General features: G+C 65.5%; 343 protein-coding genes, 3 tRNA genes, 13 pseudogenes and 1 riboswitch (1 of these 360 cut by a window edge). Of the genes and pseudogenes, 162 read left to right on the top strand and 197 right to left on the bottom strand.

Features of this window, described 5'->3' with window-relative positions; genetic code table 11:
* Together QE379_RS14290 and QE379_RS14295 are read right to left on the bottom strand one after the other, a co-directional pair.
* Positions 1–1,126, bottom strand: partial view of an autotransporter assembly complex family protein gene (locus tag QE379_RS14290; protein WP_307001459.1) — the 5' portion only. The gene continues 884 nt to the left of window position 1, outside the view; only the first 1,126 of its 2,010 coding nucleotides appear in the window; it begins with the start codon at positions 1,124–1,126; its stop codon lies beyond the left edge, outside the window.
* Between the two features lie 288 nt (positions 1,127–1,414).
* On the bottom strand, positions 1,415–1,645 hold the full coding sequence (locus QE379_RS14295; protein ID WP_267435717.1) for a hypothetical protein: 231 nt from the start codon (positions 1,643–1,645) through the stop codon (positions 1,415–1,417).
* Between the two features lie 152 nt (positions 1,646–1,797).
* On the opposite strand from QE379_RS14295, the gene QE379_RS14300 reads away from it, so the two are divergent.
* Positions 1,798–1,983, top strand: a complete 186-nt coding sequence (locus QE379_RS14300; RefSeq protein ID WP_307001461.1) for a hypothetical protein — start codon at positions 1,798–1,800, stop codon at positions 1,981–1,983.
* 60 nt (positions 1,984–2,043) lie between these two features.
* On the opposite strand, the gene QE379_RS14305 is transcribed toward QE379_RS14300, so the two are convergent.
* Positions 2,044–2,661 carry a LexA family transcriptional regulator gene (locus QE379_RS14305; protein WP_307001463.1) on the bottom strand — a complete coding sequence of 206 codons (618 nt, stop codon included), beginning with the start codon at positions 2,659–2,661 and terminating at the stop codon, positions 2,044–2,046.
* 95 nt (positions 2,662–2,756) lie between these two features.
* Between QE379_RS14305 and QE379_RS14310 the strand changes: the two genes are divergently transcribed.
* The 12 genes from QE379_RS14310 to QE379_RS14365 all read left to right on the top strand — a co-directional run bounded on the left by QE379_RS14310 (position 2,757) and on the right by QE379_RS14365 (position 15,140).
* On the top strand, positions 2,757–2,933 hold the full coding sequence (locus QE379_RS14310) for a hypothetical protein (RefSeq protein ID WP_307001466.1): 177 nt from the start codon (positions 2,757–2,759) through the stop codon (positions 2,931–2,933).
* Positions 2,930–3,298 carry a hypothetical protein gene (locus QE379_RS14315; protein ID WP_307001467.1) on the top strand — a complete coding sequence of 123 codons (369 nt, stop codon included), beginning with the start codon at positions 2,930–2,932 and terminating at the stop codon, positions 3,296–3,298. The genes QE379_RS14310 and QE379_RS14315 overlap by 4 nt, the downstream gene beginning before the upstream one ends.
* An 86-nt stretch (positions 3,299–3,384) precedes the next feature.
* Entirely contained in the window at positions 3,385–5,514 is a 2,130-nt protein-coding gene (locus QE379_RS14320; RefSeq protein ID WP_307001470.1) for a TonB-dependent receptor, read from the top strand.
* 98 nt (positions 5,515–5,612) lie between these two features.
* Complete coding sequence (locus QE379_RS14325) at positions 5,613–6,155, top strand: YbjN domain-containing protein (protein ID WP_307001472.1); 543 nt, start codon at positions 5,613–5,615, stop codon at positions 6,153–6,155.
* A gap of 65 nt (positions 6,156–6,220) precedes the next feature.
* Positions 6,221–7,405: an acyl-CoA dehydrogenase gene (locus QE379_RS14330; protein ID WP_307001474.1), complete on the top strand. Its 1,185-nt coding sequence runs from the start codon at positions 6,221–6,223 to the stop codon at positions 7,403–7,405.
* Positions 7,406–7,547: 142 nt separating this feature from the next.
* A complete protein-coding gene (locus QE379_RS14335; protein ID WP_307001475.1) occupies positions 7,548–8,672 on the top strand; it encodes a CaiB/BaiF CoA-transferase family protein in 1,125 nt (374 codons plus the stop codon).
* A 36-nt stretch (positions 8,673–8,708) separates the two neighbouring features.
* A complete protein-coding gene (locus tag QE379_RS14340) occupies positions 8,709–9,266 on the top strand; it encodes a (2Fe-2S)-binding protein (protein WP_307001476.1) in 558 nt (185 codons plus the stop codon).
* Positions 9,267–9,389: 123 nt separating this feature from the next.
* Positions 9,390–10,322: an RcnB family protein gene (locus QE379_RS14345; protein ID WP_307001477.1), complete on the top strand. Its 933-nt coding sequence runs from the start codon at positions 9,390–9,392 to the stop codon at positions 10,320–10,322.
* Positions 10,323–10,394: 72 nt separating this feature from the next.
* Positions 10,395–11,081, top strand: coding sequence for a 2OG-Fe(II) oxygenase (locus QE379_RS14350; RefSeq protein WP_307001478.1), 687 nt, complete (start codon positions 10,395–10,397; stop codon positions 11,079–11,081).
* A 93-nt stretch (positions 11,082–11,174) separates the two neighbouring features.
* A complete protein-coding gene (gene recJ, locus QE379_RS14355; RefSeq protein WP_307001479.1) occupies positions 11,175–12,929 on the top strand; it encodes a single-stranded-DNA-specific exonuclease RecJ in 1,755 nt (584 codons plus the stop codon).
* Positions 12,930–12,998: 69 nt separating this feature from the next.
* Positions 12,999–13,073 (top strand) — tRNA-Glu (locus QE379_RS14360).
* 87 nt (positions 13,074–13,160) lie between these two features.
* Positions 13,161–15,140, top strand: a complete 1,980-nt coding sequence (locus tag QE379_RS14365; RefSeq protein WP_307001481.1) for a DUF6538 domain-containing protein — start codon at positions 13,161–13,163, stop codon at positions 15,138–15,140.
* Between the two features lie 47 nt (positions 15,141–15,187).
* On the opposite strand, the gene QE379_RS14370 is transcribed toward QE379_RS14365, so the two are convergent.
* On the bottom strand, positions 15,188–16,072 hold the full coding sequence (locus QE379_RS14370) for a LysR family transcriptional regulator (protein WP_307001483.1): 885 nt from the start codon (positions 16,070–16,072) through the stop codon (positions 15,188–15,190).
* Positions 16,073–16,177: 105 nt separating this feature from the next.
* Between QE379_RS14370 and QE379_RS14375 the strand changes: the two genes are divergently transcribed.
* Both QE379_RS14375 and QE379_RS14380 read left to right on the top strand, forming a co-directional pair.
* Positions 16,178–16,516: a hypothetical protein gene (locus QE379_RS14375; RefSeq protein ID WP_307001486.1), complete on the top strand. Its 339-nt coding sequence runs from the start codon at positions 16,178–16,180 to the stop codon at positions 16,514–16,516.
* Positions 16,513–17,673 (top strand): MFS transporter, encoded by a 1,161-nt coding sequence (locus tag QE379_RS14380; protein WP_307001488.1) that lies wholly within the window; start codon positions 16,513–16,515, stop codon positions 17,671–17,673. The genes QE379_RS14375 and QE379_RS14380 overlap by 4 nt, the downstream gene beginning before the upstream one ends.
* Here the strand turns inward: QE379_RS14380 and QE379_RS14385 are convergent.
* Entirely contained in the window at positions 17,654–18,574 is a 921-nt protein-coding gene (locus tag QE379_RS14385) for a LysR substrate-binding domain-containing protein (RefSeq protein ID WP_307001491.1), read from the bottom strand. The genes QE379_RS14380 and QE379_RS14385 overlap by 20 nt on opposite strands.
* 100 nt (positions 18,575–18,674) lie before the next feature.
* On the opposite strand from QE379_RS14385, the gene QE379_RS14390 reads away from it, so the two are divergent.
* Complete coding sequence (locus tag QE379_RS14390) at positions 18,675–19,667, top strand: aldo/keto reductase (RefSeq protein WP_307001493.1); 993 nt, start codon at positions 18,675–18,677, stop codon at positions 19,665–19,667.
* A 237-nt stretch (positions 19,668–19,904) separates the two neighbouring features.
* Positions 19,905–21,860 (top strand): PIN-like domain-containing protein, encoded by a 1,956-nt coding sequence (locus QE379_RS14395; protein WP_307001495.1) that lies wholly within the window; start codon positions 19,905–19,907, stop codon positions 21,858–21,860.
* 123 nt (positions 21,861–21,983) lie between these two features.
* On the opposite strand, the gene QE379_RS14400 is transcribed toward QE379_RS14395, so the two are convergent.
* Positions 21,984–23,384, bottom strand: a complete 1,401-nt coding sequence (locus QE379_RS14400) for a hypothetical protein (RefSeq protein WP_307001497.1) — start codon at positions 23,382–23,384, stop codon at positions 21,984–21,986.
* A 292-nt stretch (positions 23,385–23,676) separates the two neighbouring features.
* Positions 23,677–23,991, bottom strand: coding sequence for a hypothetical protein (locus QE379_RS14405; RefSeq protein ID WP_307001499.1), 315 nt, complete (start codon positions 23,989–23,991; stop codon positions 23,677–23,679).
* A 67-nt stretch (positions 23,992–24,058) separates the two neighbouring features.
* On the opposite strand from QE379_RS14405, the gene QE379_RS14410 reads away from it, so the two are divergent.
* Entirely contained in the window at positions 24,059–26,677 is a 2,619-nt protein-coding gene (locus QE379_RS14410; protein ID WP_307001501.1) for a MobA/MobL family protein, read from the top strand.
* A 172-nt stretch (positions 26,678–26,849) separates the two neighbouring features.
* Here QE379_RS14410 and QE379_RS14415 read toward each other — a convergent pair whose 3' ends face one another.
* From QE379_RS14415 to QE379_RS14425, 3 genes are all read right to left on the bottom strand, one after another.
* On the bottom strand, positions 26,850–27,410 hold the full coding sequence (locus QE379_RS14415; protein WP_307001502.1) for an alpha-ketoglutarate-dependent dioxygenase AlkB: 561 nt from the start codon (positions 27,408–27,410) through the stop codon (positions 26,850–26,852).
* Complete coding sequence (dinB, locus tag QE379_RS14420) at positions 27,410–28,486, bottom strand: DNA polymerase IV (RefSeq protein WP_307001503.1); 1,077 nt, start codon at positions 28,484–28,486, stop codon at positions 27,410–27,412. Before dinB ends, QE379_RS14415 begins: the two co-directional genes overlap by 1 nt.
* Positions 28,487–28,616: 130 nt before the next feature.
* Positions 28,617–29,921, bottom strand: a complete 1,305-nt coding sequence (locus QE379_RS14425) for an IS701 family transposase (protein WP_307001505.1) — start codon at positions 29,919–29,921, stop codon at positions 28,617–28,619.
* Between the two features lie 122 nt (positions 29,922–30,043).
* Between QE379_RS14425 and QE379_RS14430 the strand changes: the two genes are divergently transcribed.
* Positions 30,044–30,874, top strand: a complete 831-nt coding sequence (locus QE379_RS14430; protein WP_307001507.1) for an aldo/keto reductase — start codon at positions 30,044–30,046, stop codon at positions 30,872–30,874.
* Here the strand turns inward: QE379_RS14430 and QE379_RS14435 are convergent.
* Genes QE379_RS14435 through QE379_RS14450 form a run of 4 tightly spaced genes read right to left on the bottom strand, consistent with a single transcriptional unit; the run spans position 30,871 to position 32,853 of the window.
* Complete coding sequence (locus QE379_RS14435) at positions 30,871–31,251, bottom strand: MBL fold metallo-hydrolase (RefSeq protein WP_307001510.1); 381 nt, start codon at positions 31,249–31,251, stop codon at positions 30,871–30,873. The genes QE379_RS14430 and QE379_RS14435 overlap by 4 nt on opposite strands.
* Positions 31,160–31,852 (bottom strand): MBL fold metallo-hydrolase, encoded by a 693-nt coding sequence (locus QE379_RS14440; protein WP_307001512.1) that lies wholly within the window; start codon positions 31,850–31,852, stop codon positions 31,160–31,162. The genes QE379_RS14435 and QE379_RS14440 overlap by 92 nt, the downstream gene beginning before the upstream one ends.
* A gap of 2 nt (positions 31,853–31,854) precedes the next feature.
* Positions 31,855–32,481: an SOS response-associated peptidase family protein gene (locus tag QE379_RS14445; protein WP_307001514.1), complete on the bottom strand. Its 627-nt coding sequence runs from the start codon at positions 32,479–32,481 to the stop codon at positions 31,855–31,857.
* 12 nt (positions 32,482–32,493) lie between these two features.
* Positions 32,494–32,853 carry a hypothetical protein gene (locus QE379_RS14450; protein ID WP_307001516.1) on the bottom strand — a complete coding sequence of 120 codons (360 nt, stop codon included), beginning with the start codon at positions 32,851–32,853 and terminating at the stop codon, positions 32,494–32,496.
* A gap of 96 nt (positions 32,854–32,949) precedes the next feature.
* Here QE379_RS14450 and QE379_RS14455 point away from each other — a divergent pair, with 96 nt between their 5' ends.
* Genes QE379_RS14455 through QE379_RS14470 form a run of 4 tightly spaced genes read left to right on the top strand, consistent with a single transcriptional unit; the run spans position 32,950 to position 38,949 of the window.
* The gene (locus tag QE379_RS14455; protein WP_307001517.1) at positions 32,950–33,711 is read left to right on the top strand and encodes an ImuA family protein; all 762 of its coding nucleotides are present in this window, start codon (positions 32,950–32,952) and stop codon (positions 33,709–33,711) included.
* A complete protein-coding gene (locus QE379_RS14460; RefSeq protein ID WP_307001519.1) occupies positions 33,629–35,410 on the top strand; it encodes a DNA polymerase Y family protein in 1,782 nt (593 codons plus the stop codon). The genes QE379_RS14455 and QE379_RS14460 overlap by 83 nt, the downstream gene beginning before the upstream one ends.
* Positions 35,410–38,685, top strand: a complete 3,276-nt coding sequence (locus QE379_RS14465) for an error-prone DNA polymerase (RefSeq protein WP_307001521.1) — start codon at positions 35,410–35,412, stop codon at positions 38,683–38,685. Before QE379_RS14460 ends, QE379_RS14465 begins: the two co-directional genes overlap by 1 nt.
* Positions 38,686–38,691: 6 nt before the next feature.
* Positions 38,692–38,949 carry a hypothetical protein gene (locus QE379_RS14470; RefSeq protein ID WP_307001523.1) on the top strand — a complete coding sequence of 86 codons (258 nt, stop codon included), beginning with the start codon at positions 38,692–38,694 and terminating at the stop codon, positions 38,947–38,949.
* Positions 38,950–39,069: 120 nt separating this feature from the next.
* Here QE379_RS14470 and QE379_RS14475 read toward each other — a convergent pair whose 3' ends face one another.
* The 3 genes from QE379_RS14475 to QE379_RS14485 are packed head-to-tail and all read right to left on the bottom strand — an operon-like array spanning position 39,070 to position 42,292.
* Positions 39,070–39,465 carry a DUF4878 domain-containing protein gene (locus tag QE379_RS14475; RefSeq protein WP_307001525.1) on the bottom strand — a complete coding sequence of 132 codons (396 nt, stop codon included), beginning with the start codon at positions 39,463–39,465 and terminating at the stop codon, positions 39,070–39,072.
* On the bottom strand, positions 39,465–40,205 hold the full coding sequence (locus tag QE379_RS14480) for a hypothetical protein (RefSeq protein ID WP_307001528.1): 741 nt from the start codon (positions 40,203–40,205) through the stop codon (positions 39,465–39,467). The genes QE379_RS14475 and QE379_RS14480 overlap by 1 nt, the downstream gene beginning before the upstream one ends.
* 29 nt (positions 40,206–40,234) lie before the next feature.
* Positions 40,235–42,292: a S8 family serine peptidase gene (locus QE379_RS14485; protein WP_307001530.1), complete on the bottom strand. Its 2,058-nt coding sequence runs from the start codon at positions 42,290–42,292 to the stop codon at positions 40,235–40,237.
* A 930-nt stretch (positions 42,293–43,222) separates the two neighbouring features.
* On the opposite strand from QE379_RS14485, the gene QE379_RS14490 reads away from it, so the two are divergent.
* Genes QE379_RS14490 through QE379_RS14505 form a run of 4 tightly spaced genes read left to right on the top strand, consistent with a single transcriptional unit; the run spans position 43,223 to position 46,049 of the window.
* Positions 43,223–43,849 carry a hypothetical protein gene (locus QE379_RS14490; protein WP_307001532.1) on the top strand — a complete coding sequence of 209 codons (627 nt, stop codon included), beginning with the start codon at positions 43,223–43,225 and terminating at the stop codon, positions 43,847–43,849.
* A gap of 40 nt (positions 43,850–43,889) precedes the next feature.
* Positions 43,890–44,543 carry a hypothetical protein gene (locus QE379_RS14495; RefSeq protein ID WP_307001534.1) on the top strand — a complete coding sequence of 218 codons (654 nt, stop codon included), beginning with the start codon at positions 43,890–43,892 and terminating at the stop codon, positions 44,541–44,543.
* 50 nt (positions 44,544–44,593) lie between these two features.
* On the top strand, positions 44,594–45,457 hold the full coding sequence (locus QE379_RS14500) for a hypothetical protein (RefSeq protein ID WP_307001536.1): 864 nt from the start codon (positions 44,594–44,596) through the stop codon (positions 45,455–45,457).
* Between the two features lie 52 nt (positions 45,458–45,509).
* Complete coding sequence (locus QE379_RS14505; protein ID WP_307001539.1) at positions 45,510–46,049, top strand: hypothetical protein; 540 nt, start codon at positions 45,510–45,512, stop codon at positions 46,047–46,049.
* A gap of 189 nt (positions 46,050–46,238) precedes the next feature.
* On the opposite strand, the pseudogene QE379_RS14510 reads toward QE379_RS14505, so the two are convergent.
* The 19 genes and pseudogenes from QE379_RS14510 to QE379_RS14600 all read right to left on the bottom strand — a co-directional run.
* Positions 46,239–46,490 (bottom strand): annotated as a pseudogene (locus tag QE379_RS14510) (IS481 family transposase); the annotation flags it as partial.
* A 151-nt stretch (positions 46,491–46,641) separates the two neighbouring features.
* The gene (locus QE379_RS14515; protein WP_307001541.1) at positions 46,642–47,364 is read right to left on the bottom strand and encodes a DUF6796 family protein; all 723 of its coding nucleotides are present in this window, start codon (positions 47,362–47,364) and stop codon (positions 46,642–46,644) included.
* A 9-nt stretch (positions 47,365–47,373) separates the two neighbouring features.
* A complete protein-coding gene (locus QE379_RS14520) occupies positions 47,374–48,984 on the bottom strand; it encodes a PepSY domain-containing protein (protein WP_307001542.1) in 1,611 nt (536 codons plus the stop codon).
* Positions 48,985–48,990: 6 nt separating this feature from the next.
* On the bottom strand, positions 48,991–49,287 hold the full coding sequence (locus QE379_RS14525; RefSeq protein ID WP_307001544.1) for a hypothetical protein: 297 nt from the start codon (positions 49,285–49,287) through the stop codon (positions 48,991–48,993).
* Positions 49,284–49,559 (bottom strand): hypothetical protein, encoded by a 276-nt coding sequence (locus QE379_RS14530; RefSeq protein ID WP_307001546.1) that lies wholly within the window; start codon positions 49,557–49,559, stop codon positions 49,284–49,286. The genes QE379_RS14525 and QE379_RS14530 overlap by 4 nt, the downstream gene beginning before the upstream one ends.
* A complete protein-coding gene (locus QE379_RS14535) occupies positions 49,556–50,374 on the bottom strand; it encodes an alpha/beta hydrolase (protein WP_307003240.1) in 819 nt (272 codons plus the stop codon). Before QE379_RS14535 ends, QE379_RS14530 begins: the two co-directional genes overlap by 4 nt.
* A gap of 2 nt (positions 50,375–50,376) precedes the next feature.
* Complete coding sequence (locus QE379_RS14540; protein ID WP_307001548.1) at positions 50,377–52,515, bottom strand: TonB-dependent siderophore receptor; 2,139 nt, start codon at positions 52,513–52,515, stop codon at positions 50,377–50,379.
* Positions 52,516–53,145: 630 nt separating this feature from the next.
* Complete coding sequence (locus QE379_RS14545; RefSeq protein ID WP_307001550.1) at positions 53,146–54,930, bottom strand: ATP-dependent helicase; 1,785 nt, start codon at positions 54,928–54,930, stop codon at positions 53,146–53,148.
* Complete coding sequence (locus tag QE379_RS14550) at positions 54,923–56,761, bottom strand: ATP-dependent endonuclease (protein WP_307001552.1); 1,839 nt, start codon at positions 56,759–56,761, stop codon at positions 54,923–54,925. The genes QE379_RS14545 and QE379_RS14550 overlap by 8 nt, the downstream gene beginning before the upstream one ends.
* Before the next feature lie 89 nt (positions 56,762–56,850).
* Positions 56,851–57,483 (bottom strand): hypothetical protein, encoded by a 633-nt coding sequence (locus tag QE379_RS14555; RefSeq protein WP_307001554.1) that lies wholly within the window; start codon positions 57,481–57,483, stop codon positions 56,851–56,853.
* Positions 57,458–58,432 (bottom strand): ImmA/IrrE family metallo-endopeptidase, encoded by a 975-nt coding sequence (locus tag QE379_RS14560; protein WP_307001556.1) that lies wholly within the window; start codon positions 58,430–58,432, stop codon positions 57,458–57,460. The genes QE379_RS14555 and QE379_RS14560 overlap by 26 nt, the downstream gene beginning before the upstream one ends.
* Positions 58,401–58,640, bottom strand: coding sequence for a helix-turn-helix transcriptional regulator (locus tag QE379_RS14565; RefSeq protein ID WP_307001558.1), 240 nt, complete (start codon positions 58,638–58,640; stop codon positions 58,401–58,403). The genes QE379_RS14560 and QE379_RS14565 overlap by 32 nt, the downstream gene beginning before the upstream one ends.
* Positions 58,628–60,019, bottom strand: coding sequence for a 7-cyano-7-deazaguanine synthase (locus QE379_RS14570; RefSeq protein WP_307001559.1), 1,392 nt, complete (start codon positions 60,017–60,019; stop codon positions 58,628–58,630). Before QE379_RS14570 ends, QE379_RS14565 begins: the two co-directional genes overlap by 13 nt.
* Complete coding sequence (locus QE379_RS14575) at positions 60,016–60,585, bottom strand: hypothetical protein (protein ID WP_307001560.1); 570 nt, start codon at positions 60,583–60,585, stop codon at positions 60,016–60,018. Before QE379_RS14575 ends, QE379_RS14570 begins: the two co-directional genes overlap by 4 nt.
* An 844-nt stretch (positions 60,586–61,429) precedes the next feature.
* Positions 61,430–62,287, bottom strand: a complete 858-nt coding sequence (locus QE379_RS14580) for a hypothetical protein (protein ID WP_307001562.1) — start codon at positions 62,285–62,287, stop codon at positions 61,430–61,432.
* Positions 62,284–62,610: a co-chaperone YbbN gene (locus tag QE379_RS14585; protein ID WP_307001564.1), complete on the bottom strand. Its 327-nt coding sequence runs from the start codon at positions 62,608–62,610 to the stop codon at positions 62,284–62,286. Before QE379_RS14585 ends, QE379_RS14580 begins: the two co-directional genes overlap by 4 nt.
* Before the next feature lie 39 nt (positions 62,611–62,649).
* Positions 62,650–64,452: an ABC transporter ATP-binding protein/permease gene (locus QE379_RS14590; protein ID WP_307001566.1), complete on the bottom strand. Its 1,803-nt coding sequence runs from the start codon at positions 64,450–64,452 to the stop codon at positions 62,650–62,652.
* A 17-nt stretch (positions 64,453–64,469) separates the two neighbouring features.
* On the bottom strand, positions 64,470–66,767 hold the full coding sequence (locus QE379_RS14595; protein ID WP_307001567.1) for a TonB-dependent siderophore receptor: 2,298 nt from the start codon (positions 66,765–66,767) through the stop codon (positions 64,470–64,472).
* A 71-nt stretch (positions 66,768–66,838) separates the two neighbouring features.
* Positions 66,839–69,496, bottom strand: coding sequence for a pitrilysin family protein (locus QE379_RS14600; RefSeq protein ID WP_307001569.1), 2,658 nt, complete (start codon positions 69,494–69,496; stop codon positions 66,839–66,841).
* A 230-nt stretch (positions 69,497–69,726) separates the two neighbouring features.
* On the opposite strand from QE379_RS14600, the gene QE379_RS14605 reads away from it, so the two are divergent.
* The 3 genes from QE379_RS14605 (at position 69,727) to QE379_RS14615 (ending at position 73,964) form a co-directional block, all read left to right on the top strand.
* Positions 69,727–71,121, top strand: a complete 1,395-nt coding sequence (locus QE379_RS14605; RefSeq protein ID WP_307001571.1) for a PLP-dependent aminotransferase family protein — start codon at positions 69,727–69,729, stop codon at positions 71,119–71,121.
* A gap of 824 nt (positions 71,122–71,945) precedes the next feature.
* Positions 71,946–73,466 carry a DUF6538 domain-containing protein gene (locus QE379_RS14610; RefSeq protein WP_373461796.1) on the top strand — a complete coding sequence of 507 codons (1,521 nt, stop codon included), beginning with the start codon at positions 71,946–71,948 and terminating at the stop codon, positions 73,464–73,466.
* A 156-nt stretch (positions 73,467–73,622) separates the two neighbouring features.
* Entirely contained in the window at positions 73,623–73,964 is a 342-nt protein-coding gene (locus QE379_RS14615) for a hypothetical protein (RefSeq protein ID WP_307001576.1), read from the top strand.
* Here the strand turns inward: QE379_RS14615 and QE379_RS14620 are convergent.
* From QE379_RS14620 to QE379_RS14690, 15 genes are all read right to left on the bottom strand, one after another.
* Positions 73,942–75,246: an IS701 family transposase gene (locus QE379_RS14620; RefSeq protein WP_307000416.1), complete on the bottom strand. Its 1,305-nt coding sequence runs from the start codon at positions 75,244–75,246 to the stop codon at positions 73,942–73,944. The genes QE379_RS14615 and QE379_RS14620 overlap by 23 nt on opposite strands.
* A 448-nt stretch (positions 75,247–75,694) precedes the next feature.
* A complete protein-coding gene (locus QE379_RS14625; protein ID WP_307001579.1) occupies positions 75,695–76,690 on the bottom strand; it encodes an IS5 family transposase in 996 nt (331 codons plus the stop codon).
* 66 nt (positions 76,691–76,756) lie between these two features.
* Complete coding sequence (locus tag QE379_RS14630) at positions 76,757–77,527, bottom strand: SDR family NAD(P)-dependent oxidoreductase (protein WP_307001581.1); 771 nt, start codon at positions 77,525–77,527, stop codon at positions 76,757–76,759.
* A complete protein-coding gene (locus tag QE379_RS14635) occupies positions 77,524–77,877 on the bottom strand; it encodes a GFA family protein (RefSeq protein ID WP_307001583.1) in 354 nt (117 codons plus the stop codon). Before QE379_RS14635 ends, QE379_RS14630 begins: the two co-directional genes overlap by 4 nt.
* An 80-nt stretch (positions 77,878–77,957) precedes the next feature.
* Entirely contained in the window at positions 77,958–79,079 is a 1,122-nt protein-coding gene (locus tag QE379_RS14640; protein WP_307001585.1) for a CaiB/BaiF CoA-transferase family protein, read from the bottom strand.
* Positions 79,079–79,393: a 2Fe-2S iron-sulfur cluster-binding protein gene (locus QE379_RS14645; protein ID WP_307001587.1), complete on the bottom strand. Its 315-nt coding sequence runs from the start codon at positions 79,391–79,393 to the stop codon at positions 79,079–79,081. Before QE379_RS14645 ends, QE379_RS14640 begins: the two co-directional genes overlap by 1 nt.
* A complete protein-coding gene (locus QE379_RS14650; RefSeq protein ID WP_307001589.1) occupies positions 79,393–80,382 on the bottom strand; it encodes a nitronate monooxygenase family protein in 990 nt (329 codons plus the stop codon). Before QE379_RS14650 ends, QE379_RS14645 begins: the two co-directional genes overlap by 1 nt.
* Positions 80,382–81,542, bottom strand: a complete 1,161-nt coding sequence (locus QE379_RS14655) for an acetyl-CoA C-acetyltransferase (RefSeq protein WP_307001591.1) — start codon at positions 81,540–81,542, stop codon at positions 80,382–80,384. Before QE379_RS14655 ends, QE379_RS14650 begins: the two co-directional genes overlap by 1 nt.
* A gap of 1 nt (position 81,543) precedes the next feature.
* The gene (locus tag QE379_RS14660; protein WP_307001593.1) at positions 81,544–82,326 is read right to left on the bottom strand and encodes an enoyl-CoA hydratase/isomerase family protein; all 783 of its coding nucleotides are present in this window, start codon (positions 82,324–82,326) and stop codon (positions 81,544–81,546) included.
* Positions 82,323–83,393, bottom strand: a complete 1,071-nt coding sequence (locus tag QE379_RS14665; RefSeq protein WP_307001595.1) for a phosphotransferase family protein — start codon at positions 83,391–83,393, stop codon at positions 82,323–82,325. Before QE379_RS14665 ends, QE379_RS14660 begins: the two co-directional genes overlap by 4 nt.
* 2 nt (positions 83,394–83,395) lie before the next feature.
* A complete protein-coding gene (locus QE379_RS14670; RefSeq protein WP_307001596.1) occupies positions 83,396–84,172 on the bottom strand; it encodes an enoyl-CoA hydratase-related protein in 777 nt (258 codons plus the stop codon).
* The gene (locus tag QE379_RS14675; protein WP_307001599.1) at positions 84,169–85,347 is read right to left on the bottom strand and encodes an acyl-CoA dehydrogenase family protein; all 1,179 of its coding nucleotides are present in this window, start codon (positions 85,345–85,347) and stop codon (positions 84,169–84,171) included. Before QE379_RS14675 ends, QE379_RS14670 begins: the two co-directional genes overlap by 4 nt.
* Positions 85,344–86,105 (bottom strand): SDR family NAD(P)-dependent oxidoreductase, encoded by a 762-nt coding sequence (locus tag QE379_RS14680; protein ID WP_307001600.1) that lies wholly within the window; start codon positions 86,103–86,105, stop codon positions 85,344–85,346. The genes QE379_RS14675 and QE379_RS14680 overlap by 4 nt, the downstream gene beginning before the upstream one ends.
* A 19-nt stretch (positions 86,106–86,124) precedes the next feature.
* Entirely contained in the window at positions 86,125–87,309 is a 1,185-nt protein-coding gene (locus tag QE379_RS14685; RefSeq protein WP_307003242.1) for an acetyl-CoA C-acyltransferase, read from the bottom strand.
* On the bottom strand, positions 87,299–88,441 hold the full coding sequence (locus tag QE379_RS14690; RefSeq protein WP_307001601.1) for an acyl-CoA dehydrogenase family protein: 1,143 nt from the start codon (positions 88,439–88,441) through the stop codon (positions 87,299–87,301). Before QE379_RS14690 ends, QE379_RS14685 begins: the two co-directional genes overlap by 11 nt.
* 174 nt (positions 88,442–88,615) lie before the next feature.
* Between QE379_RS14690 and QE379_RS14695 the strand changes: the two genes are divergently transcribed.
* A complete protein-coding gene (locus QE379_RS14695; RefSeq protein ID WP_307001603.1) occupies positions 88,616–90,139 on the top strand; it encodes an acyl-CoA synthetase in 1,524 nt (507 codons plus the stop codon).
* Here the strand turns inward: QE379_RS14695 and QE379_RS14700 are convergent.
* The 5 genes from QE379_RS14700 to QE379_RS14720 are packed head-to-tail and all read right to left on the bottom strand — an operon-like array spanning position 90,131 to position 96,862.
* Entirely contained in the window at positions 90,131–91,363 is a 1,233-nt protein-coding gene (locus tag QE379_RS14700) for an NAD(P)/FAD-dependent oxidoreductase (RefSeq protein ID WP_307001605.1), read from the bottom strand. The genes QE379_RS14695 and QE379_RS14700 overlap by 9 nt on opposite strands.
* Positions 91,360–92,466: an NAD(P)-dependent alcohol dehydrogenase gene (locus QE379_RS14705; RefSeq protein ID WP_307001607.1), complete on the bottom strand. Its 1,107-nt coding sequence runs from the start codon at positions 92,464–92,466 to the stop codon at positions 91,360–91,362. The genes QE379_RS14700 and QE379_RS14705 overlap by 4 nt, the downstream gene beginning before the upstream one ends.
* A gap of 9 nt (positions 92,467–92,475) precedes the next feature.
* On the bottom strand, positions 92,476–93,336 hold the full coding sequence (locus QE379_RS14710; protein WP_307001609.1) for a helix-turn-helix domain-containing protein: 861 nt from the start codon (positions 93,334–93,336) through the stop codon (positions 92,476–92,478).
* Between the two features lie 12 nt (positions 93,337–93,348).
* The gene (locus tag QE379_RS14715) at positions 93,349–94,578 is read right to left on the bottom strand and encodes a cytochrome P450 (protein WP_307001610.1); all 1,230 of its coding nucleotides are present in this window, start codon (positions 94,576–94,578) and stop codon (positions 93,349–93,351) included.
* Position 94,579: 1 nt separating this feature from the next.
* A complete protein-coding gene (locus QE379_RS14720) occupies positions 94,580–96,862 on the bottom strand; it encodes a TonB-dependent receptor (RefSeq protein ID WP_307001613.1) in 2,283 nt (760 codons plus the stop codon).
* Between the two features lie 208 nt (positions 96,863–97,070).
* Here QE379_RS14720 and QE379_RS14725 point away from each other — a divergent pair, with 208 nt between their 5' ends.
* From QE379_RS14725 to QE379_RS14755, 7 genes are all read left to right on the top strand, one after another.
* On the top strand, positions 97,071–98,486 hold the full coding sequence (locus QE379_RS14725; protein WP_307001615.1) for an aldehyde dehydrogenase family protein: 1,416 nt from the start codon (positions 97,071–97,073) through the stop codon (positions 98,484–98,486).
* A 2-nt stretch (positions 98,487–98,488) separates the two neighbouring features.
* On the top strand, positions 98,489–100,015 hold the full coding sequence (locus QE379_RS14730; protein ID WP_307003244.1) for an acyl-CoA carboxylase subunit beta: 1,527 nt from the start codon (positions 98,489–98,491) through the stop codon (positions 100,013–100,015).
* A 247-nt stretch (positions 100,016–100,262) separates the two neighbouring features.
* Complete coding sequence (gene mce / locus QE379_RS14735; protein WP_307001616.1) at positions 100,263–100,679, top strand: methylmalonyl-CoA epimerase; 417 nt, start codon at positions 100,263–100,265, stop codon at positions 100,677–100,679.
* A gap of 125 nt (positions 100,680–100,804) precedes the next feature.
* Positions 100,805–103,015, top strand: coding sequence for a methylmalonyl-CoA mutase (scpA, locus tag QE379_RS14740; protein ID WP_307001618.1), 2,211 nt, complete (start codon positions 100,805–100,807; stop codon positions 103,013–103,015).
* Positions 103,015–104,010: a biotin synthase BioB gene (bioB, locus tag QE379_RS14745; protein ID WP_307001620.1), complete on the top strand. Its 996-nt coding sequence runs from the start codon at positions 103,015–103,017 to the stop codon at positions 104,008–104,010. Before scpA ends, bioB begins: the two co-directional genes overlap by 1 nt.
* Positions 104,011–104,103: 93 nt before the next feature.
* Positions 104,104–106,101, top strand: a complete 1,998-nt coding sequence (locus QE379_RS14750) for an acetyl/propionyl/methylcrotonyl-CoA carboxylase subunit alpha (protein WP_307001622.1) — start codon at positions 104,104–104,106, stop codon at positions 106,099–106,101.
* An 880-nt stretch (positions 106,102–106,981) separates the two neighbouring features.
* The gene (locus QE379_RS14755; RefSeq protein ID WP_373461862.1) at positions 106,982–107,209 is read left to right on the top strand and encodes a LysR substrate-binding domain-containing protein; all 228 of its coding nucleotides are present in this window, start codon (positions 106,982–106,984) and stop codon (positions 107,207–107,209) included.
* Between the two features lie 77 nt (positions 107,210–107,286).
* Here QE379_RS14755 and QE379_RS14760 read toward each other — a convergent pair.
* Positions 107,287–108,452 (bottom strand): IS3 family transposase gene (locus QE379_RS14760; RefSeq protein WP_373461797.1). Its coding sequence is split into 2 segments (ribosomal slippage): positions 107,287–108,191 and positions 108,191–108,452, totalling 1,167 coding nucleotides; the frame shifts between segments, so codons are not numbered across the junction.
* Between the two features lie 879 nt (positions 108,453–109,331).
* On the opposite strand from QE379_RS14760, the pseudogene QE379_RS14770 reads away from it, so the two are divergent.
* Positions 109,332–110,086: pseudogene (locus QE379_RS14770) on the top strand (IS3 family transposase); the annotation flags it as partial.
* Here the strand turns inward: QE379_RS14770 and QE379_RS14775 are convergent.
* Positions 110,086–110,553 (bottom strand): annotated as a pseudogene (locus QE379_RS14775) (tyrosine-type recombinase/integrase); the annotation flags it as partial. The pseudogenes QE379_RS14770 and QE379_RS14775 overlap by 1 nt on opposite strands.
* Positions 110,554–111,076: 523 nt before the next feature.
* Here QE379_RS14775 and QE379_RS14780 point away from each other — a divergent pair.
* Genes QE379_RS14780 through prfH form a run of 3 tightly spaced genes read left to right on the top strand, consistent with a single transcriptional unit; the run spans position 111,077 to position 113,276 of the window.
* Complete coding sequence (locus QE379_RS14780) at positions 111,077–111,568, top strand: hypothetical protein (protein ID WP_307001625.1); 492 nt, start codon at positions 111,077–111,079, stop codon at positions 111,566–111,568.
* On the top strand, positions 111,565–112,662 hold the full coding sequence (locus tag QE379_RS14785; protein ID WP_307001627.1) for an RNA ligase RtcB family protein: 1,098 nt from the start codon (positions 111,565–111,567) through the stop codon (positions 112,660–112,662). The genes QE379_RS14780 and QE379_RS14785 overlap by 4 nt, the downstream gene beginning before the upstream one ends.
* Complete coding sequence (prfH, locus tag QE379_RS14790) at positions 112,659–113,276, top strand: peptide chain release factor H (protein ID WP_307001629.1); 618 nt, start codon at positions 112,659–112,661, stop codon at positions 113,274–113,276. Before QE379_RS14785 ends, prfH begins: the two co-directional genes overlap by 4 nt.
* Here the strand turns inward: prfH and QE379_RS14795 are convergent.
* The 4 genes from QE379_RS14795 to QE379_RS14810 all read right to left on the bottom strand — a co-directional run bounded on the left by QE379_RS14795 (position 113,273) and on the right by QE379_RS14810 (position 117,514).
* Positions 113,273–113,515: a hypothetical protein gene (locus QE379_RS14795; RefSeq protein WP_307001631.1), complete on the bottom strand. Its 243-nt coding sequence runs from the start codon at positions 113,513–113,515 to the stop codon at positions 113,273–113,275. The two genes, prfH and QE379_RS14795, sit on opposite strands and share 4 nt — an antisense overlap.
* A gap of 27 nt (positions 113,516–113,542) precedes the next feature.
* On the bottom strand, positions 113,543–114,901 hold the full coding sequence (locus tag QE379_RS14800; protein WP_307001633.1) for a voltage-gated chloride channel family protein: 1,359 nt from the start codon (positions 114,899–114,901) through the stop codon (positions 113,543–113,545).
* A 23-nt stretch (positions 114,902–114,924) separates the two neighbouring features.
* A riboswitch (Fluoride riboswitch) is annotated at positions 114,925–115,001 on the bottom strand.
* A gap of 157 nt (positions 115,002–115,158) precedes the next feature.
* Positions 115,159–116,553 carry a YncE family protein gene (locus tag QE379_RS14805; RefSeq protein WP_307001636.1) on the bottom strand — a complete coding sequence of 465 codons (1,395 nt, stop codon included), beginning with the start codon at positions 116,551–116,553 and terminating at the stop codon, positions 115,159–115,161.
* A complete protein-coding gene (locus QE379_RS14810; RefSeq protein WP_307001638.1) occupies positions 116,501–117,514 on the bottom strand; it encodes an IS110 family transposase in 1,014 nt (337 codons plus the stop codon). Before QE379_RS14810 ends, QE379_RS14805 begins: the two co-directional genes overlap by 53 nt.
* A 262-nt stretch (positions 117,515–117,776) precedes the next feature.
* On the opposite strand from QE379_RS14810, the gene QE379_RS14815 reads away from it, so the two are divergent.
* Positions 117,777–119,963: a S8 family serine peptidase gene (locus QE379_RS14815; protein ID WP_307001640.1), complete on the top strand. Its 2,187-nt coding sequence runs from the start codon at positions 117,777–117,779 to the stop codon at positions 119,961–119,963.
* A 20-nt stretch (positions 119,964–119,983) separates the two neighbouring features.
* On the top strand, positions 119,984–120,655 hold the full coding sequence (locus QE379_RS14820) for a hypothetical protein (protein ID WP_307001641.1): 672 nt from the start codon (positions 119,984–119,986) through the stop codon (positions 120,653–120,655).
* Between the two features lie 38 nt (positions 120,656–120,693).
* Here QE379_RS14820 and QE379_RS14825 read toward each other — a convergent pair whose 3' ends face one another.
* From QE379_RS14825 to QE379_RS14850, 6 genes are all read right to left on the bottom strand, one after another.
* Entirely contained in the window at positions 120,694–121,329 is a 636-nt protein-coding gene (locus QE379_RS14825; RefSeq protein ID WP_307001642.1) for a hypothetical protein, read from the bottom strand.
* Between the two features lie 135 nt (positions 121,330–121,464).
* Positions 121,465–122,460, bottom strand: a complete 996-nt coding sequence (locus tag QE379_RS14830; RefSeq protein WP_307001645.1) for a hypothetical protein — start codon at positions 122,458–122,460, stop codon at positions 121,465–121,467.
* 21 nt (positions 122,461–122,481) lie between these two features.
* Positions 122,482–122,628 carry a hypothetical protein gene (locus QE379_RS14835; RefSeq protein WP_307001647.1) on the bottom strand — a complete coding sequence of 49 codons (147 nt, stop codon included), beginning with the start codon at positions 122,626–122,628 and terminating at the stop codon, positions 122,482–122,484.
* Entirely contained in the window at positions 122,618–123,421 is an 804-nt protein-coding gene (locus tag QE379_RS14840) for a hypothetical protein (protein ID WP_307001649.1), read from the bottom strand. Before QE379_RS14840 ends, QE379_RS14835 begins: the two co-directional genes overlap by 11 nt.
* A 262-nt stretch (positions 123,422–123,683) precedes the next feature.
* A complete protein-coding gene (locus QE379_RS14845) occupies positions 123,684–124,385 on the bottom strand; it encodes an OmpW family protein (RefSeq protein WP_307001651.1) in 702 nt (233 codons plus the stop codon).
* Positions 124,386–124,890: 505 nt separating this feature from the next.
* Positions 124,891–125,850: a quinone oxidoreductase gene (locus QE379_RS14850; protein WP_307001654.1), complete on the bottom strand. Its 960-nt coding sequence runs from the start codon at positions 125,848–125,850 to the stop codon at positions 124,891–124,893.
* Between the two features lie 104 nt (positions 125,851–125,954).
* Between QE379_RS14850 and QE379_RS14855 the strand changes: the two genes are divergently transcribed.
* Entirely contained in the window at positions 125,955–126,869 is a 915-nt protein-coding gene (locus QE379_RS14855; RefSeq protein ID WP_307001656.1) for a LysR family transcriptional regulator, read from the top strand.
* Between the two features lie 95 nt (positions 126,870–126,964).
* Here QE379_RS14855 and QE379_RS14860 read toward each other — a convergent pair whose 3' ends face one another.
* The 7 genes from QE379_RS14860 to QE379_RS14890 all read right to left on the bottom strand — a co-directional run bounded on the left by QE379_RS14860 (position 126,965) and on the right by QE379_RS14890 (position 149,461).
* Entirely contained in the window at positions 126,965–127,486 is a 522-nt protein-coding gene (locus QE379_RS14860; RefSeq protein WP_307001657.1) for a hypothetical protein, read from the bottom strand.
* Positions 127,487–127,564: 78 nt separating this feature from the next.
* Positions 127,565–128,320, bottom strand: coding sequence for a SapC family protein (locus QE379_RS14865; RefSeq protein ID WP_307001660.1), 756 nt, complete (start codon positions 128,318–128,320; stop codon positions 127,565–127,567).
* A 45-nt stretch (positions 128,321–128,365) separates the two neighbouring features.
* The gene (locus tag QE379_RS14870; RefSeq protein WP_307001661.1) at positions 128,366–129,112 is read right to left on the bottom strand and encodes a SapC family protein; all 747 of its coding nucleotides are present in this window, start codon (positions 129,110–129,112) and stop codon (positions 128,366–128,368) included.
* Positions 129,113–129,135: 23 nt separating this feature from the next.
* The gene (locus tag QE379_RS14875; protein ID WP_307001664.1) at positions 129,136–130,254 is read right to left on the bottom strand and encodes an invasion associated locus B family protein; all 1,119 of its coding nucleotides are present in this window, start codon (positions 130,252–130,254) and stop codon (positions 129,136–129,138) included.
* A 34-nt stretch (positions 130,255–130,288) separates the two neighbouring features.
* Positions 130,289–146,287 (bottom strand): YDG domain-containing protein, encoded by a 15,999-nt coding sequence (locus QE379_RS14880; RefSeq protein ID WP_307001666.1) that lies wholly within the window; start codon positions 146,285–146,287, stop codon positions 130,289–130,291.
* 66 nt (positions 146,288–146,353) lie between these two features.
* A complete protein-coding gene (locus QE379_RS14885) occupies positions 146,354–148,123 on the bottom strand; it encodes a ShlB/FhaC/HecB family hemolysin secretion/activation protein (protein WP_307001669.1) in 1,770 nt (589 codons plus the stop codon).
* Between the two features lie 138 nt (positions 148,124–148,261).
* Positions 148,262–149,461, bottom strand: a complete 1,200-nt coding sequence (locus QE379_RS14890; RefSeq protein ID WP_307001671.1) for an EAL domain-containing protein — start codon at positions 149,459–149,461, stop codon at positions 148,262–148,264.
* A gap of 241 nt (positions 149,462–149,702) precedes the next feature.
* Between QE379_RS14890 and QE379_RS14895 the strand changes: the two genes are divergently transcribed.
* Positions 149,703–151,121, top strand: a complete 1,419-nt coding sequence (locus tag QE379_RS14895) for a site-specific integrase (RefSeq protein WP_307001674.1) — start codon at positions 149,703–149,705, stop codon at positions 151,119–151,121.
* Between the two features lie 392 nt (positions 151,122–151,513).
* Here QE379_RS14895 and QE379_RS14900 read toward each other — a convergent pair.
* Together QE379_RS14900 and QE379_RS14905 are read right to left on the bottom strand one after the other, a co-directional pair.
* Positions 151,514–152,381 (bottom strand): annotated as a pseudogene (locus QE379_RS14900) (IS3 family transposase); the annotation flags it as partial.
* Between the two features lie 177 nt (positions 152,382–152,558).
* Entirely contained in the window at positions 152,559–153,662 is a 1,104-nt protein-coding gene (locus QE379_RS14905; RefSeq protein WP_307001675.1) for a GTP-binding protein, read from the bottom strand.
* A gap of 116 nt (positions 153,663–153,778) precedes the next feature.
* On the opposite strand from QE379_RS14905, the gene QE379_RS14910 reads away from it, so the two are divergent.
* From QE379_RS14910 to QE379_RS14935, 7 genes and pseudogenes are all read left to right on the top strand, one after another.
* Positions 153,779–155,014, top strand: a complete 1,236-nt coding sequence (locus QE379_RS14910; protein ID WP_307001677.1) for a GTP-binding protein — start codon at positions 153,779–153,781, stop codon at positions 155,012–155,014.
* Between the two features lie 93 nt (positions 155,015–155,107).
* The gene (locus QE379_RS14915; RefSeq protein ID WP_307003245.1) at positions 155,108–157,162 is read left to right on the top strand and encodes a M3 family metallopeptidase; all 2,055 of its coding nucleotides are present in this window, start codon (positions 155,108–155,110) and stop codon (positions 157,160–157,162) included.
* Complete coding sequence (locus tag QE379_RS14920; RefSeq protein ID WP_307001679.1) at positions 157,159–157,383, top strand: hypothetical protein; 225 nt, start codon at positions 157,159–157,161, stop codon at positions 157,381–157,383. Before QE379_RS14915 ends, QE379_RS14920 begins: the two co-directional genes overlap by 4 nt.
* 264 nt (positions 157,384–157,647) lie before the next feature.
* Complete coding sequence (locus QE379_RS14925) at positions 157,648–159,495, top strand: TonB-dependent receptor (RefSeq protein WP_307001681.1); 1,848 nt, start codon at positions 157,648–157,650, stop codon at positions 159,493–159,495.
* 100 nt (positions 159,496–159,595) lie between these two features.
* Positions 159,596–160,213 carry a superoxide dismutase gene (locus QE379_RS14930; RefSeq protein ID WP_307001682.1) on the top strand — a complete coding sequence of 206 codons (618 nt, stop codon included), beginning with the start codon at positions 159,596–159,598 and terminating at the stop codon, positions 160,211–160,213.
* Between the two features lie 58 nt (positions 160,214–160,271).
* Positions 160,272–160,564 (top strand): annotated as a pseudogene (locus tag QE379_RS19625) (transposase); the annotation flags it as partial.
* 50 nt (positions 160,565–160,614) lie between these two features.
* Positions 160,615–160,890: pseudogene (locus QE379_RS14935) on the top strand (efflux RND transporter permease subunit); the annotation flags it as partial.
* A 12-nt stretch (positions 160,891–160,902) separates the two neighbouring features.
* On the opposite strand, the pseudogene QE379_RS19630 reads toward QE379_RS14935, so the two are convergent.
* Positions 160,903–161,130: pseudogene (locus tag QE379_RS19630) on the bottom strand (efflux RND transporter permease subunit); the annotation flags it as partial.
* A gap of 124 nt (positions 161,131–161,254) precedes the next feature.
* Between QE379_RS19630 and QE379_RS14945 the strand changes: the two are divergent.
* The 5 genes from QE379_RS14945 (at position 161,255) to QE379_RS14965 (ending at position 167,395) form a co-directional block, all read left to right on the top strand.
* A complete protein-coding gene (locus tag QE379_RS14945) occupies positions 161,255–161,794 on the top strand; it encodes an RNA polymerase sigma factor (protein WP_307001684.1) in 540 nt (179 codons plus the stop codon).
* Positions 161,778–162,725 carry a FecR family protein gene (locus QE379_RS14950; protein ID WP_307001686.1) on the top strand — a complete coding sequence of 316 codons (948 nt, stop codon included), beginning with the start codon at positions 161,778–161,780 and terminating at the stop codon, positions 162,723–162,725. The genes QE379_RS14945 and QE379_RS14950 overlap by 17 nt, the downstream gene beginning before the upstream one ends.
* Positions 162,726–162,801: 76 nt before the next feature.
* Complete coding sequence (locus tag QE379_RS14955) at positions 162,802–165,474, top strand: TonB-dependent receptor (RefSeq protein ID WP_307001688.1); 2,673 nt, start codon at positions 162,802–162,804, stop codon at positions 165,472–165,474.
* Between the two features lie 23 nt (positions 165,475–165,497).
* Positions 165,498–165,764, top strand: a complete 267-nt coding sequence (locus QE379_RS14960) for a hypothetical protein (RefSeq protein WP_307001690.1) — start codon at positions 165,498–165,500, stop codon at positions 165,762–165,764.
* An 11-nt stretch (positions 165,765–165,775) separates the two neighbouring features.
* Positions 165,776–167,395 carry an FAD-dependent oxidoreductase gene (locus tag QE379_RS14965; RefSeq protein ID WP_307001692.1) on the top strand — a complete coding sequence of 540 codons (1,620 nt, stop codon included), beginning with the start codon at positions 165,776–165,778 and terminating at the stop codon, positions 167,393–167,395.
* 104 nt (positions 167,396–167,499) lie between these two features.
* On the opposite strand, the gene QE379_RS14970 is transcribed toward QE379_RS14965, so the two are convergent.
* The 11 genes from QE379_RS14970 to QE379_RS15020 all read right to left on the bottom strand — a co-directional run bounded on the left by QE379_RS14970 (position 167,500) and on the right by QE379_RS15020 (position 206,330).
* The gene (locus tag QE379_RS14970; protein WP_307001693.1) at positions 167,500–168,954 is read right to left on the bottom strand and encodes a glycoside hydrolase family 32 protein; all 1,455 of its coding nucleotides are present in this window, start codon (positions 168,952–168,954) and stop codon (positions 167,500–167,502) included.
* A gap of 298 nt (positions 168,955–169,252) precedes the next feature.
* Positions 169,253–170,971, bottom strand: a complete 1,719-nt coding sequence (locus QE379_RS14975) for a TonB-dependent receptor (protein ID WP_307003247.1) — start codon at positions 170,969–170,971, stop codon at positions 169,253–169,255.
* Positions 170,859–172,058 carry a TonB-dependent receptor plug domain-containing protein gene (locus tag QE379_RS14980; protein ID WP_307001695.1) on the bottom strand — a complete coding sequence of 400 codons (1,200 nt, stop codon included), beginning with the start codon at positions 172,056–172,058 and terminating at the stop codon, positions 170,859–170,861. The genes QE379_RS14975 and QE379_RS14980 overlap by 113 nt, the downstream gene beginning before the upstream one ends.
* Positions 172,059–172,163: 105 nt before the next feature.
* A complete protein-coding gene (locus QE379_RS14985; protein WP_307001698.1) occupies positions 172,164–173,663 on the bottom strand; it encodes a glycoside hydrolase family 32 protein in 1,500 nt (499 codons plus the stop codon).
* Positions 173,660–175,033: a sugar porter family MFS transporter gene (locus tag QE379_RS14990; RefSeq protein ID WP_307001700.1), complete on the bottom strand. Its 1,374-nt coding sequence runs from the start codon at positions 175,031–175,033 to the stop codon at positions 173,660–173,662. The genes QE379_RS14985 and QE379_RS14990 overlap by 4 nt, the downstream gene beginning before the upstream one ends.
* Positions 175,026–175,988, bottom strand: coding sequence for an ROK family protein (locus QE379_RS14995; protein ID WP_307001703.1), 963 nt, complete (start codon positions 175,986–175,988; stop codon positions 175,026–175,028). Before QE379_RS14995 ends, QE379_RS14990 begins: the two co-directional genes overlap by 8 nt.
* A 212-nt stretch (positions 175,989–176,200) precedes the next feature.
* Positions 176,201–177,316: an ROK family transcriptional regulator gene (locus tag QE379_RS15000; RefSeq protein ID WP_307001705.1), complete on the bottom strand. Its 1,116-nt coding sequence runs from the start codon at positions 177,314–177,316 to the stop codon at positions 176,201–176,203.
* 477 nt (positions 177,317–177,793) lie between these two features.
* Positions 177,794–178,165, bottom strand: a complete 372-nt coding sequence (locus QE379_RS15005) for a winged helix-turn-helix domain-containing protein (protein WP_307001708.1) — start codon at positions 178,163–178,165, stop codon at positions 177,794–177,796.
* Between the two features lie 275 nt (positions 178,166–178,440).
* Positions 178,441–203,706, bottom strand: a complete 25,266-nt coding sequence (locus QE379_RS15010; protein ID WP_307001711.1) for a YDG domain-containing protein — start codon at positions 203,704–203,706, stop codon at positions 178,441–178,443.
* Positions 203,707–204,049: 343 nt separating this feature from the next.
* A complete protein-coding gene (locus QE379_RS15015) occupies positions 204,050–204,817 on the bottom strand; it encodes a SapC family protein (protein WP_307001712.1) in 768 nt (255 codons plus the stop codon).
* A 37-nt stretch (positions 204,818–204,854) separates the two neighbouring features.
* Positions 204,855–206,330 carry a ShlB/FhaC/HecB family hemolysin secretion/activation protein gene (locus QE379_RS15020; protein WP_307001714.1) on the bottom strand — a complete coding sequence of 492 codons (1,476 nt, stop codon included), beginning with the start codon at positions 206,328–206,330 and terminating at the stop codon, positions 204,855–204,857.
* A gap of 1,408 nt (positions 206,331–207,738) precedes the next feature.
* On the opposite strand from QE379_RS15020, the pseudogene QE379_RS19635 reads away from it, so the two are divergent.
* Together QE379_RS19635 and QE379_RS15025 are read left to right on the top strand one after the other, a co-directional pair.
* Positions 207,739–207,936 (top strand): annotated as a pseudogene (locus tag QE379_RS19635) (response regulator); the annotation flags it as partial.
* A gap of 52 nt (positions 207,937–207,988) precedes the next feature.
* The gene (locus QE379_RS15025; protein WP_307001716.1) at positions 207,989–208,489 is read left to right on the top strand and encodes a response regulator transcription factor; all 501 of its coding nucleotides are present in this window, start codon (positions 207,989–207,991) and stop codon (positions 208,487–208,489) included.
* Positions 208,490–208,497: 8 nt separating this feature from the next.
* Here QE379_RS15025 and QE379_RS15030 read toward each other — a convergent pair whose 3' ends face one another.
* Positions 208,498–208,932 carry a response regulator gene (locus QE379_RS15030; RefSeq protein WP_307001718.1) on the bottom strand — a complete coding sequence of 145 codons (435 nt, stop codon included), beginning with the start codon at positions 208,930–208,932 and terminating at the stop codon, positions 208,498–208,500.
* 130 nt (positions 208,933–209,062) lie between these two features.
* Here QE379_RS15030 and QE379_RS15035 point away from each other — a divergent pair, with 130 nt between their 5' ends.
* A complete protein-coding gene (locus QE379_RS15035) occupies positions 209,063–209,269 on the top strand; it encodes a hypothetical protein (protein ID WP_307001719.1) in 207 nt (68 codons plus the stop codon).
* 3 nt (positions 209,270–209,272) lie between these two features.
* Here QE379_RS15035 and QE379_RS15040 read toward each other — a convergent pair whose 3' ends face one another.
* Positions 209,273–210,379: a sensor histidine kinase KdpD gene (locus QE379_RS15040; protein WP_307001721.1), complete on the bottom strand. Its 1,107-nt coding sequence runs from the start codon at positions 210,377–210,379 to the stop codon at positions 209,273–209,275.
* A gap of 860 nt (positions 210,380–211,239) precedes the next feature.
* Between QE379_RS15040 and QE379_RS15045 the strand changes: the two genes are divergently transcribed.
* The 3 genes from QE379_RS15045 (at position 211,240) to QE379_RS15055 (ending at position 216,311) form a co-directional block, all read left to right on the top strand.
* Positions 211,240–212,835, top strand: coding sequence for a flavin monoamine oxidase family protein (locus QE379_RS15045; protein ID WP_307001723.1), 1,596 nt, complete (start codon positions 211,240–211,242; stop codon positions 212,833–212,835).
* A gap of 312 nt (positions 212,836–213,147) precedes the next feature.
* A complete protein-coding gene (locus QE379_RS15050; protein ID WP_307001725.1) occupies positions 213,148–215,739 on the top strand; it encodes a TonB-dependent siderophore receptor in 2,592 nt (863 codons plus the stop codon).
* Positions 215,740–215,798: 59 nt separating this feature from the next.
* Positions 215,799–216,311, top strand: a complete 513-nt coding sequence (locus QE379_RS15055; protein WP_307001727.1) for a RidA family protein — start codon at positions 215,799–215,801, stop codon at positions 216,309–216,311.
* Positions 216,312–216,412: 101 nt separating this feature from the next.
* Here the strand turns inward: QE379_RS15055 and QE379_RS15060 are convergent, their stop codons facing one another.
* Positions 216,413–216,751 carry a helix-turn-helix domain-containing protein gene (locus QE379_RS15060; RefSeq protein ID WP_307001729.1) on the bottom strand — a complete coding sequence of 113 codons (339 nt, stop codon included), beginning with the start codon at positions 216,749–216,751 and terminating at the stop codon, positions 216,413–216,415.
* Positions 216,752–216,891: 140 nt separating this feature from the next.
* On the opposite strand from QE379_RS15060, the gene QE379_RS15065 reads away from it, so the two are divergent.
* From QE379_RS15065 to QE379_RS15095, 7 genes are all read left to right on the top strand, one after another.
* Positions 216,892–217,509, top strand: a complete 618-nt coding sequence (locus QE379_RS15065; protein WP_307001731.1) for an FMN-dependent NADH-azoreductase — start codon at positions 216,892–216,894, stop codon at positions 217,507–217,509.
* A 159-nt stretch (positions 217,510–217,668) separates the two neighbouring features.
* Positions 217,669–218,541, top strand: a complete 873-nt coding sequence (locus tag QE379_RS15070) for a LysR family transcriptional regulator (protein WP_307001733.1) — start codon at positions 217,669–217,671, stop codon at positions 218,539–218,541.
* A 107-nt stretch (positions 218,542–218,648) separates the two neighbouring features.
* Positions 218,649–220,634, top strand: coding sequence for a TonB-dependent receptor domain-containing protein (locus QE379_RS15075; protein WP_307001734.1), 1,986 nt, complete (start codon positions 218,649–218,651; stop codon positions 220,632–220,634).
* Between the two features lie 90 nt (positions 220,635–220,724).
* Complete coding sequence (locus tag QE379_RS15080; RefSeq protein WP_307001736.1) at positions 220,725–221,381, top strand: PepSY-associated TM helix domain-containing protein; 657 nt, start codon at positions 220,725–220,727, stop codon at positions 221,379–221,381.
* Positions 221,382–221,394: 13 nt separating this feature from the next.
* Complete coding sequence (locus QE379_RS15085) at positions 221,395–221,874, top strand: DUF2271 domain-containing protein (RefSeq protein WP_307001738.1); 480 nt, start codon at positions 221,395–221,397, stop codon at positions 221,872–221,874.
* A gap of 14 nt (positions 221,875–221,888) precedes the next feature.
* Positions 221,889–222,755: a DUF4198 domain-containing protein gene (locus QE379_RS15090; RefSeq protein ID WP_307001740.1), complete on the top strand. Its 867-nt coding sequence runs from the start codon at positions 221,889–221,891 to the stop codon at positions 222,753–222,755.
* On the top strand, positions 222,755–223,744 hold the full coding sequence (locus QE379_RS15095; protein ID WP_307001743.1) for an FAD:protein FMN transferase: 990 nt from the start codon (positions 222,755–222,757) through the stop codon (positions 223,742–223,744). The genes QE379_RS15090 and QE379_RS15095 overlap by 1 nt, the downstream gene beginning before the upstream one ends.
* A 30-nt stretch (positions 223,745–223,774) precedes the next feature.
* Here QE379_RS15095 and QE379_RS15100 read toward each other — a convergent pair whose 3' ends face one another.
* The 5 genes from QE379_RS15100 to QE379_RS15120 all read right to left on the bottom strand — a co-directional run bounded on the left by QE379_RS15100 (position 223,775) and on the right by QE379_RS15120 (position 229,035).
* Positions 223,775–224,557: a TadE/TadG family type IV pilus assembly protein gene (locus QE379_RS15100; RefSeq protein WP_373461799.1), complete on the bottom strand. Its 783-nt coding sequence runs from the start codon at positions 224,555–224,557 to the stop codon at positions 223,775–223,777.
* Complete coding sequence (locus QE379_RS15105) at positions 224,548–225,129, bottom strand: TadE/TadG family type IV pilus assembly protein (protein ID WP_307001747.1); 582 nt, start codon at positions 225,127–225,129, stop codon at positions 224,548–224,550. The genes QE379_RS15100 and QE379_RS15105 overlap by 10 nt, the downstream gene beginning before the upstream one ends.
* Before the next feature lie 11 nt (positions 225,130–225,140).
* Complete coding sequence (locus QE379_RS15110) at positions 225,141–226,829, bottom strand: pilus assembly protein (protein WP_307001749.1); 1,689 nt, start codon at positions 226,827–226,829, stop codon at positions 225,141–225,143.
* 127 nt (positions 226,830–226,956) lie between these two features.
* A complete protein-coding gene (locus tag QE379_RS15115; protein ID WP_307001752.1) occupies positions 226,957–227,985 on the bottom strand; it encodes a zinc-binding dehydrogenase in 1,029 nt (342 codons plus the stop codon).
* Positions 227,986–228,006: 21 nt separating this feature from the next.
* Positions 228,007–229,035: a patatin-like phospholipase family protein gene (locus QE379_RS15120; protein ID WP_307001754.1), complete on the bottom strand. Its 1,029-nt coding sequence runs from the start codon at positions 229,033–229,035 to the stop codon at positions 228,007–228,009.
* A 188-nt stretch (positions 229,036–229,223) separates the two neighbouring features.
* Here QE379_RS15120 and QE379_RS15125 point away from each other — a divergent pair, with 188 nt between their 5' ends.
* The 8 genes from QE379_RS15125 (at position 229,224) to QE379_RS15160 (ending at position 238,856) form a co-directional block, all read left to right on the top strand.
* Positions 229,224–230,702, top strand: coding sequence for an MFS transporter (locus QE379_RS15125; protein WP_307001757.1), 1,479 nt, complete (start codon positions 229,224–229,226; stop codon positions 230,700–230,702).
* A gap of 99 nt (positions 230,703–230,801) precedes the next feature.
* The gene (locus tag QE379_RS15130) at positions 230,802–233,024 is read left to right on the top strand and encodes a hypothetical protein (RefSeq protein WP_307001759.1); all 2,223 of its coding nucleotides are present in this window, start codon (positions 230,802–230,804) and stop codon (positions 233,022–233,024) included.
* A 9-nt stretch (positions 233,025–233,033) separates the two neighbouring features.
* Positions 233,034–233,771, top strand: coding sequence for an SDR family oxidoreductase (locus QE379_RS15135; RefSeq protein ID WP_307001762.1), 738 nt, complete (start codon positions 233,034–233,036; stop codon positions 233,769–233,771).
* A 172-nt stretch (positions 233,772–233,943) separates the two neighbouring features.
* Positions 233,944–234,225 (top strand): hypothetical protein, encoded by a 282-nt coding sequence (locus QE379_RS15140; RefSeq protein WP_307001764.1) that lies wholly within the window; start codon positions 233,944–233,946, stop codon positions 234,223–234,225.
* A 6-nt stretch (positions 234,226–234,231) separates the two neighbouring features.
* Positions 234,232–235,002: a glycoside hydrolase family 43 protein gene (locus QE379_RS15145; RefSeq protein ID WP_307001766.1), complete on the top strand. Its 771-nt coding sequence runs from the start codon at positions 234,232–234,234 to the stop codon at positions 235,000–235,002.
* A gap of 284 nt (positions 235,003–235,286) precedes the next feature.
* Complete coding sequence (locus tag QE379_RS15150) at positions 235,287–235,535, top strand: hypothetical protein (RefSeq protein WP_307001768.1); 249 nt, start codon at positions 235,287–235,289, stop codon at positions 235,533–235,535.
* On the top strand, positions 235,507–237,171 hold the full coding sequence (locus QE379_RS15155) for a glycoside hydrolase family 97 protein (protein WP_307001769.1): 1,665 nt from the start codon (positions 235,507–235,509) through the stop codon (positions 237,169–237,171). Before QE379_RS15150 ends, QE379_RS15155 begins: the two co-directional genes overlap by 29 nt.
* Before the next feature lie 38 nt (positions 237,172–237,209).
* The gene (locus QE379_RS15160; RefSeq protein ID WP_307001771.1) at positions 237,210–238,856 is read left to right on the top strand and encodes a glycoside hydrolase 43 family protein; all 1,647 of its coding nucleotides are present in this window, start codon (positions 237,210–237,212) and stop codon (positions 238,854–238,856) included.
* A gap of 193 nt (positions 238,857–239,049) precedes the next feature.
* Here QE379_RS15160 and QE379_RS15165 read toward each other — a convergent pair whose 3' ends face one another.
* The 5 genes from QE379_RS15165 to QE379_RS15185 form a co-directional block, all read right to left on the bottom strand.
* Positions 239,050–240,732: an alpha-L-fucosidase gene (locus QE379_RS15165; RefSeq protein WP_307001773.1), complete on the bottom strand. Its 1,683-nt coding sequence runs from the start codon at positions 240,730–240,732 to the stop codon at positions 239,050–239,052.
* Between the two features lie 197 nt (positions 240,733–240,929).
* A complete protein-coding gene (locus QE379_RS15170; RefSeq protein WP_307001775.1) occupies positions 240,930–242,411 on the bottom strand; it encodes an MFS transporter in 1,482 nt (493 codons plus the stop codon).
* A gap of 61 nt (positions 242,412–242,472) precedes the next feature.
* Complete coding sequence (locus QE379_RS15175) at positions 242,473–243,969, bottom strand: porin (RefSeq protein ID WP_307001777.1); 1,497 nt, start codon at positions 243,967–243,969, stop codon at positions 242,473–242,475.
* Between the two features lie 59 nt (positions 243,970–244,028).
* Complete coding sequence (locus tag QE379_RS15180) at positions 244,029–245,354, bottom strand: MFS transporter (RefSeq protein ID WP_307001779.1); 1,326 nt, start codon at positions 245,352–245,354, stop codon at positions 244,029–244,031.
* Complete coding sequence (locus QE379_RS15185; RefSeq protein ID WP_307001780.1) at positions 245,351–246,142, bottom strand: substrate-binding domain-containing protein; 792 nt, start codon at positions 246,140–246,142, stop codon at positions 245,351–245,353. The genes QE379_RS15180 and QE379_RS15185 overlap by 4 nt, the downstream gene beginning before the upstream one ends.
* 227 nt (positions 246,143–246,369) lie before the next feature.
* Between QE379_RS15185 and QE379_RS15190 the strand changes: the two genes are divergently transcribed.
* A complete protein-coding gene (locus QE379_RS15190) occupies positions 246,370–247,602 on the top strand; it encodes a cation:dicarboxylate symporter family transporter (RefSeq protein ID WP_307001781.1) in 1,233 nt (410 codons plus the stop codon).
* On the opposite strand, the gene QE379_RS15195 is transcribed toward QE379_RS15190, so the two are convergent.
* A complete protein-coding gene (locus QE379_RS15195) occupies positions 247,573–248,475 on the bottom strand; it encodes a LysR family transcriptional regulator (protein WP_307001783.1) in 903 nt (300 codons plus the stop codon). The genes QE379_RS15190 and QE379_RS15195 overlap by 30 nt on opposite strands.
* A 115-nt stretch (positions 248,476–248,590) precedes the next feature.
* On the opposite strand from QE379_RS15195, the gene QE379_RS15200 reads away from it, so the two are divergent.
* The 6 genes from QE379_RS15200 (at position 248,591) to map (ending at position 254,749) form a co-directional block, all read left to right on the top strand.
* The gene (locus QE379_RS15200) at positions 248,591–249,628 is read left to right on the top strand and encodes an alpha/beta fold hydrolase (RefSeq protein ID WP_307001785.1); all 1,038 of its coding nucleotides are present in this window, start codon (positions 248,591–248,593) and stop codon (positions 249,626–249,628) included.
* A 184-nt stretch (positions 249,629–249,812) separates the two neighbouring features.
* A complete protein-coding gene (gene nhaA, locus QE379_RS15205; RefSeq protein WP_307001786.1) occupies positions 249,813–250,949 on the top strand; it encodes a Na+/H+ antiporter NhaA in 1,137 nt (378 codons plus the stop codon).
* 63 nt (positions 250,950–251,012) lie between these two features.
* A complete protein-coding gene (locus tag QE379_RS15210; protein ID WP_307003249.1) occupies positions 251,013–253,121 on the top strand; it encodes a S9 family peptidase in 2,109 nt (702 codons plus the stop codon).
* Positions 253,122–253,374: 253 nt separating this feature from the next.
* The gene (locus QE379_RS15215; protein ID WP_307001789.1) at positions 253,375–253,740 is read left to right on the top strand and encodes a YbaN family protein; all 366 of its coding nucleotides are present in this window, start codon (positions 253,375–253,377) and stop codon (positions 253,738–253,740) included.
* A 39-nt stretch (positions 253,741–253,779) separates the two neighbouring features.
* Entirely contained in the window at positions 253,780–253,986 is a 207-nt protein-coding gene (locus QE379_RS15220; protein ID WP_267435763.1) for a ParD-like family protein, read from the top strand.
* Position 253,987: 1 nt separating this feature from the next.
* Complete coding sequence (map, locus tag QE379_RS15225) at positions 253,988–254,749, top strand: type I methionyl aminopeptidase (RefSeq protein WP_307003251.1); 762 nt, start codon at positions 253,988–253,990, stop codon at positions 254,747–254,749.
* Positions 254,750–254,847: 98 nt separating this feature from the next.
* On the opposite strand, the gene QE379_RS15230 is transcribed toward map, so the two are convergent.
* The 7 genes and pseudogenes from QE379_RS15230 to QE379_RS15260 form a co-directional block, all read right to left on the bottom strand.
* Positions 254,848–255,531 (bottom strand): response regulator transcription factor, encoded by a 684-nt coding sequence (locus QE379_RS15230; protein WP_307001792.1) that lies wholly within the window; start codon positions 255,529–255,531, stop codon positions 254,848–254,850.
* Positions 255,531–258,197, bottom strand: coding sequence for a sensor histidine kinase KdpD (locus tag QE379_RS15235; protein ID WP_307001794.1), 2,667 nt, complete (start codon positions 258,195–258,197; stop codon positions 255,531–255,533). The genes QE379_RS15230 and QE379_RS15235 overlap by 1 nt, the downstream gene beginning before the upstream one ends.
* A complete protein-coding gene (kdpC, locus tag QE379_RS15240) occupies positions 258,194–258,766 on the bottom strand; it encodes a potassium-transporting ATPase subunit KdpC (protein ID WP_307001796.1) in 573 nt (190 codons plus the stop codon). Before kdpC ends, QE379_RS15235 begins: the two co-directional genes overlap by 4 nt.
* A 12-nt stretch (positions 258,767–258,778) precedes the next feature.
* The gene (gene kdpB, locus QE379_RS15245; protein WP_307001798.1) at positions 258,779–260,815 is read right to left on the bottom strand and encodes a potassium-transporting ATPase subunit KdpB; all 2,037 of its coding nucleotides are present in this window, start codon (positions 260,813–260,815) and stop codon (positions 258,779–258,781) included.
* Positions 260,816–260,830: 15 nt separating this feature from the next.
* A complete protein-coding gene (kdpA, locus tag QE379_RS15250; protein ID WP_307001799.1) occupies positions 260,831–262,534 on the bottom strand; it encodes a potassium-transporting ATPase subunit KdpA in 1,704 nt (567 codons plus the stop codon).
* Positions 262,535–262,546: 12 nt separating this feature from the next.
* Complete coding sequence (gene kdpF / locus QE379_RS15255) at positions 262,547–262,636, bottom strand: K(+)-transporting ATPase subunit F (protein ID WP_037531783.1); 90 nt, start codon at positions 262,634–262,636, stop codon at positions 262,547–262,549.
* Between the two features lie 109 nt (positions 262,637–262,745).
* Positions 262,746–263,601, bottom strand: a pseudogene (locus tag QE379_RS15260) (TorF family putative porin).
* Positions 263,602–263,910: 309 nt separating this feature from the next.
* Here QE379_RS15260 and QE379_RS15265 point away from each other — a divergent pair.
* The 3 genes from QE379_RS15265 to QE379_RS15275 all read left to right on the top strand — a co-directional run bounded on the left by QE379_RS15265 (position 263,911) and on the right by QE379_RS15275 (position 269,085).
* Positions 263,911–265,971 (top strand): phosphocholine-specific phospholipase C, encoded by a 2,061-nt coding sequence (locus QE379_RS15265; RefSeq protein ID WP_307001801.1) that lies wholly within the window; start codon positions 263,911–263,913, stop codon positions 265,969–265,971.
* 80 nt (positions 265,972–266,051) lie between these two features.
* Positions 266,052–268,403 (top strand): TIM-barrel domain-containing protein, encoded by a 2,352-nt coding sequence (locus QE379_RS15270; protein ID WP_307001803.1) that lies wholly within the window; start codon positions 266,052–266,054, stop codon positions 268,401–268,403.
* Between the two features lie 97 nt (positions 268,404–268,500).
* Positions 268,501–269,085, top strand: a complete 585-nt coding sequence (locus QE379_RS15275; protein WP_307001804.1) for a hypothetical protein — start codon at positions 268,501–268,503, stop codon at positions 269,083–269,085.
* A 258-nt stretch (positions 269,086–269,343) separates the two neighbouring features.
* Here the strand turns inward: QE379_RS15275 and QE379_RS15280 are convergent, their stop codons facing one another.
* Entirely contained in the window at positions 269,344–272,862 is a 3,519-nt protein-coding gene (locus tag QE379_RS15280; RefSeq protein WP_307001807.1) for a TonB-dependent receptor, read from the bottom strand.
* A 311-nt stretch (positions 272,863–273,173) separates the two neighbouring features.
* On the opposite strand from QE379_RS15280, the gene QE379_RS15285 reads away from it, so the two are divergent.
* The 5 genes and pseudogenes from QE379_RS15285 to QE379_RS15305 all read left to right on the top strand — a co-directional run bounded on the left by QE379_RS15285 (position 273,174) and on the right by QE379_RS15305 (position 281,045).
* A complete protein-coding gene (locus QE379_RS15285; RefSeq protein WP_307001808.1) occupies positions 273,174–274,685 on the top strand; it encodes a tryptophan halogenase family protein in 1,512 nt (503 codons plus the stop codon).
* Positions 274,682–276,157, top strand: a complete 1,476-nt coding sequence (locus tag QE379_RS15290) for a tryptophan halogenase family protein (RefSeq protein ID WP_307001810.1) — start codon at positions 274,682–274,684, stop codon at positions 276,155–276,157. The genes QE379_RS15285 and QE379_RS15290 overlap by 4 nt, the downstream gene beginning before the upstream one ends.
* Positions 276,154–277,768, top strand: a pseudogene (locus tag QE379_RS15295) (tryptophan halogenase family protein). The gene QE379_RS15290 and the pseudogene QE379_RS15295 overlap by 4 nt, the downstream one beginning before the upstream one ends.
* Positions 277,765–279,564, top strand: coding sequence for a glycoside hydrolase family 9 protein (locus tag QE379_RS15300; RefSeq protein WP_307001812.1), 1,800 nt, complete (start codon positions 277,765–277,767; stop codon positions 279,562–279,564). Before QE379_RS15295 ends, QE379_RS15300 begins: the two are co-directional and overlap by 4 nt.
* A 35-nt stretch (positions 279,565–279,599) precedes the next feature.
* Positions 279,600–281,045, top strand: a complete 1,446-nt coding sequence (locus QE379_RS15305) for a GH1 family beta-glucosidase (RefSeq protein ID WP_307001814.1) — start codon at positions 279,600–279,602, stop codon at positions 281,043–281,045.
* Between the two features lie 75 nt (positions 281,046–281,120).
* On the opposite strand, the gene QE379_RS15310 is transcribed toward QE379_RS15305, so the two are convergent.
* The 3 genes from QE379_RS15310 to QE379_RS15320 all read right to left on the bottom strand — a co-directional run bounded on the left by QE379_RS15310 (position 281,121) and on the right by QE379_RS15320 (position 286,381).
* Positions 281,121–284,030: a TonB-dependent receptor gene (locus QE379_RS15310; protein WP_307001816.1), complete on the bottom strand. Its 2,910-nt coding sequence runs from the start codon at positions 284,028–284,030 to the stop codon at positions 281,121–281,123.
* Positions 284,031–284,327: 297 nt separating this feature from the next.
* On the bottom strand, positions 284,328–285,368 hold the full coding sequence (locus tag QE379_RS15315) for a glycoside hydrolase family 43 protein (RefSeq protein ID WP_307001818.1): 1,041 nt from the start codon (positions 285,366–285,368) through the stop codon (positions 284,328–284,330).
* Positions 285,365–286,381 carry an arabinan endo-1,5-alpha-L-arabinosidase gene (locus QE379_RS15320; protein WP_307001820.1) on the bottom strand — a complete coding sequence of 339 codons (1,017 nt, stop codon included), beginning with the start codon at positions 286,379–286,381 and terminating at the stop codon, positions 285,365–285,367. The genes QE379_RS15315 and QE379_RS15320 overlap by 4 nt, the downstream gene beginning before the upstream one ends.
* A 201-nt stretch (positions 286,382–286,582) precedes the next feature.
* On the opposite strand from QE379_RS15320, the gene QE379_RS15325 reads away from it, so the two are divergent.
* The 7 genes from QE379_RS15325 to cobA all read left to right on the top strand — a co-directional run bounded on the left by QE379_RS15325 (position 286,583) and on the right by cobA (position 296,287).
* Positions 286,583–287,164, top strand: coding sequence for an ANTAR domain-containing response regulator (locus tag QE379_RS15325; RefSeq protein ID WP_307001823.1), 582 nt, complete (start codon positions 286,583–286,585; stop codon positions 287,162–287,164).
* Positions 287,161–288,372, top strand: a complete 1,212-nt coding sequence (locus tag QE379_RS15330) for a CmpA/NrtA family ABC transporter substrate-binding protein (RefSeq protein WP_307001824.1) — start codon at positions 287,161–287,163, stop codon at positions 288,370–288,372. Before QE379_RS15325 ends, QE379_RS15330 begins: the two co-directional genes overlap by 4 nt.
* Before the next feature lie 275 nt (positions 288,373–288,647).
* Positions 288,648–289,904, top strand: a complete 1,257-nt coding sequence (locus QE379_RS15335) for a NarK/NasA family nitrate transporter (RefSeq protein ID WP_307001825.1) — start codon at positions 288,648–288,650, stop codon at positions 289,902–289,904.
* Positions 289,905–289,932: 28 nt separating this feature from the next.
* Positions 289,933–292,428: a nitrite reductase large subunit NirB gene (nirB, locus tag QE379_RS15340; RefSeq protein ID WP_307001826.1), complete on the top strand. Its 2,496-nt coding sequence runs from the start codon at positions 289,933–289,935 to the stop codon at positions 292,426–292,428.
* On the top strand, positions 292,425–292,763 hold the full coding sequence (nirD, locus tag QE379_RS15345) for a nitrite reductase small subunit NirD (protein ID WP_307001827.1): 339 nt from the start codon (positions 292,425–292,427) through the stop codon (positions 292,761–292,763). Before nirB ends, nirD begins: the two co-directional genes overlap by 4 nt.
* Positions 292,764–292,905: 142 nt before the next feature.
* On the top strand, positions 292,906–295,503 hold the full coding sequence (locus tag QE379_RS15350) for a nitrate reductase (protein ID WP_307001828.1): 2,598 nt from the start codon (positions 292,906–292,908) through the stop codon (positions 295,501–295,503).
* Positions 295,496–296,287, top strand: coding sequence for a uroporphyrinogen-III C-methyltransferase (gene cobA, locus QE379_RS15355; RefSeq protein ID WP_373461863.1), 792 nt, complete (start codon positions 295,496–295,498; stop codon positions 296,285–296,287). Before QE379_RS15350 ends, cobA begins: the two co-directional genes overlap by 8 nt.
* 153 nt (positions 296,288–296,440) lie before the next feature.
* Here the strand turns inward: cobA and QE379_RS15360 are convergent, their stop codons facing one another.
* The 6 genes from QE379_RS15360 to QE379_RS15385 form a co-directional block, all read right to left on the bottom strand.
* On the bottom strand, positions 296,441–321,748 hold the full coding sequence (locus tag QE379_RS15360; protein WP_307001832.1) for a YDG domain-containing protein: 25,308 nt from the start codon (positions 321,746–321,748) through the stop codon (positions 296,441–296,443).
* Between the two features lie 120 nt (positions 321,749–321,868).
* The gene (locus tag QE379_RS15365; RefSeq protein WP_307001834.1) at positions 321,869–322,636 is read right to left on the bottom strand and encodes a SapC family protein; all 768 of its coding nucleotides are present in this window, start codon (positions 322,634–322,636) and stop codon (positions 321,869–321,871) included.
* 22 nt (positions 322,637–322,658) lie between these two features.
* Positions 322,659–323,348 (bottom strand): ShlB/FhaC/HecB family hemolysin secretion/activation protein, encoded by a 690-nt coding sequence (locus QE379_RS19640; RefSeq protein ID WP_373461864.1) that lies wholly within the window; start codon positions 323,346–323,348, stop codon positions 322,659–322,661.
* Between the two features lie 1,047 nt (positions 323,349–324,395).
* On the bottom strand, positions 324,396–324,980 hold the full coding sequence (locus QE379_RS15375; protein WP_307001837.1) for an invasion associated locus B family protein: 585 nt from the start codon (positions 324,978–324,980) through the stop codon (positions 324,396–324,398).
* A 2,326-nt stretch (positions 324,981–327,306) separates the two neighbouring features.
* Positions 327,307–334,974 carry a YDG domain-containing protein gene (locus QE379_RS15380; RefSeq protein ID WP_307001840.1) on the bottom strand — a complete coding sequence of 2,556 codons (7,668 nt, stop codon included), beginning with the start codon at positions 334,972–334,974 and terminating at the stop codon, positions 327,307–327,309.
* A gap of 65 nt (positions 334,975–335,039) precedes the next feature.
* On the bottom strand, positions 335,040–336,719 hold the full coding sequence (locus tag QE379_RS15385; RefSeq protein WP_307001842.1) for a ShlB/FhaC/HecB family hemolysin secretion/activation protein: 1,680 nt from the start codon (positions 336,717–336,719) through the stop codon (positions 335,040–335,042).
* A gap of 1,211 nt (positions 336,720–337,930) precedes the next feature.
* Here QE379_RS15385 and QE379_RS15390 point away from each other — a divergent pair.
* Complete coding sequence (locus QE379_RS15390) at positions 337,931–338,191, top strand: hypothetical protein (RefSeq protein ID WP_307001844.1); 261 nt, start codon at positions 337,931–337,933, stop codon at positions 338,189–338,191.
* A 44-nt stretch (positions 338,192–338,235) separates the two neighbouring features.
* On the opposite strand, the gene QE379_RS15395 is transcribed toward QE379_RS15390, so the two are convergent.
* The 4 genes from QE379_RS15395 to QE379_RS15410 form a co-directional block, all read right to left on the bottom strand.
* Positions 338,236–338,421, bottom strand: coding sequence for a hypothetical protein (locus QE379_RS15395; RefSeq protein WP_307001845.1), 186 nt, complete (start codon positions 338,419–338,421; stop codon positions 338,236–338,238).
* 87 nt (positions 338,422–338,508) lie between these two features.
* Entirely contained in the window at positions 338,509–338,991 is a 483-nt protein-coding gene (locus QE379_RS15400; protein WP_307001847.1) for a DUF421 domain-containing protein, read from the bottom strand.
* Positions 338,991–339,527 (bottom strand): hypothetical protein, encoded by a 537-nt coding sequence (locus QE379_RS15405; protein WP_307001849.1) that lies wholly within the window; start codon positions 339,525–339,527, stop codon positions 338,991–338,993. Before QE379_RS15405 ends, QE379_RS15400 begins: the two co-directional genes overlap by 1 nt.
* Positions 339,524–340,192 carry a phosphatase PAP2 family protein gene (locus tag QE379_RS15410; RefSeq protein ID WP_307001851.1) on the bottom strand — a complete coding sequence of 223 codons (669 nt, stop codon included), beginning with the start codon at positions 340,190–340,192 and terminating at the stop codon, positions 339,524–339,526. Before QE379_RS15410 ends, QE379_RS15405 begins: the two co-directional genes overlap by 4 nt.
* Before the next feature lie 285 nt (positions 340,193–340,477).
* Here QE379_RS15410 and QE379_RS15415 point away from each other — a divergent pair, with 285 nt between their 5' ends.
* The 9 genes from QE379_RS15415 (at position 340,478) to QE379_RS15460 (ending at position 347,420) form a co-directional block, all read left to right on the top strand.
* A complete protein-coding gene (locus tag QE379_RS15415; protein WP_307001852.1) occupies positions 340,478–341,707 on the top strand; it encodes a site-specific integrase in 1,230 nt (409 codons plus the stop codon).
* A complete protein-coding gene (locus tag QE379_RS15420; RefSeq protein WP_307001854.1) occupies positions 341,704–342,339 on the top strand; it encodes a hypothetical protein in 636 nt (211 codons plus the stop codon). Before QE379_RS15415 ends, QE379_RS15420 begins: the two co-directional genes overlap by 4 nt.
* A gap of 494 nt (positions 342,340–342,833) precedes the next feature.
* Positions 342,834–343,148 carry a hypothetical protein gene (locus QE379_RS15430; RefSeq protein ID WP_307001858.1) on the top strand — a complete coding sequence of 105 codons (315 nt, stop codon included), beginning with the start codon at positions 342,834–342,836 and terminating at the stop codon, positions 343,146–343,148.
* Entirely contained in the window at positions 343,145–343,366 is a 222-nt protein-coding gene (locus QE379_RS15435) for a hypothetical protein (RefSeq protein ID WP_307001860.1), read from the top strand. The genes QE379_RS15430 and QE379_RS15435 overlap by 4 nt, the downstream gene beginning before the upstream one ends.
* Positions 343,363–343,833: a hypothetical protein gene (locus QE379_RS15440; protein WP_307001861.1), complete on the top strand. Its 471-nt coding sequence runs from the start codon at positions 343,363–343,365 to the stop codon at positions 343,831–343,833. The genes QE379_RS15435 and QE379_RS15440 overlap by 4 nt, the downstream gene beginning before the upstream one ends.
* Entirely contained in the window at positions 343,830–344,816 is a 987-nt protein-coding gene (locus QE379_RS15445) for a CHC2 zinc finger domain-containing protein (RefSeq protein WP_307001863.1), read from the top strand. Before QE379_RS15440 ends, QE379_RS15445 begins: the two co-directional genes overlap by 4 nt.
* The gene (locus QE379_RS15450; RefSeq protein WP_307001865.1) at positions 344,813–346,351 is read left to right on the top strand and encodes a DUF3987 domain-containing protein; all 1,539 of its coding nucleotides are present in this window, start codon (positions 344,813–344,815) and stop codon (positions 346,349–346,351) included. Before QE379_RS15445 ends, QE379_RS15450 begins: the two co-directional genes overlap by 4 nt.
* Complete coding sequence (locus tag QE379_RS15455; RefSeq protein ID WP_307001867.1) at positions 346,332–346,775, top strand: hypothetical protein; 444 nt, start codon at positions 346,332–346,334, stop codon at positions 346,773–346,775. Before QE379_RS15450 ends, QE379_RS15455 begins: the two co-directional genes overlap by 20 nt.
* A 213-nt stretch (positions 346,776–346,988) precedes the next feature.
* Positions 346,989–347,420, top strand: a complete 432-nt coding sequence (locus QE379_RS15460) for a DUF5681 domain-containing protein (RefSeq protein WP_307001869.1) — start codon at positions 346,989–346,991, stop codon at positions 347,418–347,420.
* 154 nt (positions 347,421–347,574) lie between these two features.
* On the opposite strand, the gene QE379_RS15465 is transcribed toward QE379_RS15460, so the two are convergent.
* Positions 347,575–348,740 (bottom strand): IS3 family transposase gene (locus tag QE379_RS15465; protein WP_373461696.1). Its coding sequence is split into 2 segments (ribosomal slippage): positions 347,575–348,479 and positions 348,479–348,740, totalling 1,167 coding nucleotides; the frame shifts between segments, so codons are not numbered across the junction.
* A 78-nt stretch (positions 348,741–348,818) separates the two neighbouring features.
* Between QE379_RS15465 and QE379_RS15470 the strand changes: the two genes are divergently transcribed.
* From QE379_RS15470 to QE379_RS15495, 6 genes are all read left to right on the top strand, one after another.
* Positions 348,819–349,082: a hypothetical protein gene (locus tag QE379_RS15470; RefSeq protein WP_307001871.1), complete on the top strand. Its 264-nt coding sequence runs from the start codon at positions 348,819–348,821 to the stop codon at positions 349,080–349,082.
* Positions 349,079–349,309, top strand: a complete 231-nt coding sequence (locus QE379_RS15475; protein WP_307001873.1) for a hypothetical protein — start codon at positions 349,079–349,081, stop codon at positions 349,307–349,309. Before QE379_RS15470 ends, QE379_RS15475 begins: the two co-directional genes overlap by 4 nt.
* A gap of 208 nt (positions 349,310–349,517) precedes the next feature.
* Positions 349,518–350,336: a hypothetical protein gene (locus QE379_RS15480; RefSeq protein ID WP_307001875.1), complete on the top strand. Its 819-nt coding sequence runs from the start codon at positions 349,518–349,520 to the stop codon at positions 350,334–350,336.
* The gene (locus QE379_RS15485) at positions 350,336–351,055 is read left to right on the top strand and encodes a hypothetical protein (protein ID WP_307001877.1); all 720 of its coding nucleotides are present in this window, start codon (positions 350,336–350,338) and stop codon (positions 351,053–351,055) included. Before QE379_RS15480 ends, QE379_RS15485 begins: the two co-directional genes overlap by 1 nt.
* Entirely contained in the window at positions 351,021–351,311 is a 291-nt protein-coding gene (locus QE379_RS15490; protein ID WP_281177329.1) for a D-Ala-D-Ala carboxypeptidase family metallohydrolase, read from the top strand. The genes QE379_RS15485 and QE379_RS15490 overlap by 35 nt, the downstream gene beginning before the upstream one ends.
* Entirely contained in the window at positions 351,311–354,367 is a 3,057-nt protein-coding gene (locus QE379_RS15495; protein ID WP_307001880.1) for a hypothetical protein, read from the top strand. The genes QE379_RS15490 and QE379_RS15495 overlap by 1 nt, the downstream gene beginning before the upstream one ends.
* A gap of 743 nt (positions 354,368–355,110) precedes the next feature.
* Here QE379_RS15495 and QE379_RS15500 read toward each other — a convergent pair.
* Together QE379_RS15500 and QE379_RS19645 are read right to left on the bottom strand one after the other, a co-directional pair.
* The gene (locus QE379_RS15500) at positions 355,111–355,770 is read right to left on the bottom strand and encodes a phosphatase PAP2 family protein (RefSeq protein ID WP_307001882.1); all 660 of its coding nucleotides are present in this window, start codon (positions 355,768–355,770) and stop codon (positions 355,111–355,113) included.
* Positions 355,771–355,836: 66 nt separating this feature from the next.
* The gene (locus tag QE379_RS19645) at positions 355,837–356,085 is read right to left on the bottom strand and encodes a helix-turn-helix domain-containing protein (protein WP_373461802.1); all 249 of its coding nucleotides are present in this window, start codon (positions 356,083–356,085) and stop codon (positions 355,837–355,839) included.
* Between the two features lie 198 nt (positions 356,086–356,283).
* On the opposite strand from QE379_RS19645, the gene QE379_RS15505 reads away from it, so the two are divergent.
* Genes QE379_RS15505 through QE379_RS15530 form a run of 6 tightly spaced genes read left to right on the top strand, consistent with a single transcriptional unit; the run spans position 356,284 to position 358,976 of the window.
* Positions 356,284–356,532 (top strand): hypothetical protein, encoded by a 249-nt coding sequence (locus QE379_RS15505; protein ID WP_307001884.1) that lies wholly within the window; start codon positions 356,284–356,286, stop codon positions 356,530–356,532.
* Positions 356,533–356,535: 3 nt separating this feature from the next.
* Entirely contained in the window at positions 356,536–357,162 is a 627-nt protein-coding gene (locus tag QE379_RS15510; RefSeq protein ID WP_307001886.1) for a hypothetical protein, read from the top strand.
* 1 nt (position 357,163) lies between these two features.
* Entirely contained in the window at positions 357,164–357,901 is a 738-nt protein-coding gene (locus tag QE379_RS15515; RefSeq protein WP_307001888.1) for a hypothetical protein, read from the top strand.
* Position 357,902: 1 nt separating this feature from the next.
* The gene (locus tag QE379_RS15520) at positions 357,903–358,130 is read left to right on the top strand and encodes a hypothetical protein (protein WP_307001890.1); all 228 of its coding nucleotides are present in this window, start codon (positions 357,903–357,905) and stop codon (positions 358,128–358,130) included.
* Positions 358,127–358,396 carry a hypothetical protein gene (locus QE379_RS15525; RefSeq protein WP_294271809.1) on the top strand — a complete coding sequence of 90 codons (270 nt, stop codon included), beginning with the start codon at positions 358,127–358,129 and terminating at the stop codon, positions 358,394–358,396. Before QE379_RS15520 ends, QE379_RS15525 begins: the two co-directional genes overlap by 4 nt.
* A gap of 31 nt (positions 358,397–358,427) precedes the next feature.
* The gene (locus QE379_RS15530; protein ID WP_307001892.1) at positions 358,428–358,976 is read left to right on the top strand and encodes a hypothetical protein; all 549 of its coding nucleotides are present in this window, start codon (positions 358,428–358,430) and stop codon (positions 358,974–358,976) included.
* Between the two features lie 393 nt (positions 358,977–359,369).
* Here the strand turns inward: QE379_RS15530 and QE379_RS15535 are convergent, their stop codons facing one another.
* Positions 359,370–359,942, bottom strand: coding sequence for a Panacea domain-containing protein (locus tag QE379_RS15535; RefSeq protein WP_307001894.1), 573 nt, complete (start codon positions 359,940–359,942; stop codon positions 359,370–359,372).
* A 195-nt stretch (positions 359,943–360,137) separates the two neighbouring features.
* Here QE379_RS15535 and QE379_RS15540 point away from each other — a divergent pair, with 195 nt between their 5' ends.
* Genes QE379_RS15540 through QE379_RS15550 form a run of 3 tightly spaced genes read left to right on the top strand, consistent with a single transcriptional unit; the run spans position 360,138 to position 362,037 of the window.
* Positions 360,138–360,341: a hypothetical protein gene (locus QE379_RS15540; RefSeq protein ID WP_373461803.1), complete on the top strand. Its 204-nt coding sequence runs from the start codon at positions 360,138–360,140 to the stop codon at positions 360,339–360,341.
* A complete protein-coding gene (locus QE379_RS15545) occupies positions 360,338–360,772 on the top strand; it encodes a LexA family transcriptional regulator (RefSeq protein WP_307001895.1) in 435 nt (144 codons plus the stop codon). The genes QE379_RS15540 and QE379_RS15545 overlap by 4 nt, the downstream gene beginning before the upstream one ends.
* On the top strand, positions 360,769–362,037 hold the full coding sequence (locus QE379_RS15550) for a Y-family DNA polymerase (protein ID WP_307001897.1): 1,269 nt from the start codon (positions 360,769–360,771) through the stop codon (positions 362,035–362,037). The genes QE379_RS15545 and QE379_RS15550 overlap by 4 nt, the downstream gene beginning before the upstream one ends.
* A 49-nt stretch (positions 362,038–362,086) precedes the next feature.
* On the opposite strand, the gene QE379_RS15555 is transcribed toward QE379_RS15550, so the two are convergent.
* From QE379_RS15555 to QE379_RS15600, 11 genes are all read right to left on the bottom strand, one after another.
* Positions 362,087–363,370, bottom strand: coding sequence for an SGNH/GDSL hydrolase family protein (locus tag QE379_RS15555; RefSeq protein WP_307001899.1), 1,284 nt, complete (start codon positions 363,368–363,370; stop codon positions 362,087–362,089).
* Positions 363,371–363,726: 356 nt separating this feature from the next.
* Positions 363,727–364,353: an SOS response-associated peptidase family protein gene (locus tag QE379_RS15560; protein WP_307001901.1), complete on the bottom strand. Its 627-nt coding sequence runs from the start codon at positions 364,351–364,353 to the stop codon at positions 363,727–363,729.
* Between the two features lie 51 nt (positions 364,354–364,404).
* Positions 364,405–364,659 carry a hypothetical protein gene (locus QE379_RS15565; protein ID WP_307001903.1) on the bottom strand — a complete coding sequence of 85 codons (255 nt, stop codon included), beginning with the start codon at positions 364,657–364,659 and terminating at the stop codon, positions 364,405–364,407.
* Positions 364,656–365,522, bottom strand: a complete 867-nt coding sequence (locus QE379_RS19650; RefSeq protein ID WP_373461804.1) for a DNA/RNA non-specific endonuclease — start codon at positions 365,520–365,522, stop codon at positions 364,656–364,658. Before QE379_RS19650 ends, QE379_RS15565 begins: the two co-directional genes overlap by 4 nt.
* Positions 365,504–365,794, bottom strand: a complete 291-nt coding sequence (locus QE379_RS15570) for a hypothetical protein (RefSeq protein ID WP_307001904.1) — start codon at positions 365,792–365,794, stop codon at positions 365,504–365,506. Before QE379_RS15570 ends, QE379_RS19650 begins: the two co-directional genes overlap by 19 nt.
* Positions 365,795–365,844: 50 nt before the next feature.
* Positions 365,845–366,438, bottom strand: coding sequence for a hypothetical protein (locus QE379_RS15575; RefSeq protein ID WP_307001906.1), 594 nt, complete (start codon positions 366,436–366,438; stop codon positions 365,845–365,847).
* A gap of 499 nt (positions 366,439–366,937) precedes the next feature.
* A complete protein-coding gene (locus tag QE379_RS15580; RefSeq protein WP_307001907.1) occupies positions 366,938–367,915 on the bottom strand; it encodes an endonuclease/exonuclease/phosphatase family protein in 978 nt (325 codons plus the stop codon).
* A gap of 7 nt (positions 367,916–367,922) precedes the next feature.
* On the bottom strand, positions 367,923–368,372 hold the full coding sequence (locus tag QE379_RS15585) for a hypothetical protein (RefSeq protein ID WP_307001909.1): 450 nt from the start codon (positions 368,370–368,372) through the stop codon (positions 367,923–367,925).
* A 28-nt stretch (positions 368,373–368,400) separates the two neighbouring features.
* The gene (locus QE379_RS15590) at positions 368,401–368,859 is read right to left on the bottom strand and encodes a hypothetical protein (RefSeq protein WP_307001910.1); all 459 of its coding nucleotides are present in this window, start codon (positions 368,857–368,859) and stop codon (positions 368,401–368,403) included.
* Positions 368,860–368,904: 45 nt separating this feature from the next.
* Positions 368,905–369,258 (bottom strand): hypothetical protein, encoded by a 354-nt coding sequence (locus QE379_RS15595; protein WP_307001911.1) that lies wholly within the window; start codon positions 369,256–369,258, stop codon positions 368,905–368,907.
* Between the two features lie 37 nt (positions 369,259–369,295).
* Positions 369,296–369,799, bottom strand: a complete 504-nt coding sequence (locus tag QE379_RS15600) for a helix-turn-helix transcriptional regulator (RefSeq protein WP_307001912.1) — start codon at positions 369,797–369,799, stop codon at positions 369,296–369,298.
* Between the two features lie 62 nt (positions 369,800–369,861).
* Here QE379_RS15600 and QE379_RS15605 point away from each other — a divergent pair, with 62 nt between their 5' ends.
* A complete protein-coding gene (locus tag QE379_RS15605) occupies positions 369,862–370,065 on the top strand; it encodes a hypothetical protein (protein ID WP_307001914.1) in 204 nt (67 codons plus the stop codon).
* 407 nt (positions 370,066–370,472) lie between these two features.
* On the opposite strand, the gene QE379_RS15610 is transcribed toward QE379_RS15605, so the two are convergent.
* From QE379_RS15610 to QE379_RS15620, 3 genes are all read right to left on the bottom strand, one after another.
* Positions 370,473–370,557 (bottom strand) — tRNA-Leu (locus QE379_RS15610).
* Between the two features lie 58 nt (positions 370,558–370,615).
* Positions 370,616–370,912 carry a hypothetical protein gene (locus QE379_RS15615; protein ID WP_307001916.1) on the bottom strand — a complete coding sequence of 99 codons (297 nt, stop codon included), beginning with the start codon at positions 370,910–370,912 and terminating at the stop codon, positions 370,616–370,618.
* Positions 370,913–370,958: 46 nt separating this feature from the next.
* Positions 370,959–372,473, bottom strand: coding sequence for a YifB family Mg chelatase-like AAA ATPase (locus QE379_RS15620; RefSeq protein ID WP_307001917.1), 1,515 nt, complete (start codon positions 372,471–372,473; stop codon positions 370,959–370,961).
* A gap of 178 nt (positions 372,474–372,651) precedes the next feature.
* Between QE379_RS15620 and rpmH the strand changes: the two genes are divergently transcribed.
* The 6 genes from rpmH to QE379_RS15650 all read left to right on the top strand — a co-directional run bounded on the left by rpmH (position 372,652) and on the right by QE379_RS15650 (position 376,600).
* The gene (rpmH, locus tag QE379_RS15625; protein ID WP_007404632.1) at positions 372,652–372,786 is read left to right on the top strand and encodes a 50S ribosomal protein L34; all 135 of its coding nucleotides are present in this window, start codon (positions 372,652–372,654) and stop codon (positions 372,784–372,786) included.
* 8 nt (positions 372,787–372,794) lie between these two features.
* Positions 372,795–373,232 (top strand): ribonuclease P protein component, encoded by a 438-nt coding sequence (rnpA, locus tag QE379_RS15630; RefSeq protein WP_307003253.1) that lies wholly within the window; start codon positions 372,795–372,797, stop codon positions 373,230–373,232.
* 2 nt (positions 373,233–373,234) lie between these two features.
* Positions 373,235–373,447 (top strand): membrane protein insertion efficiency factor YidD, encoded by a 213-nt coding sequence (gene yidD / locus QE379_RS15635; protein WP_042490341.1) that lies wholly within the window; start codon positions 373,235–373,237, stop codon positions 373,445–373,447.
* Positions 373,448–373,465: 18 nt separating this feature from the next.
* Positions 373,466–375,163: a membrane protein insertase YidC gene (yidC, locus tag QE379_RS15640; protein ID WP_307001919.1), complete on the top strand. Its 1,698-nt coding sequence runs from the start codon at positions 373,466–373,468 to the stop codon at positions 375,161–375,163.
* Positions 375,160–375,834, top strand: a complete 675-nt coding sequence (gene yihA, locus QE379_RS15645) for a ribosome biogenesis GTP-binding protein YihA/YsxC (RefSeq protein WP_307001921.1) — start codon at positions 375,160–375,162, stop codon at positions 375,832–375,834. The genes yidC and yihA overlap by 4 nt, the downstream gene beginning before the upstream one ends.
* A gap of 103 nt (positions 375,835–375,937) precedes the next feature.
* Complete coding sequence (locus QE379_RS15650) at positions 375,938–376,600, top strand: glutathione S-transferase (protein ID WP_307001923.1); 663 nt, start codon at positions 375,938–375,940, stop codon at positions 376,598–376,600.
* A gap of 137 nt (positions 376,601–376,737) precedes the next feature.
* On the opposite strand, the gene QE379_RS15655 is transcribed toward QE379_RS15650, so the two are convergent.
* Complete coding sequence (locus tag QE379_RS15655; protein WP_307001925.1) at positions 376,738–376,908, bottom strand: hypothetical protein; 171 nt, start codon at positions 376,906–376,908, stop codon at positions 376,738–376,740.
* A gap of 119 nt (positions 376,909–377,027) precedes the next feature.
* Between QE379_RS15655 and dapE the strand changes: the two genes are divergently transcribed.
* A complete protein-coding gene (gene dapE, locus QE379_RS15660; RefSeq protein WP_307001926.1) occupies positions 377,028–378,143 on the top strand; it encodes a succinyl-diaminopimelate desuccinylase in 1,116 nt (371 codons plus the stop codon).
* Here the strand turns inward: dapE and QE379_RS15665 are convergent.
* From QE379_RS15665 to QE379_RS15675, 3 genes are read right to left on the bottom strand one after another with little or no spacing between them, the layout of a single operon-like run.
* On the bottom strand, positions 378,121–378,648 hold the full coding sequence (locus QE379_RS15665; RefSeq protein ID WP_307003256.1) for a Smr/MutS family protein: 528 nt from the start codon (positions 378,646–378,648) through the stop codon (positions 378,121–378,123). The two genes, dapE and QE379_RS15665, sit on opposite strands and share 23 nt — an antisense overlap.
* A 25-nt stretch (positions 378,649–378,673) precedes the next feature.
* Positions 378,674–380,032, bottom strand: a complete 1,359-nt coding sequence (locus QE379_RS15670) for a murein transglycosylase A (protein ID WP_307001927.1) — start codon at positions 380,030–380,032, stop codon at positions 378,674–378,676.
* Positions 380,033–380,057: 25 nt separating this feature from the next.
* Positions 380,058–380,681, bottom strand: a complete 624-nt coding sequence (locus tag QE379_RS15675) for a Tim44/TimA family putative adaptor protein (RefSeq protein ID WP_373461865.1) — start codon at positions 380,679–380,681, stop codon at positions 380,058–380,060.
* A 220-nt stretch (positions 380,682–380,901) separates the two neighbouring features.
* Between QE379_RS15675 and secB the strand changes: the two genes are divergently transcribed.
* From secB to trpS, 3 genes are read left to right on the top strand one after another with little or no spacing between them, the layout of a single operon-like run.
* A complete protein-coding gene (secB, locus tag QE379_RS15680; protein WP_307001928.1) occupies positions 380,902–381,417 on the top strand; it encodes a protein-export chaperone SecB in 516 nt (171 codons plus the stop codon).
* 13 nt (positions 381,418–381,430) lie between these two features.
* Entirely contained in the window at positions 381,431–383,008 is a 1,578-nt protein-coding gene (gene murJ, locus QE379_RS15685; protein ID WP_307001930.1) for a murein biosynthesis integral membrane protein MurJ, read from the top strand.
* Positions 383,009–383,016: 8 nt separating this feature from the next.
* Positions 383,017–384,024: a tryptophan--tRNA ligase gene (gene trpS / locus QE379_RS15690; protein ID WP_307001931.1), complete on the top strand. Its 1,008-nt coding sequence runs from the start codon at positions 383,017–383,019 to the stop codon at positions 384,022–384,024.
* Positions 384,025–384,504: 480 nt separating this feature from the next.
* Here the strand turns inward: trpS and dnaA are convergent, their stop codons facing one another.
* From dnaA to mutM, 3 genes are all read right to left on the bottom strand, one after another.
* Positions 384,505–386,061, bottom strand: a complete 1,557-nt coding sequence (gene dnaA / locus QE379_RS15695; protein ID WP_307001932.1) for a chromosomal replication initiator protein DnaA — start codon at positions 386,059–386,061, stop codon at positions 384,505–384,507.
* Between the two features lie 475 nt (positions 386,062–386,536).
* Positions 386,537–386,800, bottom strand: coding sequence for a 30S ribosomal protein S20 (gene rpsT, locus QE379_RS15700; RefSeq protein WP_007404699.1), 264 nt, complete (start codon positions 386,798–386,800; stop codon positions 386,537–386,539).
* 87 nt (positions 386,801–386,887) lie between these two features.
* On the bottom strand, positions 386,888–387,703 hold the full coding sequence (gene mutM / locus QE379_RS15705) for a bifunctional DNA-formamidopyrimidine glycosylase/DNA-(apurinic or apyrimidinic site) lyase (protein WP_307001933.1): 816 nt from the start codon (positions 387,701–387,703) through the stop codon (positions 386,888–386,890).
* Between the two features lie 74 nt (positions 387,704–387,777).
* On the opposite strand from mutM, the pseudogene QE379_RS15710 reads away from it, so the two are divergent.
* The 8 genes and pseudogenes from QE379_RS15710 to QE379_RS15745 all read left to right on the top strand — a co-directional run bounded on the left by QE379_RS15710 (position 387,778) and on the right by QE379_RS15745 (position 394,368).
* A pseudogene (locus QE379_RS15710) lies at positions 387,778–388,510 on the top strand (class I SAM-dependent methyltransferase).
* A 42-nt stretch (positions 388,511–388,552) separates the two neighbouring features.
* Positions 388,553–390,089 (top strand): annotated as a pseudogene (gene ubiB / locus QE379_RS15715) (2-polyprenylphenol 6-hydroxylase).
* Between the two features lie 15 nt (positions 390,090–390,104).
* Positions 390,105–391,211, top strand: coding sequence for a hypothetical protein (locus QE379_RS15720; RefSeq protein WP_307001935.1), 1,107 nt, complete (start codon positions 390,105–390,107; stop codon positions 391,209–391,211).
* Complete coding sequence (gene coaBC / locus QE379_RS15725) at positions 391,208–392,395, top strand: bifunctional phosphopantothenoylcysteine decarboxylase/phosphopantothenate--cysteine ligase CoaBC (RefSeq protein WP_307001937.1); 1,188 nt, start codon at positions 391,208–391,210, stop codon at positions 392,393–392,395. The genes QE379_RS15720 and coaBC overlap by 4 nt, the downstream gene beginning before the upstream one ends.
* Positions 392,392–392,841, top strand: a complete 450-nt coding sequence (gene dut, locus QE379_RS15730) for a dUTP diphosphatase (RefSeq protein ID WP_307001939.1) — start codon at positions 392,392–392,394, stop codon at positions 392,839–392,841. Before coaBC ends, dut begins: the two co-directional genes overlap by 4 nt.
* Complete coding sequence (locus QE379_RS15735) at positions 392,838–393,257, top strand: hypothetical protein (RefSeq protein ID WP_307001941.1); 420 nt, start codon at positions 392,838–392,840, stop codon at positions 393,255–393,257. The genes dut and QE379_RS15735 overlap by 4 nt, the downstream gene beginning before the upstream one ends.
* Entirely contained in the window at positions 393,254–394,015 is a 762-nt protein-coding gene (locus QE379_RS15740; RefSeq protein ID WP_307003260.1) for a molybdopterin-synthase adenylyltransferase MoeB, read from the top strand. The genes QE379_RS15735 and QE379_RS15740 overlap by 4 nt, the downstream gene beginning before the upstream one ends.
* Positions 394,012–394,368 (top strand): hypothetical protein, encoded by a 357-nt coding sequence (locus QE379_RS15745; protein WP_307001943.1) that lies wholly within the window; start codon positions 394,012–394,014, stop codon positions 394,366–394,368. Before QE379_RS15740 ends, QE379_RS15745 begins: the two co-directional genes overlap by 4 nt.
* 160 nt (positions 394,369–394,528) lie before the next feature.
* Here QE379_RS15745 and galU read toward each other — a convergent pair whose 3' ends face one another.
* Positions 394,529–395,389 (bottom strand): UTP--glucose-1-phosphate uridylyltransferase GalU, encoded by an 861-nt coding sequence (gene galU, locus QE379_RS15750; RefSeq protein WP_267434124.1) that lies wholly within the window; start codon positions 395,387–395,389, stop codon positions 394,529–394,531.
* Positions 395,390–395,501: 112 nt separating this feature from the next.
* On the opposite strand from galU, the gene wecB reads away from it, so the two are divergent.
* From wecB to QE379_RS15770, 4 genes are all read left to right on the top strand, one after another.
* Positions 395,502–396,641: a non-hydrolyzing UDP-N-acetylglucosamine 2-epimerase gene (wecB, locus tag QE379_RS15755; RefSeq protein WP_307001948.1), complete on the top strand. Its 1,140-nt coding sequence runs from the start codon at positions 395,502–395,504 to the stop codon at positions 396,639–396,641.
* Positions 396,625–397,893, top strand: coding sequence for a UDP-N-acetyl-D-mannosamine dehydrogenase (gene wecC / locus QE379_RS15760; protein ID WP_307001950.1), 1,269 nt, complete (start codon positions 396,625–396,627; stop codon positions 397,891–397,893). The genes wecB and wecC overlap by 17 nt, the downstream gene beginning before the upstream one ends.
* 125 nt (positions 397,894–398,018) lie before the next feature.
* Positions 398,019–398,723 carry a metallophosphoesterase family protein gene (locus tag QE379_RS15765; RefSeq protein WP_307001952.1) on the top strand — a complete coding sequence of 235 codons (705 nt, stop codon included), beginning with the start codon at positions 398,019–398,021 and terminating at the stop codon, positions 398,721–398,723.
* 195 nt (positions 398,724–398,918) lie between these two features.
* A complete protein-coding gene (locus tag QE379_RS15770) occupies positions 398,919–399,158 on the top strand; it encodes a hypothetical protein (protein WP_307001954.1) in 240 nt (79 codons plus the stop codon).
* A gap of 636 nt (positions 399,159–399,794) precedes the next feature.
* Here QE379_RS15770 and QE379_RS15775 read toward each other — a convergent pair.
* Together QE379_RS15775 and rpsU are read right to left on the bottom strand one after the other, a co-directional pair.
* The gene (locus tag QE379_RS15775; RefSeq protein WP_307001956.1) at positions 399,795–400,364 is read right to left on the bottom strand and encodes an FKBP-type peptidyl-prolyl cis-trans isomerase; all 570 of its coding nucleotides are present in this window, start codon (positions 400,362–400,364) and stop codon (positions 399,795–399,797) included.
* Between the two features lie 164 nt (positions 400,365–400,528).
* The gene (rpsU, locus tag QE379_RS15780) at positions 400,529–400,735 is read right to left on the bottom strand and encodes a 30S ribosomal protein S21 (protein ID WP_007404630.1); all 207 of its coding nucleotides are present in this window, start codon (positions 400,733–400,735) and stop codon (positions 400,529–400,531) included.
* A gap of 376 nt (positions 400,736–401,111) precedes the next feature.
* On the opposite strand from rpsU, the gene cysS reads away from it, so the two are divergent.
* Complete coding sequence (gene cysS, locus QE379_RS15785; protein ID WP_307001957.1) at positions 401,112–402,566, top strand: cysteine--tRNA ligase; 1,455 nt, start codon at positions 401,112–401,114, stop codon at positions 402,564–402,566.
* Positions 402,567–402,578: 12 nt separating this feature from the next.
* Here the strand turns inward: cysS and QE379_RS15790 are convergent, their stop codons facing one another.
* Both QE379_RS15790 and QE379_RS15795 read right to left on the bottom strand, forming a co-directional pair.
* Positions 402,579–402,893 carry a hypothetical protein gene (locus QE379_RS15790; RefSeq protein ID WP_267434118.1) on the bottom strand — a complete coding sequence of 105 codons (315 nt, stop codon included), beginning with the start codon at positions 402,891–402,893 and terminating at the stop codon, positions 402,579–402,581.
* A gap of 53 nt (positions 402,894–402,946) precedes the next feature.
* Complete coding sequence (locus QE379_RS15795) at positions 402,947–403,990, bottom strand: M48 family metallopeptidase (protein WP_307001959.1); 1,044 nt, start codon at positions 403,988–403,990, stop codon at positions 402,947–402,949.
* Between the two features lie 196 nt (positions 403,991–404,186).
* Between QE379_RS15795 and QE379_RS15800 the strand changes: the two genes are divergently transcribed.
* The 4 genes from QE379_RS15800 (at position 404,187) to QE379_RS15815 (ending at position 407,640) form a co-directional block, all read left to right on the top strand.
* A complete protein-coding gene (locus QE379_RS15800) occupies positions 404,187–405,560 on the top strand; it encodes a class II 3-deoxy-7-phosphoheptulonate synthase (RefSeq protein ID WP_307001960.1) in 1,374 nt (457 codons plus the stop codon).
* A 123-nt stretch (positions 405,561–405,683) separates the two neighbouring features.
* Positions 405,684–405,759 (top strand) — tRNA-Glu (locus QE379_RS15805).
* A gap of 93 nt (positions 405,760–405,852) precedes the next feature.
* Positions 405,853–406,623, top strand: a complete 771-nt coding sequence (locus tag QE379_RS15810; RefSeq protein WP_307001962.1) for a DUF6538 domain-containing protein — start codon at positions 405,853–405,855, stop codon at positions 406,621–406,623.
* Positions 406,624–406,731: 108 nt separating this feature from the next.
* Positions 406,732–407,640 carry a site-specific integrase gene (locus QE379_RS15815; RefSeq protein ID WP_307001965.1) on the top strand — a complete coding sequence of 303 codons (909 nt, stop codon included), beginning with the start codon at positions 406,732–406,734 and terminating at the stop codon, positions 407,638–407,640.
* Between the two features lie 371 nt (positions 407,641–408,011).
* Here QE379_RS15815 and QE379_RS15820 read toward each other — a convergent pair whose 3' ends face one another.
* The 6 genes and pseudogenes from QE379_RS15820 to QE379_RS15845 all read right to left on the bottom strand — a co-directional run bounded on the left by QE379_RS15820 (position 408,012) and on the right by QE379_RS15845 (position 414,573).
* Positions 408,012–408,935, bottom strand: a complete 924-nt coding sequence (locus QE379_RS15820) for a metallophosphoesterase (protein ID WP_307001967.1) — start codon at positions 408,933–408,935, stop codon at positions 408,012–408,014.
* Between the two features lie 61 nt (positions 408,936–408,996).
* The gene (locus QE379_RS15825) at positions 408,997–411,480 is read right to left on the bottom strand and encodes a TonB-dependent receptor (protein ID WP_307001969.1); all 2,484 of its coding nucleotides are present in this window, start codon (positions 411,478–411,480) and stop codon (positions 408,997–408,999) included.
* A 79-nt stretch (positions 411,481–411,559) separates the two neighbouring features.
* Positions 411,560–412,510: a FecR family protein gene (locus tag QE379_RS15830; protein WP_307001970.1), complete on the bottom strand. Its 951-nt coding sequence runs from the start codon at positions 412,508–412,510 to the stop codon at positions 411,560–411,562.
* Positions 412,468–413,040, bottom strand: coding sequence for an RNA polymerase sigma factor (locus QE379_RS15835; protein ID WP_307001972.1), 573 nt, complete (start codon positions 413,038–413,040; stop codon positions 412,468–412,470). Before QE379_RS15835 ends, QE379_RS15830 begins: the two co-directional genes overlap by 43 nt.
* Before the next feature lie 162 nt (positions 413,041–413,202).
* A pseudogene (locus QE379_RS15840) lies at positions 413,203–413,382 on the bottom strand (tyrosine-type recombinase/integrase); the annotation flags it as partial.
* Between the two features lie 25 nt (positions 413,383–413,407).
* Positions 413,408–414,573 (bottom strand): IS3 family transposase gene (locus QE379_RS15845; protein ID WP_373461696.1). Its coding sequence is split into 2 segments (ribosomal slippage): positions 413,408–414,312 and positions 414,312–414,573, totalling 1,167 coding nucleotides; the frame shifts between segments, so codons are not numbered across the junction.
* Between the two features lie 38 nt (positions 414,574–414,611).
* Between QE379_RS15845 and QE379_RS15850 the strand changes: the two genes are divergently transcribed.
* Positions 414,612–415,283, top strand: coding sequence for a hypothetical protein (locus QE379_RS15850; RefSeq protein ID WP_307001974.1), 672 nt, complete (start codon positions 414,612–414,614; stop codon positions 415,281–415,283).
* Positions 415,284–415,666: 383 nt separating this feature from the next.
* On the opposite strand, the gene QE379_RS15855 is transcribed toward QE379_RS15850, so the two are convergent.
* The 3 genes from QE379_RS15855 to QE379_RS15865 all read right to left on the bottom strand — a co-directional run bounded on the left by QE379_RS15855 (position 415,667) and on the right by QE379_RS15865 (position 417,105).
* Complete coding sequence (locus QE379_RS15855; RefSeq protein WP_307001976.1) at positions 415,667–416,155, bottom strand: hypothetical protein; 489 nt, start codon at positions 416,153–416,155, stop codon at positions 415,667–415,669.
* Positions 416,156–416,220: 65 nt separating this feature from the next.
* Entirely contained in the window at positions 416,221–416,733 is a 513-nt protein-coding gene (locus QE379_RS15860) for a hypothetical protein (protein WP_307001979.1), read from the bottom strand.
* Between the two features lie 63 nt (positions 416,734–416,796).
* Entirely contained in the window at positions 416,797–417,105 is a 309-nt protein-coding gene (locus QE379_RS15865; protein WP_307001984.1) for a hypothetical protein, read from the bottom strand.
* Positions 417,106–417,727: 622 nt separating this feature from the next.
* Here QE379_RS15865 and QE379_RS15870 point away from each other — a divergent pair.
* Both QE379_RS15870 and QE379_RS15875 read left to right on the top strand, forming a co-directional pair.
* The gene (locus tag QE379_RS15870) at positions 417,728–419,749 is read left to right on the top strand and encodes a S8 family serine peptidase (RefSeq protein WP_307001985.1); all 2,022 of its coding nucleotides are present in this window, start codon (positions 417,728–417,730) and stop codon (positions 419,747–419,749) included.
* Between the two features lie 20 nt (positions 419,750–419,769).
* Positions 419,770–420,441 (top strand): hypothetical protein, encoded by a 672-nt coding sequence (locus QE379_RS15875; protein ID WP_307001641.1) that lies wholly within the window; start codon positions 419,770–419,772, stop codon positions 420,439–420,441.
* 38 nt (positions 420,442–420,479) lie between these two features.
* On the opposite strand, the gene QE379_RS15880 is transcribed toward QE379_RS15875, so the two are convergent.
* From QE379_RS15880 to pobA, 11 genes are all read right to left on the bottom strand, one after another.
* On the bottom strand, positions 420,480–421,115 hold the full coding sequence (locus QE379_RS15880) for a hypothetical protein (RefSeq protein WP_307001642.1): 636 nt from the start codon (positions 421,113–421,115) through the stop codon (positions 420,480–420,482).
* Between the two features lie 135 nt (positions 421,116–421,250).
* Entirely contained in the window at positions 421,251–423,800 is a 2,550-nt protein-coding gene (locus QE379_RS15885; protein ID WP_307001986.1) for a MobA/MobL family protein, read from the bottom strand.
* 155 nt (positions 423,801–423,955) lie between these two features.
* Complete coding sequence (locus QE379_RS15890) at positions 423,956–424,132, bottom strand: hypothetical protein (protein WP_307001988.1); 177 nt, start codon at positions 424,130–424,132, stop codon at positions 423,956–423,958.
* A 58-nt stretch (positions 424,133–424,190) separates the two neighbouring features.
* On the bottom strand, positions 424,191–425,393 hold the full coding sequence (gene pcaF / locus QE379_RS15895; RefSeq protein ID WP_307001990.1) for a 3-oxoadipyl-CoA thiolase: 1,203 nt from the start codon (positions 425,391–425,393) through the stop codon (positions 424,191–424,193).
* Complete coding sequence (pcaD, locus tag QE379_RS15900; RefSeq protein ID WP_307001991.1) at positions 425,393–426,574, bottom strand: 3-oxoadipate enol-lactonase; 1,182 nt, start codon at positions 426,572–426,574, stop codon at positions 425,393–425,395. Before pcaD ends, pcaF begins: the two co-directional genes overlap by 1 nt.
* Before the next feature lies 1 nt (position 426,575).
* Complete coding sequence (locus QE379_RS15905; RefSeq protein WP_307001992.1) at positions 426,576–427,715, bottom strand: lyase family protein; 1,140 nt, start codon at positions 427,713–427,715, stop codon at positions 426,576–426,578.
* Positions 427,712–428,407: a protocatechuate 3,4-dioxygenase subunit alpha gene (gene pcaG / locus QE379_RS15910; protein WP_307001993.1), complete on the bottom strand. Its 696-nt coding sequence runs from the start codon at positions 428,405–428,407 to the stop codon at positions 427,712–427,714. Before pcaG ends, QE379_RS15905 begins: the two co-directional genes overlap by 4 nt.
* Positions 428,397–429,104, bottom strand: coding sequence for a protocatechuate 3,4-dioxygenase subunit beta (gene pcaH, locus QE379_RS15915; RefSeq protein WP_307001994.1), 708 nt, complete (start codon positions 429,102–429,104; stop codon positions 428,397–428,399). Before pcaH ends, pcaG begins: the two co-directional genes overlap by 11 nt.
* Positions 429,101–429,739, bottom strand: coding sequence for a 3-oxoacid CoA-transferase subunit B (locus tag QE379_RS15920; RefSeq protein WP_307001995.1), 639 nt, complete (start codon positions 429,737–429,739; stop codon positions 429,101–429,103). The genes pcaH and QE379_RS15920 overlap by 4 nt, the downstream gene beginning before the upstream one ends.
* Complete coding sequence (locus QE379_RS15925; protein WP_307001996.1) at positions 429,736–430,449, bottom strand: CoA transferase subunit A; 714 nt, start codon at positions 430,447–430,449, stop codon at positions 429,736–429,738. The genes QE379_RS15920 and QE379_RS15925 overlap by 4 nt, the downstream gene beginning before the upstream one ends.
* Complete coding sequence (gene pobA / locus QE379_RS15930) at positions 430,446–431,633, bottom strand: 4-hydroxybenzoate 3-monooxygenase (protein ID WP_307001997.1); 1,188 nt, start codon at positions 431,631–431,633, stop codon at positions 430,446–430,448. Before pobA ends, QE379_RS15925 begins: the two co-directional genes overlap by 4 nt.
* Before the next feature lie 126 nt (positions 431,634–431,759).
* On the opposite strand from pobA, the gene QE379_RS15935 reads away from it, so the two are divergent.
* Positions 431,760–432,635 carry a helix-turn-helix domain-containing protein gene (locus QE379_RS15935; protein ID WP_307001998.1) on the top strand — a complete coding sequence of 292 codons (876 nt, stop codon included), beginning with the start codon at positions 431,760–431,762 and terminating at the stop codon, positions 432,633–432,635.
* A gap of 13 nt (positions 432,636–432,648) precedes the next feature.
* Here the strand turns inward: QE379_RS15935 and ribB are convergent, their stop codons facing one another.
* The 11 genes from ribB to QE379_RS15990 form a co-directional block, all read right to left on the bottom strand.
* Complete coding sequence (gene ribB, locus QE379_RS15940; protein WP_307001999.1) at positions 432,649–433,752, bottom strand: 3,4-dihydroxy-2-butanone-4-phosphate synthase; 1,104 nt, start codon at positions 433,750–433,752, stop codon at positions 432,649–432,651.
* The gene (locus QE379_RS15945) at positions 433,749–434,687 is read right to left on the bottom strand and encodes a fumarylacetoacetate hydrolase family protein (RefSeq protein WP_307002000.1); all 939 of its coding nucleotides are present in this window, start codon (positions 434,685–434,687) and stop codon (positions 433,749–433,751) included. The genes ribB and QE379_RS15945 overlap by 4 nt, the downstream gene beginning before the upstream one ends.
* A gap of 4 nt (positions 434,688–434,691) precedes the next feature.
* Positions 434,692–435,471: a cyclase family protein gene (locus tag QE379_RS15950; RefSeq protein ID WP_307002001.1), complete on the bottom strand. Its 780-nt coding sequence runs from the start codon at positions 435,469–435,471 to the stop codon at positions 434,692–434,694.
* The gene (locus QE379_RS15955) at positions 435,468–436,625 is read right to left on the bottom strand and encodes a S9 family peptidase (RefSeq protein WP_307002002.1); all 1,158 of its coding nucleotides are present in this window, start codon (positions 436,623–436,625) and stop codon (positions 435,468–435,470) included. Before QE379_RS15955 ends, QE379_RS15950 begins: the two co-directional genes overlap by 4 nt.
* 5 nt (positions 436,626–436,630) lie before the next feature.
* The gene (locus QE379_RS15960) at positions 436,631–437,533 is read right to left on the bottom strand and encodes a VOC family protein (RefSeq protein ID WP_307002003.1); all 903 of its coding nucleotides are present in this window, start codon (positions 437,531–437,533) and stop codon (positions 436,631–436,633) included.
* 64 nt (positions 437,534–437,597) lie between these two features.
* A complete protein-coding gene (locus tag QE379_RS15965; protein ID WP_307002004.1) occupies positions 437,598–439,862 on the bottom strand; it encodes a TonB-dependent receptor in 2,265 nt (754 codons plus the stop codon).
* Positions 439,863–440,037: 175 nt separating this feature from the next.
* On the bottom strand, positions 440,038–440,490 hold the full coding sequence (locus tag QE379_RS15970) for a nuclear transport factor 2 family protein (protein WP_307002005.1): 453 nt from the start codon (positions 440,488–440,490) through the stop codon (positions 440,038–440,040).
* Entirely contained in the window at positions 440,487–440,966 is a 480-nt protein-coding gene (locus tag QE379_RS15975) for a fibronectin type III-like domain-contianing protein (RefSeq protein WP_307002006.1), read from the bottom strand. Before QE379_RS15975 ends, QE379_RS15970 begins: the two co-directional genes overlap by 4 nt.
* On the bottom strand, positions 440,887–442,836 hold the full coding sequence (locus tag QE379_RS15980; RefSeq protein WP_307002007.1) for a glycoside hydrolase family 3 C-terminal domain-containing protein: 1,950 nt from the start codon (positions 442,834–442,836) through the stop codon (positions 440,887–440,889). The genes QE379_RS15975 and QE379_RS15980 overlap by 80 nt, the downstream gene beginning before the upstream one ends.
* Complete coding sequence (locus QE379_RS15985; RefSeq protein WP_307002008.1) at positions 442,833–443,399, bottom strand: NADPH-dependent FMN reductase; 567 nt, start codon at positions 443,397–443,399, stop codon at positions 442,833–442,835. The genes QE379_RS15980 and QE379_RS15985 overlap by 4 nt, the downstream gene beginning before the upstream one ends.
* 4 nt (positions 443,400–443,403) lie before the next feature.
* Complete coding sequence (locus QE379_RS15990; RefSeq protein WP_307002009.1) at positions 443,404–444,507, bottom strand: LLM class flavin-dependent oxidoreductase; 1,104 nt, start codon at positions 444,505–444,507, stop codon at positions 443,404–443,406.
* A gap of 128 nt (positions 444,508–444,635) precedes the next feature.
* On the opposite strand from QE379_RS15990, the gene QE379_RS15995 reads away from it, so the two are divergent.
* The 3 genes from QE379_RS15995 (at position 444,636) to QE379_RS16005 (ending at position 447,722) form a co-directional block, all read left to right on the top strand.
* Entirely contained in the window at positions 444,636–445,304 is a 669-nt protein-coding gene (locus QE379_RS15995) for a TetR/AcrR family transcriptional regulator (protein WP_307002011.1), read from the top strand.
* Positions 445,305–445,395: 91 nt separating this feature from the next.
* Positions 445,396–446,025, top strand: a complete 630-nt coding sequence (locus QE379_RS16000; protein ID WP_307003261.1) for a gluconate 2-dehydrogenase subunit 3 family protein — start codon at positions 445,396–445,398, stop codon at positions 446,023–446,025.
* Positions 446,025–447,722 (top strand): GMC oxidoreductase, encoded by a 1,698-nt coding sequence (locus QE379_RS16005; protein WP_307002013.1) that lies wholly within the window; start codon positions 446,025–446,027, stop codon positions 447,720–447,722. The genes QE379_RS16000 and QE379_RS16005 overlap by 1 nt, the downstream gene beginning before the upstream one ends.
* A 300-nt stretch (positions 447,723–448,022) precedes the next feature.
* Here QE379_RS16005 and QE379_RS16010 read toward each other — a convergent pair whose 3' ends face one another.
* From QE379_RS16010 to QE379_RS16020, 3 genes are read right to left on the bottom strand one after another with little or no spacing between them, the layout of a single operon-like run.
* Positions 448,023–448,397 (bottom strand): DUF6379 domain-containing protein, encoded by a 375-nt coding sequence (locus tag QE379_RS16010; protein WP_307002014.1) that lies wholly within the window; start codon positions 448,395–448,397, stop codon positions 448,023–448,025.
* 12 nt (positions 448,398–448,409) lie between these two features.
* Positions 448,410–449,423, bottom strand: coding sequence for a sugar phosphate isomerase/epimerase (locus QE379_RS16015; RefSeq protein ID WP_307003262.1), 1,014 nt, complete (start codon positions 449,421–449,423; stop codon positions 448,410–448,412).
* Between the two features lie 23 nt (positions 449,424–449,446).
* Positions 449,447–450,679, bottom strand: a complete 1,233-nt coding sequence (locus QE379_RS16020) for an MFS transporter (RefSeq protein ID WP_307002016.1) — start codon at positions 450,677–450,679, stop codon at positions 449,447–449,449.
* A gap of 107 nt (positions 450,680–450,786) precedes the next feature.
* On the opposite strand from QE379_RS16020, the gene QE379_RS16025 reads away from it, so the two are divergent.
* Positions 450,787–452,199, top strand: coding sequence for an MFS transporter (locus tag QE379_RS16025; RefSeq protein ID WP_307002018.1), 1,413 nt, complete (start codon positions 450,787–450,789; stop codon positions 452,197–452,199).
* 15 nt (positions 452,200–452,214) lie between these two features.
* On the opposite strand, the gene QE379_RS16030 is transcribed toward QE379_RS16025, so the two are convergent.
* From QE379_RS16030 to QE379_RS16070, 9 genes are all read right to left on the bottom strand, one after another.
* On the bottom strand, positions 452,215–453,138 hold the full coding sequence (locus QE379_RS16030; RefSeq protein WP_307002020.1) for a sugar phosphate isomerase/epimerase: 924 nt from the start codon (positions 453,136–453,138) through the stop codon (positions 452,215–452,217).
* 20 nt (positions 453,139–453,158) lie between these two features.
* On the bottom strand, positions 453,159–454,115 hold the full coding sequence (locus tag QE379_RS16035) for a sugar phosphate isomerase/epimerase (protein ID WP_307002022.1): 957 nt from the start codon (positions 454,113–454,115) through the stop codon (positions 453,159–453,161).
* 56 nt (positions 454,116–454,171) lie between these two features.
* Positions 454,172–455,473 carry an MFS transporter gene (locus QE379_RS16040; RefSeq protein ID WP_307002025.1) on the bottom strand — a complete coding sequence of 434 codons (1,302 nt, stop codon included), beginning with the start codon at positions 455,471–455,473 and terminating at the stop codon, positions 454,172–454,174.
* A gap of 39 nt (positions 455,474–455,512) precedes the next feature.
* The gene (locus QE379_RS16045) at positions 455,513–456,286 is read right to left on the bottom strand and encodes a TIM barrel protein (RefSeq protein WP_307002027.1); all 774 of its coding nucleotides are present in this window, start codon (positions 456,284–456,286) and stop codon (positions 455,513–455,515) included.
* Between the two features lie 201 nt (positions 456,287–456,487).
* The gene (locus QE379_RS16050; protein ID WP_307002029.1) at positions 456,488–457,690 is read right to left on the bottom strand and encodes an FAD-dependent monooxygenase; all 1,203 of its coding nucleotides are present in this window, start codon (positions 457,688–457,690) and stop codon (positions 456,488–456,490) included.
* Between the two features lie 18 nt (positions 457,691–457,708).
* Positions 457,709–458,494 (bottom strand): alpha/beta fold hydrolase, encoded by a 786-nt coding sequence (locus QE379_RS16055; RefSeq protein ID WP_307002031.1) that lies wholly within the window; start codon positions 458,492–458,494, stop codon positions 457,709–457,711.
* A gap of 28 nt (positions 458,495–458,522) precedes the next feature.
* Positions 458,523–459,152: an OmpW family protein gene (locus QE379_RS16060; protein WP_307002033.1), complete on the bottom strand. Its 630-nt coding sequence runs from the start codon at positions 459,150–459,152 to the stop codon at positions 458,523–458,525.
* Positions 459,153–459,378: 226 nt separating this feature from the next.
* On the bottom strand, positions 459,379–460,317 hold the full coding sequence (locus QE379_RS16065) for a LysR family transcriptional regulator (protein WP_307002035.1): 939 nt from the start codon (positions 460,315–460,317) through the stop codon (positions 459,379–459,381).
* A gap of 44 nt (positions 460,318–460,361) precedes the next feature.
* Positions 460,362–461,288 carry a LysR family transcriptional regulator gene (locus tag QE379_RS16070; RefSeq protein WP_307002037.1) on the bottom strand — a complete coding sequence of 309 codons (927 nt, stop codon included), beginning with the start codon at positions 461,286–461,288 and terminating at the stop codon, positions 460,362–460,364.
* Positions 461,289–461,373: the final 85 nt, after the last annotated feature.

Here is a 461,373-nt window from a genome sequence, read left to right on the forward strand (position 1 = left end):
CTTCGGGCGGGAACAGGTTGCGATCGGTCCAGGTGACCGCCGCCCGCGCGCCTTCGCCCGTGCCGTAACCCAGTTCCCCCGCGATGGTGTGCGGCGGCGCGGGCTCCAGCGCGACGGCGATATCCGCCGTCTCCGGCGTGGCGCCCGGCACCGGCTTGACCTCGACCGAGGAGACGAGCCCCGTCTGCACCAACGCACGGCGAAGATCGTCCAGCCCGGTGGAGTCATAGGGCTGGCCGGGCTTGAACCGGGCGATGTCCTGAACATGCTCGGCGTCGAACAGCCGGTCGTTCGCCATGACGATCCGGCCATAACGCCTGGCCGAGCCCGGATCGACCGACAGGTCCAGCGTCGCGGTCCGCGTCGCGCGGTCGACGACGATCTGCGGCTCGCCCAGCTTGGCGAAGGGGAAACCCGCCTCGCCCACCGCCGCCTTCAGCGATGCCTCACCCGCGACGATGGTGTCGGCGTCCACCGGATCGCCCGGCTTGATCCCGAACGCCTTTTCCAGCGGCACGGTCTTGTCCCCCGCCGCCTGCACCCCCGCCAGCGCGACGTCGGCGAAGCGGTAGAGATTGCCCGGCACCGCCGAAAGCACCACGGTCGGCTCGTCCCCCGGCTCGATCCGGGTGGAGACCTGCGCGTCATAATAGCCCGCGCCGCGCAACAGGGTGGTCAACAGCGCCGCATCCTCCCGCGCGCGGCGGTCGAGCTGCGCGGCATTGGCGGGCTCGCCGTCATTGGCGTCGAGCGAGGAAAGCTGGTCGAAACGCTGGCGGAGCAATGCGCCCGTGCCGTCGATCCCCTCGACCCGCCAGCGATAGCGACGCTCGGCGGCGGCATCGACGGTCGCGGCCATCGCGCCCGCCGGATCGCCCGGCGCCTGCGCCAGATCGGGCCAGGCCACGCCGATCTCGGGCAGCGGGGCCAGTGGCGCGCTGGGATCGAGCATCGTCGGATCGTCGGCATCGGTCGCGGGAGAAGCGCCTATCGGCGGCTGGGTCTGCGCCGATGGAGTCGCCGCCGTCTGCGCGCTCGCACGCCCGGCCCAGCCCGTGCCGCCGAAACCCATTGCAAAGACGAGGATGGCGACCGAGCGGCGCGGCCGCCCCAGGCGGACCATCATGCCCGATCCCTAGCCGCGCGCACGCGATTGCGACACCCCAAAGCGCCATCGATCGAACAGATTTGCCATGCCGTTCACCGCGATGACCTGGGGCCGATCACTCATTCCTCCCCTGGAAGGGGAGGTGGCAGGCCGAAGGCCTGACGGAGGGGTGTCGCGGTATCGATAGGAGGACACCCCTCCACCATGCTTCGCATGGTCCCCCTCCCCTTGCAGGGGAGGAATGAGGATTGTGCAGCCTGAATGTCGATCCAGCCCAAGTCACCCAGTCACCCGGACGCGGGGCGATCAGTGAACCGTCCCGAACGCCTTTTCGGTGGAGAGCAGACCGATCAACCGCTCGATCTGACGCCAGCGGCAGAAATGGATGTGGTTGCCCATGTCGCGACTACGTCCGGCGCGGGCCGCGGCTTCACCGCATGCCGACTCGCCGAAGGTCTCGATCAGTTCGGCGGCCATCTCGACATCGGTCCCGGTAACGAAGGGAGCGACATGGAATTCGCCACCGTGATCGCGCATGAATACTCCTGAGCCCAATTCCGAAAGACCGTTCCCCTAGGCAGAGGTCATGAATTTTGCCACCCCCCGAGATGGTTACCGGCGCGGCAGCTTAGCCCAGGGCGGGACAGGGCGGCTGGTTTCGCCGCGCCGGGCATGGCAGGACATGGCGCATGACCGATCCGCAGCCCCCCCGACCTCCGCGCGCCTCCACTCCGGCGGGCGGCTTCTTCATCGCGCTCGGCGTGGTCGGCGGCATCGTCGCGGGACTCGCGACGGGTCAGGTGACGATGGGCGTTCTGATCGGGCTGGCGCTGGGAGTTGTCGTGGCGCTGCTGCTTTGGTGGCGCCAGCGTTAGGGCGATAGCGTCTGCCGCTTGCTCCTTCCCTCTCCCCCCTGTCCAGGCGAGAGGGAAGGATCAATTGGGCAACCGCATCTGCCAGACGACACGCCCGATCACCGCGATCGGCCCGGTCGGCACCGGCGGCGCGGCGGGGTTGTCGCTGGTCGCAACCAGCCCCCCGCTACCCGCCCGAACGCGCTTCACCATCAGTGCGTCGCCGATCCGGATGACATAGAGCCCGCCCCGCGCGGTCGGGCGGGTGTCGTTCTGGTCCACCACCAGATGATCGCCGTCCATCAACCCCGGCACCATCGAATCACCCCGTACCCGAATGACCGAGGCCGCGCCATCGCTAAGGCCCAGTCGTCTGGCAAGCTGGCGGTCGATCGCCTCGACGCCGATCATCACCTCGTCATCGACCGTCGCCCCCGGCCCCGCCGACGCCGCGACCGCCAGTCGCCGGACCAGCATCGGCCCCGCCGCCACCGATGCGCCCAGCCGGGTTTCGGGCACGCCGAAGAACTCGGCGAGCTGTCGCCGATCCCCTTCGGCCAGGACGCGCGGCGTTCCCCGTTGCACGAATTGCTGAAGATAGGCGTCGTTCCGGCCCAGCATGCGCGACAGCGCCGCGAGGCTGACCCCGGCCTTCGCCGCAAGCTCCTGCAGGACCGCCCTGATTTCCGTCTCCGACATGCCATTGCATATAGGCATAGGATTTTTCCTAGACAAGTTGGAAATTAGAACAGATCATGAACATCATTCGAGAATCGGACTTTGGGAGAATGTCCATGGAATTGTTGGGAGTGATCGAACGCTATCTGAAGGACAGTCAGATGCCGGAGACCAAGTTCGGGCGGCTGGCGGTCAACGACCCCCGGCTGGTCAGCGACCTGCGCAAGGGCCGCGAGCCGGGGCCGAGCATGATCCAGCGCGTCACCCGCTTCATCGCGGGGAAGACCGCATGAGCGCCCCCGCCCCCTTGGATGATCGCATCGCCGGCTCCGTTCGATCCCACACCCATTTGCGCCGCCCGACCGATCGCGGCGAACGACTGGCCCGTGCGCTGATGGCCCATGCCGGACGCGCGGGGTGCCCCATCCTGTTGACCGTATCGACGGTCGAGCCCTGGTCCTCGGTCACGTTCAGCGGGTCGGTCATCACGCTGGCCATGGCCGCCGCGCCGGGTGCGGCCCTGTCGGCCTGGCTCGACGCATTGCCCGAGATCGACATTCCCCTGGGCCGCGATCTGGTCGCGGACATCGCGGCGGAGCGGATCGATGGCGGATGGAGCCTGCGCGTCCTGCTCTGCCTGGATGCGGCCAATGGATGACATAAGGGTCAGCCTCATGTCACTTTTTCCTTGATATGTTGTAACACTACTGTAGTCGGCAGGGCTTCACTTATCGGAGCCCTGTCTTGTTCAAGCCCGTTCTGCTGTCCGGCCTGTCGGCCACCGCGCTCGCCAGCCTGCTCGCCGCCCCCGCCGCTGGCCAGAGCGCGCCGTCCTCGACCAATCGCGGTCGCGAGATCGTAGTGACCGCGCCGGTGCAGCAGTCGGAAACCGATGTGCTGTCGGGCACCTCCATCGTGACCGGCGACGAGTTGCAGCGCTCGATCCGCCCGACCATCGGCGAGACGCTGGCGCGCCAGCCGGGCGTGTCGGCCACCTCGTTCGGCCCCAACGCCTCGCGCCCCGTGCTGCGCGGTTTCCAGGGGGAGCGCATCCGCGTCCTGACCGACGGCATCGGCTCGATCGACGTGTCGAACACCAGCGTCGATCACGCGGTGGTCATCAACCCGCTGCTCGCCGAACGGGTCGAGGTGCTGCGCGGCCCCTCCGCCCTGCTGTTCGGTTCGTCGGCGGTCGGCGGCGTGGTCAATGTCATCGACACCCGCATCCCGCGCTCGGTGCCCGAGCAGGGCTATCGCCTGTCGGGCATCGCCTCCTATGGCTCGGCGGCCAATGAACGCTCGGTCGCCGGGGCGACCGATGTCGCGGTGGGCAAGCAGTTCGTCGTCCACGCCGATGGCTCGTATCTGAAGACCGACGATCTGAAGATCGGCGGCTATGTCCTGTCCCGGGGCGCCCGTGCGGAGGCACAGGCGGCGGCACGGCAGGCGCCGAACGATCCGCTCGACTTCGCCGGTGTCGCCAATCTGCGCGGTCGCCTGCCCAACACCGCCAGCGAGACGTGGACCGCCGGGGTCGGCGGCGCGCTGATCACGGACACGGGATCGCTCGGCATCGCGTACAGCCACTATGACAGCCTGTACGGCGTGCCGATCCGCTATAACCTGACCCCCGGCGGCGAAGAGCCGGAAGCCCCGCGCCTCAGCCTGGTCCAGAACCGTCTCGACCTGCGCGGCGAGATCCAGACCGGCGGCGGCTTCCTCGACCGCATCCGCCTGCGCGCGGGCGCAGCACAATATCGCCACTTCGAGCTTGAGGAGGATGGCGGCGTCGGCACAGCCTTCTACAATAAGGGCATCGAGAGCCGCCTGGAGTTGATCCAGTCCAAGCGTGGCGGCTGGCAGGGCGCGTCGGGCGTCCAGTTCCTCAATCGCGACTTCGACGTGCGCGGCGAAGAGGCGTTCCTGCCGCGCAACAACACCGCCCAGGTCGGCCTGTTCACCCTGCAACAACTGGATCGCGGTGCGTTCAAGATGGAGGCGGGTGGCCGCTTCGAGCACACCACGCTGACCGCCCGCACCGCCGTCACCGACGACCGGTTCTTCCGGGGCCAGCGCAGCTTCGACGCCTTTTCGGGGTCGATCGGCGCCAGCTATGGCTTCGCGCCCGACTGGCGCGCGGGTCTGAACCTGTCGCGCACCGAGCGCGCGCCCTCGGCGGAGGAATTGTTTGCCAACGGCCCCCATGCCGGGACCGAGGCCTATGAACTCGGCAATCCCGACTTCAAGAAGGAGTCGAGCTGGGGCATCGAGGCGACCGTGCACGGTCATGGCGAGGGCTATAGCTTCGACGCCTCGGCCTATTACAACCGCTTCTCCAATTACATCTACGACGCGCTGGTGACGCAGGGGCCGTGCGAAGCCGCCGCCGCGCCTTCGGGCCGCGAGGTCGACCTGCCCTGCTTCCAATATGCCCAGGCCGATGCGCGCTATTACGGGATCGAGGCGGAGGGCTCGCTGCGCCTCGCCACGGTCGGCCGATATGCGATCAACGCCGACCTGCTGGGCGATTATGTCCATGCGCGGATTCTGAACACCGGCCCGGTTCCACGCATCCCGCCACTGCGTCTGCTCGGCGGGCTGGAGGCCCAGTCGGACTTGGTCAACGCCCGCGTCGAGGTGGAGCGCAGCTTCAAGCAGACCCGCGTACTGGGACTGGAGACGCCGACCGACGGCTTCACGCTGGTCAACGCGTCGGTTCAGTTGAAGCCCTGGGGCGCGGTCAATCCGACCACGCTCACCCTGTCGGCGAACAACATCTTCGACGTGGATGCGCGCCGCCATGCCAGCGTGCTGAAGGATTTCGCACCGCTCGCCGGTCGCGACCTGCGCGCGACGCTCAGCTTCAGGCTCTGACGCCATACCGTGTCGCCCCGGTTCCGGCCGGGGCGACATCGATCCGCTTGCGCAACAAGTGATCGATGCTAGCTTCGCCCCATATTTCGACAGGGGGAATGACGATGGCATGGTGGCAATGGACGGCGGCGGCGTTGCTGGCGGGATACGCAGGCGAGGCCTCGGCCAAGGATAGCGCCCCCTGCCCCAAGGACCTGATCTGCGCCAGCGCGCCCGAGACGGTGGGCGGCGCGATGATCCGCGCGGGCTATCAGGGGCTGGTCGACACCGATAACGAGGGCGATCCGATGATCGTCAGCTCGGCGGCGGGATACAAGTTCAACATCCTGTTCTACGACTGCGAAGCGCATAAGGAATGCGCCTCGCTGCAATTCTCGATGCGGCTGACCCCGTCCAAGCCGCGCGACTTGGCCTTCGTCAACAAATGGAACAGCGAGAAGCGCTTCGCGCAGATGGCGCTGACCAAGGACGGCGACCTGCGGATAACCCATGACCTGACGACGATCGGCGGTGTCACGCGCGTGAATTTCACCGATACGGTTGAATGGTGGTCGACTTTGTTGGGGGCGGTTGACGCGTTTCTGGACGCCAACCCCTCGACCGGTCCCGCCGCACCGCCGCCCGGCAAACCCCTCTCCTGACCCCATGCCGGGGGTGGACAAAGCCCCCGGCCTTCGGGAGAAGCGGGACATAAGGAGAGATACCGATGTCCCGAATGGGCAAGTTCGACTGGGCGGACCCGTTTCTGCTCGACGACCAACTGACCGATGACGAGCGGATGATCCGCGACACCGCGCGCGCCTATGCCGACGATCGGCTGGCCCCGCGCATTATCGACGCCTTCGCCAACGAACATACCGATCCCGAAATCTTCCGCGAGATGGGCGAACTGGGGCTGTTGGGGCCGACCATCCCGGAGGAATATGGCGGAGTCGGCGCATCCTATGTCGCTTACGGCCTGATCGCACGCGAGGTGGAGCGGATCGACAGCGGCTATCGCTCGATGATGAGCGTGCAGTCCAGCCTGGTGATGTATCCGATCCACGCTTACGGCTCGGACGCGCAGAAGAGCCGCTACCTCCCCAGGCTGGCGAGCGGCGAGTGGATCGGCTGTTTCGGGCTGACCGAACCCGATGCGGGCTCCGACCCCGGCGGGATGCGCACGACCGCGAAGAAGGTCGAGGGCGGTTATGTCCTGTCGGGGGCCAAGACCTGGATTTCCAACTCGCCCATCGCCGATGTCTTCGTCATCTGGGCCAAGTCGGACGCGCATGGCGGCGCGATCCGGGGCTTCGTGCTGGAAAAGGGCATGAAGGGGCTGTCCGCGCCCAAGATCCAGAACAAGCTGTCCCTGCGCGCCTCGATCACCGGCATGGTGATGATGGACGAGGTGGCGGTGGGCGAGGAGGCGCTGCTGCCCCATGTCGAGGGGTTGAAGGGCCCGTTCGGCTGTCTCAACCGTGCGCGTTACGGCATCAGTTGGGGCGCGATGGGGGCGGCGGAATTCTGTTTCCATGCCGCGCGCCAATATGGCCTCGACCGCAAGCAGTTCGGGCGACCGCTGGCGGCGACGCAGCTTTTCCAGAAGAAGCTGGCCGACATGGAAACCGAGATCGCGCTGGGCCTCCAGGCGTCCCTTCGTGTCGGGCGGCTGATGGACGAAGGCCGGTTCGCGCCCGAGATGATCTCGATCGTCAAGCGCAACAATGTCGGCAAGGCGCTGGATATCGCGCGGGTATCGCGCGACATGCATGGCGGCAACGGTATTTCGGGGGAATATCAGGTGATGCGTCACCTGATGAACCTGGAGACGGTCAATACCTATGAAGGCGCGCACGACGTCCACGCACTGATCCTGGGCCGCGCCATCACCGGGATCGCGGCATTTTGATGCAGACCCAATTCCTCCCCATCTCCGATGGGGAGGGGGACCGCGGCCGAAGGCCGTGGTGGAGGGGCATGGCCGGTCCGTCCCGCCCCTCCACCATCCTTCGGATGGTCCCCCTCCCCAAGCAAGCTTGGGGAGGATTGAAGTGGTAAAACCCGCCCCCCTCGCCGGCCTGAAGGTCGTGGAACTCGCCCGCATCCTTGCCGGTCCCTGGGCCGGGCAGGTGCTGGCCGATCTCGGCGCGGAGGTCGTCAAGGTCGAGAGCCCGGAGGGCGACGACACCCGCCGCTGGGGCCCGCCCTTCATCGACAATCCGGATGGCAGCCGCGACGCCGCCTATTTCCACGCGGCCAATCGCGGCAAGACCTCCATCGTCGCGAACTTCGCCACTCCCGAGGGGCAGGCGACGGTCCGCGTCCTGGCCGCCGATGCCGATGTGGTGATCGAGAATTTCAAGCTGGGCGGCCTCGCCCGCTACGGCCTTGGTTACGACAGCCTGTCGGCGATCAACCCGCGCCTCGTCTATTGCTCGATCACCGGCTTCGGCCAGGACGGTCCCTATGCGGCACGGGCGGGATACGACTTCATCGTCCAGGGGATGAGCGGCATCATGGACCTGACCGGCGAGCCGACGGGCGCGCCGCTGAAGATCGGCGTCGCGCTCGCCGACATCATGACCGGGCTCTACGCGGTCATCGCGATCCAGGCCGCGCTCCACATGCGTGAGCGGACCGGGCGGGGGCAGCGGATCGACATGGCGCTGCTCGACACGATGACCGGGGTGCTCGCGAACCAGGCGATGAACTATCTCGCCTCCGGGGTGACGCCGACCCGGCTGGGCAACGCGCATCCCAATATCGTGCCCTATGCCGCCTTTCCCGCGAGCAACGGCTGGTTCATCCTAGCGGTCGGCAATGATGCGCAATTCCGGCGCTTCGCTGCGATCGTCGGGATCGACGGGGACGATCCGCGCTTCGCCACCAACGCGCTGCGTTGCGAGCACCGCGCCGCGCTGACGCCGATCATCGAAGCCGCGACCGCGCGCTGGCGGCGTGACGATCTGCTCGCCGCGCTAGAGGCGGCGGGCGTCCCGGCGGGGCCGATCAATACGGTGGAACAGGCCTTTGCCGATCCGCAAGTCCTCGCGCGCGGTCTCGCCATCCGGCCCGAGCGGCCGGACGGATCGACCGTCCCCGGTGTGCGCACACCGATCCGCTTCTCCGACGCCGACCTGTCGCTCGACCGCGCCGCGCCGATGCTGGGTCGGTAGCCGTCCGCCGCGCTATCCGCTAAACCCGCGCCCGCGATGACCAGCCTGACCGTCAACAACCAGCCCGTCCGCTATCGCCTGCCGCCCGACACGCCCTTGCTGTGGGCGTTGCGCGATGCGTCCAATCTGACGGGCACCAAATATGGCTGTGGCACCGGCGATTGCGGCGCATGCACGGTCGATGTCGACGGACGCGCGGTGCGCAGTTGCCAGGTCCCGATCGGGCGGATCGAGGGCAGCGTCGTCACCACCATCGAGGGGCTGTCGCGCGACCGATCGCATCCCGTCCAGCAGGCGTTCCTGGCGGCCAATGTCGGCCAGTGCGGCTATTGCATACCCGGCATGGTGATGGCCGCCGCCACGCTGATCCAGCGCAACCCCGACCCCTCGGAAGAGGTGATCCGCTCGAGCATCACCAATATCTGCCGCTGCGGCATCTATCCCCGGCTGGTCGAGGCGATCCAGCGCGCCGCCCGGGCCGCGCGCGGCGAGGAGACGATTCCCGCCGCTCCCCTGCCCGGCACCGATCCCGCCGATGCCGCCCGCGCCGTCCCCGCACTGGTCCCGGGCCAGGGCCCGCGCGAAGAACCATGAGGACCGCTACCCAATTCTTTCGCCAAGCTGACAAAGGGGTTCAGCATCCGCTCAACGCGGATGGGGCAGAGTTCGTCCTATGATCGGGGTCGGCTCGTGCGCCGACACATGGGGTTGAGGACGATGAACAGGCGTTGGATGGCGGCACTGCTGGCGGCGACGGCGATGGTTGCGGGTGCAATGCCCGCCATGGCGGCGGCGCAGCAAATGATCGATCAGGGTCCACGCGGTCGGCCCGAAGGCGGACCGAGGCCCGGTGGCCCCGGCGGCCCTGCCGGTCGTCTGCAACGCAGCGAAGGCCGCCCGATCTTCCACAATCGCGAGAACTTTCCGGAGAACCGCCCCGCCTTCCGCCCCGACCATGCGGAGGCACCGCGCGCCCCTCAACCCGGGCCCCAACCGGTCGCACCTCCCAGGCCAAGCGATCGTGGCGACTGGGGCAATCGCGGCGGTTTCGCAGGCGGCCCCCGTCCCGGCCCCGCGCCGGACCAGACCCGCCCCGATCGCGGCCCCGGCGGCGTGCGGATCGATCGCGGCGGCTGGCGCGACGACCGTGGCCCGCGATGGGGTGTTCCGGGGGGCGGTCCGGGGGCCGGTCCGGCCCGCGATCCGGGACAGGACCAGCGCTGGCGCGACCAACAACGTCGCCAGCGCGAGGACCGCGATCGCTGGCAGCGCAGCTATGGCGACTGGCGCGATCATTCCGACCAAGCCTATGGCTTTGCCGAGCGGCGCGCCTGGGCGGAACAGTGGAATCGCGGCTGGCGCCGCGACCGTCGCTATGACTGGATGCAATGGCGATCGCTGAACCGGGGCGCCTATCACCTGCCCCGCTATTACTCGCCTTTCCGCGACTATGATTATCAGCGTTTTTCCAGCGGGGTGATCATCGACCCGGTTTTCTTCGGCCAAAGCTATTGGCTGGACGATCCCTATGCCTATCGCCTGCCGCCCGCCTATGGCTCCTATCGCTGGGTCCGTTACTATAACGACGCGATCCTGGTCGACCTGCGCAGCGGGCTGGTCGTCGACGTGGTGTACGACATCTTCTGGTGATGGCGTGTGGGAGGGGGATCGGCGCGCCCCTCCCCCTTGCCTTTGTCCGCGCATCGTCGCACACCCCGTTCCATGTCGTTCTTCTCGAGGAAGCCCAAGGGCAACCCCGCCGCCTCCCCCTTGCGCGCGCAGTTCGGGGTGAGTGTCGCTCAGCATCTCGATGCCAATCCCGCGGTCACCCGCGTGACGACCGATACGGCGCAAATCTATTACCAGCCCGACTTTCTGACGCCCGATCAGTGCGATAAGCTGATGGCGATGATCGATTCCAATCGGCGCCCCTCGACGCTGTTGTCCGATCGGCCCGATTACGGCTTCCGCACCTCGGAAAGCTGCGACATGGCGCGCTGGTCGCCGGATGTTCAGCCGATCGACGAGTCGATCGCCGCGCTGCTCGGCATTTCCCCCGAACAGGGCGAGACGATGCAGGGACAGCGCTATGCCCCCGGCCAGCAGTTCCGCGCGCACCATGATTATTTCCACGAAAGCGAAAGCTATTGGGAAAAGGTGCGCGTCCATGGCGGACAGCGGACCTGGACCGCGATGATCTATCTCAACGACGTGCCCGAAGGCGGCGCGACCTGGTTTCCCCAGGCGGGCATCCGCGTAGCCCCGCGCCGGGGCCTGCTGCTCGCCTGGAACAATATGAAGCTGGACGGCAGCCCCAATGAGATGACCCTTCACGAAGGGATGCCGGTGGTCGAGGGCACCAAATACGTCATCACCAAATGGTTTCGCGAAGGAAACTGGGTCAGCTGACGGCCGCCGCCCGGCGCGGCCTCCCCCCTTGTCGCGACTCTACCCCGCATGGCATGGCGTTCGCGTGACGTTCCCGCATTTCGTGATCCGCCCATGACCGAGGTTCTCGGCATCGCCCAATCGATCCTGGGCCAGCCCTGGCGCTGGCGTGCGCTCGCCGCCGATGCGCGCGACGGCATGGGGCATGACGATCTGGTCGCGCAGCTTCTTCTTGCGCGCGGCTGCCCCCCCGATGCGGTCGAGGCGCACCGCACGCCCTCGATCCGGGGGTTCATGCCCGACCCCTCGATCTTCCGCGACATGGACCGCGCCGCCCAGCGGCTCGCCGATGCGGTGATCGCGCGTGAGGCGGTGGCGATCTTCGGCGATTATGACGTGGACGGTGCGACCTCGGCCGCGGTGATGGTCCGGCTGCTCCGCGACCTCGGGCTGTCTCCGCGCGCCTATATCCCCGACCGGATGACCGAGGGCTATGGCCCGACCGAGGCCGCGCTGCTGCGATTGCAGGCGGAGGGGGCGACGCTGATCGTCACCGTGGATTGCGGCGCGCAGGCCTTCGAGCCGCTGGCCGCCGCCCATGCCGCCGGGATCGAGGTGATGGTGGTCGATCACCATAAATGCGCCACCGAACTGCCCCTCGCCCATGCGGTGGTGAACCCCAATCGGCTGGACGAGGCGGAGGGGGCCGCGCACGGCCATCTCGCGGCGGTGGGCGTGTGCTTCCTGCTGGGTGCGGCGCTGATCCGGACGCTGCGGACACGCGGCTTCTTCGCCGACCGGGCCGAGCCCCGGCTGCTCGACCTGCTCGATCTGGTGGCGCTGGGCACGGTGGCGGACGTCGCCCCCTTGCGGGGCCTCAACCGTGCCTTCGTGGCGCAGGGGCTGAAGGTCATGGCGCAGCGGCGCAATATCGGCCTGGCCGCGCTGACCGAGGCGGCCCGGCTGACCCGCGCGCCGACCTGCACCGATCTGGGCTTTGCGCTCGGTCCCCGCATCAATGCGGGCGGGCGCGTCGGGCGGGCCGATCTGGGCGTAAGGCTGCTGACCACCGACGACCCGGCCGAAGCGCGCGCGATCGCGGAGGAACTCAACCATTTCAACGACGAACGCCGCGCGATCGAGGCGGGGGTACAAGCCATCGCGGAAACCGGCGTCGATCGCGTCCGTCAGGTCGCCATCGTGTCGGGCGAAGGCTGGCATCCCGGCGTCATCGGCATCGTCGCCGGGCGGCTGAAGGAAAAGCTCGACCGCCCCGCCATCGTCATCGCGGTGGACGAGAACGGCATCGGCAAGGGCTCGGGCCGCTCGATCAGCGGCGTCGACCTAGGCGCGGCGATCCTGGCGGCCAAGGAACACGGCCTGCTGATCGCGGGCGGCGGCCATGCGATGGCGGCGGGCTTGACGGTCGAGGCGGGACGGATCGCCGAACTCGCCGATTTCCTGGAAGACCGCCTCGCCGCCGCCGTCGTACAGGCCAGCGCCGGTCGCGCGCTGCTGCTCGACGCCGTGCTGGCACCCGGCGGCGTGAACCCCGCGCTGGTGGGTGCGATGGAGGCCGGTGGGCCCTATGGCATGGGCTGGCCCGCCCCCCGCGTGGCGGCGGGCCCCTTCCGGGTCATCCGCGCCGATCTGGTCGGCACCAACCATGTCCGCGCGATCGTGGCGGGCCCCGACGGGCGCAGCCTGAAAGCCATGGCCTTCCGCCACGCCGACACGGCACTCGGCCAAGCCCTCCTGGGTGCGGGCAGCACCCGCCGCCTCTGGCTGGCCGGACGTGCCAAAGTGGATGACTGGTCGGGCCGCGACGTCGCCGAACTCCATGTCGAGGACGCCGCCTGGGCTGATTGAAACGGAATTGAAAACAAGCCCTTGACCGTTCCTACCCCCTCCCTTAGAGGCCCCTCCACGCCACCCGGCGGCCCCTTCGTCTAGCGGTTAGGACGCGGCCCTTTCACGGCTGAAACACGGGTTCGATTCCCGTAGGGGTCACCATTTCCCGACCTTTTTGGCGGAAATTGGCGGATTTAGGTACAATCTATCGACGCTCAGCCCACCCGGTGGTACAAAAGGGTGGTACAAATGAGGGTTCGAGTGGCTGGGTTGTACCGTCATCCCAAGTCGAGAATGTGGTGGTTCCGCATGGTCGTGCCGGAACGCTATCGCGCTGCCGCGGGCAAACGCGAATGGAAGTATTCCCTCGAAACCAGCGACGAGAGTGAGGCGCGCCTGCGCCATGCCGAGAAGCTGGCGGAAATCCGCCGCTATATGGCCGGGCTCGATGTGCAGGAGGCCGCGTCGGTCGGCGACCGGGCGGACGAAATCGTCGCGCGCGGCATGACCGCCCTCGCCCGCTCCAATATCGTCCATCAGGCGTCGATCGGCCTCAACTTCGATATGGCGCGTGGTCTCGACAACGTGACCTATGCGATATTGAAGGTCCTGAGCTTCCGCGTGAGGCTGGGCTGGGGCGGAAAGCACGCGGCGGCGGCGCAGCGGCAACGCTTCAGCGCGATCGACCCGGATGCGGAAGACGATACGCCGGAATTCGCGCCTGACCTGCCGCCCGAAGCCGGATCGGCGTTCCAGACGCTCGATCATCGCAAGCTGGCCTCTGCGCAGATCGAAGCATTCGAGGGTCAGCCGAGCTATCAGGGCGCGGCGTTCCGCGAGGTTGCGCGCGGCCTGCTCGCCGCCCGCGACTGGAAGGCCGCCGCGTTCGAAGCGCAACTGGTGGCCCATGCTGCAGGCATGACCTTGATCACCCGCGGGGCGTTATTCGACGCGATCGTCGAGCGGGTGCTGCGACACCTGGCCGAGCACCGCTTCATGCACTGGCCCGAAGATGCCGACCTTGTGCTCAATCCCATGGCGACCGCGATGGGCTCCTATCTGACCGAGCAGAGCACCCCCGCCCCGGAAGCCGGAGACGCCCCGGATCGGTCGCTTCGCGCGCTTTACGCTCAATGGCGTGCAAAGCATAACCTTGCCGAAGACGAAGCGCTGAAATCCGCCGACGAATGGCTGCTCGCCGTGCGCCGCTTCGAGGATCTGATCGGCACCAAGCCTGTGCCTTCAATCACGGCCAAGGATGTCCGCACATATCGCGACCTGTGCGCCAACTTGCCGTCGCGGGTGAAGAAGAGCATCAAGGCGCTGCCCGCCCGAGAGCAGATCAAAATAGCTGCTGCGCAAAAACTGCCCAAACTGTCCCCTCCCTCGGTCGGCAAACATGTCGCGGCGATCAAGGCGCTCCTGTCGGTCGCGAAGGAATATGAGTGGGTTCCGGTCAACGTCGCCGAGGGCATCACCGTCGAAGGCGCCCGCCATACCGGCACCGAACGCGACCACTTCAACGACCGTGAGATGGCGCTCATCTACAACTCCCGGTTGATGACCGATCCGGACGCCTGCTCGGACACCATGTTCTGGATCCTGTTCCTTGCGCCCTTCCACGGCTCTCGCCCAGGCGAGCACTGCCAGCTCAAGCCACACGAAATCGTGCAGGAAGAAGGCGACTGGATCATGCGGTTCCGCGCCGATCGCCATGCGCAGCAAAACGAGGATGGCACACCGCAAGCCCGTCGTCGCCTCAAGACGCTGCAATCGCAGCGCGACGTTCCGCTGCATTGGATCGTTCTGGAGGGCGGCTTTCTCGACTTCGTCGCCGTCCAGCAGGCACGTCGCGCGCCCTGGCTTTTCGACGATCTGAAGCCCGCCAAGTACGGCAATCGCTACACCTACCTTTCGCGCACCATCAACGACGAGCTGCGTCGGCTGGGGATCACCGATACGGACAAGGCGTTCTACTCGACCAGGCACAGCATGAAGCGCGAAGGCCGTCGCCGCCGCATACCAGACCGCAATCTCGATCAGGCTGCTGGTCATGCGCCCGCCACTTCCGGCCAACGCTATGGACAGGGCGTACCCATCGATATCCTGAAGGAGGATATGGATCGGCTTGAGTTCCCCAGCGTCAACTGGGATGCGGTCGTCCATTGCGCACGGGCACGTGTCGCGCGCTATCGCGATCGCATGGGCGTGACGGGATTACGTCTGTGAACAACCGGATCGGGACGGCTCCCATACCTAGGCTGGAACGTGCCCGCTCAGTTCTCCCTGCCAGGGTTCAGATTAGCCGCCATGAAGTCGATGAAGCATCGCAGCTTGGGCGTGACTTGGCGGCTTTCCGGCCACAGGACGTTGAACTGGTCCGTGTCCCGCACATGCGTGTCTAGCACCGCGGCCAATCGACCGTCGGCGATCTCCTCGCGCACGGCGAAGGGCGGTAGGCAGGCGATACCATGACCGGCAACCGTGAGATGGATCAGCGGGTCGACCGCCGTCGCGCTCATTGTTTCGGGGAGTGATCGCCTATCCATATCGAGTGGCCAGGGGCGCAGCTTGCCGGTCGTGGGCGAGCGCTGGCGCAGGCAACGATGTGTGCTCAAATCTTCGGGCGCGGCTGGCGTACCATGCCGGGCGAGATAAGCCGGCGCCGCGACGATGCGTAGCCGGAAGCGCCCAAGATTGCGGCTCATCAGCCTGCTGTCGGACGGCTGGCCGGTACGAATGACCGCATCAAAGCCTTCCTCGATCAGATCCACGAGTCGATCGCTGAAGTCGAGGTCGAGCCGGACGTCGGGATAAGCATCCATGAAGGCCGAAAGGACGGGTGTCAGTAACATCGCCACCAGCGGCAGGCTGACGCGCAACCGTCCCCGCGGTACAATCCGGGTCTGCGCCAGTTCGGCCTGCGCCGCTTCCATTTCCGCGATCATGCGCAGGCTGCGCTCGAAGAACATTCGTCCTTCCTCGGTCAGCGCCATGTTGCGTGTATTGCGGTGGAAGAGCCGCACCTGAAGTTCGTCCTCGAGGCGCGCAACCGCCTTGCCGACCGCCGAAGCCGTCGAACCAAGCTTGCGGCCGGCGCCAACGAAGCTGCCGGTCTCGGCCGCCTGCACGAAGGCTTCCATGGCAACGAAGCGGTCCATCACCACCCTTTACTGGAAACATGTTCCGGAGTCACCGGAACACGGGCCCGTTTCTCCGGAGTCGGCGCGGGGCTAACAAGGCCCGGTATCCATGCGGAGATCGTTATGACGGCCAGCTTTACCCGCTCCCCGGTTTCGACCACCTTCATCGTCAACGTCATTCATGCCCATGCCGGCAAGCAGGATGAAGCCTTCGCGATCATCCGGGATGTCGTCCACTATGTTGCCGAGCGAAAGCCGGGCTTTCTGTGGAGCAGCCTCGCCAAGAGCACCGATGGCCTAACGGTCGTGAATATCGAGGCGATCAGCGACGCGGGCGATGTGGAGCTCTTCTTCTCGGACCCGCTGTTCCGCGAAAAGTTCGAGAAGCTGGATGCGGTGTCGACGAGCGAATTCCACACCTACACCGTCGGTGACCTCGTGCTGCCCAAGGTTGCACCGTGAACACTGTCCCCGAGCGACTGCAACTCGGCGGCCTTCTGGCGCTGGCGACCGCCGGTTTCGTTACGATCCTGACCGAGGCTCTGCCCGCCGGCCTCCTGCCGCAGATCGGCAATGGCCTCGACGTCGGCGAGGCACTCGCGGGCCAATGGGTCAGCGTCTATGCGTTCGGCTCACTGATTGCAGCGATCCCGCTGACGGCGGCGACGCGCACTTGTCGACGCAGGCCGTTGTTGCTGGCGGCGATCATCGGCTTCGCCCTTGCGAACGGCGTGACCGCGATGACGGGCAGCTTCATGGTGTCGCTCGCCGCACGGTTCGTCGGCGGTGTGTCGGCAGGACTGCTCTGGGCGCTGCTGGCGGGCTACGCTATCCGCCTAGCCCCCGAGCGGCTCGCGGGTCGCGCCATGGCGATCGCGATGGCGGGAACGCCGGTCGCGCTCTCCATCGGCATTCCGGCCGGTACGATGCTCGGCACCCTTGCCGGCTGGCGCATCGCCTTCGCGACGCTGAGCGGCATCGCGATCCTGCTGGCGGCATGGATGGCGCTGCGACTGCCGGACTTTCCCGGAGAAGAGGCCGCGCACCGGCCCTCGTTGCGGCAAGTCTTCGTGCTGCCGGGGGTCCGGCCGGTGCTGCTGCTCACCCTCAGCTTCGTCCTCGCCCACAATATCCTCTACACCTATATCGCCCCGCTGTTGGCCGAGGCCGATCTCGCGAGCCGGACGGACCTGGTCCTGCTCGCCTTCGGCGTGGCGGGATTGGTCAGCATCGTTGTGACGGGCCTGCTGATCGACGGGCATCTGCGCCTGCTGACGGCGATCTGCGTCACCCTGTTCGCGATCGCCGCGGCGATGCTGGGGACCAGTTCGTCCGTGACGCTCATCTATGCCGCCGTGCTGGCCTGGGGACTTGGATTCGGGGGCGCGGCGACGCTGTTCCAGACCGCATCGGCCCGCGCGGCGGGCAGCGCGGCCGATGTCGCGCAGGCGATGATCGTCACGGCATGGAACCTCGCCATCGCCGGCGGCGCGGTCGGCGGAGGCTTGGTTCTCGATCAGGTGCGAGCTGGCGCGCTGCCGTGGTTCGCTCTGGTCCTGCTAGTTGTCGCTGCCACCACGCTCGTGCCGGTCCGCGCGCTCAATCGCCGGAGGGCGTGACGCGGCCGACGCGGTTGGCGGCCACGAAGAAATCGATCGTCGCGCGCACCGACGGGCGCACCTGGCGTCGGCTCGCATGATAGATGAAGAAGCCCGGGAAGGGCGGGCAATGTTCGGGGAACAGCTCGACCAGCCGCCCCGCCGCCAGGTCGTCGGCGATCACGCTCTCAATCATGAACGCGATCCCCGCGCCGTCGCACACCGCGCGCCGCAACAGCGCGTCGTCGTTGACGATCAGCGTCTGCGGCAGTGCGTCGAGCGTCAGGTCCGCGCCCTCGCGCGTCACCTCCCAGCGATAGATGCCGCCGCCCAGCCGACGGTGCAGGCAGCGGTGATCCGCCAGCTCTTCCAGGGTCGTCGGTCGCCCGTACCGCGCGAGATAGGCCGGCGATGCCACCGCCGCCATCCGCAACGGACCGCCGATCCGCGTCGCGATCATGTCGGGACGTAGCGTCTCGCCCAGCCGCACCCCGAGGTCATAGCCTTCCGCCACCGTGTCGACGAACCGGTCGTCGATCACCAGATCGAGCGTGATGCCCGGATAGGCATCGACGAACGCGGCGAGATGCGGCGCGAACAGCGCATGGGCCGACAGCGGCGTCAGCGTGATCCGCACCGGGCCGGCCGGCGCGGCATCGGTGTCGCGGACATCCGCGACGGCGGCGTCGATCTCGCCGAGCGCGGGGCCGACGCGGTCGAGCAACGCCCGCCCGGCATCGGTCAAGGCCAGGCTGCGCGTCGAACGGTTGAGCAAGCGGATGCCGAGTGTCGCCTCCAGCTCGGCGACCGCATGGCTCACCGCCGATGGCGACATTCCCAAGGTCCTGGCCGCCGCACGAAATCCACCCGCCCGTGCCACCGCGGCAAAGATGCTGAGGCGCGCCAGCCGCTCACGATCCATTGTCTCACCTCATCGAACGGCGTGTTCCATATAGGGTATCTAATCCGCACAATAAAGCGGTGCCACTATCGTCGCGGCCATCGAAAGAGGAGCAACGACGATGCAACACCGCAAACTGGGCGAGCTTGAGGTTTCGGCGATCGGCCTCGGCTGCATGGGCTTCACTGCCGCTTATGGCGGGCAGGACGAGGCGGCGTCGATCGCCACGCTGCACCATGCGGTCGAGCGCGGCATCACCCTCTTCGACACCGCCGAAGTCTATGGCCCTTACGAGAATGAGGAGATCGTCGGGCGCGGGCTGAAGGCGGTGCGCGACAAGGTCGTGATCGCCACCAAGTTCGGCTTCGACATCGCACCCGAAGGCGCGACGGGGTTCGAGCGGATGCGCGGCGCCGACGGCACGCCCGCCAATGCCCGCCGCGCGATTGAGGGATCGCTGCGACGGCTGGGCACCGACGTGATCGACCTGTTCTACCTGCACCGCCCCGATCCGAAGACGCCGATCGAGGAGTCGGTCGGCGCGATGGCCGACTTGGTGCAGGCGGGCAAGGCGCGCTTCCTAGGCCTCTCCGAAGTCACCGCCGACCAGCTCCGCCGCGCGCATGCGGTGCATCCGATCACCGCGTTGCAGAGCGAATACTCGCTCTGGGAACGCTATGTCGAGGACGAGATGCTGGCGACCTGCCGCGAACTCGGCATCCGGCTGGTGCCGTACAGCCCGCTGGGGCGCGGTTTCCTGTCAGGCAAGATCCGCAGCAAGGCCGACCTCGAGGCCAACGACTTCCGCAGCACGCTGCCGCGCTTCGACGAGGCCAATCTGGAGGCGAACCTGAAGCTGGTCGATCGCCTGCGCGCAATCGCCGACGACAAGGGCGTGACCGCAGCGCAAATCGCCCTCGCCTGGGTGCTGGCGCAAGGGTACGATATCGTCCCCATCCCCGGTTCGCGCAAGATCGCTAACCTCGACGACAATATCGCCGCGGTCGACATCACGCTGACGCCCGAAGATAGCATCCAGATCGCCGACGCGCTGAGTGGCGTGCGCGGCGCACGGTACGCCGCACGCGAGATGGCGATGCTGCCGCAGCGGTGAGAAAAATCCGACCTTGCAGCAGTGTTGATCACCTACCGCCTTCCCGAAGCCCGACACTCATTCGAGCCTCGGGAAGGCGCGCGGGTTCTTCCATCAGACGTCCTTTGAGGCACGACGCACTCACGACCATCCCTTCAGGTCGACCTTCCAGGTGATCGTCAACGCAGGACCGAGTTCACACCGCTCCGGTTTTAACAGCAGTTGACCATTGCCAATTTGTTACGGCACAGGCCGATAATGGACATCATTCCCGAGCCATTCGACCGCGAGGAGCAGGACAAGGCCTTAGTCGAGGCGCTTACAGCGACCGAGGCCGCTGGCCTCTATCTCGACACCTCCGCGCTGGTCTGGCTATATAGAATTCGTCCTAAGGCTCGTGCCGAGTTCGTGAATTTTCTTGATGCGGAACCTCTGCGCGAGCGTTCACACATTCCGATGTGGTCGCTCCACGAGCTCAACAAGCACCGCAAATCACCTCAGGTGCTGTTCCCGCTACTTGATCAACATGCCAGGCTGCGCAACGCGATCGACCTTATCCAAGCCAATGCACATCTGTTTGTTGACGATAAGTTCGCCGGTGGCACCGTTTGGGGCACCCAGGAGGATTATTTTAAGGCGCTGGCGGATGCCAGCGCGGAACTGCTCAAGGTCACGCACCCGCTTAACAAGGCAGGCGAAATCGCCCAGATCGACGCCGAACTCGCACCCTTCTTCAAAGCCCACGCGCTCAAACAGCCCCTGCCCGCGCTGGCAGGATTACGTGACGAATTCGTTGCGCGTTGTGAGGGCCGATTGCCGCCGGGATATGAGGATCGCGGAAAGGGCGGCGTGCGCGCTGAAGCTACCGGACATTCGGGCGCCAATAGGTTTGGTGACTTCGTGTTCTGGCGCAGTGTAGTCGATCATGCGCGCAGCGACACGGCGATCAAGACCGTCGTGATCGTCAGCCATGATGCAAAGCGCGACTGGATCCACGTCCCCGACCAGTACGTCGGTTACAGCCAAAAGGTTGCGAAGAACGGTGCGAAGGGCGCGCGATATACCTGCCCGCAGCCGATCCTTTCCTTCGAAATCAACGTCGAGGCCGGCGTGGAGCGCCTGTTCGTCGTATCGATTATGCAATTAGTATCTGCCTTTAGCCAGCAGGATGCCGGCGGAGGGTTCAAGGAACTGGCGCGCGCCATCCAGATCGAAGATGCCGAGGCAGAGGAGCCAGCTGCGAATAGCATCGCTGCGGTAGATGAAGTCGAACAGGTCGCTGAAGTCGATGAGCCCGGCGCGAAAGGCGATGATGCAATCGCAGCGCCTGTACTTGAGCCGATCGAAGAGGATGGGGCTAGACCTCTCGAAGATGTCGCCGACCGGAATGAAGGATTGGAGCTCCCTTTGGCTCCACAAGGACTTGCAGCGCGACTAGTTGCACTTCCCGCGGCGGCGTTAGCCGATCGGAACTATCAGGGGGATCCGCAGGGTCGTGCCGAGACAGATCAGATCATTACGGCGTTGCGGACCCACAACTGGTACGTCCAGAACCCCGCCGTGCTCGAGTTGCCCGAAGCGGTGATCGATCCGGCAACGTCGGATTTGCAACGCTTCATTCTCGGACGCAACCTCTATCAAGCAGCGTGTGGCAACGCTTGGCGCGCAGCCGACTTTCTGCCGGTACTGGCGAACCAGGATGCGCATTACGGCGGTGGCAACTTCGCGATCCTATTTGCTGGCGCCGTGTTCGAAACCTATTTCGATCCCGACGGGCAGTTGCGCGCGAATCCAAAGGATCAAATGATCGAGATCATGTTGACCCTCGCCGCTCAGCCCGAGTTCGAAGCGGTTACAACATGGATCCACGACCTACTCGCGCCCGCAGCCGAGCATTTCATTGTTTATCCCGGCGGCCCTCGTAATGAAGCCGTGTTCGAAGTGGCGTTCGACGCGGACGGCCGCCCCCGAGAGTTGCGTGTCGCAGGCACGCGAGTAACGGAGCCAAGTGAGCCGGACGAAGATGGCTGGGATCCGCGGGCGCTTCCGGCAAGAGGCACGGGCGAGCGTATGATCAAGACCTTGGCGGCGGCTTTCAACCTTCCCTCAACCAAGATTCGAATTGACCCGCCGATTGTTGATGTCCTTAATTTCGCGGGACTGAGGCTGCGCCCTTGGTCAACCAAAAGTGAGCTCATCTTCCCCGCCGACTAAATCGTGGGTGAAAAACCTAGCGTCGAAAACGATTATATTGAAACCGGTTCGATGGCACTGGTTATACGTCGGCATTGATGGACAGGGCCTTCTCGCAGGATAGGCGAATAGATCAGGGTAAATTCATTGTGCCGGTGGAAGTGTAACCTCCTCCGGCACAAGCGCGGTCCTGGGAACCAGATACCGAACCGCGGGCACGGGCGCGGCGAACAGCGGGAGTGCGCGCCAGTCGAAGAGGCGCGCCCGCAGCCATGCGGGTTGCAGCCATTCGTCCGTCACGTGCCGACCGACCAGCAGAAAAAGCCAGCCGTTGATGAGGTCGTCGTCGAACGGCTCGTCCGCCAAGTGATAGTCGTGCCGTTGGGACAGGTAGCCGGTGATCGCCCAATGCCGCTCCGCCCAGTGCCACCAGATGCGGCAGCGTTCGTCATCCTGAAGGATGTCGTAATCGTGGTCGATCAGCCGCGACAGGTCCGGGTCCGGCAGGTCCGCGCCGGTCTGCGCCGCGATCAGTGCATAGGTGCGGTCGGCCCATTGCCAGATTTTCTCGTCGGCATCGCGTGGCGTGTCCCGCATCATCCGGACATGCATCGAGAGGTTGGTGAAGCGCTGCCGCGCCTCATTCGCCCAGAAGGCGAATTTCGGGTCGCGCGCGATCATCTCATCATAGGCCGCATATCGCGGCATGGGATCGTCCTCCCACTCGAATTCCGTCCCGTTGCCGATGGGCAGCTCGAGCGGGCAGTGGAAGGGGAAGCCCCGGACCGCATCCCAATACGGGCGCGGGATCGGCCGACCGGACTTCTCGAAATCGGCTGGCGGCAGGACGAACCCCGTCGTCAGCGCGCCAGGTACGCCATCGGTCTCCTCAGCCATCGGGGGTGCCGGTGCATCGTCATGCTCGACCAGCCCTGCTTCACGCGCTCGCGTGAATGCAGCATGGAAAAGCGCGGCCGCCGGCATGGCGGCCTTGCGCTCGCGGGCGAGCGCCGCCCTGATCCTCGCCGGCAGGTCCGTCGCCAGCTCCGCCGCCGGTGAACCGCCCTTCTCCGACCGCTCGATATACTGCCGCTGCTGCTCCAGCTGCGCCAGACGCAGCAGCTTGCCCAGCGTCGCGGGCAGTTCAGCCTCCAGTTCGCCCCGCAACTGATAGATCATCGGCGTCGGGTCCTTGAGCGCCTTCGCGGTGGTGCTCGATCCCCAGGGCTGGCGGACCGATTTACGATCGCCCCGCTGGATCAGCGCGTCGATCTTGGCCTCCAGCCGATCGCCGTGCTCTTCGCACGCGAGGACCAGCGCCTTCAGCAGCGTGTCGGGCGCAAATCGCCAAAGGGGCGCGTCATCATCCAGCATTCGGGTCCTCGCGTCGTCGCCACCGCCATGACGGCCTGCGCCGCGACTGTAGGCAAGGATCGTAAACCGAACCTTGCCATTCATGTCCGCAGGTGTCCCGCAACCTGCGATCGGCGGATAGCGGTCTCGCCAAAGGTCAGTCGTCAAGGATTCACCCACTATCCTTGCCAAACCACAATCCGGCTTTCCCCAGAAACTGTGATTGAGCCAAATTCTAACCCCATTATTCGGGAACACAGCCCCGAATGATTCAAGTTGCGCAAGACCTTTGTCGGGTATGCGGCACACCCGACAAAGGGAAAGCTCTGGCGAGCGGTCGCTTCGCGAAAATCACCGTCGTCATCGACGGTGGCGGCAATAAGCCGTAAATCTTCCGGTTCATCCTATAAACCGTGGAGACACATGTCATGCACAATTTCTATTGTGCATCGATAGTATCCGGTGGACACTATCGACCATGACATCACAGCTCGCCTTCGACTTCGAACCCCCGGCCGAGATGAACTCGCACGAGGCTGCCCGCGCACGTGCCGCCATCGGGCGATACCGCTCGCGCATGTCCGATGACGATATCACCGGGCGCGAGACCGACGTCATGGGCCTGCAGCGACGCCGGACGATCGACCAGCCGAAGCGTCAGGTCGCGGCTGAGCGGCCGGCTCGTCAGTCGCGCGGTCTGCCGCCGGCACGCTTTCATAGGCCCCGTCCGCCGGTCGGCCGACTGTGCACCCCCGGACGGGCGGCAAGCGTTCCACTTCAAGCTGACGAAAATCACCAAGGGGGTGGATGGGGCATGCCGCACCAATGACGGTGAGGCCGCCGATCCCGTCGGCCACGTCGGTTATGTGACGCGCGAAGACGCCGTCGCGCTCGCCGTCCCGGTCGAGGTCCATGACGCCGTCGCGCATGTCGGCTATGTGGCGCGCGATGAAGCCCTCGCGCGCGGCGGTGATGGCGCGGCGATGATCGAAACCAACATCCCGGGCGATGCCGGCGCCTTCTTCGCCACCGTGCTCGCCCATGAGGACAGCGGCCATCCCGACGGCATCTGCCTGGCCGAGCGATTCGACCCGAAAGCACTGCGCGCCATGATGCAGCAACCCGACATCCCGCCAGCGCTCATGACCGCCCTCGAGCGGATCATGGCCGATCCGGAGGCCCACCGGGTCGAGAAGGCGGGACGAACGGACGGGGGCTCGAAGAGCCGGACGCACCCCTTCCAGGTGGACGCCGACATCACCGATTGCGCCGGCTGGTTGAAAGAGCATGATCCCGATGGACTGGTCCACCTCCGCGAGGGCCGCGGCGGCATCGTCCAGCGCCGGATCACCGGCGAGTTGTCGGCGGATCTCGATCTCAACGGATGCCGCAGGGTCATGAAGGCAATGGGGAGCGAATTGGCTCGCCGAGGCCTGCGCTATTATATCGCACTGCACGCGCCGACCGCCGCGAACGACGAGCGCAACTGGCATTTCCATCTGCTTTATTACGACCGTCCGTGCGAGCGGATCGACGGCCAATGGGATTTCGCCATCGTGGAGGAGAAGCGAACCGCGTCGCGCAACCGGCGACGGAGCTATCCGCATCGCCAGAAAAAGTGCGCCGAGGTCCGTCATAAGGACTGGCCCATGTACATGCGAAGGCACTTCGCCGACGCGGTGAACGCGGAGCTGGAAGCGATCGGAGCGCCGCGGCGCTACGATCCGCGCTCCTATGCGGACATGGGGATCGACGCCGAGCCGCAGGAGCACCTCGCTCCCCGGCTCGCGTTTATTGCGGCATGTGGCGCCGCGCCCGCAAAGGATGTCGAAAACGCCCACAAGGGCTGGTGGGCGCGGATGGTCGCGTTGCTCAAGCAACACGACGAGATCAAGAAGGCTGACGAAGAACGCGTCGCCGACCTGCGTCGGACATGCGCCGAAGGGCCGGAAGAAACCACTTTCCTCGCGGACCTCGCGCGCGAACTGGCGCGGCGGCGCGCGGAAGCGCGCACCGCCGATGTGATCCTCTCGATCCTGCATCCCATGGCGCGCAGCAATGCCGAACAGACCGCCGAGAAGATGCGCGGCCATGCCGACGACCTCGCCGACAAGCTGCAGTCGAAGGGCAAGAACCCCGAGGTTCACCCCCGGTACGCGGCGTTCACGCAACGCGAGCGGGACGCGCACGCCTATCTCGACGACCTCGAAAAGGCCCTCGCGCCCGACGTCGCATTCGCACAGTCGCTGGCAGACCATGCCCAGATCGGTCGCGACCAGATCGAGTGGGGATTCCAGATGATGCAAAAGACGGCGATCTGGCGGCGCGAAAACGCCGGGATCGAACACCCGATGATGCCCGCGCCTCCGAAAAAGGAAGTCAGCCTGCAGCAGACGGTGGACGATGCCGTGCCCCCGCCGATCGGGACGGCGGAGCCGGCATCGGCCTCCGCGCCTTCGGTCAAAAGGCCGGTTGCAGAGAAGGCCCTGGCCAACGCCGAGGTCGACGACTGGTTGGCGCGTATTCGAACCCTCCGTCGCCGTATCACGCGGCGCGACGGTCGGACTGAACCATTCAAGATCAGCGATCTGGACCGCCGGATGCTCGACTTGGCATCAGCGGAGCAGATGAAGGAGCTCGACCGGATCCGCGATCGGCAGAACCGGTTGGTCGGCAGGCTCGTCGAGGCTGTAAAAGCGGAGCCCGGCATCCTCACCATCCCCGCCGACCCCAGCGGCAAATGGACGCTCGCGCATGACGGGCGCGATCTTCAGGATGGGCTGCGCTGTTACATCGCCGATCCCGACGTGCAGGGCCGGCTGCGCAACGCCCGGGACAAGGGTCTGGAGCAGCAGGCGGCGACGCGGCAGGCGCCGCCGCAGGTTCACCGCGCGATCGACGAGATTTCCCGTGCGAATATCCCGGTCCACCGGCAGGACGACAGCATTATCCTGCGGGATACTGATGCGGCGCGGTTGGGTGTCACCCCCGAGGCATTGCAGTCGAAAAACGCGCAGCGCCGGCTGGAGGGCATCCGCCAGTCGCAGGAGAAGCGGACGGCACTGGTCGCCGAGCCGCCCATCATCGTGCCACCGCCCGCGACCGCAGCTCCACGTCCGCCGATCGAGCCTACGACGTCGCCCGCACCATCGCCAACCCCAGCCGCGTCAATGGCGCGGAAGGCTGAGCGTCCCGCAGCGGCGGACATGACTGTAAGCACCCCGGTCGTGCCGCCCGTCGCATCCCACCCGGTCGTCGTCAGTTGGCGGGAGGCGCATGACGCCAATCTGCGGTCCGGCAGCACCATCACGGTCGGCGAACGCAACCGGCGCGCGGCGATGGCTCTGGCCGACAAGGTGGCGGCGGCCGAACTGGCCCGGCTCGCCCCGGCGACGCTCGCGGAGGCGATGGCGCAGGCGGCCGAGAACCGGCGATATGTGCAGCGCGTCGCCGGTCGATCGGGTCCGTCCCCACATATCCGGTGAGCGCGACGCTCGTTCTTAATCGCACGTCAGCAAGGCTGCGACCGTGAACGGCAATAATAGCCCGATGCCAAGCGGGCAGCGCATATTATTGGAGCGAATACGAGCCGATACGCCTTGCCCATATCACCGATGGATATCGCAAAGCTGCACTGGCACTACTGTGTCTCGCTCGTCATGTTCGCGCCGCGACGCTCCGGAACGTGATCGACCAGCGCGGTCGCGTTAACGGAGCAATGCTGTGTTCCCAGTCGTACCGGGCAGGCCCACTCATGTGATAGGCCGCGCGCGGATCGAGCGGCACTGAGACGCGATCGAACCCGTCGGCGCGCCGCTTTCGAAAACGCATGACGGCCGGTTCGCCAAGTGAAATGCCGAGGACATGCCCATAGATCGGACGGTCGCGGTGCCAGCCGATCCCTGCGCCGGGATCGTAGCGGATCAACAGCGTCTGGATCAGGGCGTCGGCGTCGAGATCGGCAAAGCTGGCCGCCCGGTCACGAAACGGCCGTAGCCAGTCCGGGATAAGTGGGGCGTCCTTGGGCCGCCCTAGCTCAAAATCGTAGCTCCATCCAAACGATGTGGTCAGCCGCTTGCCGGTCCAGCCCTGAAACCGGAAGGGAGCCAGATCGGTCGCATCGATGCGATTGATCAGCAACCGCTCTTCCGCGAGGCTGATCAGATCATGGCGGGTGGTGAGGCCGGGCAAAGCGGGCGCATCGAACAGGTCGAGCATCACGCCGCCGCCTCTACGAAGATTGGCAGTTCCTCCGACGCGACGGCCCTCGCTTCGGCAAAGTTGGATACCGTCACGCCGACCAGCCGAATGCCCTTCTGCGTCGGCAGGACCGATCGGATCAATTCGAGCGCCGCCCGGTGCAGCGCCTCTCGCGTCGCGACGACCATCGGCTGGCTTCGTCGGCGCGTGATCTGGTGGAAGTCGCCGTACTTGACCTTCACTGTGACCGTTCGGCCGAACGCCTGACGGCCTTCGCACCAAGCCCAGACATCATCCGCCATCTTGAGCACGCCGGCCTCGATCTCCGCGGCTTCGATCAGGTCGCGGTCGAAAGTGGTTTCCGAGCCGGACGACTTGCGGACCCGGTTGGGGTTGACCGGTCGGTCATCCTGCCCGCGCGCGATGGCGTGGTACCATCCCGCCGAGCTGCCGAAATGCTGCTGGAGGAATGGCAGCGACTTGGCCTTGAGGTCAGCCCCCGTCTCGATGCCCAGCCGCTTCATCTTCGCGGCCGTGACCGGTCCGACGCCGTGGAAACGGTCGACCGGCAGCGTCTCGACCCAGGCCCCGCCCATCTCAGGCGTGACCGCAAACTGGCCATTGGGCTTGCGGTGGTCGGAGGCGAGCTTGGCGAGGAACTTGTTATAGGAAATGCCGGCCGACGCGGTCAGCCCCGTCTCGGCAAGGATGTCGGCGCGGATCGCCTTGGCGGTGCGCCATGCCGTTTCCAGCCCCTGTTTGTCGGCGGTCACGTCGAGATAGGCTTCGTCGAGCGAGAGCGGCTGGATCAGGTCCGTGTAGCGCGCGAAGATCGCATGGATCTGGCGGGAGACATCGCGATAGACCTCGAACCGCGGCCGCACGAAGATCAGGTCGGGACAGCGGCGCAGCGCCGTCACCGACGGCAGGGCCGACCGCACGCCGAACGTTCGCGCCTCGTAGCTCGCCGCTGCGACCACACCGCGCGCCGCGGCGGACCCCACCGCGACCGGCTTGCCGCGAAGCGTCGGATCGTCTCGCTGCTCCACCGACGCGAAAAAGGCGTCCATGTCGACGTGGATGATCTTGCGCATGACCATGCCGCCCAGCTTATGGCATTCGGAACGAATTGGGAACACGCGGCGATCACTGAAACCTGGATCGTGCGCAACCGTCTAGCACTACTTTGGCAGAGTAGGTTTGTCGGCGGTTATCAGCTGCTTATTACAGTGCGGGCAGTGCATTGACGGTGGTCGTGCCAGCCAGTCGAGGATCGCCTGCCGGATGGCAGGCAGGGTTGGTTGCGGGGGCGGTCCTCCGACTCTTTTTTTTCCGTCCCGCAGCTTTGAGGCGGCGGGATTGCAGGAAGGCGTAGGCGAGCATCGTCATCAAGGCATGTCGATGCAACCCCGGCCATGATCGCCCTTCGAAATGGTCGAGCCCCAGTTCCTCCTTGAGCTGCTGGTGGGCCTGTTCGCAGACCCACCGCGCCTTGATGGCAGCGGCAAGCTGCCGCAGCGGCGTATCGGGCGGGAGATTGGATACGTAGTATTTGCGCTCGCCGCTCGACCGTCGTTCGCCAACCAGCCAGACTTCCTCACCGGGCATGGCCTGGACACGGTTGTCAGCCATGCGGTGCCGATGGCCCTCGGCGATCCGGACGCGTCGGGCAGCGAACAGGCAGGTGAGCCGCCCCTTCGTGCCGCGGCGCCAGGCGACCTTGCGCCACGGCTCGTCGGCAAGCATGTCGGCCACCGATACCGGCGCCCGGTCAGGAATATGATATTTGCGCGGACGTCCGCCTTGAGCCTGCGGAAAGGTCAGTTCAACATCGGGTGCATAGACGGTCTGCCGGGATGACAGGCCCACCGCCCATGACAATCCCCGCTCGCTCAGCGCCTGGCGGAACGCCGTTCCCGAGCCGTATCCCGCATCGGCCAGCACGCATCCGAACCGAACGCCCGCGGCCATCACCCGGTCGATCTCGGCGATGGCGATCTCGGGCTTGCTCATCGCGGCCTGTCGTCCGGCCGGCACCCGTGCACGCTTCATACGTGCCGGATCGCTCGTCCAGTTCTCCGGCAGGAACAGGCGCAGCCCCACCATCACCGGCACCTCGCGCGATGCCAGCGTCACTGACACCAGCGACTGGCAGTTCGCGGTCTTGCCCTGCGACGACGCATATTGCGGCGCCACGCCGACCGAGGCGCGTCCCTTCTTCGGCAGCGCGGTGTCATCGATGACGAGAAAGCCCTTCGCATCGCCGACCAGCCGGTCCGCCTCCGCCAGCAGCCGGCGCTCGAGCGGCGCTGCGTCCCATGTCCCGCTGGCGATGAAATGGTGCAGCTGGTCGTAGCCGGCATCCTCCGTTCGCGCCGCCAGCGGCTGGATGCTCTTGCGGTCGCCCGGGCCGATCAGGCCGGCGATGTAGGTCGGACACATCCGCCGCTGCGCCGGGTGCGTCAGCTCGGCGAGAAACGGCGCCAGCCACGTCTCCAGATCTTGCCGCCAGCTATCCCTCGCAACCATCACGCATCGTCCCGGTCAGCATCTTCATGCCACCGGAATCAACGACGATTCCACCAGTTCCCCTACTCTGCCAAAGTAGTGCTAGCAACGGCTCGCAAACTTCCATCGGACGTTGAGGCCCCATGAAGACGATCCGCTTGCCCGACGGCACCGCCGTCCGCGCGCTTGGCCAAGGCACCTGGATGATGGCGGAGGACCGCCGCCGACGCGCGGAGGAGATCGCCGCCTTGCGGGAGGGCATCGATCTCGGCCTGACGCTGATCGATACCGCGGAGATGTATGCCGATGGCGAGTCCGAAAGGCTGGTCGGCGAGGCGATTGAGGGGCGGCGCGACGAGATCTTCTTGGTCAGCAAGGCCTATCCGCAAAATGCATCACGTGATCGCCCTCCACGCGCCTGCGAAGCCAGTCTGGCGCGGCTCGGCACCGACCGGCTCGATCTCTACCTGCTGCATTGGCGCGGCAGCGTGCCGCTGGCCGAGACCGTGGAGGCGATGGAGCGGCTGGTCGAGGCGGGCAAGATCCTGCGCTGGGGCGTCAGCAATCTCGATACCGACGATATGGATGAACTGGTCGCCAGCGGCGGTGCGGCGTGCGCGACCGACCAGATCCTCTATAATCTGACGCGGCGCGGTCCCGAACACGACCTGCTGCCCTGGCTTGCTGGGCGCGGCATTACGACCATGGCCTACAGCCCGGTCGAGCAAGGGCGCCTCGTCGCTCATCCCGCATTACGCACGCTTGCCGAAGAACTCGGTGCGACGCCGGCCCAGGTGGCGCTCGCCTGGCTGCTGGCGCAGGGCGATATCATCGCCATCCCTAAGGCGGGGCGCAGCGCGCATGTGCGGGAGAACCGCGCGGCGGCCGACCTGACGCTCGATACGGAGGTGCTCGCTCACCTCGACGAATTGTTTCCGCGCCCAGAAGGCCGCGTGCCCTTGGAGATGCTCTAGCCGAAGCGGTAGACGCCGCCCGCTTCCGCGGCGACGAAGCGGTCCGGGACAATGCGCGCGTTGTCCAGCGCCGCCGCCAATTCCTCGACCGGCGCCTCGCGGGGTTCGTCGGTCAGCTGGAAGGTCCCCCAATGGATGCCAAGCGCGTGGCCTGCGTTAACGTCCGCGAAGATCCGCACCGCCTCCGCCGGGTCGACATGCTGTGCGGCCATGAACCATCGCGGGGCATAGGCGCCGATCGGTATCAGCGCGACGTCGGGTGCGCCGAGACGCTCGCGAACCTCGCTAAAGATGCGTCCGTCGCCATACCCCGTATCGCCGACGAACCAGATCGTCCCGGCAGGCGTTTCCAGGTGGTGCCCGCTCCACAGCGTCATGCGCGTGTCGCTCGTCCAGCGGTTCGACCAGTGGTTGGCGGGGGGTCAGCGTCGTCGCGATGCCGCCGCCAAGGTCAAGCCGGTCCCACCAGTCGCCGGTCATGCAGCGCGCTGCCGGCACCGCTGCCCGGACAACCGCGTCGTTTCCGAGCGGCATCGTCATCAGCGGATCATGCGCGGCCTGAAGGCGCAGCAGCGTGTCGACATCGAGATGGTCGTAATGGGCATGGCTCAGCAGCACGACATCGATCGGCGGCAGACCCTCGAACGCGATCCCCGGTGCGGTCACCCGCTTCGGCCCGACGCGGCGGAACGGGCTGGCCCGCTCCGACCAGACCGGATCGGTGAGGATGTTCACCCCTGCCGCCTGGATCAGCAGTGACGCATGGCCGACCATCGTTACGCACAGGCCGGCCACGCGCGCCTCGGGCTTTGCAAGGGCGACCGGCACCGACTTCGGCCACGTGGCGGCGGCACCCGCCAGCTTCCAGCGCAGCATCGCGCGCAGGCCCCGGTCGGTGCTGGCCTGCCCCGGGTTGAAGAAGCGCGTGCCGTCGAAGTGATCGCTCGGCGGTCCGTCATAATAGGGGTTGCGGGCCATGGTCAGGCGACGCTCATCAGCTGCGAAGGATAGGCGTTCAGCATCGTCAGCGCCTCCGCGACCGGGGCGGTCAGCCAGCGCTCCTGGTCCTCGGCGAGCAGGATGACCGGCATCGCCTTGGGGTGCTTGGGCGCGACCAGCGGATTGGGCTCGGTCGTGCAGAAGGCATAGACCCGGTCATGGTCCTGGTCGACCTTCCACAGTCCGGCAAAGCATGGGACCGCCTGGTCCTCGACGGTGAACCACCAGTTGGTGTCGCCAGGTGCCCGCCGGTCAGCGACGGCCTTGGGTTCGGCAAAGCGCGTGAAGGGCACCAGGCAGCGATGCTGGGCCTTCAGCAGCCACCGCCTCCACATATTGCTCTGCATGTTTCGGGCGTTGGTCCACCATTCGTAGAGGAAGGGCAATTCTCCCTCACGCGCCGGTCGCTTACGCGGTTTGCGCGTTGGAAAGCCCCAGCGCATCGTGCTCAGTACGCGCTCCCCGTCCTCCAGCCGGACGACGTAGCTGGGCTTGCCGGGTGCGGCATAATCCTTCTCGACTGCCAGGACGTTGGCGGCATCATCGGCCGCGGCCATTGCGTCGAAATAGCTGCGAGGGTCGACCTTGATGTTGTAAAGGTTGCACATTCCTGCCTTCGATCACGACCGGTAGCGCGAGACAAGCCTCTTCCACGTCGCGGCATCCGGATATGGCAAGGGTGCGCCCGTCGGCGCGTCGCGACCGATCGTCAGACGCGGACGCCGGACCTGCCCCTCCGCCTGGCAGACGGAGCAGCATAGCCGTCGCCCCACCAGCCCGAGCGTGCCATCCCATCCGCGGCGCTGGAACAGCCACCACAATGCCACCGCGTCGAGGACGCGGACATGGTCGCAGGCCGGGCAGGTCAGGCGCAGGGTCCGCTTGTGGAGGGCGCATTCCTCCAGCGTGCGGAGACGCCGGCCGATATGGTCGTGATCGGGCCCTGCCCTGCCATGTTCACTGCCCTGATCCGCCACCACCCTGTCCCGATCCGACCGTCGATTCGCTTTCCGTAACGCCTTGACCGGGCGGTGGAATCGACGGAACATATAGCGAACGAATGAGTCGCAGCAATCATGTCTTCCGCCGCCCCCTGTCCCGAAGCCCTGACGCGTCTGCGCGACGCGGTGGGCGCCGTGCGCGATGGCGAGGGCGAAGTCCTGCCCTTCGGCATCGAGGCGATGGATGCCCGCCTGACGGGTGGCGGGTTGGCGGTGGGCGGCCTGCATGAACTGACATCAGCCACGCCGACGCTCACCGACGATGCGGCGGCCACGCTGTTCGCGGTTGGCGTCGCGGCGCGCGCGGCGGCGCGGAGCGGCCGCCGTGTGCTGTGGGCGCTAACCCGGTTCGATCTCTACGCGCCAGGTCTCGAACAGGCGGGGCTGAACCCGGCAACGCTGCTCTTCGTCGAGGTGCGCGAGGACAAGGATGTGCTGGCCGTCATGGAGGACGGTCTTCGCCATGGCGGCCTCGCGGCGGTCGTCGGCGAGGTGAAGCGCGCCGACATGGTCGCGACGCGGCGGCTGCAACTGGCGGCGATGACGGGCAACACCCCTGCCCTGCTGTCACGCCGCTGGCGGCGACAGGGTGTCTGTCCACTGACCGAACTGTCGGCGGCGATGACCAGGTGGCGGATCGCCTGCGCGCCCTCTGCATCGATATCCCCGCATATCGTAGGGCGGGGACGCTGGACGGTCGAACTGGCGCGACAGCGCGGTGGCCCGGGCTTCACGATGGACTTGGAGGCATGCGATGACACGGGTCGCCTCGCTCTACCTGCCGCATCTCGCGATCGAGCGACTGCGGCGGCTGGAGCGGCCGCGCGCGCTGCCTGAGCCAAGGCCCGCGCCGATCCTGCCGGTCGACGACGACCCCGGCGCCTGTTCGGTGCCGCGCGGCGGCGGCTGGCGTCCTGGTGCGCGCTGGGCGCGGCAGGGGGCCACGCGCGCGGCGGTCGAGGAACAGGTGGCTGCCTTACCGCTCCATCAGCGGCCCCCCATGCGCGAGCTCGGCCGCCGGTCAGAGGCGGCGAACCATCCGTTCAAGCGACCGGTGGCGCCGGATCAGCGCCAGCCCGCGCCGCCGCCAGTGATGCACCATGTGCCGATGATCCTCGCCGAAGCGATCGGCCAGCGCCAGGTCATCGCCGCCGCCTGCCCGGCCGCCATGGCGCTGGGCTTGACCCCCGGCATGGCGGTGACGCAGGCCCGCGCGCTGATACCGGATCTCGACATCCGTCCCGCCGATCGGGCGGCGGATGCGGCGCTGCTGGACGATCTGGCTCTGCACGCCGTACGCCACTGGACGCCGACCGCCTGCGTCAGCGGCGAGGACGGCCTCTGGCTGGATCTAACCGGCGTCGCGCACCTGCACGGCGGCGAGGCCCGCTTCTGCCACCGGCTGATCCGCTTCTGCCGGCGCTTCGGGCTGACCGCGCGCGTGGCGGTGGCGAGTACACCGGGCACGGCCCATGCGCTGACCCGTTTCGGCCGCGACGTCGTGCACCTGGTCCCCGGCGGGCAGGAAGCGCAGGCGCTCGCCCCCCTGCGCCCCGCCGCGCTCCGCCTGACGCCCGAGGCTGTCGCCGCCGCCACCCGCTTCGGACTCGACCGGATCGCCGACCTCTTGCCGCTGCCCCGCGGGCCGCTCGCCCGGCGGCTCGGCATGGCCAGCCTCCGCCGTCTCGACGAGGCGCTGGGGCGCGTGGCTGAGCCGATCGTGCCGGTGGTGCCGCAGGAGGTCCCCGTCACCCGGCTCCGCCTCCTCGAACCGATCGGCACGGCGGAGGCGATCGAGCAGGTGATCGGCGACCTGCTCGCTGCGCTGATCCGGCAATTGCTGGAGCGCGGACGCGGCGTGCGGGCGTTGGTCCTGACGCTGGAGCGGATCGACGGCAGCGCGCAGCACCTGTCCGTCGGCACCGCGCGCGCGACCCGCGATGCAGGCCATCTCGCCCAGCTGTTCCATCTGCGCATCGAGCGGATCGACCCCGGCGACGGGATCGAGGCGATGTGGCTGGCCGCACCGCGCACCGATCCGCTCGGCGCGACGACGCTGGCCGCCACTCTGGCGGGGGACGATGCGCCGCCCGACGTTGCGCTGCTGGTCGACCAGATCGCCAGCCGGGTCGGCCAGGAGGCACTGTTCACGACCGCACCGGTCGAGAGCGACGTGCCCGAGCGCGCGGTGCGACGCGTATCACCGCTCGCCGCCCCCAGCGGCTGGCCGGCTTGGAAGCGCCCCGTCCGCCTGCTGCGCCGGCCCGAGCCGCTGGTGGGCGTGCTGGCGCTCCTTCCTGACGCACCGCCCCGCCGCTTCACTTGGCGGGGGCGGGTCCATGCCGTGGTCGCCGGTGATGGTCCCGAGCGCATCCACGGCGAATGGTGGCGGCGCGATGGCGAGGTCTGGGCGGTCCGCGACTACTTCCGGGTCGAGGACGACACCGGCGCGCGCTTCTGGCTGTTCCGCCGCGGCGACGGGGTCGAGCCTGCGACGGGTGATCTCAGCTGGTACCTCCACGGGCTGTTCGGCTGATGACCACTCCCACCACGACCTATGTCGAGCTGCAGGTGACGAGCCATTTCTCGTTCCTGCGCGGCGCCTCCAGCCCCGACGAGCTGTTCGCCGCCGCCGCGCTGCAAGGCCATTCGGCGCTCGGCATCGTCGATCGCGGCAGCGTAGCGGGGCTGGTGCGGGCGTGGGAGGCGCAGAAGGCCACGGCCGTGCGGATGATCGCGGGGGCGCGGGCCGACCTCGACGATGGCCGCGCGCTGCTGCTCTACCCGACCGACAAGCCCGCCTGGTCGCGGCTGACCCGGCTGCTGACCCTTGGCAAGTCGCGCGCCGGCAAGGGCGGCTGCACGCTCGGCTGGTCGGACGTCGTTGCTTGGAGCGACGGGCTGGTCGCGATCCTGCTGCCGGACGAGGCGGATGCGGTGACCGCGGCGCATCTCGCCGAGCTGGGCACGACCTTCGGCGCACGCGGCTATTGCGGTCTCGCCTTCCGCCGCCGGCCCGACGATGCGCTGCGCCTGCACGACCTCGCCGCACTCGCCAGGAATGCGGGCGTCCGCGCTGTCGCGCTCGGTGACATCCTCTATCACGCCCCCGAGGCGAGACTGTTGCAGGACGTCGTTACCGCGATCCGCGAGAAATGCACGGTCGACGCGCTCGGCTACCGGCGCGAGCGGCATGCCGACCGGCACCTCAAATCCCCGGCCGAGATGGAACGTCGCTTCGCCGCCTTCTCTGACGCCATCGCCGCCACCGCCGCGATCGCGCGCGCCTGCACCTTCGACCTTGGTGAGCTCAGCTACCAATACCCGCACGAGTGCGTGGTCGAGGGGCTGACCGCCCAAGGCGCGCTCGAACAGCTGACCGAGAATGCGGCCGCGCGGATGTTCCCCGACGGCCTGCCGCAAGCCTATCGCGACCAGATCGCGCACGAGCTGCGGCTGATCGGCGAACTCGGCTACGCGCCATACTTCCTCACCGTGAACAGCATCGTCGCCGAGAGCCGGCGGCGCGGCATCCTGTGTCAGGGTCGGGGATCGGCCGCCAACAGCTGCGTCTGCTTCATGCTCGGCATCACCAGCATCGACCCGATCAAGCATGAGCTGCTCTTCGAGCGCTTCGTCGCCGGGGAACGCCGCGAACCGCCCGACATCGACGTCGATTTCGAGCATGAACGGCGCGAGGAGATCATCCAGTGGATCTATGACACCTATGGGCGCAACCATGCCGCGCTAACCGCGGTCGTCACCCGCTACCGCGCCCGCGGAGCGGTGCGCGAGGTCGGCAAGGCGCTTGGCCTGCCCGAGGATCTGACCAAGGCACTCGCCGGTCTGGTCTGGGGCTGGAGCCAGGAGGGCGTCGGCGAGAAGCAGGTCACCCAGCTCGGCCTCAACATGGATGACCGACGCCTGCGCCTCGCGCTGGAACTATCCCGCCAGCTGATCGGCGTGCCGCGCCACCTGTCGCAGCATCCCGGCGGCTTCGTGCTGACCCAGACCCGCCTCGACGATCTCGTCCCCATCGAGCCCGCCGCGATGGTCGACAGGCAAGTGATCGAATGGGACAAGGACGATATCGACGCGCTCAAGTTCATGAAGGTCGATGTGCTCGGCCTCGGCATGCTCGGCTGCATGAACCGCGCCTTCAACCTGCTCGAGGAAGCCAAGGGCATGCGCATCGGCATGGACGATCTGCAGGACGACGATCCCGACGTTTATGCGATGATCCAGAAGGCCGACACGCTCGGCACCTTCCAGATCGAGTCCCGCGCGCAGATGAGCATGTTGCCGCGGATGAAGCCCGCGCGCTTCTACGACCTCGTCATCGAGGTCGCGATCGTCCGCCCGGGCCCGATCCAGGGCGACATGGTCCACCCGTACCTCCGCCGCCGCGAGGGACGCGAGAAGCCCGACTATCCGCGCCCCGAACTGCGCGCGGTGCTCGAGAAGACGCTAGGCGTGCCACTGTTCCAGGAACAGGCGATGAAGGTCGCCATTGTCGGTGCAGGGTTCACGGCCGTGGAGGCCGACCAGCTGCGCCGCGCCATGGCGACGTTCAAGTTCACCGGCGGGGTCAGCCACTTCTACGACAAGCTGGTCCAGGGGATGGTGTCGCGCGGCTATCCCCGCGACTTCGCGGAACGTACCTTCAAGCAGATCGAGGGCTTCGGTTCCTACGGCTTCCCGGAGAGCCACGCCGCCAGCTTCGCCAAGATCGCCTATGCAAGTTGCTGGATGAAGCATCATCACCCGGACGTATTCTGCACGGCGCTGCTCAACGCGCAGCCGATGGGCTTCTACGCTCCAGCGCAGGTGGTCCGCGATGCGCGCGAGCACGGCGTCGAGGTACGACCAGCCTGCATCAACGCCAGCCGCTGGGACTGTACGCTGGAGCCGACCGCCGGCCGCTATCTCGCCGTGCGGCTCGGCCTGCGCCAAGTGCGCGGCCTCGCCAACGCGCATGGGGCGGCGATCATCGCGGCGCGGGGGGATGCGCCCTTCCAGTCGGTGGAGGAAGTATGGCGGCGCGCCGGCGTCTCGCGCGCGGCGATCGAACGGCTGGCCGAGGCGGATGCCTTCCATGCGCTGGGCGAGGATCGCCGTCAGGGGTTATGGAAGGTGAAGGGCCTGGGCGAGGCCCCCCTGCCTCTGTTCGCCGCCGCCGATTCGCGCGAAGCCTCGTTCAGCCCGGAGGGGCTGGAGCCCGACGTATCCTTGCGCCCGCTGACCGAGGGCCGCGAAGTGGTGGAGGATTACCGCGCGCTGCAATTGTCGCTGCGCGCCCATCCCCTCGCCTTCCTGCGGCAGGACCTCACCCGGCGCGGTATCGTCCGCTGCGCCGACCTCGCCCACATCAAGGACGGCCGCCATGTCGAGGTCGCCGGGATCATCCTCGTCCGCCAGAAGCCCGGCAGCGCCAAGGGCGTGCTGTTCATCACCATCGAGGACGAGACCGGCATCGCCAATGGCATCCTCTGGCCCGACCGGTTCGAGGCGCAGCGCCGCACCGTCATGTCGGCGGCGATGATCGGGATGAAAGGCCGGGTCCAGCGCGAGGGGTTGGTGATCCACGTCATCTGCGATCGGATCATCGACCATGGTCCACTCCTCGCCCAGGTCGGGCAGATGGACTTTCCGCACGCCACCGGGCGCGGCGACGGTGTGCGCCATGCCGGATCACCCGACCGGGGCGATGCCGGGTGGCGTCCCGGTCCGCGCGACAGCTATTGGCCGCCTCATGCCAACGGCATGGACCCAGAGCAGGTGGTGCGTATCAAGTCGCGCGACTTCCATTGACCCGCCATGTCGCGCCACCAACGGATCATTATCGAGCTGTCGCTCCACATCCTGCGCGCGGCCGCTGCCCGGTCGGGTAAGGGCAGGGTCGACACGATCGAGGTTCGCCTCGCGCTGCGCTGCCTAATCGCGCATTGTCCCGAACGCTGGCCGCTCGACATGTTCTGGAACTCGGCCGGGACGGAACACGACATCGGCCGTGCGCAGGGCTGCACCGCCGCGCTGAACGGCATCGTCCGGCAGATCGGCGGCGAGCCCCGATAGGCGCTGTTTAGCCCGCCGCTGCCAGCACGCACGACCGCTTCCATTCTCGCAGATACCCGTTACCACATAGCCCAAGCGTTCATCGCGGCCATCATCGGCTGGGAGCGATCGTTGGTGACCTCACATCGTGATGTACCACTTGCCATCGACGCGGCGGACCTTGTCGGCCTCGGTCTGCGCCGATCCATTGCCGAAGCGGGTGACGGTGGTCACCACGGCGTGATCGGCGTCGGTTGGCTCGATCTTTCCGACCGTAACCGACGTGACCCCGCCCTTCGCCTTGGCCCTTTTGGCCTTCTCCTGCAGCGCGGGCGCGATGAAGATCCCGGCGGTGGCCTTAATCTCCGGGTCGATCCGCTCGAGTGCCTCAGCGGTCTGACCGCGACCGGCCGCCTCCGTCGCGGCTCGAACGGCATCACCCGGACCCTGACCGCAGGCGGTCAGCGCCAGAAGAGCGGCGGCTGCGACAAGCGGACCGATACCCTTCGTCCGCATTCTCTTCGCGACCGCGCCCATCACAGCGTCGGCTTCTTGGCACGAGCGGCGATGAAGGCGTCAGCGGCCTGCTCGACCAGCCGGCCCGGCTGCTGGCGCGATCCGTCCGGCTGCGCGATCTCGATCGTCCCGCCACGTGAGCCGACATTCGCAGCGGCTCGGAAGCCACTTCCGGCGCCGCCCCAGCGCGCTGTGAACGTGTCCCCCATCTGCTCTTCACGCGGGCGACCCCACTTCTCGACCAGCATCCGGCGCCAGTCCGCTGCCGCCGTACCCTGCGGCGCGAGGTACACGATCGACGACAGGTGTGCCCCGTCCGGCCAGACCAGCGTTTTCAGCATGTACCGTCCACCGGCATCATCGACGAGCGTCGCTTCGCCCAGAACACCCCGCTTGGTCGGCACGCCGGCGGCACCGCCGCGCATGTTGATCGCGCTGCGCACCTGCGTCTCGAAATCGACGTAGCGCGTCACCGTCCTGGTGGTGAGGCCACGCCCCTTGGCGACTGCCTCGGCTTCCGCTTCGCTCATGCCGAGGCGAAAGCCGCCCAGGTCGTAGGTCGCCGGGTCGCTCGCCACGGTGCGGTCCGCAGCCTTGGTCAGCCCGACAATCACCGGCGTTGCGGGCATGGTGATCGATGGCTGCTTCGGCCCGCTGCCCAGCAGACTGGGCACCTTGTCGAGCAGCCTGGTAATGGGTGCCCGCTGCGCGGTGGCAGGCACGGCGGCCAGCCCGATGACGAGCGCGATGGTCAAGCGCATGTGGTTCTCTCCCTGTGATATCGGTCGGATCAGAAGCCGGTGTGCCAGCCGACGAGCGCGGCGACGGAGCCGTCGGTGACGTCGTGCATGATGCCGAGGCGGAGCGGCATGGCGGTGCGGCTGACGTAACCGGCGGTCAGCTGGACGCGACGTTGCCCGGCAAGGCTCGCGCGGGTGACGCCGTACATCACCGAGCGGGTAGCAAGGTCGTAGCCCGTCCCGAGGGTCAGCTCCGCCGCGCCCGCCTCGATGGCGAGCGGCTGCGCGATCCCCAGCGTCAGTAGGCCGCCGGGCACCGCGCCGGTCGCCTGCACACCGATCCGGCTGCCGAGGATCGGGGTCGCGCCGGTGACGAGCGAAGCGGCGTCGATCTTCAACCGGGTAACGCCCAGCGACCCGTATCCCTCCAGCGTCCAGCCATCGGTCACGCCGATCCGGCGATGCACCTCGACCATCACCGTGCGGGCGCCGCGTCCCAGCCGCAGCGCGCCAGCGCCGGTCGGCATGCCCATCAGCGTGCCGTCCTCGTCGATAAACGAGGCACGCAGATCGAGATCGCCCCGGCTCCAGCCCAGCGTCATCGCCTGCGCGGCGCTGCCGGCGGTGCGTCCCGCCGCCATGGTCAGCCCGAGCCGCCCTCCACCGACCGCCCGATCGAAGCCGAGACTGGTTCCGGCCTGCGGGACATAGGCGAGCACGCCATCGGCGAAGGGCGCCAGCCCCATCACGTCCGCCTGGAGCATGTCGGCGCCGTTCCACGCCGCGTGCACCCCGGTCGTCCCATCGGTGTAGCCAAAGGTCCCCGCCGTCGCTGCGGCGCGGACCTGATCCTGTCCGGGACCGAAGCGGACGCTGGTATAGCCCATCGTGCCGCTGAAGCCGCCAAACGACAGGCTGGCTTGTCGCCCCATCTGCTGGATGCGACGCTCGATCCGGTGGTCAGCCATGACCTGCGGCTGGACGATCAGCGCGGCGATTGAGCCGGTGAAGTCGCGGCCAAAGGCGTCGAGCACCGTGACATGCGACAGTGCGGTCTGGATCGCAGCGGTGCCGACCGCGTTCGGCACCACCATCACCGATGTGGCGATGCTCGTCTGAGTGCTGCCGTTCGACAGCGTCGGATTGACCGGCGCCAGCGCCGCCTGGAAGTCGACCAGCCCCATGCCGAACACCTCGTCCGGCCCCGGCGCACCGATGTCCCTGGCGGTCTGAAGGATGACGTCGCCCGCCTGCTGGCCGCTCAGCTGCGACCATTTCGACAGGATGTCCGCGGCGAGTCCCGCCACCACCGGCGCTGCCGAGCTGGTGCCGGAGAAGACACCGACAGTGCCGTCGACCAGCGTCGTGACATTGGAGCCGACCGCGACGACGGTGCGGTCCTTCATCGTGCCGGCCTTGTTGGAATAGGCCTCGATCTCGTACTTGTTCAACGCCGGGCTGAGCGCGCCGACGAACAGCACCGCCTTGCGATTGTCGGCGGTGATCCACTGCGCATTGTAGGGATCGGCGCCGCTGAAATTGCCGGTCGAGTTGACGAGCAGGCCGCCCGTCGTCGCCAGCCGCTCGGTCGCCGAGGTCCAGCTCGCGCTGCCACCGACCAGCGAGCTGCTGACGATCTTGATGCCTTTGTCCGCCGCATAGCGGATGGCTTCGTCGGTGTGCGACAGGATCTCGCCCTGCGTTTTCTCGTCCCGATCGGCGACACGCAGCGCGACGATCGTGGCGGACGGGGCATAGCCGACGGTCGCGTTGCCGTTGATGCGTGCCGCGATAATGTTGGCGACCGCCGTGCCGTGATCCGACGCGCTGCTGCCTAGCTCATTCCGCTTCGTTCGCGTGCCGTCGGCGGCCACGACATAGCCGAAGTCCTTGGACAGCGTCTGGTCGATGCGGCCGTCGAGCTCACCGTTCACGTTCATCACGCCATCGTCGACCACGGCGACGGTCACGCCCTGACCGGTGTGCCCGCTGTCGAGCGCGTACAGCGCGTTCATGAACTCGTTCGCGCCGTAGTTGCGGCGGAACTCGGGCGTGTCGTTGACTGATCGGATCGGCTGCTTGTCCGACGGGGTAATCACGTATCCCACCGGCGGCGGCACCGGCGCCGAATAGACGGGCGGCGTCGGGGTTGGCGTTGGCGTTGGCGTTGGCGTTGGCGTTGGCGTTGGCGTTGGCGTTGGCGTGGGAGCCGGTGTCGGCGTGGGTGTAGGTGACGGCGTCGGAGACGGCGTTGGCGTGGGGCTCGGTGTTGGACTCGGCGACGGTGTCGGACTTGGCGTCGGCGACGGTGTGGGCGTAGGTGATGGACTGGGCGTCGGCGTCGAGCCGCTGGCGGGCGGTGGCGTCGCCACGCTGCCCGCACTGCTGATCCCGCCGCCGCCGCCGCAGGCGGCGATCGTCAACGCCAGCATGCTGGCCGACGCCGCCCTGATCCCACGTATCCCAACCATCGTCATCCCCCGATGGGGATGCACGCCGGCCAGCCGGCGGCACCCCGTTGAACCCAGGGTGCCGGCCTTCTGGAGACCGGAATGTTGGAAACCTGTTACTAGACAGGCGCGAACGCCTTTAAGCCGGGCGGCTCTGGACATACGCGTCCGCCACCCGGTCACAGAACTAGGTCCTGTAAACCTTGGCCTTTCGGCCGGCTCTAGTAACGGGGTTTCCACGCCCCGGCCCACAGGACAGACTCCCACAGGCCACCTCAAGCTATAGCCCAATCCTTAACGGATTGCGACAGTCTGGAAGGCTTTCGGACGGCACAGCCATGCCAGAGGCATGGAAAAGGGCGCTGGCGGTGCTGAACCTAACGGACGGATGAAGCGAAGGTTCTGAAAGAAGGGAAAAACAGGGTCGGCATCCGCCGGCTCGGCCCTCGATCAGAATTTTCGTCGTCGACTGGTTCTGCCGGTCATCCCCACCATCGCGTGTCCTTACCCCAGCTGCCTCGCGCGGCGTGGCGGAGGGCATGTGCCTGGAGCACACCGCCTATGCTTCCCACACCCACCATCACCACTGTGAACGTCGCCGCCCTCGACGTCGGCCATCGGCTCGGCCTCGATCGGCAAATACCCATCGGCGCTGCCGTCCTGACCGCCCGCCTGCAAGGTTCGACGGTCCACTTCTCGCTCGACAGCTACATCTTGCGACCATCGGACCCCGCCGACGCGCTGCTGGCCTGGCTCGACCAGAAGCTGACGACCGATGGCGCGACGATCACCGGCTATCGCCTGAAGGACGCCATCGCACTGCTCGATCGGCTGCCCGGCGCCGAATGGTCGCCAGCACTCCGCGCGCTGGCGGGCTGCGGACAGCAATATCTGTTCGATCTTTCGGCCAGCGTCGACGATGGGCCGCTGACCCTCCAGGAAGCCTGCGTCCATTCGCAGATCCTGTGCGCGCCGGTCGATCCGGACCGCCGCTTCGCTGACTGGGTGCGATCCGATGTCAGCGAGATCGAGCAGGACGCACAGGTCGACGTGATCGCCGTGTTCCGGCTCGTCATACGCCGTCTCGCCAAAATGAACCCGGTCGATCGCAGCATCGCTGCGGCCATCAGCACGCACTTCGCCGAATGGCTGGGCGAAGCCGATTACGCCGCCACCCGGCTCCATGTCGCGGACCTGCTGTCCGCCGCCAACTGATCGAACCCGGCCGCATCGTGGCCAAGCTCCAGGAAAAACTATGTCTCTCATTGATCTATCGATCGAGGAGCGCGGCTTCGCGCCCGCGTCGATCGCGCTCGCCGTCCGTACCATCGGCGCCTGTCCCGCCGCCCGCCACCGACCGGATGCCCGCATCCTCTGCGGCATCGGCGTCCTTACCGTCACGCCGGACGACGGTGGCCACCGGTTCACCAGCGACGCCCGGTGTCTCGGCGAAGGCGATACGCCCCGCGATCTGCTCGACTGGCTGGAGCCGCAAATCGCGTCGACCGGCGCAGTGATCAGCTGGGACAATTTCGGCGCCGTCCCACGCCGACTGCTCGCGCTTGCCGACCCGGTGCGCCATCCGCAGATCATCACGGTCGCGGCCGACACCGCGGGACGATGGCGGGCCCTGCCGCTCGGCCACACCTGGCACCTGCGCCAGGCGCGCGCCCACCTCATGCCCTGCGTGTGCCCGCCGCGGACGCCGGTCGACGAATGCCCGGCGGCCATGCCGACCGTCCTGCTGCCGGCCCCGGCGACCACCGCGGTCGAACTGGTCAACGAGGCGATCGCCGGCTGGCGATGCTGGGCACAGGGCTTCGGCGATTTCGACGACGCCGACCACCCCGCACAAGCCGCGCTCCGCGCCCTTGACCGATGGCGGGGCGAGCAGCCCGCCACCCGCTGACCTTCCCCCAACCGACATGCGGGCGCGCGAGCGCCCGCCGGAGAATCACTATGCAACATGACCTGACCTCGCTCTGGAAGAGCAACACGCCCCGCTTCGTCGTCGTCCTCGATGCCGAGCTCGCCTATGACCATGAAGCGCACGCCCGCTACCAGGCGAGCGAGCGTTTCCTCCCCGCCGATGCCGCGCACCTGTCGCCGCGCGAACTGCGCACCGATCCGCGCGTGACGCCGCGCTGGCCTTGCCACCGGATCACTACCCTGTCGTGGCTGGTGATGACCGAGGCGGAAGACGGCCTGCGGCCGGTGCGGCTGGAGACGCGCGGCTTGCCGGAGCAGGATGAAGCCGCCGTCCTGAAGGCCTTCTTCGCCGACATGGAACAGCTTGGCCATGTCCAGCTCGTGACGTGGGGCGGCTTCCATTCCGACCTGCCGCAGATCCTGATCGGGGGGATCGACGCGGGGTTGCGGTTGCCATCGTGCCTGACCGGCCTGTTGACGCCGTGGCGGCGCGACGCCTCCGGGCACGTCGACCTCTGCGGCGAAATGTGCGGCGGGGCAGCCCCCGCGCACCTTGCCGAGGTCGCCGCCAGGCTGGGTGTCCCGGCCAAGCTGACCTGCCGGCCGAATCTCGTCTCGCAATTGATGCAGCAGGGCAAGTGGTCGGCGGTCCGCTCGGTCGCGGAGGGGGACGTACTAAGCACGGCGGCACTGCTGATGCGCTGGCGCCACTTATCCGGCGGCACCGCCTCCGTCCTGGAGGCAATGCGGCGGCTGACCGGCTTCGTCGCCGAGCATTGCGCCCACCGCCCTTACGCATCCGACTGGCAGCGCTACGCCGACGACCTGCTCGCCGCGTCCTTCGCGGCGGAAGCCCGCAAATTGGAAACCCTGGGAGCCTCGGCCTGCAACTGAGCCGTGATGATGGCCTCTTCGAAGGGGCGGAAAAGAAAGAAGGATCAACGATATGAGCGTCATCGAATCGATGGACACGATGCAGGCCTGGACCGTCGGCCTGCGCCTCGCCATGGGCTATCCGCAATATGCGCCCATCGGCAATCCGATCGCCTACGCCTCGGGCGGGCGCAAGAACTTCGCCGAGGCGCTCGAGATCGCCGCCATCGTCGAGCAGACCAACCGCGACCTCGTCCTCGTCGCATTCGACCTGCCCATCGCCGACGGGCCAGTAGGCATCTCGCTCGCCACCCGCGGCAACATCCTTGTCGACTGGCACGCCGATGTGCAGCCCTATCTCGCCAGCGACGACGGGGTCATCGAACTGCTCAGCGACACGCACCGCTGGTCGGTCGGGCCACGCGCCATCCTGACCGCGTCGCCGCTGCCGTCCCGCAGCCGGATCAAACGCGGCATCGAACGCGCGCACCGGCGCTGGCGGCAAGCCGCCGATCAGATGCGCGGCATCGAGTTGCACGGCTCCCTCTTCATCCCCGCCGGGGGCAGCTACGCCGACGCGATACCGACGGAGGTAGTGCGGGCGGCAGCGTGAGGCGTCGTCAGCCTCGTTGGCGCGTAAAGTGTGCGTACCGTCAACGCTGACAGGACTGTCACATCGTTGGTGGTCGATTGGACGGCAGAGTTCAATCGACCGCCAGCCCGTCCACTTTCGACCAAAATGTGTCGTTCGCGCCCACCCCGGCGAACGTCTGGTTTCAACGGTAGCTGCCGTTCGCACTGATTAGGTGTTCAGGCCCGGCATCTGATGGATCGGATTGACTAGGTACCGGTCCGGCTCTGATGTCCAGATTTTGCGATGTGCTCGTGGGGCGTGAGGCCGCTGAGCGTCTTCAGCCAGGGGCGAAGCATAGGCGGCGATGAAGTCGGCGAGGTGCGTCCGCAGCTGGTCATGGCTGTCGTGGTGGAAGCGTTTGACGGTCGCCTCCTTGATCATCCGGTTCATCCGCTCGAACTGGCCGTTGGTCCACGGGTGGTTCGGTTTGGTGACCTACAAGGAACGTCGCTCCGCCGCACTAACTGAGTGGAAGTCGCTCGTCAGCTGAGCGGCGACATCATAGACCGAGCTGCGGCGACCCGAGACCCGTCCGCCTTTATTCGACAGCTCCCTCGGTAGCGATCCCCTTTCATGATCGCGCGACAGTCCTGCCGCCATTCCACAGCAGGGCCGTCGACAGGGCATAGACGATGAAGAACCCGACATTGAGGACGGCGGCGAAGAACCATGGCCCGACCGGGGGCGGTAGCGCCGCGCCGATAGCGGCGAGCAGCAGCGGTGCGACCGGGTTGAGGATCACCGCCGACCAGCGGGGATAACGGGTCCGGCGAGCCAGGATCGTCGCGCATAACAGTGCCATGCCCAGCGCGAGTGGGACCACCGCCAGAAACCATGCGATCGATTGCATCCGGCTGAACTGCGCCCCCAGCGTCAGCAGCGCTGGATGGGCAGCGGCGGGAAGCGCCGGGATCGTCTTGTTCACCATGGCGGGGTAGTAAAAGGACGCATGGCCGAGCGGCGACCAAGCATTGGCGCAGAAGAGCACTATGAACGCAGCGAAGGGCAGGATGCCTCCGGCTGGTTTCAGGCCTTGATACAGATGCCAGTTCCCGGCCAGATATAGCGGGATCGACAGGTTGGCGATCATCGCCCCCGCGGCGAGCCTTGGCTCGTCGAATGGCAGCATCCACGCTAGCGCCTTGAACGGAATGCGGTCGGCATAGTCGCGCAACAACAGCGGGAATTGATCGGGTGAGGACGTGCCGCCCACCAGCAGGACATCGCCGATTGCCGAGCAGATCGCACCAAGAATGCCGGCAATCCCGGCGGCCCGGATCGCAAAAAGGTTCATGTCGCGCTCCTATATCGTTGCGGTGGCAGGATTGGCCCAGACACTGTCGCGCGGCCCCGCCACGGACCGCCGCCGGGCGGCGCGCGCCATCATGGCGAAACCGCTCGCGCCGAGAATCGCGACCAGGTCAACCAGTCGGCTCGCGCCGGCATGGCTCCAGCCTTGGGCCAGCACAGGCGACAGTAGCGTGGTGAGCGGAATGGCGGCGGTCGCGGCGGCAGCGAGCCACAACAACTCCGATCCGCCGCGCGCCGCGCCGCGTATCAAGGCCCAGACGACGGCGGCGACGAACACCAGATAGTAGATGCGGCTATGCCATGCGGCGAGATCACCCTCGTGGGGGGGAACGTGGGGGGAAAGCCATTTGGTGGCAGCGATCGTCAGCGAGATGCCGGCGATACAGCCCAGCGGCACGCCTACGGTCAGGCTCCCCAGGACGCGGGTGGTGCGGGTCTGCGTCACCGCGCCGGCCTTGCGCTCCTTGCGGCGGCGGCTCTCGATCCAGAGAAGATTGCCTGAGTAGAACAAGAACGCACCGGCAAGACCCAGCAGGAAATAGGACCAGCGCACGGGCGCTCCACCGAAGCTGCCGAAATGTAGCGTGAAGAACGATGTCACCGCCGCGAACCACGGTCCCTGACGCCCCGGCATATAGTCCGCCCCGGTTATCGCGCCGGTGCGGGTGTCGATCTCCGCCCGACCATAGGTCGGCGCACGCATCCCATAGCGCGGATCGACCCCGGTGATGTCGCCGTGCGCGCCCTTCTTCGCATCGTAACGATAGGTGATCGAGCGGAGCGCGAAGCCGGGCGCCTGCGCCTTGATGCGTCGTTGTAGTTCGGCGGGCGACAGCGTGCCGTGCACTGCTTCGAACGCTGGCGGCTTCGGGGGACCGGGCGGTGGCGGCGCTCGCCGCTCGACCTTGGCCGCACCGACCTGATGCACCGTGCCCTGAGCGTCGTAGATCTGGTCGTGAAAGGCGAAGATGACGGCGGTAATCGCCATCACGATGTGGAACGGCAGGCTAAACAGCCCGAGCAGATTGTGCAGGTCGAGCCACATCCGCTTGACGTTCTTGCCGAAGCGCAGCGCGAACAGGTCCTTCACCAGACTGGGCAGCAGACAGATGACGCCGGAGATGATCGCCACGGCGTAGAGCAGCGCAATCACGCCCATGACCGGCATTGCCGCGCTGCGACTAAGCGGGAGACCGACCTTCTGGTGGAGTACATCGACGAACTCCGCGACCGGCGAGGCGTCTTGCCGCACCACTTGCACCGTCCCATCGGGCGCCAGCGCGGCGAGGAAGGTCGGGCCCGGCGCGCGGCGGTTGCCGGTGGTCCAGCTCAGCCGCGCGGGCTCATCGGGCCCGGTTTCGAAATGCACCGTATAGGCCGCGCGCGCGTCGGGCCGCGCGCGCAACACTTTTTCGATCAACTCGGGCGTGCGATCGAGCGTCGGCGGGGTTGAGATGCCGGTCGGCGCAGACGCCCAGCGGTTCAGCGGCTCTGCGAACATCGTGATCGCCCCCGCATAGAAGGCAATGAACAGCGCCAGTCCCGCGATGATCCCGACCCAGCTATGCACGTCCTTATAGGTCTTTATGACATCGGTCCGCATCGGCGATCATCCGAGAAGAAGGCGAGTGGCGACGTAAAGCGCCCAGGCCAGCAGATTGGCGAACGCGAGCCAGCCCCATGCCCGCGCGCTGCTGCGGAACAGGAAACATAGGCCGAGGATCGCGCACCAGATCGGTGCCGCCAGCCACATGGCAAGCTGTCGCTGCGCGCTGAAGACATCATCGTCGGTCGCGCATAGCGCCGCGAACGTGCAGGTCAGCGCCATGGCGAGGGTGAAGCCGAGAATGGTTGCGGCGGAGGCCTTGCCGAACCAGTCGCGACTGGTGAGCGGCGTGCGGCTCATCGCAACGCCTCCTGCCGGAACCGCCACCAGCGGACGATGGCGGGCACGATGCTCCACACCAGCATTGCGCCGGTCGCCCAGGTGAAGACGGCGGTCGCCGGTCCTTCTATAGTCAGCAGCAGAACCAGCGCGATCAGCAGGAGCAGCGCTCCGGCCATCCGATAAGGACGTCTGTCGACATGGTGACGTACCAGCGCCTGATGCGGGGTACCGACATAGAGGCTCAATGCCCCACCGACCGTCGCAAGCGCCGCGCACCACGCCGCGATCATCGTTCCACTCCCGAGAAGGCGAAGCGGATCGCCGGAGCCATCGCCGCCAACATGGTCGTCCCGTGCGACTGACCCGGCAGTGGCAGGAAACGCGCGTGGCCAGGGTTCGCCCCGCCATCCAGTGAGCGGGCCAGCTCAGCCGGAGACGCCGCGGCTCCGTCACCTTCGGCGATCAGGATACGGGGCGTTCCCCTGGCGACCGCGGCCTCGTGCGCGATCAGGCCATCACCGAACCACAGCGACGGACTAACCGCGACGACGCCGCCGAACATCGCCGGTCGCGTCAATGCCGCATGGAGAGCGAGCAGGCCGCCGAAACTATGCCCCAGCAACGTCTCCCGCGAGCGATCGACCCGCCAGCGCTGCCGGACCAGCGGCTTCACCTGCCGCTCGACGAAGTCGAGAAACGCTTCGGCTCCGCCCGTCGCCATACCGCTGGCAGGCCGGTTCGCAGGGATCGTCCAGCCAGGCGTGGCGGGCGTATAGTCGCGGGTGCGGCGTGACAAAGGCCCGGCCGCGATCCCGACGACGATGCCCTCGGAGATGCCCGTCCGCGCGCCGGCGCGCGCCAGCCGACGGACGGTGAGTGCCGTGATCGCAAAATTGTCCTCGCCATCCAGTACATACAGGACCGGGTAGCCGGCCGGCGGTGGAGGCCCCTCCGGCCAGGCGATCATGACGCGATAGGCCTCGCCGTTTTCGGCATGGACGACCTGCTCGACGCTGTTCGACAGCGTGTAGGGCGTCGCCGCCAAAGGCTCTTTCGTGACCGGCGCACCGGGCGCCCCCAACGCGAGCATGATGGCCGCGAACATGCTCACCACCGGTATTGCAGTCGCAGGTTCAGCGTCCGTCCTGAACCATAATAGCAGGATGACGCCGACGAACAGAGCGCGACATAGCGATGATTGGTCAGGTTGCGTGCATTGACCGACAGGATGATGCCGCTGGCAAAGGCCTTGCGCAGGAACAGGTCGTACAAGGTGTAGCTGGGTACACGATACGCATTGGCGGTGTCGCCATACGAAACGCCGACATAGCGCACACCGCCGCCCAGTCCGACGCCGCCCAGCGGCCCGTCCTCGGCAAAGCGATAGTCGGCGAACAGTGATCCCATCCATTCGGGCACCTGAGTCAGCCGGTTGCCCTGCTGCCCCGGCGCGGCGCGCGTGATCTCGCTATCCATATAGGTGCCGGTCGCGATCATGCTGAGCCCGCCTATCAGCGTCGCCTTGCCCTCCAGCTCGATCCCCCGGATGCGGCCCTGTCCGGTCTGGACCTGGCAGGTCGTGCCCGCGCAGACATGGCTTTCGTCCGGGTCGGGACTGGCGAGGTTGTTCTGGGTGAGCTGGTATAGCGCGGCGGTGAGCAGCGCGTTGCTGCCGCGCGGCTGGTATTTGAGGCCGACCTCATATTGCTCGCCGGTCGTCGGCTTGAACGGCGTGCCGTCGAAATACTGGCCGGTGGTCGGCTGGAACGAGGTGGAATAGCTGGCATAGGGCGCAAGGCCGCTCGGCGAAACCCAGGTCGCACCCGCCCGCCACGTCAGTTTGTCCGCCTTGGTCAGCGTCACCGGATCGGTGCTGCCGGTCGCCAGTTCGTTGACCTGATGGTTCTTCGCCCAGTCATAGCGAGCACCCAGAGTGACATGAAGCTGGCCAAGCGTGATCTGGTCCTGGCCATAGGCACCGATCTGCTCCAGCCGTGCATTCAGATGGACTTGCGGCGCAAGCGTCTGCAGCACTCTCCCGATGCCCTGCGATACGGGGTTAAAGATGTCGGGCATCGGCGGAACGTTGGTCGACAGGTCGCGCAGGTGCCGCCATTCGGTATCGAGCATGTCGACGCCGACCAGCACACGGTGCTCCAGCGCGCCAGTGTCGATGCGACCTTCGAGCCGCGTATCCAGGCCATAGCCATCGGAATGGCCGATGCCCTGCACCGCGCGACGATTGATCGTCTGCCCGTTGGCGAGCGTCCCCCCACGTAGCACGGTTCCCCGGAACAGCGTCTCCACGCGGGTGTAGCGGCCATTCTGTCGCAGCTCGAGCCAATCGGAAAAGGCATGGCGCAATTCGTATCCGAGCAGATACTCGTTGCGGTCGTAGGTGTTGAATTGCGGCTCGCCCAGGAACGCGTCGAGGCGGATATGGCGGCCGCCTGCGCCCGGTTGCTGCGATCCGACATAGGGCAGGAACTGGAAGGTCGATCCGCCCTCGTCGCGTTGATACTGGCCCATGAGCGTAATGCTGGTGGCGGCATCGGGCACCCAGGAGAGGCTGGGCGCAATGTAGTAGCGCCCGGTCTTGATCTCATCGATCTGGGCATCGCCGTAGCGCGCAAGGCCGACGAGCCGCGCTCGGATCGTGCCGTCGGCGGTGATCGGCCCCGACACGTCCGCCGCGCCCTGATATTGCCATTTGCCGAGGTTGGTGAACCCTGCCCCCTGTAGCATGATCTCGCCGCGCGGCTTCGCCGTCGGGCGCTTCGTCACCAGATTGACGATGCCGCCGGGCGCCACCTGTCCGAACAGCACCGCCGACGGGCCTTTCAGCACCTCGATCTGCTGAAGCGCAAAGGGATCGAAGGCGGTTCGCGTCCATTGCCCGCCGGCAGGCAGGCGAATGCCGTCGAGGAACAGATTGTCGCTGAAGCTGCCCGCCGCAAAACCGCGTACGGAAAAGCTGTCGGCGCGGCTGTCGATGCCGTCCTGCTCCGCCTGGACCCCGGCGGTATAGGCGAGCGCCTCGGTCACGCTGTGGACTGCGCGGACGTCCAGTTCCTCGCGCGTGATGACCGAGATCGACTGCGGTACCTCGATCAGCCGGGTGGCGGTCTTCGTGCCCGACGTAGCCTGGGTCTGTCCCGTCGCGGTCACGACGATATCCGTATCGCGCAACGCGTCGCCGTTATTCTCCTGCGCCGCCACCGGCGAAGCCGCTGACGACAGCAGCAATCCAACACCCCAACATATCTTCATAGGTTTCCCGCCCCTATATTCGCCGTCCGCGACGGCGCATTTCCCGAAAGATTTCGAGGGGCGTCTAATAGCGCAAGATAATGCGAGTCAATCGCATCTGATAAGCAACTGTGATGACGGGGAAGTCTGATACAGCGCCCGCCCTACTGAATCGCGACGCGACCGCCATTGCTTGACGGCTGCCTTGTGTCCGTTCCCCGCCGGAAGCCGTCCTTCGCCGCCGAGCGCACGAGTGACGGCTTTGTCCCAGAACACGCCGAATGCGCCGTTGGCAGCCACCGACCAGAATTCGTCGTTCGTCGGTTGGGCTTCGAACGACAGGTTCAGCTAAAACCGGCCATTCCCTGAGCGCAGGATCGTCTGGCAGCAATGCGCCCTAAAGTCGGATTTCGGGTCGCGGATTGGCGCGACCTGAAAGCGGACAAAGCTCAATCAAATAGCCCCACGACCAGCGAATAGTTCAGATCTTTCCGGGCGCGCCAAATATCGCCGTCGTCTACACAGGCTCCGCAGCGGCTACGACCGATGAGATCGCTCGCGGTTCAACGCAGTAGGGGCGGCGGTGCGCTTCGGCGCTTCCGCTCCAATCGTCCCGGTTAACGGGCATCATTCACCTTCGAGGCGCTCCTGCACTTCTGTCACGAAGCGTGAAGGGTTGTGCTGGCCGTACATGAGATGGATTTCATGCCTTGCACGCGTGAAGCCGACATAGAACAGGCGTCGCGCTTCGCTGATCTCTCCATCGCTTGCATTGTTTCGGGGAAGGCGTCCTTCCTCCATTCCGAACAGGATCACCACGTCGAACTCGCGTCCTTTGGCGCTGTGCAAGGTGGACAGATTGATCCGGTCGAGACCGGTGCCGATCCCGGCGAACTCGCCGAGCGGGAGATCCTCCACATCGCCGGTCGGTCCGAGCCGGTTGATGAAGGTGTTCAGCGTCTCGAACTCATCGGCCAGCGATCGGGCACGATCGATGCGCGGTTTCATAATCTCGTCGCGCAAGGCGACGAGCCAGTCGTGCAGACTGAGAGTGTCGTCACGACGATCCCAGAGGGTTGCGATCAAGTCGCGCTGAAATTCCAGCCGGTCGTCATCGGTCGCGAGCAGTTCATGGAACAGGCGGGCACCTTCGGCGATCACGCGGGATACCCGAGGCTGCCCTGACCGCCAGCCACCGCAGCACCACATCGCGCATTGCTCGAGCCAGCGCATCAGACGGCTGCCGCGCGGATACAACGCGTTGCCGTCGGTGCGGATCACGCCATAGCCGTTGTTGGCCGCGGCGGTCGCGACCTCGTCGCCGATGAAGGCTGCGGGGTAGAGGATGGCGATTTCGCCAAGGTTCAGATCGGGGCGCCGTGCGCGTATCTCGGGGATCAACTGTTCGATCAGATATCGCGCCTGCGCCGCATAGCCGCCGGTGCAGGGATGAAAATAGATCGTGCCCTCATGCGCGCCGTCCGGTGCCCGATAGCCGCGCGCTTCGCCAAGGGCATATTCGGAGGCAGTGACGATCTGCGACCCGCAGCGATAGTTCAGTCCGAGCCGGACGGTTTCGACATCGTCGCGCTCCGACAATTTCTTCAGCAATTCGGGATTCGCGCCGGTGAAGCCGTAGATCGACTGATCGACATCGCCGACCGCGAACAGGCGGATGCCGGCGCTGAAGCACAGCCCCATCACCATCGCGTGCAAAGCCCGGCCGAGATCTTGATATTCGTCGACCGCCAGGATCGGATATTTGGCGGCGATCGCCTTGCGCAGCCAGGCGTTGGTAGCGAGCGCACGCAAGGCCAGAAGCGGCATGTCGTCGAAGTCGATCACGCCCATCTGGCGCAGTTCGGCTTCATGGGCCTCGACGAGCCTGGTTAGTTGGGGGTCGGCGGTTTTCCAAGCGTCGACGTCCCGGTTGAGGAATCGGCGGCGGTGCTGCCCCAGCCGGAAATCCCAGGTCTGCGGATTCTCCGGCCCTTTGATCACCTTGGCATGGGCATTTTCGAGCGCGGCGCGCGTCTGGCGCCGGGTCGCCACCTGGAAATCATCCGGGAGACCCAATCCCGCGACCTTCGCATAGGGCAGGAGGATCTGGGTCAGCGAGAAGCTGTGCACGGTGCCGATGAAGACGCGGCCGCCCGGCGCAATACCGAGGGCATCGAGCCGCGTCTCGAGCTCGCGAGCACATTCGTTATTGTAGGTGATACAGGCGATGCCGCGGGGATCCTCGACATCCTCGCTGAGCATGCGCGCGAGCTTGACTGTCAGCGTCTTGGTCTTGCCGCTGCCTGGCCCGGCCAGCAGCACGCAGTGGCCGCCGGACTCATAGGCCTGCCACTGTTTGTCGTTGGGCCGCAGATCTTCCGCGGCCTTCAGATAGAGCGCCCGATCAGACAAGGCCGATCACATGGTTGATGGCGTTGGCGATATAATGCGGCACAGTCAGGCCTTCGATGCGCGACGCCAGGCGCTGCGCGAACCGGCCTTTGCCCATCTGCTCAATCATCTTGATCAGGATCTTGGCATCGACGTCGGACGGCTTGGTTTCCCAAGCATCGAGAAGCGCCAGCCGCTCGGCGCTGAAATTATGTTCGCGCAGGGTAGCGATGATCGCCTCGGCATAGTCGCCCCCGAACATCTCGGTTTCCAGCGTACTGTCGTTGACGAACAGGCCGAATTCTTCGAATTTTTCATAGGTCTCGTCATAATTGTCAATCGCCTTAATCGCCGCGATTAGGGCGTCCGTATCAGCGCCACCGCGCGCGGTATCGATCGTACGGGTAAGCTTCAGGCACCGCTTGTAGGACCGGGGTTTTCCGTCGATCATGTCGAAATCGGTGATGACGGCAAAGGGAATGCCGAGCGCGCACAGCAGCTTCACATAGGGCTGGAAATTGGTGCCAGCGACCGAACAGACGGACACGCCATGCTCGTCGAGCGAAATGTCGAGTTCTTCGGCGAACGTGGGGATGAGGAACCGTTCGGCGTCACCCTCGACCAACAACACTCCGCGGGCGAACACCATCTCGGCGCGGGTGACATCGAGATAGCGGCTCAAATCCTCCTGTTCGGCTTCGGTGAAATCCGTCGCCGCCGTCGAATAGCCCCTGGTTCCCTGATCTGCGTCCGACCGCAGCAACAGGAGAGATTTGAGCGGTGCGACGCTAGCGATATGGGGCGAATGGGTCGTCAGGATCACCGACATCGGCTCGCCCTCGTCCGCGCCGGTGTCCTCTTCCTCGCTTTCATCATCTTCCGCCGCCGCGCCTTCGACGATCGTCTCGAACAGATGCTTGTACACCAGCCGCTGGAGATGCGGATGAAGATGCGCTTCCGGTTCCTCGATCGCGAGCAGGGAATGGTCGCGCTTATTGGTCTCGATCAGCCGTTGAAGATCGAGCAGCTTGAGCGTCAGGAAGATGAGATTGGCCGATCCCAGGCTGGCATCGGCAACGCCGCGCCGCCCCTCGTCGATGAGCAGACGGATCTGGCGGTTGATGCGGGCCGCGTCGGTCGCCGAAAAGCCAAGCGACGGCTTCACGTCCTGCTTCGCGCCAGCCATTGCGAGAAACAGCTCGGCAATCCGGCCTTCCAGCGCCTTCACCTCGCCGAACTCGATCGCGGCCTTGCTTGCTTCCGCAATCTTCTCGCCGATCTCCTTAAGCTTTGCCGCGTCGATCGCGACGAACGCATCCTCGACCAGTGGACGAAGCGGCGAACGACGCCAGGCCGCAAGGTCACCCTCGGCATCACGAAGCGCCGACAACAGGTCCATCGTGATCCGCCGCCGCAAATCATGGCCAAAGCGCTTGGCTTCGCTTTCCCCGCCGAAACAGATGAACGAGAAATCGTCATCGCTGGCGGGTGCATGATCGAGCCCCGGCGTCGCGCGTAGCTTGTAGGTCAGGCGGACGGTATCGGGATCGTCGTCGAGCCTGAAGTCGGTCAGGACGGCGAGCACATCGGGGTCGTCCTCAAAATCCTTGATCTCGACCGAGACGGTCATGATCGTCTCGGAAGTAATCTCCTCCAGTCCGTCCCAGAAGTCAGCGAGACCGAGCTGCCGACTGCTATCGGGTAGTGAGGGGTCGAATATCAGGCGCAAGCCAAAGAGCAAATTGCTCTTTCCGACGCGGTTTTCTCCGACAATGACGACGTTGCCGCCTAGCACTACATCGAGGTCGCGAAAGTTACGGAATTTCTCGATTCTAATTCGTGATAAATACATCTTGCCTGCTCCATCTCATCGACCGGAGTTTGCTTTCTATGCGACAAAATATTAGTGCGATTTTGCCTCATCCGGCGCAAGTCATGAAATTAGCCGGTCAAGCGCGAAGCCTCCGATTGCCGCCATGCCGCGGGCAGGCTGCGGCACTCTCGGCAACGATCCGGTCCTAGAAGTTCACAGACGCCAGCAAGATGGCGCTCCGGGACACGCATGCGTGCAACCGTCAGCGCAAGGAACAAACATTCGCTGAGCCCATCGGCCTGAAAGGACGACACGATGGGATTAGCAAGAAGCAGATCCGTCGTGCTCATGACGATAAGCGCCGGATAGCGGCCGGCGCACAAGTCGGTGGCTTTACGCTCATCGATCAGCGCGCCCGCTCCCGAACCGAGCGCATATGCGATTGTTGCCGCCTCGCCATCATCAAGTGTGAGGCTTGTCGGACCAGCGACGAGGTCCAGAAACACAGCTTCATCGGTAGAACTGAGCGAAACCTCGCGGATCAAACCTACCTCGATCAGCCTCGCAACCTCGGTGGCAGTTTGCCGACCTTTCGCACGCCCATTCTCAAGCTCGCCGAGCGCGGTCGTCGTGATGACGAGTTCCGCCGGCGACCATCGGAGAATGTCCTCGGCGCAGCCCGTCGCGACGAGGTTGATCCAGACGCTGGCATCGCCGACGAGCGATGCCGCCCGCTCAAGCCAGGAGGATTGGCGACTCATCGTCTACCGCTCCTTCAGCTTCAAATTCATCGATCATCTCGCGCGCCTCGACGCGGTCGATATGGAGAAGGCGCGCCAACTGCCCCTCGCTCAGAAGACCGCGCCGCCACGCTTCACTCGCAAGGAGGCTCATGCGCATCGACACTTGCCGTGCGGCATCGGTCTTAGCTGGATCGGGTGGTATCGCGTCGCCGAGCACTTCGCGTGCTTGCTCGTCCGTGATGCCGCCGTGCTCCTTAAACCAGTCCCAGGTGCCGGATTTAGTAAGGCCGAGTTCCTCGAGTCTCCGAACTATTGCTTCGCGCGACACACCGAAGGCGTGTGAAAGAATAATGATATGGCGGCGAGTGAGCCGCGCGGCACCGGCCGTGACATCCTGAAAGCGGGCGGCAACCGCTCGGGCGGGCGTTAGAAAGCAGCGCGCGAAAGCGTTAGCGTAGCGCTCTTCCCGCGATGCTTCAGGCGAATCCGCATAAAGCGCATCCGGTGCGCGGCGGGTGGAAATGAAGTGGCCGGTCTCATGTGCCCCGGTCTGCGTGCGCCGGTCGCGAGGATGCAACGCGTTCAATAGAATGCAGGCACCGGCAGCTTCGTCGAAGGCATAGAGCCCCGAAATCCGGGCCGGCAACTGCCGGACGAAGATGCGCGCGCCCAGTTGGACTTCCAGTAGGCTGACCATATCGTGGACCGGTGCCATGCCAAGCCCTAGCCACTGGCGCAGCTCGCTCGCATCCTGTTCGGCTTGGAGTAAGACGTTGCCGGGCAGCAGGGGGCGCTCCGGCGGGTCGTTGCGCGCACGCTTGATACCGAGCAGGTTTTCCAGTTCCAGCTCCGCTTGGACGAGGCTGTTAAGCAAAGCGACGGCCTCTTCGACTTCTGCATCGCCTTCACCGGTTCGCCGGAAGCGGGGGCGCAAATCAACCTTCGCACTGCTCTGGCGCAGCAGCACGTTGAGTGAGACCGCGATACAGGGCGGCAAGCTTCTGAAGTTCTTCGAGGCGCGCGCGGCGCTGCCCTTGCTCGATGGCGACTAGCGTGGTGCGCGCGACATTCAGTGCCTGTGCCGCCGCGGCCTGGGTCAGCTTCGCATTTTCCCTGGCGTCACGCAGCAGCTCTCCAAGCGCTTCCGGGGCCAGACTGCCTGTCACCGCTGCCACGGCGAGACCTGCGCGAGCTTGGCGACGAAGGAATTCGGCCCGAGACTTTCTTGGAACGCGAGCCATTCGGCGCGATGACGCGCAAGCAACGCCAAGAGCTTCGCCTCAGCCTCGGCCGACGACATTCTGAGGGCATCGGCGGTTTCGCGGGCGACGCGGGCAACCGCGCGACGATGGATGGCAGAACCGGAGAGCGAGGCCAGATGGTCGAGGTGCAGTACACCGGCGATGGCATGCTCGCGAAGCGACGGGGTCATCAGCGTAAAGCCCGCGACCGCGCCTTTCTCGATCTCGGGGGCGGACAGGTCCTCCCAAATATAGTTGGCGGCAGGCTCCTCAACGCCAGCCGCATGCATGCTGAGGCGACGCAACATGCAGGCAGCGCAGATACCGCATTGCCGGCGCTTGCGCTCGAAGCTTACCTGCCGGGCACCCTGCCAGCACGAGCGGGTGTTCGCCCAGTTGGGCGGCTGCGCGAGCTTCTGCGCCGCTGTGACGGTCTCGCCTTTGGTCGACCAGATGCGGGGATACTCGTAACGCGGCGCATTGCCGGTCAAGGCTTCGAACAGCGCTTCGACCCGACAGGTAAAGGCGGGATGGACCCGATAGTCGGGGTGGCTTTGCCCCACGGTGACGAGGATCGGACCAAGGGCGCCCTGACCGCTTTCGGTCACTACGATCCGCTCTACGTTGGCGAGCGCCGCAGCGATGCCTGTAATCACCGCGAATTTGAAACCCCGCGACCGCGCCGACGATTCGACCCGTTGGCCGACATCGAAACGCACCTGATAGGGCACCGACATGAAGCGGCGTTCGCGAGGATCTTTGGAATGAGTGTCGGCGCCCCTGATGCCGAGGCGGACGCGCACGAGCCCGCCCTTTTCGGCATCATCGACGAGCGCCGAAACAGCGCGGGAATCCACACCGTCACTATACGGCATGATCACGCGGTCGCGCACGTCGAAGCCGAGAGAGCCCTGTCCCACGCCCTCGATGTCGCGCATGCGTTGCACGAAGCTGACGATCCACTGATCGCCCGTTAGGAACGAAAGAGCATCCTCAAGTGCATTGTGGACTGCGGGATCCTCCCAACGATCGAGCGAATGGACGGCGACACGCAGGTCGAAGGAGCGTGCCCAGCCCCACGCTGGGCGTTTGACGCTAAGATCACAATATTCGACAGCAGCCGCGATGACGAGAAGGTCGACAAGTTCTGGACGCCAGCCGGTATAGAAATAGCTCTCGAGCCCAACGATTGAGAGATTGATTGCGGACCCGATATTGGCGGCGATCGCGCCGTCGCGAACGTCCGCGCCAAGCTCAACCGCATCGACCACGAACGCGGTCTCGCGTGAGGCATGATAGGTACGGGCGGTCATAGCGGGACTCCAGCGTCGAGATCGGTGAATTGGGCGCGGGTGCGGCGCGTCAGCGGCTCGCCCGTCCGCAGTGCGGCACGCGCCAGAACAGACAGATCGATTTGGCCGTGCGCCGCCTCGAAGCGGTTGCGCACGAACTCCGCGTTGCGGATGCTGTCATCACGCCGGACATGCTCTTCGACCTGGCGGTAATTGCAGAGCAGGCGGTCGGAGAACGCCTCCTCGGCAGCGAACTGAACGGCATCGTCGCCGGTGCGTCCGGTTGCTACGGCATCGATCGCGTTGCGCACGAAAGACGCCTCCAGCGGCGAGACGCAGCCGCGCCGGAGCGCGCCGAGATCTGCCAGAACTTGGTCCGCGAAGAGCGTCTGCTGCCCCAAAGGAGCAACAACGGAAGTGACCGACGCAACAAGTGCCTGCCGGACTTCGGCGCGCCAGTCGGCGTGTGACGCGCGTGTCACGCTTTCGACGATCTCGTCTTGGGAGAACGCCTCCTTGTAAGCGCACTTTGCTGCATGGCGCCAACGAGGCTTCATCGGCAGAGATTTGTACGGGCCATCGCTCATCGGATCGTGCTCCCCGCACTTTAAATGATGCGATGATCTGACATTGTCAATATCCAACGATGGATAAACTGACATTTCTCTGTTCTGGTAGGTGACAGACGTGACCGGTTGATGCAGGAGGCCATAGTAGAGGTCCGAAGGTTAGGCAGGTTTGGCCGGGCTCAGACGATGGCGACACGATCAATAAGCGCGGAAGCATAGGGATGAGCATGCGAAGGGTGACCGGGCGCTCGGCCGAATTTTGCTTATCGTGGGATCAGTGGCGGCCTGTCGCAGCCAAAGTCGATAATCGGCGCCAGATGGCTTGCCTCTAATAGCATGAGTGGCGAGACGTATTCGTCAGATTTATCCAGCGCGGGGCGCCGGTTGATGGGGGCGAACTGAGCCGCGCTTGTTCTGGGTTCAGTATATGTCGGCTACGGCTCTTTGCATGATGAAACCTGCCAGTCCGCAAACTGCCCGCTATGTCGTTCTGCGATGCCGGTCGGGCGAGCGCTGAACGACGGCTTCTGACGATAGCTGCCGTTCGGCAGGGCGCATACAAATGGCAGAAATGTCCCACGATGCGCCGGTTATTGTCGGCAATATTCGACCGATGCTAACCGTTCATGCCGCCTCTTGTGAATGTCTGATCATCAACGCTGGAAATAGCCGTATGCGGTGCTTCCAGCCAGTGTTCCCGGATTTGATACGTCAGAACTATAGTGGACGCGGGAACCCTCGGCGCGGAAGGCCGTGCTGGTCATGGTTGAGGCGAAATCCCGAGCGTAGCGCGCCGATTGAATGCTGCGGGAAGCGCGTAGAGTATCGGAGCGATCATCGCTGAAGGCTCCCGTCTCATCCTTCAAGGGGCCTTTCGTAATTTGGCAGCGGCAAGATAGGCGAGCACTATGCCCGGAGCGGACCGGGCACGGTCAAGATAGCGGGCATTCGCGCGTTCCAGCGATGCCTCGAAGCCTGCCGCGAGGACCGGATCGCGCATGCGGAACAGGGCTGGAATGTCGACCGCCTCGCCTTTGTCGCGCATGGGCTGAGTTTGTTGGTAAATTTCGTCAAGCATGGCCATGGCGCGCTGACGCTCGACTTCTCCGAACGCCGGATCGGCTTCACGATTGACCTCCTGAAGCCAAGCCGCGATCAGCGTCGACAGGATCGAGCTGCTCGTTTGCAGTGGCCAGCACGCAGTGGCGCACGCGTTCAGGGCGGCACGCTCAGGACTGTGCGGTAATGCGGCTTCCTCGGCCGCTTCGATGCGGCGGCGTGTTGCGGTCCATTCACCACGATGCCTGGCAACGCCTGACGCTTCGGCGCGGTGCAGCGCTTGTACCTGGGCATAGGACGATGCCGCGAGGCGCTCCGCCCCCATAGCAGTCAGGAAATGGTCGACGATCCTCTGCGGGATCGGCGACAGGTCGGCGCCCACAGCGACACACTCCACCCAGCGCAGCGCGACCTTGCCGCCGTCATCAGGCCCGGCATAAGCGATCAACGGATCCAGCAAGCCGGCTATTGCGAGCGGGTAGCCGAACCGGGTCGCATAGTCGGCGCTATCCCCCCCTTCGGTAGACACGCCCAAGGGGCTGCCCCCCGAGCCGTCCCAGGATGTGCCGCCGAAGCGAAGCGTGCTATTGGCGATATGGCTTTCCAGTCTGGCGAGCAGTGCGGCCTTGATCGCGGGATCGCCCCCAAAGGCGCCGGTCATAAATGGCTTTCAAGCCAGGCGGTCAATTGCCCGCGCGATTTCAGGCCGACCATCCGGTCGATCTCCATGCCGGCGCGATACAGCGCCAAGGTCGGCAGTGCCCTCGCCGCGAACGGCTTGGCGGTCCCCTGGTCCGCCTCGACGTCGAGCTTGCAGATTTGCAACTCGTCGGCGAAGTCGGCCGCCAGATCGTCGAGGATCGGGGCTAGCGCTCGGCACGGGGCGCATGTCGGGGACCAGAGATCGAACAGGATCAAACCGTCTCGCTCCGCGATGACCGCGGCGACGTCCGAGCCCGTGACGTCGATAACCTTGCCCGTCATGATGGTCGAAATCCTTTCTGCCGTCTCGTCGCGGCGATCTCAGTCGCCGGTCTTGGTCCGGTCGATGGCGGTGGCGATCGCGCCGCCATCCGCGAAGGTCAGCATATGGCTGTGGTGCGCCAGCAGCGTCTCGTCATGCACCACGCTGACGATCGTGGCGTCGGGCAGGGCGGCGCGGACGCTGTCGTAGAAATGGCGCGCATTGCCCGCATCGAGTGCGCTCGTTGCCTCGTCCAGGACCAGCAGCGTCGGGCGATGCAGCAGGACGCGAGCCAGCGCGATCCGCTGCTGCTCGCCGGGAGACAATTCCTCCTGCCACAGGCGTAGCGCGTGCATCTCGGTGGCAAGATGGCCGAGCCGTGCTTGACCGAGCAATGCGGCGATTTCGGCATCGCCATGCTCCTCGGGCCGATCGGGGAAGCAGACCGCCGCCTTGAGCGTACCCTGCGGCAGGTAAAGCCGCTGCGGCACGAACATCGCCCGGCTGTCATGCGCCAGCGCAACGCTGCCCTGCCCGTCGGGCCACAGCCCCGCCAGCGCGCGCACGAGCGTCGACTTGCCGGTGCCCGAGGCGCCCCGCACCGCCCAGCGTTCGCCCTTGCGCACGGTCCAGTCGCCGACGATCGCCAGCTCCTCGCCATGCGGGCGGTGGAGCGCCAGATCTTGCGTCGCCAGGACGACACCCGGAGCGGTGCCCGTACCCACGGCAATTCCGGCAGGCCGCACATCGTCCAGTGCGTCGTCGAGTCCCTTCATACGGTTGAAGTAGCTGACTTGCTGACCGATCAGCTGATAGCTCTTGACGAAATAGCCGAGCTGCATCCCGAGCTGCCCGAAGGCGTCGCGGCCCGCCATCAACTGGCCGAAGGTCATGGTCCCTGCGAGATAGCCCGGCACCATGATGAACAACGGCAGGACCGTCCCCATCCGGTCATAGACGCTGCCCGCCGCAGTGATGCCCAGCGAGCTGTAGATGACGGAGCGAAAATTGGTCCGCACCGCGTCGAACGCCTGATGCAACGCCTCGCGCTCGGTGGAGACCGCGCCCGATAGCCCGATCTGCGCGGCATTGCGCCGCACATGGATCAGCCCGGCACGGAAATCCGCCTCGCGGTGCTGCTGGCGCATCATCGCGCGGACGAAGGGCTGGCCGATCTTGGCCGTCAGCCACGAGCCGATCATCGCATAGGCAACGGCATACCAGACGGTGCTGCCCGGAATGGAAATTGCGGTGCCGCCCAGCGAGAAGCGGATCGGCGGCGCGGTCTCCAGCAGGATCATCGCGAAGGTGACGCCGGTCACGATCGACCCGATCAGCCGCATGACGATGTGCAGCGCGCCGATCGTCATGCCCAATGCGGCGGTGATCGCGTTCAGGTCGTCGGCGATACGCTGGTCGGGATTGTCGATGATCCGCAACCGCTCGATCTCGGCATAGCGATTGCGGCTCATCCAGCGGTCGAGATAGTCGCGCGTCAGAAAGGTCCGCCAGCGGATGGACAAGAGTCCGTCGATGAAATTCTCCGCCAGGATCATGGCGATCTGCATCGCCATGATCCCCAGGAACACGATCATCAGTGGCACCATCTGCGCCTGGTCGCGCTGTTCGATCGCGTCGAAGAAATGTTGCTGCCAGCGATTGGCGCGCAGCATGATGAACGCCGCGCCGAACTGGAAGAACAACAGGGTGATCAACGCGAACCAGGCGAACTTCCAGTCGGACGACCGCCAATAGCCGCTGACCAGCCGCCATGCGTCCGTCCATCGGGCAGTGGCGTCCTGGGGTGGGGCCAGGCCCGTCTCGCGACGGACCTCGCCGCTTTGGGTGGGTTGCGGCATCATCGGCGGGTCATCCTCGATCAGAAAAAGCGATAGCCGACGGTCAGTCGCCAGCTACGCGGCTCGCCCAGCGGAATATAGTTGTCGAACCGGGTCGGCGCATAGGATTTGCGGTCGAACAGGTTGCGGACGCCGACATTGATGTCGATGTCGCCGACCGACAGGAACCCGTTCAGATTGACCAGCGCGGCGCCATCGATCCGGTAGGTGTTCAGACGATCGATCGCCGAACTCGAACGGCCCGCCACCCCGGCCCCCAGACCGGCGCGCATGTCGTTGCCGACCTTGCGCTCATAGGACGCATAGAGGTTGTACACGTCGCGCGGCTGGCCGTTGACGGTGTTGCCGATCGTCCGCGTCGGCACAAGAAATGTGTAGCTGGTCCGCGTAAACGCCGCCGAAAGGGTCAGGCCGGCCAGCGGCGTGCCGCTGACGTTCAGGTCGATGCCTCGGCCCAGCTGTCCGGGCAGGGCGATCGAGAAACCGGGATGGAGCGGATCGCGGTCGATGAGGTTGCTCTGTCGGATACTGAAATAGGATGCGTTGATCAGCATGCGTTTGTCGAACAGGTCCCACTTGATACCGGTTTCGGCATTGCGGCTCTTGATGTCGCCCAGCCTTTCCTTCGCGGCGTTCAGCGTGAACGTCGGCGTGTATCCATAGGCCAAGGTGCCGAACACGGACAGCTTGCTGGTAATATCGACCACGGCCCCGAAATTGGGCGTGGTGGCCGTCGCATGGTTCGAATTGGGTCCGAAACCGGCGACGACCGAGGTGAAGTCCAAGATGTTGTGACGGACCGCCGCCATCAGGTGGATCGGACCGAAGCCAACGAGATATTGGCCGTAATAGCCACGCTGCTTGCCGATGATCGTCGACCGCTCTCGATAGATCGTCGCGAGCGACGGCAGGGTTCCGCCGGGGGTGAGGAAGTTATAGGGGAACATATCCCCATCGGCGGCATAGATCGCATCAGTATCGCTTTTCACATTGGTCGCGCCGACCACGATCTTGTGGTTCACCGGGCCGGTATCGAAGGCGATACGGGCAAAGCCGTCAACTGCATCGCTGGTCGACGTCTGGCGCACGCCGCTGCTGGACACGAGCAACAGGCCGTTGTTGTTCAAGACGGCGAAGGGGGAATATTGCGATAGCGCGAAGGTCGCGTTCTGATGCTGGCCGCGCAGTACGACGGTCAGCCAGTCGGTCAGCTTCTGGGTCAGTTCGGCATTGATCTGCGTCGTGCCATTACGAGCGAACTGCTCGCGCCCGCCCAGCAGCGGTCGGTCCCAGGCAACGTCGAACGGCTTTTTGGTCGCCTTGTTCAGCACGGTGTACGGCACCATGCCGAAATATTGCGTGCCCGCCACGCCGGAGACGATGACATCGGTCGTCGCGTTCTTGTACCGCAGCGAGGGGGCGAACAGATAATCCTCGTTGCCGCGATAGCCGCCGAAATTGCGGTCGGCGGTCGCGGCCGTGGCGATGATGCGCGCGCTCAGGCGATTGTCGTCGGTCAGGGCCCGGTTGGCGTCGATGGTTCCCCGGACCAGGCCGAACGATCCGGTATCCATCGATGCGTAGAGCCGCTCCTCGGCATTGGGTTTCTTGGTGACGATGTTGATCGTGCCGCCCAGATTGTCACCGCCCAGCAGGATCGCGTCGGGGCCTTTCAGCACCTCGATGCGCTCGATATTGACCAGCGACTGGGTCGTGCCCGCCGCAAAGCTGGAGCTGGAGACCGAGGGCAGGCCGTTGACCGCACCGTTCGAGTCGAAGCCACGCACCGAATAGCTGATGCCGCCCTGCACCGTGGCGGTGTTGACGACGACGCCGCCCGCATTGGCCAGACCCTCGGCGATGGTCTGCGCCTGTTGTCGTTCGAGCAGTTTCGCCGAGATGACCTGGGTGTTGCGCGCCTGTTCCCGAAGCGACTGGCCGAGCCGCGACGAACTGGTCGCGCCGCGGACGAGCACGCTGTCCTCTGCTTCGTTGGGCTGTGCGGTGACGACGACGTCGTTCAGGATGGAGATCGCGCCCGTATCGCTGACATCGACCGCGACGGGCAGGCCGCGCGTCGCCTGCGCGACAGCGTCACGCTCGGACCGGGCATTGACGACGGGCTTGGCGGTGATCCCGCGCACCGCGTCGGGATCGATGTTCAGCGGCTTGCCCCATTCCGCGGCGATCCGCTGCAACGCCTCGCTCAGCGGCAAGGCGGGTTGCGACATCACCCGGTCCTGCGCCGAAGCGACGCCCGGTGCGGTGGCGGCCACCAGCGCCAACAGGCTGGCGGCGACATAATGACGTGTACCCATATTCAATTCCCCCCATGTCATTGATGGATAACAATCCGCGCCTGCCCTGCCGGGCATGTTCGCGGCCCTCTTCAGCGCGCCGTGGGGATCACCACGGGCGTGCCAAGCCTGAGATTCGTGAACTGGTCGCGGATGCGCTGCCAGTCGCCGACCAGAACCCAATGAACCGTGTCCGGATCGGACAGCGCCCCGGTTGCGCCCCGCAGCTGCCCCAACGTCAGAGACTGGAGCCGGATCGGCTCGCGCACGACATCGTCATGGGGCAGCCCATCGGACTCGGCGTCCGCCATGGCCTGGAGCAGGTTGGCATTCCCCTCCAGCTTGGCCGCGCTCTGGTTGGCCACGCTGGTCGCGATACGGGTCAGCTCGCGCTGCTCGGGCGGACGATCTCCGTTCAGGCCGCGCATCTCCTTAATCAGCTCCGCGACCGACTCCCCGCTATGCTCCCGGCTGACCGAGCCTGCGAGAATCCAGCGACGCTCGCCGCGTGTGTCGTAAAGCCCGGAGCCGATGCCATAGGTCCAGCCCTTGTCGACGCGCAGGTTGCTGCCGATCCGGGCGGTCGAATTGCCGCCATAGAGCTCGTTGACGGTCCAGGCCGCGGTCGCCTCCGGGCTACCGGGCGTGGCGGCCGGGATCACCTTGCCCGCCATGATGAAGGTCTGCGCCGCGCCCGGCTTGTCGATCACGGTCAGGGACGGCGTCGCACTGCCATGCGCGGGCGGTATGGTCGGGGCGGGCGTCGCCGCACCCTGTGCGGTCCATCCGGCCAGCGCCTTTTCCAGCAGCGGCTTCAGGACCGCCATGCTGGTATCCCCCGCGATATACAGCGTCGCACGATCCGGCCGTACATGGCCGCGATACCATTCGCGCAAGGAAGCGGGATCGATCGCCTCCACCGCCTGGATGTCCGTCGCAACATCCGGCGCGGGGGCGTAGGGATGACCGGTACCGTAAATGGCGTTGAACAGCGCCCGATCGGCGAGCGCGGAATTGTTCGATCGCTGGGCGGCCAGTTGCTCGCCGCGTGCCTTTTTCAACGCTCTGACCGCCTCCGGCGTGATGCCGGGCCGGTTCAGCACATCGCCCAGGAAAGCGACCCCGCCCGCCAGTTGCTTCGTATCCCACCCGATACTCAGATCGGCATGGTCGAGATCGGCGGTCTTGTTGATCCACCCGTTCAGCGTCTCGGCGCGTTCGGCGCGGGAGCGCTGATCCGGGGTGGTGCCATTTCCGGCCAGCAGGTCGAGCGCGACCGGTGCGATCACCCGCGAGGGACCGGCAAGACCCGCATCGTCGAAGCGGAGCAGCGCGCTGTCGGTCATCGCGCCGGGCCGGGGGACCAGCACCACCTTCAACCCGTTCGACAGGCGTGCGCGCTCCACCGCCGGGAACATGATCGGTGCCATTTCGCCCATCGGCGGCGGCCCCTGGGTCAGGTCATAGCCCACCGACGTCGCCTGTGCCATCGGCTTGGGGCGGACGATCAACCGGTAGCCGGGGCGACCATAGACCGCGTCGACCTCACGTCGGACGCTCTCCGGTGTCGCCGTTCGCAGTTCGCGCAAGTAAGTCGCGGCATAGTCGGTATCGTCCGTCTGGTTCACCGCCCGAGCCTGCAGGAACGCCTTGCCCGACGTGCTGTCCTGCAACCCGAACATATATTGCGTGCGTGCCGCCCGTGCGCGTTCCAGCTCATCGGGGGTGGGGCCTTCGGCGACGTAACGGGCGATGACGGCGTCGATCTCCGCCTCGGCGCGGGAAATCTGGTCGGCCGGGATGCCGTCGACGACGAAGCCCATCCGGCTCGATAGCTGCCCTTCGTTGAAGGTGACGAAGGCGGAACGGGCGATGCCCAGTTCCTCGATCAAACGCCGGTTGAGCCGCGACCGCGCGCCCGCCGCCATGATCTGTGCGGTCAGGTCTAGCGCGGCGATCGACGGCGAACCCTGTGGCGGCGCGATATAGGTGGCATAGATGCGACCCTGTGGCACGGACCGGAAGATTTCACGCCGGACCGGCCCGGTCATCGGCGACGTCCGCGTCAGCAGCCGGTCGAGCGGCTGTCGCGGCGCCAGGCCACCGAAATATTTCTCGACCAGCCGCCTGGCCTCGTCCCCCGTGACATCGCCCGCCAGGATCAGTGTCGCGTTCGACGGGCCATAATGGGCGTCGAACCACTGACGGGCGATATCCACCGTCACAGCCTCCAGATCGGCATCCTCGCCGATCACGCTGTGGTGATAGGGATGATCCGCCGGATACATGTCCGCCAGGGCGATCGCGTCGTCGGTGCCGTCGGGGCGACTGCCGCGCTGGCGCTTCTCGTTCAGCACGACCCCGACCTCGCGCTTCACTCGCTCAGGCGTCAGCGCTTCGCCGACATAGCCCATGCGGTCGGCTTCGAGGAACAGCACCCGCTCCAGCGCCGCGCGCGGAAACGTCTCGAACAGGGTCGTGGCGTCCTGATTGGTGCTGGCATTGACGTTGGTCGCACCCAGATCCCGCAGCGAGATGAAGGCGTTCTGATTCCAATGCGCGCTGCCATCGAGCATGAGATGCTCATACAGGTGAGCGTAGCCATATTGCCCCATCTTTTCGTCCTTTGACCCGACATCATACACCACGGTTGCGGTAATGAGCGGCACGCGCTTGCTGGTCTGGACGACGACCTTCAGCCCGTTGGGCAGGGTAAAGCGCGTGACGGGGTCACTGATGACGGGCGGCATGACCGCCGGCTTTGGGCGCTGTATCGGCACCGGTCGGGCCAGAGGAGGCAGATTCTTTCGGACGGGACCATCTACCGTGCCCGTTGAAGACATCGCTATCATCGACAGCGCAACAAATGGAAAGAAGGTCGTCATCACGTGACATTAGCAATTGCGGCAGCGCTGGCTTCCGGACACTGTATGAAAAAACGACCAGCCTGTCCCACTTATTTTATCAGGACACTTTAGCGATGAAAGCTGACCCGTCAGGGGCCGAGGGCAACAAGGTACAGCGCATCGTCCAGGCGGTCAGAGACGCAATGGCTGATGGCGGCCTCACACCTGGCCAGCGCTTGCCCTCGATACGGGGCATGGCCGCCGAGCATGGTGTCAGCCGCGACACCGTACAGCGCGCGTATGACAAGCTGGTGGCCGGTGGAAACATCCATCCGCGGCGCGGGGCTGGCTTTTACGTCGCCGTCACGACGACGCCACCCACTCGCAACAAAACGCTGCGGACTGTCGACCTCGACGCCTTCCAGCTGATCCATTCTGATCTGCCGCCCGATCATGTCCCGGGAAGCGGATTGCTGCATCACGATGATGCCTCGGTCGACGAGCTTGCCCGTGTGCTCAAGGGGGCAGCGACCTTAGGCAAGCGGCTGGGCCGATATGGCGACCCGGCGGGCTATCCGCCGCTCCGCGAGGAGTTGCAGAATAAGCTGCGGATGGAGGGCGTCGATGCTCCGATCGATTCGATCATGACGGTTCCGGGCTGCATCGCCGGCTTGACCTTGTTCATCCGCTCGTTCGTGCGGTACCGGACGCCGGTCCTCATCGAGGATCCGTCGTCCTTCGCGCATGAGGCGGCATTGCTGGCGCAAGGGGCGGAAATCTACCGTATCCCGCGTGAGGCGGACGGTCCGAACCTGGAAGTGCTGCGCCTGATGTGCGAGCGCCACCGCCCTAAAATGTTTCTGCTGTCATCGCTGCTTCAGAATCCGACGGGCACCAGCATCTCGTTGCACAAGGCACGAAAGCTGCTCGAGATTGCGGCTGAGTTCGATATGGCGCTGGTCGACGACGCCAGTTACGCCGATTTGGCGCCAGCGACCGATGGTCGCCCTGCGGTGCCCCTGATCCTGCTGGATCAGTTGGAGCATGTGATCCACATCGGCGGCTGCTCCCAAATCCTCGCGCCGGAGATAGGCGTTGGCTATATCGTTGCGGGTGAACGCTTCATGCCGTTGTTGCGCGTCTTCCGGCCCGTCCAAGGCCTTGGAAACATGCTGATCCCCGAGCGTGTTCTCTATCGTTTCCTTCACGACGGACTTTATCGCCGACGTTGCGAACGGATACGATCCCAGCTGTTGCGCCGTGGCGTCACGCTGCGCCATTTGCTGGCATCAACGCCGGTCAAGCCAGCACAGCCGACGGCGACCGGCGGCACTTTCCTGTGGGCTAATCTCGGCGAAGGCAATGATTCACGCCATGTCGCCAAACAGATGCTGGCCAAGGGCTATCTAACTGCGCCAGGGTCTCATTTCCTGATGCCAAAGATGGGCCGACCGTTCATGCGTTTCAACGTTACGACCACCACGCCCGCCGCGATCGACGCACTAGTCGCCTGCCTAACGAACCTATAGCAGTGTTTCTGCGATAACAGCTCAGCTTCATCGTTTGATGGTCGCGATCAAAGCGTAGGGCTTAATTTATAAATTACAGGTCAATCAATATAAAAATGCTTAAATGACGGACCAAGCGCTCGCTACCGATAATACCAATTTGACTGCGCCATTTATGACAGTCCATGGCGCCTGAAAGAACGTCTGAAATTGAGGACGAATAACGGTGTAAAAAGGATTTCTTTGCGGGTCATCCCGCCAACCGTGATTAAGCTGAAGTTCACTGGAAGCAAATTATCAATCGCTAGGCGCACGAATATTTCCGCCGAGGCATCCGCAAAGGTTGGATTGCTCAACATGCGAATGTCGGCTCTTGTCAAAAGCTGACATTTTGTGATTCTTTGAGGAACGACCGCTATGTCCCAGCGGCGGCCGTCTTCACTCCATTGCGGAGCAGATGAACGAACAAAGGCTGGCGGCGTGGTTCCTGCGACTGATGAGCCGGCTGGATGTCAGGGCACAACGCGACCAACGCCGCTTGCAAAACGAAATCAGCGTGCCGTATGTTGTCTCTACGATAGAGGTACACAGGTGGTACAAAGTCGCAAATCTCGGCACGGCTAAGCGTATAATAGATAAACCTAATTTTTCTTTATGACGCCTCCCGTAGGGGTCACCATCCTCGCATCGAGGCGCGGAAATCCAGGATTTACGCCAGCTTCACCGTCCGCAGGTATAGCGAACGGGTATAGAAGCGCATGGTGCAGATGATCACACCCTGGAAACATCCCCAGACCGGCATCTACTATCTCTACAAGGAACTGCCGCCGCATCTGCGGGGCGAGATGGGCCGGCGTCAGGTCCGGCGCTCGCTCAAGACGCGCGATCCGGCCGAGGCCAAGCGGCTCTTCGTCCTGGCCCATGCCGAGCTCGAACAGGAGATGGCCGCCGCCGAAGCGCGGATCGCCGCGCAGAAGGTCGCCGACGAAATCTCGCCCGAGCGGGCCAAGATCATCGTCGACGACTTCATCCGCGACCGGCATTCGTCGGGTCGATGGTCACGCTGGCCCACGCTGGGCCTCGTCTGGTGGCTGGAGGACACCGCGCGCCGTGTCTTCAACACCGACTTTCCCCTCGCCGGGCTACCGATGGACGACAGTCCGGAAGCACTGGCTGCGAAGCGTGGCGAGCCTGTGCCCGGCGACTGCTGGCTCGACGTGGTCCGTATGTACCCGCCGGCGGAATGGCTGAAAGCCAGCGGCATGGTTCTGGCCGACGTGTTCGAGGACCAGGACCCGCCGATTAAGCGGATCCCGGCCAACGAACTCCTTATCATGCAGGCGTGGAACGCCCGCGTCCTGGAGGATAATGACCGCCTTCGCGCCGACGTCGCTGCACCCCGCCGCATCGCCGTCAAGCCGCGATTGCGACCGGACCTCCGCTTCCGCGAGTTGCTGCAGCTGTGGAACAAGGAGAACGCGCCGAGGCCGCAGTCCTATGTCGAGGTGGAGCGCGCGACCGAGGATCTGATCGACTATCTCGGTGACATCCCGGTCGAATCCTTCACCTCCGATATGCTGATGGACTATCGCGACGAGGCAAAGAATCTGCCCGCGACCATGCCGCGCGCGGACCGCGCCCTGCCCTTCAACGAGCGCCTGGCGCGCCATGCGCATAGCGGCACGCCGCGCGTCAGTCCGCCGACGCTGAAGAAACGGATCGGATCGATCCAGGCGCTGCTCAGCTTCGCGCATCAGCAGCGCTGGATTTCCCAGAACGTCGGTACCGGGGTCAAGATCACCGGCTTCAGCCGTGTGGCGCGCGGTCGGCGCAGCTTCATGCCCGGCGAACTGGCGCAGCTGTTCGCCTCCGATCTGTTCCTGCGGCCGGAGCGCCTGCTCGACCGCCGCACCGACGTCAGCGACGTGACGCTCTACTGGCTGTTCCTGCTCGGCCTCACCTCCGGTGCCCGGCTCGAGGAAGTCGGACAGGCGCGCGTCCAGGACGTGAAGGCCGATGGCGGGATCCTCTACATCGACATCGACGACCTGATGGATGCCGAGGCCGATCCGAACCTGCCCGAGAAAAGCGTGAAGACCTCGGGCTCGCGGCGGATCATCCCGATCCACGAGCATGTCCTGACTGTTTCCGGATCTTCGCCCCAGCACCTTCGGCAAGCTGACCAAGGAGGCCAGCCGCCGGCTCAACCGCTACATCAATGCCGTCGTCAGTACGGATGCGCGGCTGGTCTTCCACTCGCTGCGCCACCGCTTCAAGGACGAGGGGCGCGGCGCCGATGTGCAGGAGCGCGTGCTCGATCAGCTGTGCGGCCATGTCCCCGCGACGGTTGGCGGTCGCTACGGTGAAGGCGCCGACCTTCAGGCGCTGAAACGCAGCCTCGATCGACTTCGGTTCGACTCCGTCGATTGGACCCGACTACGTACGGCAACTGGCACGATCTCCTGGGCTGATGTCGTCCCCGAGATCGTCCTCCGGGTGAAGGCGAACGCGAGGAAGGGCAAATGAGCGACGATCATCGTAATCGCCTGAGCGTCTATATCGCCTTCGCTGAACCCGGCGGCGAGGTGATTGAGGTCGCCAGCAGCCTGTTGGGCGCCGGCACGGCCGTGGTCCTCCATGCCGTGACCGAGTGTGGCGTAACGATGCTGACGCTGGGGGACGGTCGCCCCTTCGAGATCGACCTTATCACCGACCCGATACCGATCGATGACGGCATCTCGATTTATCCGGATGGCAGCGACGATGCGATCGCCCGAATTGAACGGCGGTTCCTGGCACTACTTTGGCAGAGTAGGTTTGTCGGCGGTTATCAGCTGCTTATTACAGTGCGGGCAGTGCATTGACGGTGGTCGTGCCAGCCAGTCGAGGATCGCCTGCCGGATGGCAGGCAGGGTTGGTTGCGGGGGCGGTCCTCCGACTCTTTTTTTTCCGTCCCGCAGCTTTGAGGCGGCGGGATTGCAGGAAGGCGTAGGCGAGCATCGTCATCAAGGCATGTCGATGCAACCCCGGCCATGATCGCCCTTCGAAATGGTCGAGCCCCAGTTCCTCCTTGAGCTGCTGGTGGGCCTGTTCGCAGACCCACCGCGCCTTGATGGCAGCGGCAAGCTGCCGCAGCGGCGTATCGGGCGGGAGATTGGATACGTAGTATTTGCGCTCGCCGCTCGACCGTCGTTCGCCAACCAGCCAGACTTCCTCACCGGGCATGGCCTGGACACGGTTGTCAGCCATGCGGTGCCGATGGCCCTCGGCGATCCGGACGCGTCGGGCAGCGAACAGGCAGGTGAGCCGCCCCTTCGTGCCGCGGCGCCAGGCGACCTTGCGCCACGGCTCGTCGGCAAGCATGTCGGCCACCGATACCGGCGCCCGGTCAGGAATATGATATTTGCGCGGACGTCCGCCTTGAGCCTGCGGAAAGGTCAGTTCAACATCGGGTGCATAGACGGTCTGCCGGGATGACAGGCCCACCGCCCATGACAATCCCCGCTCGCTCAGCGCCTGGCGGAACGCCGTTCCCGAGCCGTATCCCGCATCGGCCAGCACGCATCCGAACCGAACGCCCGCGGCCATCACCCGGTCGATCTCGGCGATGGCGATCTCGGGCTTGCTCATCGCGGCCTGTCGTCCGGCCGGCACCCGTGCACGCTTCATACGTGCCGGATCGCTCGTCCAGTTCTCCGGCAGGAACAGGCGCAGCCCCACCATCACCGGCACCTCGCGCGATGCCAGCGTCACTGACACCAGCGACTGGCAGTTCGCGGTCTTGCCCTGCGACGACGCATATTGCGGCGCCACGCCGACCGAGGCGCGTCCCTTCTTCGGCAGCGCGGTGTCATCGATGACGAGAAAGCCCTTCGCATCGCCGACCAGCAGGTCCGCCTCCGCCAGCAGCCGGCGCTCGAGCGGCGCTGCGTCCCATGTCCCGCTGGCGATGAAATGGTGCAGCTGGTCGTAGCCGGCATCCTCCGTTCGCGCCGCCAGCGGCTGGATGCTCTTGCGGTCGCCCGGGCCGATCAGGCCGGCGATGTAGGTCGGACACATCCGCCGCTGCGCCGGGTGCGTCAGCTCGGCGAGAAACGGCGCCAGCCACGTCTCCAGATCTTGCCGCCAGCTATCCCTCGCAACCATCACGCATCGTCCCGGTCAGCATCTTCATGCCACCGGAATCAACGACGATTCCACCAGTTCCCCTACTCTGCCAAAGTAGTGCTGGCTCCTTGACTCAAAGGTGTGGCGGCCACAACATCAGTGACACAGTCGCCATACCGCATCTTTGCTGGTCTCAAGCGTCTTTTGCGTTCCCTTGCCAATCTGCGGCAGGCAGTAGAGGAAGCGGCATTTGGTCACGTCCGGAAAGAAGCCGAGTTAAGCGCTAGTAGTGATGTGGCATGGTAAGTAGAGGGTCACTTGCCCTGAACCGCGCGAGATTTGTCGGAAACCCCAACCCCTGAGAGGATTCCTCTGCGAAACGGCTCATTTGTGACAGAGGATCTGGGCGAGGCTTTCGCTGCAGGGATCCGGTACGGGCCTTGGTCAGCTTTGGCTGGCCGGTTTGGAGGGGCAGGATCGCCCCGGCTCAGCCAGCGGCAAGGATGGCGGCGCGTCTGAGATTGTAGATGGTGGCAAAGGCGAGGAAGTCTGCGGCGTTCCGCTCGATCGACAGGCATCTGGTGCGCGCCTTGCCGTAGAGGCGCTTCATGGCGCTGAAGACCGCCTCGACAGGGGCGCGCCGTCTGGCGATGAGGTGGTTGCGCCGGGCCTGCCAGCGCGGCAGCTTTGGCATGTAGCGGTGCCGGCGATGCATGATGCGATCCTTGATCCCGGCCGCCTTCAGGGCCTTGCGACGCGCCTGGCCCTCATAGGCCCGGTCGGCATAGACCGCGCCTTCGTCGCCGCAGACCAGCGCGTCGGCCCGTTCGACATCCTGGACCCTGGCCGAGGTGAAGGCCAGCTTGCGGATCAGGCCCGAGCCCTCGTCCATGCCGATAGGGAAGCGGTAGCCGAACACCGGCTTGCCGTCCTTGCGCGTCCAGTCGGCACCCGGCTCCTGGGGGTGCGGATCACCCGGCGCGATCCCGTCCCCGCGCGGGGGCTTGCGGGTCGCCTTGACCACCGAGGCATCAAGGATCGTCCCCCGCCGCAGCACCAGCCCCTGCGCATCCAGCTGCCGGTTGATCTCGGCAAAGCAGCGCTCCAGCACGTCCCCCGCCGCCGCCGCCGCGCGAAACCGGCACAGAGTCGTCTCGTCCGGCGTGCCGCCATCCAGCGCAAAGCCGCAGAACCGCCGGAACGACAGCCGGTCGAGCAGCGCCTCCTCCAGCCCGGGGTCCGACGGATCATACAACGCCTGCAGATACAGCGCCTTGACCATCGCCAGCGGCGCATAGGGCGGTCGACCCGTCCGACCCGGCCGCAGCGGCGACACCAGCGGCTCCAGCCGGCTCCAGTCGATCAGCCGCTCGATCCCCGACAGCTTCGCATTCGATCCCAAGCGCGGATCCATCAACGCTTCCACCAGCGATCGCTGCTCGACCATCACCATGCCCTCCTGCCCGCACAGTGAATCACTCAACCATCCTCATTGCCAGACGTTTCGCAGAGGAATCCTGAGAGAAAGGGCAATTTTTGTTGGGGTATATCACACCGCCGTATATCCGCCATCCGCGACGAACTCGGCTCCCGTGACGAATGCGCTAAGGTCGCTGGCAAGATATGCGACCAATGGCGCGATGTCTGTCGCTTGGCCTAGCCGCCCCAGCGGGATCAGACGAGTCCACGATGCCAGGGCCTCTTCCGGGCTAAGCGGGCGTCCCTCTGCATCAGTCGGCGGGTCCCAGCGCGCCCCCAAATTGGTCGCGACGGGTCCCGGCAGTACGCAGTTCACCCGTACACCTGAGGCCGCAAGTTCGGCGGCCACCGCCTTGCTGAGCGCCCGCACCGCGCCCTTTGTCGCGGAGTAGGCGGCATAACGCTCGCCGCCGACTTTGCCGTAGACCGAGGCGATGTTGATGATCGAACCGCCGCCAGCCTTCATCAGCGGTATCGCGGCGTGCATACCGATATAGACGCTATCGACATTGACCCGCTGTTGCCGATGAAGCCAGGCTACAGGCGCATCGACAAAGTTGCGGGACAGCATGATACCCGCGCAGTTCACCAGCACGTCGAGCCGCCCGTGTCGCGATCGGATATCATCCATGACGCGTTGCCAGTCCGTTTCGTCACCGACGTCATGTCGATGCAACGCAGCGTCCGGCCCGAAATCCGCCGCAGCGCCCTTCAAGCCGTCCTCATTGAGGTCACTGGCCTCCACGATCGCCCCCAAGGTCGCGAAAGTTCGGGCGATTTCATGGCCGATGCCGGATGCGGCCCCGGTCACCAGTGCAATCTTGCCATCAAGTCGGATCATATCTGATCTCCCACATTCGCTCGGTCGAAACATTGTCGGGTCGAGGGCTCGCCCAGCCACGGCAGTGCGTTGGCGCAATAGGCCTCCTGGGTCGGGACCCATTGATCGGGCTCGTCAAGCGTCCCGGCCTTGACGATCGTGACGCCGGGAAAGGCGTCGGCCACCGACACGATCGGCGACCCACAGCGCCCGCAGAAATGTCGGTTCACCGAAAGGCCTGTATCGCCAATGTCGCGAAAGACCTTTGTCTCGCCCTGCTGATTATAATCATCGTTGGATACGATCCCGACAACTGAGAAGGCGCTGCCCGACTGACGCTGGCAGTGACGGCAGTGGCAGATCGCGACCATCAGCGGTTCCGTCGAAATCCTATAGCGAACTGCACCGCACAAGCATCCACCTCCGCGTTCCAGCGGCTCATCGGTTTTCGTCATGACGCGGCATCTCCTGTGCGAGAAGGACAAGGAATAGTTCGCCACCCGGCAAGAATCGCCGCGACATCCTTCGCCGCACCGATCCCCCCGGGCGTCCGATCGAGCCGCGGGGCGGGCGCGGGTTGCAGCATACCGTCCTCGACGGCGTAGAGGTCGCGATGCCGGTTATGCGGATGGTTCTGCGCTTCAGCCAGCGTCAGTACGGGAACGACACAGGCATCGCTGCCCTCGAACAGCGCCGCCCAATGCGCTGCGGGACGGCTGGCGAATGTCGCTTCCAGCCACGCCGTCGTCTGCGCCCAGGCCAAACGCTCCTGCGACACGAAGGCTGGCGCATCGAGGCGGTTGCAGACGATCCGCCAGAATTGCGGTTCGATCGCGCCGATCGCAATTTCGCGGCCATCCGCACAAAGATAGCATCGATAATAGGGGGCGACGCCGCCTAGGACATTCTCTTTCCTGTCCAACGAAAGCAGGCTGGCGGGTTGTGCGCCACTGAACATCGAGAGCATCGACGCAACCCCATCGAGGATGGCCGCATCCACGACCTGCCCTTGCCCCGATCGCTCGCGTTCCAGCAACGCCAGCATGATGCCGAATAGCAGGAACATCGACCCGCCGCCGAAATCGCCGACCAGATTGAGGGGCGGCACCGCCGGTTCTCCCGGGCGTCCGATAGCGGCCAGCGCACCGGTCAACGCCAGATAGGTGATGTCATGCCCTGCCGTCCGGGCCAGCGGGCCGTCCTGCCCCCAGCCCGTCATCCGACCATATACCAGCCGCGGATTACGCTCCATCAACGCCGAAGGCCCGAGGTTCAGACGCTCCATTACGCCGGGGCGAAATCCTTCGATCACGACGTCGGCCAGATCGACGATCGCCGACGCCTCGGCCTGTCCTTCCGACGTCGTGAGATCGAACGTGATGGTCGCCCGGCCACGATCCATGACGGGGTTGGGCCACCCATTCCCGCCGGGCCGGTCGATCCGCAGGACATCCGCGCCGTGATCGGCCAACAGCATGGCGCAATGCGGACCGGGGCCGATGCCGACGAACTCGACGACCCGCAGTCCAGCCAGCGCCCCGCCGGCCGCGTCAGATGAGATCGCGCCCACCATTAATCCTCGGGCGCAATACGTATCCGGCAACTCGTGCCCATATCGCGGATCGCGAGTTGGCAAGCGAGACGGGATCGGTCGGTACGATAGGCGCTGCTGTCGAGCAGATCGTCCTCGTCGGGACCGGGCGGCGGCAGGTCTTCGCCCCCCGCCTCGATATAGACGTGGCAGGTCGCGCAGGAACAGCATCCGCCGCACATCGCCAGCAGTTCATCGACACCCGCATCGCGGATCGCTTCCATGACACTGACATCGGCAGCGCCCTCGACCTCGATACGGTCGCCGTCGCGGGTAATGACCTCGATCGTTGCCATTACGCCGTTCCCTGCGAGATGAAGCCCGACAGGCGCGCCGCGATCAGATTTTGCGCATCGCCGACGATCCTCTCGATCAGTTGGCGACAGGTCGGCACGTCATGGATCAGCCCCTGCACCTGCCCGGCCCAGACCAGCCCCGCGTCCAGATCGCCGGTTTCCAGGGCGGCCCGTCCCTTGGCGCCGGACACCAGCGGCCGGATATCCTCGAATACGGCGTCGGGCCGCGCGGAGATTTCCACGACCTGATCCGACACGCTGGTCTTGGCCACCCGTCCGGTATTGTGGAAGCGGCGGAAAATCAGGTTGGTCGCGCGTTCGTCGTTGGCGACGATCAGCTGCTTGACCGCGTCATGGATCGGGGCCTCGACCGTCGCGCAGAAGCGGGTGCCCATGTTGATACCCTCCGCGCCCAGCGCCAGCGCGGCCACCAAGCCCCGGCCATCCGCGAAACCGCCGCTCGCCAGCATCGGGATTTTCACCTGGTCGGCGGCGGCGGGGATCAGGACCAGGCCCGGAATATCGTCCTCGCCCGGATGCCCCGCACATTCGAACCCGTCGATCGAGATGATGTCGACGCCCATCCGCTCGGCCGACAGCGCGTGGCGGACCGCAGTGCATTTGTGGATGACGGTAATGCCGTGCGCCTTGAAGTCCTCGACATGCTCCTGGGGCCTGTGGCCCGCCGTCTCGACAATCCGCACGCCGCTGTCGATGATCGCGCGGCGGTACTCGGCATAGGGCGGCGGCGTGACCGAGGGCAGGATGGTCAGGTTCACCCCGAACGGCTTGTCGGTCAGGGTCCGGCACCGTTCGATCTCGCGGCGCAGGTCGTCGGGCGTCGGCTGGGTCAGTGCGGTCAGCATCCCCAGTCCGCCAGCATTGGACACCGCTGAGGCCAGCTCGGCGCGGCCGACCCACATCATGCCGCCCTGGACGATGGGATGCGCGATGCCCAGCATGTGGGTGACACGCGTCGCGAGCGCCATCACAGCGCCTCCACGATGGTGACGTTGGCGATGCCGCCGCCCTCGCACATGGTCTGAAGGCCATAACGCTTGCCGCGTGCGCGCAGGGCGTGGATCAGCGTCGCCATCAGCTTGGTGCCGCTCGCGCCCAAAGGATGGCCGAGGGCGATGGCGCCACCATGGACGTTCAGCTTCGCCGGATCGCCGCCGACATGGTGGAGCCAGGCGAGCGGCACGGGGGCGAACGCCTCGTTCACCTCGTACAGGTCGATCTCGTCGATCGACAGCCCGCTCTTCTTCAGCGCCTTGTCGGTCGCGAACAGCGGCTCCTCCAGCATGATGACCGGGTCGCCCGCGGTCACCGTCATGTCGACGATCCGCGCGATCGGGGTGAGGTTGTGCGCCTTCAAAGCCCGCTCACTCACGACCAGCACGCCGCTCGCCCCGTCGCAAATCTGACTGGCGTTGGCCGCCGAGATCATGCCGCCTTCCTGGAGCAGCTTCACCGCACCGATGCTCTCCAGTGTCGCGTCATAGCGGATGCCCTCGTCACGGACATGCGGTTCGCCATCGACCAGCACCGGGACGATCTCGTCGGCAAAGCCCCCTGCCTCGGTAGCGGCGGCGGCGCGGCGGTGGCTCTCCAGCGCGAAACGATCGAGCACCTCGCGGTCGAAGCCATATTTGCGCGCGATCATCTCGGCGCCGGCGAACTGACTGAATTCCTTGACGCCGAAGCGTTCGGCGATGCTGGGGCTGACCGGACCGATGCCGATGCCTTCGCGCTGGTGGAAGCTGAGGTTGGAGAACATCGGCACCCGGCTCATGCTCTCGGTGCCCGCTGCGATCACCACGTCCTGCGTGCCCGACATGACCGCCTGCGCGGCGAATTGCACCGCCTGCTGCGACGATCCGCATTGCCGGTCGATGGTGACGGCGGGCACGCTGTCGGGCAGTTTCGACGCGAGCACGGCGTTGCGGGCAAAGGCGAAGGCCTGCTCGCCCGCCTGGGTGACGCAGCCCAGGATGACGTCGTCGATCGCCGCCGGGTCCAGGTCGTTGCGGTCGACCAGCGCGTTCAGGACATAAGCGGCGAGGTCCGCCGGATGGACGCCGGACAGACGCCCGTTGCGGCGGCCCCCGGCGGTGCGAACGGCGTCTACGATATAGGCATCGGCCATGTCAGGCTCCTTTAAAGTCGGGTTTGCGGCGTTCGACAAAGGCGGCGATCCCCTCGCGCGCCTCGGGCTGGGTTCCGGCATGAGCGATGGTCCGCGCCTCGCGGTCCAGATGATCGGGGAGACTCGCGGTCGCGCTGTCGATCATCAGGCGACGGGCGGCACCTAGGACAGCGGTCGGCGCGGCGATCAGACGCGCGGCCAGCGCTTCGGCCTCGCTTAGTAGATCGTCGTCCTCGACCATGCGCGTGACCATGCCGATCCGCTCGGCCTGCTCGGCGCTGATCCGCTCGTTGCTCAGGATGATCGCCTGCGCCCGGCGAAGCCCGACCAGACGGGGCAACAGCCAGCTCATGCCGCCATCGGGGCTTAGCCCCACGCCGGTATAGGCGGCGGTGAAATGCGCCGAGCGGGCGGCGAGCACGACATCGCCCAGGATGCCCAGGCTCAACCCCGCCCCTGCCGCCGGGCCGTTGACCAGCACGACCAGCGGCTTGGCCATCTCGGTCAGCGTGACGATCGCACTGTGCAGCGTATCAGCCAGATCGCGCAGGAAAGGCCCGGCCTCGCTGCCCGCTGCCGCCATCGCCGCAACGTCGCCGCCAACACAGAATAGCCGCCCCGCGCCGGTCAGCACGACGCAGCGTATCGCCGGATCATCCGCCACCTCGCGCGCCGCCTCGGCCAGTTCGCGCGCCATCGCCGGGTTGACCGCATTGCCCGCCTCGGGCCGGTTAAGCGTCAGCCAGGCGGCGGCGCCTTCCTTGCGGACCAGAACGCTGCTCATCGGCACGCCTCCATCGCTTCGCGAGCCAGTCGCGCGAGGCGCGGGAAACTCGCCGCGCGTTCGCGGGCATGGGCGGAGGACGCATTGCCCCGAATCACCCGCCCCTTGATCCCGTGGAAGATGGCGGCGATCCGAAAGAAGTTGAACGCGATATGGAATTCATAATCCGCGATCCCGTCGCGCCCGGTCCGCGCGCAATAGGCTGCGACATAATCCTGCTCGCTCGGCAGCCCGAGTGCCGCGACGTCCACGCCGCCCAGCCCGGCGACGATATCGGGCGGCATCCGGTACATCATCGCATGATAGGCGAAGTCGGCCAGCGGATGGCCGAGCGTCGACAGCTCCCAGTCGAGCACCGCCAGGACGCGCGGCTCATCGGGGTGGAAGATCAGATTGTCGCAGCGGAAGTCGCCGTGCACGATCCGGCTCTCGTCCCCCTCCGGGATATGCGGGGGCAGCCAGGTGACCAGCGCGTCCATGTCCTCGTTCCGCCCGGCATCGGCATCATCCAGATATTGCCCGGACCAGCGGGCGATCTGCCGCGCAAAATAATTGCCCGGCCGCCCGTAATCGCCCAGCCCGACCGCCTTCGGGTCGATCCGGTGAAGCGCCGCGATTGTTTCGTTCATCGCGTCGAAATAGGCTGGGCGCTCGGCCCGCGCGATCTCGGCAAAGGCCGCGTCCCAGAAGATGCGCCCCTCGACCATCTCCATCACGAAAAAGGGCGTGCCGATGACGCTTTCGTCCGAACAGACGCCATGGACGCGGGCCACCGGCACCGGCGTGTCGGCCAGAGCGGTCAGGATGCGCGCCTCGCGCAGCACGTCATGCGCGCCCTTGGCGAGCGGCCCCGGCGGCTTGCGGCGCAGGACATAGCGGGCATCCGAGGTCGACAGCTGATAGGTCGGGTTGGACTGGCCGCCCTTGAACTGCTCGACGGTCAGGGGGCCGCTGAAGCCGGGAATCGCCTGCGCCATCCACGCCGCCAGCGCCGCCTCGTCGAAGCGATGCGCCTCCCGGACCGGGCTGGTTCCGGCATTGGCGGCCTGATCGACAGCGGTCGCCATGGTCAGCGCCCCTGCCAGACGGGCGCGCGCTTCTCGGCGAAGGCGGCGGGCCCCTCTATGGCGTCCTCTGAGGCGAGCATCGCCTTCATCGCCGGATACTCCCAACCGGCCTTCAGCGCGCTCTCGACCGGCGCGTCCAGACCGCGCAGCACGGCGTCCTTGGTGGCGCGGATCGCCATCGGGCTGCACGCCAAAATCTGCTCGGCCCAGCGCCGGGCGGCGGCAAGCACGTCGCCCTCCACCACCTCGTTGACGAAGCCCAGCCGCACGCCTTCCTCCGCACTCACGCGGCGGCCGGTCAGCATCATGCCCATGGCGTGCTTCAGCCCGACGACACGCGGCAGACGCTGCAACCCGCCGGCCAGCGCCGCCAGGCCGACTCTGGGTTCGGGCAGCGCGAAGACCGCCCGCGTGCTGGCAACGATGATGTCGCAGGCCAGAGCCGTCTCGAACCCGCCACCCATTGCGACGCCATTGACCGCCGCGATCACCGGCTTTGTCATGTCGAACCGCCCGGTAAGCCCGGCAAAGCCGGTCGGGGGCACGACCATGCCGCCGCCGGACGCCTGCTGCTTCAAGTCGTGCCCGGCGCAAAACGCCTTGTCGCCCGCCCCGGTGACGATCGAGACCCATTGATCGGGATCGGTGGCAAAGGTGTCGAAGACGTCGGCCAGTTCGCGATGCGCCTCCGCATTGAGCGCATTGTACGCCTCGGGCCGGTTGATCGTCACGATGGTCAGCCGGTCTTCGCGGGCGACGGTGATGTATTGATAGGTCACTGTGCGGCTCTCCAATCCCGCTTGATCGCCTTGGCCAGACTCCATTTGTGGACCTCGGTCGGGCCGTCATAGATTCGGAAGGCGCGGATCTCGCGGAACACCTGCTCGACGATGGTGTCGCCGGTGACGCCGGTGCCGCCCATCACCTGGACGCAGCGGTCGGCGACGCGCATCAGCGCCTCCGACACCGCGACCTTGGCCATCGAGCTTTCCGCGCCGCCGCTCTCGCCCGCATCCAGCACGCCCGCGCACCAGTCGATCATCAGCTCGGCCTGTTTCAGGTCGATCCGGTTCTCCGCCAGCATGAAGCCGATGCCTTCATGGTCGATGATCGTCTTGCCGAACGCCTCGCGGCGACAGGCATAGTCGGTCGCGATCTCGTTCGCGCGCAGGCACGCCCCCAACCAGCGCATACAGTGTGACAGGCGGGCGGGCGCGAGGCGAATCTGAGCATATTTGAAGCCTTCGCCGCTTTGCCCCAGCATCTGGTCGGCGGGGATCCGCAAATTCTCGATGCGAACGACGGCATGGCCGCCGGGCATGGACGTGTCGATCGTGTCGAGCACCCTCTCAACGGTGATCGCCGGGTCGGGCAGGTCGACCAGGAACATGCAGGCGCCGTCGTCGGATTTCGCCATGACGATGCCGACCTGCGCCCCTTGCGCGCCGGTGATGAACGCCTTGCGCCCATTCACCACCCAATGATTGCCGTCGAGCACCGCCCGCGTCTTCATCATCGAGGGGTCGGAACCCGCCCCGCCCTCACCTGCCGGTTCGGTCATGAAAAAGGCCGAGCGTGCCTCGCCCCGGACCAGCGGGTCGAGGAAGCGGCGCTTCTGCTCGGCGCTGCCGACCTTGCCGAGCAGATACATATTGCCTTCGTCGGGAGCGGCGGTGTTCACCGCCAGCGGCCCCAGCGGCGACAGCCCCGACTGGCGCAGCACATAGGCGGTCTCACGCTGGGTCAGATGCTCGCCGTCACCCAGGATATGCGGGGTCAGCACACCCGCCGCGCGTGCCTTTGCGCGCATCTCGGTGACCAGTTCGTCGGAGGGGCCGTGGGCGTCACGTCTCGGGTCCTGCTCATAGGGCACGACCACTTCGCGCACGAACGCAGCCACCGCCGCGCCGATCGTCTCAGCCTGCTGGGAGGGGGCGGGGCCGGTCAGGCTCATCGCGGGGCCATCCGGATCGAACCGTCGATGCGGATCGTCTCGCCGTTCAGCATCGGGTTGGTCACGATCGCCTCGACCAGTTGCGCGAACTCATCGGGCTGGCCGAGCCGCGAGGGGAAGGGCACCTGCGCGCCCAGCGAATCCTGCGCCTCTTGCGGCAACGTCGCCAGCAGCGGGGTCATGAAGATGCCCGGCGCGATGGTCATCACGCGGATGCCATAGCGGGCCAGTTCGCGTGCGATGGGCAGGGTCATGCCGACCACGCCACCCTTGGACGCCGAATAGGCCGCCTGGCCGATCTGGCCATCATAGGCCGCGACCGAGGCGGTGTTGATAACCACCCCCCGCTCCTCGCCCAGCGGGTCGGCCGCATGAAGGGCAGCGGCGAACTTCGACAGCACGTTGAACGTGCCGATCAGGTTGATCGTCACGATCTTGGAGAAGGACGCGAGCGGCAGCGGCTGGCCCTCGCGGTCAATGACCTTGGCGGGAGGACCGATCCCGGCGCAATTGACCAGGATGCGCGCCTTGCCGTGCAGCCCTTCGGCCTCCTGGATCGCGGCGGCGACGGCGGTCTCGTCGGTCACATCGACCCGCACGAAATGCCCGCCGATCCGCTGCGCCAGCGCCGTGCCCAGCTCGGCGTTCAGGTCGAAGATCGTGACCTTCGCACCCGCGCGGGCCAGCCGCTCGGCCGTGCCGCCGCCCAACCCCGATGCGCCTCCCGTGACGATGGCGGCTACGCCCTGGATGTCCATGACCCTGTCCCTTTCCGTATCAGATGAGTTCGATGGCGATGGCGGTCGCCTCGCCGCCGCCGATGCACAAAGCCGCCACACCGCGCCGCAACCCCCGTGCTCGCAGCGCCGCGACCAGCGTGACGATGATCCGCGCGCCGCTCGCCCCGATCGGATGGCCGAGCGCGGTCGCACCGCCGTTGACGTTCATCCGGTCGCGAGGGATGTTCAGGTCGTGCATCGCGATCATCGCGACGGCGGCAAAGGCTTCGTTGACCTCGAACAGGTCGACATCGGCGACGCTCCAGTTCGCCCGCTCCAGCACCTTACGGATCGCGAAGACCGGCGCAGTGGTGAACAGGGCAGGAGCGTGCGCATGGGCGGCGGTGGCGGAAATGCGGGCCTGCGGGGTCAGCCCTTCGGCCTCCGCCACGCTGAGCTGCGCCAGAACCAGCGCCGCCGCTCCGTCCGAAATGGAGGCGGAGCTGGCCGCCGTGATCGTCCCGTCGGCTGCGAAAGCGGGGCGCAGACCGGGTATCTTGTCGGGGCGCGCCTTGCCCGGTTGCTCGTCACGGTCGACCAGCACCGTACCTCCACGGCCGGTCACGGGAACGGCCGCAATTTCCCCGGCGAACGCGCCCTGCTCGATCGCCGCTTGCGCCCGCGCCAGGCTTTCCAGCGCATAGCCATCCTGCGCCGCGCGGGTCAGGCCATAGGTACGCGCGGAGTCCTCGGCAAAGGCCCCCATCGGCTTGCCGCAATCATAGGCATCCTCCAGCCCGTCCATCATCATCGAGTCGATCACCCGGTCATGCCCGATCCGCGCGCCGCCGCGATGCTTGGGCAGCTGGAAGGGCGCGCCGGTCATGCTCTCCATCCCGCCCGCGACGACGATCCGTGCCGATCCGGCGGCGAGCGCCTCGGCCGCCATGATGACCGCCTGCATCCCCGATCCGCACATCTTGTTGATGGTGGTCGCCTCGACAGACTGGGGTAGCCCGGCCTTCAGCGCCGCCTGCCGCGCCGGGGCCTGTCCCAGACCGGCGGGGAGGACGCAGCCCATGGTGATGCGTTCGATCAAGTCCGACGACACACCTGCGCGTTCCACCGCCGCTGCAACCGCGACCGCGCCTAGATCGACCGCGTTCAGCGTGGCAAACGCGCCTTGAAACCCGCCCATCGGCGTCCGGGCACTGCCGAGGATGACGATCGGATCAACCATGATGCTCTCCCAGGCCACGGGCGATCACCATCCGCTGGATGTCGGACGTGCCCTCATAAATCTGGCAGACGCGGACATCGCGATAGATCTTGGCGAGCCCGAATTCTTCGAGATAGCCATAGCCACCCAGCGTCTGGATCGCGCCCGACACCACCGTCTCAGCCGTCTCGGAGGCGAAGAGTTTGGCCATCGACGCCGCCTGCAGGGCTGGGAGCCCCGCGTCCTTCAGCGCGGCGGCATGCAGCACCATCTGCCGCGCCGCCTCCAGCCGGGTGGCGAGATCGGCCAGGCGGAAGCCGACCGCCTGATGCTCAATGATCGGCTTGCCGAAGCTCTGGCGGTCGCGGGCATAGGCGATGGCGATGTCCAGGGCGCCCTGCGCCATGCCGACCGACTGGGCCGCGATGCCGATCCGCCCGGACTCCAGATTGGCGAGCGCCATGGCATAGCCACGGCCTTCCTCACCGAACAAGGCGTCTGCGTCGACGCGGCAATTCTGAAAGCGCAGGCAACAGGTGTCGGACGCCCCCTGCCCCAGCTTATGCTCGACCTTGTCGACGCCGTAGCCGGGAGCGTCGGTCGGAACCAGAAAGGCCGACATGCCCTTGCGCCCGGCCGCCGGGTCGGTGACGGCGATGACCATCGCGACCGAGGCGATCTTGCCTGAGGTGATGAACTGCTTGGCCCCGTCGATCCGCCAGCCATCCTCCGTCCGCTGCGCGCGCGTACGGATGGCGGCGGCGTCGGACCCGGCATCGGCCTCGGTCAACGCGAAGGCCCCGATCGCCGCGCCGCTGACCAGATCGGGCAGCCAGCGGTCGCGCTGCGCGGGTGAGCCAAAGGCGATCAGGCCGTTGACCATGATCGAATTCTGGATCGACACGATGGTCGACAACGCGCCGTCGGCGGCGGCCAGTTCGATCAGGGCCAGCGCATAGGATACATAATCCGCCCCCGCCCCGCCCAGCTCGGCAGGTGCGGTCATGCCCATCAGGCCCATCTCGCCCAGTTCACGAAAAAGCGCGGGCGGATAGCCACCCGCCGCCTCGAACGCGGCGGCCTCGGGGCGGATGCGCTCCTGCGCGAAGTCACGGACGGCGTCGCGGATCGCGACCTGATCATCGGTCAGTACCAAAGGGCCTCTCCCATGCTCCCGTTTGCCGGGATGCCTGTTGCCCCATCGATAGCCGACAATGCCGCCACAGGCTTTGCCCGGCATCGGCGTGCTTTTTCACATTTCTTGCGCCGCCGTTGCCGGGTGGCCCGCGACCGTGGTTCGCAAGAGACATAAGATAAAAGGAGAGGCCCGATGCATCCGGCGAACCATGCCGCACGCCATCCCGACAAGCCCGCCATCATCATGGGCGGGACCGGCTCAACGATCAGCTTTGCCGAACTCGATGCCGCGTCGAACCGGAGCGCGCACCTGCTTCGCGCCCTGGGACTGAAGCGTGGCGACGTCGTCGCCACCGTCTTCGCCAATGCGCCGGAGGCGTTCATCCTGGGCTGGGCGGCGCAGCGTTCGGGGCTCTACCAGACCGCGATCTCGTGCAAGCTGAGCGCGCGCGACATGGCCTATATCCTGCGCGACTCCGGCGCAAAGTTGCTGGTCGTATCCCCCGCCTATGCCGATCTGGCGCGCGAAGCGGTGGCGGACATGCCGACGCTGCTGACCTATCGCTGGACGGGATCGGATGCCCTGTTCGCCGAGTGGAATTTTGCCGCCAACGGCCATCCCGCAACGCCGATCGCGGACGAGAGCGCGGGCACCGACCTGCTCTATTCCTCGGGCACCACCGGGCGGCCCAAGGGCGTGATGCCGCCGCTGCCTACCGGGTCGATCGACACACCGACCCCGCTGATGCGGATGGGCCAGGCGCTGTACGGCATGGGGCCGGACATGGTCTATCTGTCCAGCTCGCCTCTTTACCACGCTGCCCCGTTGCGCTGGGCGATGGCGGCGCAGCAGCTGGGCGGCACCGTCGTCGTCATGGAGCGGTTCGAGCCGGATACGGCCTTGGCGCTGATCGAACGCTACCGCGTCACCCACGCGACCTTCGTACCGACGCATTTCGTGCGGATGCTCAAGCAGCCCGATGCCGAAAGACTGGGCCATGACCTGTCCTCGCTGCACGCCGTGATCCATGCCGCCGCCCCCTGTCCGGTGCCGGTCAAGCGGGCGATGATCGACTGGTTGGGCCCCATCGTGCACGAATATTATTCAGGCACCGAATGCTGCGGCATCACCGCGCTGAGCAGCGAGGAATGGCTGAAACGGCCGGGCTCGGTCGGGCGCGCGGTGCTGGGCCAGTTGCACATATTGGACGACGATGGCGGCGAACTGGCACCGGGCGAGACGGGCAATGTCTTCTTCAGCGACGGCCCAGCTTTCTCCTATCTCAACGACCCCGCCAAGACCGCCGAGGCGCATAATGCGCAAGGCTGGGCGACGCTGGGCGATATCGGGAGGGTGGACGAGGACGGCTATCTGTTCCTGTCGGACCGCAAGAGCTTCATGATCATTTCGGGCGGGGTGAACATCTATCCGCAGGAGATTGAAAACCTGCTCGTCACCCATCCCAAGGTCGCCGATGCGGCGGTGATCGGCGTGCCGTGTGAGGAGATGGGCGAGACCGTGATGGCCATCGTCCAGCCCGCCGCCGGGATTGCCGGCGACGCTGCGCTGGCCGAGGAATTGCAGGCGTTCGCCCGGCGCGAACTGGGCGGGGTGAAAACGCCGCGCCGGTTCGCGTTTCTGGACGAGCTGCCCCGCGAACCGACCGGCAAGCTGTTCAAGCGGCTGCTGCGCGACCGCTATGCCGCGTCAGGCTGAAAGAAGGTCTTTCAACGGTCGCGTCGTATCCGCAAGGAGGTCGGGCGCGATGACCGCCCCCGCCTGCACCAGCGCGCGGCCTTGGACATAGTCCTTCATCGCGTTCACCGCGTCGATGGCGATCACCCGCCCCCCGCGCACATACACCACCGAGAAACTCCGCGTCGCCGGATCGCCTCTCAGCACCGCCGCGTCATGTCCCGCAGACAGGCCGACGGTCTGGAGCTTCAGATCATATTGGTTCGACCAGAACCACGGCACCGCGTCATACGCCACCGGCCGCCCGACGATATCGCGCGCCGCCGTCACCGCCTGGTCATTGGCGTTCTGCACCGACTCGAGCCGGATCACCGCGCCCCCCGCATAAGGGTTGGGATGCGCCGCGCAGTCGCCGATGGCGTGGACATGGGGCAGGCTGGTGCGGCAATGAGCATCAATGATCACGCCATTGCCCGACTCCGCGCCCGCTTCAACCAGCGGCGCGATGGCGGGAACAATGCCGATGCCGACGATTACCAAGTCAGCGGGCAGCAGTTCGCCGCTATTCAGCCGGACGCCGGTCACCTGATCCTCGCCCTCGATGCAGGACACGCCGACGCCGAGCATCAACGTCACGCCATGCGCCCGGTGCTCAGCCTCATAGAAACGCGACAAGGGCTCGCCCGCGACCCGCGCGAGCACCCGGTCCTGCGCCTCGACCAGCGTGACGGTCTTGCCGATTTTCGTGAGCGCCGCCGACGCCTCAAGCCCGATATAGCCGCCGCCGATCACGACGATCCGATCGGCCGTGGCAAGCTCGTCCAGCAACCGGTCGACATCGGCGCGGGTGCGCACGGCGTGAATGCCCTTCAAGTCATGACCTGCACAGCTCAGACGCCGGGGCTCGCCGCCGGTCGCCCAGATCAGCTCGCCATAACCGATGCTCACGCCGCTTTCGGTCGATACCGACCGGGCGGCGGGATCGATCGCCACCACCGTCTCACCGAGCAGCAGCGTCACCGCCCGCTCCGCCCAGAAACGCTCGGGCCGGATCAGGATACGCTCGAACGGCTTGGCCCCGGACAGATATTCCTTTGACAGTGGCGGGCGCTCATAGGGCGGATGCGGCTCGGCCCCCAGGATCGCGATGGAGCCGTCGAACTTCTCCTGCCGGAGCGCCACTGCCGCCTGCGCGCCTGCATGACCGCCACCGACGATCAGCACATCATAATGCGCGGCACTCACGGGATCAGCACCACCTTGACGCAATCGCCGCGCTTCTGCGCCTCGATCGCTTCGTTGATCTCAGTCAGCGGGAAGGTCTGGACCAGCCTGTCGAAGGGGAATTGCCCGTCCCGGTGCGCGGCGATCAGCTCGGGAATGAAGCTCTGCGGATCGCTGTCGCCTTCCATGATGCCGACGACGCGTTGGCCATAGGTAATCATGCCCGCAATATTGATGGTCAGCGCCGCCTCCGCCTTGCCCGGCACGCCGACCAGCCCCAGCATCCCGCGCGGGGTCAGCGCAGCCAGCACCGCCTCCATCATCTCGACCCGGCCGCTGGTGTCGAAGGCATAATCCACGCCCTCGGCCACGATCTTACGAATGGCGGCGGTCACGTCGTCCGCCATCGGGTCGATCACATGCGTCGCGCCCAGTTCGCGGGCGAGGTCGCGGCGTTTCTCGACCGGCTCGACCAGGATGATCGTCGTACAGCCCCGGATCTTCGCGCCCATGACGGCGGCCAGCCCGACCGGCCCGCCGCCGACGATGACGATCGACGATCCCGCATGGCACGCCATGGAGCGCATCACGCCCCCCGCCCCGGTCTGGAACCCGCAGCCCAGCGGCCCCAGGATCGCCAGCGGCGCGGCCGGGTCCTCAACCTTCACGACGTTGCGCGCGCGAACGATGGCTTGTGCAGCGAAGCTCGACTGGCCGAAGAAATGCGAGGAGATCGCCTCGCCGTCCTTGGAATAGGCCTTGGACCCGTCCTCCAGCCGCATGCCCGCATAGTTGAGCGCGGGAAATTCGCGGCAATAGCTGGGCAGGTGCTCGTCGCAGCGTGCGCAATGCCCGCAACTCGAAAAGCCCAGCACCACCGCATCGCCGACCGCCAATCCCTCGACGCCCGGCCCCAGCGCCTCGATCACTCCTGCCCCCTCATGGCCCAGCACGGCGGGCAGCGGATAGGGCACGAACTGGTCGCGGAATATCAGGTCGGTGTGGCATAGCCCCACACCTGCGATCCGAACCCGCACTTCGCCTTCACGGGGCGTCTCGATCTCGACGGTTTCCAGGGTGAAGTCGCCATGCGGCTGACGGGCGACGGCGGCAATGGTCTGCATGGATGGCCTCTATTGAACGGTGTGGCGCCAGCCGCTGGGCGTATCCCCGGCATATTGGCGAAAGGCGCGGGTGAAGTGGCTCTGGCTAGTAAAGCCGGTCATCTCCGCCACCTGCGCGATGGAAAGGTCGGACTGGCCGAGCAGGTCGCGGGCGCGATCCAGCCGGGCCTTCATCACATATTGATGCGGGGTCACGCCCGTCGCCCGCTTGAACACGCGGCAGAAGTGCGAGGGCGTCAGCCCCGCCTGTGCCGCCAGCGCCTCCAGGCAATGATCCTCCTCGGGCCGCCCGAGGATGTCGTTCATGATCTGGTGGATGCGATAGGCGGAGAAATCGGCGCTGGGAAACGCCCCCTCGCTGCTCGGCGGCGAGCTGCGCAACGTGTGCATCTTCAAGGCGTCGAGCAGCGTGCCGATATAGGCAGTCCTCTCGACCGTCTGCGCGGCATAGAGTTCGCTGAGGATTTGCCGGGTCAGCGCGATGCCCAGCGGATCGGCGAAGGCGAAGCGCATCTCGCGAAACCGGTCAACCGCGCGCTGGTCCTGCAATCGGTCCATCGGCACCGAGACGGTGACGACGTCCAACTCGCCATCGATCCGCCAGCCCGTGCTGCACCCAGCGGGAACGATGGTGGCACAGCCGGGAATGGAGCGTGAACGGCTCCACTGATCGGCTTCCCACAGTCGCGTATCGGGCTTGCCGCCGACATGGACAACAAACACCGGATCGACCAGCGCGGGCAGTTCATAGCTGCCGATGAACTGCCGCCACCGCGCGAACTGCCACGATCCCAGGTTGACGCTGCGATCCGGCGCGCGGCCGAGCGTGTTGGCGATGATCTTTTCGTTGTTGGGCGAAAGCTCTGCCACATCCATCTCTCCTCATACAGCCCGCAGAATGACGTCGAGGTTCTTGAGGCCGTTGATGAAGTTCGACCGGAACCGTCGCGGCGGTGCTTGCACCTCGAAAGATGTAACACGATCCGCGAGCAAGTCGAACGCGACGCGCAGCTGCATTTCGGCCAGGCGCGAGCCGACGCAGACATGCTGTCCCGATCCGAAACCGACATGTTGCGCGCCCTTGCGGGTGACGAGGAAGCGGTCGGCCTCGGGGAACACGCTCTCATCGCGATTGGCGGAGATGTACCAGAGGACGACCTTGTCCCCCTTCGCCACGCGCTGTCCACCGACGCTGGTATCTTCCATCGCGGTGCGGCGCATGTGCATGACCGGGCTGGCATAGCGCACCATCTCCGGCGTCGCGGTCTTCAGGACGTCGCGGTTCTGGCGGATGATGTCCCACTGGTCCGGGTTCTGCGACAGGGCGACGATGCTGTGGCTCAGCGAGTTGCGCGTCGTCTCGTTGCCGCCGACCAGCACCAGGATCAGGTTGCCGATGAAGTCGCGGAACGGCACCGGCTGCCCGTCGATTTCGGCATTGGCGAGCAGCGACGCGATGTCCGAGGTCGGCTCGGCCCGCCGTGCCTCGAACAACTCCTGCCCGAAGGCGAAAAACTCGCCCAGTGTCGCCGCCATCGCCTCGGGGCTCTGGCGGAATTCGGGGTCGTCCTCGCCGACGAACGCGTTGGTCCAGTCATAGAGTTTGGGCCACAGGTCGATCGAAACGCCCAGCAGCTCGGCGAGCGTCATCAGCGGCAGCGGCGCGGAGAGCAGCGGCACGATGTTGACCGCTTCGTTCAGCGGGATCGCGTCGATCAGCTTCGTCGCGCGGTCGCGGATGCGCGTCTCGATGTCTCCCAGCCGCCCCGGAGACAGGGCGGGCATGACGAACTTGCGATAGCGGGTATGCACCGGCGGATCGCGCGAAATGAAGGGGATGCCGATGGCGGACTCACCCGCGCCGGTCAGCCCGACTTCATTCTCGTTGAAGATGCGGTGCCCGCCATTCTCATGCGCAGAGGAGAACAGCAGAGGCTGGCGCGACACCTCGACGACATCGGCATGGCGCATCACGGACCAGAAGCCCGAACCATCCTGTTCCGGGTTCCAGTGGACCGGATCGTCGCGGCGCAGTTCCGCGAAGAGGTCATACGGGACCCCCGCCTCATAGAGGCCGGGGTCCTTCAGGTCGGGGGTCGTGATCGTCGCCATGTCAGAATGCCACCCGGACAGAGCCGCCGAAGGTGCGCGGGGCGGCGGGAACGAGGAAGTTGTAGGGGAAGCCCGCCCCGCGCAGGTCGAGGCCGTAAGCATAGGTCTTGGCGTTCAGCAGGTTGGTCGCGAACGCCTTGATGGTGAAGCGCCCGGTGGTCAGCGCGGCGGTCAGATTGACCTTGGCGAACCCCTTTTGCTGCAACTCGCTATTCTGCTGCCCGGTCCCCGCCACGTTGATCGTGTTGAAGGGCGAGAAATATTGCCGCGAGAAATAGGCGACGCTGGGCGAGACAGTCAGCCCGTCATTGCCGTTGCGGAACAGGGTCAGGTCCACCCCGCCCTGCGCGGTGAAACGTGGCGCGAAGGGCAGGTCGTTGCCGTCCAGCCGGATATTCTGGAGGGTCAGTTCCTTGTAGGTCGCATGGAGATAACCCGCCGACGCATTCACGGTCACCGCCGGGGTCAGACGCCACCGCGCCTCGCCCTCGACGCCGTAGACCTCGGCCTTGGGCGCGTTGACCAGAAAGGACACGGGGCCCGGCCGGGTGTCCTGCACCTGCTGATTGATATAGTCGTAATAGAAGCCCGACATGGTCAGGGTCAGCGCATTGTCGAAATAGCGCCCCTTCATGCCGACTTCATAGGCATTGACCCGTTCCGGCGCGATATAGTTGATGCCCGCCGACGAGGTGTAGCCGCCACCGTTGAACGCCCCCGAACGATAGCCGCGATTATAGCTGGCATAGACCAGCGTACCGCCCTCGAAGGTGTAGTTCAGCGAGACGCGCCCGGTCAGCGCATTGTTGCGCCCGTCCAGCGCGAACCGGGCATTGGGGTTGTAAGGGCATGTTCCCGGCGGCCCGGCGCAGGGGACCGTGGTCGCCAGCGGTGTTTCCGGCCCGCCGATATTGCCCGCAAACAGATAAGCATAGCCGTCGCGATACTGGCTGCGATCCCAGGTGTAGCGCGCGCCCAGCGTCACGCTCAACCGCTCGGTCAGGTCGTAATCGCCCTGCGCAAATACGGCGTAGGACCGGCGGACCTGGCGGTAATGCTGGAAGAAACCGCCATTGACCGTCGGCGCGATCGCCTGGCCGATGTTGAACCGATTGTCGGTGATGACCTCGTCCCAGCCATAGAAGCCGCCACCGACCAGCTTCAGCCGCGTCCCGTTATAGTTGAACCGCGCCTCCTCGCTGAACTGCTGGAAGCTTGACCGCCAGTTGATATCGAGGATGTCGAGCGGCGATCCGTCGGCCGCCTGCTGGAGATTCTGCTTGCCGCCGTCGCGCGACGTGATCGACGTGAAGACCACGGTCGGTGACACGTCATAGGCGATGGTCGCCGATCCGCCATAGGCCTCGGTCCGGTTCAGCCCGATGCGGTTCTCGTTGGTCTCGAAAAAGCCCAGGCCGGTACGGAAGGCGCCCAGCCCATGGATCGCGGCCTGCGTGCCTTGGTCACGACCGCCATAGACCTTCAGCTTGATGTCGAGCGCCCCATTGCCCGGCCGGATGCGCAGCGACGCCCGCCCCTGCAACGTATCCTGCGAGTTGCCGTCGCGGCCGCCGGGATAGACGTTGCGGATCTGGCCGTCGCCCTTGGCATAATTGCCCGCGATGCGAACGCCCAGCTGGTCCTCGACCATCGTCGCCTCGACCGCGGCTTGCGCGGTGAAGGTGTTGAAATTGCCGTAACCCGCCTCGGCATAGCCTTCATTGCCGTGGAGGCTCGGCCCCTTGGTGATGAAGTTGATCGCACCGCCCGTCGTGTTGCGGCCGAACAGCGTGCCCTGCGGTCCGCGCAGCACTTCCACCCGGTCGAGGTCGAACAGGCCCATGCCATGGGCGGTACGGCTGGCGAGATAGACGTCATCGATATAGACGCCGATCGGCGACGCCTGGTTGGAATTATACTCGTTGGCGACGCTGATGCCGCGCAGCGAGAAATTGGGCTGCGTCTGGCCGTAGGGGCTGCTGACCTGGAGATTGGGCACCGCGACCGCCAGATTGGCCGAATTGGTGATGCCCTTCGTGACCAGCGCGTCTCCACCGATGGCGGAAATGGCAATGGGAACGGTCAGGATCGACTGGGCGCGCCGCTGGGCGGTCACGATGATGTCGCCCGACGATGCACCATCCTGCGAGGCGGTGGTGGTCGGCGTTGCCTCGGTAATGGGTGGCGTGCCCTGCTGCCCTGCGTCGGTGCTTTGCGCCTGTGCCGCAAATGGGAACACGATTGCCGCACTGGTAAGCAGCGCCGCGCTGATCCTGGCCCTCATAGCCCTCTCCTATTTTTGCAGAGACTCTGTGACGGCCTCTTGCTGGATCATGTGTAGATCAGGTCCGGTCAGGCGGCTTTGCATGGACCTGTCGCGCTTTTTGACATTTCTTGCGGGGGTCCTGCGTTCCTTGCGCATGATCTGATAGCGCCCATTGCACAGACAGAGCGGACCGCGACCGACGGGACCGCCGGAGATGGAGAGCGCAATGGACTTCGATACGTCGTTCCGCATGACGATCGGCGGCAAGCCGGTGACCTCGGACAAGCAGTTCGACGTGCTCAACCCCGCGACCGAGCAGGTGCTGGCCCAGGCGCCGGACGCGGGCCCCGACCATCTCGACGCTGCCGTGGCCGCCGCCCGCGTCGCTTTTCCCGGCTGGGCCGCCACCCCCATCGCCCGGCGTCGCGCGCTGATCGACCAACTGGGCGACGCGGTGATCGCCCATGCCGAGGACTTCAAGCGCCTGCTGACCGCCGAACAGGGCAAGCCGCACGGCGATGCCTTCAACGAGGTGATAGGCGCAGGGCTCTGGCTAAAAGGGGCGGCGACGCTCGACCTGCCGGTGACGGTCAATGAGGATTCCGCCGAGCGCTATAGCGAGACGCGCCGTGTCCCGATCGGTGTCGTGGGCGCGATCGCGCCGTGGAACTTCCCGATGGTGCTGGCGATGTTCAAGGTCGGCCCGGCATTGCTGGCGGGCAATACGATGGTGCTGAAGCCCTCCCCCTTCACACCGCTGACGACGCTGAAATTCGGTGAGCTGGCCGCGACCATCCTGCCGCCCGGCGTCCTCAACGTCGTGACCGGCGGCGACCGGCTCGGCCCCTGGCTGACCGAGCATCCCGGTATCGACAAGGTCAGCTTCACCGGATCGACCGCGACCGGGCGGCGGGTCATGCAGAGCGCCTCGGCCACGCTGAAGCGGGTCACGCTGGAACTGGGCGGCAATGATGCCGCGATCGTCCTGCCCGACGCGAATGTCGAGGCGCTGGCCGAGCAACTCTTCTGGGCCGCCTTCGCCAATAACGGCCAAATCTGCATTGCGACCAAGCGCATGTATGTCCACCGCGACGTCTATGAACCGCTCAAAGACGCGCTGGTCGCCTATGCCAGGACGGTGCAGGTCGGTGACGGCGCGCAGCAGGGCGTGCGGCTGGGCCCGATCAACAACCGCCCGCAATATGAGCGGGTGCTCGACCTGATCCGCGACGCGCGGACCAAGGGCTATGACTTCCTGCTCGGCGGCGAGGCGGCGGAGACACCCGGATATTTCGTCCCCATCACGATCCTCGACAACCCGCCCGAGAACAGCCGCATCGTCCAGGAAGAACAGTTCGGCCCCATCCTCCCCCTCCTGAAGTTCGACGAGGTAGACGAGGTGATCGAGCGGGTGAATGCTAGCGAATATGGCCTGGGTGCCTCGATCTGGACCGGCGATCCCGACGCCGCGATGGACCTCGCCGCGAGGATCGTCAGCGGCACCGTCTGGATCAACGAAACGCAGCACCTTACCCCCCTCGCCGCCTTCGGCGGCATGAAGCAATCGGGGCTGGGTGTCGAAGGCGGGACCGAGGGGCTGATGGAATATACCAACGCCCAGACCATCACCCGGCGGCGTTGACGATGGGCTCGAACTCGGTCGAACTGGAACGCCGCCGCGCCGCCGCGCGTGCCGGTGGCGGCGAGAAGCGCATCGCCGCGCAGCACGCCAAGGGCAAGCTGACCGCGCGCGAGCGGCTCGACGTGCTGCTGGACGAGGGCAGCTTCGAGGAACTCGACATGTTCGTCGAACATAACTGCGTGGACTTCGGCATGACCGAGCAGGTGGTGCCCGGCGACGGCGTGGTGACCGGTTCGGGCACGATCAACGGGCGGCTGGTGTTCGTGTTCAGCCAGGACTTCACCGTGTTCGGCGGCTCGCTGTCCGAGCGACACGCGCAGAAGATCTGCAAGATCATGGACATGGCGATGAAGGTCGGCGCGCCGGTGATCGGCCTGAACGATTCGGGCGGCGCGCGCATCCAGGAGGGCGTGGCATCGCTCGGCGGCTATGCCGAGGTGTTTCAGCGTAATGTGCTGGCATCGGGCGTGGTGCCGCAGCTTTCGCTCATCATGGGCCCGTGCGCGGGCGGCGCGGTCTATAGCCCCGCGATGACCGACTTCATCTTCATGGTGAAGGATAGCAGCTACATGTTCGTCACCGGACCCGACGTGGTGAAGACGGTGACCAACGAGGTCGTCACCCAGGAAGCGCTGGGCGGCGCGGTGACGCACACCACCAAGACCGGCGTGGCGGACGTGGCGTTCGAGGACGATATCGAGGCGCTGCTGGCGGCGCGCGACTTCATCGACTTCCTGCCACTGTCGAACCGCGAGGGGGTGCCGGAGCGCCCGACCGCCGACGACTGGGACCGGATCGAGGAAAGCCTCGACACGCTGATCCCCGCCAGCGCCGCCCAGCCCTATGACATGCACGAGCTGATCGCGAAGGTCGTCGACGAGGGCGATTTCTTCGAGATCCAGCCGGCCCATGCCGCCAACATCCTCTGCGGCTTCGGCCGGATCGAGGGGCGGACGGTCGGCTTCGTCGCCAACCAGCCGATGGTGCTGGCGGGCGTGCTCGACATCAATTCTTCGAAGAAGGCGGCGCGGTTCGTCCGCTTCTGCGATGCGTTCGAGATTCCGATCGTGACCTTCGTCGACGTGCCGGGCTTCCTGCCGGGGACCGCGCAGGAGCATAACGGCATCATCAAGCACGGCGCCAAGCTGCTGTTCGCCTATGCCGAGGCGACCGTGCCGAAGATCACCGTCATCACGCGCAAGGCCTATGGCGGTGCGTATGACGTGATGGCGTCCAAGCATCTGCGCGGCGACCTCAATTACGCCTGGCCGACCGCCGAGATCGCGGTGATGGGCGCGAAGGGCGCAGTGGAGATCATCTTTCGCGGGAGAACCCCGGAAGAGATCGCCGAGCGGACGGCGGAATATGAGGCGCGCTTCGCCAACCCGTTCGTGGCGGCGAGCAAGGGCTTCATCGACGAGGTGATCCAGCCGCACTCCACCCGCCGCCGGATCGCGCTGGGTCTGCGGAAGCTACGGGGCAAGGCGCTGGAGAACCCGTGGAAGAAGCATGACAATATTCCGCTGTGAGTAGGGATGCGATCACCGCGCTGCTCATGTTGGGCTTCGGAGGCCTGCTGACCGTTCATTGTCCGCGTGCCGCGGTCCGCGAAGTTCGGGATGGCGTCGCTCGCGGTCGCAAAGGCGACTACCCGCGCGCGACGAGGCCTGTTCATTTTTGGACGACGATCGTCATGACGGCTGCGGCGGGGGTGCTGGGGATTATCTTGATGACATCCGCCATTCTGACGTTGATCGCACTTCAGAGTACCGATCTATGACCCTCGGCCGCCTCAACCATGTCGGCATCGCGACGCCGTCTATCGCCAAGTCGGTCGAAACCTACCGGACCCTGCTCGGCGCGACCGCGATCGGGGAGCCGTTCGATCTGCCGGCGCAGGGGGTGAAGGTGTGCTTCATCGATGCGGCCAACACGCAGATCGAGCTGATCGAGCCCTATGACGATACCTCGCCCATCGCCGGTTTCCTGCGAAAGAATCCGGCGGGCGGGCAGCATCATGTCTGTTTCGAGGTGCCCGACATCCATGCCGCGGTTGCCGAACTAAAGGCAAAGGGCGCGACCGTGCTGGGCGAGCCGCGTACCGGCGCGCATGGCACGCCGATCGTCTTCATCCACCCGGGCGACATGGGCGGGGTGCTGGTCGAATTGATGGAGACGCCGCATGGCCATTGACGGGACTCCCGCCCCGGCGAACGCCGGGGCCCAGTTGGGGGACGGCGCTTGGTTGGCGCTTCGCTCCACTACAACCACCTTTCCAACTGAACCCCGGCCTGCGCCGGGGTGGAGCTTTGCGTAAAATGGCCGAGATCGAACGCAACCGCAGCGAGGATGCCGGCGCCGCGCCGCCTGCACCTGCGCAGCCGGAACCCAAAACGCAGCCGACTCTTGCCGATTGGCAGGCCGCCGCCACGAAGGAGGTAAAGGGCCGCGATCTCGACTGGCGGACACCGGAGGGGATCACGGTCAAGCCGCTCTATACGGCGGACGATATCGAGGACTGGGACCCCGGCCTGCCCGGCTTCGCGCCCTTCACCCGCGGTGTGCGCGCATCGATGTATGCCGGCCGTCCCTGGACGATCCGGCAATATGCCGGCTTCTCGACTGCGGAGGAATCGAACGCCTTCTACCGCCGCAATCTCGCGGCCGGGCAGAAGGGGCTCTCCGTCGCCTTCGATCTCGCCACGCATCGCGGCTATGACAGCGATCACCCGCGCGTGGTCGGCGACGTCGGCAAGGCGGGCGTCGCGATCGACAGTGTCGAGGACATGAAGATCCTGTTCGACGGCATCCCGCTCGATCAGATGTCGGTCAGCATGACGATGAACGGCGCGGTGATCCCGATCCTCGCCTTCTTCATCGTCGCAGGCGAGGAACAGGGTGTCGAGCGCGCGAAGCTCGACGGGACCATCCAGAACGACATTCTGAAGGAGTTCATGGTCCGCAACACATATATCTACCCGCCCGAACCGAGCATGCGGATCATCTCGGACATTTTCGGCTACACCAGCCGCGAGATGCCGAAGTTCAACAGCATCTCGATTTCGGGCTATCACATGCAGGAGGCGGGGGCGACGCAGCTCCACGAACTCGCCTTCACCATCGCCGACGGCATGGAATATGTGAAATACGGCGTCGCTTCGGGCCTCGATATCGACAGGTTCGCTGGGCGGCTATCGTTCTTCTTCGCGATCGGCATGAACTTCTTCATGGAGATCGCCAAGCTGCGTGCCGCGCGCGTCCTCTGGCATCGCGCGATGACGCAGCTGGGCGCGAAGGACGAACGCAGCAAGATGCTGCGCACCCACTGCCAGACGTCGGGCGTGTCGTTGACCGAGCAGGACCCCTACAACAACGTCATGCGCACGACGATCGAGGCGATGGCAGCGATGCTGGGGGGCACCCAGTCGCTGCACACCAACGCCCTCGACGAGGCGATCGCGCTCCCCACGGACTTCTCCGCCCGGATCGCGCGTAACACCCAGATCGTGATCCAGGAAGAGACGGGGATGACCAGGGTCGTCGATCCGCTCGGCGGCTCCTATTATGTCGAAAGCCTGACGCAGAGCCTGGTCGACAGCGCGTGGGAGATCATCGAGCGGGTGCAGGCCGAAGGCGGCATGGCCAGGGCGGTCGCGGCGGGCTGGCCCAAGGCGATGATCGAGGAAGCCTCCGCTGCCCGCGCCGCCCGCGTCGACCGGGGCGAGGACGTGATCGTCGGCGTCAACAAGTATCGCAAGGCCGACGAAGACCCGATCGACATCCTCGACGTCGACAATGTCGCGGTGCGCGAGGCGCAAATCCGGCGGATCAAGGCGGTCAGGGCGAACCGTGACGCGGCGGCCTGCCGCGCCGCGCTGGACGCTTTGCGGGATGGCGCACGGGGCAAGGCCAATCTGCTGGCGCTGGCCGTCGACGCGGCCCGGGCGCGGGCGACGCTGGGCGAGATATCGTCGGCGATGGAGGATGTCTTCGGCCGTTTTGGGACGCAGCCTACGCCGGTAAAGGGCATCTATGGCGGCGCCTATAGTGAGGACGAACGCTGGGCCCGGCTGATCCGGGGCGTCGAGGCGACCGAGCGCCGCCTGGGCCGCCGCCCGCGGATGCTCGTCGCCAAGATGGGGCAGGACGGGCATGACCGCGGCGCCAACCTCGTCAGCTCGATGTTCGGGGATCTGGGGTTTGAGGTTGTGCCGGGCCCGCTGTTCCAGACGCCGGCGGAGGCGGCCGGACTGGCACTCGATCGCGATGTGGATATCGTCGGCGCGTCCAGCCTTGCGGCCGGGCACAAGACGCTCATCCCGGAACTGATCGGCCATCTGAAGGATGCCGGGCGGCCCGACATCAAGGTGGTCGCAGGCGGCGTCATCCCCGCGCAGGACTATCAGGCACTGCGCGACGCGGGTGTGCAGGCGATCTTCGGCTCCGGAACGAACTTGATCGCGGCGGCCGAGGACGTGCTGCGGCTGCTTGGTCACAACATGCCCCCCGAACAGGATGCTGCCGAGTAATGACCGACCTGCGTACCGACTGGACCCGCGAAGAGATCGCCGCGCTGTTCGACCTGCCGTTCGACGAACTGATGTGGCGCGCGCAATCGACCCACCGCGCGCATCATGCGGTCGGCGAGGTGCAGCTGTGCACACTCTTGTCGATCAAGACCGGCGGCTGTCCGGAGGATTGCGGCTATTGCTCGCAATCCGTCCATGCCGACAGCGGCGTCAAGGCGACCAAGCTGATGGACGTGCAGGCCGTGCTCCAGCGCGCGGCGGAGGCGAAGGATGCCGGCTCGCAGCGGTTCTGCATGGGTGCGGCGTGGCGCAATCCCAAGGACCGCGACATGGACGCGATCGTCCGGATGATCGAGGGCGTGCGCGGCATGGGGATGGAAACCTGCATGACGCTGGGGATGCTGACGCCCGATCAAGCGCGGCGGCTGGGGGCGGCGGGGCTGGATTACTACAACCACAATATCGACACCTCGCCCGATCGCTATGGCGAGGTCATCACCACGCGCAGCTTCGGCGAGCGGCTGGAGACGCTGGACCATGTCCGCTCGGCGGGCATCAACGTTTGCTGCGGCGGCATCGTCGGCATGGGCGAGACGCGTGAGGACCGGTTCGGCTTCGTCCATGCGCTCGCCACCATGCCGCATCATCCCGAGAGCGTGCCGGTCAACGCGCTGGTCCCGGTGAAGGGCACCGTGTTGGGCGACATGCTCGCCGATACGCCGCTCGCCAAGATCGACGATATCGAATTCGTGCGGACGGTCGCGGTCGCGCGGATCACCATGCCGCTCAGCATGGTCCGCCTGTCCGCCGGCCGCGAGAGCATGTCCGAGGCGACGCAGGCGCTGTGTTTCATGGCGGGGGCGAACTCGATCTTCACCGGCGACAAGCTGCTGACCACCGGCAACCGCGGCGACAGCGCGGACGCGGCGCTGTTCGCGAAGCTGGGCCTAAAGCCAATGGAGGGCGCCGAGCCAATGCGGTTCGCAGCGGAGTAATGCTGTTACCCCTCATCCCGACCGCCCCAGCGAAGGCCGGGGTGGTAGACGACAGACGACACGGACCAACGACATAAAAGGAGAGATATTCCCGTGTTCCAGAAGATCCTGATCGCCAATCGCGGGGAAATTGCGTGCCGGGTGATCCGCACCGCCAGAGCCATGGGCATCGCCACGGTTGCGGTCTATTCGGATGCCGATGCCAGCGCACCGCATGTGCGGCTGGCAGACGAAGCGATCCGCCTCGGTCCCGCTCCCGCCGCCGAGAGCTACCTCAAGGCCGAACTGATCCTCGCCGCCGCGAAAGCCACCGGCGCGGATGCGATCCATCCCGGTTACGGCTTCCTGTCGGAGCGCGAGAGCTTCGCCAAGGCCTGTGCCGAGGCGGGCGTGACCTTTATCGGCCCGCCGCCGAACGCCATCGCCGCGATGGGCGACAAGATCGAATCCAAGAAGCTGGCCAAGGCCGCCGGGGTCAATGTCGTCCCCGGCTATCTGGGCGAGATCGCCGATACCGAGGAAGCGGTGCGCATCGCCAGTGAGATCGGCTTCCCCGTCATGATGAAGGCCAGCGCGGGTGGCGGCGGCAAGGGGATGCGGCTCGCCTGGTCCGAAGCGGACGTGCGCGAGGGCTTCGAGGCGACCAAGCGCGAAGGCCTGGCCAGCTTCGGCGACGACCGCGTCTTCATCGAGAAGTTCATCGAAAGTCCCCGCCATATCGAGATTCAGGTGCTGGGCGACCAGCATGGCAACATCGTCTATCTCGGCGAGCGCGAATGCTCGGTCCAGCGCCGCCACCAGAAGGTGGTCGAAGAGGCCCCGTCGCCCTTCGTCACCCCCGAGATGCGCCGCGCCATGGGCGAGCAGGCGGTCGCGCTGGCCCGTGCGGTCGGCTATTATTCGGCGGGCACGGTCGAGTTGATCGTGTCGGGGGCGGATACGACCGGCAAGAGCTTCTACTTTCTCGAGATGAACACGCGGCTCCAGGTCGAGCATCCCGTGACCGAGGAAATTACCGGCCTCGATCTGGTCGAGCAGATGATCCGCGTGGCCGCCGGAGAGCCGCTGTCCTTCACGCAGGACGAGGTGACGCTGACCGGCTGGGCGATCGAGAACCGGGTCTATGCCGAGGACCCGTATCGCGGCTTCCTGCCCTCGACGGGGCGGCTGGTCCGTTACAACCCGCCTGCCGAGGAACGGGACGACGCCATCCGCGTCCGCGTCGATGACGGCGTCGCGGAGGGTGGCGAGGTCAGCATGTTCTACGATCCCATGATCGCCAAGCTGGTCACCTGGGCCCCGACCCGCGAAGCCGCGATCGATGCCCAGATCGCGGCGCTCGACGCGTTCGAGATCGCCGGGCCGGGGACGAACATCGACTTCGTCTCCGCACTGATGCAGCATCCGCGTTTCCGCTCCGGCGCGCTGTCGACCGGCTTCATCGCCGAGGAATATCCCGACGGCTTCCAGGGTGCGCCCTCCAGCGACGAACTGACCCGCACGCTCGCCGCCGTCGCTGCCTTCGCCGCTACCGCCGAGGCAGACCGGGCACGCCGGATCGATGGCCAACTCGGCCACCGGCTGCAACCGCCCGCCGACTGGACGGTACGGATCGGCGGGGCGGACCACCAGGTCAACGTGTCGACCGACGGCCTCATCGTCGATGGGGCGGCTCTGGACCTCGCCATCGCCTATACGCCGGGCGACCGGATGATCGCGGTCGAGGACGAGGCGGGCGAGACGCTCCATGTCCGCATCGCCAGGACTCGCACCGGCTTCCGCCTGACCACGCGCGGGACCAGCCACACGGTGCGCGTTCTTCCCGCTCGCGCGGCGCCTTACGCGCGGCACCTGATCGTAAAGGTGCCGCCGGACCTGTCCAGATTCCTCATCGCACCGATGCCGGGCCTGCTCGTCCGCCTCGACGTGGCCGAGGGGGACCCGGTCGAAGCCGGGCAGCCGCTGGCGGTCGTCGAGGCGATGAAGATGGAAAACATCCTGCGCGCCGCGAAGACCGGCATTGTCAAGACGATTTCCGTCAAGACCGGCGACAGCTTGGCCGTGGATGCGGTGATTCTAGAACTTGAATAGAGGTTCGATCATTACTTACACAAGTGAATTGACAAGAGGATTTGCCCCTAGACCCGAGGAGGACGTTCCACAAACGGTCGCAGTCGTGACGCGAAGGAGGCTCGGCTACGCACGCCCTTCACGCTTGAACACGTAGTGCTGACGACGCCGGGAATCACTGTGTCCGGCGTGATATCCGGGTGGCAGAACTATACATCGCGTAGTGTTCCCTCGACGCCTACCTCATTGATGGGGTGTCTCCCATCGGCTATCCGGGATACTCGGCGCGACATGACTATCTATGAACGTGCCGAGATTCGGCGCGGCCCAGTTGACCTTTTCTCCGGAGTCGCTGGCCGGGTGGCGCCGTCCATCTGTTGCGCAAGCGGCAAACCTCGACATTGACGCCAAATGGCACCTTACTTGCTATTAGCTGAAACAATCTTCGCGGCGAGGTGGACGCCGGCGGTCCGGTCACAGCCGATGGACGTGTGAAGTCGCGGGTCGCGCTATAGACGCAGGATTTCAACGTGTCCTACGACTATGGCGGGCGTCGGCGCTACGCTGCCTACGGCATCATCACCGCCAGCGTGAGGCCGCAGGTTGGATGTGATGGCCGAGGGGTTCGACGTCGCGATCCGGGTGCGCTTTCCGCCGCTCGGCCACAGCGACCTCGTGATGCGCCGGCTGGACACCACCGCGCGTGCCTAGTCGCCAGTCCGGGGCTGATCCCGCAACGCCTGGCCTCACCGGTCGACCTCGCCGCCCTGCTCAGCCTCGACCTCCGCCCCGCGGGGCGCGATCACCAACGGCAACTGGAAGGGCCGGACGGGCAGACGGCGACGCTGCCGCATTGACCGCGGCTCGTCACCGACCCCCGGCAGCGCTGCGGTAGGCGGCGCTGCCGGGGGTCGGGGTGGTGCAACTGACGACGATGATGATCTCGCGCGAAGTCGAGCAGGGCCGCCTCGTCCACGCCCTGCCGGCGTGGCGGCCGACGGCGGAAATCGTCCACGCCATCTTCCCGTCGCGGCGGGGCTTGTTGCCATCGGTTCGCGCGCTGCTCGATTTCCTCGGCAGCGAATGCGAGCGGCAGCGCCTGGAAGCCGACGGCGGGACGTATGGCTAGAATGGGCTAATGGCGGATTGCGGCCTACCCCGTCGCGGTAGCCGGATTGCTACCCAGTTTGACGTGACCCCGGTCTTTCATCCAGCGGCAACCAGAGACCGACCGTGGTTTTCGCGCATAAGCGCAGGTGAAGCAACGGGCGGGGTTAACCCCGCCCGTTGCTGTTCGAGCCCGGCAGCGAAGGCTGCCGGAGTGGCGTAGCCGAGCGAGGAGTGCGGACGCTCGTTGTTGTAGTCGTCGACCCAGCGGGCCAGAATCGAGCGGGCCTGACCGATGGTGAAGAACAGCGTCTCGTTGAGCAGCTCGTCGCGCATGCGACCGTTAAAGCTCTCGACGAACCCGTTCTGCGTGGGCTTGCCCGGCGCGATGTAATGCCACTCGATGCGGGCATCGCCGGACCAGGCGAGCACCGCGTTCGACGTCAGTTCGGTCCCGTTGTCGCTGACGATCATCTTCGGCCTGCCACGCTCGGCGATCAGATCGGCCAGCTCGCGCACGACCCGCCGGCCCGAGATCGACGTGTCCACCACCGCCCGAAGGCATTCGCGCGTGACGTCATCGACGATGTTGAGCACGCGGAACCGACGGCCGGTCACGAGCTGGTCGTGGACGAAGTCCAGACTCCAGCGCTGGTTGGGAAGCGCCAGCACTGACGCGGGCGCACGGCTGCCTGTGGCGCGCCTTCGTCCCTTCCGGCGCCTGACCGTCAAACCCTCCTCACGATAGAGCCGCTGGGTCTTCTTGCGGTTGATCGTGATGCCGTCCCGGCGCAGCAGGATGTGCAGACGCCGATAGCCGAACCGTCGGCGTTGCTGCGCCAGCTCGCGCAGCCGCGACCGCAGGTCGCCATCATCCGCCCGGCACGAGCGATACCGCATGCTCGTGCGGTCTGCCTCAACGACCGTGCATGCCCGCCGCTCGCTCATCCCCAGCGTCGCCTGGAGATGCGCGACCGCTTGCCGCTTCGCGGCGGGCGTCACCACTTTTTTGACAGCAGGTCTTTCAACCCCGCATTGTCCAGCATCGTGTCCGCCAGTAGCCGTTTGAGCCGGGCGTTCTCCTCTTCGAGCGACCGCAGGCGCTTTGCGTCGGACACCTCCAGGCCGCCGAACTTCGCCTTCCACGCATAGTAAGTCGCGCTCGACATCCCGTGCTTGCGGCACAGCTCCGTCACCACCGCACCCGCCTCGGCCTCCTTCAGGATGCCGATGATCTGCTCTTCCGAAAACTGCTTCCGCTTCATTCCGTCCGTCCCTTTAAGGAGACGGTCTCTACTTCCAGTTGGATGAAGAAACGGGGGTCACGTCAAGTTCACCATCCCAGCGGGAATGGTCCGGCCTTCTTGATCGCCGCTCCCGAATGATAGCTTACCCGAGAGCAAGCCGAGCAGTTATGAGCGGCTTACCCATCGAATCCGCCAACCCGGGAGCCGATCACTCAAGGTCGCTCAGCGCTCCACCGCTGAGCAGCGCGTGCAGCGACTTCCGGTGGCACTTGCCATCCGAGTACATCCTCGGATTCCGAGCGATGTAGCGGCACACACCGATCCTTGACGATCTTCATCTCAGGCAATCGACAGGTCATCACGTCAGTCAGCGAGCCCGACGATATGAAATCGGGTAGCTGGCGCCGCTGTTCATCGGACAACGCCTGCCAGATGACGTCGCCCGGTCGATCAGCGAAAGCGTGCTTCGCGAGAAATGCCGTGCAGAGGATGCTGACCAGCAGCGATGCCGTCAGAAGCGTCAGAAGGCTTGGTCGCACCCACGATAGGTGCCCGTGCTACGGCGCTGGTCGTGCCACCGGATCACCTTCGCGGCCGCCACACCGAACCGCACCGCCGCAGTTCGGCAACGCATGCCCTCGTCAACCGCGGCCAGTGCCCGCGAACGCAGATCCATCGATAACGGCTTGCCCATCCACGCCGGCCTCCATCCAGCCAACACCGTGAATCAGATCGGCGCGTCCCTGTGAAACCCCCTTCGACTCACGTTGGCCGGAAAACGCTCTAGCGCAGGGCTGCATGGCCAGCTGGAGGTCCGCATTCGACACTGACCTCTGAGGTGGTCCCGGATTTCTGGACAGGAGGCTAAGCTATCCCGGACGTGAGGGATGGACGGCAATGAAGACGACGCGGAAGCGATATACGGGCGAGTTCAAGGCCAAGGTTGCGCTGGAGGCGATCCGGGGTGAGCTGACACTGGCGGAGCTGGCGGCCAAGCACGGCATTCACCCGACGATGATCGCGACATGGAAGCGGCAGGCGATAGACGGCATGTCTGCGACCTTCTCGGGCGCGACCGAGGCGGCGAAGGCCGCTGGCGACACCGAGATCGAGAAGCTGCACGCCAAGATCGGGCAGTTGGTGGTGGAGCGGGATTTTTTGTCGAAGGGGTTCGCGCGATGAGCGTCGCGCGTAGGCGGCAGATGATCGAGCGGGCGCATGCCAGCCTGTCGATCGCGGCGCAGTGCCGGCTGGTGTCGATCAGCCGGTCATCCTTCTACTACGCGCCAGTGCCGGAGACAGCCGAGATGCTGGCGCTGATGGCGGTGATCGACGCCTCGTTCCTCGATCATCCCTGGTACGGCAGCCGCCAGATGGCACGGCACCTGTGCCGCCTCGGCCATGCGGTTGGGCGTCGGCGGGTGCGGCGCCTGATGGCGCAGATGGGGCTTGCGCCCATCTACCAGCGTCCGCGGACCAGCGATCCGCACCCGGAGCACCGGATCTACCCGTATCTGCTGCGCGATCTGGAGATCACCCGGCCGGGTCACGTCTGGTGCGCCGACATCACGTACCTGCCGATGCGGCGAGGCTTTCTCTATCTGGTCGCGATCATGGATTGGGCGTCACGGAAGGTGCTGGCCTGGCGGTTGCCATACTCACTTCGCATCAGACCGCCCCCTGTCACCCATTCATCGACGAGCCGGGCGTACTGGCGGGTGCTAAGGTGGCCATGCCGATCAACCCGGCTGGGGAAGACGTAGTCATCCACCGTGCCATCCCGCCGTTCGAGCCAAGCCAGCAGGCTGGCGCGAGCGTCTGGAAGCAGTTCGAACTGAACCGGACGGCCTGTCTTCTGCTGCATGACAATCGCTCGTGTTCGGACTTGTCCGCCGCTGACGAGGTCGCCGATCTTCATCTGGACCAAGTCGCAGCCTCGAAGTTTGCTGTCGATCGCCAGATCGAACAACGCCCGATCTCGCAAGCGGCTACGCTGATTGAGGTAGAACCGTATCTCCCATATTTGCTTCGGTTTCAGCGCCCGCTTTGCGCCGACAGATCTTCCGGCGTTCCAGACTTGCCGCTTAGTGGCGGCGGGTGCGGTTTGGGACATCCCCATATTCATTCTCCAATGGCCAAATCGACCATCGGAAGAACGCCTTGGGGCATGCAGCTTGGTATCTAACGGGACCTGTGCTGACCAGGGCGGGTCGTTTAGAGCAGCCGCCACGACCGTTTGCTTTTGGCAAAAGGTGCTGATGCAACGTTTCGCAGCAGGCCCGCAGAAGGTGCCCCGGTGGCGGTGATTAGGCATCGGACGGCGGATGCCGGGAAGCGGACATCATCCGGATGGCGATGCTGATGCACAAATATCTAACCCATTGATCGGCACCACAGCTTGGCGTAAAGACCCTCGCACTGTTTCTCGAACCAAGAAAAGGAGTGAGCAAATGCGAGCCGCAACCGCACCCGTCATCACTCCCGCTTTCCGAGTTCAGGAACATATAACATGGGCAATTCCCGTGCGGGTGACTGCGGTCGCCTGACCCCTTTTCGCGGCCATCGCGCCGCGTCCCTTTCTTATAATCAACGTCCGCCGGCCGATCTCTCTGCTTTCTGGGAGAATCGCCATGCGCGCTGACATGTTCAAGGTCATCGTCGAGCGTCCCCGCTGGGGCTCGCGGCATGCACCTTCCGTAAAACTCAAGAAGGACAAGAGCGACTTTAAGCAAATCGGTCTCAAACGGCACGTCCGCGAGCGCGCGGCCTATTCGAAATCGCTCAACGAGAATCTCGCCCCGCTCGTGCGCTTTCTCCAGCGGCGCGTCGGTCGGCGCTGGGACGATGTGTTCAGCGAAATCTGTGCCCGGCTCGATACCGGTAGCACCGTAAAGATGCACGTTCGCGAACATCTGCGCGATCTCGTGATCTTCGGCATCACACGGGGCCGTCATGGCGAATTGTTGCGCGAAGGCCATGTCCTGCGTCCGGACCGGCGTAACTGCCGTGGCCGTGAACTCTATGTCGACCCCCGCGACGGCGTCCTGAAGGATCGCATATCGTTCTGGCGCGATCAGGGACATGCCGTTCCGCCGGGCAAGCGGCACCTCGGGTGGAAGGATGCGGTGCGATGACCAACGCAACCATTCATATCGTCTCGTCGCCTGAAAGCTGGATCGAGCAGGTCGCCGTGGATCAGCTTCACCAGACCGCCCGGCTCGAAGGCATCGATCGCATCGTCGGGCTGCCCGACCTGCATGCCGGCCGCGGCATCGCGGTGGGTGCCGCGTTCTGGTCACGCAGCCATGTCTATCCCCATCTGGTCGGCAGCGACATCGGCTGCGGAATGGGCCTGTGGCGTGCGAGCTTGCCGCTGCGGAAGTTTCGGCTCGACGCCGCCGAGCGCAAGCTGCGGGGTCTGGACGATCCGTGGTCGGGCGATGTTGCAGCGCGTCTCGTCGAGGCGGGGCTGGCAACCGACCTTGCCGCCGAAGCGCTGGGTACGATCGGCGGCGGTAACCATTTTGCCGAGTTGCTGCGGGTCGAGACGCTGCATGGAGACGGGGACGCGGCGGTTGATCCCGCCGCGCTCTATCTGATGGTGCATAGCGGATCGCGTGGGCTGGGCCAGGCCATCCTCGATGGGCACCTTGCGCGGCATAATGTCGGCGGGTTGTTTGCCGGCGATACGGCCTGTGCGAACTATCTGGCGGTGCATGACGGCGCGATGCGTTGGGCCGAGATCAACCGCGTGCTGATTGCGGAGCGCTTTCTCGATCGGATCGGGACCTTTGGTGAGCGCCTGCTCGACATCTGCCATAACAGCGTCACGCCGCACCAGGGCGGATGGTTGCACCGCAAGGGTGCTGCGCCCGCAGACAAAGGCCTGGTAGTCATTCCCGGATCGCGCGGGGACATGACCTATCTGGTCCGGCCCCGGCTGGAGCGGGCGGACACCGCGCTGCATTCGCTGGCGCATGGTGCTGGCCGCAAATGGAGCCGCAGCGAGGCCAAGGACAAACTCGTCCGCCGGTTCAGCATCGCCGATCTCGAGCGAACGAAACTGGGCAGCCGGGTAATCTGTGAGGATCGCGACCTGATTTATGAGGAGGCGCCGCAGGCGTACAAGGACATCCATCAGGTCGTGCGCGATCTCGAAACGGCGGGGCTGATCGATCTGGTCGCAACGCTGCGCCCGCTTCTCACCTACAAGACGAGGCGCGCATGACCGAGATCATCCTGCACCTCTCCTCCGGTCAGGGGCCGAAGGAGTGCGAGTGGGTCGTGGCGGAACTGGCCCATGCCCTATGCTGGGAAGGTAGGGCGGCAGGCCTCCTCTGCGAGCCGCTCGAGCCGATACAGGCCCCGATGGCGTCGGCATTGCTGCGCGTATCGGGCGACGGCGCAGAAGCGTTCGCCGCCCTATGTGTCGGCACGATCCGCTGGATCGGGACCAGCCCGTTCCGCCCCCTGCACAAGCGGCGCAACTGGTTCGCGGGCGTTCAACCCATCCAGATCGACGAGCAGTCGCCGGATTTGCGAGAGCAAGACATTCGATATCAAACCTTCCGCGCTTCCGGGCCGGGTGGGCAGCACGTGAATAAGACCGATAGCGCGGTTCGGGCGACGCATCTGCCGACAGGGCTGGTCGCGGTGTCCCAAGATCAGCGGTCGCAATTCGCCAACAAGAAAATCGCACGACTGAAGCTGGCGGCGGCGCTTGATGATCGACGCCGCGCAGGTGAAATTCAAGGAAAGCGGGCAGTGTGGGACCAGAACCGCGAGCTCGAACGTGGCAATGCAGTCCGTACATATGAGGGCGAACGGTTCCGGCGACGTTAGCCGATAAGGCTGACCGACATAAGAGAGGGGCAGCTTCGCTCGATCTTCGCAATCGAAGCTCCCCTCCACCTGTGCTGCGCGACGGCGTCGATGATGTCGTCTGCCTTCGCTGTACGGATCAGCTTGCGATAGAGCGGCCTTGCGCCCCAAAAGCGGCGCGGGCCGATCTTGTCAGACGGCTTCAGATAGATGCACAGCATCCCGACTTCGCGGTGCTGGACGATAAAACGATCAGGCATGGCAGGGCTTTCGACAGGCAGCAGAAATCAGGCGCGCGTGCGTCGGCGGGAGGCGCGGTGTGTGCGGACATCGCGCAGGGTCACGCCGGATGTGAGGTGTGCGGCAGGCACTTTCGGCACGGCGACGCGCTGCGACAGGTAAATGCCGTTGTGACCCGAGCAAAGATAGGCGACGAAGCACGCTACCGCGATCGGCACCGCATAGGCAGCGCCGAATAACTCAATCCCCATGAAGGTGCAGGCGAGCGGCGTGTTGGCTGCGCCGGCAAACAGCGCGACGAAACCGATCGCTGCGAACACCCCTGTCGGCACCCCGAATATGGGCGCAAGCGCGTTGCCGAGCGCGGCCCCGATGAAGAACAGCGGTGTCACTTCCCCGCCCTTGAAGCCGGCGCTCAGGGTGACGACGGTGAACAGCAGCTTCAGCGCCCAACTCCACGGATGCGTTTCGGGACCGAAGAAGCTGGCAATAGTCAGGCCGTCCGGCGTCGCCGCCAGTGTGCCGAGGCCGAGATAGTCGCGCGTGCCGAACAGCCATACCAGCGCGATCACGGCCAGTCCGCCCATGACAGGGCGTAGCGGGCCATAGGACACCACGCGCTTCAGCCATCCGCCCAGCGCATGATTGGCCTCTGCAAAGACAAGCCCGACCAGCCCGAAGGCGACACCGGCGACACCAGCCTTGGCGATGAGCAGCGCATCGACTGGCACCAGCGTATCGACCCGGTAGATGCCGTGATGAATACCCGTTGCCAGGCAGGTCCAGTCACCTACCAGCGCGGCGACGAGACATGGCACCAGTGCACGATACTCGACGCGGCCGATCGCCAGCACCTCCAGCGCGAAAACCGCGCCGGCGATCGGTGTGCCGAACACCGCGCCAAACCCCGCTGCGATGCCGGTCATCAGCAGGATGCGTGTCGCCTCCGCATCCAACTTGAGCACGCGTCCGAATCCGCTGGCGAGGCTGCCGCCCAACTGGACGGCGGTGCCTTCGCGTCCGGCTGACCCGCCGAACAGATGCGTTACGACGGTTCCGAAGAAGATGAGCGGTGCCATGCGCAGCGCCACGCCACCGCCCGGTTCATGGACTTGCTCGACGATCAGGTTGTTGCCGCCCTCCACCGAACGCCCGGTCAGATGGTAGAGCAGCCCAACGACGAACCCGCCGATTGGCAACAGGTACAGGAGCCAGGGATAGGCGAAGCGAAGCCGCGTCACCGCATCGAGGCTCCACAGAAATGCGGCGCATAGCAGCCCGACCGTCGCTGCCATTGGGACCAGGATCAGCGCCCAGCGCAGAACCGACATCGCATGATCGTGACGATCGCGAACGAAGGCCGCCACATTGAACTGGTCGTAGAGATTGCGAAACGTCGCGCGCACAATTCCTCCTTGCTGCCTTACGGCGCTTGGTAGGAATCATCGGCCCTTGCGAGGGCGGTTCGGCCAGATGGCCCGGCGGAAATCCATCGCCGTGCCCATGCATATGCTGTTTAATCGCAATTCGTCAATCGGCGCGGAATCTCAGAGCATTCTCCGAATGGAAAGCCTCCGCCGTCTCGCCACGCCCTTCCCTCCAGAGTGAAGGTCTGGGCACCGGGCGGGTGATGCCTCGGTGCCCCCTGACTGCGATATGGGACCTATTGCTCGACCTGCCGCTGAACGACGTTGCTCGGCGCCTCAGGCTGGCCAGCAGCGATGACCAGATAGCGGCGTGAGCCTGCGGGGGCAGCCTGCGTGACGATCTGCCGCAGCGGTCCGACTGCGTTGACGATCGCGCCGCCTGCGGGGTTGGTCATGAACTTGGCGAGCGGTTCGACTGGGCCGTTACCATCGGGACTGGCAGACAGTCCCAGCACGAACGGCATCTTTGGCGGCAGGCCGGCGACGGCGGCCTGCAGGATCTGCACCTGCCCCTGATCGAACAAAGTCACCTGGCTTCGTCCCGTACCAGAGAGCATCAGCAGCACCTTCTCGCCCGCCTTGGCGAGCGGCTGAAGGTTGGCCATGCCGGTGCCGGATGGCACCGCGCCCGGAACATAGGCCACGCCTTGCGGGCCTTGCCCGATCGGGATGGTGGCGATGACCTTGTTCGTCGCAATGTCGATCGCAGCCACCGCATCGGCATTTTCCAAGCCGACATAGATGCGGCTGCCGTCGCCCGAGGGCCACAGCCCATGCGGCAGCGATCCGACCGGGATCGTCGCGACCTGGGCGAAATTGTCGGTGCGGAACACCTTGACGACATTTTCGGTGCCGACCGTCACATAGGCGAACTGCCCACGCGGCGTCTTCGCGATGTTGACGTGGTTGGTGATCGCGCCCGTCGCGAAGCTCTTCAGCACCGCGAATGGGGGCTTGGCGTCGAACACCATGACCTTGCCGATGTCCTTCAGCGTCAGCCAGACCTGCTTGCCATCCGGTGTCGCAGCAATGTCAGGGCAGAAGGGGCTTTCCTGCTTCACCCGACCGACAATCTGCTTCGACGCGGTATCGATCACGACGGTTTCGGGCGAGAAGCTGGAGCAGACATAGCCGTACTTCCCGTCCGGCGAGAAGATCGTCATGCCGGGGCCGTTCGGAACCGGAATGCGCCCGGTCTCCTTGTAGGACGCGCCATCGAGGACGGCGATATAATCCTCGCCGCGCACGCTGACCCAGACCTCCCGGCCATCGGGGCGGAAGAAGGCCTCGTGCGGGCTGCGGCCGACATAGGTCGTGTGGCGGACGCTGTTGGTGGCGGCGTCGATGAAGCTGACCGCATTCGATCCGATCGACACGACCGCCAGCGTCCGCCGGTCGGGCGAGAAGCCCATGCCGTGGACCAGCAACTGCCCCCGATACAGCGGGCTGAGGTTCATCGGTGTCGGATCGCCCAGCTTGATGACGCCAAGCAAGCGGTTGCTCGACGGATCGACGACAGACACGGTGTTGGAGAACTGGTCCGAGGTATAGAACCGGTCGCTGGGTGATACGGCCATGTCAAGCTGCGCGTTCGGCACCTGCTGCGCGGTCGCCGCGACGGAGGCCAGCATGGTGCCGACAAGGGCTGCGAGGATCAGCTGCTTCAACGATGAGCTGGTTGCCCATCTTGCTGATCCCGCCATGCGTCAGGCTCTCGCCCGACTGGTAGACGCGCGGGGTCAGGCCCAGATAGGCCGCGACATCGTCGACATGCCGGAACCGCGTCGGGTCCTCGATCGCGCTGTAGAAGGACAGCGCCGTGATCGTGCCGATGCCGGGGATCTCCATGAACCGCTTGCACACCGGATTGGACGCGGCGAGCAGGTCCAGTTCGCGCTCGATCCGCCCGGCCTCGATGTAGAAGCGTTCGCATAGATCGAGAAGCGGGATGACGCGCGCCCGCAGGTCGACGCCTTCGGTGTCGACGATGAGGCACAGCTGGTCGATGGCCCGTTCGCGGAACGTCGCCGGGCTATCGCTGCCGGGTTCGATCCGCCCGCCATAGACCCGCACCAGCCCGCGGATCATCGCCTCGGTCTCGCGCCGCTGCTTGACCAGGCGGTCGCGCATGATCAGCGACGCCCGGACCTCGAAGCACAGGTTCGACTTGACATAGACCTCGGTCAGATAGTCGCGGCCGCTGCGCGTGATCTCGGCAATGCCGCGCGCGTCGTTGGTGTCAGTCTTGTTGCGCTTCACCGACAGCACCCGGTGGACCTGTAGCGCATCGAGCACCGCCACCTGGAAACCCTGCTCGCGCAATTTGCCCGCCAGGTGCGGTGACAGGCCGCCTGTCTCCATGCCGATCAGCGTCACATGCGACTTGAAGTTGCGGCGCAGGTAGCGGCCGATCTCGGTCGCATGGCTTTTCATCGACACCTGGTGGACCACCGCACCGTCGACATCCACGACACACACCGCGGTGCTCTTAAACCCGATGTCCAGCCCCACCCAGAACCGCGCTGACGCCGGATCCGCCTCCGCCCGCGCCATCGCCGCGACATAGGCTGGCGCCACGATCTTCTTCGACATGACCTGCTCCTTTCCCGTCAACGTTGACCGAAAAAGATACGCCTCTCGCACTCGCCTGGGCAGCAGCTAACCCACAAGCTCGCGCCTGTCTTATCGCAGGTTTCCAATCCCCGGCTTACGGGCCGGCATCGCCTCGTTTCACGGGGCGATGCCGCCGGCTGGGGAAGCCGATGCATCGCCCGACACGGGGGTGCGTATGGTTGCGCGACATGGCCGACAGTGGCGGAAAGCATTTCAAACAGCATCGGTGATTTCAGCAGCCATGCTGCTCGCCGCCTGTGGCGGCGGAGGTGGCGGCATCGCTTCGTCAGGGTCGATTCCGACGCCTGCACCCACGCCGTCGCCCAGCCCGACGCCGACGCCATCCCCCACACCGACCCCGGCGCCCAACACTGCGGATAGCGCCGAGTATAAGGCGTCCGGCGCGGTGGTCGGTGCGAAAGCGGCCTATGCCTATGACAAGGGCATCACCGGCAAGGGCGTGATCATCGCGGTCATCGACACCGGCATCGCCACCACCAGCGCCGAGTTCGCCGGCCGCATCTCGCTCGACAGCAAGACGTTCGAGAACAAGATCGCCCGTTGCGCCAACTGCGCGCCCGAGACGGTGACCTTTCCGCTCGACGATGTACAGGGTCATGGCACCGAGGTCGCCTCGGTCACGCTGGCCGCCGGGAACGGGAACGGCATGCACGGCGTCGCCTATGACGCGACGCTGCTCGCGCTCAAGATCGCCGCACCGAATCTTGAGAACGTCACCGCCACCTCCGTCATCAAGGAAGCCGATGGCGCGAACCCGTCGAATATCGCACCCGCCATCAGCTATGCCGTGGAGAAAGGCGCCTTCGTCATCTCGCTGAGCCTGAACGGCGAAGCGGGTGGCCAGACCGCAACCGAGCAACGCACCGCCATGGACGGGGTCGTCAAGGCCGACCGGCTGCTCGTGCAATCCGTCTCCAACTTCGTCGACGACAAAAGCGGCGCCCCTGGGACGATCACCCGCAACCTGGTCGGTGGCAATCTGGAGAACAAGGACAGTTTCCTGTTCGGCCTCCGGGTCGACGGCTCGCTCCGCCCGCCGAGTGGCAACGGCCTGCCTGGCGATCTTGCCGACCGCACGCTGGCGGTGGTTGCGACGGACGTCAGCGTCGTCGGCAAGGACGGGCAACTGACCACCGTCACCGGCAACAGCTTCGCCGCCCCCGCGATCGCCGGGGCCGCCGCGCTGCTCAAGCAATACTGGCCGCAACTCGGCGGCAAGGCGATCTCGCGCATCCTGCTCGATACCGCGACCGACCTCGGCGACAAGGGTGCAGACCAGATCTTCGGCGCCGGTTTGCTCAACGTCGAGGCGGCGATGAAGGCACAGGCGCCCGCCAGCGCCTTTGCCGCCGCCGACATGGTGCTGGCACGCTACTCCTCGCTTAGCCTGTCGGGCCCGTTCGGCAGCGGCGGGCAGTTGTCGGACGCCGTGACCCGGATGACGGTTGTCGACCGCTATGGCCGTGACTTCACCATGACTGGCACCCCCGCACCACGCAGCCAGAGATCGGGGTTGCTGGCGGGTGCGATGCTGGGGACGATGGACCCGCCGTGGCTCGCCACGAGTGCCAGCGACGCGAAGCTCGGCTTCGCCTCCGCTACCACCGGGCCATGGGCTGCGGCGCGGTCCAGCCGCCCGGCCACCTTCGCCTTCTCGCCTGCCGCCGGCCAAACCGTCAGTTTCAGCGCCAATGTCGCGATCGGGCAAGGCGCGGGCATCGCCGGCTCTGCCTTGCGCGGTGTCGTTGCAGCACCGGTTGGCACCTCGTCATCGTGGAGCGGCAACGGTTGGTCGGCAGGCTTTGCTTCCGGCGCATCACGCGACGGCCGCTCTGCTTTGCGCAGTGTCACCTTCGCGACGCCGATGGGGCTTGGGGTTGAGCTGTCGGACCTGACCGAACGCGGACAGGTGCTGGGGCTACGCGCCCCCGCTGGCTTGGCCCTCTCGGGCAGCCGGACGACGCTGGCCACCCTGACGGCTAGCCGCAGCATTGCAGGCGTGTTGCTGTCGGCACGGGCCACGGCCGCCACCACTCAGGTCGCCGGCGGATCGGACCTGCTGCGCTTCACCGGCCCGATGACCGGCACCGCCTTCGCGCTCGACGCGGCGTATCGTCTTGGCGGCGGCACGATGACGCTCGGGCTGTCCTCGCCGCTTCGGCTCGAACACGCCCGTGCGGTCGTCGAGGCGCCAGTCGCCTATGACCTGATGACCGGCGTGCTCGCCACTCGCCTGACCAGCGTCGACCTGACACCGACCGCACGCGAGATGGACGTCGAGCTTGGCTGGTCGGCCGCGCTGTCGCCCACCTCCTCGCTGCGGCTCGGCGTCGCCCATGCCTTCGATGCCGGGCACGTCGCCGGCGCGCAGGACACCGCCGGCTTTCCCAGCCTGACCCTCCGCTGATCCAGCATCACCACAAGGACATGACTATGTATGACCGAATAATATTCGCAGCGGTTGCAGCCGGACTGCTCACCTTCGCCGCACCCGCCCATGCCGCCGATCCGGCAACCATGGACGTGGCCGGCATTCGGCTCGGCGACACGCCGCAGCAGGTGAAGGCGGCGTTGCAGCAGGCCGGGTACAAGGTGACCGAGACGCGCAAGACCGAATCCTTCGCGCAGCGCGTCGCGGTGGAAGTGGCGAACCGCAAGGGTGCGGCGGCACCCAATCCGACCTATGCCGGGATCGCCGAAATCATCGCCATGGGGCCACACCAGGAGCGCGCCGACATCCAGTTCGCCCAAATCGCCGGCGGCGACAGCGTGTCGCGCGTCGAGGTGACCATCCCGGGTACCGCGATGGGCGATGCCGCGATGAAGGCACAGCTCACCGCCAAATACGGCAAGCCCGATGCGGTGAAAGATCAGGGGCTTAGCTGGCATTGGTGCGCACCGCAGGCGGTGAAGATCTGCGGCATGACCTATACTGGCGGCGAGCTCGATACGGCGTGGCCGACGCTGCGGGGCAGCACCGCCATGGGCGCCAATTCCATCATCCTGGAAGCGGGCACCGATGCCGATCGCCGCCTTAGCCAAGCGTTCGAGGCAGCCGTACTGGCGCGGGCGCCCAAGACAGACCGGGCCGCGTTCTGACGATCGAACGGGGCGGCCGTCGCCGCCCCGTCACCTGCTCAAGCGGCGACCATTTGCTCCCATCCGGCACGGAAGGCGTGCCATTCGTCCGCCCACATGCGGTGCGTCGTATCGACGAGATCGGGATGCTCCGCGGCCCAGCCGCTCGGCGTGTGCTGACGCGCCAGCATGCAGATATGAACGTGCGGCAGCGCGCGGCTCAATTCATCTCCGGGGGCATGGGCCACAACCACGCTGGTCAGGGACCGGCCGCAAGCGAGATGGATCGCGGCGTAACTGGTCGCCATGTCGAACAGGTCGTGGATCGGCTGGGTCACGGCACCGCGCATCGTCAGCACACCGGCGAGCAGGCGCTGATGCGGGCGGACGGCACAATCATACTCGTCGAGCAGCGGCGCCAACGCCATGTCCCCGACACCCCGGGCGAGCACGAGCCGGTGCTGGCGGGCGGTCACCGGGATGCCGCAGGCGGTCGTGCGCGCGGTGCTGGTCGGCTCGACGGGTGCCATCTTCGCGCGGATCAGTGCGGTCGCGCTGTTCGCCTTCTGCTTCGCGCGGGGGCGTAGCAGGGCATAGCCCAGTTCCTCGCATCCGGGCTCGCGCACGTCGAACAGCGTGTCCATCACCGCGCTCGGGCTCAGCCAGCCGGGCACAACGTTCGTCTTGGTCTTCATATCATTTCCAGTCCGGCGGCGCGGGGCTGCTCGCGTCGCCTTCAGGTCCATTTCACCATCATGGTGCAGCCGACAGGCTATTCCCCTCCTTCCTTCTGGCCGATCGCATCGATCGGGGCGGCCCGAAATCCGTCATTATCTTTCTGAACCGCGATCCATCGGACGCTGTGGCGGCGCTATATCGTCCGGCCCCTTGCTCCGGATATGGGGCGGAGGGCCCTTCGGCCTGCCTCGCGGGGCGGGCCCGGGCGGCACCTGCCGCTCGCCCTCCTTCTCTCGCTGTGGATCGACCCTGGTCACAACGGGCGGATCAGGCGGTCGTCGATTGACGGGCTGGGTAGCGGGGTAATCGACAGAAGCGGGGGGAACAGCTTCGGGTGGCGATGTCCTTTCCGGCACGGGCGGCCTGCCCGCAGGCTGGGCAGCTGGCATGTCGGCAGCGACGGGTTGTGACCGCGCATGATCCTCCGGCGGCCATATCGTTCTGACACCGTCGCCCGCTTCCGCCTTCGCGGCTTGTTGCTCGCGACGGGCCGCCTCCGCGCGTTGCAGCGCTGCCTGCTTGACGCGCTGCCGCTTGGCATCGGCCGCAGCCTGATCGGCCCGGCGCTCCCGTTCGCGGACCAGCCAGTTCTGGAACTCCTCCTCACCAGCGAACAGCCGCATCAGCCGGTCGATCGATTTCGGTACACTGGACGCAATGCGCACCGCGTCGCCTTCAAAGATCAGCCGCCCCTCATCGCGTCCATGCCGCGTCAGCCATTGGCGAAGGCGTCCACGCACCCGCTCCTGATAATCCGGATGCGGCATCGTCGCGGGGGATGCCGCCTGCGTCGGAACATAGGTGATTGCAGGGTTGCGGTGTTTCTCCCTGGCAATCGCCGCCGCAACCTCATCCCATGCGGCACCAACCTTTACTTCGATCCGGGCTACCCGCTGCCGTTCCGCCGCACGCTCGTCGTCGGAAGGCGAATGCTGCGCCACCCAGTCGAGATGCGCATGTGCCGCCTCTAGCAGTGTATGGTCACCGGCGCGAGGCTTGGTCCGGCGGCCGGGCTCCGGCTCCAGCGTCGTGATCACCGCCTCCGCCCGCGATCGCGACGCGGCCACCACGACATCGGCGACGTCCATGTCATGGCGGCGCTGGATCAGTCAGCGGGACAATCGCTCATATCGCCGGGCAGCGGCAACCGCGTCGGGCTGGTCACCGATCAACGGCAGGATCAGCGTCATGTCCCTTGCCAGCACGTCGGTCGCAGCGGCCGCCTTCCTATCGCAGGCAGCAAGCTCATCGTCCACGATCCGCCGCGCGTTGCGGGTGCTTATCGAACCAGGTCAGCCAGTCGAACGCCTCTTCGGGCGAAACATCCGCGACGATGACCTGCCGGTCCTTGAAGGGGCGTCCCTTAGCCGCCGCCTCGACTTCGGCTTCCCGTCGCGCTGCCTTCAGTCTTCGGCTCATTTCGCGCAGCCAAGGCGGACTTGTCGCAAATCCTGCCACCCGATCATATCTTTCGACGTCAGCAGTCGACGCGGTGAGATGGTGGAGCTTGGGCGTGCGTTCGCATTGCTCGGCCGCAACGAACAACGACCGCTGGCGCCCGGGGCTGCCGGCGATGTTCGAGAATATGGCCCGGGCATTCATACCGCCCCGGATCACCTGCTCGTCGATCATGTCGATGACGAGGTTCTCGGCCAAATTCGCCACCGCCTGATCGCGCCGGATATAATCGAGATGGCTGATGATCGTGACCTTCGCGCCGTCCCGCAGATAGTCGAAATGCTCACCCTCCGTGGCCTTGGCCTTGAAGCGGTGGTGGACCTTTCCGTCTCCGCTCGTCGGTATGTGCGTCTTGCTCATCGGCTTCATGTCGAAGTGCGCCACCCGGCCGCCACCGGTCTGGCGGCCACCTCGCCGGATCGGGCTGGGTCGGTGGAAATCGATGCCGACTGCCTTGGCAAGCGCATCCGCCTTGCGACGGGCTGGCGATTGTCCCGACTCCGCCTCCGACTGGTGATTGCGTCCGCGACGGTACGACGCTCCCACCAGATCCCGATCGGCCTGCGCTTGACGCGCAAGCAGCGCACGCACATGATGCGCGAAGACGGGCTGTTCGTCGGGCAGGCCAGGACCGGTCATGCCTCATAGTGTCCGGCATCGGCACGGCGCCGACAAGTACCCCCTCCCGCCTTCCGGAAGCCGCGTGCGGCTGGAGGACACCGCGATCGGTCGCTCATGAACGAGCGCGCGAACCAGCAAATCGGCGGCCCAGCCGCCGGTTTGCGTTGTTACGCCTAAATTTCCTCCTACTCGGTTATACAGGGCAGGCGCTTTTCGATCAGATCACCTGTCTTTATAGACGCACGCCCAAACCGATCCCGAACACCAGCGGGTCCAGGGATACGTTGACCCGCTGACGGCCCAGCGCGGCGTTGTCGAGGCGGGCGGTGGTGTCGATATCGATGTACTTGATGTCGAGGTTCAGGAAGACCCGGCGGGTGATATCCATATCGACGCCCGCCTGTGCCGCCCAGCCGATGCTGTCCTTCAGGTGCACCTTGGTCGGCCCCACCGCCGCTTGCAAGCCGTCTGAGGCCGACTCGTTCCAGAAGATCGTATAGTTGACGCCTGCACCGACATAGGGACGGACATGGCGTGTCGGCATGAAATGATATTGGGCCGTGAGCGTCGGCGGCAGGACCCAGGTGGAGGCAAGCTTGCCGATGCTGCCGGTCGTGCCTCGCACCCCGCTGACGGAATGCTTGGTGGTCGAGGCGATCAGCTCGAAGCCGAGATGGTTCGTCGCCATATAGGTCGCGTCGACTTCGGGCATGATGCGGTTGTCGACCTTCACCGTTTCGCCGGGAAAGGCGGGGAGGATGCTGCCGGATCGCTCGTTCGGGGCAACCAGGATGGCACGGGCGCGGAGCAGGACGTCACCCGCACGCACCCCGACCCGGGGCTGTGCATCGGTTCGATCCTCGGCCGAAGCCGATGCGCTTATACCCGTCGCGGCGAGCGCAAGCAGGATGGCGGCGGTTCGGATGGCAGTCATTTCTCGTCTCCTGTGTCGGTACAGGAGGACCGATTAGGAGCCGGCCGCCCCGACCGCCTTGACCATCGACAAAGACTGGTTTGACAGCGGTCAAAGGTGATCCTCCCCCGTTTCGCCGGACACGCTGGGTTAGCCGGTCATGCGTTGCTCGGCTTGTTTGCGCGTAAGGTACCCGACGACCGAGCGCATGCGGTGCGGGATTTCGATGCCGATGACGACGCCGTCAGGTGTGATACCATGCATGTGGGCCCTCCGGGCAGGTGGAACCGGAAGGCGCTTCGCGAGCGGACAGGACTGTGACGGGACGGCACTCCCTCAGGCTCCTATCAAGTCACGTCTCGCGACGCCCCGGCTGCACGTACCTTCTCACAGTCGTGGCAATTGGCGGTGCGGCTCATCGAGGGTACGGCGCGGATTGCTGACAGGTATCTTCGGTGTCTGTCAAACAGGGCAACGATCACCACGCCCCAAGGGATACTGAATGGAGCACATGGCCTGCCCGATCCTATGGAAGCAGGACGATCTTGCCCGCAAAGTTGCGATCCTCCAGCAATCGGTGGGCTTCGGCGCCTTCATGCAACGGAAAGGCCGTGGTCGACGGCGCGGTGATCGTGCCGTTGCGCAAGGCTGCGAACAGCCGATCGACACGGCTTTGCCGGCCTTCGGTGCCGTTCAGATAGGTCCACAGGTCACCCCCGACGACGCTCTTGGAACCCTCCATCAACAGGAGCGGATCGATCGTCGGCGGGGTTCCACCGGCCTTGCCGAAGATCACCGCACGGCCGCCGGGACGCAGGGCCGCGATGCTGTCCTGTAACGTGGTCCCGATCGAGTCATAGACCACATCCACCCCGCCCCCCGTCGCCTGTCTTACCTGCGATACCCAATCCTCATAGCCATAAACGGCGCTCGCCCCGTTCGACCGTGCCTGTTCGCGCTTGGCCGGGGTGGAGGCCAGCGCATGAACCTCGGCACCCAGCGCATGGGCCATCTGGACCAGGAGCCGCCCGACGCCCCCCGATGCGGCCTGCACCAGCACCCGGTCGCCAGCGGACAGCCGCCCGCTATCCTCGACCAGATACTGCGCCGTCACGCCTTGCAGCAGCAGCGCGGCAGCGGTGCGATCATCGATATCGTCGGGCAGCGCCACCAGGCGATCGGCAGGTGCGCGGACCCGTTCGGCATGGGCGCGCGGCACGTCGAGAAACCCGACCCGCTGCCCGACCCGCCAGCGATTGACGTCCCGGCCAACCGCGACGACACGCCCCGCCCCTTCATAGCCGCCGATCCAGGGCGCGTCGCCCTCCAGGACATAGACGCCCTGTCGGCGATAGATGTCGGCGAAGTTCAGGCCGACCGCAGAGGTTTGCACCAGCACCGACATCGCATCCAACGCCATATCCGGCAGGATGTCGTACCGCAGCACATCGGCCTCGCCGAACCGATCGAAGACCAACGCCTTCATCGCGTATAATCCTTATTCTGGTTGGTAATGGCCATGAGATGCCAACTGGATCGCTAGCAAAAAAGCCGTTTACAATGCGGTGTCTTCAAACCAGGGGGTTTGCAATGGACCGCTTGACCAGCATGACGATCTTCGTATCGGTCGTCGATCTCGGCAGTTTCACCGCAGCGGCCAGGGCCCATGCCCTATCGGCGACGATGGTGGCCAAGCATGTCAACGCGCTGGAAGCCCGGCTCGATACGCGCCTGTTGCACCGGACGACGCGGCGTCTGTCGCCGACCGAGGCGGGGCGACGCTTCGCCGAGTCCTGCCGCCGCGTCCTGGCCGATGTCGCGGTCGCCGAAGCCGTGGGAGCAGAGGTGGCGCGAACGCCGGTCGGTCGGCTTCGCATCGCGGCGCCTGTCGCATTCGGTTCGGAACGGGTCGCGCCGTTGCTGGCGACCTATCTCGACCGCTTTCCCGATATGCAGGCGGAACTTGTGCTGGGCGACCGCAAGGTCGACCTGATCGAGGAGGGGTTCGACCTGGCCTTTCGGATCGGTGCGCTCGAGGACGATTGGCTTGTCGCGCATCCGCTCGCGCCCTATCGGTTGATGCTCGCCGCCGCGCCGTCCTATCTGGCGCGCCATGGCCACCCGGAGACGCCCGCCGACTTACGCGAACACCGGCTGATCGGCTTCGCGCAATTCGGTGCCGATGAGTGCTGGACGCTCATTGGTCGCGACGGAGAGCATGTCGTGCCGCTGCCGTCGCCGCGCCTTCGCATCAATCATGCGGCGGCCCTTCGGCAAGCCGCGATTGCTGGCTACGGCATCATCCTGCAATCCAGCGTGACCCTGGACGGCGATCTGGCATCGGGACGTCTGGTGCCGGTCCTGCCCGATTACGCGCCGGAGCAGCGCCCGCTGACGCTGGTGCGTCTTCCGGACCGGCGCATGACCGCGGGCCTGCGTGCATTTGTCGATATGGCGGTTTCGGCATTCGGCGACGGCGGGCGTCCTGCCTCGGCTACGGTGTGACCATGTTCGCTGACCCGTGGAGCGTCCCGAAAGCAAACCAAATCACCCGCATGATCGACAAAGGCAAGACCTGACGACGTGTCGGCACCAGACGTTTAGTCGAATTTCTCATCGTCGCTGAGCAGCGAGCGGATCGCCACGGCGCCGTCCGGGGCGAGGCGATAACTGCGCCGTCCGGTCTGGATGCTGTGGGCCGGGATCCCCATCATGCGCAAGGCGCACCGCAGATGGCATATATAGACTTTGACCGCCTTGATGTCGGTCGTGCGGATAGCGGCCGCACGCACCAGTTCTTCGCAAGCGACATACACGCCAGGCTCATCGAGCAGGCGCAGAAGGACGGCGGCACCGTTACGCCCGATACGGGGCTGCAAGGCAACCAGGCGTTCCATGGCAGCGCTACGCCGCCGATCCTGTTCAATCGTCTTCGACACGGCCGGCGGGTGGGAGGCGAACATCGATCTCGGCAACGCGGAACGTCTCGGGCGGAGAGATGGGCCAGGCCGTTCGTCGAGCCGGTTCAGCAGCGCGCGCGCAGTCGCCAAAGCCTCAAGCCCCGTCTCGATCAGCGTGGTCAATTCCCGATAGTCTTCGAAACCCGCTTGATCCTGAACCATGATCTCACTCTTCCTCCTTCTCCGCCCGTTCATGATCCGGGGATCGCGAGGCATACTGTTGCGATCCCCGGAATTGCCTCAGCGCGACGGTTCGTCGGCGAACAGCGCGCCGATACGACGCAGGGAGAAGAGGTGCGCGAAGATCAGCGCCAATGCGCCGGACTGGACCAGCTTGCGGTACTGATCGCCACGCAGGCTTTTGAGCTTGTCTTCCGACACCATCTGGAAGCCCCGCAGGATGCGCGGCGTGCCGTCCTCGCCCGCCACGCTAGCCTCCGCCTCGATCAACAGGTCAAGTTCGCGCAGTTCGCCCACGAAACTCTCGGTGCGCCGGATCGCCGCTTCGAACTGCTCGCAAAAGGCGAGGATGGCGCGGGCATGGTCGGTGGGTTCGTCCCCGGCGAACAAATTGCCCACTTCGCCCTCGACCAGTCGGCCGCTTTCGCTGTCGAAGCACAGGGTCAGGTCGGTCGCCTTGTCATCCAGCCTGGCGAGCAGGAAGGGATAGCGGCGAACATAGGCGGGGACATAGCGCTCCGCCTGCCAATGCCCTTCATGACCGACATGACGGTTCTTGCCGCCCGGCATACCGGTCATGACCACCGGCATCGGGTTCTCACCGCTGGAGAAGACGATCGGATAATCCGCCTGGGCCGGAATGAATTCATCCGTGGTCAGTACGATCGCGGGACTGTCGGCAGCGAAGCCGAAATCGGGCGTGGACTGTTCCTCGAAGATCAGGGTGCCGTGAAGCTGGCTCATCAAAGGGGTCACCGCCTTGTAGAATTGCGGCAAGGTCTGGGTATGGGTCTGTTCAGGATTCTGGTCTGTCATGTCATTCGCTTCGCTTGAACGGTCGGGAGGGTCGGAAACGAGGGCTCAGCCCTCGTCCGCCGGGTCGGAGGTCGGAGCCGGAAAGGCCTGCCCCAGATGACGCAGCGAGAAGAGGTGGGCGAAGATCGCCCCCTGTGCGCCCGTGCTCATGAGCTTGCGCAGCGGCTCGGCCCGCAACTGGCGCAGCCGCTCTTCATCCACCATGCTATAGCCCGGAACGGCGATCCGCCCTCCCGCGCCGTCATCGAGCCGCAGATCGACCAACAGGTCGAGTTCGGCCAGTTCTTCCATGAAGCCGCGCGTGCGGCGCACCGCCGCCTCGAAGCTCTGGCAGAATTCGAGGATCTGGCGGGTCGTCTCGCTGGGATTGTCGTCTTCGCCGAACAGATTGCCCTCGTCGCGATCGCTCAGCCAGGGGCAGGCACCATCGAAGCACAGGCTCATCTCGTCCAGTTCGGGGTCGAGCCGGGCGAGCAGGAAGGGGTAGCGGCGGACATAGGCCGGGACATAGGCTCCCGGACGCCACGCGCCCTGGGCGTCGACGAACTGGTTGCGCTGGCTGCCGGGCTGGCCGGTCAGCACCATCGGCCTCGGGGCATCCCCACCGCCGAAGACGATCGGATAATGCATGACGGCGGACGGAAACTCGTCGATCGTCAGGTCGATCGTGTCCGCCCGCCCGGCAAAACCGTAATCCGGCGTCTCGGGCGCGTCATAGGCCAGATGGCGATGCAGCCGGCTGATCAGCGGCGTAACGAAGCGGTAGAAGCGCGGCAGGGGCGCGCTGGGCATCGGTGTCATGGACGTTCTCGCCTTCAACGAGGGGTGGTCGGTGTGGCGGCGGGCTGAGCCGGACGCGCCTTGGCCCAGGCTTGGTTGCGGGCGGTCATCGCCTGCATCGCCTGAGCGAAACCATTGAGCGACAGCGGCAGCACCACCGGCTTGCCCGATCGGTCGGCGACCGCGATCAGCCCCTTGGCCGCCTTAAAAAAGGGTTCGATCTCGGCGCGGGTCATGACCCGGTCGATGAAGCAGCCATCCGCCTCGCAGCGGGTGATATGGAAGCCCGGCACGTCGGTCTTCTCGTCCAGCCGGATCAGCGGCGCGGTCTGGACCAGCACGCCCAGTGGCACCTGGAACTGGACGCCGTAGCGGTCGCCCTGCCCGGCATAGGCGAAGGAGAAGCGAAGCGGCTGGGTATCGCCTTCCTTCCGCTGCACACCTTGCACCACTTCGCACGGCGGCAATTCCGCGCGCTCGACGCACAGAACCGACCAATCGCCATAGCGCTCGGGTTGCGCGGCGGGGGTCGCGGCTTGCGGTGGTGTCGCGGTCGGCGCTCCCGATGCCAGAGCGGCAGCGGCCAATAGCGGAATCATCGTGTCTTTCCTTCCTGTGTCATGGGGAGTCCGGCCACCGGCCAGGATCGCGGAGTTACGACCGAGCATGTCGGCGAAGGCACCGGCAAAGCCTTGACGGGCCAGTGGAATGTCCTGCGAACCTGCAATGCGGTCGCGGAAGCGAACATGGATGTCGGGTGCCTGCGCCATCCCCTGGCCCAGGGTCAGCGGCAATATCGCTCCGGCGAGGCATCGCACCGCGTCGCAGTCGATCACCGGCAGTTCCAGCGGCGTGGTCGCACCGAGTTGGAGCAGCACCCCCTGCCCCCTCGCCAAGCTGGGAGGCAGGGCCAGTTGAACGGCGCAGCGCGCCCGGCCGTCGTTACAGCTCAGCGAGACTTGCAGGACCGGCTGCCCGGCGCGGGCGCTATCCTCCACGCGCTGCGCCACCTGGCAATAATCGACCCGCCCCGCGGTGTTGGGGCATTGCACCGCCCATGCGCCATAAACGGCAACGGGCGGAGCCGGAGGTGGTGGGCTGGCATCGGCGACGGTGGGGATCGCGGCGAAGGCGAGCAGAACCGCCGCGATCATCCTTTCCCAACCGGCACCGGACATGGCCCGATGCTCAGTTGCCGACATAATAGACCGCATCCCCCAGGTTCGTCTGCGGGACCACCTGCCGATACACCGCCTTGGCGTCCTGATCGCCGAAGCGCGCGGTGACATAGGTGATATCGGCCTTGGACGTGATGGCCGCATCGGTCAGCATCTTGCCCGCCCCGCCCGCGATCGTGGCGTCGGCCGGTTCCCCCTTGAGAAGCGCTGCGACGCCGGTTCCATCGGCGGAAACGGGGGTGCTCGCCACCGCCTCGAAGGCCGGGGCGCCGGGCGGAAGGGCACCCGCGGTCGCCGGACCACCGGTGAACAGGCTACCCACCCCGATGGCCGTCGTCCCCAATCCGCCGCCCGAAGCCGAACTGATCACGGCGGCGCGTGCAGCCAGGTTGTCGGCCGCGATTCTCGCCTGATCGATCAGACCGCCCGCCGTGCACGAACCGGAGATCTTGCCCGACCCGGACGTGCACGACACCGTGCCGCCGAAATGGTTGCCGCTATTGGTCAGCGTGATATCGCCAACCGCCTTCAGCACGGCATCGCCCGTGACCGTGACATACCGATCCTGCAGGATGCGGCCCGCGCCGTTCCTCCCCGCCGTCACCGACAGGTCGCGTCCGACATGGGTCGGCCCGCCCAGGACGGCGTCGCCGCCCGCTATGATCGTCAGATCACGCGATGCGTCGGTTCCTCCGGCCCGCACCGCCCGATCGCCGACCAGCGTCACATCGCGCCCCGAAATCGACAACGTCTCGAGATCGCCAGCCCCCTGATGAATGGCGACGTCGCCCGTCACCGCGATCGCACCGCCCGTCTGGGTGAAGCCGTCAAGGACCGTCACATGGCCCGCGCCGGTCAGCGCCCCGCCCCGCTGGACCAGCGTGTCGATGCGCAGATCCCTGGCGACGACCAGATTGCCCTTGAGCAAGGTCAGCACGGTATCGGTGCTGCTGGGCACCATGTCGGCGTCCGGGGTGGTGAGCAGCCGGTCGATCAGCACGCGCCTTGCCCCGTCGAAGTTGATCGCCGTGCTGGTCGGGAGGACGACATCGGCGACATTGGCCTCGTCGGGGATCGCGCGCCCCGCCCAGTTGGCGGGATCGAACCAGCTCTTGCCGTCCCCCTTGCCGGTCCAGACGACACTGGCCAGACGGGTGATATCGGCGGTCAGCCCGCTCGGCTGGACGATGGTGTAATTACCCGCATCCGCGCCTGCCAGCGTATAGCCCGAGGCGATCACGGTCTTGCCCGTGCCGACGTTGCGATCCTCGAACCGCGCGACCGCGCCGGTGGTGACCAGAGCGACCGTATCGGGCGCCAGCGCCGTGACGAAGCCGCCCGACGTCGCGGCCCCACCGCCACCGTCATAGACCTTGTTCGCGACCGTAACACCCTGCACGTTCAGCCGCGCCGGGGTGATCGTGGCGGTCAGGCCCGTCGGCTGGACGATGGTGTAATTGCCCGCATCGAGTCCGCCCAGCGTATAGCCCGAAACCGTCACGGCCTTACCCGCGCCCGCCATCCGGTCGGCGAAAGCCCCGCTCACGCCAGCCCTTTCGAGGATCACGCCATCGCCTGCAAAGGCGGTCACGCTGCCGCCCGAAATCGCCGCGAGGGTGTTCGCATCGTAAACCTTGTCGGAAGCGCGCGCGCCGGTGACGACGAGTTGCGCGGGCGTGATATCGGCGGTCAGCCCGGTCGGCTGGACCAGTGCATAATTGCCCGCATCCGCACCGGTCAGGGTCAGACCCGCGATAGTGACGGTCTTGCCGTTGCCGACATTCTTGTCCGCGAAGCGCGCCTGGCCGCCGCGCGTATCGAGCCCGACCGCGTCCTGCGCCAAGGGTTGCACTTCGCCCCCCGTAAAGGTCGCGTCGGTGCCCGCATCATAGCTTCTGTTCTGAACCGCCATTCCATTCACCACCAGCGCCGCGCGCGTTACCGTTCCCGTCAGCCCGGTCGGCTGGATGAGATTGTAGTTTTGGGCATCCGCACCCGAAATGGCGTAGCCGGATGCGGTCACCATCTTGCCGGTGCCGACATTCTTGGTCGCAAAGCGCCCACTGGCGCCTGCCGACGACAGGGTGACGACGTCGCCGCCCAAGGCGCTCACCGTGCCGCCCATGAGGGTCGCGGCCGTCGTCGCATCATAGACCTTGTCGCGCACCGTCACGCCCAGGACCGCAAGATTGGCGGGCGTGATATCCGCCGTCGTGGTCAGCGCGGTCGAGACAAGCCGGTAATTGCCCGCGTCCGCCCCCGTCAGCGCGGCGATGGCGTCGAGCGTTACACGCTTGGCGGGGCCGACATTCTTGTCCGCAAAGGCCCCGGTTGCCCCTCTCAGGTCCAACCCGACCGCATCGCCCGCCATCATCCCCGCAAGCGACAGCCCGCCGACATCGACCTGTGCCGCGACGCTCGCGTCATAGACCTTGTTTCGCGCAGTGAAGCTGCCCGCCAGCGTCAGCGAGGCCGGGGTGATCGCCCCGCTCAATCCGGTGGGCTGTACGAGCAGGTAATTGCCCGCATCCGCACCCGAAATGGCGTAGCCCGACGCCGTCACGGCCTTTCCGACCCCGACATTCCTGTCGGCAAAGCGCCCGGAAGCGCCGCTCGTCGACAGGACGACCGCATCCGCACCCAGTGCCGACACCGCGCCCCCCGAGAGAGCCGCATCGACGGTCGCGTCATAGACCTTGGTCAGCACGCTGACGCCCTGCACCGTCAGGCTGGCGCGGCTGATATCCGCACTCAGCCCGATGGGCTGGACCAGCGTGTAGTTGCCCGCATCGGTCCCCGAGATGGTGTAGCCCGACGCCGTCACCGCCTTGGCGTTACCGACATTCTTGTCGGCGAAGCGTCCGGTTGCGCTGCCCGTCAGGAGGGTCACGACATCACCTGGCAATGCGCTCACCACGCCACCGGTCAGCGCCGCATCGACGCCTGCGTCATAGACCTTGTTCCGTGCCGTCACCCCCGTGACGGCCAGCGTCGCCCGACCGATATCCGCCGTCAGTCCGACCGGCTGCGCCAGCAGGTAATTGCCCGCATCGGCGCCCGCCAGGGCATAGCCCGAAGCCAGCACGGTCTTGCCCGCACCGACACTCTTGTCCCTGAAATTGCCGCTGGCCCCGCTCGTCACCAACGTCACGGCGTCGCCACCGAATGCCGTCACCGACCCACCGCTGAGGCTCGTGAGGGTGTTGGCATCATATGTCTTGTTCGCCGCACGCACGCCCACGACCGACAGGGTCGCCGGTGTAATGCTCGCCATCAAACCGGTTGGCTGGCCCAGTATATAATTGCCAGCGTCCGCCCCCGAAATCGAATAGCCCGATACGCTCACCCGCTTTCCGGATCCGACATTCTTATCGTCGAAGCGGCCCGCTGCCCCCAAGGTCGACAGGGTCACGACATCCTGGCCCAACGCCGTCACCGTGCCGCCGGACAGGGCCGCCGTCGTCGTGGCATCATAGACCTTGTTCTGGGCAATCACGCCCGTCACAGTCAGGACGGCCTGGGAGATATTCGCCGTCAGGCCCGTCGGCTGAACCAGTGTATAGTTGCCCGCATCCGTGCCGGAGATCGCATAGCCCGACGCCGTCACCACCTTGCCCGAACCGGCATTCTTGTCAGCAAAGAAGGCCGTCGCACCGCTGGTCACCAGGGTGACCACGTCACTGCCCAGCGCCGTCACCAAGCCGCCCGTCAGGCCTGTAGCCACATTGGCGTCATAGACTTTGCCGAGCGCGCTCACCCCGACGACATTCAGCGTCGCAGGTGTGATGTTGGCGGTCGTCGTCGGGGCCGACGCGTTGAAAACGTAATTGTCCGCGTCCGCGCCCGCCAGCGAGCCCGCCGTGCTCAACGTCACCAGCTTGGCATTGCCGACCGTCTTGCTGGCGAAATGGCCGGTTGCGCCGTTCAGATTCAGCCGGACATCATCGCCCACGGCGGCATTGGCCAGACTGAGGCCGCTGGTATCGATCGACGCGGTGGTTGTCGCGTCATACACCTTGTCTTGCGCGGTGAAGCGACCGGACACCGCCAGCGAACGAGGGTCGATCGTCGCGGTCAGTCCCACGGGCTGGATCAACATATAGTTGCCCGCGTCCACACCCGAAATGGTGTAGCCCGACGCCGTCACCACCTTGCCCGCGCCCGCATTCTTGCTGGCGAAGCGGCCGAACGCGCCGCTTGTGGAGAGCGTGACCACGTCACCGCCCAAGACAGCTATCCCGCCCCCGGAAAGGCTCGCCGTGTCCGTCCCGTCATATGTCTTCGAGGAGGCCGTGACGTCGGTGACGGTTAGATCGGCCTTGGCGATATTCCCCGTCAAACCGACCGGCTGGATCAGCGCATAGTTGCCCGCATCGGTCCCTGAAATGGTGTAGCCGGATGCGGTCACTGCCTTGCCGGTGCCGACATTCTTGGTCGCGAAGTTGCCGGTCGCGCTGGCCGTGACCAACGTCACGACGTCCCCGCTCAGCGCCGCGACCGCTCCGCCGGACAGCGTGGCCGATGTTCCGGCGTCATAGACCTTGTTCGCAACGGTGACGCCGGTGACCAGGAGACTGGCCTGCGAGATGTTCGCGGTCAGTCCGGTCGGCTGGACTAACGTATAATTGCCTGCGTCCGTCCCCGAAATGGCATAGCCCGAGGCCGTTACCGCCTTGCCCGTCCCGACATTCTTGTCGGCAAAGGCGCCCGTCGCGCCGGCAGTCGACAGCGTGACCACGTCGCGGCCAAGCGCGGTCACCCCACCGACGGACAGGATCGCCGCCGTGGTGGCGTCATAAACCTTGTTCGCGACCGTTACGCCCATGACGGAAAGGGTCGCGCGCGTGATATCCGCCGTCAGTCCGGTCGGCTGGGCGAGCGTATAATTCCCCGCATCCGTCCCCGAAATGGCATAGCCGGATGCGGACACAAGCTTGCCAGTGCCGACATTCTTATCGGCGAACGCACCGACCGCGCCCGTAGTGACCAGCACCACCACATCGCTGCCCAGCGGTCGTACCGATCCGCCCGTCAGGCTGGCAACCGTCGAGGCATCATAAACCTTAGCTTGCGCACCCACACCGACGACGTTCAACGTCGCAGGCGTGATGCTGGCCATCGTCGTGGGGGCGGACGCCGCAAAGCTGTAATTGCCCGCATCGGCACCGGTTAGCGAGCCTGCCGTGCTGAGGGTCACGAGCTTGCCCGCCCCGACATTCTTGTCGGCAAAGCGGCCGCTCGCGCCTGCCAGATTCAGCCCGACATCGTCTCCCGCCAAGGCGTTGGACAAGCCCAAACCGCTGGTGTCGATCGATGCCGTGGTCGTCGCGTCATAGACCTTGTCCAGCGCGGTGAAACTGCCCGATACGCCCAGCGTACGTGCGGCGATGTCGGCCGTCATTCCGGTCGGCTGGATGAGCGCATAATTGCCCGCATCCGTCCCCGAAATGGTGTAGCCGGATGCGCTTACCGCCTTGCCGGTGCCGACATTCTTGTCCGCGAACAGGCCACGACCGTTCGTCAGAAGGACCGTATCGCCCGACACCAGGCCGGACAATGTGCCTCCGTTCAGCGTCGCAGCCGCCGTACCATCATACACCTTGCCGGTCACCGTAACGCCGGTCACGGCCAACGACTTGGCGGTGATGATCGCGGAGACGCCGCTTGTCGCAGACAGCGTATAGTTGGAGGCCAGTCCGCCATTGCTACCGTCCGTCAGCGCATAAGCGACCGTCGTCGTGTAGCTGCCGACATTCTTGCCGGACAGCGCCGTCGCCGTGCCGGTCACGTCCAGCGTTTCGCTGCCTACCAGACCCGTCAGGATGCCGATCGTCAACGTTCCCGGTGCCGTCGCCCCGTCATAGCTTTTACCAGCGATGCTGGGCGCACCGATCGACAAGAGCTTGGCCGTGATCGTACCGGTCACCCCGCTCGGCTGCACCAAGCTATAATTTCCGGCGTCGGTTCCGTTAATGGCATAGCCCGAAGCGATCACCGCTTTGCCCGTACCGACATTCTTGTCGGCGAAGCTGCCGGTTGCCCCAGCCGTCACCAATGTCACGGCATCGCTGCCCAGCGGGCTCACCGTCCCGCCGGTCAAAGTCGCCGTCGTGGCGGCGTCATAGACCTTGTCCACGACCGTAATTCCAGTGACCGTCAGGCTGGCCGGCGTGATGTTCGCGGTCGTCGTCGGGGCCGATACGTTGAAACTGTAATTTCCGGCATCCGCACCCGTCAGCGAGCCTGCCGTACTCAGCGTAACGACCTTGCCATTACCGACATTCTTATTCGCGAAGCTGCCGGTGGCGCCCATCAGGCTCAGATGAACATCATCCCCCGCTACGGCGTTGGAGAGGCTCAGGCCGCTCGTATCGATCGACGCCGTCGTCGTTGCGTCATAGACCTTGTTCTGTGCCGTAAAGCTGCCTGACAGGGCCAAGGTCCGCGCAGCGATATCGGCCGTCAGACCGGTGGGTTGGACCAGCGCATAATTGCCCGCATCCGTACCGGAAATAGCATAGCCGGAAGCCGTTACTCCCCTGCCCGTTCCGACATTCTTATTGGCGAAGGTTCCGGCCGCATTGGCCGTCGACAAGGTGACCGCATCGCCACTGAACACCGTGATCGTTCCACCGCGAAGGTCAGCGGCGATCGTGCCATCGTAAATTTTGTTCGTCGCACTGACGCCCGAGATGACCAGCGAAGCGGGTGTGATCGTGGCGGTGACGGTCGGAGAGCCTGCCGCCAAGACATAATTGCCCACATCCGCGCCGGTCAGGACGCCGGTGATATTCAAACTTACCGTCTTGTTGGTGCCGGCATTCTTGTTGGCGAAGCTGCCCGTTGCGCTGCCTGTCTTCAGGGAGACCGCATCACTGCCCAGGACGCCAGACAATGTCAGGCCGTTCGTCGTCACCGCCGCCAATGTCGTCGTATCATAAATACGGTCGCTGGCTGTGAAGCTGCCGCCCAGGGCCAGCGAAGCAGGCGTGATCGTCGCCGTCGCGGTCGGAGCCCCCGATGCCAGCACATAATTGCCGGCATCCGTCCCCGACAGCACCCCCGACGCGCTGAGCGTAACCGCCTTGTTCGTGCCGACATTCTTGTCAGCGAAACGTCCCGTCGCCCCGCTCGTCTTCAGCGAAACCACATCGCTTCCCACGATGCCCGACAGTGTCAGACTGTTCGTCGTCACCGCCGCCAATGTGGTCGCATCATAGATGCGATCGCTGGCCGTGAAACCACCACCCACAGACAGCGATGCAGGCGTGATCGTTGCCGTTGCGGTCGGCGCGCCTGCCGCCAGCACATAATTGCCTGCATCCGCGCCGGTCAGCACCCCCGACGCGCTGAGCGTAACGGTCTTATTCGTACCGACATTCTTGTTGGCGAAATGACCCGTGGCGCCCCTCGTCCTGAACGACACGCTATCACCGGCGGCGACGCCCGTCATCGACAGGCCATTCGTCGCGACGGAGGCCAGGGTCGTGGCGTCATAAACGCGATCACTGGCGGCAAAGCTACCCGACAGCGTCAATGGGGCTGGCGTGATCTCGGCGGAAAGTCCGCTGGTCGAGCCGAGCGAATAGTTGGAAGCGAGGCCACCATTGCCCCCATCGGCCAGCGTATAGGAGACCGTCGTCGTGTAACTGCCGACATTCTTGCTCGACAGCGCAGCAGCATTGCCGGTCACACCCAGCGTCTCGCCGCCGATCAGCCCCGCCAGGGTGCCCGCGTTGACCACACCGGCACTCGCCGTCCCGTCATAAGTCTTGGCCGTGATGCTGGTGCCGCTGATCGACAGCACCGCCTTGTCGATGGTCAGCGCGCCGTTGAAATAGGTGATCGCATAGTTGGACAGCCCCGAGCCGGTCGCGTTCGACAGGGTATCCGCATAGCGGCCCGCATTGGTGCCCGAGCCGAGTCCACTCACCCCCGTCACGCTGTCGCTGCCGTACAGCGTCCCGTTCGTGATGGTATAGCCATTGGTGTGCGCCGTGCGGTCATAGGTCACCGACTGCGTGTTGCCGGTAATCGTCAGCGCCGCCTGGTTGATCACGCTGGCGGTGTTGGTCACCGAAGTCGGCGTGAGCGTATAGCCATAGACCGGGACGTCGCGGATCCCATTAAATATCGTGGCGCTACCGATCGACAGGCCTGAGGCCGTTACCGTCTTGCCGCTCCCGGCGTCCTTGGTGTCGAATGCTGCACCGGTCGATGCCAGCGTGACAATATCCCCACCAATCACGCCCGTTGCCGTCAGCAGGCCGGTGACCGGCGCGGTCGTCAAACCGTCATAGGTCTTGGTGACAGCCCCCAGCGTCGCACCCAGCGTCGGCGCGAGCGTGTAGACGAGAGCGTTGCCAGTCGCCTGTGGCCTGGTCCGAAGAGAGGTATAATTATATTGCTTGAAGGCATAATCCAGGCCGCCGACCGTGTCGTTGGCCGGGTTCGCCGACCAGACCAGCCAACGACCGTTCGGCGCGCTAAGTGCGGACGAACCGGCATTGTTGACGAACCTCTGGGTTACCACACGGAGCGCGGAACTGGATGTAGTGGCCGAAGCACTCGTGCCCGTGGCAATCAACGCGGCGCCGCTCGGCAGCACGACGGTGCCCCCACTAAATATGCTTATATCCCCGGTGCTGACCGATCGAAGCGTGATGATGCCGCTCGCCGCGGGACTGTTCGAATCCACCCCGTCGCCCAGGGCAAAGGTCACGCGAGAAGCCGTTCGAATGGCCGTTTCAGGAGCCATCGTTATCTCGGCCGCGCCGGCATCCCGCTGACTCGCGATCACCCCATGACCGGCTGTATCGTTCGCATAGACGTCGAACGCGCCAGACAGATTCGTGATGTTCGCGTTGATGAGAACCGATCGCCCCGCCGCCAACGACAGATCCCCGCCGCTGCCGCTCGACACGGTGATCGGGCTATTGACGGTGATGTCGTTCGACGCCTGGAGCGAAACCACCGTCCCGGCCGCCAATTGGGCCGCGATATCGGACGCCTTCAGCGTGACCGTGTCCGCACTTTCGAAGCCATAGCTTTGCGTCATCGCATTGTGCGACACCGCGCTGAACAGATATACTGCGCCACTCTGCGATAACAGGTTGGAAGCACCTGCATCCGTCATGCTTCCTACCGCCAGCAGATCACCGACCGCGTTGAGCGAGATGCCCGCACCGAAATGATCCAGTCGGTCCAGTGCCGCGACATCGACGTTCTTGCCGCCGCCATAGCCTTTACCGAGCACGCTTTGCCGCGTGACGCTGCTATAATTGGCGTTGATGAAATCGAAGATATAGGCAGCGCCATAGTCGTTGCTGGCCGATGAGCGAGCCGCACCGTCGTCACCCGAGGCACCTATGGCCAGCCGATCGCCAAGTGCGTTCAGCGACACGGCGGAGCCGAATTGATCGCCCGCGTTCAGGCTGACATTAACGTTTCCGCTCCCGGTATAGCCGACACCGATCGTCGCCAGCTTGTTACCAGCCGTGTAGTTACCCGATCCATCCACCGACAGACCGAACAGATAGACGGCTCCGGTTGCCGACCCGCTTCCCGAAGAACCCCGATCGTTCACCGCACCGACCGCAAGCCGGTCGCCGATCGCGTTCAGGGAAACCGAGCTTCCAAAGTTGCTACCGGCCGACAAGCCGACATCGATAGCCTTGCTCTTGCCCAGGGTGACCGGCGACGTGCCGGCGAGCGCGAGATTGAACAGATAGACCGCCCCGGTGCCGCTTTGATCGCCCGGAGCCCCCACGGCCAGGCGCGTGCCCGCCGCATTCAGCGACACCGAACTGCCGAAGAGATCGAATGCCTGCAACCCACTGACATTGACGCTGGCGGAGCCATCGGCACTGCCATATCCCTTGCCCAGCTTGCCCGACTGGGTTCCCCCGCTGAAGCTCGTATCGGTAAAGCCGAACAGATAGACCGAACCGCTATTCGGGCTATTGTTGTTCGCACCGCTATCGCTGGTCGCACCAACGGCCAGCGTCGTAGCGTCCCCGCTCAGGGCCACCGAAGAGCCAAAGCCGCGAACCGTGCCGAGCGATCCGACATTGACGTTCTTGCCCCCGCTATACCCACTTCCCAGGATCGCCTGCAGGGTGCCGCCGGTGAAGTTGGTGTCCGTGAAGCTGAATAGATAGACGGCACCCACAGCCGTCGCATTGTTCGACGCATTGGCGTCGCCAACGGCCCCCACGGCCAACCGATCGCCCCGTGCATTCAACGAAACCGATGCACCGAACCGGTCGGACCAGCGCAATCGCGTGACATCGACATTCTTGCCGCCGGTATAACCCTTGCCGACCGTGCCCATCAGCTTGCCGCCGGTGAAACTCGTGTCCGCAAAGCTGAACAGATACGCCGCGCCGCTGTCAGAGGACACATTGCCGAAACCGCCATCGGCAAATGCGCCAACAACCAGCCGCGCCCCGTTGCTCGCCAGGGCGACGGATCGACCCAATCGATCGCCCGTCTCCAATGCCCCGACATTCACATTCTTGCCGCCAGCATATCCTTTGCCGATGATGCCCGTAACCGAACCACCAGTCAGATTGGTATCGGAGAAGCTTATCAAGTACACCGCGCCAGCGGCGCCGGTAGTATCCCCAAATCCACCATCCCCCCATGCGCCGACGGCGACCCGGTCACCCGTTGCATTGAGAGAAACCGACACGCCAAAAGCATCGCTAACCCCTAATTCACCTATGTCTACATTCTTGCTGCCGGTGCTGCTGGAATATCCCTTCCCTATTATTGACTGAAGAACACCGCTGCTGAATGGAGCATTGGATTGCGAATTGTCGAAGCTGAATATATAAACGGCGCCAGCGTCCATATTGCCGTTATTGTAACCGTCATCTGCAAATGCGCCGACCGCAAGCTTGTCACCTGCAGCATTCAGGGATACGGATACACCGAAATAGTCATTGGCTTGCAGAGCCGCCACATCCCTGTATTTGGGGGTACTGCCAGTCGGGGAATAGCCTTTGCCTAATATGGCTTCCAAGGCAGCGCCCGAAAAATTCGCGTCGGTGAAACTGAAAAGATAGACGGCTCCGGCACCAGACACATTCTTCGAAGCGCCAGCATCGCCATGGCCTCCCACAGCGAGCAGGGTTCCAGTGCTATTGAAGGATACGGCGTGCCCAAACGCGACGCCCGCATCAAGAACCGAGACATCATAGTTCTTGCCACCCGTATAGCCCTTGCCCAGCACAGCCTGCTGAACACCACCGTTGAAATCGGTGTCGGTGAAGCTGAACAGATATACTGCACCGGCCCTGGTGCCGGACGAACCATTCGTGCCCGCCGCACCTGACGCGCCCACGGCCATTCGATTCCCAAGGCCGTTCAGCGCAACGGACTGACCAAAATAATAGTCGGATTGCAGACTGCCGACATTGACGTTCTTGCCGCCGAAATAGCCTTTCCCGACAATCCCTGCCAGCGTCCCGCCGTTGAAGTTGCCGTCGTTGAAGGTGAACAGATAAACGGCACCACCGTTGGACAAGGAACCATCGAAGCCGCTATCCTTGGGTGCGCCGATCGCCATCCGCGTGGCATCCGCATTGAGCGCGACGGAGGTGCCGAACGTGTCCAGCGCCGACAGCCGCGACACATCGATGTTGCGCCCGCCATCGCCGAGATAGCCCTTGCCCATCGTGCCGAGCAGCGTGCCGCCAGTGAAGTTCGTGTCGCTGAACCCGAACAGATACGCCGCACCGCTCTGTGTGGCGGCATCGCCATATCCGCTATCGGTGTCGACACCGACAGCCAGCCGGTTGCCATACGCATTCAATGCGACCGAAAAGCCGAACTGATCGCCATTGCCCAAGGCGTTGACCGCGACATTCTTGTTGCCGCTATAGCCCTTGCCCAGCACGGCTTCCTGTTTGGCGCCGCTGAAACTGATATCGGTAAAGCTGAACAGATATACCGCGCCGAGCAGGGAACCCGTCTTATCGGCCCCCGGGTCGCTGCTCGCTCCCACCGCAAGGCGGTCGCCAAGGCCATTCAGCGCAACCGATCGTCCAAAGCCGACGCGGGCGGCAACGCCCGGAAGGTCGAGATTCTTGCCCCCACTATACCCATTGCCCATGATGGCCTGAAGCTGACCGCCCGAGAATGTCGTGTCGCTGTCCGCGTCATTGAAACTGAACAGATAGACCGCGCCGCTGTTAGTAGCAGCCGACGAACCACCGCCACTATCGCCCACGGCCCCCACGGCCAAACGATCGCCTTTCGCATTGAGCGAAACCGCCGAGCCGAAATAATTGTTGGCGCCCAGTTGATTCAGGCCGGTCGTATAGCCCTTGCCCAGAATCGCCCGCTGCTGAGCGCCCGAAAAGCTCGTATCGCTGAACGTGAAGAGGTAGACGGCACCACTGGCGGCCGTCTGACCATCCGAACTGGACTTCCCATATGCGCCGACGGCAAGCCTGTTGCCGGAGCTGTTCAGCGCAACGCTATTCCCGAAATTGGTGTAGTTGCCCAGCGAGGAAACGTCGAAGTTCTTGCCACCCGAATATCCCTTCCCCAGCGTGGCGACACGTGCGCCACCCGAGAAATTATCATCCGTGAAGGTGAACAGATGGACGGCGCCGGGCTGGGTATATCCTGTGCTGGCCCCCTTATCGTTCGAGGCACCGACCGCCAGAAGATTCCCGGCCCCGTTCAGCGAAACGCCGCTGCCGAAATAATCCCCCGCACTCAGGCTGATCGAGACATTCTTGCCGCCGGTATAGCCATTGCCGATAATTCCCTGCAACGCGCCATTGGTGAAGTCCGCATTGGAAAAGCTGAACAGATAGACCGCGCCGCTATTGGCGAGATTGGCACTGGAACCGCTGTCGCCCGGCGCCCCCACGGCCATACGGTCGCCATTCGCGTTCAGGCCGATCGAAAAGCCGAAATACTTGTTCGCACCGAGGCTCGAGACATCGACATTCCGACTGCCGGTATAGCCGCTACCGATCGTTCCCACGAGCGTACCGCCGGTGAAGCTGGTGTCGGCAAAGGAGAACAGACGCACCGCGCCGCTGTTCGTCAGTCTATTGCCAGCCCCATCGTCTTGCCAAGTTCCAACGGCCAGCCGTGTTGCGGTCCCGTTTAGGCTCAGCCCGATACCGAACGCATCCCCAGCCTCTAGGCTGGCGACGTCGACGTTATTCCCGCCAGTATAGCCCTTACCGATGATGGACGTGAGGGTGGTGCCGCTGAAATTTCCATCGCTGAATGTATATAAATAGGCTGCGCCAGTATTGAAACCCGAAACGTTGTTATAGCCAGCATCGCCTCGAGCACCGATGGCTAGGCGGGTCGCATCGGCGCTCAACGAAACAGACGAACCAAATCCATCCGATGCGTCCAAGCTGACATTCACACCATAGCCCGCGCCGATAGTGTTTGCCAATGTCCCAGCGGTAAAATTAGCATCCGAAAATGTGAAGAGGCGGACGGATCCGCTATTCGTCTTGCTGCTATCATTGGCAGCGGTTGTCCAAGGCGAACCAACCACCAAACGCGATCCATCCGCGTTCAGCGCTACAGAGGATCCAAAATATCCACCGCCGTTAACGCCAGGAACGTCATAATTTTTCGGATTGCTACTATTGCGCGTATACCCTTTACCAAATATCGCCACATTCTGACCGCCGGTAAAATTTCCGTCGCCAAACGTGAACAGGTACACAGCACCGGCATTCGAGGTGTCACTGGCCTGCCCAGTATCCGCCGGCGCCCCCACAGCCAAGCGTTTGCCATCGCCACTTAAAGCGACGGACCAACCAAAACCGCCTCGTACAGTTACATCGACATTGTTTCCGCCGGTGTAGCCCTTGCCGATTTTCGCCGTAAGCGACGCGCCGCCGAAAGCAGTGTCGGTGAAGCTAAACAAATAAACCGCGCCAGTGTTCGAAGTAGACGCAGTGCCTCCATTGCCCGCATCGCCTGTCGCACCAACCGCCAATCGGGTCGCATCCGCACTCAGGGAAACACCCGAACCAAAGCCATCACCGGATTTCAGGCCAACGCCGAAATTCTTCCCGCCGGAATAGCCTTGCCCCAATATAGACGCGAGCGATCCTCCACTGAAATTGGCATCGGTGAAGGTAAAGAGATATACTGCACCGCTACCAGTCTGGCTCCCGCTATCACCAGCATTTTGCCAGGCTCCGACCGCCAGCCGATCTCCGATCTTGTTCAATGCGACGGAATTACCGTAATTCTCTCCGGCCTTCAGGGCCGCCCCATTGACGTTGGCACTGGCATAGGCCTTGCCGATGATGCCCTGATAGGCCCAGGACTGGACCGAGTTGAGGTCGCCGATGATGATGTTCTTCGGATCGAGCAGCAGGTAGCCGCCGCCGACCCGGACATGGCTCAGGTCGGCGCGGCGCAGATCCTGTGCCGAGGAGATTTCGACTGCGCCGCCCTTTGTCCCGCGCGCGTCGACCGCGCCGAGGAAGGTGGTCTGCGCGTCCGACCAGATGACCGCGGTGCCGCCCTGCCCCTTGGCGGACGCCACGTCGATCAGCGTGCCGTCATTGACGAACGCATGGCCCGCCGTCGCCAGCGTCGGCAGATCGCCCCAGCGGCCGAGAAAGCTCTGATAATAAGGCTGGCTCTGGTCCGGCGTCTTGCCGCCCTGGAACGGCCCGCCGATTCGCACTAGCCCGCCGCCGCCCCGCCCGGTCGCGGCAACGGTCGCGCTGAGCAGCCGCAGGTCCATCGCGGTCATGTCGATCCGCCCGCCCAGGCCATAGACGCCGTCGGCGAAATAGCGGCCCGACGTCATCGCCATGCCACTGACCACCGAACGGATCGTCCCGCCGTCGATCAGGCCGGAGACGTTGGTCCGTCCATCGCTATTCTCGAACAGCCGCCCCGCCTGATAGGTGACGCTGCCACCCGAACCGAGCGAACTGGTTGCCAGCGTCGTTCCGCCCAGCGACAACAGCCCGTCCGCCTTGACGGTTACGGTGCCGCCAGCCTGCTTCACCCCGGTCGAGGAGGAGTCGATCAGCCCGCCCAAGCCTACGCTGCCGCCGGTGATGGTCACGCTGCCCCCGCTCGCCCCCGCTGCCGAGATCACCGAACCCGTCTCGGTCCCGATCCCGCCCGAGCCCGACAGGGTGATGACCCCGCCCTGCGACGAGACGGAGTCCGCGCGCACGATGCCCGACACGTTGACCGAGGCGTTGACCACCTCGCGCGCCGCCGACGCGGTCAGCAGGATGCGCCCACCCCGCGCGGCGATGGTGCCGTCATTCTCGACCAGCGCCTTCAAGGGCTGGCCCTTGGCGTCCTTGAGCGTGCCCGTGATCGCGTCCGAGCCTGCGAACCGGACCAGCCCGTCGCCGTACAGGTCGATGCCGAAGCCCTTGCCCGCCGCCAGCGACACCCGGCCCATATCGGCCATGATGAGCCCGGAATTGCGGACATGCGGCGCGACGAACGCCGCCATCCCGGCGTCGCGGATGGTGATCCGCCCCTCGACGACGATCTCGGCCTTGTCGTTGCCGCCGTCGTTGAAGCGCAGCAGGCTGTCGCCGCGCAGGAACCCGGCCGCGTCGATATCGTGGGTCGAGACGATCAACCCGGCGGTGTCGACCTTGGAGCCCTTGCCGAACAGCACGCCGTTTCGGTTGATCAGCACGACCTGGCCATTGGCCTGGATCGATCCCAGGATGGTCGACGGATCGCTACCCGTCACCCGGTTGACCGTGATCGACCTGGCATCGGGCTGCTGGAACACCGCCATGTCGCCTTCACGAAGCGAGAAGCGGTCCCAGTTGACGATCGCGCGGTCGCTGGTCTGGGTGATCGTCGTCTGCGACGTGCCCTGGCCGCTGATCGTCGCCTGGCCGCCGACGACCTGCCCGCCCGATAGCTGCGCGAAGGCCGGGCTGGCGTGCAGCATCACGCCCGCCGCGACCGTGATCGCGATCCCGCTCGTGCCGCCGTACCAGCGCTTGCCCTTGTTCGTCATCGTATCAAATCCTGGAAATCGATTGGATCACATGGCCCTGACCGGGTCCCGACCCGGCCGTCGTGCCTAGAAACGGAAGGACATGCTGCCGAGCAGGCGACCGCCGCGCTCGATCGGGCTGCCGCGCGGGGCCTTGACGATCCGGCTCGCCTCGATGCCGCCGCTGATATGATCGGTCAGGCTCAGCCTCAGCCCCAGCCCGGCGGTGGCGGCGGTCGCCGAGCGGCGCTCGCCGGGAAGCAGCCGCCCCTTCTGCCAGACCTGTGCGGCATCGACGAAGCCATAGGTCTGGAGCCCGACGGGCAGGTCGCCGATATTGGCGGGCGTGCTCCAGCGCAGTTCGACGCTGGAGAGCAGGCAATGGTCGCCGACCAACGCGCCCGCATCGAAGCGCCGCCCGAAGCGACGCCCGCCATAGCTGCACTCGGCCGAGCTATAGAGCGGGCCCTTGGCCGCTGCCTGACCTTGCGCGGCGATCAGCGTCGAAACCTGGCCACCCGCCACCCGCGCGATGGGCTGGAGCCGCTGCACCTCCATGGTCAGCAACAGATAGTCGAGCCGCCCGTTGGCGCGACTGTTGCCGCGCGCATCGAGTTTCTTCAGCCCCTGCTCCAGCCCCAGCCGCAACGAACTGGCGGCCAGATGCGCGTCGGTCACGTCATAGGTGAGCGCCGTCACCACCGAGCGCAACCGGTCGCGCATCTCCGCCCGCCCCAGCAGTTCGGAATCGGTGTTGGCGATGGCCCCGCCCACCTCGACCGCGAGATTTTCGGTTCGCGATCGGATGAATGGATAGCTCAGGCTGACCCGCCCGGTCGTCGCGCTGCCCTGATAACCCAGCAGGCGCAGCAAAGGGGTCGTCGGCCGCGTGTGCGAATGGCTGCCCGACACCGCCAGCGACAGCCCGTCCTGGTCGAGGATCGAGACATAGTCCCCCGACAGGTTCCAATAGGCGTTGCTCGTGATGCTCTGATACGCCCCCAGCCGCAGCCGGTCGCCGCCGGTGAGCAGCGCATTGGCCTCGACGGTGCCGCCCACGACATGGGTGCCCAGCGTGCGCGGCATGAAGCTGTTATAGCCGACATCCATCGACCGCCGCTTGCGCGCGATCTCGATGGTCAGGATCGAACCGCCCACGAGGTCGGGGGCGGGCGACAGCGTGGCGCGCGCCGTCACGCCCGGCACGTCGTTGATGAGCAGCAGATAGCGCTCGAGATCGGCATTGCGTAAGGGCCGCGACTGACGGATGCGCTCGGCGATATCGGCAACCGGCCCACGCCCCAGCAGCCCGCTGGGCAGTTTCGCACCCGTGAAGTCGATCCGGCTGACAAAGCCTTCCACCACCCGGATGGTGATGACGCCGTTCTTGATCTGCTGTTCGGGCACCACCCCGAACGAAATGGCATAGCCTTTCTTCGCATAGAGCCGCGTCACGGCATTGGCGAAGCGGAACACGTCCTCCACGCTGACCTCTTCGCCCGGCGCATGCTTCCATTCGCGCATCAGCCGTGCGACCGGGATTACCGTCGCCCCCTCGATGTGCACCTCCCGCCAGACAAAGCGCGTCGCAGCGGCGGCTTCGGGCGCGGCCTGTTGCGGCGAGGCCTGGATCGCCAGCGGCGCCGACGGCACCGGCTCGGGCGCGCGCGCGACATTGTCCTGCACCCGATTCGGATCGAGCGTCGGCGGTACGATCTGGGGCGGCACATTCTGCGCCAAGGCCGGAGCCGCCAGCATCAGCCCCAGCGGCAACGTCGTCACACTGCCCAGCCCCCGGATCGAAAGCCGATAGGAGCGCAGTCTGGGGCGGAAGCAATGGGTATCGGGCAGGAACACGGGAACCTCGACAAACGGAACCCGCCAGTTGGCGGGACGAAAGATGGAAAAAGAGGAAGGCGCGGATGATGTCGCGGCCACAAAGCAGTGCCGCATCAGCGTGCGCGGATGATGTCGCGGCCACAAAGCAGTGCCGCATCAGCGTGCGGTGCCCGGAGGCTGGGCGAGAGCCACCCAGCCCCGCCGCCACAGCCGGGTCAGCGAGGGCCGGGCGTGAAGATAGCCCTGCTGCCAGGACGCCCCGCACGAGCGAACGAACTCGGCCTGCGTCGGGGTTTCGATCCCCTCCGCCACGACCTCTGCACCAAAGGACCGGGCCAGTTCGACCAGTTGCCGGAAAATGCCCGCGTCCCGCACGCTCAACGTCGCGCGGTCGAGAAACAGACGATCGATCTTGATGATGTCGGGCAAGAAAATGAGGAGTTGGCGGATCGAGGCGAAGCCTACCCCGAAATCATCGATCGCGATCCGACACCCCAGCGACTTGACCCGCGACACGAACGCCACCGCCCGGTTCATGTCGGCCACGAGCGCGGTTTCGGTAATCTCCCATACCAGCCGCCGGGCGATATCGGGCCGACGCTCCAGCCGCGCGAGAATCTCGCTCCAGGATTGCGTACAGGACAGGCTTTGCGCCGAGACATTGGCCGCCAACGTCACACCGGGCGCCGCTTCCAGCTCGTCGATCACCGCCGAGACGACATAGCGGTCCAGCGCACAGACGAAGCCCAGCCGCTCCAGCGCCAGCAGCAATGGCCCCGGCGAACCCGTCGCGCCATCGGCATCGCAAAGACGGCACAAGGCCTCGTGATACAGGACCGCCCCGCTTCCGGAGCCGTCGATGACGGGTTGCCAGTAGAGCACCAAACTCCGGCCGCTTTCCGTGGTGCCCCCATCGCGCGGAGCCAGGAGCATGGGCAGCACGTCCACGGCCAACGCCATATCGGCGCGGTAGAGCGCCGCCGCGTCCGCTTCATGCCCGATCGACGGACCGCCGAACGGGAAGATTTGCTCGCCCTCCCGACCGCCGACCGCCCAATCCCCAGACAGCCAGACGCTGAGAGGCCCCGCCTCGGTCGCGATCGGGCGCCCCAGCGTCGCCGAGCAGAAAGAGGCCAACCAGACCGGGAAGAGCGCCTCGACGGCCTCGCTTTCCGCGTCCGGGTCCCGCCCATGACCTATGCTGGCGAGCAACGTGTCCGCGCCACCCGACATGACATGGCTCGTCGCCGGCAACGCCTCGACCAGCCGACGTCGGACTTCAACCGCAACCGCCGCCGCGACCGTACACCCATAAGCGCGGTCGATATGATTGAAATTGCAGATACGCAGGGACAAACGCGCCCTCGCTGCCCCAGCCGCACGAACAGCCAGACCCGGAACGAACGACCGCCCCCGCCACCCCATGCCGCCGCGCTCTGCCTGTATCATCACCCGCACCCCCCGGGAACGCGCCTGTCAAGTCGCCCCGCCGGTTACAGTTTAGCCAAAACTGTATCAGCCGTGCCGCATCTGCTCCCTATCAGTTTCGGCAGCGCCCACCTGAAACACCGGCCACATTATGAAGAGGTCAGATTCAATGACGCCCATGATTTTCAATTGCGATGGACAGAGGAAATATCTGAATCCCGCCGAGATCGATGCATTCGTCAATACGGCTCACGGATTTCCTGCCAGCATCCGCCTATTCTGCCTGATGATCGCTTATTCCGGATGCCGAATATCGGAGGCGTTGGCGATGAAAGAAAGCAATATAGACTTCGCGTCACGCCACGTCGTGATCCGATGCCTGAAAAAGCGCGGAAAAACGATATTTCGTTCCATCCCCCTACCTGCCCGCTTCCTCGACATGCTCAAATCGTGGATCAGAAGAGAGAAGATCAAGGATTGTTTTCTATGGCCCTGGTCACGCATGACCGGCTATCGTCGGATACGCGACGTGATGAACGCGGCCAATATCCGTGGGCACCATGCCTCACCCAAGGGGCTGCGCCATGGTTTTGGCGTGCGGGCCGTCCAGTCCAGCGTTCCTCTGACATTGATCCAGCGCTGGCTGGGCCATGCCGATATCAAGACCACCGCGATCTATACCAATGCGATCGGCCCGGAAGAACGTCGCATTGCATCGCGTATGTGGCGTACCAATGTTATCAACAAGGCGTCATCCAAGGAACATGTTGCGGCGGCACCGGATAACACGCCTCTCGACGTAGATTTGAATAGGAATATTTATGGAACCAGGGATTCGAAGGACCCGACGAACTTGGTAAACAGGCGTTTACCAACCGAGGCACATCTTAAGCGCGATCGGCATATTTTCCCGACAACCCAACCGGCTTCGTCAAATCGGTCAATTGGCAAAGCAGACGGTTGCACGTTGATACACTCTTGGCTAAACCGTAACAGCATTTCCCACGATTTATCAGAATCTTATTATGAAGATGCAACCCCTGATCCGTTGCAGCGCCATCGCGTCGCGATCTGGTTAAATACCATGCCCGCAGCTAATCCCGATGCCCGTTCCGATCCGAAATCGATCCATCCGGGAATCGTCATGTCATCCGGCCATGGGCAGGGACAAACCACAGGCGACAGGCACGTCGACGACACCTGTTCGGGGCCTGGCGGCAAATCTCCGTTCCATCAGGAAGCGGACAAGGCGAGAGCTTGTGTCGCACCCCATGGCTTCCCGATGGCCGACCACCGTGGAGGCGGCCACTCCAGGTCACGGCATTTCGATATCAAAATATGGCGGCACGCCGTTTCTCATTCGGGCGGCAGAACCCCCTCGCCCCTGCTCGCTGCCAAAGGCCTTCACCGCCATGCAGGTGAAGGCCCGAAGACCCGAGCCTGCCGCGCGGATTCGCCTCGCAATACAGCCGCCGACAGCCGAAGCGACGACGATCGGCCGCGATCGAGCTGCCGGGTCAAACGATTGCTGGCAGACGCCGGGCTGGACAACGCCGTGCGGAAGAAGGTGGCGGGAAAGAACCGATGAAGTCCGCTGCTCGGCGGAAGGCCGTCGAGCATGCTCGGTAGCTGGTCGGCATCCGCGAGCATCGGGCTTGTGCCATCTTCGGCGTCGACAGTAAGTCGGTGTGCGGCGTGCCACGGTATAATGACGTTGGCGGCCTTCGTTCTCATCCTCAGGCGCCTCCAGCTTGTACGCCTGCAACACGTTCATCCCGCAACCCTTGGCCTTTCACGCGTACAGCGGCGCACTGCTGGTCCCGCACTGGCGACACACGTCGGCGGTCTTCGTCCCGCCCTCCTGTTCGCGCAGCATAGCGATGTGAGGTGGTCCCGCCTTCCTGGACAGTTTGGCGGCTCGGCTAAGCTATACCCCGGTTGGTTTACGCCGCCATTCTGGTGAACGCCATGTCCGCATACCTCGTCCGGCGTTCGGCCGGCGAGGCGGGAGTGAGGCCGCTGCCCGTTGTAATAGCTGATCCACTGGCCAAGCCCGGTCCGCCGTTCGGAGCCGGTCTCGAACGCGTTCAGATAGACGCATTCGTACTTCAGCGACCGCCAGAGCCGTTCGATAAAGACATTGTCCATCCAGCGGCCGCGCCCGTCCATGCTGATCCGCACCTCGGCCTCGCGCAACACGTCGGTAAAGTCGGTGCTGGTGAACCGGCTGCCCTGGTCCGTATTGAAGATTTCGGGCCTGCCGAAGCGTGCCAGCGCTTTCTTCAACGCCTCGACACAGAATGCCGCGTCCATCGTGTTCGACAACCGCCAGGCGAGTAGCTTGCGGCTCGCCCTCCTGAGCCTGTCGAAGGGCCATGACGGCGACGAGATAGAGGAAACCACGCCGCATCGGCAGATACGTCATGTCGGCGCACCACCGGTGGCCCGACCGGGTGATCTCCAGATCGCGCAGCAAATACGGGGATATCCGGTGCTCGGGATGCGGATCGCTCGTCCGTGGGCGCTGATAGATGGGCGCCAGTCCCATCTTCGCCATCAACCGTCGCACCCGCCGACGCCAGACCGCATGGCCGAGGTGCTTGAGGTGCCGCGCCATCTGGCGGCTGCCATACGAGGGATGATCCAGGAACGAGGCGTCGATCGCCGCCATCAGCGCCAGCGTCTCCGCCGTCTCCGGCACCGGCGCATAGGAGAAGGACGACCGGCTGATCGACACCAGCCGGCACTGCGCCGCGATCGACAGGCCGACATGTGCCCGCTCGATCATCTGCCGTCGTCGCGCCACGCTCATCGCGCGAACCCCTTCGACAAAAAGTCCCGCGCTGACGCACCAACCGCGCGAGTGTCCGATACACTTGCGCGGGCACGACGCGTTGCCCCTCCTGGCTGGCCCGCGCGGCAATGTCATAGGCGCTGAGCGAGCGAGACTCCCCCGCGAGAATGGCGCAGATCAGTTCGTCGATCTCCCCAGCGCGTCGGCAGGCGAATGCGGCGGGGTGGTGGATCATCCCGGCATGTCCGCGGCGACGCGCTCCACCAACCCCTCGAACTGCACGTCGCTCAGCCCCATCGTCATCAGCGCCAGCGTGCCGCGCAGTTCTTCGGGATCGATCCGGCGGGTAATGAACACCATCCGGGTACGCCGGTCCTCCGATGGCCAACGTTCAAGCTCGACCGGCGGATGGAAGACATGCTGCACACCGTGGACGATCACGGGTACGTCGTGCCCCGACAGGTTCACGATCCCCTTCACCCGCAGCACGTCTGCGCCCCGGAACATCGTGAGCAGCCCTAGCCACCGCTCGAACGCCAACGGGTCGAGCGGCGTGTCGAAGGTCAGGCAGGTCGCGCGGATGCCGTCGTCGTGCCGGTTCACGTCGTGATGATGGTGATGGTGATGATGGTGTTCGGCGTGGTGCGCTTCCTCCGCCAGCCAGCGGCGCACGTCGTCGCTCTTGCTCGCGGGGTCCCATAGCCCGACATCGAACAGCAGCGACGGGTCGACCGCGCCGTCGGTCACGGTGATGACCGGCGCGGCCGGATTGAGCGCCGCCAACCGGCCCCGGATCGCGACCTGCCCTGCCTCATCGACCAGATCGGTCTTGGTCAGCAGCAGACGGTCGGCGACCGCCGCCTGCTTCACCGCCTCCGGCTGCGTATCGAATGTCGCCATGCCGGTCGCGGCGTCCACCGTGGCGATCACCGCGTCGAGCCGGTAGAGCGTCTCCAGGTGCGGATCGGTCATGAGGGTGTGGAGGATCGGAGCCGGATCGGCCAGCCCGGTCGTCTCGATCACGACCCGATCGAACCAGCAGCGCCCATCCCGCGCGAACCGCCACGGCGCGTCGCGCAGCGTTCGCAACAGGTCGCCGCGGATGGTGCAGCACAGGCATCCACCCATCATCTCGACCATGAGATCCTCGTTCGATCGGGCAACCAGATCGTGATCGAGGCCGACCGCACCGAATTCATTGATGATCACCAGCGCTCGCGCCATTCCCGGCGAACGAACGAGATGATTGAGAAGGGTCGTCTTGCCGCTGCCGAGGAAGCCGGTCAGCACCGATACGGGAATGCGCCCGCCCGCACCCGCCGGGATGCCGCTCATGCTTCCCTCCCATCGCACAGGCGGGGCGGACGATCACCCATGATCGGGGAACTACTGGACATTGGCTGAAACTCTTGGTTATGTTATGTTGTAACGTATCTCATTGGATGACAGACATGACAAGCCATCTCGTGCACGATACTCGTTTGCCGGTGACGGTGCTGTCGGGGTTCCTCGGCGCGGGAAAGACGACGCTGCTCAACCACATCCTGGCGAACCGCGAGGGGCGGCGGGTGGCGGTGATCGTCAACGACATGTCGGAGGTGAATATCGACGCCGACCTGGTGCGCGGCGGCGAGGCGGCGCTCTCCCGGTCGGAGGAAGCCCTGGTCGAGATGACCAATGGCTGCATCTGCTGCACGCTGCGCGACGACCTGCTGGCGGAGGTGCGTGCGCTCGCCGAGGCGGGGCGGTTCGACTATCTGGTGATCGAATCGACTGGCATTTCCGAGCCTTTGCCGGTCGCCACCACCTTCTCGTTCCGCGACGAGGCGGGCGTGTCGCTGGGCGATGTCGCGCGGCTCGATACGATGGTGACGGTGGTCGATGCGATGAACCTGCTCGCCGATTATTCCAGCCAAGATTTCCTCGCCGATCGCGGCGAGACGATGGGCGAGGACGATACCCGCAGCCTGGTCGGCCTGCTGGTCGAACAGATCGAGTTCGCCGATGTGGTGATCGTCAACAAGGCCTCGTCGGTGTCGGCCGAGCAACTGGCGGTGGTGAAGAAGCTGGTCGCCAGCCTCAACGCCGATGCGGTGATCGTGCCCGCCGATCATGGTCGCGTCGACCTGGACCTAGTGCTCGCCACCGGGCTGTTCGACGAGGAGAAGGCTTCGCGCCATCCACTCTGGGCCAAGGAATTGTACGGCTATGCCCATCACCAGCCCGAGACCGAGGAATATGGGATCGAAAGCTTCGTCTATCGCGCCCGCCAACCCTTCGATCCGGCGAAGTTTCATGCCTTCCTGACCGATGGCGGCCTCGACCATGTGGTGCGCGCCAAGGGGCATTTCTGGCTGGCGACGCGCCCCGACTGGGTGGGCGAGCTGGCGGTGGCGGGCAGCCAGACCGAGACGGCGCGGATGGGGCGTTGGTGGGCGTCGATCCCCAAGAACCAATGGCCGGACGATGGCCGGTTCGAGGAATTCGTCGCCAAACACTGGGACATGATCTGGGGCGACCGGCGGCAGGAACTGGTGTTCATCGGCATCGGCATGGACGAGGCCCGCATCCGCGCGCGGCTCGACGCCTGCCTCGTGCCCGGCTGTGCCTTTACCCCGGCGCTATGGAGTGACCTGCGCGATCCGTTCCCGGCCTGGGGCGAGCGCCGGTTGGAAGCAGCGGAATAAGCCTCGCCATTCTCGATGATCTCGTCGCGTTCGGCGACCAATCGCCTTCAAAGGACGTTCATGCACCGTCGTACCCTGCTAGCATCCGTGGCCATGCTACCTCTGCTCAACACCCCGCTCCGCGCAGCCGGACCGGCCAATCCGCTGCTGGAAGAATGGACCAACGGGATCCCGCCTTACCGGGCGATCCGTCCGGCGCATTATCGCGCGGCATTCGCGGCGGCACTGGAGAAGGCCCGAGCGGATTTCCGTGCGATCTCCGTCGCCCGTTCGGCCCCGACCTTCGCCAACACGATCGAGGCGATGGAGCGCTCGGGCCAGCAACTGGCGCGGGTGTCATCCGCCTTCTTCAACGTGTCGTCAGCCGATGCGACGCCCGACATCCAGGCGGTCGAGGAAGCGGTGGTCCCCGCACTGACCCGCTTCTCGAACGAGACGTCGCTCGACCCGGCGATGTTCGCGCGGGTCGACCGGCTGTATAAAGACCGTGCCTCGCTCGGCCTCGATCCCGAACAGTCGCGACTGCTGGAGGAAACGCACAAGCGCTATGTCCTCGCCGGTGCCGCCCTGCCCCCGGCGGCCCGCGCGAGGGTCGCGGCGATCAACGAGGAGATGGCAAAGCTGGGCGTCCAGTTCGGTCAGAAGCTGCTGGCCGATCAAAAGGCGAGCAGCGTGCTGCTGACCGCGGCGGAAGTCGCCGGCCTGCCCGCCGATCAAAAGGCGGCGGCGGCGATGGCGGCCAGGGCGGAGGGAAAGACCGGCTATCTGATCCCGGCCACCCGATCGGCGGTCGAACCCTTCCTGACGGTCGCGACCGACCGTGCCGCGCGGGCCAAGGTGTTCGCGGCGTTCGACAATCGCGGCGCCAATGCGAACGAGAACAACACCGCCGCGATCATCCGGCGCCTGGTCGAACTGCGCATCGAACGCGCGAAACTGATGGGCGCGCCCAGCCACGCCGCCTTCACCCTGCAAGACTCGATGGCCAAGACGCCGGAGGCGGCGACCGATCTGCTGATGCGCGTCTATCGCCCGGCGCTCGCCCGTGCACGGGAAGAGGAAGCCGCGCTGCTCACGCTCGCCAGCGCCGATGGCGTCGCGCGGATCGAGCCATGGGACTGGCGCTTCTATGCCGAGCAGGAACGGCAACGGCGTTACAACCTCGACGAAGCGGAGGTGAAGCAATATTTCCCGCTCGACGGCATGGTGGCCGCGCTGATGGACACCACCGGGCGGCTGTACGGCATCCAGTTCGTGTCCCGCAGCGACGTGCCGGTCTATGCGGATGGCGTGAAGGTTTGGGAGGTCCGCGAGCGCGACGGGACGCCGATCGGGTTGTTCTATGCCGACTGGTTCGCCCGCCCGACCAAGCGACCCGGCGCATGGATGAACTCGCTGCGCGACCAGAACACGCTGCTCGGGCAGCAGGCTATCGTCGTCAACACCTGCAACTACACGCCCCCGGCTCCGAGTGAGCGTGCGCTGATCAGCCTCGACGATGCCCGGACGCTGTTCCACGAATTCGGCCATGGTTTGCACGGCCTGTTCAGCAAAGTCCGCTATCCCAGCCTGTCGGGAACGGCGGTCCCGCGCGATTTCGTGGAATTTCCGTCGCAGGTGCATGAGCATTGGGCCAGCGATCCGACGATCCTGCGCGCCCATGCCCGCAACGCCGCAGGCCAGCCGATGCCGGAGCCGATGCTCAAATCGCTACTGGAGGCACGCACCTTCAACCAGGGCTATCTGACCGTGCAGCAGCTATCGTCGGCGATCCTCGACATGCGGCTGCATTCGCTCGACGCGCTACCCGCCGATTTCGATGCACTGGCCTGGGAAAAGGCGCAGCTGACCGATCTGGGCGTGCCGCATGCGGTGGGGATGCGGCACAGGCTGCCGCACTTCAGCCATATCTTCGACGGCGGCTATTCGGCGGGCTATTACGCCTATACTTGGGCCGAAGTGCTCGACGCCGATGGCTTTGCGGCGTTCGAGGAAACGGGCGATGTGTTCAACCAAGTGCTGGCCAAGAAACTGCGTGACGAAGTGCTCTCACGCGGCAACTCGCGCGACCCGGCGGAAAGCTATGTCGCTTTCCGGGGGCGGATGCCCGATGCGACGGCGCTGCTGCGCAATCGGGGTCTGGCATGATGACTGGTGCCCCGCCGCCCGCCGACAGCGGCGACAAAGACGAAACCGTCGGCACGGGCATGGCCCGACGCGATGCGCGCAATCCCGCGTCGCCAATGTCGATCCTGACGGGTGCGACACGCGACCGGACGCTGCACCCGCATATCGGCGGGGCGCTCGCGCGTCTGTCAGCATTCTTCACACCCAGCGTCGGCCCAGACGCCTGGCGTCCGGTCGGCTAGTCGGCTGGTCGATGGGGGCGCCATGCGCGGCATCGCGACAAGGGGGCGCCCGCCCCGCGCGAACCAACTTGTATCTGGAACATCGAATGGCGAGATCGTGAAGTGAGTGACTTCGGCCTGTTCGCACTGCTCCTTGCGAGCGTGACGTCCGCCCCGACAGATGATCCTCCAACGGCGAAGGACGACGCGGAAGCCGTCGACATCGTCGTGACCGCGCGATCGGACCGCGCCATCGGCCATGCATGATCGGCCAGCGAAGGCTCAATGAGCGGCGCCGAACTGCTTGCCAGACCGATGCTGCGTACGAGCGAACTTGCGGAGGCGGTGCCCGGCATGATCGCGGTCCAGCATTCGGGCGGCGGCAAGGCGGCACAATATCTCATCCGCGGCTATAATCTCGATCACGGCACCGACTTCAGCATGTCGGTCGACGACATGCCCTTCAACCTGCGCAGTCACGCGCACGGGCATGGTTATCTCGACCTCAACGGACTGATCCCGGAAACGATCGATCACATCGCTTATCGCAAGGGACCGTATCGCGCGGCGGACGGCGACTTCTCTTTCGTCGCGGCCGGGTCGCTCCCGACCCGCGACCGGTTCGAGCAGCCGTTCGCAAGCGCTACCATCGGCAGCTACGGCTATCGTCGGCTGGCGGCGGGCAGTTCGGTCGATCTCGGTGCCGGAACGCTGCTGGTCGCGGGCGAGCTCAAGGCCAATGACGGCCCCTGGCAGCTCGCCGAACACCTGCGCCACGCGGGCGGCCTCGCCAAATACAGCGAGGGCACCGCGATCGGCACCCTGCACGCCAGCCTGTCGGTCTACAGCGCGCGCTGGCGCCCCACCGAGCAGATTCCGGTGCGTGCGATCGGCACGCTCCTGCCCGATCGGTTCGACACGCTGGATCCGTACCTGCGCGGCTCGACCGATCGCGAGGTGCTGAACGTCGGCGTCAGCGGCAAGGAATGGACCTTGCTCGCCTATGCCCAGCATTACCGGTTCGATCTGCTGTCCAACTTCACCTTCTTCCTCGACGACCCCGTCCACGGCGACGAACTGGAACAGGCGGAGAATCGCTGGAGCTATGGCGGTCGGGTCGTCCGGCGGATGACGCTGGCGGACGGACTGGGCCTGATCGCCGGTATCGACGCGCAGCATGACGACATCGGCGGCCTCGGCCTCTATCACACGCAGGCGGGCCGACGGCTCGCGACGCGTAGCCTGGTCGATGCCGCCGAAACCTCGGTCGGCGGCTATGTCGAGGCGAACTGGCACCCCCTCGAGCGGCTGGGCCTGCTTGCGGGCGGGCGGATCGACCATTTCGCTTTCCGCACGACCGCACGCGGCGGCGATGCGACCAGTGGCACCGCCCAGGCGACGATCGTGACGCCAAAGCTCGGCGCCGACCTGACGATCAGTCCGCATGTCGCGCTTTACGCCAATTACGGCCAGGGCTTCCACTCGAACGCGATCCGCGGGATCATCGCACCGCCGCCGGACGCCACGCCCGCCTTCGCCCGCGCCACCGGCTATGAGATCGGCGGACGTTTCGAACACGGCTCCCTCAAGCTGTCGCTCACCCATTGGTGGAGCCGCGCGTCGAGCGAACTGATCTATTCGGGTGATGACGGCACGGTCGAACCCACTGGCCCCAGCCATCGCCGCGGCTTCGAACTGGTCGGCAACGTCAGGGCGACCCGCTGGCTGACCCTTGATGGCGTGCTGGCCACCAACCACGCCCGGTTCCTCGACGCCCCGGGTGCCGATCGCGTCCCCAACGCGCTGGAAGCAGCAGGTGAATTCGGGGCGAGCACGGTCTTTGGCCCGTTCACCGCCGCGGCGCGCGTCCGATATCTCGGACGACACCCGCTCACCGAAGACAACCGGGTCCGGTCGCCGGCGACGACGGTCGCCAACCTGCGGGTCGGCCGGCATTTTGGAACGGTCGACGTAGATGTCGAACTGCTCAATCTGTTCGACACCAGACGAGCCGACGCCGACTATTACTACGCCTCTCGCCTTCCCGGCGAGCCGCTCGAGGGCGTGGAGGGCGTCCACAGCCGCACCGTCGAACCGCGCATGGTCCGCCTGAGCGCCACCGCGCGCATATGACGCGGCACCCGCTCGACGACCTCGACGTCGACTGGACGCTCCTCGCCGGTCGCGACGTGCGGCTGGGACTCAGCGTCCGTATCTCAACCGGAGACGACCGATGAAATACTGGCTTGCCTGCTTCGCCCTCCTCGCCACGCCAGCGACCGCGCAGGACCGCGCCGCGCCGTTCACGCTGGCACCGCTGCCCTATCCGGCGACCGCGCTGGAACCCGTCATCGATGCCGAAACCATGACCCTGCATCACGACAAGCATCACCAGGCCTATGTCGATGCCCTGAACAAGGCGCTGGCGGCCGATCCGGCGCTCGCGGGTCGTTCGCTGGAGCAGTTGCTGGCACAAGCCGGGGCGACACCGACGGCGGTCCGCAACAACGCCGGCGGGCATTGGAACCATGGATTTTTCTGGAAGACGATGGCGCCTCCCGGCACCGGCGGCGAACCATCGCCCCAGCTTGCCCGCGCGATCGACGCGGCCTTCGGATCGATGGACAAGATGAAGGCCGCGTTCAAGGCCGCCGGTACGGGCCGGTTCGGCTCGGGCTGGGTATGGCTGATCGCCGGGCCGGACGGCAAGCTGGCGATCACCTCGACACCCAATCAGGACAATCCGCTGATGGACGTCGCCGACCAACGCGGCACGCCGCTGCTCGGCAACGATATGTGGGAACATGCCTATTATCTAAAGCACCGCAATCGCCGCGCCGAATATCTCTGATCTTTCCCTGGTTTGACGGACACCGATGATAGGCTCTGTGGAGCCAGGAGGTGTTTTGATGGCGAGTACGACGAAGCGTCGTTTCACGGACGAGTTCAAGCGCGAGGCCGTGGCGCTGTGGAAGACGAGCGGCCGCCCACAGACCGAGATAGCGGCTGAGTTGGGTATTGTGCCGACGATGCTGCGTGCTGGCAGCGCATCCAGCAGGAGAGCAGCGCGCCGCCGGCAAGCCCGGCGGCGAAGCCGCCAGTATCGACAATGGCATCGCTGGCGGATCAGGCGTCGGAGATCGCGCGGCTGCGGCGCGAGCTGGACCGGGCGCGAATGGAGCGCGACATATTAAAAAAAGCCGTTGGCATCCCTTCGACTGCGCTCAGGACAGGCTTTGCGGAGATGTCGCGGTGAAGTTCGCCTTCCTCCAGAAGGTTCGCTACACGCTGATCGGCATCACCACTGTGCTGACCGCCGTGTTCCTGCCCATGGCGCTGTCCAGCGGCTCGGTCGGCGCCCTCTCGCTGACCCCGGCGCTATGCGCCACGCTCCTGAAGCCGGTCGCCGGCCACGAAAAGAAGAACCGCTTCTTCACCCGGTTCAATGATCGCTTCGATCGCATGACGGCAGGCTATGAGCGGTGGGTCGTGGCCGTGCTGAAGCGCACGGGTCGCGCAATACTCGTGTTCGTTGCGGTTCACCGCGCCGATGAATTCGCGCATCACCTTGGAGGTCGCTCCCTTCGGCGACAGATGCTCCTCGTGCATGATGCGCTCGACATTCTCAACGACGACGATTGCATCGTCGACGATGATGCCGAGCGCCAGCACCATGCCGATCATGGTCAGCACGTTGATCGAGAAGCCTACCAGCAGCATCACCGCCAACGTGCCGAGCAGCGCGATCGGGGCCGCGATCGCGGGGATCCGGAAAACCCAAGACGCTGTACGTCGGGGATCAATTAGGTGTGATCGTGACGGAAACCGGCGTTAGTGAACTCATGGGGGGAATAGGAGAGCCGCAACGGAACGCGAGGCGCTAGCAGAATGGGTGGGGCGTGAGATCCTGCCGCACGAACGTGACCTGCGCGGCTGGTTGCGGCGTCGCCTCGTGCCGCCCGCCGACGTGGAGGACATCGTGCAGGAATGCTATTGCCGCCTTGCGCAACTCCGCAGCATCGAGGAAATCGACTCGCCCCGTGCCTATCTGTTCACCATGGCGCGCAATCTCGTCCACCGTCAGCGTCGTCACGCGCGCGTGGTGCGGATCGAGTCGATCTCGGCGGACGAAGTGGGCGAACTCGCCAGCGAAAGTCCGCTCCAGGATCGCGTCGCCGCCGCGCGACAGGAAGTCGATCGCGTCCGCAGGGCACTCGCCACGCTGTCCGAGCGCGCGCGGCGTATCTTCGTCATGCGGCGCGTCGAGGGGCTCAGCCAGAAAGAGATCGCCGTCGCGCTCGGCGTGACGGAGACGATCGTGGAGAATGACGCCAGCCGCAGCCTTCGCGCGATCCTGCGCCATTTAACCGACGAAGAGGCCGACACGACCGGCCGCGCCCGCGAAGGAGGCGATCGTGCCCGCACCCGGTGACGACGCCGCCGCCTGGGCGCTGCGCCACCCGCTCGACGCGGCGGGCGAGCGTGCGCTGGAGGCGTGGCTGGCGAGCGACCCGCGCAATGCGGGCGCCCTGCTGCGCGCGATGGCCGCCCTGACCGTCATGGACCGCGTCATCATGGATGACGCCGAAACCCCGCCCCATCCTGCTCCAGCCACAAGATGGTCGAGCCGACGTGGCCTGCTGATCGGTATGACCGGCGCCATCGCCGCGAGCGTGGCCGGACTGATCGGCTGGCGTCAGTTCGCCGCAGACCATGTCACGACCGCGCGCGGTGAGATCAGGCGTCTGCCTTTCGCGGACGGGTCCGTCGCCACGATCGACAGCGACAGCGCGCTTCGCGTCGTGCTGGCCAGCGAGCAGCGCTGGATCGCGCTCGACCGTGGCCAAGCCTGGTTCCAGGTCGCGAAGGATCGTTCGCGCCCCTTCGTCGTCGACGCGGGCATTGCCCAGGCGCGCGCGGTCGGCACCGCTTTCTCGGTGGAACGGCGCGACGACGGTGTCGAGGTCGCGGTCACCGAGGGCCAGGTGGCGGTCTGGCCCAGCGCGGCCAGCGGTACGATGACGATCCTCCACGCCGGTCAATATGCGCGTTTCCGGTCGTCCGACGCCGCACCGGTCACCGGCACCGCGCCCGCCGCGATCGAGCGTGCACTGGCCTGGCGCGGCGGCGAGATCGCTCTGGAGAATGAAACCGTTGCCGCGGCGGTCGCCCGCTTCAACCGCTATAACCATCGCCAGCTTGTGGTCGACGACGCCGAATTGGCGCAGGAGCGGCTGATCGGCCTGTTCCAGATCGATCGTCCCGAGGACTTCGCGGCCTCGCTTGCCGCGTCGTTCCCCGTTGCGGTCACGAGCGATCCCGACACGATCCGGTTGGGGCGGAAAAAGTCGCCGCCGTCCTGACGGAAGAGGCGCGCGCCGAACTCAAGGGAGGTGAGCGCTTCGACAACAGGAGCGCCGCTCCCGGGAGAGGAACCCTATGTCATTCGCGCGTCATCGCCTGCTCGGCACCGCTGCCATCATCCTGTCGAACGCTGCGCTCGCGACCGTCGCCGATGCGCAGACGCGTCGCTTCGACGTGCCCGCGCAACCGGCACGCACCGGCATCCCTCAGTTCGCGCATCAGGCAGGGGTCCAGATCCTCGTCTCGAGTTCCCTCGCCGAGAAGGCGACCGTCAATCGGGTCAGCGGTGCGCTGGACGTGACCGAGGCGCTCCGCATCCTGCTCGCGGGGACCGATCTGGTGCCGGTGCGTGCAGGCGGCGCGATCATCCTGCGCCGTGCGGCCACCAGCGCCGCGCTGATGCCGGTCGCGGTCCAGAGCGAGGCGGGCACCGCACCCGTAGCGCCCCTATCGGAAAATCCGCCCGAGGAAACGCCCCCGCAGGACATCGTCGTCACCGGTATCCGCGCATCCCTGCAACAGTCGATCAACGTCAAGCGCGCCGCATCGAACATCGTCGACGTCATCACCGCGCAGGACATCGGCAAACTGCCCGACCAGAATGTCGCGGAGTCGATGAGCCGGATCACGGGCGTCCAGATCACGCGTCGCGAGGGCGACGGATCGAACTTCACGGTGCGCGGCATCTCGCAGAACCGGCTGGAGATCAACGGCCGCACCTTCCTCGGCCCCGGCGCGGGCGGCAGCGCGTCGCTGGAATCGGTCAGCCCGGAGATCATCTCGAGCATCGTCGTGGCCAAGTCGCCGACCGCCGACATGCCCGAGGGCGCACTGGGCGCGACCGTGAACCTGAAGACCAAGCGGCCGCTCGATCTCGCCGATCTCGTCGTCAGCGGGCGTGTCCAGGGCGCCTACACCGATCAGGCGGACCATCTGGGCTATCGAGGCTCGGCGCTGGTCTCCAAGAAGTTCGGCGACAGCTTCGGGGTGCTGGCAAGCGCGGCCTATTCGAACACACGGACACGCGGCTACCAGTTCGATACCGGCGGCTGGACCCGCACCGACAATATCGACGGGAATGGCGACGGCATCAACGATCCGGGACTCTATCGACCCAATCGCTACATGGCGCGGATCTTCGACCGTGCCGAGCAACGGCTGACGCTCAACGGTTCGCTGCAATACCGGCCGGTCGACCGGTTCGAATTCATTCTCGACGGCACCTACACATGGCTCAAGCGCGAGCGGCAGAGTGCCAATTACCAGGTGCTGTTCAACGACAATGACGTGGGTGCCGTCGCCGATGAGAACGGCACCGTGGTAAGCGGGACGTTCAACAACGTCACCGTCCGCCCGCTGATCTATGACGAGCCGACCGAGTTCCGATCGACCAATATCGGCGGCTCGGCCAAATATGAGGGCGAGGTGGTGACGGTGCGCGCCGACGCCTCCTACAGCAAGGGGCGCGGCACGGACGGCGGGCCGGGTGCCTCATTCACCTATGTCGTCGTCCCGCGTGCCGGGCGGGTCGCCAATGCCAGCTATGATTTCTCGCGCGGTGGCGCGGTGCCGAACCTTTCGCTGGGCTCGAACTTCGACCTGAACGACCCTGCCCAATATCAGCTGGCATCGATCTTCGAGAACGACTTCGTCACCGACAATTCGGGCTATGATGCGCGGCTCGACTTCACCATCCGCACCGATCTCGGCCCGCTTCGGACGATCGAGGTCGGCGGACGGTACGAGAAGATCCAGTTCTACTCCGAAGCGCCGCAGAACATTCCCACCGCTGCGAGCCTGCTCGGGCGCGGTGATCGCAACGGCGACGGCATTCTCACCGTCGACGAACTGCCGGGCCTGGTCTACGACAATCGCCAGGGCAGTTTCTTTCCCGGCGTATCGGGAGATTTCCCTCGCGACATACTGGGCGGCGGCACCGACAAGGGGACGGCGCGCGACGCCTTCGGCCTTCCGATCCCGCGCGCCGACACCATCCCGTTCGGCCGGGTGTCGATCAAGGACGTCGACCAGGACACCCTGGCCTTCTACGCCAAGGGCAATTTCGCCGATACGCTGGGCAGCATGCCGATCAGTGGCAATGCCGGTGTGCGCTACATCACCTTCGAGCGCATCTCTTCCGGTTTCCTTTCCGACACGCAGCCGACGCTTTCGAAATCGCGCTTCGACTACTGGCTGCCGAGCGCCAATGCCGCGCTCGATCTGCGCAGCAACCTGACCTTGCGCGCGGCAGCGGCCAAGGTGGTGGCGCGGCCGAGCCTGAGCGACGTCGGGGTCAGCTTCGTGCCGCTGTTCGTGTCGCGGACCGGCTCGCGCGGCAACCCTGCGCTGCGTCCGTTCGAGGCGACGCAATATGACATGACGCTCGAATGGTATTTCGCCCCATCGAGCGCGATCACGGTCGCCGGCTTCTACAAGAACGTCGATTCCTTCACGATAAACCGCACGCAGAGCGAGATCGTCCCGGGCCTGTCCGACCAGATCGATCCCAGCACCGGCCAGCCCTATGGCCCGTTTCAGATCACGCAGCCGGTCAACGGGGAATCGGGCACGATCAAGGGGGTGGAGGTCGCGTATCAGCAATCGCTCCGCTTCCTGCCGGGCCTCCTGCGCAATCTCGGCGTCCAGGCCAACTATACCTTCGTCGACAGCGAGACCCCGCTGGTCGACGAGGCGACACAGGCCCGCCTGCCGCTTCCGGCCGCCTGTCCAAGCACAGCTATAATCTGATCGGCTTTTACGAGGATTCCACCGTGTCGGCGCGCGTGGCCTACATCTATCGCAGCAGCTACCTGCTCGGCCAGGGCAGCGCGGCGGCAGGGGGCAGTTCCTATGTTGCCGGACGCGGCCAGCTCGATGCTTCGGGACAGGTCAATCTCACCCGCTCGGTTCGCCTCACGGTCGAGGCGATCAACCTGACCCGCGCGATGGATCGGCAATATCTCCAGACACCGCTGCGGCTGCTCAACGCCGCGCGCGAGGATCGCCGCATCTTCTTCGGCGTTGCCGCAACCTTCTGAGGATATCCGTCATGGCATCGCTTCGCCTCGCACCGTTGCTCCTCCTGCTCGCGGGCGCCGCCCCGTCCCCGGCCCAGCCGGTCGCCGACATCGTCATCTATGGCTGCACCGCCGGCGGCGTGATCGCCGCGATCGAGGGGCGGCGCCTTGGGCGCAGCGTCACGCTCGTCTGCCGCGATGCCTATGTCGGCGGCATGACCACCAACGGGCTGAGCTGGTCCGACACCGGCAACCATCGCGCGATCGGCGGGCTGGCGCTCGACTTCTACCGCCGTGTGAAGCGGCATTATGACGATCCGGCCGCCTGGTCGCTCGCGCCGCGCCCCGCCCGCGCCGAGAATTTCGTCGACGACGGCGCGATGTGGCAGTTCGAGCCGCACGTCGCCGAGCACATCCTCGAGGACTGGATCGCCGAAGCCGGAGTCACGGTCGTCCGCGACCAGCCGATCGATCGAAGTCCGCATGGCGTGGAGCGCAACGGGGCCCGCCTGGTCGCCTTCCGCTCGGTCCATGGCCGTCGCTTCGCGGGGCGGATGTTCATCGATGCCAGCTACGAGGGCGATCTGATGGCGGGCGCCGGTGTCTCCTTCGCGACGGGGCGCGAGGCGAATGCGACATATGGCGAGACGCTCAACGGGGTGCAGGCACGCAACACGACCAACCATCAGTTCACGCTCGATATCGACCCGTATCGGGTCAAGGGCAAGCCCGCCAGCGGCCTGCTGCCCCGCATAAGCCCGGCACGGCTGGCCCCGGATGGCAGTGCCGACAGCAAGATCCAGGCCTATACCTATCGACTGTGCCTTACCGACGTGGCCGCCAACCGGTTGCCGCTGCCCCGACCCGAGGGCTATGACGCCGGGCAATATGCCCTGCTCCAGCGGTATATGGACGCGGGCTATCGCAACGTCTTCCAGAAGTTCGATCGCATCCCCAACGGCAAGGCGGACGTCAACAATTTCGGCGCCTTCTCCACCGACAATATCGGCATGAACTACAGCTATCCTCGGGGCAGCGACGCCGAGCGTGCCGCGATCGCGGCGGAGCACCGGCGCTATCAGCAGGGCCTGCTCTGGTACATGGCGAACGACCCGCGCGTCCCCGCCGAGACACGCGCGGAGATGGGACGCTGGGGACTGTGCAAGGACGAGTTCACCGGCAACAAGGGCTGGCCCCGCGAGATGTATGTGCGCGAGGCGAGGCGGATGACGTCCGATTTCGTGATGGCGGAGCCCCATGTGAGAGGTCTGAAGCCGACGCCGCGTCCGATCGGCATGGGCTCGTACCAGATGGACTCGCACAATGTGCAGCGCGTGGTAGACGCACGCGGCTTTGCGCGCAACGAGGGCAATATCGAGGTCGGTGTCGCAAACCCCTACCCCATCGCCTATGACGCGATCGTGCCGCGACGGTCAGAGGCGACCAACCTGCTGGTGCCGGTCGCGCTATCCGCGTCGCACATCGCCTATGGAACGATCCGCATGGAACCCGTCTTCATGATCCTCGGACAATCGGCGGCAAATGCCGCCGACCTCGCGCTGCGTACATCGCTTCCGGTGCAGCAGGTGCCGTACGACGCTCTTCGCGCTCGCTTGCTCGACCAGCGGCAGGTGCTGTCCTTGCCAGAATAGCGACGCGGACGTCGCGCGCCTGCCATGCGGAAGCACTCGCCTGGGCCCAAGGGATAGAGCGGCAAGGGATACGCTACGTGGCCGACATGACGCTCTGCCGGGATTCATACGAACCTGTGGATTCGAACGTCCGAGACGCGAAGCGAGCCGCCGTTTGCGGTGAAATTCAGGCCCACCGCATCGGGAGGCGCCAGGATGAGTTCGGACAAAACGGCCTCGCCATCATTGACGAAGAGCTCGATCGACGCGGTATCGATAAAGATGCTGACCGTCACAACGCCTGCGGATGCATCGCAGGTAATGTCGCGATTCTGGCGCCATGCCGCGCTTGCCGGCGCATCGGGGCCGCTGGCATCGCGCTTTAGAAACACGCGATTGTCGCGCAGCGCGAATCCGACCTGGGTGAAATATCCCTTGCCGCCCCGGACCGACAGCCAGGCGCCGCCGGGCCAGTCGGCCCCGGTCCGGGTCAATGTCAGATCGATGCGGCCCGCCATGATATCGGCATCGGCGGGCCAGACATAAGGGGTCCCGTCCGCGATGGTCTGGTCCGCCCCGCTCACCGTCCGCGCGAACACGTTATTTTGCGCCGCGACCGGCGTCATACGCAGGCGCGGGGTGCCACCGGTGCGTTGGAGGCGGAGTTGTCGAACGATACTCAACTGCCCGCGATAGCCATGGGGCGCGGGCAGTTGATTGGCATAGGCCCAGTTGTTCATCCAGCCCATCGTATAGGCGGTGGCGAGCGGATCGGCGGCCTGCGGATCGCGCCACACCACCGCCGCATAATAATCGGCCCCACCGTCCAGCCAGTGCCCGGTCGCGCTGTCGGCGGTGAAGCTGGTCCCGTCGAAGCTGCCGACCCAGTAATAGGTGCCGCCGGTAAAGCCACTGCCCGACCCGTCGCCACCGACCAGCAATATCCATTTGTCGCCCGACGTGGTCCCGTTCGCCTCGTACAGATGCAACGGGAAAAGGTGCGAGCATTCCATCACCCCGCCGACGAGATCGGACAGGAAGCCACTGGCATAGCGCCATTGTTTCAGGTCGGGTGAGGTATAGAAGCCGATCTTCCCCTCTTCCGACAGCGTCATTACCCAGCGCGCCGTGGGGGCATGCCAGAATATGGTCGGATCGCGGAACGGCTTGTTCCCTGGGAAATTGGGATGGACGATCGCGTGAAAGGCAAAGGTCGCGCCACCATCGCGCGAATACCACAGGGCCGTCGACTGGTTCTGCCCGGCGGCATTGTCGGCCGGCATCGTCGCCAGCGCAATCAGCGTGCCCGCGCCGAAACCGGCGGTGTTGTCGGTATCGATCACCGCGCTCCCGCTCCACACATCGCCGAACGACGTGGTGCGCCGGGGGATCGATACGCCGCGATCGGTCCAGGTGACGAGGTCGGTCGAGGTCCAGCGCCGCCATTCGGTACCGCCATCGGGCCAGGTCGGATTGTAGAGCGCCCACATCGTCCAGCTATCTCCGATCCGCAACGGGCGCTGCGGATCGTTGATCCACCCGCCATCGGGCGCGGCGACATGATAGCGCGGCCGGCGCACGGACGCTGGTCGCGGTCGCGCTGAGCGTAGGAGCGGGCGTCGGCGTCGGGCCCGGTGCGGAGACCAGCCCCCCGCCCCCGCCATCCTCGCCCGACGCACCGCAGGCCGGCAGGATGGGCAGGGTCGCGATCAGGCCGAGTGCCTGACGCCGTGAAACGATCGATGGCATGGCGATATCCTCTCCGCGCGCGGCGAATGGCCGCACGCCATGGTTCGCGCGCCGCCTGTACCGGCGGTTCGCGCGGGGTGTCGGGATGCAAAGGGGTGGCGGCGCGACATGACGCGCCGCCGCAAAACGCTACATCTTGAAACGGACGCCGAGGCTGAAATACCGCCCCTCGATCCGCAGGTCGCGCCCGAACGACTGGGTTTCGTTGTAGAAGCGATAGTTGCGGAAGGGCTGCGCCAGGATATTGCTCACATTGGCGACCAGCGAGACGTTCTTGAACGCATCATAGCTGGCCGAGAAATCGAGCCGTGCGATCGGCTCCACCAGTTCGCCCGCATATTGGTCTTCGTTGATGTTGCGGTTGTAGCTGGTGACGTGGCGCGAGCGCCAGTTGTAGGACAGGCGGGCCGAGATGCCGTCCTTTTCATAGAAGCCGGTCAGATTATACGCCCATTTCGACAGGCCGGTAATCTCGACCTGCCGATCGCCCTCCCCCAGCACGCGCGGCAGCTGGTTGGTGCCGTCGAGATAGGTGACATTGCCCTGCACGCCGAAGCCGGACAACGCACCCGGCAGGAAATCGAAGAAGGTCTGGAGCGACGCCTCGATCCCCTTGATCCGACCGTTACCGGCATTCTCCGGGCGATTGAGCTGCACCCGGCCATAGATGGGATCGTTCACCACCTGCGTATAATAGCCGATGAAGCCGTTGAGATCGCGGTAGAAGGCGGCGACCGAGGCCGATCCGTTCTTCGAGAAATACCATTCGAGGCTGGCATCGTAATTCTTGGACGTCAGCGGACGCAGGTCGGGATTGCCGCCGGAGCCGGTCGCGTCGAACACCGGCGGCGTACCGTCCGGGCCGGGGCTGTTGCGGGTGATGTTGATCGACGGGTTGAGCTGCCCGAAACTCGGCCGGGTCCGCGTCTGGGTATAGCCGAGGCGGATTTGCCATTCGTTCGAGAAGCGCATCCGGGCGATGGCGGAGGGCAGCACGTCGACGTAATTCTGCCGCGTGACGCTGGGGACGATCCCGACCGTGCCGTCGGCGGCCTGCACCCGGCTGAACCCGCGATAGGTGCCATCGGTATTGACGATGCGCGCGCCGACCGTGCCGTCGATCCGCATGCCGCCCAGGTCGATATCGAACTTGCCTTGGCCATAGGTCGCATAGCTCGCCTCGCTCGCCGTGAAGCCGCCCAGCGGGTCGAAGGGGATGTCGGCGGTCGCGAACTTCGTCACCGCCTCGCGAATGCCATTGTCCCAGGGGAACAGCACCGTCGCGCGCTGGACCGATTGCAGCGCGAGCAGGCGCAACGCCTCGCCATTCGCGCGGATCGCGTCGCGGCTGGGCGCCAGCCAGTTCTGGAAGCGCTGCGGATCGCCACGGAAACCATCGGTGATGAGACCCAGCGCCCCGGTCGGCAAGCTGTCGAGCGGGATGTTCAGCCCGGCGGTATAGGCATAGCGGTTGTTGTTCTGCGACGACGCATTGCGGTCGCTGGCGCGGAAACCGAACTGCAAGCGGGGCAGCCAGCCCCAGTCGGTTTCGAGGTCGAGGTCGATCCGCCCCTGCACCCCGTCGCCCTTGGTCACGAAGTCGCGCTGGTAATAGCCGCGCCAGCGGCTGTTGGCCGGATTGTCGATGGCATAGCCGCCCAGGTCGAACACCGCCGATCCGCGCACGTCCCAGTCGACGTTGATCGTCGGGGCCGACGCCAGTTGCGCATCGACGCTATACTCGGACGCTTGGTACTTGCTGTTGGTATAGGCGAAGTCGCCGGACAGGGTCGCGCGGCCCGTCGTCCATTTGAACCCGGCCGCCCGCCTGCCATGTGTCGGTACGATCGTCCTGGGTCGAGCGATAGAATTCGGGGACATAGCCGCCGGTCTTGGTGAAGCTGGCCGCCTTGTCCGGTTCACCCGGCACCAGCACGACGTTGCTGAGCGTCGGGGCGACGCCGTTCGCGTCGCGACGCTCGAAATTGACGTTGAAGGCATCGCGCAACACTTCCCCGCGATAGGCCTGCCACAGTCCCTCGGCGAAGAGTTCGAGGTTCGGGGTCGGCCGCCACTGGATCGTGCCGTTGACCGCCGGGCGATGCCGCACGCCCTTTTCATAGAAATTGCCGGCATTGGCGGGAAAGCGAAAATCATTGCCCACGCCCGGCGTCGTCACGGTCAGGTCGTCGGCCGGATCGTCCGCACCGAAGCCGCGCGGCGAGATGACAGCGGAATCGGCATAGCGATCGGCATTGCGATAGGTGGTGCGGACATAGCTGACGTTGATCAGCGCGCCGACCTCCCCGATCGGCGTGTCCCAGCGCTTGGTCAGCAGCAGATTGCCCGCCGGGTCGAACGCCTTGGCCTGATCGTTATACGAGGCACGCAGTTCGCCCGCGATCTCGGTATCCTTGACGTCGAACGGACGACGCGAGCGCAGGTTGACCAGACCCGCAAGCCCGGGCTCGATGAGGTCGGACGTACCCGACTTGTAAACCTCGATCCCCGCCGCGACGCCCGCCGGAAAATCCTGAAGGTGCAACACGCGGTCCTCGGCCGAGAAGAACTCGCGGCCATTGAAGGTGGTGGCGACATCGGGCAGGCCGCGCACCAGGATCACACCGGCTTCGTCATTGTAGCGCTGTACGGTGACGCCGGTGACGCGCGCGATCGCTTCGGCGGCGTTGTTGTCGGGCAGCTTGCCGATGTCGTTCGACACGATCGCATCGACGATCGAGGACGAGTTGCGCTTGATCTCCTGCGCCGAACCCAGCGCGGCGCGGTATCCCGTGACGACGATATCGGCGCTGGCGTCATTTTCGGGTGCGGCTTCGGCCTGCGCCTGCGCGGTCGTATCTTGCGCGGCGGCGGGGATGGCGGCGAGCGGGATCACCGCGCTCGATGTCAGCAAGGCGAGCAAGGTCTTCGGCATAAATCCTCCCAGATTTCCGTTTTGTTTTTTTGGTTGTTGAAAGAGTCGACAGGTGGGCGTCAGCCCGGCGCGATCGCTTCCATCGTGGTGACGAATGCGGTCATGTCAGCGCCCGCCCGCGGTCATCGGCCACGCCTGCATAGTCAGCTTCGCGCTGCCACCCCGCGCGCTCGCGCTCCAGCGAAGCTGCCCGCCCCCGCGAAAGAAACGGTCGGTGATGGTGTGCGTGCCGTCGCCGATGAAGACTTCGAGGATCGATTGGTCGGCCAGCACCCGCAGTCGCACGCGCTTTCCCTTCAGGTCGACCGGCGCGACATGGCGGTTGGCGAAGCCGTCGTGGAAATGCGGCCCTGACCGGGTGCGATCGACGAACACCTCGTCGACGCTCGGGTTGACGCCGATCAGCGTCTGATAGCCCTGCTCGTCGGTCAGCGCGATCGTCACCTGATCGGCGGTGCCGGTGTCGAGGTCGAGCGTCAGGTCGGCCGAACCGCCCGCGATCGGCAGGTCGGTGGGCGTTTCGCCAAGCGTGCCGGTGAACGGCTGCGGTGCGCCGCGCAGGCCGGCCACCTCGCGCACCGGCATTTGCGCGATGCGATAGCCAAGGAGCGTCTTCTTTAGCGTCACCTCGCGCGGCACGGTCATCAACCCGCGCGCCGGCCAGGTCGGGATCGCCTCGGCATAGCGCCAGTCGTTGGCCCAGCCGATCCAGACGCGGCGCTGATCGTCCTTCGGCAGGTCGTTCCACGACACGGCGGCATAGAAGTCCGCGCCATAGTCCATCCACTGCGCCTCGCCCGGCCAGCCGGGGACGGTGGTGAAGCGCCTGCCGTCGAAATCGCCGACGAAATACTGGCCGCCCGATCCGCCACCGACGGCATTGTCGCCCAGGTTGATGCCGAGCACCCAGCGCTTCTCGCCCGGCGCGCCGCCCTCGACCGGCAGCTCGAACAGGTCCGGGCATTCCCAATTCTTCCCTCGCCCGCCCGCAGGTCCGAAGCTGCTGGCGAAGGTCCATTGCTTGAGATCGGGCGAGGTGAACAGGACCGCACGGTTCTCCAGCGCCATGACCGCCACCATCACCCAGCGCTTCGTGGGCGCGTGCCAGAAGACCTTGGGATCGCGAAACTCGGGCGAGCCGACGCTCAGCACTTCGCCATGGACGGTCCAGGTCCGACCGCGATCGTTGCTATAGGCGACATATTGCGATTGCAGCTTCGCCTTGGGATTATGCCCGGTATAGATCGCGACCAGCGGCGGCTTCCCGTTCTTTCCGAAACCGGTCCTATTGTTCCAGTCGACCACCGCGCTGCCCGAGAACGCCATGACGTCGGCGGTCTCCGGAATGGCGATCGGCAGTTCTTCCCAATGGACCAGGTCGCGGCTGACCGCATGGCCCCAGCTCATATGGCCCCAGCGATCGCCATGCGGGTTGTACTGGAAGAACAGGTGGTACTCGCCATCATAATAGACGAGCCCGTTGGGGTCGTTCATCCAGTTGCGCTCGGGCGCGAAATGATAGGTCGGGCGCGGGTCGGCCCGCTGCGCCGAGACATGGGTCGGCAGCATGAGGCCGACCATGGCGAGCAAGATGAGCGATTTCATGCCGCCTTCCCCGGATCCATGTCCTCCAGCGCCACGCCGTTGGTTTCCGGCATCACGCGCACCGTCCACACCAGTTGCACCAGCATCATCGCGCCGAAGAAGGCGAAGACCCAGCCACCGACCGCGCTCGCCACGATCGGGAACAGCCAGGTGATCGCCGCCGCCGCGACCCAGTGGGTCGTCGATCCCAGCGCCTGCCCCTTGCCGCGCACCGCGCTGGGGAACACCTCCGAGATGAAGACCCAGATCACCGCGCCCTGGCTGATCGCGAAGGCTGCGATGAAGGCAAGCAGACCGCCAAGGATCAGCGTCCCGTCCGGCGCGGCGCGTTCGAGCTGCCAGCCGACCAGCAGCAGGGCGGCGGCGCAAACCACCGAGCCGACGATCAAAAGCGGTCGCCGTCCAAAGCGGTCGATGAAGAACAGCGCCGCCACGGTGAACAGCAAATTGGTGCCGCCGACGGCGATCGACTGCAACAGGGCGCTGTCCGCCCCGGCACCGGCAAGCTCGAAGATGCGCGGCGCATAGTAGAGCAGCGCATTGATGCCCGACAGTTGATTGAACATCGCGATGGCGATGGCGCAAGCCACCGGAAAACTGTGCGCGCTCTGGAACAGCCGGGTATCGCTCCGCCCCGCGTCGCGGCGCTCGGCGGCTTCGATCTTCACCAGTTCGGCTTGGGGGGATAGGAAGCCCAACCGGGTCATCACCGCCACCGCCTTGGCCCGGTCGTTATGGATCGCCAGCCAGCGCGGGCTTTCGGGCAGGACGAAGGTGACGGCAAGGAACAGGGCCGAGGGCACCGCGACGATCCCGAACATCCATCGCCATGCGACCTCGGGCGGGAATGCTTGCGCGATCAGATAGTTGCTGAGGAACGCGATCAGGATGCCCAGCACGATGTTGAGCTGGTTCATCGCCACCAGCCGCCCCCGGAAGCGCGCAGGGGACACTTCGGCGATATAGATCGGCGTGACCACCGATGCCGCCCCGATGGCAAGGCCGCCCAGGAAACGGAACGCGATCAGCATCGGCCAGCTTTGCGCCAGCGCGGTGCCAAAGGAGGAGACGACATAGGCGATCGCGACCGACAGCATGATCGCCTTGCGACCATAGCGGTCGGCGGGCGCGCCGGTGACCAGCGAACCGATCACCGTGCCGATCAGGGCCGATGCGACGGTAAAGCCGAGCGATGCGTCGGTCAGCGCGAAGCGCTCCTGCAACGCCTGCGTCGCGCCGGAAATGACCGCGGTGTCGAACCCGAACAGCAATCCGCCCAGCGCCGCCCCGGCCGCGCTCAGCACGATCGCGGTCGTCGCCCGCGCATCGTCAACATCCTGCCGGCCACCCGGCGTCGCGATGCTATGCATCGACCGTCTCCTTGTTCGTGTTAGAGGGTTCGGCCATGCGCCAGTGCATCGGCCATTGGCGGGTCGCGGTGCGATAGGCGAGCGCCAGCGCGCCGGTCAGCCCGGCCGACGACCCGGCGGTCGGGGCGACGACATAATCCTCCATGTCGATCATGCGCATGCTGGCATCATAGCCGGCCAGTTTCGCGACCAGCGCCGAACGCACCCGCCCGTACATTTGCGGCTGCATCACACCGCCGCCCAGGATGATCCGGTCGGGGCGAACGACATAGGTAAGCGTCGCGCACAGCGCCGCGACATAGTCGGCCTCGATCGCCCATGCCGGATGGTCGGTCGGCAATTGCTCGGCCGGCACGCCCCAGCGCGCGTGCATCGCCGGACCGCAAGCCAGCCCTTCCAGGCAGTCGCCATGGAACGGGCAGATACCGGCGAATATGTCGTCGCCGGGCGCACGCGGGACAACGATATGCCCGGCCTCCGGGTGGTTCGCCCCGCCATGCGGCGCCCCGGCGATCAGCAGGCCGACACCGATGCCGGTGCCGACCGTGACGTAGCAGAAGCTGTCCAGCCCCTGCCCGCTCCCGAACAGCCGCTCGCCCACCGCCGCGCAGTTCACGTCGGTGTCGAGCGTCATGGGCGCCTCGATGCTCTGCCGGAAATGTCCGAGCAGGTCCGTATTCTCCCAGCCCGGCTTCGGTGTCGAGGTAATGCAGCCGTAATCGGTCGCCAGCGGATTTAACGAGAGGGGCCCGAAGCTGCCGACCGAAAAGGCCGACAGGCCACCATGGACACGCTGCGCATCGCGGAAGAACGCACTGGCCGCGCCCAGCGTCTCGGCCGGGACCGTGGTCGCGATCCGGGTTTCGGCAAGGATCCGTCCGTCACGGTCGGCGACGGCGCACAGGAACTTGGTGCCCCCGGCCTCGATCCCACCGAGCAGCAGCGGTTCGCTCACCACCGGAGCCCTACCCGTCCTGCATGCTGCACATTCATGGCCATCATACCTCTCCCCGTCAGCGCCGCTTTTGCGGTCGATCCCACTAAATCTACTAATGTGATTTAGTTGGTCAAGGGCAATTCGCTTGACATTTCAGCCGCTTGTTTCACAATCGTTTGTCGTTAGCGATATCATGGCGAGTGCCCGGTTCGCCTTCCGCGATGATTCGATCAGCCCCGCTTGAACAAGCTGCTGAGATCGGGCGAATATTGCGCGTGTAGCGGCAACAGCCCCGCGCCCATCGCCGCTGCCTGCCGTCCGAGCGTGCCGATGCGCAATTCCGGCGCGAAGAAATCGGGCGGAGCATGATCGGCGAGTCGTTGTCCCACTGCCGCCGCGATATCGGCCAGTTCCGCCGCCGCCAGCGATCCGTCGAGGATCACCGCCTCCAGGTCGAGCAGGCTGTTGGCACCCGAAATGGCGAAGGCCAATGCTTCGGTGCAGCGACGCCGCCATCCCTCCAGGTCGGCGGACGTGGTTGCCCGATCGCGGTCGTAGAGCGAGGCATGGTGGATCAGTGAGTCGCGCCGGCCATCGGCCATGACCGGCATCGACGCCAGCGCGCCGGCATTGCCGTGTCGGCCCTGCACCACCTGCCCGCCCAGCACCAGACCGCCGCCGACGAAGGTGCCGAGGTTGATGAGCAGATAATTCTGAAGATCGGTTCCGGCCCCGCACAACAAATGCGCCAGCGCCGCCGCATTGCCGTCATTGTCGAAGAAAGTCGGCCAGTGCAGCCCGGCGCGCAGCCGGTCGGCGACGTCGCCCCGGCGCCATTCCTCCGCCTGGTCTTCCGAGATCCCCAACTCGTCGCGCCATTCCCCCAGGAACCACGGCATCGCGATGCCGATACCCAGGAATGTGCTGGGATCGCGGAGCGGAGAAGGCAGTTGCTCCTGCAAAAACCGGTCGATCCGCTCCACGGCTAGGGCGATGGTCGGAAAGGTACCGGCATCGCAATGCATCGCCTTTTGCTGCCCGTCGAAATCGAGCAGCACCAGCGTCATCGCATCCCGGCCGATCTCCACGCCGACCGTGTAGCCGCGCGCGCCGTTGATGCGATAGACGGTAGCCGGCTGTCCCATGCCGCCGGTTCGCTTTTCCGCCTGGAACAGCAACCCGTCGCTGTCGAGTTCGTCGATGATCCGCACCACTGCTTGGGGCGAAAGGCCGGTCACCCGCGCCAGTTCGGCCTTCGATGCGCCGTTCAACCGCCGGATCGCCGACAGGATCAGCCGTTCGTTATAGCGACGCATCCCGCTCGCATTCGTACCCTTGCGCGCCATATGCATTCAGCCATCCGCTCCATCTCTGCCGTTATTGCGGATCGGTTATAGCCTACCGTTCCTCGGCGACAGCGACGCTACCGGCAAAGGGCGATATCAGGAAGCGGCGAACGGCCTTTGTTTCCAGCACAATGACGGCACCCTTCGCGGTGCCCCGGGAAACGGCCGTTCCGACCCAGTTGGCACGGTTGCAGCTTCCGACATGCATCACGGTCGATCTGGCTCCAGAGCCATCTCGCGATCGTTCGTCAGCGCGCCGGATCAGGCCTTTAAGCCGGACGGAGACGTGTCGGACGGGGTGGAGGTCTGGGCTGCAGGGTAGCGAGGATCAAACCAGGGAAGGACCGGCTACGGTCGAAGCCGGGAGTATTATCCCAAGGGGATCCAGACGCCAGCGAAGAGAGAAGAAAATCCCCCTCAGCGGCCAGACCGTTGCCGCGCCGGTGGTCACGGTCACGTCGGCGACAGATGGACGACCTACCCGGCCTGCCGCGTCCGCGAGGAAGCGTTGATCGAGCTACCGTTGTGCGAATGCGGATCGCCGTTCATCAAGAGCCTGATTGCCGCCGCCGAATCCGGGACGAGCCGATAGCTGCGACGTCCGGTTTCGATGGCATCGGCCGGGATACCGACAAGCCGAAGGGCATGTCGCAAGTTGCAGATATAGACCTTGACCGCCTTGGCGTCGGCGGTGCGGATGCCTGCCGCCCGAACCAGTTCTTCGCGTGAAACATAGAAACCGGGCTCGTCCAGCAGGCGCAACAGGATCGCGACACCATTTCGCCCCGCACGAGGCATGAGTGCGACGAGGCGATCGATGATCGGGAGGAGGCGCCGGTCCTGCCCCATCGGCTTTCGCGTTCGGGGCGGGATGAAAACCTCCGGGGAGGAAAACAGCTTCGACAACCCAGGGTCGATCGGAGTGCCGGGACGGTCCTCCAGGCGATGGAGCAACGCACGCGCCGCCGACAGAGCCTGGATCCCCGCATCGATCATGGCGGCCAAATCGTGATAATCCTTATAGCTCGCATGGTCGTGGACCACGGTCCGGTTCCCCCCTTCTGTGTGGCCAATGTTGCCGGAGGATCGCGAAGGTCGCCTCCTCACGATCCTCCGGCATCCGTTCAGCGCGATGGCTCGACGAAGCGGATCGTCGTCGTGACCGCGCTGTTGGTCGGATACGGGAACCCGCTGCCCAGGGCAGGTCCGCAATTCGTGCGGCTGCTACCGTTCAGGCACGAATTCAGCGGGTCCTGACCGTTGGCCCCCTCGGTCCCGCCAAGACGCGCTGCCTCTTTTGCGGTGCCCTGTTCTTCGTTGGCGAATTGCATCACCACCGTCAGATTGCCCGGCAGCTGTTCCTTGCCGATCCATCCGAAGCCCGAAGTGTTTTCGAACAGGCCGGTCCATTGATGCGGCAAGTTCCGCGTCTCCGTGGTGCCGGGCAGCGATGCAAACGCACGATTTGCGAGCGACCGGGCATTCTGGATGATGACGGGGGTAATACCGCCTGGTACCGTAGTGATGGTCAGGCGACCGTCAGTGACACTCAGCGCATAATTGTCGTTCACGCGAAGTGAGCCGGCGCGGATCGCGTAACTGCCCGCCTCTTCCCCGCTGTCACGAATAGGAGAGCCGTTGATCTGGTCGCCTGTGACCAGCGACCCGCTGCTTACCGCATAATTGAATGCCGGATCGGCCTGCCCCTTCACCTTGGTCGCGTCGGCCAGCGTCAGCGCCAGCGTCCGGCGATCGATCGACCCCGCCGCATCGACCAGTCGGACGACATAGTTGCCGCCGTTATTGCCGTCGGCGAGCGTGTAGCCGGTCACCTTGAGCAAGCGCTCGCCAGCATTACGATCGTCAAACACTTGCGATGCGGCAACCGTATCGCCCGCCACGAGCCCGTTGATCGTCACCTTGCCCGAGGAGAGCCGGGTTCCGTCATAGGTCTTGCGGTCGGCGCTGGCGGCCAGCGTCAGCGTTGCCTTGGCGATCGTCGCGCTCCCGGCCCCGAGGCCGGACAGCACATAGTCGGCCGCATCGCTGCCACCCAGCACCAGTCCGCTCAGCGACACCGCCTTGCCGACCCCGGCATTGCGATCGAGGAAGCGCAGAGCGCCACCCGTCGCATCCAGGACGAGATCGTCGCCGACGATGACGTTGGTGAGGCCACCGATCGTCCCGGTCGCGACGGTGGTACCGTCATAGACCTTGTCCTGAACGGTAAACCCTGCGCTGACGACGCGACGGTCGATGGTGCCGGCCACCGCCGCGCCCTTCGAGACGACGTAATTGCCGCCGCCATTGCCGTCATTGATCGTCCAGCCATCGGCCACCTGCAACAGACGGCTGCCGGCATGGCGGCTGTCGAAGCGCTGGGTCGCGTTGACGGTATCGCCGCCAACCAGCCCGGATGCCAGCACGGCCGCAGCGGACACCGTGGTGCCGTCATAGATGCGGCTGTCCGCAACCGCTTGCAGGTTCAGCGCACGCGGCGTGATCGTCGCGGTGCCGACCGCGATGCTGTCCAGCGCGTAGTTCGCCGCGTCTGCCCCGCTGAGCGTCGCCCCGGTGACCGTCACGGCCTTGTCGATACCTGCATTGCGGTCCGCAAAGGCCAGCGTCCCGCCGGACAGCGTCACCTGGTCGCTGCCGACCAGATTGAACAACCGGCCGAAGGTGCCGGTCGCCGCCGTGGTGCCGTCATAGACCTTGTTGTCGACGGTGATGCCGGTCGTGACCAGCCGGCGTGCGATGGTGCCCGCAGCATCGACCAGATGGACGATGTAATTGCCGCCGTCATTCCCGTCGTTGATCACTTGGTCGACCACCTTCAGCACGCGATTGCCCGCATTGCGGCTGTCGAACGCCTGGGTGGCGGTGGCGCTGTCGCCAGCCACCAGGCCGGTGATCGTGACGGTTCCCGCCGAGGCGGTGGTGCCGTCATAGGTCTTGGTATTGTCCGAGGCGGCGAGCGTCAGCGAGGCGCGCGCCACGTCGGCAATCCCCAGCACCGTGTCCGACGCCAGCTCGAAGTTACCGAGACCGTTGCCCGAGAGCGTATACCCCCCCAGCGTCACGCTCTTACCGGTACCCGCATTGCGGTCGGCGAGCGTACCCGTCACCCCGCTCGCATCGAGCGTTACGCCGTCCGCCGCCAGCAGCGCGCGGGTGGCGGCGTCGTTGGCCGCAGCGGCGAAACTCAGACCACCGGCCTGATCGGAGCGCAGGATGACCGTGCCGTCATAGGTCTTCGCTCCCCGTCCGGTCACGTTCACCGACACCTGCCGCGCGGTGATGGTCCCGATATTCGCCGATGCCTGATCGCTGCCCAGCATGTAATTGGCGGCATCGTCGCCGGTCAGCCTCATGCCGGTGACCGTCACAGTCTTGCCCGACCCAACGTTGCGATCGGCATAGCGCGCGCCATCGGTGGCCAAGGTCACCGCGTCGCCCGCGACGAAGCCGTCGAGGTTGATCGGGGTCACCGTCGCGACGTCGGTGCCGTCATAGACCTTGGTCACCGGGCCGGTCAGCGCACCCGACAGCAGCTTGCGATCGATCACGCCCGAGGCATTGACCTTGACGATCTGATAATTGCCGCCGTCATTGCCGTCCGCGATCGTCCAGCTGTCCGCACCGATCGTCCGCAGCCCCGCGGCCTTCGTATCGAACGCCTGCGTCGCGGTGGCCGTATCGCCCGCCACAAGCCCGTTGATCGTCACCGTACCGTTGGAGGTGCGGGTGCCGTCATAGGTCTTGTGGTCGGCGCTGGCGGTCAGCGTCAGCGTCGCCTTGGCGATCGTCGCGCTCCCGGCCCCGAGGTCGGACAGCACATAATCGGCCGCATCGCTGCCACCCAGCACCAGTCCGCTCAGCGACACCGCCTTGCCGACCCCGGCATTGCGATCGAGGAAGCGCAGAGCGCCGCCGGTCGCATCCAAGACCAGATCGTCGCCGGCGATGACGTTGGTAAGGCCACCGATCGTCCCGATCGCGACGGTGGTACCGTCATAGACCTTGTCCTGAACGGTCACGCCTGCGCTGACGAGGCGACGGTCGATCGTACCGGCCACTGCCGCGCCCTTTGAGACGACGTAATTGCCGCCGCCATTGCCGTCGTTGATCGTCCAGCCATCGGCCACCTGCAACAGACGGCTGCCGGCATGGCGGCTGTCGAAGCGCTGGGTCGCGTTGACGGTATCGCCGCCCACCAGACCCGCTGCCAGCACGGCCGCAGCGGACACCGTGGTGCCGTCATAGATGCGGTTGTCCGCAACCGCTTGCAGGCTCAGCGCACGCGGCGTGATCGTCGCGGTGCCGACCGCGATGCTGTCCAGCGCATAGTTCGCCGCGTCCGCCCCGCTGAGCGTCGCGCCGGTGACCGTCACGGCCTTGCCGATACCCGCATTGCGGTCGGCAAAGGCCAGCGTCCCGCCGGACAGCGTCACCTGGTCGCTGCCGACCAGATTGAACAGTCCGCCAAAGGCGCCGGTTGCCGCCGTGGTGCCGTCATATTCCTTGTCATTGACAGTCACTGCGGTGGTCAGCAGGCGCTGCAGGATCGCGCCATTGGCGGTCCCACCGATCGAGACGATGTAATTGGCACCGCCATTGCCGTCCGTGACCGTCCAGCTGCCGTCGACCACATGGAGGACGCGGGCCCCGGCGTTCTTGCCGTCAAAGGCCTGCACCGCCGTCACGCTGTCGCCTGCCACCAACCCACTGGCCTGGACCAGCGCCGCCGAGTTGGCGGTGCCGTCATAGGCACGCATGTCGCTGGATGCGTTGAGGATCAGCGCCGCACGACCGATGTCGGCCGTGGTATCGGCGATCGTATCGAGCACGTAGTTGCTCGCATCCGCGCCGTTCAGCGTCGTTCCCGTCACGGTAACGGTCTTGCCGATCCCCGCATTACGATCGGCAAAAGCCATGGTACCCGCACCGATGCCAACCGCATCGCCCGCCAGGACGTTGGTCAGTGCCGCATAACGACCGGTCGCCGCGGTGGTCCCATCATAGACCCTGTTGTCGGCGGTGATGCCGGTGGTGACCAGGCGGCGTGCGATCGTGCCCGAGGCATCGACCAGATGGACGATGTAGTTGCCGCCGTCATTGCCGTCGTTGATCACCTGATCGACGACCTTCAGCAGGCGATTGCCCGCATTGCGGCTGTCGAACACCTGGGCAGCGGTGGCGGTGTCGCCGGTCACTAGGCCGGTGATCCTGACCGTCCCCGACGAGGCGGTCGTGCCGTCATAGGTCTTGGTATTGTCCGAGGCGGCGAGCGTCAGCGAGGCGCGCGCCACGTCGGCGATCCCCAGCACCGTGTTCGATGCCAGCACGAAGTTGCCAAGGCCATTGCCCGAGAGCGCATAGCCACCCAGCGTCACGCTCTTGCCGGTGCCCGCATTGCGGTCGACCAGCGTGCCCGTCACCCCGCTGACGTCCAGCGTCACCCCGTCGCTGGCGAGCAGCGACCTGGTCAGCGCATCGTCGTCACCCGCGCTCAGCGTCAGCGTGCCGCGCTGGCCCGTGGTCAGGATGTCGGTGCCGTCATAGGTCTTGGCACCGCGACCCGCCGCCGTGATCGTCACCGACCGGGCGGTGATCGTCCCCACCGCCGCCGAGGCGGTGGTGCTGGTCAGGTCGTAATTGGCCGCATCACGCCCCGACAGCGCCATGCCGGTGACCGTCACGGTCTTGCCAGTGCCCACGTCCTTGCCGGTATAATAGGCCGCCGAGGTGAGAACGTCGACCGCATCACCCGCGATGACCCCGGCAAGGTTTGCGCCGAGCAGCGTCGCGGCGGTGGTGCCGTCATAGACCTTGGACACCGTGCCCGTCAGCGTGCCGTCGATTACCTTGCGGGCGATCGTGCCGCTCGCATCCACCTTGACGATCGCATAATTGCCACCGTCATTGCCGTCCGCGATCGTCCAGCTGTTGGCGCTGATGATCCGCTGCCCGGCATTCTTGGTGTCGAACGCCTGCGTCATACCGCTGATCGTATCGCCGACGACCAGGCCCGTAGCGGTCACCGTACCGCTCGACGCCGTGGTGCCGTCATAGGTCTTGCTATCGTTGCTCGCGGTCAGCGTCAGCGTCGCCTTGGTGATCGAGGCGCTGCCACCAGACACCGCGTCGAGCACATAATTACCCGCCTGTGCGCCACCCAGCGTCAGACCCGAGACGTTCACCGCCTTGCCCGCACCGGCGTTGCGATCGACGAAGGTGAACAGGCCGCTGCCCCCCACCGTCACGTCATCGCTGCCCAGCACACCGGTCAGCCCGGTGATCCGCCCGATCGCCGCGATCGTGCCGTCATAGGTCTTGTCGTCGACCACCGCCGCGGCCCGCAGCGTCCGTGCGGTGATCGTCCCGCTGACCGGGTTGTCGATGCTGACCGCATAGTTGCCGCCGCCATTGCCGTCGGCAATGCTCCACGTCGCGACCTGGAGGCCGCGCGTCCCGACGTCCTTGCCGTCGAACGCCTGCGTCGCGATCACGGCGTCGCCCGTGACCAGCCCGCTGGCCCGCACCTGCCCGCTCGACGCAAGCGTGCCGTCATAGACCTTGCTGTCCCCGACAGCGGTCAGCACCAGCGCCTTGCGCGTCACCGTCCCGGTGCCCGAGGCCACGTCGGCCAGCACGTAATTGGCCGCATCCGCCCCGCCCAGCGTCGCACCCGTCACCGTCACCACCTTGCCGGTGCCCGCATTGCGGTCGGCAAAGGCCAGCGTCCCGCCGGATAGCGTCACCTGGTCGCTGCCGACCAGATTGAACAGCCCGCCGAACGTACCGGTCGCCGCCGTGGTGCCGTCGTATTCCTTGTCATTGACGGTCACGGCTGTGGTCAGCACGCGCTGGGTGATCGCGCCATTGGCGGTGTCGCCGATCGTCACGGCGTAGTTGTTGCCGCCATTACCGTCCGACACCGTCCAGCTACCGTCGACCACGTGGAGGATACGGGCCCCCGCATTCTTGCTGTCGAACAGCTGCGACGCCGTCACGCTGTCACCCGCCACCAGGCCGACCGCGCGGATCGCCCCGTTCGATACGAGCGTGCCGTCATAGGCACGCGTGTCCGTGCCCGCATTCAGGACCAAGGCGGCGCGACTGATGCTGGCCGTGGTGTCCGCCACGGTGTCCAGCACATAGTTGGCGGCGTCCCCACCGCTCAGCGTCGTGCCGCTCACCGACACGGTCTTGGCGATACCGACATTGCGATCGGCGAAGACCATGTCGCCACCGGTCGCTGCCACGGTGTCGCCAGCGACGACATTGCCAAGCGCCGTGTAGCGCCCGGTAGCGCGCGTCGTCCCGTCATAGACCTTGCCATCGGCGATCGCATTGGTGGTGACCAGGCGGCGCGCGATGGTCCCAATGCCATCGACCAGATGAACGACGTAGTTGCCACCGTCATTGCCGTCGTTGATCACCTGATCGACCACCTTCAGCAGGCGATTGCCCGCATTGCGGCTGTCGAACACCTGGGTGGCGGTGGCGGTGTCGCCGGTCACCAGCCCGGTGATCCTGACCGTCCCCGACGAGGCGGTCGTGCCGTCATAGGTCTTGGTATTGTCCGAGGCGGCGAGCGTCAGCGAGGCGCGCGCCACGTCGGCGATCCCCAGCACCGTGTTCGATGCCAGCACGAAGTTGCCAAGGCCATTGCCCGAGAGCGCATAGCCACCCAGCGTCACGCTCTTGCCGGTGCCCGCATTGCGGTCGACCAGCGTGCCCGTCACCCCGCTGGCGTCCAGCGTCACCCCGTCGCTGGCGAGCAGCGCCTTGGTCAGCGCATCGTCGTCACCCGCGCTCAGCGTCAGCGTGCCGCGCTGGCCCGTGGTCAGGATGTCGGTGCCGTCATAGGTCTTGGCACCGCGACCCGCCGCCGTGATCGTCACCGACCGGGCGGTGATCGTCCCCACCGCCGCCGAGGCAGTGGTGCTGGTCAGGTCGTAATTGGCCGCATCGCGCCCGGACAGCGCCATGCCGGTGACCGTCACGGTCTTGCCCGTGCCCACGTCCTTGCCGGTATAATAGGCCGCCGAGGTGAGAACGTCGACCGCATCACCCGCGATGACCCCGGCAAGGTTCGCGCCGAGCAGCGTCGCGGCGGTGGTGCCGTCATAGACCTTGGACACCGTGCCCGTCAGCGTGCCGTCGATCACCTTGCGGGCGATCGTGCCGCTCGCATCGACCTTGACGATCGCATAATTGCCACCGTCATTGCCGTCCGCAATCGTCCAGCTGTTGGCGCTGATGATCCGCTGCCCGGCATTCTTGGTGTCGAACGCCTGCGTCATACCGCTGATCGTATCGCCGACGACCAGGCCCGTAGCGGTCACCGTACCGCTCGACGCCGTGGTGCCGTCATAGGTCTTGCTATCGTTGCTCGCGGTCAGCGTCAGCGTCGCCTTGGTGATCGAGGCGCTGCCACCAGACACCGCGTCGAGCACATAATTGCCCGCCTGTGCGCCACCCAGCGTCAGACCCGAGACGTTCACCGCCTTGCCCGCACCGGCGTTGCGATCGACGAAGGTGAACAGGCCGCTGCCCCCCACCGTCACGTCATCGCTGCCCAGCACACCGGTCAGCCCGGTGATCCGCCCGATCGCCGCGATCGTGCCGTCATAGATCTTGTCGTCGACCACCGCCGCGGCCCGCAGCGTCCGTGCGGTGATCGTCCCGCTGACCGGGTTGTCGATGCTGACCGCATAGTTGCCGCCGCCATTGCCGTCGGCAATGCTCCACGTCGCCACCTGGAGGCCGCGCGTGCCGACATCCTTGCCGTCGAACGCCTGCGTCGCGATCACGGCGTCGCCCGTGACCAGCCCGCTGGCCCGCACCTGCCCGCTCGACGCCAGCGTGCCGTCATAGACCTTGCTGTCCCCGACAGCGGTCAGGACCAGCGCCTTGCGCGTCACCGTCCCGGTGCCCGAGGCCACGTCGGCCAGCACGTAATTGGCCGCATCCGACCCGCCCAGCGTCGCACCCGTCACCGTCACCGCCTTGCCGGTGCCCGCATTGCGGTCGGCAAAGGCCAGCGTCCCGCCGGTCAGCGTCACCCGGTCGCCCAGGACGACATTCTGCAACGCGCCGAACGTACCGGTCGCCGCCGTCGTGCCGTCATACTCACGCGTATCGACCACGACCCCGGTGGTCAGCACCCGCTGGGTGATCGCACCGACAGCGGTGTCGCCGATGCTCACGGCATAGTTGTTGCCACCGTTACCGTCCGACACAACCCAGCTGCCGTCGACCACATGCAGAATACGGGCACCCGCATTCTTGCCGTCGAACAGCTGCGACGCCGTCACGCTGTCACCCGCCACCAAGCCGGTGGCGCGGATCGCTCCGTTCGATACGAGCGTGCCGTCATAGGTCTTGCGATCAGTGCTGGCATTCAGAACCAGCGACGCCTTGGAGATGGTCGCGGTACCGTCGCCCAGCGGCGACAATTCATAGTTGCGCGCGTCGCTGCCGGTCAGCGTCGCACCGCTCACCGTCACCGTCTTGTTCGCGCCCGCGTTACGATCCGCGAAGGCCAAGACACCGGTAACTCCCAGCGTTTCGCCTGCGACGACATTGGTCAACGTTCCGAACGACCCGGTAGCTGCGGTCGTGCCGTCATATACCTTGTCGTCCGCATGCACCGCGCTGGTTACCACACGCCGCGTGATCGTTCCGGCGGTATTGACGGTCGTGACGGCGTAATCGCCGCCGCCATTGCCGTCGCTTACCGTCCAGTCATGGACCACCAGCGTGCGCGTGCCCGCGTCCTTGCCGTCGAAGCGCTGCGATGCGACGGCGCTGTCGCCAGCGACCAATCCGTCGATCGCAACCAGCGCTGCGGAAAGGTTGCTACCGTCATACGTCTTGCTGTCGGTACCTGCGGTCAGCGTCAGGGCCTTGCGCGCGACGTCGGCCACGCCCTGTGCCGTGCCGGTGTCGAGCACATAATTGCCCAGAGCATTGCCCGCCAGCGCATAGCCCGACAGGGTCACGACCTTCGAGGTGCCCGCATGGCGATCCGCGAAGACGCCGCTTACACCGGCATCGTCGAAGGTCACGCCGTCGGCCGACATCAGGGTCCGCGTATCGGCGTCCGTCGCCTGGACCGCCAGCGTGCCGAGCCCGGCATGCGTCAGGGTGACGGTACCGTCATACACCTTGGAGCCGGTACCGGTGGCGGACAGGATGATCCGCCGCGCGATGATCTCACCGACCGCCGCAGAGGCATGGTCCTGATCCAGGACGTAATTGGCCGCGTCCGTGCCGCCCAGCGTCATGCCGGTCACGGTCACCAGCTTGCTGGTGCCGGCGTTCTTGTCGGCATAGCTCGCGGTCGCCGAGGTAACGTCGACACGGTCGCCCGCGATCACGCCAGTCAGATTGGCCCCTGCCAGGGCGGCCGTGGTCGTGCCGTCATAGACCTTGCTGACCGTGCCAACCAGCGCGCCGCTCAGACGCTTCCGATCGATCGTCCCCGCTGCATCGACCTTGACGATGGTGTAGTTGCCGCCGCCATTGCCGTCAGTCAGCGTGTACCCGTCCTGCACGCGCAGGGTGCGCGATCCGGCGTTCTTGGTATCGAACGCCTGCGTCATGCCGATGATCGTATCGCCGACGACCAGGCCCGCAGCGGTCACCGTGCCGGTCGAAGCCGCGGTACCGTCATAGGTACGGGTATCGCTCGCCGCGGTCAGCGTCAGCGTGGCGCGGCCGATATCGGCGGTGCCCGACGCGACGGTCCCAAGCGTGTAGTTGCCCGCATCCTGCCCCGAAAGCGTCGCCCCGGTCGCGGTTACCGTCTTGCCGGTACCCGCGTTGCGATCGGCGAAGGCGAGTACCGCCTGGCTGCTATCGACGGTCACGACGTCGCCCGTAATCACGCCATCAAGGCCATCTACGGTCCCCGTCGCCGTGGTGGTGCCGTCGTAGATCTTGTTCGCGACCGTTACCGCAGCGCCGATTGTCCGCTTGTCGATCACGCCCTGCGCGGGTTGATCGAGCGACACGACGTAGTTGCCGCCATTGTTACCGTCGACCACGCGCCAGTTGCCGTCGACCTGCAGGTCGTGGGTTCCAGCGGTCGCGGCGGCGAACGACTGGGTCGCGATGACATCGTCCCCGGCCACCAGGCCGGTCGCGGTCACACGCCCGGCCGAGGCGGTCGTGCGATCGTAAGTCTTGCGATCCGCAACCGCACTCAAAATCAGTGCCTTGGCCAAAATCGTGCCGGTGCCACTGGCGAGCGACGCGAGCGTGTAATTGTGCGCCGCATCCCCCGTCAGGGTGATACCCGACGCGAAGACGGTCTTGTTCACCCCGGCATTGCGATCGGCGAAGACCAGCGTCGCGGCACTGCCGTCCACCGACACCATGTCACCCGTGATCAGCCCGTTAAAGCCGGTGAAGGTCCCGGTCGCCGCGGTGGTGCCGTCATAGGTCTTGGAATTGACGGTGAAGTCCGCCGTCAACGCCTTGCGGTCGATGATCCCGGCGGTCGTCGCGCCGCGGCTGACGAGATAGTTGTTCCCGCCATTGCCATCGTTGATCGTCCAGCTGGACACCTGAAGCGTGCGGGCACCCGCATCCTTGGCATCGAACGCCTGGGTCGCGGTCAGCGTATCGCCCGCGATCAGCCCGGAAGAGCTGACGGTGCCCGTCGAATCCAGGGTGCCGTCGTAGGTCTTTCGATCGCTACCCGCCGTCAGCACCAGGCTCGCACGATTGATCGTGGCCTTGTCCCTGGTCACCGTGATCGGATCGAGGGCATAATTGCTGGCGGCCGTGCCTTCCAGGCGCGCATTGGTGACGGTCACGGCCTTGTCGACGCCCGCGTTGCGATCCGCAAAAGCGAGATCCGCCGTTACGGTGAGGGCATCGCCCGTCACCATATTGGCAATGGTACCGAAGGTGCCGGTCGCGACGGCGCTGCCGTCATAGGTCTTGTCGTTCGCGCTCACCGAACTGGTGACGGTGCGCCGATCGATCGTTCCAACAGCGTCAACCTTGACCACGGCGTAATTGCCGCCGTCATTGCCATCCGCGATCGACCATTCCCCGACCTTCAGCGCGCGGGCGCCCGCGTTCTTGGAGTCGAACACCTGCGTCGCGGTCAGCGTGTCGCCAGTAATCAATCCGCTGAAGCCGACCGTTCCCGTCGATGCGGTCGTCCCGTCATAGACCTTCGTATCGGCCGCAGCCGTCAGCGTCAGCGTCTGGCGCGCAACGTCCACCACGCCCTGTACGGGTGCGGCGACAAGCACATAATTGCCCGACGCATTGTTGACGAGCGCGAAGCCGGCCAGCGCAGCGCTCTTGCCCGTACCGGCGTTGCGGTCGGCCAATGCGCCGTTGACGCTGCTCGCATCCAGCGAAACACCGTCACTCCGAAGCAGAGCCGATGTCACGGCATCCCCATCGGCCAGCGTGAAGGTCATGGAGCCCAGCTGCGATGCGGTAAGGTTGGTTGTGCCGTCATACGTCTTCGCACCACGACCACCAGCCGTCACCGCGACCTGCCGCGCGACGATCTCGCCGACATTGGCGGCGGCATGGTCACTGTCGAGCAGATAGTTGGCCGCGTCGGCGCCCTGCAGCGTCATGCCACCGACGGTTATCAGCTTGTTCGTCCCGACGTTGCGATCCGAATACTCGGCACTTGCCGCCGCTACGGTAACGGTGTCGCCCGCGATCACACCCGACAGGTTGGCGGGCAGGATCGTCGCGGTGGTGGTCCCGTCATAGACCTTGGAGACGGTGCCGGTCAGGCTGCTGCTGATCGTCTTCTGCGCGATCGAGCCCGCCGCGTTCACCTTGACGACATTGTAGTTCCCACCGTCATTGCCGTCGCTCAGCGTCCAATCGGACACCAACAGCGTCCGGTTACCCGCATTCTTGCTGTCGAACGCCTGGTTCGCGGTCGCGGTATCGCCGCCGACCAATCCGGCGATGGTGACCGTAACGTTCGATTTGACAAGACCATCATAGGTCTTGGTGTCGGTGGCAGCGGTCAGCGTCAGGGTCGCCTTGGCGATGTCCGCCAGCCCCTGCACACTGGCATTGGCGAGTGCGTAATTGCCCGACGCATTGTTCGTCAGCGCATAGCCGGTCAGCGTCACGCCCTTACCGGTGCTGGCATTGCGATCGGCGAAGGCACCGCTGACGGCGGCCAGGTCGATCGCCACGCCATCGCTCGTCAGCAGCGACTGCGTCGTCGTGTCGCCGTCGGCGAGCACGAAGCTCAGCGTGCCGAGCTGCGAAGCGGACAGCACCGCGGTCCCGTCATAGGTCTTGGTACCGCGACCGCTGACACCCACCCCGATCTGCCGCGCGGTGATCGTGCCGATACTGGCCGATGTATGGTTCTGGTCGAGCTGATAGTTGAGCGCATCCGCACCCGTCAGCGACATGCCGCTGACCGTCACGAGCTTGCCGGTACCGGCGTTGCGATCGGCGTAATCGGCACTGGTTGCCGCCACGGTGACGGTATCGCCCGCAATCACGCCCGACAGATTGGCGGGCAGGATCGTCGCGGTGGTGGTGCCGTCATAGACCTTGGACACGGTGCCGGTCAGGCTGCTGCTGATCGTCTTCTGCGCGATCAAGCCTGCCGCATTCACCTTGACGACATTGTAGTTTCCGCCGTCATTGCCGTCGCTCAGCGTCCAATCGGAGACCAGCAGCGTCCGACTGCCGGCATTCTTGCTGTCGAACGCCTGGTTCGCGGTCGCGGTATCGCCGCCGACCAATCCGGCGATGGTGACCGTAACGTTCGATTTGACAAGACCATCATAGGTCTTGGTGTCGGTGGCCGCGGTCAGCGTCAGGGTCGCCTTGGCGATGTCCGCCAGCCCCTGCACACTGGCATTGGCGAGTGCGTAATTGCCCGACGCATTGTTCGTCAGCGCATAGCCGGTCAGCGTCACGCCCTTACCGGTGCTGGCATTGCGATCCGCGAAGGCACCGCTGACGGCGGCCAGGTCGATCGTCACGCCATCGCTCGTCAGCAGCGACTGCGTCGTCGTGTCGCCGTCCGCGAGCACGAAGCTGAGCGTGCCCAGCTGCGACGCGGACAGTATTGCGGTGCCGTCATAGGTCTTGGCACCGCGACCGCCGACACCCACCGCGATCTGCCGCGCGGTAATCGTGCCGATATTGGCCGATGTATGGTCCTGATCGAGCTGATAGTTGAGCGCGTCCGCACCCGTCAGCGACATGCCGGTGACCGTCACCAGCTTGTTCGTACCGGCGTTGCGATCGGCGTAATCGGCACTGGTCGCTGCCACGGTGACGGTGTCACCCGCGATCACACCCGACAGGTTGGCGGGCAGGATCGTCGCGGTGGTGGTGCCGTCATAGACCTTGGAGACGGTGCCGGTCAGGCTGCTGCTGATCGTCTTCTGCGCGATCGAGCCCGCCGCGTTCACCTTGACGACATTGTAGTTCCCGCCGTCATTGCCGTCGCTGACGGTCCAGCTATCGGCGCTCAGCGTGCGACTGCCCGCATTCTTGCTGTCGAATGCCTGGGTCGCGATGGCGGTGTCGCCGCCGACCAACCCGGCGATGGTGACCGTACCGGTCGACGCGCGCAGACCGTCATAGGTCTTGGTGTCGGCCGCAGCGGTCAGCGTCAGGGTCGCCTTGGTGATATTGGCGGTACCGCTGCCCACGGAGCCGAGCGTGTAATTGCCCGCATCGGCACCGCCCAGGGTGGCGCCGGTGACCGTCACCGCCTTGCCGTTGCCCGCGTTGCGATCGAGGAAGGCCAGCACGCCGCTCGCGGCGTCGACCGTTACCACATCGCCCGAGACGATACCGGTCAGGCCCGTGAAGGTGCCGGATGCGGTCGTCGTGCCGTCATACACCTTGTCATTGATCGTCACCGCCGCATTGATGACCCGCCGGTCGATCGTGCCGTTTGCCGGGTTTCCGAGCGTGACGATGTAGTTCCGACCGCCATTACCGTCGCTGACGGAATATTGACCGACCTGCAATCGATGCGCACCCGCCGTGCGCCCGGCGAATACCTGGTTCGCGATGACCGCATCGCCGCCGACGAGGCCCGCCACCTGCACCGCGCCGCCCGATGCGGTGGTGCCATCATAGATCTTGCTGTCGCTGACCGCCGTCAGCGTCAGGGCCTTGGCATTGACCGTACCGGTGCCATTGGCCACCCCGTCAAGGATGTAATTGGCCGCGTCCGCACCGCCCAGCGTCGCGCCCGTCACCGTCACCGCCTTGCCCGATCCGGCGTTGCGATCCGCGAAAGCCAGCGTTCCGCCGTTCACGGTCACCACTTCGCCCGTGACGAGATTCTGCAGCGCACCGAACGTGCCGGTCGCCGCCGTCGTGCCGTCATAATCGCGCGTGTCTACGGTCACCGCCGTGGTGACGACCCGCTTGTCGATCCGACCAGCCGCATCCGCCAAGGTGACCAGATAGTTGCCGCCGCCATTGCCGTCGCTGACGGAATATCCGCCATCCACGATCAGTCGGCGCACCCCGGCATCCTTCGCGTCGAAATGCTGCGTGGCGCTGAAGGTGTCACCCGTGGCAAGACCGGTCGCGACGACCGCACCTGCGGACGCGGTGGTGCCGTCATAGGTCTTGGCATCGGTGCCGGCGGTCAGCACAAGCGACGCCTTGCTGATCGCGGCCGTGCCGTCCGCAACCGTTGCGAGCGCATAGTTGCGTGCATCGGTGCCGGTCAGCGTCGCGCCGGACACCGTCACCGCCTTTCCGGTACCGACATTGCGATCCGCGAAGGTCAAGGTGCCCGTGGCGTCGGCGGTTTCACCCGAGACGAGGTTCTGAAGCGCACTGAATGTGCCCGTCGCCGACGTCGTGCCGTCATAGACCTTGTCATTGGCGTTCACGATGGTCGTGACGATACGCTTGGCGATCGCACCTGCAGCCGTGTTGGTCGCGACGACGTAATTGGCGCCGCCATTGCCATCGCTGACGGTGTAGCCGGAAACGAAAAGGCTGCGCGTTCCGGCGTCCTTGCTGTCGAAAGCCTGGGTGGCCGTCACCGTATCGCCCGCGACCAGGCCCGAGAATTGTACGATCGCCGACGAGTTGACGGTACCGTCATAGACCCTGCTGTCGGTCGCGGCATTGAGCGTCAGTGCCTTGCGGGCCACGTCGACCACGCCCTGCGCGGTCGAACCCGCCAGGACATAGTTGTTGGCCGTGTTGTTGACGAGCGTGAAGCCGGTCAGCGTGGCGACCTTGCCGGTTCCGGCATTGCGATCGGTCAGCGTGCCGTGCAGGCCGGAGGAGTCGAAGCCGACGCCATCGGCCAGCATCAGCGCCTGCGTATCCGCCGCCGCTGCGGTCAGCGCCAGCGTGCCGATATCGGCATGGGCGAGCGTGGTCGTCCCGTCATAGGTCTTGCCGCCGACGCCGGTGGTCGCCGCATCGATCACGCGCGCGGTGATCGTGCCGACATTGCCCGACGCATCGGTGCTCGCCAGAACGTAATTGCCGCCATCGGCCCCGCCCAGCGCCATGCCGGATATGGTCACCAGCTTGTTGATGCCGGTGTTCTTGTCGGCATAGCGAGCGCTGGCCGACGATACGGTCACGGCATCGCCCGCGATCACGCCCTGCAACGACGCGCCCGACAGGATCGCGTCCGCCGTCCCGTCATAGACCTTGCTGATCGGGTTGGTAAGCTGGCCGGAGATCGTCTTCTTGCCGATGGTGCCAGCCGCATCATGGGTCACGACGACATAGTTGTTGCCGTTGTTGCCGTCGTCGATCGTCCAGGTCGCGACCTGGAGCGCACGGCTGCCCGCATTCTTGGTGTCGAACGCCTGCGTCCCCGTCGCGGTATCGACTCCCATCAAGCCGGCCACCGTGACGACGCCGGTCGAGCGCGTGTTGCCGTCATACGTCTTGGTGTCGGTGACCGCATTCAGCGTCAGCGTCGCGCGGGTGATGTTCGCCGCGCCGTTGCCGATCGCCGCGAGCAGATAGTTGCCCGCATCCGCTCCCGTCAGGGCATAGCCCGCCGCGGTCACGGCCTTTCCGTTGCCAGCATGGCGATCGAGGAACGCCAGCGTTGCGGCACTGGTATCGAGCGACAGATCGTCACCGGCAACCTTGTTGGTCAGCGTGGAGAAGCTGCCCGTCGCGGTCGTCGTCCCATCATAGACCTTGTCGTTCGCGGTCAGGCTGGTGGACACGAGCCTCTGGCCGATCGTACCCGCTGCCGCCGCGCCCTTGGTCACCACATAATTCAAACCACCATTGCCATCGGTGATGACATAGCCGTCGTTCACCTGGAGCGTGCGATTGCCCGCATTTCGGCTGTCGAACGATTGGCTCGCCGCGACGCTGTCGCCCGAAACCAGCCCGCTGGCCAGAACCGCGCCGCCGGACAGGACGGTCCCGTCATAGGTCTTGGCATCGGCGACGGCCGTCAGCGTCAACGTCTTCGCCGTGATGGTGCCGACCGCGCCCGATGCGGTCGAAGCGGCAGTATAGTTGGCCGCGTCGTTGCCCAGCAGCGTCAAGGCGGTGACATTGACCGTCTTCCCGGTACCCGCATTGCGGTCGGCGAAGGTGCCGGACAGACCGTTGGCGACCGTCACGGTATCGCCCGCCAGAATGCCCGTCAAAGCAACGTTGCTCGACGCCACCGAAATCAGGGCCGTGCCGTCATAGGTCTTGCTGACCGAACCCACCAGGTCGGCGGTCAGCGCACGCGGGGTGATCGTGCCGACATTGCCCGACACGGTGTTGGCAACCGTATAATTCCCGGCATCCGCACCCGTCAGCGACAGACCGGTGGCGGTCACCAGCTTGTTGGAGGCGGCGTTCTTGTCCGAGTAGCGGCCAGCGGTCGGGCCGACCAACGTGACGACCTCGCTCCCGATCACGCCGGTCAGCGTGTAATTGGCCGCCAGAAGCGCGGCGGCATCGGTCGCGTCATATTCCTTGCTGACCGTACCCGTCAGGCCGGCGGTCAGCAGCTTGGGCGTGATGGTGCCGATCGCGCCCGTCGCGGAGAAGTTGTTCAGCACATAACCGAACACCTTGGTCGACCCATCGCGCACCACGACCGCCAGATCGTCCGCCAGGATCGTCTTGCCGGTTCCCGCATTCTTGGTATCGAACGAAGCCGTCGAATAGACGGTGGCGTGTTCGCTACCGCTCAGGCCCGTCACGGTGAAGTTGGACTGCGCCAGATTGGCATCGGTCGTGCCGTCATAATCGCGGCTGTAGCTGCCGGTCAGCGCGACGGTCACGCTGGGCGAGGTCGTATAGAGAACGCCGTTACCGGTCGCGAGCGCGGGCGTGGTCGCGCCGTACACCGCGCCATATTGACGGAACCCATAGCCCAGTCCCCCGAGCGAGTCCGACGTTGAATTTTGCGACCACAATAGCCAGCGACCGTTCGGCGTCGACAGCGCTGCCGAGCCGGCACCGTTGACGACCTTCGTGCTCGTGATCAGGTTCAACGGTGTGCCGCTGCCCGAAGCACGGACCGATCCGGTGCCGCCGAAGCTGAGGTCGCCACCGGCACGGATCGTGCCCGTCGTGGTCGTGACCGCGCCGTTGATCCCAAGCGCACCCTGCGTCACGAGCGAGAGATCGCCCGTCACCGTCATCGGACCCAGCCCGGTGATGGCGTTGGACGCACGTGTCAGGGCCAGGGAATCGGCGCCGCCGGTCAGCGACGGAGTTGCCACATCGACCGACTGGGTGACGGCACCGACCGCATTCACCGTCAGGCCGCCGGATGCGGTAAGGCCATCGCTGCCGCCGATCACCATCGTCCCGCCGGACAATAGGGTCAGCCGGCTAGAGTAGGTCTTCGCGTTCGCAGTCGTATTGAAGGCCAAGGACGCGGCATCGGCCGAGCCGAACGTCACCGAGCCATAGTTGGCGCGATAGGCATTGGCGGCAATCAACGCGGGCAGGATATTGCCATCGACCACGAAGGCGCCCCCCGCCTGGGGCCGCAGCGTCAGCGCTCCGGTCGTGTTGAGCAGGGCGGGCGAACCGCTACCGTTGTTCAGCCCCATGGCATTGGCGATCAGGGTCAGCGCCCCGCTGCCGCCGCCACCGATCTTCGCGCCGTTGTTCGGCCCCTGATAGATGCCGACCGTCGTGCCGCCAGCTACGCGGCCGTCCAGCGTGACGGCCCCCGAGCCCGTGGTGTTGATCAGGGGTGCGGAGGTTGATCCCTGATCCAGATAGATGCCGTAGTTGCTGGCCCCCGATCCGTTGCCGCCGGTACCGGTGATCGTGGTCGCCCCGCTCGACGGGGAGGTTACCGACGACGACGCGATATAGACGCCGACGCTGCCCGAGGTCCCGCCCCCGGCCTGTCCGCCGATCGTGACCTTGCCCGACTGGCTCGATCCCGTGAAGCCGACCGTCGCACTCTTCAACACCACGCCCGCCAGATTGCCCGAGCCGGTGGCACTGGCATTGCCCGAACCGCCGATCAGCACGTTGCCGCCGCTCGCGGTGACGGTCGCGTTCTCGATATGAACCGCGTCCGAATTGGCGCTCTGCGCGGTCGTGCCATAGACGGTCAGGCCGCCGGTTCCCGCCGTCACGTTAGCGCCGTTCACGTTCACGCCGCTGCCCTGACCCGATCCGGTCGCCGAGCTATAGCCATACAGACGGATCGCGCCCGCGCCGGTGGTGGACAGCGTACCGCTGGTCAGGTTGAGGCCCGTGGTGGTCGACGCGCCACGCAGCTCGATGTCGCCACCGCCCGCGTTCAATAGGTTCGGGTTCGACAGCGAGATCTGCGTGCCGGTCTTCTGCAACTCCGTCGCGAAGGCCGTGTAGTTGGCGCTCGACAGGCTCGGATCGAGGACGGTCGAGGTCGCGGCGGAGCCGCCGCGCAACAGGATGGTGCCGCCGCGCGTGCTGATCGCGCCGGTCACCGCGACGGTGCCCGACGCGGCATCGTGCGCACGACTGACCAGCGTCACATTGAGCGGCCCCGCGCCCGAGCCAGCGCCGATGGCATTGGCCACCGAGACATTGCCGTCCGACTTGATCGTCAGGGTCGAGGTGCCCGCCGCATTGGCCAGCTTGGTGATCGCCGCCGGGGTCAGGTTCGACACCGACGCCAGCGTCATATTGCCTGTCGCCCAATTGATCGCGCCCGTGCTGAGCGTCGTGCCCGCGTTGAGCGACAGGTCGCCCGTATTCGTCGCCGCAGGCTGCGTGACCGTACCGGTGGTGATGCTCTTGAGCGCGGTGACCGACAGCGCCGATTTGGAGGTGATCGCCCCGATCGTGACGGTACCGTCGTCGGACGACGTCAATCCGCCGGTGATATTGGTCGCGCCGCCCAGCGCCAGGTCGCTGGATAAGACCCATCGCCCCGAAACCGTCAGCGCACCGTCGAAGCTGGCGGTGTTGCCGTTTCCGCCGATCCGAACGAGGCCGCCGCTGGACGTGATGCTGTTCGCATAGGTACCGGTCTGACTGATCTGGCCGAACAGCGCGAGGGCGTTGTTCGACGTGATGTTCATCGAACCCGCGACATTATAGGCAACGTTGGACTGACGACCGCCGCCCGAATAATTGTCGATGCCCCAGCTCGCCCCGCTATCCGCCGTTGCGGTCATGCTCAGGCCGCCGGCTCCCGCATTGATCGTCACCGGCGTGTTGGAGACATTGGAGCCAAACAGGATCGCCGACGCGCTATAGTCGCTCCCTATCGCCGACGCGCCGCCCGTGCCGTTCAGCGTGACCGAATTGGACCCGGTGATATTGACCGCGCCGGTACCATCCAGAAGGATGCCGTTCTTGCTCGTCAGGCTGCCGGAGGTCTTCGAGATGCCCTCGATCGAGACGTCCTTGCCGGAGATCGTCAGCGCGGTGCTACCGTTTTTCCAAACACCGAGATTACCGGTCGACGTTCCCGACATGACGACGGAGCCATCGGTCGAAATATTGGATGCGCTCGACTGATCGAAAGCGATCCCGACCGCATTGTTCGCCTTGCCGGTCAAGCTGATGGTGCCGGTGCCGCTTTGCAGGGTCGCGCCTGCGACGTTGATGCCGCGCGACGTACCGGCAGACGCGTCCCCTGTAATGCCGATCGCGGCATTGCCGCTCGTCAGGATGGACGAACCAGCCGCCAGATTAACGGCCTGCGTTGCGCCCGACGTCTGCGCGCGAAGCGTGATCGCGCCGCCATTGGAGCTACCACGCCGGCTATCCAGCACGCCATTGGCATTTAGTACGATACCGGTCGTCGACCCGCTGCCCGAACTGTCGCCCCCCCCGATCAGGATGGCGCCGCCCTGAGTGGTGATGCCAGGCGTGATCGTGACCACGCCTGTCGCCGCGCCACCGGATCGCGCTGCGATCGTCACGTCCATCTTGTTCGCACCGGCCTCGGTGCTGATGGCGTTACTGAGATTGATGCTGCCCTTTGAAAGCAGGGTCAGCGACGAATCCACCAGCGACGTGCTCTTGCGCGTGATGGCGGCAGGCGTCAGGTCCACCCCCGAATCCAGCGTCAACGCGGTCGATCCGTTCAGCGTGATCGCACCCGTGGTCAGCGTGCCCGCCGCCTTGATATTGCTGGCATCGGCCGTCTTCAGGGCAATCGCGCCCGTCGCCACGGTCCCGCTCGTGGAGGTGATCGAAACCAGACCGCTGGTACCGGTCTGGCTGATGGCCTGAGCCGACACCGCGGTACCGCCCTGGACGGTCAACGCGCCGCCGGACGTGATGGCCGCATCGGCCGTGGCGGTCGTCGACGCCTTGATCGACAGATCCTTGGTGGTCGAAATCGTGGACAGCGTATCTACGCTGCCCGTTGCCGACTGGATGGTCAGCGCATCGGCATTGGTACCGGCATAGCTGCCAACGATGATGTTACCGCTGCTGGTGCTGATCGTACTCGCACCCCCGCCATTCTGGGCGATGGAACCGCGATAGTATATGTTCTTGTTGCCGGTGATATTGACCGCGCCCGCCGACGTGATCGACAGGTTGGCTGCCGTCGCACCCGCAGGGAAGCTGTCGAAACTGAACGCCGCGTTACTGTCAGCCCCAGTACCGTCGATCACGACGCCCCCGGCCCCCGCAGTGAGCGCTACATTCGCATCGATGCCGCTTTTCCCGAACGCGATCGCGGCCGTGCTGCTGCCGCCCTTGGTCGTCGCGCCACCGATGCCGGTGATCGACAACTTGTTGGTCGCGGTGATGGCCATCGAGTTGGTGTTGGTGAACAAAACGCCGTTAGTGCTATTCGCACCGCCCGTCGAGGTTCCCGTCAGCGAGACGTTCTTGCCGGACAGGGTGACCCCGGTCGCCGTCGTGTCGACTCGAATACCGATATACTGGCTCGCCGTGCCCGTGAGTGACAGATCGCCATTGGTGGTGATCGATGTCGGGCTCCCCGTCATGATGCGAATGCCGGATCCGTTGCGCGGCGATCCGCTGTTATTCGCCGCATTGCCCGTAAGCGAGATATTGCCCTGATCGGCCGCCACGGTGGTGTTGCTCATGGCAAGGCCGGTATAGCTGCCGACCGCCTGGCCGGTGATGGCGATGGTGCCGGTACCGCTGGTCCGTACGCCACCCTGCATGGAAACGCCGTTGGACGAATTGCTATCGGTATTCACGCCCCGGATCAGGATGTTGCCGCCGCCCGCGTCGATCGCCGAACCACTATCCAGGGTGACCGCCGCACCCGACGAAGAGGCCGCCCCGCCGCTCTTGTCGCTGGCCGATCCGCCATAGAGATTGATGTCGCCGCCCCGGCTCGTGATCGCCGCATTGACGTAGAGCACGCCCGACGCCGCGTCACTGGCGCGGCTGTTCAGGTTGACGTTGAACTTGCCCGCACCCGATTCCGCCGTGATGGCGGAATTGACGTAGATGTCACCGCCTGACTTGATCGTCAGCGTGGAGGCACCCGTTGCCGATGCCTTCTTGGTGATCGTGCCGAAGGTGGTGGACGTTCCGCTCAACAGCGTATCGCCCGACGTCGCGAGCGTTACGTTGCCGACACTGGCACTGCCAGCCGCCGCTGCGATCGTCACCGCACCGCCGTTCGAGACGAAATTGCCCAGCGTCACGGCACCGGAGGCACTGCGGATTTCGGTCGTGCTGCCTGCGGTGATAGTACCGTTGTTAAAAGCGATCGCCTTGTCCGCATTGGCGCCCGCGTTGATCGACAGCGCGCCGCCCGACGTGATGGTGGACCCGCTGGTCACATAACCCAGCAGCGACGCCGCGCCCGTGTCGCCTGTCGCCCTGATCGTCAGATCGCCGCCGGACTGGATGATCAGATTCGTGTTCTGATTGGTCCGCCCGAACAGAATCGCGGCGTTGGGTCGCGTGCTGTCGAACGAGGATTTGCCGCCATTGGCGGTCATGGTGATCGAGCCGCCGGTCTGGATCACATGGCTGCTCGAAGCACCGCCACTGCCACCCAAGCCGACGATCGCGATGCCTTCGACCGCGCTGTTCCCCGTCGCGCTACCGGTCAGGTTCAAATTGCCGGTGTTGGACTTGATCGAGATCGCACTATCGGAGTTGAGCATCAACCCGGTATCGGCACCCGTCGCGCTACCGCTCAGGTTGATCGCCCCGGAGTCGGTCGCGACCGACGTGCTACCGGCGAGCAGCACGCCGACGCCTCCAAAGGCACCGCCCGCGCTGCTGCCGTTGATGGTGATCGCGCCAGCCGTCGTCGATAGGTTGCCGAAGATATAGGCGCCGTAATTGGCATTGCCGACCGCCTTGATGCCGATCACGCCGCTGCCGCTGGTCTTCAGGATGGCGTCGCCACCGATGCGCACCGCCGCCGTGCCCGCCGCGCCTATCGCGGTGTTCGTCTGCTCGCCCGCCAGGCCGATATTGCCACCGCCGGCGTCGAGCACCGCGCTCACGATCCTGATACCGAAATTGTCGCCGTTCGCTTTGGCCGTTCCCGCCGATGCGGGATCCGCCGCGTTCGGCATCGCCGACCCGCCCCATGCGGCAATGTCGCCGCCCAACGTCGTGATGCTGTTGGCGATGGTGATCGAACCCAACGCCCCGTCGTTCGCCCGGCTGTTCAGACCGACGTTGAGCTTGCCCGCCCCCGCCGAAGCACTGATCGCACCGTTCACAACGATGTTGGCGTTGGACCTCAGTGTAAGGGTCGAATCCGCCCCGCTGGCCTTGGTGATCGCGGCACTGGTGGTCAGCGTATTGGCGCTGGTGAAGGTCATCGCGCCGGTGCCGTTCTGCGTCACGGCCCCGAAGCTGAGCGAAGCGGGACTCGTGACGGTGATCGCCCCCACGCTGTTCAACGCACCTAACGAGACGTTGCCGGACGTGGTGGAAACGCTGACCGCCCCCGACGGGCCATTGGTGGCCAGCGCGTTCGACAACGCGATCGCCTTGTCACCCGTCAAGGTGAGTGCCCCGGCGCTGCTGATCGCCGCCGTGGAGGTGCTGGACAGCGCCGTACCCGATGCCGACGCCGCCCGACCATCGAGCGTCAGCCCGCCGGTCCCCGCCGTGATGGCGCCCGCGCTGCCACCGAACTGAATACCATAGGTCGTGCCGCTGGTCGCCGTCGCCGCACCGCTCAGGCTGACCGCGCCCGCCCCGCTCGTGACGATCGACGCGCCGCTTACCACGCTGATACCGGCAGAGGCACCCGTGGTCCGTCCGATCAACGTGATGTTACCGCCAGCGGCATTGATGGCGGCACTGCCGATCGAGATGCCCGCCCCGCCACTGTTGTTGATCGCCGAGCCCGTACCGGTGGTGCCGCCCCCGGCGAGCAGGTTACCGCCGTTGAGGCTGATATTGCCGTTCAGCGCGATGCTGCCCTGCGCGCTGTCGCTGGCGTCCTTGAAGCGGCTGTTCAGCGTCAGGTTCAGCTTGCCGGTGCTGCTGCCGCTCGCCGAAACAGTGCCGTTCAGCACGATGTTGCGGTTGGCCAGCAACTGAAGCGTCGCGTCCGCCGCACCGCTGGTCTTGGCGATATTCGTACCGCTGGCCAGGGTGATGTCACCATTGCCCGCAAAGGCGCTATCGGTCGAAATCGTGACGCTCGTGCCCGCATTCAACGCGCTGTTGATCGCGCCCACATCGGCGGTGGAGCTTGCGCCACTGGGGGTGAAGGTCAGCGGGGACGTGCCCGCGAAATTGCCATTGGTCGTGCCGCTGGCGATTGTGATGTCGGACGGGTCGAGCAGCCACTTGCCCGCCACGCCCCGCACGCCGAGCGCATTCACGCTGCCCAGTGCCTGCAGAACGCCCTTCGACGAGGTTTCGACCCGCCCGCCGTTCACCGCACCCTGCGCTTCGACATGGCCGAGGAAATTGGTATAGGCGTCGGACCACAGCACCGCCGTACCGCCATTGCCGACGCTGCCCGAAACGTCGATCTTCGCGCTATCGGCCATCACCACCGCATCGGCGTTGGCGATCGCATGATCGGCCACCGCCAGCGAACGGTCCGCGCCGCCCTGCCAGTCGCCACCGACCAGCACCGTGCCGCCGCTGGTGCCGCTCGCGTCGATCAGCGCCTTGTCGCCGAGCAGCACATTCTTCGCGGTCACTTCGACCGCACCGCCCGAACCATCGGCCCCGCGCGCGCGGAGCGTACCGGTCAGATGCGCCTCGCCGCCTTCTGCCGTCAGGAAGATACGCCCGTCGCGCGTGGAGACGCCCTGCGCATTGATGACGCCACCGGTGTTGCCCGCCAGTGCATAGACGTTGCCGCCCTGGGCGCGCAGTTCCGCCTCCGCGGCACGGATCGCGCCGACATTGGTCGCGGACGTGCCGTCGCCACCGACCACCACCGAGAATCGGCCATTTTCCAGGCCGCGGTCGCGCAACAGCACCTGATAACCGGCGAGCAGCCCGACCGTGCCGTTCGCTGCCGCCAGCGTGCCTTCGTTCACCACCTTGGCGGCCACCAGAGCGACATCGCCGCCCGCCGCGCCGATCCGACCATAGTTGATGATCGCGGCTTCGCTGGCGCCCGACAGCGTCAGGTTGCCGCCCGCCAGGAAGCGCTCGTTGCTCAGATCCTGCGTCGAGGCGACGAACGAGCCGCCGACATCGACCCGCCCTTCCCGCCCGAACACGATGCCGTTACGGTTGATGAGATAGACCGACCCGGTCGCGCTCAACAGGCCGTCGATGCTGCTCGCGGAGGTGCCGGTGACGCGGTTGAGCGTCGCGCCGGTCGCATTCTCGATCCGCACGCTGCCCCCAGTGCCGATCGAGAAATCCTTCCAGTCGATGATCGCCTTGTCGGTCGCCTGGTGGATCGTCAGCCCCATGCCGGATCGCTGGATCGACGCGTCGCCGACCACCACCTGCCCGCCGGTCGGCAGCGTTTGCGCACGAACCGGCGTCACACCGGGCATCAATCCGCATAGCGAGAGACCAAAGATCGGCAAGCGAGTGAACAACGAACCCTGGCTGCGAATGGCAAAGCTCTTCATGAGACGACCCTGTTTCAAAACACGTTCAGCAAGCAGCAATGCCCAATTCGACTAAGTATCAATGGCGAATAAACAATTGCAGCCTTTAACAGGAATCCTTTGCCACATCAGAAGTTAATAAGTTTTAACAAACTACAATTAGACTTTTATTGTATAATTCATTCACGCGACGTTACTTTTAGTTACAAATAAAAAATGGCGGCCGAAGTCTTGCGACCTCGACCGCCGAGCGGGGGTAATAAGCGGCTGTCACAACCGCATCGCGTTAATCCGCGTAGGTCGGCTCCGTCGCAGGCTCAGCCGGGGCCAGCGCGTCGCGGCGCGCGATCAGAGCGTCCCAGCGCGCCAGCGAAAAGAGGTGTGCATGGATTGCGATCAGGGCCCCGCTCCGCGCCAGCCGCAGGAGAAGCTCGTCGGACAGCTCGCCAAGCTTCTTTTCGTCCACGCCATAATAATCGGCGATATGCTCGCTTTCGCCGCCATGCAGGAACAGCGTGTTCTTCACCTCGAACAGGTCGGCTTCCTTCAGCAAGTCGACAAAGGCTTCGGTGCGCTTGCGCTCACGCTCGAATTCTTCAAGGAATGCAATGGCGTTCTTGGTAAAGCCGGTCGGCTCGCCATCCTCGAACAGCGGCTCCCCGTCACCCTCGGACACCAGTCCCTTGGCATCGCGATCGACACAGACCACGAACTGCTCTTCGCCGGCGCCCGCCAGCGTGAACGGATAGCGGCGCAGATAGGCTGGGGCATAGCAGCCGGCCTCGAACGTGCCATCGCGCACGAACAGATTCTGTCCTTCGGCCAGACCCATCACCGCTAACGGGGTCTTTTCCGGGCCGGCGAAGATCACCGGATAATGCGCCATCGCCTGCATGAATTCACCCACCAGCAGCGGGACGAGATGCACCTGAGTCGCATGATCGAAGCTCGCACCCTCGGGACGGTAGCGAAGATCCGCATGCACGGCGGAGTGCAGCGCTTCGGGACGCGAATAGAGAAATTGCGTACCTTCGAGCGGAATATTGTCGGTCATGCTTGGTTCCTTGGCTTCATCATGATGTGTAGAAGTTTTAGAATGAGAGAGAGGCACGCGCCTGGACACGCGGTGAGCCGGCCCGGCTGCGCAGGCCGTTGGTCAAGGCCCAGCCACCATCGACGCCCAGCGTGAATGCGCGCCCCATGCGATAGTCGCCCCCCAAACCAGCGGAGACGAGCGTCGACGACTGATGGGTGATACGGTCGAGACCATAGGCCAGGTCGAAGAACACGCGCGGCGCCAGCACGTCGCCATTCGGACCGCCCTTCGCAAACAGCGAGGTGACGGGCAGATTCAGATCGTTACGCAACACGAAACCGGTATCGAAGGCACCGTCGTCGGTGGTGTAACCGCGCGCCAGCCCGTCGCCGCCCAGGCCGATCTGCGTGGACAAGGGCAACGCCGACTTGGCATATTGCAGCGTCGCGCTCTGGGTAAGCGACAGATCGCGCGTCAATCGCTGGACATGGCGGAGGTCGAACGTGACATAGCCGAAGCGGCTATTGCGCGTGCGCCCATTGGTGATCGCGGCAAGCTCCGCCGCCGATCCGCCCGGACTGACATGGACCGCGATGTTCGCCGAGCCCTGCTCCCCATTCCCGAACCAATCCCGCGACCAGCCCACCATATATTGCCGGATATCGGCGGAAACATCGAGCGCGGTCAGTGGGCCGAACAGCACGGTTCGATGCTGGCGCTTCAATTCGATGCCGAACAGCATGTCGCCGAACCCTGCGGGCAGCCCGGCGTTCGACAAGGCCGAACGATAGGCCAGCGTGAGTTCGGTCGTCCGCTGACGAACGGTAAAGAGCGCATTGGGATGCTGATTGGTCAGCGAGTCGCTGAAGGTCAGTTCGACATTCTCCCGCGCGAAGGTCGGGATCGCGACGCGCGCGCCTTGCGCGACATAACGCGGACGCTTCGGTGCGAAGAAACGGCCCTCATCGATCAGCAAGTCGCGGCTACCCGTCAGCTGATAGGAGATATAGGCGCCTGGCAATAGGCGGATGTCTGCGACCGCGCCGACGAACAGTCGCGCCAAACCGGTGCTTTGCGACCCGGTGTTCGAAGAGCCGGCATAAAGGCGAAACTGCCGAGGCTCCTCGACGACCACGGTCAGGTCGGTCCGCCCCGCCGCGTCGGCTGGGGCGAAACGCGCCGAGGTGTCGCGGACCGGCAGACGATTGAGCCAAGCCAGATCTTCCGAAAGGGCGCGACTGTTGATCGGTTCGCCTGGCGCGACGCGAAGCGCCCGCCCTATCCGCTCCGCCTCCGCGGTCGATACACCCGTTACCTTCAGCGACCCGAGCCGAAACTCGGTGACCCGGATTTGCAGAACGCCGCCGGTGATCTCCTGTTCGGGCGTGGAGAGCGATATGAAGGGGCGCCCCGTTGCGCGCGCCAGCCGCGCGATCTCGGCCTCGATCTCCGCGATCCGGCGCCGCGTCAGCGGCTGACCGAGGAAGCGTCGCAGGACTCGGCGCGCACCGTCATTGTTCAGTATCGCCACGCGTCCGGCGTCAACACCGTCCGCAACCCCCGCCGCCTCAACGGGCCGCTCACCATCGCCAAGCAGCACGATCGCGCGAAGCGTGGCTCCAAGCGGCGTATCGTCTTGCTGTGCAGGAACAGCGTCCGGGACCACCAGTCCGGGATTTGGTGCGGCAGGCGCCGGTGGCAGATTCCGCTCGACCGCCGTCTGCGCCAAGGCCTGCTGTCCGCCGCATATCAACAGCGCGGGCAGCCATCGGGCAAATCTCTTGCAATGCATCTATCAGTCTTCCGCTCTATTCGGCATGGAACAATATTCGATCCAGCAGAAATATGAGCGCGCATTGCGCCTAGCATCTTTAAGAACAAGTTATCATTTAAATTTAGTAGCAGTATGATACATATTGAAACAATTACAACTTGAAGGAATTCAGAAATTTACTTCGCAATCAAAACCACCCCACCATCTGCGTAATACGAGTCGTATCCCGACTTGCACTACCCCCTATTCTTGACATTTACCTAACCTGCATTTTCGGATACCTCAAACCTTCAGGAAAGAATACAGGACAAGAGGGAACGAGGTATATCCAGAACCATTCGCGTGGGCGACGGCCAAAAAAATTTACTTCAAAGGTGCTATACTGCCGATCTTACGAGAATGACATTCTACGCTGGACCACAGCCAGGCAAATCAAGCCGACAGACAATGCCTCAACAGAATCTTAACGGCGGCCTACGCGACGAGTGGCCATACACAAACCGGCAGACGTCGGATGCACAGAGCACCGACGAACCAGGCGGCAATGCTCAGTCGAAAGAAATGTCAGATCAGCATTCCAGCACTACATCCCGCCTACCAAGGCCCCCCCCAAAGGGTCTGTCGATCGTGCTCGGAGCGAGGACGGCTCGTGTCGCAAGTTCGGAACTCCAGGGTCGGAAAATCCCGCACGTCACACAATTAATCACGACTGTATTTTTGATTAATCTATATAATCGGCGATCACCGCCCTTGTAGCGGTCGACATTCAGTCAATGCCACAATCCATATCAATACAAGATCGATTCAGTCCATAGGATTCGATGCTATATTTACTCACAATAGTATAATTGCTCCATTACACGGCACGTGCATAGTTGAAATATGAGCACAATGTGCCGTTAATTATCGATACATTTCATTGTATTTATTATTGTTACATTTTGTATTGTCCACTTTCCCGATGTATCCGAATTGATGATAATATATCCGACCCTGCCGCATTGGAGGAAGCAATCAAAGCAATCACATCCTCTCCGATCCTGCCGCATCGCGGCACCGTATAAGCTTTGGTGAGCCTTCCGTCGCCTAGGCGTACGTATAGCCCACATCGCCTGCACAGCCATCGCATTCGGCCGAAACCTAAACGCTTTGGTGGTACCCTGATATGGCACTGCAAAACAACGATTTTCGTATCGTAATCATTGAAGATGACGAAGAGATGCGCTCGATGCTCGAGCGGTACCTGCGCATGGTCGGGATGGAAACCGAATCCTATCCCGATACGGCTAATCTCGATTCGTTGATTTTGGAGGCCAAGCAGCCTCAGATCATGGTGCTCGACGTCAATCTTCCCGGCGAAAACGGCTTTGTTGCAAGCCGCGCGACTCCGCGCGCGATCGTCGGCAGGGATCATCATGCTCACGGGGCGCTCGGGTCGCGACGATCGGCTACTCGGCCTGTCCATGGGCGTCGACCATTATCTGTCCAAACCTGTCGACATGCCCGAGCTGGAAAGCGTTATTCGGAATCTGGCACGCAGGTTACGGGCCGATACACAAGGTGGACAGCCCGAGGACGGCGGCTCGGCGACGCCGCAACCGCACTGGACGCTCGACCTCGCGAGCTGGACGCTCACCGCCCCCAATGGCAACGCCATCGAGTTGACCTCGGCGGAATATCTGATGCTGCTGCCCCTGCTCGAACAGCCCGGCCGCCCCAATTCACGGGACATCATCAATGCCCGCCTGGGCAAGCCGAGGCTCGGTGTCGACAATCGCAGTCTCGATGTGCTGATCTCGCGCATTCGTCGTAAGATCGAACAGGGCACCGGCACCCCCCTGCCCCTTCGATCCGCACGCGGCACCGGCTATGTCTTCACCGGCACAGCACAGGTCATCGGCAACGTCTCGCCATGAACCGGCGGCTATCTATCAGCCATCGACGCTTTCCGGGCGTCATGATCAAGATCGCGCCACCTCGTCGCCAGCATCCGCACATCCCGGGCCAAACTCAGCGGATCGAATGGCTTCACCAGCACACCCGCCGCGCCGCGCATCATCAATTGTCGCACCTGGTCGCTCTGGGTACGTGCCGTAAAGAAGATGATGGGTATCACATCGCCCAACAGCGCACGCAAACGGTCGAACGTTTCCGGCCCGTCAAGATCGGGCATCGTGACGTCGAGCAACACCACATCGGGTCGCCACGCCCCATCCCTCACCATCGCAATCGCATCGGCGCCGGAAAGAACCGCACGCACGGCAAATGCTCGGTCGAGGTTCAAAGATCGCACGACGACACTTACCAAATCCGGCTCGTCATCAACGTACAACAGATTAAGGGCGTTACTAACGTCCATCCACCCCCGATTCCCCCGCATGACGCGATCATTCCATTGAGATGGAAAATCCGCGAATCTCTGCCCCCGCCACGCTCATCCGGATTTTATGGCACGATTTCCGGTAACGAACAATGGAAGCTGACGACTTATGCCTGAAACCCGTGCCGGCAAAATGTGCCACAAGATGCGCACTCAACTTGGCATCATTATTGGCTTGGTGGAAATCATCAATCTGCATGATGCTGGCATTAGTCCGCAATCACGTGAAGATTTGCAACGCATCCGGACCGCCGCCAAAACGATACTTGACCTAGTGGAGCAAGCAGAACAACAGATATTCGTTAAATTTGTGTAAATGCTATTCCACCGTGGCGATTTCCACGTGGAAGATCGCGCCCCCCTCCGGATTGGGCGTGAACCATAATTTTCCTCCGAGGCGTTCGATAATATCACGACTGATCGCCAGCCCCAGCCCAACGCCGCCTTTCTTGCGGCGAGGCTGGGTGTCGACCTGAACGAACTTATCGAAGATGATTTTCTGGAATTGTTCGGGAACGCCAATGCCATGATCGATCACGGCGACGTGTTGAGACGTATGCCCGGTGGTCAACACCACCCGGATCCGGCCTTCCTCCGGCGAGAATTTGATCGCGTTCGAAAGCAGGTTGATCATGACCTGAGACAATCGATCACGATCAATATACGCGAAGTCAGGTCCGCCATCGTCCTCCAATATCACGCTGATGCCGCGACTTGACGCGAGTGGCACGAGTTCATCGATGGAACTGCGGACGATCGCACGCAGCGATTGTCGTTCCAACGAGAAATCGAGCCTGTCGATCGCGATCCGTTCGACATCCAGAAGATTGTCGATCAGTCGAATCAACCGGTGGGTACTATTGAGCGCCACTTGTACGATCTGCGCCGTATCATCGCTGATCTCGCCGGTTGCCCCGGCAGCAATCAACCCGAGTGCGCCGGCGATCGACGCCAACGGCGTATGGAGCTCGTGGCTGACATTCGCGACAAAGTCGGCTTTCAGTCGATCAAACTCCATTTCGGCCGAAAGCGGCGCGGCGTCGACGAACCAATACTCCCGCCCCTCGACATCGAGCGGATAGAAAATGGCCCTGATCACTCCGGCCTGATCATCCTCCCCCCGCAAGCGAAGACGGTAAACACGTCGCGATTTTCGCCCCGCATGGCGACAACGCAAATCGCGCGCGATCGCCTCGATATCGCCGCCAAAAATCGCATCAAGCGGTCGCCCCATCAAAGCATCGCTCTGGATCCTGCGACCGTCGACAAGGCAGTGGCTGACCATCGCAACACGCAAGTCGGCATCAAGCAGCAGATAAAGGCTGGCGTGACTATCAAGCAGCGCGTCATAGATCGCCATAGCCAAAGGCGCGTCATCGCGAAACCCCGCCGGATCGGCCGCCAATTTGGTCCAATGGTTGCTCACCTGTCCCCCAATCGACATCTGTAACCAAAATGGAGTAAATTCCGGTGTTTCTCAACCTTTTTTAATTTGATCGAAAACAATCCGCATGACTGGTTCAGGGCATGGGCCTTGGGATTGGATTTTGGAGACAAAGGCTGTTGTTGGCTGTAACGGTCTCTCTCTTGGCGTGGATAGGAACTCCCCATGTCACCGCGTCATGCTATCGCATGACATCTACTGGACAGGACTTTTCCAGTATAATCAGATATTTCCATCATCCCTAATAGTATGTGACCGAACGGGTCATGAGCGTCCTTAGCCGAAGCGATGAACCTGTTGACTGATTTTCCTGGGTGACTCCGGTTTGGTTCATTCCCAGTGAGAGGCAAATCGACGAGCAACCTGTTCTGGTTGTCGGGTAAGGCGTGGTCGACGATAAAGCGTTGCTTTGACTGCGATTAGGCCTGCATGTCGACGCCATCCGGCATCTGCGGCAAGACGAACGATCCAACGATGCCTTGCCGCCGGACGCACGGTTCGCAGGCTGTCATCATTCATCCTGCGACACCCTTCGCGCAAGACACCCCTCAAGCAACCAAGGGGCGACGAAGGCCGTTGGCCTGATCGTCATGACATGGTCGTCCGTGCCCGAGGGGACGGACCGGTTTGGTCGACACAATAAACAAGTTGCAATTTAGCGCCGACTAGTTTTCATTTTGAGTCACTCGCCAGACGAGCGAGTGACCGAAAGTTGCGTGGCGATCCCTTTGGGTTGCCCCGGAACCTGTGATCCTGACGCCGAGGGGATGCTGACGGGTGGGTGTGACGGCGTCTCGCCGTCCGCTGCTTCAGCATCTGGACCAAGGGGGGAACAGGACGGCATGGCAACACGGCGAGCGGTACTGGGCAAATTGGGAATGTTGGCGGGGATCGGCCCGATGATGGGCGCGATGCAGGCGCTCGGAATCGCGGGGATCGCCCATGCGCAAAACTGGGAATCGCTGCCCCAGGGGCTTGGGCGCGGGCGGCATGTCGTGGTGCTGGGGGCGGGCATCGCCGGGCTCACCTCCGCTTATGAGCTGGAACAGGCGGGTTTCCTGGTCACCCTGCTGGAGGCGCGCGACCGCGTCGGCGGACGGGCCTGGACAGTGCGCGACGGCGACCGGATCGAAATGAACGGCGAGGACACGCAGACCGCGCGCTTCTCCGACGGTATCTATTTCAACGCCGGACCCGCCCGTATCCCCAGCTTTCACCAGGGGCTGCTCGGCTACGCGAAGAAATTCGGCGTGCCGATGGAGGTGGAGGTCAATTCCAGCCGATCGGCCTATATCATGGGCGATGACGGGTCGAAGATCCGGATGCGCACCGCGATCAACGACATGCGCGGCCGGATCGCGGAGTTGCTGGCCAAGGCGATCAACCAGGGCTCGCTGGACCGGGAACTCAGCGCGGTCGATCGCGAGCGGCTGATGCCCTTCCTGAAGGCCTATGGCGATCTCGACGCGGACGGCAGTTTCAAGGGAAGCGAGCGCTCGGGCTTCGGCACCGCGCCGGGCGCGGGCGTGACCTTCGCCTCGCCGTCGACCGCGATGCCGCTCGACCAGCTGCTCGCCAACCAGCGTCTGCCGATGACGTTGTTCGAGGACAATCTGTACATGCAGGCGACGATGTTCGAGCCGGTGGGCGGCATGGACCGCATTCATGCGGGCTTCGACCGTCATCTGCGGCGCCCCGCGCTGCTCGGTGCCGAGGTGACGGAGATTCGTCAGAAACCGGCGGGGGTCGAGGTCGTCTATCGCGACCGGAGCAGCGGCGTCGTGACCACCGTCCCCGCCGACTATCTGATCTGCACCATCCCCTTCCCCGTGCTGGCGGGGATCGCCACGAACTTCTCCCCCCGGCTGAAGCGCGCCATCGCCGACGTGAAGTATGATTACTCCAACAAGGTCGCCTTTGAGAGCCCGCGCTTCTGGGAACGCGAGCAGATTTATGGCGGCATCTCGTTCGTCGGCGGGCCGACCACGCTGATCTGGTATCCATCGGCGGGGCTCCACAGCGAGCGCGGCATGATCCTGGGCTGCTATAGCTCCGGCCCGGCCGCCGCCGAATTCCAGAAGCGACCCATCGCCGAGCAGATCGCCTTTTCGCGCGGCGTCATCGACCGGCTGCACCCCGGGCACGGCGCCGATTGCGTCAACGGCCTGGCGGTCAACTGGCACAAAATCCCCTTCAGCTTGGGCCCCTGGCCCGACTGGAACGCCGGAAGCGCCAACGGCCGGCAGGAGGGGCATATCGATACTCCCGCCTATCGCGTCCTCCAGGAGCCGGAGGGGCGCGTCTATTTCGCCGGCGCGGCGCTCAGCCAGACGCCGGGATGGCAGGAAGGCGGCATCCAGTCGGCGCGGCGGCAGGTGAGCGCCCTTGCCCGGCGCGTCGCCAGCGAGGGCCCGGCCGCGGCCAGACGCGCGGCCTGATTCCGGCGGAGGCGGGGTGGCCAGCCCCCGCCCCGCCTCCGATCCTTGCAACCACATCCCGCCCGGCCCCGCATAAGCGCCGGTCGCAGCGTTGCCGCGCGCTTTGAATATTCATGTGATAAATTTGTGACATACTCCAATAAAACTTGGCATTACTGCAAATAATCGACTTGCCTTGATTGGACGTTCATAAAATCATGAACGCCTCCAGATCGGTTTTTATCTACGGAAACATCGTCACGAATACATAAAATCAAAAAGACATGACTGGGAGCGGATCCTGTTTGTTGCGCTACAACAAGGGGGATAACCATGATGAATCGCCATGCCGTGTCTTCTATCGCATTGACGACCTGCCTGCTGTTCGGAGCGAACACCGCCGCGTCGGCACAGGTAACGTCGGGCCTCATGCCCGTCTCCGCGACGACCATGTCCGATCCGGAACCCGATCCCACAGCCGCCGCCCCCGCGCAGAAGGGCGATGAGATCATCGTCACCGGCACCCGCGCGACCGGCATCACCGCCGCCGAAAGCGCCGCCCCGATCAAGGTCCTGGGTGAAGAGGCGCTCAGCCATGTCGGCCAGCCCAACCTGAACCAGGTGCTGACCCAGCTCGTCCCCTCCTTCGTCGCGCAGGCGTTCGGCGGCGACACGGCCAATTTGACGCTGTCGGCCCGGTTGCGCGGCCTAAGCCCCAACCACACGCTGGTGCTGGTCAACGGGAAACGGCGACACGGCACCTCGAACCTCGCGGTCCTCGGCGGACCTTTCCAGGGCGCGGCGACCGCCGACCTCGACCTGATCAGCCCCTCCTCGATCAAGCGGATCGAAGTGCTGGAGGACGGCGCGGCGGCCCAATATGGCTCGGACGCGATCGCGGGCGTCATCAACGTCATCCTGAAGGACGATGCGTCGGGCGGCGACGGCTATATTACCGCTGGCAAGAATTACGACGTCGGCGGCGACACGCTGGCGGGTACGCTGCATCTGGCGACCAAGGTCGGCGAGAGCGGCTATTTCAACGTCACCGCCTTTCACCGCTTCCATGATTTCACCCAGGTCGGCGGCCTCGACCGGCGCGTGACCGACAGTAGCGGCGCGCTGCTGACCGCAACGTCCAATCCCTCGCTCAATGCGCTCCAGCGACAACTCTTTCCGCTGATGGACAATTTTCCTTACGTCAACAAGATCAACGGCGACGCCCAGTCCTGGCTGACGAACCTTCAATACAATACCGCCTATGACTTCGGCGATGTCGAGGTCTACAGCTTCGGCACCTATTCCAAGCGGATCGCCAGCGCTCGCCAGAATGTGCGCGTGCCGACCCGCGTGTCGCGCACCGTCGGGGGCGTGACGACCTATTTCGATCCCGATGGCGACAACCCGGTCAACGGCTTCACCCCGCGCGAGAAGATCCGCGAGGACGACATGGCCTTTACCGGCGGCGTGCGCGGCACCGTCAGCGGCTTCCAATATGACCTGTCGACGACCTTCGGGCAGGACAAGGCCGAAATCTACACGGTCGATTCGGCCAACGCCTCGCTCTATGCCGATACCGGCTTCACCCCGACCAGCTTCTATAACGGCCTCTTCAAATCGACCGAGTTCACGGTGAACGCCGATGTCCGGCGCGAGATCGAGGCCGGGCTGGCCACGCCGATCAACGTCGCGTTCGGCGCGGAATATCGCCGCAACGTCTATGAGATCGGATCAGGCGATCCCGGATCGATCTACAAGGAAGGCGGCCAGGCCTATCCCGGCTTCCGTCCCTCCGACGCGGGCGTGAACAGCCGGACCGCCAAGTCGCTCTACCTGGACCTGGCGACCAACCCGGTCGAGGCGCTGAAGGTCGACGTCGCCGGACGCTATGAGAATTATTCCGATTTCGGCGACCGGTTCATCTACAAGGCGACGGGCCGCTATGACTTCTCCGACGCTTTCGCGCTGCGCGGCACGGTATCGACCGGCTTCCGCGCGCCGACGCTCGCCGAATCCTATTATTCCGCGACCAACGTCTCGCCGACCGCGGCCTTCGTGCAGCTCCCCGCCAATTCCGCCGCGGCCAAGCTGATCGGCTTCCAGAATTTGAAGCCGGAGAAGTCGACCAACTATTCGCTCGGCACCGTGATCCGCCCGCTGCCCGCCCTGACGATCACGCTCGACGCCTATCAGGTGAAGATCCGCGACCGCATCCTGGGCACTGGGTCGATCTTCGGCAGCGGCGGCGCGGTCAATTTCGGGATCGTGCGCGACGCGATCATCGCCAATGGCAATGTGCTCGACCCGACGGTCAGTCAGACCGGCATCAACATCTTCACCAACGGCGCGGATACCCGCACCCGCGGTGTCGACCTGGTGGTCAGCTATAGCTCGGACTTCGGTGACGCGGGCAAGGCGCTCTGGACGATCGCGGGGAATTACAACGAGACCAAGCTGCAACGCCTGATCGCGGCGCCCGCGGCGCTGACCAACCCGGCCACGTCCCAGGTCATCCCGCTGTTCAACCTGGGCGCGCAGTCCAACATCGAAACCGCCTCGCCCAGGGTGAAGGTGATCACCTCGGTCCTGTACAGCATCGACAAATTCTCGGCGACGTTGCGCGGCACCGTCTATGGCAAAAGCTCGGCCCAGTTGAGCCCCGATGGCGGGACCTTCTACAACCAGACGATCGGCACGAGTTTCATCGGCGATGTCGAGTTGAATTACGACATCTCGCCCTCGCTCGGCCTCGCCCTGGGCGCCAACAACGTCTTCAACAAGAAGCCGCCGACGATCCCGCTGGTGCCCGGCACCACCAACCAGACGCTCGTCAATGGCGGCAACGTGCTCGACTCGCCGCTGACCTTCAGCCCTTACGGCATCAACGGCGGTTATTATTACGCCCGAATCAACGTCAGCTTCTGATAGGGTTTTGGCGGGCGCCACCCCGGCGCCCGCCAGCCTTGCTTACCGGAGAACCATCCATGTCGTTCCGTCTGCTCGCTGCCCCCGTCATTGCGCTGGCCCTATGCGGCGCGTCCGCCGCCTTCGCGCAGAGCGGCCCCGTCACCCGCCACGCCAACACGCCTCCCGGCCTGATCCTTCAGGGGGTGACGGTGAAGCCCGGCGCGACGATGCTCTACCTTTCGGGCCAGCTCGCCTCGCCGATCGACCCGGCCGCCAAGACGCCGCCCGCGCAACTGACCATCGCCGACTTCGGCGACACCAAGACGCAGACGGTCAGTGTCCTGAACAAGATCAAGACGATCCTCGCCGCGCGCGGCTTCTCCATGGCGGACATCATCAAGATGACCGTGTTCGTCGCGGGTGATCCCAAGCTGGGCGGCAAAATGGACTTTGCGGGCATGAACGACGGGTTCAAGCAATTCTTCGGCACACCCGAAAACCCCAACACCGTCGCCCGCTCGACGGTGCAGGTCGCGGCACTCGCCGGCCCCGCCTTCCTCGTCGAAATCGAGGTGACGGCGGCAAAGTAACCCCCGAGGCCGTCGATTCCGTCCGAGGCGTCGGCGGCCCAAAGGGGCGATGGTGGCGATCCGATTCAGGCTCTTGCGAACGGATCGATCGGGGCGACGAATTACGGATTCCGCTCCTGGCTCGCATCATAGCGGATGCGGGCGTCTTGTATGGTGTCCTGATGGTCGTTCGCCCACAGGGTGATCGCCATGACCGGCGCGAGGAGCGACCGTCCGACATCCGTCAGTTCATAATCCACGCGCGGCGGGATGGTGGGGAAGAGTGTCCGCTTCACCAACCCGTCGCGTTCCAGCCCGCGAAGGGTGATCGTCAGCATCCGCTGCGAGATGCCTTCGATCCGGCGCCGCAGTTCGTTGAACCGGACGGGCCCGTCCTTCAGCGTCGCGATGATGTAGAGGCTCCATTTGTCGCCGACGAGGTCCAGGATCTCGCGCACCATCCGGCAGTCGGTTTCTTGACAGGGGGTAGGAAAATCCATGTCACCTGGTGTCATTGGAGTGCCTTCTTGCGGGGGCCTTGGCGGTCACTTTATTAGCGTCGGTAACAAATCGTTACTACCCTATGCCCGCTGGAACGACCATGACCAACATCCTTCTCGTGACGTCGAGCCCGCGTGGGGCCGAGAGCCTGTCCACCCGCTTCGCAACCGAGATCGCCGAGGGTCTTCGGACCCGTTCGGGCGGTACGCTCGTCACTCGTGACCTTGCGGCGGCCCCGCCCCCGCATATCGGCCCGGCCTATATCCATGGCCGTGTCGCGACGCCCGAGGCTCGCACACCCGAGCAGGCCGACGCGGTCGGCCTGGCGCAGGTGCTGGTCGAGGAGGTCAAGGCCGCCGACATGATCGTCCTGGGTTCGGGCATGATCAATTTCGGCCTTTCGTCGCAGCTCAAGGCCTGGTTCGATCACATCACCTGGCCGGGCGTGACCTTCGGCTATGGCGACGCTGGTCCGGAAGGGTTGCTGACCGGGAAGAAGGTCTATCTGGTTGCGGCCGCAGGCGGCGTCTTCTCGGACGGGCCCTGGGCCCCCTTCGATTTCCAGACCGGCTATCTGCGCCACCTGTTGGGCTTCATCGGCCTGACCGACGTCGAAATCATCCGCGTGGAGGGCACTGTCTTCGGACCCGAGGCCGCCAAGGCAGCCATCGCCGCCACCGAAGCCCAGCTTCGCTCGGTTCTGGAAAAGGCCGCCTGAAGGCGGTGCCATGTCCCCCGACCTATGAACCCAAAGGAACCAGGCGATCGAATTCCCTCTCCCGGATTGCCTGCCTCACCGGCTTTTAGTAATGATGTGCAATATCAATATTGACGTTGAAGAGGCGGGACCATTCATCCGGGGCATATCGACCTGAATTTGCTGGCGACCCTGGCGGTGCTCCTCCAGACCCGGAGCGTCACGGGGACCGCCCGGCGGCTGGGACTGAGCCAGCCGACGGTCAGTCGTTCGCTGGCAGAATTGCGGCACATCCTCGACGATCCTCTTCTGGTCAGGACCAGCGGCGGGATGCAGCGGACCCGGCGTGCCGAGGGGCTGGTCGGTCCCGTCGAGGAATGGCTCGCCTCCACCAGTGCCCTGCTCCATGCGCCCAGCTTCGCGCCGGACACGCTGGAGCGATGCTTCCGGATCGCCTCGACCGACTATGGCGTCCTGACGGTGATCGCCCCCGCGCTCGCGGCGATCACCGCCGAGGCTCCGGCGGTCACGATCGACATCGTGCCGTTCAGCCCGGACATGATGCAGAAGCTCGCCTCGGGCGAGATCGACCTGGTCGTCTCGGGCCTGCCGACGGAACGGGATACGGTCCCCAGCCGCGCGCTCTTCTCCGACACGTTCCGCTGCATCATGCGCCAGGGTCATGCGCTGGCGGGCCGGGACGCGCCACTGCCGCTCGATGATTTTTTCGCCTGGCCGCATATCGGCGTGGTGGTCGGCGACATGGCCGTCGACGGGGTCGAACACCGGCTGGGCAGCCGCAGCGCCGAGCGGCGTATCACGGCCCGCTTGCCCTATTTCCATGCCGCACCCGCGCTTCTGGCGGGCAGCGACGCGCTGATGACCCTGCCCAGCCGGGCCGCCACGCGCTTCGCCGACAGCCATGGTCTGGCGATCCGCCCCGCGCCGGAGATTATCGCCCCGCTCGACTATCGCCTGCTCTGGCATCCACGCAGCGCGCGCGACCAGGCGACCCAGTGGCTCGCCGACCTGCTGGCCAGCCATTGCGCATGACCGGGATGAATAAGCATTATTCGTATTTCGCGTCTGGCCGGTCCCCGACCCAGACGGCATAGGGCTGCGAACGACTTGCAATAGCAAGCGCCAAAACGGGAACCTCCATGCCGACCATCGCAAACCGCTCGACCGCGGCGCTCATCGCGCTCGCCTGCTCCACACCCGCGCTCGCCGCCGGTTCGGAGCCGACACCCACCGAACAGACGACCCGCGCGGATGAGATCGTCGTCACCGCCTCGGGCGGGCGCGAGCAACAGGTCAAGAACGCGCCCGCCTCGATCAGCGTGCTGACCCGCGAGGATCTGGACCGGCTGCCTTACCGCGAGGTCACCGATGCGCTGCTGGAGATTCCGGGCGTCACCGTGACGCCGGGCGAGGGCAATAGCCGCGATATCTCGATCCGCGGCATGGCCCCGCAATATACGCTGATCCTGGTCGACGGTAAGCGCCTGTCGAGCCGCGAGACCCGCACCAATGGCGGCAACATCTCCGAAGGCGGACAATTGCCGCCGCTGGAGGCGATCGAGCGGATCGAGGTCGTGCGCGGGCCGATGTCGTCGCTCTACGGATCGGACGCGATGGGCGGCGTGGTCAACATCATCACCCGCCGGATCGCCAAGACCTGGCGCGGCAGCGCGCGCGTCAACGGGACGATGCAGCTCGGCTCCGACTATGGCAATGTCGGCGACGGCAATTTCTACCTGTCCGGCCCGATCGCCGGATCGGTCGGCATCCAGTTGCAGGGCGCGGCGACCCGGCGTGCCGAGGACCGCGTCATCGGCGGTTCGCCCGAGCGTCAGGACGAGAGCCTGGCGGGCAAGATCGGCTGGAACGCCGGACCCGATCACAGCTTCCTCGCCGAACTCGGCTATTATCGCCAGACCGTGACGACGACGGCGGGCAAGACGGTGGCGACCAGCGCGACCGTGCCGGTCGGCACCGAGACGATCCAGTCGCAACGGCGCGCCGTCGGCTCGATCAGCCATAGCGGCCGCTGGGGCTTCGCCACATCGGAAAGCTATCTCCAGCTGGAGGATGCAAAGAGCATCCAGGACGGCAAGCAGATCAAGAACCTGGTCGGCCAGTCGATCTGGATGGTGCCATTGCCGTCCAACTCCCTGAGCGTCGGCGCTTTCTATCGCCATGAGGACCTGACCGACACGGTCGGCAACCTTCTGGCGGGCTCGACCCGCGACGGCGCGCGGCGGCGGCAGATGGCGTTGTTCGCGGAAAACGAGCTGACCCTGCTGACCGGGCTGCGGCTGACCGGCGGGCTGCGCATGGACGACGATCAGCAATATGGCACCCACTGGACGCCGCGTATCTATGGCGTGTGGGAGATCGACCGCGCCTTCACGCTGAAGGGCGGCTATTCGCAGGGCTTCCGCGCGCCCAATCTGCGTCAGACCCTGGCAGATTGGGGCCAGTCGAGCCGGGGCGGCACCATCTATGGCAATCCCGACCTGTCACCGGAAACCTCACGCACCGTCGAGGCCGGATTGCTCTATGACGGCGGCGCGGTGCAGGCGAGCCTGACCGCCTATGACACGCGGTTCAACGACAAGATCACCCGCGTCACTTGTCTGGTCGCCAATGCCTGGTGCACGGGCGAGCCGCTCAGTTCGATCGGCCGTCCGCCGACGACCTATGTCAATGTCGACCGCGCCAAGGTGCGCGGGATCGAAGCGACGGTGGATGTCCCGCTGACCCGGACGCTGCGGCTGAACGCGACGGGGACGCTGACCGATTCCGAGCAGTTGAGCGGGGCCAATATCGGTGCGGCGCTGAACGACACACCCAAGCAGCAGGCCAGCGCCTCGCTCAACTGGAAGCCGAACACGCGGTTCAGCGGCTATGTGCGCGGCATCTTTCGTGGCGAGGAGGCGATCACCGAGGCGCAGATCAGCGGCAATGCGACCGTCGCCCCCTCCTATACGACCGTGGACATCGGCGCGTCCTACAAGATGACGCGGCGCTTCACCCTGCACGGCGGCGTCATGAACCTGTTCGACAAGCGGCTGACCTTCGAGCGGTTCGGCTATGTCATCGATCCGGCGCGGGTCTGGATGGGGATCGCGGCGCGGTTCTGAGCCATGACGGAAAAATCACTTCTGCAAGTCGCTCGCAATAGCTAAGACGGCTGTCGACCAGCACCGTGCCGCAAGGACGATTCCCTCTCGATGCCCGACCGACCGCCCTCTTCCGCCGCCACCCGCACACCGCGCCCGCCGCGCAAGGCACGGGCGATCTGGCTGCGACAGCTTCATACCTGGCACTGGATCAGCGCGGCCCTGTCGCTGACGGGGATGATGCTGTTCGCGGTGACCGGGCTGACGCTCAACCATGCCGCGTCGATCGGGGCGGAGCCGCGCGTGACCCAAGGCGGCGGCGTGCTGCCCGCCCCCCTGCTCGGCCAGTTGAAGGGCCCGCATGACGCCAAGGCACCCCTGCCCGACGCGGTGGCACGCGCGATCGCGGACCGATACGCGCTCGACCCCAGCGGCCATGCCGCCGAATGGTCCGACGAGGAGGTCTATGTCGCCATGCCGTCGCCGGGCACCGACGCCTGGGTCAGCATCGACCGGAGCAATGGCCGGGTTTCGACCGAGACGACCTGGCGCGGCTGGGTCTCCTATCTCAACGACCTGCACAAGGGGCGGAACACCGGCGACGCCTGGTTCTGGTTCATCGACGCCTTTGCGGTCGCCTGCCTGATCTTCACCCTGACCGGCCTGCTGCTGCTCCAGCTTCACGCCAGGCATCGACCATCGACCTGGCCGCTGGCCGGTGCCAGCCTGGCGATCCCTGTGCTGCTCGCCCTTTTCCTGATTCATTGAACGGAGGACATCCATGTTCAAAGCCCCGCTGATCGCAACCGCCATCCTTGCCGTGCCCACCGCCGCCAGTGCGGCCAGCACGGTGAGCGTCACCATCCCGCGCCTGAACGTCGCCGAATATCACCGTCCCTATGTCGCCGGATGGCTGGAGCCCGCAGGCGGCGGTCCGGCGCGCACCCTGTTCGTCTGGTATGACGTCCGCAAGGCGGGGGCGGAGCCGGGGACCAAATGGCTCGCCGATCTGCGTAGCTGGTGGCGCAAGGGGGGCCGTGGCCTGACCCTGCCCGCCAATGGCGTCTCCGGCGCGACCCGGCCGCCCGGCACCTATCGCATTGCGCTGCCCGCCAACCTGCCCGCCGGGCAATATGTCCTGCATGTCGAGGCGGCGCGCGAGACCGGGGGCCGCGAGCTGGTGTCGATCCCGCTGAACGCCCCCGCCGGTACGGGCTCCGCCACCGGTTCCACCGAGCTCGGCTCGGTCACCATTCGTTGAACAGGGAGTTCAAAATGCGCCGACTTTCGATGCTGATCGCCACGGTCAGCCTGACCTGCCTCGCCCCGCCCGCGCTCGCGCACCGCATGTGGCTGTTGCCCTCCACCACGACGCTGGCCGACACTGGTCAGTGGGTGACGGTCGATGCGGCGATTTCCAACGACCTCTTCTATCCCGATCACGTCGCCTTTCCGCTGGAGCAGGTGAAGGTCTGGACGCCTGAGGGAACCCCGGCGGAGGTGCAGAACGGCGCCACCGGCCGCTATCGCACGACCTTCGACGTCAAGATCGACCGCCCCGGCACCTGGAAGATCGGCAGCGAGATGAACGCGGTGATGGGCAGCTTCACGCTGAACGGCGAGACGTGGCGCGTCGGGCGGCGGCGTGGGCCCGGAGGTCCGGGCGGCGGCGCACCCGGCCAGTCCGGCGCCCCGGTGCGGTCCGTCGCGACGGTCGAGGAGATCCCGGCCAATGCCACCGATGTGAAGCTGACCGAGAGCATCAGCCGCAACTTCACCTTCGTCACCGCCGGGGCACCGACCACCGCCGCCTTCACGCCGACGGGCAAGGGGCTGGAGTTCCAGCCGATCAGCCACCCCTCCTCGCTGGTCGCCGACGAGCCCGGCCAGTTCCGCTTCCTGATCGACGGCAAGCCCGCCGCCGGGATCAAGGTCACGGTCGTGCCCGGCAGCAAGAAGTTCCGCGCCGCCGAACAGGCGCAGGAGCTGACGACCGGCACGGACGGCGTGGTCCGAGTGACATGGCCCATTGCGGGGACCTATTGGATCAGCGCGACCGCGACCGATGCGCATCCCAGCATCCCGCGCGCGACCGAACGGCGCATGAGCTACACCACCACGGTCGAGGTCCCCGCGCCCTGATGACGCCCGCGCCCCGCCCCGTTCCGCGGATCGCCGTGCCGGTCGCGCTCGACCCGGCGGCATTCCAGGAATGGGACCGGGGCGCACAGACGGTATCGCTGGGCGGCGAGACGATGGGCACCGGCTGGCGCGTGCATTTCGCTCGCCCGCGCGACCTCGATCCTGAGGTGCTGGGCGCCGCCATCCAGACCCGGCTCGACGCACTGGTCGGGGAGATGAGCCATTGGGCGGCGGACTCGCATCTTTCGCGGTTCAACGCCGGGGCGGCGGGGACATGGGTCACCCTGCCGCCCGATTTCGCGACGGTCATGGCGACGGGTCTTGCCATCGCCCGCCGCTCTGACGGTGCCTTCGATCCGACGATCGGGGCATTGGTCGATCTTTGGGGCTATGGCGCCACGCCCGCCCCCCATGCCCCCGATGGTGCGGCGTTCCGCGACGCGCTTGCCTCCGGCGGCTGGCATCGCCTGAACTATGAACCCCTGCCCCGCCGCCTTTGCCAGCCGGGCGGCCTGCGGCTGGATTTGTCCGGCATCGCCAAAGGTCATGCGGTCGACCGGATCGCCGATCTGCTGGCCGATCGGGGCGTGCGCCATGCGCTGGTCGAAATCGGCGGCGAACTGGTCGGGCGCGGATTGCGGCCTGATGGCGATCCCTGGTGGGTCGATCTGGAAACGCCGGACGACCGGTTCGCGCCGCTGCGGGTCGCGCTCCACCAACTCGCGGTCGCGACATCGGGGGACTATGTCCGGGGTCGGCATACGATCGATCCCCGAACCGGTCGCCCGGTCGCGCATGCGATGAGCGTCAGCGTCCTCCACTCATCCGCCATGCATGCCGATGCCTGGGCGACTGCGCTGGGCGTCGCCCAACCCGAGGATGCCCGCGTTCTGGCGATCCGCGAAGGGCTGGCCGCCCGCTTCCTGTGGCGTACGCCGGGCGAACCGATCGAATGGATCAGCCCCGCGCTGCACACCATGTTGGCCTGAGCATCAAGCTCGGCGTTTGTTTCCCGGAGGTCATACCGAGGGGACTGCTGCGCTATAGAGGCGGCAATCCGCGCGTCTGCCCCCGGCAAGCTGACCATCGTTGCGGAGCGAATACGCCGTTCTCTCACGGACATTGAACGCCATGACCCGTCGGATCCGCAGATTTCCCAGTGCCGAGGTGATCAGGCTGATCGGCGCGAGCGGCTGGTAATCATAGACCAGCTCGACGACCATCACCGCGGTGCCGGTCGACGCGGCGATACGGTGGCCCACATTCCCCATCCCGTCCAGCGCGAACGCATCTTCGACGGCGCCATGGTCGCTGTTCGCATTGTCGTCCAGATTGGAGACCGCCGCACCGGCACCGTCGAGGGGTCCGCCGAGCGTCGAGGTCACGGCCAATGCTCCGGCGCAACGCTGCCACCTGATCCATTGGCGATAGCCATTGGGATTGTCGCTCGACACCGGTCCCTTGCCATCGGGCCCGGTCACGGTGGTGCGCTGTTCCAGGTCGGACAGGATGATGCGGCCATGCGCCGCCAGCGAAAGCGGCTCCCCCATCTTCATGGCGCCGATCATCAGTTCGGTGATGTCCGCCTCGTCTATGGTCGTCCGGACGCGTCCCGCATTGTCGGCCACGGCCATCGCGATCTGCGACATTCGCAGATTGGCCATGACGTAATTGCCCAGTTCCACCCCGCCCACGCCCAGCAACAGGATGACCGGGGCCGCGATCGCGAACTCGATCATGGCGACGCCCCGCCGCGCCCGCGCAAGCGCGGCGAAATGCTGGCGGAGGGCGCTCAATGGCACAGCGTGGCGGGCTCGGCCTGCGATGCGTAGGGCTGATTCTTCAGCATCGTCGTGGCGGTCAGCGTGGTCATGACGCTCCACCCCATCAGCTTTCGCATGGGCATGATCTCGGGATAGGTCACCGTTGCGGTATAGAGGACCACATCGTCCGACCCGCCGGTCCCCGCCCTGGCGGCATCGGCATCCCATATTCCGTTTCCGTTGATGTCGATGAAACAGTCCCCGGCATTATAGATGCCCAGCGGCGGCTTGTCGGTGACGATCGGCTCGGCCCTGGCGATCTGCTGGAATTTGCCATAGCTGGTGGGCGCGACGACGACCCTGGCGTCGCGCGAGATGGCCGAGACGCTGTCCTGGACCAGGGCGGTCAATTGCACCGCCGTCGTGCCGGTTCCCACGGTGACCCGGCGTGCGGCGCGGTCGAGCGAATCCTGGACCTGGGTGGCGACATATTGTCGATAGCCCAGATCGAACAATCCGCACATCATGGCGATGGCGGGCAAGGATATCAGGGCGAACTCGACCACGGTGGCGCCGCGCCTGTCCCCGCCGATCCGCGAGAGGATGGTCATCCGCCGCCCCCTCATTGCGTCAGCCTCAGCGCGCCGATGTTCTTGCCGATCTCCACGAACCGCGCCATCAGCGCCGCTTGGTCCGCTGAGGTGGACGCCTGGCTGGGGGTGCTCGCACAATTGGTGAGCGAGGCATCCAGCGCGGTGGCGAAGCCGATCACCCATATCGAATAGCCCATCGACTTGGCCTGCGAGCAGAGCAGGTTGAAACGCTGCTTGTGACGGGCGAGTTGATCCGTCTGGTTGGACGCTCCCCCGCCGGGCGTTACCCGGGCGTCGAGCTGTTCGACGCCATAGGAGGAATAGAGCGCGGGATAACCCGTGGCGAACTGGCCGTCGGTCATGAAGATGATGTATTTCTTGACCGGCATCATATTGTACCGATCCGGATTGCCCGGACCGAAGATCCCACCCGCAGACGCCCAACGCGCGCCCCACATCATACCGTTGTCGTGATAGGTGCCGCCGTCCGGATCGAGCGTGTCCAGATAGGTTTTCAGATCGCTCTTCGACCAGATGCGCATGGTCGCCGCCGCCGTCGGACAGGCAGATTGCGGCTTATAGATGTCCGTCGGATATCTGACCTGGTAACTGGTATATTCGACCTCCGGCCAATAGGGTTTCCACCGGGTGGCGTCGTTATTCGGTATCAGATTGATGTCGAGATCGGTCGCCCCCGATGGGATCGCCGTTTCGGTTGCGCTCATGCGAACGGTCTGCCGCTCCTCGATGCACCCTTGCCAGGAAATTTTTCGGGAGACCGTCCTGACCGGCGTCGCCCCGCTATCATCCGCGGTTCCGATCAACTCCGCCACATCGACGCTCGACCCCGAGACATAGGCCGCCGTGTCGAGCGAACGGGGCAAGTAGCGGAAATAGGTGCAGCTTCCCCGCCCCCGATTATAGCTGCCGTTGAGTTTGCCGCAGCTATCCGAGCTTCTCGAATCGGTCACCACCTCTCGCGATTGATAGGTCCATGCGCCCGAAATCATATAATCGGGGCTGGCCGATCGGATTGCCTTTCCGACGTTCACCGCACTCGAATAGGGGACCACGCCATAGCGAAGGCGCATGCCGGAGGCGGCAAGCTGCGCCTGGATCGGCGCAAGCTGGTCGTACAGACCCAGGACGGCGGCACGCAGGGCCTCGATCTTGGTGACGGAGTCGCTGGAGGTCGCCTTGTCCTTCATCGAGCCGGTGGTATCCAGCACGAAGACGATGTCGGTGTTCACAAAGTCCTGCGACGCGTTGCAGCTGACCGCGACGGGCAATTCCTTGAACCCGAATATGCGCATGATCGAGGTCGGGACCGTGGTGGCCGCATCGATCACGACCGTCGTCTTCGACGTGGTGTCGCTGGTGACGGAGGGGGTGAACGGCTTGGCGCCGAACAGACCCTGTTTGAAATTGAAGTTGAAGAATTTGGCGGCTTCGACACGGACCGCATCGTCGACCGCGCCGGTCGTCATGGCGCGTCGCCCCGCCAGGACACCGGCATCGCAGGCAATCTGCATCTGCTTGCGCGCGACATAGCCCGTGCCGATATCGATCGCCGAACCGACCAGCGCCAGGATCGGGATAAGCGCGAAGGCCCAGAGCAGCATGACATTGCCACGGCGGTCGCCGACCAGCCTGCGGATCGCGCCGATCCCGGTCGGCCCCGCTCCGCCGATCGCTGGCGTCCCTTGGTTGAGAAACACGTCATGAACCATCCCGACCCGCATGACGAAATCGGGTAAACGGGGCGTGTACGGAATGGTTTATTCCGGACTTTTTTGGTCGCCCTATCAGCCGGTTGCTTGCTTAATCCCGCGGAGCCCCGAAGGACTATAGGACGAGGCCGACGAAGATCGCCCCGGTGCGACGACGGTCCTGGGCGGTTTCGAATGCTTCGTTGATCCGGTCGAGTGGGAAGCGGTGGGTGATGAGTTCCCGGGTCTTCAGCTTGCCCCGGACCAGCAGGTCGAGCACCTCGACCTGTTCGGCATGAATGTCATGAAAGGCAAAGCTGGCGCTGGGGATCAGGGTGATCTCGGACATCTGGATGCGCTGCCATTCCAGCGGGATGGCGATCGGCCCATCGTCGAAGCCACCGACGATGACGACCCGGCCGCCACGCCGGACGAGCCGGGTGGCGAGGGGCAGCGTCTCCGGCATGGAGGTGCCGCCTGCGCATTCGAACACGATATCCGCGCCCCGCCCGTCGCTCATCGCGCGGACCGCCGCCTCGGCATCCTCCCGGTCCGACCGGACGATCCTGTCCGCGCCCAGCCGCTCGGCGAGCGCCAGCGCATGGGGTAGCTTGTCGATGATCGTCACGGCGGCGCCGCTGGCTTTGGCGAGCATCAACTGACCCAGCCCGATCGGCCCCGCGCCGATGATCGCGACGCGCGACCCGATGGTCAGGCCGGACAGATGCTGGGCATGAAGCGCCACCGCATAGGTATCGAGCAGCGCGGCATCGTCATAGCCGACGCTGTCGGGCAGCTTGTGGAATTTGTGCTGCGGCCCGACGACATATTCGGCATAGGCGCGCGAGACGCTGGCCCGGCGGGTGTCATAAAGATCGGGGCAGCGATTATATTGCTGGACCCGGCACCATTCGCAATGGCCGCAGCCCAGTACGGATTCGACCAGCACCCGGTCGCCCACGGCCACCCGCTGGACCGCCGGTCCCACCTCGACCACATCGCCCGCCAGTTCACGGCCCATGATGCAGCAATGAAATTCCTCCTTGGGCTCTTCCCAATGGCGCAGATCGGTGCCGCAGATGCCCGCCATCCGCACCCGCGCCTTGACCCAGTCGTCGGCGGGCAGGCCGGGGCTCCTCCACCTCGGCGATCTCGAAGCGTCCATCGGCGGTCTTGCGCGCGGCTTTCATGGGCGTTCCTCCTGTACCTCTCCATCGGCAATACCGGTCAGATGCAGCCCGGCCCGACCGAGCGGGATCGCGCCTTCGCGCAATCGGTCGAGCAGCAACGCGCCGTCCCGACGCCCCGCGTCCCACCGCTGGCGCACGGACAGACCGGAAAAGTCCATTGCCTTGCCCGCCACCTCCCGTTGCTGGTCGGCATAGGTCAGGTGCGCCAGCGCGACGGCCCGGTCCGCCAGCGCCGGATCGCCGTCATAGCGGTGTCGCCACGCGGCGATCGTCCGGCGCGATTGCGCGGCGAAGGTCAGGTCCTGTGCCCGTGCGATCAGATGGCCGATCGTCCGCTCGCGAGAACCCGCGAGCGGCAACAGGTCGACCGCGATGCAGAGCACCGGTCGATCCTGGGGTTCGCCCAGAACGGGGTCGAGCGGCAGATTGGCCGAAAGGCCGCCATCGACATAGGTCACGCCATCGACCGTGATCGGTGGAAAGGCGGGCGGCATGGCACCGCTCGCGCGGACATGATCGGGTTCGATCCGCGCCGCGCGATTGTCGAACAGCACCTCCGCTCCGGTGTCGAGCGCCACCGCCTGGACCGTGAAGCGGACCGCCCCCGCGTTCAGACGATCGAAATCGACCAGCCGGGACAGGCTGTGCCCCAGCGGCGCGGTATCGTAGAGCGCGGGCGCATCGCGGGTCGCCAGCGCGGTGCCGAGCGGGGCGAACATGCCGCCATGCCCCGTCAGCATCGTCGCCATCACCTCACCGCTGCGCCGCCAGGTGTCGAAGGATTCGCCATGATCCAGGCTGGCCGACACCCGGGGCCGCCAGAACGCGTGAAGGCGATCCAGCCGATCCTCCGGCGCATTGCCCGCCAGGATCGCGCCGTTCACCGCGCCCGCCGAGGTGCCGACGATCCAGTCGGGCTGGACGCCGCCCTCATGCAGCGCCTCGTACACCCCCGCCTGATAGCCCCCCAGCGCATTGCCCCCTGCAAGGACCAGGGCGATCCGGCAATCCGATATCAGGGTCATGCGAAACGGGTCCGGCCAAAGGGGAGCATTGCAAGGCCCAACCCGCCAAGGCCGTGAAGGTGGCGAATGATCGTTATGATTTTCTTTTATTCTCAATGATCTAAATCAACTAACGGGCGAACCGGTCGAAACCCGGTCCGCACAAAGTCCGTTGACCGGGCCGGATGACACTCGACCCGCAACCCCAGTTGACGATCGCCGATCGCGAGCGCGGCTTGCGGCTGCTCGTCAACGAAGCGGTCTTTTCGGGCGGCGCGGCGGCGCTGACCAGCGGGGTGATCCTGACCGCCTTCGCGCTCCATCTCGGCGCGTCCAACGTCATGGTCGGCATTCTCGCGGCGATGCCCTTCCTCGCGCAGTTGCTGCAACTCCCCGCCGTGCAACTCATCGAACGCTGGCGACGGCGCAAGCAGATCGCAGTGGTCGCCAGTCTGATCGGGCGGACGATGCTGGCGGTGATGGCCATGCTCTCCTTTTTCAGCGGGACCACCGCGCTGCTGGTCTTTCTGACCGCGCAGATGCTGCTCTGCGGACTGGGCGCGGTCGGCGGTTGCGCCTGGAATAGCTGGATGCGCGATCTTGCGCCCGAGGAGCGGCTGGGCGATGTGTTCGCCCGCCGCACCGTCTGGCTGACCGCCGTCAGTCTTGTGCTGGGCCTGGTCGCCGCGCTCGCCTTCGACTGGACGGCGGCGGGATCGGGGGCCCGCAATGCCGTATTCGCCGCGATGTTCGCCGCGGGCTGCGTCACCGGGCTCATCAGCGCGCGGATCGTCGCGATGATGCCGGAGCCGCTGATGCCGCCCGTCAAAGGCCATGTGAACCTTCGCGAGTTGCTGCGCCAACCGCTTGGCGATCCTAATTTCCGCCGTCTGCTGGTCTTCATCGCGAGTTGGCAGTTCGCGATCAACCTGGCGACGCCCTTCTTCACCGTCTTCATCGTCCGCCAACTGCATTTCGCGGTCAGCTTCGTTCTGCTCCTCGGCGTCGCCAGCCAGATCGCCAATATCCTGGCGCTCCGGCTCTGGGGGCGGCTGAGCGACCGGTTCGCCAACAAGTCGGTGCTGGCGGTCTGCGCGCCCGCCTATATCCTGGCGATCGTCGCGATGATCGGCGCATCGCAACTGGGCGACCGGACGGCCGTGAAGCTGTGGCTGGTCGGGCTGCACCTGATCATGGGCGCGACCATTGCCGGGGTAACGCTGGCCAGCACCAATATCGCGCTGAAGCTGTCGCCCAAGGGCTCGGCCACCGCCTATGTCGCGACCAGTGCGATGACCACCGCCGTCGCCGCAGGGGTGGCGCCCATATCAGGCGGGCTGCTCGCGCAATTCTTCGCCGCCCGCCAGTTCGAACTGGTCGCCCGCTGGAGCAGTCCGAACGGCGTCTTCACCCTGCCCATCGTGCTGACCGCCTGGGACTTTTATTTCCTGCTGGCCGGGCTGATCGGCCTATATGCCGTTCATCGCCTGTCGCTGGTCCGCGAGACGGGTGAGATCGAGCGGCGCGAGATGGTCGGACAGGTGCTGAACGAGACGCGGCGAAGCATCCGCAACATCTCCTCGGTCGCGGGCCTGCGCGCCGCGACCGACCTTCCCGCCGCGCTGCTTCGCGATGCCAGGCTCCGCATCGGGCTGAAGCGCGCGGAACAGCGGCCGCGAATGCGCTGACGCAGGTTAGCAAGCGATTGGTTTTGAATACTTTTACTGGAACCGACCCCGGCTCCGGCGGCTTTTCCGCAGACCCTGTCATCCTATCGGAGTGGTCCCATGCCCCGAACGGCGACTGCCGAGGCGCCGCCGCCCATCAGCCCCCATCTCCTCGACTTGCGCGAGATGTTGCGGGGCGATCCCAAGCCGCTGGCGCGCTTCGATGTCGGCGAACTGACGGTCGCGCTGTACCGCACGACGGACTCGGCCTTCGCGGTCATACGGCGCGGGCGCAGCGGCGGTCTGGCCGTCCGGGCCGCCTTCATCCCCACATCCTTCGATTGCGAGCCGCTTCCGCCCGAGCCGGGCGAGGCCGCCCGCCTGCGTCTGACCAGCGCGATGGGCGAGCATGTCGTGACCTGTTTCGCGAACCGCGACGCGGTGGAGCGGGTGCGGATCGTCACCCGCTTCACCCCCGCCCGGCCGACGATCCTGCCTTTCGCGCCGCGTGACCTTTATCCGCTGGGCGCGGGCGACGACCCCACCCGCGCGACCGGCGAGGTCGAAGCGACGCAGCGCGGGCTGAACACTGGGCTGCTCTATTTCCGGATCGACGAACCGGCGTTCGGCAATGTCCTGTATATCCAGAACCTGACCGCCTCGAACGACTATTACCGCGCGACCGGCACCGTGCCGCGCGAGGCGGTGGCGGGGGCCTGGCCGGAACTGGGCTATGCCCTGCCCGTCCCCGAGCCCCAGGCCGATCCCGCCAAGGTCGCACTGACGCCCGGCCAGACGGTGACATTGTCCGACGCGATCCTGGTCTTCCGCCATCAGGCCCCGCCGCACGAGCGCGAGTCCGCGCGCCAGTTCGTCCAGATGCTGGGCAATGGCTATGATCTGCTGGAGCCGCCGCCGGTCGAATATCGCGATTGGATCGACCGGGCGGAGCGGACCATTGGTGATCTGGAGCACGCGCCGGAGGCGACGATCCGCCATTACGGCCACCGCTACATCCATCCCTATACCGCGTCCGAATATCCCGACATCATGGTGCAGATGACGGTCGTTGCCGCGCTCCACCAATGGAGCCGCTGGCTGGGCGAGCCGGTGCCGCTGCAAGCCGAATTGCAGGCCGGGCTGTCGAAATTCTACGACGAGGAGCTGCGCACCTTTCGCCGCTATCTGCCCAATGTCGGCAAGGACAAACAGGCCGATGCGGTCGACAGCTGGTATCTCTATCACCCGCTGCTCAACCTCGGCACGCTGGCGCTCGACGGCGACCGAGAGGCGCGCGACCTGTTCCTGAAGGCGATCGACTACGGCGTGAGGGCGGCGCGGCATTTCGACTATCGCTGGCCGATACAGTATGACGTGACCGACTTCTCGATCATCGAGAAGGATGCCCCCGTCGATGGGCGCGGGCAGACCGATGTCGGCGGCGTCTATGCCTGGGTGATGCTCCAGGCGTTCGAGCTGACCGACGACAAGACCTATCTGGACGAAGCGCGCGCGGCGATCGACGCCGCCATCGGCCTGCGCTTCAACATCAACTATCAGGCGAACCTGACCGCCTGGGGCGCGGCGGCCTGTATGCGGCTGTGGCGGATTACCAATCGCGACGTCTATCGCGAGCAGAGCTATGTCTATCTCGCCAGTTTCCTGCACAATGCCGTGCTGTGGGACAGCAGGATCGGCCATGCCGTGCACTATGAGACGTTCATGGCGGTCACCTGCCTCCAGGATGCACCCTATATGGCGATGTACGAATGTTTCGACAGCTTCGTCGCATTCGAGCAGTATCTGAACGACGGCGGCCCCGATCTGGAGCCCGAGGCGCGGATGCTGCTGGGCGAATATTGTCGCTACGTCCTGTCGCGCGCCTGGTATTATTATCCCGACGCGCTGCCGCCCGAGGCGATCGCGGAAGAGCAGCGCGAGGCGAACGGCCATGTCGACCGTTCCCTCTCCTTCCCGCTGGAGGATCTCTATCCGGACGGCCAACCCGCCGGGCAGGTGGGGCAGGAGGTTTATGGCGCGGGTGCCGCCTTCATCTTCGCCAGCCGCGCCTTCCACCATGTCGAGGGCGCGCCCTTCCGCCTGTTCTGCGACATGCTGGTCCGCGCGGTGGAGCGGATCGGCGACCGGGCGCTGTCGATCCTGCTCGACGGCGGCGAGACGCGCACCGCCAATCTCCGCCTCGTCCGGCTCAAGCGGCGCAAGCTGACCGACAGCAGTATCACGGCGGCGAGCGGCGAGACGATCGCCCCCGACATGACCGGCACCGACCGCGTCGATTACCGCGTCCCCGCGCAGGGACGCCTGATCCTCACCTGGGAATAGGGAATAGCCATGACCGAGAACCGCACCACCGATCTCTCGGGCCGGCGCATCCTGTTGACCGGCGGCACCACCGGCATCGGTCGGGCGACGCTGAAGGCGCTGGCGGCGCATGGCGCGCGCATCCTGACGTTCGGACGGCACCGGGAGTCGCTGGACGAGGCCTTGGCGGGCGTTGAGGGCGATGTGTCGGGCGTGGTCGAGGATGCGGCGACGCGCGACGGGATCGAGCTGGTCTTCGCCGCGGTCGATGAGCGGCTGGGCGGGATCGACATGCTCGTCGCCTGCGCCGCGGTCGGGGCGCAACCCATTCACGAAATGGAGGATGCGGACTGGCGCTATGTCATCGACGCCAATCTGACCGGCTATCTCGCCTGTGCCCGCGCCGCGATCCTGCGGATGGAGGAACAGGGCGGCGGCCACCTGCTGTTCGTCGGGTCGATCAGCACCGAGATCAAGGCGGCCGGCGAAAGCGTCTATGCCGCGACCAAGGCGGGCGTCCAGGCCTTTGCCGAGACGCTGCGCAAGGAGGTGGCGGACAAGGGCATCAAGGTCAGCATCATCCAGCCGGGCTCGGTCGACAGCGAGATGCAGGCGTGCGACGCCGAGGAGAAACGAGCCGCCATCGCGGCGGGCCGGATGCTGCCGCCCGAGGATGTGGCGGATGCGATCCTCTTTGCCCTAACCCGCTCCCCTACCTGCGACATCGTCAATCTGCGGATCGAGCCGTTGATCCAGAAGACGGCCTGAAACCCGTCGCCCCGGCCGGCCGCAACGGCGACGCCCTCGGCGATTGACTTGCCCACCGAACTGAAAAAAACTCAGACAACTGAGAACATGGTCGGAGGGGAGAGTCGCTTTGAACAGGCGATGGGCATGGGGATGGCTGGGCGCGGCGCTCATGTTGGGCGGCGGCGTAGTTATGGCGCAGGACCCGCCGCCCCCCACGGCGCGGCAGTTGCGGATCGTCCCCGAACTGGCGCGCATGCCGAGCCCGGCATCGCCGCCTGAAAAAGCCAGAACCGCCTATCTGCTCAGCTATTTCAAGGAGCATGTCCATTCGCTCCATTTCGCGGTGTCGCGCGACGGATACCGCTTCACCGACGTCAATGACGGGCAACCGGTGCTGTCGGGCGAGGCGGTGGCGGGGCAGAAGGGGATACGCGATCCCTATCTTATGCGGGGCGAGGACGGCGCCTTCTAGCTGACGATGACCGACCTGCACATCTATGCGCAGAAGGAGGGTTTGCGCTCGACCGAATGGGAGCGCCCGGCGGCGGATTATGGCTGGGGCAACAACCGCGCCATCATCTTGATGAAGAGCCGCGACCTGATCCACTGGACGCACGCGCGGGTCGATATCACCCGTCTGTTCCCCGCCTATCGCAAGATGGGCATCGCCTGGGCCCCCGAGGCCTTTTACGACACCCGGCGACGCCAGGTGATGGTCTATTTCTCCACCCGGATCGGCGATGGCAAGAATTACCTGGTCTATGCCTATGCCGACCCGGCGTTCCTCACGCTGACCACCGAACCCAAGCCGCTCTTCCCCTTCCCCCGCGCGGGCAAGAGCACGGTGGACGGGGACATCACCCGTGTCGGCGATCGCTATCACCTGTTCTTCAGCACCGATGACGGGACCGGCAATATCCGCCAGGCGGTGTCGAGCCGACTGACGGGCGGTTATGCCTATGACCCGACCAAGGTCGATCCCGAAAAGATCGGGACCGAGGCGCCGATGGTATGGCGTCGGCATGGCACCGACACCTATGTCCTGATGTACGACGTCTATGCCGCCAAGCCCAACAATATGGGGTTCTCGGAGACCAGGGACTTCAAGACCTTCCGCGATATCGGCCATTTCAACGATCCGGGCTCGCCGATGAAGACGACGAACTTCACCTCGCCCAAACACGGCTCGGTCACGGCGATCACGCCGGCGGAAGCGGATCGGCTGGAGCGCTATTTCGCGGGGCAGTGAAAGGCCGCCGAATTTGGCGTGCGTTACCAGCATGTTAAAGTACCGGGTGTGAAAAACGCTGCGCCTCGGACTCAAATTGCTTGCAACAGCCAAATTTAGATTTCACATATGCAAATATAGTATGGAGAGGATGACCAAGGGGGTGGCCGTGTCCCCGGCGGCGGAGCCGTCATGACATGGGCGCATCGCCATTGCCCGGGCTCGGCCCCTCGCCAGCCGACATAGTCCGAGCGGCATCCGATCGCGGTCCGGTCGATCATCATGGGAAAGCAAGGGGCCAGGACATGACGATATTCCACCGATCGCAGCTTCGAAACGGCGCATGTGGCTGGGCCATGGCGTGTTTCGCGATCATGGCGCCGCTGTCGGCGGCGCAGGCCAGGACCGTCACCATCGCGAGCCCGGACGGCAAGGTCCAGGCGGCCCTGTCGGACGATAGGGGCAAAGCTGCAATATCGCGTGACGGTCGATGGGCGACCGGTGCTCGATCCCTCGCCGCTCGGGATGCGCGTCGACGGCGTCGAACTGGGTGACGGGGCCGCGATCGGGACGGTTCAGCGTCGCAAGACCGACACCCGCTATCGCTTCTTCGGCGGCAAGACGGAGGCGGTGGACCGCGCCAATATCGCCAGTGTCAGCCTGACCGCGCACGGCACCCGGTTCGAGGCGGATCTCCATGTCGCCGATGACGGCGTCGGCGTCCGCCTTCGCCTGCCCGCCAAGGCCGGGCGAATGATCGAGGGCGATCGCTCCGGCTGGAAACTCGCCGCTGCCGACCCCCGTGTCTGGGTCACCGCTCGCGATCCGGGATATGAGGATATCTACGCGGCCAAGACGCTGCGCGATGTCGTCGGCAAGCCGCTGGGGATGCCGCTGACCGCCAGGATCGACCGATATTGGGTGACGATCAGCGAGGCGCAGGTCGTCAATTACGGCGACATGGCGATCACGCCCGACGCGAACGGTCTGCTGGCGGGCGGCCTCTATACCGAGCCCAAGGGATGGCGGACCGATGCGGCGGTGGTTCAGCCCTGGCGGGTGACGATCGTGGCGCGCGACCTGACCGGTCTGGTCAACTCGACCCTGGTCCAGAACCTCAACCCGCCCCCCTCGCCCGCGCTCGCCAAGGCCGACTGGATCCGTCCCGGTCGCTCGACCTGGCAATGGCTGGCGATCGGCGCGCCTCTGGAGAACGACCAGCATCAATGGGTCGATTGGACCAAACAGATGGGCTATCCCTATTATCTCGTCGACGAAGGCTGGGCCGATTGGAAACGCCCCTGGGAGACGCTGGCCGACACGGTGAACTATGCCCGGTCGCAGGGGATCGACATCTGGGTGTGGGTACACAGCAAGGAGACGTTCGATCCCGCCGCGCGACGCGCGCTGCTCAGCCGCTATGCCCGAATGGGGATCGTCGGGGTGAAGGTCGATTTCCCCGAGCATCCCGACCATGTCTGGACCCAATGGTACGAGGATTTCGCCCGCGACGCCGCCGCCGGGCGGCTGATGGTCGATTTCCACGGCGCGATGAAGCCGACCGGGACCGAGCGGACCTGGCCCAACGTCCTGACCCGCGAAGGCGTGCGCGGGCATGAATGGCATATTACCCGGTACAAGCGCGTCCTGCCGCCCGACCATGACACCATCCTGCCCTTCACCCGCTATGTCGTCGGGCCGGGCGACTATACGCCGACCGTGTTCGAGCCGAAGGAGTTGCAGGGCAATAGCTGGTCGCACGAAGTGGCGCAGGCGATCCTCTTCACCTCGCCCTATCTGGTGATGGGCGGCCATCCGCGCACCTATCTCGAAAACCCCGCGCTCGACGTGTTGAAGGCGATCCCGTCGATCTGGGACGAAACCATCGTCCTGCCCGGCAGCGAACCCGGGGAGATGGCGGGCTTTGCCCGGCGGCGCGGCAAGGACTGGTTCGTCGCGGTCATCAATGGCCCCACGGCGCGCCCGCTGAAGGTCGATCTGGGCTTTTTGGGCGGGGGCGAGTGGAGGCTCGTCTCGCTGGCCGACGACCAGGCGCACCCCGACGCCTTCACCCGGACCGAGCGGACGGTGCGCTCGACCGGCGCGATCGAGGTGCCGTTGCGGTCGCAGGGCGGCTTTGTCGGCTGGCTCCGCCCACGCAAAGAACCTATGCCCGCCGCCGGGCGATGATCCGGCGGCGGGCTCGGAATGAGGACGGGAAGCGGGTGATGATGGACAGCAAGTCGGACCGACGTTCGGTCATGTTGGGGCTTTCGGCGCTGGGCGGTATCGCGCTGTGCCCGGGACAGGCCTCCGCCGCGGGACCGGCCACCGCCTCGCCCCTGCCACGCTGGGGCGATCAGGGGGATGGCAGCTTCGTCAACCCGATCATCCCGGCGGATTATTCCGATCTCGACGCGATCCGGGTCGGCGACACCTATTACGCGATCAGTTCGACCCTGCACACCAGCCCCGCCATGGTCATCCTGCGCTCAGGCGACATGGTCAACTGGACGACCATCGGCCATGCGGTGCCCGACCTCGCCTTGCTGGGCGAGGAGGCGCTCGGCTGGCGCCGGATGCGGGGCTATGGCCGGGGCATGTGGGCGGGGGCGATCCGCCATCACGGCGGGCGCTTCTACATCTACTTCGCCTCCCCCGACAGCGGCCTGTACGTCACCACGGCGGAGCGCGCCGAAGGGCCCTGGACGCCGCCCCGGTCGCTGCTACGCGAGGCGGGGTATGACGACCCCTGCCCCTTCTGGGACGAGGACGGATCGGCCTGGCTGGTGATGACCCGCTTCGCCGCCGATCCGGTTACGGGGCGGTCTTATGTCATCAGCCTGTACCGGATGAGCGAAGACGGGCTGACGCTGGACCGGGCCTCCGCCCTGCCCATCCACCAATCGGAGGGGTCGGAGGCGAGCAAGCTCTACAAGTTCGGTCCGCTCTATTATCATTATTTCAGCGAGGTGAAGCCCGAGGGCCGCGTTCCGATGATGAAGCGCGCGACCAGCCTGCCAGGCCTCGCGCAGGCGAGCGCGGTGCAACTCGGCCATGTGAACGCCCCGGTCGATAGCGAGCCCAATCAGGGCGCGTTGCTGCAAGCCCGCGACAAAAGCTGGTGGTTCCTGACCCATCAGGGCCATGGCGACTGGCAGGGGCGCGCCATGTGCCTGCTGCCCGTCACCTGGACCGGGGGCTGGCCGATCATCGGGCGCGCCGGGCCGGACGGGATCGGCAACATGGTCTGGCGGTCGCGCAAGCCCATCGCATCGCCCCGCCCGCCCCTGCCCGATATGTCCGACGAGTTTCGCGGGGGGATCAAGCCGGTCTGGGAATGGAACCATGCCCCCCGGCACGAGGCGTTCAGCCTGACCGAGCGGCCCGGCCATTTGCGGCTGAAGGCCTTTCCGCCAGCCTTCAAGGGATTGCGCGGAGTCGGCAACCTGCTCAGCCAGAGGTCGTGGCGGACGGCGGACAATCGGGCCAGCGTGGTCCTCGACCTGTCCGGCATGGTGGATGGGCAGACGGCGGGGCTGTGCCACCTCTCCGCCGCCGGAGCCTGGATCGGGGTGCGGCAATCGGCAGGGCGCAGGCGGCTCTGCTTCGCGCGCGGCGATGTGGTGAAGGAGGGGCCGGTGATCGATATGCCGCTGATCCGCCTCGCCACCCGCTGGGGCGATGACGGGCGGGCGATCTTCGAGCATGATGGTGGTGGCGGCCGGTTCCGGCGCTTCGGCGAGCATTACGACCTGCAATGGCGCGACTATCGCGGCGACCGGGTGGGGCTGTTCACCGTCCATGACGACGCGATGCGCGGGCATGTCGATTTTTCGGACTTCCGCTACCGGATCGCCTCGCAGAACGGGTGAGCGTCCCGGCGAAGGCCGGGGGCAATCCATTCCTCCCCTTGCAGGGAAGGTGACAGGCCGTCAGGCCTGACGGAGGGGTGTCGCGCGCTCGATGGCGGGACACCCCTCCACCATGCTTCGCATGGTCCCCCTCCCCTTGCAGGGGAGGATTCCGAAGGCCCGGGGGGCGACATACCCCGCCTCCCCGGCGAACTCAGGCGGTCACCCCCTCGCCCGCGATAATCAGCGCGACGCCGATCGGATGGCGGGCGCGTTCGGGCAGGGTGACTTCCAACGCCTGGCCGGTCCGCTTGAAGGGCAGCGGGCTGTTGTCGCCCTGCATCGTCACACGGCGGATCTGCCCCGGCATGCTGGGATTGTCGCTGCCCAGCAGGGTCATCCGCGCGACATTGTCCTCCGGCCAGCCCAGCACCAGCGCATGGAGATTGCCGTTCCGCGTCACATAGCGGACGTCCTTGGCGGTATAGGCCGATTTCGGCCCGCCCTCGGAAAACAGGCCGGAATTGGCCTTGGTCGGCCCCTCGCCATTGATCTTCCACGGGCGGCTGCCATAGATCGCCTCGCCGTTGCGGCTCATCCAGTCGGCGATCTCCTCGACGACCTTCTCCTCCTTGTCGTCGATCGTCCCGTCGCCGCGCATCGGCACCGACAGCATCAAATTGCCGTTCTTCGACACCACGTCGCACAGCGTGTGGAGCACGTTGGCCGCCGACTTGTAACTGTCGTTCCGATAGTGATCGATGTCGTAATGCCAGCCGCCGATGCAGGTGTCGGTTTGCCACGGGAAGCGCTCGATATAATTCTTGCCGCCGCGCTCCACGTCGTCGACGATGCCCATGCGCCGCTGCGGCGGGGTCATCTTGCCCGTCACCACGGCTTCCAGCCTGCCGCCGTTCCACTGCATCGACTGGTTGTAGAACCAGGAGGTGAACTCCAGCCCGTACTTCTCCAGCGGCAGGTCGAAATTGTCGAAATAGACCATGTCCGGCTTGTATTTCTGGACCAGGTCCTTGGCGCGGAGCAGCCAGTTGGCGGCGAAGTCGGTGCCCGCCGGTACGCCCTCGTTCCACAACAGGTCGGTGGCGTCGTGCCAGGCATTGGCCTGTTCCACCGTGCGGATGCCGTCCGGCATGGGCATGTGACGACCGACATAAAGCTGTTGCGGGTCCAGCCCGTCCCACCATTGCCCGCGCCCCTGCGCCGCGGTCAGCTTCCATGCGTCATAGCGTTCGCCCGCGCGCTTGCCGGTGGGGTCATAGCCATAAGCGGGCTGGTTCCAGTGCCAGGCATGGGCCGAGTGGTTGGACACGGCAAAGCGCATCCCCCGCTCGCGCGCCGCCTTTTCCCAGGTACCGACGATATCCTTGCGCGGGCCGACCCGCGTCGTGTTCCAGGGATGATAGCGCGAGTCATAGGCGTCGAGATTGTCATGATGGTTCGCCAGCGCCATGAAGTATCGTGCGCCCGCCTTCTTGTAGAGATCGAGCAACCGGCCCGGGTCCCAGCGATCGGCCTTCCACATATTCTGGATCTGCATGAAGCCGACATCGGCCGGGTGGCCGTAATGCTTCACATGATGCTCATAAGCACGGGTGCCGGGCAGATACATGTTGCGCGCATACCAGTCGCCCGCCTCGGGCACGCATTGCGCGGTCCAATGCGCCCACATGCCGAACTTGGCGTCGCGGAACCAGTCGGGCACGCTGTACCCGGCGGTCAGCGACTCCCAGTCCGCGGTGAAGCGCGCCGGTGGCGGAACCCTGAGCGCACGTCCCGCCCCCATCTGCTGCGCAAAGGTCGCCGCCGATGCCACCGCCGGGGCCAGCGCCGCCGCCGCCATGCTGCCGCCGATCATCTCCCGTCTCGTCGTCTTCATATCCGCCTCTCCTGACCTGAGCGCCCGCCCGCGCCACCGCGTGCGGTTCCCGTCCATGCCGGCTCACCCGCAAAGCACGCCGATCTCATTCTCGCATATGCAAATGCGTTATTGCATATGCAAAGCTAGGCGAGAACGGCGGTCCTTGGCAAGCCTTGTCGTCGCCGTTTGTTCGAGGAGAGCGGTGTTGTGGATCGTCAGTCCCCGTCGCTCCTCGCCTCATGATGCCCGCTCATCGCCGCGCCCGCATCGGGGGCGAAGCGGCGGTTCCAGATGATCGCCGAGGTGGAGATCGCTGCCACCACCAGGAACGCCGCCGAGAAGCTGTTGAGCGTCGGCCCGCCCTTCCCCTCGATCAGCGTCCCCAATTCCAGCACGGTCGCGGCGGTGCAGATACCCAGCGACAGGGTCAGTTGCTGAAAGGTCGCATAGAAGCTGGTCGCCGCGCTCATCCGCTCCTTGTCCACATCGGCATAGGCGATGGCGTTGAACCCGGTGAACTGGAACGAGGTGAAGAAGCCCGACAGCGCCAGGACGAAGGTGATCAGCGGGATCGGCCAGTCGGGCCGGAAGAATGCACAGGTCGCATAGCCTGCGCTGCTGACCAGCCCCGACACGATCAGACTCTGCCGAAAGCCCCAGCGACGCAGGACGCGCGGGGCCAGCGCCTTCATCGCCAGCGCGCCGACCGCGCCCGCCATGGTGATCGTCCCCGTCTTGGCCGCGCTCAACCCGAAGCCGAGCTGGAACATCAGCGGGAGGAGGAACGGCTGTGCCCCTTGCGTGATCCGGGTCAGCGACCCGCCGATCACCGACAGGCGAAAGGTCGTGACGCGCATCAAGGTCGGGTCGAGGATCGGGTCATGGGTATGCCGGGCATGGCGGATATAGATCCAGCCGAACACCGCGCCGACGATCAGCAGGACCAGTGCCACCCAGCCCGTCCCCGGACGGCTCGCCAGCTCGAACCCGAACAGCAGGCAGCCGAGCGAAACGCCCGACATGAAAAAGCCCGACACGTCGAAGCGCGTCCGTGCGTCGCCGCGCACCTCGGGCACCAGCATCCAGGCCCCCACCATGCCGATGATGCCGATCGGAATGTTGAGATAGAAGATCCAGCGCCAGTCGAGCCAGGTGACGATGAACCCGCCCAGCGGCGGCCCCAGGATCGGCCCGATCAGCGCGGGCATCACCAGCCAGGACAGCGCCTGCACCATGTCCTCCTTGGCGACGCTGCGGAGAAGGACCAGCCGCCCGACCGGCACCATCATCGCGCCGCCAATCCCCTGCAAGAAGCGCGCGGCGACCAGGGTCGGCAGCGTCCCCGACTGGGCGCACAGTACCGAGCCGAGGAGGAAGATACCGATCGCCGAGCAGAAGACGGTCCGCGACCCGAATTTGTCGGCCAGCGTCCCGCTCGCCGGGATGAACAGGGCGAGCGCGAGCAAATAGCTGGTCAGCGCGAGGCTGAGGCTGGTCGCGGGCGTCGCCAGGTCCCGCGCCATGGTCGGCAGTGCGACGGTCAGGACGGTGCCGTCCAGTTGCTGCATGAACAGCGCGGACGCGACGACGAGCGCGATGACGCGGTAGCCGCGCGTCTGCACCGGCTCCGAGGAACGTGCACCGCTGGTCACCGCCTCCACACCGGGGGCGAGCCCGTCATTCACGTCCGCGCTCATCGAGGCCAAATTACGTCGTCTCCACCGCATCTCGTTCCATTCGTCCTGCGCGCCCCATCCCCTAGAACGCGATTTGCGCCCGTCCGATCAAGGTCTGGCCATGGTCCTTCGCCAGCCGCCCCGCAACCGGGTTCGCGACCGACCAGTCGATGGCATTCAATTGCAGCCGAACGAAATTGTTCAGATACCAGTTCACCCCCAGTGTCAGCGCGGTGCCGCGCCCGGCGGTCGGATTGTCGCTATAATCCAGTTCCTCGTACCGCGTCGCCAACTCCACCGCGCCGCTGCCGCCCGAGGTGAAGGGGCGAAGCACGCGCGGACGGCTCCACACGCCGCCGCGGGTCAGGTAAGGCGGGGTCTCGCCGGTCAGGAACCAGCCGCCCTGCACCGCCCAGGCATTCTGGTCGGTCGAGCCTGTGACGTTACGCAGCGTCCGGGAGCCATATTCGCCATAAGCCCAGAGCGACTTGTGGAAGGCCCCCAGCTCGAAGCCATAGCCGTCGCCCGACCGGGCATTGGCGAAGCTGCCCGCCGAGATCCGCAGATTGTCGTTGAAGAAACCGCCGACCGCGATGGCGCGGGTCGGACGAGCCACGTCGGTCGCCAGATCCTCGTGAAAGCCCCATACGCCCAGATGGAGCAGCCAGTCCGCCGTCTTCACCGGGTTCCAGTGCGCCCGCGCGCCGATGGTCAGGCCGTCGCCGGCGGTCCCGGGATTGTTGATGTCGTCGCCCGACACCTGCACGCCGACATGCCAGCCATCGCCATAGATGCGCGCCGCCGCGCCCAGCCCGAAAAAGCCGCGTACGGGGATGATCCCCTGCCCGACGAAATTGCGCTCCAGGAAGGGCACCGAAATGGTGCCGCTCGACCCGTCCAGCCCGCGATCGTTCAGCCGGTTGCCCAGCGCGAACTCGGCCTGCTGGCCCATGAAGCCGGTCGTCCAGGCCAGATAGGCCGATTTGATCGCGATCTCGTTATCGGCGAAATCGCCCTCCAGCAGATAGGAAAGGTGCTGGCCCACCGAGCCCTCGAACCCCAGCCGCAGCGAACGGGCCTGGGTCGCGGTGATGTTGCGCGCGGCGACGTCGCTGCCCATCGTCGTGCCCAGGTCGATCAGGATGCGCCCGCGCGGCCGGAACGAGAATTTGCCGTCGGTGCTGGTGAACTCCGGCGTGCCCTTCGACCAGTCGACATGGACGCCGTCCTTCTGCGCCTTCTCGATCCGCGCCAGCCGCGCGTCGAGCGAAGGCGGATGCGCGTCGGAGGGAAGCGCCTGTCCCAGCGGGAACGGAAGGCGCGGCGGGCTGACGGTCTGGCCCGCCACCTGGGGCGGGGGCGCGGGATGCGCCTCGGACGCCAGCGGCTGACCCAGCGGCGTGGGGGTCGCGGCGACCTTCTGGCCTTCCATTGCCGCCAGTCGTGCCTCCAGCCGCGTGATCTGCGCCTGTTGCTGCTCGACCAGACGGGTCAGCCGGGCGACATCGTCTTCCCGCGATTGGGCGGCAACGGGCATGGCGGCACACAGGCCCATGGCGAGCATGGCTCCTCGATACATGACGGCATCCTCTCTTATGGCGGGCGGCGGCTCCGTGGCCGCCGCCTCGACCGATAGGGTCAGCGCACTTCGCGCTTGGTCAGCCGCGACCCGATGACCAGCGCCAGCAGCGACAGGAGAGCAGCGGCGGCGCACCAGGCACCGGGGATCGCCTTGTCGCCGGTCGCGCCGATCAGCGCGGTGCTGATGGCGGGCGTGAAGCCGCCGAAGATCGCGGTGGCCAGGCTATAGGCCAGGCTGAAGCCGACCGTGCGGACATGCGCCGGGATGACTTCGGTCAGGTACACGATGAACGCGCCGTTATAGGTGGCATAGATGGCGGCGAGCAGCAGCTCGACCGTCAGCAGCCGGCCGAAGCTGGGCGCGGCGACCAGCCAGCTCATCAGCGGATAGGCCAGGATCGCGCCGAGCAGCGTCGCGGTGATCAGCAGCGGCCGACGCCCGATCCGATCCGACAGCGCGCCCATGACAGGCAGCAGGACGAAGTTGGTGACACCGACACACGCGGTCACGAACAGCGCCGAACCCGGCGTCAGTGACAGCACCTTGTTGCCGAAGGTCGGGGTATAGGCGGTGATCATGTAGAAGAAGACGGTCGTCATCACCGCCATCAGCGCGCCCTGGAGCACCACGCCCCAGTTGCCGCCGATGGTGCGGATGATCTGCGAAAGCTGCGGATGCTCCTTGCGCTTCAGGAAGACTTCCGTCTCCTCCATGTGGCGACGGATGACGAACAGGAACGGGATCATCACGCAGCCGATGATGAAGGGGATGCGCCAGCCCCAGGCCTGCATCGTGACGGGATCGAGGCTGGTCGACACGATCAGCCCAATCAGCGCGGCGAAGACCACCGCCGCCTGCTGGCTGGCCGACTGCCACGAGCAGAAGAAGCCCTTGCGGTTGGGCGGCGCGATCTCGTTGAGATAGACCGACACGCCGCCGACCTCGACGCCCGCCGACAGCCCCTGGACCAGGCGTCCGAGCAGGATGATGATCGGCGCGGCGACGCCGATCTGCGCATAGGTCGGGGTGATCGCGATGGCGAGCGTCCCCAGCGCCATCAGGCCCAGCGTCAACAACAGGCCCTGCCGCCGCCCATGCTTGTCGATATAGGCGCCCAGCACCAGCGCGCCCACGGGCCGCATCAGGAATCCGGCACCGAAGGTCATCAGGGTGAGCATCAGCGAGGCGAACTCGCTACCGGTCGGGAAGAACGCCCTGGAGATATAGGTGGCATAGTAACCGAACACCATGAAGTCGAACATCTCCAGGAAGTTGCCGCTGGCAACGATGAAGATCGACTTGAAGGCGGACTTGCGGCGTTCGACCGAAATGGGGGCGGCCGCGGTGGAAGCGGCGGCGAAGCTTGCGGTTGCCTGGGTCATGGCTTGGCCTTTTGCGAAGCGGGTTCCAATCCGCTGTCGCGGATGATCGGATAGGCTTTGGGGGATGACAGATAGGCGATCAGCGCCCTGGCCTCGGCCTGGTGGGGGGAATAGGCGACGACGCCCGCCGAGAAGGGGGTGACCTTCTGCAAGGAGTCGGGAAGCAGGCCGATGATGCGGATGCCCTGAACGGGCTTCAACTCGCTGAGCTGCTGGAAGCCGATCTCGGCCTGCCCCTGCGCGACGATCCGGCCCACCGGGGTGGCGGGGATCATGCGGCCCTTGGGGCGGACCTGGTCGGCGATGCCGAGCTTGTCGAGCATCACCGACTGGATATAGACGCCCGAAGCGCTGTCCGACCAAGCGACCGACTTGGCATTGACCAGCGTGTCGCGCACCGCATCCGGCGTACTGATATCGGGCACCGGAGCCCCCGCCTTCACCGCCACCGCGATCTTGGACAGGCCCAGATCGGTGACGGTGCCGGAGGTCACGCTGCCCGCCTGTTCCAGCTTGTCGAGCCCGCTGCGCGCCAGGATCACGACATCGGCATCCTCATGCCGGGCGAGCCGGTTGGGGATCGCCTGCGGCGTGTCGCCCATGGAAGGGCCGTGTTCGGTGACGATATGGACGCCGGTGTCGCGCTCATATTTCCTGGCCAGCGCCTCGAACGCGGCGGTGAAGCCGCCCGAGGTGACCACATGGAGTTCGCGGACCGCGACGGACTTGGGCTCGCGCGCGAAGGCGGGACCGGACAAGGCCAGCCCGAGCAGCAAGGCGGCACGCATGGCACCGCGCCGCGCGATGGATCGCGGACGCCGTGCCTTTGGCTGGAATGGGTGATCTTTCATCGGAAACCTCTCTTCCGTCCTGCTTCTCGCAGGTTCTCTGTGAGGCGGAGGCTTGAGCCGCCACGCCTTACGCGCCAATAAGCACCACCGGCGGCCATTCGATCAAATGCAATGATCGGTCCGCTTTATGCGCCAGGCGCATCAATAGGAGAGTTGCGCTGCGGGTGTTCCGCCATCTCTATGCCCAGATGCTGCTGGGGATCGTCGCGGGAACCGCGATCGGCGCGCTGGCGCCCGCCTTCGGCCGCGACCTGGGGCCGCTGGGCATCGCGTTCGTGAAGGCGATGCGGATGATGGTGCCGCCGGTGCTGTTCTGCACCATCGTCGAGGGGATCGTCCGCCACGGCGCGGCGCGCGATACGGGTACGACGGTGCTCCGCAGCCTGATCATATTCCTCGGCATCACGGTCGCCGCGCTCGGCATCGGCCTGGCCGTCACGCTGGCGATGCAGCCGGGGCAAGGCCTTCCCCTGCCCGCTTATGGCGATGCGGCGGCGGAGGTGCAGCGGCAACTGGCCGGGCGGCACATCACCGGGCCGGGCGACTTCCTGGTGCGGATGGTGCCCGATACCCTGTTCTCCGCCTTCACGGCGGGTGACGTGCTGCCCGTGCTGTTCGTCGCCGGGCTGGTCGGCTTTGGCCTGCTGCGCATCGGCGAGGCGGGCGCGCCGATCGTCCGTGCGATCGAGGCGTTGACCCGGCTGCAATTCGCGATCTTCGGCTTCCTGATCCGCGCCGCGCCGGTGGGGGCGTTCGGGGCCATCGCCTATACGGTGGGCACGTACGGCATCGGCTTTATCGGCTCGCTGGGGCTGCTGATCGCGACGCTGGCGCTGGCATGCGGGTTGCTGATCGCCGCGCTGGTCCTGACGGTGCGGGTGACGACGGGCCTGCGCGCCCGGACGCTGCTCCACACCTTCCGCGACGAAATCCTGATCGTGCTGGGCACCTCCTCCACCGAGGTCGTGCTACCGCGCCTGATCCTGAAGCTGGAGGCGCTGGGCTGCCCGCGCAGCGTGGTCGGGCTGACCGTGCCGCTGGGCTATTCGCTCAACCTGGCGGGCACGGCGGTCTATCTGGTCGTCGCGACGCTGTTCCTGGGCGAGGCGCTGAACGTGGCCCTCTCGCCGGAGCGGATCATGGTGTATCTGGGCGTGATGCTGGTCACGTCCAAGGCGGCGGCGGGGGTGACGGGCAGCGGCTTTTCGGCGCTGCTGCTGACCCTGTCGCTGCTGCCGGACGTGCCGGTCGGGGCCGCCGCGATGCTGATCGCGGTCGACCGTTTCCTGTCGGAGATCCGGGCGCTGACCAGCGGCACCGCCAATGTCGCCGCCTCGCTGCTCGTCACGCGCTGGAGCGGCGGGCAGCTAAGCGCCGATCCACGCGGCCGCGAGTAACGCCATCAACCGCGAGGCGGTGGGGGACAGGGGCGCGGAGGACCGCCGCAACACGCCGATGGTCCGCATGACTTCGGCCCCCTTCAGCGGCCGCCACACCAAATCGCGTGCATCCGGCCCCTGGCAGGCCAGGCGCGGCAGCACCGAGGGTCCCAGCCCCGCCTGCACCAGGGCGAGCGCGGAGGTCAGCCGCGTCACCTCATAGAACCAGCGCAACTCCACCCCCGCCCGCGCCAGCCCGGCCTCCAGCGTGGTGCGATTGCCGCTGCCCATATGCACCGTCACCAGCCGCCGCCCGCTCAGGTCCGCCCAGCTCGGATCGGCCAGCGTCGCCAGCGGATCGTCCTGCCGACAGACCAGGCCGTACGGATCGTCGGTCAGCGGCTCGAACACCAGATCGCCGTCCGAGGTCAGCGGCAGGGTGATGCCGAACTCCGCCTCGCCGGTCCGCACCGCCTCCGCGCATTCGGTCGCCGACAGGTCGAGCACGCGGACACGGACGTTGCGATATTCCTGCGCGAACCGCTCCAGCACATCGGGCAGGAAGCGCACGGTCGCGCTGGGGATGCTGGCCACCGTCAGCCGCCCCGCCTGCCGCTCGCCCAGCGCCATCATGCCGAGCAGCGAGCCGTCCATCTCGTCGAGCAACCGCCGGATCAGCGGCACGATCTCCTGCCCCGCAGGGGTCAGTCGAACGCTGCGCGTGGTCCGTTCGAGCAAAGGCGTGCCGACCGTCGTCTCCAGCTTCTGGATGCGGCGGCTGAGCGCGGGCTGCGACAGGTTGAGTTGCTCGGCGGCGCGCAGGAAGCTCTTGCCGTCCGCGATGGCGACCAGCGCGCGCAAATCCAGAAGCTCGCAGTTCAGCGGGATCATGATGCGACGCTAGCATCCCCCGCGACGGTTGACGACCACCGCGCATAAGCCCCGCTTGGCCCCTGGTCGTGATACCATCGGCGGAACGGGGTGGAAGGGCGAGGGTTACCGATCCATGCCGACGATCTCCACCGACCATCTCACCATCGCCTATGACCTGTACGGACCGGAGGGCGCGCCCGTCGTCCTGCTGCTGCATGGCTGGCCCGACAATGCGTCGACCTGGGACAGGGTCGCGCCCCGGCTCGCTCAGGCGGGTCTGCGCGTGGTGGTGCCGACCCTTCGCGGGTTCGGCGCGACGCGGTTCCGGCACGACCACACGCCGCGCACCGGCGACAGCGCGATCCTGGCACTGGATGCGATTGCGCTGATGGATGGGCTGGGTATCGACCGGTTCATGGTCGCCGGGCATGACTGGGGCTCCAACATAGCGGAGGCGCTGGCGGTGGGCTGGCCCGACCGGGTCCGGCGGCTGGCGATGCTCAGCACGCCGCCGCGTCTGGGCGGGATGCCCACCCCTTCCTTCGATCAGGCGCAGCGCCAATGGTATCACTGGTTCATGGCGACCCGGCGCGGCGCGCAGGCGGTGCGCGACGACCGGCGCGGCTTTGCGCATATCCACTGGGTCAACTGGTCGCCGCCCGGCTGGTTCGATGAAGCGACCTTCGACCGGGTGGCCAGGTCCTTCGACAATCCCGACTGGCCCGCCGTGACGATCCACAGCTACCGCGCACGCTGGGACGAGGCACAGCCCGACCCGCGCGGAGCCTGGCTGGCCGACCGGGTGAAGGCGACGAAGACGCTGTCGCTTCCTACGCTGTACCTGCATGGCGAGGTCGATGGCGTGAACCCGCCCTCCACCGCGCGCGAGGTGCCGGGGAAATTCGACGGGCCGTTCAAGATGGTCGAACTGCCCGGCGTCGGCCACTTCCCGCAGCGCGAGAACCCGGAGGCTGTGACGCGGCATCTGCTAGACCTGTTCGCCGATGCGGGGGGCACGGCCAAGGGGCCGAGCGCTACCAGGATCGCAGCGGGCGTCGCCGCCGCCGGACTGGTCGCGGCGGCGATCGGCATCGTCTGCACACGGAGCAGGACGGACGACGACGCCGGATCACAGCGCCCCTCCCCGGCACGGGGAGGTGGCAGCGCATAGCGCTGACGGAGGGGGCTTCACACAGGTCCGCCCTTGCGGCCATCCTCCCCGCGCCGGAGAGGATTTGATTGCCCCCGCGTGGGCAAGATGCGACAGGAACCACAGGGTGTCCGCCGACGAAAGGCGGGCAGGATGATCGTTGGTCGGGCCGCCAGCGAGGACCAGACTTGCCGGAATCCTCTCCATGACCCAGCCCAGGCGCATCGGCGCGATCCGTCATTTCCTCGATTCCCAGACTTCCTCCGGCCTCGTTCTGATGACGGCGGCGGCGCTGGCGTTGATCCTGGCCAATTCCCCTTTCGCCGGTGCCTATGAGGCGGCGCTCCATCGGCATCTCGGCCCGCTGTCGCTGAGCCACTGGATCAACGACGGGTTGATGGCGATCTTCTTCCTGCTGGTCGGGCTGGAGATCAAGCGTGAGATGGTGGACGGGCAATTGTCCACCTGGCCGCGGCGCATCCTGCCGGGACTGGCGGCACTGGGCGGGATGATCGCGCCCGCGCTCCTCTATCTCAGCTTCAATCGCGGCGGCACCGCATCGGGATGGGCGATCCCGGCGGCGACCGATATCGCCTTCGCGCTCGCGGTCATCCGGCTGGTCGGCGACCGGGTGCCCGCCTCGCTGCGCGTCTTTCTGGCGGCGTTGGCGATCATCGACGATCTGGGCGCGGTCGCCGTGATCGCGGCCTTTTATTCCACTTCGCTCTCGGTCGTCGATCTGGCGGGCGCCGCAGCGATGCTGCTCCTGCTGGTCGCGTTCAACCGCATGGGGGTGCGGCGGCTCTCCCCCTATCTGATGGCCGGGGTCGTGCTATGGGTCTTGATGCTGCGCTCGGGCATTCACGCGACCATTGCGGGCGTGCTGCTGGCTTTCGTCATTCCGATCGGCGACGCGGAAAACAGCCCGCTCCACCGGCTGGAGCATGCGTTGCACAAGCCCGTCGGCTTCCTGATCCTGCCGGTCTTCGGCCTCGCCAATGCCGGAGTGCCGGTGCTGGGTCTGCCCGCGAGCGCATGGTCGTCGCCCGTGACGCTGGGCGTGGGGGCGGGACTGCTGGTCGGCAAGCTGCTGGGGGTGTTCGGCATGACGATGCTGGCGATCCGAACCGGGCTGGCCGACGCCCCCGCGCACGCCAGCCGCATGCAGATATTGGGGACCGCGTTCCTCTGCGGCATCGGGTTCACGATGAGCATCTTCATCACCCTGCTCGCCTTTCCCGGCGATCCGCTGCTCCAGGCGGAGGCCAAGCTCGGGGTGATGGCGGGTTCCGTCCTGTCGGGCCTGCTGGGGTTCGCGATCCTGCGACGCGCCGCCCGATAAGCGCTTGCCTGTACTCCGCCGGGCGGTCATCCTGCCCGCTTCGGAATGCGAGGGGGAATGGCGATGCGGTGGTTGGCGGCAACGAGTCTGGTGGCATTGGCGATGCCCGTCTCCGCCCAACAGGCGACGCCGCCGGTCGCGGCCAGGAAGCCTTTTCAGGTCACCTCCCCCAATGGCGCGCGCGAGGACGATTATTACTGGCTGCGCGACGACACCCGGAAAAACCCGGAGATGCTCGCCTATCTGAATGCCGAGAACGCCTATGCCGATGCGCAACTGGCGTCGCTCAAGCCGCTCCAGGCCAAGCTGTATGACGAGACGGTCGCGCATATCAAACAGGACGACAGCAGCGTTCCGTACGCCAAGAACGGCTATTGGTATTCCTCGCGCTTCGCGACGGGGGCGGACTATCCGCTGATCGAGCGTCGCCAGGGCAGCCCGACAGCGCCCGCCATCATGCTGTTCGACCAGCCCGCCATGGCGAAGGGCCATAATTTCTTCTCGCTGTCCGACTGGTCGGTCAGCCCCGACAACAGGCTGGTCGCCTGGGCGGAGGACACGGTCGGACGGCGGCAATATGTCCTGAAGGTCAAGGAAATCGCGACCGGTCGCATCCATGCGGACACGATCTCGAACATCGAGCCGAACATCGTCTGGGCGGCCGACAATCGCACCATCCTCTACATCGCCAAGGACCCGACGACGCTGCGCGGCTATCGGGTCATGGCGCATGTGCTGGGCACGCCGGTCAGCGCCGACCGCCTGCTGTACGAGGAGAAGGACGACACGTTCCAGATGGGAATCGGCCGGACGACCGACGATCGCTATATCTGCATCAGCGTCCAGAGCACGGTCAGCGACGAACAGCGCTGCGCCCCCGCCACCGCCCCGACGCGCTTCACCGTCATCGCGCCGCGCGAGCGCGAGTTCCGCTACGGCGCGGATCATCTGGGTGGGCGATGGATCATCCGCACCAACCGGAGCGCGAAGAACTACAAGCTGGTGACGCTGGCCGATGGGGACGCGCCGAAGGGCGTGGCCGCCTGGCGCGATCTGGTGCCCGGCAGCGACACGGTGTTCATCGAGGATTTCAAGCCGTTCCTGGGCTTCGTGGCGATCGACCAGCGCGAGGGCGGCAACCGGATGATCCGTCTGCTGACCGATCAGGGGCGCTCCATCCCCGTCAAGGCGGACGAGCCCGCCTATCGCATGGCGCTGTCCACCAATGAGGAACCGGACACGCCCTGGGTCCGCTACACCTATGGCTCGCTGGTCACGCCGACCACCACCCTCGAGGTGAACGCGCGGACGGGCAAACGCCGGACGCTGAAGGTGACGCCGGTGCCGGGTTACGACCCCTCGCTCTACGTGACCGAACGGGTCTGGGCCCCCGCCCGCGACGGCGCGCGCATTCCCGTCTCGCTGGTCTATCGTAAGGGCGTGAAGCGCGACGGCACCGCGCCGCTCTTCCAATATGCCTATGGCAGCTATGGCATCTCGACCGATCCTTCGGTGGATGCCGGGCGCATCGGACTGCTCGACCGGGGCGTGGTCTATGCCATCGCGCATATTCGCGGCGGACAGGAGATGGGGCGCGGATGGTATGATGACGGCCATCTGCTGAACAAGAAGAACAGCTTCACCGACTTCATCGACGTCACCCGCTATCTGGTCGCGCAGAAATATGCGGCACCGGGCCGGGTCGCGGCGATGGGAGGCAGCGCGGGCGGGCTGTTGATGGGCGGCGTCGCGAACATGGCGCCGCAGGATTACAAGCTCATCATCGCGCAGGTGCCGTTCGTTGACGTGGTGACGACGATGCTCGACGCCTCGATCCCGCTGACCACCTTCGAATATGACGAATGGGGCAATCCGGCGAACAAGCCCTATTACGATTACATGCTCAGCTACTCGCCCTACGACAATGTCGCGGCCAAGCCCTATCCGGCTCTCTATGTCGGCACCGGCCTATGGGACAGCCAGGTGCAATATTACGAGCCCGCCAAATGGGTCGCGAAACTGCGCGAGAAGAAGACCGATGCCAATCCGCTCGTCTTCCGGGTGAATATGGAGGCCGGGCATGGCGGCAAATCCGGCCGGTTCGAGCGTATCCGTCAAAATGCGGAGTGGCAGGCGTTCATGCTGTCGCAATTGGGGGCGACGGGGGAGTAGCCGGGGGTTGGCCCCTCACGGCCTGCGGGAGGGAACCTATGCCGCACCCTCGCCAAGCGAATGCTCTTCTTGCTCCCCTCCCGCAAGCGGGAGGGGTTGGGGGAGGGAAAACCACAAGCGACACAGCCCGCGACGATGCCCTCCCCCCATCCCCCTCCCGCCTGCGGGAGGGGGCGTGCGCTGCGGCAAAGGGTGTTCCATAAGCTAGGCCCACCCCCTTCCCCCCGCCCCCACGGCCCGCTACGCCTGTGCCATGATACGGCTCGGCTGGCTCATTCTGGGATGCGTGTTCGTCGCGCTCGGCGTGATCGGGGCGATCCTGCCGCTGATGCCGACGACCATCTTCCTGATCCTGGCGGCGGCCTGCTTCGCGCGGTCCTCGCCCCGGTTGGAAGCGTGGCTGCTCGACCATCCGCGCTTCGGCCCGACCCTGCGGGCGTGGCGGCGGGACGGGGCGATCGGGGTCAGGGGCAAGACGATGGCGTGCGGCGGGATGGCGCTGGGCTATGGGCTGTTCTGGGCGACCGCCCGACCGCACTGGCCGCTCGCCTTATGCGTGGCTTTGATGATGGGCGGATGCGCGGCCTTCGTCCTCAGCCGTCCGACCGCCCGCTACTGACCGGTTGCGCCCGATATACGAACCATTTATGATCCATATATGGGTATCGTAAAAATAGACGACGAACTGCACGAGGAAGTGCGCCGCGCCAGCACCGTCATGTGCCGTTCGATCAACGCACAGGCCGAATTCTGGATGAAGATGGGGATGCTGGCGGAGGCGAACCCGACGCTGACCTTCCACCAGATCGTCCAGGCGCAGATGGCCGCCGCCGATGCCCCCCTGCCCCAGCCCCTCGTTGCCTGACATGGTCAAGACGGCGGAGGAACTGGCGCTGATGCGCGCGTCCGGGCGGCTGCTGGCGCAGGTGTTCGAGATGCTGGATGGGCTGACGCTGGAGGGCATGTCGACCCTGGCGGTCAACGACCTGGTCGAGCGCTACATCACCCACGACTTGGGCGCACGCCCCGCGAGCAAGGGGCAATATGGTTTCGCCTATGTGCTCAACAGCTCGATCAACCAGGTCGTCTGCCACGGCGTGCCGAGCGCGGACGAGGTGATCCGGGACGGGGATATCGTCAATCTGGACATCACCCTGGAGAAGAACGGCTTCATCACCGATTCCAGCAAGACCTATATCGTCGGCGACGCATCGACCGACGCAAGACGGCTGGTCCGCGTCACTCGCGAGGCTATGTGGAAGGGCATCAGACAGGTCCGCCCCGGCGCACGTCTGGGCGATATCGGCGCGGCGATCGAGAAGCACGCCAAGGCGAACGGATACTCGGTGGTCCGCGACTATTGCGGCCACGGCATCGGGCGCGAGATGCACGAGGCGCCCAATGTGCTGCATTTCGGGCGACCGGGGACGGGTGAAGTCCTTCGCGAAGGTATGACCTTCACCATCGAGCCGATGATCAACCAGGGTACGCGCAGGGTCTCGACCTCGGAGGATGGCTGGACCGTGGTGACCGATGACGGGAAGCTGTCCGCCCAGTTCGAGCATACGGTGGCGGTGACGCGGAGCGGGGTGGACGTGTTGACGCTGCGGGCGGGGGAAATGGCTTAGGAGGACGTCATCCCAGCGGAGGCCGGGATTTTTCTCGGCTCGCATCCCGTCACCGGCAAAGGCTCCAGCCTGCGCTGGGGCGACGGAGTCGGGGTGGATCACCCCTCGACCCGCAACCGATATCCCACGCCCAGTTCGTTCGCGATGACGCTGCCCACCGGCTGGGGCGCTTCCAGCTTCTGGCGCAGGTTGCGGACGACGATGCGTAAGTAATCGATGCGCGGGTCTTCGTCCCCGCCCCAGGCGGCGTCGATGATCCTGTCATGCGTCACCACCCGCCCGGGATGGCGAGCCAGGACTGCCAGCACGTCATATTCCTTGCGGGTCAGATGCTGTTCCTCACCCCCGCGCGTGACGACCCGCCGGTCGAGGTCGATGGCAAGGTCGCCCGTGCGCACGACCGAGGGCGCGGCCTCCGCCGCACGGGCATGGCGTAGCGCCACCCGCAGCCGGGCGAGCAGTTCCTCGCTGTCGAACGGCTTGGTGACATAATCGTCAGCGCCCAGATCGAGCGCCGCCACCTTCTCTTCAGTAGCATCGCGCGCCGACACGACTAGGATCACCCGCGCAGGCCCACGCAGCAGCGGGATCAGGCTCAGTCCGTCGCGGTCGGGCAGACCCAGGTCGAGCAGCACCGCATCGGGGTGGTCCGCCGCCGTGCGTGCCAGCGCCTCGCGCCCATCGCGCGCCTCGACGACGACATGCCCCGCCTGTTCCAGCGTGTTGCGCAGCAGGCGACGGATCGCGACTTCATCGTCCACCACCAGGATCGTCGCGGGCATCAGGCCATTCCCTCCGGCGCGCCGTCGCGCATGATATGGTCGCGCGGGAAGCAGAGCGCGAACGCCGCGCCCTCGCCATCCTCGCGATTGCCCGCCTCTACGGTCAACCCCATGGCCTCGGCAAAGGCCTTGACGATGGCGAGGCCCAGGCCGGTGCCGCCCGCCACCCGGTCGGAGCCTTCCAGCCGCCGGAACGTCTCGAACACCTCCGCCTCGCGACCCGGCGGCAGGCCGGGGCCGTGGTCGAGGACCGACAGGCGCAACGTGCCGTGGCGGTGCCGCCCCTCAATCACGATCTCCGTCCCCGGATCGCCGTAACGCCCGGCATTGTCGAGCAGGTTGAGCAGGCAATGATGCAACAGCTGCGGATCGGCGCGGACCAAAGGCAGGTCGGGTGGCACGTCGAGCCGCACCGCATGGCCCTCCAGCGCACGGCGGGCATCATGCGCCGCGCCCGTCACCGCATCGCTCAGGTCGATCGCCTCGATCCTGAGTTTCAGCGCCCCCGCCTCGACACGGGCCATGTCGAGCAGATTGGCGACGAAACGGTTGAGCCGCGCCGCCTCCCCCTCGATGGTCGCGATCAGCTCGGGCTTCGCGCCCTGCCGCAATTGCGCCGCGGCCGCCATCACGGCGGTCAGCGGCGTGCGCAGGTCATGGCTGACCGAGGACAGCAGCGCGGCGCGTAAGCGATCGCGGGTGCGCACCGCATCCACGTCGCGCACCTCCGCCTCCAGCCGCAGCCGTTCGAGGATCAGCGCGGCCTGATCGATCAGCCCGGTCAGCAGCGGCAAACGGTCGGCACGCACCGGCTCGCCCCCCGCCTCGCGCGCCAGCCCAAGAACCGCCAGCGTTCGGTTGCCCGCCTTCAGCGGCTGGAACAGCCATTCGGAGGCCGCCAGCGTCGCCGATCCCTTGCCCGCGGGCGTGCCGGTGTCGAAGGCCCAGTGGGCGGCGGCCATCTCCATCGTCTCCAGCCGGTAATCGGGCTTGGTCGCCGCCTGTGCCGCCAGCCCGGCGGGCGACGGAGTGAGCAGCACCGCCTGCACCTCGAACAGCCGGGCAATGTCTTCGCAGATCACCCGCGACGCCTCGGCCGGGTCGGCCAGACCGCTCAGGCGGTGGAGAAAGCCCGCCAGCGTCGCATTGTCGCGCGCGCTCGCTGCCGCCAGATCGGCCTGCGCGCGGACCCGCGAGGTCAGCTGACTGGTCGCGATGGCGACGCCCAGCAGGACGAAGATCGAGATGATATTCTCGGGATTGCTGACGCTCAGCGTGCCGACGGGCGGCAGGAAGAAGAAGTTGTAGGCGAGGCTCGATGCGATCCCGGCGAACAGCCCGGTGCGCAATCCGTACAGGCTCGCCGCCGCCATGACCGGCAGCAGATAGAGGAGCGCGACATTGCCGAGGTCGAGGATATGGAACAGCGCGCTCGCCATGGCGGTGACGGCGACGACCGCCAGCAGGGTCAGTCCATAGCCGATGGGCGATCCCCATTGCCCGCGCCGCTTCGCACGGTCGCTCTCGACGAGGGCCTCCCCGACCGGCAGGACGTGCACGGTGACGCCCGGCGTCTCGCGCACCAGCCGGTCGACGACCGAGCCGTGGCGCAGCTCGAACCAGCGCGACCGCTTGGCCTTGCCGACCACGAGTTGCGTCGCGCGCGCGTCGGTCAGGAAGGCGCGGATGCCCTCGACCACGCTCGGCGCGGGCACGGTCGCCACCGCCGCGCCGAGTTGCGTGGCCAGCGTCATTGTCGCGGCCAGCCGCCGGTGCTGCGCCTCGCCCAAAGTCGCAGTCCGAGGCGTGTCGATGAACAGGGCGGTCCAGGGCGCGCGCAAGGCATCGGCGGTGCGCTTGGCGGCGCGGACAAGTTCGTCGGCGCCGGGCAGTTCGCTGACCGCGACGACCAGCCGCTCGCCCGCCGCCCATTGGCCGCCGACGCCCAGTGAGCGCACATGGTCGAGCATCTGCGCATCGACCGCCTGCGCCGCCCGCCGCAGCGCCAGTTCGCGCAGGGCCGACAGGTTGGACTTGGAAAAGAAATGCGACAACGCCCGCGTCGCTTCCTGGGGGAGGTAGACCTTGCCCGCCTTCAACCGCTCGATCAGCTCGTCGGGGGGTATGTCGACCACCTCGATCTCGGCGGCCTCCAGGATGCGGTCGGGCACCGTCTCGCGCACCCGGACGCGGGTGAAGCTGGCGACGACGTCGTTCAGGCTTTCGACGTGCTGGATGTTCACCGTCGAATAGACGTCGATCCCCGCCGCCAGCAGTTCCTCGACATCCTGATAGCGTTTGGGATGGCGACTGCCCGGTGCATTGGTGTGGGCGAGTTCGTCGACCAGGGCGAGGCGGGGGGCGCGGGCGAGTACCGCATCCAGATCCATTTCATGAAGCGTCCGCCCTTCATAGGGGACGGCGCGGCGGGGCATGAGCTCCTGCCCGCGCACCAGCGCCTCAGTCTCGACCCGGCCATGCGTCTCGACCACCGCGACCACGATATCCACGCCATCGCGTCGCCTTGCGGCCCCTTCGGACAGCATCTCGAACGTCTTGCCGACGCCGGGGGCGGCCCCGAGGAAGATTTTCAGGCGGCCGCGCCCCTCGCGCTCGGCGGCGCGCAGCAGGGCGTCGGGGTCGGGGCGCGGCTCGCCTGCCGTCATCGCGCGGGTATGGCGTCCAGCGCGCGGTTGAGGGCCAGGACGTTGACGTGGGGGTCGCCCAGCACCGAATCCTCGGTCTTGGCGACGACCAGCGCGCGGACCTGCTCCACGCCCAGGCCACGGACGCGGGCGACCCGCGCCACCTGCGCTAGCGCCGCTTCGGGCGACAGGTCGGGGTCGAGGCCCGAGCCGCTGGTGGTGACCAGGTCGGCGGGCATCGGGCCCATCACGCCCTCGGCCCGGCGCTTGGCGACATCCGCCTTCACCCGATCGACCAGTACCTGCGACGTCGACCCCAGGTTCGAGCCGGACGAGGCGAGCCCGTCATAGCCCTTGCCCGCCGCCGAGGGCCGCGTCTGGAAATAGCGATCGCTGACAAAGGCCTGGCCCACGACTTCGGAGCCGATGACGCGACCGCCGACTTTCACCAAGCTGCCACCCGCCTGATGCGGGAACAGTGCCTGGCCGATCCCGGTCATTGCCAGCGGATAGGCGATCCCGAGAAGCGCGGCGAACAGGATCGTCATCACGATCGCGGGCCGAAAGGCGGAGGTGAAATCCTTACCCATGATGTGAACTCCTTATGCGAGGCCGAGGCCACCGACCACAAGGTCGATGATCTTGATGCCGACGAACGGCGCGATCAGGCCGCCCAGGCCATAGACGGCGAGGTTGCGGGCGAGCAGCGGCCCCGCCCCCATCGGCTTGTAGGCGACGCCCTTCAGCGCCAGCGGCACGAGCAGCGGGATGATCAGCGCGTTGAAGATGATGGCGCTCAGGATCGCCGATTGCGGCGTCGCCAGACCCATGACGTTCAGCACGCCGAGACCCGGATAGAGCGCCACGAACATCGCCGGGATGATCGCGAAATACTTCGCCACGTCATTTGCGACCGAGAAGGTCGTCAGCGCGCCGCGCGTCATCAGCAACTGCTTGCCGAGGCCGACGACTTCGATCAACTTGGTCGGATCGCTGTCCAGATCGACCATGTTGCCCGCCTCGCGCGCGGCCTGGGTGCCGGTGTTCATCGCGACGCCGACATCCGCCTGCGCCAGGGCCGGCGCATCGTTGGTGCCGTCACCGCACATCGCGACCAGCTTGCCGCCCTGCTGCTCCTGGCGGATCAGCGCCAGCTTGTCCTCCGGCGTCGCCTGGGCGAGGAAGTCGTCCACGCCCGCCTCGGCGGCGATGGCGGCGGCGGTCAGGGGGTTGTCGCCGGTGATCATCACTGTGCGGATGCCCATGCGACGCAGTTCGCCGAAGCGCTCGCGGATGCCCGCCTTGACCACATCCTTCAGGAAGATGGCGCCGAGCAACCGGCCATTTTCCGCCACCGCCAGCGGGGTGCCGCCCGCCCGCGCGATCTCGTCGGTGATGCGACGCAGCTGGGTCGCCGCCGCCGTCTCACCCGCGCCCGGATGGGCGCGCAGGATCGAGTCGACCGCGCCCTTCTGGATCAGCCGATCGCCGATCCTCACGCCAGAGATACGGGTCTGGGCGGTGAAGGGGATGATCTCCGCATCGGCGGGCAGGCTGGTGATCGAGACCTTGAACTGCTCGCGCGCCAACACGACGATCGAACGGCCCTCGGGAGTTTCGTCGGCCAGGCTCGCCATCAGCGCCGCTTCGGCCAGCGCATCGACATCCGAGCCACCGACGGCGCGGAACTCGCTCGCCTGACGGTCGCCGATGGTGATGGTGCCCGTCTTGTCGAGCAGCAGCACGTCGACGTCACCCGCCGCCTCGACCGCACGGCCCGACTTGGCGAGCACGTTGAACCGGACCAGACGGTCCATGCCCGCGATGCCGATCGCCGACAGGAGTGCCGCGATGGTCGTCGGGATCAGGGTGATGAGCAGCGCCGCCAGGATCGCCACCGGGATGCTGCCACCAGCGAAGGAGGCGAAGCCCGGAATGGTGCCGACCGCGATCAGGAAGATGATGGTCAGGCCGACGAGCAGGATGGTGAGCGCCACCTCGTTCGGGGTCTTCTGACGCTCGGCGCCCTCGACCAGCGCGATCATGCGGTCGAGGAAGCCCTGGCCCGGATTGACGGTGACGCGCACCCGGATCTCGTCCGAGATGACGCGCGTGCCCGCCGTCACCGCCGAGCGGTCGCCGCCCGCCTCGCGGATGACGGGCGCGCTCTCGCCGGTGATCGCGGCTTCGTTGACCGAGGCGACGCCCGCGACGACTTCGCCGTCCGAGGGGATCAGGTCGCCGGTCTCGACCAGCACCACGTCGCCGATCTTCAGCGCGCTGGCGGGGACATTCTCCCAGTCCTGCCCAGCGCCCTTCAACCGCTTGGCGGTCAGCTCGGCCTTGGCGGCGCGCAAGCTGGCCGCCTGTGCCTTGCCACGGCCCTCGGCCAGCGCCTCGGCAAAGGTGCCGAACAACACGGTCAGCCACAGCCAGACGACCAGTTGCAGCTTGAAGCCGGTGGTCAGCCCGTCATGCCCGACGACGAGCAGGACGGTCAGAAGTGCTGCGACTACGGCGGTCACGAACATCACCGGATTGCGGATCAGCTCGCGCGGATTGAGTTTGACGAACGACGCCTTGATCGCCGGGAGCACCAGCTCGGCGGTGAACAGGCTCTTGGTGGGGGAATGGGCCATGACAGGCGCTCCCGATCAGAAGAGTTGACCGCGGATCATCGCAAGATGATCGGCGATGGGACCAAGGGCGAGGCTCGGCAGGAAGGTCAGGCCGCCCAGCACCAGCACGATGCCGACGAGCAGACCGATCCACAGCACACCCGTGGTCGGGAAGGAGCCAGCCGAGGCGGGGACATGCTTCTTCGCCGCCAGGCTGCCCGCGATCGCGAGCATCGGCACGATGATGAAGAAGCGGCCCACCCACATGGCCACGCCCAGCAGCCCGTCATACCAGGGGGTCGAGGCGGTCAGACCCGCAAAGGCCGATCCGTTGTTCGCGACCGCGCTGGTGAAGGCATAGAGGATCTCGCCGAAGCCATGCGGCCCCTTGTTGAGCGGCCCTGCGAGGCCTTGCTGGGTCACGCACGACAGAGCGGTCAGCCCCAGAATGAACAGCGGCAGGACAGCGATGGCGAGGACGGCCAGCTTGACCTCGCGGGCTTCAATCTTCTTGCCGACATATTCGGGGGTGCGTCCGACCATGAGGCCAGCGACGAACACCGCCAGGATGGCGAACAGCAGGAAGCCATAGATGCCCGCACCCACGCCGCCAATCACGACCTCGCCCAGCTGCATGTTGAACAGCGGGATCAGGCCGCCCAGCGCGGTGAAGCTGTCATGCATCGCATTGACCGCGCCGCACGACGCCGCCGTGGTGACGGCCGCAAACAGGGCCGAGGCGGCGATGCCGAAGCGCACTTCCTTGCCCTCCATATTGCCACCCGCCACGCCCAGCTGGTGCAGCACGGGGTTGCCCGCCGCCTCCGCCCAGTAACAGACGGCCACGCCGCCCAGGAACAGCAGGATCATCGCGGACAGGATCGCCCAGCCCTGGCGCGTGTTGCCGACCGCCTTGCCGAAGCACCAGGTCAGGCCGAAGCCAATCATGAAGATCGACAGCATCTGGACGAAGTTGGTCAGCGCGGTCGGGTTCTCGAACGGGTGCGCGCTGTTGGCGTTGAAGAAACCCCCGCCATTGGTGCCGAGCATCTTGATCGCTTCCTGGCTGGCCACTGGACCCAGCAGGATCGACTGGCGCACGCCCCCCAGCGTGTCGACGCTGACGACACCGGCCATGGTCTGCGGCACGCCGCTGGCGATCAGGAAAACGGTGTAGACGATGCAGATCGGCAGCAGCAGGTACAGGGTGATGCGCGTCACATCGGCCCAGAAATTGCCGAGATTCTTGGTCTCACGCCCCGCAAAACCCCGGAACAGCGCGAAGGCCAGCGCGATGCCGGTCGCCGCCGACAGGAAATTGTGGATGGTCAGGCCCAGCATCTGCGACAGGTTCGACATGGTCGACTCGCCGCCATAGCTTTGCCAGTTGGTGTTGGTGGTGAAGCTGATCGCGGTGTTGAACGCCAGATGCGGGGTCAGCCCGGCCAGCCCCTGCGGATTGCCCGGCAGGTAATATTGCAGGCGCAGCACCGCATAGGTGAAGACCATCAACGCGACGTTGAAGATCAGCATGTGCAGCGCATAACGCCGCCAACCCTGCTGCGCTTGCGGATCGATGCCCGACAGCGTGTAGAAGCCGCGCTCGACCGGGCCAAGCACGACATGAAGGGGTGTGCGCCGCCCCTCGTACAGCGCGAACAGCCACGCGCCGACCGGCTTGGTCAGCGCGAGCAGGATCGCGACGAAGCCCAGGATCAGGGCCCATCCTTGAAGCGTCATGATGCCGCCCCCTTAGAAGCGTTCGGGGCGGATCAGCACCGCCACCAGATAGACGAGAAGGCCAAGCGCGGTCAGCGCCGCCAGCCAGAGGTCGAGGGTCATGGTCTCAGCCCCCTCACGCGTGGTCGCAGAGCCGGGCATAGGCGAGCGTCGCCGCCACCAGCCCGGCCATGGCCAGCAACCAGATCAGATCGTCCATGTGCGATGCTCCTCAGAATGCGGCGGTGAGAGTGGCGAGGAAGGTGCTGCCCGCGATATTGCCGGTGCCGTCCTGCCCCTTGCTGAAGCTCGGCCGCAGATAGGCGGCGTCACGGTCAGAGATGCTGGTGTCGATCCAGGCGAGACCCACCGTCAGGTTGCGCCACGTCGTGTCCGCACCCAGCGACCAGTCCCAATAGTCGCCGGTCGGCGTCCGGGGCGGTGGCGTTGGGGCCGAGGCCGTCCATGCCCCAGCTATGACCGATATGCGCCTTGGCGGTGAACGGCGTGCCGTGGATCGCCGCCGCGCCGTCGCCCCAGAGGTAGAGGTTGTCGCTCTTCGCGCCGGGATGGTCATAAACACCGGCGGCAGCACTTGCGCCGTTATCGTACCACTTGCCGATCGCCTGCTGCTTCGGCGCATAGGCCGCGCCTGCGGTCAGCGAGACCGGGCCGGTCGTACCCGACAGCTTCACATAGGGTTCGGCATAGTCGGTCTTGTTGGCGCCGCCCGGATACATGTACCAGGTCAACCCGACGTCCAGCGTGCCGGTGTCGCCGATCTTGGTCTTGTAGCCCCCGATCAGGTCCAGCTCCATGTTCGCGCCGCCAAAGGTCCCCCACCCCGCCAGGTTCGACGCCCAGGTGCCGACATAGACACCGCTCTCATGGGTCGCCGTGATGCCCGCCTGCACCGCCATATGCTCGTCCGACTGCGAGATGCCGCGCAGGCGATAGTCCGATGCGATGGCGGCGGACCCGCTGACCGTCATGGGCGGCGGCGGCGCGGTTTCGGCGGCGCTCTGGGCCTGGACGGCGGCGGGAAACACGAACAGCGCCGTGGCGGCGCTCAACATCATGGTCTTCATTACAGGCCCCTATGGACAGGCCGCCACGACGAGATGGGCGACCTCCAGGGTCAGGCAATTAGGCCCGCGGGGCGTAGCAATTCGAGGGCGATCCCCCGGTTTCGCATATAGACGGCGTATAGCGACGCATACATTCCTCCCCTGCAAGGGGAGGGGGACCAGCGAAGCTGGTGGAGGGGGACTTCCTCACAGGACGTCGCTTGCGGCACGCCCCCTCCACCACCGCTTCGCGGCGGTCCCCCTCCCCGTGCCGGGGAGGACGAAAAGGGCGTCACCAAAACGTCAACGACATCGGCCATGGGCTGGGCGATGGTCACATTCTCCCGTCGCTCCCTTCTCTCTGCCGGTGCCGCGCTGGCCGGGTCTGCCGCCCTGCCCCCCGCTATCGCCCGCGCCGCGGCGATTGCGCCCGACCGGCGGACCGGCACGATCCGCGACATCGCGCATGTCGTCATCCTGATGCAGGAAAATCGCGGCTTCGATCATTATTTCGGCACGTTGCGCGGCGTGCGCGGCTTCGGCGACCGCTTCCCGATTCCGGTCGCGTCTTCCGACGGAGCGCCCCGCACCGTCTGGCAACAACTCGACCGCACCGCGCCCGGCGGGCCGCGCATCGTCTCCCCCTTCCGCCTGGACACCCGTGCCCATTTCGACCTGATGCGGATGGAGGGCACGCCGCACACCTGGCCCGATGCGCAAGCCGCCTGGGACGAAGGCCGCATGGCCCACTGGCCCGAGGCGAAGCACCAGCGCGCCATGGGCCATTACGCCCGCGCCGACCTGCCCTTCCAGTTCGCGCTGGCGGAGGCGTTCACGATCTGCGACGCCTATCACTGCGCGATCCAGACGGGGACCAACACCAACCGGCTGTTCCTGTGGACCGGCACCAACGATCCTTCCGGCCGGGCGGGCGGCCCGGCCATCGGCAACTCGCATGACAGCTTCGCCGAGGATGGCGGCGCGGCCGATCCCTATTGCTGGACCACTACGCCCGAGCGAATGCAGGCGGCGGGGATCGACTGGCGCCTCTATCAGGACATGGCGGACAATTTCACCGACAACCCGCTGGTCGGCTTCCACGCCTATCGCGAGGCGCATCATGGGCGCGGCGATCCGGCGCTGAAGGACCGGGCGCTGACCACGCGCGGGCTGGACATGCTGAAGGCCGATGTGCTGGCCGGGCGGTTGCCGCAGGTTTCCTATGTCATCGCCACCGCCGCCGGATCGGAACACCCCAATCCCTCCAGCCCGGCCCAAGGCGCGGCCTATACCGCCGAACTGCTCGACGCGCTGACCGCCGATCCGAAGGTCTGGGCGCGTACCGCGCTGTTCGTGATGTTCGACGAAAATGACGGCTTTTTCGACCACATGCCCCCGCCCGCCCCGCCCTCGCGGGGTGCGGACGGCAAGCCGCTGGGCGGATCGACGATCGAGCTGACGGGCGAATATCATGATGTGCCCTCGGTCGGTGACGCGAATCTCGACCAGCCCGATTTTCGCGGCCGCCCTTATGGCCTGGGCCCGCGCGTGCCCATGTATGTCGTCTCGCCCTGGAGCCGGGGCGGCTGGGTCAATTCGCAGGTCTTCGACCATATCAGCGTCATCCGCTTCCTGGAGACACGGTTCGGCTTTCACGAGCCCAATATCTCACCCTGGCGGCGTGCGGTGTGCGGCGACCTGACCAGCGCGTTCGACTTCGCCGCGAAGGACGAGGCCCCACCCACTTTGCCCCACCCACGCGAGGACGCGGCCCGCGCCGCCGCGATCAAGGGCCAGGTCAGCCCGCAGGCCCCGCCCGCGACCGGCGCGCCCGCGCAGGAACCCGGCATCCGCCGCGCCCGTCCCCTGCCCTACCGGCTGGAGGTCACGCAGATCGCCGAGTCGAACGGCATCCGCCTGCGCTTCCAGGCGGAGGGCGCGGGGGCGGTGTTCCATGTCTATGACCGCCACGCCCTGGACCGGGTGCCGCGCCGCTATAGCCTGGCGGCCGGAACCGTGACCGAGGATGTCTGGCCGTCCGATCCGGCGACCGGCCATGACCTGTGGGTGCTGGGGCCCAACGGCTTTCACCGCCATTTCGCCGCCGGCAAGCCCGCACCACTGGTCGCGGCCATGGTCGATGACCGGGGGCTGTCGCTGATCCTGCCGTCCGACATGACCGACCTGTCGGTCGTGCGGCTCGAACCGGGCAAGGCCGCCCCCGCCCCCATGCCGCTCAAGCCCGGCCGCCACGGCTGGTCGCTGGACGAGGCGCTGGGCTGGTACGACGTCACCCTGACCCGCGCGAGCGATCCGCTCTATCGGCTACGGCTCGCCGGTCGGCACGACCGACCGGGCCGCGCGACGGTCAGCGATCCGTTCCGGGCCTGACCGCATTCCCCCTTCCCCACGTGCCAGCGCAGCGATAGGGTAGCGTTCACACAAATCAATTGGCTTATTGGGGGACGGATATGCGGGGCAATGCGCGCGCGATGGCGCTGGGCGGTCGATGGACTTTGGCCGCATCGGCCCTGCTGGCCAGCACCGCTCCCCTTGCGCTGTCCGCCGATCCGTTGGCGACCGTCGAGCGCAACGGCGCGCTCGTCTCGGTCGAGCCTTACGGCCCCGGCATCGTCCGCGTCACCATCGCCACCGACCGGGCCGAGGCGGAAGCCAAGCCCGGCTATGGCCTGACCGCAAAGAGCGACGCCAGCGGCTGGTCCCACCGCGCCGATACGACCGGCGACATCTTCGCCTCGCCCGGCCTGACCGTGACGGTCGCCGCCCAGCCCTGGCCCAAGCCGCCCAGTCAGATGGAACGCTATTTCGCGCCGTCCCTCCCATCCGTGTCGATCGATTTCGCGGGCGCGGACGGCAAGGCGCTGACCCGGATGACCGGGTGGGAAATGGCACCGCACACCGTGTCGGGCGAAAAGACCTTCCGCGCCGGTGCCAGCTTCGCCGACACGCTCGACACCCATTATTACGGGCTGGGCCAGTTTCAGGACGGTGTGCTCGACCTGCGTGGGCGGACCATCGACTGCCGCCACGATTACGACCGGCCGGGCGGCGAGTCGGTGTGCGTGCCCTTCATGGTGACGGACAAGGGCTATGCGATCCTGTGGGACAATCCGTCCGCCACCACCGTCTCGCCCGGCCTGATGAACGCCACCAAGTTCGCCTCCAATGTCGGCGAGCGCGTGTCCTTCTTCGTGATCTCAGGCAAGACGACGGACGAACTCTATGCCGGTTACGCCCGCCTGACCGGCGCGACACCGCTGCCGCCCAAGGCCGCGTTCGGCCTGATCCAGAGCAAGGCCCGCTACGAGACGCAAGGGCAGCTGACCGAGATCGCCGATGGCTATCGCAAGCGCGGCCTGCCGCTCGACATCATGGTGCTCGACTGGTTCTACTGGACCCGGATGGGGCAACTCGACATCGACCGCACCGCCTTTCCCGACCCGAGCGGCATGAACGCGCATTTGAAGTCGATGGGCATGCGCAGCATCATCAGCATCTGGCCGCGCTTCGAGCGGGAGAGCCGCTGGTTCGATACGCTGGCAGCCAAGGGCTGGCTGATGAAGGACAAGGACGGCCATCCGGTCGACGGCCTGCCGATCCGCTCCGACCGCGCGGGCGCGCTGATCGACAGCACCAATCCAGAGGCGCGCCAATGGTTCTGGGGCAATATCCGCGACAATATCTTTAGCCAAGGCTTCGACTATGCGTGGCTGGACGAAACCGAGCCCGATCTGGTGCCGGAGGGGCATTTCTTCTCCATCGGGTCGGGCGATCGCTATCGCAACGTCTATCCGCTGCTCCACACCTCCAGCGTCGCCGAGGGATCGGCCCGCGACCGGCCGGACATGCGCAATGTGATCCTGTGTCGCGCCGCCTATCTGGGGACGCAGGCCAATGGCTGCCTGTTCTGGTCGTCGGACGTGCAGTCCAATTGGGAGGCGCTGAGGCGTCAGGTGCCCGCTGGCCTTGGCATGACGGCCAGCGGCATCGCCTATTGGTCGAGCGACACGGGCGGCTGGCAATGGCCGAACGGGCCGGAGGCGCAAGCCCCGGTTCTGGTCGACCCGGCCGGCGCGACCGCAATGGCACCGTCCTACCGCGATTACCCGGAACTCTTCGTCCGCTGGTTCCAGTATAATGCCTTCACGCCGACGCTGCGCATCCATGGTCAGCGTCCGGGCACCGCCTTGTGGGACTATGGCACCGCCGCCGAGCCCATTTTGGCGAGCGCGCTGCGGCTGCGTTATGCGCTGATGCCCTATCTCTATGCACTGGGGCGGCAGACCAGCCAGACCGGCGCACCGTTCATGCGCGCGCTGTTCATGGACTTCCCCAATGATCCGGTCGTGAAGACGCTGGGCGATGAATATATGTTCGGGCCCGCCTTCCTGGTTGCGCCGGTGACCGAACAGGGCCAGACGGCGCGCCGCGTCTACCTGCCGTCTGGCGCGGACTGGTATGACTGGTGGACCGACAAGCGCTACACCGGCGGCCAGTGGATCGAGGCCGCCGCGCCGATCGACCATATCCCGCTGTTCGTGCGGGCGGGCTCGATCGTCCCGATGGGCGTCCAAGTGCCGAGCACCGCGACCGCGCAAAGCCTGGAGAGCATCCGCGTCTATCCGGGCCGTGACGCCACCTTCACCCTGTATGACGATGACGGCACCACCAACGCCTATCGCAAGACCGGCGGGCGTAGCGCCACGCTGCGCTGGGACGACCAGACGCGCCGCCTGACCGCGAGCGGGCGGCTGCCGACAGGGCAGGCCGCCGAGCCGCTCGTCAAGATCGTCGGCCAGTAGGACGGAAGCCCGTCAAATCCCGCTTGGCAGTCATGATGGGAGCGTTACAATCGATTCGACGGACCGGGTAATCCGGCCGAGAGGAGGGAGATGGATCATGATCGGATCGATGGCGATGCTTGTCGTGGCGGCCGCGGCGGGCCCGCAGGCCGCACCGGCGGCAGCCCCCGGCACGGCGGCGCAATCCAGCATATTCGACAAGGCGATCAACGCGCCCGGCATCGGCTGGACCCTGTACGGTCCCAACCAGAGCGCCAGGCAAGTTCCCGCCGCCGACGTGCCCGGTGGCAATGCGGTTCAGATCAAGGTGGCCAAGGCCGGAGCCAATCCCTGGGACAGCGGCGCGACCTATCCGACGATCAAGCCGATCGCGGCGGGCGATACGTTGATGGTCATGGTCTATCTCCGCGCGCCGAACGCCGCCGAGGGTTCGACGGTGACGATCCCGGTCGGCATGGGCGGATCGGAGCCGCCTTACACCCCCATCGCCAGCGAACAGGTTCAGTTGGGCTCCGCCTGGAAACGCTATTTCGTGACGGGCGTGGCGGCGCAGGGCTATGCGGCGGGCAAGGCCAATATCTCGGTGCAGCTCGCCGGCGCCAAGCAGGTGGTCGAGGTCGGTCCGGCCTTCCTGCTGGACTTGGGTCCGAATTTCGACCGGTCCAAGCTACCGCATAATTGATGCTCCGGGCGGCTGGGGCGGCGTATGGTCGCCCTGGCCAACCGCTCCCCCACACTCCGTTCGCACTGAGCGAAGTCGAAGTGCACGGGAACGCGCATGCCGAAAGCATAGGGCGTGGCCTTCGACTCCGCGCAGGCTGAACGGAAGTGGAGCTTCAGCCTGACATGAAGAAAGACCGCCCGCCTCCCCTTGGAGAAACGGGCGGTCGCAGGTCAGGCTTGCGGCCGGGACCCGAAGGCCCCGACCGGCTCGCCCGGATCAGAAGGTGCCGCGAAGCGCGAACGAGAAGCGGCGGTCGTTGACGATGTAGGAGCGCGGGGCGGTGGCGGTCGAACCACTGATATAGGCCTGCTCGGTCTTGATGACCTGATTGGCCAGGTTCACGCCCTGCACGCCGATCTTCAGATACTTGTTGATATTGATGAACGCCGAAGCGTCCAACTGCCCGCCCGCATCCTGATAGATGGAGGTGTAGGGGAAGATCACGTCCGCCGGGGTCAGCAGATATTTGGACCGCCAGTTATACGCCGCACGCAGCGAGACCGGACCCTTTTCGTAGAACAGCGCCGCGTTCACCGTGTGCTTCGACAGACCCTCGAGCGGGATGTTGCCCGGCTTGATGTTCGAGGTGTTGGCGGGCGCGCCGCCGTTCAGGAACGAGTTGGGCAGGCCCGAGCTGTCGATATAGGTGTAGCTGCCACTGGCGCCGAAGCCGCTGAGCAGACCCGGCAGGAAGTCGAAGGTCTGCTGATAGGCGGCCTCGAAGCCCTTGATCTTGCCGGTGCCCTCATAGTTGGCGGGACCACGCACCAGCACCGACTGCGTCACACCGTTGCTGGTGATCGTGCGGTTGGTCAGCGACTGGTAGAAGAAGTCCTTCACCGACTTGTAGAAGACGTCCACCGACAACTGACCCACGCGGGCGAAATACCATTCGACCGTCGCGTCGAACTGCCAAGCGGTCGCGGGCTTGAGGTAGGGATTGCCTGCCGTCGCCGTGATCTGGCCGCTATTGGTGTCGAAACCGAGTTGCAGGAAGTTGCGGATGTTCGCGAAATCCGGACGGGTCATGACCTTCGACGCCGCCAGACGCAGCACCACGTCACGACCGATGCCGAACTTCAGGTTCATGCTCGGCAACCAGTAGTGATACTGGCTACGCGCCGTGTCGGGCGCGGTGATGCCGGTCGAGAATTGCTGGATGGCGTTATATCCGGCCTGACCCAGCTGACAGATGCCGGCGGGGACCGCGACCAGCGGCACGCCGTTCTGCAACACGGGCTGACCATTCTGCGTCACCGGCTGCGGGGCGCAGCGGCTGGCGAACGGATCGGTCGTGCCGGTCTGCTGCTGGGTCGGGGCACCGATCGAACCCGCCGAGGTGACGTCGGTCAGGACATAGCGGACGCCGATATTGCCGCTCATCCGCACATCGCCGAACAGATTGCCGGGCGTGGCGAAGTTGAACTGCGCATACAGGTTCTTGTCCTGCTGCGACACGTCCTGGATTTCGGACGGCAGATAGGGCGTGCCCGGAACCACCCCGGCCCGCTGCGCCAGCGGCGAGAAGACGGTCGGCGGGTTCGCATTGGCCGCCGCAAGATCGCCCGCGGCATTGGCCTGCGCCTGGGTCTGACCGGCGGTCAGGGCCGCGGTGACGGCGCTGGCACGCGCCGCATCGCGCACGCGCTGCTGCCAGGCCTGCCCGATCGAGTTGAAGAAGGCGGTCGACTGCGCATAGCCGCCGGTCAGATCGCCATCATAATAATAGGCGCCCGACGGGCCGTTGGTGGCGCCCCGGAAGAAATTCGGGAAGGAATAGAAGCTGCTGTTCGCCGGCTGATCGGCGAAGGACACCGGATTGGCGCCGCCGCCCCACACTTCCGACAGCGCACCCCAGTTATAGGTGGTGTAGCGCACCTGCGACGACCGGTCCGCATAGCGCGCACCGAACTTGGCATGGGTCAGGAAGCTGCCATCGTCGAACTTATAGTCGACATCGGCCTTGAACGCATATTCGCGGCCCTTGCTCTCTTCGAGATGGTCCATCGCCGCGCGCCAGAACTGGACGTTCCGGTTGGCGAAATAATCCGCATCGCTCTGCTGGTTCAGGGTCGGGTTGGGCGTCGCCCAGCTCGCCTGCAACGTCGACGGCTTGTGCGGGGTCACGATCGGCAGATTGCCCGTCAGGTCCAGCTCGGAATCGGCGAAGGTCGAACCGAACACGCGCAGATCGGTGCTGGTCTTGGTAGCGCGGGTATAGTCGCCGTCCAGATTGACCGACAGGTGATCGTTGAGCTCGGTCTTCAGGTTGACGCCGAAGTCGTTGACGGTGTTCTCGTCCCGCGTCATGCCACGCGCCAGCGACTGCTGCGTGCCGCCGGTCGGAACCCAGCAGGTTGCCTGGCCGCTGCACGACGAGCGATAGCCGTTGCCCGGCGCGGTGATGTAGCCCGACTGGAACAGACCGTTCGCGTCGTAGACATAGTTTCTGGTCGTGCCGGTGGGGCACTGCGCAATCGTCGAGTTGGCGGGACCTGCGTTGTTCTGAACGCAGCCGACCGGATAGGTGTTGTATTCCGAAAGATCGGGCGCGGTCTCGAAGGTGCGCTCCGAGGTATTATTGACCGTGTGCGTGCGCAGGAATTGCGCGGTCAGGACGGTGCGCTCGTCGGTGCTCTGCCACTGACCGGCCAGCGCGATACCGTCACGCTTACGATCGAATTCCTGCGTCGCGAACTGGCCGCCGATGGGGGCGTAACGCAGCGATGCGGGGTCGAGGAAGCCGTCCGCGCCGGGCGTGCTGGCCGCACCGCACGCGAAACCCTCCGCGCCGCCGACGGGAAGCGTGGTCTGGTCGACCGTGCCGGGCAGCGGGTTGCGGCAATTCTGCGCCGTGGTCGAGTTGGCCGCCAGCGCCAGAACATTGTCGCGGGTCTGGATGTTGGTGATGCGGATGCTGTCCGCGCGGCTGCGGACGCGCGAATAGGAGATGTTGCCGAGCAGGCCGAAGCGACCGATGCCGGTATCCCAGGTGTCGCTGAGCAACAGCGAGCCGGTCGGCGACCACTTCTTCTTGAAGTCGCCGTAATTGGCCTCCGCCGTGAAGCCCGCATGGAAACCCTTGTTGTCGAAGGGCTTGCGGGTGTTCAGGTTGACTGTACCGGCCAGACCGCCCTCGATCAGTTCGGCGGTGGCGTTCTTGTACACCTCGACCGAGCCGAGCAGTTCGGCGGGGACGTCGGAGAAGTTGATCGCCTGGCCGCCGATACCGGCGGAGAAGGTGTCGCGGCCGTTGAATTCCGAGCGCACGAAGGTCAGGCCGCGCACCGCGACGCCCGAACCTTCGACCGAGAAATGGTCGGGATCGTTGGCGGCGGCGAAGCGGCTGATCGACACGCCGGGCACGCGCTGGAGCGCTTCGGTCACCGAACGGTCGGGCAGCGCGCCGATGTCGGACGCGGTGATCGCGTCGACGACGGTGTCGGAGTTGCGCTTGATCGTCTGCGCATTCGCCAGGCTCTGGCGGATGCCGGTGACGACGACTTCCTTCTCGTTGCCGACATCATCGCCCGCGGGCGGTTGCGAGCCGGGGGCCTCGACGCTGGCGCTGGTGCGCGGGGTGGACGAGCCGGCCGTGCCCTGGCCCGCGACCGCACCGGTGGGCGAGGTGGCGCTCTGGTCCGAATCGGTCGTCGTCTGCTGGTCGGCGGTCTGCGCCATGGCGGGCGTGCTGAGCACCGCGATGCACAAGGCACCCGCGGACGCACCGATCATGAGCCGATGGAAGCGATTGGCAGTGACAGTGAGAGGCGCAACGCTGCGCATATGGTCATCCCCCCCTTTTTTGCGCGCCCCTTTGGCGTCGCCCGTTAGGTCGAGATCATGCCTATCGACACGATCTTCGGACTCGTGATTGCGCTACCAGCAACATTTCGACAAGATGCTTAACTTATAAACGTCCGATCCGGTCGGAGGTGCGACATTCCTGCAACGCTTCCCTCTTGGTGGATTGCGGCGACAGGCAAGGCGCGGCATGAATTGACGAAACGGCCCGGTCTTTCACGGGTCAGGAGGGGGAGCGAAGGGTGACGCAGGAACGGGTGCGGGTCGTCATCGTGGGCGGCGGCACGGCCGGTTGGATGGCGGGCGCCGCTCTGGCGCGTCTCCTTTCGGGACAGTGCACCGTCCGACTGATCGAGTCGGAGGCGATCGGCGTCGTGGGGGTCGGCGAGGCCACCCTGCCCCATATTCGCGCCTTCAACGAACGGCTTGGCATTCCCGAGGCCGAGTTCATGGCGCGCACCCGGGCGACCTTCAAGCTGGGAATCGAGTTTCGCGACTGGGGCCGGATCGGGGACAGCTATATCCATCCGTTCGGGACGTTCGGGCGGGGCGGCGGCGCGATCGACTTCCATCATTATTGGACGCGGCTGGCACGCGAGGGGCATGAGCTGCCGCCGCTGGACGCGCTATCCTATGCCTGCACCCTCGCACGCGAAGCGCGGTTCGATCATCCGGTTCGCGATGCGGGAACGCTACCGTCGACCTTCGGCTATGCCTATCAATTCGATGCGCTGCTCTTCGCCCCCTATCTGCGCGGGCTGGCCGAGGAAGCGGGCGCGATGCGGACCGAGGGGATGGTCATCGATGTCGAGCGGGACGGCGAAACCGGCCTGGTCCGTGCGGTCGTCCTGGCGGATGGCGAGCGGGTCGAGGGCGACCTGTTCATCGACTGCTCGGGCTTTCGCTCGCTGCTGCTCGGCCAGACGCTGGAAGAGCCGTTCGAGGACTGGTCGAAATGGCTGCCGACCGACCGGGCCGTGGCGATGCCGTGCCGGACCGAGACCGCCGTCACCCCCTATACCAGCGCGATCGCGATGCCCGCCGGATGGCGCTGGCGCATCCCGCTCCAGCATCGGACCGGCAATGGCTATGTCTATGCCAGCGACTTCATCGCCGATGCCGACGCCGCCCGTGCGCTGGAGGAGGCGGTCGAGGGCGAGAAGCTGGCCGAGCCGCGCCTGCTGCGCTTCAAGGCGGGGCGGCGGCGGCGGAGCTGGGTCGGCAATTGCGTCGCGATCGGGCTGGCCAGCGGATTCCTCGAACCGCTCGAATCGACCAGCATCTATCTGGTGCAGCAGGCGATCACCGCGCTGATCGAGCTGTTCCCGGACAAGCGGGCCAGCGCCTCCGACCGCGACGAGTTCAACCGGATCATCGATCTGGAATATGACCGCATCCGCGACTTCCTGATCCTCCATTATCACGCGACGACGCGCGACGATTCCCCCTTCTGGAATTACGTCCGGACGATGGAGATACCCGACAGCCTCGGCGAAAAGCTGGACCTGTGGCGCAGGCGGGCGCGGGTCGTGAAATATCGCGAGGGCGTCTTCCTGGATGCGAGCTGGATCGCGGTCTATCTCGGCCAGGGCATCGTGCCGGAGGGATGGGACCCGCGCGCCGATGTCGCGGGCACGCCCGAACTGCTGCGGGCGGTCGGCGATCTGCGGTCCGAAATCGCCAGCGAAGTCGCCACGCGCCCCGATCATCGCGGCTTTCTGGAACGCTATTGCCCGATGGTCGACGCGGCATGACCGGCGCGGGACCCATCCGGGACGTGCTGGTCGTCGGTGGCGGCCTCACCGCGTGGTGCGCCGCCGCCGCGCTGAAGCGTCGGGCGCCGTTTCTCGACGTGACCCTGCTGGCGACACCGCCTGCGAGGGACGCGCTGGCGGATCGGATCGCCTGTACCCTGCCCTCCCTACCGGGGTTTCAGGCCGATTTGGGCATCGGTGTGGATGACGGCGTCACGCGGACGGGAGCGGGCTATCGGCTGGGCACGCGTTTCATCGGATGGGCGGAGGGGCTGCCCGATTATGTCCATGCCTATGGCCCCTATGGCCATGCCATCGGTCCGGCGGCGTTCCATCTCCATTGGGTTCGCGCGGCGCGTGACGGCGTGGCGCGCCCCTTCGACAGCTATTCCCCCGCCGCCCGGATCGCACGCGAAGGGCGTTTCGTACCGCCCGCGCCGGGGAGCATCTTCGGCGCGCATGATTTCGGCCTGACCCTCGATCTGACCCGCCACATGGCGATGATACGCGCCTTTGCCCTGCATATCGGGGTGCGGGAGATGGCGGGCACGGTTGCCGAGGTTCGTGTGGACGCGCGGGGGCATATCGCCGCCCTCACGACGGAACAGGATCGGACGCTGAGCGCAGACCTGTTCCTCGATGCCAGCGGTCCGGCGGCGACGCTGCGCAGCGCGATCGATGACGATCGACAGGACTGGAGCGAATGGCTCCCCTGCGACCGCGTCCTGCTCGGCACGCGGGTTTCGGGCGAAGGCGCGCCGGTCCTGACCGACGTGACCGCCCATGCGGCAGGCTGGTGCTGGTCGAGCGGCGAGCAGGTCGGGCTGGCCTATGCGAGCCAGCATCTCTCCGATGCCGACGCCGCCGCGATGCTGTCGCGCGACGGGGCGGTGGTCGATGCGCCCATCGCCATCCGCGCGGGCACGCGCCTCCAGCCCTGGCGGGGCAATTGCATCGCGGTCGGCGACGCCGCCACGCAGGTCGAGCCACTGGAATGGTGCAACCTGCATCTGGCGCTGAGCGCGATCGACCGGCTGATCGCGATGCTGCCCGACCGCGCCATGGCCCCGGTCGAGGCCGCCGACTTCAACCGCCAGACGCTGGCCGAGGCGGACCGGGTCCGCGACTTCCTGGCCGCGCACTACCGCACCGCCCGCCGTCCCGAGCCGATGTGGCAGGCGGTCGCCCGCGCCGAACCGCCCGCCTGCCTCGCCCACACCCTGTCCCAATTCGCCGAGCGCGGTCGCCTGCCCTTTTACGAGGAGGAGACCTTCGCCCGCGATGGCTGGGCCGCGATGCTGCTGGGTCAAGGGTTCCTGCCGCGCCGGGTCGATCCGCTGGTGCATGGCGTTCCTCCGCACGAGGTGCAGGCGGTCATGACCCGCCTGTCCGACGCCATCGCCGCCGCCCTTCCCCAGAGTCCCGCCCATGCCGAATGGCGCGCGGGCCAGATGAGACGCCTCGCCCGATGAACATGCCACCCCCCCATGACCATAGCATTCGCCGCGTCGTCATCGTCGGCGGCGGCACCGCCGGCTGGATGGCCGCCGCCGCCTTCGCCCGGTTGCTGAACAACGGCTATACACAGGTGACCTTGGTCGAATCCGAGGAGATCGGGACGGTCGGCGTCGGCGAGGCGACGATCCCGCCGATCATCACCTTCAACCAGATGCTGGGCCTGGACGAGAACGACTTTCTCGCCGCGACCGGCGGCACGTTCAAGCTCGGGATCGAGTTCGTCGACTGGGGCGACAGGGGCGAGCGCTATTTCCACCCCTTCGGCCGGTTCGGCCAGGATTTGCAGGGGGTGCATTTCCATCAGCTCTGGCTGCGCGAGCGGAGCCGCCGCGCGATCCCGGGTATCGCCGACTGGTCGATGAGCGCGGTGGCCGCGCGGGCGGGGCGTTTCGGGCGGGCCAAGGCCGATGCGCGCTCGCCGATCCGCGAGTTGTTCTACGCCTTTCATTTCGACGCCTCGCTCTATGCCCGCTACCTGCGCGGCTATGCGGAGCGTGGCGGCGTCACTCGGATCGAGGGGCGGATCGACGCGGTGAACCTGCGGCCCGAGGACGGCTATGTCGAGGCGGTGACGCTGGCCGATGGACGACGAATCGAGGGCGACCTGTTCATCGACTGCTCGGGCTTTCGCGGGCTGCTGATCGAAGAGGCGCTGGAGACGGGCTATGAAAGCTATGCGCATTGGCTGCCCTGCGATCGGGCGGTCGCGGCGCCGTGCGCCCTGCCCGATCCGCGCGAACCCGATCCCTTCACCCGCGCCACCGCGCGCGACGCAGGGTGGCAATGGCGTATCCCGCTCCAGCATCGGATGGGCAACGGCTTGGTCTATTGCAGCGAATTCCTGGACGATGAGACCGCGCGCGCGCAACTGGTCGACAGCCTGGAGGGCGAGTTGCTGGGCGATCCGCGCCAGTTGCGCTTCACGGCGGGGCGGCGGCGGCAAAGCTGGAACCGCAATGTCGTGGCGCTGGGCCTGTCGAGCGGTTTCCTGGAGCCACTCGAGTCGACCAGCATCCATCTGGTGCAGGCGGCGATCCAGCGGCTGGTCGCCCTGTTCCCCGACATGCGCTTCGATTCCGGCGAGCGCGACGAGTTCAACCGCCAGATGCACGATCTGTACGAGGATGTGCGCGACTTCATCATCCTCCACTATAAGGCGACGCGGCGCGCCGACACGCCGTTCTGGAACCGGGTGCGCACCATGGACGTGCCCGACAGCCTGTCGCGCAAGATGGCGCTGTGGGCCGGGCAAGGGGCGGCTGTTCCGCGAAGGCTATGACCTGTTCGCCAATCCGAGCTGGGTCGCGGTCTGCCTGGGCCAGGGACTGGTCCCGCAAAGCTGGGAGCCCGCCGTCGATGCGCTGGACGAAAATCTGGTGGCGCAGGCGCTGGAGCAGATGCGCGGAGGCTATGCCGATGTGGCGGCGCGTCTGCCCAGCCATGGCGACTTTCTGCGGATGACCGCGCCGTCGCCGCTGGCTCCCGGACTGACGGCGAGCGGTGTGGCGGATGGCGGTTTCGATTTCGCCCGAACCACGCCCGGCGCGGGAGGCCCATTGTTATGAAGAGGATCGTTCTTCCCCTGCTCGCGCTTGCCGGGATCGGTGCGAGCGATGCGCCGGGTCCGCATCTCAACCAGATCGGCTTCCGCCCCGACACCGCCAAGCGCGCGATCATCGCGGCCAGCGGTTCGACCCCGCTTTCCTGGCAGTTGCTGGACGAGGCGGGCCGCGTCGTCGCGGAAGGGCGCACCACCTATTTCGGCCCGGATGCGGCCTCGGGGGACAAGGTCCACCGGATCGATTTCGCGAGCTATACCAAAGCCGGCATCTATCGCCTGCGGGTCGATGGTCGGGTCAGCCACCCCTTTGCAATTGACGCGGGCGTCTATCGGCCGCTCGCCCGCGCATCGCTGAACTTCTTCTACCAGCAGCGCGCCGGGGTTCCGATCGACGCGCGTTTCGCGGGAGGCTCGCAATGGACGCGCGCCGCGGGGCATGTGAAGGAGGTCGTGACCTGCTTCAAGGGTCCCGACCTTGCCGGCACCAACTGGCCAGGGTGCCCCTATACGCTCGACGTCACCGGCGGCTGGTATGATGCGGGCGACCAGGGCAAATATGTCGTCAATGGGGGCATCGCCCTGTGGATGCTGCAAAATCTCTATGAGGCCGATGCGGGCTCGCCCCCCTTCCCCGATGGCAGCGCGGCCCTGCCCGAGGCGGGGAACGGGATAGACGACCTGCTGGACGAGACGCGGTGGGAGATGCGTTTCCTGCTGGCGATGCAGGTTCCCGACGGGCAGAAACTGGCGCTGCCGGTCGGGCGGCAGGGGCGCGGACCTTACACGCTGACCGATATCGATGCCGGGGGCATGGCGCATCACAAGATCGCCGACCGCAACTGGACCAAGCTGCCCACCGCGCCCGCCGACGACCGCGAAGAACGGCTGCTCTATCCGCCCAGCACGGCGGCGACGTTGAACCTCGCCGCCACCGCCGCGCAATGCGCGCGCATCTGGCGCGGCGTGGACAATGACTTCGCCAAACGCTGCCTGGTCGCGGCGGGCAAGGCCTATCAGGCGGCGCTGCACAATCCGGCCGTCTATGCCGCGCAGGCCTTCAATGGCAGCGGCGGCTATGGCGACAACGACCTGACCGACGAGCTTTATTGGGCGACCGCCGAACTCTACGCGACCACCGGCATGCCCGAACTGGCCGAGGCGCTACACCGCAACCCGCTTCACAGCGCCGCCCTGACGGCGGAGCCGAGCTGGGGCGGGACCGCCGCACTGGGCACGATCACCCTCGCCACCGCGACCGGCGTGCCGCCATCCGAGCGGGCGGCGGCGCGCGCCAAGCTGATCGCGCTGGCCGACCGGTTCCTGGAGGAGGAGATCCGGTCGGGCTATCATATTCCCTATGCCTCGACCGCCTATCAATGGGGGTCGAACAGCGGGTTGCTGGGACGGGCCGTGATCCTGGCCTTGGCGGCCCGCTTCACCGGCGAGCGGCGCTACCGCGACGCGGAAGTCGATGCGATGGACTATGTGCTGGGCCGCAACCCGCTCGACCAAAGCTATGTCAGCGGCTTCGGGTGGAAGCCGATGCGGAACCCGCATCACCGCTTCTGGGCGCATCAGTTCGATGCGAAGACGCCCGGCCCGCCCCCCGGCGTGCTGAGCGGCGGCGCCAACAGCACCAGCTTTCCCGAACCCGCCTCCGCGCCGATGAAGGGACATTGCGTGGGCCAGCGCTGCTGGATCGATGACGCGCGCGCCTATGCCCATAACGAGGTCGCGATCAACTGGAACGCGCCGCTGGTCTGGGTCGCGAGCGATCTGGCGATGCCGCCCAGACCATGACTTTTTCTCGATATTTTCGGAGGGGACCACAATCCATGGATCGTCGTAATTTCATGAAGTCCGGCATGGCGATGGGCGGTGCCGCGCTCGCCACCGGCGGCGGCACGCTGGCCGCCACCCGCGCGGCCGCCGCGACCGCATCGGACCTGAGCTTTCCCAAGGACTTCCTGTGGGGTTGCGCCACCGCCTCCTACCAGATCGAGGGCGCGGTGAAGGAGGACGGGCGCGGCCTGACCAACTGGGACGTGTTCTCGCACACGCCGGGCAGAATCGCGAACGACGACAATGGCGACGTCGCCTGCGACAGCTATCACCGGTATAACGAGGACATCGCGCTGCTGAAGAATCTCGGCGTGAAGGCCTATCGCATGTCGATCGCCTGGTCGCGCATCTTCCCCGAGGGTCGCGGCAAGTTCAACCAGAAGGGCCTCGACTATTATAGCCGCGTGATCGACGCGCTGCTGGCGGCGGGCATCCAGCCCAACGTCACCATGTTCCACTGGGACCTGCCGCAGGCGCTGCCCGGCGGCTGGCAGAATCGCGACACGGCCAAGGCGTTTGCCGACTATGCGGGCTTCATGGCGGGCAAGCTGTCCGACCGCGTCCACCGCTTCATGACGGTCAACGAACTGCGCTGCTTCACCGATCTCGGCCACATGGTTGGCATCCATGCGCCGGGCCTGAAGCTGCCCCAGGGCCAGGTGAACCAGGTCCGCCACCATGGCTGTCTGGCGCACGGCCTGGGCGTCCAGGCGATCCGCGCCAATGCCAAGGCGGGCACGGAGGTCGGCATTGCCGACAATGCCAGCATCTTCGTCCCCGTCATCGAGACGCCGGAGCATATCGAGGCGACCAAGAAGGCGATGCGCGAAGAGAACGCGATGTTCCTGACCGCCGTGATGGAGGGCAAATATACCGACGCCTATCTGAAGAGCGCCGGGGCCGATGCGCCCAAGGTGCAGGCGGGCGACATGGCCGCGATCGCCAGCCCGCTCGATTTCGTGGCGCTGAACATCTACACGCCGACCTTCGTCAAGGCGAACCCGGAGGATCCGCGCGGCTATACCCCGTTGCCGCATCTGCCCAACTCGCCGCGCATGGCCTCGCCCTGGCTCTATGTCGGTCCCGAGGCCGCCTATTGGGGCGTGCGCGCGGTCAGCGAGATGTGGAACCCGAAAGCGATCTACATCTCGGAGAACGGCACCTCCGCCGACGACAAGCTGAACGACAAGGGCCTGGTCGATGACGGCGACCGGATCATGTATCTGCGTAACTATCTGGGCCAGTTCCGCCGTGCGGCGGCCGAAGGCTATCCGCTCAAGGGCTATTTCCTCTGGAGCCTGATGGACAATTTCGAATGGGCCGACGGCTATGGCCTGCGCTTCGGCCTGCACCATGTCGACTATGCCACGCAGAAGCGGACGCCCAAGCTGAGCGCGCAATGGTATAAGGAACTGATCCGCCGCAACGCGCTGGTCTGATCCCGTGCCCTGACGAATGAAAAACCCCGCCGGTCGCAGGACCGGCGGGGTTTTTCGTAGCTGGAAAGGGCATGGTCAGAAGCGGAAGCGCACGCCCAGGCCGTAGTAACGCCCCTCGTCGCGCACATCGCGCGGGTAGGACAGGCCGTTGCCATAGCTGCGATAATTGTTGAACGGCTTGGCCAGCAGATTGGCGGCGTCGAAGGCGATGGTGATCTCCTTCGTCAGGTTATAGTTGAAGCCGAAGTCGAGCCGCTGGATGCGGGTCGTGCCCTCGCCATTGTAGAAGCCGTCGCCGTTGATGAAGTTGCCGTTCAGGAACGCATCGCGATTGTTGAACGACAGGCGGGTCGACACATCACCCTTCTCATAGAAAAGCGCGACATTGTACGTCCACTTCGACAGCCCGGTGATCGGCACGAAGGGCGGCTCGGTCGTACCGCCGGTCGCGGCGAACAGATTGGCCGGATAACGCTGCTTGCCTTCCAGATAGGTCACGTTCGCCTGCACGCCGAAGCCGCTCCACAGGCCCGGCAGGAAGTCGAAGAAGGTCTGGCCGCCGACTTCTACGCCCTTGATCCGCCCCTTGCCCGCATTTTCCGGCCGGTTGATTTCGATCAGGCCGTAGAAGGGATCGATGGTGCGGTTGACATAATTGCTGATGAAGCCGTCGAGATCGCGGTAGAACACGGCGGCGGTCAGCGACGCGGTCGGCGAGAAATAATATTCGACCGTCGCGTCATAGTTGCTCGAGGTCAGCGGACGCAGGTCCGGATTGCCGCCGCTGCCATAGGCGTTGGGACGCGTGTTCAGGCCCGCCGGGAAGCGCGGGTCGAGCGGCTGGTTCGGGATGACCGCCTGGGTATTCTGCTCGATGTTCAGCGCCGGGTTCAGCTGGCCGAATTCGGGCTTGGTCCGCGTCTTGGTGAAGCCGAAGCGGATCTGCAGCTTGTCGTCGGGCCGGATGCGCAGCGAGACGTTGGGCAGGATGTCGACATAATTGGCGCGGGTGGTGCGCACCTCGCTGCGACGCACGCCGTCGAACAGCACCGTCGAGATACCGCTATACTCGCCCACCGTGTTGACCACGCGGGTACCGAGCATACCGTCGAACCGGACCGAGCCGATGTTGAACTCGTACTTGGCCTGCCCGTAAAAGGCATAGGTCTGTTCGGTTGCGTAGAAGGCCGCCAGCGGGTCGAGCTGGACCGTGGGCGAGGCGAAACGGTTCAGCGCGTCGCGATACCCCTGGTCGGCCGGATTGCCCGCCACCAGCCGCTGGAGCGCATCGAAGGCGTATTGGCGAAGCTGCGGCGCATTGCCCGCGATACCGTCGCGCGACGGCATCAGCCAGCTGGTGAAGCCCTGATTGCCGCGGAACGCATTCTGGGTCAGCCCCAGCTGGCCCGCCGGAACATCGGCCAGCGGGATCGCGAGCGGCTCGGTATAGGCATAGCGGTTGCCGCGCTTCAGCGACGCATCGCGATCGGTCCAGCGGACGCCCATCTGCAGCCTGGGGAACAGCGACAGGTCGGTCTCCAGATCGACGTCGGTGCGCCACTGCCACCCCTTACCCTGCACGCGGTAGGTCGCTTCGTAATAACCGCGCCAGATGTAATTGGCGGGGTTGGTATTGTCGAAGCCGGGCAGATCGAACGACACGCCGTTGTCGACGAAGAAATTGACGTTGGCGACCGGCGCCCTGGAAAAGGCCGTGTCGAAGCTCCACTCGTCCGAGCCATATTCCGAATTGGTATAGGCCAGATCGGTCGACAGATGCGCACGACCCACGTCCCATTTGGCGCCGCCCGCCGCCTGATAGGTGTTGGTATAGCCCTTGGCGGTGCTGCGATACGCCTCGGGGCGATAGCCGCCGGTCTTGGTCAGGCTCTGGACCTGAAGCGGCTGGCCGGGACGAAGCACGACGTCGCTCAGCGTCGGGTTGTTGTCGAGCAGCGGAACGCGGAACCAGTCGTTCGCGATCTCCCCGCGATAACCCTGGTAGAGGAAGTCGTAGTAAAGCTCGAGATTGTGCGCCGGGCGCCATTGGACGCTGGCGTTGACCGCCGGGCGCCAGCGCTTGCCGCTGTCGTTATAGACGCCGACCGCGGTCGGGATCTGGAAATTGCGACCGACCGAAGTCGGCAGCACCGTCGTCCCCGCCGTCGGCGAGTTGGTGTTACCCTCGCCCCAGCGCACCGCATTGCGATACTGCGCCTGGGTATAGGAGGCGTTGAGGAGCCAGCCGATCTCGCCGATCGCGGTGTCGGCGCGCTGGCTGATCAGCAGGTTGCCCAGCGGGTCGAACTTCTTCGACTGGTCGTTATAGGTGCCGCGAATGCCGCCCGCGATGGTGAAGCCCTTCTCGAAGTCGAAGGGGCGACGCGACCGCACGTTGATGAGGCCCGCCAGGCCCGGCTCCAGCAGGTCGGCGGTCCCGGACTTGTAGACCTCCAGGCCCGCCAGCGCGCCCGCCGGGAAATCCTGGAGCGCGACGCGGCGCCCCTCGGCGGTGAAGATGTCGCGCCCGTTGAAGGTCGTCGTCACGTCGGGCAGGCCACGGACCAGCACCTGGTTCACTTCATCGCTATAGCGGCTGACCTGAATGCCGGTGACCCGCGCCAGCGATTCCGCCGCCGTATTGTCGGGCAACTTGCCGATATCCTGGGCGACGATCGCGTCCAGGATCGCGTCGGAATTGCGCTTGATCGCCTGCGCCGAGCCAAGGCTGGCGCGGTAGCCGGTGACGACGATGTCGCGCGGGTCGACCGCTTGCTCGTCCAGTCCCGTGGTCGAGGCCTGGACCGGGCTGCGATCCGGAACCTCTTGAACATCCTGCTGGATTCCGACCTGTGTCTGCGCTTCGATCGGTGCGTTGGGATCGGCGGTCTGCGCCTTCTGGCCGGGCGCGGCGGTCTGCGCCATGGCGGGTGCGGCCAACAGCGCCCATGGCGCAACCGACAGCAGCAGGACGTGATGCTTCATCGAATCTCCCCTCATACGGTCCGAACTTTCGGTACCGGTCGAAGCGATTTGTCTGACTATCGGACGCTCCGGTCAAGCTGGAGATGATGAAATAATGATAGACAATTCAGGTCGTGGATTTTGAGCAACACCAAGGCTTCGCCAGGTGCCGCCATGTTAGCGCAAACATCGGCAAAATAACGTTTCTTGTCCGTCTTCTAGGCCGCCTGGTGCATAGAATTTGCGACGCTATCTCTTGTCGGTCTTATAAATCGCGCGCAAACAGGATGCGGGGGCCGGAGCCCCCACATCCTTGCCTCAGATCAAGACGGGACCGTTCGCGACCGGTCGTCCGAAATCGGGGGTGCCGTCGGCGCGATAGCCGAATCGCTGGACCCGCGTGTCGCGATTGGGGTCGTAGAGCGGATCGCCGGTGATCGCCTCGTAATCCCGGGCATGATAGACCAGCACGTCCTTGCCCGCCCGATCGACGGTGAAGCTGTTATGGCCGGGGCCATAGATGCGCCGCGCGGCATCGGTACGGAAGACCGGCTCGGGCGATTTGGTCCAGGCGGCGGGATCCATCAGATCGGCGTCGTCGCGCGCGGTCAGCATCCCCATGCAATAGCGCGCATCGGTCGCGCTGGCCGAATAGGTCATGAAGATGCGGCCGTTGCGGATCAGCGGTGCGGGCCCCTCCGCGACCTTGAACCCCTGTACCTCCCATGGCAGCGTCGGCACGGTCAGCCGCGCGGGCCACGCCGCCAGCGTGGTCGGAGTGGCCAGCGGTGCCAGATACAGGTTGGAGTTGGTGTCGATCCCCGGCTCCTTCTGCGCCCAGGCCAGATAGCGGGTGCCGCGATGGACGAAGGTCGTGGAATCGAGCGTGAACGTGTCCCACGGCGTTTCCAACTGCCCGAGCAAAGACCATTTCCCCGTCACCGGATCGGGGCCGTCGCATTGCAGGACATAGGTGCGGATGTGGAAGACGTCGCCGCCATCCCCCGCCGCGACATAGACATACCAGCGGCCATCGATCTGATGGATTTCGGGGGCCCAGATATGCCCCGCCATCCTGCCCGATGCGGGCCGCCGCCACAGCACCGTCTCCGGCGCGGTCGCCAGGCCGCCGATGGTCTTGGCCCGCCGCAGCACCACCCGGTCATATTCGGGAACCGAGGCCATGAATGTATAGAGGCCGTCCGCCTGAAGCGCGATCTGCGCATCGGCACGCTGCCGGATCAGCGGGTTCGTCACCCGCTCCATGCCAGGGGCCGTCGCCCGACCCAGGGCCGGAACGGCGGCCAGCGCCGCGCCGCCCGCCACCAGTGCGCGGCGGGTCAATTCGAACTCGGTCATGGCGTCTCCTTTTCAACCACGGGCCAACCGCCCGCATCCCAGCGCAGCCGGGCGATCCGCAGCGTCGGGGCCCCCTTGGCCTCGGCATCATAGGCATGATGGATGAGGTAATCGCGCCGGTCGCGATCGTGCAGCACGCCCGCATGGCCGGGCCCGCGAAACCGGTCGCGCCCTTCGGCATCGGCCCGCAACAACACGGTCCCGCCGCCCTCGCGCAACGCTCGCCCCCTCCGGTCGATATACGGCCCCTCGATCAATCGCGACCGACCGACGCGCAGATGATAGCTGCTCTTCGTTCCCCGACAGCACAGGTCGAACGAGACGATCAGCCAGTACCAGCCGCCATGATCGATGATGAAGGGCGCCTCGATCGCGTTGCCGCCGCCATCGCCCTCCCCCGCCGCGCGCGCGGCGATCGTCACTGGGCGGGCGTCGGGTGCGGGCTTGCCGGTGCGCGGGTCGAGCCGGATCAACTGTACCCCGCCCCAGAAGCTGCCGAATGCCAGCCACTCGCCGCCCCGCCGATCGCGCGCGAAGGCCGGGTCGATCGCGTTGTAACCGTCGCCCTCGCGCGAGGCGATCACCAGCCCCTCGTCACGCCAGCCATAGTCTGGGCGCGCCGGATCGAGCGTGGTCGCCGTCGCCAGACCGATGACCGAGCGTTGCTTGCCGAAGGTCGAGACCGAGTAATAGAGCCGATAGCGCCCCCCGACCCGCGCTATGTCGGGGGCCCACATCTCCCGCGCGCCCGGCACCGCCGCAAGCGCCCAGCCGGGGATGGCGGGCAGCGGCGAGGCCAGCGGCGTCCAGGATCGCAGATCGCGCGACATGCGCGCCACCAGCGGGCCCCTCCCGCGCTGTCCGGTCGAGTAGGAGTAATAGACATCGCCTTCGCGGATCAGGACGGGGTCGTGCGCGGGCACGATATCGCCAGACAATGGCCAACCTATCGCGGCAGAGTGCAGCGCCTGTCCGCTCACCACCAGCGCGCCGGTCAGAAGCATCACGCGCATGGCGCGCAAGCTTCTTGATCGGCCCAAATGGCGCATGATCGGCAATCTCCCCTGTCCAGATAATCTATTTTATTAAGATCGTTTTCGTTCGATGCAATCGCACGTGATTATACTCCGACATATGCCAAGGCAAGCGGCTTTGACAGGGATTGGGCGCCTTCGCCTCTTGTCGATCGGAAGCCGACGCGGCATCAAGCCGCCATGCGGATCGCGATCATCGATACCAGCAGCACGCGTGCCGCGATCATCTCCGATGGCTTGCGCGAGGCGGGGCTGACCGATCTGGTGGTGATCGATCCCACCGGGCCGCTCGCCGCTCAGGTCGAGCGCGCCGCGCCCGAGGTGGTGTTGATCAATCTGGAAAATCCCAGCCGCGACGTGCTGGAGGATTTCTTCGCCATGTCGCGCGCGCTCGACCGGCCGATCGCGATGTTCGTCGACCAGTCGGAGCCTGAGTCGACCATGGCCGCCGTCGATGCGGGCGTGTCCGCCTATGTCGTTGACGGCCTTGCCAAGCAGCGGATCAAGCCGATCCTCGATCTGGCGGTGCGGCGCTTCCAGGCCTTTTCCCGGCTCCAGACCGAATTGGCCGAGGCGAAGACCGCGCTGGCCGACCGGCAGGTGATCGACCGGGCCAAGGCGATCCTGATGCGGCGACGTGGGCTGGACGAGCCCGCCGCCTATGCGCTGCTCCGCAGCCACGCGATGACCAGCAACCGCCGCATCGCCGACGTGGCCGAGGCGATCGTGACCAGCGAGCAGTTGATGGGAGATCTGCCATGAGCCTCGACACCTTCCGCATCGGCTTCCTGCCGCTGGTCGACGCCGCCCTGCCCATCCTGGCGCACGAACTGGGCTTTGCCGAGGCGGAGGGGATCGCCATCGAGCTGGTCCGCGACGTGACCTGGGCGGCGGTGCGCGACCGGCTGCTCTATGGCCATACCGATGCCGCGCATCTGGTCGCGCCGCTCGCCATTTCGACCGCGCTGGGCCGTGACCGACCGGCGGTGCCGATGGCGGTGCCCTTCGTGCTGGGGCTGAACGGCAATGCCCTCACCTTCTCGACCGCGCTGGGCGAGGCGGTCGGCCTGGGCGAGACTTTGGGCGATCCGGTCGCCATCGGCGTCGCACTAAAGGCAGTGGCGGAGCGGCGGCGGGACGCGGGCAAGCCGCTGCGCTTCGGGGTGGTGCATCGCCATTCCAGCCACAATTACATGCTCCGCTACTGGCTGGCGGGCGTCGGCATCCGCCCGGACACGGATGTCGCGATCATCGTCACCAGCCCCCCCTTCGCCGCCGACGCTCTGGCCGCCGGAGAGGTGGACGGAATCTGTGTTGGCGAGCCGTGGAACTCCATCGCGGTCGATCGCGGCGTGGGTCGTATCGCGCTCGCCACGGCGCAAATCTGGCGGCGCGGCGTCGAAAAGGTACTGGCGATGCGCGCCGACCGGGCGGAGGAGCGACGCGACGGCGTGCTGCGGCTGATCCGGGCGCTCCATGCGGCGGCGGCGCATTTCGTCGATCCCGAGACGGTCGAACAGAGCGCAGCCATACTGTCGCGCCCGCACTATCTGAACGCGCCGGTCGATGCGATCCTGCGCGCGATCACCGACCGCATCCGCGTGGTGCCGGGTGGCGAGCCGGTCCATTATCCCGATTTCATGTTCCAGTATCGCGAGGCGGCAAACTTCCCGTGGCGCAGCCAAGCCGCCTGGCTTTATGCCCAGATGGTGCGGTGGGAGGGGCTGCCCTTCTCGCCCGAGGATGCCGCGACCGCGCAAGACGTGTTCCGACCCGACCTCTACCGCGCCGCGCTGGCCGGATCGGGCGCGCCTTTGCCGGGGGCGAGCTCCAAGCTGGAGGGCGCGCTGGTCGAGCCGATCGGGGCGGGATCGACGCAAGGGCGGCTGGTGCTGGGGAGCGATCCCTTCTTTGACGGGCGAGCGTTCGATCCCGATGATATCCCAGGGTATCTGGCGGGACTGCCTTAAGTCCTCCCCGGTACGGGGAGGATTGATATTGCTGCATTTGCGAAAGCCTCTTGCGCCGCACCCGCGAATCAGGCAAATTTTCGATTCGCCCGGCAATGGCGTCGGGCACGAGATAGCAGCGCAGGCCGCTCCAACGACGGGGTAGCGCGCTGGCGGAAATGGGGCGACCCCATTGTCCGTTTGGAGGCAACGAAGCCGCCAGGATGCGACCCGCAAGGGCACCGCGTCCTGGCGGCTTTTTTCGTTTTGGGCCCTGGGCCCGTGGGGACGGCACTATGGCGACGGCATTCTGGAACGACACCGAAAAGACAAAGCCCGATAGCGGGGCCGATGACGGCGGCTTCTGGTCGAGCGGCCATACGCCGACCCTGATCGCGGCGTTCCTCTATTTCGACCTGGCCTTCATGGTCTGGGTGCTGCTGGGCCCCCTCGCCCCCCAGATCGCGACCAGCCTGGGGCTGACCCCGGCGCAAAAGGGCGTGATGGTCGCGGTGCCGACGCTGGCGGGTGCGATCCTGCGCGTGGTCAACGGCCTGCTGGTCGACCGGATCGGGCCGAAGCGCGCGGGAGCGATCAGCCAGATCATCGTGATCGCCGGGCTGTTTTCCGCCTGGGCGCTGGGCGTGACCAGCTTCGGCGGCACGCTGGCGCTGGGCGTGGTGCTGGGCTTTGCGGGTGCGAGCTTCGCCATCGCCCTGCCGCTCGCCAGCCGCTGGTATCCGCCCGAGCATCAGGGCAAGGCGATGGGCCTGGCGGGCATGGGCAATTCGGGCACCGTGCTGGCCGCGCTGTTCGCGCCTGCGCTGGCCAAGCTGTTCGGTTGGAACGCGGTGCTGGGCCTCGCTTGCCTGCCGCTGAGCCTCGTCTTCATTGCCTATATGATCATAGCCAAGGACGCGCCGGGCGCACCGCTGCCGCGCCGTCTGGTCGAGTATCTCGCGCCGCTGAAACAGGCCGATGCCTGGTGGCTGATGGGCTTCTATGCCGTCACCTTTGGCGGGTTCGTGGGCCTCGCCGCCAGCCTGCCCATCTATTTCACCGACCGGTTCGGCCTGACCCCGGTTCAGGCGGGTTACGCCACCGCCGCCTGCGTCTTCGCCGGATCGCTGGTACGACCGATGGGCGGCGCGCTGGCCGATGCGATCGGGGGCGTGAAGGCGCTGATGGCCGTCTTCGCCGCCGCCGCCGTCACGCTGACGGGCGTGGCGATGGTCGACGGCTTTGCCGCCTCGCTCGCGCTGTTCGTCCTCTCCATGCTGGCGCTGGGCGTCGGCAACGGATCGGTGTTCCAGCTGGTGCCGCAGCGCTTCGCCGCCGAGATCGGCGTGATGACCGGGCTGGTCGGCATGGCGGGCGGTATCGGCGGCTTCTACCTCGCCTCGTCGCTGGGCATCGCCAAGCAGTGGACCGGCAGTTTCTCCAGCGGCTTCCTGATCTTCGCCAGTCTCGCGCTCGTAGCGCTGGCGGGCCTGATGCTGGTCAAGACCCGCTGGCGCCGCAGCTGGGGCGCGGCCGAGGGCGTGCGGATCTGATGCTTTTCCTCTTCCACGGATCGAACCGATGAAACACGAAGTCCTGAGCGCCGCCAAGGCCGACACCCGCGAGCACTTGATCGTCATCGGCAACGGCATGGCCGGTTGCCGCGCGGTCGAGGAATTACTGGCGCGCGATCCCGCACGCTACCGCATCACCATCTTCGGTGCCGAACCGCTGGTGAACTATAACCGGATCATGCTGTCGCCGGTGCTGGCGGGGGAGAAGACGTTCGACGAGATCGTCATCAACGGGCTGGACTGGTATGCCGACAACGGCATCACCCTGGTCAGCGGCGATCCCGTCACCGCGATCGACCGCGAGGCGCGGACGGTGACCGCCAAGAGCGGCATGGTGCTGGATTATGACCGGCTGCTGATCGCGACCGGTTCCGACCCGTTCATCATCCCGGTGCCCGGCCACGACCTGCCCGGCGTCATCAGCTTCCGCGACATGAAGGATGTCGAGCATATGCTCGCCGCCGCCGAAGCCGCCCGATCAAAGGGGGGTGGCAGCGCGGTGGTGATCGGCGGCGGCCTGCTCGGGCTGGAGGCGGCGCATGGCCTGTCGCTTCGCGGCATGAAGGTGACGGTGCTCCACCTGATGCCGACCCTGATGGAGCGGCAGTTGGACGAGGCGGCGGGCTGGCTGCTCAAACAGGCGCTGGAGGCGCGGGGCCAGACCGTGCTGTGCGGCGCGGACACCGCCGAAATCGTCGGCGACGGCAAGGTCACGGGCGTTCGCCTTAAGGACGGGCGCGAGATCCCCGCCGATCTGGTGGTGATGGCGGTCGGCATCCGCCCCTCGGTCGCGCTCGCCCGCGCCGCTGGCCTCGAGGTCGGGCGCGGGATCAAGGTGGACGATCATATGGTCACCTCCGACCCGCGCATCCTGGCGGTCGGCGAGTGCGTCGAGCATGATGGGCAGGTGTACGGGCTGGTCGCGCCGCTCTGGGACATGTGCCGCTCACTCGCCGATGCGCTGACCGGCGCACCCTCCGGCTATCGCCCCACCGCCACCGCGACCAAGCTGAAGGTCGCCGGGCTGGACGTCTTCTCGGCGGGTGATTTCGGTGGCGGCGACGGCGCGGAGGACATCGTGCTGCGCGACGCGAGCCGCGGCATCTACAAGCGCGTCGTGGTCAGGGACGACCGCATCGTCGGCGCGGTGCTGTACGGCGATACCGCCGACGGCAACTGGTATTTCGACCTGCTGAAGAAGGGCGAGAGCGTCGCCGACATGCGCGACGCGCTGATCTTCGGCCAGGCCTTCGCCTCGGGAGGGGGGCAGGCGGACCCTAAGTCGGCCGTTGCGGCGCTTTCCGACGAGGCGGAAATCTGCGGCTGCAACGGCGTGACCAAGGGCAAGGTCTTCGCCTGTATCGACGGCGGCGCGCACAGCCTGGATGCGGTCCGCTCCGGCTGCAAGGCCTCGGCGAGCTGCGGATCGTGCACCGGCATCGTCGAGAACCTGCTGGCCTTGCGGCTCGGCGGCGAGGTCGAGGCGGGGCCGAAGACCATGTGCAAATGTACCAGCTTCGGCCATGACGATGTCCGTCGCGAAATCGTCGCCCAAGGAATGCAGTCGATCCCCGAGGTGATGCAGAAGCTGCACTGGTCGACGCCCGACGGCTGTTCGTCCTGCCGCCCGGCGCTCAATTACTATCTGCTCTGCGCGCGGCCCGGCGAGTATGTCGACGACCAGCAGAGCCGCTTCGTCAACGAGCGGATGCACGCCAACATCCAGAAGGACGGCACCTATTCGGTGGTGCCGCGCATGTGGGGCGGGATCACCAGCCCCAAGGAACTGCGCGCGATCGCCGATGTGGTCGAGAAGTTCAACGCGCCGATGGTCAAGGTGACCGGCGGCCAGCGGCTCGACATCTTCGGCATCAAGAAGGAGGATCTGCCCGCCGTCTGGGCCGACCTGAACGCCGCCGGCATGGTCAGCGGCCATGCCTATGGCAAGAGCTTGCGGACGGTGAAGACCTGTGTCGGCTCCGAATGGTGCCGTTTCGGCACGCAGGATTCGACTGGCCTCGGCGTCAAGCTGGAACGGGCGACCTGGGGCAGTTGGATGCCGCACAAGTTCAAGATCGCGGTGTCGGGCTGCCCGCGCAACTGCGCCGAGGCGACGATCAAGGATTTCGGCGTGGTCTGCGTCGACTCGGGCTATGAACTCCATGTCGGCGGCAATGGCGGGATCAAGGTCCGCGCCACCGACCTGCTCTGCAAGGTCGCGACCGAGGAAGAGGCGATGGAGATGTGCGCCGCCTTCATCCAGCTCTACCGCGAGGAGGCGCGCTATCTGGAACGCACCGCGCCGTGGATCGAGCGGGTCGGGCTGGCCTATATCCAGTCGCGGCTGCTCCCCGATGCGGAGGCGCGCGCGGACCTCGCTCGCCGCTTCTTCCACTCGCAGCAATTCTCGCAGGAAGACCCCTGGGCCGAGCGCGTCGCCGGGGCCGAACGCGAAATCCATGCGCCGATGGCGCGCTTCCAGCCGGTTGGAGAGATGGCATGATTGGCGAGTGGCTCGATATCGGCTGGGTCGAGGAAATCCCCCTGCGCGGTGCCCGCACGGTCCAGGTCGAGGGCGGCGACGACATCGCCGTCTTCCGCACCGGCGAGAACAGCGTCTTCGCGCTGCTCGACCGCTGCCCGCACAAGCATGGCCGCCTCAGCCAGGGCATCGTCCATGGCGGTGCGGTGGCGTGCCCGCTGCACAATTGGCGGATTTCGCTCAGCACCGGCGAAGCGCTGGGCGAGGACAAGGGCTGCACCCCGACCGTGCCGGTGAAGATCAGCGGCGGCCGCGTGCTGATCTGCCGCGCCTCGACGCTGAAGGCGGCGGCGTGATGCGAGCGCAATTCCTCTCCTGCAAGGGGAGGTGGCAGGCCGAAGGCCTGACGGAGGGGTGTCGACCTCCCCATAGCGCGACACCCCTCCACCACGCCCTGTCGGGCGCGGTCCCCCTCCCCTTGCAGGGGAGGAATGACGTATGACGATCCGCACCACCTGCGCCTATTGCGGCGTCGGCTGCGGCATCCGCGCGACCGTGACCGGCGACCGGCAGGTCAGGATCGAGGGCGATCCCGACCACCCCGCCAATCGCGGCAGGCTCTGTTCCAAGGGCACCCATCTGGGCGAGACGGTCGGGCTGGAGGGCCGCCTGCTCCACCCGATGATCGGCAAGCGCCGCGCGTCGTGGGACAAGGCGCTCGACCTCGTGGCCAAGCGCTTCCGCGACACCATCGCGCAGCACGGCCCCGACAGCGTCGCCTTCTACGTCTCGGGCCAGTTGCTCACCGAAGACTATTACGTCGCCAACAAGCTGATGAAGGGGTTCATCGGCTCCGCGAACATCGACACCAATTCGCGCCTCTGCATGTCGAGCGCGGTCGCGGGCCACAATCGCGCGTTCGGCGAGGACGTGGTGCCCGCCTCCTATGAGGACATCGACGCCGCCGACCTGATCGTGCTGGTCGGCAGCAATACCGCCTGGTGCCACCCGATCGTCTATCAGCGCATCCGTGCGCGCTGCGACGCGGGCGCGAAGCTGGTGGTGATCGACCCGCGCCGTACCGAGACGGCGGAACAGGCCGACCTCCACCTCGCGATCCGGCCGGGCAGCGACGTGGCGCTGATGAACGGCGCGCTCGCCTGGGCGCGGACGGCGGGGGTGGTGGACGAGGATTTCCTCAGCGCCTCGCTCACCGTGCCCGAGGATTTCTGGACCGTGCTGGACAAAGGCAGCGATCTCTGGTCGGTCGCCAAGACCTGCGACGTCGCCCCCGCCGACCTGCGTCGCTTCTACGAATGGTTCGCCGCCACCCCGCGCACCGTCACGCTGTTCAGCCAGGGCATCAACCAGTCGACCGCCGGCACCGATCAGGTCAACGCGATCCTCAACCTGCACCTCGCGACGGGGCGGATCGGCAAACCGGGCGCGGCTCCCTTCTCGATCACCGGCCAGCCCAATGCGATGGGCGGGCGCGAAGTGGGCGGGCTCGCCTCGACGCTGGCGGCGCATATGGATTTCGCGCCAGACAACCGCGCGCGGGTGCAGCGTTTCTGGGCCTCCCCCGGCATCGCCTCCAAGCCGGGGCTCAAGGCGGTCGATCTGTTCCGCGAACTGGGCCAGGGCCGGATCAAGGCGCTGTGGATCATGGCGACCAACCCCGCCGTGTCGATGCCCGATGCCGGTTCGGTACGCGAGGCGCTGGCCGCCTGCCCCTTCGTCGTGGTCAGCGACGTGATCGCCGAGACCGACAGTTCCACCTATGCGCATGTCCGCCTGCCCGCCGCCGCCTGGGGCGAGAAGGACGGCACCGTCACCAATAGCGACCGCACGATCAGCCGCCAGCGTGCGTTCCTCCCCCTGCCCGGCGAGGCCAGGCCCGACTGGTGGATCGTCAAGGAAGTCGGCCGCCGCATGGGCTGGAAGACCGCCTTTTCCTATGACCGCCCCGCCGAGATCTGGCGCGAGCATTGCCGCCTGTCCGCCTATGAGAATGACGGCACCCGCCTGTTCGCGCTGCCCGGCCGGTCGAGCGGCGGCCATGCCGAATATGACGCGATGGAACCGTTCCGCTGGGGCGGCACGCCCTTCGCCGATGGCCGTTTCCCGACGCCGGACGGTCGCGCACGGCTGGTGCCGGTCGTGCAGAAGCCGATCCCGGCCCCCTTGCGCGACTGGCCGATGACGCTCAACACCGGGCGTTATCGCGACCACTGGCATACGATGACCCGCACCGGCCTCGCCCCCAAGCTGGCGCGCCACCGCGAGGAACCCTTGGTCGAGGTCCACCCCGACGATGCCGCACGGCTGGACCTGACCGATGGCGGCTTGGCGCGCGTCGGCACGCCGCAGGGGGAAAGCCTGTACCGCGTGTCGGTCGTCGCCAGCCAGCGGCCAGGCGAGCTGTTCGTGCCGATCCACTGGACCGACCGCACCGCCACCGGCGGGCGCACCGGCCTGTTGCCGCGACCGCTGACCGACCCCTATTCAGGCCAGCCCGGCTTCAAGCGCACTCCCGCCAGCATCGCGCCCGTCGCGACCCGCTGGCGCGGCTTCGCCATCTTGTCGGGTGAGGCGAATACGCCGCCGGACTGCCTCTGGGCGACGCGCATCGCGGTCCCCGGCGGCTGGCTGTGGGAGGTGGCGGGTGACGGCGATCCGGTAACGCTGGACGCCATGCTCCCCAAGGGGCAGCGGATCGAGGCCAGCGACCCCGCGCGCGGATCGCGCCGCGTCGCCGTGATCGCCGAGCACAGGCTCGCCGCCGTCCTGTTCGTCACCGAATGCGGCGAACTGCCCGGCCGCGACTGGTTGATCACGCAATTGAGCGCGGCCGACGTGGCCCCCAATATCCTCGCCGGTCGCGCGCCCGGTGCCCAGTTCGAACGCGGCGCGATCGTCTGTGCCTGTTTCGACATCGGAGTCCGCACGATCGTCTCCGCCATCCGCGACCAGCAACTCGCCGACGTCGCCGCCATCGGCGCGGCGCTGGGTGCGGGCACCAATTGCGGATCGTGCCGCCCCGCCCTCGCCCGCCTGCTCGCCGAAACCCAGGAGCCCGCCCATGCGCATGGATGATTTTCCCGCCGGTTCGGTCTGGCTGGTCGGCGCGGGGCCGGGCGATCCCGACCTGCTGACCCGCAAGGCCGAACGGCTGATCGCCGCCGCCGATATCGTCTTTTACGACGCGCTGGTCGGACCCGGCATCCTGGCGCTGATCCCCGACACGACCGAAATCTACAGCGTCGGCAAGCGCTCGGGCCGCCACTCCAAGGACCAGGGCACGATCGACAGCCTGATCGTTGCAGCAGCACTGTCGGGAAAGCGCGTCGTCCGGTTGAAGGGCGGCGACCCGTCGATCTTCGGCCGTTCGACCGAGGAGATCGACGCCTGCCGCGCCGCCGGGATCGCGGTCCAGGTCTGCCCCGGCATCACGGCGGCGAGCGCGGCGGCGGCCTCGGGCAGCATCTCGCTGACCCTGCGCGGCCTGTCACGCCGTCTGACCCTGGTCACCGCGCATTTGCGGGAGGGCGAGCCCCTGTCGCTCGACTGGCAGGCACTCGCCGCCCCCGATGCGACGCTGGCCGTCTATATGGGCCGCGCCGCCGCGCCGGAGATCGCACGCCGGCTGATCGCGGCGGGCATGCCGCCCGAAACGCCGGTGATGATCGCGGTGAACGTCTCGCTACCGACCGAAAGGCTGATCACCGGTCGCCTCGACGCGCTGGGCTTCCTGACGCGCACCATCGGCGACAGGGACCCCGCCCTGCTCCTGATCGGCAAAGCGATCGGCGCACGCCGGGCGGGCGGTGGTCTTCACTCGGGCCAATGCTCGACCTTGACAGCCCCGGACGTTCGTTAGCTTCCACGTCGCCCAGGACCACTTGCGGCGGATATCCATCCATCGCCCGATGAGTCATTCAGGCCCCGCCCCCTTCAAGGTGGCGGGGCCTGCAATGTCATTCCTTTATTCGGGCGCCGCCACCGACGACGCCCAATTCCTGCCTCACCTCACTCAACGTTGCAGAAACCTGATGATCGGGGTGATGATCCGGTTCGTCGGATAGGGAAGCGTGAAGCCCTTGGCCGGCACGCAATTGCCCGCACTCTTGGAACCCGAGGCGCAGGCCTTATCCCCTTCCCCGCCGTCACGATCGTTCGAGTCTTTCGCCGTACCGTCGCCGTTCTGGCCATCGGTACCGCCTTGGCTATCACCATTCTGCCGCCGCCCGGTATCATCCTGAGCTCCGGCATTCTGGCCATTCTTGCCGTCCTGCGCGTCGCCACTCTGCTGACCGTTGGCGTCCGTCCGTGTGCCAGTGCCCTGACCGTTCTTCCCGCCAGAAGCGCTGCCAGTCTGCTGACCGTTGGCGTTGGTCTGGCCGCCGGCACCTTGGCCGTTCTTGCCGCCCGAAGCGCCACCTGCCTGCTGACCGTTGGCGTTGGTTTGGCTGCCGCCGTTCAGGCCATTCGTGCCGCCCTTGGCGCCACCTGCCGGCTGACCGCTGGCGTTGCCCTGGGGGGCGGCCCCACCCTGCCCGGCGCCGCCGAAGGGGTCTGTAGCGAACCAGGGAGCCGTGGAGATGGAGTTCGAGCCGCCGGAGATGCCCCCCGCACCCGTGTCGGCTCGGATGACCGGAGGCAATTGGTTGCCCAATGAAGCCGCCTCCTTCACGATTTCCGGGGTCACAGTTCGGCCGCCACCGTCGGTGTTATTGGCGACAATGCTGAACCGGCCATCCACGACGGTGACCGCATAGTTCGGTCCGGCCGAGAGGCTACCCTGCCGGATGACATAGCTGCCCACGCTTTCCCCGGCGTCGCGAACGGCAGTGCCGGTCATCGTATCACCCGTCATCATGCCGCCGGCGGTGACCGTGAAGCTCAGTGCGGGATCGGCCTGCCCCTGCACCTTCGACGCGCTGTTCAGGGTTACGACGACATCGCGCGGCGTGATGAGGCCAAGCGCATTGACCCTGACGACATTATAGTTGCCGCCGCCATTGCCATCATCGAGCGTCCAGTTCGTCACCGCGATCGACCGGTTACCGGCATCCTTGCCGTCGAAGGCCTGCTTCAGCCCGGTCATCTGGTCGCCGGTCACCAGGCCGCTGACCGTCACCGTGCCGTTCGACGCCATCGTACCGTCATAGGCCTTGCGGTCGGCGGTCGCCATCACCGTCAGATCCGTTTTGCGGATCGTGGCGACGCCGTTCGCGATCGGTGCGAGGGTATAGTTGCCCGCATCGGCACCCGCCAGCATGACCCCGAACAGTGTCACCGCCTTGTTGGCGCCGACATTCCGGTCCGCGAACGCCATGTTCGCCGCCACAGCGACACTGTCGCCGTTCACGACATTGCCGAGCGAGCCGATGCTGCCGCTCGCGACGGTCGTGCCGTCATAGACCTTGTCGTTCACCGTGACCGCAGCGGTCAGGGTGCGCTTCGCGATGACGCCCGAGGCATCCTGGAGCGTCAGGGCATAGTTGCCCCCGTCATTGCCGTCCGCCAGCGAGACGTCGACGACCTTGATCCGTCGATTGCCCGCATTCTTGGCGTCGAAGGCCTGGGCGGCCGTCGCGGTGTCGCCCGCGATCAGGCCCAGTACCTGGACGGTGCCCGACGAGGTCGTTGTGCCGTCATAGACCTTGTCCTCGCCCGTTGCGGTCAGGGTCAACCGCGCCCGTGCGACATCCGCGACGCCACGCACCGTCTGGTTGACCAGCTCGTAGTTGCCGAACGTATTTCCATCGAGCGCGTAGCCCGTCAGGTCGACGCTCTTGCCGCTGCCCGCATTGCGATCCGCCAGCGTACCGGTGACGCCGCTGGTGTCGAGCACGACGCCATCGGCCGCCAGCAACGCCTGCGTCATGGCATCCCCGCCCGCCGCGACGAACGTCAGCGTGCCCAGTTGGCTGTGATCGAGCAGCGTACGACCGTCATAGGTCTTCGCACCCAAGCCCGAGCCGACAACCGTCACCGCGCGCGGCGTGATCGTGCCGACATCAGCGGCGGCGCTGTTCGACAGGAGGACATAGTTGCCCGCATCCGCGCCGGTAAGCGCCATGCCGTTCACCGTAATCCGCTTGCCGGTGCCGACATTGCGGTCGGCATAGCTGGCGCCCGCCATGGTCAGGGTCAGGGCGTCGCCCGCGATCACACCATCGATGTTGACAGGCAACAGGGTGGCGGCGGTCGTGCCGTCATACACCTTGCTGACCGTGCCGGTGAGCTGGCCCGTCAGCATCTTCTGCGCGACGGAGCCGTTCGCGACGATCCGGACGACGGCATAGTTGCCGCCGTCATTGCCGTCGCTGATGGTCCAGCGGTCGGCCAGGATCGTGCGGCTGCCCGCATTCTTGCTGTCGAAGGCCTGGGTGGCGGTCGCGGTGTCGTTCGCGACGAGACCGCTGATCGCGACCGTCCCGACCGACGCCGCGGTGCCGTCATAGACCTTGCTGTCGGCCGCCGCCGTCAGCGTCAGCAGTGCCTTGGCGACATTGGCCGTGCCGCTCGCGATGGTGCCGAGCACGTAATTGACGGCATCCGCACCGGACAGCGTCACGCCGTTGACGGTGACCGACTTGCCGATACCGGCATTGCGGTCGACGAACGCGAAGGTCCCGGTGCCGTTCGCCGCGACAGCGTCGCCAGCGACCACGCCAGACAGGCCGGTGATAGTGCCGGTCGCAACCGTCGTGCCGTCATACACCTTGTTCGCGACCTGCGAGGTGACCTGCAGTTCCTTGCGGCTGATGACACCCGCGACCGGGTTGCCGAGGCTGACGGCATAGTTGTTGCCGCCATTGCCGTCCGCGATCGTCCAGCCACCGTTGATCGACAGCGTGCGGTCGCCCGCATTCTTGCTGTCGAACGACTGGGTTGCGTTGACCACGTCGCCCGCGATCAGGCCGACCGCCTGTACCTGCGCCGCCGAGGCGGTCGTGCCATCATACACCTTGCTGTCGGCCACCGCGTTGAGCGCGATCGCCTTGCGCGTGATGGTGCCCGTCCCGTTGCCGGTCGTGCTCAGCACGTAATTGGCCGCGTCTGCGCCACCCAGCGTGGTGCCGGTGAGGGTGACCGCCTTGCCGATACCGGCATTGCGGTCGGCGAACGCCAGCGTTCCGCCCGACAGCGTCACCGTCTCGCCGCTCACCAGGTTCTGAAGCGCGCCGAACGTACCGGTCGCCGCAGTGGTGCCGTCATACTCCTTGGTATCGACCGCGACCGAGGTGGTCAGCACACGCTGGGTGATCGCACCCGCCGCATCGACCAGCGTCACCGCATAGTTGTTACCACCGTTACCGTCGTTGAGCGCATAGCCCGCAGCGACCCGCAGCGTCCGTCCGCCAGCATTCTTGCTGTCGAAGACCTGGCTGGCGGTGACGCTGTCGCCAGCGACCAGACCGTTGGCAACGACCGTGCCGGTCGAGGTCGAGGTCCCGTCATACTGGCGGATATCGCTGACGGCGGTGAGCGCGAGGGCGGCCCTGGCGATCGTCGCCGTGGCCGAGGTCGGCAGCGGGACGAGATTGTAGTTGGCCGCACTCAGGCCCGACAGGGTACCGGTGCCGATCGTCACCGTCTTGTTCGCGCCCGCATTCCGGTCGGCGAACGCCATCGCGACCGAAACCGCGACATCGTCCCCGGCGATCACGTTCTGCAACGGGCTGATCGTGCCGGTAGCCAGCGTGGTGCCGTCATAGACCTTGTCGTTGACGGAAACCGAGGTGGTCAGGTCGCGCTTGGCGATCACGCCATTGGCGTCCTGCAACGTCACCACATAGTTGCCGCCGCCGTTACCGTCGGTGAGGGTGACCCCACCCACCTGCAACAGACGCGATCCGGCGTTGCGGCTGTCGAACGCCTGGGTCGCGGTGACCGTGTCACCGGCGACGAGGCCGGTGACGGCGACCGTGCCGCTCGACGCCGACGTGCCGTCATACACCTTGCTGTCCGCGACGGCCGACAGGGTCAGCTGCGCCCGGGCGACATCCGCAAGGCCCGTGGTCGTGGCGGATGCCAGGACATAGTTGCCGAATACGTTGCCATCGAGCGTGTAGCCCGACAGCGTCACGCCCTTGCCGGTACCGGCATTGCGATCCGCCAGCGTGCCGGTGACGCCGGTCGCGTTCAGCACGACGCCATCGGCATTCATCAGCGCCTGCGTCGCCGCATCGCCATCCGCCGCAAGGAAGGTAAGCGTCCCATGCTGGTTGGTACCCAGCAGGGTCGTGCCGTCATAGGTCTTCGCACCCAGACCGGTCGTCGTCACCGCGATCTGGCGAGCGGTGATCTCGCCGACACTCGCGGATGCGGTCGTGCCCTGGAGCAGATAATTGGCCGCATCCACGCCGTTCAGCGTGATGCCCGACACCGTCACCAGCTTGTTCGCACCGACATTCCGGTCGGCATAAGTGGCGCTGCCCGTCGTCACGGTAACGGCATCGCCCGCGATCACGCCGAGCAGATTGGTCGGCAGCAGCGACGCCGCCGTCGTCCCGTCATAGACCTTGGACACGGTGCCGGTGATCTCGCCGGTCAGCAGCTTCTGCGCGATGGTGCCGACCGCATCGACCTTCGTGACGGTATAGTTGTTGCCGCCGTTGCCGTCGTTGATCGTCCAGGCATTGGCGCTCAGCACGCGGCTGCCAGCGTTCTTCGTATCGAACGCCTGGGTCACGCCGCTGATCGTGTCACCAGCGACCAAGCCGCTGTCGGTCACGACACCGGTCGACGACACCGTCCCGTCATAGGTCTTGCTGTCGGCCGCCGCCGTCAGCGTCAGCGTCGCCTTGGCGACATCGGCCACCGCCTGGAGCGAGGCGTTCGTCAGGACATAGTTGCCAAGCCCGTTGTTGCTCAGGCCATAGCCCGTCAACGTCACGCTCTTGCCGTTGCCCGCATTGCGATCCGCCAGCGTGCCGACGACCGCGCTCAGGTCCGCCGCGACGCCGTCACCGGTCAGCAGCGCCTGCGTCGCGGTGTCGCCATTCGCCAGCACGAAGCTCAGCGTACCGAGCTGCGCCGCCGTCAGGCCGCTCGTGCCGTCATAGGTCTTGGCCGCATTGCCCGTGACGCTGAGCGCGATCTGACGCGCCAGGATCGTGCCGACCGATGCCTGGGTCGAGGTCGATTGCAGCGCATAGTTCGCCGCATCGGTCCCCGCCAGCGCCAGACCCGACACTGTCACGGTCTTGCCCGTACCGACATTCTTGTCGGCATAGGTCGCCCCGGTGCTCGACACCGTCACCACGTCGCCCGCGATGATGCCGTCCAGATTGGCCGCGCTCAGCATGGCCGTGTCGGTGCCGTCATAGGTCTTGCTGATCGGGCCGGTGATCTGCCCGGTCAGCAGCTTCTGCGCGATGGTGCCGACCGCATCGACCTTCGTCACCGCATAGTTGTTGCCGCCATTGCCATCGCTGATCGTCCAGGCATTGGCGCTCAGCACGCGGTTACCCGCATTCTTCGTATCGAACGCCTGGGTCACACCACCGATCGTGTCGCCGCCGACGAGACCGCTGGCGTTCACGACACCGGTTGAGAGCAGCGTGCCGTCATAGGTCTTGCTGTCCGCGACCGCCGTCAGCGTCAGCGTCGCCTTGGCGATGTTGGCGGTGCCGTTGGCGATCGAAGCGATGGTGTAGTTGCCAGCATCCGCGCCGGTCAGCGTGACGCCACTGACGGTGACCGTCTTGCCGTCGCCCGCATTGCGATCGACGAAGGCGAACGTGCCGTTGCCATTGGTGAGGACATCATTGCCCGCGATCACGCCGACCAGGCTGGTGATGACGCCCGTCGCCGAGATCGTGCCGTCATAGACCTTGTCGTTGACGGACGCGTTGGCCTGCAACGCCTTCTGGCCGATCGTGCCGGAGGCGGTGGAGCCGATGCTGACGGCATAGTTGTTGCCGCCATTGCCGTCCGCGATCGTCCAGCCGCCATTGACGGCCAGCGTGCGGGTGCCAGCATTCTTGCTGTCGAACGATTGGGTCGCGGTGACCACGTCACCCGCGATCAGGCCGACCGCCTGCACCTGCGCCGTCGAGGCGGTGGTGTTGTCATAGACCTTGGTATCGCCGACCGCGTTCAGGACGAGCGCCTTATGCATGATCGTACCCGTGCCGTTGCCGATCGTGCTCAGGACATAATTCGCCGCATCCGCACCGGCCAGCGTCGCGCCGGTGACGTTGACCGCCTTGCCCGCGCCCGCATTGCGGTTGGCGAAGGACAGCGTCCCGCCCGACAGCGTCACCGTCTCTCCGGCGACGATGTTCTGCAGGGCGCCGAAGCTGCCGGTCGCCGCCCTATTGCCGTCATACTCCTTGGTATCGACGGTAACCGAGCTGGTCAGCACACGCTGCGTGATCGCCCCCGTCGCGTCGACCAGCGTTACCACATAGTTGTTGCCGCCATTGCCGTCATTGACCGCATAGCCCGCATCCACCCGCAGAGCGCGGCTACCGACATTCTTGTCGGCGAAGGACTGGCTGGCGGTGAAGCTGTCACCAGTGACCAGGCCAACCGCCTGGACCGCACCGGACGAAGCCAGCGTGCCGTCATACTGGCGGATATCCGTCGTCGCCGTCAGCGACAGCGCGGCCCGGGTGATTGCCGCGGTCGCCGTGCTGGCGATCGGAAGCAGGGTATAATTGCCCGCATCCGCCCCCGTCAGCGCAACACCGCTGATCGTGACCAGCTTGCCGGCGCCGACATTGCGATCGTTGAACGTCATCGCCGCCGTCGCATTGACGGTGTCGCCGATGACAAGGTTCTGGAGCGCCCCGAACGTGCCGGTCGCGGCGCGCGTGCCGTCATAGACCTTGTCGGCGACCATGACCGCCGCGGTCAGTTCCCGCTTGGCGATCGTGCCCACCGCGTCCTGCAGCGTCACGACATAGTTGCCGCCGCCATTGCCGTCGACGATGTTGTAGCTGCTGACCTGCAGCACACGGTCGCCCGCATTGCGACTGTCGAAGGACTGCACCGCCGTGGCGGTATCGCTACCGATCAGCCCGGTCATCCCTACCGAGCCGGTCGACGTCCGCGCACCGTCATAGGTCTTGCTGTCCCCCACGGCGTTCAGCACCAGCGTCGCCCGCGCGACATCGGCCAGACCGCCCACCGTGGTGGACGACAGCACATAGTTGCCGAGCCCGTTGCCATCGAGCGCATAGCCCGTCAGCGTCACGCCCTTGCCCGTGCCCGCATTGCGGTCGGCCAGGGTACCGGTCACGCCGGTGGCGTTCAGCGAGACGCCATCGGTGGACAGGAGAGCCTGGGTGGCGGCATCGCCATCGGCCGCAAGGAAGACGAGCGAGCCCATCTGGTTCGCCGCCAGCAGCGTCGTACCGTCATAGGTCTTCGCACCCAGGCCGCTCGTGCTGACCACGATCCGGCGCGCGGTGATCTCACCCACGTTCGCGGACGTGGACGCGCTCTGAAGCACATAATTGCCCGCATCCGCGCCGCTCAGCGACATGCCCGACACGGTGACCAGCTTGTTGGTACCGGCATTCTGGTCGGCATAGTCCGCGCCGGTGGTGCTCACGACCACCGCATCGCCCGCGACTACGCCCAGCAGGTTGGTCGGCAGCAGCGTCGCGGTCGTCGTACCGTCATATACCTTGGTGACCGTGCCGCTGAGCTGACCGCTCAACAGCTTCTGCCCGATCGATCCCGCGGCATCGACCTTCGTCACCGCATAGTTGCCACCGGCATTGCCGTCGCTGATCGTCCAGGCGTTGGCGCTCAGCGTGCGGTTGCCCGCAGCCTTGCTGTCGAATGCCTGAGTCAGGCCGCTGATCGTGTCGCCGGCGACCAGACCGGAGTGCGTGACCACGCCGCTGGACGCGACGGTGCCGTCATAGGTCTTGCTGTCCGTCGCCGCCATCAGCGTCAGCGTCGCCTTGGCGATGTTGGCGGTGCCGTTGGCGATCGACGCGAGGCTGTAGTTACCGGCATCCGCGCCCGTCAGGGTCATGCCGCTGACGGTGACCGCCTTGCCGTTACCGGCGTTGCGATCGACGAAGGCGAACACGCCGCTTCCGCCCAGAGCCACGGCGTCGGCACCCACCACGCCCGACAGGCCGGTGGCCGCGCCGGTCGCTGCGATGGTGCCGTCATAGGTCTTGTCGTTGACGGTCGCGATCGCCTGGAGAACCTTCTGGCTGATCGTGCCGAAGGCGGTGCCGCCGATGGTGACGGCATAGTTGCTGCCGCCATTGCCGTCCGCGATCGCCCAGCCGCCATTGACGGCCAGCGTGCGGTCGCCCGCGTTCCTGCTGTCGAAGGACTGGGTCGCGGTGACCACGTCGCCCGTAACCAGGCCGACCGCCTGCACTTGCGCCGCCGAGGCGGTGGTGCCGTCATAGACCTTGGTGTCCGTCACCGCGTTCAGGACGAGCGCCTTCTGCGTGATCGTGCCCGTACCACCGCCGATCGTGCTCAGCACGTAATTGGCCGCATCCGCACCGGCCAGCGTCGCGCCGGTCACATTGACCGCCTTGCCCGTGCCCGCATTGCGGTTGGCGAAGGACAGCGTGCCGCCCGACAGCGTCACCGTCTCTCCGGCGACGACGTTCTGGAGCGTACCGAACGTACCGGTCGCCGCCGTATTGCCGTCATACTCCTTGGTATCGACAGTGACCGAGCTGGTCAGCACGCGCTGCGTGATCGCACCCGTGGCGTCGACCACCGTCACCACATAGTTGTTGCCGCCATTGCCATCATTGACCGCATAGCCCGCATCGACCCGCAGCGCGCGGCTGCCGACATTCTTGTCGGCGAAGGACTGGGTCGCGGTGAAGCTGTCACCCGACACCAGGCCAGCAGCCGACACCACGCCGGTGGAGGTCCGCGTGCCGTCATATTGGCGCACATCAGTCACCGCCGTCAGCACCAGCGATGCCTTGGCGATATCCGCCACGCTGTCCGCGATGTTGGTCAGCGAGTAATTGGCCGCATCCGCTCCACTGAGGATGATGTTCGACGCCGTGACCGTCTTGGCCGCCCCCGCATTGCGATCGGCGAAGGCCAGGGTCGCGGTGACGCCCACGCTGTCGCCTACGACCATATTCTGCAACGGCCCGAACGTGCCGGTCGCCGTGGTCGTGCCGTCATAGACCTTGTTGTTGGCGGTGGCGATGACGCTCAACTGACGCTGCGCGATCGTGCCGGTGCCATCGACACGCTGGACGACGTAGTTCGCGCCGTTATTTCCGTCATCGAGGGTGTAGCTGGTGACCTGCAACGCGCGGTTGCCCGCGTTGCGGCTGGCAAAGGCCTGCGACAGATCGGTGACGGTGTCGCCGGTCTTCAGCCCGACGACGCCGACCGTACCGGTCGAGGCAACCGTGCCGTCATAGGTCTTGCTCTCGTTCGCCGCCGTCAGGACCAGCGTCGCGCGATCGACATTCGCCAGGCCGCTGACCGTGTCGGAGGCCAGCACATAATTGCCCAGCGTATTTCCGGCGAGCGTATAGCCCGACAGGGACACGCCCTTGCCGGTGCCCGCGTTGCGATCGGCCAGCACGCCGGTCATGCCCGACGCATCCAACGAGACGCCATCGGTCGCCATCAGTGCCTGCGTCGCCGCATCACCGCTGGCCGCGGTCAGCGCCAGCGAACCCAACTGGCTGTGCGCAAGGGCTGTGGTCCCGTCATAGGTCTTCGTCCCCAGACCGGCCAGGTTGAGCGTCACAGTACGCGCGAAGATGGTGCCGATATTGGCGCTCGCCGAGTCCGACTGGAGCAGATAATTGCCCGCCGAGCTGCCGCTGAGGTCCATGCCCGTGATGGACACGGCCTTGTTGGTCCCGACATTCTTGTCGGCGAAGGTCGCACCGGTGTTCGAGACGATGACGTCGTCGCCGCTGATGATGCCCGCCAGATTGGCGCCGCTCAGCGTGGCCGTGTCGGTGCCGTCATAGGTCTTGGTGACCGTTCCGACGAGCTGGCCGGTCAGCAGCTTGCGATCGATCGTGCCGACCGCGTCGACCTTGATGACCGAGTAGTTGTTGCCGCCATTGCCGTCGCTGATCGTCCAGGCATTGGCGCTTAGCACGCGGGTGCCCGCATTCTTGTTTTCGAACGCCTGGGTCATGCCGCTGATCGTGTCGCCACCGACCAGGCCGCTGGCCGTCACGACACCGGTCGACAGCGCCGTCCCGTCATAGGTCTTGCTGTTCGACCCTGCGGTCAGCATCAACGTCGCCTTGGCGATGTTGGCCACCGCCTGGATCGAGCCGTTCGTCAGGACATAATTGCCCAGCCCGTTGTTGACGAGGTCATAGCCCGTCAGCGTCACGCTCTTGCCGTTGCCCGCATTGCGATCCGCCAGCGTGCCGGTCACGGCGCTCAGGTCCGCCGCGATGTTGTCGCTGGTGAGCAATGCCTGGGTCGCGCTATCCCCGTCCGCCAGCACGAAGCTCAGCGTGCCGAGCTGGCCAGCCGTCAGAGCGGTCGTGCCGTCATAGGTCTTGGCGGCGGTACCGCTGACGCTGATCGCGATCTGGCGCGCCAGGATCGTGCCGACCGACGCCTGCACCTGGGTCGACTGCAACGCGTAGTTCGCCGCATCCGTCCCCGCCAGCGCCAGGCCCGACACCGTCACGGTCTTGCCCGTGCCGACGTTCTTGTCGGCATAGGTCGCGCCCGTGTTCGACACCACCACCGCGTCGCCCGCGACGATGCCGTCCAGATTGGCCGCGCTCAGCGTGGCCGTATCGGTCCCATCATAGGTCTTGCTGATCGAACCGACGATCTGGCCGGTCAGCAGCTTCTGCGCAATGGTGCCGACCGCATCGACCTTCGTCACCGCATAGTTGTTGCCACCGTTGCCATCGCTGATCGTCCAGGCATTCGCGCTCAGCGCACGGGTGCCTGCGTTCTTGCTTTCGAACGCCTGCGTCAGGCCGCTGATCGTGTCACCGGCGACCAGACCGCTGGCGGTCACGACCCCGGTCGACAGCACCGTGCCGTCATAGGTCTTGCTGTCCGCCGCCGCCGTCAGCGTCAGCGTCGCCTTGGCGACGTTGGCCACGCCCTGGATCGACCCGGTCGTCAGGACGTAGTTGCCAAGGCCGTTGTTGCTTAGCCCGTAGCCGGTCAGCGTCACGCTCTTGCCGTTGCCGGCATCGCGATCCGCCAGCGTGCCGGTGATGCCGCTCAGGTCCACACCCACGCCGTCGGTCACCAGCAACGCCTGGGTCGCGGTGTCGCCGTCCGCCAGCCCGAAGCTCAGCGTACCGAGCTGCGCCGCCGTCAGGTCGGTCGTGCCGTCATAGGTCTTGGCAGCGTTGCCCGTGAGGCTGAGCGCGATCTGACGCGCCAGGATCGTTCCGACCGCCGCCTGGGTCGAGGTCGATTGCAGCGCATAGTTCGCCGCATCGGTCCCCGCCAGCGCCAGACCCGACACCGTCACGGTCTTGCCCGTACCCACATTCTCGTCGGCATAGGTCGCCCCGGTGCTCGACACCGTCACCACGTCGCCCGCGATGATGCCGTCCAGATTGGCCGCGCTCAGCGTGGCGGTATCGGTGCCGTCATAGGTCTTGCTGATCGAACCGACGATCTGGCCGGTCAGCAGCTTCTGCGCAATGGTGCCGACCGCATCGACCTTCGTCACCGCATAGTTGTTGCCACCGTTGCCATCGCTGATCGTCCAGGCATTCGCGCTCAGCGCACGGGTGCCTGCGTTCTTGCTTTCGAACGCCTGCGTCAGGCCGCTGATCGTGTCGCCGCCGACCAGACCGCTGGCGGTCACGACCCCGGTCGACAGCACCGTGCCGTCATAGGTCTTGCTGTCCGCCGCAGCCGTCAGCGTCAACGTCGCCTTCGTGATGTTGGCGGTGCCGTTGGCGGTCGCCGCCAACCGGTAGTTCGACGCATCGATGCCGCTCAGCGTCAGACCGCCGACAGTTACTGCCTTGCCGATACCTGCATCGCGGTTGACGAAGCTGATAACCCCGTTCGACATATCGACCGACACCGCGTCGCCGACGATGACGCCGGTCAGCCCGTTGATGGTGCCGGTTGCGGAGGTCGTGCCGTCATAGACCTTGTTGTTGATCGTAGCGTCGGCGCTGATCGACCTGGGCGTGATCGCGCCCACGGCCGCGTCACCCACCGTGACATCGTAATTGCGGCCGCCGTTGCCATCGATGACAGAGTAGTTGTTGACCTGAAGCGTACGTGCGGCGGCATCCTTTGCGTCGAAGGTCTGAGTGGCGATAACGGCATCGCCGCCGACGAGACCCACAGTCGCGACGATTCCCGCCGAATTCACGGTGCCGTCATAGACCTTGGTATCGCTGACAGCATTCAGCGTCAGCGCGGCAGGAATGATCGCTCCGGTGCCGGACACGGCATCACTGAGGATGTAGTTGCCGGCATCCGTACCGCCCAGTGAAGCGCCCGTGACGGTGACAGCCTTGTTGAAGCCCACATTGCGATCGGCAAACCTCAACGTCCCACCGACTACATCGACATCATCGCCCAGCGCGGCGTTCGTCAAGGAGATGAACGGGGCCGTCGCCGCCGTCGTTCCGTCGTACACCTTGGTGTCGATCATCGCCGTCGCGGTCAGAGACCGACGCGTGATCGTCCCTGTCGTACCGACAAGCGTGACGACATAGTTACGACCGTCAACATCGTCCGAGATACGATAGTCGGAATTCACGGTCAGCGTGCGGCTGCCCGCATTCTTCGAATCGAAGGACTGGCTGGCGGTGAAGCTGTCGCCAGCCTTCAGGCCGGTCGCGGTGACCGTGCCGCTCGACCGGGTCGTGCCATCGTACTCGCGAGTCTGTTCCGCGGCGCGCAGGATCAACGAAGCGGGGGTGATATCCGCGGTCGTGTCGGCGATGGTGTTAAGGACGTAGTTACCGGCGTCCGCGCCGGTCAGCGCAGCCTGCGAGACCGATACGGTTTCCCCGGTCCGCGCATTGCGCGAGGCGAACTGCATGGTCCCTGCGACGCCCAGGCTATCCCCGGCGATGACATCGGTCAGCGTCGTGAACGTGCCCGTGGCGCTGGTCGTACCATCATAGACCTTGTTGTCCGCGATCGCCGTGGTGGTGACCAGTCGCCGAAGGATCCGGCCGGTCCCGGCCACCGTGGTGACCGCGTAGTTTCCGCCGCCATTGCCGTCATCGATCGTATAGCTGTCGACGAGGACCTGCCGCGTGCCGGCGTTCTTCTCCTCGAACTTGGCCGTCGCCGTGAAGGCGTCGCCGCCCACCATGCCGGATGAGACGACGGTAGCGGACGAATTGGTCGTGCCGTCATAGGTCTTCATCTCGCCGCCGGCCGTCAGCGTCAGCGCCTTGCGGCCGACATCGGCCAGCCCCGTCACCGCAGCGGACGAAAGCACGTAATTCCCGGTCGCATTGTTCGTGAGCGCCAGGCCGTTCAGGATCACGCTCTTGCCAGAGCCCGCATTGCGGTCCGCCAGCGTGCCCGTCATGCCCGAGGCATCGATCGCGACGCCGTCCGCCGCCAGCATCGCCTGCGTCGTCGCGTCCCCATCGGCCAGCGTCAGCGTCATCGGCGCGAGCTGGCCGGTGCTGAGCGAAACACTGCCGTCATAGGTCTTGGCACCACGCCCGGACGTATCGATCGTCACCGTCCGCGCGATGATCGCACCGATATCGCCCGAGGCCGAGGTCGAGCGGAGCTGATAATTGCCCGCATCCGCCCCGCCCAGGCTCATGCCCGTCACGGTCACCGTCTTGGCCGTGCCGACATTCTTGTCCGCATAGGTCGCGCCCGTGTTCGAGACGCTGACCAGATCACCCGCGATGATGCCGGCAAGGTCCGCGCTGCTCAGGGATGCGGTGGTGGTGCCGTCATAGATCTTGCTCACCGTGCCGGTGAGCTGACCCGTCAGTTCCTTCTTCGCAATCGTGCCGCTGCCATCGACCAGTGCGACCTGATAATTCGCGCCACCATGGCCATCGCTGATCGTGTAGGCATTGACCTTGAGCGTCCGGCTACCCGCGTTCTTGCTGTCGAACACCTGCGTCGCAGAGGTCAGCGTGTCACCGGCGATCAGGCCGGAATACGTCACCGTGCCAGCCGAGGCGACCGTGCCGTCATAGGTGCGGCTGTCCGCCACGGCGGTAAGCGTCAGCGCCGCCTTGCCGATATTGGCGACGCCGTTGGCGATCGTGCCCAGCGTGTAATTGCCCGCGTCCACACCCGCGAGGCCCCAGCCGCTGGCCGTGACGGCCTTGCCCACGCCCGCATTGCGATCGACGAAGGCGAGCAGCCCGCCGCCGGCGCTGACCGTGTCGCCGGCCACGACGTTCGCGAGCGTCACCGTGCCGGTGGCGGCGGTGGTGCCGTCATAGGTCTTGTCGTTGGCCGCCGCCGTCGCCGTCAGCAGACGCCGCGTGATCGTGCCGCTGGCCGCCGAACCGACCGTCGCGACATAGTTCGCGCCGCCATTGCCGTCAGAGATGACATAACCCGCATCGACCTGGAGCGAGCGGGTACCCGCCCTCTGGACGTCATAGGACTGGGTCGCGGCAACGGTGTCGCCCCCGACCAGACCGGTGACCTGGACCGCTTCGGACGACGTCGTGGTGCCGTCATAGACCTTCTGGCCGGTGACGGCCGTCAGGGTGAGCGCTTTCGCCGTGATCGTGCCGATCGTGCCGCTGACCGTCGAGGCGAGCGAGTAATTGCCCGCATCCGCGCCCGACAGGCTCAGGCCGGATACCGAGACCGTCTTGTTCGTGCCCGAATTCTTGTTGTTGTATACAGCGGTGCCCTGGACGAGCGTTGCGGTGTCGCCGGAAACGACGCCGGTCATGGCATAGTTGGCGTTGCTCAGCGTCGCGCCGGTCGTGCCGTCATAGGTCTTGGACGCCGTTCCCGTCAGCGTCAGCCCCAGCGCCTTCTTCTGGATCGTGCCCAGGCCGCTGATCGTGTTGCTGGCCAGGACATAGTTCGCCGAATCCGCGCCGGTCAGCGACAGGCCGCTGACGACCACCGCCTTGCCGGTACCCGCGTTCTTGTCGGAATAGACGCTGGTCGCGCCCGCGCCGAAGGTCACGGCCTCGCTGCCGATCACGCCGACCAGGGACAGGCCGCCCGCGCCGATCGTGGCGGAGTTGGTGCCGTCATAGGTCTTGCTGACGTCGACCACGGAGGCGGTCAGCGTCTTCGCGGTGATCGCGCCGATATTGCCCGTCACGCTGGTGGCGAAGGTGTAGTTGGCGGCGTCCGCGCCGGTCAGGGACATGCCCGTGACCGTGACGGTCTTGCCGGTGCCGACATCCTTGGTGTCATATGCCGCGACGCCGGTCGACAACGTCGCGCTGTCGGAGCCGAGCAGGCCGCTGACGCTGAAGTTGCCCGACGTCAGTGTCGCGGTCGTCGTTCCGTCATAGACCTTGCCGGCGGTGCCGCCCAGCGCGATCGTCAGGGCGCGCGCCAGGATGGTGCCGTTGTTGGTGGAGACGGTGTTGGCGACCGTATAGTTGCCCGCGTCCGTGCCCGTCAGGGTCAGGCCAGCGACCACCACGGTCTTGCCCGTGCCGACATTCTTGTTCGCGTAGCTCGCCACCGCACCGGCGCCCAGCGTGGCGCTGTCGCCCGTGACGAGGCCCGTCAGCGTGACGTCGCCCGCCGACAGGCTGGCGAAGGCGTTGCCGTCATAGGTCTTGCTCAGTGCGCTGATGCTGGCGGTCAGCGCCTTGGCGGTGACCACCCCGACCTGTGCCGAGGTCGTCGCATTGACCGAATAGTTGCTGGCATCCGTGCCCGTCAGGGCCATGCCCGACACGCTCACCGTCTTGCCGAAGCCGACATTCTTGGTGTCGTAGCTGGCGGTGCCGCCGCTCAGGCTCACCGTATCGCCCGCGAGCACGCCGGACAGCTGGTAGTTGCCTGCCAGCGTCGTGGCGGTGGTCGCGCCGTCATAGATCTTGCCGACCGTGCCCGTCAGCGTCGCCGTCAGCGCGCGGGCCGTGATCGTGCCGATGTTGCCGGTGATCGTGTTGGACGCGATCTGATAGCCGTAGATCCGGTTCGCGCCGTTGCGGGTGACCAGCGCCAGATCGGTGGCGGTGATCGTCTTGCCCGTCCCGACATTCTTGTCGGCGAAGGTCGCCGTCGAATAGATCGTGCCGGTGTCGCCGTTGAGCAGGCCGGTCAGGATATAGTTGGACTGCGGCAGCAGCGCCGAATCCGTGCCGTCATAGACGCGGCTGTACGTGCCCGTCAGCGTCACCGTGACCGTGGGCGAGACGGTGTAGAGGAAGCCGTTGCCCAGCCCCGCCGGGCCGCTGGAGCCATAGGACGCGCCATATTGGATGAAGCTCGCGGCCAGGCCGCCCCGCGTGTCGAGGGTCGGGTCCTGCGACCAGACCAGCCAGCGACTGCCGCTGTTGACCGTCAGCACGCTTGCACCGGCATTGTTGACGAACTTGCTGCCGCTGACGACCTGGAGCGGCGAGATCGCGTCCGAGCCGGTGGCGGTGAGGGTCGCCCCTGAGGCCAGCGTCAGATCGCCGGTGGTACGCAGCGCCGCCGTGCCGAACTTGTTCGTGCCGGAAATGACCAGCGGGCCGGAGTTGACCAGCATCATCCCGTTGGCGATGTCGATATCGCCAAGCGCCGCAATCTCGTTGCCCGAGCGGCCGAACGACACTTCATTGGCCTTGCCGCTGAGCTTGGTCGCGGTGATGTCGACCGACTGGGTGACGTTCGCCTCGCCGGTGAGCACCACCTCCTTCATCAACAGGCCGCCTGCGCCCGCGTTGGACAGCGTCAGGATCCCCTTCGCCCCCAAGGTGATCGAGCGGTTGAACGCGTTATAGCCGCTGACCGAGCGGAAGTTGATGGAGCCCGCACTGTTGTCGCCGAACTGCACCACCGCCGGTCCGCCACTGGCGAGGGAGGTGATCGGATTCGTGGCGATGAAGATATTCTGGTCGATCGTCAGCGAGCCGTCGTCGAGCGCCGTGAACAGCAGGGTGCCCGCAGGCGCGAACACCACCGGCCCGCCCGCGCCGCCCAGCGACATGGAATTGGCCTTCAGCTTCGCCGTGCCCGCAGTGGTCGCGGTGCCGATGCGGTAATAGCTGCTCGACGAATGCTGGATACCCTTGCCCGCGCCGTTGTCGACGCCGGTCAGGGTGATGTTGTTGGTCGCATCGATCAGCCCGGTGGACGTGCCCGCCTCCAGCGAGATGCCCGCATTGGTGGTGCCCGTGCCGGTCGCGGTGCCGGTGATCGAGACGTCCTTGCCCGTGACCGTGCTGGACATGAGGACACCGTGCGAGCCGGTGCCGCTGCCGCCGACGCCCTTGACGGTGATGGTGCCGCCCGTCAGCGACTGGGTCGCGCCGGTCGTACCCGCGATCACGACGCCGCGCGTGGCGTTCCCGGTCGTGCCACGGGTCGAGCCCGAGAGGTTGATCGCGCCGGTCGTCAGCGCGGTGACGCGCCCGGTGCCGCTGGTGCTGACGCCCGGACCGGTCCCGGTCGACGCGCCGAACAGCGTGACAGCCCCGCTTTCTGCGGACAGGGTGAAGTCCTTGACCTCGACACCCGCGCCCGTGCCGCTGCTCAGGCCGTAGATCGACAGGTTGCCCGCCCCGATGACGCCGATATTGGCGATCGAAACGAAGCCGTTGACCGAGCGGAGTTCGAGGTCGCCGCCGATGGTGTTCACGCGGCCGCCGATGCCGGAGATGACGGCACCTGTCGCCTGCATGGTGGAGACGAAGGTCGAGCCCGCGACGGTCGGATCGACGATCGCGGTCAGTGCGCCGGCACCGCCACGCGCGAGGAAGTTGCCGCCGTTGGTATTGACGACGCCCGAGCCGGACACGCCGACCGTCGCGCTGGTGGGGCCGCTCGACGCGGGATCGGCACCGCCCTGCAGCGTCACCGCCATCTTGCCGGTCGTGGCGTTGATCGACGAGGACACGTCGACATTGCCATAGGACTTCAGCGTCAGCGAAGCGGCGCCCGCGCCGGTCTTCGCGATCTTCGACCCCATCGCCATGTTCTGCTTGGTCGTGATCGTCATCGCGCCCGAGCCGGTCTGTTCGATCCAGTTGGTCGGAGCGTTGGACGACGGAGTCGTCTGCACGACTTGGTTCGCGAAGATCGTCAGGTCACCCGGCGTTTTCACGCCGTCGGAGGTGAATGTCCCCCCGGCCGTGATCGTGGTGGCCTTGTTCGCGGCCTGGGTGATGAAGTTCGTGGTGATCCCGTTGAACGCCGTGAGCGCGATGGCGCCGCTGCCGGTCTGGTTGATCGCCGTGGTGGTGATGGAGCCCACGCTCGCGGCCGTCGTGACCGTGATGTCATCGCCAGCGGTCAGCGCGCGGGTCGAGATCACATTAGCGCCGAGGACGCTGAGCTTGCCCGCAGCGCTGAGCGAGGAGTTGACGGTGATGTTGCCCGTCGAAGTTCCGTTGAACGACAGGTCGCCGCCGTTCTGCGCGAAGCTCTCCCAGGTCAGGTTGCCGCTCGTGGCCGAAACGCTGCTGGGGCCGCCGGCAGTTTGCGTGGCGGCTATCCGTGCGTAAATCTCCTTGTCGCCGGTGACGGTGACCGCGCCGGCAGAGGTGATCGACGCATTGGTGGACATCGCGTACAGGCTGTAGGTCGCACCACCAAGCGCAGTGGCGACGATGTTCAGCCCGCCCATGCCGGCATCGAAGGTGACCGGCGTGGCAGAGTTGGACTGACCAAGCTGGATCGCGGCACGATAGTAGTTTGCGCCCCCGCTCGAAGCGCCACCCTCGCCCTTCATGGTCAGCAGGCCGGTGGTGGTCTTGAGCTTGAACGCGGCCGTTCCGTCGATCAGTATGCCCTGCGTGCCGGACGCCGTGGTCTTGCCCTCGATCGTCAACGCCCCGGTCGCGCTGAGGTCGGCCACGACCGAGCCTGCGCCACGCGCGAAGCCGACGTTGGTTGTCGAATTGCCCTTGAGGGTCATGTCACCGGACGAGCTGAACGTCCCGCTGAACATCAGAATGCCTTGGCCGCCCGACGAGGTGCCCGTCATGGTGACACCGCCAGTGCCGCCAGTCACCGTTGCATTGTCACCGATATAAATGCCCTGGTAAGTGAGCGTCCCTGTTGTGGCATTCACCAGGATCTTGCCGGCTGCTGCGGTCGTGAGCAGGGGAGAATTAATCAGGTTCACGGCGGTATAGGTGCCGCTGGTCCCCGTGAGGGTGATATCGCCTCCCGCGGCACTCAGCGACTTGGCTTGAATGCCTATACCGCCCGCCGAAGTACCGATTGCAGTGATGTTGCCGCCGCCGGTGGAGATCGCCCCCGACAATTCGACGCCGGTCTGCGCCGAGTCGCCGATCGCCGCGCCGCCGGCGGCCGATCCGCCGCCGATGGTCAGGTTGCCGCCCTTCGTGGTAACTGTCGAACCGAGGCTGACATAGCCCGACGACGCGTTGTTCGAGCGGCTGTTGAGCAGGACGTTGAGCGCGCCCGCGTTCGACGTGATCGCGCCGCTGACGGTGACGTTGGCGTTCGCGCGGACATTCAGGGTCGATGCGTCGGTCGCGGTGTTCTTGGTCACCGATGCCAGGCTCGCGCTGCCGCCCGTGGTCAGCGTGATGTCGCCCTTGCCCGCGGTGGTGATCGCGCCGAGGGTCATGTTGCCGGTCGAGGTGGCGGTGATGACGCCGTTGCCGGTTTGGCCGATCGTGCCGGTCGAGAGCGTCCCGTTCGCCGCGGTCAGCGTCGTGTCGCCACCCGCGCTGATTGCCTCCGTGCTGATCTGGGTGCCGGAGCTGATGGTCAGCTTGCCGGTCGTGCTGCTGGCCGCGCGCAGGTTGAGGAGACTCGCCGAACCGGAGGCGATGGACAGGTCGCCGCCGCCGCTCTGCGTGAAGCTGCTCCAGATGACGGCGCCGCCGGTGCTGGTGATGCTGCTGTTGCCGCCCGCAGTCTGGGTGGCGGTGATATAGCCCTCGATCGACTTGTTGCCGCTGATCGTGACCGCACCGCCCGAGGTGATGGTGGTGATCCCGGAGTTCGGCGTGTTGATGCTGTAGGCGGCACTGCCCAGCGCGGTGCCGACGATGGTAAGCCCGCCGGTGCCGGCCTCGATCGCGACCGGCGTGGCCTGGTTGCTCGTGCCCAGTTGGATCGCCGACAGATAGTGCGACGAATCCAGCGCGGCGTTGCCGCCGTCGCCCTTCAGCGTCAGCAGGCCGTTGGTCGTGCGCGCGGTGAATTTCGTCGTTCCGGCGACGCTGACGCCGGTCTTGCCGGTCGCGCCGGTCTTGCCATACAGGGTCAGCGCGCCCGTGGCGCCGACGGTGGTCGGGTTGGCCGTGGTGTTGCGATAATAGCCCGATCCCGTCGTCGCCGTGCCCAGCACGCTCATGTCGCCGGTGGACGTGAACGTCCCGCTGCCCATGAAAACGCCATAGCCGTCGGTGCCGGTCCCGGTCAGCGTCGCGCCGCCGGTGCCAGCGGTCAGCGTCGCGCCGTCGCCGAACGTCAGGCCGGTGTTGCTGCCGGTGCCGGTCACAGTGCCGGTCAGCGCGATCTTGCCCGCGCCCGACGTCGTAATCGAGCCGTTGCCATAGACGCGAACGCCATGCCCGCCAGCGCTGCTGTTCCCGGTGACTGTGATGTCGCCGCCGCCAGCGTTCAGGCTCTGGATGAAAACGGCCGAATTCGCCGAGGCGGTGCCGAGGATCGAGATGGCGCCGCCGCCCGTGGTGATGGTGCCGCCGATGTCCGCCCCGCCCCTGGACGAATCACCGATCGCCGCGCCGCCCGCGGCCGATCCGCCGCCGATGGTGACAGATCCGCCCAGCGTCGTGATCGCCACGCCGGACGATACCAGCACCCACCCGGTCGAGGCATCGGTCGACCGGCTGTTGAGCAATATGTTCAGCGCACCCGCCGTCGTGCTGATGTTGCCGCCGACGGTAAGATTGTTCTTCGCCTTCACAGTCAGCGTCGAGGCGTCGGTCGCGTCGTTCTTCGTGATAGTCGGCAGCGTCAGGTCGCCCGCCCCGTTGGTGAGCGTGATATCGCCCTTGTCTGCCGTGGTGATCGCTCCCATCGACAGGCCACCACCGGAGGTGAGCTTGATGATGCCGTTGCCGGTCTGGGTGACCGTCTGGAGCGATATGTTGGTGTTCGTCTGGCTGGCGCCGGTGACCGTCAGGTCCGCTCCCGCGCGCAACGTCGACGTATCGATGCTGCTGCTCGCCGTCAGACTGAGCGTGCCCGCCGCTGCAACCAACCCCTGCGTCATGTTGATGCCAAGCGCCGCATTGACCGTCAGATTGCCGGCGTTCTGCGAGAAGGTCCCCCAATATACGGAGCCAGCGGTGCTGGTCAGCGCACTGGCACCGCCACCCGTCTGGGTGGTCGGGGCATAGAAGATGATGTCCTTGTTCGACGTGACATTGATCGCCCCGGCGGAGTTGATCGTCGTGGAACCTCCCAGCCACGAAACCAGGCCAAGGGTGGCGCCGCCGATGCCGTTGGCAACGATGTTCAGCCCGCCGGTGCCTGCCGTGATGGTGGTGGTGGGCGAATAGGTGTTGCTACCGAACCCGATCGCGGTTTTGAAGATACTGGCGCCTTGATTCGCGCCGCCCTCGCCCTTCAGCGTCAGCAGGCCGGTGGTCGTCGTAAGGTTGACCTTGTTACCGCTATTGCCGTCGACGTAGATACCCTGATAACCGCCCGTCCCGGTCTTGCCTTCGAGCGTCAGCGCACCCTGCGCGGTGATGCTCAAATCCGAACCGCCGCGATAGATGCCGTAGCCGGTCGATGAGGTTCCGGTGATGCTGATGTCACCCGTCGAACTGATCGTCCCGGCAGCGAGGGCGATACCGCTCCCGCCAGCGGTATCGCCCGCCGTACCGGTGATGACGACGCCGCCGGTGCCCCCGGTGACCGTTCCCGTGGTGTCGAACACCAGGGCGTTTGCCGAACCCGACGTGCCGGTCATCGTGATCTTGCCGGCGCCGGAGGTCACCAGCCGACCGCTGGTTTGCAACGTCAGGCCCCGGCCAGTGCTGCTCGTGCCGGTGACGGTAATGTTGCCACCGCCCGCATCCACATTGGTGACCAGCGTGCCGAGGCTGCTGGTCGAGCTACCGGTGATCGTCACGTTGCCGCCGGCGGTGGTGATCGTGCCCGCAATGTTCGCGCCATAGCCGGTGGTGTCGACCGCCGCGCCGCCCGCGGCCGAACCGCCGCCGATGGTCACGTTGCCGCCCCGCGTCGTGATCGCACCACCGTTGCTCACAAAACCGATGGCGGCGTCGGCCGACCGGCTGTTCAACACCACGTTCAGCGCGCCCGCGTTCGTCTCGGCGGTGATGGCATTGTTGGCATAGATGCTGGCGTTGGACCGCACCGTCAGCGTCGAGGCGTCGGTCGCCGTGCTCTTCTTGGTGATGGTGCCGAGAGACACACCGGCGGTGGCGAATATGTCGATCGCGCCCTTGCCAGCCGTAGTCAGCGCGCTGAAATTCAGCGCGCCGCCCGCATAGATGGTGATGGCACCAGCGCCGGTCTGCTCGATCGTGCCGTTCACGGTGACCGGGCCGGACGTCGTCCCACCCTGGATGCTCAGGTCGTCGCCCGCGCGGAGGCTTGCCGTGCCGATTTCATAGGCGGAAGAAAGATTGAGTCGGCCCGCGGAACTGACCAGACCGCGCGTCAGATAGATCGCGCCAAGGTCCGCCTGCACAGTCAGTGTCGCGCCCGCCGACTGCTGGTCGAATTTTCCCCAGCGCACGGTGCCGGTTTCGGCGTAGATGCTGCTATGGCTGCCACCCGTCTGGGTGACGTCGATTTCGCCATAGATGGTGCGGTTGCTTTCGACGGTGACCGCCCCGGCGGAGGTGATCGTGGTGAAGCCGCCGTTGGGCGACATGATGCCGTAGGCGGCGCTGCCCAGCGCTGTGCCGACCATGCTGAGGCCGCCAGTACCGGCGGTAAGCGTGATCGACGTGGGGTTGTTGTTCGAGCCGAGCTGGATCGCCGCGAGATAGTCGTTCGACGTATTGTAGGCAGCGTTGCCACCGGTCCCCTTGATCGTCAGCAGCCCGTTGGTCGTCGTCGCCTTGAACGCACCGGTGCCGTCGATCACAAGCCCCTGCTTGCCCGTCGCCCCGGTGACGCCCTCCAGTGTCAGCGCACCCGTCGCGCTGATGTCCATCACACCTGACACGACGCCGCGCACCAGCCCTCGGCCGGTCGTCGAAACGCCCTTGATGCTCATGTCGCCGGCCGAGCTGAACGTACCCGAACGCAGGAAAACACCAGCCTCGCCGGTGTTGGTACCGGTGATGACGACCCCGCCCGTGCCGCCCACGATCGTGGCGCCATCGTTCAGGTCGACACCGAAATAGTTGGTCGACGCCGTCGTGCCCGTGATCGTGATCTTGCCGGCACCGGACGTCCTGGCCTGGGGGGCACCGTTGGTGGCGAGACCTGTGCCGTTACCGCTTTCACCGACGAGCGTGATATCGCCGCCGCCGGCGTTGATCGAGTTGTATACGACGCCGACGTAGGGCGTGGACTTGCCTCGGATCGTGACGTTGCCGCCCGCGGTATCGATCGCTCCGTAGAAATAGGCCGCGTTGCTGGTGCTGCTCTGCACCGCGCCGCTTGCCGCAGAGCCGCCGCCGACGAGGAGATAGCCGCCATTGGTCGTGATGGCCGTCGAGCCCCCGACATAACCCTCCGCGCCACCGCTGGCACGACTGTTCAGCACGACGTTCAGCGCGCCTACGCTCGACGTGATCGCGCCGTTCACCTGGATGTTGCGGTCCGCGATCAGCGACAGGGTGGCGGTGCCGCCGCCCGACTTGGTGATCGGCGCGGAAAGGGTGATGTCGCCATTGCCCCCGGCGGCGCTGGCGGTGCTGATGGTGACGCTGGTGCCCGCGCTCAGGCTGGTGTTGATCGTCGCGTTGTTGATCGTCGACGATGCCGCCGCCGGGGTGAAGACGTTGGGTGATCCGCCGTTGAAGCTGCCGTTGGTGCTCGCCGCGGTCGAAATGGTAATGTCCGACGGATCGAGCAGCCACTCGCCCGCCTTGCCGCTGACCGCCTTCGCATCCACGGTGCCGAGCGCGTTCAGCACGCGCAGCGACGAGGTTTCGACCCGCCCGCCATCGGTGGCGCCGCTGGCGTCGATCTTGCCCAGGAAATTGGTGTAGTGGTCCGACCACAGCACGGCCTTACCGCCCGCACCGGTGCTGCCCGACACGTCGATCTTCGCCGTTTCCGCCATCACCACCGCGTCCGCGCGTGCGATGTCGTGATCCGCGACGCGCAGCGCGTCCGTCATGCCGCCCTGCCAGTCGCCGCCGACCAGCACACGGCCGCCCAGGTTGCCCGACGCATCCAGCGTCGCGCCGCTGTCGAGCAGGACGTTCTTCGCCGTCGCCTCGATCGCGCCGCCCGCGCCGTCCGCGCGGCGCGCGGTCAGCGTGCCCGAAATCCGCGCTTCCCCGCCTTCGGCGGTCAGGAAGATGCGGCCATCCTTGGCGGACACACCTCGGGCGTTGATCGCGCCGCCCGTGTTGCCGGCGAGCGCGTAGATGTTGCCGCTCTGCGCGCGCAACTCCGCCTCCGCCGCCGCGATCGCGCCGACATTGGTGGCCGAGGTACCGGCCCCGCCGACCACGACCGAGAATTTGCCCGCCGATTCCGACTGGTCGCGCAACAGCACCTGATAGCCCGCGAGCAGCCCCGCCGTGCCCTTGGCCGCGTCGATCTCGCCCTCGTTCGTCACCTTCGATGCGACGAGCGCGACGTCGCCGCCCAGGCTGCCGATCTTGCCGTAATTGACGATCGCCGCTTCGCTGACACCGGACAGCGACAGGTCGCCGCCCGCCATGAATGCCGAATTGGTCAGATCCTGGGTCGAGCCGACGAAGCGACCGCCGACATTGATCTCACCGGTCTTGCCGATGACGATGCCGTTGCGGTTGATGAGGTAGACCGACCCTTCGCCCTTCATCAACCCGTCGATGACGCTGGCGGACGCGCCCTTCACCCGGTTGAGCGTCGCGCCGTCCCGGCCGTTCTGGAACGTCACGGTCGCGCCCTTGGCGATCGAGAAGCCGTCCCAATCGATGATCGCCTTGCTGCTCGCCTGACGGACGGTCATGTCCATCTCGTTCGACTGCACCGTCGCCTGGCCGACGACGACCTGGCCGCCGGTCGGCAGGGTCTGAGCGAAGGCGGGAAGGCTCAGAGGCACCAGCCCTGCCAAAGACAGACCGAAGATCGGCGCCGAAGCGAAGAACTTGGAGCGGGTGCGTGAACGAACGATCATTTTTCTATCCAGTACAAAATACGCGACGGATCGCCTTCGCTTGGCGAGCATCTAGCTATCTTTTATGCAAGAACTTCGCCTAGTGCCGCCAAGCGGAAAGCTTTACTTCTTGCGATCGAACTAGTTGTTGAACTCGACCTGCTCGACGTCTTCCTTCGCGACGGCGTCGCGACGGGCGATCAGGACATCCCACTGCTTGAGCGACAGCAGGTGCGCGTCGACTGCGGTAACGACGCCCTGCCGCACCATTTCGGCCAGCTGCGCGTCGGGCAACGCTCGCAGCTTCTCCTCGGACACGCCGTAATAGTCCGCGATCACTTCGCGCTGCTCGCCGTCACCGCTCAGGGCGAGCGTGTGCTTGACCTCCAGCAGGTCGGCCTCGATCAACTGCTCGACGAACTGTGCCGAGCGCTTCCGCTCCGCCTCGAACTCGTTCAGGAAGTTGATCGCGTTCTTGGTGAAGTCGGTCGGCTCGCCTTCCTCGAACAGCGGCGTCCCCTCCTCGCCTTCGACGAAGCCGGGGGCCTCGCGGTCGATGCACACCACGAAATTGTCGGTGCCGGTGCCGGCCAGCGTGAAGGGATAGCGACGCAGATAAGCCGGGACATAGACGCCCGCCTCGAACCGACCGTCCTTTAGGAACAGGTTCTGCCCTTCCTTCAGGCCCAGGATCGCCATCGGCGTCTTTTCCGGGCCACCGAAGACGATCGGGAAATAGTGCATTGCCTGCACGAACTCGCCGACGAGCAACGGCACCGCGTTGACCGCACCGACCTTGGCCAGCGGCTGGCCATCGTCGACATATTTCAGTTCCGCATGATCCTGCGAATGAAGAGCCTCCGGTTTCGCATAGAGATACTGCGATCCGGCCAGTTCAATCGTGCTCATAATATCCACCTTCGCTTTGATTTCAGAAATTGACGGTCGTCCGTATCTGGGCACGCCATTCGCCGGCCTGCGTCCGCGCACCGTCGCGGATCGCCCAGGCCGAATTCAGGCCGAGCGACAGCCTGTCGCCCAGTCGATAGTCTCCACCGACGCCGCTCGATGCGATGGTCGCGCCCCGGTGCGTGAAGTTGTCGACGCCACGCCCCATGTCGAAGAAGAGATAGGGGGACAGCGTCCCCATGCTGCTCGGGAACGACATGGCGGGAAGACGCAATTCGTTGCGGAACACCGCGCCCCGATCGAACGCCCCCCTCATCGGGGGTGTAGCCCCTGACGAGACCTTCGCCGCCCAGACCGAGCTGCGCGGGAAGTGGCAGGGCACTGCCGGCATATTGCACCGAGAGCTGGCCGACATAGGCCAGCCCCAGCGGCAACCGTTGCAGGCCGGACACGTCGATCGTGGCATAGCCATAGCGGTCGTCGGGCGTGCGATTGTTGGTGAACGCCGCCAGCCGGTTGCTCGCCCGCGAACCGGGATTGCCGGGGCTGACATGGAGGTTCGCCGTGGTGGAAAGGCTGCCGTTTGCGCCCTGCCACGCCATCGACCAGCCGAGCAATATCTGCACGAGGTCGGCCGTCGCATCGAGCGCGACCTGCTTGCCGAACAGCACCACGCGATGCTGATGCTTGGTCTCGACACCGACGACGACATCGCCCGACCCCGACGGCAATCCCAGGTTCGACAGGGCCGAGCGATAGGCGATAGCGGCTTCGGTCGTGCGCTGCCGAACCGAGAAATCCTTGTTGATCACCTGGTTGGTCAGCGCATCGCTGAACGTCAGCTCGACATTCTCGCGCGGCAATGTCGGAATATAGACCCGGCCGCCCTGCGCCCGATAACGCGGTTGCCTGGGGATGAATTCCGAGTTGCGCCACCATGCATCGTCGCTGCCGGTGAACTGGTACGACGCATAAGCCCCTGGCAGCCCCGGCAGCTTGAAGAGCATCCCGACGAAGAAACGGTCGAGCCCGGTCGATTCCGCGCCCGTATTCGACCAGCCCGCATAAGCCCGCACCGGAGCCGGTGGCCGGGATATGAGGGTCAGATCGGTCTTGCCCGGCTTCGCGCTGGGCGCGAACTGGGCCGCGACCGGCGTGAAGGGATCGCGGTTCAACCATTCGATATCTTCACTCAAGTCCCGGCTGTTGACCGGACCGTCGATCTGCGCGCGGATGCGCCGCTTGACCGCCGCCGCAGACCGGGGCGAGAGACCCGTGACCTCGACGCTGCCGATCCGAAACTCCGTCATGCGGAGTTGCAGCACGCCGGTGGTGATCTCCTGCTCCGGCGCACTCAGCGACACGAACGGACGCCCCTGCGCGCGCGACTGACGCGCGATCTCGGCCTGGATGCGGGCGATCAACTGCCGCGAAAGCGGCTGACCCAGAAACTTCCTGAGCGCCGCCGTGGCGGACGCCCGATCGACCGAGGGAACGTCCGAGATGAAAACCCCGTCAGGCAACGACGCCGTATCGCGCAGCGCTTCGCCCTGGTTCAGCAGCACCACCGCCCGCAGCGCCGGCCCGATCGGCGTGCTGTCGGCGTCCGCCGGAAGCGCATCCTGTATCTCGGCCTGGGGAGCCGGGGCCTTGGGCACGGGCGGAAGGTTCCGCTCGACGGCGGTCTGCGCCGACGCCTGTCCGCACCAGGACAAGGCCGTCCCGGCAAGCAGGAACTGGAAGATCAGTTTGGAAATGGTCACCGCTTTTGACCCTTGGCCTTCGCGGGCTGGCCGGGTGTTGCGGGAGCCGTGACGGGCTGCTTGCGCGCCCACGCCTCATTCCGTTCGGTCATCGCCTTCATGGCATCCGCGAAGCCGTTCAACGACAGCGGCAGGACCAGGGCCTGGCCGGTCTTGTCAGCAACCGCGATCAGCCCCTTCTGCGCCTTGAAGAATGGTTCGAGATCGGCCCGGCTGACGACACGGTCGATATAGCACCCGTCCGCCTCGCAGCGGGTTATGCGATAGCCTGGGACATCCGTCTTGTCGTCGAGGCGAACCAGCGCCTCGGGCTGGACGAATACCCCGAGCGGAACCTGGTACTGCACACCGTAGCGATCGTCCTTGCCCGCATAAGCAAAGGAAAAGCGCAGAAGTTTGTCGCCATCATCCTTGCGCCGAACCGCCTGGACCACCTCACACGGGGGCAGCCCTTCGCGAACCGCACACACCAGCGACCAGTCACCGAAGCGATCCACCGTCGGCGCGGGGGCCGACGCGGCCGGAGCCGCGGCTTGAACCGGGGAGGCCATGAGGAGGGCTGCCATCAATAGGTTGCTCATTTTTTGAATCTCTCAGCCTCATTCTGCAAATATTCTTCTTTGCAGACGCAAATCCATGCGACGCAAACACCAATTCAAGACACTGAATTTCCCGGTTTAATCTTGGATCAGCGCCATCAGAAATTGAACAAGCATCATCCTCAACCACCAGATTAACGAGATTTGCGGTCTATTAACCGCCCAGACCGCCGTCACCGAATCAATCGACTGGCTATTTGACGGGATAATGCTTCCCTTATGGCAAATAAAGGTAAAGCTTGAGTCAATTTTTACACGTTATAGTTAATTTCAATAAATTTAAGCAGTTAAGATGCAAGACAACCACATCCCAGCCACTATTAGGACCGGATTAACGTTCTAAAAAACTGGAAATATATGGATTTCCTAGGCTATTCTTCTAGCCATCTTGCGAAGCATCGCATCGTAAATTTCAGCTCGCTCGACTCTCGCAGCTCGAGATGGAGACCGGTCGCCAGGCGGGGATCGCTCGGTCAGCGAGACATACGCATCGAACCGACCATCAAATCCGGGCGAAAGCGCTCCCGCATGGCGCGGCTCCGTCACCGCCGCAGGAACGCCCTCACATGGTGGGATAGACCCACGATAAAGAATATCGCCCACAACCAACACACCCCCCAGTGCGACCGCTCGACCGCCGTTCGATGCACGGCCTGGATGCGGCTTTGACATCACATGCAGCCTCTTCGGCATCGAGCACGATCGTTATGCCAAGCGGTCCGGCGCCCCCCCTGAAAACGCTCCCCAACGCCTTGCCATCCTCCCCGCCTCGATGGTCTTGGAGGGGCGAAGCGAGCCACGCCTTCCTATCCATTGCCCTCGCCCCCAACCGCCGCCGACGCCGCCCCCGCAGCAAACCGATCCGATCGACATTTCCACCCGCGAAGAAGAAGCTTGACGCCACCCCCCTTCGGCCAAGCGGGTATCTCGCGGACCGAGTTGCGACGCGCCATTCCCCAAAAGCGTGCCGAATACATCACCGGAAACGCCCCTTATCGACCCAGTGTCGACGACGATTTCAGTAAGTTCGCGAACGAACGCACCCCGCAACTTGCCCAAGACTTGAAACCCGAGCACCAACAAAAAACAGTAGAAGTTTTCGATGCGAAAAGTGAGGCGACCCAGCTCCCCATGCTCGCCGCACGCCCTTTGCCAGCGACCTATCAGCCATGCCGAAAGCGATGAAAACTCGCACCTCTTCGATGACACCAATTTCGCCATGGCAGGACCCAGTATCGCAGCGACATGAGACGCTGAACATCGTGATACTTTAGCCAAGATCATGAAAATCGACAAGCAACCGTTCCGGATACGTTTCGCAATTATCCTTTCGACAACCTACAACATGATGGTTTTTAACCAGAAATTTTTTTGCCAAATGGATATTGTTCTTCGGTTTCTGCCATCTACTTACGAAGTCATGGTCTGATGGTTAAATTGCCTTTAAATACATTAAATAGCAGACTTTCTTTTGTTTTTTGGCGCTGATGACCCCGATGATCCGCGACCACGATGCTTTTGTTTTCTAGAACTGTTTTCCGATAATATCGGACGGATTCCGCGTTCTTTCAGACCCATTTTGCCGTGACATATCGTCGGGCGTAGTGATTCGGGCGAACAAGCTATTTTTTAACCATTTGCCGCGCCTGATCTGGTTAATCTCGTTTGATCGAAATCAAAAACGCCGCCCTTTAGTGATGGAATCGCTATTTTATTTCGATCCTTGGATGTGGGCCCATTCATTGGGTCTGGAACCATTTCCGGGAGGAGATGCCGCCGCGCGATAGCTTGTCGCTCGGCTGTCGGATCGGCGGCTCGCCGAGCCACGCGCGGCCAAATTCTGTACGCCACGAATGCAAGTCGAAGGAAATCGGCAAGATACCGGCCTGGACCATTTGGCACGTTCCGGGCAGCGGAATGCCTTTGCAGCCCCGTGAAGGCCGCGCCGTGCGAGATGTAACGACCGTGACACGAGGTTGGGATCAACCACTCCCAAGAACCCTCGCCGCGGGGTTAGCGGCATCGATCCGCCGCCGCAGACCTTCCGAACCCCATGCGATCATCCTTGTCCAAAGCAATTCGCATCGCAGCGCGGAAGGCGCGGCCAAATTCGGGACTTCAGCCGGGAACATCGGCAGTCGGGACACCAATGCGTCGATCATGATCGTGATACTTCTATCTCGATCACGCCACCCTCGACGTTAGAGGACGCAGCAAGTCATTCGCCAAATGGGCGACAACTTGCTGCGCCGTTCCATTTCAGCAGGTCGGTGAAAACGACCTGCTGCGCGGGATTGACCGTCGCTGTTCAGTTCCCGACATAATAGACCGAGCTGCCGAGATTGATCTTCGGATTCAGCTGCTTGTAGGCAACATCTCCTTCCGATCCGCCAAACATCGCGGTGATGTAGGTGGTGTCACGTCGATCGTTCAGGGACATGTCACCAACGACTTCGGCCAGCGTCACGATCGGCATCCGCTGCTCGATCGCATCGACCCGAGCGACCTTGCTCATCGCCTCACGGACATCGCCCGGGCTGCCGCCGGATGCCGATGTCGTCGCCGCGAAGCGCGTGAGGCGGTCATCCGAACGCCGGCGTTCGACGACCGCGCATGAGCCGGACAGGGCGCCCCCTTGCGAGGCGCAGGACAGCGATCCGTCGAACCGGTTGCCCTGGCCGGTGAGCGCGATGTCCCCCGCGGCCGTGAAGGTCGCGTACCCACCGGCCTGGATCGGCCCGGACTGGCTGATCGAACCGACACCACTGGTCCCGGCCGTCACGGACATATTGCGCCCCACGGACGTCGGCCCGGTCAGCACGGCATCGCCACCGGTCACGATCGTCAGGTCACGCTGCGTCACGAGCGTGCCGGCCTGGACGCCTTGCTGTCCATAGAGGGCGATATCGCGGCCGGACAGGTTCCGGATCACCATATCGCCCGCCCCCTGCCGGACCGTCACGTCGCCGGCCATCGCGATGCTGCCGCCCGTCTGCATCAGGCCGTCCGCGATGCCGATAGAACCCGTCCCGCTCAACTCGCCGCCACGTTGGACAAGCGTATCGATGCTCAGCTGGTTCGCGACGACCAGGCGTCCCTGCAGCATTTCGAGGGCCGCATCCGTCGCGTTGGAAACCCGGTCGGCATCCGGCGTGCCGGTCAGCCGATCGATGAACACCGTATCGGTGCCCTGGAACGTGACCCTCACGCTGGTCGGCAGCCAGACGCTCGCGACGTTGGCCAAGTCCGGGATCGCTCCGCCAGTCCAGTTGGCGGCGTCGAACCAGCTCTTGCCGTCACCGCCCCCGGTCCAGGCGACGTTGTCGCGGCGCGTGATCGCTCCCGCCAGGCCGGTCGGCTGGACGAGTGTGTAATTGCCCGCATCGACGCCCGACAAGGTATAGCCGGTCACCGTCACCGCCTTGCCGGTGCCGACATTCTTGTCCGCGAACCGCGCGTTCACGCCCGACGTGACGAGCGCCACCGAATCCTGCCCGATCCCGGCAACGCTGCCGCCGAGCATCGGCGCCACCGTGTTCCCGTCATAGGCCTTGCTCCCCACGGTCAGGTTGCTGATCCGCAGCGTAGCGGGCGTGATGCTGGCGGTCGCCGTCGGTGCCGATCCGGCGATGCGATAATTGCCCGCATCCGCCCCGGTGAGCGCGCCCAGGCTGCTGAGCGTCACCGTCTTGCTGGTACCGACATTCTTGTCGGCAAAGCTGCCGGTCGCTCCCGCGTAATTCAACGCGACCGTATCACTGGCCAGGATACCGGTCAGCGACAACCCGCTGGTATCGACCAGGGCGGCGGTTCCGGCATCATAGACCTTGTCGCGCGCCAGCAACGTCCCGCCGAGCGTCACCGACAAAGCGGTGATCGTCCCGGTCAGGCCGGTCGGCTGGGCCAGCATATAGTTGCCCGCATCGCCGCCCCACAGTGCGAAGCCCGACGCGGTAACGGCCTTGTCCGCGCCGACATTCTTGTCCGCGAACTGGCCGACGCCAGCCTCGATCCGGACATCCTCTCCCGATACCGCGCCGACCAGACGGCCACCACGGAAGGATGCAGCGGTCGTACCGTCATAGGTCCGGGTTGCTACCCGCATGTCGGCGATCGTCAGTGCCTTGGCGACAATGGCCGCCGATACGCCGCTCGAAGGCGCCAGCACGTAGTTGGAGGCCAGGCCGCCATTGGCGCCGTCCGACAGCGTATAGGCCACGCTCGTCATATAGCTGCCGACATTGCGGCCCGACAGCGCCGCCGCGACACCTTCGACGCCGAGGGTTTCCGTACCCACCAGGCCCGAAAGCGCACCTATGCTCAGCACACCCGCCGCCGTCGTGCCGTCATACGCCTTGTCCGCGATCGACGGCGTGCCGATCGACAGAATCGCCGGGGTGATGCTTGCCGTTGCTGTCGGCGCCGTTGCCACGAACAGGTAATTGCCCGCATCCGCCCCGGTCAGCGCGCCAGCCGTGCTGAGCGTCACCGTCTTGCCCGCACCGACATCCTTATCGGCGAAACTGGCGGTCGCACCGGTATAATCCAGCGCCACCGCATCGCCCGAAACGCCATTGACGAGCGTCAGGCCAGTGGTGTCGACCGATGCGCCGGTGGTGCCGTCATAGCGCTTGTCGCCTGCGACCAACTGTCCGGTCAGCGAAAGCTGCCGGGCGGTGATCGTGCCGGTCAGCCCGCTCGGCTGTGCCAGCGTGTAGTTGCCGGCATCGCCGCCCCACAGTGCAAAGCCCGATGCGGTAACGGCCTTGTCCGCGCCGACATTCTTGTCCGCGAACCGGCCGACGCCAGCCTCGATCCGGACATCCTCTCCCGATACCACGCCGACCAGGCGGCCGCCACGGAAGGACGCGGCGGTCGTGCCGTCATAGGTCCGCGTCGCCACCAGCATATCGGCGATCGTCAAACCCTTGGCGACAATGGCCGCCGACACGCCGTTCGAAGGTGCGAGGACATAGTTGCTCGCCACGCCGCCATTGGCGCCGTCCGCCAGCGTATAAGCCACGCTCGTCGTATAGGTGCCGACATTACGGTTCGACAGTGCAGTTGCGACACCCGTCACGTCGAGTGTCTCCGCACCCACCAGGCCCGACAGCGCGCCGATGCTCAGCGCACCCGGGGCCGTCGTACCGTCATACGCCTTGTCCGCGATCGACGGAGCGCCGATCGACAGAATGCCCGGCGTGATGCTCGCGGTCGCCGTCGGTGCCGATGCGACCAGGACATAGTTGCCTGCATCCGCGCCAGTCAGCGCGCCCGCGGTGCTGAGCGTCACCGTCTTGCCCGTGCCGACATCCTTGTCCGCAAAGCTGGCCGTGGCGCCGGTGTAATCCAACGCGACCGCATCGCCCGACACCCCGTTGCCGATCGTCAGGAAGCGCGTGTCGATCGACGCTGCCGTCGTCCCGTCATAGGCCTTGTCGTTGACCAGCAATCGACCAACCAACGAAAGCTCGCGGGTCGTGATCGTCCCCGTCAGCCCGGTCGGCTGCGCCAGCGTATAGTTGGCAGCGTCGGCGCCCGTCAGCGTGAAGCTGGAGAGCGTCACCGCCTTTCCGGTGCCCACATTCTTGTCGACGAACTCACCGTTGATGTTGCCCCTCGTCACGTCATCGTTCCCAAGAACGCCCGTCACGACTCCGCCGGTGACGATCGCGCTCGTCGATCCGTCATAGACCTTGGGGGTCACCGACAGGCTGGAGACGGTCAGCGCCCTGGGCGTGACGACGGCCGAAACCGTCGAGGGCGCGAGCGTGTAGTTGGATGCCAGACCGCCATTGGTGCCGTCCGACAGCGTATATGAGACGGTCGTCGTGTAGTTCCCGGCATTGCGGCTCGACAGCGCCGCCGCGACACCCGCGACGTCGACCGTCTCCGTGCCCACAAAGCCGGAGACCGTACCGATACTCAGCACACCCGGGGTCGTCGTGCCGTCATAGACCTTGTCCGCGATCGACGGAGCGCCGATCAAGAGGATGGCCGGCGAGATGATGCTGGCCGAATTCGTCACCGACGTCGGTGTCAGCGTGTAGCCATATACCGGCTTGCCACCCGCCGACGCACTCAGGATCGACAGCCCCGTGGCGGTGACCGTCTTGCCCGACCCGGCGTTCGCATCCGAGAAGGACGCGCCCGTCGCGTCCAGGATGACCCTGTCGCCCGACAATACGCCCGTGGCGACCAGCCCGTTGACCCGCGCCGTCGTCGTCCCGTCATAGGCTTTCGACGTCGCTCCCAGGCTCGCCCCGATCGCCGCCGTGCGTCGATACATCAGGCCGTTTCCGGTCCCCGCGATGCTGCTCTGCCCGTAAGTCGCGCCATATTGCTTGAACGCGAAGTTCAGACCGCCGATCTCGTCGTTGTTCGGGGTGCCCGACCAGATCGACCAGGAACCGGCTGGCGTGACCAGGGCACCGGCCCCTGCGGTGTTGACGAATCTGTCACCCACGATGGTGATCGCCTCGCCCGACGCCCCCGCCGTCAGCACCGCTCCCGACAGGAGCACGACACCATTCCCCTGGGTCGGCCCGCCGTTGATCACACTGATGCGACCGGCGGTAATGGACGAGAGCGAGATATCGCTGCTGGCATAATATGTCTTGTCGGTACCGCTCCGCAGTTCGAACACGGCGTCGCCGGTGCCGGCATTGATCGTCGAACCGGACGCCATGGCAATGGCCGCCGCACCGGAATCGCGCTGCGCATCGACCACGCCATTGGAGAGCCAGTCGTTGGCGATCACCGTCACTCCGCCACCGGCGGTGGCGATGTCCGCATTGATCAGGACCGACCGACCCGCTTGCAGCGTCAGCGCGCCAACAGGCAAGGAGCCCGCGGTCACGGACACAGGCCGACTGACCGTGATATCGTTCGAGGCCTGCAGCGTGACCGCCGTACCGCTGGCGAGTTGCGCCGCCAGATCGGTAGCGCTGACCGTCACGGTGTCGGACGGATTGCTACCGTAGGTCGGCGACGACCAACTGCCCGACGACGTGGTATCATTTGCGTACAGCATGGCAACTGTGCCGTATGAGCTAGGGCTATTCGCTCCTTTGCCCCGAGGTGATCCTATGGCCAACCTGTCGCCCGAAGCGTTAAATGCTACACCATATCCAAATACGGAATTATCCTGGGCACCTGGAAGAGAGATTCCTTGCGCCCCCGAGTATCCAGTTCCAATTACTGTACCCAATCTCCCCCCAGAGAAGTTCTGATCGGCAAAGGAAAATGTTCGCACAGCTCCTGAATTATTGTATTGGTTATTGTCACCGTCATCAAATACCGCCCCAATCGCGAGTTTCTTACCATCGGAATTTAGAGCAACAGAGAATCCGAAATAATCATTCGCGTCCAATGCGACATTTATATCATTCGGCCCAGTGTAACCATCACCAATAGATGCCGTCAGCGAACCGCCGCTGAAGTTTCTATCAGTGAAAGAATACAGGAATACTGCCCCGGTATATTTACTCGCATTGATAGCAGAAGGAGAGGAATAAGCGCCAACCGCGAGCCGATCACCCGCTCCGTTTAATGCTACCGATGAACCAAAAGCAGTCCCAGCCGCTTGACCGATATCTATGTCTTTTGCGCCGGTGTACCCGCGACCGATCATTGCATCGAGCGACGCACCGTTAAATGCAGAATCGGTGAAGCTAAATAAATAAACACCCCCATAGGTGGCGTTTCCGCTCGTTCCTTTATCTCCGACCGCCCCCACAGCGAGCCTATCGCCAGCAGCGTTCAAAGCCACCGATGTCCCGAATAGCTCACCGTTGCCAATACCGGCCACATTTATGTCGTTTCCGGAATAACCTAGCCCCATTTTCTTAGGCGTCGGATTTCCAGAAAAATTGGTGTCCGAAAAACGAAAAAGGTAAACGGCGCCGTAGTTCAGGGCGTTACCCGCCACACTTCGATCCCCACTGGCCCCTACTGCCAACTGGGTCGCATTTGCGCTCAGCGATACGCCACCACCAAAGTTTTCCATAGTTCTTATAGCATAATTTATATTCTTTCCGCCGGTATATCCGCTGCCAATAATAGCTTGCAGCGAGCCTCCGCCAAGATTGGAGTCCGCAAAACTAAATAGATAAACAGCTCCGTTGAAGTAACCTGTATTTCCCGAATTGGTATCTGCTAATGCACCAACGGCCATTCTCGTGCCGTCCGCGTTCATTGCAACTGATGATCCGAAATAATCTCCAACATCCAGATTACTGACGTTAGGGTTATATCCCTTGCCGAAAATACCGATGTAAGCCCAGGACTGGCTCACGACCGGATCACCAATGATCAAATTCTTCGGGTCGAGCAGCAACTGCCCCTTCCCCACGGTCACCCGGTCCAGCGCGGCGTGGCGCAGGTCCTGTGCGGAGGAAATCTCGACCGACCCGTCGGCAGCGCCCCCGCGCGCATCGATCGCGCCGAGGAAGGTGGTCTGCGCATCGGACCAGATCACCGCCGTGCCGCCGTCACCACGGCTCGCCGACACGTCGATCCGCGTCCCGTCATTGACGAAGCTGTGCCCGGCGGCGGCCAGCGTCGGCAGGGTGCCCCAGCGCCCGGTGAAGCTCTGCGCATAGGGCTTGGACGGATCCGTGGCCTTGCCGCCCTGGAACGCGCCACCGATGCGGACCAGGCCGCCCCGCTGCCGCCCCGTCGCCGAGATCGTCGTGCTCAACAGGCGCAGGTCCATCGCGGTCAGGTCGATGCGCCCGCCCGCGCCATAGACACCGGCCGCCCTATACTGACCCGAGGCCATGGCGGTGCCGCCGATCACGGAACGGATCGCGCCGCCGTCGATCAGCCCCGAGACATCCGTGTGCCCGTCGCTGTTCTCGAACAGCCGAGCCGCGCTATAGCCGACGCTACCGCCCGACCCCAGCGCGCTCGCCGCGCGCGTCGTTCCGCCCAGCGACAGCAACCCGCCGCTGTTGACGGTGATGGTGCCGCCCGTCTGGCGCAAGCCGGTGGCGGAGGCGTCGATCCCGCCGCCCAGGGCGACCGCTCCCCCTTCGACCGCGACCGTACCGCCACTGGTCCCGGTCGCCAAGATCATCGACCCCGTTTCGGTGACGATGCCGCCCGAGCCGCTCAACGTGATCACGCCGCCCTGGGAGGAGGCGGAATCCGCACGCACGACGCCGCCGACATTGACCGAGGCATTGACCACCTCGCGCGCAGCGGTGGCGGTCAGCAGGATCCGGCCACCCCGGGCCGCGATCGTGCCCTCATTCTCGACCAGCGCCTTGAGCGGCGTGCCGGACGCATCTTTCAGGGTTTCGCCGATCGCGTCGCCCGCGCTGAAACGCACCAGTCCGTCGCCATAAAGGTCGATACCGAAGCCCTTGCCCGCGCCCAGCGAGATACGGCCCATATCGGCCTGGATCAGCCCGGCATTGCGCACGCGCGGGGCGACGAAGGCCGCCATGCCGGCGTCACGGATGGAAATCCGCCCCTCGACGACGATTTCCGCGGCATCATTGCCGCCATCGTTGAAGCGCAGCACGCGGTCCCCGGCCATGAAGCCCGCCGCATCGATGTCGTGCGAGGTGACGATCAGCCCGGCCGTATCGACGGTCGAGCCCTTGCCGAACAGCACGCCGTTGCGGTTGATCAGCACGACCTGGCCATTGGCCTGGATCGAACCGAGGATCGTGGACGGATCGCTGCCGGTCACGCGGTTGACCGTGATGGACTTCGCATCGGGCTGGCGGAAGATCGCCGCGTCGCCCGCATTCAGGGAGAAGCGGTTCCAGTCGAGGATCGCCCGGTCGCTGGTCTGGTTGACGACGGTCTGTGCCGTTCCCTGTCCGGTGATCGTCGCCTGACCGGCTACGACCGTTCCGCCGACGGTCTGCGCCTGCGCGGATGCGGTGTGCAGCAGCATCCCCGCCGCAACGGTCAACGCGACGCCGCTCGTGCCGCAATACCAACGCTTGCCCCTGTTCGTCATCACTTCTTCACCCCGTGTTTTTCATATGCCTCTGGTCGCGTCCGGCCGATCCCGGCCGGGCGGGATCAGAAGCGGAAGCCGATATTGCCGACCAACCGGCCACCATGGTCGAGCGGGCTGCCCGTCGGCGCCCGGACGATCCGGCTCGCCTCGATCCCACCCGAAATATGGTCGGTCAGGCTGAGCCGAAGCCCGAGACCCGCCGATGCGGCCGAGGCGCTGCGACGCTCCTGGGGAAGCAGTGCACCCGCCTGCCAGATGCGACCCCCGTCGATGAAGCCGTAGAGTTGTGTCCCGAACGACACGCCATCGACCGCGCCGCCCGTGCTCCAGCGCAGTTCCGCACTGCTCAGCACGCAATGGTCGCCGACCAGCACACCGGCATCAAAGCGTCGGCCGAAACGGCGGCCGCCCAGGCTGCACTCCGCCGCGCTGTAGAGGGGGCCGCGCGCGGCCGCCTGGCCCTGCGTGGCGACCAACGCCGACACCTGCCCGCCCGCCAGGGCGAAAAGCGGCTGGAGGCGCTGAACCTCCATCGTCACCAGCATATAGTCGAGCCGACCATTGGCGCGGCTGTTGGCCCGGGCATCGAACCAGGTCAGGCCCGTCTCGACGCCCAGTCGCAACTGCGTCACGGCCTGCTGGCTGTTCGTCTCGCTATAGTTGAGAGCCGCCGTGGCCGAACGCAGCCGATCGCGCATCTCGCCCGCGCCCAGCAACTGGGAGTCGGAATTGGCCAGCCCCGTCCCCACCTCGATCCCCAGATTGCGGTTGCGCGAGCGGATGATCGGATAGGCCAGCGAAACCCGCGCCGTGGCCGTATCACCCTGATAATCGAGCAGGCGCAGCAACGGGGTGACCGGACGCGTATGCGAATAGCCACCCGACAGGTTCAGGGTCAGGCCATCGGGGCCGATCATGGAGCTGTAATCGCCGGACAGGTTCCAGAAGGCGTCGTCCGTGACGCTCTTGAACGCGCCCAGGCGCACCCGGTCGCCGCCGGTCAGCACGCCGTTGAAATCGACCGTACCCCCGACGACATGCGTCCCCAGCGAACGCGGCAGATAGCTGTTATAGCCGACATCCATGCCGCGGCGCATCCGCGCGATCTCGATGGTCAGGACCGAGCCGCCGATCACGTCCTTGGAAGGCGACAGGGTGGCGCGCGCGCGGACGCCGGGCACATCGTTGATGAGGAGAAGATAGCGTTCGAGATCGGCCGTGCGCAGCGGCCTGGACGCCTTGATCCGATCGGCAATGCCCGCGACGGGCCCGGTGTCCAGTAACCCCTTGGGCAGGGGCTCGCCTACGAACTCGACATGGTCCACGAAGCCTTCGACGACGCGGATCACGACATTGCCGTCTTCGATCCGCTGCTCGGGCACGACCGCGAAGGACAGGGCATAGCCTTTACGGCTGTAAAGCCGCGTGATCGCGTTCGCGAAGCTGAAGACGTCTTCGACCGAGACTTCCTCGCCCGGCGCGTGCTTCCATTCCTTCAGGATTTCGGCAACCGGGATCGACTGGGCGCCCTCGATCCGGACATCGCGCCACACGAAGCGCAATTTACCCGCATCGGCGGGCGCCGCCTGCTGTTCGCCTTGCCCGATGACGAGTCTGGGAGCGGGCTTCAACTCCGGCGCCGCCTCCAGATTGCCGCCGACCCGGTTCGGATCGACCGTCGAGGGAACGCCCTGCTGCGCGAAGGCGGGCTGGGCGGCCAGCACCGCACCGAACGTACCCAATGCCCAGGCCAGGTGACGAACCAGGGCGGCATTGCGCGACTTCCGGAATCGAAACCGGGCAGACGAAGCGAGGAGATGATCTGACAAAGTTACCTCATTGGAAAAGGATGCGGGCCGAGCGCCCCGATGATCGCGTGTCCCCGTGCCGATGGACGCGACGAATGGACGCGAGCGGGCGACATGCGAGGACGGATGCCGCAACACGGACCCGTCCGGACGAGCCATTCCGGAAAGTCGTTGCAGCGCGAGAAAAAGGGGCGAAATCTCGCGCTGCATTCCGCTCGCCCGGATGGAGTCCGACCGAACGAAACTCGAAGTCGATACGCGTGCCCGAAACCGACGAAGCCGCATGCGTCGAGCGCCAGGGCCTGACGCTGCACCCCGCTCCGGCGGGAGCAGGCGGATCATCGAACGCGCCCGACCGCGATCCCGACTTGCACTCTTCGCCGAAGTATCGACACCAGCAACCGGCGCTTCGGGCACCACAAGCCCGCCCTCGCCGCGATCGATCAAATATCGAGCTAGGTACGAATGCGCGGCTGGTCGCCCCTGTTTGACGGAAGTCAATAATGTGACTGTTTTGCTGGCGCCATCCCGGCGACGGACCGATCCATCGCCATGAGTGAACCAAGTAATTACACAGCCAGAGCTTGCACGCCCGCTTATCATCATTTTCGCGGCAGAATAGAAAACGGTTCCAGAATTATCTGGCACGAAATATACCAAGTACTGCTTGTCACCATACAGGCTACAATTATTTTTCATGCGAATGACTAGGAACGAGAAAGCCAGACGTAAATTCTGTCGACACAACGACATAGATTTCGACATGGCCGCCTCCACATCGTTATGACACAAAACTATTTAATTTGTCTTTTTTAACCCAAATTATAACCATCTACAAGTTTGCAACTTAGATTTGATGCTAGCCTCGGGGAATTTGCCGCAAACAAGCCCATGTCTTTGAACGAAAATTATGGCTTTTTGAAAATATATTCATCACAGGCATGAAGTTTATGGTTAATATCAATATATAAACGTAATTTTCTCTAAGCCATGGCAAAAGAAGCATTTTAAAACTGAAAACTATTATTACCGTCGCAAAAACTTTTCAGTCTTAACCTTATTTTTTGCTTTCCGCCCGCCCCAAACGGCCACCCCTCTCAGAGGTACATCAGCCTGGGGTATGCAATGTTGACCAAATCAGCAGAATGACGAATTTCTTCGAATTCCTGTCATTGCTAATTTGGCAATTCCCCATGAACCAGAAGTCGGAACAGACCTCCGGTGCCAAGAGTGTTTTCCAAGTTTTTTCTATGCCTTGGAGGCCAGCAAGATTGCTTTTTGAGTATTGCGACAAGAGCGACCGCAACAACACCATCGTCGTCGCGGCGGTCGTATCGTGTGCCGGTCAAAGCGACCGGCACGAAGTTTCAACCGCTAAGCGGGAAGCTCAAGGATCGGCAGGGTGATCGCAATACCATGAGCATTGTCCTCGCGGCCCGTCGCGGGCGGCTTACGCCATGAGAATAAGAAGGCGGCCCCCCTCTTCAAGCGCATCCGCAAAGTCGCCATCCCTCACGATGACGCCGTCGACAAACATCGCAACCAGATGGGGTGATGCTTTGGCCGCCTTATGCAATTCCGCCGCATCGCCGCCGGCTGGGACCGCCGAACCATCCACTTCGACCGCTTCGTCCACCGCGCCGCCGCCATGATCGGGCTATGGCGAATGTCGATCCACCCTGGGAACGTGGCCAGGTCGCGACCTTCCTTCGGCTACGGTACGTCACGCAGTGCCAGCATCGTCGTCATCGGGCAGCACTTCGCCGCCATCCTTGCGGATGAAACTGATCTTGCCCTGCGTCTCCAAGATCGCCCAAGCGACTTGGTTCATATGGGCGATTCCCGCCAACCGCATTTCCGCCTCGACCTCTGCGCGCGTGATGCGGTCGCGGCGAAGATTCGCCTCGATCAGCTGGCCATGCCGGATGATGACCTGCGGCCGACCATCCAACAACGTCTCCAGCCTGGGCGAAAGGTAAGTCGCCCAGCTCATCACCAGCGCCCAGAAGGCGAAGGTCGCAATCGCGAGGATCGAACCGGTAAGGCTGAAGTCGTTATGCGTGACGCCTTGCTGGACCAGGTCGCCCATCACCACGATGACCACCAATTCGAAGGGCGTGAGTTGGCCGATCTCGCGCTTCCCCAGCAGCCGCAACAACAGGTAGAGCGCAGCGAACGTCACCGAAGCCCGTAGGACGATGTCCATTATGGCAAGACCGGAATGGTGATGTGCGCCTCGGTCAGCGGGGCGTCGTCATCCAGAAGCGTGACGTTTCCCGCCACATGGCCGATCAACGGCGGATTGGTCTGGCCGTCGATTTTGACTTCCAATGTCTCCCCGGCCTTCAGTCCGCCATATTCGAAGCGATACTGCCCACGCTTGAAGCTCTCATTGGTCGGGGCGGGGACCTGACTGTTGATGGTCAGATCACGCCACAAAGTCGCGTCCACCCCGATGACGGGCTTGGCAATGGCTTGTCGAGCGGTGACCCGAATACGGGTTTCGAAAAACAAGCCGCTGCGTAGCGGTCGGGCGATCTTGAGTTCCAGCGAAGCGGCGGGAGCGTTGACAGTCATGACGGGCGCGGGCGCACCTCCCAGCAGTCCGGTCGCCGCCACGGCCAGCGTTGCGCCCAGAACCACGAAGGCGAGCGGGCTGGCATGCGCCCGAAGCCCTCGCACGGGTGCCACATGGCGCTCTTGGATGCCGTCAGGCAGGTCGATGCCATCCCTCTGTTTCATCGGGCCATTTTGCGCCTATGTTGGCGGACGATCGGTGTCGCTTCGTCATCTCCGATCCCATGCCGCCGTTTCGTGAGCGCATGCCGAGTCCATCGTACCGCCAAATCAATCGCTGCGTCGCTCGCCCGTTCGGCGATCAGGCCTATGGCTATCCCGGCGACCACATCGCCAGCGTAATGCGTTCCGCGCGGCACCTGTACGACGGAAACCGACAGCGCCGCACCACGGGCAGCGACCAAATGATCGGGATAGGCTCGCGCAAAGGCCTCGCCGACCGCAACCGCACCGGCGCTGTGGCCGGATGGGAAGGAATTGTCCTCGTGGCGGTCGCTATCCCCCCGGCCTACCCGCGGATCGTCACCGTTTTTCGGGCGTCTGCGGTCGATCACGGCTTTAATCCCGCTCTTGGTCCACGTCGCAACCGTGTGCGCCGCCAACATCCTGAAGCCGGCACCGGTGAGGTGCCGATCCCGTCGGGCGATGCCGAGCGCGATCGTGGCGGCGCAAATCGTCCGCATTTCCGGCTGATCGCCGATCTCGCTGGCGGTGCCCATCAGCCGCACCGGCCAGCTGTCGCGCTCGTCATTCACTTTCGAGGTGATCTTGCGGTCAGCCCGCTCGACAGCCGTGGTTTTGCGTTCCCGATCCATGGTCGTTGAACACATGGATCAATCCTTTGGCTCCGCCCCATCGGCGTAGGAATGTGCTGTCTTATGAAATGACTGCCGCATAGTCTGGACGTGCGAAGCGGCTACGCCATCGTGACCATGGTGCCCGGTTCTGACCGGAAATGGTGCCCCTGGCCGGTATCTAACTAATTGACCGCTGCCGTTCGTTCCCGACCGCTCCCCCTCCTATGACGAGAACAGACAAAGGCCATTTGTTCCGCAATCGTTCGTAGACGTTCGCTATAAGCCGCGATATAGTGAGGGAACGGTTGAGGGAGAATTATGGGCAAGCTGACAGCCCTGTCGGTCAAGAACGCCAAGCCGGGACGCCATGCCGATGGTGATGGCCTGTACCTGCTCGTCAAGCCGACCGGCGGGAAGTCCTGGCTACTGCGCGTACAGGTCGATGGGCAGCGGCGGGATATTGGCCTCGGCTCTGTCGACACGTCCAGCCGCATCGGAGCGGATCGCAACACCCCTCCCCCGATCGCCATACCCATCCTGCATAAGAAGGTCCTGACGCTCAGCGAGGCGCGGGAGAAAGCCGGGCTGCTGCGCACGGCCGCCAAGTCCGGCCTCGACCCGATCGCTGAACGTGACCGCGAGCGGCGCAAGGTTCCGACATTTGAGGAAGCAGCGAAGGCGACACACGAAGCGTTGAAAAGCGGCTGGTCGGAGAAGACCGCGACCGTCTTCCTCAGTTCGCTTAAGAACCATGCCTACCCATCCTTGGGCAAGATGCGTGTCGACCGGATCGATGCGGAGCACATTCGCGACGCGGTGGCACCTATCTGGACCAGCAAAACTGACATGGCGCGGAAGGTGAGGTTCCGCATCAGTAAGGTGCTGGACTTCGCGAAGTCGAAGGGGTGGCGGAAGAGTGAGGCGCCGCGCAAGTCGGTGACGGTCGGCTTAGCCAAGCAGGCACAGGGCGGGAATTATTCCGCCATGCCATATGATCAGGTACCAGGCGTCGTGGCGCAGTTGAACGCCGGGGCACCGACAAAAGGCCGTCAGGCGCTATTACTGACGATCTTGACCGCCGCCCGCTCCGGTGAGGTTCGGTCGGCACGGCGCAAGCATTTCGATCTTGATAAGGCGGAGTGGCACCGGCCGCCCGAGGTGATGAAAACCAGGACCGCGCATACTGTCACACTGAGCAAGCCAGCGGTCGCACTGCTGAAGCAGATATTCGAGGAAGGCGGTCACGAGCCCGACGACCTCGTCTTCCCCAACCGTAAAGGTGAGCCGCTTTCAGATATGACCCTAAGCAAGGCCCTGCGGGACGCAGGACACGCCTATACCGTGCACGGCTTCCGCAGCTCGTTCCGGGACTGGGCAGCCGAGAAGATGCCCGAGGTGCCCGATGCGGTTGCCGAAGCCGCTCTGGCGCACGTCGTGCCGGACAAGGTGATCCGCGCTTACAAGCGCGCCAAGTTCCTGGACATGCGGCGGGGGCTGCTGGAGGCTTGGGGACGCTACCTCATATCAACCAAAACGCTCTCGTCATGACACTTCCATCAGAAAGTTGGGCCGCGGATCTTCGCGCCAAAATTGACGCCATCAGTGCAGATTATGCTCAGTTGCGGATGGTCGCTGAAACAGGGATAGACGACGAGGGCAATTTACATGATCAAACTGAGGCGATGGCGGCAGCTACTGCGGCGGCAAACCAGGTTCTAATTCATATTATAATTGCCCTGAATGAGCTTCCGGAATTTCACGGTGTATTTCGTGATGGTCCAATTCCCGATCTTATGGCGGCACTTGATGATTTGCGCCGTGGACAGTCGTCTGATTTTTTTCGCCCCTGGCCTCAACATAAAGGACAGTTATCAACGAAAATAAACATGCTTCAGGTGCGGGCGGTAGCCTCAATTTTGATCCTTGAGCGCAGCGGAGCCAGCAATATTGAAGCGCGGAAAATTACTGCGCGCATATTTGCGAGTGCGGGCCACAAGGGGAAAAAGGGCGGCCCAATCGGCGCGAGCACGCTTTACGACTGGTACACCGAATTTGCATCCAATCTGGGGGAAAATGCCGGACAGCGGATCATCACCGAAGCGCTGTCCAAGCTCCCCAAAACCATAGACCGGGCAGAAGCCATCCGGTTGGCGAAGGTCGAGGCAGGAAAACGGCTGTAATTCGGTAAGCCCCCATTTTTACCAAATAGGCCAGAGCGCAATTCCGTAGTCGCCCGCTGGCGTTCGCCAGCATCTTGGAGTCGACAGATGCAACCTGTTCTACATCCTATCAAAAATTTCTGCGCCGCTTACGGCGTTGGTAAGACCAAGGCCTACGAGCTCATCGCATCAGGAGAGTTACAAACAGTCAAGATTGGCCGGAAGCGGTTGATCACCGATGCCAGCGCGCGTCGTGCCCTGCTTGGCCAGGTTGCGTGATCAGTCATGGCAACCGGAAAGGGACACTCGCGCCCTATTAAGCGAGAAAGCCGCCCGGCTGGCACCGTGCGGCTTCCCAAAACTTGTCAGCTTGGCTGCGACGAGTTTGGAAATAGCACCTCCGCCCTTCAGCTTCAACGGCTGAATACCGCGTTCGGATTGACCGGTCTTCGTGCCGAACTGATCGCGTCCCTGCATTGGGGCGCCCTTCCCTCTTACAACGAGGGGATGCGGTGATGCGCCAGACCGACACATCGGCCGCAGCATGGGCATCCATTGCGGACGCCGCTGGCCACCTTGAGCGCATCGTCATGAAGACGCTGCGCGCCCATCCCAATGGCCTTACCGTTGACGAAACCTGCGTTGCTGCCGGGTATCCCCGGTACAGCTTGCAGCCCCGTTTCACGGCCCTGAAGGACCGCAAAGCGATCTTCGATACTGGCTTGCGTCGTCGCAACGTCAGCGGCGCGAAGGCGATCGTCTGGCGGATCACTCAGTTTCAGGCGGACGCGGCGAACGACTGCGATGCCCAGGAAGGCGGTGCCGCATGATGAACATCGAGGTGTTCAGCGGTGCCACGCCGGTCGGGGACGGGTTCACCGTCTCCTTCCGGTTCGCCAACCAGCAGCTTGAAGCCGATTGGTCCCCTCGCATGCCGATGGGGCCTGGCGGTCGAAAGTATCTCCCCGCCTACCGTCTGGCACGTGACGAGTTCCTGCATCGCGTCGCGAAGCGCACCGGGATCAGCATGATGGTGGTCGACCTATGAGCGGCGCCATCATTCCCATCGCGTCGCGCCAGACGGCCGAGGTGCAGGCCCGTGCCATCGCCGCTGTCACCGCGTTGCGGCGGCAGGCGAATGAGCCACACAGCCTTGACCGCGTCCTGGGCGTGGATCGCGGGATCGTCGGCTATCCGACGCTGGACGCTTGGTATCGTGCCCAGCCCGTCCCGAAGGGGCGGCTGGGTGCGCGGCTGCGACTGTCACCGGACGAAAAGCGGCTGTACGGCTTGCGTCCGTCTGCCGAACTCATCGAACTGCGCGGGCTGGGCGATGAGTCGGAGCGCTGGTCGGTCTGCGTCTTCCCCGTCGCAGGCGGTTACATCGTCGGGGTGAAGGCCCCCATGGGCGGCGGTGGCGTCGGCGTGCGTTTTACCAAATCGCATCAGGCATCGGATTATGCTCACCGCCTGTCGGTCGAGCATGATCTGCCGATCGTGGAGCGGTACGCATGACCCGGCGGCTCGACACCAATACGCTCGCTTCCGTCGTTGCGAGCATTCGCAACCGCTTCCCCTTGTCGGGTGTTGCCGCGAAGGCGGGCGTGAAGCTGCAACGTGCAGGCCGGGAATGGAAAGCATGCTGCCCGTTCCATCCTGACAGGACGCCCTCTTTCACGATCTATCAGGACGATCGGCGCGCCCATTGCTTCGGATGTGGCTGGACTGGCGACGTCCTGGACTTCGTAAAGGCGTCCTACCGGGTTTCGCTGATCGAGGCGATCGACATGCTTGACGGCGGCGTCCTGCATGAACTCGAACAGCAGCGCCCTCCTGCCAAGCCGAAGTCCGATATGCGGGCCGTGGCTCAGCGGATCGTCGATGCGTCTGTCTCGACCGATGGCACTCCGGCTGAGGCGTATCTGCGCTCGCGTGGCATCACGATGCCGCTGCCGCATACTCTGCGGTTCGCTCGGATCGCTCCCCCGAAGATCGACGGCAACGGCCTATTGGCTGCGAACGGCCCCGCACCGCTCCCCGCCCTGATCGGCATCGTCACCGACCCCGCCGGAGAATTGCTCGGTGTGCAGCGCACCTATCTGACCGAAAATGGGCGCAAGGCAGCCACGACGCCAACAGATTCCGATCCGAAGCCGAAGGTGAAGTATAGCCTGGGTCAGGTGATCGGTGGCGCGATCCAACTCGGGCCGCCCGCCGCCAGCATGCTCGTGACGGAAGGACTTGAGGACGGTCTGACGCTTGCCCAGGCGCTGGGGCGGTCGGTGTGGGTGGCGGCAGGCACTTCAATGATGCCGCAGATGACATTCGCGGACATCACGCGGGCGATCGTTATTGGAGCCGATGGCGACGCTGCTGGGTCTGTCGCGGCGGGTAAAGCAGCAGAGGCGTTCGCCGCAACGGGCTTGGCGGTGCGCATCATGCGCCCGAACCCGCCGTACAAGGACTTCAACGATGAGTTGATGGGGGCGCGGTCATGAGCGCGGCATCCATGCAATCGCGTTTCGACGACGCGGAGTCGTTCACCTCGATGCCCTTCGAAGGGTTCGCGACCTCGGGTCGCACAGCTGGATGGTCGACGCCCGACATGTCGGTTACGCGCGCCAGCCTTGCGCCCGCTCCCCTTTTCCCCGGCGATGTGCTGGGCGACCTGATGCCGCTCGTTCGGGATTTGGCGGCGGGCAAGGGTGCACCCGTCGACTATGTCGCCATCGGCGTCCTGACAGTTGCGGCGTCGCTGATCGGCGGCAAGCGCTGGGTTTCTGCCTGGGAGGGCTTCGACCAGCCTTGTATCTTGTGGGGCGGTCTTGTCGGTGACCCATCGTCCAACAAGTCACCCGGCATCGATGCCGCCACCCTCCCCTTGCGCACTATGGAAGGTGAGCTGGCCGAGCAGCACCGCGTCGTCCTGATGAGTCACGCCACGGTCGCGGAGCGCGCCAAGGCCGAGCGGAAGCAGTGGGAGGACAGGGTAAAGCAGGCAACCAAGGACAATGCCGAAACCCCCGATATGCCCGAGGAGGCTGAAGCGCCGGAAGCGCCGCAGCGGCCGCGTCTGATGGTTCAGGACTCGACGCCAGAGGAAATGGCGTCGATCCTGGCCGGTAACGTCAACGGGACGCTGCATCTGCGTGACGAGCTGGCCGGATGGCTGGACAGCTTCGAACGCTATTCGCCTGGTGGCCGGGCGTTCTGGCTCGAGGCGTACGGCGGGCGGCACTTCGTCGTCGACCGGAAAAGCCAGACCAAGCCACTCGTCGTACCGTTCAACGGCGTCAGCGTCCTAGGCGGCATTCAGCCGGACAAGCTGCGGGACGCTCTACTTGGCGTATCGGACGATGGCCTTGTTGCACGATTCATGTGGGTATGGCCGGAAGCGATCCGCTTCAGCCGCCCGCGTCAGATCGCTGACACTGCGCGCTTGGAGCGGCTGTATCGCCGCCTTCAGCAGATACATCGCCCCGCAGACGAGACGGTGACCATCCCGCTTGATGCCTGCGCCGCTGACGTCTTCGAGGAGTGGATCGCTGACAACGATGCCGACGTGCGGCAAGCGGCCGGGCTTTATGCGTCCTGGGCGGGCAAGGCGCGTGGCCTGGCGCTTCGCCTCGCTCTGACCCTGGAGTATCTGACCTGGGCGGACGCTGGTGGACGTGAACCGTCCTGCGTCTCAGTGCTGTCCCTGACGAACGCCCTGACGCTGATCGAGGACTATCTCAAGCCACACGCGCGGCGGGTATTTGGCGACGCCGCTCTGCCGCCTGTGGAAAAAGACGCGGCAGCTTTGGCTCGCTTCATCCTTAAGGAGGGCTTGCAGCGCATCAACGGTCGGGAATTGCGGCGCGACGCCCGGCTGCCGACGCTGAAAGTGGCCAGCGATGTCGAAGCGGCATGTGCTGCGCTCGAGGAAGCGGGTTGGTTGCGCGAAGCCCCGAGCCGCAGCGGCAATGCGCCAGGACGTCAACGCAAGGACCACCTCGTCAATCCGGCTGTGCATGGTGCTGGCCGTGGGTAATTGGCGACAATCAGCAGCGGCAGCGCTGGCAGACTTGGTGCCAACATACACCCGCACATCGGCCTATGGCCTGCCAGCCGCCATAGAAGCGGGCCTTCGGGCGCTCGTAAAACAAAAGCCACCGCGACTGGCCAGCCACGACGAATGGCACGCGACCGTTGCCGACGCGATCCGGCTGGCGTCCGAAGGCTGGGCGACCACCGCGCTGTCGATGGGCTGGACCGAGCACGACGTGTTCGGGATCGGCCCGCATGGCAGCAATGAATGGCTGTCGCTCGCGGTCTGGGTAGCCGGGCGTTCGATCGTCGCGATGGACGACCATCGTGCATTCACGGCCGACGACGATGTCTATTATCTCGAACGCTGGGGCCGACCGAACACGACCTTCGTGGCCCCGGTGATGCTGTGGGAGATCGGCCGGTGACCGGGGCTATTGGCACTATTGGCGCTATTGGCACGGACGCTGCGTCTCGATCCCTGGATGCCTCCGCCCTCGCGTCGTCCCCTAAAAAAACTTCTATCTATCTATATAAAAAGGAGAACCCCGTGACGGACGCGCAGGCTCTGCCAATAGTGCCATTAGCGCCAATAGGTAACGGACCAAGCCGGACGCGACGATTGGCCGGGAGCAGCGCTCATGACGCCTGATCCGCGAACTGAGCGCGCAAATACGCGCGGCAAGCCGTTCGAGAAGGGCAACCCAGGCAAACCGAAAGGTGCACGCCATCGCGTCACGCGCGCCATAGAGGCGCTGCTGGAAGGCCAGCACGAAGCCCTAACAAAGGCGGCGATCGACAAGGCGCTGGAGGGCGACACGGTTGCCCTTCGCCTGTGCCTGGATCGGCTGGCCCCGCCCCGTCGGGACGCACCAGTATCGATCGAGTTGCCCCCGGTTCGATCGGCCGCCGATGCGGTCGCGGCATCAGCGGCGGTCCTGGCGGCAATATCCGCAGGCGATGTCACACCGGACGAAGCCGGACGCATCATGGCCTTGCTGACGGCACACAAGGCGATTGTGGAAACTGGCGATCTGGAAGCCCGGATCGCGGCATTGGAGGAGAAGGCATGATGATCGGGAAACGACTTGCGGCACTGGAAGCACGGACGACCGGTGGCGGTCTGTCTCTCGTGGCCCGTGCATGGCTGGGGCACACCCTGACCAACGAAGAGCGCACAGCCGCTGAGCAAGAGACGGCGGCAGCCATTGACGTGACCCCGGTCTTTCATCCAGCGGCAACCAGAGACCGACCGTGGTTTTCGCGCATAAGCGCAGGTGAAGCAACGGGCGGGGTTAACCCCGCCCGTTGCTGTTCGAGCCCGGCAGCGAAGGCTGCCGGAGTGGCGTAGCCGAGCGAGGAGTGCGGACGCTCGTTGTTGTAGTCGTCGACCCAGCGGGCCAGAATCGAGCGGGCCTGACCGATGGTGAAGAACAGCGTCTCGTTGAGCAGCTCGTCGCGCATGCGACCGTTAAAGCTCTCGACGAACCCGTTCTGCGTGGGCTTGCCCGGCGCGATGTAATGCCACTCGATGCGGGCATCGCCGGACCAGGCGAGCACCGCGTTCGACGTCAGTTCGGTCCCGTTGTCGCTGACGATCATCTTCGGCCTGCCACGCTCGGCGATCAGATCGGCCAGCTCGCGCACGACCCGCCGGCCCGAGATCGACGTGTCCACCACCGCCCGAAGGCATTCGCGCGTGACGTCATCGACGATGTTGAGCACGCGGAACCGACGGCCGGTCACGAGCTGGTCGTGGACGAAGTCCAGACTCCAGCGCTGGTTGGGAAGCGCCAGCACTGACGCGGGCGCACGGCTGCCTGTGGCGCGCCTTCGTCCCTTCCGGCGCCTGACCGTCAAACCCTCCTCACGATAGAGCCGCTGGGTCTTCTTGCGGTTGATCGTGATGCCGTCCCGGCGCAGCAGGATGTGCAGACGCCGATAGCCGAACCGTCGGCGTTGCTGCGCCAGCTCGCGCAGCCGCGACCGCAGGTCGCCATCATCCGCCCGGCACGAGCGATACCGCATGCTCGTGCGGTCTGCCCCAACGACCGTGCATGCCCGCCGCTCGCTCATCCCCAGCGTCGCCTGGAGATGCGCGACCGCTTGCCGCTTCGCGGCGGGCGTCACCACTTTTTTGACAGCAGGTCTTTCAACCCCGCATTGTCCAGCATCGTGTCCGCCAGTAGCCGTTTGAGCCGGGCGTTCTCCTCTTCGAGCGACCGCAGGCGCTTTGCGTCGGACACCTCCAGGCCGCCGAACTTCGCCTTCCACGCATAGTAAGTCGCGCTCGACATCCCGTGCTTGCGGCACAGCTCCGTCACCACCGCACCCGCCTCGGCCTCCTTCAGGATGCCGATGATCTGCTCTTCCGAAAACTGCTTCCGCTTCATTCCGTCCGTCCCTTTAAGGAGACGGTCTCTACTTCCAGTTGGATGAAGAAACGGGGGTCACGTCACCATGCCCGTCGATTGGTCGCGTATCTCGAAGGAGGCAACGACGTGGTTGCAGGCATAAACCACAGGCGCCGGGTGGCGGCGCTGGAAATAAAAACCCGGAGGACGAAGCCAATGTTTATCCCGCTGATCTGTGCACATCTGGACGAAACGACGGACGACGCTATCGCTCGCCATGTAGCTGAACACGGCCCTCTCCCCGACGACGATGGCAATCCCGCTGTGACGAATGCGATCGTCCTGATCCCGGTTGCCCCTGCCCTGCGAGCGGCAGCATGAGCCCACTGAGCAAGCGCATCGGCGCGCTGGAACGGGCGCATCCGTCTTCTGTGCCGCGCTGGCACTGCATCCGCCATTACGAGGAGGAGAGCCGAGACGATGCGATCGCTGCCTATGAAGCGGAGAATGGCCCTATCGGCGATGACAACATCATCATGCGGGTCATCATCACGAAGCCGGTAAAGAGACCAAGCGCTCCGGGAATAGACCCATCGCAGGCTGGATAAATTCGTCTTCAGCTCCGCATCCGCAATTCCAGTAAACTTCGCCTCGCGCGCGGGCGCGTATTGGTCGCAAAATTGATCAACGCGCCCGATCATCAGCCTGTAAATCGACCGAACATCTTGTCATCGAATAGGGTTTCTGGCATAGTTTCGTCACTGGCCCATCTGCCTAGCTGCAGAAGCCGTTTCCATCCAGCGGAGACAGGCGGCCATGCATCTCGAAACTTCGTCGATCAATATCTACCCATCGGATATGGCAGCTGCGGCGGCTGGTGATCTTGATGGGTATCGCAGGTTGCGTGACTTCGCCATCGAACAGGCCGCCGGGGACACCTATCCACTTCTGGAATCGCTTATCGCAGCCGAATGCTATGCACGGTTTGCGGCCGCCATTGGCGATGCAGACGACCGCAAGGCGCTGGCCTTGATACTTCAGGCTCGGATCGATGAACGCGAGGCGCGCGGGTATTCGAACGAGCGCCATCTGGTCGAAGTCGCCCACCATTTTCAGGTTTTGGCCGATGCTGGCGATGCGGAAGCGACCGACCAATTGGCTAGGTTGGAGATCGGTCCGGTCTGGCAGGCAGACGAGGAAGTCGTCCGGGACATTCGCGCTAGCGAGGCCGAGTTTTCCAAGGCCGCGTATGGCAACACCCAAGCGCTAACCAGCCTGATCGACGTCGTCGTGTCAGGCAAGACGCCAGGCACCGTCAGCTTTGGCGACTTGGTATACATTGAACACATCGCCCGCGTCGGAAGCGAAAGCGGCAATCCCGAACTGCTTGAACGGCTTGCCATGATTTTGTGCGCGCGTCGTAAATTTGAACTGCATCAGGGTACGAACCCACGACTGGCGGATAGCCTCGGCGTCGAGGCGGTTTCCATCATGGTTGATCTGGCGCTGCGGAATTGCGGCAAGAACGACCTGTTGCACCAGGCAATATCCGAAATGACGTGGCGTGACGTCCAGGGTTATGCAGCGGCAGTCCCTGCCCTCCTCGCTTTCATCGCTCCGATGGGAGCTGCCTGATGCTTCCCGGTATCATGCCCCCTTTCGATTTGGGTGCCGTGTCTAACACACTTGGGCAGCAGCCGAGTGGCATGTTCTTCCGGGGCTTTGGTCAGCAACCTATTCCAGGCCAGACGCCGGGCTACGGCGGCCCGATCGGCGGATCGCAGCCTGCTATGCCCCAATTGCCGGAAGATAAGGGTTTCTTCTCGCGCGGCGGCATGGGCGTTCAGTTGCTCGGCTCGATCGGTGACGCGGTGTCGTCTGCCTATGGCGGGGGCACGCCCTTCGCCGCCGCGTCAAACCAGTTTCGCCAGCGTCAGCAGCAGCTTCAGGATTACCGCATGAAGCAGGCCGACGAGATGGCGCAGTGGACCGCTCAGCAAGAGTGGGAGCGGGCGCATCCGAAGCCGGTCAACAACGACACTGTGAACGACTACCGGTTCATCGAGCAGCAGTTGGGGCCGGAAGCAGCCAAGCGGTACTTGGGGAATGTGGCGGCGGGACCGGTGACGGCTGTTGACGGGTTCGACGCGCAGGGCAACCCAACCAAGACGTTCCTGCCACGCGGGTCATTCAACCAGAAGCCAGCGACATCCACGCCACCTTCCGGGGCTGTGGATCTTCTGCGTAAAAACCCAAGCTTGGCACCCCAGTTTGACCAGAAATACGGCGCAGGCGCATCGCAACGCATCTTGCAGGGAGGTGCGGCCCCGATCGGGTCGCAGACCTTTCCCTGACCCGTTCAAGGCGCCTGGCACGATGACCAGCGGGCGGCGGACTGTTGAGGGCAACCGTCTGGTGGGGGGTGTGTCGAATAGCAGCCACCTGTCGGGCGATGGCGTCGACTATGCTGGCACCAACATGGCTGCTCTGCGTAGCTATTACGGCCCCAGCGCCCGCCTGTTGAACGAGGGCGATCATATCCACGTGACGCTGCCTGGTTATGGCCGCGTCCCCTATTTTGGCCGTCGCGGAACGGTTGGAGCGCGCTGATGCAGAAGAACCCTTTCGACCAGTTCGATGAGCCGGGTGCGAGCAACCCGTTCAACACGTTCACGACCAATCGCGACCCTCTTGCGGTACGGCGGGATGAGCGGGCGGCAGCGAATGAGGCAGAGCGCCTGCGTTTGGCCAATCTGGAATACGGTCAGCGCGAGCGCAATTCCAGAAAATCCCAGGCCGCTGAGCTTCGTAACAGCTACGAGACGCTGCCTTCGTACAAGGCCTATGCCCAGGCGATTGGGAGCTATGCCGGAGGGCTGGCATCCAAACCGGATGCCGCAGGAGACTTGGACCTGATCTATGCCTATGCGAAAGTCATGGATCCCAACAGCGTCGTCCGCGAAAGCGAGCAGGCGTCGGTAGCGGGGGCGGATACCTGGGCAAATCAGAAAGTTGCCAACCTTCAAAAGCAGTTGGGTCACGGGGGCACGTTCCGCCCCGAGTTTCGTCATCGCCTGCGGGAAGAAATGGCGAACCGGATGGCACAGCTCAACCAGTCGCTGATCGCCGATCGCGTCCGCTACAAGGGAATCGCCGATCGCAATGGGCTGAACCCCATGGATGTGGTTGGGGAACATCCCGGTGCACGGTTTCAGGACCTGTCGGAACGCGTTCTCGGTCGCAAGCAGCAGAAGCTGGATTATTACGGCAATCCGATCCCGCACGACACGACGCCAGAGCGTCCCGAGCTGATCGGGGCTCCATCTCTTGGCACCCCACAGCTCGCCTCGGGTGGTCGGAAAACCGAGCGGAATCCCGCACTGGAGCAGTCGTTGACAGAGCTGCTTCGCAAGGGCGCAGACATCGAGACGCTGAACACACTGTCGCGCGCCGCCGGATATGGCGAGCTTGATCCTGCGCGTGTGGCTCAAGCCGGGCAGTGGCTCCGGGCGCACCCCCAGTACAAGGGATCGCTGTTCGACAGCGCGCGCGACGTCCCCACTAGCGGATGGGAGGACATCGCAACATCGCCCGTGGGCATCGGTGCCATGGCCGCAATTGACGGTGTGCTGGGCGGGACGTCCGACGAGATTACTAGCATGCTCGGCGGCGGCGACCTTGAGGACTTGAACGCCCGCAAGCAGGGCGCATTCGCAGCCCACCCTTACGCAGCCCTCGCGGGGCAAGGATTGGGCACGTTCGGCGCGATGTACGGTCTGGGAATGGCGAGCCGCGCGACGGGCCTGGCGTCGCGCTTCGCGTCCCCCAGCCTAGCGGGTGACATCGCGTTCGGCACGCTGTCTGGTGCAGGCCAGAATAATGACAATCGCTTCCTTGGAGCAGGCATCGGCGCAGTTGGCGGGTTCGCTGGCAATCTGGCGGGCCGAGGAATTTCCTCCGGCATCGGCGCAGCGATCCGCACCCAGCCCGGACAGGCCGCGACCAATGCGGTGCGCACCTATTTTGGTCGCGCACCCCTGCCCTCCGTAGCCCCGCTCAGCGCCGCAGACACGATCGCCGCGAACACTATCAACCGCATCGGCGCGGACAACATTCGCACGCCACTGACGGAAGCTGCTGACCTGGGCATCCCCATGGCGCTGGTTGACACGAACCCCGCCTTGCGCGAACTTGGCGGCGCGGCGGTGCGTCGTTCGCCTGCCGCGTCCCAGATCGCGGAAGACGCTCTGATCCCCCGCAGCCGTGGTCAGTATGACCGCTTCGTCAGTTCGGTGGAGCGCGACCTGGGGCCGTCCGCGAACATCCCGCAGATGAGCGATGACCTGACCCGTCAGGCGCAAGCAGCAGCGGCCCCGCTGTACGAGCAGGCATACCGCCAGCCGGTCACGTCGACGCCGGAACTGGAAAGCCTACTGAACACGCCGTTCGGGCGCAGCGCAACCGGACGGGCGCGCACGATCGCTGCCAATGAGCGCCGCAACCCTATGGAGATGGGGTTCGTGCAGGAGGCAGACGGCACCGTCCGACTGAACCCGGCTCCGACGCAGCAAATCGACGCCGTTGCACGCGCCCGCGCTGATCTAGACGCGGCGCAGGCGGCATATCGGGAGGCGCGCAATAGCCCTGCGGGGAGCCTGGACAGCGCTCGCACCCGTGTTGAAAACGCCCGTGAGGGCCTGCGGCAGGCAGAGGCATCCTTCAATGCCGCTCCGCGCGCCGGGGAAACCATGCGCCAGCCTGGGTATACCACCCAGACGCTCGACTATGTGAAGCGCGGCATGGACGACGTGCTGGAGCAGTACCGTAACCCGATCACCAACCGGCTGATGCTTGATGAGGCAGGCCGCGCGCAGAACGGCGTGAAGAACAACCTGTTGTCGGAGTTGGACCGCCTGAACCCGACCTATGCCCAGGCGCGCGGCGTGTATCAGGGGCCTGTTGCATCGCGTGACGCGCTTATTCGCGGTCAGGACGCCTATACGCTCCCCACCGATCAGCTTGCGGTGCAGGTTGGTCAGCAGACGCCGGAGCATCTGGGTCAGATGCGGCTTGGCTTTCAGGACTCGCTTCTGAAGCGCGCGGCTGGTGTGCGCGACAACGCCAACCCGTTCGAGGCGACGTTGGGCACGCCCGCTATGCGGACACGGCTCGATACGCTTTACGACAGCAACGCGAACGTGCCGCGCCTGCTGCGTACCCGCGACATCGAGGGCGGCTTGCAGCAAACGACGAACGCGATCTTGGGCAACTCCCGTACTGCACGCAATCAGATCGCAGATGCCAATTTTTCGACCAACCCGCTGCTGGAAGGATCGCTGCACGCTGGTGCGGCGCTGGCGACTGGCGGAGCTTCCCTGCCCGGCACTGCTGCCCGTGTCGCGGGGACATGGGCACGGGATCGGCTGGCTCTGGGGTTGGGCAAGCAGGCTGAGGCGAAGGCGGAGGCGCTGGCGCCGTTCCTGTTCGACACCAATCCGCGCGCGGCTTTGTCGTCGCTAGACGATGTAATGGGTCGTTATGCTGATTGGCAGGCGCTGATCGAAGCATCGCGGCCGAAGCGGCTGGGGATGATGTTCAATGCGCCGTGGGTCAGCAGCGTCAACCAAGCGGGCAACTACCTAACCAGTCCGAAGCAAGGGCAATAAGCCACATCGACCTCTACCGGCGCCAAATTTACCCGGGCCGAACCATAACGGTCCAGGAGACCGCCACACCAAAAAGGATAACCCCCACAACAAAGGCAATGCACAGACGTTCTATCCGCTTAATAGTCAGATCCGGGACGTACACCCCCCGCCAATTCCTCCGGGCCGTCCTAACACGAGGGCCGTCGCGCCATGCCCGGTACTTGCCGAGAGCCGGAACCAATACGCCTCTGTACAGCATGATTCCGATCGAGGTGGCTATGATCGGGGCAAGATTCACCCAGTAGCCATAGACGAATTCCACCCATCATCCAACAGTGTGGGTCACTATCGGTTGATGCATTTACCAACCAGATCGATCGCCCCGAGCCCCCTAGCGATCGATCTGGTTGGGCGACAGCGGGGCTGCTGGATCAGATACAGGACGATCTGGGTCTTGGTGTGGCTCATACGCTATGACCCATTGCGGATAGCCTTCCGGTGACATGGCGATGTCCGCATGTCCAACCGGGTCATTGCCGGTCTCGATCCACCCCGCCCCGTGGCAGTAATCGCAGATCGCCCGCTTACACCGGAAGCTGATCAGATCGATCTCGGTGTTCCATTGCCCATATCCCCGGCAGATCGGGCATTTCGTATCCAGGGTCCCGTTTCGCGGCTGAAGCGGGATGATGTCGAAAGCATGGGGGCTGTTTGGTCCGTCGCAATAGACGACGTTGCTGGCATGGGCGATCGGTCTTCTCCTACACCCGGGCCGAACGAATCATCCGAGATGGGGTTGCCCGCCGCGTCCCATCACCATCCCCGATCGAACACTGACGGTTCGTAATCTCTTGCTTGGCGTAACGTACCGCTAGATCTATCACCGCATTGCTCACGCGTTCGGCGATTAGGCCAATGGCTATCCCGGCCAGGACATCGCCAGCATAATGCGTCCCGCGCGGCACCTGTACGACGGACACTGACAGCGCCGCACCACGGGCAGTGACCGCATGATCGGGATATGCTCTCGCAATCGCCTCGCCGACCGCGACGGCACCGGCGCTGTGGCCCGACGGGAACGAATTATCCTCGTGGCGGTCGCTATCACCTTCCCGCAGCCGTGGATCATCTCCGTCTTTCGGGCGCCTACGGTCGATCGCAGCTTTGATCCCGCTCTTGGCCCAGGTGGCAAGCGTGTGAGCCGCCAGCATCCTGAAGCCGGTGGCGGTGAGGTGCAGATCGCGTCGGACAATACCGTCCACGACCGTGGCTGCGCAGATCGTCCGCATCTGTGGCTGATCACCGATCTCGCTGGCGGCACCAACCAGCCGCATTGGCCAGCTGTCGCGCTCGCCATTCACCTCGCAGGTGATTTTGTGATCGGCCTTTTCGACAGCGGTGGCTTTGCGTTCCCCATCCATGACCATTCAACACATGGATCAATTCTTCGGTCCGTCGATCAGCATGGGACGGGGCGATCTTCTCCCTCAGCCCGCGCCGCCTTTCGCTAGCCGGACGCCCGCGCCGCCGGACGTCGCCTCACCGTCAGCAAGAAATTGCACTCCCGCCGCTTCTAAGGCGCGCTGAATCGCCAACAAGTTATTGGCGATCGGCACCGATCGACCTGCTTCAAAATTCCGAACCGTGGACACCCCGACCCCAGCCCGTTCAGCGACCTCGGCTTGATCGAGGGAGACTAGCGCCCGAGCCGCGCGACAGGTCGAGGGTGTCAGCATAATTCCGGCCTATCACCTAAACGCTTGAATATCAAGATAACGCTCAGCGTTGACATGACGGCTAGAGTTGTGCATAACGCTGAACGTTACCCGCTACCAACGGGTACAGCCCGGCACGGTGCTACCAACACCGATACCGGGCCTAACCACAACCGTTCTGGAGGAACGACTATGGCTACTGCCCCTCTACCGGACGCTGTGCGTCCGGCCAAGATCACCTGTGCCTCAAACGGACTGAGCAAATCGACCGGCCGCGCCGTCGATCTTGCCCGTCAGCATCTGCGTACCGGCAACCCCGGCGCCTATGCCCGCTCGCTGGCGGGTGAACACCGCGCCACCAACGCACGTCAGCAGCGCGCAATCGAAGCTGTCATCGCGGCCGACGCCTGCGAGCGCCTTTTCACCCGGCATCCGTCGAACGGCTGCCTGATGGCGCGGGAGGGCTGAACGATGGCCACCGAAACCACCCGTCGCGCCCTGTTCGGGGGCGCTGGCCTCGTCGCGCTTGCCGCTGCCGTCCCGGCGGTCGCATCGACAATGTCCGCCAGTTCGGGCGTCAGCCCTGCCCTGGCCAAGCTGATCGCGGCCAGCGCCGAGGCCTGGCAAGTGTCGGAGGACCACGACAATCTGGTCCTGAAACCCGCCGATGCGGCGGCAAAGGCGCTTGCGTCCCAGATCCCACATGTCGCGGTCGACATTGACGGTGATCCCTACTGGACCACTGCGAACCCAGGCGCGGTCAGCGTCGCCCGTGGCCTCGTCGAACGTGATCCAGCGCGCAACCATCCCAATAGCCCCGGGCTGCGCCGTCTGGTTGCGGCCGATCTACAACGACAGCGTCACCGCGCCCGTATCCATCGCGACACGGGCCTGACTGCTGCGGTCGATCGCAGCAATGCCCTGAACGACGCCTATGCCGATGCCGAGTCGGCTGTTGCGACGCACCCGGTCACCACCGTTACCGACCTGCACGCGAAGCTGGCGTTCATGATCAAGAACGACATGGGCGATGGCCGTGATTGGCTGGAAGAGATTGCGGACGACGTGGCCCGCATCGCGAACGTGGAGGGCCGCTGACATGTCGACCACCAGCGAAGCCTTCTGCGCGCTGCTCGACGCTTCTGACGCCGCCAGCCGCCGCTTCAACAGCCTGCCGTCCGACTTGGAGGAACAAGACCCCATCACGTTCGAGCAGGAAGAACAGGCGGTATGCGCAGCATCGCATGACGCCGACATGGCCGAACCCACGACTTGGGCGGAATTTACCCGTCTGCTGGAACACATGTCGTATTGTGGTGCCAGCGCCATTGATGATGACAATGCGAACCGGCTTATGCGTCACGCCCGTCGGCTACTGTCGGGTGGGCTTCACACCCAACCGCGAACGCCGATCCGCGATCTGATGGCGATGCTCGAGCGTGCCATCGACCGGGGTGCCACAACCGACCAAGCTCCCCATAATGCTAATGACTCCATGCCGTCTCGGTCCTGGAGCCGCCAGCATTCGGCCCTCACTTGCGCAATCATCCACGAGCCCCCGCAGGACGCTGCCGATGTGCTGGCGGTCCTTCTGCGACTGGCCGCCCATCACGACGTCATCAGTTCGGCCGGGGACGAGGCAACGCAGCAAGAACGACGTGACCTGAACGAAATGATCGCGATCGCGCTACCGAATTGCATCACCAAGCTGGCCGAACTCCTGCCTGTCTCCGGTTGGCGGACGAACGAGGTGGAAGATGAATTGCGGTATCACGCCGGGCAAGTCCGGCGCTGGTTGCCAGATGCCGCGCCGATCGGTGATGAGGGGGTGCGCTGACATGGCCACCCTCCACCCCGCGTCCTTCAACCCCACCGTCTGGCTCCATGCCCTCGTTCAGATCGGCGGCGGCTATGCGCTGACGTCCGACCGCAAGCTGTGGCTGGTTATCCAGGACTGTCCCTCCGATGACCTGACGCCGCTCATGGCACAGATCGTCGGGTATCCTGACCGGGCGGAAGCAGTGCGCCAGACTATCGAGCAACGGCACTACGGGGAGGCAGCATGATGGGACATGCAGCCGTCACCCCGCCGCCCAGCGCCAACCGTGCGATGCCTTGGCGCCGATCGCGCCGCCGTCCCTGGCATCGGTTGGACCGGGTCGCATCGCCTCATGCCGTACTCGCCACCATCCCCTCGCTCCCCCGTGCCGAACTGGCGCGGATCACCGAACGGCTGATCGACCGCATGGACGAACTGGACGGAGATACGGACCTCGAACCCGAGGACCTGGAGGAAGACGACCCTACGGAAGCGGATGACGTTCACTCCTGAACCGATCACGCCGCCGGTCCCGTCCCGGCGCATGGAACACAGGCCCGTCGCTCGCGATCGTCGAGCGGCGGGCTCTCCGCGTGTGCATCGCTTCCGGGATAGCCTGGCGCTGTCCGAGAGCTTCGTCGACGCGGATTGGTGGCTGCCACTCTATCGCCGCGCGTTCCCGACGATGGTGTCAGCGGTGGCCGTCCGCGAAGACGGATGGGCGCAGCGGGGCGGGATAGACCGGCTGCTCACCCTGTCTTGCGGGCGGACGTACACGGTCGACGAGAAGGTGCGGATGCACGACTGGCCCGATGTCCTGCTGGAGCGCTGGTCGGATGAAGCCCGCCGCGTGCCAGGCTGGATTCAGAAGCCCCTAGCTGCCGACTTTATTGGGTATGCCTATGCCCCAGCCGGGATGTGTCTGTTGCTACCCGTCGTACCGCTACAGCGTGCTTGGCGGCAGCATGGGCGCAAGTGGATCAACCTCTATGGGACGCGGGCGGCACAGAACCCCGGCTATGTGTCGGTCGGGGTGCCAGTGCCGCGTCACGTGCTGATGCAGGCGATCATTGAGGCGATGGTGGTTGGCTGACTTTTTAAATCAGCCCGAGATTTTCCAAGTGGGTCTTTATGAATTTTGGCGTGAAACGCGATTTTCCAAATCCGGCAAGGATGCGGTCAGTCAGTTCGACAGATGCTGGATGCCCATTCTTATACACCCACCCGTCAACCATATTGCTTAAGCGAAGCGACGGCTGAATAATCGCACTACGGTACAAGACGTAACTATCTTGCACTATGAACGGATGCTCCCCCGGCGCAAGTAGGCACGCATCATCAACAAATCTATCGGGTGCAACCTTAGTAAAGTTCGCCAAGACGTGCAGTCCATTAGGACAAGCATCCGTCGTTATTACGAAAAGGTGGTCCCCCACCGGTCCGGTTGGAATCAGCAGCGTATCGCATCGCGCAGGCGCATACGCCATTACGCAAATACTTCCTTAACGTGCCTCTCAGCTAGCAACTCGTCTTCAAGCTCGTTTGCATATTTTTTGCCGAGGAACTTGAGAATGCGAGCGAGCGGAATTGGGTTCGATGACCCGTGTGGATCTTCCCATTCAGGGCAATTTGCATGGGTCCAGTCGCGGACCTGATACTGGCTCATCTGACCAAATTCAGCCCATACCTCAGCGAGCGTCTCGAGTTCAGCTTCGCTCAGCTGGTCTAAATCTTCGTCGCCTACATTTCCCGCCAGACCGACTGAATAACCGGATCGACCGGTAAGATGCCGCTCCCAATCCTCCAAGCCGCCATGCATGCCATTTATGCAATCATAGGTTATTGAGTTTACCGGCCCATGATCCATCGACACAAAGTTATCCCACGTAATGGGAAAATCAAATTTCTCTAAGTTACGACGGTCCGCAATATATACCAGCTTCGTCAGCTTTAGGACATTTATGCTACCGCCCTCACGGCGAGCGAAAAACGCTGCCACCTGAGCCGCTTTTGCGGCGTTATACCAAGGCTGCATTGCGGGCATATCGTTGTCTACCATGGCGACTCGGGGTTGACAAACGGTAAACGCGCATTTGGCAACAGCCTGTCTCAAATGGCTATAGCGACCACCTCCGCATTTGTACATATTTTGTTCCAAGCCAAAGACGGCTGTTGGCTCATACTGCATCCCCCATTGACTAATGTTCCCCTTTCGTTCCAGCTAGGCCGGGTCACGAATCGCTGGAATATGAGCATGATGCAGCACGACCCCCGCCTGCGCGAAGCAGCGCGCGCTATCTATGAGGCTTGCTACCCCTCTGACGAATGGGCGCAGTTCGCGTTCGACGAGGCGGAGCGATACGGGACCGTGCATTACCGTCAGGCGGTCGATGGAGCACTGGCAGCGCGTGCCTGTCTAGCTGCCGCTGGCGAACAGCTCGCGCTTCCCGTCACGTGACAGCCCAGCCTGCGATGCGCCTGCATGACGTGCCGTTCGACCTCATCCCGCGTGAGGTGCCGTTCTTCCTGTGCCGGACCCCGGCTGGCTTCCCGTCGCCTGCCCAAGACGACATGGAAGAACCAATCGATCTGGGTGCGTGGCTCGTCGAGCATCCGGCCGCCAGCTACATCATGCGGGTCGAGGGCGGATCTATGGCGGGCGCCGGGATCACCGATGGCGACCTGATCGTGGTCAACCGCGCCAAGCGAGCCCGCGCTGGCTCGATCGTCGTCGCGCTGGTGCATGGCGACCGCACATTGAAGCGCCTGAAGCAGATGGACGGCCGATATTGGCTCGTCCCGGAGGCGGATGGTTTCTCACACATTCTCGTCGACGAGTATGTCGAGATTTGGGGCGTCGTGGTGGGCGTAGCGCGCAAGGTCGTATGACCGCGCCAATCGCCCTCATCGACTGCAACAACTATTATGTCAGCTGTGAGCGAGCGTTCGACACCAGCCTGGTGGGCGTGCCGGTCATCGTGCTGTCCAACAACGACGGCTGTGCAATTGCCCGCTCGGCCGAGGCGAAGGCGCTGGGTATCAAGATGGGTGATCCAGCCCATCACCTGCGTGACCTGATCCGACGCCATGGCATTCAGGTCCGGTCGTCTAACTACACGCTCTATGGTGACATGCAGCGCCGCGTGCTGGCTGCCTGCCAAGCGTTCGTACAGGACTTCGAGATATACTCGATCGACGAGATATTCCTCGACCTGACGGGGTTCGATGATCGCGATCTTGTCGACCATGCCCATCGCCTCCGCGCTCAGGTCCTGCGCTGGACGACGATTCCCACTTGCGTTGGCATCGCGGATACCAAGACGCTGGCCAAGCTGGCGAACGCCGCCGCGAAGAAGCAACCGCGCTTCGGTGGCGTCGCTGACCTGCGTGATGAACGTCTGCGCCAGGACGTCATGCGGGCGTTCCCCGTCGGTGACGTCTGGGGTGTCGGTAAGGCCACGGCACTAAAGCTGGGAGCGCTGGGCGTGACCACCGCCGCCGGACTTCGAGATATGCCCATGAAGCAGGCCCGAGGCGTCGGCACGGTCGTCTTGGAGCGACTGGTCGCTGAGCTGCGCGGCATACCTGCTGACGCCGTTGAGGCGGTCGAGCCGCAGCGGAAGGGCATGGCCGTCACGCGGTCCTTCGGGACGCCTGTGACCGACTTCGACAGCCTGATGGGCGCTCTATCTCAATATGCGCTTCGGGCCGGGGAGAAGCTGCGCAATCACAGTCTCGTCGCGGGGCGGCTGACGGCATTCTTCCATACCAACAAGCACAAGCTCGACCGTCCGCAATATGCCGGGTCCCGCGCGGTGACGCTGCACCCGATAACGAGCGATAGCCTGGCGCTGATTGCCGCCGCCCGACGGTGTGCGGAACGAGCTTGGCGGGATGGATACGCCTACACGAAGGCCGGTATCCTGCTCGACGATCTAATGGCGGCAGATGATCGCCCCCGGACGCTATTCGAGGTAGATACGGAAAAGCGCGACCGTCTCATGGCTGCGCTGGACGAGGTGAACGGGCGCTTCGGGACGTTCACCGCCGTCACGGCCGGGCAGGGATTCAAGCGGCAGTGGCGGCTTCGGTCAGAGATGCGGTCACCCGCTTGGACGACGCGCATCGATGAGGTGCCGACGGTTCGAGCATAGACGGTTCACCCGCCACCCTGGCGACGCAGGATGGCGGGCGATCATCAATTTAGCGGAGCTTCGCCTTGTCAGACTGAGGGATTGCCTTGACGATCGCCGTCACGGCCACGGCATAGGGATGAACGCCTTCGGGCGTCGGCTGGCTCGCTAAGACCGGCCAAGTCCCAGGCGCTGCGGCATCGTACCAGAAAGGCTTCGTATCGATGTACGCCGCGATGCGCCCCTCGGCTCCTGCCTCCTTATAGGCCTCCAACTGCCACTTGAATCCGCTGCCCCAGCCGCCCGTCGCGGTGCCCCACTCATTCCCCGTCACGGCCGTCTGCCCGGCTCTGCTCATCCACAGGTCGGTGCTGGTTGTACGGGGGAGCACGCCGGTCGCCACCACCCGAATACCGGGATAGCGAGCAATGAATCGGTCGAGGAAACCGACATAGTTAGACCGCATCGTGGTGTACTTGGAGTTCAGGTCGTTCTGGCCGAGCTGATTGATCAGCACCGTAAATGGCAGAGCGCGCCCCGTGTTGAACTGAGCGGCTTGGTCGATCACCTGCCATCGCAGAAGCGCGCCGGTGTTCAGCTCCAGGCTCGATTTGGCGCCCGGCATACCGATCATGAAATGCGGCACGCGCCCAAAGGTTGTGTCGGCAGTATCCAACCACTTGCGCAGCCACCCCAAATTGCCGCGCGTGTCGGCCTCGACGGCATATTCCTGGCGCGCTTCACCGATGCTGTCGACCGTGCCCAGCGCGACCGGGCGACCGTCCCAGCCCTTGGCGACGCACAGGTCCGGACCATAATAGGCTGGCTGCGACTGGCCGCTGCCAGTGTCGAGTGAGGCAGTGCTGAAGTCAGTAGGCCTATCCAGATGCGCGGAAACGCTAGCTAGGTCAGCACCGCCCCAGACACGCTCGCCTCGTCCAGCCTGAATGCGATAGACGGGAATCTGCTTTTCACCAGCGGCCGTGTGGTAAGCCGTCGTCATCGCGACATCGCTGTTGGCCGGAATGCCGCCCGGTAGATCGATGGCATCGGTCCACACGCCAGTGGATCCGCTGTCGACAGTGGCGACGGTCGCATTATTGAACGTCGCGCGAACCTTGGTCGTACCGATTGATACCCAGAACCCGTCTACATTAGTCGCATTGCCCGGCAGGAGTGATTCCTGGGGCGAATTGCCACCTTCGGTCGAGGCGAAGCCCGCAAAGTGGCAGCGAACCGAGGTAACGGCACTCTGAGGCGAGCCAACTAGGATTCTGGTCATCACGAACGGGGTTTCGTTGGCCGCAGTGACGAGTGCCCCGCTCGGCATGCGCAGCCGCGTGAAGGCAATCATATATCGGTCGGGGTTCCCGACCGCCGGGGTCGGCGTAGCCGTGGGGGTGGGTGTCGGGGTCGGCGTGGGCATTACGATGGGCAGGCCGTCAGGCGAGTCGAAGCTGCCGTTCATTGCGACAGTGCAACTCCCGATCATCAACGACAGAGCGAGCGGAATGCTTGTTGCAGCGGTACCCATGGATATTGCCCCCCGAATTTACCTATCCAGGGCCAACTGCAATCAACCGCCAATTTCGTCTAACTCTGAATGGCTTGCACGATTCTCGAATAAAGACAGACGGTACGGTCAATCCGCGAAAGCACGAATCCTCATATTTACGCCCACCAGCTTTGCTGCCATCGGCTTGATGATTTTCAACGACCGCGAGTCGGGAAGACCGGCCCCCGCACCTTCATGCGATTGGCTGGGTAGGGTTGCTGGAGCGCCACTGCCTCTTCTGCCGGGGCGCGTAGCCACGTCGTCACGTCGCCCGGGTGCAGGACGGTGATCATCGCCTTCGGGTGAATGGGCTCCACCAGTTCGTTCGCGTCACAGGTAACCATCGCGAACGACCGCCCCTCAGCCGTCTGCTGCCAGAACCCTGCGACGACAAAAATTGGCTGATCGGTGACGCTGAACCACATCTCACCTTTTAGCGGCGGCTTGCCGTCCCCTAGGTCGTGGCGTTCGGGGGTGAACTCGCAGAACTCGGTGAGCGGGATGATGCAGCGGTTCGCGGGATCAGCGGCCAGGCGTCGCCACTGCGGCAATCCCAGGTTGCGCACGTTGGTCATTGGGTACGGCGCTTTCCCGCCCAGCACGTCCCAAGACATGACGTCCCAGGCACGCTCACCTTCCTGCTCCCGTATCACATAGGATCGGGCCTTCGGGCGCAGTTCTTGGGGGTGGAAGCGATTATCGCGCGGTCGTTCGTCGAACAGCTTGGCGGCCGACTGAAATATCGTCTGCGGCTCGCCGTCAAATCGGGCTCGGTTGCACATCACCCCCCAATCAACGCGGGATGCAAATAGATCCCGCGCATCCTGGCCGGATCAGGCAAATGGGTTGGCGACTTCCCCAGTCTCACTCTTGCCTGCACGTTCTAGGCGATCAGGCAGGTCGGCCGCTTCCAGTTCGCCGCAGATGGCATCGACCAACGCCTTCAGCGACCGAGCGCGCTTCAAACCAGCCTTGTCCCGGGTAATCTCGACAGAGCCGGAAAGCATAACTGCGTCCGGCGCGTTCTCGGCCGACAAATCCCCGATGGTGTCCACAGCACTGTCATCAGCAAAAGGCTTCATCGTCATGGCCTGCTTCTCCTCGAGCTTTTGGTGCGATCGAAAGTAGGAAATGCCGGGACCTTGGCTCTGGTTGCGCGGTCGAGCTGAGGGAACGGATCGATACCAGTCCGGCGGGTCAGCTCAGCTATCGATACGACTTGCCAGACTGGCTTTGCGGCATTCGTCGCTATCCAAGCGCCCGCGCCCTGGCCGCGAGACCATACGGCTTTCCAATAGGACGTCGGGATAAGGACGCGCCCTTTTAGCGTCTTGATCGTCGCCCCCTCATACAGCGGGCCGGTTACGACGTAGGTTTCCCCCAACGTCATTGTCAGGCCACGGACGTACTGCTCAAGATCCGCCCACCCGTTACGGTTCAGCGACGGCGCTTGGGGCGCGATGTTCGCCAAGCTGAAACTTTCATAGTCTGACTCAGCGTCCACCATATCACCTGACGGCGCCATATGGCCTCGATCGAACCCGGAGCGCTCAAAATCGCTCAGCTCCGCACGATCCGATGGCAGGAGCCGAGGATCGGTATGAAAGCGATTGCTCCGCTGATCGTAGTTTCGCGCGGCCGTCACTGATGCGCGGGTCAGGCGCTCGGCCGACCAGAGCGGGGTCCGTGTGCGTGACGAATGCAGGACTGCGAATGCCCGATTGCAAAGTTGGGTCGTTCCCTCAGCGAGACTTGGCTTATTCAGGGCGGGCGCATCACCCCCTGCAAAAAGCTGCGGACATCGTTCCGCCTGGGCACCTGCCGCTGGAAAGACGATCGATAGGCAGGCAATCGCTAGGCCAATTGTGATTCGCAACGTGCTCTCCGAGCGGGATGTGATCTGGCCAAGCCATAGGCCAGCCCGATGAACGCTTAATGGCTTGCCCGCCAAGCACGCACGTCAGCCTTCGTGACGTCGCTGGCGTAGCACATGGGGGCATATCCCCCAGCACGGTCCCATGCGCTTCGACGGCCGCAGCGCGATCCGTTGCGTGCCGAGTTGTAGGGACAGGGGCAATTGCCCGGATACGCCGAGATCGATGCCTTGATGATGCGCTGCTTCACCTGCGCGTCCGAAAGCGCCGGCCGTCGGGCGTCGGAGCTCACCGGAAAAACTGTGGTGACCATCATCGCAATGATGGCCAACGCCTTACCGTTGATCATGCTTACCTCTAGCGAGTGGCTGGCCGCGATCGACGCAGCCAGCCAGTTCCTTATTTCGCAGGTTGCGGCGCGACCGGCACAGTCGCGTTGACCGCAAGCGGAGGCGGCGCGGTGGCAGCAATCGAAAGCGGCACGTCCTCGTCGACGAAGCTCTTCACGATCGACCCGGCCGGGACCTTGGCACTGGTGCCGGTCATCAGGAAGCCCGCCACCGGAACCAGGGCGATTGCCCCCACGACGCCAGCCGTCCCGGTCACACCCTTGTCGTCGAACGCTCCCGACATGCGGATTTGGCGACCATTGACGGTCACGAACAGGACGCGACCTGCAAGGTGACCCGACTTGCCCCACATGCCCTTGTTACGGACGTCGGTGATCTCACCCATTGCGGGGCTGCCAGCCGGAATGACGGTGACCCCATTCACGACGACCGGCTCGGCCGTTTCAAGGTGAAAGCGCTGCCCGACGCGGAGTTGCTTGCCCTTGGTGGTCAACTCTTCGGAAAGGCGAAGAGGAACCTCGGTCCCGACACGCAGGACAGCGGCGTTAGTGGTAGGAGCAGCGATCGGCGTCGGTTGAGCGATTTGCGCATGCGCAGCGACAGAAGCGAGCGCAATGGCGCCCGCCAGGCAATACTTCAACATCAGATAACCCCCGTTTCTGATTCGCAGTCTGCGAAGCATTGCGGGAGATTAGGATTTATAAAGTGGGTTTAGTCAATTGCCCAATGCTGCCACTATGACCGGAATGGTACGCCTGACGTATCCGGCAATCGCGATAAGCATTGGAAACGCCATGACCAGCGCAAGGGCGCAGATCTGAATCCAATCCAGAAGGCTGCGCCACCTGCTGATCGGTGGATTACTTGATCGGCTTCGCACCCGGCGTCCCGCACTTAGCAAACTTCCCATTTGCGGCTTTGCAGCGCGTTGCCTTCGATGCAGCGGCCTCAGGGCACTTCACAAATTTCCCCTTCGCGTCGCGACACGGCGCTGCGATCGATGGCGTAGCAACGGCGATGAGCGAAAGAGCGGATGCGATAACGGCAAGCGAGCGCATGGGTCTTCTCCTACCCGTGAGTCGGGTGAGCGGATGCTATGCCTCGTAGCGGGCCTTCGCCAGAGGCGTTGCGGCTGCACAATCTCAACCGGAGATGAGCGCGCTAACCGGACAGTGATCGGACAGATGCTTTTGCCCAGGCGCATAGGTCGTCTCGGCAAATCCACTCGCCTGTCCCGCCACCCGACGATCAAAGACGATGTGGTCGATGAACGAGCGGTACCGAGGATCGCACCGTGGCGTCACACCTTCATCAGCCAGTCGCAGATCGGAGTTCGCAGGATTGCCGTCGTCGAGTTCCGTCCAGACGGCGTCACCAGCCTCAGCCAGGCGGCGGTTCCAGTCCCCGAGGACGATGAAGCGATCAGGGCCAACGGCCGCCCGGTCAATCCAATCCTCCAACACCGGCACCTGCTGTTGCAGGACATCACAGGCTTGGGCGCGGTCACCTTGGAAACAGCCGGACTTCAGATGGACCGCGAGCAACCGTGTGGGCTGGTGGCCCGGCGCCCGCACACGAACGTCGACCCCCGAACGCAACTGCGGGTTGCCGAGTTGTAGCGCCGTGACGTCCGGGTTGCGGTCGATCGCGATGCCCTTCCTGATCGCGAACCCGACGGCCTGACGGATAAATTGCTGCTCAGGGTGCTTGCCCCCGCAACTGCCTGACGCAGCACCCGGGCGCTTTTCCATCACGATCGTGTAGCGCTTCGGATCGAACACCCGCGCCGCCGCCGCCTCATTCTCCGCTTCTTGGAAAGCGATCACGTCGGCATCAAGCGTGTCGACGATCTGGCGCATGGCCGTATAATCGGCATCGGTGCGCGGCTCGCACCCTGTGCCGTTCCTCTCCGCCAAGAACTCCAAGTTCCAGGACGCCACCTTGAGCGGACGGGTCCCAACCGCTTCATTCGCTGCGTCTCGGGTTGGTGCCTGTGGGGCAACACACGAAGTTAGACCGGCCAGCAGCGACACGACGAAAACAGAGCGGATGATCATGCCTGATGTGTGCCAAGGCGTGGGTCGGGATACAATGTGCTTCGAACTGGCATCCGGCGGCATGTCGCATTTAGGGGCAGTCCTTCAGGTACCTTATCATCTTTTCGACGCCAGCGGGTGTAAGACCGAGCATTCGATAGCGCCCGTCTCGCTGGTCCGGCCACGAATGCACCAGTCCCTCACGCTCTAATAAAGTGATCCATCGTAACGCCGTTGTTTGGGGCACGCAGGCTCCGATGCACGTCGCGCTGACCGACTGCGGCGTCCCCTTCTCATAGGCAATGAACAGATCAAGGAGGATGTCCCATCCTGGCTCTCCGAAAAGAACCCCGTCATTGCCAAAATGCTTCTCTCGTCGCCTACGCTCGGCATAGAGCTTTCGCGCCTTAACGGACTCATGTTCGACATCTTTGACAGGGCATTCCACCGGCCGCATTGCTGTTAGCTGAAGAACCAAGGCAGTTACTGCTTTTTGGAGTTCGGCGACCTGGGCATCCAGAGGCACGTCCAAACTGGACATCACGCCGTCTCGAGTTGGCAAAAGGCAATTATCCGCTTGCGGCTTGCCATTTCCATGAAGCATCGTGTCCGAGCAGTCGCTTGCGCCGGCAATGCCGCCATGTGCCAACAGCGGTCAGCAGTAGCATGGCGTACCCCCAAAAGCGGATTTGAAAGCCATAACCGATGGGCAACATCTCGGGTGTCACGGCCTTCGCCACGTGGGCTATGACGGTAGCGGCTTGAAGCCCCGCTACCCAAACCGGCCAAAAGCGCCGTGAGGCTATCGCCAGTACGGCAAGGGCTATGAGGAGTATAAGATCGATTATGAAAATGCCCCACGAGACCGTTGTGTGGGCATACTGGTGCGGCAGCCTGGGAACCGCGAATCCCGCTAAGAAGGCCGCCAGCTGCAACACCATTGCGATCCTCTCGACCGCGCCGCCCCTGGCCCAGACGTAGATAAAGCATAGCGCAAAACCCGTGACGAAGATCATGAAGGTGTTCATGCCGACTGAGCGCTCCCCATTTCGCACTCAGTCGGCCGAGACAATTCAGGCGTCAACCGCATGGCGCGTTTCGTGGCGCATAACCGCAGGCGGCGGGGGCGGCGTATCGCCGTAATCGCCGTAAGAAACCGCCCCCAGTCCTATTTCATACTGCGCTTCACGCAGGTCGTAATGGGCTTCGTGGATGAGATTACGCGCTTCGATCAGCCGCACGTTCGCTAACGCGACGTTCTCCAAGCTCCTCTGTGCGATCGTCAGGGGTGCCCTAGCGCGACGGCGACCATCGATTATAGCCATCGTCAGCTTGGCGTTGCGAATGATCGCAGCATCCAATTCCTGCTCGTAAGGTATCAGTTCATTCGCGATAGAATGAGCGACGGCAAGGCGTTCTTTGCGCATAGATTATCTCCGCCGAAGGCGGGGATACCGCCGTCAGCTATCCGGTGCTTTTTACGAGGTGCCAGATCGGCCGGAAGAAGCTCGCGAGCCCCACGCCCATTGAGATGGAGAGGGCCAGCGCCGCCATGGCCGCTATGGCGATTGCGAAAATCCAGAAGACGGTTGCTATCGGAGATAGGTCATTTCGGTTCTGCTCCCCTGTCGATAGCGGCAACCCAAGACCATATGCACGGTAATGCTGGGGCCGTGGAGCTACCGGCTCAATTGCTGGTGCACCGACGTCATCGGATTGACCCGGCTGATCCACCCGTGCTGGATCACCCCCGATCCGATCAGGGGGGAAATTCGCGAAAACCATAGCTGCCGCTTCCCGGCGGTCCTTCGCGCCAAGTACTTGGACTGCTTCAGCAATGTATCCATCGACCGTTGTCTTGGAGATACCGAGCTCGCGCGCGATCTCTTTTGAGATTCGGCGCTCCCAGACGAGGCGCAGGCATTCCAGCTGCCGGGGGCTTAGCGATTCGGCCGTCGTTCGATCCATTCCCGATCTGTTATCCGATTTTTAACTTGTCCTACTCCCATTATTCCTCTTTGCCGGCAGACATGCGCAAAACCGATCATACGCCAGATTTTCAGAGACTGAGGCGATTAATCACCGAAGCTTTAGCGATCGCGGATACTCACCGCCTTCTCGACATTGGCATCTGCCTAGATAGCGCCTTGGTTCGACTATCGGAGATCGAGGGGCTTGGAAGCGGTTTCGACAATCACTCATCTGTCGAAGCTTCGGACCAGATCAATCATTGACCGCGCCAGCCGCGCGGCGATCGGACTCGATTGCCTATGCTCTACCGACGCGAATTTAGCTGCTGTCCGTGAGACACAGAGATGCGGATCGCCGTCTCGTTTCGCCTTCGGCGAAGGAGCCGCTTTATGGGCTCGTGGCGACTGGCGATATAACGACAGTCAAGCTGGGTCGTCGACGCCTTGTCCAGGTCGCGTCGCTGAAGCGATTGGCGTCCGAAGGGTACACGCCACCCCAGCGATACGTGAAGACCGAGCCAATCCACAGGGAACTATCAGAAAGGCCTTTGTTCGCCGGAGATCGCCGATGTTCGGCATGATCTTAATCAGAGTGAGGGAACGAAAGGTGGTATAGAATGGTGCGGAAAGCGCAAAACTGGCGCAATCTCAACACCTTACACCCCGTAGGATGGTGCCCCTGGCCGGACTCGAACCAGCATGCCTTGCGGCGTTCGATTTTGAGTCGAATGCGTCTACCAATTTCGCCACAGGGGCAGCGAAGAGGCGCTGCTAGACGAGGGTGATGCGGGGCGCAAGCGGTGATTGTCGTCGCCTACGGACAATCATGCGTGGCGATGCAGACGAAATAGACCAGGGTCGTCATCAGCACCAATGCCATAGCGACCAGATAGAGTGGCAGGATCAACCACTTGGTGCTCCTTCGCACGGTAAGTAGGGCCAGCCCGATGAGCCCCGGCGTCACCGCAAGAGCGGCGAGGCCATAGATGAAGATCGGCTCCTGCGGCCCCCACGCCACCGGGTCCGACCACAGGATCGCCAACCATGTCAGCGGCGGCCCCAACAGGATCAGGGCCGCGATCCCCGTCGCGCGGGCCAGCGTCGATGCCATATGCCGCTTTGCCATGGCCGAACGTTCCACGCCGCGACCGCGCGCGTCAATTGGTCGGAGGGCGCTGGCGATAGCTGAGCGCTTCGGCGACATGGATGCGCCCCACCCGCTCCGTGCCCGCGAGGTCGGCGATGGTCCGGGCGACCCGCATCACGCGGGTATAGCCGCGCGCGGTCAGGCGCATCCGCTCCGCCGCCTCGGCCAGCAGCGTGCGCCCCGCTTCGTCCGGCATGGCCCAGCGTTCGAGGAGAGCACCGTCCGCCTCCGCATTGGTACGGACAGTGACAGCCGCGTCGCGATACCGCTCGGTCTGGAGCGCACGGGCCGCCGCCACGCGCCGAGCGACCATCTCCGACGATTCAGCGGTGGAGGGTTGGAAGAGATCGACGGCGCGCACCGGCTGGACCTCGACCGACAAATCGATTCGGTCGAGCAGCGGCCCCGAGATCTTCGCCTGATAATCGGCGGCACAGCGCGGCGCGCGTGCACATGCCAGCGCCGCGTCGCCCAGATGGCCGCAGCGGCACGGGTTCATCGCCGCGACCAGTTGCACCCGCGCCGGGAAGGTCACATGCGCATTGGCGCGCGCGATGCTGACCGTTCCCGTCTCCAGCGGCTGGCGGAGCGAATCGAGCACGGCGCGTTGAAACTCGGGCAGTTCGTCGAGGAACAACACGCCCAGATGCGCGAGGCTCACTTCACCCGGTCGCGCCTTCAGCCCGCCGCCGGTCAGCGCCGCCATGGATGCGGAATGATGCGGCGCACGGAAAGGTCGTGTCCGGGTCAGCCGCCCGCCGGCCAGCGTGCCCGCCACCGACTGGACCATCGACACTTCCAGCGCCTCGGCGGCGTCGAGCGGCGGCAGGATGCCCGGCAGACAGGCCGCCATCAGCGACTTGCCCGATCCGGGCGGTCCGCTCATCAGCAGGTTATGACCGCCCGCCGCCGCGATCTCCAGCGCGCGACGGGCATTTTCCTGTCCCTTGACCTGGGACAGATCGGGGCCGGGCGCACCGTCCTCTACCGTGCCGCCCTCCGGCACAGGCAGGACGCTGTGGCCTTTCAGATGGTTGATCAGCGACAACAGGTCGGGCGCGGCGATCACCGAACCGCCGCCCGCCCAACTCGCCTCCGCCCCTTGCGCGGCGGGGCAGATCAGCCCCTTCTCGACCGAGCCCGCATGGATCGCCGCCAGCAGCACGCCCGGCGATCGGCCGATCCGCCCGTCCAGCGCCAGTTCGCCCACCACGACATGGTCGGCCAGCAGTTCGGCGTCGACGACCCCCATCGCCGCCAGCAACGCAAGCGCGATGGGCAGGTCGAAATGCGATCCTTCCTTGGGCAGGTCGGCGGGCGACAGGTTCACCGCGATCCGTTTGGGTGGCAGGGCAAGCCCCATGGCGGCGATCGCGGCGCGCACCCGCTCGCGGCTCTCGCCCACCGCCTTGTCGGCGAGGCCGACCAGGTTGAAGGCGGGCAACCCCGCGATCAACTGGACCTGCACCTCGACGGCGCGCGCCTCCAGACCCAGATAGGCCACCGTGGACACGATGGTCGCCATATGCTTTGCCCCCTCATGCGCGCTCTCCCGTGCCCGCCGGTTCTTCCTGCAAAGGATGGCGTCGCATCGCAAGTGATGACTGGCGATTGACTTGAACACGCGCTTTGCGTAAGCGGCTTGCCACCAAGGCCGTCCTCGTGGCGGCCGTTTTTATTCAGACGTATCCAAGGAATGAACGATGAAGCGGACCTTTCAGCCGAGCAATCTGGTGCGCGCTCGCCGTCACGGCTTCCGTGCGCGGATGGCGACGCCCGGCGGCCGTGCGGTGATCCGGGCGCGTCGCGCGCGCGGCCGCAAGAAGCTGTCGGCGTAATCACGACGCTGACCCGCCGCCGCGATTTCCTCGCGGCCAATGGCGGGCGACGCGTGGCGATGCCCGGCTTCGTGCTGCAGGTTCGCCCGCGTGACGACGGTGAAGCGACGATTCGCGTCGGCTTCACCGTCACCAAGAAGATCGGCAACGCGGTCGTTCGCAACCGGATGAAACGCCGGTTGCGAGCGCTCGCGCGCGATCTTTTGCCGGTCAAGGGCATTGCCGGCGCGGACCATGTCCTGATCGGGCGGCAAGGCGGGATAGAGCGCGATTATGCCGCGCTCACCGCCGAACTGGCCAAGGCCCTGACCCGCGCCGCGAATCCTGAAACCGCCACCGACCAGCGACCGCGCGAACCGCGCGTCCACCATGGTCGCGGCAAGGGGCGCGGCCCCCGTGGCGGCGCGCATCGCCAGCCCGCCACCCCGACTCAAGAGCCCGCGTGACCCTGTTCGCGCGGGCCTTGATCCTCATCGCGCGGGGCTGGCAACTCGGCCCCTCGCTGATCCTGCCGCCGACTTGTCGCTATCAACCCTCCTGTTCGGCCTATGCAATACAGGCCATTGGCCGCTATGGCGCGGTCAAAGGGGGCTGGTTGGCGCTCAAGCGCATTGCGCGGTGCCATCCCTGGGGCGGGCACGGACCCGACCCGGTACCCTGACACAACTGGGGTTTCGACGTGAACCAAGACCGCAAGAATTTCGTCGTGTTCGCGGTGATCGCAGCGCTGATCCTGTTCGGATGGCCGCTCATCCAGAACAAGTTCTTCCCGAGCAACCCGCCCGCGACCAGGATCGAGGGCGGCAAGCAGGTGGCCGTGGCCAATTCCACCGCCAACCCGACCGCGACGACGCCCCGCGCGATTCGCGATCGCCGCGTGGTGCTGGCCGAAACCCCGCGCGTGGCGATCGAGACGCCCCGCCTGAAGGGCTCGATCAACCTGAAGGGCGCACGGATCGATGACCTCGTCCTGCTCGACTATAAGGAAACGGTGGCGAAGGATTCGCCCCCGATCCGCCTGTTGTCGCCGGGCGGCGCGGAGGGTGCCTATTTCGCCGGTTTCGGCTGGCGCACCGACGGACTGAACCCGCCCGCCGCCGATGCCGTCTGGACCCCCAGCGCGCCGGTGCTGCGCCCCGGCCAGCCGGTCACGCTGTCCGCCGCCAACGCCACGGGCCAGCAGTTCCGCATCACCCTGTCGGTGGACAAGGACTATATGTTCACCGTCCAGCAGACGGTGGCCAATGGCGGTAATGCGCCCGTGCCGGTTGCGGCCTATGGTTACGTCAATCGCGGCATTTCCGCCGATCCCGACACCTGGACGATCCATGTCGGCCCGATGTCGGTCAATAACGGTTCGGCCAATTACGGCCCGAACTGGAAGGATCTGGACAAGGCCCCGACCCGCTTCACCACCACCGGCGGCTGGCTGGGCTTTACCGACAAATATTGGCTGGCGACGCTGATCCCCGATCAGGCCAAGGCATTCGACGGCCAGTTCCGTGCCGGTGCGGGCCAGACCTATCAGGCCGACTATACGCTCCAGCCGCAGACGCTGGCGCCGGGCAAGCAGATCACCCAGACCACCCGCTTCTTCGCGGGTGCCAAGGAAGTCGCGCTGCTCGACCGCTATACTGACAAGGAAGGCGCGACGAAGCTCGATTACGCACTCGACTGGGGCTATCTGCGCGTCCTCGAAAAGCCGATCTTCTATTATCTCGACTGGCTGTTCCGTCTGGTCGGCAATTTCGGCGTCGCGATCATCCTGCTGACCGTCACCATTCGCGCGCTGATGTTCCCGATCGCGCAACGCCAGTTCGCCTCGATGGCGGCGATGCGCGCGGTGCAGCCCAAGATGAAGGCGCTCCAGGAACGCTACAAGGACGACAAGGTCCGTATGCAGCAGGAGGTCATGGCCCTCTACAAGCAGGAGAAGGTCAATCCGCTGGCGGGCTGTCTGCCGACCCTGATCCAGATTCCGATCTTCTATGCGCTCTACAAGGTGCTGATGCTGACGATCGAAATGCGGCACCAGGGCTTCGTGCTGTGGATCAAGGATCTGTCCGCGCCCGATCCGCTGACCCCGGTCAACCTGTTCGGCCTGCTGCCCTTCGTGCCGCCGCACTTCATTGCGATCGGCGTGGTGCCGATCCTGCTGGGCATCTCGATGTATTTCCAGTTCAAGATGAACCCGCAGCCGATGGACGATGCGCAGAAGCAGGTCTTCGCGATCCTGCCCTGGGTGCTGATGTTCGTGATGGCGCCGTTCGCGGTCGGCCTTCAGGTCTACTGGATCACGACCAACTGCATCTCGATCCTGCAACAGCGTTTGCTCTACGCCCGCCATCCGGGCCTGAAACAACCGGTGGCCAAGTGAGCGACCTCCCCCCCCCTGCCCCCTCCGAAGAGCCGACCGGCTTTTCGGAGGAACTGGTCGAGTCGGCGCGCAAGCTGTTCGCCGGACCGGTCACCTTCCTGAAGTCCGCGCCCGCGCTGACATTCCTGCCTGACCCGATCGTGCCGGAAGTCGCGGTGGCGGGGCGGTCGAACGTCGGCAAGTCGTCGCTGCTCAATGCGATGACCAACCGCAACGGTCTGGCCCGCACCTCGAACACGCCGGGGCGGACGCAGGAGTTGAATTTCTTCGACGTCGGCACGCCCCCCGTGCTGCGGCTGGTCGACATGCCCGGCTATGGTTTCGCCAAGGCGCCCAAGGACATGGTCAAGCAGTGGCGGTTCCTGGTGAACGACTTCCTGCGCGGACGGCAGGCGTTGAAGCGTGCGCTGGTGCTGATCGATTCGCGCCACGGCATCAAGGAAGTGGATCGCGAGATATTGGAGATGCTGGACCGTGCGGCGGTCAGCTATCGCATCGTGCTGACCAAGGCGGACAAGGTGAAGGCGACCGAACTCGCCGCCGTGGTCGAGCGGACCCAGGCGGAGGCGCGCAAGCGTGCCGCCGCGCACCCCGACATCCTGGCCACCTCCAGCGAGGGCGGCATGGGCATTCCCGAACTCCGCGCGGCAGTGCTGGAAGCCATCGGCTGATCGCCGTCCTCGCCACCGGATCAGGAAGGCCCGTTCGGTTCCCTCGAACGGGCCTTTTTTGTGCGGTTGCGGCGCGGGTTCGGGCTCGTTACCCCTTGGTCCCATGAAGCTGATCATCGGTAACAAGGCCTATTCCTCCTGGTCGCTGCGCGGCTGGCTCGCCTGTCGACAGTCGGGCTTGCCCTTCGAGGAGGTGGTCGTGCCGCTCTATGACGAGGATTGGGACAAGCGCCGCGAAGGGGCCGAGTTCGCCCCCTCCTCCGGCAAGGTGCCGATCCTGTGGGACGGCGAGGCGGTGGTGTGGGACAGCCTGGCGATCATCGACTATCTGGCCGACAAGGTGGGTCGCGACCGCTTCTGGCCGGAGGACGATGCCGCCCGCGCCATGGCCCGGTCGATGGCGGCGGAGATGCACTCCAGCTTCGTCGCGCTGCGTCGCAAGCACAGCATGAACATCCGTCAGGTTTATCCCGCCCAGACCCCGGACGAGGATGTGGTCGTCGATCTCAAGCGGATCATGGAGCTATGGGCCCAGGCTCGGGCACGCTTCGGGGGCGGGGGCGATTTCCTGTTCGGCGCGTTCGGCGCGGTCGACATCATGTTCGCGCCGGTCATCACCCGGATCGTGACCTATCAGCTTCCCGTCGCGCGCTTCGCCCTGCCCTATATGGACGCGGTGCTCCGCCATCCCTTCATGCAGGACTGGATCGCCGCCGCACAGGAAGAGGAATGGGTGATCGAACGGTTCGAGCAGCCGGTGGCTTAGGCACGGCTGTCTTCCGATCGAGCGGTGGGGCGTGGCCTTCGACTTCGCTCAGGCTGAACGGCATTTTGTATCCCGCCCATATCCCCACCTCCGTTCAGCCTGAGCGAAGTCGAAGGCCACGCTAACCCGCCCCGACATCATTGCGCCGTCGGCGGCACCTCATTTAACGGCGCGCGCTGCTCCGTCGCGGGTTCGGCGACGCGCGAGGCGAAGACATAGAGCAGGATCGCCGCGATCCCGACCGCGATGACCAGCCATAGCGCCAGCCGTCCGCCCGCCTTATGCCCCTTGTGATCCGGGTCGTTCATCGCGTCACTCCTGTTACCAAAGACGAACAACGATGCCGGAGCGCCGGAGGTCCGTCCCACGTGACGATCGTCATCGACAGGGAATTGCCGTTCGCCGCGCCGCTGCCTATGCCCCCGGCATGACCGACGTGCTGCAACTCGCCCAGTCCCTGATCCGCGCCGACAGCGTCACGCCCGCGCGCGGAGCCGTGTTCGACGTGCTGGAGGCGGCGCTGCTGCCGCTGGGCTTTACGGTCGATCGCTTCACCATCGGCGAGGCGCCCGATGGCCCGGTGGAGAATATGCTCGCCTCCCGCAACGGCACGGGGCCGCATCTGGCCTTTGCCGGGCATGTCGATGTCGTCCCCGCCGGGGAAGGCTGGCAGGGGTCGCCCTTTTCGGGTGAGGTGCGCGATGGCCTGCTGTTCGGGCGCGGCGCGGTGGACATGAAGGGCGCGGTCGCCGCCTTCGTCGCGGCGATCTCCCCCGCCCCCGGCGTCCCCCTGTCGCTCATCATCACGGGGGATGAGGAAGGCCCGGCCATCTACGGCACCCGCGCGCTGATCGACCGGATGGCGGAGCGGCGTATCGCCCCCGACCTGTGCCTGGTCGGTGAGCCGACCTCCGCGCACCGGCTGGGCGATATGATGAAGATCGGGCGGCGCGGCTCGGTCAATATCTGGATCACCGTGCCGGGGCGGCAGGGGCATGTCGCCTATCCGCACCTCGCCGACAATCCGATCACCCCGCTGGTCGCGATGCTGGCGGAGATCGAGGGGGTGACGCTCGACACCGGCAATGCCTGGTTCCAGCCGTCCAATATCGAGATCACCGACCTGCATGTCGGCAATCCGGCCCACAACGTCATTCCGGGATCGGCGCAGGCGCGGCTGTCGATCCGCTTCAACGACGAACAGAGCGGCCAGGCGCTGATCGAGCGGATCACCGCCATCGCACGCGCCCAAGCCCCTGCCGCTGAGGTGACGGGCCGCATCTCGGGCGAGGCGTTCCTGACCCAGCCGGGCGCATTCTCCGCCATGATCGCCGACGCGATCCGGGCCGAGACCGGGATCGAGCCCGAATTGTCGACCACCGGCGGCACATCGGACGCGCGCTTCCTGTCGAAGCTGTGCCCGACGGTCGAGTTCGGCCTGCTCAACGCCACGATGCACAAGGTGGACGAGGCGGTAGCGGTCGACGATCTTTACGCGCTGACCCGCATCTATGCGGGCGTCATCGCTCGCGCGGGCGCCTGAAGACGATATAGAGCGCACCCTGCCCGCCATGGCGCGGATGGGCATTGCGGATCGCCGCGATCGCATCGGCGTGACGCGACGCGCCCAGCCAGTCGCTGATCGCCGCACGGATCGCACCGCGCGCATGGGGCCGCTCGCTTTCGGGACGCGGCGGCTTGCCGGTCACGAGCAGCAGCACCCGGTCCCCGCGCGAAATCGCCCGCCCCAGCCCCTGGTCGAGCATCGCATGGGCAGAGGCCAGCGTATGGCCGTGCAGGTCGAGCGAACTGTCGGGCATCACGCTACCCCGCGACAGGCGCTTGTCCCAGCCGCCGTCCAGCGTCTCGCCCGGCCCCTTTTTCGGCGAGGGCGACGGCGGCGCGGGCTGGCGCAACGGTGGCACCCGGCCCTTGACCCGCACCTTTGGCGCGCCCGGCGTTTCGTGAAACACCGCCTCCATGGTGGGCGGCGGAGCTGCGGGGCGGGCGGGGACGACGGCGGCGCGCAAGGGCCGCACCGTCTCCATCACCCGCGCCCAGAGTTGCGCTTCGTCAGGGTTGAGGGGACGCACCGACCATCCCATCCGGGCCGACTACCCCGGCCCGTGCCAGCGTGCCGACCGGCAGCAGCAGGAACGCCGTGCCCCGCGCCGACATGCCGCCCGCCACGGCCCGCGCCGTCTCACCCGCACCCCAGAAGGTGTCGAAACGGTTGGTGCCCTTGATCGCGCCGCCCGTGTCCTGAACCACCCACAGGCCGGTCACGTCCTGCCGGTCCATCGACAGGAAGACGGGCGCACCCAGCGGTACGAACTTCGGGTCCGCCGCCGCGCTGACCTGCCCCGTCACCGCATAGCCCATCGCCCCCTGCGGCGCGCCGTTCAGCTCGCGAAAGAACACGAAGCTTTTATTCTCGCGCATGATCGCGCGCCCCTCTTCGGGATGGTCGTGCAGCCATTGCACGATCCCCTGCATCGAGGTCTGGCCCGGCCCCAGCAACCCGCGCGCCTTCATCAGCGCGCCGATGCCGGTGTAATCTCGGCCATTCTGGCTGTCATAACCGATCCGCATGATCGTGCCATCGGGCTGACGCAACCGCCCGGAGCCCTGGATCTGGAGGAAGAACACCTCGATCGGGTCCGCCCCCCAGGCCAGCACGGGGGCACGGCCCTCCAGCGAGCCCTGCTCGATCGCGGTACGGTCGTCATAAGGGACGAGGTTGCTGCCCTGCACCTTGCCGCGCACCTTCTTGCCCTTCAGATCGGTCGAGAAGGCACCCAGATCGACATCGATCAGGTCGCGCGGGCGGGCATAGATCGGCACGTCGTAACCGGAGCGGCGCTCGCGCGATCCGGCGATCTCGGGTTCATAATAGCCGGTCGCGAGCGAACGCCCGTCGCCGACCTGCACCGCCTCGAAATAGCGCATGAAGAAGTCGCGGGCACCGCCGCGCGCGACGCTGGCGGCGGCCTGGCAGGCCGGTTGCCAGTCGGCCCCCTGGGTCAGTCCGCTGGTATCGGTGCGCCGCATCAGTCCCGGACAGGAGAGCAGGAACGCGGCCCGCGCGGCCTCGGCCTGCGGCTCGGTGATCGGCAGGGTCGCGACGGCCGGTCCGGCGATCAGCCCCGCTTGGGCCGCATTGAGCGCCCCCGGCACGGCGACCACCGGGGTCGCGGGCAACGGCGTGGATGGCAGGATGCGCACCGGTCCCGAGGGCACCCGCGACACGCTGGGGCCGTTCGGCTGTACCGGCGAGCCGCCGGCCTGGGGGCGCGGCACCGGGCGGGCGGATGGCTGATGCGGCGCGCGGGACGGATAGTCCCCTGACGCACCGGGCGGCACGATCCGCCCAGCACAGGCCGAAACGCCGATCGAAAGCGCGACGATCGCCGCGACGCGAAACCCTTTCAAGGCCCCCTATCCCCCCGTAACCGCGTCAGGCTTCGTCGGTGTCGACAAGCTTCCAGTTCGGGTCGCCGCTCTTGAGCGTGCGGGCGAAGGTCCAGACGTCATGCGTCTCGACCGCATCGCTCAGCGAACCGGCGATGACGTTACCCTCGGCATCGCGGGTGATGGCGGCGATATCGGCGTCGAAGCGGACGGTGATCCGCGCCTGACGCCCCTCGACCTGTGCATCGACGATCCTGGCGCTGTCGATACGGATCAGACGGTTGTCGAGCGTCTGCCCCGCCTCGCGCCGCTGTTCGATCGCTTCGGAGAAGGCGGCCAGCACGTCCGCCTCGACCAGATCGGCCAGCGCGTTCTCATCGCCCTTCCAAAAGGCTTCCAGCGTCATGCGATACGCCGCCTGCGCGCCGCCCAGAAACTGGGTCACGTCGAAGCCCGGCTCGCCCGAGATGACCGAGCGCAGGCCCTGTTCGGCGCGCGGGTCGATATTGCGGTTCACCACCGGCGTCGTTCCCTGCACCGGCTCGGCGGCGCGCGGCAGAGTCACCGGCAGCGGGCGGTCGTCGGCACTGCGCGCCAGCGGCTGCTGTTCATGACCCGTGCGCTTGCCCAGCACGCTGTACAGCCTCAGTGCGAGGAAGAGCGCGACCATCGCGAGAAGAACGACGTAGAATAACAACACAGGCGCCTTTCACTATCAGGACCGATATAGGCGCACGGGCCGACAATGAAAACCCGCGCTCCCGACAGAAGAGGGCAAGGTTGAATCCGTGCCTGCCCGCTGCTACGCGCAACGGCCACTGGGCCGAACGCGCGAACCCGCCCTTTCGGTTCCCTAATCCCCTTTGATCTTACGCGAGAAGGTATTGACGATGGACGAACAGGGTTTGCCGCAGGGCTTCGAAGCGCCGACCGCCGAGGGCGAGGATGCGGGCCCCGCCGCCGGTCTGATCTCGCAATATGTGAAGGACCTGTCGTTCGAGAACCCGAACGCACCGGGTATCTATCAGGCGCAGACTGCCCCCGGCATCGACGTGCAGTTCAACATCGCCGCCAGCCAGGTGGGCGAGGAAGTCCACGAACTGGTCCTGAAGATCGAGGTTCGCGCCGAGTCCGAGGGCAAGACCGCCTTCATCGTCGACCTCAGCTATGCGGGCCTGTTCGGTTTCCGCAACGTGCCCGCCGACCAGATCCAGCCCTTCATGCTGGGCGAAGCACCGCGCCTGCTCTTCCCCTTCGCCCGCCGCGTGCTGGCCGATGCGGTGCGTGACGGCGGCTTCCCGCCGCTGATGCTGGAGCCGATCGACTTCGCGCAGCTTTATCTGCAACAGGCCGAGGCGCAGGCGGGCACCGCCCAGCCCAACACCCCGGAAACCGGCCACGCCTGATCCGGACTGACCGATGAACCTGACCAAGGCGTTGGGCTCGGTCGGCGGGCTGACTCTGGCCAGCCGGGTGCTTGGTCTGGTTCGCGATTCGCTGTTCTTCCGCTTCGTGGGCGCGAATTTCGCCTCCGATGCGTTCCAGATCGCGTTCCGCCTGCCCAACATGTTCCGCGCGCTGTTCGCGGAAGGAGCCTTCTCCGCCGCCTTCATCCCGATGTTCAACCGCAAGGTGGCGGAAGGTGACAAGGCGGAGGAAGGCTCCGGGCTGGCGCAGGGGCTGGCCTTTGCCGAACACGCGCTATCGGTCCTCTTGCCGGTCCTGATCGTGATGACCGCGATCGTCGAGGTCGCGGCCTGGCCCGTCACCTGGGTCCAGACCTTCGGCTATGGCAAGGGCAGCGCGGCGCAGTTCGACTATATCGTCCTGCTCAACCGGCTGACCTTCCCCTATCTGCTGTTCATCAGCCTGGTGTCGCTGCTGGGCGGCATCCTCAATTCGCTGAATCGTTTCTGGGTGAATGCGGCGGCGCCGATCCTGCTCAACCTGACGCTGATCGTCGCCCTCCTGTTCTTCCACACGCACGACCCGATGGCGACCGCGCGGAATCAGGCGATCGCGGTGTCGGTCGCGGGGCTGCTGCAATTCGTCTGGCTGTGGTGGGCCTGCCGCCGCGCCGGTGTGCGGCTGAAACTCCGCTGGCCGGTCATCAATGATGACGTCAAACGGTTGATGAAGCTGATCCTGCCCGCCGCCGCGGGCGCGGGTGCGGTGCAGATCAACCTCGTCATCTCGACCGCGCTGGCCGCGCGTTTCCTGCCCGCCGGATCGGTGTCCTATATCTATGCCGCCGACCGGCTGAACCAATTGCCATTGGGTCTGATCGGCATCGGTCTCGGCACCGTGCTCCTCCCGACCATTTCCCGCCTGTTGGGTGCGGGTCGCGAGGTGGAGGCGATGGAGACGCAGAACCGGGGCATGGAACTGGCGCTGCTGCTCACCCTGCCCGCCACGGTCGCCCTGATCGTCTGTGGCCAGCCGATCGTCGCCGCGCTGTTCGAGCATGGCAAGTTCACCGCGACCAACAGCTATTACACCGCGCAGGCGCTGGCCGCCTTCTCGATCGGACTGCCCAGCTATATTCTCGTGAAGGTGCTGACGCCGGGCTATTATGCGCGGGCCGATACGCGGACGCCGGTGCGCTATGCGACCTGGTCGATGCTGGTCAATCTGGTGCTGAACCTGATCTTCATCTGGTGGCTGGGCCATATGGGCCCGCCGCTCGCCACCGCGATCGCCTCGACGGTCAATGTCGTGCTGCTCTATCGCACGCTGGCCAGGCGCGGGCATTTCGTCGCCGATGCGCAGTTGCGGCGGCGAAGCTGGCGGATGCTGCTCGCCGCCATCCTGATGGGCGGGGCAATGGCGCTGCTCAATGCGCAGTTCCAACCCTATGTCACCGGCACCAATATCGAGCGCTGGGGCGCGCTCCTCCTACTGGTCGCGACGGGGATGCTCGTCTATGCGGTGGCGACCTTCGCGACCGGGGCCTTCCGGGTCACGGATATCAAGCGGCTCGTTCGCCGCAACAGTTGAGGACCATCATGCGCGTCGTTTCCGGCATCAAGCCCACGGGCAACCTTCATCTCGGCAATTATCTGGGCGCCGTGAAGCAGTGGGTCGCGATGCAGGACGACATCCAGGCCAAGGGCGGCGAGACGATGTACTTCATCGCCGACCTGCACGGCCTGACCGAATGGATCGCGCCCGCCGACATGGCCGCGAACACCATCGAGATGACCGCGACGCTGATCGCGGCGGGCATCGATCCCGAACGCTCGATCCTGTTCAACCAGACCCGCGTGCCGCAGCATAGCGAACTGGGCTGGTTGCTGAACAATGTGGCGCGGGTCGGCTGGCTGAACCGCATGACGCAGTTCAAGGACAAGGCGGGCAAGAACCGCGAGGGTGCGAGCGTCGGGCTGTACGACTATCCGGTGCTGATGGCGGCCGATGTGCTGCTCTACAACGCGACGCACGTGCCGGTGGGCGAGGACCAGAAACAGCATCTGGAACTGGCGCGCGACATCGCGACCAAGTTCAACAATGATTATGAGCGCGAGGTCTTCACCCTGCCCGAGCCGCTGATCAGCAAGGCGGCCCCGCGCATCATGTCCTTGCGCGACGGCGCGTCGAAAATGTCCAAGTCGAACCCGTCGGAGATGTCGCTGGTCAAGCTGATCGACAGCGACGACCAGATCGCCGAGAAGTTCCGCAAGGCCAAGACCGACCCCGACGTGCTCCCCGACACGCTGGACGGGCTGGAGGGCCGACCCGAGGCGCGCAACCTGGTCACCATCTACGCCGCGATGGCGGACCGTGAACCGGCGGACGTGCTGGCGCAGTTCGCAGGGCAGGGCTTCGGCGCGTTCAAGCCCGAACTGGCGGATCTGGCGGTGGCGACGCTCGGCCCGATCCGCGAGCGGCTGACCCGGTTGCTCGACGATCGCGGCGAAGTCGGCCGTATCCTGGAACGCGGTGCGGAGAAGGCTCGCGATCTGGCCGCGCCGATGCTGCTCGACGTGCAACGGACCATGGGCCTGCAAATCTGATGCGCTCCGGCCCTGTCGCAGACGAACAAGCGGCGGGGGCGGTGCGGGTCGGGAATCGCGTGGCCTTCGACTTCGCTCAGGCTGAACGGATTATGTGGCCCGGTGCCAGCGAGATGGGCCGCATACCAAACCCCGTTCGGACTGAGCGAAGTCGAAGGCCACGCGAAGTAGACGCCTCCGGGGCGGCAATCGGCGGCTGGCTGGCAAGCCTGGACTGAATCATCCCGCCCCCTTACGCTCGGACGCCTTGGCGTGGCGTCATGGGCGTTTTCGACCGGGACCGCCCCCTCAAGGGCCGCACGGACTACAGCAGGCGGACCCGCCCAGGGGGGCGAAACGGCGCTGGCCGAACCGGGCGAGGTTTTCCCTTGGCCTTCGACTTCGCTCAGGCTGAACGACTGGAGGGAATGAGGGATTGCCAGAACTCCCGTTCAGGCTGAACGAAGTCGAAGCCCACGCCCCAACCCGCCCCAAAGGGCGTCAGCCCTCTAGTTCCTTCATCAAAACCCGCACCGCATTGTCGATATCGCGGTCGGTATCGCGCAGTTCCTCGATCTTGCGCACGGCATAGATGACGGTCGAATGGTCGCGCCCGCCGAACTTGCGCCCGATCTCAGGGAGCGAGCGGGTGGTCAGGCGCTTGGCCAGATACATGGCGATCTGGCGCGGGCGGGCGATGGCGCGGGCGCGGCGGGCCGACACCAGATCGAGCGGCTTCAGTTCGAAATGGCGGCTCACCAGCTTCTGGATTTCATCGATGGTGATCCGACGCTGCGCCCCCCGCAGCACCTCGCCCAGCGTGGCGACGGCAAATTCCATGTCGATCTTGTCGCCGGTCAACTGCGCATAGGCGACCACCCTGTTCAACGCGCCTTCCAGCTCGCGGATATTGCCGCGAATCCGCGAGGCGAGCAGGTCGAGCACGTCGGTCGGAACGTGGATCTCGGGCAGGTCGGCGACCTTGCGGTTGAGGATCGTGCGACGCAGCGTCAGGTCGGGCGCCTTGATATCGGCGACCAGCCCCGCCCCCAGGCGACCGATGATCCGCGGCTCCACCCCGTCGAGCGACTGAGGCGAGCGATCGGCCGAAATGACCAGCCGCTTGCCCGCGCCGACCAGTTCGTTGACGGTATGGAAGAATTCTTCCTGCGTCGAATCCTTGCCCGCGATGAACTGAAGATCGTCGATCAGCAGGAGGTCGGCGGAGCGCAGCCGCGACTTGAAGCTGTGCGTATCGCGCGCGCGCATCGCGGCGACGAAATCGAACATGAACCGCTCGGCCGACATGCACAGCACGACCGCATCGGGATGCGACTCGAGAAAGGCATGGGCGATGGCGTGCATCAAATGGGTCTTGCCTTGCCCCGTACCGCCATGGAGGAACAGCGGGCTGAAGCGCGGCGGCCCCGGCTCGGCCAGCGACAGGGCGGCGTTGAAGGCGACGCGGTTCGACGAATCGACCACGAATCGATCGAAGGTCAGGCGCGGGTCGAGCGGTGGCCGGTCGCTGGGCACGCGCAGCGGCGGGGCGGGTGCCGCCGCGACCGGGCTGGCGACCTTGGCGACGCTGCGGGGAGCCGGACGCGCCACCGGTGCTTCGACCGCGACGGGGGCGGGCCGCTTGCGCGCCACAGGCTCGCCGAACAACGAAGGCTGCTCGTCATCCTGAGGGGCTTGCGGCTGGGGCTCTTCGTTGCGCGCGACGACTCGCAGCGGGGGGGCCTCCAGCGTCTCGGTGGTCAGGCGAGCGACCTTGCTGGGTGCACGGGTCTCGATGACCACGGCACGCACCTCGGGCAGCACCGCCTTGAATTCCAGATGCAAGCGGTCCGCATAATGGCTGCGCACCCAATTGGTCGCAAAGGCCGAGGGGAGCGCCAGACGGACCGTGTCGGGCTCGTCACCCTCGATCAGTTCCATCGGCTTCAGCCACTGGTCGAACAGGCGGGCTCCGGCCGATTCGCGCAGGTTGGCGCGGACGCGCGCCCAGGCACGGGCCTGGTCGGTCGTCGGTCGCGTGGCCTGCCAATTCGTCACCCTTATGCTCCACCTATACCGACCGCATTGGCGCGGACGATGATCGTATCGATCGGCGACACAAACCCGATGGGCGAATCAAACGGATCCGGCCCGGTTATGCCACTTTGCTATTTCCATGACGCGGGCACGAAGCACCGCTGCTGGGATACCGATTATGAGCGATGGCGGGGTCCGATCAAGACCATGTCCGGCCATAAATCTGAAATAAACCGGATTGACAGGCAAAAGCCCGCAGAATCCCGTCCAATTATCTCATAACCTGTTGATATTACACGATATTAACCGATCGACCCGAATCATTCGAAAAGACCGAATCACTCGAATCGCGGATAAAGCTGGGGTTGCGCGAAACGGCGGATGGTTCCGCCGGATCGAGTCCGAAAAAGCCGTTAACGCCTGTCTTGCGCGCACGAAAAAACCCGCCGGGGGACCGCCCCCGGCGGGTTTCATTCATCGCGGAACCGAGAGGCTTTTAGGCCAGCGCGGCGATGCGCTTGGTCAGGCGCGAGAATTTCCGCGCGACCGTGTTCTTGTGCAGCACGCCCTTGGCGACACCGCGGGCCATTTCCGGCTGCGCCGCGGCCAGAGCGACCGTCGCGGTTTCCTTGTCGCCAGCGGCCAGCGCGGCCTCGACCTTCTTCACGAAGGTACGGATGCGGCTGACGCGGTTGCCGTTGATGACGGCGCGACGCTCGTTGCGACGGATACGCTTTTTGGCCTGCGGCGTGTTCGCCATGAAAACCTCTAAATCTCGATCAAAAGGGATAGCGGCGCGACGCACCGGCTTTGAAGTCGCGCCCCTTACCGGTTGGTGCGCCGCCCGTCAACTGCGCTGGCAGGTCGCGCACCAGAAAGTGGAGCGCCCCGAATCGCTTCGCCGCCGCACGATCGCGCCGCATTCGCACGCCTCGCCCTCACGGCCATAGACCCGCCACTCCTTGGAGAAATAGCCCAGTTCGCCATCGGGTCGCACATAATCACGCAAGGACGATCCGCCCGCCAGGATCGCGGCCTGAAGCACCGCGCGGATCGACTCGACCAGTCGGCCGAGTCGCGCCCGCGAAATCTGCCCGCCCGCACGCCCCGGCGTGATCCTCGCCATATGCAGCGCTTCGCACACATAGATATTGCCGAGTCCCGCGACGATCCGCTGATCGAGCAGCATCGCCTTGATCGGCGCGGCCCGCCCCTCCAACACACCAGCCAGATAATCGGCGGTGAAGTCCGGCCCCAAAGGCTCGGGCCCCATGGCCAGGAAAGGCGGATAGCTGGCCAGTTCCGCCGTCGGCCACAGATCGACAAAGCCGAATCGACGAGGATCGTTCAGCGCCAGCCGCCGCCCCGTCCCCGTCTCCAAGAGGAGATGGTCATGCGCCAGCGGCTCGCCCGGATCGATCCGCCAGCGCCCCGACATGCCAAGATGAAAGACCATGGTGTCGCCGCGATCGGTGTCGATCAGGCCGTACTTCGCGCGGCGGCCCAGCGAGGTGACGGTCGCCCCGATCATCCGCTGGCGCAGGTCGCCGGGAAAGGGGCGGCGCAGGTCGGCGCGGCGCGGCTCCACCAGCGTCAGCCGCTCGCCCGCCAGCACCGGGGTCAGGCCACGGACCGTTGTTTCGACCTCGGGAAGTTCGGGCATCGTCTCTCTGCTTTCGTCGGCCAAACAGCTAGGTAGCGTTTGCCCCGCCAGCAAGGCCGGGCTAGGGCAATCCCATGAGCGATACCGTGTCCTTCGGCTATGAAGATGTGCCCCGCGACGAAAAGGCCGCCCGTGTCGGCGGCGTCTTCACCAACGTCGCCTCCAAATATGATCTGATGAACGACGCCATGTCGGGCGGTATGCACCGGCTGTGGAAGGATCGCTTCGTCCGCCGGGTGAAGCGCGCGCGCGTCGGACCAGATCCTCGACATGGCGGGCGGCACCGGCGACATCGCCTTCCGCCTGGCCGAATCGGGCGCCAGCATCACGGTCGCCGACATCAATCCGGCGATGCTGGAAGTCGGCATGAAGCGCGCGCAGGAACGCGGCATCGACGGCCTGGTCTGGACCGAGGCGAATGCCGAAGTCCTGACCTTCCCCGACAGGTTCTTCGACGCCTATACGATCGCGTTCGGCATTCGGAACGTCACCGATATCCCGGCGGCTCTGCGGGAAGCGCATCGCGTGCTGCGGCGGGGCGGGCGGTTCTTCTGCCTGGAATTCTCGACCACCGTCTGGCCGGGCTTCTCCGAGGTGTACGACGCCTATTCGCACAAGCTGGTGCCCAAGCTGGGCCAGATGCTGGCGGGCGATGCGGACAGCTATCGCTATCTGATCGAATCGATCCGCCGCTTCCCCGACATGCCGACCTTCGAGAAGATGATCCGCGAGGCCGGTTTCATCGAAACCAAGGTCGAGCCGATCATGGGCGGCCTGGTCGCGATTCATTCGGGCTGGAAGATTTGATGCGAGGACGCCCGGGCGGATTCGCCCTGTGAGATTCGTGCTATGACCCAGCCGGTGGTGCATCTGTGGCGTCTGCTCAAATGGGGGCGGACGCTGGCGCGGCATGGCGCGCTCAAGGGGATCGAGCGCGATCCCAACACCCCCGCCCCCGTGCGGCGGCTGGCGCGGATTGCCCGGTTCGGCGCGCGCGTCCCCGCCAAGCCCGCCTATGCCGATGCGTTCCAGGCGATCGGCCCGGCGGCGATCAAGCTGGGCCAGACGCTCGCCACCCGCCCCGATCTGGTCGGCGACGACGCCGCGCACGATCTGTTGCGGCTTCAGGACCAGCTACCGCCCGTCCCCTTCGCGACGATCTGCGCCGCGATGGAGGCGAGCATGGGCCGTCCGCCGTCGCACTTCTTCACCTCGATCGAGGAGGTGCCGGTCGGCGCCGCCTCGATCGCCCAGGTGCACCGCGCGGTGACGACCGATGGCCGCACGGTCGCGGTCAAGGTGCTGCGCCCCGGCGTCGAGGACGACTTCGCCCGCGCCATCGACACCTATCAATGGGCCGCCGCCCAGGTCGAGGGGATGAGCCCGGAGGCCGCGCGGCTTCGCCCGCGCCTGACGGTCGAGAATTTCCGCCGCTGGACCTTGCGTGAGTTGAACTTCCGGCGTGAAGCCGCCAGTGCCTCCGAACTCGCCGAGGCGATGACCGCCGAGCCCGATTTCATGGTGCCGCAGATCGACTGGGCGCGCTCCACCGCCAAGGTGCTGACGGTCGAGTGGATCGACGGCATCAAGCTGTCCAACCGCCAGGCGCTGGTCGAGGCGGGGTACGACCTGCCGCACCTCGCGCAAACGCTGGTCCGCGCCTTCCTGCGACAGGCGATCGCGGAAGGATTCTTCCACGCCGACATGCATCAGGGCAATCTCTTCGCGCTGCCCGGCAACAAGATCGCCGCGATCGATTTCGGCATCATGGGCCGGATCGACCGGCGCGCGCGGGTGTGGCTGGCCGAGATCCTCTATGGCCTGATCACCGGCAATTATAAGCGCGTCGCCGAGATTCACTTCGAGGCGGGCTATGTGCCCCCGCATCACAATGTCGCCGAGTTCGCGACAGCCCTGCGCGCGGTGGGCGAGCCGATGCGCGGCCTGCCGGTCAAGGACATGTCGATCGGCATGATGCTGGACGGGTTGTTCTCGATCACCCGCGACTTCGACATGGTGACCCAGCCGCATCTGCTGCTGCTGCAAAAGACGATGGTGATGGTGGAAGGCGTGGCGACAAGCCTGGACCCCGATATCAACCTGTGGGACTCGGCCGCGCCGTTCGTCCGCGAATGGCTGCGCACCGAACTGGGCCCCGAAGCCAAGATCGCCGATCGCCTGATCGAGGATGTGCGGACGCTGGCCCGCCTGCCCGAACTGGTCCGCCGGATCGAGGCGCGCTACCCCCGCCCCCGGGGGGGAGCCGCCCGCGCCGCCGCTCAAGCAGATCGAGGTGGTGCGGATCGGCGGCGGCTGGCGCTATGCGCTGCTGTCCATGCTGTCGGCGGCGGCGGGCGTCGCCGCGACCCTGGCCGTGCTTCGGTAGGATAGGGGGGTAGGCATGCCTGGCAGCGCGCCCTCCGCCCCCTCGCGCCGTATGCCGCGACCGCTCTGGCTGGGCCAGCCGGGGCGGCTGTTCAACATATCGCCTATGGTGGCGATGGGGGTGCTGGCGCTGCTGGTCCTGTTCGTACCCGTAGCGCTGGCGACGCAAGGGCTGGTCGAGCCGGTCGCGGATCACCTGTCGCCGGTTTCGCTCGCGATCCTCGATCATGTCCGGCATGGGCAGTCCTTCTACCCCGCTGCGATCGATGCCCTGCGCGAGAATGACCGGGCACTGCGCCCCGCCCTGCTCGCCATTCCCCTGCCCGCGCTGACCGTGACCTTGGCCATGCTGCCGCCGGTGGTGGGGCGGGCGCTGATGGTGGCGCTGGGCCTGGCGGTGATGGCGAGCTGGCTGCGGCGCGTCGCGCCGGTGATGAGCCGTCGCGGCCCGGTGCTGCTCGCGGCGATCCTGCTGGCGGCGGGGCTCTATCCCTTGGTCGATGGCGCGATGGTCGCGGTGCCCGAGGCCTGGGCCGGGCCGCTGATCGCCTTGTCGCTGGTGCAGCGCCGCCCGGAGGGAAGCCTCAGCGCCATCGCCCTGGGGCTGGCGGCGATGGTCCTCAGCCCCATGGCGCTTCTCTATGGCATGGTCATGCTGGCGCTGGCCTGGCGGGCGAAGGTTCGGCAGGAGGCGATCGGTTGGATGATCGCCCTGGCGGTCGCGCTGCTCGTTCTGGCGGCGCATGCCCATGCGCTCCACGATCTGGTCGGCGCGGCCGACCCCGCCATGGGCTCGCCCATCGCCATCCTCTCCCCCGGTCGCTGGGTCGTGAGCCTCGCCTCCATCCATGCGGTCGGATTCCTGCCGATGGCGCTGGTCGTGCCGCTGACCGCATTGGCCGCGCTGGGCTGGGCGAACTGGCGGCAGGCGCTGGCGCGGCGGGCGGGGGCGACGATCTTGGCCTATGCGCTGGCGGCGCTGCTGACCGGAGTCCCCGTGATGATGCTGGGCCTGTCTCCCTTGTTCTTCCTGGGCGTCGTCTTCGCCCCCGATGCGGTGCGCGAGTTGATCGCCGCCGCGCGTGACCGGCGACGCATCACCGTGACGCGAGTCGTGCGATGAGCCATATCCTGTTGATCGTCGGCGGCGGCATCGCCGCGTACAAGTCCTGCGAACTGATCCGGCTGCTCCGCAAGAACGGGCACAGCGTCCGCTGCGTCCTGACCGAAGGAGGCAGTCATTTCGTCACCCCGATGACGCTCGCCGCGCTGTCCGAGAATCAGGTCTTCACCACCCTGTGGGACCTGAAGGACGAGGCGGAGATGGGCCATATCCAGCTGAGCCGCGAGGCCGATCTGGTCGTCGTCGCACCCGGCACCGCCGACCTGATGGCGCGGATGGCGAACGGCCATGCCGACGATCTGGCGACCACCCTGCTGCTCGCCACCGATACGCCGGTGCTGGTCGCACCCGCCATGAACGTCCGCATGTGGCTGCACCCCGCGACGCAGCGCAATGTGGAGCGGTTGCGCGCCGATGGCGTCGAGGTGATGGCCCCGGACGAAGGCGCCATGGCCTGCGGCGAGTTCGGCCCCGGCCGCCTGCCTGAGCCGCCCGCCATCCTCTCCGCGATCGAGGCGAAGCTGGCACCCGCCGCCCGCCCGCTGGCCGGCCGCCATATCCTCGTCACCGCCGGGCCGACCCATGAGCCGATCGATCCGGTCCGCTACATCGCCAACCGCTCCTCGGGGCGACAGGGTTTCGCCATCGCCGAGGCCCTGGCGCGGCTCGGCGCGCGGGTGACGCTGGTGGCGGGGCCGGTAACCCTGCCCACCCCGGCGGGCGTGGACCGGGTCGATGTCGAGAGCGCACGCCAAATGGCGGAGGCGGTCGACGCCGCGCTCCCCGCCGATGCCGCCGTCATGGTCGCGGCGGTGGCCGACTGGCGGGTCGAAGCGGCCGGACAAAAGGTCAAGAAGGATGGCGGCGCGGCCCCCGCCCTGACGCTGATCGAGAATCCCGACATATTGGCGAGCGTCGCCGCCTCGCCGAAACGCCCCGCCCTGGTCGTCGGCTTCGCGGCCGAAACCGAGCATGTCATCGACCATGCCGTCGCCAAGCGTGCCCGCAAGCGCGCCGACTGGATCGTCGCCAACGACGTATCCTCGGACGTGTTCGGAGGGGATGCCAACAGCGTTCACCTGATCACCGCCGATGGCGTGGAAAGCTGGGAGCGGATGGGCAAGGACGATGTGGCCAGGGGGCTCGCGCAACGTATCGCCGATGCGCTACAAGACCGGTCATGACGCTTGCTCCCATCTCCATTGCCATCAAACGCTTGCCCCATGGCGAAGGGCTTGCCCTGCCCGCCTATGCCACACCCGGCGCGGCGGGCATGGATGTCGTCGCGGCGGAGACGCTGACGCTCCATCCGGGCAAGCGCGCCGCCGTCGCGACCGGCTTCGCCATCGCCATCCCGCCGGGCTACGAGGTGCAGGTGCGGCCCCGTTCCGGCCTGGCGCTGAAGAACGGCATCACCTGCCTCAACACGCCCGGCACGATCGACGAGGATTATCGCGGCGAGGTGAAGGTGATCCTGGCCAATCTGGGCGAGGAGCCGTTCGAGGTGGTGCGCGGCGAGCGGATCGCCCAACTCGTCCCCGCCCCCGTCCAGCGCGCCACCCTGACCCTGGTCGATGAGCTGGACGAGACGCAGCGGGGTCATGGCGGGTTCGGATCGACCAGCCGATGATCGTGCTGTCGCTCCTCGCCGCCGCGCTGCAAGTCACCGTACCGGCGACGCCCGCCACGCCGCCGCCCGCGCCGACCGCCGCCGAGCCGCCGCACGACTGGTCGACGCTGGCCGCGATCACCCTGCCCCCGGCCAGTCCCGACATGGTGCGCTTCGTCCGCGACGAGGTGACGGCGGGGCGCTGTCCCCGGGCGAAGGCGACCGACGAGCAGATGGTGCTGGTCGTGCCGCTGGCCGTGCGGCTGGGGCCGGACGGCATCGCGAACAGCGTGGTGCCGCTCGCCATCGGCTGTCCGACGGTCGAGCAATATAGCGCGGGCGTGGCGCAGCGGATGATCCGCCGCCTGACCCACCGCACGATGATGGCGGGCGATCGCTGGTATCGCACGGTCATCACCTATACATGGCCGGGATGATCCTGACCGACGACGAACTTGCCCGTTATGCCCGCCATATCGTGTTGCGGGAATTCGGGGGCGGCGGTCAGATCCGGTTGAAACAGGCCAGGGTCGCGGTGATCGGCGCGGGCGGAATCGGCTCCCCCGCCATCCAGTATCTCGCCGCCGCCGGGATCGGATCGCTCATCCTGATCGATGATGACGTGGTCGAGCCGTCCAACCTGCAACGCCAGACCATCTTCACCACCGAGGATCGTGGCCTGCCCAAGGTCGAGGCCGCCGCCGCCCATGTCGCGCGGCTCAACCCCCATGTCGCGGTCACGGTCCATCGCATGCGGGTGACGGCGGAGAATGCGGGCGCGCTGATCGAGGGTGCCGATGTCGTGCTGGACGGGTGCGACAATTTCGCGACCCGGCTGGCCGTCGCCGATGCCGCGCTGGCGGTGCGGATCCCCCTCGTCTCGGCGGCGGTCGGGCAGTTCGAGGGGCAGTTGGCGGTCTATCGCGGGTGGGAGGCGGACAAGCCCTGTTACCGGTGCTTCGTCGGCGACGCGGTCGATCAAGCGGGACTGACCTGCGCCGATGACGGGGTGCTGGGGCCGGTGACGGGCGTGATGGGCAGTCTGGCCGCGCTGGAAACCCTGCGCGCCGCCGCACCCTTCGGTCGGGACAGCGCGGGCAGCATCCTGATCGCCGATATGCTGACCATGCGGTTCCGGACGCTGATGCTGCCCAAGGACCCCGGTTGCCGTTGTGCCCGATCTGTGGCGGCATGAGCACGCCCCCCGCGCCCCCCGCCCCGCCTGCGGGCTGGTTCGACTGGACCGGCGACAAGAGCTGGATCGGCCAGATCACGGGCCTGCCGGACAGCACGCTGCACGTTCATGCGGGGATGGCGATCCTGGTCCTCGCGGCGCTGGTGATGCGGCGCAAGCCCTGGGACTGGCGCTGTTGGCTGACCGTGCTGGTGATCGAGACGGTCAACGAAGCCTACGACCTGCTCCAGCCCTTCTACCCCACCGACGAGGGCAATCTGCCCGCCAGTTGGTCGGATATGTGGGAGACGATGCTGTGGCCGACCGTCATCCTGCTGACCTTCGCCTGGTTGGGGCGACGCGGTAAGCAATAGTCAGTCCCAAATCCTCCCCATCTGCGATGGGGAGGGGGACCGCCGGCCACCACCCGGCTATGCCGGGCGGTCCCCCTCCTCAAGCAAAGCTTGGGAGGAATAGGAAAAGGGGCGGTGGCCGTTCGGCCCCGCCCCTCTCCTCACCACTCGGGAAACCCAATCAGGCGAACAGCGTCTTGGCGAATTCGCGCACCGCCGGACCGATGTCCTCGCGCGCGACGCCCAGCGCCAGATTGGCGGTCAGCCAGCCCGCCTTGTCGCCGCAGTCGTAACGCTGCCCGTCGAAAGTGAAACCATGGAAGGGCTGGTTGCCGATCAGCTTGGCCATCGCGTCGGTCAGCTGGATCTCACCGCCCGCGCCCGGCTCCTGCGCGTCGAGGATCTGCATCACCTCGGGCTGGAGGATGTAGCGACCCGGGATCATCAGGTTCGACGGCGCCTTGCCCTTGGGCTTTTCGACCAGCGCGGTGACCTCGGTCAGGCGGCCGTCCTGCTTGCCCGGCGAGATGATGCCGTATTTGTCGGTTTCGCTGTCGGGCACTTCCAGCGCGCCGATGACGTTGCCGCCGACCTTGTCATAGGCCTCGACCATCTGCTTCATGAAGCCGCCGACCATCAGTTCGTCGGGCAGCAGCACCGCGAACGGCTCGTCGCCGACGATCTCGCGCGCGCACCACACGGCATGGCCCAGTCCCAGCGGCTCCTGCTGGCGGACATAGACGGGCGAACCCGGCTTCTGGCGGATGCCGTCGATCACTGCGAGCGACTTGCCGCGCGCCTTCATCGTGGCTTCGAGTTCGTAGGAGATGTCGAAATGATCCTCCAGCGCGCCCTTGCCGCGACCGGTGACGAAGATGATCTGCTCGATCCCCGCCTCCAGCGCTTCCTCGACCGCATATTGGATCAACGGCTTGTCGACGACGGTCAGCATTTCCTTGGGCATCGACTTGGTCGCGGGCAGGAACCGCGTTCCCAGACCGGCCACCGGAAAAACGGCCTTGCGCACTTTCTTGATCGTCATGAAACCTCCCTGAACACGGACGGCATTACCCTGATTTTGCGCCGCAACATAGCGTAACGACGCGCCGATACGATTAGGATGTCCTTAAAAGCGACAGCATAGAATGCGATCCATGAACCCTGCACCGATCCCTGCACCGATTCTGGTCGTCTTTGGAACCCGGCCCGAAGCGATCAAGCTTTTCCCGGTGATCCGGGCCCTGGCTGCGACAGGCGCACCGGTCCGGACCTGCGTCACGGCCCAGCATCGCGGGATGCTGGACCAGGTGCTGGCGATCGCCGGGCTGACCCCCGACCATGACCTGGACCTGATGGAGCCGGGCCAGTCGCTCGACCGGCTGACCGCGCGGCTGCTGACGGGCCTGGGCGAGGTGATGGACGCGGTGCGGCCCGCCATGGTCGTCGTCCAGGGCGACACCGCCACCGCGATGACCGGGGCGCTGGCCGCCTATTACCGCAAGACTCCGGTCGCCCATGTCGAGGCGGGGCTCCGCTCGGGCGATATCTATCAACCCTGGCCCGAGGAGGTGAACCGGCGGATTGTGGCCCCCATCGCGGCACTGCACTTCGCCCCCACCGAAACCGCGGCCGCCGCGCTGCGGGCCGAGGGGATCGATCCCGCGCGCGTGCACGTCACGGGCAACAGCGTCATCGACGCGCTGCATTGGACCCGCGACCGGATCGCCGCCGACCCGGCACTGGCGGCCGATCTCGACCCCGTGCTGGCGCGCATGGCGGGCAGGCGGATCGTCCTGGTGACGACCCACAGGCGCGAGAATTTCGGCGGCGGCATGGCCTCGATCGCGCGCGCGTTGCGCCGGATCGCCGAACGACCCGATATCGGCATCGTCTTTCCGATGCATCCCAACCCCAATGTGGCGCAGGTGATGGACGAGATACTGGGTGACCATCCCGCCATCGCCCGGATCGCGCCGCTCGACTATCCGCATTTCGTCCGCGCGCTCGACGCGGCCCATATCGTCCTGACCGACTCGGGCGGCGTGCAGGAGGAAGCCCCCGCCCTCGGCAAGCCTGTCCTCGTGATGCGCGAGACGACCGAGCGGCCCGAAGGCGTCGCGGCGGGCACCGCCCGGCTGATCGGCACGGACGAGGACCGGATCGCCGAGGAAGTCTTCGCGTTGCTGGACGACCCCGCCCGCCATGCCGCCATGGCGCGCGCCCATAACCCCTTCGGCACCGGCGACACCGCCGACCGGATCAGCAGGATCATTTGCGATGCCCTTGGACTCTGAACTTTCGGTCACGGTGATGGGCCTGGGCTATATCGGCCTGCCCACCGCCGCCGTGATCGCCCGCACCGGTGCGATGGTGAGCGGCGTCGACGTCACCCCCTCCGTCGTGGAGACGATCAATTCGGGGCGTGTGCATATCGAGGAGGTCGATCTGGACGGCCTCGTCTCCGGCGTCGTCGCGCGCGGGAGCCTGAAGGCTTCGCTGACCGTCGCGCCCGCCGACGTCTTCGTCATCGCCGTCCCCACCCCCTTCACCGAGGCGCGCCAGCCGGACATCACCTATGTCCTCGACGCCGCGCGCGCGGTCGCACCGGTCCTCAAGACCGGGGACACGCTGATCCTCGAATCGACCTCTCCGGTCGGCACCACCGAGCAGGTGCGCGACCTGATCGCGGATGCGCGTCCAGATCTTAAGATGCCCGGCCTCGCCCGCGCGGGCGAGCAGGCCGACATCGCGATCGCCTATTGCCCCGAGCGCGTGCTGCCGGGGCGGATTCTGGTCGAGCTGATCGACAATGACCGGGTGATCGGCGGCATCACGCCGCGTTGCGCACGCAAGGCGCTGACCTTCTACCGTCGCTTCGTGCGCGGGGCCTGCGTCACCACCACCGCGCGCGCGGCGGAAATGACCAAGCTGACCGAAAACGCCTTTCGCGACGTCAACATCGCCTTCGCCAACGAACTGAGCCTGGTGGCCGATACGCTGGGCGTCGATGTGTGGGAGGTCATCCGGCTGGCCAACCGCCATCCGCGCGTCAACATCCTGTCGCCCGGGCCGGGCGTCGGCGGGCACTGCATCGCGGTCGATCCCTGGTTCCTGGTCGCCGCCGATCCCGCCAACACGCCGCTCATCCGCACCGCGCGCGAGGTGAATGACGGCAAGACCGACCATGTCATCGCCCGCGCCGCCACGATGATCGAGGCGCAGCCCGACGGCCGCCCGGTCGCCTGTCTGGGCCTGGCGTTCAAGGCGAATATCGACGACTTCCGCGAAAGCCCCGCCCTGAAGGTCGCGACCGCGCTCGCCCGGCGATTCGGCGAGCGGGTTCGGATCGTCGAGCCCTATGCCACGGCCCTGCCCCGCGCGTTCGACGGGACGGGCGCGACCTTGATCGATATCGACACCGCCTTGGAAACCTGCGAGGCGATGATCGTTCTGGTGGATCACGACCTGTTCCGATCGATCCCGCTGGAGGAGCGACGCGGCAAGACCGTCCTGGATACGCGCGGGCTCTGGCCCGACCAGGGCTGATCCCCGCTTCGCATTGCGTGGGGGATTGTGGGGGACTAAGGACAACCGCCTGTTGCGGACACCAAACATCCATGCTTGCCAAGTTATTGAATCTTCGAAAGCGCGCACCCGATTTCGTGCCGGTCATGGACCCAGGCGTCCGGGTCTATGCGGTCGGCGACATTCATGGTCGCCTCGATCTGCTGGACCGGATTCTGGAACGGATCGACTCGGATCATGCCACGCGCGCGCCCGCACAGCGCCACATCATCTTTCTGGGCGACCTGATCGATCGCGGACCGGATTCGGCGGGCGTGGTGGAGCGCATCAGCCGCCTCGCCGCCGCCGACCGCCATGTCCATTGCCTGATGGGCAATCATGAGGAAATCCTGCTCCGCGCGATCGATGGCGACGACAAGGCGCTGCGCTTATTCTGCCGGATCGGCGGGCGGGAAACGATGATGAGCTATGGCGTGACGGCCCAGGATTATGAGCGGCTGGACTATGCCGAGGTTCATGAGCGGCTCAACGCGATCGTCCCCGCCGCGCATCAGCATTTCCTGTCCAACCTCAAGGAGATGATGATCATGGGCGACTATGCCTTCGTCCATGCGGGCGTTCGCCCCGGCATCCCGATCGCCGAGCAGAAGCTGGCCGAGACGCGCTGGATCCGCGACCCCTTCCTCGACCACCGCGCACCGATGGAAAAGATGGTGGTCCATGGCCACACCGTTGCCGAAGAGGCAGAGATTCTGCCGCATCGCATCGGGATCGATACCGGCGCCTATCAGAGCGACCGGCTGACCGCGCTGATGCTCGAAGGCTCGGAGCAGGTCATTTTCTCTACCTGAAGCCTATTTACCGAGGCGAAACGATTGCTGGGGCATTCCGTTTGACGGCAAAGCACAGTATAGCCGCTTAGCGGCGAAGTAATGTTGCATTGCCGCATCAGTGTGGGAGCATAACTGTCCCATACTCGTTGGTGGGCTTGCCATGTCCCGGTCTCCGTGCCATGGCCCTACCCGCATATCTTAAGGGAGTTCGACATGCGTCTTGGGAAGTTTCTCGTCGCCGCTGCCGCCGTTTCGATGACCGTCGCCCCGGCGATGGCTGCGAATCCGGCTGCCAGCCTTTCGGTTTCGAAGTCGGTTCGCGCTTCGGCCCCGACCGCCAAGAAGAACGGCCTGGCCGGCGGTGGCATCCTCGTTGCGGTTCTGGCGGCTGCTGCCGTCGTTGCCGGCATCGTCGTGGTCGCCGACTCGGACGACAACGCCGACAGCAACTAAGTTGCTTCAGCCTCACGGCTGAAAGGAATAGCGGCCTTCGGGCCGCTATTTTTTTGTGCCGTGAAGATCGTGTTGGCGGGAGAGGCGGGGTCGGTAGAACGCCCACGATAGCCTGCGACGTCCCCAAGCGACCTACAGCGTCGGTCGCCACATTTCTCTAGTCGTCGCCCCAGCGCAGGCTGGGGCCTTTCTCGGCTAAATACGAACCGTGCCCAAGAGCAAGGGGCCGACGTCCGTTGGAATAGCGAAGAGATTGGTTCGCGCGAAGGCGCGGAGACGCGAAGGTGTATCGCCCGCGACGCCGTAAGACTTCCCTCAGCGAAAAGACCATGCCTACGAAATCGAGACGCCTTTGCATGAATTGCCGATGCTTGAAGGCATACAGAAGCGCCAATCGCCTCCCAACCTTCGCTGTCCCGCCCGGATGTCAGGAGCGTCCATTCCGAGAGTGGGTAGCTCTCAGCCGTCGCTAGGGTGACTTGCATCGTCGCAGCTAACGCCTCGGAAAACCGGCCGGACCAGTCCCCAACCCCCAACCCATCCCCCGCACCGCTCATAAGAAAATCGCCGGAGCCCCGTTTAGGGACTCCGGCGATCTCGTTTCGATCCGGTTGGCCCCTGCGCGGAGCCGGTCGATCAGCGGGGCGACGGCGCGCCGGGAACGCCGCCGGGTGCCCCACCGGGCATTCCGCCCATCATCGACTGTTGCGCCTGCATCTGCCGCAGCACCGCCTCAGGGATGAAGTCGAGCAGTTCGACATCGAACACCAGCGTCGAATTGGCCGGGATCTTGTCGTTCGCACGGTCGCCATAGCCGATCTTGGCGGGCAGCCAGAAGCGGTACTTCGCGCCCTTGGGCATCAGCTTCAACGCCTCGGAGAAGCCGGGCAGGACCCCAGAGAGCGGCATCGGCGTCGGCTGCTGCGACTTGTCGAAGACGGTGCCGTCGATCAGGCGACCGGTATAGTTGATCAGCGCCACGTCGCGGGCGGTGGGATGCGCACCGCCCTGCCCCGGCTCGATCACCTTATACTGGAGACCCGAGGCCGTGGTGACGACGCCCGATCCACGCGATTCACGCAGCAGCGCGGCATCGCCCTGACGCGCCAGCAGCGCGGCGACGACGACGGCGGCGACCACCGCAACCCATATCCAGACCAGATAGGAACGCCGGACGGGACGAAGGGGAACAGCGGTTACGGACATGCCTGCTTCTCGCTCTGTACGTGGGCGTTCGTCGGGGCCGTCACGATGCGACCCTCAAAGCGCTGGGGCACGATCCGCCAGAGCGAATCGGCCGACCGTCCGATCGGCGCCCCGCCCCCGCCGTTTCACGACAGGGGCGGAGCATAGCCGATCGAGTCGGTCTATTACCGTGCGCCGTCGCGCTCGGCGCGCTTGCGCTCCAGCTTGCGGGCGCGACGCACCGCCGCCGCACGCTCACGAGCGCGCTTTTCCGACGGCTTTTCGTAGTGGCGACGGAGCTTCATTTCGCGATACACGCCTTCCCGCTGCAGCTTCTTCTTGAGCGCGCGAAGGGCCTGATCCACATTGTTGTCGCGAACGATGATCTGCATAAAAACGAATTGCTCCGGCAAAACAGGATAAAGCGGCCGCAGAATGCTGTGGCCGCAACGTTGGGAGCTCCTAGCAGCGCGGTCGGGCGAATACAACCCGCTGGATCGCAAATCGCTCCGCCCCGCATGATTCGTCCAAGGATATGAATGATCTTGTCATGCTGCGGCCATGCGGCGGTGATGCGTCGCCCCCTATAGCGTCCCTCGTCCGGCCAACTCCCGTACGCCGGACACCCTGACATGTTCTCGGGGCCTTTCAGGCCTTGGAACGAAACAGGCGCGGTGCCTCCCCTGTCATCCGCGCCGGTCCCGGTCCGGCCTCCACCGGACCGGGGCCCCCTTTCGGGGCGAAGCCGACATGGCTAAGGCAGGCGCCATGACCGCGCCCGCCACCTCCACGATCCCGCTGACCCTGTATAACAGCCTGACCCGCGCCACGGAGACGTTCCGGCCGATCGATCCGGCCAATGTCCGCGTCTATTCCTGCGGCCCGACCGTCTACAACTACGCCCATATCGGCAATCTGCGCGCCTATGTCTTCACCGACACGCTGTCGCGGGTGCTGCGCTGGAAGGGCTGGCCGCTGACGCACATCATCAACATCACCGATGTCGGGCATCTGACTTCCGACGCGGATGCGGGCGATGACAAGATGGAGGCCGCCGCCAAGAAGAGCGGCCAGGATATCTGGTCGATCGCGGGCCATTATACGGCTGCCTTCAAACAGAATCTCAAGGACCTCGGCATCGCGGACCCGACCCGCTTTCCGCTGGCGACCGAGCATGTCCCGCAGATGATCGAGTTCGCCAAGGCGATCGAGGCCAAGCATTGCTACCGCCTGCCCGACGGCCTGTATTTCGACGTGACGACCGTGCCCGATTACGGGCGGCTCGCCCGCCATCACGACGATGAGGGCGAGAGCCGGATCGACCCCGTCGCGGGCAAGCGGCACCCGGCCGACTTCGCCATCTGGCGCGCCTCCGCACCCGGCGAGAATCGGCAGATGGAATGGGACAGCCCCTGGGGCCCCGGCGCGCCCGGCTGGCATCTGGAATGCTCGGTGATGAGCAAACAATATCTGGGCGCGCAGTTCGATATCCACACCGGCGGCATCGACCACCGCGAAATCCATCACCCCAATGAGATCGCACAGAACCAGGCGCATGGATGCTCGGCAGATACCGGTGCGAACATCTGGATGCACAACAACTTCCTGGTCGACCGGACCGGCAAGATGTCCAAATCCTCGGGCGAGTTCCTGACCCTTCAGGCGCTGGTCGATCGCGGTTTCCACCCGCTGGCCTATCGCCTGATGTGCCTTCAGGCGCATTACCGCTCGGAAATGGAGTTCGGCTGGGACGGCCTGGCCGCCGCACAGGTCCGGCTGAAGCGACTCGTCCAGTCGGTCGAGGGTTTGCGCATCCGTGCCGATGCCCCGGAGAAGGGCGATGCGGCGTCTTATCGCGAGCGGCTCGACGCCGCGCTGTCGGACGATCTGGCGACGCCCCGCGCGCTGCCGGTGCTGGACGAGATGCTGGGCGACAAGAAACTGTCACCCGGCGTGCGGCTGGCGGCACTGGCCGATTTCGACGCGACGCTGGGCCTGCAACTGACGACGCTGACCCGTGCCGACCTGCGCACCCGGCCCGCCGCGGCGACGCTGGACGAAGCGGCCATCGAGGCGCATCTGGCCGATCGCCGCGCCGCACGGGCGGACAAGGACTTCGCCCGGTCGGACGCGATTCGAGACACGCTGCTCGCCGCCGGGGTCGAGGTGATGGACGGCGACCCGCTCGGCTGGGACTGGAAGCCGGTGCTGCCGGAGGGCTAAGCCCTTCCGGCGTCAGCGCCGCCCGCGCGGGCTTCGCATCCTCAGGCCGATGAACAACACGGTCGGCCAGAACATCGTGTTGGCGATATCGCCCAGCGTGTCGGTCCAGCGCCAGGATCCGTAATGCAGCCGATCGAGTATCTCGTTCGCTGCCTCCGCCAACGCGACACAGGCGAGCGGGATCGGGGTGGCCAGCGACTTGCGGGTCAGGATTCGCGCCAGGAACAGCACCGCCATCCCCGCATGGACGTGCAACAGGCTGTCCGCCATGCCGGTTCCGTCGCCGATCCATTGGATGAAGTCGGCATAGCGTGCGGGAATATCCATGATCGCGCCCTTGCCGTGTGCGGGGCCAGGAGACAATCCCTCCACCACCGCCTTTATTGCAGGGGAGCCGCGGCGCGATCGAGCAAGGGCGGGCGATAGGGAATGGGCGCCCCCGCCGGGATCGCCGCGATCTCCGCCGCGACCGCATCGGCCCGCGCGGAAGAGGACGGATGGGTCCGGCTGCGGAACAGGCCACCATCGACCTCGCCGCCATGCTCGCGCCAGAAGCGGACGGCGTCCTGCGGATCATACCCCGCATTGCGCATCAGATGGACGCCGAGCAGATCGGCCTCGGTCTCGGTCTGGCGGAACAGCCGCCCGTTGCGGCCGAACTCGGACAGGATGCCCCGCTTCACTCCGGCCGCGTCCAGCCGCTCGCGATGATGCAGGATATTGTGCGAGAATTCGTGCGAGACGACAACCGCGATCATCCGGTCGTCGAACCGTTCGAAAAAGCGCGATCCGATCTGCACGATGTCGCCATCCGCCGACGCCGACAGGCCGGGGCCGATCAGCATCTCGAAGCGGGAGCGGCATCCCGGCTGGGCCGCGATCGTCACCTCCCGCCGCTGGCCTTTTCGCAACAGGCTAAGGTGCAGGGGACGATCGGCGGGCTCGGCGGCGATCCGACGCTGCGCGGCGTCGCGGGTGGCAGTGCTGGCCTGGGTCGTCCCTGCCGGATCGAGGGACAGCGGCTTGCCGTCGACCGCCTCGATCGTATCGTTGGCAAGGACGCCCGCCCTGGCGGCGGCGCTCCCCGCGACGACCGCCTCGACCGCGACCGGTCCCTCAAAGCCGAACAGCGCGGGCAATTGCTTGCGCACCGCCGGATCATATTGATCGATGGCATGGACCACCAGACCAGGGGTCGGCGCGACATCGCGGCAGATGGCGGCATTGGCCGTCGCCAGCCGCCACGCGATCGTGGCCAGCCGCGCATCGGCATCGCGCATCGCCCCGAACAGCGCGGTATCGTCGCTCCGTTCGCCGGCGACCATCGACGCGACCGGCATGGTCGCGACCGCTTGGGGCGGCACCGAAAGCAGGAACGCGGACAGGGCGACGAACGCCGACGACAGGATGGGGACACGCGACATCGCGCTTTTGCTAGCCGCTCCGTCCGCCAACCGCAAAACCGATCGGCGCAATCGGCCACCGCTCGGCGCAAAGCGGTATCATGCGCAACAAAGGGCGCGACTTGAGGGGCCCAAACGCCAACTTCATTGCGTCTCCCCACGATTCGGCGCATGGGCGATCGGATCGATAGCTAGAAGACGAAAGAGCAGGACCGCCATGGCCGCGAAATGGGCCCCCGATAGCTGGACGAGTGCCGAGGCGCGCCAGCTTCCCAACTATCCCGACCAGAATGCGCTGGACGCCGCGACGAAGACGCTGGCGACCTATCCTCCGCTGGTCTTTGCGGGCGAGGCGCGCAGCCTGACCGCGGAGCTGGCCGAGGTGGCCGAGGGCCGGGGTTTCCTGCTCCAGGGCGGCGATTGCGCCGAGAGCTTTGCCGAGCATAGCGCCAACAATATCCGCGACACCTTCCGCGTCATCCTCCAGATGGCGGTGGTCCTGACCTTCGCCTCCAAGCTGCCGGTGGTGAAGCTGGGCCGTATGGCGGGTCAGTTCGCCAAGCCGCGTTCGGCCGATACCGAGGTGATCGGCGGCGTCGAACTGCCCAGCTATCGCGGCGACAATGTCAACGACATCGCCTTCACCCCCGAGGCGCGCATACCCGATCCCCAGCGGATGCTGCGCTCCTATGCGCAGTCGGCGGCGACGCTCAACCTGCTGCGCGCCTTTGCGCAAGGGGGCTATGCGAACCTGCACCAGGTGCATCGCTGGACCCACGACTTCATGGGCCGCAGCCCCTGGGCACAGAAATATGCCGAAACCGCCGACCGGATCGGTGAGGCGCTGGACTTCATGGCGGCGTGCGGCATCGACCCCGCCTCGGTCCCGCAACTGGCGCAAACCAGCTTCTACACCAGCCATGAGGCGCTGCTGCTCCCCTATGAGCAGGCGTTGACCCGGCAGGATTCGCTGACCGGCGATTGGTACGACACTTCGGCCCATTTCCTGTGGATCGGCGACCGCACCCGGTTCGAGGGCTCGTCGCATGTCGAGTTCCTGCGCGGCATCGGCAACCCGATCGGCGTGAAATGCGGCCCCAGCCTGGAGCCCGATGCGCTGTTGCGGATGCTCGACACGCTGAATCCGGGCCGGGTGCCGGGGCGGATGACGCTCATCACCCGCTATGGCCATGACAAGATCGAGGCGCACCTGCCCAAGCTGGTCCGCGCGGTCACGCGTGAGGGGCATCCGGTCGTCTGGTCGTGCGACCCGATGCACGGCAACACGATCAAGGCGGCGACCGGCTACAAGACCCGCCCCTTCGACCGTATCCTGGCCGAAGTGCGCGGCTTCTTCGCGGTTCACCGTGCGGAGGGCACGCATGCGGGCGGCATCCATGCCGAGATGACCGGCCAGAACGTGACCGAATGCACCGGCGGCGCGATCGACGTGACCGAACAGTCGCTGGCCGACCGCTACCACACGCACTGCGACCCGCGCCTGAATGCGGGCCAGAGCCTGGAACTCGCGTTCCTGCTGGCCGAAATGCTGAACGAGGAAATGGCGGAGCGTCGCAAGGACGCCGCCTGATCTGGCCGGAAGGGGCGGCGTGACGAACGGTCACCCCGCCCCTTCCACAATTATGTCGTTTTTGGTGGCGCGGCGCTTGACGCCCCACCCCACCCCCGCTAACAGCGCCCCTCCACCGCACACGGCCCCTTCGTCTAGCGGTCTAGGACGTCGCCCTCTCACGGCGAAAACACGGGTTCGAGTCCCGTAGGGGTCACCATCTGCGCTCAGGAGCGCAGAATTGCGCGATTAAGCCATTTTTTGCCGCTCGCTGGTACAGCGCACAGGTACAGCGAGCATTATAATGGCCCTCATGGCGACACCCTGGAAACACCCCTCGACCGGCGTCTATTACCTGCGCCGACAGATCCCCGAAAAGCTGCGTCCCGCGTTCGACGGCAAGGCGTTGTGGAAGGTGTCGCTCGGCACCAAGAATGGCAGCGAAGCCACGGTGCTGTTCCTCCAGGCCAATGCCGCTCTCGAACAACGGTTCGAAGAGGCGAGAGCCCGGCTGAAGGCGACGGGCAGCCCCTGCCCTTCCGCGCGGGACCGTGCCGACGAACTGGTCTCCGCCTATTTCCAGGGCCCCGAGTTGAAGGCCGGCGGTCTCGATGGCATCGAACGTCTGCTGCTTGCCAGACTGGAAATCGATCGCGGGTTGTGGAACGCGACTCCGACCGGGTGCAGTTCCCCCAGCCCGCTGAGCGATCAGCAATGGTGGGAACTGGCGAACAACGCCGCGCTTCTCCGCGACCATCCCGGACGCAAGCCGGTTCAAGGCCACGCACCCGGCACGATCTGGCGCTGGGGTAACGAAAACTTCCACCCCGAAGCCAGAGCCGAACAGATCGGCCGGGTCGTCGACCAGATCGCCCGTCACAACGATGTGACCGTCGCCGAGCTGCCCAACGGCATCGATGCGGCGATCACGGCCTATCTCGACGCAGTTCCTGTTGAAGCTCCGAAGGCCCGCAAGCGTCGGCCGACATCGGGTCGCCTGCGGCCCGACCTCCGCCTGATGGAGTTGTTTGCCGACTGGAAGGCGGTGATGCAGCCGTCCTTGCAGAGCGCACATGAATATTAGGGCGCGACCCGCGACTTCATCGACTTTCTGGGGGACGTCACCGTCGAGGAGATCGTCAACAACGACCTGCTCGATTACCGTGACGAGGCAGCCCATCTGCCCGCCTCCATGCCACGCGCAGATCGCGAACTGACCTTCACCGAGCGGCTTGAGCGCCATCGGCATTCCGATGCGCCCCGGATCAGCCCGGCGACGCTTAAGAAGCGCGTCGGCGCGATCCAGGCGTTGCTGAGCTTCGCCAAGGGCCAGAAGTGGATCAGCCGCAACGAGGGCCGCGATGTGCCGATCCTCGGCTATTCCAAGACCGGCGCCGCCCCTCGCCAGACCTTCCAGGAAGAGGAATTGCAACGGCTGTTCGCCAGCCCGCTGTTCATCGCGCCCGCAACGTGGAAGCATGATCGCCTGGTCAGCGACATGACCCTGTACTGGCTGTTCCTCCTCGGCCTGACGACGGGCGCTCGGCTGGAGGAAGTAGGCCAGGCCATGGTCGCCGATGTGAAGACCGACAGCACCATCACATATATCGACATCGACGACTACGCCGCCGGTGCCAGCGATGACGCGAAGTCGATCAAGACGGCCACGTCACGCCGGCTCGTACCGGTCCATGCCAAGCTGATCGAGCTGGGCTTTCGCGACTATATCGACGCGGTGAAGAAGGCCGGACACACCAGGCTATTCCCTGACCTGGTTCCCAACGGTTTCGGCAAGCGAACGAAGGAGGCCTCGCGCATCGCCAACCGCATCATCGACCGTTACGTGTCGACCGATGCCCGATTGGTCTTTCACAGCTTCCGGCACGGTTTCAAGGACCTCGCGCTGGAAGCCGGCGTGCTCGAGCGGATCGTCGACCAGATCTGTGGCCATGCCGCAACCACGGTCGGTGGCAAATACGGTCAGGGCGTTCGCCTAACGATCCTGAACCGCGAATTGCATAAGGTCGATTGGTCGTTCCTCGACTGGGCTGCGCTGGTTCAGGCGAGCGCCGAGATAGACTGGGTCAAGCGGTTCGAATGAAATTCCGCCACTAACCAATCTCAAATGGAAGAAAGCGACCAACTCGAGCCGTTCCGGGTCGCCCGCCAGAGTGGCTGTTCTTGCCGGAACCTGCCATCCCATCTTTCCTTGGGAGTCTTGCGCGAATACACAACCACGTAAGATGTTTTACGTTGGTTTGACCAAAATCGCACACCTCATTTCTGTGCATATCGGCGAGATGCGATACACATTTTCGAAATTATATACCGTTATCATCGCCTTGATCTTGAATAACCCATGAAATCTCTTCGTGATAGTTGCACCTCTCATTTGAAAAATTCTTTATCCGGTCATCGATTGAGCCGGCGGCAATTTGCACCGGCGCCACGTTTTAACCGCTTCCGTGGAATTCAGATTGGTACGTTTTCTGGGCTAACGCTTGTGAAGCCGTAGGACCGATAGCGGCTTGCCACCTCGCGCCCGGATACGGTGATTTCGGTATAACCCTCGGGCGTGCCCAAGAAGGAACCCCGCCAGTCGGCCCCGGCGACGGCGCCGGTCGTGATGAACGACATGCCGTTCAGTTCGATCCTTTCATAGACGTGGCTGTGCGCCTGGAGCACGGCGAGCACACCATACTCAGCCAGAATGCGCAGGATTTCACGGCCATTGGTCACGAAGGTCCAGTTATGCGGTGTGTTCAGCCAGCTTTTCGGCTCGTAGCAGTACATCGCGGTCACGAGGGGAATGTGGGTGACGGCGACGATCCGCGCGCCCTTCGGCTGGGCGGCGAGATCGGCGCGGAGCCATCGGAGCTGATCGGCATCGATCCGGCCCTCGTAATTTCGGTCCGCCGTGATGCCGACCGAGTCCAGCACGACGAAATGCACGCCCTTGTGGTCGAAGGCATAATAGGTCGGGCCGAAACGATCGATATAGAAGCGCTTGCCGAAATCGGGGGCGGCGGGCGCGATGCCACTCTTGGCGAAGACACCCAGACAGTCGTGATTGCCGAGGACGTGGTGGACGGGCTTGCGCAAATGGGCCCGCTCGGTCCGCTGGTACAGGTCCATCAGCAGGACCGCGCGGTCGCGGCTGGCCTCCAGCGCGTCCTCGATCATGTCGCCGCCCTGTATGACGAAATCGACGTTCGAGGCGGACACCTGCTCGAAGCACATGGCACAGGCGCGGTCGGCATCCAGCTCGGGGCGGATGTGGCAATCGCCCATGAAGGCGAAGGTGAAGTCCGCCTCGACCGGCTGCGCCGTGGCCCGCGCACCGAGTGACAGCAGCGGAGCGGCCGTGGCCAGCTTCAGGAGGTCGCGTCGTTCCATGCGGCACCCATGTTCGAGAGAATGTGGGGCGGCACGTTGCGGCACCGCCCCGCGGGCACTATCAGAAATGCACGCGAACCGTGCCGAACACCTGCCGGGGCGCCGCCGTCTGCAACGTCGTATAGGTGCCGTTCGGGTCGGAGGTGACGAACCCGGCCGTGCCGGTCGAGGCGATGTACCGCTTGTCGAATAGGTTCATCACGTTGAGCTGCACGTCTAGTTGCCGGCTGAACCGATAGCCCGCCGACAGGTTGACGTTGACCGCGCCGGGAATGACCGCATCGTTGAGATAGCTGTAATAGCGCCTGCTGCGATAATGCGCGTTCACGCCGCCCCAGAACGTGCCGTCGTCATAGTTGAGTTCGGCCGTCGCCACCTGCTTCGGCGAGGCGACGACCTGCTTGCCCTTCGTCGGGATGACCGCGCCGCCCAGCGGCTGGACATTGTCGTCATAGGTCGCGTCGTTATACGCCCAGCTGCCATAGGCCGACCAGTGCGATGCAAAGGCCCAGGTGACCGCCGCCTCGACCCCGCGCGACGACACGCTGCCGACATTCTGCAGGACGTTCTGGTTGCCGACGATTGTCGCGCTGATCGACGAGGCGAGCAGGCGGTTGGTGAACTTCACATAATAGCCGGTCAGCGAGAGCTGCACGTCGCGGTCGTGGAAGCGATAGCCCGCCTCGATCGTGTTGGTCATCTCAGGCTTCAGGTCGCCGCGGATATAGTTGAAGCCTGCCTGGGAACTGCTGGAGAAAGGCCCAGCGGAGGTCGACGCGACGAAGGCCGCCATGTTGCGGGTATAGTCGCCGAACAGCTCGCTATGCGGATCGAGGGTGTAGAGGACGCCGACCGTCGGCAGGAACCAGTTCTTCGCCTGAATCGATCCGTCGATCGGCTTGCGGCTGACGATGCTGTGAGCGGTGTTGGTGGATACCACGCCCTTGACGCCAGCGTTCAGGCGCAGTGCGTCGGTTGCCTGCCACGTATCGCTGACGTCCAGTTGCAGCGTGTCGGTCCGGTACTGGTTCTCATAGTTAGTGAAGAACGGATTGGTGTAGAATTGCTGGAATTCGGCCGGCGCGTTGCCCGCCTGGAGGCCGTAGAGGTAATTGGCCTGGTCGAAGGCGTTATGCTCGTACCAGACGCCGCCCTCGATCTTGTGGTGTCCCGCCTGGAAGACCAGGCGGGACATGACGCCCTTGCGGTCGATATTGTAGCGATTGGCCGATACCGAGATCGGCGAGCCGCCAAAGGCTGCTGGGGTCGGATCATAGGGATCGGCCCAGGTGCCGATGCCCTTGTCCAGATGGAGATAGCCGGTGGTGAAACCCGACAGGCGCGACCCCAGGCGATAGGCCAGCTTCTCATAGGCCAGCAGGTCGCGCCGGACGCCGCCGCCCTGATACACCGCGTCGTCGGCATTGACGTACGGGGCCGGCGGCGTGCCGCCATTCTGGACGATCGTCGCCAACTGCTCGGCCAGCGCGAAGGTCGGGATATTGTCGAACTGCCACCCATAGGTTTTCAGGCGGCTGAGCGAGGTGTCGTTATAATCGTCCTCGCGCCGGTCGATCAGGTCGAGAAACGTGGTCGAGGTCACGGCGTCGCCCAGCGGCTGTAGATATTTGGCGTTGATCTGATCCTGCACCTGCTGGCCCCAGCCGCGCCATTTGCCCTGCCGGTCGTGCGCATAGGACAGGGCCAGCCGACCGCCCCAGGGCAGATCGCCGCTATTGACCCGGGCGAAGCTGCGCCAAGAATTGGCGCTGCCATAGCTTTGTTCGAGGTCGACGCCGAATGTGTCGGTTGGATCGATCGAGGTGAAATCGACCGTGCCGCCGATATTGCTGGTCGAGGCGGTGCCCAGCGCGCCGCTGCCCTGCGACAGGGTGGCGGCCCCGTTGTTCTCGCTCAGCAGCGCGCGGTTGATCGAAAGGCCGTTATTGTTGCGATACTGCATGTTGCCCAGCGGCACGCCGTCGAGCGTATAGCCCATCTGGTCGGTCAGGAAGCCACGGATCGACAGCTGCGTCGCCGCCTCATAGGTGCCGTGTGCGTCCGACGAGTCGAAGTTGACGCCCGGCAGCCGCCCCAGCGAGCGCAGCGGCGAGGTGCCGGGGGACGTCCTTTCCATCGCCTTCGCCGACACCGTCTGGACCTGACGCGACTGGCCCCGCCCCAGCACGACAATGTCCTGCGCGGCGCTGGCTTCGAGTGCGGCGGGGGGCGTCGGCGCCTCGGGGGCGGCCTTGAGCGAGATCATCGACGCGGTCCGGCTGGCGATGGCCAGGCCCTGACCCGCAATCAGGCGACGCAGCGCCTCATTGCGGGTCAGCCGGGCGTGCAGCGCACCCACACGCCGGTTCGCGACCGCGTCATAGGGGAAAATGACATGGACGCCTGCCTGCCGGGCGAACTGGTTCAGCGCGGTGGCGGTGTCGCTCGCCTGAATGTCGAACCGGACCGGGGCATTGTCCCGAGCCTGCGCGGCAGCCGGCATCGCGACCACCACCATGGCGGTCGAGGTCAGAAGCTTGAACATGGTTGATCCCTGTATGGATGCGATGGTCGGTGCAGGGATGGATGACGACGGCGAAACCGCTACTCGCCCCGAAAAAATATTATGCGCGTGACAGAACGATGCCGCCATTGGCGCCTGAGGTGGCACGCACGCCGAAGGACGTGCGCAGCGCTTGCAGGAATTCGCGCGGGTTCGTCGTCGCGAAGGTGCCGCCGATGCGAAGCCGCGACAGCGCCGGATCTCCGATCACGATCTTGTCGGCCAGATAGCGGTTCATTTCCGCCAGCGCATAGTCCAGGCTTTCGCCGTTCAGGACCAGCGTATCACGCTGCCACGCGGTGACGCGTGCCATGTCGCTGCCGTCGCGCGAATGAATGGTGAGCCGGCCGGCCGTGGCCAAGGCGACTTCGCCGGGGCCAATCGACGTCTTCGTGCCGTCGACGATGCGGCCCCGCACGACCGCCAGTTCGCATCCGGTCGGACGCAGCCGGGCATTGTACAGGCCGGGGCTGAGCTGGAACCGACCATCGGGGGCGATCAGCTCCAGCCGATGCGACGCGTCCAGCCGGATCGCCACCTCACCGCGCTCCAGCCAGAGGCGGTCGGGCGCGCCGTCTTTCCAATAGACGCAGCTATCGGTGTTGAGATGGAGCGACAGGCCGGGGCCTGCCGCCACCGCCGTCCGTTCCCCGACCTTGGTCACAGCCTTGTCGCGGGCATTGGCGCGATAGGCGAAGCCGCCGCCCACGACCATGACGGCGGCGACCGAGGCCGCCGCACGCAGCACATGGCGCCGGTCGGGGTGCTCGGGCTTCGCGAGGGGCCGCAATTCGGGCGCGTGTTGCATGTCGCCGCGTGCCACGCGCAGCCGATCGAGATCGCGCCAGGTGCTCGCCACTTCGACGAAGGCGACCGCGCGCCGTACATCCGCATCGCGCCACGCCTCGAACGCCGCGATGTCCGCCGAGCCTGCGTCGAGCGCGGCCAGCCATGCCGCCGCTTCGTCGGTCAGGTCAGCGTCGCACGGCTGTCGGGGGCAATGGCTGGACAAACTTCCTCCATCCGGGCCTCGCTGTCGCGACGCGTCTTGGTGATGAGGGCAAGCCCCCTAGCGATATGCTTTTCCACGGTCGAGACGGATATGCAAAGCGCCTGTGCGATCGTGGCGGGTGGCAGGCCCTGAATCTTGCGCATATGCACCACCTGCGACATTTGCGGGGGCAGCGCGTCGATCCATTCCGACAGCCGGTGCAGCTCGGAGCGCCCCGCCGCGACCGCAAAAGCATCGGGGGCCGGATCGGCAACCTCCGGCATGTCCAGCGATGCCAGCACATCGATCCGGACCACATTAGCCCGCCGTATCCGTTCCAGCGCCAGATTATGGACGATGGTCAGGACAAAGGCCCGTGGCGACGATATCGACCGATAATCCGCCGTGTTCAGAACGCGGGCATAGGCTTCCTGCACCAGATCGTCCGCTTCGTCCCGGCCGCAGAAATACGCGGCTCTCGCCCGATACGCCGCCGCATGCGGCAGCACCTCGGCCATGAACCAACGGTCTATTTCGCGCAGCCAGCTCAACACATGCTCCGATGATCGGAGCGGCCCTTAGGTGCGCTTCTTTACAGGAACGCGACAAACGGCATGGTTCGACGATCGACCGTGAAGCCACCATGTCAATGCAGATTTGGTCCAGCAGTGCGCCGTAAGGTCGGCCCCTCGCAGCGGCGAGGAGCCAACAGGTCAAATCTCGGTGTTCTCGGCAAGGGCAAGTGCGTCTTCCACATCAATCCCGAGATAACGGACGGTGTTCTCGAGCTTGCTATGACCAAGCAGGATCTGGACAGCACGAAGGTTGCCGGTAGCCCTGTAGATGATCGACGCCTTCGTTCGGCGGAGCGAATGCGTACCATATTCAGTTTGACGTGACTGACGTGACCCCGGTCTTTCATCCAGCGGCAACCAGAGACCGACCGTGGTTTTCGCGCATAAGCGCAGGTGAAGCAACGGGCGGGGTTAACCCCGCCCGTTGCTGTTCGAGCCCGGCAGCGAAGGCTGCCGGAGTGGCGTAGCCGAGCGAGGAGTGCGGACGCTCGTTGTTGTAGTCGTCGACCCAGCGGGCCAGAATCGAGCGGGCCTGACCGATGGTGAAGAACAGCGTCTCGTTGAGCAGCTCGTCGCGCATGCGACCGTTAAAGCTCTCGACGAACCCGTTCTGCGTGGGCTTGCCCGGCGCGATGTAATGCCACTCGATGCGGGCATCGCCGGACCAGGCGAGCACCGCGTTCGACGTCAGTTCGGTCCCGTTGTCGCTGACGATCATCTTCGGCCTGCCACGCTCGGCGATCAGATCGGCCAGCTCGCGCACGACCCGCCGGCCCGAGATCGACGTGTCCACCACCGCCCGAAGGCATTCGCGCGTGACGTCATCGACGATGTTGAGCACGCGGAACCGACGGCCGGTCACGAGCTGGTCGTGGACGAAGTCCAGACTCCAGCGCTGGTTGGGAAGCGCCAGCACTGACGCGGGCGCACGGCTGCCTGTGGCGCGCCTTCGTCCCTTCCGGCGCCTGACCGTCAAACCCTCCTCACGATAGAGCCGCTGGGTCTTCTTGCGGTTGATCGTGATGCCGTCCCGGCGCAGCAGGATGTGCAGACGCCGATAGCCGAACCGTCGGCGTTGCTGCGCCAGCTCGCGCAGCCGCGACCGCAGGTCGCCATCATCCGCCCGGCACGAGCGATACCGCATGCTCGTGCGGTCTGCCCCAACGACCGTGCATGCCCGCCGCTCGCTCATCCCCAGCGTCGCCTGGAGATGCGCGACCGCTTGCCGCTTCGCGGCGGGCGTCACCACTTTTTTGACAGCAGGTCTTTCAACCCCGCATTGTCCAGCATCGTGTCCGCCAGTAGCCGTTTGAGCCGGGCGTTCTCCTCTTCGAGCGACCGCAGGCGCTTTGCGTCGGACACCTCCAGGCCGCCGAACTTCGCCTTCCACGCATAGTAAGTCGCGCTCGACATCCCGTGCTTGCGGCACAGCTCCGTCACCACCGCACCCGCCTCGGCCTCCTTCAGGATGCCGATGATCTGCTCTTCCGAAAACTGCTTCCGCTTCATTCCGTCCGTCCCTTTAAGGAGACGGTCTCTACTTCCAGTTGGATGAAGAAACGGGGGTCACGTCACGGCGGATCGAGCATATTCTTGCAGTCGAACGAGCAGCCCTGTCATTCAATGATGTTGTGATCGCCGCCGGGAAGACCGAAGCTGCTAAGATCCTTCGCAGTTCGCTGGGTGAGAAGGCCGCTGATGCCGCTGATGTGCGCCAGCGCGTCGACAAACATCGAGATACAATGACCAGTCTCACCAGCGCCAAGCGAAGTGGGGAGATTCTGAAGTTCTACCGCGCCCTACTCGCTAAATATGCCTTCGACCTAGATGTCGCGCTCGAGCAGGATGGCGCGCAGTCCATACACCGTATCCAGGCGGCGCGTGGCAGCGAGGGGCCTCGCGGACTGCTGGCATATTACTATGCGTTCCTGCAAACCCGCTTTAAATATGCTATAGCCACGGCATTTCCGATTGTGATCGATGCTCCCAATCAACAGGGCCAGGACGCAGTGCACCTGCCTCAGATGCTGAAGTTTATCTTTGCGCAGGCGCCGGCTGACGCGCAGGTCATCGTCGCTGTCGAGGAGGCGTCGCAGGGTCTGCCGGCTGATGTGGATATCCGATCCTATGGCGTGCAGCGGCGGCAAGTGCTGCGCGAAGCTGAATTCGATGAGGTCAACGAAAGGTTCCCTGTATATATTAGGAAACTAATCCTATAATACGTTGAATTGCTCATTTCAGTGACAATCTGAACGCGACCGGAACTTAGTTGTTACATCTTGCGCTTCAACATGTATCGGCACAATCAGCAGTCGACCAAACGTGTTAGCCTGACGAATCCGAATCCGTTGACGACCGGCTTATCCGAAACCTGCCTTTTCGAGGCCGGACCAAGAACGGCGGCTTTGTCCCAAAGCAGGCCGCCCCGATGCCAGCTTAGACGCCGAGCAATATAAAGAACAACGCCTTGAACATGATGGCCGCCTCCTCATACCCTATACGAGCAGGACAGCATATTCGGACATGCAGGTGACAAACTTATTGGCAGGTGTCCGAATTGGCTGGCTCGTCCGTATAGGGTGATAGACCTCGCTCCGATCCGTCAGGCGGCCTGCGCCCACAGCGTGCATTGCGCGTCGTCATACTGCACGCCCGGCCGCATGACCTGCCTGGTCAGCCACGCGCTGGCGCGTTCGATGCCGTCGCTCAGATCCTCGGCGGGCTTGCTATCGACGTGAACGATTTCGCGCGGCGCGAGCCGGAAGTGCCCGCGCACATGGGCCTGTGGCAGGATCAGCCCGCGGTTGCCCGCCTTTGACAGCCACAGGCGGCAGCCGCTCTGGATGTGGCAGCGGCCACCCCGCGGCAGGAACAGGGCGATGCCGGTCAGCGCCGGGTTCGGACGGTCGCGATATTCGAGGTGCAGGACGTCGGCGTCGGTCTCGACCGCGTGACGGCCCATCTTGATCTTGTCCTCGATCTCGAGCGGATCGCCACCGGTGATGGCGACGCCAGGCTTGAGCTTGCGGGCACCGAGCAGCAGCTTGACGACGGCGCGGGTGACGGCGGCTTCGAAATTCGGGGTGTTCATCTGGATATCTCCTTGTTTCATCCCCCATTTCCGGGGGCCCATTCTCGTCTTCGCTGATCTCAACCCTATTCTGTCCGCCGGCAGGCGCGGACGATCTCGGCGGCGGCGCGCTCGAGCCCGGTCACCCGCTCCCACCCGCTGTTCCAAGGAGCGGGCATCGACACCTCCAACCCGTGCCGGGTGATCCCGACGAAGAGGTCCGGACGCGCCGGCACGAGGTGCAGGCCGCCATCGGCATCGCGGTAGAAGCTCAAATCCGGCACCAGGATCGGTCCGGTGACCGAGTGCAGCGCGACATCGGCCCGCACAGGTTCGAGGATTTCGGGGTGGAAGCCGTGCCTTATCAGCACCACGTCGCGCTTGCGGGACGCGGCACACCGCATCACCGCGTCGTCATAGAGACGCTCGGCGACCGGGGTCGCCACGACGATCAGGTTGTTCTCGAGAGACTCCACGCCCCCCGGCAGGCCGGTGTTGCCCGCATAGGGGTACGGCTCGTCGGGAGCGAGTGCGGTCAGAACATAGTTGAGGAGCGCGACCGAGGTCGTCGGCAGCGTATCATTTAGGGTCGAATGCATGGGGGTACCTGCGCAACAGCGTGATCCCCGGACCGGCTGGTCCGGATCAGGCCCCTTCGATTTTCATTTCTCTTCAGGGCCTCGCTCGGCCCCGGCCGATTGTCCCCTCTTCGCGCGGCAGCGGTCGCGGCCATCGCGGAAAAGAGCGTTGCCGATGACGGCATAGGCCCAGCCATCGAGGGTTCGCGCGCTATCCGCGATGGTGCCGGAACGATAGATTGCCGCGGCGGGGCAATACACCTCGGCCATGGCTGGCACCCAGCCGGCGATGCTGCCAGCGGCTTGGCGTTGCCACCATTGTCCGGCGATCAGGGCGGTCAGCAGCAGGATCACGCTCACGCGAAAGATGACGGGGAAGCGGCGGCGCTTCATTTTCTTTTCTCCAGCAGATTGTCGCTGCCGGAGAAGGTAAGAGTCTCAAAATACGCCAAATCGCACTGTCAGAACTGGCTCAACCTGCCGCATGTTGCAGCAGCCCGAACGTCATTCCTGCAAGGCGGGACTTGGTTCGTTAACGGGTTCGGCCTACACTAGCCACGTTCGTCAGCAGGCGGACCGAGGCGTGAGAACCTCGCGATTAGTAGCCGAATGCCCGGCCCGAACGAGTTTCAGCCGGGAGGCGCACGCGTATGTCCAGGGTTCCTCCGGGAATCTAAAGGCGTGCGCGCTCGTCTAATCGCGAGTTCTCAACTTCCGGCTTTCGGGCCGGCATCGCCTCGTTTCACGGGGCGGTGCCGCCGGCTGGGGAAGCCAAGCATCGCCCGACACGGGGGTGCGTATGGTTGCGGGACACAGCCGCCAGTGGCGGAAAGCGTTTCAAACGACATCGGTGATATCGGCAGCCATGCTGCTTGCGGCCTGTGGCGGCGGAGGCGTTAATTCGTCCGGGTCGATCCCGACGCCTGGACCCACGCCGGCGCCCAGCCCGACACCGACGCCGTCTCCCACGCCGACCAGTTCGGCGGATAGCGCCGAGTACAAGGCGTCTGCCGCGGTGGTCAGTGCGAAGGCCGCCTACGCCTATGACAAAGGCATCACCGGCAAGGGCGTGACCATCGCGGTCATCGACACCGGCATCGCCACCAGCAGCGCCGAGTTCGCCGGCCGCATCTCGCCCGACAGCAAGACGTTCGAAAGCAAAATCGCGCGTTGCGCCACCTGTGCGCCGGAGACGGTGACCTTCCCGCTCGACGATGTGCAGGGCCATGGCACCGAGGTCGCCTCGGTCGCGCTCGCCGCGAAAAATGGCACGGGGGTGCAAGGCGTCGCCTATGACGCGACGCTGCTCGCCCTCAAGATCGTAGCGCCCGATCTCGAGGGCGTCACCGCGACATCGGTTATCAAGGAAGGTAGCGGCGCGAACGCCGCCAACATCGCCCCCGCCATCACCTATGCGGTGGAGAAAGGCGCGTTCGTGATCTCGCTGAGCCTGAACGGCGAGGCGGCTGGTCAGACCGCCGCCGAGCAACGTGCGGCGATGGACGGCGTCGTCAAGGCCGACCGGCTGCTCGTGCAATCCGTCTCCAACTTCGTCGACGACAAAAGCGGCGCCCCTGGGACGATCACCCGCAACCTGGTCGGTGGCAATCTGGAGAACAAGGACAGTTTCCTGTTCGGCCTCCGGGTCGACGGCTCGCTCCGCCCGCCGAGTGGCAACGGCCTGCCTGGCGATCTTGCCGACCGCACGCTGGCGGTGGTTGCGACGGACGTCAGCGTCGTCGGCAAGGACGGGCAACTGACCACCGTCACCGGCAACAGCTTCGCCGCCCCCGCGATCGCCGGGGCCGCCGCGCTGCTCAAGCAATACTGGCCGCAACTCGGCGGCAAGGCGATCTCGCGCATCCTGCTCGATACCGCGACCGACCTCGGCGACAAGGGTGCAGACCAGATCTTCGGCGCCGGTTTGCTCAACGTCGAGGCGGCGATGAAGGCACAGGCGCCCGCCAGCGCCTTTGCCGCCGCCGACATGGTGCTGGCACGCTACTCCTCGCTTAGCCTGTCGGGCCCGTTCGGCAGCGGCGGGCAGTTGTCGGACGCCGTGACCCGGATGACGGTTGTCGACCGCTATGGCCGTGACTTCACCATGACTGGCACCCCCGCACCACGCAGCCAGAGATCGGGGTTGCTGGCGGGTGCGATGCTGGGGACGATGGACCCGCCGTGGCTCGCCACGAGTGCCAGCGACGCGAAGCTCGGCTTCGCCTCCGCTACCACCGGGCCATGGGCTGCGGCGCGGTCCAGCCGCCCGGCCACCTTCGCCTTCTCGCCTGCCGCCGGCCAAACCGTCAGTTTCAGCGCCAATGTCGCGATCGGGCAAGGCGCGGGCATCGCCGGCTCTGCCTTGCGCGGTGTCGTTGCAGCACCGGTTGGCACCTCGTCATCGTGGAGCGGCAACGGTTGGTCGGCAGGCTTTGCTTCCGGCGCATCACGCGACGGCCGCTCTGCTTTGCGCAGTGTCACCTTCGCGACGCCGATGGGGCTTGGGGTTGAGCTGTCGGACCTGACCGAACGCGGACAGGTGCTGGGGCTACGCGCCCCCGCTGGCTTGGCCCTCTCGGGCAGCCGGACGACGCTGGCCACCCTGACGGCTAGCCGCAGCATTGCAGGCGTGTTGCTGTCGGCACGGGCCACGGCCGCCACCACTCAGGTCGCCGGCGGATCGGACCTGCTGCGCTTCACCGGCCCGATGACCGGCACCGCCTTCGCGCTCGACGCGGCGTATCGTCTTGGCGGCGGCACGATGACGCTCGGGCTGTCCTCGCCGCTTCGGCTCGAACACGCCCGTGCGGTCGTCGAGGCGCCAGTCGCCTATGACCTGATGACCGGCGTGCTCGCCACTCGCCTGACCAGCGTCGACCTGACACCGACCGCACGCGAGATGGACGTCGAGCTTGGCTGGTCGGCCGCGCTGTCGCCCACCTCCTCGCTGCGGCTCGGCGTCGCCCATGCCTTCGATGCCGGGCACGTCGCCGGCGCGCAGGACACCGCCGGCTTTCCCAGCCTGACCCTCCGCTGATCCAGCATCACCACAAGGACATGACTATGTATGACCGAATAATATTCGCAGCGGTTGCAGCCGGACTGCTCACCTTCGCCGCACCCGCCCATGCCGCCGATCCGGCAACCATGGACGTGGCCGGCATTCGGCTCGGCGACACGCCGCAGCAGGTGAAGGCGGCGTTGCAGCAGGCCGGGTACAAGGTGACCGAGACGCGCAAGACCGAATCCTTCGCGCAGCGCGTCGCGGTGGAAGTGGCGAACCGCAAGGGTGCGGCGGCACCCAATCCGACCTATGCCGGGATCGCCGAAATCATCGCCATGGGGCCACACCAGGAGCGCGCCGACATCCAGTTCGCCCAAATCGCCGGCGGCGACAGCGTGTCGCGCGTCGAGGTGACCATCCCGGGTACCGCGATGGGCGATGCCGCGATGAAGGCACAGCTCACCGCCAAATACGGCAAGCCCGATGCGGTGAAAGATCAGGGGCTTAGCTGGCATTGGTGCGCACCGCAGGCGGTGAAGATCTGCGGCATGACCTATACTGGCGGCGAGCTCGATACGGCGTGGCCGACGCTGCGGGGCAGCACCGCCATGGGCGCCAATTCCATCATCCTGGAAGCGGGCACCGATGCCGATCGCCGCCTTAGCCAAGCGTTCGAGGCAGCCGTACTGGCGCGGGCGCCCAAGACAGACCGGGCCGCGTTCTGACGATCGAACGGGGCGGCCGTCGCCGCCCCGTCACCTGCTCAAGCGGCGACCATTTGCTCCCATCCGGCACGGAAGGCGTGCCATTCGTCCGCCCACATGCGGTGCGTCGTATCGACGAGATCGGGATGCTCCGCGGCCCAGCCGCTCGGCGTGTGCTGACGCGCCAGCATGCAGATATGAACGTGCGGCAGCGCGCGGCTCAATTCATCTCCGGGGGCATGGGCCACAACCACGCTGGTCAGGGACCGGCCGCAAGCGAGATGGATCGCGGCGTAACTGGTCGCCATGTCGAACAGGTCGTGGATCGGCTGGGTCACGGCACCGCGCATCGTCAGCACACCGGCGAGCAGGCGCTGATGCGGGCGGACGGCACAATCATACTCGTCGAGCAGCGGCGCCAACGCCATGTCCCCGACACCCCGGGCGAGCACGAGCCGGTGCTGGCGGGCGGTCACCGGGATGCCGCAGGCGGTCGTGCGCGCGGTGCTGGTCGGCTCGACGGGTGCCATCTTCGCGCGGATCAGTGCGGTCGCGCTGTTCGCCTTCTGCTTCGCGCGGGGGCGTAGCAGGGCATAGCCCAGTTCCTCGCATCCGGGCTCGCGCACGTCGAACAGCGTGTCCATCACCGCGCTCGGGCTCAGCCAGCCGGGCACAACGTTCGTCTTGGTCTTCATATCATTTCCAGTCCGGCGGCGCGGGGCTGCTCGCGTCGCCTTCAGGTCCATTTCACCATCATGGTGCAGCCGACAGGCTATTCCCCTCCTTCCTTCTGGCCGATCGCATCGATCGGGGCGGCCCGAAATCCGTCATTATCTTTCTGAACCGCGATCCATCGGACGCTGTGGCGGCGCTATATCGTCCGGCCCCTTGCTCCGGATATGGGGCGGAGGGTCCTTCGGCCTGCCTCGCGGGGCGGGCCCGGGCGGCACCTGCCGCTCGCCCTCCTTCTCTCGCTGTGGATCGACCCTGGTCACAACGGGCGGATCAGGCGGTCGTCGATTGACGGGCTGGGTAGCGGGGTAATCGACAGAAGCGGGGGGAACAGCTTCGGGTGGCGATGTCCTTTCCGGCACGGGCGGCCTGCCCGCAGGCTGGGCAGCTGGCATGTCGGCAGCGACGGGTTCTGGCCGCGCACGAACCTCCGGCGGCGACATCGTTCTGACCAGGTCGTCCGCTTCCGCCTTCGCGGCTTGTTGCTCGCGACGGGCCACCTCGGCGCGTTGCAGCGCTGCCTGCTTGTCGCGCTGCCGCTTGGCATCAGCCGCGGCTTGATCGGCCCGCCGCTCCCGTTCGCTGACCATCCAATTCTGGAATTCCTGCTCGCCAGCGTACAGCCGCAGCAGCCGGTCGACCGCCTTCGGCTGATCCGGTGCCAGGCGCACGGTGTCGCCAACAAAAACCAGCCGCCCCTCATCGCGTCCGTCACGCGCCAGCCAGCGTCGAAGACGCCCACGCACCCGTTCTTGGTAATCTGGATGCGGCATCGTCGGCGAGGGTGCCAACCGCGTCGGAACATAGGTGATCGCAGGGTTGCATTGTTTCTCCCTGACAATTGCCGCCGCAACCTCATCCCATGCAGCACCAGCCTGCGCTTCGATCCTGGCGAGCCGCTGCCGTTCGGCCACACGCTCGTCGTCGGAGGGTGAATGCTGCGCCACCCAGTCGAGATGCGCGCGCGCCGCCTCCAACAGCGCACGATCGCCAGCGCGCGGCTTGGTCCTGCGGCCGGGCTCCGGCTCCAGCGTTGCGATCACCGCTTCCGCCCGTGATCGCGATGCCGCCACCACGACATCGGCGACGTCCATGTCATGGCGGCGCTGGATCAGTCGGCGGGACAATCGCTCATACCGCCGGGCGGCGGCAACCGCGTCAGGCTGGTCACCGATCGACGGCAGGATCAGCGTCATGTCCCTTGCCAGCACTTCGGTCGCAGCAGCCGCCTTCTTCTCGCAGGCGGCAAGCTCATCGCTCACGATCTGCCGCGCGTTGCGGGTGCCGACCTCCGTCGCGACCCCACGCCGCTCGTGACCGGTCGCGCGATTGCCCATATGCTCGAGCGGGGTCAGGGCGATGCCGTTTTCCTCATAGGTGCCGTGGAGGTAGCGCTCCTCGCCCATGACCGCGTTGACGATGTCGATGAGGCGCCCGCGCATGAGCTCGGCGGTGTCGACCTTGGCACGCTTTCCGTTGTTGCCCGGCTCCGCGCGGTAGCTGACCTTGTTCTGGCGGTAGGGCCGGGTGTTCTTGCCGTTTTTGCGCTCGATCACCTCGAAATCCCACTGGCCCTCCTCGTCCAGCCACTTCGCCGGGCGGTCATAGGCATCGACATGGATGTGGAAGTTGCGCTTGTCGCCGTGTTGATCGGGCTGGTGGATCACCCCGACCGCCATCCAGCCATCCGACGCGAGCATGGCGACGATGTTGCGGAGGATTTGGCCATGCTGCTCTGGCTTGGCGTCGGCGGGCAGTTCCTGCACGAAGCGATAGTGACTGCGGCCCGTGCGCCCCTGCCGCCATTGCGGCGCGGGGAAGTTCGGATGTTGATCACACCAGGTCAGCCGGTCGAACGCCTCCTCGGGCGTGACATCCGCGACGATGACCTGCCGGTCCTTGAAGGGGCGTCCCTCAGCCGCCGCCTTGGCTTCAGCTTCCCGTCGCGCAGCCTTCAGTCTGCGGCTCATGTCACGCAGCCAGGACGGGGTTGTCGCAAATCCTGCCACCCGGTCATATCGCCCGACATCGGCGGTCGAGGCGGTGAGATGGTGGAGCTTGGGCGTGCGTTCGCTCTGCTCGGCCGCAACGAACAACGACCGCTGGCGCTCAGGGCTGCCGGGGATGTTGGATACGATCGCCCGGGCGTTCATCCCGGCCCGGATCACCTGCTCGTCGATCATGTCGATGACGAGGTTCTCGGCCAGATCCGCCACCGCCTGATCGCGCCGGATATAGTCGAGATGGCTGATGATCGTGACCTTCGCGCCGTCCCGCAGATAGTCGAAATGCTCGCCCTCCTTGGCCTTGGCCTTGAAGCGGTGGTGAACCTTTCCGTCTCCGCTCGTCGGTACGTGGGTCTTACCCACCGGCTTCATGTCGAAGTGCGGCACCCGCCCGCCGCCCGTCTGACGGCCACCCCGCCGGATCGGACTGGACTGGTGGAAGTCGATACCGACCGCCTTGGCCAGTGCATCCGTCTTGCGACGGGCCGGCGATTGTCCCGGCTCCGCCTCGGGCTGGTGATTTCGTCCCCGACGGTACGACGCCCCCACCAGATCCCGGTCGGCCTGCGCTTGACGCGCCAGGAGCGCGCGCACATGATGCGCGAAGACAGGGTGTTCGTCGGGCAGGCCAGGACCGGTCATGCCTCATAGTGTCCGGCATCGGCACGGCGCCGACAAGTACCCCCTCCCGCCTTCCGGAAGCCGCGTGCGGCTGGAGGACACCGCGCTCGATCGCCACTGAACGAGTGCACGCACCAGCAAATTGGCGGCCCGGCCGCCGGTTTGCGTTGTTGCGCCTAAATTTCCTCCTCCACAAAGCCCAACCGATAATTAATACTCTGCCGTATCAGCGTCGTGAAGCCTTCTGCCGATCCAGAAGTGGGGTGAGATCGAACCACGCGGATGATGCGGAAAATATAGCGGATAAGCCCGGGTTGCGATCCAGTCATGTAGAGCTGCAACAACAGCTGCATCCCCGTTCAGGACAGTCCTTAATTATCGGTTTGGCTCTCACATAGATTAAGGCGCTCTTCATACCCGCTCCAGCATCAGTGCGATCCCCTGCCCCACGCCGATGCACATGAACGCCATGGCATAGCGGCCGCGCGTGCGGTGCAGTTCCTCGACCGCCGTCATCGCGATCCGCGCGCCCGACATGCCGAGCGGATGACCGAAGGCGATGGCGCCGCCGTTGCGGTTCACCCTGGGATCGTCGGCCGCGATATCCAGATCGCGCAGGGTAGCAATCGCCTGTGCGGCAAAGGCTTCGTTGAGTTCGATCACGTCGATCCGGTCGAGCGTCAGCCCGGTGATCCGGCAGAGCTTGCGCGCCGCCTCGATCGGCCCCGCGCCCATGATGCGCGGCGCGATCCCCGCCGAGGCCATGCCCAGCACGCGCGCACGCGGGGTCAGGCCATGGCGGGCCGCCGCGCCCTCGCTCGCCACCAGCATCGCCGCCGCGCCGTCGTTGAGGCCCGAGGCGTTCCCGGCGGTCACGGTGCCGTCCGCGCGCACCACCGGTTTCAGCTTCGCCAGCGCCTCCAGGCTGGTCGCGCGGGGATGCTCGTCGCGGTCGAACAGGACCGGTTCACCCTTGCGTTGGGGAATGGAGACGGGGACGATCTCGACGGTCAGCCGCCCGCTGTCGATCGCCGCGGCCGCCTTCTGCTGGCTGGCCAGCGCGAAAGCGTCCTGCTCCTCGCGTCCGACATGCCACTGGTCGGCGACATTCTCGGCGGTCTGCGGCATGGTATCGACGCCATGGGCGGCCCGCATCGCCGGGTTGATGAAGCGCCAGCCCAGCGTCGTATCCTCGATCTGCTGGCCCCGGTCGAAGGAACTGGCAGCCTTGCCCATCACATAGGGCGCGCGCGTCATGCTCTCGACCCCGCCCGCGATCATCAGTTCGGCATCACCGCTGCGGATCGCCTGTGCCGCGCTGCCCACCGCATGGAGGCCCGATCCGCACAGCCGGTTGATGGTAGCGCCCGGCACCGCTTCGGGAAGTCCGGCGAGTAACGCCGCCATGCGCGCGACGTTGCGATTGTCCTCACCCGCCTGGTTCGCGCAGCCGAGCAGGACATCGTCCACCGCCCGCCAGTCGACATGGCGGTTGCGCTCCATCAGCGCGCGCAAGGGGATGGCGGCGAGGTCGTCGGCGCGCACGCTCGCCAGCGCGCCGTTGAGCTTGCCGATGGGAGTGCGGATCGCGTCGCAGATATAGGCGTCGGTCATCAGGCGTCCTGGTCCAGCGTGTCGATGATCGTCTGCGCTTCGGCAAAGCCGGTGTTCGCGGCGGGAACCCCCGCATAGATGGTGGTCTGCATCAGCACTTCCTTGAGTTCGTCCCGCGTAAAGCCGCCCTGGGTCAGCCCAGCACGAACGTGGAGCGCGAACTCCTCCCAGCGTCCCAACGCGCAGGTGATCGCCAGCACGATCAGACGGCGGGTGCGGTCGTCGAGCCCCGGCCGCCCCCAGATTTCACCCCAGGCGATGCGGGTGATCATCGCCTGGAAATCGGCAGTCAGGGGGGTCCGCCTGGCCAGACTGCGCTCGACCCAGGCATCGCCCAGCACGCGGCGGCGGTTGGCAAGCCCCGCCTCGAGCAGCGTTTCGGCAGCGGCTTCGACCGCCTCGTCCCTCGTCAGGAACCGTCGCAGCGCCGTCGCCAGCGCGGCGGGCGCCTCGATCGGGGGCAGATGCGCGCCGTCGACGCCGACATGCCGGGCAGCGGGAATGGTGGCGACCAGATGCTCGCCATGTCCGGCATAGGGGGTCGAGACATCGAGCATCGCGGTCACGACCAGCGTCGGCACCGCGATGGCGTCGATCCGGTCGATCAGCGCCATGTCACGGATCGCCGCCCCCGCGCCCGCATAGCCCGCATCCGCCTGTCGCGCGATACCGTCACGCAAGCTGTCCGCGATCTCGGGATGCCGCGCGGCGAAACCGGGCGACAGGAAGCGTCCGACCGCCATGTCGGCGATGGCGGCGGTCCCCTGTTGGCGCACCATGTCGATCCGCGTCGTCCAGGCGGCGGGGTCCATCGTCGCGGAGGTGCAGATCAGTGCCAGCGCGGCCACGCGCTCCGGGTGATCCAGCGCGCATTGCATCGCGATCATCCCGCCTAGCGACACGCCCGCGACCGCCGCCTGCGCCACCCCGGCATCGTCCATGATCGCGGCGACATCGTCCGCGAGCATGGCGAGCGTGTAATCGCCCTCCGGCGCATCCGATCCGCCCGCCCCGCGCGTATCGATCCGCAGCAACCGAAAGGCGGGCAGGAGCAGCGGGACGGTGCGATCCCACAGCGACAGATCGGTCCCGATCGAATTGAGCAGGACCAGCACCGGCCGGTCCGCCGCCCCCTCCAGTCGCCAGTGCAGGCGCACGCCATCGCGAAGGGTGTAAGCCATGTCAGTCCTTATCATCCAGAAGCGCCGCGATGATCGCCGCGCTCTCGCCCAGATCCTCGCCCATATCGGCGGCGGCACGGTTGCGGGCGATCGCCGCCGCGTCGATCTCCAGCCCCTCGGCGACCACCGCCATCGCGGCGGCGCTGCCCGAAGCGAGCAGGAACAGGTCGGTCAGGACCGGCCCTTCCGCCTGCCAGCCGCCAAGGCCGCGCTCCTGCTCCTGCGGCATGCCCGCCAACAGCGTGGCGACCAGCCCCGGCGCACGGGTCGCGGCAGACAGCGCGACCTGGCATCCGGTGGGATTGCGCTTGTGCGCCATCGCCGACGACCCACCCCGCCCCGCGATCCCCGGCTCCCGCGCCTCGCCGATCGCATTCTGGGCGAGCAGCGACACGTCGCGGGCGAGCTTGCCGAGTGCGCCGATCAGGATGCCCACGCCCGCACCGATCGCGACCACGCCGGTCCGTCGCGCGTGCCACGGCGCTGCCGTCGCCAGACCCAGCGCCGCTGCCATATGCGCGGCCACCGCCGCGCCCCGCCCGTCCATCCCTGCGCGGGTGCCCGCCGCCCCGCCGAACTGGAGGACAGCATGCCGCGCAACCGCATCGTTCAGATGTTCCAGCGCGTCCGCGATCCCCGCCGCCGCCTGCGCCAGACGCAGGCCGAACGCGACCGGCAGGGCATCCTGCAACAAGGTGCGACCGACCGCCGGGGTCCTGGCATGGTCCCGCGCATGGCGCGTGAGGGCGGCGACAACCCGCTGCACATCCGCGGTCAGCACGCGATGCGCGGCCCGCACCTGCATCATCAGCACGCTGTCCGCGACGTCCTGGCTGGTCGCGCCCCGGTGCAGGGCCGACACCGCCTCGTCGCCCAGCGCGCCGCGCAGCCGGGCCACCAGTGGAATGGCGAGCGTACCCGCCAGCGCCACCTCTTCCGCCAGTTCGGCGGGCTCGATCCGCGCGGATGCAACGCCGGTCGCGATAGCCTCGGCGACGTCCGGCGCGATCACATTCTCCGCCGCCTGCGCGCGGGCCAACGCGACTTCGAAGGCACGGGCATGGGCGACGGTCACGGCGTCGTCGAACACCGCGATCATCGCGGGGCTGGCGGCGGGGCGAAGGCGAAGCAGATCGCTCACAGGTCGAAGAACACCGTCTCGCGCGCGCCCTGCAGGACGAGGTCTAGCGCCCACACCCCCTCGCCCACGGCCTGCGCGATCAACGTGTCGCGTCGTTCGGGGGAGAGAGCCGCCAGCACCGGATCGCTCTCCAATCCCGCACTCCCGGCGAAATAGAGCCGCGTCGCCAGCCGCTTGACGACACCGCGCGCGAAGACCGACAGCGCGATATGCGGTGCCTGCCGGCCGCCATCCGGCCCCGGCACCCGCCCCGGCATGATCGTACGGAAGCGATAGCGCCCATCCTCATCGGTCGCCGCGCGGCCGAAGCCGATGAAATGCGGGTCGAGCGGCACGTCGTCGCGCGAATCGTTCACGCTGCGATAGCGCCCCGCCGCATTGGCCTGCCAGATTTCGATCATCGCATCGGGAATGGCCGCGCCCTGCCCGTCAAACACCCGCCCGGTGATTTCGATCACGTCACCCAGAGGCGTGCCGGTCGGAGAGGACAGGTTCAGGACATAATGCGCCTCGGGCATCAATTCGGGCCGGGCGCCCATGTCGGACCGGCCGACCAGGTCCGCCCCGCCCTTCCACGGCAGGCCATAATGGAAGAACGGCCCGACCGTCTGGCTGGGCGTCTGGCCGAACAGCGCCGGGTCCTGATTATCGACGCGCGGCGCCGGGAGGCGGCTGGCGGGATCAATGGTCATGATGATCCTCCTCGAACGGCGTCCGCTCGCGCCCCTTCAGCACCACGTCGAAGCGATAGCCGAGCGCCCAATTGGGCTCGGTCACGTCCATGGCGAGCCTTGCGACCAGTCGCTGACGATATGGCATCGGCACGGCGTTCGCGATCGGATCGATCTCGATCAGCGGATCGTCGGGGAAATAAAGCTGCGTCACCAGCCGCGTCGCAAAGGCGGGCCCCAGCAGCGACAGATGGATATGCGCGGGCCGCCACGCATTCTTGTGGTTGCCCCATGGATAGGCCCCAGGCCGGACGGTGACGAAGCGATACCGCCCCTCGCCATCCGTCACCACGCGGCCCGCACCGGTGAAGTTCGGGTCGTGCGGCGCATCCCACTGGTCCTTGGCGTGGATATAGCGCCCGGCGGCATTGGCCTGCCAGATTTCCATGACCGTATCGGGCACCGCGCGGCCCTGCTCGTCGAGCACCCGGCCCGTGACGATGATCCGCTGCCCCAGCGGTTCGCCCTGATGCTGTTTCGTCAGGTCGGCCAGTGCCGAGCCCATCAGCCGATCCCAGCAGCCCCCCGGCCCGGTCGTCTCGGTCAGGGTCTGCGGGATCGCCAGCGGCGGCTGGAGCGGTGCCCGCAGCGAGGTGGATCGGTAATCGGCCACCAGCGACGGCGGAGCCCCCGCATCCTCGCGCACATAGCGGATCATGCCAGTTCCTCCGTGAACGGCGCGCTTGTCTTGGCGCGCACCTCCTCCAGCGTGACGCCGGGGGCCAGTTCGATCAGCCGCAGGCCCGGCTTGTCGCAGGCCATGACGCACAGGTCGGTGACGATCAGGTCCACACAGGCCTTGCCGGTCAGCGGCAGGGTGCATTCTGGCAGGATCTTCGGACTGCCCGCCTTGCTGGCATGGTCCATGACGACGACGATGCGCTTGACGCCCGCAACCAGGTCCATCGCGCCGCCCATGCCCTTCACCATCTTGCCGGGGATCGTCCAGTTGGCGATGTCGCCGCCCGCCGACACCTCCATCGCGCCGAGCACCGCCATGTCGATATGGCCGCCCCGGATCATCGCGAAGCTGTCGGCGGAAGAAAAGAAGCTGGAGGTCGGCAGCGTCGTGACCGTCTGCTTGCCCGCATTGATGAGGTCGGGGTCCGCCTCCCCCTCATGGGGGAAGGGCCCGATGCCGAGCAGGCCGTTTTCGGACTGCAAGGTCACGTCGACGCCCTCGGGCACATGGTTGGCGACCAGGGTCGGAATGCCGATGCCGAGGTTGACGTAGAAGCCGTCCCGAAGTTCGCGCGCGGCGCGTGCCGCCATTTCGTCGCGGGTCCAGCTCATGCCGCATCCTCCCGCGCGCGGGTGGTCAGTTTCTCGATCCGCTTCTCGTTGATCGTCGAGCGCACGATCCGATCGACGAAGATGCCGGGCGTGTGGACGCAATCCGGGTCGATCTCCCCGGCTGCGACGATCTCCTCGACCTCCACCACCGTCACCTTGCCAGCGGTAGCCATGTTCGGGTTGAAGTTGCGCGCGGTTTTGCGGAACATCAGATTGCCCGCCGGATCGGCCTTCCACGCCTTGATGATCGACAGGTCGGCGCGCAGCCAGGTTTCGCGGACATAATCCTGCCCCTCGAACGTCTCGACCGGCTTGCCCTCGGCCACCACCGTGCCGACGCCGGTCTTGGTATAGAAGGCCGGGATGCCCGCGCCGCCCGCCCGGATGCGCTCGGCCAGCGTGCCTTGGGGGTTCAGTTCCAGTTCCAATTCGCCCGACAGATATTGCTGCTCGAACAGCTTGTTCTCACCGACATAGCTGGAGATCATCTTACGAACCTGCCGGCTCTCCAGCAGCATCCACAGGCCGAAGCCGTCCGCTCCCGCATTGTTCGAGATGACGGTCAGCCCCTTCACCCCGCTCGCCCGGACCTCCGGGATCAGGCTCTCGGGATTGCCCGACAGGCCGAAACCGCCCGACATGATCGTCATCCCGTCGAACAGCAGCCCGTCGAGCGCGGCCGCGGGCGAGGGATAAATCTTGCTTTTCATGCCATCTCCAGGGGCAGGCCCACATAATTTTCGGCGAGCGTGCGTTGCGCGGCGGGCGATCCGCGCAGATAGTCGAGTTCGGCCATCTGGATGCGCCGGTCGAAGCCGTCCATGGTCGGGAAACGGTGGGTCACCGAGGTGAACCACCAGGAAAAGCGCTCCGCCTTCCACACGCGCGCCAGCGCGCGCGCCGAATAATGGTCGATCCCGGCACTCGATCGCTCGCGATAATGCTCGGTCAGCGCCGCGCCCAGCATGGTCACGTCGGACACGGCCAGGTTCATGCCCTTGGCCCCCGTGGGCGGGACGATGTGCGCTGCGTCCCCCGCCAGGAACAGCCGCCCCCAGCGCATCGGTTCGGCCACGAACGACCGCAGCGGCGCGATCGTCTTCTCAAACGATGCGCCGCGCGTCACCTTCGCCGCCGTCTCCGGCCCCAGGCGCAGGCAGAGTTCGTCCCAGAAGCGATCGTCCGACCAGTCGGCCAGATCCTCGTCCAGCGCACACTGGATATAATAACGGCTGCGCGTCGGCGAGCGCATCGAGGCGAGCGCGAAGCCGCGTCCGTGATTGGCGTAGATCAGCTCGTGATCGGCGGGCGGCACATCGGCCAGCACGCCCAGCCAGCCGAACGGATAGACCCGCTCGAAGACTTTCAGGACATGCGCCGGGATCGCCGCCCGGCTGACGCCGTGATAGCCGTCGCAACCGACCACGAAATCGCAGTCCAGTTGCCGCTCCAGCCCCTCGCGCCGCCACATCACGGTCGGCCGATCGCCGTCCAGACCGGATAGCGTCACATCCTCGGCATTCCAGACGATCGACAGCCCGCGCTCCCCGGCCGCGTCGAACAGGTCGCGCATCACCTCCTGCTGGCCATAGACGGTGACGGTCGAACCGCCGGTCAGCGCCGCCATGTCGATCCGGAACACCTGCCCATCGAGCGCGACATTGGTGCCGCCATGGACCAGCCCCTCCCGCTCCAGCCGGGCCGACACGTTCAGCCGCCGCATCAGCGCGACGGTGCCCTGTTCCAGCACCCCCGCACGCACCCGTCCCTCGACATAATCGCGGTCGCGGCGCTCTATGACGACGGCGTCGATCCCTTCGGCGTGGAGCAGGTGCGCCAGGAACATGCCCGCCGGTCCCGCGCCGATTATCGCCACCTGTGTCCGGTGCCTCATGTCATCCTCTCGAAGCCGGCGTTGCTCGCCGTCATGCCCGGATCATGCCGCCAACCGCGCTGGCAGACGATGGACGCGCCGCGCAAAAAATTGGACGATCCGGTTGCCCCGCGTTAGCGATGGGTGATGGCCGTGGCAGCGATCCCCAGCTTCTACCTCTATGGCGAACCGCATCGCGCGGTGGAGGACGGCTTCGTCCATGCCGAGCGGCTTGACGATCGTTCGCGCCCGCATGAATGGACGATCCTGCCCCATGCCCATGCCGACCTGATCCAGCTCTTCCTGCTGGAACAGGGTGGCGGCACGATGCGGGCGGAGGGGGAGAATTTCGCGGTGACGGCCCCCGCGCTGCTGATCGTGCCTGCCGGGATCGTCCATGGCTTCGACTGGCTTCACGAGTCGGCGGGCACGGTCGTCACCCTGTCGGTCCGCCATCTCGCGCAGCTCGAAAGCCGCTATCCGGGCCTGGCGGCGGTCTTCGACCGGGTGGGCGTGGTCTACCCGGACGAGGCGGCGACCGGCACGATCGGTGCGGGCATCGCGACGCTGATGCGCGAACTCGGCTGGTCGGCGCCGGGGCATAGCGCGGCGGTGGATGCGGCATTGCTCGCCGTGCTGGTCGAGACGCTGCGCGCGTCGGGCGGAATGCGGGGGAGCATCCGCGCCGCGCCCGGACACCATCAGAGCCTGGTCGCCCGCTTCCGCGCCCGCATCGACGAACGCTTCCGCCTGCGCGAGCCGATCGCCATCCATGCCGAGGCCTTGGGCACCAGCGAAAGCCGGTTGCGCGTCGCCTGCGCCCGGATCGCCGCCCAGTCGCCTGCCGCGATGCTCGACCAGCGCGCCATGCTCGATGCCAAGCGGGCGCTGCTCTATACCAATCTGTCGGTAGCGGAGGTCGGCTTTGCGATCGGCTTTGCCGACCCGGCCTATTTCACCCGTTTCTTCACCCGCCATGCCGGGATGTCGCCCCGCGCCTATCGCCGGTCGGGCAGCGCCTGAGCCAAGGGCGGGGTCAGATCGCGCGCTCCCCCGCGACCCGCAATCCGTACCCCTCCAACCCGACCAGCGTGCGGTGGCTGTTGGTCAGCAGGATCATCTCCCCGACGCCCAGTTCGTTCAGGATCATCGCGCCGACGCCGTAATCGCGCAGTTCCTCCATGTCGGGCACCGTCACGCCCGCCCGCGCATGGATCGCCAGCGTCAAGCCATCGGGGCGCGGACGGTTGATGACCACGACGACCCCGGCCCCTTCCCGACCGATCGCCTCCATCGACCGGCGCAGCAGGCCGCTGCGCGCGTTCGCCTCGCCGAACAAATCGGTGAAGGGCGACAAGGCGTGCATGCGCACCAGGGTCGGGCGCGCCGGATCGACGGCCCCCTTGACCAGCGCGACCTGCTCGCTGCCCGTTGCCTTGTTCCAGAAGGTCATGGCGCGCCACCGGCCGCCCCATTCGCTGTCGAACTCGGTCTCTGCGCGCTTTTCGACCAGATGGTCGTGGCGACGACGATAGGCGATCAGGTCGCGGATCGAGCCGATCTTCAGGCCATGGAGTTGGGCAAAGGCGATCAGCCGGTCACGCCGCGCCATCGTCCCATCCTCGTCCATGATCTCGCAGATCACGCCGGAAGGATTAAGCCCTGCCAGCCGCGCGACGTCGACCGCCGCCTCGGTATGCCCGGCGCGCCCCAGCACGCCGCCGTCGCGCGCGACCAGCGGGAAGACATGGCCGGGGCTGACGATCGCCTCCGGTCCCTGCGCCGCATCGATCGCCACCGCGATGGTGCGGGCGCGGTCGGCGGCGGAGATGCCGGTGGTCACCCCATGCTTCGCCTCGATCGAGACGGTAAAGGCGGTTTCGTGCCGCGTGCCGTTGCTCCGCGTCATCAGGTCGAGGCCCAACTGCTCGATGCGAGGCCTCGCCATCGCCAGGCAGATCAGGCCGCGCCCGTGCCGCGCCATGAAATTGATCGCATCGGGCGTCGCCATCTGCGCGGGGACGACCAGATCACCCTCATTCTCCCGGTCCTCGTCATCGACCAAGATGAACATCCGCCCGTTGCGCGCCTCGTCGATGATCTCCTCGGGACTGAAGAGAAAGGCGCGGGTGCCGGTCATCCCGCGACCACGCGCTGGTCGAGCGTGCCGAACAACGGCCCCGCCCGCATCGTCACCCGGTCTCCGAAGGACAGGAAGGGGGTGCGCGGCGCCCCGCCCTCGATCATCTCGATCGCGCGACGCTCGGACAGGCAGGTCGAACCGACCCGCGCATGATCGGCGTTCGACACCGTGCCCGACCCGATGATCGTCCCCGCGGGCAGATTCCGGGTCCGCGCGGCATGAGCGATCAGTTCGTGAAAGCCATAGGCCATCTGATCGCCGACCGGATGGCCGAACCAGCGCCCGTTCACCTCGACGGTCAGCGGCAGTCCTACACGACCCTCGGACCAGGCGGATCCCAGTGCGTCGGGTGTCACGGCAAAGGGCGCGACCGAGCAGGCCGGCTTGGCCTGTATCCAGCCGAATCCGGTCTTCATTTCGATCGGCGCGATCGCGCGCAGCGACCAGTCGTTGAGCAGCATGACCAGACGAATGTGTGCCAGCGCCTCGTCCGCCGTGCAGCCCATCGGCACGTCGCCCGTCACCACCGCGAACTCGCCCTCGAAGTCGATGCTATCCGCCTCGCTGGGCAAGGGCACGTCCTCGGTGGCCGAGAGAAAATGGTGCGACAAGCCCTGATACATAAGTGGCCTGTCGGTCTCGATCGGCGGCAGGTTGAACGCCTTCTGCATCAGCGCGCCATGAGTCGGGAAGGCCGAGCCATCGAGCCACTGCCATGCCCGCGGCAAGGGGGCCTGCAACGCGGAGACGTCCAGGACCTCACCCTCCTCATTGACCCGCCCGGCCAACCCGCGCAAGATCGGTTCCAGGCGAGTCCAATCGTCCAACGCGGCCTGAATCGACACTCCGGCGGGCAGAGCGCGCATGCCGTCGCGCGATACGACGACCAGCATGCCGTCCCGGCTGCCATCCTCACGGGTCGCGAGCCGCATGTCCCTATTCCTCGAATATCGCGACCGCGCGGCACCAGCCTGCCGAACCACCCTTCACCTTGACGGGCAGGCAGGAGACGGTGAAGCCGGTCGCAGGCAGCTCTTCCAGCCGGGTCAGCTTCTCCATGTGGCAATAGCCGATCTCGCGGCCCGCCTTATGGCCTTCCCAGACCAGCGAATAATCGCCCGTTTCGGCGACCCGCGCGGCGGTGTGACTAAACGGTGCGTCCCAGCTCCAGGCATCGGTGCCGGTCACGCGGACGCCGCGCTCGGTAAGATACAGGGTCGCCTCATACCCCATGCCGCAACCGCGCCCGAGAAAGTCGGGCCGCCCCAGCGCCGCGCCTGCGGAGGTGTTGACCAGCACGATGTCGAGCGGGCGCAGTTCATGCCCGATCCGCACCAGTTCGGCCTCGACCTCGGCCGCCGTCACGACATGCCCGTCGGACAGATGGCGAAAGTCGAGCTTCACACCGGGCTGGAGGCACCATTCGAGCGGCACCTCGTCGATGGTGATCGCCCGCTCCCCCTTGTTCATGGTCGGATGATAATGCCACGGCGCGTCGAGATGCGTACCGTTATGCGTGCTCAGCGTCAGCATTTCCGACGCCGCGAACCCTTCGCCGCCCGCCATCGCCTCCGCCGTGATGCCGGGGAAGAACATCGCCGCCTCGGCAACCGTCTCGTGGTGGGTCTGGCGGGTGATGCTCGGCCGCATGAACGGCGGATCGGTAATGACCTCCGGGTCGATCGCGATCGACAGGTCGACGATACGGCGCGTCATGAGTTGCGTCCTCCCAACGTCTCGGCGAACCAGTCGGAGATCAGGTCGCGGCCATAGGCCATGTTGTCCGCCCCGACATGCTCGACCCCTCCCTCGCGAGGGGTGAAGATCACCTTCTCGCGACGTGGCGAATTGATAAGCTGGTCGTACAGATCGTCGGCATATTTCACGCTGATCTGGCGATCGTCCGCGCCGTGGGTGACGAGGAACGGGACGGTGATCCGGTCCATATGGCCGTTCAGGTTCATCGCTTCGGACCTGGCGAGGAAGTCGTCCTGATCCTTCGCGCCGAAAGCCCAGTGGACGTGCTTCCAATAGTGCGGGACCGGATTCTCGCCCTCGCGTGCCATGCGCCTGTCCTGCACCTCGCGCCAATTATGGTTCGCACCCCAGACCGCGCCGCTCGCGAAACGTGGCTCATACGCGACGGCGCGCGGCGCGAAGTGACCGCCCAGCGAGATGCCGGTCATGCCGATCCGCCTCGGGTCGACGTCCGGCTGCGTCTCCAGCCAGTCGACCGCCGCGCTGGCCCAGCTTTCGCTGTGCGGATCGACCGGCAGATGCTGGAGCCGCAGCGCCTCGCCCGATCCCGGCTGGTCCACGCACAGCGTCGAAATGCCACGCCGGGCCAGTTCGTGCGGCAGCCGCGTCCAGTAAAGCAGTTCCTTGCAGCTATCGAGGCCGTTGCAGAACACCACCACCGGCTTGGCCCCCTCGCCCGGTGCGCGGGTATAGAGGGCTGGCATGGTGCCTGTCGCCAGCGGGATCTCCACCCGCTCGCGGTTCAGCCGCCCCAGAGACGTCGAACGGTCGAACGCCTCGCGCGCGCGCGCATAGGTTTCGCGACGCCCCGGATGGCCATGCCCCTGCATCCGCTCGGCGGTGATGAGATAGAGGCTGGCGCGCTCCAGCTTGTTGGAGGCCGAAAAGGCGCGCCCCCTGGCCTCGTCCTCGGCGGCGAGGTCGATCAGCTTGTCGCCCATCGCCGCCCAGGCTTTCATGAACATCGGCGTACCGGCATCCGCGCCGCTCGCCGCCGCCTCCTTGATCGGCTGGCACATGTCGATGATCTCGCCGAGCTGCGCGCCCGACTCCATCGCGATCGCGACCGACAGGTTCCAGATATAGTTGGGAAAGGGCTCGTACAGCGCCATCGGGCTTACACCGAAACCGGCTGGAACAACCCGGCATCGGGCTTGGGATGCGGCATGGTCTGCGGACCGCCGACGCCGATGCCCCATTGGTCCATCGTGCCGGGGCCGGGGACATGCACCTGATGCTCGTGCGTCTCGAAGTCGACATGCTCCAGTTCCGAGGTGTATTCGACCGCGAAACCGTTCGGCGTCGTGAAATAGCTGAAGGTGTTGTTGCCGGCCGTGTGACGGCCAGGCCCCCAGCGGATATCGGTGCCCGCCTGCTTCAGCCGCCGGATACCCGCCATCATGTCGTCCACGGTCAGCATGTCATAGGCGACATGGTTGAGACAGGGCGGCCCCGGAAGGATGGCAAAGCGATGATGCGCCGAGTTGCAGCGCAGGAAGCACATGAAGTCGCCCAGCCAGTCCGACACGCGAAAGCCCAGCACATCGGTGAAGAACGCCACCATCGCCCGGTGATCGGGCGAATGCAGCACGATATGGCTGATCTTTTGCGGAATGCCTTCCCAGCGACTGAGCGCGCGCGGCGTGCGGCGCTCGACATCCGCCGAAACCTCGAACGGCAGCCCATCGGGCGAGAAGAAGCGGAAACCATAGCCGCCCCCCAATGTCGCCAGGTCGCGGGGGGCGAAGATGATCCGGCAACCGGCCTCCTCCACCTTGGCGTGCAAGGCATCGACATCGGCGCGCGTGTCGGCGGCCAGCGCGATCACGTCGATGCGATTGGCATCGTCCTGTCGCAGACGGACGACATAGGCTTCGTCATGCCCCTCGGCCGCGAAATGGTACAGGCCATCCCGCTCCCCCGCTTCGACCAGTTTCCAGTCGTCGCGATAGAATGCGCGTTCGGCATCGAGGTCGGCGACGCCATAGCCGACGTAACGGATCTCGGTCACTCTTGCCATGTCATGCTCCAGGGGCTGGGTAATGCCCCGGCGGTGGCGACACACCCCGCCGGGGATGGTGTCGTCAGAAGCGGAACGAGCCCTGCACGCCGTAGGTGCGCGGCTGGCCGAAATTCCAATTGTAGATGTTGATCCCGCCGCCGGTGAACCCGGCATAGGTCTTCACCCGGTTGTTCTCGAGATTGCGGACATAGCCCTGGATGCTGAACCGGTTGTTCGGCATGTTCAGTTCCAGGCTGAGATCGGTGGTGGTGAACGCATCCACCTCGTCGCCCCTGTAGTTGAAGGCGGTGAGGAAATAGCGCGACTTGAACCGGCTGAAGCCATTAGCCACCAGCTTGTATCCGTCACCCAGTTCGATCGTCTTGGTATAGTTGATGCCGATCGTCCACTTGGGCGCCTGCGGTGCGACATTGCCCGCCAGGTCGAGCGTCAGGCGCGGGACATTGGCCGGCGGATTGGCCAGCGTCGGGGCCGGGATGCCCGCGAACTGCTGAAGCCGCGCGTCGATATAATTGACGATCAGGCTGACCCGGTCGTTGGGCGACAGGCGGACGGCGGTATCGGTTTCGATGCCCCAGACCCGGCTCTTGCCGGCATTGAAGGTGCGCGCGCCGACAGTGGTGTCGATATAGACCTGAACCTGCTGGTCCTTATAGTCGTAGTAGAAGGCGCTGGCATTGAATTCGAGGCGATTGCCCATGAAGCGGTTCTTCGAGCCGAACTCATAGGCCGTCAGATTTTCCGCGTTGAACGATCCGACCAGATCGAAGCCGCCGCTTTTGAACCCGGTACTGACCTTGGCATAGAGAAGATTGTCGCGCGCAGGCTTGTACTCGACGCCCGCCGTCCAAGTGATCTTGTCTTCCTTGTAAGTGGGATAGCGGATCAGCGCCCCTGCCCCGCTGCCGTCGGCGGGTGGCCGCGCCATGGTCGGCGAGCGGTAGAAGCCGTAGTTGATATATTCGGCATCCTTCTTGTCGTCGGTGTAGCGGATGCCGCCGGTGAGGCTCAGCGTGTCGGGCACGATCCAATAGGTCGCCTGGGCAAAGGCCGACTTCGATTCCGAGGTCACGTAAGGACGATAGAAGAAGTTGGCGAAGGCCCCCGCCACGGGCAGATAGAGGCCACGCGCGATGATCTGGTTCTCGTGGAAATAGAAGCCACCGACCTGCCAGACGAACTGGCCCTGGCTTCCGCCGTTCAGACGGACCTCATGGCTTTGCGTGCGCGTATCGTAGCGGTCGTTGTAGAAGGTGAACAGCTCCGGCAGGAAGCCGTTCTGCGGGATGACCGCCTGGTTATCGACATGCCGATAACCGCCGATATAGCTGAGCGTCGCGCCGCCGAAATCATAGGAGACGCGGCCGCGCACCGCATATTGCTGGCTCTTGAAGCTCCCCATTCGGCCAAGCGGGAAGCTGGCGGGATCGAACACCTGAGGCACGTCGACAAAGGACGGAACCTGACGCTGGGCGAGCGTGGTATAGGCCGTGGGCGGAGCCACCGACGCGGGCAACTCGGTCACGCCGGGAGTCGATCCGTTGACGGCCAGGCCATATTGCATCGGCCCGGTCTGGTCGATGTCGACATATTCGCCCGCGAGATAGACCTCCAGCGCGCCCGGCGCGAACAGGATGCTGCCGCGGACCGCATCGACATTGGCATCGTCGCCCCGACCCGCCGGACCGTTGTCGACATAGCCGTCATGCTGATTGTGCAGCCCCGCCACGCGGATCGCGACCTTGTCGCCCAGCGGCACGTTAACCGCGCCCGTCGCATAGATCGCGTTGTAATTGCCATAGCCCAGCGTCGCCGAGCCCTCGAAGCTCTCCTGCACCGGCTTGGCCGCCACGATGTTCAGCGCACCCGCCGTCGAGTTGCGGCCGAACAATGTGCCCTGCGGCCCGCGCAGCACCTCGATCCGCTCCAAGTCGAAGAAATTGGCGTTCAGGCCGACCGGGCGGTTGATATATTCGCCATCGATCGAAACGGTCAGAGCAGGATCGGCGCTTTCCGAAATATCCTGGCTGGACACGCCGCGAATGGCGATCTTGGTGAAGACGGAGTCGGGCGTGATGCCCAGATCGGGCGCAAGGCGCTGAAGCCCGCTGACATCGGTGACCTGTGCCTTGGTCAGATCCGCGCCACCGATGGCGCGAATGGCGATCGGAGTATCCTGCAACCGGGTTTCGACCTTGGTCGCGGTGACGATGATGTCTTCGGACTGAGCGAGCTCATCGGCCGCCGCCCGCGTCGTCCCATTGGCGGACGTCTGCGCTGCGGAACCCGCCGGATTCGCGACCTGCGCGAATGCGGGATGGGCCACCCATAAGGCGGTGGTAGTGGTAAGCGCCGTGATGGCGACGCGGCGGAACCTCATCATACGATCCCCTCTCCATGGTCGGAGGCGTATCCGCCTCTCATTTAGAACTAGAATGATTGTTCTGTTTAAGGCCCGAGTCAAGCGCCGATCGGCGATCGGGCGAGATTATTTTGCGCGTTCAGAACATCGGATGCGGATTGCGCGCGGTCGTCGGCATCGGCTGGATCACATCCCAATGTTCGACGATCTTGCCGTCCTTCAACCGATAGATGTCGGCGACCGCGCCGCCGGGGGTATCCGGGTTGGTGCGGCCATGCAGGTGGATGACAGCCATGTCGCCGTCGACGATGATCCGCTTCACGTCGAAGCGCGCGCCGGGAGTCGCGAATTTGGGGGCAAGCGCCGCGACCGCGGCGTCGCGGCCATCGGCAAGGCCGGGATTATGCTGGATATAGTCCGCCACGACATAGCGCTGAAACGCCCCGGCCACGTCGCGCCGGGTATAAAAGCGATCGGCGAAATCCGTCATGATCGCGCGGTTGCGATCGGTCAGCGTGCTCCCCGATCCGGCGATCGCGGCCGGTGCCAGAAATGGCGTCGTTAGGACCAGCGCATGAAACATGGCTTTCATATCGTCACCTCGGTCGTGAAGGGCAGATCGTCGCTCGCACGGCCGACCGACAGCCCGGCACGCTGGCACGGCTTTTCCCAATCGCGACCGTTCCAGATGCGGAAAAGACGTGGTTCGGGCGTTATCCTGACGGTCCTCGTCCTTCCCGGCTCCAGTACGACCTTGGCGAAGCCGACCAGTGCGAATTCGGGGACATGCCGATAGAGTTGCACCACCTCGCTGCCGACACGATCGCCGCCATTGCGCAGTGTGACCAGGACATCGCCACCATCGGCGTCGACATTCAACCACTCGAAACGGGTGTAGCCCCGCCCCGCCCCGAAAGCGTAGAGCGGTGTCGTACCGCGCGCCTGTAGCCCCCGGTATCCGATCAGCACGCCGTCCTCATAGGGAAGATCACCCTGCCCATCCGGCTGAAGCGACAGCGCCGGATAGTCGGCCTCGCATCTGGCCCAGCGTGACCGGCAACCGGCCACCCGGCTCGGCGTCGCCCGCCAGCACGGCGGCAAGCGCAGGCCCGAAACCCTCCCCCGGATACCAGGCGGAGATCAGCGCCGCAGCCTTGTCACTCCAAGTCGCGTCGAAGGCATGGCCGATATTGGCGATGATCGCGGTGTTGGAATTGGCGGAGCAGACCGCATCGATCAGTGTCCGTTGCTCGGGCGCGATGGCCGTGTCGGGTCGATCCTTGCTCTCGACGCTGGAGTCCGATGTTTCGCCGATCATCAGGATCACCGCATCGGCATTCGCCGCCGCCTCGACCGCGCGGGCCAGCATCGCCTCCGCGCTGTCCGGTCCACGAACGCCATACCACAGGCCATGGACCCGCGCGCCGTCATAGCGGAAGACGACCTCCACCAGAACACGCTGCCCGGCCGCCAGCCTCATCTCAGCGCTCTCGGCATCGCCGCGCTTGAGCGAGCCCATCACATCGGATGCCGCCATACGCTCGGGCTGGTCGATCAAGGGCTGCCCATCGACCGTCAGGGTGACCGCACCGGTGGCGCCCACATAGAAATGATGCGCGCCGTCCTTGGTGGCCGTGAACCAGCCGCTGGCACGGATCGCCGCGGGACGGTCGAAGACACCCTGTTCATGCACGCCGACGAACCAGACGAGCGAATTGGTGTCGCGCACCTCCTGCCCGACAGGCTGGCCGGACAGGTCGCCATCGGCGAAATAGTCGACCGTCATGCCCTGCCCCTCGCCCCGGACGGGCTGTACCGGCATGGCGGGCAGGCGCGGCTGGGGATCGACGCCGGGTTCGTAGACGATCTCCGCCACCCCAGCATAACGCGCCATGATGGCCTCCAGGGGACGGACCGCATCGGGAGACAGCGCGATCTTGGCAAAGGTGCCGCCCTGATAGCAGGGGGCCGCCGCATTCGGGCCGATCACCGCGATCCGGCGATGCCTGCCCGGCGTGATCGGCAACAGATCATTCTCGTTGCGGAGCAACACCATCCCCGCCGCCGCCGCCTCGACCAGCAGGGCATCCGCATCCTCCCGGGGCGCCGATTTGGGGCCGGACCAGCGACGGGCGGCCCGCGCCACGCGCTCGGCGGCGTCGGTCAGCCGCTCGGCCACGACGTCGCCCGCCTCGACTGCCGCGACGGCCTTGGCACCCAGGAACCGCGCCGGCCCCGGCATCTCCAGGTCGAGCCCACCGTTCAGGCTGCCCGAGGTCGAATGCGTCCCGAACCAGTCGCTGATGAACGGACCGTCAAAGCCCCATTCCTGTTTCACGATGGTCGAGATATGGCCATGCTCGGCGCACCAGTCGCCATTGACCCGGTTATAGGCGGTCAGCATCGCCCCGGCTCCCGCCGCCGCACACAGCTCGAAGGGCAGCAGATAGACCTCGCGCAGCGCCCGCTCATCGACCACCGCGTTCATCCGGTCGCGATCCGTCTCGCTGTCGTTGCAGACCAGATGCTTGACGCAGGCGCCGACGCCGGTCGACTGAAGCCCCCGCGTCCACGCCGCTCCAGCCAGCCCGGTCAGCAGCGGGTCTTCGGAGAAATATTCGAACGCCCGCCCGGCCAGCGGGCTGCGTGCCATGTTGACATTGGGGGCGAGGACCAGATCGACCCCCATGCGGATCGCCTCGCCGCCGACTAAAGCCGCGACGCGCGCGATCAGGGCGACGTCGAAGCTGGCACCGAGCGCCGTCGCGCAGGGCGACAGGCGCGCGACGTCGCGTTCGTCCACCCGCCCGCTGGCGATCCCCATCGGGCCATCGCTCATGTGCAGCGACGGGATACCCGCCTCAGGGATCGCGACCGAGCGCCACATCGCCGCCCCGGCGGTCAGGCTCGCCTGCTGGGCCATGGTCAGGGCCGTCATACGACCGGTTCCAGACGAAAGGCCATGATCTGCCGGGCCTGGGTCTCGATCTGAGCCGCCACGCCTCGATCGACGATCGCGCCGTCTCCGCCGAAAGGCTTCTGCGCAATCGAGTTGATCGCGATCCCCGCCGGGGTCGGCCAGCCGCGCATCGCATGGACGATGCCGCGCAGCGCCGCCAGCGTGACGCCGCCCGCCTGCCATCCCGCCGCCGAGACGATCAGCCCCACCGGCATACCATCGAAATAGACCCGCTCGTCCCCGCGCAGATCATCCAGCAGATCGATGGCGTTCTTCACCACGCCCGAGACGCCGCCATGATAGCCGGGCGTCCCGATGACGAGGCCATCCGCCTCACGCAGCGCCGCGACGAAGGCCCCCTGTTCCGCCGTGCGTTCGGGACGCTCCGGGTTGAAATGCGGCAGCGCCGCCAACGCCGGACCATCGAACATGGTGGTCTTCGCCCCCATCCGCTCGCATTCGGCAAGCACGGAACGCACCAACATCTCGCTCGACGAACGGGGTCGGAAGGTGCCGCCGATCCCCACGATATGCCGCGCCATCGGATCAGGCCCTCCTGAACGCGGGCATGACCTTTTCCGACAGCAACCGCAGCGTCTGGTCGCCCAGGCGCAGCCGCTCGTCGGTCAGCGGCCCCGTGGTCGTGCCGCACAGGATATTGCCGATACCCAGTTCCTGATAGGGCTTGAGGTGCGCGATCACCGTTTCGGGCGAACCATAAAGGCACCAGGTTCCGATCCAGTCCTCGGTCAGCGCATTGGGCGTGCGGTCGGTCTTCCTGTTGGCGTCGTTCGACTCGGCGCGGGCATTGAATTCGGCCTCACGCTCGATCGCGTCCTGATAGGCGCGCAGGATCGTCATCATCTCGTCGCGTGCCTGCTCGTCGCTGTCCGCGACATGGACAAGCTGATAGGTGTGGGTCGTCCAGTCGAGCGCGCGCGCGATCGTCTCGGCACTGTGCCCTGCCTGCTCCAGCATCGTCTTGTAGACGCCGAAATATTTGGCGACATGCTTCATCGGCTCGGTGCCGCCGATCTGCGGCGGGGTGAAGGCGGGGATGAAGGCGGGCCAGCCATTCTCAGCCGCGCGACGGGCACTCGATTCCTTCATCGCCACCGGCATCAGCCGGGCATGACCCTTGGTATACGCAGCAGGCGCGATCCGCTGGAGCACACGCCCCTGGTGCGGGCCGTTGTCGATCTCGACCGCCGGATCGTCCATCGTCTTGGCCCAGAGCTGCTCGGCCAGCGCGAGGTTCTTTTCGGAGATGGCGCCCGCATCCCGGTAATCGACGCCAAAGCCGATCATCTCCTCGGGCGTGGTCCCCGAACCGACGCCCACCAGCAGCTTGCCGTCAGTCAACTGGTCGAGGATGTTGATCCGCTCGACGAAGCGCACCGGATGATGCAGCGGCACCGAGGTGACCGAAAAGCCGAAGTGCATGTCCGGGAATTTCGCCGCCAGATAGGAGGCGAACATATAGCTGTCGCTGGCGATCGGCATATAGCCGTTGAAATGATGGTCCGGCATGAACAGCGCATCGAAACCGAGCGCGGCTGCCCGTTCCGCATGGCCGGTCAGGCCATGGATCAAGGCGCGATCCTGCTCCGGCGCCATGGACCGTGCGTTGAGGAATACCGAGAAACGCATCAAACCTCTCCCTTTTTTTCACCCACGTCATGGCGTGGCGCGTTGCCGCTTTGCTGCGGTTCGTTTAAAATGAAATTAGAACTGTAATTCTGATATGGCAGCCACCCGGGGCTGTCAATGGGGTGTCGATGGATATCGAAACGATCATGGCCAAGGCGCGCGCGCCGCAGCAGGGCCGCAGCAAGGCGAGCTTCGAGCGGATGCTGGCCACCGCCGAAGAGTTGATGACCCAGCGCGGTTCGGACGAGTTCACGCTGAACGAGGTCGCCAAGCACGGCAAAGTGTCGATCGGTTCGATCTATTGCCGCTTCGATAGCAAGGACGACCTCGTCCATGTCGTGCAGTTGCGCGTCCTGGAGCGGGTCGATTCGGACATGTTGGCGGCGATCGCGGCGTTGAACGCGCGGGGCGGCGACCTGATCGACATGGTGCATGATCTGGTGGAGTCGGTGGCCGAGGTGCTGCGCCGCTACGCCGATCTGATGCGCCCGCTGATGTTGCGCGCCAGTGCGGACCCGGTGATCGCGGCCATCGGCAAGCGCAGCTATGCCCGGACGAGCGAAGCGGTGATCGCCGCGCTGCTCACCAACCGCGACTCGATCCCTCATGCCGATCCAGAACACGCCGCCGATGCGGGATTCCGCATCCTCTATGCCGCGATCGCGCGCTATCTGGGTTTCGGTTCGTCGATCGATGCAGCGGGCGAAGGCGACTGGTCGGAGCTGAAGACCGATCTGGCCGACATGCTGGCCGCCTATCTGTCCACCAATCCCAAGGCGCGCGCGCCCCGCGCTTAGCGCTTGTCTCGTCGTCCAAATCGCCTTACTAGAATGGCAGTTCTAATTATAGCCGTCGATAAAGGCGGCATAGGCGAGGATGTGGCACGTGATGGCCGAAACGGGCTTGGCTCGACGCGAGATACTGGGAGGGGCGGCGCTGTTCGCCATGGTGGTGGGCATCCCCGCCGCCGCCGTCCGATGGACCGACACGGCGGATGTCGTCACCGACCGACAACGCGCGGTGCTACGCGACGCAAGCCACCGCGTCCTGCCCCGCACCACAACCCCCGGCGCGGGCGAGATCGGCGCGCATGATTTCGTCATCCTGGCGCTGGACCATGGCCTGGACGGCACCCGCGCCCCTGCGGCCGGAGCTGCCCTGCCCGTCACCCTGTCGCGTCATCAGCGCCGGGACGGCAGCCTGGACTATCTGGGCTGGCTGGAATGGCAACTGGATGCCGCGACGCATGGCGACTATCTGAACGCCGCGCCCGAAGCGCGCGAGGCAGCGGTCGCGGCGGTCGACAAGGCCGCCTTTGCCGAGGGTGGGCCGGACGCGGTCGAATCCCCCTGGCGCAAGCTGAAAGGCCTGATCCTCACCGCCTATTACACCTCCGAAGTCGGCGGCTCGCGCGAGTTGCAATATGAACTCGTCCCCGGTCGATGGGACGCCGACATCCCCTACACGCCCGGAAGCCGCGCCTGGTCGAGCGACTGGACCGCCGTGGAGTTCAGCTAATGGCACAAAATCCTGTTTTCGACGCGATCGTCGTGGGCTCGGGCATCACCGGCGGACTCGCCGCCAAGGAATTGACCGAGGCCGGGCTGAAGGTGCTGATGATCGAGCGCGGGCCGATGATCGAGCATGGCAGCGGCTATAGCCGGGAGACGCTGGCACCCTGGGATCTCGAGTTTCGCGGGGTCGGTGACGCTGAACTCTATGACAAGGACTATGCCGTCCAGCGCAAGAACCGGCACTTCACCGAGTTCACCCAGGACCATTTCGTCAACGACCGTGAAAACCCCTATACGACGGAAGGCGAAACCGAGTTCAACTGGTGGCGCAGCTATCAGCTCGGCGGACGATCGCTGACCTGGGGGCGGCAATGCTATCGGTGGTCGGACTATGACTTCGATGCCAATCGCCGCGATGGCCATGGCACCGACTGGCCGATCCGTTACGCCGATCTGGCCCCGTGGTACGACAAGGTCGAGGAGTTCATCGGCGTCGCGGGCATGGCGGAGGGGCTGCCGCAGCTTCCCGATGGGCGCTTCCTGCCGCCCATGGCGCTGAACGCCGTCGAGCAGCACACGCGCGAGGTGATCGGTCGGCAATGGCCGGGCCGTCGCCTGACCATCGGGCGTAACGCCAATCTGACCGAGGCCAAACCCGACCAGGGGCGGGCGGCGTGCCAATATCGTTCGATCTGCGCGCGCGGCTGCTCCTACGGCGCCTATTTCTCGACGCAGAGTTCGACGCTGCCCGCCGCGCAGAAGACCGGCAATCTGACGCTGGTCACCGACGCGGTGGTCGAGGCGGTCGAGCAGGACCCGGCGACCGGCCGCGCGACCGGCGTGCGCTTCATCAACACCAAGGACGGAACGCGCCAGCGTGCCCAGGCGCGGATCGTCTTCCTGAATGCCGGGTCGTTCAACAGCGTCGGCGTGCTGCTCCGCTCGGCGAACGAGGCCAATCCCCGCGGCCTGGCCAATTCCAGCGGTGTGCTGGGCACCCATATCATGGACCATGCCCAGACGGTCGCCGGGATCGCGATCATGCCGGGGTTCGAGAAGCACAGCTATTTCGGCAACCGCCCGACCGGGGTGGTCATCCCGCGCTTCCGCAACCTGGATACGATCGACGGCAAGGGGCACACGCGCGGTTTCTCGTACCAGGGCGGGGCCTTCCGTGCCGCCTGGACGGCGGGCAAGCGCGCCGCCGGTGTGGGCAAGGACTATAAGGACAGCCTGCGCGAACCCGGCATGTGGCGGATGGTGCTGGTTGCCTTTGCCGATTCCATGCCGCGCGCCAGCAACCGGATCACCCTGGACCCGACGATCAGGGACTCGGCGGGCCTCCCTGCCCTGCGCATCAACTTCGCACATGGGGCGGAGGAACATGCCGCACTGGCCGATGCCAAGGCGGAGGCCGCCGCGATGCTGACCGCCGCCGGTGGCCACGTCATCATGGGCATGGATACGCCCAATCCCGGCGGCTCCGCCATTCATGAAATGGGCGGCGCGCGCATGGGACACGATCCGAAGACCAGCGTGCTCAACAAATGGAGCCAGGCGCATGACGTGCCCAATCTTTTCGTCACCGACGGCGCACAAATGTCGTCCTCGGCCTGCCAGAATCCCTCGCTGACCTATATGGCGCTGACGGCGCGGGCCTGTGCCAATGCCGTATCGATGCTGAAGGAAGGCGCGATATGACCGCGATTCCTTTGCCATGAAGCCTCAGGGGGCAGCCTCTTGAACACGGGCTGTCCCCTTCTTCCTGGATTGCTCTGCGAAAGTCGGCACGTCGCCTAAGAACATGTGCCACCCCGGCGGAGGCCGGGTTCCAGTTGGATAGCAATTGGAGTAACGTACAATTATCCCGCAACGGACCCCGGCTTTCGCCGGGATGATGGAGAGGGAGTTTCGCAGAGGAATCCGCTTGGTACTGCCTGCCCATGAAAAGGGGCGGCTTCCCGTTCGGGAACCGCCCCATTCCTTGGCCAAGTATGCCGATCAGCGCAGCGTCAGCACCTTGGCATCCCTGGTCGTCGGGACGAACGGAAGATAGGAAATCCGCATCGTCTCGGCCAATTCGATCCGGTGCTCGCCGGGGGCGAGTCCACTCGCCCGCTTTACGCCCACCAGCGCCTTCTCGCCGAAATTCCAACGGTCACCATATTCGCTTTCCATCTCGTCCAGCGTCCAGGTCCGACCACGCAGCGACAGGGTGATATCCTCGCGCGGGACCGCTTCGCCATTGATGCTGATCGCCACATTCTCGATCATCGACAGGCCCAATCCCCGATAATAGGGCAGGCGCGCCTCGATGCTGAACCCGGTATCGGTCGCCTTCAGGCTGTCTTCCACGATCATCTTGTTGTCGAACATCGGTCGTTTCCCTCAGGCGGCGCGTGTGTCGGTGGTGGCGGGCGCGGCGATCAGTCGCTTCAGCATCGCATGATGGCGGCGGACCTGCTCCACGGAATCGACCTCGTGCGCATCCTCGATCCAGCGATTGCCCTCATATTCCGAGCAGATGTAGCCGTCGTAATTGCCACGCTTCAGCACCGCGACGATGGCGTCATAAGGGATGCAGGGTTCGACCAGATCCTCGTCCATCTGATAGAATTTGCCGTGCACATTATGGATGCGGTGCATATAGTCGAGCATTCGCTTCGGCTCATACGCCGCATTGTGACGCAGCGTTTCGGCCATGGCGATCGCGGGTCCGACCCCGCCCATCTCACGCACGTTCAGGATGACATATTCGCTGAGGACGCGGTCCTCATAAGCCTTGGTGATATAGTCGGCGATATGCGGCGGCACGCCGTTGCGGATGAAGCGCTCCTTCCACACGGGCGGAAATTTGGACAGGAACATGCCCATGTCGGGCAGGAAGCCCAGCGCATCGCTGCCCGACTTTTCAAAGGCCTCGGCATGGCGGACGATCCACGGATGGTCGAAGTGCAGCGGCGCATGCACCTCGATCAGAATCTTGATGCCCCTTTCCTCGGCATGGGGGGCGGCCGCGACCAGTACCTCCGGCGCGATCGACACGAGCGCGCGGACATATTGGACACCCAGCCGCGCCCCGAAGTCGATGTCGTTCTTCACGCTGGCGACCTGTTCGTCGAAGGGCATTTCGCGGTCCTTGTAACGCTTATAGTCCAGCATGAAGTCGTGGCAGACCGGCACCGCGTCATATTTGCCGATCAGGTGATGCCACTCGGCGATCCTGTCCTCGGCGACGCCAGCCTCCGGCCAGCCCCAGAAGGTCTGCTCGCCGATTACCTCGATGCCGTTGGCGCCGAATTCGACGGAGGTGCGGATGCAATCCTCCAGCGTCATTTTGCCGAGGAAAGTCTCGTTCTGATAGCTGTAGAGGCTGACGCCTCGCTTGATCGTCATGACTATGGTCCTGAACAGAGAGGTTGGGATCAGGCCGCCGCCGCGACGGCGGCCGTGCCGCTGTCACGCCGCGACACCGCGATAAGGAAGGCCGCGACCGCGCCGACGACCCCGGCGGCGCCCATGATGAGGAACGCCGCCTGCATCGCACCCAGTTGGGTGCGGAACATCGACACCAGGAACGGACTGGAGAATTGCCCGAAGAAGAAGCAGGCGGTCCAGACACCCATACCGCGCCCCCGATGTTCAAAGGGCAATTTGGTCTGGGCCCAGGCGATCAGCGTCGGCACCGCCATGCCCGCCCCGGTCTGCTGAACGACCAGCCCGGCGATCATCCAACGCCAATCCGGCGCCAGCCCGATCGTCGCCAGCCCGCCGCCGATCAGCGCCAGGAAGATGCCGAGTTGCACCACCGGACGCGCACGCCCCGTGGCCCAGAAGATCGCGGAACCCAGCATCACGAACAGGCTGGGAATGAAGGTCAGCTTGCTCAGTTCCTGCGACGACTGGATACCGACCTCGCGAAACGCCATGCCGCCGTTGATGATGAAGACATAGTAGAGCGCCGAGGCGAACAGCGTCACGCCGCCGATCATGGCGACCGATGCCATCGGAAACGGCGTTCGTGCGGGTTCCTGGCCGATCCCCAGCATCTTGCGCGCGGTCGCATCGCTCTGCGGTTCGTAGAGGAATTTCACCGCCGCGACGAAGATCGGAAAGGCGACCAGATAGATCAGGAAGATGCCGTTCCAGCGCAGCCCCGTCAGGAAACCCGACGCCAAGATCACCCCGCTGGCCAGGAACGGTCCGGCGAGCCCCTGCATCGTCAGCCAGTTGCGCCGCCCCTTCTCATCCCAATAATCGCCGATCAGCGTATTGAGCGTGGTCAGGATGACGGCCTCCGATACGCCCAGCAGCAGCCGCGAGGCGTAGATCGCGTCGAGGCTGTCGAGGAAAAAGGGCGCCGCGCCGAACACCGCATAGAGCAGGGTGGCGACCAGCATCAGCCTGCGCCGACCGAAGCGATCGACCAATATCCCTGCGAACAGCGCGACCACGGCGATGGTCAGCCCCGGTGCGGACACCATCGCCGGCACCTTCCACGATGCGGAAGGATCGGCCGAGAAATGGTCGATGATCGACGGCACCGCCGGAAACAGCGAGGCGATGGCCAGGATCGGCAGAAAGCCGGCTGTGATGACGGTAATGCCCTGACCGATGCCGGGTCGGCGCATCTCGGGGCTTTCTGGCGTGATGGCCATCGGCTTCTCTCCCAATCGATTCGCCGCTGCTACGGCTTAATTAGAACTTGCATTCTGATACGTGGTATCGCCATGACGTGCCACCCTGTCAAGCAAGGATCATCAAGGTGGCGACACGCGCGGTTTCGGATGGCTTGAGCGAGCGGCAAAGGGCGCTGGCGTTTGCCACCATCCTTCTCGCCTTCATCATGGACGTGGCCGATTCGACGATCGTCAACACCGCGCTGCCCGCGATCCAGCAGGGCCTCGGCGCATCGGACCGGGCGATGCAATGGGTGGTCTCCGGCTATTTCCTCAGCTTTGCCGTGGTGCTTGTCGTGGGTGGGCGGCTGGGCGACCTGTTCGGTTATGCCCGGATGTTCACCATCGGCGTGACCGTCTTCTCGATCGCGTCGTCGGCCTGTGGACTGGCGTCGGATGCCACGACGCTCGCCATCGCGCGTCTGGCGCAGGGAGCGGCGGCGGCGATCATGGCGCCGCAAGGCGTGGCGCTGATCCAGCTTCTCTATTCCCCCAGCGAGCGGATCGGCCGGTTGGCGGCCTTTGGCGTGATCGGCGGATTGGCGGCGATCGGCGGGCCGGTGCTCGGCGGCTTGCTCATTCAGCTCAACCCGCTCGGCCTCGGTTGGCGCAGCGTATTCCTGATCAACCTGCCCTTCGGCCTGCTGGCGCTGGTTGCCGGGCGAATGCTGTTGCCGCCGGGCCGCTCGGGTCATGCCCTGCGCATCGACGCGCCGGGATCGTTGCTGTTGTTCGCCGCACTCGGCACGCTGCTGCTGCCCCTGATCGAAGGACGCAGCGCGGGATGGCCGTGGTGGATGGGGGTGCTGGTGCTGGCGAGTGCCGGTCTGTGGTGGGTGTTCTGGCGCTACGAACGGTCACGCCGCGCCAGGCTGGGGTCGGCGCTGATCGAACCATCGCTGTTCCGGGACCGCAGCTTTCGGATCGGACTGGCCGCGACGGGGGCCTTCGCGGTCGCCTCGGGTGGCTTCCTGCTGACCTTCAGCGTCACGCTGCAACAGGGGCTGGGATATAGCCCGTTCGATGTCGCGCTGCTGCACATGCCGTTCGGGCTGGGGGTGATGGCCGGGATCAGTCAGATCGGACGCAAGGCGCTTCCCGTCCATGGGCGTCGCGTGCCGATCATGGGCGCGATGCTGATGGCGCTGGGCTGTGCGGCGACCGGCCTGGCGGTGCATGTGGCGCTGCCGGGCGTCGTCATCGGCGCGCTGTTGCTGATGGCGGGGATCGGAATGGGTACGCTGAGCGGACCGCTGGGGCCGATCACCCTGTCGCGGGTCGATCGCAACCATGCCGGTGTCGCGGGCGCCATGCACAAGACGATGCAGCAGATCGGCGGTGCGATGGGCACCGCCCTCATCGCCACCATCTATTTCTCGATGACGGGTGACCACAGGCCACCCGTGACCGCCTTCCTGATCACGACATTGGCGGTGGCGGCGGATCTGCTGGCCATCGCGCTTCTGCTGACCCGCCTGCCGGAACGGCTGTTCGATTGAGGGGCGCCCCTGCCCTCAATCGTAGATCGGCCGCAATTCCTTATCGAGATGATAGCGCGTCAGCGCCATGGACGCCAACAGGTCGGGCGACCCGTCATATTCGACCGACATCCAGCCCTTGAACTGGTGCTGCTTCAACAGGCGATAGAGTCCCTTCAGGTCCAGCTCGCCTAGGCCGGGTTCCCAGAACCAGCGCGTTCCGTCATCGGTGATCTCGGGGTCCTGAGCATAGCGCACGGCATCGGGCTGGCGAACCGATGCCGTATCCTTGAGGTGGAACGTGCTGATACGGTCGTGATAGTCGCTGTAGAAGGTCAGCAGGTCCTCCCCCATGATCGCGACCTGCGCCGTGTCGATGCAATAGTGGACCAGCTTCGGATCGGTGCTTTCGATGAATTCCCGGTGGTTCGGCAGATTGATGGCACAGAAGAACTCGTTGTGCAGACCGATCCTGACGCCGCGATCGGTGGCGTAGCGGCCGATCTCGTTGATCGTCCTGGCGCATTGCTTTACCGCTTCGCGCGACAGCGGGCCGTTTCCATAAAAATTGTCGGTGGGACAGGTGTTCATATAGGTGCCACCGAAGCGGACGATCGTGTCCACGGCTTCCCGCCCGGCACGCACGGCTTCGTCGAAATGGTCGGCGGCGTGGGAGGCATGGGCCCCATGGAACATGCCGATGACCTCGACCCCGCGATCCTTGGCGAAGGCCGAGAATTCCTCGGGCGAGCCGAACAGCGGCAGGATGTCGGCCAAGTCCCAGGGCGCGATCTCGATACCGTCGAAACCGAGCGCCGACTGGTATTTCAGGATCGTATCCCAGTCGGAATAATAGGCGGTGTTCGTCCTGTCCTCATAATAGAAGTCGCGGAAGTTCTCGATCCGCCGATAGGGGATCGCCTTCCAATGGCTCATATTGGCGTAGCGGATATTGGGCATGGCTGAAATCTCCGTCCGGCTTAGTTCGGAAGCTGATTGAGGAAGGCGCGGATGCGCAGCAGGGCGCGGAACGGATCGCGGGTCTGACGGGCGCTGCAGACGATCGGTCCGTCATAGCCAAGGCGATCGAGAAGCTGGACGATCCCGCCCAAGTCCACCGATCCGGTTCCGGGATCGCGAAAGACCTGGGTGGCGCGCTCGGCCGGAAATTCCGGGTTGGAGCTTTTCCAATTGTCGGTTGTGTCGACGAAGTCGGTATCGGTCAGGTGAACACAGCCGATCCGGCCGACATGCGCGGCGATGAAGTCGGCGGGCGCGATACCGGCGATGGTCAGCGTGGCCGTATCGATGTCGAGCTTCACGCTGTCCGGCAGCGCGCCTAGCAAGGTCAGAACGCGCTCGCCGCGGAACAGGCTCCAGAACTCGTTGCGGAGCACCAGATCGACGCCCGCCTCCGCGGCCTTGGCGGCCAGGCCACCCAGCAGTTCGGTTTCCCGCCCGACCACGTCATCCATACTGGATTCCAGATCGGGGTGATAATGCGCCATGCGTCCGTAATAGGCGGACGGGCTGATCGCGAAGTAATCCGCCCCCAGATCGGCGGCATGGGCCAGCGCCTCGCCTGCGAAATGGCCGCTGGCACCGAAGAAGAAACCCAGATTGTCGTTCCGCATGAACAGATTGGGATCGAAGGTCACGCCGGTCACCCGGTCTATGCCGCTCTGTCGCAGCACCTCGCGATAAGCCGTGGCACTGCCATATTTGGTGTTGATGCAATATCGGTTCATCGGAACGCCGCTGCGCCCGCCGAACTGCCAGACCGGCTCATAGGGGATTTCGATCCCACGAAAGCCGCTCGCACGGATCAGCGGATACAGCTCTTCCCAGAAATATTTGCCTTCATACCGATTGCGGTTCGGCTCCTGATAGTGACGATTGATCAGATCCAGACTTATGGCGATCGCATCTTTGTTCATGGTGGCTTCCATCATATTGGGTGATCGCGTCGCGACGCGACATCGAATGGGGGAGTTCAGGGCCTGGGCCGCGCGATCCTAGGCCAGCAAAGGACGACCAGCGTCTGGATGATCAGCACCGCCACCGCACCACCGCTATAGGTCCAGCGGATCGCCTCGCGCGCCTCAGCCGTGACGTGCCCCGGCGCATAGTGGAACGCGCCCAGCACATAGGCGAAACCGGCCGTACCCAGCGCCATGCCCAGCTTCGTGGACAGGCTGATGCCCGCCGACAAAAGCCCTTCGCGACGCGCTCCGAACCGGGCCTCGTGATAATTCACCGTCTCGGCGATCATCGCATAGGTCGAGGTGATGGTGATCGACGTCGCCAGGCAGCCCGCGACGTAAAGGCCCAGGAACAGCGGCACATGGTCCTGTACGAAGGGCAGCGCGCCGAAGAACAGGGCCGCGATCGCCAGCGCGGCCGCCGTGCCGTTGCGCAACCCCGTTCGCGCCAGAATCGCCGGAGCGACGAACGCGGACAGGAGCAGCATCCCGGCGACCGCGGGCAGCATGACCGAGATCATCCAGGGGCGTCCCATCACGTCGATGGCGAAATAGGCCGTGGCCGCCATCATCATGCCGAAACGCGCGAAATAGAGCAGGCAATGGAAGAAGACGACCAGCCACGCCCGGTTGCGCACCATCTCACCGATGGCGGGCAGAATGGCGAAGCCGGGCTGGGCGTCATCCTCGTAACGCTCCTTGCAATTGCGGAAGAGCGCCAGCGTGCAGAGCAGCCCCACGACCGCGAACAGCATGGCCACAAGCGTGAAACCGCGCCGTTGATCGCCCCCGCCCAGCACGCCGACCAACGGCATGACGGCGGCCGTCCCAAGGACCACGCCGGTAGCCGTCCCGATCGACCGCAACCCCGAGAGCCGCAGCCGCTCCTTGCCGTCCAGCGTCATCATCGGCATCAGCGCGGTATAGGGAATGGCCTGAAGCGACATGACGATGCCCAGCGCCTTGAACGTGACGAAGGCGTAGACGAGCTGAGCCCCTTGGCTCCAGGTGGGCATCGAGAACACCGCGACCGTCAACAGCGCATAGGGTATCGCCGTGACGAGGAAATATACGCGGGTACGCCCCCAGCGCGTGCGCGTCTTGTCGACCGCGATACCGACCAGAACGTCGATCACGGCATCCATCAACCGCGCGACCAGAAACACCGTGCCGACCGCTGCGGCGGGCAGGCCGATAATGTTCGTGTAATAGAACAGCAGGAAACCGCTGGCCATATTATAGGCCAGGCTGGTTCCCATGTCGCCGAAGCCGTAACTGACCCGCTCGACGAAGCCCAACTCACTTTTTTTCATGGCGATGACCCGTTCAGGACAGGGAGCAGAGAGTGGGCGTCAGTCGGCCAGCGCCTTTTGCGAAAGGGCGAGAGATTGCTCCATCGGCAGCGTCGGAAAATACTCCAGCCCGATGGCACCCGCATAGCCGAGGTCGCGCAGGGTCTGCCTTACCATGCTCCAGTCTAGGCTTCCGGTCCCCGGTTCGTAGCGGTCGGGCATGTCGGCGACCTGAACATGGGCAACCAGATCGATACGCCCGGCCAGGACCTCGCGCATGTCCTCGCCCATCACCGCGCTATGCCAGACATCGTACAACAGCCGCAGGTTCGGACTGCCCACCGCCTCGACCAGATCCAGGCCGAGCGTGGTGCTGACCAGATACATGGTCGCGAAAAGCCGGGTGTTGAGCGGCTCGAGCAGAAGCATGACGCCTGCTTCCTCAGCCAGATCGGCGGCGGCGCGCAGGGCGGCCACGGCATTGTCGAAATGCTCCGCCTCGCTCATGCCGTCGACACGGAAGCCCGAGGCGACGATCAGCGCGGGCTTGCCGAGATCGGCGGTGGCGGCGATGGTCTCGCGAACGGCCGTGACCATCTCTTCACGTTCCGCAGGATCGACGATCGAACGGCGCGGATCGACGCACAGGCTGGTCAGGCGCATCCCGGTGTCGGAAAGGGCCGTCGCAAGCGCCTCGATCGGCTTGTCACGCCAAAGGTGGAATTCGGCGAGTTCGAACCCGGCCGCCTTGGCCGCGCGCAGACGAGCGTCGAGCGTACCGGCTTCGGCAAACTGCCATTCAATGCACGACGATAGTGGATAGACCGCAGACATAGGACCCTCTCCCATTCTACGGCCCCGTGGTGCGTTCGCACTCGTATGCCTGGCGGGTGAATCCCCGCTATTTTGTTTCGTGAGTAGTCGCGCATTTTTTCGAACGATTCAACCCGCGCATTCGCGTTATGGCATAGGACACATGGCGGGCACGCCCGTTGGATGGGCCGCACACAGGCTCCATAGGCCGGTCGTGCGAGATCAGGGGCGCACGAAACCGGCCCGGGAAATACCCGACAATCGCGCGGACGCATCGAATTTGTGAATCCAGCCATAACGTTCGGGAAAGCGGTTCATCGCGCGGTGCCGGGTTGCGTCGGGCAGGCTGGCATCGGTGTGGAGCGCGCGATTGGCGTCCCATGAGCTGCGCTGGATGAGGCGGGTGCGAAGGGCCCGCTCCTTCTGATAGGCGGCAAAGCGCGCGTCGCGGTTGGACGACGTCAGACCGTCGAGCATCGTCGCCAGGGTGATGGCATCCTCGATCGTCGTATTTGCGCCCTGCCCATGATGCGGCAGCATCGCATGGACGGCATCGCCGATCAGGACGACCGGCCCGCGATGCCAGTGGCGAAGCGGCGGGGCGACGAACAGGCCCCAGCGCCGCTCCACATCGCCCGCCGCGACCATCTGACGAACGGCCGGGTGCCAGCCGACGAAGGCCGCCACCGCGTCACCGGGTTCGATCGGCGCCGTACCGCCGCGACCGGGCCAGGCAGTGGGCCCCTCCACCACCGCGAAGAAATTGACGTGCCCGCCATCGCTGCCGATCGCATAATGCAGCAGATGGGCGTCCTGACCGATCCAGAATTGGATCGCCTGAGGATCGGGCAAGGCGTCCAGCCGCTCGACCGGCACGATGCCGCGAAACGCGCTGGTCCCGGAATAGCGCAGCGGCTGGCCGCCGACCCATTGCCGGGTGATGGAGCGAACGCCGTCGGCGCCCACCACGATATCGGCGTCGACGGGATCGCGCCCGACGAAATAGAGCGCCACCCCCTCGCCCATAGGCTCGATCCGCTCCAGCCGGTGAGACAGGTGGATATGCTTCACTCCGACCGCGCGGCCCAGTGTCGTCTGCAGGTCGGCGCGATGAATGCCCAGATAGGGCGCGCCGAACCGATCGCGATAGGCACCGCCCTTGCGCACCGCATGGGAGGCCAGGCGATCACCGGACAGGCCGTCGCGGTAGATGAGCTCGGTCGGCTCGACACCCGTCCGCTCCAGCTGGTCGATCAGGCCCAGCCTCTGCAACTCACGGGTAGCATTGGCCGACAAGGCGACCGCCGCGCCGATCTCGCTCAATTCCGCCGCCTGTTCGTACAGCGTCGCCTCGATGCCCCGTGCCTGAAGCGCCAGCGCGAGGGTAAGTCCGCCGATACCGGCGCCGATGATCGCGATCTTCATGGATAGCCTCCGTCCTCCTTATGCGGCCGTGGCCGTCCGGCCGAATTCGGCCGGTGCATCGGCGAAATCGGCGATCGCCTGGGCCAGCCGCTCGGGCATCGCGTAATAGGGGGCATGGCTGGCCAGGAGCGACACGACCGCGACCGGGCCGGGGAATTCCTTCTGCATCTGGCGCTGCACGGCGATGGGGATGGCGACATCGTCCAGCGCCTCGATATACAGGCGCGGGATCGCCAGAGCGCGACCCTCCATCGGGTTGGGCGTGCCGAAGGGTATGGTCGTCTGGGTCTGGATGAATTGATCGGCGGGCGGCATCCCTTCGCCGGGATAATCGCCCATGAAGACCTCGCGGAAACGCTCCAGCCGCGTGAAGTCCGCCTGCAGCCCGCGCCCCTCGTCGACCGGCTGGACCAGGTCCAGCGCATGCGGCGTGCCCCGGTTTGGCTCGCCGGGCAGGACGAAGGTTTCCGGCGTCACACCGGGCGCGGTCAGGAACGCGGTCAGGTAGATCAGCCCGGCCACCTTGTCGGCGTGATGATGCGCCAGCCACGAGATGGACGAGCCGCCCATGCTGTGCCCGAGCAGGATCGACTGCCCCTCGGCACGCGCCATGATCTCGGCGGCGGGGCGAGTGTAATGCTCCATGTCGACGACCGACAAATGGCCGCCATCGCCCGGCGTGTGACCGGTCAGGTCTGGAGCATGGACACGGTAGCCCCGCGCTTCGAGAAGCGGAACGACCGCGTCGTAACAGGCGCCGCGGTTCCAGGCGCCGTGGATCAGGATGATATCGGTGACGGTCATGACATGCCTTCCTGTTCGAACCGAGGAATCAGAAGCGATATTGCAGGCCGACCTGCGCGATGAGCGGGTTGAGCTGGACGCGCGCCGTACCCGGCACGAGGCCGTTCGGCGTATCGAGCCGGAAGCGGGCGTTGGTGCTGGTCCAGACCTTGCTCACCGCACCGAACACCCCGATCCGCTCGTTGAGGGGCACGTCGATGCCGCCCGTGATCGCGGGGCCTAAAGTGCTGCTGGTGCGGAAGTCCTTCAGCACGCCGTCTTCGGTCTTGAAGATGATCGTCCAGTTCAGGCCGCCGCCGATATAGGGCCGCACCCCACCCGGACGCCCGAAGTGATAGCGCAAGGTGTAGAGGCCGGGACCATAGGTCACCTTGCCCAGCGTGCCCGCGCCCGCCAGCGTCCCCGATGCGGTCAGCGTGCTAGTCGGCGGCAAGCCGACGGTTGCAGCGACCGACACGTTGGGGGTCAGGAAATAGCCGATGTCGAGGCTGATGCCGTTATTGTTCGAGGCGGTCGCGTTCGCGCCCGTCAGCGGTTGCCCTGCGAGCTTCACATCGGCCTTTTCGTCGAACATGATACGGGCCGCGCCGAGGCGGACATAGAAGCGCCGCTCCTTGCCGTCCGTCGACTGCTGGGCCTGCGCCAATGTCGGTAACATCAGGCACAATCCGGCGAGACCGGCGAACGCCGCGCCCTTTCGCGCTCCCGGCGCATATCTATATGGTATTGAAGCCATTTTGCGCTTCCCCTCCATCTGCCGTCGCGATCTGTCGTGCGACTTTTCCCGAAGCGATTTCGCTTTCGTGGGGGCAGAATGTCGGGACGCGTCACGCACGTCCAACACCAACTCCATATGATCGCCATACCCGAAAGGTTGGCCTAGCTCAGTCCGCCTCCCCCCGCTCGGTCATGCGCAGGATCGCGTCGGGGACCGGATAATCCCACGCGCCGTATCGCTCGCGGATCACCGCCGCCATGGCGTTCAGTTCGGGGGAGCGATCGTCCTTCCGGAAGCTCATGATGATCGGCGAGGCGACCGGCTCGACAAGCTGGCGATAGCGGACGCCGTCGACGCGCGACCGGCGGACCGAGGCGGGGACGATGCAGACCCCCTCCCCCGCCGCGACCAACCCGATCGCGATCTGCAACTCGCTGACCTCATGGGTGATCGCGGGGGTTAACCCCAAGTCGCGGAAATGCCCGACCACCTGATCGGCATAGCTGGGGCGCGGCGCATTGGGATAGAGGATCAGCGGGTCGGTCGCCAATGACGCCAGCGACACCGGACCGCCCGTCGCCAGCGGGTGCATGACCGGGAGCGCGACGATCAGCGGCTCCTCGCGCAGCACAACGCGCGCCACGGCGTCATCCTCGAAGCGAATGCGCCCGAAGCCGACATCGATCCGCCCTTCCTTGAGCGCGGCGATCTGCGACAGCGTGCCGCCCTCGATCAGCGACAGGTCGACCGACGGCATCGCGTCCCGATAGGCGCGGATGATCGCGGGCAGGCGCGAATAGATGGTGGAGGCGACGAAGCCGATCGCGAAGCGCCGCTTCTGCGAGACAACGGCTTTCGCGATCATCGCATCCATATCGGCCATGCGCGCCAGGATGCTGACCGCCTGATCATAGACGAGATGACCGATCGGCGTCAGCCGCAGCGGCTTGGTGGAGCGGTCGATCAGGGTCGCGCCGACCCGTTCCTCGATCTGCTGGATCTGGCGGCTGAGCGGCGGTTGAGCGATATGAAGACGCTCGGCGGCACGGGTGAAATTGCCTTCCTGCGCGACGGTCACGAAGTAGCGCAGCTGCCGTATGTCCATCCTGTCGTCCTCTCCAGAGCCGGCGTGCCACCGGCAACCGCATGCTATTCGTGATCCGCCAACAGCGCTTCGGGCACGCCATAGCCCCACTCGGTATATTTGCGGGCAATGATCCGCAGGAAAGCGCGCAGTTCGGGCGAGACGTCGCCGACCCGGTGGCTCATGATGATCGGCGAATGTGCAGGTTCGACCAGATCGAGATAGCGCACATCCTCGGTCCGCGCCTTGCGCACCGACTCCGGGACCACCGCCACGCCTTCTTCCGCCGCGACCAGGCCGATCGCGATCTGCAATTCGCGGGCCTCGACGATCAGGTTCGGGCTCAGGCCGTTGTCGTGGAACAGCGACAGGACCTGATCGGCATAGCTGGGACGCGGCGCGCTGGGGTAGAGAACCAGCTTTTCGCGCGCCAGGGCCGATAGCGACACGGGTGCGCCGTCCGGCCCCAGGGAGCTTCCCATCGGCACCGCCGCGACCAGCGATTCGCGGCGTAGCACGGTGCGCCGGACCGCCGGATCGTCGAAACGGATACGGCCGAAACCGATATCGATCCGCCCTTCCTTCAACGCCGCGATCTGGTCCAGCGTCGGGCTTTCGACCAGTGTCAGTTCGACATCGGGCATCTCCGCCCGGAACTCGCGGATCAGGGAGGGCAGGCGCGCATAGATGGTGGAGGCAACGAAACCGATGGTGAACCGACGCCGGTCGGTCGCGATCGCCGCGTCCATCATCGTCCGCATGTCGTCCACCCGCCGCAGCACCTGCACCGCCTGATCGTGAAACAACTGCCCCATGGGAGTCAGCGCGAGCGGACGGCTGGTCCGGTCGATCAGCGTCGCACCGACCTCCGCCTCCAATTGCTGGATCGATCGGCTGAGCGGTGGCTGCGCCATATGCAGCCGCTCGGCCGCACGGTTGAAATTCCGCTCTGCGGCGACGGTGACGAAATAGCGAAGCTGACGCAGGTCCATACACTTATACTCTCCGAGTATCGCGAGAAGACCATAATGATCTTTGCGCGTCCAGAGCAGCAAGCATAGTTTCAAGAGGAATTCG

This window comes from Sphingomonas sp. SORGH_AS_0879, assembly GCF_030819175.1.
In the GTDB taxonomy this organism is placed as follows: Bacteria; Pseudomonadota; Alphaproteobacteria; order Sphingomonadales; family Sphingomonadaceae; genus Sphingomonas.

What these genes read in the sequence shown, in the direction of transcription:
- QE379_RS14295 (WP_267435717.1), bottom strand. Translation starts at nt 1,645, where the DNA reads ATGCGCGATCACGGTGGCGAATTCCATGTCGCTCCCTTCGTTACCGGG.
- QE379_RS14300 (WP_307001461.1), top strand. Translation starts at nt 1,798, where the DNA reads ATGACCGATCCGCAGCCCCCCCGACCTCCGCGCGCCTCCACTCCGGCG.
- QE379_RS14305 (WP_307001463.1), bottom strand. Translation starts at nt 2,661, where the DNA reads ATGTCGGAGACGGAAATCAGGGCGGTCCTGCAGGAGCTTGCGGCGAAG.
- QE379_RS14310 (WP_307001466.1), top strand. Translation starts at nt 2,757, where the DNA reads ATGGAATTGTTGGGAGTGATCGAACGCTATCTGAAGGACAGTCAGATG.
- QE379_RS14315 (WP_307001467.1), top strand. Translation starts at nt 2,930, where the DNA reads ATGAGCGCCCCCGCCCCCTTGGATGATCGCATCGCCGGCTCCGTTCGA.
- QE379_RS14325 (WP_307001472.1), top strand. Translation starts at nt 5,613, where the DNA reads ATGACGATGGCATGGTGGCAATGGACGGCGGCGGCGTTGCTGGCGGGA.
- QE379_RS14330 (WP_307001474.1), top strand. Translation starts at nt 6,221, where the DNA reads ATGTCCCGAATGGGCAAGTTCGACTGGGCGGACCCGTTTCTGCTCGAC.
- QE379_RS14340 (WP_307001476.1), top strand. Translation starts at nt 8,709, where the DNA reads ATGACCAGCCTGACCGTCAACAACCAGCCCGTCCGCTATCGCCTGCCG.
- QE379_RS14345 (WP_307001477.1), top strand. Translation starts at nt 9,390, where the DNA reads ATGAACAGGCGTTGGATGGCGGCACTGCTGGCGGCGACGGCGATGGTT.
- QE379_RS14350 (WP_307001478.1), top strand. Translation starts at nt 10,395, where the DNA reads ATGTCGTTCTTCTCGAGGAAGCCCAAGGGCAACCCCGCCGCCTCCCCC.
- recJ (WP_307001479.1), top strand. Translation starts at nt 11,175, where the DNA reads ATGACCGAGGTTCTCGGCATCGCCCAATCGATCCTGGGCCAGCCCTGG.
- QE379_RS14365 (WP_307001481.1), top strand. Translation starts at nt 13,161, where the DNA reads ATGAGGGTTCGAGTGGCTGGGTTGTACCGTCATCCCAAGTCGAGAATG.
- QE379_RS14370 (WP_307001483.1), bottom strand. Translation starts at nt 16,072, where the DNA reads ATGGACCGCTTCGTTGCCATGGAAGCCTTCGTGCAGGCGGCCGAGACC.
- QE379_RS14375 (WP_307001486.1), top strand. Translation starts at nt 16,178, where the DNA reads ATGACGGCCAGCTTTACCCGCTCCCCGGTTTCGACCACCTTCATCGTC.
- QE379_RS14385 (WP_307001491.1), bottom strand. Translation starts at nt 18,574, where the DNA reads ATGGATCGTGAGCGGCTGGCGCGCCTCAGCATCTTTGCCGCGGTGGCA.
- QE379_RS14390 (WP_307001493.1), top strand. Translation starts at nt 18,675, where the DNA reads ATGCAACACCGCAAACTGGGCGAGCTTGAGGTTTCGGCGATCGGCCTC.
- QE379_RS14395 (WP_307001495.1), top strand. Translation starts at nt 19,905, where the DNA reads ATGGACATCATTCCCGAGCCATTCGACCGCGAGGAGCAGGACAAGGCC.
- QE379_RS14415 (WP_307001502.1), bottom strand. Translation starts at nt 27,410, where the DNA reads ATGCTCGACCTGTTCGATGCGCCCGCTTTGCCCGGCCTCACCACCCGC.
- dinB (WP_307001503.1), bottom strand. Translation starts at nt 28,486, where the DNA reads ATGCGCAAGATCATCCACGTCGACATGGACGCCTTTTTCGCGTCGGTG.
- QE379_RS14425 (WP_307001505.1), bottom strand. Translation starts at nt 29,921, where the DNA reads ATGGTTGCGAGGGATAGCTGGCGGCAAGATCTGGAGACGTGGCTGGCG.
- QE379_RS14430 (WP_307001507.1), top strand. Translation starts at nt 30,044, where the DNA reads ATGAAGACGATCCGCTTGCCCGACGGCACCGCCGTCCGCGCGCTTGGC.
- QE379_RS14435 (WP_307001510.1), bottom strand. Translation starts at nt 31,251, where the DNA reads ATGACGCTGTGGAGCGGGCACCACCTGGAAACGCCTGCCGGGACGATC.
- QE379_RS14440 (WP_307001512.1), bottom strand. Translation starts at nt 31,852, where the DNA reads ATGGCCCGCAACCCCTATTATGACGGACCGCCGAGCGATCACTTCGAC.
- QE379_RS14445 (WP_307001514.1), bottom strand. Translation starts at nt 32,481, where the DNA reads ATGTGCAACCTTTACAACATCAAGGTCGACCCTCGCAGCTATTTCGAC.
- QE379_RS14455 (WP_307001517.1), top strand. Translation starts at nt 32,950, where the DNA reads ATGTCTTCCGCCGCCCCCTGTCCCGAAGCCCTGACGCGTCTGCGCGAC.
- QE379_RS14460 (WP_307001519.1), top strand. Translation starts at nt 33,629, where the DNA reads ATGACACGGGTCGCCTCGCTCTACCTGCCGCATCTCGCGATCGAGCGA.
- QE379_RS14465 (WP_307001521.1), top strand. Translation starts at nt 35,410, where the DNA reads ATGACCACTCCCACCACGACCTATGTCGAGCTGCAGGTGACGAGCCAT.
- QE379_RS14470 (WP_307001523.1), top strand. Translation starts at nt 38,692, where the DNA reads ATGTCGCGCCACCAACGGATCATTATCGAGCTGTCGCTCCACATCCTG.
- QE379_RS14475 (WP_307001525.1), bottom strand. Translation starts at nt 39,465, where the DNA reads ATGGGCGCGGTCGCGAAGAGAATGCGGACGAAGGGTATCGGTCCGCTT.
- QE379_RS14480 (WP_307001528.1), bottom strand. Translation starts at nt 40,205, where the DNA reads ATGCGCTTGACCATCGCGCTCGTCATCGGGCTGGCCGCCGTGCCTGCC.
- QE379_RS14495 (WP_307001534.1), top strand. Translation starts at nt 43,890, where the DNA reads ATGTCTCTCATTGATCTATCGATCGAGGAGCGCGGCTTCGCGCCCGCG.
- QE379_RS14500 (WP_307001536.1), top strand. Translation starts at nt 44,594, where the DNA reads ATGCAACATGACCTGACCTCGCTCTGGAAGAGCAACACGCCCCGCTTC.
- QE379_RS14505 (WP_307001539.1), top strand. Translation starts at nt 45,510, where the DNA reads ATGAGCGTCATCGAATCGATGGACACGATGCAGGCCTGGACCGTCGGC.
- QE379_RS14515 (WP_307001541.1), bottom strand. Translation starts at nt 47,364, where the DNA reads ATGAACCTTTTTGCGATCCGGGCCGCCGGGATTGCCGGCATTCTTGGT.
- QE379_RS14520 (WP_307001542.1), bottom strand. Translation starts at nt 48,984, where the DNA reads ATGCGGACCGATGTCATAAAGACCTATAAGGACGTGCATAGCTGGGTC.
- QE379_RS14525 (WP_307001544.1), bottom strand. Translation starts at nt 49,287, where the DNA reads ATGAGCCGCACGCCGCTCACCAGTCGCGACTGGTTCGGCAAGGCCTCC.
- QE379_RS14530 (WP_307001546.1), bottom strand. Translation starts at nt 49,559, where the DNA reads ATGATCGCGGCGTGGTGCGCGGCGCTTGCGACGGTCGGTGGGGCATTG.
- QE379_RS14535 (WP_307003240.1), bottom strand. Translation starts at nt 50,374, where the DNA reads ATGTTCGCGGCCATCATGCTCGCGTTGGGGGCGCCCGGTGCGCCGGTC.
- QE379_RS14550 (WP_307001552.1), bottom strand. Translation starts at nt 56,761, where the DNA reads ATGTATTTATCACGAATTAGAATCGAGAAATTCCGTAACTTTCGCGAC.
- QE379_RS14555 (WP_307001554.1), bottom strand. Translation starts at nt 57,483, where the DNA reads ATGAGTCGCCAATCCTCCTGGCTTGAGCGGGCGGCATCGCTCGTCGGC.
- QE379_RS14570 (WP_307001559.1), bottom strand. Translation starts at nt 60,019, where the DNA reads ATGACCGCCCGTACCTATCATGCCTCACGCGAGACCGCGTTCGTGGTC.
- QE379_RS14575 (WP_307001560.1), bottom strand. Translation starts at nt 60,585, where the DNA reads ATGAGCGATGGCCCGTACAAATCTCTGCCGATGAAGCCTCGTTGGCGC.
- QE379_RS14580 (WP_307001562.1), bottom strand. Translation starts at nt 62,287, where the DNA reads ATGACCGGCGCCTTTGGGGGCGATCCCGCGATCAAGGCCGCACTGCTC.
- QE379_RS14585 (WP_307001564.1), bottom strand. Translation starts at nt 62,610, where the DNA reads ATGACGGGCAAGGTTATCGACGTCACGGGCTCGGACGTCGCCGCGGTC.
- QE379_RS14590 (WP_307001566.1), bottom strand. Translation starts at nt 64,452, where the DNA reads ATGATGCCGCAACCCACCCAAAGCGGCGAGGTCCGTCGCGAGACGGGC.
- QE379_RS14595 (WP_307001567.1), bottom strand. Translation starts at nt 66,767, where the DNA reads ATGGGTACACGTCATTATGTCGCCGCCAGCCTGTTGGCGCTGGTGGCC.
- QE379_RS14600 (WP_307001569.1), bottom strand. Translation starts at nt 69,496, where the DNA reads ATGCCGCCCGTCATCAGTGACCCCGTCACGCGCTTTACCCTGCCCAAC.
- QE379_RS14605 (WP_307001571.1), top strand. Translation starts at nt 69,727, where the DNA reads ATGAAAGCTGACCCGTCAGGGGCCGAGGGCAACAAGGTACAGCGCATC.
- QE379_RS14610 (WP_373461796.1), top strand. Translation starts at nt 71,946, where the DNA reads ATGGGCCGGCGTCAGGTCCGGCGCTCGCTCAAGACGCGCGATCCGGCC.
- QE379_RS14615 (WP_307001576.1), top strand. Translation starts at nt 73,623, where the DNA reads ATGAGCGACGATCATCGTAATCGCCTGAGCGTCTATATCGCCTTCGCT.
- QE379_RS14620 (WP_307000416.1), bottom strand. Translation starts at nt 75,246, where the DNA reads ATGGTTGCGAGGGATAGCTGGCGGCAAGATCTGGAGACGTGGCTGGCG.
- QE379_RS14630 (WP_307001581.1), bottom strand. Translation starts at nt 77,527, where the DNA reads ATGATCCGACTTGATGGCAAGATTGCACTGGTGACCGGGGCCGCATCC.
- QE379_RS14635 (WP_307001583.1), bottom strand. Translation starts at nt 77,877, where the DNA reads ATGGTCGCGATCTGCCACTGCCGTCACTGCCAGCGTCAGTCGGGCAGC.
- QE379_RS14640 (WP_307001585.1), bottom strand. Translation starts at nt 79,079, where the DNA reads ATGGTGGGCGCGATCTCATCTGACGCGGCCGGCGGGGCGCTGGCTGGA.
- QE379_RS14645 (WP_307001587.1), bottom strand. Translation starts at nt 79,393, where the DNA reads ATGGCAACGATCGAGGTCATTACCCGCGACGGCGACCGTATCGAGGTC.
- QE379_RS14650 (WP_307001589.1), bottom strand. Translation starts at nt 80,382, where the DNA reads ATGGCGCTCGCGACGCGTGTCACCCACATGCTGGGCATCGCGCATCCC.
- QE379_RS14655 (WP_307001591.1), bottom strand. Translation starts at nt 81,542, where the DNA reads ATGGCCGATGCCTATATCGTAGACGCCGTTCGCACCGCCGGGGGCCGC.
- QE379_RS14660 (WP_307001593.1), bottom strand. Translation starts at nt 82,326, where the DNA reads ATGAGCAGCGTTCTGGTCCGCAAGGAAGGCGCCGCCGCCTGGCTGACG.
- QE379_RS14665 (WP_307001595.1), bottom strand. Translation starts at nt 83,393, where the DNA reads ATGGCGACCGCTGTCGATCAGGCCGCCAATGCCGGAACCAGCCCGGTC.
- QE379_RS14675 (WP_307001599.1), bottom strand. Translation starts at nt 85,347, where the DNA reads ATGAGCCTGACCGGCCCCGCCCCCTCCCAGCAGGCTGAGACGATCGGC.
- QE379_RS14680 (WP_307001600.1), bottom strand. Translation starts at nt 86,105, where the DNA reads ATGGACATCCAGGGCGTAGCCGCCATCGTCACGGGAGGCGCATCGGGG.
- QE379_RS14695 (WP_307001603.1), top strand. Translation starts at nt 88,616, where the DNA reads ATGCATCCGGCGAACCATGCCGCACGCCATCCCGACAAGCCCGCCATC.
- QE379_RS14705 (WP_307001607.1), bottom strand. Translation starts at nt 92,466, where the DNA reads ATGCAGACCATTGCCGCCGTCGCCCGTCAGCCGCATGGCGACTTCACC.
- QE379_RS14715 (WP_307001610.1), bottom strand. Translation starts at nt 94,578, where the DNA reads ATGGCGACGATCACGACCCCCGACCTGAAGGACCCCGGCCTCTATGAG.
- QE379_RS14720 (WP_307001613.1), bottom strand. Translation starts at nt 96,862, where the DNA reads ATGAGGGCCAGGATCAGCGCGGCGCTGCTTACCAGTGCGGCAATCGTG.
- QE379_RS14725 (WP_307001615.1), top strand. Translation starts at nt 97,071, where the DNA reads ATGGACTTCGATACGTCGTTCCGCATGACGATCGGCGGCAAGCCGGTG.
- QE379_RS14730 (WP_307003244.1), top strand. Translation starts at nt 98,489, where the DNA reads ATGGGCTCGAACTCGGTCGAACTGGAACGCCGCCGCGCCGCCGCGCGT.
- mce (WP_307001616.1), top strand. Translation starts at nt 100,263, where the DNA reads ATGACCCTCGGCCGCCTCAACCATGTCGGCATCGCGACGCCGTCTATC.
- scpA (WP_307001618.1), top strand. Translation starts at nt 100,805, where the DNA reads ATGGCCGAGATCGAACGCAACCGCAGCGAGGATGCCGGCGCCGCGCCG.
- bioB (WP_307001620.1), top strand. Translation starts at nt 103,015, where the DNA reads ATGACCGACCTGCGTACCGACTGGACCCGCGAAGAGATCGCCGCGCTG.
- QE379_RS14780 (WP_307001625.1), top strand. Translation starts at nt 111,077, where the DNA reads ATGTTCAAGGTCATCGTCGAGCGTCCCCGCTGGGGCTCGCGGCATGCA.
- QE379_RS14785 (WP_307001627.1), top strand. Translation starts at nt 111,565, where the DNA reads ATGACCAACGCAACCATTCATATCGTCTCGTCGCCTGAAAGCTGGATC.
- prfH (WP_307001629.1), top strand. Translation starts at nt 112,659, where the DNA reads ATGACCGAGATCATCCTGCACCTCTCCTCCGGTCAGGGGCCGAAGGAG.
- QE379_RS14795 (WP_307001631.1), bottom strand. Translation starts at nt 113,515, where the DNA reads ATGCCTGATCGTTTTATCGTCCAGCACCGCGAAGTCGGGATGCTGTGC.
- QE379_RS14805 (WP_307001636.1), bottom strand. Translation starts at nt 116,553, where the DNA reads ATGCTGGCCTCCGTCGCGGCGACCGCGCAGCAGGTGCCGAACGCGCAG.
- QE379_RS14810 (WP_307001638.1), bottom strand. Translation starts at nt 117,514, where the DNA reads ATGTCGAAGAAGATCGTGGCGCCAGCCTATGTCGCGGCGATGGCGCGG.
- QE379_RS14815 (WP_307001640.1), top strand. Translation starts at nt 117,777, where the DNA reads ATGCTGCTCGCCGCCTGTGGCGGCGGAGGTGGCGGCATCGCTTCGTCA.
- QE379_RS14820 (WP_307001641.1), top strand. Translation starts at nt 119,984, where the DNA reads ATGACTATGTATGACCGAATAATATTCGCAGCGGTTGCAGCCGGACTG.
- QE379_RS14825 (WP_307001642.1), bottom strand. Translation starts at nt 121,329, where the DNA reads ATGAAGACCAAGACGAACGTTGTGCCCGGCTGGCTGAGCCCGAGCGCG.
- QE379_RS14830 (WP_307001645.1), bottom strand. Translation starts at nt 122,460, where the DNA reads ATGGACGTCGCCGATGTCGTGGTGGCCGCGTCGCGATCGCGGGCGGAG.
- QE379_RS14845 (WP_307001651.1), bottom strand. Translation starts at nt 124,385, where the DNA reads ATGACTGCCATCCGAACCGCCGCCATCCTGCTTGCGCTCGCCGCGACG.
- QE379_RS14850 (WP_307001654.1), bottom strand. Translation starts at nt 125,850, where the DNA reads ATGAAGGCGTTGGTCTTCGATCGGTTCGGCGAGGCCGATGTGCTGCGG.
- QE379_RS14855 (WP_307001656.1), top strand. Translation starts at nt 125,955, where the DNA reads ATGGACCGCTTGACCAGCATGACGATCTTCGTATCGGTCGTCGATCTC.
- QE379_RS14860 (WP_307001657.1), bottom strand. Translation starts at nt 127,486, where the DNA reads ATGGTTCAGGATCAAGCGGGTTTCGAAGACTATCGGGAATTGACCACG.
- QE379_RS14865 (WP_307001660.1), bottom strand. Translation starts at nt 128,320, where the DNA reads ATGACAGACCAGAATCCTGAACAGACCCATACCCAGACCTTGCCGCAA.
- QE379_RS14870 (WP_307001661.1), bottom strand. Translation starts at nt 129,112, where the DNA reads ATGCCCAGCGCGCCCCTGCCGCGCTTCTACCGCTTCGTTACGCCGCTG.
- QE379_RS14875 (WP_307001664.1), bottom strand. Translation starts at nt 130,254, where the DNA reads ATGATCGCGGCGGTTCTGCTCGCCTTCGCCGCGATCCCCACCGTCGCC.
- QE379_RS14880 (WP_307001666.1), bottom strand. Translation starts at nt 146,287, where the DNA reads ATGACGAACAAGGGCAAGCGCTGGTACGGCGGCACGAGCGGGATCGCG.
- QE379_RS14895 (WP_307001674.1), top strand. Translation starts at nt 149,703, where the DNA reads ATGACGCCCATGATTTTCAATTGCGATGGACAGAGGAAATATCTGAAT.
- QE379_RS14905 (WP_307001675.1), bottom strand. Translation starts at nt 153,662, where the DNA reads ATGAGCGGCATCCCGGCGGGTGCGGGCGGGCGCATTCCCGTATCGGTG.
- QE379_RS14910 (WP_307001677.1), top strand. Translation starts at nt 153,779, where the DNA reads ATGACAAGCCATCTCGTGCACGATACTCGTTTGCCGGTGACGGTGCTG.
- QE379_RS14915 (WP_307003245.1), top strand. Translation starts at nt 155,108, where the DNA reads ATGCTACCTCTGCTCAACACCCCGCTCCGCGCAGCCGGACCGGCCAAT.
- QE379_RS14920 (WP_307001679.1), top strand. Translation starts at nt 157,159, where the DNA reads ATGATGACTGGTGCCCCGCCGCCCGCCGACAGCGGCGACAAAGACGAA.
- QE379_RS14925 (WP_307001681.1), top strand. Translation starts at nt 157,648, where the DNA reads ATGAGCGGCGCCGAACTGCTTGCCAGACCGATGCTGCGTACGAGCGAA.
- QE379_RS14930 (WP_307001682.1), top strand. Translation starts at nt 159,596, where the DNA reads ATGAAATACTGGCTTGCCTGCTTCGCCCTCCTCGCCACGCCAGCGACC.
- QE379_RS14955 (WP_307001688.1), top strand. Translation starts at nt 162,802, where the DNA reads ATGTCATTCGCGCGTCATCGCCTGCTCGGCACCGCTGCCATCATCCTG.
- QE379_RS14965 (WP_307001692.1), top strand. Translation starts at nt 165,776, where the DNA reads ATGGCATCGCTTCGCCTCGCACCGTTGCTCCTCCTGCTCGCGGGCGCC.
- QE379_RS14980 (WP_307001695.1), bottom strand. Translation starts at nt 172,058, where the DNA reads ATGCCGAAGACCTTGCTCGCCTTGCTGACATCGAGCGCGGTGATCCCG.
- QE379_RS14985 (WP_307001698.1), bottom strand. Translation starts at nt 173,663, where the DNA reads ATGAAATCGCTCATCTTGCTCGCCATGGTCGGCCTCATGCTGCCGACC.
- QE379_RS14990 (WP_307001700.1), bottom strand. Translation starts at nt 175,033, where the DNA reads ATGCATAGCATCGCGACGCCGGGTGGCCGGCAGGATGTTGACGATGCG.
- QE379_RS15000 (WP_307001705.1), bottom strand. Translation starts at nt 177,316, where the DNA reads ATGGCGCGCAAGGGTACGAATGCGAGCGGGATGCGTCGCTATAACGAA.
- QE379_RS15005 (WP_307001708.1), bottom strand. Translation starts at nt 178,165, where the DNA reads ATGGGGCAGGACCGGCGCCTCCTCCCGATCATCGATCGCCTCGTCGCA.
- QE379_RS15010 (WP_307001711.1), bottom strand. Translation starts at nt 203,706, where the DNA reads ATGCCCGGTGTGACGCCGGTTCGTGCGCAAACGCTGCCGACCGGCGGG.
- QE379_RS15015 (WP_307001712.1), bottom strand. Translation starts at nt 204,817, where the DNA reads ATGACCGACAATATTCCGCTCGAAGGTACGCAATTTCTCTATTCGCGT.
- QE379_RS15025 (WP_307001716.1), top strand. Translation starts at nt 207,989, where the DNA reads ATGCTCACGGGGCGCTCGGGTCGCGACGATCGGCTACTCGGCCTGTCC.
- QE379_RS15030 (WP_307001718.1), bottom strand. Translation starts at nt 208,932, where the DNA reads ATGGACGTTAGTAACGCCCTTAATCTGTTGTACGTTGATGACGAGCCG.
- QE379_RS15035 (WP_307001719.1), top strand. Translation starts at nt 209,063, where the DNA reads ATGCCTGAAACCCGTGCCGGCAAAATGTGCCACAAGATGCGCACTCAA.
- QE379_RS15045 (WP_307001723.1), top strand. Translation starts at nt 211,240, where the DNA reads ATGGCAACACGGCGAGCGGTACTGGGCAAATTGGGAATGTTGGCGGGG.
- QE379_RS15050 (WP_307001725.1), top strand. Translation starts at nt 213,148, where the DNA reads ATGATGAATCGCCATGCCGTGTCTTCTATCGCATTGACGACCTGCCTG.
- QE379_RS15055 (WP_307001727.1), top strand. Translation starts at nt 215,799, where the DNA reads ATGTCGTTCCGTCTGCTCGCTGCCCCCGTCATTGCGCTGGCCCTATGC.
- QE379_RS15060 (WP_307001729.1), bottom strand. Translation starts at nt 216,751, where the DNA reads ATGGTGCGCGAGATCCTGGACCTCGTCGGCGACAAATGGAGCCTCTAC.
- QE379_RS15065 (WP_307001731.1), top strand. Translation starts at nt 216,892, where the DNA reads ATGACCAACATCCTTCTCGTGACGTCGAGCCCGCGTGGGGCCGAGAGC.
- QE379_RS15075 (WP_307001734.1), top strand. Translation starts at nt 218,649, where the DNA reads ATGCCGACCATCGCAAACCGCTCGACCGCGGCGCTCATCGCGCTCGCC.
- QE379_RS15080 (WP_307001736.1), top strand. Translation starts at nt 220,725, where the DNA reads ATGCCCGACCGACCGCCCTCTTCCGCCGCCACCCGCACACCGCGCCCG.
- QE379_RS15085 (WP_307001738.1), top strand. Translation starts at nt 221,395, where the DNA reads ATGTTCAAAGCCCCGCTGATCGCAACCGCCATCCTTGCCGTGCCCACC.
- QE379_RS15090 (WP_307001740.1), top strand. Translation starts at nt 221,889, where the DNA reads ATGCGCCGACTTTCGATGCTGATCGCCACGGTCAGCCTGACCTGCCTC.
- QE379_RS15095 (WP_307001743.1), top strand. Translation starts at nt 222,755, where the DNA reads ATGACGCCCGCGCCCCGCCCCGTTCCGCGGATCGCCGTGCCGGTCGCG.
- QE379_RS15105 (WP_307001747.1), bottom strand. Translation starts at nt 225,129, where the DNA reads ATGACCATCCTCTCGCGGATCGGCGGGGACAGGCGCGGCGCCACCGTG.
- QE379_RS15115 (WP_307001752.1), bottom strand. Translation starts at nt 227,985, where the DNA reads ATGGACGCTTCGAGATCGCCGAGGTGGAGGAGCCCCGGCCTGCCCGCC.
- QE379_RS15120 (WP_307001754.1), bottom strand. Translation starts at nt 229,035, where the DNA reads ATGACCCTGATATCGGATTGCCGGATCGCCCTGGTCCTTGCAGGGGGC.
- QE379_RS15130 (WP_307001759.1), top strand. Translation starts at nt 230,802, where the DNA reads ATGCCCCGAACGGCGACTGCCGAGGCGCCGCCGCCCATCAGCCCCCAT.
- QE379_RS15135 (WP_307001762.1), top strand. Translation starts at nt 233,034, where the DNA reads ATGACCGAGAACCGCACCACCGATCTCTCGGGCCGGCGCATCCTGTTG.
- QE379_RS15140 (WP_307001764.1), top strand. Translation starts at nt 233,944, where the DNA reads ATGGCGCAGGACCCGCCGCCCCCCACGGCGCGGCAGTTGCGGATCGTC.
- QE379_RS15145 (WP_307001766.1), top strand. Translation starts at nt 234,232, where the DNA reads ATGACCGACCTGCACATCTATGCGCAGAAGGAGGGTTTGCGCTCGACC.
- QE379_RS15150 (WP_307001768.1), top strand. Translation starts at nt 235,287, where the DNA reads ATGACGATATTCCACCGATCGCAGCTTCGAAACGGCGCATGTGGCTGG.
- QE379_RS15155 (WP_307001769.1), top strand. Translation starts at nt 235,507, where the DNA reads ATGCGCGTCGACGGCGTCGAACTGGGTGACGGGGCCGCGATCGGGACG.
- QE379_RS15160 (WP_307001771.1), top strand. Translation starts at nt 237,210, where the DNA reads ATGATGGACAGCAAGTCGGACCGACGTTCGGTCATGTTGGGGCTTTCG.
- QE379_RS15165 (WP_307001773.1), bottom strand. Translation starts at nt 240,732, where the DNA reads ATGAAGACGACGAGACGGGAGATGATCGGCGGCAGCATGGCGGCGGCG.
- QE379_RS15170 (WP_307001775.1), bottom strand. Translation starts at nt 242,411, where the DNA reads ATGAGCGCGGACGTGAATGACGGGCTCGCCCCCGGTGTGGAGGCGGTG.
- QE379_RS15175 (WP_307001777.1), bottom strand. Translation starts at nt 243,969, where the DNA reads ATGTATCGAGGAGCCATGCTCGCCATGGGCCTGTGTGCCGCCATGCCC.
- QE379_RS15180 (WP_307001779.1), bottom strand. Translation starts at nt 245,354, where the DNA reads ATGACCCAGGCAACCGCAAGCTTCGCCGCCGCTTCCACCGCGGCCGCC.
- QE379_RS15185 (WP_307001780.1), bottom strand. Translation starts at nt 246,142, where the DNA reads ATGCGTGCCGCCTTGCTGCTCGGGCTGGCCTTGTCCGGTCCCGCCTTC.
- QE379_RS15195 (WP_307001783.1), bottom strand. Translation starts at nt 248,475, where the DNA reads ATGATCCCGCTGAACTGCGAGCTTCTGGATTTGCGCGCGCTGGTCGCC.
- QE379_RS15200 (WP_307001785.1), top strand. Translation starts at nt 248,591, where the DNA reads ATGCCGACGATCTCCACCGACCATCTCACCATCGCCTATGACCTGTAC.
- nhaA (WP_307001786.1), top strand. Translation starts at nt 249,813, where the DNA reads ATGACCCAGCCCAGGCGCATCGGCGCGATCCGTCATTTCCTCGATTCC.
- QE379_RS15210 (WP_307003249.1), top strand. Translation starts at nt 251,013, where the DNA reads ATGCGGTGGTTGGCGGCAACGAGTCTGGTGGCATTGGCGATGCCCGTC.
- QE379_RS15215 (WP_307001789.1), top strand. Translation starts at nt 253,375, where the DNA reads ATGATACGGCTCGGCTGGCTCATTCTGGGATGCGTGTTCGTCGCGCTC.
- QE379_RS15220 (WP_267435763.1), top strand. Translation starts at nt 253,780, where the DNA reads ATGGGTATCGTAAAAATAGACGACGAACTGCACGAGGAAGTGCGCCGC.
- map (WP_307003251.1), top strand. Translation starts at nt 253,988, where the DNA reads ATGGTCAAGACGGCGGAGGAACTGGCGCTGATGCGCGCGTCCGGGCGG.
- QE379_RS15230 (WP_307001792.1), bottom strand. Translation starts at nt 255,531, where the DNA reads ATGCCCGCGACGATCCTGGTGGTGGACGATGAAGTCGCGATCCGTCGC.
- QE379_RS15235 (WP_307001794.1), bottom strand. Translation starts at nt 258,197, where the DNA reads ATGACGGCAGGCGAGCCGCGCCCCGACCCCGACGCCCTGCTGCGCGCC.
- kdpC (WP_307001796.1), bottom strand. Translation starts at nt 258,766, where the DNA reads ATGGGTAAGGATTTCACCTCCGCCTTTCGGCCCGCGATCGTGATGACG.
- kdpB (WP_307001798.1), bottom strand. Translation starts at nt 260,815, where the DNA reads ATGGCCCATTCCCCCACCAAGAGCCTGTTCACCGCCGAGCTGGTGCTC.
- kdpA (WP_307001799.1), bottom strand. Translation starts at nt 262,534, where the DNA reads ATGACGCTTCAAGGATGGGCCCTGATCCTGGGCTTCGTCGCGATCCTG.
- kdpF (WP_037531783.1), bottom strand. Translation starts at nt 262,636, where the DNA reads ATGACCCTCGACCTCTGGCTGGCGGCGCTGACCGCGCTTGGCCTTCTC.
- QE379_RS15265 (WP_307001801.1), top strand. Translation starts at nt 263,911, where the DNA reads ATGGTCACATTCTCCCGTCGCTCCCTTCTCTCTGCCGGTGCCGCGCTG.
- QE379_RS15270 (WP_307001803.1), top strand. Translation starts at nt 266,052, where the DNA reads ATGCGGGGCAATGCGCGCGCGATGGCGCTGGGCGGTCGATGGACTTTG.
- QE379_RS15275 (WP_307001804.1), top strand. Translation starts at nt 268,501, where the DNA reads ATGATCGGATCGATGGCGATGCTTGTCGTGGCGGCCGCGGCGGGCCCG.
- QE379_RS15280 (WP_307001807.1), bottom strand. Translation starts at nt 272,862, where the DNA reads ATGATCGGTGCGTCCGCGGGTGCCTTGTGCATCGCGGTGCTCAGCACG.
- QE379_RS15290 (WP_307001810.1), top strand. Translation starts at nt 274,682, where the DNA reads ATGACCGGCGCGGGACCCATCCGGGACGTGCTGGTCGTCGGTGGCGGC.
- QE379_RS15300 (WP_307001812.1), top strand. Translation starts at nt 277,765, where the DNA reads ATGAAGAGGATCGTTCTTCCCCTGCTCGCGCTTGCCGGGATCGGTGCG.
- QE379_RS15305 (WP_307001814.1), top strand. Translation starts at nt 279,600, where the DNA reads ATGGATCGTCGTAATTTCATGAAGTCCGGCATGGCGATGGGCGGTGCC.
- QE379_RS15310 (WP_307001816.1), bottom strand. Translation starts at nt 284,030, where the DNA reads ATGAAGCATCACGTCCTGCTGCTGTCGGTTGCGCCATGGGCGCTGTTG.
- QE379_RS15315 (WP_307001818.1), bottom strand. Translation starts at nt 285,368, where the DNA reads ATGACCGAGTTCGAATTGACCCGCCGCGCACTGGTGGCGGGCGGCGCG.
- QE379_RS15320 (WP_307001820.1), bottom strand. Translation starts at nt 286,381, where the DNA reads ATGCGCGTGATGCTTCTGACCGGCGCGCTGGTGGTGAGCGGACAGGCG.
- QE379_RS15325 (WP_307001823.1), top strand. Translation starts at nt 286,583, where the DNA reads ATGCGGATCGCGATCATCGATACCAGCAGCACGCGTGCCGCGATCATC.
- QE379_RS15330 (WP_307001824.1), top strand. Translation starts at nt 287,161, where the DNA reads ATGAGCCTCGACACCTTCCGCATCGGCTTCCTGCCGCTGGTCGACGCC.
- QE379_RS15335 (WP_307001825.1), top strand. Translation starts at nt 288,648, where the DNA reads ATGGCGACGGCATTCTGGAACGACACCGAAAAGACAAAGCCCGATAGC.
- nirB (WP_307001826.1), top strand. Translation starts at nt 289,933, where the DNA reads ATGAAACACGAAGTCCTGAGCGCCGCCAAGGCCGACACCCGCGAGCAC.
- nirD (WP_307001827.1), top strand. Translation starts at nt 292,425, where the DNA reads ATGATTGGCGAGTGGCTCGATATCGGCTGGGTCGAGGAAATCCCCCTG.
- QE379_RS15350 (WP_307001828.1), top strand. Translation starts at nt 292,906, where the DNA reads ATGACGATCCGCACCACCTGCGCCTATTGCGGCGTCGGCTGCGGCATC.
- cobA (WP_373461863.1), top strand. Translation starts at nt 295,496, where the DNA reads ATGGATGATTTTCCCGCCGGTTCGGTCTGGCTGGTCGGCGCGGGGCCG.
- QE379_RS15360 (WP_307001832.1), bottom strand. Translation starts at nt 321,748, where the DNA reads ATGATCGTTCGTTCACGCACCCGCTCCAAGTTCTTCGCTTCGGCGCCG.
- QE379_RS15365 (WP_307001834.1), bottom strand. Translation starts at nt 322,636, where the DNA reads ATGAGCACGATTGAACTGGCCGGATCGCAGTATCTCTATGCGAAACCG.
- QE379_RS19640 (WP_373461864.1), bottom strand. Translation starts at nt 323,348, where the DNA reads ATGTCGTCGTCGGTGTCGAGACCAAGCATCAGCATCGCGTGGTGCTGT.
- QE379_RS15375 (WP_307001837.1), bottom strand. Translation starts at nt 324,980, where the DNA reads ATGAGCAACCTATTGATGGCAGCCCTCCTCATGGCCTCCCCGGTTCAA.
- QE379_RS15380 (WP_307001840.1), bottom strand. Translation starts at nt 334,974, where the DNA reads ATGACGAACAGGGGCAAGCGTTGGTATTGCGGCACGAGCGGCGTCGCG.
- QE379_RS15390 (WP_307001844.1), top strand. Translation starts at nt 337,931, where the DNA reads ATGACGAATTTCTTCGAATTCCTGTCATTGCTAATTTGGCAATTCCCC.
- QE379_RS15400 (WP_307001847.1), bottom strand. Translation starts at nt 338,991, where the DNA reads ATGGACATCGTCCTACGGGCTTCGGTGACGTTCGCTGCGCTCTACCTG.
- QE379_RS15405 (WP_307001849.1), bottom strand. Translation starts at nt 339,527, where the DNA reads ATGAAACAGAGGGATGGCATCGACCTGCCTGACGGCATCCAAGAGCGC.
- QE379_RS15410 (WP_307001851.1), bottom strand. Translation starts at nt 340,192, where the DNA reads ATGTGTTCAACGACCATGGATCGGGAACGCAAAACCACGGCTGTCGAG.
- QE379_RS15415 (WP_307001852.1), top strand. Translation starts at nt 340,478, where the DNA reads ATGGGCAAGCTGACAGCCCTGTCGGTCAAGAACGCCAAGCCGGGACGC.
- QE379_RS15420 (WP_307001854.1), top strand. Translation starts at nt 341,704, where the DNA reads ATGACACTTCCATCAGAAAGTTGGGCCGCGGATCTTCGCGCCAAAATT.
- QE379_RS15430 (WP_307001858.1), top strand. Translation starts at nt 342,834, where the DNA reads ATGCGCCAGACCGACACATCGGCCGCAGCATGGGCATCCATTGCGGAC.
- QE379_RS15435 (WP_307001860.1), top strand. Translation starts at nt 343,145, where the DNA reads ATGATGAACATCGAGGTGTTCAGCGGTGCCACGCCGGTCGGGGACGGG.
- QE379_RS15440 (WP_307001861.1), top strand. Translation starts at nt 343,363, where the DNA reads ATGAGCGGCGCCATCATTCCCATCGCGTCGCGCCAGACGGCCGAGGTG.
- QE379_RS15445 (WP_307001863.1), top strand. Translation starts at nt 343,830, where the DNA reads ATGACCCGGCGGCTCGACACCAATACGCTCGCTTCCGTCGTTGCGAGC.
- QE379_RS15450 (WP_307001865.1), top strand. Translation starts at nt 344,813, where the DNA reads ATGAGCGCGGCATCCATGCAATCGCGTTTCGACGACGCGGAGTCGTTC.
- QE379_RS15455 (WP_307001867.1), top strand. Translation starts at nt 346,332, where the DNA reads ATGGTGCTGGCCGTGGGTAATTGGCGACAATCAGCAGCGGCAGCGCTG.
- QE379_RS15460 (WP_307001869.1), top strand. Translation starts at nt 346,989, where the DNA reads ATGACGCCTGATCCGCGAACTGAGCGCGCAAATACGCGCGGCAAGCCG.
- QE379_RS15475 (WP_307001873.1), top strand. Translation starts at nt 349,079, where the DNA reads ATGAGCCCACTGAGCAAGCGCATCGGCGCGCTGGAACGGGCGCATCCG.
- QE379_RS15480 (WP_307001875.1), top strand. Translation starts at nt 349,518, where the DNA reads ATGCATCTCGAAACTTCGTCGATCAATATCTACCCATCGGATATGGCA.
- QE379_RS15485 (WP_307001877.1), top strand. Translation starts at nt 350,336, where the DNA reads ATGCTTCCCGGTATCATGCCCCCTTTCGATTTGGGTGCCGTGTCTAAC.
- QE379_RS15495 (WP_307001880.1), top strand. Translation starts at nt 351,311, where the DNA reads ATGCAGAAGAACCCTTTCGACCAGTTCGATGAGCCGGGTGCGAGCAAC.
- QE379_RS15500 (WP_307001882.1), bottom strand. Translation starts at nt 355,770, where the DNA reads ATGGATGGGGAACGCAAAGCCACCGCTGTCGAAAAGGCCGATCACAAA.
- QE379_RS19645 (WP_373461802.1), bottom strand. Translation starts at nt 356,085, where the DNA reads ATGCTGACACCCTCGACCTGTCGCGCGGCTCGGGCGCTAGTCTCCCTC.
- QE379_RS15510 (WP_307001886.1), top strand. Translation starts at nt 356,536, where the DNA reads ATGGCCACCGAAACCACCCGTCGCGCCCTGTTCGGGGGCGCTGGCCTC.
- QE379_RS15515 (WP_307001888.1), top strand. Translation starts at nt 357,164, where the DNA reads ATGTCGACCACCAGCGAAGCCTTCTGCGCGCTGCTCGACGCTTCTGAC.
- QE379_RS15520 (WP_307001890.1), top strand. Translation starts at nt 357,903, where the DNA reads ATGGCCACCCTCCACCCCGCGTCCTTCAACCCCACCGTCTGGCTCCAT.
- QE379_RS15525 (WP_294271809.1), top strand. Translation starts at nt 358,127, where the DNA reads ATGATGGGACATGCAGCCGTCACCCCGCCGCCCAGCGCCAACCGTGCG.
- QE379_RS15530 (WP_307001892.1), top strand. Translation starts at nt 358,428, where the DNA reads ATGGAACACAGGCCCGTCGCTCGCGATCGTCGAGCGGCGGGCTCTCCG.
- QE379_RS15535 (WP_307001894.1), bottom strand. Translation starts at nt 359,942, where the DNA reads ATGGTAGACAACGATATGCCCGCAATGCAGCCTTGGTATAACGCCGCA.
- QE379_RS15540 (WP_373461803.1), top strand. Translation starts at nt 360,138, where the DNA reads ATGATGCAGCACGACCCCCGCCTGCGCGAAGCAGCGCGCGCTATCTAT.
- QE379_RS15550 (WP_307001897.1), top strand. Translation starts at nt 360,769, where the DNA reads ATGACCGCGCCAATCGCCCTCATCGACTGCAACAACTATTATGTCAGC.
- QE379_RS15555 (WP_307001899.1), bottom strand. Translation starts at nt 363,370, where the DNA reads ATGATTGCCTTCACGCGGCTGCGCATGCCGAGCGGGGCACTCGTCACT.
- QE379_RS15560 (WP_307001901.1), bottom strand. Translation starts at nt 364,353, where the DNA reads ATGTGCAACCGAGCCCGATTTGACGGCGAGCCGCAGACGATATTTCAG.
- QE379_RS15565 (WP_307001903.1), bottom strand. Translation starts at nt 364,659, where the DNA reads ATGACGATGAAGCCTTTTGCTGATGACAGTGCTGTGGACACCATCGGG.
- QE379_RS15570 (WP_307001904.1), bottom strand. Translation starts at nt 365,794, where the DNA reads ATGATCAACGGTAAGGCGTTGGCCATCATTGCGATGATGGTCACCACA.
- QE379_RS15575 (WP_307001906.1), bottom strand. Translation starts at nt 366,438, where the DNA reads ATGTTGAAGTATTGCCTGGCGGGCGCCATTGCGCTCGCTTCTGTCGCT.
- QE379_RS15580 (WP_307001907.1), bottom strand. Translation starts at nt 367,915, where the DNA reads ATGCCGCCGGATGCCAGTTCGAAGCACATTGTATCCCGACCCACGCCT.
- QE379_RS15585 (WP_307001909.1), bottom strand. Translation starts at nt 368,372, where the DNA reads ATGTCCAGTTTGGACGTGCCTCTGGATGCCCAGGTCGCCGAACTCCAA.
- QE379_RS15590 (WP_307001910.1), bottom strand. Translation starts at nt 368,859, where the DNA reads ATGAACACCTTCATGATCTTCGTCACGGGTTTTGCGCTATGCTTTATC.
- QE379_RS15595 (WP_307001911.1), bottom strand. Translation starts at nt 369,258, where the DNA reads ATGCGCAAAGAACGCCTTGCCGTCGCTCATTCTATCGCGAATGAACTG.
- QE379_RS15600 (WP_307001912.1), bottom strand. Translation starts at nt 369,799, where the DNA reads ATGGATCGAACGACGGCCGAATCGCTAAGCCCCCGGCAGCTGGAATGC.
- QE379_RS15605 (WP_307001914.1), top strand. Translation starts at nt 369,862, where the DNA reads ATGCGCAAAACCGATCATACGCCAGATTTTCAGAGACTGAGGCGATTA.
- QE379_RS15615 (WP_307001916.1), bottom strand. Translation starts at nt 370,912, where the DNA reads ATGGCATCGACGCTGGCCCGCGCGACGGGGATCGCGGCCCTGATCCTG.
- QE379_RS15620 (WP_307001917.1), bottom strand. Translation starts at nt 372,473, where the DNA reads ATGGCGACCATCGTGTCCACGGTGGCCTATCTGGGTCTGGAGGCGCGC.
- rpmH (WP_007404632.1), top strand. Translation starts at nt 372,652, where the DNA reads ATGAAGCGGACCTTTCAGCCGAGCAATCTGGTGCGCGCTCGCCGTCAC.
- QE379_RS15650 (WP_307001923.1), top strand. Translation starts at nt 375,938, where the DNA reads ATGAAGCTGATCATCGGTAACAAGGCCTATTCCTCCTGGTCGCTGCGC.
- QE379_RS15655 (WP_307001925.1), bottom strand. Translation starts at nt 376,908, where the DNA reads ATGAACGACCCGGATCACAAGGGGCATAAGGCGGGCGGACGGCTGGCG.
- dapE (WP_307001926.1), top strand. Translation starts at nt 377,028, where the DNA reads ATGACCGACGTGCTGCAACTCGCCCAGTCCCTGATCCGCGCCGACAGC.
- QE379_RS15665 (WP_307003256.1), bottom strand. Translation starts at nt 378,648, where the DNA reads ATGGAGACGGTGCGGCCCTTGCGCGCCGCCGTCGTCCCCGCCCGCCCC.
- QE379_RS15675 (WP_373461865.1), bottom strand. Translation starts at nt 380,681, where the DNA reads ATGGTCGCGCTCTTCCTCGCACTGAGGCTGTACAGCGTGCTGGGCAAG.
- secB (WP_307001928.1), top strand. Translation starts at nt 380,902, where the DNA reads ATGGACGAACAGGGTTTGCCGCAGGGCTTCGAAGCGCCGACCGCCGAG.
- murJ (WP_307001930.1), top strand. Translation starts at nt 381,431, where the DNA reads ATGAACCTGACCAAGGCGTTGGGCTCGGTCGGCGGGCTGACTCTGGCC.
- trpS (WP_307001931.1), top strand. Translation starts at nt 383,017, where the DNA reads ATGCGCGTCGTTTCCGGCATCAAGCCCACGGGCAACCTTCATCTCGGC.
- rpsT (WP_007404699.1), bottom strand. Translation starts at nt 386,800, where the DNA reads ATGGCGAACACGCCGCAGGCCAAAAAGCGTATCCGTCGCAACGAGCGT.
- mutM (WP_307001933.1), bottom strand. Translation starts at nt 387,703, where the DNA reads ATGCCCGAACTTCCCGAGGTCGAAACAACGGTCCGTGGCCTGACCCCG.
- QE379_RS15720 (WP_307001935.1), top strand. Translation starts at nt 390,105, where the DNA reads ATGCCTGGCAGCGCGCCCTCCGCCCCCTCGCGCCGTATGCCGCGACCG.
- coaBC (WP_307001937.1), top strand. Translation starts at nt 391,208, where the DNA reads ATGAGCCATATCCTGTTGATCGTCGGCGGCGGCATCGCCGCGTACAAG.
- dut (WP_307001939.1), top strand. Translation starts at nt 392,392, where the DNA reads ATGACGCTTGCTCCCATCTCCATTGCCATCAAACGCTTGCCCCATGGC.
- QE379_RS15735 (WP_307001941.1), top strand. Translation starts at nt 392,838, where the DNA reads ATGATCGTGCTGTCGCTCCTCGCCGCCGCGCTGCAAGTCACCGTACCG.
- QE379_RS15740 (WP_307003260.1), top strand. Translation starts at nt 393,254, where the DNA reads ATGATCCTGACCGACGACGAACTTGCCCGTTATGCCCGCCATATCGTG.
- QE379_RS15745 (WP_307001943.1), top strand. Translation starts at nt 394,012, where the DNA reads ATGAGCACGCCCCCCGCGCCCCCCGCCCCGCCTGCGGGCTGGTTCGAC.
- galU (WP_267434124.1), bottom strand. Translation starts at nt 395,389, where the DNA reads ATGACGATCAAGAAAGTGCGCAAGGCCGTTTTTCCGGTGGCCGGTCTG.
- wecB (WP_307001948.1), top strand. Translation starts at nt 395,502, where the DNA reads ATGAACCCTGCACCGATCCCTGCACCGATTCTGGTCGTCTTTGGAACC.
- wecC (WP_307001950.1), top strand. Translation starts at nt 396,625, where the DNA reads ATGCCCTTGGACTCTGAACTTTCGGTCACGGTGATGGGCCTGGGCTAT.
- QE379_RS15765 (WP_307001952.1), top strand. Translation starts at nt 398,019, where the DNA reads ATGGACCCAGGCGTCCGGGTCTATGCGGTCGGCGACATTCATGGTCGC.
- QE379_RS15770 (WP_307001954.1), top strand. Translation starts at nt 398,919, where the DNA reads ATGCGTCTTGGGAAGTTTCTCGTCGCCGCTGCCGCCGTTTCGATGACC.
- QE379_RS15775 (WP_307001956.1), bottom strand. Translation starts at nt 400,364, where the DNA reads ATGTCCGTAACCGCTGTTCCCCTTCGTCCCGTCCGGCGTTCCTATCTG.
- rpsU (WP_007404630.1), bottom strand. Translation starts at nt 400,735, where the DNA reads ATGCAGATCATCGTTCGCGACAACAATGTGGATCAGGCCCTTCGCGCG.
- cysS (WP_307001957.1), top strand. Translation starts at nt 401,112, where the DNA reads ATGACCGCGCCCGCCACCTCCACGATCCCGCTGACCCTGTATAACAGC.
- QE379_RS15790 (WP_267434118.1), bottom strand. Translation starts at nt 402,893, where the DNA reads ATGGATATTCCCGCACGCTATGCCGACTTCATCCAATGGATCGGCGAC.
- QE379_RS15795 (WP_307001959.1), bottom strand. Translation starts at nt 403,990, where the DNA reads ATGTCGCGTGTCCCCATCCTGTCGTCGGCGTTCGTCGCCCTGTCCGCG.
- QE379_RS15800 (WP_307001960.1), top strand. Translation starts at nt 404,187, where the DNA reads ATGGCCGCGAAATGGGCCCCCGATAGCTGGACGAGTGCCGAGGCGCGC.
- QE379_RS15810 (WP_307001962.1), top strand. Translation starts at nt 405,853, where the DNA reads ATGGCGACACCCTGGAAACACCCCTCGACCGGCGTCTATTACCTGCGC.
- QE379_RS15815 (WP_307001965.1), top strand. Translation starts at nt 406,732, where the DNA reads ATGCCACGCGCAGATCGCGAACTGACCTTCACCGAGCGGCTTGAGCGC.
- QE379_RS15820 (WP_307001967.1), bottom strand. Translation starts at nt 408,935, where the DNA reads ATGGAACGACGCGACCTCCTGAAGCTGGCCACGGCCGCTCCGCTGCTG.
- QE379_RS15825 (WP_307001969.1), bottom strand. Translation starts at nt 411,480, where the DNA reads ATGTTCAAGCTTCTGACCTCGACCGCCATGGTGGTGGTCGCGATGCCG.
- QE379_RS15855 (WP_307001976.1), bottom strand. Translation starts at nt 416,155, where the DNA reads ATGAACACCCCGAATTTCGAAGCCGCCGTCACCCGCGCCGTCGTCAAG.
- QE379_RS15860 (WP_307001979.1), bottom strand. Translation starts at nt 416,733, where the DNA reads ATGCATTCGACCCTAAATGATACGCTGCCGACGACCTCGGTCGCGCTC.
- QE379_RS15865 (WP_307001984.1), bottom strand. Translation starts at nt 417,105, where the DNA reads ATGAAGCGCCGCCGCTTCCCCGTCATCTTTCGCGTGAGCGTGATCCTG.
- QE379_RS15875 (WP_307001641.1), top strand. Translation starts at nt 419,770, where the DNA reads ATGACTATGTATGACCGAATAATATTCGCAGCGGTTGCAGCCGGACTG.
- QE379_RS15880 (WP_307001642.1), bottom strand. Translation starts at nt 421,115, where the DNA reads ATGAAGACCAAGACGAACGTTGTGCCCGGCTGGCTGAGCCCGAGCGCG.
- QE379_RS15885 (WP_307001986.1), bottom strand. Translation starts at nt 423,800, where the DNA reads ATGACCGGTCCTGGCCTGCCCGACGAACACCCTGTCTTCGCGCATCAT.
- QE379_RS15890 (WP_307001988.1), bottom strand. Translation starts at nt 424,132, where the DNA reads ATGCAGCTGTTGTTGCAGCTCTACATGACTGGATCGCAACCCGGGCTT.
- pcaF (WP_307001990.1), bottom strand. Translation starts at nt 425,393, where the DNA reads ATGACCGACGCCTATATCTGCGACGCGATCCGCACTCCCATCGGCAAG.
- pcaD (WP_307001991.1), bottom strand. Translation starts at nt 426,574, where the DNA reads ATGGCTTACACCCTTCGCGATGGCGTGCGCCTGCACTGGCGACTGGAG.
- pcaG (WP_307001993.1), bottom strand. Translation starts at nt 428,407, where the DNA reads ATGACCATTGATCCCGCCAGCCGCCTCCCGGCGCCGCGCGTCGATAAT.
- pcaH (WP_307001994.1), bottom strand. Translation starts at nt 429,104, where the DNA reads ATGATCCGCTATGTGCGCGAGGATGCGGGGGCTCCGCCGTCGCTGGTG.
- QE379_RS15920 (WP_307001995.1), bottom strand. Translation starts at nt 429,739, where the DNA reads ATGAGCTGGACCCGCGACGAAATGGCGGCACGCGCCGCGCGCGAACTT.
- QE379_RS15925 (WP_307001996.1), bottom strand. Translation starts at nt 430,449, where the DNA reads ATGAAAAGCAAGATTTATCCCTCGCCCGCGGCCGCGCTCGACGGGCTG.
- pobA (WP_307001997.1), bottom strand. Translation starts at nt 431,633, where the DNA reads ATGAGGCACCGGACACAGGTGGCGATAATCGGCGCGGGACCGGCGGGC.
- QE379_RS15935 (WP_307001998.1), top strand. Translation starts at nt 431,760, where the DNA reads ATGGCCGTGGCAGCGATCCCCAGCTTCTACCTCTATGGCGAACCGCAT.
- ribB (WP_307001999.1), bottom strand. Translation starts at nt 433,752, where the DNA reads ATGACCGGCACCCGCGCCTTTCTCTTCAGTCCCGAGGAGATCATCGAC.
- QE379_RS15945 (WP_307002000.1), bottom strand. Translation starts at nt 434,687, where the DNA reads ATGCGGCTCGCGACCCGTGAGGATGGCAGCCGGGACGGCATGCTGGTC.
- QE379_RS15950 (WP_307002001.1), bottom strand. Translation starts at nt 435,471, where the DNA reads ATGACGCGCCGTATCGTCGACCTGTCGATCGCGATCGACCCGGAGGTC.
- QE379_RS15955 (WP_307002002.1), bottom strand. Translation starts at nt 436,625, where the DNA reads ATGGCGCTGTACGAGCCCTTTCCCAACTATATCTGGAACCTGTCGGTC.
- QE379_RS15960 (WP_307002003.1), bottom strand. Translation starts at nt 437,533, where the DNA reads ATGGCAAGAGTGACCGAGATCCGTTACGTCGGCTATGGCGTCGCCGAC.
- QE379_RS15970 (WP_307002005.1), bottom strand. Translation starts at nt 440,490, where the DNA reads ATGAAAGCCATGTTTCATGCGCTGGTCCTAACGACGCCATTTCTGGCA.
- QE379_RS15980 (WP_307002007.1), bottom strand. Translation starts at nt 442,836, where the DNA reads ATGACGGCCCTGACCATGGCCCAGCAGGCGAGCCTGACCGCCGGGGCG.
- QE379_RS15985 (WP_307002008.1), bottom strand. Translation starts at nt 443,399, where the DNA reads ATGGCGCGGCATATCGTGGGGATCGGCGGCACCTTCCGACCCCGTTCG.
- QE379_RS15990 (WP_307002009.1), bottom strand. Translation starts at nt 444,507, where the DNA reads ATGCGTTTCTCGGTATTCCTCAACGCACGGTCCATGGCGCCGGAGCAG.
- QE379_RS15995 (WP_307002011.1), top strand. Translation starts at nt 444,636, where the DNA reads ATGGATATCGAAACGATCATGGCCAAGGCGCGCGCGCCGCAGCAGGGC.
- QE379_RS16000 (WP_307003261.1), top strand. Translation starts at nt 445,396, where the DNA reads ATGGCCGAAACGGGCTTGGCTCGACGCGAGATACTGGGAGGGGCGGCG.
- QE379_RS16005 (WP_307002013.1), top strand. Translation starts at nt 446,025, where the DNA reads ATGGCACAAAATCCTGTTTTCGACGCGATCGTCGTGGGCTCGGGCATC.
- QE379_RS16010 (WP_307002014.1), bottom strand. Translation starts at nt 448,397, where the DNA reads ATGTTCGACAACAAGATGATCGTGGAAGACAGCCTGAAGGCGACCGAT.
- QE379_RS16020 (WP_307002016.1), bottom strand. Translation starts at nt 450,679, where the DNA reads ATGGCCATCACGCCAGAAAGCCCCGAGATGCGCCGACCCGGCATCGGT.
- QE379_RS16030 (WP_307002020.1), bottom strand. Translation starts at nt 453,138, where the DNA reads ATGCCCAATATCCGCTACGCCAATATGAGCCATTGGAAGGCGATCCCC.
- QE379_RS16035 (WP_307002022.1), bottom strand. Translation starts at nt 454,115, where the DNA reads ATGAACAAAGATGCGATCGCCATAAGTCTGGATCTGATCAATCGTCAC.
- QE379_RS16040 (WP_307002025.1), bottom strand. Translation starts at nt 455,473, where the DNA reads ATGAAAAAAAGTGAGTTGGGCTTCGTCGAGCGGGTCAGTTACGGCTTC.
- QE379_RS16045 (WP_307002027.1), bottom strand. Translation starts at nt 456,286, where the DNA reads ATGTCTGCGGTCTATCCACTATCGTCGTGCATTGAATGGCAGTTTGCC.
- QE379_RS16050 (WP_307002029.1), bottom strand. Translation starts at nt 457,690, where the DNA reads ATGAAGATCGCGATCATCGGCGCCGGTATCGGCGGACTTACCCTCGCG.
- QE379_RS16055 (WP_307002031.1), bottom strand. Translation starts at nt 458,494, where the DNA reads ATGACCGTCACCGATATCATCCTGATCCACGGCGCCTGGAACCGCGGC.
- QE379_RS16060 (WP_307002033.1), bottom strand. Translation starts at nt 459,152, where the DNA reads ATGTTACCGACATTGGCGCAGGCCCAGCAGTCGACGGACGGCAAGGAG.
- QE379_RS16065 (WP_307002035.1), bottom strand. Translation starts at nt 460,317, where the DNA reads ATGGACATACGGCAGCTGCGCTACTTCGTGACCGTCGCGCAGGAAGGC.
- QE379_RS16070 (WP_307002037.1), bottom strand. Translation starts at nt 461,288, where the DNA reads ATGGACCTGCGTCAGCTTCGCTATTTCGTCACCGTCGCCGCAGAGCGG.